Origin of the sequence: Sinorhizobium meliloti (genome assembly GCF_017876815.1) — a bacterium.
GTDB classification, from domain to species: Bacteria; Pseudomonadota; Alphaproteobacteria; order Rhizobiales; family Rhizobiaceae; genus Sinorhizobium; species Sinorhizobium meliloti.
Window position 1 is genome coordinate 1,275,001 of record NZ_JAGIOS010000001.1, and the last position, 435,000, is coordinate 1,710,000.

The window sequence follows — 435,000 nt, forward strand, 5'->3', positions numbered from 1 at the left end:
ACGGCATGTGGCGGGGGTAGAGGAGCGTCATGATCAGGCGGGCAGGGAAGATCATCGCCGCAGCGCTGCTGGCGCTCGGCCTTGCCGGCAGGGCGTCCGCCACGGACGCTGGGAACTGGGAGGCGGTCGCCGCGGAGGCGAGCGGCCAGACGGTCTATTTCAACGCCTGGGGCGGCTCCGAGAACGTCAATGCCTATATCAGATGGGCCGGCGATGAAATGAAGGCGCGCTACGGCGTCACCGTCGTCCATGTGAAGCTCGACGACACCGCTAAGGCGACCGCGACCGTGCTCGCGGAAAAATCCGCAGGAAAGGACGAGGGCGGATCGGTCGATCTCGTGTGGATCAACGGCGAGAACTTCGCCGCGATGAAACGCCAAGGGCTGCTTTACGCGCCCGGCTGGGCGACGAAACTGCCGAACTGGCGCTATGTCGACCACGAAAACATGCCGACTGTGCTGACCGATTTCACCATCCCCACCGACGGACTGGAGAGCCCCTGGGGCGGCGCCAAGCTCGTGTTCTTCTACGACTCGGCGCGCATGAAGGCGAGCGAGCTGCCCGATTCCGCGGCGGATCTCCTGGAATGGGCCGCGGCCAATCCCGGGCGCTTCTCCTACCCGCAGCCGCCGGACTTCACCGGCTCTTCCTTCCTGAAGCAGGTGCTGATCGAGCTCGTAGACGACAGGGCCAAGCTGCAGAAACCCGTCGACGAAACCACTTTCGCGACCGACGCCGCGCCCTTGTTTGCCTATCTCGACAGGCTGACGCCGCTCCTGTGGCGGAAAGGCAAGGCTTACCCGCAGAACTACGCGGACATGAAGCAGAAGCTCGCCGACGGCGAACTCGACATCATCTTCGCCTTCAACCCCGCGGAAGCCTCCTCCGCGATCGCCAATGGCGAGCTGCCGGAGACGGTCCGCTCCTTCGCCTTTTCCGGCGGCACGCTCGGCAATACCCATTTCGTCGCCATTCCCTACAACGCAACGGCAAAGGCCGGCGCGCTTCTGCTTGCCGATTTCCTCCTCACGCCCGAGGCGCAGCTTCGCAAGCAGGATCCGAAGATCTGGGGCGACCCGACCGTGCTTTCTCCTGCAAAACTTCCGGCAGCCGACCGGTCCGCTTTCGAGCGCCTGGACCTCGGCATTGCAACGCTCCGCCCCGGCGAACTCGGTCCCGCGCTCGACGAACCGCACCCGGACTGGATGATACGGATCGAAACCGAATGGATCCGTCGTTATGGCGCAGCCAACTAGGCTCGGCGGAAACGCCCTCCTTGCCCTCATTCTGGGGCTTCCCATCCTTGCCGGGCTTGCAGGCACGATCCTGCCGGCCTTCGGCTACCTGCCGGCGCTCGGCGGCTTTCGCGTCACGCTTGCCCATTTCGCCGAACTCGCCGGCCAGCCGCACATCCTTCGCTCGGTCCTGACCGGCCTCGCTGCGGGATTGCTGACGACGGTCGCAGCGACAGCGGTCGTCGGCACATTCGTCGCGGGCTTCGCCGGCACGCCGACTTTCGCCCGCATCCAGCATCTCGTCTCTCCCCTGCTTGCCGTTCCGCATGCCGCCGCCGCCTTTGCGTTGGCTTTCCTCGTCGCCCCGTCGGGCTTCCTGCTCCGGCTGATCTCGCCGGAGGTGACGGGCTTCACGCGGCCGCCGGACTGGCTTCTTCCCAACGACCCTTTCGCGCTGACGATGATTGCCGGGCTCATCGCCAAGGAGGTGCCGTTTCTCTTCCTGGTGACGCTTGCCGCCCTGCCGCAGCTTGCCGTCACGAGAGCCTCGCGCCTTGCGGCGGCGCTCGGCTACGGGCGCGTCGCGGGCTTCGCCGTCTGCCTTTGGCCGGCCCTCTACCGCCAGATCCGCCTGTCGGTCTTCGCGGTGCTCGTCTATTCGGTATCCGTCGTGGACGTCGCCATGATTCTCGGGCCGAAGCTGCCACCAACATTGCCGGTGCGAGTAACCCAATGGGCCGGAGATGACGACCTCGGCGCGCGATTTCTCGCATCGGCGGGCGCTTTCCTGCAGCTTGGGGTCGTCGTCGCTGCAATGGCCATCTGGATCGCGCTCGAACGGATCGGGAAAGCCGTTCTCGCGCGCCTGACCTTTTCGGGACGGCGCTTTGCGCGGGACGGCGCGGTTCGCGCCGCGGGCGCCCTCGCCATGACCACCTGTACGGTCACCATTTTCGCGGGGCTCAGCCTGCTTTCGATCTGGTCGGTTGCGGGCCTCTGGCCATTTCCCGACGCGTTGCCCGGAAGTCTCACGCCCAATACCTGGATGCGCATATTGCCTCAACTCTGGGCGCCGCTTGGCACCACGGTCGCGCTCGCTCTTTCGGCGTCATCGCTGGCGCTCGTATTTACGATCCTCCTGCTCTACCGCAACGGCATCGCCAGCTCACGGAAGAATGCAGGCGGCTACCGGCTGCTGTACCTCCCCTTGCTCGTCCCGGAGATCAGCTTCATCTTCGGGCTGCAGGTCCTGATGCTCTCGGCGGGGCTCACGCCGGGCTTCGCGAGCGTGCTGGCGGTCCATTTCGTTTTCGTGCTCCCTTACGTGGTTCTGTCACTGTCGGCCCCCTGGCGCGAGGTCGACCCGCGCTTCGAAAAAATCGCCGCCGGCTTCGGCAAGCCGGCGTTGGAAATCCTGTTCGCGGTCCGGCTGCCATTGCTCTTTCGTGCCTGCCTCACCGCGCTCGCGGTCGGTTTCGCGGTGTCGATCAGCCTCTATCTTCCGACGCTCCTCATCGGGTCCGGGCGGCTGACGACGATCACGACCGAGGCCGTCGCACTCTCGTCGGGCGGCGACCGGCGGGTCATCGGCATCTACGCCCTCGTTCAGGGGCTCCTGCCCTTCCTCGCATTTCTCGTTGCGTCGCTCGGCCCGCAGTTGCTATTCCGCAACCGGCGGGCAATGAGGACGTGAATGCAGGAAAACGCCGGGTCAAAATCCCCGATCAAGACAGGATGCCTGACGCTCTCGGAGGTGACGATCGGTCTGGGCGGCCGGGCCCTGCTCGCCATATCGGCGACCATCGCGCCGGGCGAGGTGCTGACGATCATGGGGCCGTCCGGCTCCGGCAAGTCGACCCTGCTGGCCTTTGCGGGAGGCTTTCTCGATCCGGCATTCGATGTGAGCGGCCGCATCCTGATCGACGGCAAGGACCTGACGGCGGTTCCCGCCAACCGGCGCCACGCGGGCATCCTGTTTCAGGATCCGCTGCTCTTTCCCCATCTATCGGTCGGCGGCAACATCGTCTTCGCCATAGCGCCCGATGTCAAAGGACGGGGCGCACGCCGCCGGCTGGCCGATGCAGCCCTCGACGAGGTGGGCCTTGCCGGCTTCTTCGACCGCGACCCGGACACGCTCTCCGGCGGCCAGAAGGCGCGCGTGGCACTGCAAAGGGTGCTCGTTTCAGCGCCACGATTCCTGCTTCTCGACGAACCCTTCTCCAATCTCGACGCGGCGCTCAGGCAGCAGACGCGCGAGCTCGTCTTTTCCAAGGCGAGGGCGGCCGGGCTGCCGACCATCCTCGTGACCCACGACAGTGCCGACGCGGAAGCCGCCGGCGGCCGCGTGATCGAAATCGGAATGGAGGAGCAGGCGTGATGCGCGCGCTGCCTGCCCTGCCCATCCGCGAAATCCTGCCCGGCCTTGGCGACGCGCTCGCTTCGGCGGGATCGGTCGTGCTGTCGGCTCCTCCCGGCGCCGGCAAGACGACGCTGGTGCCGCTTTTCCTGCTCGACCAGCCCTGGCGCGGCGACGGCAAGATCATTCTGCTCGAACCGCGGCGGCTCGCCGCGCGGGCCGCGGCCGGACGCATGGCCGAACTTCTGGGGGAGAAGGTCGGCGAAACCGTCGGCTATCGGATGCGGCTCGACAACCGCGTATCGGGCAAAACCCGGATCGAGGTGGTAACGGAGGGCGTCTTCAGCCGGATGATCCTCGACGATCCCGAATTGTCCGGCGTTTCGGCTGTCCTGTTCGACGAGTTCCACGAGCGTTCGCTGGATGCGGATTTCGGACTGGCGCTGGCGCTGGACGTGCAATCGGCACTTCGCGAGGACCTCAGGATCGTCGTCATGTCGGCGACGCTCGACGTCGAGCGCATCGCCGGACTCGTCGGCGATGCGCCGGTCCTGAAAAGCGAGGGCCGGAGCTTCCCGATCGACATACGCTACGAAAACAGAGCGGCCGGTGAAAGCGTCGAGGACGCGATGGTCCGGACGATTGCCGAGGCGCACCGGTCCGAGAAAGGTTCCATCCTCGCCTTCCTGCCGGGGCAGGCGGAAATCGCCCGCACCGCCGCGCGTCTCGCGGATCGCTTCGGGGAGGCGACCGCAATCGTGCCGCTCTACGGCAATCTGAGCCAGAAGGAACAGGATGCGGCGATCCGACCGGCACCGAAAGGCACGCGCAAGATCGTGCTGGCGACCTCGATCGCCGAAACCTCGATCACCATCGACGGCGTCAGGATCGTCGTCGACAGCGGTTTGCAGCGGCTGCCGGTATTCGAGGCCTCGACGGGCATAACGCGGCTCGAAACCGTGCGCGTTTCCAGAGCCTCGGCCGATCAGCGCGCCGGGCGCGCCGGAAGAACCGAGCCGGGTATCGCGATCCGCCTGTGGCATTCCGGCCAGACGGCGGCGCTCGCCGCTTTCACGCCGCCGCAGATCCTTGCCAGCGATCTCTCCGGCCTGCTCCTCGATCTTGCCCATTGGGGTGTGGCCGATCCGTCGACGCTGAGATTCCTCGACCCGCCGCCGGAGACGACCCTGCGCGAGGCGCGAGGCCTGCTCCTCGAGCTCGGCGCCATCGACAGCCGCGGCGCGCTGACGCCGAGAGGCCGCAGGATCCGCGATCTGGCGCTGCCGGTGCGGCTTGCGGCAATGGCGGTTGCAGCCGCCGAGGAAGGGCGGGCGCAGGAGGCCTGCCTCCTCGCGGTGATGCTCACCGAGCAGGGCCTCGGCGGCAACGGCATCGATATCGAGGAGCGGCTGCGCCGGTTCCGGAGCGAGCGCAGCGACCGGGCGAAAGCTGCCCGCGGTCTGGCGCGGCGAATGGCCGCCGAACTCGGCGCCTCAAAGAACGCGGGTCCGAAGCCCGTTTTGCCTGGAGCCCTGCTGATGCACGCCTTTCCCGACCGCATCGCGCTGCAGCGCGGCGGGCGCGGCCGCTTCGTCATGGCGAACGGACGCGGCGCCGAGATACCCGAGACCGAACGGCTTGCTGCGGCCGGAATGCTCGTCATTGCCGATCTTACCGGCAGAGCCGGCGCACAGCGGGTGCTCGCAGCCGCGGAGATAGACCGGTCGGATGTCGAGGGGCACATGCCGGAAGCCATCGTCACCGAGGAGCAGAGCTTCTTCGATCGGGCGAGCCGGCAGGTGCGTGCCCGCCGGGTGACACGGCTCGGGGCGATCATCTTCGAGGAGAAACCCCTGCCTCGTCCCAGCGGCGAGGCGGCGGCGCGGGCACTCGCGGACGGTATCCGGCAGTTGGGGCTCGCCGCTGTCCCGTTCCCGAAGGACGTGGAGCAACTGCGCGACCGCATCGGCTTCCTGCACCGCTCCATCGGCGAGCCCTGGCCGGACATGTCGGATACGGGTCTGATCTCCCGTCTCGACGAATGGTTCGTTCCTTTCCAGGGAGGCGCCGGCGGCATCGACGGGATCAAGGGCCGCGATCTCGCCGAAGGCCTCATGTCGCTCGTTCCATACGAGCTTCAGCGCGACCTCGCCCGGCTGGCCCCGACGCATTTCGAAGCGCCGACGGGCCAGCGTCATCCGATCCATTACGACGGCGACGAACCGCTCCTGTCGATCCGCGTTCAGGAGCTCTTCGGTCTGAAAACGCATCCCGCGATCGGCGACGGTCGACTGCCGCTGCTTCTCGAGCTGATTTCCCCCGGCCACCGCCCGATCCAGACGACACGGGACCTGCCCGGCTTCTGGGCGGGTTCGTGGAAGGACGTGAGAGCCGAGATGCGCGGCCGCTATCCGAAACATCCCTGGCCGGAGGACCCCGCCAATGCGATGCCGACGACGCGCGCGAAACCGCGCGGGACTTAGAGCGGGGTGGGATGAAGTGTACTCGTTTCCCGCTCGCATTCCGCTCCAACGTGGCCGGATGCGGCTCTACGGCGCACCGCGGTTGGGCGCCGTTTCATATTTGCCGGGTTCGGCATAAAGTCCGGTAAGATGAAATGACGCCCGGTCGCGCATGCGACCCGCATCGCGAAACGGAAACGCATGGCAGCTGCGACACTCTATAACGATCTGAACAGCAACCGCAGTCTGAGGCTGCAGACGCTCGTGCGGCTGCGCTGGCTGGCGGTGGGTGGACAATCGCTCGCCGTTATCGTCACGGCGCTGTGGCTGCAGTTCCCGCTGCCGGTCGTTCCCTGCTCCGTATTGATCGCCTGCCTGGCGCTTCTCAACGTCTTTCTCACGCTCCGCTTTCCGCCGACGCAGCGGCTGACGCCGCCGGCCGCCTTCACCCTGCTCGGCATCGACCTTGCGCAACTGACTGCGTTGCTCTTCATCACCGGCGGCCTTGCCAATCCCTTCGCACCGCTTCTCTGCGTGCCGGTCATCATATCGTCGGCCTCGCAGCCGAAGCCGCAGAGCATCGTGCTGGCCGGCCTCGCCGTCCTGGGCGTCACCGCCCTTGCCTTCTCGCCCTTCCCGCTGCCCTGGTATCCGGGCACCCTTCTGTTGATGCCGCGCGTGCTGACGGCCGGCATCTGGTTCGCGATCGTCTCGATGACGGCTTTCGCAGCCTTCTACACCTATCGCGTCTCGCTCGAGGCAAGCGAGCTTTCCGAAGCGCTGACGGCGACCGAGCTCGTGCTCCAGCGCGAGAAGCACCTGTCGCAGCTCGACGGTCTCGCGGCCGCCGCCGCCCACGAACTCGGAACGCCGCTCGCGACGATCAGCGTCGTCGCCAAGGAGATGGAACGGGAGCTCGGCGACGATCCGCGTTTCGGCGAGGACGTCCATCTTCTGCGCAGCCAGAGCGAACGCTGCCGCGACATTCTGAGGCGGCTGACCACCCTTTCGTCCGAAAGCGAGGAACATATGCGGCTTCTGCCGCTCTCATCGCTGATCGAGGAGGTAATGGCGCCACATCGCGAATTCGGCATAGAAATCGAGCTGAAGGAGCAGGGCGATCGCGCCTCGGAACCGGTCGGCATCCGCAATGCCGGCATTCTCTACGGCCTGGGCAATCTACTGGAGAACGCGGTCGACTATGCGCGCAAGAAGGTGACCGTCACGACGGAGCACACGGCCGAGCGCGTGCGGGTGACTATCGAAGACGACGGCGACGGTTTTTCGCCGGACATCCTGGCGCGGATCGGCGAACCCTATGTGACGCGGCGGCAGAAGGACGACAGCGCCGGCGGCCTCGGCCTCGGCCTCTTCATCGCCAAGACGCTGCTCGAGCGTTCAGGCGCCCGGCTGCGCTTCGAGAACGGCGGCTCGAAACACCCGGGCGCCCGGGTCAGCGTCGAATGGCCGCGCGTGCTGATGGACACGAAACTGGCGAAATGACTTTTGGCGGTTTATTGAAGACAGGTGCGGGGAAACCCACATGATTGCCAGAAAAACCACGGGTTTATGCCTACCGCATGTTTCCTTTGATCCTGTCCGGTGAAAGGATGGAACATGCAGCACTTGAAGGGTTACAGCGGCCTTTGCGCGTCCGGTGAGACGCATGGCGCTGTAGGGATTTGAGAAATGATCGAAAAGTCGATGCCTGCGCAAAACACTCACGCCGCGGATGCGGACCTGATCGGGCCTGACAAGAGCCTTCTGATCGTCGATGACGACACGGCCTTTCTGCGGCGCCTCGCCCGCGCCATGGAAGCGCGCGGCTTCGCGGTCGAGATCGCCGAATCGGTCGCCGAAGGCATAGCCAAGGCGAAGACCCGCCCGCCGAAACATGCAGTCATCGATCTCCGCCTGAGCGACGGCAGCGGTCTCGACGTGATCGAGGCGATCCGCGGGCGCCGCGACGACACACGCATGATCGTTCTGACGGGCTATGGAAACATCGCGACCGCGGTCAACGCCGTGAAGCTCGGAGCGCTCGACTATCTGGCCAAGCCCGCGGACGCCGACGACATTCTCGCGGCGCTGATTCAGCGCCCGGGCGAGCGGGTCGAGCCTCCGGAAAACCCGATGTCGGCCGACCGCGTACGGTGGGAGCATATTCAGCGCGTCTATGAAATGTGCGAGCGCAATGTTTCGGAAACCGCGCGCCGGCTCAACATGCACCGACGGACCCTGCAGCGCATTCTGGCGAAACGGGCGCCGAAATAACTCGCGCCGCCTTTCTAATCCCGCTCGCCGCTGACGATGTCGCTGATCGACTGGCCGAGCTCGCCGTTTCGCTCGGCTGCCCATTCGGCGAGCGTCAGGCGCTGCGCCGCCGTGCGGGCGAAGGCCTGCGTCACCGATTTTCGCGTGCTCGGCGGCAGGCGGTGTTCCGATGCCTCGCGCAGCATATGCGCGCCGTAGCCGTCGGAAAGCATCAGCCCGCATTCTTCCGGAAAGATGTCGAGCGGCACCTGCGCATGGGTTGCGAAGAACAGGCGGTCGCAGTGAAGCCGGTATTCCGGCCACTTGCGGTCGACGCGGAAGTCCTCGATCGAGGTCTTGATCTCGATGATCCAGATTTCGCCCTTGGGCGAGAGCGAGATGAGATCGGCCCGCCGGCCGCTCGCAAGCGTCAGTTCGGGCAGAGCCGCGTGGCGCAGTTCCATCAGCAGCCGCTGAACGCCGCGGCGTACCTTCATCGCCCGCTCTGACTGGCGTCCGTCTGCGAGCGGATTATCGCCATGGATAGATAAGATCGTCATTGCCGCCCTCGGAAAGTGCTACGGCGACCTTTGCGCGTCTGACGGGACGCGCGGCGCTGCAGGGTGGTTTGTTGCAAAAAAGCAATCGTCACGGAATTTACACCTTTCGGCCACATTGCGGGGGGCCGGTCCCTTGCGCACTGCGGTGCAATAGAAAATAAGCTGGTGCCGCTGACGGCCGGACACCCTCCCCCGTATTTTCCTGACCTCTTTTACGAGACCATCATGCGCTTCCGCAACGCTCTCCTTCTGTGCAGCCTGGCGGCCACCGTTGCCCTCGCCGGCTGCTCACAGACCACGACCACGGCCGGCTCCTCTCCCGAGGGCGAGAAAGTGGCGACGAACCAGATATTCTCCAGCAATTATGGCCCTGTTGAGGACCACGGGTATGCGGTGCCGGGCGTTCCGATCAACCGCGTAGACCAGCGTTTCCACCGGCAGATCGTCGACTACCCGACGAAGGAACGCCCGGGAACGATCGTCGTCAACACGCCGAGCCGCTTCCTCTATTACGTGCTGCCCGGCGGCAAGGCCGTACGTTACGGGATCGGCGTCGGCAAGCAGGGTTTCGCGTGGGAAGGCGAGGCCTATGTCGCCTGGAAGCAGGAATGGCCGACCTGGCACCCGCCGAAGGAAATGGCCGAGCGCAAGCCGGAAGTCGCCAGATATGTCGAGGCCGGCATGGGCCCGGGCATCAGCAATCCGCTCGGCGCACGCGCTCTCTACCTCTTCAACAAGGAAGGCCGGGACACGCTCTTCCGCCTGCACGGCACGCCGGAATGGTCGTCGATCGGCACCGCAGCCTCGTCCGGCTGCATCCGCCTGATGAACCAAGATATCATGGATCTCTATTCGCGGGTCCGCCCCGGCCGCAACGCACGCGTCGTCGTGCAGCAGTAGCGGCTGCAACACATCGAAAAAGGCCGCCCGGTGATGCCGGGTGGCCCTTTCTTTTTGCCGTAGCGGGGTGATTGCGCTCAACTCGATAAGTTAGTGCGTCCCTTTGGACGCACGGCGCGCCTTGTTGATCCCCTCATTCCTGTGCTTGTCACAGGAATGAGGAAATCAAACAAGCGACGGCGGGTGGCCCGAACCTCAACAGGCCTTATGCCCCCTGCTTCGCCTTCAGCTCCAGCCGGCGGCGGTGCAGGACCGGCTCGGTATAGCCGTTCGGCTGCTCGCGGCCCTTGAGCACGAGATCCAGCGCCGCCTGAAAGGCGATCGACTCCTCGAAGCGGCCGGCCATCGGCTGATAGTTCGGATCGCCGGCGTTCTGCCCGTCGACGATCGCCGCCATGCGCTGCATGGTTTCGACGATCTGCGCTTCGCTGACGATGCCGTGATGCAGCCAGTTCGCCATATGCTGCGCCGAGATGCGCAGCGTCGCGCGGTCCTCCATCAGGCCGACATTGTTGATGTCGGGCACCTTGGAGCAGCCGACGCCCTGGTCGACCCAGCGCACGACATAACCGAGAATGCCCTGCGCATTGTTGTCGAGTTCGCGCTGGATTTCCTCCTCGGTCCAGTTCGGCCGTGCGGCGACCGGCACGGAGAGGATATCGGCGAGCTTCGCGCGGGTGCGGCTCTTGAGGCTCGCCTGGACTTCGGCGACGTTGACGCGGTGATAGTGGGTCGCGTGCAGAGTCGCGGCCGTCGGCGACGGTACCCAGGCCGTGTTCGCGCCCGCCTTCGGATGGACGATCTTCTGCTCCAGCATCGCCGCCATCAGGTCCGGCATCGCCCACATGCCCTTGCCGATCTGGGCGTGGCCGGAAAGCCCGCATTCAAGACCGACATCGACGTTCCAGTTCTCATAGGCCGATATCCACGGCGCCTGCTTCATGTCGCCCTTGCGGATCATCGGTCCGGCTTCCATCGAAGTGTGGATTTCGTCGCCGGTGCGGTCGAGGAAGCCGGTATTGATGAAGACGACCCGTTCGCGGGCGGCGCGGATGCATTCCTTGAGGTTGACGGTCGTCCGCCGCTCCTCGTCCATGATTCCCATCTTCATCGCGTTGGCCGGAAGCCCGAGCGCCGCCTCTACGCGGGCGAATATCTCGCAGGCGAAGGCGACTTCCTCCGGCCCATGCATTTTCGGCTTGACCACATACATGGAGCCGCTGCGGGAATTCGCCCGCCGACCGTTCCGGCCGATGTCGTGGAGTGCGATCAACGCCGTCACCATGGCGTCCATCAGGCCTTCCGGCACCTCTTCGCCGTCCCGGTCGAGGACCGCGGGGTTGGTCATCAGGTGGCCGACATTGCGCACCAGCATCAGCGACCGCCCCGGCAGTGTCAGCGTCGCACCGTCCGGAGCCGTATAGGCCCTATCGGGGTTGAGCCTCCGGGTGAACGCCCTGCCGCCCTTGGTCACCTCCTCCTCGAGATCGCCTTTCATCAGCCCGAGCCAGTTGCGGTAGACGAGCACCTTGTCCTCGGCATCGACGGCCGCGACCGAATCCTCGCAATCCATGATCGTGGTGATCGCCGATTCCAAAACGACGTCGGAAATGCCGGCGGCGTCGGCCTTGCCGATCGGTGTCGTCGCGTCGAGGACGATGACGATGTGAAGGCCGTTCCGACGCAGAACGATCTCGGACGGCGCCGCGGGGTCACCGGCATAGCCGGCGAACTGAACGGAATTGCGCGGCGCGCTCTTCGTGCCGTCGGCAAGCGTTACGGTTAGCGTCGCTCCCTCGACCGAGAACGATTTGGCATCGCTCCAGCGGCCGGCCGCCAGCGGGGCGCTCGCGTCGAGAAATTCTCGCGCCCAGGCGATGACCTTGGCACCGCGCTTCGGATTGTATCCCTTGCCGCGCTCGGCCCCGTCGGTCTCGGCTATCGCATCGGTGCCGTAAAGGGCGTCGTAGAGCGATCCCCAGCGGGCATTGGCGGCATTGAGCGCATAGCGGGCGTTCATCACCGGCACGACAAGCTGCGGCCCGGCGATCGTCGCGATCTCGGAATCGACATTTGCGGTCGAGACGTAAAAATCGGGACCTTCGGGCAGGAGGTAGCCGATCTCCCGCAGGAAGGCTTCATAGGCTTCCATGTCGACCGGGGCACCATGCTCGCGATACCAGCCGTCGAGCCTGGCCTGCAGCTCGTCGCGCTTGACGAGAAGGGCCCGGTTCTTCGGTCCGAGATCGTGAACGAGATCAGAGAAGGCGGAAAAGAACCGATCCGCGTCGACGCCGGTGCCCGGCATCGCCTCTTCGACCAGAAAGCGGTGGAGCCCCGCATCGATCTGCAATCCATATTTCTCAACGCGGTCCATGCCACAGCTCCTGAATTCAGTATTACTATTGCAATAGATAGAAGCGGTGCCCGGAAGGAAAAGCGCCTTGGCCCCGCTTACATGCGCGGACACTCTCTCATCAAACCATTCCCTGTCAATTCCGCAAGGATGCGAAGAATTGTTTCCGGAATGGAAAAGATCAAAACGCGTGATGCGCTATACGGGGCCGGCCGCTTGCCGAGGCGATGAAGCGTGCCTCGATCAGCTTGCGGCTGCCTTCGACTTCCGGCGCGTCGATCTCTTCCCGAAGCACCGCGGCCGGTTCTTCTGCACCGTTGGCGCGGGCGCTCTCCAGCGCCATCGTTTCGGCGCGCCGGCGGGCGACGCCGAAGGCCTCCTGCTGATCGACGAAGCGCTCGCTCGCGCCCGCACCGTTGACGATGAAAATGCCTTCTTCCGGCGTCGTCACGAAGACTGTGACTGTTGCCCGAACCTGACCGACAACCGCTCCGACGGCGTTTGCCACATCTGCCTCCTCCGGGATCGCGGCCTCGGTGGAAAGCATTTCGGCGATGGCGGGGTAATAGACCGGCGCCGAGGCGCCGAGGCCGACAAGCGGCCGGTCGAGGCTGATCGAAAAGCGCACGATGCCCGGTTCCCGTTTCAGCGCCCGGTCGACGGCAAGCGAGGCGGTGGGGTCGATGGCGGCGCTGTCCTCGCTGAGACAGGCCTGCAGGATGGCTTCCGAGGATTGCCGCGTCAGCCGGTCGACGATCATCTGCGCGAGAGCCTCGACGGAGGCGGCGATAGGCTGTCCCGAGCCGTCCTTGGTGCGGGCGGCGATCTCGAGGCCCAGGCGTGCGGCCTCGCCGTTCCACTGCGCCTGCCGACCGAGAACATGCATCGCGTCCGAGGGGGTGAGCCCGCAGATATGCACCAGCCCGCGCGCCACGAGCCGGTCGAGCGTCGCCTTCTGCGGCGTGCTGACGAGAAGGTCCGCAAGCGCCACCGGCGCCATGCCGATGCGGCCGTAGAGTGCCTGCTCCTGCGGCTGAAGCCCGCTCGCCAGATGGTCGGGCAAGCCGGTGCGGACCGCCAGGCGGCCATCGTGACGGCCGGCATGGGGCGCCCGCAACTGCTTTTCGAGCACCGACAGGACCGCGTCGCCATGCAGCGCCGCGGCGAGGCTCAGGGGCAGGAACCGGCGCGGCCCCAGATCGAGCCTGGCCTTGAGACCGCGATCGTTGATCTTTACCTCGGAGTCGCCGCCGAGGCCGTAGGTGCGCATGGCGACCGCCTCGACCATGGTACGAAAGCCTCCGACGACCGCGCCCTCGGCATCGAGCCGCGGGCGGCCTTTTTCGAGTACGGCTACGTCGGTCGTCGTGCCGCCGATATCGGAGACGATCGCGTTGTCCAAGCCGGTCAGATAGCGAGCGCCGACGAGGCTCGCGGCCGGTCCGGAGAGGATCGTCTCGATCGGGCGCAGCCGCGCTTCGGCGGCCGAGATCAGGGCACCGTCGCCGCGCACCACCATCATCGGCACGTCGATGCCGCGGGCCTTGAGGAAATCCTCGCAGGAACCGATCAGCCGGTCGATCATCGAGACGAGGCGCGCATTCAGAAGCGTCGTCAGCGCCCGGCGCGGGCCGCCGAGCTTGGAGGAAAGCTCATGGCTGCAGGTGACCGGCAGGTGCGAGACCTCGCGGATGCGATCGCGCACGCGCTTCTCGTGGTCCGGGTTGCGCACGGCGAAATAACCGGCGATCGCGAAGGACGACACCTGGGAGCTGAGGTCCGGAAGCGTTTCGTCGAGCGCACTCATGTCGAGCGGCGTTTCGCCGCCATGGACGTTGTGGCCGCCGGGAAGGAAAAGAACGGGATCGGACCCGAGCGCTTCCTGAAGACCGTCGCGCTTCAGGTCTTCCGGACCGAAGCCGATCATGATCAGGCCAGCACGGCCGCCCTGGCCTTCGACCAGCGCATTGGTGGCAAGCGTCGTCGAGAGCGACACGAGGCTGATCGCCGAAACCGGTACCCTCGCCTTCGCGAGCACCGTTTCCACGGCGCCTGAAACGCCCTCGGCCAGATCGTGACGGGTCGTCAGCGCCTTGGCCTTGGCGACGACGCCGGTCGCTTCGCTGAAGAGGACGGCGTCGGTATAGGTGCCGCCGGTGTCGATGCCGAGGAGAAGATGCGGGGTCAATTTCTGCTCAGTCCAATGGTGAGGGGTCCGGAAGGGTCTGTCCGGTGATAGGACATATTTTTAGAAAAAACCATCGCGCGACAGCGACGTTTCCGTGTCTGATGGCGGGCGTATCCCGCCAACCGGAGACCTACTTGACCCTTGCCGACACCTTCATCGGCAAGCCGCCCCTCGGCTGCGTCGTCAGCCTTTGCACAGGCCAGGGATGCGTCTCGTCCGTCAGATCGAAGCGGAAGCGGTGCATGAGCACGGCAAGCGCGATCACCGCCTCCTGCAGCGCGAAGGTCGCGCCGATGCAGACGCGCGGGCCGGCGCCGAAGGGCAGGTACTGGAAGCGGTTTATCTTGTCCCGGTTTTCCGGAAGGAAGCGCTCCGGCATGAAGGCGCGGGGTTTCTGCCAGTAGAGCGCGTGCCGGTGGAGCGTCCAGGGCATGACCAGCACCGATATTCCCTTGCGGATCGGCACGCGCTCGCCTTCCGGGGATGTCCACGCATCCTCCTCGATCGCGGCCCGGTTGATGGATGGCGCCGGCGGATAGAGCCTCAACGCCTCCTCGAAGGCGGCAAGCACATGCGGCATGCGCCCGAGCCAGTCGACCGGATCGGCGCCGCTTGCAAGAACCGAATCGATCTCCTGCTCCATCGTCTCGCGGTAGGCGGGCGTATTGGCGACGCAATAGAAGCACCAGGCGAGCGCCCGTGCGGTCGTCTCGTGGCCGGCGCCGATGAAGGTGAGAATATTGTCCTCGATCTCGGAGGTCGAAAGTCCATCCGGACCTTCCAGCTGCAGAAGCAGGGTCAGGAAGTCGTTCGGGACGTCGCCGGGCGCTTCCGTCGTCCGTCGCCGGCGCAGAGACATCGTCTCGGAAACGACGCCGCGAAAACGGTCGAGCACCTTCCGGCCGCCGATGCGGGTCAGCCGCGGAACCCAGCTCGGCGCAACCAGGAGGTCCATCGGATCGACGCGCCCCATTCGATGCAGCAATTCCTCGACATTGGCGGCGAAGCCCTGCTTTTCGACGGCGATTTCGCCGGAAAAGAGCGTCTCGGCCAGGATCTCGAAGGTGAGTTCCGTCATGTCCACGGCGACATTGGTGACGAAGGGCTCCGATGAAGCGCCCGCGTAGCGGTCAACGAAGGCCTCGCAAACGCGAAGCATCTGGCCGGCAAAGCCTTGTGCGTGCCTTGGCGTGAAAACCGGCGCCATCGCCTTGCGCGACCGTTTCCAGACCTCGCCTTCCGCCGTCAGGAGGCCGTCGCGCAGGATCGGGCGCAGGATCAGCCGCCGAACATTCGACATTTCGTAGTTGGCGGCGTTCTCGACGAGGATGTAGCGGATGAGGCCTGGATCGTTGACGATAAGCGTCCGCTGATTGATGAACTTCGTCTCGATCCAGGGAAGCGTGTATGAAGGCTCGCCCCAGAGCTCGAGCGGGTTTCGCAGAACCGTGCGGATGATCTCGAGCCGCGAGGGAATGCCGGTGCGCGGCACGGGCGCGGGCGGCTCGAACGGCTCCGGTCGCGTATCCATGTGAATGCCTTCCTAGAGCACTTCCAGGAAAAGTGTGCAGCGGTTTTCCGTCCGGAATGTGGAATGCTCTTGTCTGCGTACCGTTCCAGTTTTTTACGGCGCAATCAAGAAATGCTTCACGTGAATCGCGATGATTCCGGGCGACAAAGGATCACAACAGGCTTTCGAGCTCTGCCAGTTTGTCGTTGACGAGCCAGCCGTAATAGTTCTCCTCCGGCCAGTGGACCTCGCCCCCCTGGTTCTTCGCGGCAAGCGCGGCCGCACGGGCATCCGGATTGCCGACATTATAGAGCGTTGCCGTCAGGCCCGGATTGCCGGAGATATCCATGCCGGCGATCGTGCGATAGGCGTCGATCGAATGCCGGATGGAGGCGGCCATATAGGCAAGCGACACGTCCGGGTCCATGATCGCCTCATAGACGCCGGCGGCATTGCTTTCATCGAGGCGCTCATAGCCGGAGACGCGCGAGACCATATCCGTCAGCATCAATGCGGTCAGCGGATTGATCTGGCCGAGACCGAAGGTCTGCCCGGCGAAGAACGGCTGGAAGAAGACGGCACTGAAGCGGTTGTTCGGGAAGGATTTGCCGGCCACCGTATGGCCGCGGAACTGGCTGTCCCAGACCCGCTCGCGGCAGCTCCAGAGCGCGTAGGAGCCTTTCTTGCCGGCGCATTCGGCAAATTCGGGCCGCTCGACGAATTCGGCGATGGACTCGCCCTCATGGCCGAACTGGAAGCTGTCGCCCGCATAGGCGGCCGCCTTGACGTAATAGGATTGCAGCCGGTCATAGGCGTCGACATTGTAGGTGTGTTCGCCGACGATCGCCCCGACCATGTGGATGGGCGCGATGCCGTAGGCGCCCGCGACCGACTTGATCTTGCCGACGAGGCTGCGGTCGGTGGCGAGAAGCTCGCGCACCTTCTCGTATTTCGCGTCGAAGGATGTGCGGCCGGCCTTGGTGCGGCGCACCGAGGCGCCGGGAACGCCCGGCTGCTCGACGTGGCGATTGCCCTGCGGGACGATGAGTATCCCGCTCGCAGCCGAAGGCCCGGCAGCGAGGCAAAATGTGAAGATCACGAGCATGCAGGCGGTAAGGCGCACGATCTGTTTTCCTGTAGAACTCTTCCAAGAACCGGCGGATCCCGCCCGTTCGGCGGCGCCCCTAAGGCAAGATCATGTCGGAATGATGCCTTAATTCTTAACGGCTCTGATCGGTCTAGAAAAAATGAAGGCGCCTGTCGAGTGACAGGCGCCCCACAATTCGGTGATCGGCTGCTCCCGGCGCCGTGCCGGGTCAGAGGATCGCGTCAGAGGATATAGCGCGACAGGTCGGTATTGGCCGCGAGATCGCCGACATGCCGGCGAACGTACTCGGCGTCGATCGTGACGCCCTGGCCGCCCCGATCGGGCGCGTTGAAGGAGACGTCGTCGAGCACCCGCTCCATCACGGTCTGCAGGCGACGCGCGCCGATGTTCTCGACATTGGCGTTGAGCTGGACCGCGACCTCCGCCAGCGCATCGATCGCGTCCTCGGTGAAGTCGAGGGCAACACCCTCGGTCTCGAGCAGCGCCTTGTACTGGCGGATGAGGCTCGCCTCCGTCTCGGTCAGGATGCGGCGGAAATCCTCCTTGGTGAGGGCCCGAAGCTCGACGCGGATCGGCAGGCGCCCCTGCAGCTCCGGCAAAAGATCCGACGGTTTGGCGACGTGGAACGCGCCGGAGGCGATGAAGAGGATGTGATCGGTCTTCACCGGCCCGTATTTCGTCGCCACAGTCGTGCCTTCGACCAGCGGCAGGAGGTCGCGCTGCACGCCTTCGCGCGACACGCCGGCACCGATGCCGCCTTCGCGGGTGGCGATCTTGTCGATCTCGTCGAGGAAGACGATGCCGTCGTTTTCCGCCGCCGCCACCGCCTCTCGCTGGATCTGCTCGTTGTCGAGCAGCTTGTCGGACTCGTCGTTGACCAGGAGCGCATAGGAGTCCTTGACCGTCGTCTTGACCTTCTTGGTCCTGCCGCCGAGTGCCTTGCCGAACATTTCCGAGAGGTTGAGGACGCCGATATTGGCGCCCGGCATTCCCGGGATCTCGAAGGCGCCGCCGGGCGAGCCGGCTTCGGCGACATCGACCTCGATCTCCTTGTCGTCGAGTTCGTTGGCGCGCAGCTTCTTGCGGAAGGAATCGCGGGTTGCCGGCGAGGCGGTGGTGCCGACCAGCGCGTCGAGAACGCGCTCCTCGGCGTTCTGATGAGCCTTCGCCTTCACTTCGGCGCGCCTTTTCTCCCGCACGAGGCTGATGCCGACCTCCACGAGATCGCGCACGATCTGCTCCACGTCGCGGCCCACATAGCCGACCTCCGTGAATTTCGTGGCCTCCACCTTGACGAAGGGCGCGCCGGCGAGCTTGGCGAGACGACGGGAAATCTCCGTCTTGCCGACGCCGGTCGGACCGATCATCAGGATATTCTTGGGCATGACCTCGTCGCGCAGCTCGTCGTCGAGCTGCTGGCGGCGCCAGCGGTTGCGCAGCGCAATGGCAACCGCGCGCTTCGCGTCCTTCTGTCCGATGATGTAGCGGTCGAGCTCCGACACGATTTCCCTGGGTGAAAAGTTGCTCATCGATTCCTCTCAAATTCCGTCCGCTTGAGCTCCATCAGGAGGGTTCGACCGGACTCGTCTATCCATTCGCCAAAAGGTACGAAACCGGCCTTCGCATAGGCTCGGACGGCGCGGCGGTTGCCGGCGTCGGGGTCGATGACGATGCGCGCGGCGCCGCTTTCGAACAGTCTTGCGGCAAAGGCTCTGAGCGCCATGGCGGCGACGCCTTTGCCTGTCATTTCGGGCGGGCCGATGAAGATGTCGACGCCGGGCGTGTCGCCCGACAGGTCCTTGGCCCAGGGCTCCTCGTCATATTCCGACGGGACCCAGGACTGGATATAGCCGGCCGGCTCCCCCTTCACACGAAAGACGAAACCGTCGACCTCACCCTTCGCACAACCGTCCCGTATCAGCCCGAGTTCCACATCGGGATCGCCCCACCACTGCCGGACATGCGGCTCGGAAAGCCAGGCGAGGAGCATCGGCAGGTGGCCCTCGGCCACCGGCTCGAAGCTGACCTCTGCCGGCTCATTCCGCATCCAGCGTCTCCACGACGACGTTGTGGTTGGTGTAGACGCAGATGTCGCCGGCGATTTCCAGCGCGCGGCGGGCGATCTCCTCGGCCGACTTGTCGCTGTCCATGAGCGCCCGTGCCGCGGCAAAAGCATAGTTGCCGCCCGACCCGATGGCGATCGTCCCGTGCTCGGGCTCGAGAACGTCGCCGTTGCCGGTGATCGCCAGCGTCACCGTCCGGTCGGCAACCAGCATCATCGCCTCAAGATTGCGCAGATACTTGTTGGTACGCCAGTCCTTGGCGAGCTCTACGGCCGCCCGCATCAGCTGGTCGGGATATTGCTCAAGCTTCGCCTCCAGCCGTTCCAGAAGCGTGAAGGCGTCCGCCGTCGCGCCGGCGAAGCCTGCAATCACGTCGCCCTTCGACAGGCGGCGGACCTTGCGGGCATTGCCCTTCATAACCGTCTGGCCGAGGCTCACCTGGCCATCGCCCGCCATAACCACTTTGCCGCCCTTGCGCACCGTAATGATGGTGGTCGCATGCATCGTTCCGTAAGGATTGTGTTCGCTCATGAAAGTACCTTTGGGCCCGGGAAGCCGGGGGGATGCGGCTCGAATGAGCCTGGTTGCTTGAGGCCTATGTAAGTCGCAGCCGCGCGATTGCAAATGTGCGAACCCGCGTCCGGGCGCCTTTCGTTTTCATGTCGCCGCGGCGGACCGAATCTCCGTCGCAGTTCTGGATATTTCATGCCTCCCCTGATAAGGAGCGGCTCTGTGACGGAATGCGAAGAGCGAAGGCGGTATTTCGGCCCTCTCCGCAACGCCCGAAAACGATGTTGCTCCGATAGCCCGGCTGGCCCAAAGTCATCGGAGAGTGCAGACAGGAGAGCCTGATGGCAGACGTGATGCCGAGCCGCACCGGCCAAGTTTCGCGAAAGACGAATGAAACCGCCATATCCGTCTCGGTCAATGTCGACGGAACGGGCGTATCGAAGATCGCGACCGGCGTCGGCTTCTTCGACCATATGCTGGACCAGCTCTCGCGCCATTCGCTGATCGACATGGAGATCAAGGCGGAGGGCGACCTCCATGTCGATGATCACCACACGGTCGAGGACACGGGCATCGCCATCGGCCAGGCGCTGGCCAAGGCGCTCGGCGATCGCCGCGGCATCACCCGCTATGCCTCCATCGACCTCGCCATGGACGAGACGATGACGCGCGCCGCCGTCGACGTCTCCGGCCGGCCGTTCCTCGTCTGGAACGTGACCTTCACGTCGCCGAAGATCGGCACCTTCGACACCGAACTCGTGCGCGAATTCTTCCAGGCGCTCGCCCAGCATGCCGGCATCACGCTGCATGTGCAGAACATCTACGGCGCCAACAACCATCATGTCGCCGAGACCTGCTTCAAGTCCGTCGCCCGCGTGCTCCGCACGGCAACCGAAATCGATCCGCGCCAGGCGGGACGCGTCCCCTCGACCAAGGGGACGCTCGCCTGAGCCGGCCAGTATCTGGTTTAAAGACCATGGCCTCCTACCTGATCATGACCCCGCCCGGCGCACCGGCCGATGACGAAAGGGCGCGGTTCATCGCCGACGGATTCTCCTGGGCCGCCTTCTTCTTCCCCGGTCCGTGGCTCATCGTCAAACGCGCGTGGCTCATCGGAATCTTCGTTTCCGTTCTGCAGTTCCTGTTGCTTCTTGCGGCAACGATGCCCGGCGGCTTCAGCGCAGCGCTGCTCATCCATCTGGCGCTCGGTCTCATCGTGTCGCTCGAAGGACCGCTTCTCGTCGCCCGCAAGCTCTCCGCACGCGACTGGACGTTTCGTTCGGTCGTTCCGGCACGCGATCTCGAGACGGCCGAAGAAATCTATTACTCGAATGCCGAGCCGTCCGCCCGTGAGGGACATGCGGCTCCCATGCCGGCCGACCGGTCCGCCACGGGACGGCCGGGCGCTGCCGCCGGGCTCGGCTTCTTTGAATCCTATGGAGAGCGCTGATGCGGGTCGCCATCATTGACTACGGGTCGGGCAATCTGCGCTCGGCTACGAAGGCCTTCGAGCGCGCCGCCCGCGAGGCGGGCATCGCGGCCGAAATCGATCTCACCGACAGGCCGGAACGGGTGGCCACGGCCGATCGCATCGTGCTGCCGGGCGTCGGCGCCTATGCCGATTGCCGCCGCGGCCTCGCCGTCGTGGAGGGCATGGAGGAAGCGCTGACGGAGGCGGTCGAGAAAACCGGCCGCCCCTTCTTCGGCATCTGCGTCGGCATGCAGCTCATGTCGTCCCGCGGACTCGAAAAGACGGTGACGAAAGGTTTCGGCTGGATCGCCGGCGATGTCGTCGGGATGACGCCCGAGGACCCCTCGCTCAAGATCCCCCAGATCGGCTGGAACACGCTTGATCTCAAGCGCCCGCACCCGCTCTTCGACGGCATTCCGACCGGCGAGAACGGTCTGCACGCCTATTTCGTCCATTCCTACCACCTCGCGGCGGAGCGTGCCGAAGACGTGGTGGCCGAGGCGGGCTATGGCGGCCCGGTGACGGCCTTCGTCGCACGCGACAACAAGGCGGGCTCGCAGTTCCATCCGGAAAAGAGCCAGGCGCTCGGCCTTGCCCTCATTTCCAATTTCCTGCGCTGGAAGCCCTGAGGCTGCCGCGTCATTTCTGATCGGACGAACAAATGATTCTCTTTCCCGCGATCGACCTCAAGGACGGGCAATGCGTGCGCCTGAAGCTCGGCGACATGGAGCAGGCGACGGTCTATAATCCCGACCCGGCCGCCCAGGCACGCGCCTTCGAGGAGCAGGGTTTCGAGTGGCTGCACGTGGTCGACCTGAACGGCGCCTTTGCCGGGGAGACCGTCAACGGCGCGGCGGTCGACGCCATCCTCAAGGCGACGAAGAACCCGGTGCAGCTCGGCGGCGGCATCCGCACGCTTGAGCATATCGAGAACTGGCTTTCGCGCGGGCTGAAGCGCGTGATCCTCGGCACCGTCGCGGTGCGCGATCCGGCCCTGGTGATCGAAGCCTGCCGCAAGTTCCCGGGACGGGTCGCCGTCGGCATCGATGCGAAGGGCGGCAAGGTCGCCGTCGAGGGCTGGGCGGAAGCCTCCGAGCTCGGCGTGGTCGAACTCGCCAGGAAGTTCGAGGGGGCGGGCGTCGCGGCGATCATCTATACGGACATTGATCGCGACGGCATCCTGACCGGCATCAACTGGGCTTCGACGCTCGAACTCGCGGACGCGGTTTCGATCCCGGTCATCGCCTCGGGCGGCCTCGCCTCGATGGACGACATCCGCCGCATGACCGAACCGGATGCGCAAAAGCTCGAAGGCGCGATCTCCGGCCGGGCGCTTTATGACGGGCGGATCGATCCGAAGGAAGCCCTGGATCTGATCCGCGAAGCAAGAAAGGGGAAGTTATGACCCTTAAAGCCCGTGTAATCCCCTGTCTCGATGTGAAGGACGGCCGCGTCGTAAAGGGCGTGAACTTCGTCGATCTGATCGACGCCGGGGACCCGGTGGAGGCGGCACGCGCCTATGACGCGGCCGGGGCCGACGAGCTCTGCTTCCTCGACATCACCGCCTCCTCCGACAATCGCGAAACGATCTTCGACGTCGTCGCCCGCACCGCGGAGCAATGCTTCATGCCGCTCACCGTCGGCGGCGGCGTGCGCCAGGTAGCGGACATCCGCAAGCTCCTGCTTGCCGGCGCCGACAAGGTGTCGATCAACACGGCGGCGGTGAAAAATCCGGAATTCGTCGCGGAAGCCGCCGACAAGTTCGGCGACCAGTGCATCGTCGTCGCGATCGACGCCAAGAAAGTCTCGGCGCAAGGTGAGGCGGACCGTTGGGAGATATTCACCCATGGCGGGCGGCAACCGACAGGCATCGACGCGATCGAATTTGCGCGGAAGGTCGTCGATCTCGGCGCCGGCGAAATCCTTCTCACCTCCATGGACCGCGACGGTACGAAGAGCGGCTACGACATCAGCCTGACACGGGCGATCGCCGATGCGGTACGCGCTCCCGTCATCGCCTCCGGCGGCGTCGGCACGCTCGACCACATGGTCGAGGGCATCCGCGACGGCCATGCGACTGCCGTGCTCGCCGCCTCGATTTTCCACTTCGGCACCTACAGCATCGGCGAGGCGAAGCGCCACATGGCCAAGCACGGCATCGCCATGCGGCTTGATTGAGACAGTAACGATGCAGGCCAGAGGGGTGAACGCGTATGCCGCATAAGACCCAAGGGATCCGACAATGACCGACTTCACCCTTTCCGACCTGGAGAAGATCGTGGCGACCCGCGCCCGGGCGGCGCCAGAGGAGTCCTGGACCGCCAAGCTGGTGGCGGCCGGGCAGACGAAGGCTGCCAAGAAGCTCGGCGAGGAGGCGGTGGAAACGGTCATCGCCGCGATCGGCGAGGACCGGAAGAATCTGGTCGATGAGAGTGCCGATCTCCTCTATCATCTTATGGTCGTATTGAATATCGCCGCCGTCCCGTTGCAGGATGTGATGAGCGAACTGGCCAGGCGGACGAGCCAATCCGGCCTGCAGGAAAAAGCGAACCGGCAGAATCCATGAGCATCGCCGCGAAAGACATCGAACCGGCCGACATTCCGGGAAATCTCCAGGGGGGCGAATATTCGCCCTATCACGTCTTCTCCGCGGAGGAATGGTCGCGCTTTCGCGCCGACACGCCGCTGACGCTGACGGCCGACGAGGTGCAGCGCCTGCGCTCTCTCAACGATCCGGTCGATCTCGACGAGGTGCGACGGATCTATCTCTCGCTCTCACGACTCCTCTCGGCCCATGTGGAGGCGTCGCAGATCCTCTTCAGGCAGCGCACGCGCTTCCTCAGCATGTCGAACGAGACGAAGACGCCCTTCGTCATCGGCGTCGCCGGCTCGGTCGCCGTCGGCAAGTCGACGACCGCGCGCATCCTTGCCGAGCTTCTCGCGCGCTGGCCCTCGAGCCCGAAGGTCGACCTCGTCACCACCGACGGCTTTCTTTATCCGAATGCGGTTCTCCAGCGCGAAAACCTGATGGACCGCAAGGGTTTTCCAGCGAGCTACGATATCGGTGCGCTGCTCAGATTCCTCTCGGCGATCAAGGCGGGCCGGCCGAACGTCAAGGCTCCGACCTATTCGCACCTGACCTATGACGTGATCCCCGACCAGTTCCAGGTGATCGACCGGCCGGACATCCTGATTTTCGAAGGGATAAACGTACTGCAGTCGCGCGATCTTCCGGCCGACGGCAAGATCGTGCCGATGGTCTCCGATTTCTTCGACTTTTCGATCTATATCGATGCCGAGGAGAGTCTGATCCACAGCTGGTACGTGAACCGCTTCATGCGACTGCGCGAAACCGCGTTCCAGAGCCCGCAGTCCTTCTTCCATCGCTATGCGACGATCAGCGAGGATGCGGCGCGCGCGATCGCCGAGGGCCTCTGGCACAATATCAACCTGAAGAACCTGCATCAGAACATCCTGCCGACGCGGCCGCGCGCCGATCTCATCCTGCAGAAGGGTCCCAACCACCTGACGCAGACGGTGGCGCTCAGGAAGCTCTGAGCGAGGTGATCGTGTTTTGAGAAGACCCCTCCCCACAGTGGGAGGGGCTTAATCCGCCGCGCCCGCGTCGCCCCTGATGACCGCCGCCACAGTTTCAAGATTGCAGGGACGACAGACGGCCGCCGCAAGCGCCGAGCCCCTCCCCCTTGTGGGCAGGGGAATCGCATTTAGCAAATAAGCGGTTGTTTTGTTGCGGCAAATCGATTCTTGGAGTTCTCCGCTGACTTGGAGGTCTCGATGAGTAGATTTGCCGCTTGCTTTGAAGATTTGCCCGATCCGCGCGGTCGCAATGCGCGCCATCCGTTGACGTCGATCCTGTTCATTGCCGTTGCGGCGATTGTCTGCGGTGCGGAAAGCTGTACCGATATGGCCGATTTCGGCGTTGCCAAGAAGAAATGGCTGAAGACAATCGTGCCGCTGCCCTATGGCATTCCCAGCCATGACACCTTCTCCACCGTCTTCCGCCATCTCGATCCGGATGCCTTTGACGCGGCCTTTCGCCGTCTCACGGCGAGCTTTGCGCAGGGTCTCGAAGGGGTGGTAGCGATCGATGGCAAGGCGGTGCGCGGTGCCTACCGGCGCGCCGCCAAGGCCACGCCACTCCACTTCGTCAATGTCTGGGCTGCCGGTCCCGGTCTGGTCATCGGCCAAAAGCTCGCGCCGGGCCGCAATGAGGTGCAAGGGGCTCTCGATGCGCTCGCGCTGCTGGCACTGGAGGGCTCTATCGTCACCGCCGATGCCCTGCATTGCCGGCCCGACACCGCCCGCGCCATCCTCGCTGCCGGCGGCGATTATGCTCTGGCACTGAAGGCCAACCAGCCCGGCCTCTTGGCCCAGGCGCTCGCCCGCATCGAGGACGCCGACCACGTCGAGAGCATCCAGATTGCAGCCGAGACTGCCCATGACCGCACCGAGACACGCCGCGCCAGCGTTGTGGCTGTCGACGATATCAACTTTCCGGGCCTGCAGGCCATCGGCTGCGTCGAGACCACAAGCCGTCATACCAACGGCCATTTGACCAGCCATGTCCGCTACTTCCTGCTCTCCACCACCATGTCGCCGAGCGCGCTGATCGAGGTTGTAAGAACCCATTGGCAAATCGAAAACAAACTGCATTGGGTTCTGGATGTCCACTTCCGCGAGGACGCCGCCAGAAACCGCAAGGACAACGGCCCTCAGAACATTGCCTTCTTGCGCAAGATCGCTCTCAACCTCTTGCGATCTCACCCCGACAAGGCCTCCATCCGCCGGAAAATCAAAAAGGCGGGCTGGGATGACCAATTCCTCACTTCTCTTATCGCTCATATGCGATAGCCCTGCCCTTGTGGGGAGCTACGGCATGCACATATCTCTTGCGCGCCGGTGCGGCGGATACTGCTCATGAAGGGGATCCCTCGGGAACCCAACCGCCTCAACCCCGCTCGGTCTCGGTTGCCCCTCAACCGGCTGCCGCCACCTTCTCCCCGCAGGCGGGGAGAAGGGATATGCCGCGCCCGCTCGCTCCCTCGGGCGGGCGGTGAATGCGGGGTTCAGTTGGCGCCGCTTGTCCCTTCTCCCCCGCCTGCGGGGAGAAGGTGCCGGCAGGCGGATGAGGGGCGGGTGACCGCTAATGCCAATGTTAGCGCATACGGGTTTGATCCCAAGGACCCATCCGCAAGCCTCGCCACTGCTGGAAATACAGATGCCGCCACTCCGGAGTAAGTCCGCGAAGGGCTGGACAACAAGAGATATGTGCATGCCGTAGTTGTGACGAGGGGTTGGGGAGGGGCCTTTTGCGGACACCGCGACCTCAAGGATTGACCCGTCGCAGCGTCAGATTGAGCCGGCCGCCGCTCCTCAGGAGCGTCGACGTGTTCGGATAGATGCGGTCGACGCCGTGAAAGGCGAGGCGTCCTTCGCCGCCGAGCACGACGACGTCGCCGCTTTCGAGCCTGAAAGACACGGTCTGTCCGCCGCGCGTGCGGCCGCCGACGCGGAAGAGGCAGTCGTCGCCGAGCGAGATCGAAACGACGGCGGTCTCGAGATCGCGCTCGTCCCGGTCCTGGTGGAGCCCCATGCGTGCCTCTGCCGAGTAGAAATTCACCAGGCAGGCCTCGGGGGACTTGTCGCTTCCGGCCACGGCATTCCAGATGTCCTGCAGCATGCCCGGTATCGGCGGCCACGGCTTGCCGGTGACCGGATGCGTGGCCTGGTAGCGGTAGCCGCGCTCGCGGTCGGTGACCCAGCCGAGCGCGCCGCAATTGGTCATGCGCACGGACATGGGTTTGCCGGTCTTCGGCATTGCGGGCGCGAAGAGCGGAGCCTCCGCCACGACGGCGCGGACGGCCTCGACCAGTTCCTCCTGGCGCGAACGGTCGAGGAAACCGGGAATGTGTCTCACCCCTTTCGGCAGCACAAGCATTGGCGGCATCCTGTCATGCGGTATCGATCGAATCCTCCCGTCAGCAGATCGGGCGGGAGATGACAGGTACATAGCGCTCACCAGGGTCGGGATCGACCCGAAACGGCCTTCGTTCAGCCGGCATCCAGATCCGGGATGCGCAGCACCTGCCCCGGATAGATCTTGTCGGGATGGGTGAGCATGGGCTTATTGGCTTCGAAGATCGCGGTGTGCTTGGCGCCCTTGCCCTTGCCGTAATGCGCCTCGGCGATCTTCCAGAGATTGTCCTCCTTCTTCACTGTGTGGAAGACCGGGGCCTTCGCCTCGGCCGGCGCGGCGGCGCCGTCGGCGACCTTGAGCTCGGATGCCTCGACCTTGGATATGCCGAGCGTATTGCCGACCGCCACGACCGCCTTCTCGAAGGTGGACTGGTCCCGTACGACACCCTTCAGTACGACCTTGTCATCCACGACGTCGACCTTGACGTCCTTCGTGCCGAGATCATGGGAAGCGAGCTCCTTTTCGACACTCGCCGCATCCGGCGGCGTGTCGTCGCCGCCAATCCCGAGCTTCTTTCCCGCGTTCTTGATGAAACTGAACAAACCCATGATTGCCTCCTCTTCCGCAGACTATCCAATAAGAGAGGGCGATTGCGGGAAAAAGACAAGAGGAGCGAACACAACTTTCGCGCGCTCAGTCGCCGGCGGGGCGGCCGCGCAGCTTCTTGACTTCGGAACGGCCGGATTTTTCCTTCAGCCGGCGCTCGATCGAACCGCGCGTCGGCTTCGTCTTCCTGCGCGGCGGGGGCGGCGGTTCCGCCGCCTTCAGGATCAGTTCCTTCAGCCGCTCGCGGGCGTCCTCGCGATTGCGTTCCTGACTGCGGAAGCGATTGGCTTCGATCATCAGGACCCCCTCTTTCGAGGCGCGGCGTCCGGCGAGCTTCAAGGCATTGGCCTTGACGCGCTCCGGCAGGGACGGCGAAGCCTGCACGTCGAAGAAAAGCTGGACGGCCGTCGAGACCTTGTTGACGTTCTGCCCGCCCGGGCCGCCGGCCAGCACGAATTGCTCCGTGAGCTCCCATCCGGCGATCACGATGTTTTCGTTGATGTAAAGCGGTTCGCTTGCCATGGTTCTTCCTCGGCCGTTCTATCGCATGCCTGAAAACCAGCCGCAAATGCAAAACCCGGCCGCAGGCAGCCGGGTTTCACGTGAATCATGGCAAGAGACCGGTTTATTCGGCGGCCACCCTCGCGCCCGGGGCTGCGTCGCGCACGCTGCCGTCGACATGGCGCTCGAACTTGGCGAAGTTGGCAATGAACATGTCGACGAGGCGCCGTGCCTGGGTGTCATAAGCCACGCCATCCGCCCAGGTCGAGCGCGGGTCGAGAATGCCGGCCTCGACGCCCGGTACCGACACCGGCACCGCGAAGCCGAAATTCGCATCCGTGCGGAACGAGGCGTTGTTCAGCGAGCCGTCGAGCGCTGCCGAAAGAAGCGCGCGCGTCACCTTGATCGGCATGCGGCTTCCCGTGCCAAAGGCGCCGCCGGTCCAGCCGGTGTTGACGAGCCAGCAGGTGACGCCGTTCCTGGCGATGAGGTCCTTGAGAAGATTGCCGTATTCGGACGGATGGCGCGGCATGAAGGGTGCGCCGAAGCAGGTCGAGAAAGTCGCCTCCGGCTCCGTCACGCCCTTTTCGGTGCCGGCAACCTTGGCGGTGTAGCCGGAGAGGAAGTGATACATGGCCTGTTCCGGCGTCAGCTTGGCGATCGGCGGCAGAACCCCGAAGGCGTCCGCCGTCAGCATGATGATCGTGCGCGGCTGCGGCGCCGTGCCGGTCTTGCTGGCGTTCGGAATGAAGTGCAGCGGATAGGCGCAGCGGGTGTTCTCCGTCAGCGAGCCGTCGTCGAAGTCAGGAAGGCGCCGCTCGTCGAGGACGACGTTCTCCATCACGGTACCGAAGCGCCGCGTCGTCGCAAAGATCTCGGGCTCGGCCGCTTCCGAAAGGCGGATCGCCTTGGCATAGCAGCCGCCCTCGAAATTGAAGACGCCCTTTTCGCTCCAGCCGTGCTCGTCGTCACCGATCAGGGTACGGTTCGGATCGGCGGAGAGCGTCGTCTTGCCGGTGCCCGAGAGGCCGAAGAAGATCGCCGTGTCGCCGGCGGGCCCGACATTGGCCGAGCAGTGCATCGGCATCACCGACTTCTCGGGCAGCAGGTAATTGAGAACGGTGAAAACCGACTTCTTCATCTCGCCCGCATAGGAAGTACCGCCGATCAGCACGAGGCCGTTGGTCAGGTCGCAGGCGATGACCGTCTCGCTGCGGCAGCCGTGGCGTACGGGATCGGCCTTGAAGCTCGGCAGGTCGATGATCGTGAGCTTCGGCTGAAAAGACGGAAGCGCCTCGCGCTCCGGGCGGATCAACAGATTGCGGATGAACAGCGAGTGCCAGGCGAACTCGGTAACGACGCGCGTCGGCAGCGCGTTCTCCGGGTCGGCACCGCCGACGAGGTCCTGGACATACAGCGACATGCCCTTTGCATGCGCGAGCATGTCCCGACGAAGAACCTCGAAATGCTCCGGCGAAATCGCGCTGTTGTTGTCCCACCAGATCTGGTCGGCCGTGTTGGCGTCGCGCACGACATACTTGTCCTTGGGCGAGCGGCCCGTGTGCTGGCCGGTGCGGGCGCAAAGCGCGCCATGGGCCGTCAATTCGGCTTCACCGCGGGCCAGGGCTTCTTCGTAAAGCTGCGCCGCCTCGAAGTTGTAGCGGACCACCGACAGGTCGGAAAATCCGATCGATTCCAGTCCGATAGAGGGATTGCGGCTGCCGAGCTCATCCATGGTCAAGCTTCCTTCGTGTTTGGCCATTGGCGTTGAATTTCGTCGGAACATACCGGCAAGGCTGACCCAAGACAAGATAGCCAATTCTAAAAGGATAATGAATTCAGTATATTAATCGATTTAAAGAAAAATATGCATTTTTTAATCGGTTGAATCGCAGCTTCCGGAAACCCACCTGCGAGGCCAATTGCGGGGAAACCGGATCAGGTGCTTTTGCACTTCGCCACAATTTGTTCCACCTTTATACTCAAGTAACGCGGCCGTGACTCGCGGTTGCCGCGATTCTTGCAACGCATCTCGAAGCGTCTCGGCAACCGGGCCTCGAAACGGAGTAGAATAAGATGCAGACCATCGCGCTTGTCGATGACGACCGCAACATCCTGACGTCCGTGTCCATCGCGCTGGAAGCCGAGGGCTACAAGGTCGAAACCTATACGGACGGCGCATCGGCGCTGGAGGGTCTGCTGGCGCGTCCGCCGCAGCTCGCTATCTTCGACATCAAGATGCCCCGCATGGACGGCATGGAGCTGTTGCGGCGGCTGAGACAGAAGTCCGACCTGCCCGTCATCTTTCTCACGTCCAAGGACGAGGAGATCGACGAGCTCTTCGGTCTGAAGATGGGCGCCGACGACTTCATCACCAAGCCCTTCTCACAGCGCCTCCTGGTGGAGCGCGTCAAGGCGATCCTGCGTCGCGCGGCCAACCGGGAGGCCGCGGCCGGGGGCACCGGACCGGCGAAGAATGCCGACACGCCTTCCCGCTCGCTCGAACGGGGACAGCTCGTCATGGACCAGGAGCGGCATACCTGCACCTGGAAGAACGAGTCCGTCACGCTGACCGTCACGGAGTTCCTCATCCTGCACGCACTGGCGCAGCGACCCGGCGTGGTGAAGAGCCGCGACGCGCTGATGGATGCCGCCTACGACGAACAGGTCTATGTGGACGACCGCACGATCGACAGCCACATCAAGCGGCTTCGCAAGAAGTTCAAGATGGTCGACAACGACTTCGACATGATCGAGACGCTCTACGGCGTCGGCTATCGCTTCCGCGAGACGGCCTGAGGGAGCGAGCCGGCGGATTGCGGATCACTCGTGGCCAGCGCCGTTGCGCCCGTGCCCCCCTTGTTGGATCACGATGTTTTTAGGTCGGGTCGACCTAAAAACATGAACGTGATCGACTAAGAAGTTAGCGGGATGCGGGCGGAAAACCGCACACAGTTTTCCTCATCCCGCTACTGCATGTTTCCTTTAATCGTATCCGATTAAAGGACAAAAACATGCAGCAGATCAAAGTGCTACAGTGACCTTTGCGCGTCTGGTAAGACGCGCGGCGCTGTAGCGCTTGCGCAGCAGCGCCGGCTGGCGTAGGGCATCGCGGGAACGGGCGAATGCGACAGGCGACGCGGGCAGTAGCGAACGTCGAATCGCGGGAGCGGGAGACTTGGTAGAAGTCTTGCAGGGCGATATCGAAGAAGCGGAAGGACGGGCATCGACGCTGCGCGGGCAGCGGCGATGGGCGCATCCCTTTACGCTGATCCGGCGCCTGTTCGGCAATGCGGTCTTCTCGAGCCTCACGCGGCGCATCGTCTTCTTCAACCTGGTGGCGCTCGTGGTCCTCGTCGGCGGGATCATGTATCTCAACCAGTTCCGGGAAGGTCTGATCGACGCCCGGGTGGAGAGCCTTCTGACGCAGGGCGAGATCATCGCCGGCGCCATCTCGGCCTCCGCCTCGGTGGACACCAATTCGATCACCATCGATCCGGAAAAGCTGCTCGAATTGCAGGCCGGTGAAAGCATCACACCGCTGCCGAGCGACGAAGACCTCGAATTCCCGATCATTCAGGAGCGCGTGGCGCCGGTCTTGAGAAGACTGATCTCGCCGACACGCACGCGCGCGCGCCTCTTCGACGCCGATGCCGACCTGCTGCTCGATTCGCGCCACCTCTATAGCGGCGGACAGGTGCTTCGTTTCGACCTGCCGCCGGTCGATCCGGAAAGTCCGAGCCTCGCCGATGAGTTCGGCACCTGGTTCAACCGGCTGCTGCAGCCGGGCGACCTGCCGCTCTACAAGGAGCCGCCGGGCGGCAACGGTTCGATCTATCCGGAGGTGATGAACGCCCTGACCGGCGTGCGCGGCGCCGTGGTGCGCGTGACCGAGAAGGGCGAGCTGATCGTTTCGGTGGCCGTTCCGGTACAGCGCTTCCGTGCGGTCCTCGGCGTGCTCCTCCTCTCCACCCAGGCCGGCGACATCGACAAGATCGTCCATGCCGAACGGCTGGCGATCATCCGCGTTTTCGGCGTGGCCGCACTGGTCAACGTCATCCTCTCGCTGCTTCTCTCGTCGACGATCGCCAACCCGCTGCGGCGGCTTTCGGCCGCGGCCATCCGCGTGCGCCGCGGCGGCGCCAAGGAACGGGAGGAGATCCCGGACTTCTCATCCCGCCAAGACGAAATCGGCAATCTTTCCGTGGCGCTCCGGGAGATGACGACGGCGCTCTACGACCGCATCGCGGCGATCGAGAATTTCGCCGCCGATGTGAGCCACGAACTCAAGAACCCGCTGACGTCGCTTCGCAGCGCGGTCGAAACCTTGCCGCTCGCGCGCAACGAGGAATCGAAGAAGCGGCTGATGGACGTCATCCAGCACGACGTGCGACGCCTCGACCGGCTGATCAGCGATATCTCCGACGCCTCGCGCCTGGATGCGGAGCTTGCCCGCGCCGACGCGAAGAAGGTCGACCTCGAAAAGCTGCTCGGCGACCTCGTCGAAATCTCACGCCAGATCCGGGGCAGCAAGAAACCGGTGCTGCTCGACTTCGTCGTCGACCGCAAGGACAATCCGCGCGCAAGCTTCATCGTCAGCGGCTACGAGCTGCGCATCGGCCAGATCATCACGAACCTGATCGAAAACGCCCGCTCCTTCGTCCCCGAGCAGAACGGCCGCATCGTCGTCCGGCTGACCCGGTCGCGATCGAGGTGCATCGTCTATGTCGAAGACAACGGCCCGGGCATCCAGGCGGAGGACATCGACCGTATCTTCGAGCGCTTCTACACAGACCGGCCGGAAGGCGAGGACTTCGGCCAGAACTCGGGACTCGGCCTTTCGATCTCGCGCCAGATCGCCGAGGCGCATGGCGGAACGCTCAGGGCCGAGAACATCGCCGGCAAGGACGGCCGCATCAGCGGCGCCCGCTTCGTTCTCTCGCTGCCCGCCGGACCGCACCCGTGAATGCGCCCTTCGTCAATGTCCACGGGACCGCGATCGTTCTCGGCACGACCGGGCTGCTGATCACAGGGCCTTCCGGCTCGGGCAAGTCGGCGCTCGCGCTTTCCTGTCTTTCGGAAGTGAGGCACCGGGGCCGCTTCGCCGCGCTCGTCGCGGACGACCGCGTCGATCTGACGCTCGAGAACGGGCGCATCGTCGCGCGCTGCCCTGCCGCCATTCGCGGGCTCATCGAAATCCGCGGATCCGGAATTGCGGAAGTCGATACCGTCTCCGCCTGTGTTCTCGATTGGGCGATCATGCCGGTCAGGGCGCCCTTCGATCCGCGTCTGCCGCCGGAGGAGGAGTTGCAGCTCGAGATCGGGAGAAATCTGCCGCTGTTGCGCCTCCCCGTTGAAGGGCCGCTGTCCCCGGTCGATGCGCTCGCCGCGCTTCTGCCCCAAATCTAGAGCGGGATGAGCAAAAGTGTTTGCGGTTTTCCGCCCGCATCCCGCGTCTCAACTTCTAGGAATCGATCACATTCATGTTTTTAGGTCGACCCCGACCTAAAAACATCGTGATCTAGGACTTTAGCCTTATCGGAAGGCAGTGCGGCTGCTTTTTCGGCATTTTTGGCTTGCACTTCGCCTTTTCCTTGCCAAGATGGCGCCCCCAACAGGTGGACGAAATTGCTGCATTGCGATATCTGGCCATCAACGAGTTGCATATGCAGTTGGAGCAAAGATACCCATGATCGGACTTGTGCTTGTCACTCATGGCAAGCTGGCGGATGAGTTTCGGCATGCTTTGGAGCATGTCGTCGGTCCGCAAAAAGCTATCGAGACCGTCTGCATAGGCCCCGAGGACGACATGGATCAGCGGCGTCAGGATATCCTCGATGCCGTCGAAAAGGCCAATGAAGGCGACGGCGTCATCATCCTGACGGACATGTTCGGCGGTACCCCCTCCAATCTCGCCATTTCCGTGATGCGCGGCGGCAGCGTCGAGGTCATCGCCGGCGTCAACCTGCCGATGCTGATCAAGCTCGCAGGCGTGCGCGGCGAAAGCGACATGGACAAGGCGCTGGTGGAAGCCTCCGAGGCGGGGCGCAAATACATCAACGTCGCCAGCCGGGTTCTGAGTGGAAAATGATGGACCACCGCCCCGACACGGCTCTGACGCGCGAACTGCTCATCGTCAACAAACGCGGCCTGCATGCGCGTGCCTCTGCGAAATTCGTGCAGACCGTCGAGACCTTCGACGCGGAGATCACCGTCTCCAAGGACGGCATGACCGTCGGCGGGACCTCGATCATGGGGCTGATGATGCTGGCGGCGAGCACCGGCTGCTCGGTCTTCGTCACCGCCAGCGGCGCTCAGGCCGAAGAAGCGCTCAACGCGCTGGATAGGCTGGTTCGCGACAGGTTCGGCGAAGAGATGTGACCGATATAAACATATAAAGACCTCTTTATATGTCGGTTGCCCTTCACGGGGTTTCCTGATAGACCGAAGGCACGCTGCCCGCGATCGCGGGAGGCACTGTCATGCCGCCAAACGGCCATGTGGCCGCGCGGCCCTAGGATCAGCCTGGAGAACTTCATGAGCGCAACTCAGGACTATATCGTCGCCGACATCGGGCTTGCCGACTTCGGCCGCAAGGAAATCGCCATCGCCGAAACGGAAATGCCGGGCCTGATGGCCTGCCGTGAGGAGTTCGGCGCATCGAAGCCGCTGAAGGGCGCCCGCATCACCGGCTCGCTCCACATGACCATCCAGACCGCCGTGCTGATCGAGACGCTGGTTGCGCTCGGTGCCGAGGTCCGTTGGGCGTCGTGCAACATCTTCTCGACCCAGGACCACGCTGCCGCCGCCATTGCCGCGAGCGGCGTACCCGTCTTCGCCGTCAAGGGCGAGACGCTCGAGGAATATTGGACCTACACCGACAAGATCTTCCAATGGGCCGATGGCGGCGTCTCGAACATGATTCTCGACGACGGCGGCGACGCGACCATGTACATCCTGCTCGGCGCCCGCGCCGAGGCCGGCGAGAACATTCTGACGAATCCGGGCTCCGAAGAGGAAGAGATCCTTTTCGCGCAGATCAAGAAGCGCCTCGCCGCGACACCCGGCTGGTTCACCAGGCAGCGTGACGCGATCAAGGGCGTGACCGAAGAGACGACGACGGGCGTCAACCGCCTCTACCAGCTCCAGGCCAAGGGCCTGCTGCCCTTCCCGGCGATCAACGTCAACGACAGCGTCACCAAGTCGAAGTTCGACAACAAGTACGGCTGCAAGGAATCGCTCGTCGACGGCATCCGCCGCGGCACCGATGTGATGATGGCCGGCAAGGTCGCGGTGGTCTGCGGCTACGGCGACGTCGGCAAGGGCTCGGCGGCCTCGCTCAGCGGCGCCGGCGCACGCGTCAAGGTCACGGAAGTCGACCCGATCTGCGCCCTCCAAGCGGCCATGGACGGCTATGAAGTCGTCCAGCTCGAAGACGTGGTATCCTCCGCCGACATCTTCATCACCACCACCGGCAACAAGGACGTCATCCGCATCGAGCACATGCGCGCGATGAAGGACATGGCGATCGTCGGCAATATCGGCCATTTCGACAACGAGATTCAGGTCTCGGCGCTACGGAACCTGAAGTGGACGAACGTCAAGCCGCAGGTCGACCTGATCGAGTTCCCGAAGGGCAACCGCATCATCCTGCTTTCGGAAGGCCGCCTGCTCAACCTCGGCAACGCCACCGGGCATCCGTCCTTCGTCATGTCGGCATCCTTCTCCAACCAGGTTCTGGCGCAGATCGAGCTCTTCACCAAGGGCGAGCAGTACAAGAACGAGGTTTACGTGCTGCCGAAGCAGCTCGACGAGAAGGTGGCGCGCCTGCATCTCGCCAAGCTCGGCGCCAAGCTGACCGAGCTCTCGGAGGAACAGGCCTCCTATATTGGCGTCAAGCAGCAGGGTCCGTTCAAGGCCGAACACTACCGGTACTAATCCTTACCCGGGCAATCCACAACATCTTGTGGCCGCGATCTTGACAAGAGATCGCGGCCGCTTTTTTGGGCCTCGCACTTTCAGCCGAATCGTCAAAGAAGTATGTTTAGCTTATCGATTCGTTATGCCAGCGCGGTCTTTCCGGGCTGGCGCGGTCGAAATGGGATGTCTTGTCGGACAGGCGGCAAACAGACGGAGACAGACCGGAGATGCAATCGGAACTGACAGGAGCCTTTGAACGGGCTCCGGCGCGCGGGGGCGCAAGGTCGCCGGCACTTTCCGGACGAACGGGGACGGCGCCGTGAAAACACATGAAACCATGTCTTCTGCAGGACGGCTGGGGGCGCCGAGACTGATCAAGCGGCTCCTTGCAGGAACGGTACTGCTTGCGGCAAGCGATGCCGCAGCCCAGGCCACCGATCCCGGCAGAAGCATATTCGGCACCTCCGAGGTCGTGACGTTCTCCGTCCTGATCGGCGTTATTTCCGCCGCCATGATTTCGGCGATCTGGCTCATCCGCCAGCGCGGCAACATCGAGGCCGAGAACCGCGAGCTTCGTTCCAATCTATCCGACGCGAACCAGCGCATTTCCCGCTTCCAGGCTCTCATTGCCGACAAGAACAGGCGCATCGTGATCTGGGACGGGCTAGCGGAGCGCCCCGAATTCCTCGGTCAGCTTCCGGCCGAAACCGGCGCGCCGCAGGACGACCGGGACTTTCTCGCCTTCGGCCGCTGGATCAAGCCACAATCGGCAGGCCAGCTCGAAAAGGCGATCGAGGCCTTGCGTGCCCAGGCGCAGAGCTTCGATCTCGTACTCGAAACCCAGCGCAACGAGGTACTCGAGGCCCAGGGCCGGGTATCCGGCGGGCGGGCCTTCGTGCGCTTCATCGCGCTCAACAATCTCAGGGCCGAACTCGCCGAGCTGAAGCTCGAGCGCGACCAGCTGCATGCTTCGCTTTCGACGTTCCGCACGCTGCTCGACGCGGTCGATCTTCCCGCGTGGCAGCGCGGAGGAGACGGCAGGCTCGAATGGGTCAATGCGGCCTATGCCAATGCGGTCGAAACCCAGAGCGCGAGCACGGCCGTCGCCGAAGAGCGCGAGCTGCTTGCGACCACGGCCCGCGAGCGTATCCGGGCGGTCTCGACGCTCCAGACGCCTTTCCGCGACAAGGTTTCGACGGTGGTCAGGGGCAACCGGACGTTCTTCGACGTCGTGGACGCCCGCACGCCCGCCGGCTCCGCCGGAATCGCAATCGACGTCTCCGGCATCGAGGCGGTGCGCGAGGAGCTGGCGCGGACGCTCAAGAGCCATGCCGAGACGCTCGAACACCTGGCAACGCCGGTGGCAATCTTCGACGGCAATCAGCGGCTGCAGTTCTACAATCAGGCCTTCCAGCGGCTTTGGGATCTCGACATGGGATTCCTCGAGCGCAAGCCCGACAACGGCGAGGTGCTCGATCGGCTGCGTGCCGGCGGCAAGCTGCCGGAGCAGCTCAACTGGAAGCAATGGAAGACGAGTGCGCTCTCCGTCTATCAGGCGATCGATACGCAGTCCGATCTCTGGCACCTGCCGAACGGCCAGACGCTCCGCGTTTTCGCCACCGCGCGGCCGCAGGGCGGCGCCACCTGGGTGTTCGAGAACCTGACGGAACGGGTCGATCTCGAAACGCGCTACAACACGCTGGTCCAGGTCCAGGGCGAAACGATCGACCATCTCGCCGAGGGCGTCGCCGTTTTCGGCCCCGACGGCCGCATCCGGCTCTCCAACCCGGCCTTCCGGGCGATCTGGGGCATCAGCGAGACCGAGGCGCAGCCGGGCACCCATATCCGCGCGATCGAGCAGGCTTGCCTCGCCTCCTACGACCAGCCCGACGGCTGGAAGCGCTTCGCCCATATCATCACCAGCTTCGACGACGAGCGACCGTCGAGCCGCGGCATTCTGGAGCTGCGCACCGGCCTCATCCTCGACTACGCGGTCATTCCGCTGCCCAATGCCCAGACGATGCTGACCTTCGTCAACATCACCGACAGCGTCCGCGTCGAGCGCGCACTCACCGAGAAGAACGAGGCGCTGCGCAAGGCGGATGCGCTGAAGAACGATTTCGTGCACCACGTCTCCTACGAGCTGCGCTCGCCGCTGACCAACATCATCGGTTTTGCCGACCTTCTGAAAACGCCGGTCTTCGGCGAGCTCAACGAGCGCCAGGCCGAATATGTCGACCACATCGCCACCTCCTCGTCGCTGCTTCTGACGATCGTCAACGACATCCTCGATCTTGCAACCGTCGATGCCGGCATCGTCGAGCTCGAACTCTCGGAGGTGAATCTCATCGACCTGATCGACGACGTGACGCAGCAGATGGGCGACCGGCTGGTCGAGAGCGGCGTGTCGCTTCGAACCGATGCACCCGACAATCTCGGCCGCATCACCGCGGACCAGCAGCGGCTGAAGCAGATCTTCATAAAGCTTCTCACCAATGCGGCGAATTTCGCGCCGGACGGGAGCACGATCGAGCTCAAATGCTGGCGCGAGGGGAGCGACTTCGCCTTCTCCGTCACCGACACCGGACCGGGCATCCCGCAGGACGTTCTCAACACCGTGTTCAACCGCTTCGAAAGCTACGGCCAGCGCGGCGGCGCGGGTCTGGGCCTGTCCATTGTGGAGAGCTTCGTCAGCCTTCACCACGGCAATGTTTCGATCCGCAGCAAGGAGGGTGAAGGTACGGCAGTAACCTGCCGCATTCCCTCCGCCGAAGCGCCGAAGGTCATCGCGGCGGAATAGATGAACTAGATGAAATCTCTCGAACGTCTGCTGAAGGACGAGGCCGCCACCATCGAATTCGGCGAAGATCTCGCATTGGCGCTGAAGGCCGGCGAATGCGTCGCGCTCTCGGGCGATCTCGGCGCGGGGAAGTCGACCTTCGCAAGAGCCTTCATCCGGGCAATGGCCGACGACGAGACGCTCGAGGTGCCGAGCCCAACCTTCACCCTGGTTCAAAGCTACGACCTCAGGATCCCGGTCGCTCATTTCGATCTCTACCGGCTCGCGGACGCATCCGAGCTTGACGAGCTCGGTTTCGACGAGGCGCTCGCCGACGGCATCTGTCTCGTCGAATGGCCGGAGAAGGCCGAGGAGGCGCTTCCGGCCGACCGGATCACGCTCACCTTCTCGCATGAAGACGACGGGCGGCGCATTCACCTGACGGCTCCGGACGCGGCTTTCGAACGGATCACCCGCTCGCTTGCCATTCGCAAGTTCCTTATCGATGCAGCCCATCCCTACGCCCGTCGGCGCCACCTGAGCGGCGATGCTTCGATCAGGGCCTATGAACGCATCGACACCCAGGATGGTGCGCCGGCGAAGATTCTCATGGATGCGCCGAGACACAAGCCGGGACCTATCCTCCAGGACGGAAAGTATTACCAGCAGCTCGCCCATATCGCCGAGGACGTCGTCCCATTCGTCGCGATCTCGCAACTCCTGCGCAAACGCGGTTTCGCCGCACCGGCGATCTACGCGCGCGACCTCGACCAGGGTCTGCTGCTCATCGAAAATCTTGGATCCGAAGGCATCCTCGACACCGATGGCCGCCCCGTCGCGGAGCGCTACATCGAAGGCGCGCGGCTTCTCGCCCGGCTGCATGCCCAGCCCGCGGAGCGCGACATCGCGGTCGCTGAAGGGGTCGTGCACAGCATCCCCGATTTCGACCGGACGGCGATCAGGATCGAAACCAGTCTGCTCGTCGACTGGTACCTCCCGTGGAAACGGGGGCGGCCTGCCTCGGACGATGAGCGGCGGGAATACTTCGCCGTATGGGATGGACTGATCGACGTTCTCGCCTCCGCGGAGAAGAACCTTCTTCTGCGCGATTTCCACTCGCCGAACATTCTCTGGCGTCAGGACCGCGCCGGCTTCGACCGCATCGGCATCATCGACTTCCAGGACGCGATGATCGGGCCGACGGCCTATGACGTGGCCTCGCTGGTGCAGGATGCGCGCGTGACGATCGAGCCCGATCTCGCCAAGCGGATGATGACTGCCTACATCTCCGAGCGCCGGGAGTTGGGTCCCTTCGACGAGGCGACCTTCCGGCGCGACTGGCATCTGATGGCCGCTCAGCGCAACTGCAAGCTCGCCGGCATTTGGGTGCGGCTAAAGGAGCGCGACGGCAAGCCCGGCTACATGAAGCACATGCCGCGCACCTTTGCCTATCTCGAGCATGCGCTCTCCCATCAGGTGCTGACACCCTTGCGCGAATGGTGCATTAAGGCTGGAATCCTCGCTCCCGAATCAGCGAACCGTTAGGATACGATGCCCATCACCAATGCCATGGTGCTTGCGGCCGGACTGGGCACCCGCCTGCGGCCGGTCACCGACACGCTGCCGAAGCCGCTGGTCAGGATAGCCGGCAAGCCGATGATCGACTATGTGCTGGATCTGCTCGCCGCCGCGGGTGTGACCAGGGCCGTTGTGAACGTCCATCATTTCGCCGGCCAGATGGAGGAGCACCTCGGCCGGCGGGAGGTGCCGCATATCCTGATTTCGGACGAGCGGGACGCGCTGATGAATTCCGGCGGCGGGCTCGCGAAGGGCCTGAAACTGCTCGATGGCGGGCCCGTCCTCGTGATGAATGCCGACCTCTTCTGGATCGGCGAAAAACCGCGGCAACCGTGCAACCTGAAAAAGCTTGCCGAGTTCTTCGATTCGGAGCGCATGGACATGGCGCTGCTCTGCGTGCGTCTCGAGGACACGACCGGGCACAACGGCAAACGGGATTTCTCGCTATCGGAAGACGGCCGGCTCACGCGTTATGAAGAAGGCATGGAAAATCCCGTCGTCTATGCCGGCGCGATCGCCATGGACGCAGCGCTGCTTGCCGATGCGCCGGACGAGGCGTTCAACCTCAACATCTATTTCGACCGGGCGATCGCCCGGGGACGCCTTTTCGGCCTGATGCTCGAAGGGCACTGGATCACCGTCGGCTCGCCGGAAGCCATAGCGGAGGCCGAGGCTGCGATCCGCCGCTTCCGGCCGGAGGGATGAGGTGCCCGGACATCCGAACGTCTTCACGATTCCAGCTGGCCTGCCCTTTCTGAGGACGGTCGCGGAAAGGCTCTGCAATGGCGAGCTGACCCCTGGCTTCCGCTACGATCCGGCGCAGCCGCTGGCACTGGCCGGTGTTACGATCTTCGTGCCGACCCGGCGCTCCGCCCGCGTGCTGCGTTCGGAATTCGTCGATCTGCTCGGCGGCCGTTCGGCGATCCTGCCGATGATCCGGGCGCTCGGCGAGACCGACGACGACAGCGGCTTCTTCGACGCCGAGGTGCCGGCGATCCTCGACCTCGCGCCGCCGCTTTCCGGAACGGCACGGCTCATCGAACTCGGCCGCCTCATTCTCGCCTGGCGAAACCGCCTGCCGCAGGTGGTCCTCGACATCCACGCGGAAAGCCCGCTGATCGCTCCGGCAAGCCCTGCCGACGCCATCTGGCTCGCGCGGAACCTCGCCGAACTCATCGATGCGATCGAGACCGAGGAACTCGACTGGGATGCCCTCGACGGGCTCGACGGGGGCGAACATGCGCTCTGGTGGCAACTGACGCTCGCCTTCCTAAAGATCGCCCGCACCTATTGGCCGGAGCGGCTGGCCGAACTCAAGCACTCCTCGCCCGCACGCCACCGCAATGCAGTGCTGAAGGCCGAGACCCAGCGTATCGCCGCCGGCAAAGTGAGCGGGCCGATCATCATCGCCGGTTCGACCGGTTCGATCCCGGCGACGGCCGCACTGATCGCCGCGGTCAAGACGCTGCCGAACGGTACGATCGTGCTCCCCGGCCTCGACGGATCGATGAGCGATGCGGAGTGGCGGCTGATCGCGGGAGAGACGTCCGGCTCCGGCACTTCTGCAAGGAACCCGGCAAGCCGCACCCACCCGCAATATGGATTTCACCGTCTGCTCAAGCGCATGGGCATCGAACTCGGGGACGTGCCCGCCCTTGCGAGCGCTGCCGATGATCTCGACTATCGCAGCGCGGTCCTTTCGCGGGCGCTGTTACCGGCCGACGCGACTGACGTCTGGATGGAAGCCCGCCGGAGCTTCGATGCGGAAAGACTCCTCTCCGCCTTTGCGGATGTGGCGCTGATCGAAGCGGCGAACGAACGCGAAGAGGCAACCGCCATCGCGATCGCGCTTCGGCTCGCGCTCGAAGCCGACGAGGAGAGCCAGGCGGCGCTCATCACCCCCGATCGAGGCCTTGCGCGTCGGGTCGGCACCGAGCTTGCCCGCTTCGGTATAGAGGCGGACGATTCCGCCGGCATTCCGCTCTCGGCGACGCCGGCGGGCGCACTTGCCCGGCTGCTGCTGGAGGCAACGCTCAGGCCCGACGACCCGGTCGCCCTGGTCGCACTCCTCAAGCATCCGCTGGCGCGCTTCGGCCGGACGGCGGACGATGCGCGCCGAGCTGCGGACGTGCTGGAGCTCGCGGCCCTGCGCGGCGGCACCGATGCGGCCGACGTTTCGGCCTTGGAAGCGGTCCTCGACAAGGCGCTCGACAGGCAGAAGACCGACCGGCACCCGCCGCCCTGGAGAGCGGGTATCGGCCCGGACGATATCGCCATGGCGCGCGCACTCGCACGCCGGATAGCCTCGGCGGTCGGCCCCCTGTCCAGCAATCTCTCTGCCGACCCGCAAACCGGCCGTCACCGCTCGACCGTGCTGCCCCTTTCGGATTGGGCGGAGCGTACGGGGCGCGCTCTGGAGGCGGCCGCCATCGACGAGCAAGGCAATCTCGGCGCCCTCTGGGCTTCGGAAGCCGGCGAAATATTGGCGACGCTCCTCAGGGGCATCATCGAAACCGATGGCCAGATGGAGGCCGACGGGCCGCAATGGTGCGACATTCTCGAGGCGCTTGCCGCAAGTGAAGCCGTTAAGCCGCGGTCGATGCGCCATCCCCGCGTCTTCATTTTCGGAGCGCTCGAATCGCGCCTGCAAAGCGTGGACCTCGTGGTGCTCGGCGGCATGAACGAGGGCACCTGGCCCGGGCAGACGTCGAACGATCCGTTCCTTTCGCGAACGATGAAGGCGGGTATCGGTCTGGAGCCGCCGGAGCGGCGCATCGGCCAGCTCGCGCATGACTTCCAGATGGCCTGCGGCACCCGCCGGCTGATCCTTTCGCGCTCCATGCGTCAGGGATCGGCGCCGACGGTGGCTTCCCGATGGCTGCAGCGCCTTCAGGCGCTCGGCGGCGAGAGGCTGACGGCGCTGCTCAAGGCAAATGGCGCCGACTATCTCCACTGGATGCGCATTCTCGACCAAGGCGAGCGTCAGCCGTTGTCGGAGCGGCCGGAACCGAAGCCTCCCGCGGAGCTGCAGCCCCGAAAATATTCCTTCAGCGAAGTGACGCGGCTGCGCCGCGATCCCTATGCCGTCTACGCGAGGCGCATTCTCCGGCTGGAACCGATCCAACCGTTCAACCGCGATCCGGGTGCGGCCGAACGCGGCCTGCTCTATCACCGGATCGTCGATCGATTCGTGAAGGGCGGCTTCGACCCGGCGGCGCGCGAGGGCGAGGAAGCGATGATCCGGCTCACCGACGAGGCCTTCGACGAGGAGAAACTGCCTGCGCATATCGACACCATCTGGCGGCCACGCTTCCAGGCGGTCGGAAGGGCGTTCCTCGAATGGGAACGGGAGCGCCGGCACGGCATTGTGAAATCGTTCACCGAGGTACCGGCGGCGATGGATCTCGGCATCGGCGATATCCGGCTGACCGGCATCGCCGACCGGCTGGATCGCCTGGCGGACGGAACGATCGACATCATCGACTACAAGACCGGATCGAGCCCCTCGCCCAAAGAGGCACGGGCGCTTCTCGACCCGCAGCTGGCGCTCGAGGCGGCGGCGCTCAGGGCCGGGGCATTCCGTGTGATCGGTCCGGCTCAGCCGCACTCGCTGCGCTATGTCCGGCTGAAGCCGGGCAGCCGGTTTGCCGTCGACACGGTCAACAACGAGGGCGCCCGTTCGAAGGAGACGAAATCTACCGGACAGCTGGCGGACGAGTCGCTCGCCGAGCTCCGCAAGCTGCTTTCCGCGCTTATGAGCGGCAGGTTCGGCTTCGCCTCGCGCCTGATCGTTCAGAAACAACGCGACTACGGCGGGGAATACGATCATCTGGCGCGCGTCGCCGAATGGGCGACCGCAGATGGCGAGGACGACGATGAGGAGTGATGCGACAGGCCCGGAGGAGAGAAGCCCCGAGGGGTGGCTCGACTGGACGACGCAACGGCAGGCGCTCGCCTCCGATCCCGCGTGTTCCGCCTGGGTTTCCGCCAATGCCGGCTCCGGCAAGACGCATGTGCTCACGCAGCGCGTCATCCGGCTTCTGCTTGCGGGTTGCCGGCCGTCCGCCATCCTCTGCCTGACCTACACGAAGGCGGCCGCCTCCGAGATGTCGAACCGCGTGTTCGAGAAACTCGCCGAATGGGCGACCCTCGACGATACCACGCTGGAAAAGCGCATCGAGGCGATCGAAGGCAAGCGGCCGCCCACGGCCAAGATCCAGGAGGCCCGCCGGCTGTTCGCGCGCGCCCTGGAAACCCCGGGCGGGCTGAAAATCCAGACGATTCATGCCTTCTGCGAGGCGCTTCTGCACCAGTTCCCGCTCGAGGCCAATGTCGCAGGGCATTTCTCCGTTCTCGACGACCGCGCAGCGGCGGTGCTGCTCGCCGATGCCCGCAGGGCTCTCTTGACCGCCACGGCAGCAGCGAGCGACGGGGAACTGGCGGAGGCCTTCGCCACGGTCCTCGATCTTGCCGACGATACCGGGCTTGAAAAACTGCTTGCGGCGATCGTCGCCAACCGGGCGCCGATCCAGGCCTTTCTCGACCACGCCTCCGGACGCGGCGGTATGGAAGCGCATCTGCGGGCAGCGCTCGGCCTCGAACCCGGCGAGACCGCCGGGACGGTCATGGCCGCGGTCTGGCCGCTGGCGGGGCTAAATGGCCCGGCACTCGATGACTATATCGACCTTGGATTGCGCCTCGGCGGCGCGAAGCCCTCTGCCATCGCAGACGGCTTGCGGGCCGTCCGCGCGATCGATGACGCCGCCACCCGCTATTCCAAACTCGTGGAACTCTTCTTCAACGGCGGCGGCAAGCCGAAGGCGGAATCGGCCTTTCTGAACGCCGCCATGCGCCGTGCAGCGCCGCAGCTCGAACTCAGGGTCGAAGAGGCGCGCAGCCATATGCTCGCCTGCGTGGACCGCCTGAGCATCGTCCAGATGTACGGGGCGACCCGCGCCGCCCTCGTTCTCGCCGAGAGGCTCAACCGCGACTACGAAGCGCTCAAGAAGGCACGCAGCCAGCTCGATTTCGAGGATCTCATCCACCGCACGGCGGCACTGCTTGCCCGAAGCGACGTCGGTGCCTGGGTGCACTACAAGCTGGATCAGGGGATCGACCATATCCTCGTCGACGAGGCGCAGGATACGAGTCCCGCTCAGTGGACGATCATCCAGTCGCTCGCGGCGGATTTCTTTGCCGGCGAAACGGCGCGTGCGGACGACCGCACGATCTTCGCCGTCGGCGACGAGAAGCAGTCGATCTATTCCTTCCAGGGAGCCCGGCCGGAGCGCTTTTCGCGTGAGAGCACGTTGACGGAGCGGCGGGTGCGCGCGGGCAACAAGCACTTCAGCCCCATCCGCCTGCAGCTTTCCTTCCGCTCGACGGTGGACGTGCTCTCCGCCGTCGATACGGTCTTTGCAAATCCCGGGAATGCGAGAGGCCTGAGCGCCCGGAGCGAGGCGATCGTGCATGCCTCGAACAGGATCGGCCAGCCGGGCGCCGTCGACCTCTGGGATGTGATCGCGCCCGAGCCGGCGGCTTCGGAAGAGGATTGGACCGCTCCTTTCGACGCGACGCCCGAGCGCGCGCCGGTCAACATCCTCGCCCGGCGCATTGCAGCGGTCCTCGAAGATTGGATCGGCCGGGAGACGGTGATCGAAAAAGGCGTGCGCCGAGCGATGCGGCCCGGCGACGTCATCGTGCTGGTCCGCAAACGCGACGCCTTCGTCAACGCCCTGACGCGCGCCCTCAAGCGGCGGGGCAATATTCCCGTCGCCGGCGCGGACCGACTGGTTCTGACCAGCCATATCGCCGTGCAGGACCTGATCGCGCTCGGCCGGTTCGTGCTTCTGCCCGAGGACGACCTGTCGCTCGCGGCACTGCTGAAGAGCCCGCTCCTCGATCTTGGCGAGGAGGACGTCTTCGAACTCGCCGCCCGGCGGACCGAGGGCGAAAGCCTCTGGCGGCGGCTGCGGCAGGCGGGCGCGGAGGAGACGAGCCGTTATCATGAAGCGGTCCGCACGCTTTCGCGCTATTCCGGCCTGGCGCGGGAACTGCTGCCGCACGATTTCTATGCCCGTGTCCTGGGCGCCGATGGCGGACGGCGTGCCTTCCTGGCGCGCCTCGGCAGCGAAGTCAGTGATATTCTCGACGAATTCCTCACCTTCGCTCTCGATCATGAAAGGAACGGTCTGCCGGGCCTGCAGGCTTTCATCTCGACGCTGGAGATCGAAGCGCCGACGGTCAAGCGCGAGCAGGACAAGGAACGCGACGAGGTCCGCGTGATGACCGTACATGCCGCAAAGGGCCTCGAGGCGCCGGTCGTCTTCCTGGTCGACGGCGGCGGCGAGGCCTTCGTTCGCCAGCAGGTCTCGGACCTGCGCTTCCTGGAGAAAGCGCAGGTCGATCATTCCACGCTCACGGTCCCGGTCTGGCGCGCGCCGGGCTCGGCGCCGAACTCGCTCATCGCCGCCGACAACGAGCGGCTGAAGAAGCTCGCCGAGGAGGAATACCGCCGGCTCCTCTATGTCGGCATGACGCGCGCAGCCGACCGCCTGATCGTCTGCGGCTATCGCGGGCAGCGCCAGAACACCGACACCTGGCATTCGATGGTGCAGGGGACGCTGGCACAGGACCTCAAGGGCCGCGGAACGCCGAGGCTTTTCCGCGCCGGAAGCGAGGAGTGGCAGGGGATAGCCTGGCGCGAAGCGCATGTGCCGCGCGACCTTCCGACATCCGAAGGCCGCTCCGAAGAATCGCAACGGCCGACAGCCGGCCTGCCGACGGCGCTTTTCACGCCTCCGGCCGCGCCGCGGCGGCTGCCCCGGCCTCTTGCCCCGTCCGGCACGACCATCGCAATCGACGATCCCGACGCCGAAGCGATCGTCGGCTCGGCCCTCTTCGCCGGCAAGAGCGCGCCGAAATTCTCGATGCTGCGCGGCGCGATCCTGCACCGGTTGCTGCAGGTTCTTCCGTCGGTCGACGGCCCCGAGCGTCTGGCCGCGGCGGAGCGCTATCTCGCCCGTTCCGTGCCACGCTGGCCCGAAGCCGAACGGCGCGCACTCGCCGGGACCGTGATGGACGTGCTCGACCATGCGGATCTGCAACCGCTTTTCGGCGAGCACAGCCGGGCGGAGGTCTCCGTGATGGGGACGCTGAAGCTTGGGGTCCGCGAATTCGCCGTATCGGGCCGGATCGACCGTCTGGCCGTCACCGGCGACATGGTGACGATCGCCGATTACAAGACCAACCGCGAAATCCCTGAGACGCCCGAAGAGATAGCGCCGGTCTACAGAAATCAGCTTGCGATCTATCGCGAACTCCTGAAACCTCTTTACCCCGGCAAGCGTTTCCGATGCGTGCTGATCTTCACGGAAGGGCCCGCGATCCGGGTGCTTCCCGAGCCGATGCTGGACAGGAGTCTTGAAGAGCTCGCGACAAAGTGAGATACACGATATTGAAAATCCGGTGGCGATGCCTCACATGAGACACAACATCTGGACACTGCCATTCCGAAGGAGCACCCGATGGCTACTGTGAAAGTCGATACTGCCAATTTTCAGAAAGAAGTTCTGAACTCGGCCGAACCGGTCGTCGTCGACTTCTGGGCGGAATGGTGCGGCCCGTGCAAGATGATTGCGCCGAGCCTCGAAGAAATCGCCACCGAGCTTGCCGGCAAGGTCAAGGTCGTCAAGCTCAATATCGACGAAAACCCCGAGCTCGCGGCGCAATACGGGGTCCGCTCGATCCCGACGCTTGCCATGTTCAAGGGCGGCGAAGTCGCCGACATCAAGGTCGGCGCCGCACCGAAGACGGCGCTCAGCTCGTGGATTTCGAACGCGGTGGCTTGAGCCACCCGGACTTGAAATCGACAATGCGAAGCCCGGCTTGGCCGGGCTTTTTCTTTTCGGCTGAACCATGTGCGTCGCCGGCTACCTGCCCCTCACCCTAACCCTCTCCCCGCGAGCGGCAGGGCTGTCCGGGGAAAATTCATGCATAGCGGAAGACCATTTGGTTTGGGATGGTCCGGGGTTTTGGTCGGCTTGGATTGACCTGCGGCGGCTTGTGGATTTCGGCGATGCTTTTGCGCTGGAACAGGCACTGGGTGACGAGGTCGGTGAAGCGCAGGATCGGTAGAGGGACGCGGGCGAGGCGGGCGGCGATGCGCAACAGTGCATAGGCGATCATCGCCGCGAAGATCTGCAGGCGGATGGCGTTGTCGTTGTTGCCGAGGAACTTGCGGATCTTGAGGTGCTGTTTGATCCAGCGGAACAGAAGCTCGATCTGCCAGCGATCCTTATAGAGCTGGCCGATCTCGACGGCGGAGCGCTCGAGGTCGTTGGTCAGAAGCGTGATCGTATCGCCGTCCTGGCGCTTGACGATTACCCGGCGCAAGCCGATCGGCAGCTTGGAATCGCCCTTGCTGGCGAGGCTGACCTGGCTGTCTTCGAGGACCAGGAAGCCATCGCCTTGAGGTTGCTCAACGGGGCGTTCAGCGACCAAAGCCAGTCCCATGTTGGTCTTCGGCCGGGTGACGAAACTGGCGCCGGCTTCGGCGATCGCCGTCCACCAGCCGTAATGGCAGTAGCCCTTGTCGAAGACATAGGTTGCGCCCTTTTCGATGGTGATCGTGCGGCCGATCTGGGCGTCGTTGACGTTGGCGTCGGTGATGTCGAGGATGCCTGGACAATCGGCCTTGGGATCATAGACGACATGCAGCTTCATGCCGCGGATGCGGCCGTTCGACTTGGCCCAATCGTACAGCTTACCCAGCGGGATCGGGGTCGAATCGATCAGCCGCAGCATCTTGGTGCCCTCCCGGCGCGTCTGCCGGTCGAGCTGACCGGCCAGAAGCGCGAAGGTCTCGGCGAAGACGGCGACCGGGCGGCGGCGGTTGGCGTCCGACAGCGTCGAGCGCATCAGCCGGCCACTGCCGAGATGGTAATGATGCTGACTGTTGGCGTTGAAGCTCGCCTCCAACCCGCGCAGGCTGGTCGTGGCGCTCAACTGGGCATAGATCAGTGCCACCAGATGATCCCAGCTGGTAAAGCACTTGTCGTAGGCATCCCCGGCATGACGATCCACAATCGCCTGAAAGCTGCGGCGATCAATCGCTTTCAGCAGCTGGGCGAAAATGCTAGGGGTGAACCGCATGCTCCGTCTCCTTTTCTGAGTCTCGACAACCAGAAAATAGACGGAAAAACGCCGTCTGACGGGGCATGCGCCTGCGACATTTCGATTCACCCGGAACTTTCCCCGGACAGCCCTGCGCGAGCGGGGAGAGGGGATTGCCCTGGCGCTTGCCGCGAGTCTCCTTCGCCCCGCCTGCGGGGAGAAGGTGGCCGGCAGGCCGGATGAGGGGCCGGCAACTGCGAACCCTTCGTTCCGAACCTTAGAGCGGGATGACGAAACGTGTGTCCGGTTTTCCGCCCGCATCCCGCGTCAATCCATTCGAATCGATCACGTTCATGATTTTGGGTCTATCCTAAAACCATCGTGATCTACCGCGGCGGCGTGCCGTTTTCCGCCAGCACGTCGCCGACCAGGTAGAGCGAGCCGCCGATCAGCACACGCGGCGGCACGGGGTCCTCGTCGGTGAGTTCGGCGATCTGGCCGAGCGCTTCGGCAACCGAGGAGGTGGCATTGGCCTCGAGTCCCGCAGCGGCCGCATCGGCGGCCAGCGCCAGCGGGTCCAGTCCCGCGTCGGACCCGTGCACCGGCACGGTGAAGACCTGTTCGGTCAGATCGAGGAAAGCCTTGAAATAGCCGATCGGTTCCTTGGTATTGATCATGCCGATGATCAGGAAGAGCGGTCGCGGGTCGCGCTCCTCGAAGGTGGCCATCGCCTCGGCAATGACATGGCCGGCGCCCGGATTGTGTCCGCCGTCGATCCAGATCTCGGCGCCCGGCGGGCCGAAATGCGAGAGCCTGCCGCCGGCGAGGCGCTGCAGGCGTCCCGGCCACTCGACGCCGGCCAACCCTTTCTCGATAGCCGCCTCGGGAACATCGAAGCCGGCTGCCCGAACGGCACGGATCGCCGCCGCGGCATTGGCATATTGATGCCGGCCCGGCAGGCGCGGCAGCGGCAGATCCGCAAGGCCGTTCTCATCCTGGAAGATCAGCCTGCCGAACTCCTCATGCGCCATGAAATCCTGTCCGTAGACGGATATGGGGCAGCCGAGACGTTCGGCGGTCGCGATCAGCACATCGCGCGCACTCTCTTCCTCCTGGTGGCCGATCACCACCGGGCAGCCGCGCTTCATGATCCCCGCCTTTTCCGCAGCGATCAGTTCGACCCGGTCGCCGAGATAGGCCTGATGATCGAGCGAGATCGGCATGATCACGGAGACGGCCGGCCGGGCGATCACATTGGTCGCATCGTAGCGTCCGCCGAGGCCGACTTCTATGATCGCGACATCGGCCGGATGCTCGGCGAAGAGCAGGAAGGTGACCGCGGTCAGGATTTCGAACACGGTGATCTTCTCACCGCCATTCGCTTCTGCAACGCGGCGTACGGCATCGGCAAGCACGGGGTCGCTGACCAGGGCGCCCTTGCCGCCCTTTACACCCAGGCGATAGCGCTCGTGCCAGTTCACCAGATGCGGCGACGTGTGGACATGGACGCTGAGGCCCGCGGCCTCCAGGATCGCCCGGCAGAAGGCCGTGACCGAGCCCTTGCCGTTGGTGCCGGCCACGTGGATGACCGGCGGCAGGCGCTCGTGAGGATTGCCGAGGGCAGCAAGCAGCCGCGTGATCCTGTCGAGCGAAAGGTCGAACCCCTTGGGATGCAGCGCGAGAAGCTTCTCGATCTCCTGCGCCGCCTCGCTGACCTCAGTCGCCGTCATGATGGTAGCCCTAATCTAGGCGCTCGCGGCCACCGGCAGCGGGGCCAACTCCGTCGCGGTATCGCGCTTGACCGCCTTGGCCGGCTTCTTCATCAGAATGTTGAGAACGCGCGCGAGCGTCTCCGGGATGTCGTGGCGCTTGACGACCATGTCGACCATGCCATGCTCCAGCAGATATTCCGAAGTCTGGAAGCCTTCGGGAAGCTTTTCCCGCAGCGTCTGCTCGATCACCCGTTTGCCGGCAAAGCCGATTTCCGCGCCGGGTTCGGCCATGTGGATATCGCCCAGCATCGCATAGGATGCGGTGACGCCACCGGTCGTCGGGTTCGTCAGGACGACGATATAGGGAAGGCCCGCTTCCTTGAGCATGTTAAGAGCCACGGTCGTCCGCGGCAGCTGCATCAGCGACAGGATGCCTTCCTGCATGCGGGCGCCGCCCGAGGCCGGGAACATCACCAGCGGGCACTTCTCCGCTATCGCGCGCTCGAAGGCCTTCACGATCGCTTCGCCCGCGGCAATGCCCAGCGAGCCGCCGATGAAGTTGAACTCATGCGCGACGGCGACGAGCTTGATGCCCTGGACCTGGCCGAGGCCGGCAACGATCGTGTCCTCGAGTTCGGTCTTGGCGCGGCTGTCGCGCAGGCGATCGGAGTACTTCTTCGAGTCGCGGAACTTGAGCGGGTCCTGCGCCACCTTGGGCTGCGGGAAGGCCTCGTAGATTCCGCCGTCGAAGAGATCCTTCAAACGGGCCTTCGCCGGCATCTTCATGTGGAAGCCGGACTGCGGGATGACCCATTTGTTCTCTTCCAGATCGCGATGGAACACCATCTCGCCCGTTTCAGGGCACTTGATCCAGAGGTTCTCCGGAACTTCCCTGCGGCCGAGCATCGAGTTGATCTTCGGCCGAACGTAGTTTGTGATCCAGTTCAATTAAGCAGTCTCCTGAAGATTTTCCTTCGGCTTGTGCGCGTCAATATGGGCAATTATTCGGCTGCAGCAAGCCGTGCCGCCCGTACGCCGGCCGCAAGCCCCCTGACGAGCGCTTCGACACCCGGGACCGTCGCTTCCGTTGCCCGGCCTTCTTCGGTCAAGCTCGACGCGATCTGATTGACGATCGCCGTGCCGACGACGACGCCGTCTGCGGATGCGCCGATGGCGCGCGCATGGTCGGCGGTCTTCACCCCGAAGCCGACGCAGACAGGCAAGGGCGTATGCGCCTTGATGCGCGCGACCGCTCCGGCGATCAGCGACGGATCGGGCAGCGCCGAGCCGGTGATCCCGGTCATCGAGACGTAATACACGAAACCCGACGTGTTTTCGAGAACCTTGGGCAGGCGGCGATCGTCCGTCGTGGGCGTTGCCAGGCGGATGAAGCTGATGCCCTTCTCAAGTGCCGGAATGCAGAGTTCGTCGTCCATTTCCGGGGGCAGATCGACGACGATCAGGCCGTCGACGCCGGCCTCGAGTGCGTCCGCCAGGAACCGCTCGACGCCATAGATATAGATCGGGTTGTAATAGCCCATCAGCACGATGGGGGTGCGCTGGTCCTCCGCCCGGAAGAGCCGGGCGAGCTCCAGCGTCTTGGCGAGAGACTGCCCCGCCTTCAGCGCGCGCTGGCCGGCGAGCTGGATCGCCGGTCCATCGGCCATCGGGTCGGAAAAGGGCACGCCGAGTTCGATGATGTCGGCACCCGCCTGCCGCAGCGCCTTCATGATCGCCAGCGACGTGTCGAAATCCGGGTCGCCGCCCATGAAATAGGTCACGAGGACCGGGCGCCCCTCGGCCGCCACGTCGGCGAACCGTTGCTCCATGCGTGCGGTCATGATCTTTACTGCCCCATACCGAGAATTTTGCCGACGGTGAAAATGTCCTTGTCGCCGCGACCGGAGAGATTCATCAGGATGATCTCGTCCTTGCCCATTTTCGGCGCGCGCTTGATGACTTCGGCAAGCGCATGGGACGGTTCGAGCGCCGGGATGATGCCTTCGAGCCGCGTCAGCGTCTGAAAGGCCTCGAGTGCCTCATGATCCATGATCGGCACATATTCGACGCGGCCGATGTCGTTCAGCCAGGCATGTTCCGGTCCGATGCCAGGATAATCGAGCCCGGCCGAGATCGAATGGCCTTCCTTGATCTGGCCGTCACCGTCCTGAAGAAGATAGGTGCGGTTGCCGTGGAGCACGCCGGGCGAGCCGGCGGTCAGCGAAGCGCAATGCTCGTCGCCGTCGAGCCCCTTGCCACCCGCTTCGACGCCGACGATCCTGACGCCCTCGTCGTCGAGGAACGAATGGAAGATGCCGATCGCATTGGAACCGCCGCCGACGGCGGCGACGACGAGATCGGGAAGCCGGCCTTCGGCTTCGAGGATCTGCTGCTTGGCTTCCTCACCGATGACTGCCTGGAAGTCGCGCACCATCTCCGGATAGGGATGCGGGCCGGCGGCCGTGCCTATCAGGTAATAGGTGCTGTCGACATTGGTCACCCAGTCGCGCAACGCCTCGTTCATGGCGTCCTTGAGGGTGCCGTTGCCGGCGGTCACCGGCTTCACCTCGGCGCCGAGAAGCTTCATGCGGAAGACGTTCGGCGCCTGCCGCTCCACGTCGGTCGCACCCATGTAGACCACGCAGGGCAGGCCGAAGCGCGCCGCGACCGTCGCCGATGCCACTCCGTGCTGGCCGGCGCCGGTTTCTGCGATGATGCGGGTCTTGCCCATGCGCTTGGCGAGCAGGATCTGGCCGATGCAATTGTTGATCTTGTGGGAGCCCGTGTGATTGAGCTCCTCGCGCTTGAAATAGATCTTGGCGCCACCGAGTTCGGCCGTCAGGCGCTCGGCGAAATAGAGCGGGCTCGGCCGGCCGATATAGTGGGTGCCGAGATTTTCGAGTTCCGCCTTGAAAGCCGGATCGTTCTTCGCCCTCGCCCATTCATCCTGGAGATCGAGGATCAGCGGCATCAGCGTCTCGGCGACGAAGCGCCCGCCGAATATGCCGAAACGGCCCTCTTCATCGGGTCCGGACCTGAAGGAGTTCGGTTTAGGCGGTTGATTCACGTCTTGCTCCCTGATCACGGCCGCTCAAGCTTCCGCCCGGCGGACCGCTTCGAAAAACGCTTCCATGAGCGTCAGATCCTTGATCCCCGGCGCGCTTTCCACTCCGGAGGATGTATCGATGGCGCGGGCGCCGGTCAGCGCAAGTGCGTCTGCGATGTTGCCCGCGTTCAATCCACCGGAAAGCATGTAATCGACGCTTCCGTCAAGCGCGTCGAGAAGCCGCCAGTCGAAAGAAATCCCGTTGCCGCCCGGCAGATCGGAACCGGCCGGAGGCTTCGCATCCAGGAGAAAACGGTCGACGATGCCCAAATAGGGATCGATCCGCTCCAGATCGGAGGCCTCACGGACGGCAAGCGCCTTCATCACCGGAAGACCATAAAGCGCCTTGATGGAAAGGACCCGCTCCGGAGTTTCGGAACCGTGAAGCTGGAGGACGTCGGGGTCGAGCGCCGACACGATCTCGTCGAGACCGTCATTGTCCGCATCGACCGTGACCGCAACGATCTTCGCGCGCCCGCGGGCGCGCGCGGCAAGGCGGCCGGCATCGTCCGGTTCGATGTTGCGGGGGCTCTTGGGAAAGAAGATGAAGCCTACGTGGGAAGCGCCGAGCGCGACGGCACGCTCCACGGCCTCGGCCGTCTTCAAACCACAGATTTTCACTTCCGTTTTCATGGAAAGCGACCTTGCATGAAATGCCGCCCGAGTCGAGCAAAACCGTTGCACGGCAGCGGCCAATCTTAGGGCGAGGGCGGCGGCGGGCATCCGGTGTTTTTCGAGCGAACCAAGCCGGCCCCCCTCATCCGCCTGCAGGAACCTTCTCCCCGCAAGCGGGGCGAAGGGACAAGCGGCATGCTCCGTCAGTCCCCTCTCCCCGCCCGCGGGTTGAGGGGCCGTTTCGCCACTCTCGATCTACCCGAAATCGATCGCATGCAGCATCGTGCCGTTGCGCTTGAGCCAGTGCTTGGCATCCTTCGTTTCCGGGCACAGGCTTTCGCACAACGCCCAGAAACGCGGTCCATGATTCATTTCCTGAAGATGGGCGACCTCGTGTGCCGCGAGATAAGCGATCACCTTCGGCGGCGCCATGGCAATCCGCCAGGAAAAGCTCAAATCGCCCTCGGCGGAGCAGGAGCCCCAACGGCTGCGGGTGTCCTTCAGGCTGAGGGAGCGTGCCCTGCGCCCCGTCCTGCCCGCATAAACGGCGACCAGGCGCTCGAGTTCGCTGCGGGCTTCCTTCTTGAGATAGTCGGCGATGCGCCGGCGCAGATGCTCCTCGGCACCGCCCACCCTCAGAACCGCCTCGTCGTCGATCACGAGCGCTTCGGTCAAGCCGCGCAGGCGGCCCGTTCTCTCGATGCGGTGCGCAACGCCGCGAACAAGGATGGTGCCGCCGTCCTCGAGCTCGCTTTCGCCGGAAAAGCGGGCGAGCTTGGTCATCAACCAGCCTTGGTGCCGGATGAGAAAGGCGCTGACCTCGCGCTCCGGCAAGCCCTCCGGCACGGTGAGCTTCAACGCTCGCCCGCCGGGCTCGATGCGAAGCGTCATCCGCGTCGCTCGCGCATTTTGCCGAATGGTCAGGGGAAGGACCTTGCCGGCGACCTCGATGTCACGGATGACATCAAGGGGCGGTCCACTGCCACGGCGCCGCTTGAGAGATGAAAACATGAGGCCGTTCTAGCCGATTCGCAGGGCACTTGGCAGATGGACGAGTAACATCCGGCGTTTCACATGAAACACCGGATGTCATGAAACACCGGATGCGATCAGCTCGATTCGAAGCCGGCTTCCGGACCGGTGCGGCCGTTCTTGCGTTCGCGCATGAAGCGGTCGAATTCCTCCTGGTCCTTTGCACGACGGAGCTCGCGTACATAGCCGTCGAATTCCTCGCGCATCTCGTCGAGCTTGCGGCGCTCCTCGTCGAGACGGGCAAGTTCCGCTGTCCGCCAGTCGTCGAAGGCGACATTGCCCGTACGATGATGTGCCCATTGTCCCCGGCGGTTCCGTTTGAAGCCGGCACACATGCGATCCACTCCTTCATTGGCGTCCTTCTTGAACGCCCTCAGCTTGTCGCCGAAGAGGATGTAGGCGAGCATTGCTAGGCCGAGCGGCCAGAACACAATGAAACCCAGCACCATCAATGCAATGGTCGCAGGCGTCCAGTCCGGACGGATCAGTGCAGATTGGTTCATCTTCAGGATTCCTCGCAGTCGGCGGGCCGCCCTTCGCGGCCCGATGAAAACGATGTGGGAAACCCACAGCCCCGACGCAAGACATTGTATCAAGGAATCGGACAACCCCCTGACTTTGCTCCGGCAAATCGAGCGCTCCAATGACGCGCTCAGGCCGACTTGCCGCCCTTGATGAGCTGTTTGACCGGCTTCGCATGGCGTGAATGCCGGCGCTGGAAGGCGACTATGCGCGGTGCGATCTCGCGGCGGAAACGCGAACCGTTGAAGACGCCGTAATGGCCGACGTCGGGCTGCATGTAGTGCTGCCGCATAGAATCGGGAATGCCGGTGCAGATCGTCTGCGCCGCCTTGGTCTGGCCGAGGCCGGAAATGTCGTCGTTCTCGCCCTCGACGGTCAGCAGCGCGACGCGTCGGATCGCCGTCGGATCGACACGCTTGCCGCGGTGGATCATCTCGCCCTTGGGCAGCGCATGTTGCATGAACACCACCTGCACGGTCTGCAGGTAGAACTCCGCGGTCAGATCCATCACCGCCAGATATTCGTCGTAGAAGTCACGGTGTTTTTCGGCCGCATCGCCATCGTTCTTGACCAGATGGGCGAAGAACTCCTTGTGGGCGATCAGGTGCCGGTCGAGGTTCATCGACATGAAGCCGGAAAGCTGGAGAAAGCCCGGATAGACCATGCGCATGAAGCCGGGCTGCGGCCACGGAACCGGCATGACGACATTGTCGCGAAACCACTCGATCGGCCGTTCCTTCGCAAGCTCGTTGACCGCGGTCGGGTTGATGCGCGTGTCGATCGGCCCGCCCATAAGCGTCATCGTCGACGGTGCGAGGGGATCCTCCGCCGCCTCCATCAGCGCGACGGCCGCCAGAACCGGCACGGCCGGTTGACAGACCCCGATCACATGCGCATCCGGCCCCAGGAAATGCAGCATCTGGATGACGTAGTCGATATAGTCGTCGAGATCGAAGGTTCCCTCGCTCAAGGGAACCATGCGGGCATCGATCCAGTCGGTGATGTAGACGTCGGAATGGGGCAGCAGTGCTTCCACCGTTCCGCGCAACAGCGTGGCGTAGTGGCCGGACATCGGCGCAACGATCAGTACTTTCGGATCCGGAGCGCGATCCCTTGGCAGGCTGCGCTCGAAATGTATGAGGTTGCAGAACGGCTCGCGCCAGACGATCCTTTCGCGGACCGGCACGGGCTGCCCATCGATCTCGGTTTCGGGAAGGCCGAATTCCGGCTTGCCGTAGCGGCGGGTGGCACGCTCGAAAACCTCCAGCCCCGCGGCTGCGGCACGGCCGAAATAGGTATGCGAAACCGGGTTCATCGGATTGCTGAAGGCCAGCCGCATGGCGTCCGCCGCCGTGCGCCACGGAGCCATCATCGCATGGTTCATCTCGTAAAGCTGGTAGAACATGGGCGCGTATCCCTTGTTTCAAATCAACGAAAACGCCGCTCCCAGTCCGACGCCGGAGCGCTTCCACAGGAAACATTTCTAATGGTTTCCATCCGAGAGCGCCTAGTCACGAAGAGTGGATCATTTCACCGGGACGGCGGAATGATCTAGCTTGCGGTTGTTCGTCTCTGGTGTCCGCAATCGCTGCTACACTAGCATTTTTCTTGTGCAGCGCAACAAACGCATCCCTCACTTTTTGGGAAGGACATCCCCATGGAATGAAGCCTCTCACCCGGCGCTCACCGCGACAACCGCCTTGACGAGCCCCGACTTGTCGTGGACCCAGCGGGGAAGGTCGCGGACGAGGTCCTCGAGCGTCGTGCGGTGGGTGACGAGCGCCTCTATCGGGACGAGCCCCGCCGCAAGCGACTGAATGACGTGATCGAAGTCCTCGCGCGTGGCGTTGCGGCTGGCGACGAGCGTCATTTCCCGCTTGTGGAATTCGGGATCCGAGAAGCGGATCTCCTCCTTGACCACGCTGACGAAGACGAGCGTGCCGCCGTGGGCGACATGGCCAAACGCCCGTTCCATCGACTGGGCGTTGCCGGTGGCGTCGAAGACGACGTCGAACCCATCCCCGCCCGTCGCCTGCGCGAGCGCCGCATCGTCGCCCGCAAGGATGCCGGGCGAAAAGCCGAGCTTTTCCGTGGCGAAGGCCAGGCGCTCCTCGCTCGTGTCGAGCAGCCTTACGTCGTGGCCGGCGATGCGCGAGAAGACGGCGGTCCCAAGTCCGATCGGACCGGCACCTATCACCAGCGAACGGACGCCTCGGCCTGCCGCCGAACGCCGGACGGCATGAGCGCCGATCGCCAGGAACTCGACCGCCGCGGCGGCTTCCGGCGAAAGGCCTTCGGCCGGATAGAGGTTCTGCTCGGGCATGACGATTTCTTCACAGAAGGCGCCGTCGGTGTGAACGCCGAGGACGCGGATCGCCGTGCAGCAGTTCGGCTTGCCTTTGCGGCAGGCGATGCACTCCCCGCAGGAGAGATAGGGATTTACGACCACGAGCGTCCCCGGCGCGAGCCGGGTGCCGGGACCGCCTTCGATCACTCTCGCAGAGATCTCGTGGCCCATCACGCGCGGATATTCGAGAAAGGGGTGCTTGCCCTCGAAGATATGATAATCGGTGCCGCAGATCCCGACGCGGCTGACGGCAAGGCGCACCGAGCCGGGTGGCGGTGCCTCAGGCCCGCTGCGGGCGACGAGCGCGAGGCGGCCGGGCTCTGAACAGACGACGGCTTTCATGCGGCGCTCCGAAGCTTGCTGGGGACCGGTTGCGGGCAGGCGGCCATCACCGCGCCCCCCGCCGCCGCAACTGGTCGAAATAGACGATCACGATGATCAGCAGCCCGGTGATGATGCGCTGCCAGAAGGAATTTACGTTCAGGAGATTGGCGCCGTTGTTGATCGTCGCAAGGATGAAGGCGCCGAGCAGGGGACCGTGGACCGAGCCGACGGCGCCGAAAAGGCTCGTGCCGCCGATGACCGACGAAGCGATCGCCTGCAGCTCCCAGCCTTCGGCCTGCGTGGCGTTGCCGATGCCGATGCGCGAGGCGAGCAGCAGCCCGACGAAGGCGGCGCACGTCGATGACAGGATATAGGCCAGATAGATCGTGCGGTTGACGTTGACGCCGGAAAGGCGCGCCGCCTCGCTGTTGGAGCCGACGGCGAAGAGATAACGGCCGAAGCGGCTAAGATGCAGGAAGACGTAAGCCGGAATCGCAACGACGATCACCATCCAGAAGAGACTGGGAATTCCGAGGAAGTCGGCCCGTGAGAACGTGGTGAAGGCGTCGTTGGTGATCGAGATGGTCGAGCCGTTGGTGATCAGGAGACCGATGCCGCGAAGCGAGGTCAGCGTCGCAAGCGTGATGATGAAGGGCGGCAGCCCCATGCGGACGATGCCGAAGGCATGGAAGGCGCCGATCAGCACGCCGATCGCCAGCGTCGCGATGATCGCGAGCCAGAGCGGAACCCCCGCCGCGAGCAGCCAGGCGACGATGACGCTGGTGAAACCGACGACGGCGCCGACCGAAAGGTCGATGCCGGCCGTGATGATGACGAAGGTCTGGCCGACGGCGAGAATCGCGGTCATCGCCCCCTGACGCAGGAGGTTGCTGATGTTGTTCGGCGTCCAGAAGGCGTTGGTCGCCAGGCCGAGGAGCAGCCACAGGACGACCAGCAATCCCACGAGCGTCAGACCGAACAGGATGCTGACGCCTTTCTTCGGCGTCGGTCCCGCGCTTTCAACCGTTTCCACACTCATCGCTTCCTCCCTGCGTCCTTCCTCATCCGGCTCTCAGGCATTGATCGCCTGCGCCAGCACTTCCTCATGGCTTGCGGCCCGGTAGTCGTGGCTTGCCACAAGCCGCCCCTGCCGGAACACATGCAGGCGATCGGCCAGTTCATAGACCTCCGGCAGGTAGGAGGAGATCAGGATGATCCCTGCCCCCTTCTCCAGAAGCCGCGCAAACAGCCGGTAGATTTCCGCCTTGGTGCCGACATCGACGCCCACGGTCGGCTCGTCGAAGATGAAGAGCTTCGCTCCGTGGCTCAGCCATCTGCCGATAACGATTTTCTGCTGGTTGCCGCCGGACATGGCGGAAGCAAGCACCCGCCGCGACGGCGTCTTGATGTTCAGATCCCTGATCTGACGTTCGGCATTGGAGGCCTCCTGCGCGCGGTTGATCGTCAAGCCGCGCGTCAGCCTTTTGAAAACAGGCAGGTTGATATTGACGCCGATCGGCAGGTTGAGGCACAGGCCCTGATCGCGGCGGCTCTCCGGCGCGAGCGCGATCCCGAGGTCCATGGCCTTCCGCTCATTGCCTATCGCGACCTTGCGGCCCTGCCAGAAGATCTCTCCGGCGCTCACCGGATTGCGCCCGTAAAGGCCGAGCGCGAACTCGCTGCGGCCGGCGCCGATCAGACCGTAGAGCCCGACGATCTCGCCCGCCCTGACCGAGAGCGATATGTCGCGGAAACCTGGACCGGAGAGCCCGCGCGTCTCGACGATCATCTCGCCCTGTTCGAAACGTTCCTTGTGGTAGATCTGTTCGATCGTGCGGTTGATCATCAAAGTGATGAGTTCGGCCTCGTTCGTCTCGGAAATCGCGCGCGTGCCGACATGCGTGCCGTCGCGAAGCACCGAGACGCGGTCCGCGAGCTCGAACACCTCCTCCAGCCTGTGGCTGATATAGACGATCGTGACGCCCTCGCCCTGCAGCCGGCGGATCAGGCGGAAAAGCTGTGCCGATTCCTGTCGCGTGAGATAGGCCGTGGGCTCGTCGAAGATGAGGAACTGCGTGCCGCGCATGGCCGCCCGAGCAGTGGCGACCAGCTGCTGCTGGCCGATCGTCAGGCTGCCGAGTTCGGCATTGGCGGGCAGATTGAAGCCGAGATCGTCAAGCACGCCCTGGGCCGCGCCGGTCATCGCGCGCTTGCGCATCAGCCCGCGGCGGTTCATCTCGTCGCCCAGGAACATGTTCGCCGCAACGCTCAGATGCGGGCAAAGCACCACCTCCTGGTGAACCGCATTGATGCCGCGGGCGATCGCTTCGTTGGGCGTGGCGAGGTCGACAGTTTCGCCGCACCAGCGGATTTCTCCGGCACTGCGGGCAATGACCCCGGTCAGGAGCTTGATCAGCGTCGATTTGCCGGCACCGTTCTCGCCGACGATCGCGTGGATTTCGCCGGATAGGAAGGTCATCGTCGCGGGCTTCAGAGCCTCGACCGCGCCATAGTTTTTCTGCAGGCTGCGGAGTTCCAGGATGGGTGCGCCCTTCGGAACCGGACGGCCGCCCGCCGCCCTCACCTGTTCGTCATGGCGATGGCTGACCTCTTGAAGCCCTATCATGGCATTGTCCTCCACTTCCCGGATCGCAACGGCCGATCCCCTCGGCCGTTGCACTGTTCTCCTGAAGGCGATGCGCAGCGCCGGTCCTGCGGCGCCGCGCAATTCCGTTCGTCAGTTGACCTTCGGATTCAGAAGCGCGTCGATCTTCGGCTCGCTCATATTGGCCTTGGTGACCAGATTCGCGCCGGTATCGACATTGGCTTCGACCTTCTCGCCCTTGGAGACCGCGAGAGCCGTCTTCACGCCGTCATAGCCCATGCGGTAGGGATCCTGGACGACGAGGCCCGCCAGCACGCCTTCCTTGAGGAAGCCCACGGTCTTCTCGTCGCTGTCGAAGCCGATCACCTTGATCTTGTCGCCGAGCTTGTTCTCGGCGATCGCCTGGCCGACGCCCTGCGCCATGATCAGGTTCGAGGCGAAAACGCCGACGAGGTTGGGGTTGGCGGTGATCAGATCGGTCATGATGTTGAGACCGGTCGTCGCCTGTCCGTCGGCATACTTGTCGGCAACCACTTTCAGGCCCGGATATTTCGTCTTGACCTGATCGAGAAAGCCTTCGCGGCGCTGGTCGAGCGAGCCGACGCCCGGCAGGCTGGTAATGATAGCGATCTCGCCCTCTTCCTTGCCGGTCGCCTCCTTGATGGCGGCGGCAAGACCGTCGGCGGCTATGCGTCCGCCCTGGACGTTGTCCGTGGTCAGGAAGGAGGTGAAGGCCTTCGAATCCGCCCCGGAATCGATGCCGATCACCGGAACCGATTTCGCGGCCTCGTCGACGGGCTTGCCGAGCGCCTTGAACTCCGTCGGCGCGATCACGACCGCGGCCGGCGCGCCCGCAACGGCGTTTTCCAGGATGGTGATCTGGCCGTTGATGTCGGATTCCGACTGGGCGCCGAGCTCCGGCACGTTGACGCCGAGGTCCTTGCCGGCGGCGCGCGCGCCCGCAAGCACGATCTGCCAGTAGAAGGAGGTGGTGTCCTTGACGATGATGGGAATCGTGACGTCCTGCGCGAAAGAGGTCGCGGGGACCATTGCGGCGACGAAAGCGGCGCCGGCCAGGGCGTTGAAGGCACGGCGTGAAAGAATGCGCTTGGCTATGCTCATCGGGTTCTCCTCTCAGTGACACCTTGTTCCGTTATCGACCGGGCCGCCAGGTGCATGCGGGCCCGGTTGCTTATGAGAGTGGCGGCCGCCATCGAGGGCGGCGAAGCATCAGGCCCTTACCGCCTCCGGCCCCAGCTCGGGCGCGACAAGCGTATGGGGTTCGAAGGCCGCGTAATCTTCCGGCGCGATCCCGTAGCGGGTCAGCTCCATGTTGCGCGTCAGGCTCGACGGTTTGGCGGTTCCGAGCAGCACCGAGGCGACGTGAGGATTGGCCAGCGGGAACTGCAGGGCCGGGGCGGCCAGCGGCATGCCGCGCTCTCCGGCGATACGCTCCATCGCCGCGACTTTGGCGCGCACCTCGCCGGTCGCGGGCATGTAATCGAAATGCGCTCCCTCGACCGGTCCGGTCGCGAGAATGCCGGAATTGAACACGCCGCCGACGACCAGCGAGGTGTCCTTCTTCGCGCAGAGCGGCAGGAGCTCGGCAACCGCGGAGCGGTCGAGGAGCGTATAGCGACCGGCAAGCAGGATGCAGTCGATGTCGGCCTGGCGCATGACATCCAGGCAGACCGGCACCTCGTTGACGCCGAGGCCGTAGGCTGAAATGACGCCGCTCGATTTCAGCTCATCGAGTGCTTTCAGGCCGGAATCCAGAAGCTGCCGCAGGTAGACGGCGTTTTTCGCCGCGCCATGCGTGTAGCCGCCGATGTCGTGGACATAAAGAATGTCGATGCGGTTGAGACCGAGACGGGCATAACTCATCTCGACCGAACGCATGATCGCGTCGTAGCCGTAGTCATAGGTGACGTCGAAGTTCAGCGGCTTGACGTAGGAATAGTCAGGGACCTGGTTCTCAGGCACCGGATGAAGCAGGCGGCCGACCTTCGTCGACAGCACGAAGCTGTCGCGCGGCTTGTCGCGCAGGAAGTCGCCGACCCGCCGCTCGGCAAGGCCCAGCCCATAGAACGGCGCCGTATCGAAATAGCGGATACCCGCTTCCCAGGCGGCGTCGAGCGTCGCCATCGCCGCTTCGCGGGTACATTCGCGATAGAGACCGCCCAGTCCCGCCGTGCCGAAACTGTATTCGGTCACCGCGAGCGCGGTCCGGCCTATCCTTCTCGTCTGCATTCCTTGTTTCCTCCCCAAGGATTGCGCCCTTACGCGTCTCGCTTCGCCCCTTCAGCCTAGAGCGTCGCCCCCAGATGCCAGGGCACGAATTCGTTGTCGCCGTAGCCGAAAAGCTCGCTCTTGGTCTTGCGGCCCGATGCGGTCTCTATGATGAGCTCGAAAATCCCCCGGCCAAGATCGGCGATGGTGGTTTCACCCGAGGCAATGACGCCGCAGTCGATGTCCATGTCCTCTTCCATGGCCCGATAGAGCGCCGTGTTGCTGGTGAGCTTGATCGACGGCGCCGGCCGACAGCCGAAACAGCTGCCGCGGCCGGTCGTGAACGCGATGACGTTGGCTCCGCCGGCGACCTGGCCGGTTGCCGAGACCGGATCGTAGCCGGGCGTGTCCATGAAGACCAGGCCGGGCTCGGTCACGCGCTCGGCGTAATTGTAGACAGCCGTCAACGGCGAGCGGCCGCCCTTGGCGACGGCGCCAAGCGACTTCTCGAGAATCGTCGTCAGGCCGCCGCGCTTGTTACCCGGCGAAGGATTATTGTCGAGCGAGGCGCCATGCATCGCCACATAGTCCTCCCACCAGGCTATCAGGCCGTCGAGCTTGACCGCGACCGTCTCGTTGACCGCTCGGCTGCGCAGCAGATGCTCGGCTCCGTAGATCTCGGAGGTCTCGGAAAGGATCGCCGTGCCGCCGGCGGCGGCGAGTATGTCGACCGCCGCGCCGAGCGCCGGATTGGCGGTGATGCCGGAAAGCCCGTCCGAACCGCCGCATTGCAGGCCGACGATGATCTCGCTGACCGGGATCGGCACGCGCCGGGCGGCCGCGACTTCCTTGGCGATTTCGTCGAGAATGCCGAGGGCGCGCTCGACCGAGCGGCGCGAACCGCCGGCCTCCTGGATGTTGAAATGCCGCTTCTCGGCCCCGGCCCCGCTCTGGCCGTAGAGCGTCAGCTGATTGACCTCGCAGCCGAGCCCGACCATCAGCACGCCGCCGAAATTCGCGTGGCGCGCATAGCCGGCGAGCGTCCGGTGCAGGTTCTTCATGCCGTCGCCGGTGGACGACATGCCGCATCCCTGGTCGTGGACGATCGGCACGAAACCGTCGATGCCTTCATATTTTGGCAGAATGCGCCTGTTCGCCTCGTCGGCGATCGCGCGACAGACCGTGGTGGAACAGTTCACGCTGGCGACGATGCCGATATAGTTGCGCGTTGCGGCCCTACCGTCCGCCCGGCGATAGCCGAGGAATGTGCGCGCCTTGTCCGCCTCGCTCGCAGCCTCCGGCGGAACGGCGGCGCCAACGGCGAGCCGGCCCTGATCGAAGGCAAGATTATGAGAATGAACGTGCTCGCCGGGCGCGATGGGGGATGTGGCGCGGCCGATCGCCTGGCCGTATTTGACCACCGGCTCACCGACGTCGATCCTGCGGATCGCGGCCTTGTGGCCCGGCTCTATGCGCGCGACCGCCGACACTCCGCCGGCCAGCCGGTCGCCCGGCGCAATCGCCGCGGTGGCGACGACGACGTTATCGTCCGGCGAAAGAAGGATCGAAGACGGTGCGGGCAAATCAAGCTCCTCCCGAACGGTTTCCAACATGTGCAAGCACCAGTTCTGTCTTTTATCTACAATAGACAGATGTTCGTCAATGGCTATTATGGGGCCATTGCGGTCGTCGCGGAACGGAGCCAAGACGTGCCGACACCAGAAACCCGAACCGGGCCGGATCCGCGCCAATGGCGAAGCAAAACACCGTCTTCAAGGATGCCTTCAACCGCTGCCTCGAGCTGTTCGCGGAGACCACCACGCTTCCGTCCGAGCCGGAGCTCGGGCAGGCACTCGGTGTCAGCCGCACGACCGTGCGCGCCATCCTTGCGCGCTGCGAGGAACTGAGCCTCATCGCCTGGGACAAGCGCAGCAAGACGGTGCTGAGAAGGCCTGAGCCCTCGGACTACTTCCCGACCGCGGAGACCGATTCGCTCGCCGAAAGGATCGAGCGGAGCTTCATGCGCCGGATTCTGGCAGGCGGCGCCGAGCCCGGCATGCAGATCAACGAGCTCGAGCTTGCCCGCGAAATCGGTGCCGGGACGACCAGCGTGCGCGAATTCCTGATCCGCTTCAGCCGTTTCGGGCTGATCGAAAAACGACCGAACAGCCACTGGGTTCTCAAGGGGTTCACGCGCGAATTCGCACTCGAACTGACGGAAGTAAGGGAGATGTTCGAGCTGCGCTCAGCCGCCCGCTTCGTCTCCCTTCCCGACCAGGACCCGGCCTGGGAGGAGCTGAAGAAGATCGAGGCGGTGCATCGGGAGATCCTCGCCGACATCGACAATCGCTACAGCGAATTTTCCGAACTCGACGAGCGCCTCCACCTGCTGGTGCACAAATCGTCGAGCAACCGCTTCATCATCGACTTCTACGATGTCATCGCCATCGTCTTCCACTATCACTACCAGTGGAACAAGGCGAATGCGCGGGAGCGCAACGCCCGGGCGCTGGAGGAGCATCTCGACTACATCGTCGCGCTGCAATCGCGCGATCCCATGCTCGCCGAACAGGCCTGCCGGCGACACCTGAAATCGGCGCGGGAGACGCTGCTCCAGTCGATTTCGTAGTAGGCAGATCGATCAATAGCCGGATTCTATCCGTGTCGGTCCGCTCTCTCCAAGAAATTCCCGGCGCAGCCGCTCCGTTGCGCTGACGAGCAATGTCACGTCGGTGCCGATCGCCATGAAATCGGCCCCGAGGTCACGATAGTCGCGCGCCTGGGCGGGATCGAGGGTCATGATGCCGCGCGCCTTGCCGGCGCGCTCGATCCGCGCGAAGGCCTCGATTATCGCTGTCCGCACCTCCGGATGGCCCGGATTTCCGAGATGTCCCATGTCCGCGGCAAGATCCGCCGGACCGACGAACAGGCCATCGACGCCGTCCAGCGCAGCGATGGCGTCGATCGCCTCGAGCCCTGCCCGGCTCTCGATCTGCAGCAGCAGACAGATCTCGTCGTTGGCGTTTTCGAGATAGTCGCCGATGCGGCTGAAGTTCGTTGCCCGGCCGAGCGCGGCACCGACACCGCGAACGCCATGCGGCGGGTAGCGCACGGCGCGCACGAGCTGGCGCGCCTGCTCGACATTGTCGACCATCGGGATCAGCAGCGTTTGCACGCCGGCATCCAGGATCTGCTTGATCATGACCGCGTCGCCGACCGGCAGGCGGACGATCGGATGACTGCCTCCGCCGGCGACGGCGCGATACTGCGCCGCCAGCATGGGAAGGTCGTTCGGCGCATGCTCGCCATCGATCAGCAGCCAGTCATAGCCGCTGCCGGCCACCACTTCCGCCGCATAGGGACTGGCGAGCGCCACCCAGAGACCGAGCTGAAAGCGGTTTTCGCGGATCGCCGCTTTGAAGGTGTTTTTGGGGGCGGGCATAGTCGTCTCCTCTTGCGTCCGAGTCTGTCTGGTTGGGATGCGGAGAAGTCGTCCGCTTTCTCTGCCCCTCATCCGCCTGCCGGCACCTTCTCCCCGCCTGCGGGGAGAAGGGATATGCCGCACCGCTCCAGTCCCCTCTCCCCGCCTGCGGTAGGGCTTTCGCATATGGCCGATTTCGAGGAATCGAATGGCGAACAGAACGGAATCGCATCGAGAACAAACCCTTCGATGTTCCATGCCTGTTCCGCATATGCGATTCCCCTGCCGCCTGCGGGGAGAGGGTTAGGGTGAGGGGCAATCCCGAATTTCAAAACGTCGATTAACCTCTTAACGGCAAAAGAAAAAACCGGCCAGAACTTTCCGGCCGGCTTGTTTCCGATCGCGAGCAGCCTCAGGCAATGCCGCCGAGGCAGACATATTTGATCTCCATGAATTCCTCGATGCCGTATTTCGAGCCCTCGCGGCCAAGGCCCGAGAGCTTGACGCCACCAAAGGGTGCTTCGGCCGTGGAGATCAGGCCTGTATTGACACCGACCATGCCGTATTCCAGCGCTTCCGCCACGCGGAAGACGCGGGCGAGGTCCTTGGCGTAGAAATAGGAGGCGAGGCCGAATTCGGTGTCGTTCGCCTGTGCGATCACATCCGACTCGTCCTTGAAGCGGAAGAGCGGCGCTACCGGTCCGAAGGTCTCTTCCCGCGCGACCGCCATCGCCTGGGTCACGTCGGCCAGCACCGTCGCCTCGTAGAAGGTGCCGCCGAGTGAATGGCGACGGCCGCCCTGCACCACGCGCGCGCCCTTCGCAAGCGCATCCGCCACATGCTCCTCGACCTTTTTCAGCGCCGGCTGGTCGATCAGCGGTCCGAGGATGACGCCGTCCTCCATGCCGTTGCCGGTCTTGAGCTTGGCGACGGCCTGGGCGAGCTTGTCGGAGAAGGCCTCGTAGACGCCGTCCTGCACATAGATGCGGTTGGCGCAGACGCAGGTCTGGCCATTGTTGCGGAACTTGGCGATCAGCGCGCCTTCGACCGCCGCATCGAGATCGGCATCATCGAAGACGATGAACGGGGCGTTGCCGCCGAGTTCCAGGCCAAGCTTCTTGATCGTTGCCGCGCTCTGGCGGTAGAGCTCTGCGCCGACCTCGGTCGAGCCGGTAAAGGTAAGCTTGCGGACGGTCGGGTTCGAAGTCATCTCGGCGCCGATCTCGCGCGCGGAGCCGGTAATGACGCTGAAGAGACCTTTCGGCATGCCCGCGCGCTCGGCGAGCACGGCGATGGCGATCGCCGAAAACGGCGTCTGCGCTGCCGGCTTCAAGACCATGGCGCAGCCGGCGGCAAGGGCCGGCCCGGCCTTGCGGGTGATCATCGCGTTCGGGAAGTTCCACGGCGTGATCGCGGCGACGACGCCGATCGGCTGCTTCATCACCAGAATGCGCTTGTCCTTCTGATGCCCGGGGACGAGATCGCCATAGACACGCCGCGCCTCTTCCGCGAACCATTCGATGAAGCTCGCTCCGTAGACGATCTCGCCTGTCGCCTCCGCTAGCGGCTTGCCCTGCTCCATCGTCAGAATCCGGCCGAGATCGTCCTTGTTTTCGATCATCAGCTCGAACCAGCGGCGCAGCACCGCCGAGCGCTCCTTGGCGGTCCTCGCCGCCCATTCCTTCTGCACCCGCGCCGCGGCCTCGATCGCGGTCCGGGTATCGGCGGCGCCGAGCTTCGGGACGCGGCCGATGATTTCGCCGGTCGCTGGATTGTTCACCTCGATCGCATTCTTCGGGTCGGCTTCGATCCAGGTCTCGCCCACGAGAGCAGCCTGGCGAAACAGCGACGGGTCTTTCAGATTCATGGCGAGTCCTTCCTCAAAAAATCTACAGAACTTATACAACTTTTTTCGCCGGTTCGACAATCACATGATTGCCGTTTACGGATCCTTCTCGCCTATATTGAGCTGACGCGCAGGAATGGCGATGCGTCGGACAGGTGCGTATCTGCAAGAAATAAGGATGTTCGTTCGTGACAGAAATCAACCATAGAAGAGCCGATCACCCCATCCACTCGATCTTTCTGGAGCGCTGGTCGCCGCGCGCGTTTACCGGCGAGGAGATCGGGGAAAAGGATCTGCTCGCCCTTTTCGAAGCGGCGCGCTGGGCGCCTTCGGCCAGCAATCTTCAGCCCTGGCGCTTCGTCTACGCCCGCCACGGCACCGAGCATTTCGCTCGCCTGCTGTCGACGCTCGACGAGGGCAACCAGCGCTGGGCGAAAAACGCCTCTGCCCTGGTCATCATCCTTTCGAAGACCCACAGGGTCACATCGACCGGCGAACTGAGGCCGGCCTATACGCACGCCTTCGACACGGGAGCGTCCTGGTTCGCGCTGGCGCTGCAGACGCAGCTCGCCGGATGGCATGCCCATGCGATGGCGGGGGTCGACAGGGAGAAGGCCATGCAGGTGCTCGGCGTTCCGGAGCACTACCGGGTCGAGGCAGCCGTCGCGATCGGCAGGATTGCGGATCCTTCCACCCTGCCGGGCGATCTGCGGGAACGCGAAAAACCAAGCCAGCGCAAGCCCGTCAGCGAACTCGTCTTCGAAGGACGTTTCACGGGCGAATGATCCGCGAGCGATCGAGCTTCCGTAAAGACGAGAGCAGGGCGGAGGACCGCCCTGCTCTCGTCGCAGCTATGATCAAAGTGCTGCGGCTACACTTGCGCGTCAGATATCGAGATTGGCGACGCTCAGTGCGTTTTCCTGGATGAAGTCGCGCCGCGGCTCCACTTCGTCGCCCATCAGGCGCGAGAACAGACCGTCCGCATCCGTCGCATCGGTAACCTTGACCTGCAGCAGCGAACGGACGTTCGGATCGAGGGTCGTCTCCCACAATTGCTCGGCGTTCATTTCGCCCAGGCCCTTGTAGCGCTGCATGGTGAGCCCCTTGCGGCCGGCGGCGAAGATCGCGTCGAGGAGGGCGCGCGGACCGCTGATCTCCTGCGTGCCATCGCGGCGGCGCAGCACCGGCGGAGCGCCATAGACCTCCTTCAGCCGTGCCTTGAGCTGATCGATATGGCGGGCATCGGAAGAACCTATCAGCGCCATGTCGAGCACGGCCGCTTCCTTGACGCCGCGCACCATGCGCTCGAGCTTCAGCCCGCCTTCCGCCGTCACCGCTGCCTCCCAGCCGCGTTCGGTCTCCTCGGCGATGACATCGAGCCGGCGGGCCACTTCGGCGGCGATCAACTGATATTCGTCGCGTTCGCCGTTGAGTTCCACGTTGAGCGCTCCGGCGATGGCGGCCTGCTCCACGACCGAGCGATTGTAGCGGGAGTGGAGCCCCTCCATCAGCGAGCGCAGGCGCAGCGCGTCGTTGATGACCTCGCGAAGGTCCTGGCCGACGCGCACTTCGCCCGAAGCGAGTTCGAGCGACGCCTCCTCGAGGCCCATGCTGATCAGATAATCTTCGAGCGCCTTCTCGTCCTTGAGATACTGGACGGACTTGCCGCGCGCCACTTTGTAAAGCGGCGGCTGGGCGATGTAGAGGTGGCCGCGCTCGATCAGCTCCGGCATCTGCCGGAAGAAGAAGGTGAGCAGCAGCGTGCGGATGTGGGCCCCGTCGACGTCGGCATCCGTCATGATGATGATCTTGTGATAGCGAAGCTTGTCGGCGTTGAACTCGTCCTTGCCGATCGATGTGCCGAGCGCGGTGATCAGCGTGCCGATTTCCTGGCTCGACAGCATCTTGTCGAAACGCGCGCGCTCGACGTTGAGGATCTTGCCGCGCAGTGGCAGGATCGCCTGGTTTTCACGCGAGCGGCCCTGCTTGGCCGAACCGCCTGCCGAGTCGCCCTCCACCAGGAAGAGTTCGGATTTGGCCGGGTCGCGCTCGGAACAATCGGCGAGCTTGCCGGGAAGCGACGAGATGTCGAGCGCACCTTTTCGGCGCGTCAACTCACGTGCCTTGCGCGCGGCTTCGCGCGCGGCGGCCGCCTCCACGACCTTGCCCACGAGAATCTTGGCATCGGAAGGATGTTCTTCGAGCCAGACGCTCAGGGCCTCGTTGACCAGGCTTTCGACAACCGGGCGGACTTCCGAGGACACCAGCTTGTCCTTGGTCTGCGAGGAGAATTTGGGATCGGGAACCTTCACCGACAGCACAGCCGTCAGCCCCTCGCGGCAATCGTCGCCCGTGAGCGATACCTTTTCCTTCTTGGTGATGCCGGATGTATCGGCATAGGAGGTGATCTGACGCGTGAGCGCGCCGCGGAAGCCGGCCATATGCGTGCCGCCGTCGCGCTGCGGAATGTTGTTGGTGAAGCACAGCACGTTCTCGTGATAGCTGTCGTTCCACCACATTGCGACTTCGACGGTGATGCCGTCCTTCTCGCCGCGGATCGACACCGGCTTCTGCACGAGCGGCTTCTTCGCCCGGTCGAGATAGGCGACGAACGCCTCGAGACCGCCGTCATACATCATTTCTTCCCGACGGATGTCAGAATGGCGCTTGTCGGTCAGCACGATGCGCACGCCGGAATTCAGGAAGGCGAGTTCGCGCAGGCGATGCTCGAGCGTGCCGAACTCGAACTCGATGTTCGAGAAGGTCTGTTCGCTCGGCGTGAAGGTGACCTCGGTTCCGGTCTCGCCGCCGGCGTCGCCCGTCACCTTGAGCGGCCCGTCAGCAACGCCGTGGGTGAAGCTCATTTCGTGGATCTTGCCGGCCCGGCGGATCTTGAGCTTCAGCGACACGGAGAGCGCGTTGACGACCGAAACGCCGACGCCGTGCAGGCCACCGGAGACCTTGTAGGAATTCTGGTCGAATTTTCCGCCGGCATGAAGCTGCGTCATGATGACTTCCGCCGCCGAGACGCCCTCTTCCCGGTGGATGTCCGTCGGTATGCCGCGGCCGTTGTCCGTCACCGTGACGGATCCGTCGGGATTGAGCGTAACGGTCACGATGTCCGCATGGCCGGCAAGCGCCTCGTCGATCGCGTTGTCCACGACCTCGTAGACCATGTGGTGCAGACCGGAGCCATCGTCTGTGTCACCGATATACATGCCCGGGCGCTTGCGCACGGCATCGAGGCCTTTCAGCACCTTGATGGAATCGGCACCATATTCGGCGATTGCGCCGGCTTCGGTCTCAGAAATATCGGTCATTCGGGCTCAGGTCTTTCCAGGTTTTCGGACGTCGCGATTCATTGCGAATCACAGCGCGAGATGCCTCGCGGACTATAGAAAATTTGTCCAATGGTTCCAAATCCCGACGCGAAGATCTCGGCCGGGAGGGGCTTTCATCCCCTGTCCTTATCAGGAAATGTGGCTTTTTCCAAAACATCTTCCAGCGCCCGAATCGTCTCCGCCGACAGGCCGCGAATCTCCATGCTCAAACGGTTGGCGAAGGCGGTGTGACCGGGCGGAAGGCCGGACGTGTCGAGCACGACTTTCGGGTCTGAAAGATGCGCTATCCGGAAGAGCTCGTCGGCCTCGTCCCAGATCACGTTGAAATAGCCGGCAACGCGCTGGAGGAAGTCGAAGCTCGGCGCTCCCCGCTTGCCGTGTTCGAGAGCGGAGAGATAGGCGGGCGAAACCCCGATCGCCGCCGCCATCTCCTTCTGAGACACGCCCTTGCGCCGGCGAAGTTCGCGCACGGCTTCGCCGAAGGGAGTCATGATGCGCCTCCCTTCGCACGCGCCAGCCGCACATAGAGCGCGCCCTCGCCGCCGTGATTGCGGGCTGCCGGTTCGTAGGACGATATCAATGGCCGGAACTCGGGAAGCGAGAACCAGAGCGGCACGGCCCGCTTCAGGGCGCCGTCGCTGCCGAGCGACGTCCCTTTGCCGGTGATGACGAGGACATGCCTCAAGCCGCGGTCGCGCGCCCTGAGGAGGAACTGCAGCAGCAATCCGTGCGCCTCGCTCTGGATCATGCCGTGCAGGTCGATCCTCGCCTCGAGCGTCAGCCGGCCCTTGGCAAGTTTGCGTTTGACCGGCCGCTCCAGCGCGTGATGAGGGCGGTGTTCTGCCTTGTCGCGGCTGAGAGAAAAGCCCCTGCCGGCCTTTTCGGGCGTGCTCGAGGAAGGCGCCGCCTCCGGGCCGGGTACAGCCTTGATTTCCGCGGTCCCGCCCAGCAGCTCCTCGAGATTCTCCAACCGCCCGGGCATGGGCCGCGCCGAACGCGCGACCTTCCCCCAGAGAATGCGGTCCTCGGTGGAAAGCTTCTTGTCCTTAGCCATGGCTGGACTGCGGGCGATATCGGACCGAGGCCGCGCGGGGTACGAAAATGAAGAACTCTGCGTCGTTGCGCACGCAACCCGCGAGTTCCCCCGCCTGGTCGCCGGAGCCCGTGAAGATATCGCCGCGCGCCGGGCCGACGATGGCTGAACCGGTGTCGAGCGCGAGCATCAGGCGACCGAAGGGATGTCCGCCGTCGAGATGGGTCAGGGTTTCGCTCGCGACATAAAAGGGAACGCCGAATGTGTGGATGAGGCGGTCGACCGCAAGCGAGCGTCCCGGCTCGAGCGGCACCTTGGCAGCCGCCACGGGGCCAAGCCCCTCCTCCTCGACCGGCGCCTCGCGGAAAAAGATGAAGGACCGGTTGTGCCACAGAACCTCGTCCGCCCTGTCGGCATGGGCCGCCAGCCAGGCGCGAATGCTCGCCATCGACACGGTGGCGGCATCGATCTCGCCGCGATCGATCAACAGTTTCCCGACGGCGGAAAAGCGGTGCCCGGTTTTGGCGGCATAGGTGATGCGGCGGCGCGATCCGTCCGGATAGATCAACCGCGCCGCGCCCTGCACATGGACGAAGAACACGTCGACCTTGGAGCGGGCATAGGCGATTTCCAGACCGCGGCCGGAGAGAAATCCTTCTTCGATCGCACGGCGATCCGGAAATTCCTCGATCCTGCCGTCGCGACGGCGGCCGAAGACGAAATAAGGGTCCATTCCTGCCGGCCGGTTCGTGTCGTCGATGTCGACGAGGTCCGAGGGGCGCCGGTAGAAGGGAAAGCGGAACTCCGCATCCGGCCCAGCCCGTACCTCGATCGCGGGTTCGTAGAAAGCGGTGACGAAGCCGGTCCTTTTCTCTTCCGGGCAGATTCGGAACGGAACGAACTGGGCCTCGAAAAATGCGCGTGCGGCCGCCGCATCGGAGAAATCGCTGCCCGCCGCCTCGAAGGCGGGCAGGAGGTCGCCGACCGAAATGCCGAGCGAGCCGGTCTTGTACGGCTTCACCTCCGTTGCATGCCGGTGACAGCGCCGAAGCGAAGCGATCACCGGCGCCGGGTCGTCCGCAGACCAGCCGGGCAGCTCCGAAAAGGAGACCGGCTCGAGATGAAAAGCCATGGCCGCCCGCTTCCCGGTCAGTTTTCCGATTCGGTGGCGATCAGCTTCCAATTCGGGTCGCGTGAACGGATATCGCGCGCAAAAGTCCACAGGTCGTTCACTTCGGCAACCGAATCGGCGTCTCCGTCGACCAGTTTCCCCTGCTTGTCGTAGGTCGCGGAAATAAGCTGGCTGATGATCCTGACCGTTATGTTTTCCTCGGCGTCCTTGATCTCCGCGTGCACGATATCGGCTTTGTCGATGCCGACGAAGGTCGACTTGACCACCTCGCCCTTGGCCTCGCGCTCCGCAATCGCGGCCTCGAAGCCCTCGTAGACCTCGCGGGACAGCAAACCCTTGAGGGTTTTGCGGTCGCCGTCGGCAAAGGCCATGACGATCATCTCGTAGGCCATCTTCGCACCGTTGAGGAATTCGGCCGGATTGAAGTTGGGATCCGCGTCGGTCATTGCCCGGAGTTGGGCATTCAGCGGAGTTCCGGCCTTGGCGACGATCTCGATCGCGGCATAGCGCGACTCGTCCTCCGCCGTCTCGCGACGTGGAAGCTGAACGACCTTGCCGTTATCCTTGGCTTCCGGCCCTTGAGCGATATCCCGTGGAGAGTAGGGATCGAAAGGAGGCCGCTCGCTGCCGGTCCTGCGACCTAAGACGCTACGCAATTGCAGGAAGATGACCACGGCAGCGATCAGGAAAAAAAATGTGATGAAATCAAAAGAGCCCATTTCCACCCGGAACCGCTGTTAGAATTTCTCGTACTGTTCCATATAGTCCGGAAGGATAGACCATTCAAACGACGATGTCGCACCCATAAACCGGAGACCGGACAATTGCACTCACCTTCTTGCGAGCACGGGCGATGCGTTTCCTGATCCCGCTCGTCATTCTCGGGCTGCCGCTTGCGGAAATCGCAGGCTTCGTCGCCGTCGGGCGCGAGATCGGCGTGGCGATGACGCTTCTTCTCGTTTTCGCAAGTGCCGTCGCCGGCATCATGCTCCTGCGCATCCAGGGATTCGGCGTGCTCCGGCGCGTGCAGGAGGCGGCGCGGACGGGCAACGATCCGGGGCTGGACGTTCTCGGCGGTGTGCTGATCTTCATCGCCGCTATCCTGTTGATCGTGCCCGGTTTCATCAGCGACCTCGTCGGCCTTCTCATCTTTCTGCCCCCGGTCCGGCGCGCCATCGCCGCCTTCCTGCGCAGAAGGATGACGATTTTGAGCAGCGCAACCGGCTTCTATCGTTCCTCCAGGCGCCAATCCCCTGGCCCTCAATCCTCTGGTCCTCAGTCCTCTGGCCCCCAATCCGCTGGCCCCCAGTCCGCTGGCACCCCTCGCGAGCAGCGCCGCGGCCCGCTGACGATCGATCTCGACGAGGACGAATTTTCGCGCAAGACAAAGGACGAAGACGACCCGCCGCCGGATCGTCCGCCTCATTGATCCGAGCTTCACTTTTTCTGATCCCGGCTCCAATCGGGTCTATAATACCGGTTCCCAAAGAAGGGTCGGACGTGTTCCTGCGTCGGGCCAGGCCGGGCCACGAGGGTTGTAAGCCCAGGCCCTAAATGCTAGATGGCCTCACCAATTCGAAGTCCGAGGAAACTCTTATGACGACTGATACCGCATCCAACGGCAACGGCAGTGCCCAGCAGCAGAGCCCGTCGCTCAATATCCTGGCCCAGTACGTCAAGGACCTCTCCTTCGAGAACCCCGGCGCACCGCGTTCGCTGCAGGCTCGCGACCGCTCCCCGTCGATCAACATCAATGTCAATGTCAATGCCAATCCGCTGGCGGAGAATGATTTCGACGTTGTCCTGTCGTTGAGCGCCCAGGCGAAGGACGGCGACAAGATGCTCTTCAACGTCGAGCTCGCCTATGGCGGCGTCTTCCGCGTTGCCGGCTTCCCGCAGGAGCACATGCTGCCGCTGCTCTTCATCGAGTGCCCGCGCCTCCTGTTCCCCTTCGCGCGCCAGATCGTAGCCGACGCCACCCGCAACGGCGGCTTCCCGCCGCTGATGATCGATCCCATCGATTTCGCGCAGATGTTTGCCCAGCGCATGGCCGAGGAAAAGGTCCGCGCGCAGGTGGCCAATACCAACGACACGGCCAACTGATCGGTCCGAATGATTGGAAGACCCGGCTCACCGAGCCGGGTTTTTTGTGCCCGGTCTATGCGATTCGGCTTGAGAAACCTCGCGGGCGCCGCAATACGGATAGGCCTAGACAGCTTCCGATCTGAGAACGTCATCGGCTTCGCTGTACTTCGACCAGATCGCATTCGCGCCGATCTTCGCGACGAGCGCCGCATGGGCGGCGATCTCGGCCTCCGTCAGCCGTGGCCGTAGAGGCCTTTCCCTTGTGACCACGACGACCGGTCCGTCGTCAGCCTCGATCGGCCGGTCACCTGCCTCCGTCACCACGAGACCGAGCGCGGCCTGGCGCCCGCCGATCATCTCGATATAGACCTCGGCCAGCAGCTCGGAGTCGAGCAGGGCTCCGTGCCTGGTTCGATGGGAGTTGTCTACACCGTAGCGACGGCAGAGCGCATCGAGCGAATTCGGCCCCATCGGGTGCTTGCGGCGGGCAAGAGCCAGAGTGTCGATAACCCGGTCGCTGCCGATCGGCGGCAGGCCGAGCCGCTCGAACTCCGCATTGATGAAGCCGATGTCGAAGGTGGCGTTGTGGGCGACCCAACGGGCATCGCCGAAGAAATCGACGATTTCCTGGGCGACATCGGCGAAGGGCGGCTTGTCCTTCAGGAACTCGTCGGTGATACCGTGGACGGCCAGCGCTTCCGGGTGAACCTTGCGCTCCCCCGGATTGATATAGATATGGATCGTGCGCCCCGTCGGAAACTGGTTCTCGAGCTCGATACCGCCGATCTCGATCACCCGGTCCTCGCGGTTGTCGAGGCCGGTCGTTTCCGTATCAAAGATGATTTCACGCATACGGGAGCCCTGTGGACGCTGTTTCGGGGCGAATCACCCGAAGCCGACCTCCATTCTTAATGGCATTTCGCCGTCATTTGAAGCTTCAGTGCCAGGTTTGCACCGATGATAGCGCATCGGTTCGCGAAGCGATCTAGCTCTTCGAAGTCGCCTCCGGACGGAGACACTGACACTTTTCCTGAAAGTGCGCTAACTAACCGGCCCGCAAATCATCGACGATCGCACGGATCTGCTGCCGCGTGACGTCGAAGCTGTCGCTTGTGTCGACGATATAGTCGGCGCGGGCGCGCTTCTCGCTGTCGGGCACCTGCCGCTTGAGGATCATCGCAAACTTCTCGGCGGTCATGCCCGGGCGCTTCATGACGCGTTCCCTCTGCATCTCCGGATCGCAGGTCACGACGACGATGCGGTCGAGGCGCGCCTCGGCCTTGGTCTCGAAGAGGAGCGGAATATCGAGCAGCACGAAAGGTGCACCGTCCGCTCTGTGCCGCGCAACGAACTCCTGCTCCTTGGCGCGCACCAGCGGATGGACGATCCGTTCCAGCTCGGCCAGCCGCTCGGGTGCCGCAACAAGCCGCAGCGAAAGCTCGGCCCGGTCGATGACCCCGCCCTTGGCGACGCCCGGAAAGGCCGCTTCGACCGGAGCCACCGCTTCGCCGCTATAGAGCATATGCACCACTTCGTCGGCATCGTTTACCGGCACGCCGAGTTCCCGGAACATGCCCGCAGCAGTCGATTTTCCCATTCCGATGGAGCCGGTAAGCCCGACGATGATCATGCGTGCCTGTCCATATCGCTGATGATGATCTGTCTTAGCGTTTCGTCGACGACCGGCCTCAGACCGAACCATTTTTCAAATCCGGGCACTGCCTGATGGAGAAGCATGCCAAGTCCGTCGACGATGCGGAAGCCCTGCTCTTCCGCCTGCCGCAACAGCGGCGTCTTCAATGGCACATAGACGATGTCGGTGACGACGGCGTCGGGTGCCAGGCCCGAAAAGTCGATCGCCGGCGCCGGCTCGCCGTCCATGCCGAGCGACGTCGTGTTGACGAAGAGGCCGGCGCCGGAAACGACTTCGGGAAGCGCCGCCATCGAATGTGCGTGCACCGCCGTGCCGAAGCGATCGGCCAGTTCCCTCGCCCTCTCGGGCGTGCGGTTCACCACATGGATCGTCTTGACCCCGCGGTCGCGGATCGCCTGTATCACGGCCCGGCTGGCGCCGCCGGCACCGAGAATCACCGCGGCCGAGATTCGGTCCCATCCTTTGGCGCGCTCGTCCAGATTGGCGACGAAGCCACGCCCGTCGGTGTTCGTCGCGCGGATTTTTCCATTCTCGAGCCAGAGCGTGTTGGCCGCTCCGAGTTCGGCGCTCAGTTCGTCCGGCCGATCGGCCAGCCGGAAGGCGGCCTCCTTATGCGGAATCGTGACATTGCCGCCGCAGAAGTCGGTTCTTCCTTCCTTGATCTGCCGCATGAAATCGGGAAAGGCCTCGGGCGTAACTTCGTGGGCCCGGTAGCTCCCCCGAATTCCGAACTGTTTCAGCCAATGGCCATGAATGAGCGGCGATCGCGAATGCTTCACCGGATAGCCGGTGACAAAGGCATGGTTAACAAATGTTTCACGTGAATCATGCATCGATCGCACCCAGTTCGCGTAGTTTGGAGAGAAGCGGCAGCATCGGCAGGCCGAGTATGGTGAAATAATCGCCCTCGATCCTCTCGAAGAGCTGGATGCCCTCGCCTTCGAGCTGATAGGCGCCGACGCTTGTCAGCGCCTTCTCGCCCACCTTTGCAAGATGCCGATCGATGAAGCCGTCGCTCAATGGCCGCACGGTCATGTTCGCAGTCGAGACGTGCCGCCAAACGACCTCGTCGTTGCGCACGAGAACGATCGCGCTGTTGAGACTGTGCATCCTGCCCGAGAGCGACCGGAGATGTTCGGCGGCTTCCGTCATGTCCCGGGGCTTGTGATAGACGCGGGTTCCAAGCGACATCGTCTGATCCGAACCGATGACAAGGGCGTCCGAAAAATATCGTGCGACATCCTTCGCCTTGGCTTCGGCCAGCGCCAGCGCGACATCAGCCGGCGAAGCGCCAGACGCTTCCAGCGGCTGCTCGAGCGCACGCTCGTCGATCGCGGCGGCCCGGGCCTCGAAGGCCAGTCCTGCATTGGAAAGCAGAGCGCGACGAAAAGGACTGGCCGAGGCCAATATGAGCAAGGGTTTCATTTTCCGGTTCCGTGTTCGCGACCTGCAAGCTGTTCTCGCGGTTCGCTCTATCTAAGCCGCGGCCGCAAGGCAACGATTGCTGCGGCAGTCTCCTCTATCGAGCGCCGCGTTACGTCGATCAGCGGCCAGTTGTTGCGCGCGCAAAGCGAGCGGGCATATTTAAGCTCCTCGGCGATCGCCGCCCGATCGGTATAGTCTTCCCCGTGGAAGCTCTGCGTCGTTCCGAGCACGCGATGCTGGCGCACCTGGGAGAGACGCTCGGCCGAAGCGATAAGCCCGACGATGAGTGGTTTCGTCGCCTTCAGGAGCGCATCGGGCAGGGGCACGCCCGGCACGATCGGTATGTTGGCCGTCTTTATACCGCGATTGGCGAGATAGATGCTCGTCGGTGTTTTCGACGTGCGGCTCACGCCCACAAGGACCACATCCGCCTCGTTGAAATCGGAGGGGACCTGACCGTCGTCATGATCCATCGTGAAGTTCAACGCCTCGATCCGGGCGAAATATTCGGCATCCATGACATGCTGCGCACCCGAGCGGCGGCGCGAGGGCGAGCCGAGATAGGATTGGAAAAGTTCAATGATCGGGTCGAGGACCGAGACGCAGGGCACGCCGATCTCGCGGCATCTCTGATCGATGAGGCCGGCAAGTTCCCGGTCGACGATCGTGTAGAGTACGATTCCCGGTGCCCCGTCGACCGCGTCCATGACCTGCATCAGCTGCTTCCGGTTGCGGATCAGCGGATAGACGTGTTCCAGCGCATGGGAGGACTGGAATTGCGCAGCAGCCGCTCGGCCGGCGGCGATCAGAGTTTCGCCGGTCGAATCGGAGATCAAATGCAGATGGAAGTAGTTTTTGCGGTTCTCCACGCAATTCTCCGCGGTCTGTTGATAAGGCGGGACAAAAACAGCTAACGGCGGCGCCTGGCTTCAGGCAAGTGGAAAAGCGGCGACTTGTTCACATCTGACACCTAACCGGAAATCTCTTGCCCGGGCATGTGGACAAGACTCATGGCCACGACAAATTGTCACGCAGATCGACTCCTCATCCACAGGAACCGCAAACTCCCGATCGCCGGCAAGGGGCTGACTCTGCAGTGTTTTACCGGGTTTCCCCGCTTACCGCGCAATTCGGCCGGAATCTCTCCCGCCTCTTTGCCGGAGATTGACGCGGACTGGATAGGATGAGGATTGATTTTAATCCTTGATACCCACCGACTCTAAGAAATAGAAACCTTATAAATTCAGTTTTATTTTTAGATTAGGAAGCGGCAAGTGAGCGAAACGCATCGCAAAGTGCTGGAGGTTTTGAGCGGGAGAGCGCTCACCCCTCCCCCCATCTGGCTGATGCGACAAGCGGGACGCTATCTCCCCGAATACAGGGCGGTGCGCGCGAAGGCCGGAAGCTTTCTCGATCTCTGTTACACGCCGGACCTCGCGGTCGAAGTGACGTTGCAGCCGATCCGCCGCTACGGCTTCGATGCCGCGATCCTTTTCTCCGATATTCTCGTGATACCCGATGGGCTCAAGCGCAATGTTCGTTTCGAAGAGGGACAGGGTCCACGGATGGATCCGATCGACGAGGACGGGATTGCCCGGCTGAGCCCCGATGGCGTCATCGCTCACCTGGCTCCGGTTTTCGAGACCGTCTCCCGGCTGAGACGCGAACTGCCGACGGAAACCACGCTCCTCGGCTTCTGCGGGGCGCCGTGGACGGTGGCGACCTATATGATCGCCGGCCGCGGAACGCCGGACCAGGCGCCTGCGCGTCTTTTCGCCTATCGTCATCCCAAGGCTTTCGAGCGGCTTCTGACGCTGCTCGCCGACATTTCCGCCGACTATCTGGTAAAACAGATCGATGCCGGCGCCGATGCTGTGCAGATATTCGATTCCTGGGCCGGCGTGCTCGGCGAGGAGGAGTTCCAGCGTTTCGCGATCGAGCCGGTCCGGCGGATGATCGCATCCGTCCGCGCGCGCCGCCCCTCGGCCAAAATCATCGCTTTCGCGAAGGGTGCGGGCCTCCTGCTGAAGAATTATCGGCAGGCGACCGGTGCGGATGCGATCGGCCTCGACTGGTTGGTGCCGCTCGCCTTCGCCGCCGAATTGCAGAAGGACGGGCCGGTTCAGGGCAATCTCGATCCGGTGCGGGTCGTGGCCGGTGGCGCGGCCCAGGAGCATGGAACCGACCGCATCCTGGACGTCCTCGGCCAGGGGCCGCTGATCTTCAATCTCGGCCACGGCATAACGCCGGACGCCGATCCGAATCACGTTGCCGCACTCGTCGCCCGCGTTCGAGGATCGCGATGAAAGGGCAGCGATGAGAGGGGAACGCCAAACCGACAGCGGGCCGGGCAAACGGGCTCGACTTCGTGCGGCCATCGCGGTCGCTGCCTTTGCGGCTTTGCTGATCGGCCTCTTCGCCGGGCAACCGGACGACCTCTATCTGTGGATCAAGGCGCTCCACATCATTGCGGTGATCTCCTGGATGGCGGCGCTGCTCTACATGCCGCGCCTGTTCATCTATCACACCGATGCAGCGCCCGGATCGGAACAGTCCGAGACCTTCAAGATGATGGAACAGCGACTGCTCAAGGTCATCATGAATCCGGCCATGATGATCTCATGGGTGCTCGGACTTTACCTCGCCTGGAGCGTCTATGGCTTTGTCGGGGGCTGGCTGCATGCGAAGATTCTCTGCGTTTTTCTGCTGACGCTGGTGCATGTGCATTTCAGCCGCGCGGTGAGAGCCTTCCAGCGGGACGAGAATCGCCGCGACGCGCGCTTTTGGCGGCTGATGAACGAGGCGCCAACCCTGCTGATGATCGCCATCGTCATCCTTGTCGTGGTGAAACCATTTTGAATTCAATCGATTCGCAGCTGCAATAGTTGCTGCTAAATTGCCGCGACCCCTTGCGGCGTTTCACGTGAATCGCTATTTTCCCTTATCTCCTTCTTCCTGTGGCCTGTGACGAAGTTTTAGAGCCTGCCTCTTCCCCCTTGCAGCTCCCTTACAAATCGCGCCGGCTCCCAATCCCCTATCAAGCACGGACCCTTCATGGCTGAAATGAAGCTTCAAGAACTTAAGAACAAGACGCCGACCGACCTCCTGGCCTTTGCCGAAGAGCTCGAGGTGGAGAATGCCAGCACGATGCGCAAGCAGGAGCTGATGTTCGCGATCCTCAAAATGCTGGCTCAGCAGGAAATCGAGATCATCGGCGAGGGCGTCGTCGAGGTCCTTCAGGACGGATTTGGCTTCCTGCGCTCGGCCAATGCGAACTATCTCCCGGGTCCTGACGATATCTATATTTCGCCTTCGCAGATCCGCCGCTTCTCGCTGAAGACCGGCGACACGGTCGAGGGCCCGATCCGCGGGCCGAAGGAAGGCGAACGCTATTTCGCACTTCTGAAGGTCAACACGATCAACTTCGACGATCCGGAGAAGATCCGCCACAAGGTTCACTTCGACAACCTGACGCCGCTCTATCCGAACGAGCGCTTCAAGATGGAACTCGAGGTTCCCACGTCCAAGGATCTCTCGGCGCGAGTCATCGATCTGGTCGCACCGCTCGGCAAGGGCCAGCGCGGCCTGATCGTAGCGCCGCCGCGCACCGGTAAGACGGTGCTTCTCCAGAACATCGCGCATTCGATCACCGCGAACCATCCGGAGTGTTACCTGATCGTCCTCTTGATCGACGAGCGGCCGGAGGAAGTCACGGACATGCAGCGCTCGGTCAAGGGCGAAGTGGTGTCCTCGACCTTCGACGAGCCGGCAACTCGCCACGTCCAGGTCGCCGAGATGGTGATCGAAAAGGCCAAGCGCCTCGTGGAACACGGACGCGATGTGGTGATCCTGCTCGACTCGGTCACCCGTCTCGGCCGTGCCTACAACACGGTCGTTCCCTCCTCGGGCAAGGTACTGACCGGCGGTGTCGACGCAAACGCCCTGCAGCGTCCGAAGCGCTTCTTCGGCGCTGCCCGCAACATCGAGGAAGGCGGCTCGCTGACGATTATCGCAACGGCCCTGATCGACACCGGTAGCCGTATGGACGAAGTCATCTTCGAAGAGTTCAAGGGTACCGGCAACTCCGAAATCGTCCTTGACCGCAAGGTGGCCGACAAGCGCATCTTCCCGGCTATGGACATCCTGAAGTCCGGCACGCGTAAGGAGGACCTCCTGGTCCCGCGTCAGGACCTGCAGAAGATCTTCGTGCTGCGCCGCATTCTCGCGCCGATGGGCACGACCGACGCGATCGAGTTCCTCATCGACAAGCTGAAGCAGACGAAAACCAATGGCGACTTCTTCGACTCGATGAATACGTAAGAGCGAGACTTTCTTTCTCGGGAAAGAGGCCGGCGTGTCCAGCGCCGGCCTCTTCGTGCATCTGGGATGCAGCACATCCTCCTGCCGCCATTCTTTCCCCTGTCGATTGTCATCCCGATCGAGCCCGATACGGGAGTGATTCACGTGAAACGCCGGGGAGATGCGCCCGAAACAGGGCGGCACTTGATTTCGAGCTCGGCTCGGTGCATAAGGCCGCTTCGCTTTAGCCCGACGAGCGTCGCACAATTGCGCTTCCGATTGGCTCTGCCCGATTCCCAATGTTCAAGATGCCGTGATGGCGGGTATGGCCTGCGTCGAACCCTGCTCGTCATTCCGTAAACCGGTAAGCTGATGCTATCCACCGATACGATCTACGCGCTTTCGAGCGGTTCGCTGCCTGCAGGAGTTGCCATTATCCGCGTGAGCGGTCCGGAGACCGCAGATGCGCTGGTGCGACTTTGCGGAACCCTACCCCCGCCGCGCATCGCAACGCTCAGAACGATTCGGACTCGAAACGGTGAAACGCTGGATAGCGGCCTGGTGCTCTATTTTCCGACGCCGGCGTCTTTCACCGGTGAAGATTGCTGCGAATTGCAGGTTCACGGCGGACGGGCCGTGGTGAGCGCCATTCTCGACGAGCTTGCCGCAACCGGCGGCCTACGACATGCGGAGGCCGGAGAATTCGCAAGGCGGGCCTTTCAGAATGGCAAGCTGGATCTGGTCGAGGTGGAGGGGCTGGCGGACCTGATTGCGGCAGAAACGGAAATGCAGCGTCGTCTCGCCATAGAGCAGTCCGGTGGCGGACAGTCCGCACTCTATGCCGGTTGGGCCCGACGGCTGACCCATTCGCGTGCAATGATCGAGGCAGAGCTCGACTTTGCGGATGAGGACGATGTTCCGGGTTCTGTCAGCGCGGTGATCTGGGAAGATGTCGGCAGACTCCGACAGGAAATAGATGGACATATCGCGCGCGCCGGCTTGGCCGAGATCATTCGGGACGGGCTCAAGATCGTCATTGCCGGTGAGCCGAACGCAGGCAAGTCGAGCTTGCTGAACGCCCTGGCGCGAAGGGACATCGCTATCGTGACGGAGGTCGCGGGAACGACACGCGACGTACTGTCCGTGGATCTTTCCTTAGCCGGATTCTCAGTTAAACTCTTCGATACGGCTGGGCTTCGTGAAACGGACGAGCTTGTGGAGCGGGAGGGTATTCGGAGAGCGCGGCAGGTTATCGCCGATGCCGATCTTGTCCTCCTATTATCGGAAAAACCGGGACATTTTCGGATTGATGAGGTTCTTCCGGAAAACGTACCCGTTATTCGGGTCGCAACCAAGGTTGACCGCCCTTCGCCGAGTTGGGCTCCCTCGGATGCGGACATCTTTCTGTCCACGAGGACCGGTGAAGGCATGGCCGATCTGTTGACGGCGCTGCAGTCGCATCTCCCCGATCTGGCCGGTAGGACAGCCTTGGCGATGCCCTCGCGGAAGCGCCATGTCGATTGCCTGCGACAGGCCAGTGCGGCACTGGAGCGCAGCCTGATTTCTTCCGACCTCGAACTGCGTGCGGAGCAGCTTCGGCAAGCAGGCGATGCCCTAGGCAGGATAACCGGGCGGGTCGATGTAGAGAACCTTTTGGACGTGATATTCTCCGAGTTCTGTATCGGAAAGTAACCCGGCCGACGATACAACGCAGGCGAGTCATTGCGCGCGTTTCACGTGAAACGCTCTTGACTCAATCGTATGAACTGACAATCAAGGCGGAAGCCGGAAAAGGGTCTAGGCTGGAGCATGTCTATGACGGACTATGATGTCATCGTGATTGGTGGAGGCCACGCGGGCTGCGAAGCTGCCTCGGCTTCTGCGCGGCTCGGCGCCCGTACGGTCCTCATTACGCATAAAATGGATACCATCGGGGTAATGTCCTGTAACCCCGCGATCGGCGGGCTGGGCAAGGGCCATCTGGTCCGGGAGATCGATGCACTCGACGGCCTCATGGGACGTGTGGCCGATGCTGCCGGCATCCAGTTCCGGCTACTCAACCGGCGCAAGGGGCCGGCAGTGCGCGGCCCACGGACGCAGGCAGATCGCAAGCTGTATCGCGAGGCAATGCAGCGGGAGATCAGCGGGATCGAAAACCTCTCGGTGATTGAAGGCGATGCCTTCGATCTATTGACAGAGGACGGTGTGGTTTGTGGCACGGCTATGAAGGACGGGCGCATCTTTCGGGCGGCAGCCGTCGTTCTTACGACCGGCACGTTTCTAAAGGGCCTCATCCATATCGGTCAGCGCAAGATTCCGGCCGGACGCGTGGGTGAGGAACCGTCTCTAGGCCTCTCCGGGACACTGCGGCGTTTCGGCCTGCAGCTTGGCCGATTGAAGACCGGCACGCCGGCGCGCTTGGACGGGCGCACGATTGACTGGGACCGCGTCGGGCGCCAAGGTCCGGACGAAAACCCGGTTCCGTTCTCGTTCATGACCGATGCGATCATCAATCGTCAGATTGATTGCGGCGTAACGCGAACCACGGATGCAACGCACAAGATCATCGCCGATAACATTCACCAATCCGCGATGTATTCGGGACAGATCGAAGGCGTCGGCCCACGCTATTGCCCCTCTATCGAGGACAAGATCGTTCGCTTCGGCGAGAGGGACGGTCACCAGATATTTCTGGAGCCGGAAGGACTGGACGATGACACCGTTTATCCGAACGGGATCTCGACCTCCCTTCCCGAGGATGTGCAGGACGCCTTCATTCGTACAATTCCGGGGTTAGAGCAGGTCAAGATCCTGCAGCCGGGCTACGCGATCGAGTACGACCACGTCGATCCGCGGGAGCTGGAACTGTCCTTGGGCGTGCGCAAAATGCCCGGACTATTTCTTGCGGGGCAGATCAACGGCACAACGGGATACGAAGAGGCAGGAGCTCAGGGGCTCGTTGCCGGTTTGAATGCCGCGCTTCGCTCGATCGGCCGCGCTCCACATTTCTTCAGCCGCACCGACTCCTACATCGGGGTGATGATCGATGACCTGACTTCGCGGGGCATAACCGAACCCTATCGCATGTTCACGTCGCGGGCGGAATACAGGCTGTCGTTGCGCGCAGATAATGCGGACATGCGGTTGACTCCGGCGGGTATTACCCTGGGATGTGTCGGCGACGCGCGCCGTCAGCGCTTCGAGGCATGGAAGCATTCCTATGAGACGGGACGCACGCTCCTCCAGTCTCTTTCAGTCACGCCAAGCGAAGGCAAGCGTTTCGGCCTGAAGCTCAATCAGGACGGACAGCGTCGGACCGCTTTCGATATCCTCTCCTACCCGGACCAGTCGATCGCCGCCTTGAAGCCGCTTTGGCCTGAACTTCAAACCATTCCTGCCGGAGTGGTCGAGGCGCTGGAGATCGATGCGGCCTATGCTGTCTACATGGAGCGTCAGGCCACTGACATTGCCGGTGTAAGGCGGGATGAAAATACGTCCATACCGGATGATTTCGACTACGAGGTGCTTCCCGGGCTTTCGAACGAGCTTAAGCAAAAGCTGGCACAGCACAAACCGAGGAACCTCGCCCAGGCCATGAAAGTCGATGGCGTGACGCCAGCGGCTATATCTCTCATTTTGTCTTGGCTGCGCAGGCAGGTTCGCCAAGCACAACGTGTGGGTGGGTAAGGTATACAATGCAAGCGAGTCTCACTCAGGCACTGAACGGATTGCGTGTTTCACGTGAAACGGTTCAAAAGCTCGAACATTTTGCCTCCCTTTTCCAGAAATGGGCGCGATCGATCAACCTCGTCGCGCCGTCGACGCTAGAGGATTTATGGCGGCGCCATATCCTCGATAGTCTCCAGCTTTACCAACTCTCCCCTGGGCCGAAGACCTGGGTCGACCTCGGAAGCGGCGGCGGATTTCCCGGGGTCATTACGGCGATTTGCCTCTCGGAGGCAGAGGGCGGATGGGTCCATCTGGTGGAGAGTAATAACAAGAAGGCCGCATTCTTGCGCGTTGCGCTGAGGGAAACCGGAGCCAGGGGTTCCGTTCATCCGATTCGAATCGAGGCAGCGCCCGCCGAAATCCCGAGTTGCGACGCGATTTCGGCGCGTGCGCTCGCCGATCTGAGCCAATTGCTCGACTATTGTGCTCCATGGATGCTCGCTGAAGGCTCCGGAACGGTCGCTTTCTTTCACAAAGGGCGGGATTATCAGCAGGAAGTCGACAAAGCCGTTAGCCGCTTTCAATTCGATCTGATAAAACATGCAAGTGTCGTCGAGCCGGATTCGGTTGTGCTCGAGATTGCAAATCTTTCACGTCGGACGAAGTGATAGGCGAGCGAAACATGTTTGGCCCAAAGAATCGGATTATCACTATTGCCAATCAGAAGGGCGGCGTCGGCAAAACGACGACGGCCATCAATCTTGCGACGGCGCTCGCCGCCATCGGCGAAAGGGTGCTGATCGTCGATCTCGATCCGCAGGGCAATGCCAGCACCGGGCTCGGGATCCAGCGTCGTGCCCGGCATCTGTCTTCCTATGAGTTGATGATGGGGACCCATTCCATCGGCCAGATTGCACAGGATACGGCGGTGCCGAATCTTGCCATCGTGCCTTCGACCATGGATCTGCTCGGCGTCGAAATGGAAATTTCCAAGGAATCGGACCGCGTCTTCAGGCTTCGAAAGGCTTTGGCTTCGGTGGATGCCCTCGCCTATTCCTATGTGCTGGTAGACTGCCCGCCCTCCTTCAATCTCTTGACGATGAATGCGATGGCGGCGGCGCATTCGGTTCTCGTGCCATTGCAGTGCGAGTTTTTTGCGCTTGAAGGCTTGAGCCAGCTGTTGGAGACGGTGGATCAGGTGCGGCAGACGGTCAATCCGGGCCTCGATATCCAGGGTATCGTACTGACTATGTTCGATTCCCGGAACAATCTCGCCCAGCAGGTCGTCAGCGACGTCCGCTTGCACTTGGGGGATAAGGTTTATCATACCCTCATTCCCCGCAATGTGCGGGTGTCCGAGGCACCTTCCTATGGCAAGCCGGCCATTCTCTATGACCTTAAATGCGCCGGAAGTCAGGCTTATCTCCAGTTGGCCTCGGAAGTCATTCAGCGCGAAAGGCAGCGGAAGGCCGCCTAATCGTTTCGGTATCGTAATTAATTGGGTGTCAGATGAACGACGACAGCTCCAAGAGGCGTCTGGGTCGCGGCCTTGCCGCTTTGATCGGCGAAATGGATCAGCCGCTGCACACCGGCGCTGCTCCCGCCGCCACCATCAGCGCCGATCGGCGGATCCCGATCGAGTTCGTTTCCCGTAACCCTCGCAACCCCCGCCGGCAGTTCGATGAGGCCGAGCTCCAGGACCTTGCAAGCTCGATCCGTCAGCACGGGATCGTTCAGCCGGTCGTCGTGCGCACCATCGGTCACGAACGATATGAGATCATCGCCGGCGAAAGGCGCTGGCGCGCGGCGCAACTTGCCGGCTTCACCGAAATACCGGTCATCGTGCGCGATGTCGACGACAGGACGGCGCTCGAAATCGCCATCGTCGAGAATGTTCAGCGCTCCGACCTCAATCCCCTCGAAGAGGCCCTGGGCTACGAGCAACTGATCGCGGAACACGGCTACACGCAGAACGATCTCGGCGACATCATCGGCAAGAGTCGAAGCCATGTTGCGAACAGCCTGCGCCTTCTGAAGCTGCCGGAGCCCGTGCGCGACATGCTTTCCGATGGCAGCCTTTCCGCGGGCCATGCCCGCGCGCTTATACCCACATCGGACCCGGTGGCATTGGCGCGCGCGGTCGTCTCGAAGGGTCTCTCGGTTCGCGAGGCCGAACGGCTGGCGCAGAACGACATCAAGTCGCAGAACGATCCCAACTACGCAAAGGGCCGCCAGCGCGAGGAAAAGGACGCCGATACGCTGGCGCTGGAGCGCACCCTGTCGGATAGCCTCGGCCTCGAAGTGAGTGTCAACCACAAGGCCAGCGGCGGGCATCTCAAGATCACATATAAGACGCTCGATCAACTGGAAGAGATTTGCCGGCTGCTCGAACGGCGTTGAAGTACAAACTCAACGCCTCGCCGACTGGATGGTGATCGCCAGGAGATTCTGGATCACCAGGCTTTCCTCGAGGCTCTGGCGGCTGCGGCTTTGATAGATCGTCGCCTGCAGGCGGCCCAATTCGCGTCGAATCGCCGGCCCGGTCCAGTGTTTCAGCGCCGCCTCGACAACCGGCTTGCGGCGGAAGTGCAGGCCGCGGCCGAGGCTTGCGACGACCTGGCCCGCAGACTGGCGGCTCGCATCCATTTCGGCTCGCATCACGTCGAGCTGCTGGAATTGCCTGAGGCAGGCCTGAAGCACCAGGAAAGGCGGCGTCTTGGATGTCGTGATCTTCTTCATCGCATGCAGCAGCGCGTCGGCGTCGCCCTTCAACACCGCATCGACCGCATCGTCGACCGAAATGGCGCTGGCGTCGCCGACGATACCGAGGACGTCATCCTCATCGACCATATCCTTGCCGCGGCAATAGAGGGCGAGTTTGCGAAGCTCGTTGCGCGAAGCCATGCGGTCGCCCCCGAGCGCCTCGACGAGGCGTTCGCGCGCGGCGGGACCGATGCGCAGGCCCGCTTCCGAAAGTTCCGTGTCGACAAGTGCCTGCAGGCCCCTGATGTCGTCGCTGTAGCAGGCGATCGAAGCGACGGAGCGGGAAGTCTCGCCAACCTTCCTGAGCGCCGCCCCCTTCTTGAGGTCGCCGGCTTCGACGATGAGACGGGCGCCGGCCGGGGGATCGGCCGCGAGGATCTGCAGCGCTTCGGTGAGCGCCTTCTCAGCGGACGCGCCGCGCACCCAGACCAGCTTGTCGCCGCCGAACAGGCCGATGGCATTGACCTCGTCAAGCACGCTACCGGCGCCCTGCAAGGTAGCTGCGTCCAGCTTGACGACGGCGAAGGGATCATCGAGGGGGATGCCGAAGCTGCCGGCGAGCTCGGACGCGCGTTCCGAGACGAGGCCGCGATCGGGACCGTAGAGCAGGAATAGCCGGTAGATCGCCGCAGATCGCTGCAGGAAACTATCGAATTCGTGCGACTTGACCTCGCTCATCTGACGATCGGATCAGCGGCCGAGGGCGGCTGCAAGGTCGGCCCCGATAATCTCCGCCAGCTCCTTGGCGGCGCGGTTCTCGCCGTCGCGCACGGCGCGAATCTTGGCGAATTCCTGCTGGGGGAAGTCGACCAAGGCGACGGCCGTCCGGTTGCCTGCCTTCACGGTCTCGCCGGTGGCGGTCTTGGTCAGGTTGTAGTCGGCCTTCACGACGATGCGGCCGGCTCCGGCGTCGTCGTCGTCATGGTCATTATCCGTGCTCTCATAGAGCACGCCCATTGTCCGGTGCGAGACGCTAAGCGCCAGATGGTATTGCGGATTGACCGGTTCGCCCTGGCCGCGCGACGTCAGAAAGACGAGGGCATTTCGGACTTCCTGCTCGACGCGGTCGTCGGCTTCCGAAATCTCGATCGCGGCAAGCGCGATCGACGTCGAGCCAGTCGGACCGTCGGAATAAAGGGGCCTGACCTGGCAGCCGCCGAGTGCCGCAAGCGACAATGCGCCGGCTACGAAGCCCAAGGACCGAAGACGGAAGCCAGCTATATCAGACAACGACATTGACGATCCTCTGAGGCACGACGATGATCTTCTTCGGGCGGCCGCCGTTGAGCGCGGCCTTGACGGCATCCAGCGCGAGCACGGCGCTTTCGATCGCACTCTGATCTGCGTCGCGCGCGATTGTCAAATCGGCACGCTTTTTCCCGTTGATCTGGACCGGCAGCGTGATCTCGTTCTCGACGATGAGCGCAGGATCGAATTTCGGCCAAGGCCTCTCGGCGATGAGACCTTTGCCGCCGATCTCCCGCCAGCATTCTTCCGCAAGATGCGGCATCATCGGCGCGATCAGGTTGATCAGGATCGCGGCGGCGTCCTTTACCGCAGCAGTCAGAGCGTTGTCCGCCTTGCCGCTCGCGACCTGCGTCAGCGGGGCGGCCATGGCGTTCACCAGCTCGTAGATACGTGCGACCGCCTTGTTGAAGGCGAGCTTGTCATAGTCCGCCTCTACCGCCTTGAGCGTGCGATGTGCGGCCTGGGACACTGCAAGCCCCTCGCCTCCGCTTGCCGGCGCGGCATCGACGGCACGCAGCCTCTCCGCGGCCTCGGTCAGAAGACGCCAGACGCGCTGCACGAAGCGATGGGCGCCTTCGACGCCTGCCTCGGACCAGATGACGTCGCGATCCGGCGGCGAATCGGAGAGCACGAAGAAACGTGCCGTGTCGGCACCGTAGGAGCCGATGATGTCATCCGGGTCGACGACGTTCTTCTTCGACTTCGACATCTTCTCGATCGAGCCGATGGCGACTTCCTCGCCGGTCTCGATGTGGACCGCGCGCCGCTGTCCGTCGACTTCCTCCACGCGGATCTCGGCGGGCGTGATCCATTCCCGCTGCGCGCCTTCGCCGCGGCTATAGGTCTCGTGGACGACCATGCCCTGCGTGAACAGCCCCTTGAAGGGCTCGTCCAGCGCCACATGGCCGGTCGCCTTCATCGCGCGGGTGAAGAAGCGCGAATAGAGCAGATGCAGGATCGCGTGCTCGATGCCACCGATATACTGGTCGACCGGCAGCCAGTGATTGGCCGCTTTCGGATCCGTCGGGTTGTCCTCCCAGGGCGCCGTAAAGCGGGTGAAGTACCAGGAGGAATCGACGAAGGTATCCATCGTGTCGGTTTCCCGGCGCGCGTCCTTGCCGCATTGCGGGCAGGCGACGTGACGCCAGGTCGGGTGACGATCGAGCGGATTGCCGGGTTTGTCGAAGGTCACGTCCGGCGGCAGCGTCACGGGCAGATCTGCCTTCGGCACCGGAACGACGCCGCAGTCGTCACAGTGAATGACCGGGATCGGGCAGCCCCAGTAGCGCTGGCGGGAAATGCCCCAGTCGCGCAGGCGGAAATTGACCTTGCGCTCCGCGCGCGGCGTGCCGTTCAGCAGATCGTTTTCGAGCCTGGAGGCGACGGTCTCGAACGCCTCTTCCGCCGAAAGCCCGTCGAGGAAGCGCGAATTGATCATCACGCCGTCGCCGTCATAGGCCTCGTCGCCGATCGTGAAGGTCTGCGGATCGGCATCCTTCGGCATCACCACCGGAACGACCGGCAGATCATATTTGCGGGCGAAGTCGAGGTCGCGCTGGTCGCCCGAGGGGCAGCCGAAGATGGCGCCCGTGCCGTAGTCCATCAGCACGAAATTGGCGACGTAGACCGGCAGCTCCCAGTTCGGATCGAAGGGATGCCGTGCGCGTATGCCGGTGTCGATGCCCTTCTTCTCCGCCGTTTCCAGTGCGGCGAGCGACGTGCCGGCGCGCCGGCATTCCTCGCAGAAGGCTTCGATCTCGGCGTTCTTGGCTGCGGCATCCCTGGCGAGCGGATGATCGGCGGAGATCGCCAGGAAGGAGGCGCCGAACAGCGTGTCCGGCCGCGTCGTATAGACCGTGACTTCCTTTTCCTCGCCGGGGACCGTCGCCGGATCGAGCTCCCAGCGGACCGAAAGCCCTTCTGAGCGGCCAATCCAGTTCTTCTGCATCAGCCGCACTTTTTCGGGCCACTCGTCGAGCGTGTCGAGCGCGTCGAGCAGATCCTGGCTGAAGTCGGTGATGCGGAAGAACCATTGCGTCAGCTCGCGCTGTTCAACGAGCGCGCCGGAGCGCCAGCCGCGGCCTTCTATTACCTGCTCGTTGGCAAGCACAGTATTGTCGACCGGGTCCCAGTTGACCTTCGACTGCTTTCGGTAGACCAGGCCTTTTTCCAGGAAATCGAGGAAAAGGTGCTGCTGGCGCTGGTAATATTCGGGATCGCAGGTCGCAAATTCCCGGCTCCAGTCGAGCGAAAGCCCCATGACCTTGAGCTGCGCCTTCATCGAGGCAATGTTCTGGTACGTCCAGCTCGCCGGATGGACGCCGCGCTCCATGGCGGCGTTTTCCGCCGGCATGCCGAAGGCGTCCCAGCCCATCGGGTGCAGCACGTTGAAGCCGCGGGCGCGCTTGTAGCGGGCGACCACGTCGCCCATCGTGTAATTGCGCACGTGACCCATGTGGATCCGTCCGGATGGATAGGGGAACATCTCCAGGACGTAATATTTGTCGCGCGGATCGTCGTTCTTCGTCTCGAAGACCTTGCCCGCTTCCCATTGGTGCTGCCAGCGCGGTTCGGCATCGCGCGGATTATATCGTTCGGTAGCCATGTCTTTGTCGATGTTCCGGAAATTCTGCCGGGCGCGAGCGCCCGCGCGTGATAGCTGGCGTGACCTTCACCACGAAACGCCCCAAGCGTCAAGTTTTGAAGGATTCGCCAGGCGGTCCACTCGATTCGCAGTTCAACGAGGGCAGATGACGCCACGGCCGAGGCGAACCCGCCCGCTCCGGCTTGTGCTGGACTTGGCAAGCACCGCAAGTTTCAATAAGCCGCTAGCGAAGATGTCGAAACGATCTTGAACAGGAGCGTGGGGATGGAAGTCGAGGAACGGCTGAACGAAGTGCTGAGCCGGATTCGCGCAAGCGAGAAGTCGGCGAACCGTCCGGAAAATACCGTCAGTCTGGTGGCCGTGTCGAAAACCTTCGACGCCGAGACGATCCGGCCGGTGATCGAAGCTGGCCAGCGCGTCTTCGGCGAGAACCGCGTGCAGGAAGCGCAGGCCAAATGGCCCGCGCTCAAGCGTGAGACCCCCGACATCGAGCTGCACCTGATCGGTCCGCTGCAATCCAACAAGGCTGCCGACGCCGTTGCGCTCTTCGACGTCATCGAGACGATCGACAGGGAGAAGATCGCGCGCGCGGTCGCCGCCGAAATGAAGCGCCAGGGACGCGACATCCGCCTCTATGTTCAGGTGAACACCGGTCTCGAGCCGCAGAAGGCCGGCATCGCGCCGGAAGACGCGGCCGCTTTCGTCGCGCTCTGCCGTGACGAGTTGGCTCTGAACATCGAAGGACTGATGTGCATTCCGCCGTTCGACGAAAATCCGGGACCGCACTTCGCCCTGCTCGCCAAGCTTGCCGGTCAGTGCGGCCTTTCCAGGCTCTCCATGGGCATGTCCGGTGACTTCGAAACGGCAATCGCCTTCGGCGCCACCGGCGTGCGGGTAGGCTCCGCCATTTTCGGAGCGCGCTGAGTCCCGCTCCCCATTACCCTTTCGTCGGGGTTCCCGTTTACCTCCGTTCGCCTATCTTTCGAAGTGGAGGAACCGGGCTTCTCGTCCGGAGAGCGAGTGGGAGGAAACGGGTATGGCGAGCCGCTATTCCGAAGTGTATGCCGCGTGGAAAACCGATCCGCACGGCTTCTGGGCAGATGCCGCATCGGCGATCGACTGGTTCAAGCGGCCGGAGCGCATTTTCGAGCCTGCCGGCGGCACCTATGGTCACTGGTTTCCGGACGGCGTCACCAACACCTGCCACAACTGCCTGGACCGGCATGTCGAGGCCGGCCGTGGCGAGCAGCTGGCCTTTATATACGACAGTCCCGTCACCGGACGGATCGAGAGGATCTCCTATGCGGACCTGCTCGCCGATGTGAAGGCTATGGCTGCGATCTACCGCAAGCTGGGCGTCGACAAGGGCGATCGCATCATCATCTACATGCCGATGATCCCGCAGGCGGCGATCGCCATGCTCGCGGCAGCGCGGATCGGCGCGGTGCATTCCGTCGTCTTCGGCGGCTTTGCCGCCAACGAACTCGCCATGCGCATCGATGATTGCCAGGCGAAGATCGTCGTCTCGGCGAGCTGCGGGCTGGAGCCCGGGCGAACCGTCGCCTACAAGCCTCTGCTCGATCAGGCGATCGAAACGGCCAGCCACAAGCCGGCCCGTTGCCTCATCTATCAGCGCGACATGCTCGCCGCCGAAATGGTTAGCGGCCGCGACATCGATTTCGCCGAAGCGCTTGCGGCGGCCAGAGACGCCGGTGAGGAAGCCTCTTGCACGCCGGTCGCCTCCACCGATCCGCTCTATGTCCTCTATACGTCCGGCACGACCGGCCAGCCGAAAGGCGTCGTGCGGGACAATGGCGGCCACATGGTCGCGCTCAGATGGTCGATGGAGCACTTCTTCGGAGTCAATGCCGGCGACGTGTTCTGGGCGGCTTCCGACATCGGCTGGGTGGTCGGTCATTCCTACATCGTCTATGGGCCGCTCCTCAACGGCTGCACCTCGGTCCTCTTCGAAGGAAAGCCGGTCGGGACGCCCGACCCCGGAACCTATTGGCGCGTCATTTCCGAACGCGGCGTGGCCGTCATGTTCACCGCGCCGACGGCGCTGCGAGCGATCCGCAAGGAGGACCCGGAAGCGGCCCATGCGGGCCGTTACGACCTGTCGCGGTTCCGGGCGCTTTATCTCGCGGGCGAGCGGGCCGACCCGGACACGATCCGCTGGGCGGAACGGGCGCTGAAGGTCCCGGTCATCGATCACTGGTGGCAGACCGAAACAGGATGGCCCGTTGCCGGCAATCCATTGGGTCTCGGCCTCCTGCCGGTAAAATACGGTTCCCCGGCGGTTCCCCTCCCCGGCTATGACGTGCAGGTCGTCGACGACGCGGGCCACCCGGTGGAAACCGGCACGCTCGGCAATGTCGTGATCAAGCTGCCGTTGCCGCCCGGCTGCCTGCCGACTCTGTGGAATGCCGATCACCGCTTCCATGCGGCCTATCTCGAGGAATATCCCGGCTTCTACAAGACGGCGGATGCCGGCTATGTCGACGAGGACGGCTATATCTTCATCATGGCCCGGACCGACGACATCATCAACGTCGCGGGACACCGGCTGTCGACGGGGGCCATGGAAGAGGTTTGCGCCAGCCATCCGGACGTCGCCGAATGCGCCGTGATCGGCATCGCCGATCCCCTCAAGGGGCAGGTGCCGGCGGGCTTCCTGGTCATCAACGCCAATGTTTCCCGTGAAACGGAAGAAATCGAGAAGGAGGTTGTCGGTCTCGTGCGCGAGCGCATCGGGCCGGTCGCCGCCTTCAGGACGGCGGTCTGCGTCAAGCGGCTGCCAAAGACGCGATCCGGCAAGATTCTGCGCTCGACGATCCAGAAGATCATCGACCGACAGCCATGGACGATGCCGGCAACGATCGACGATCCGGCGATCCTGGACGAGATTACCGAACTGCTGCGGTCAAAGGGGATCGGCGTTTAGAGCGGGATGAGGAAAAGTGTGCGCGGTTTTCCGCCCCGCATCCCGCGTCTCAACTTCTTGGAATCGATCACGTTAATGCTTTTAGGTCGACTCGACTAAAAACATCGTGATCTAGCACTTCCAGGAAGTGTGCGCGGGACTGCACCTCGTCCGCCTGCCGGCAAGCGGGGCCAAAAGGCAAGCGGCGCCCGCCTGCGCCGATCCTGTCAGCGACGGTCAATAAAAAACCCGGATCCTGCGATCCGGGTTTGTGCATCTCGCCGATGGCGAAGCGATCAGTAGTCGTCTTCCTCGTCGTCCTTGCGGTCCGACTTCAGCGACTTCAGCTTGGCGAAGACGGCATCGGCGTCGATTTCCTTTTCCTCTTCGCGATCCTGGCCGTAGTCGAGCTTCTCGGTTTCCTGTGCGGATTCGAGCGTTGCGCCGGTCTCGGCTGCCGAAGGCAGCGGGCGCCCCTTGGAGGCGCGCTCGACCTCGAGGTCCAGGTCGATCTGCGAGCAGAGGCCGAGAGTCACCGGGTCCATCGGCGTCAGGTTGGCGGAGTTCCAGTGGGTGCGCTCGCGAATCTGCTCGATCGTCGCCTTCGTCGTGCCGACAAGACGCGAGATCTGCGCGTCCTTCAGCTCCGGATGGTTGCGGACCAGCCACAGAATGGCGTTCGGGCGGTCCTGACGCTTGGAGACCGGCGTATAGCGCGGGCCCTTGCGCTTGGAGTCCGGGACGCGGACCTTCGGCTCCGAAAGCTTGAGTTTGTGATTCGGATTTCCTTCGGCGCGTGCGATCTCGTCGCGCGAAAGCTGACCGGTAGCGATTGGATCGAGGCCCTTGATACCCTGCGCCGATTCACCGTCGGCAATCGCCTTGACCTCGAGCGGGTGCAGCTTGCAGAACTGCGCGATCTGGTCGAACGAGAGTGCGGTGTTGTCAACCAGCCAGACGGCTGTTGCCTTGGGCATAAGCAGTTGCTGAGCCATGGATATAGTCCTTTTGTCCGTCCGCGCCGGTGTCGCGGGCCGTGGAGTCTACCACTCATTTCCGGGAATTGGGGGTTCTATACCGTTCTTGTCTCGAAATTGCAATTCTTCACTTTCAAATGTGCTTTTGTCTAATTGCGGACCGGAAGCGACCTGCTTATGAATTGTCGCAAAGGACCGGTGGGAGCCGATCCGGGGCGGAATGAGGAAATCTGTGCGCGGTTTTCCGCCGGCATTCCGCCCATGATCTGACCAGAAATGCGCAGGGAGGAAAATTATGGACGTCAAGACCTACCCGGTCCTGGAAGCGGCCAAGAACCGCACGCTGCTCGACAATGCGACCTATCTCGAATGGTATCGCGAGAGCGTTGCCGATCCGGAGAAGTTCTGGGGCGAGCACGGCAAGCGGATCGAATGGTTCGAGCCCTATACCAAGGTCAAGAACACGTCCTTCGAGGGCGATGTCTCGATCAAGTGGTTCGAAGACGGACTGACCAACGTCTCCTACAATTGCATCGACCGCCACCTGAAGACGCACGGCGAAAAGACGGCGATCATCTGGGAGGGAGACAATCCCTATCTCGACAAGAAGATCACCTATAACGAGCTCTACGACAAGGTTTGCCGTCTTGCCAACGTCTTGAAGGAGCAGGGCGTAAAGAAGGGGGACCGCGTCACCATCTACATGCCGATGATCCCGGAAGCAGCCTATGCGATGCTCGCCTGTGCCCGCATCGGCGCGATCCATTCGGTCGTTTTCGGCGGCTTTTCGCCCGAGGCGCTCGCCGGCCGCATCGTCGATTGCGAGTCCACCTTCGTGATCACCTGCGACGAGGGCGTGCGCGGCGGCAAGCCGGTTGCGCTCAAGGAGAACACCGATACCGCGATCGACATCGCTGCCAGACAGCACGTCACGGTCAGCAAGGTCCTCGTCGTGCGCCGCACCGGCGGCAAGGTCGGCTGGGCACCGGGCCGCGATCTCTGGTATCACCAGGAGACCGCGGCGGCAGAGCCGCATTGCCCGCCGGAAAAGATGAATGCGGAGGACCCGCTCTTCATTCTCTATACTTCGGGTTCGACCGGGAAGCCGAAAGGCGTGCTGCACACGACCGGCGGCTATCTCGTCTATGCTTCGATGACGCATCAATACGTGTTCGACTACCAGGACGGCGACATCTACTGGTGCACGGCCGATGTCGGCTGGGTCACCGGTCACTCCTACATCGTCTACGGGCCGCTCGCCAATGCGGCGACGACGCTGATGTTCGAGGGCGTGCCGAACTTCCCCGACGCGGGACGGTTCTGGGAAGTAGTCGACAAGCACAAGGTCAACATCTTCTATACCGCGCCGACCGCGATCCGCTCGCTGATGGGAGCGGGCGACGATTTCGTCAAGCGCTCCTCGCGTTCTTCGCTGCGCCTGCTCGGAACGGTCGGCGAGCCGATCAATCCGGAAGCCTGGGAGTGGTACTATCACGTCGTCGGCGACGAGCGCTGCCCTGTCGTCGATACCTGGTGGCAGACCGAAACCGGCGGCATACTGATCACGCCGCTGCCGGGGGCTACCGATCTCAAACCCGGCTCCGCGACGCGGCCCTTCTTCGGCGTCCAGCCGCAGATCGTCGACAGCGACGGCAAGGTCGTAGATGGCGCGGCCGACGGCAACCTTTGCATCACCGATAGCTGGCCCGGACAGATGCGGACGGTCTATGGCGATCACGAACGCTTCATCCAGACCTACTTCTCCACCTACAAGGGCAAGTATTTCACGGGCGACGGCTGCCGCCGCGACGAGGACGGCTACTATTGGATCACCGGCCGCGTCGACGACGTCCTGAACGTTTCCGGCCACCGGCTCGGCACGGCGGAGGTGGAATCGGCGCTCGTCTCGCACAACCTCGTTTCCGAGGCGGCGGTCGTCGGCTACCCGCATCCGATCAAGGGTCAGGGCATCTATTGCTACGTTTCGCTGATGGCCGGCGAGGTCGGAGACGACGAACTGCGCCAGGCGCTCGTCAAGCACGTCCGCTCGGAAATCGGACCGATCGCGACACCGGACAAGATCCAGTTCGCGCCCGGCCTGCCGAAAACACGCTCAGGCAAGATCATGCGCCGGATTCTCCGCAAGATCGCCGAGGACGATTTCGGTTCGCTCGGCGACACTTCGACGCTCGCCGATCCGGGCGTCGTCGACGACCTGATCGCCAATCGTCAGAACCGCGCTTGATGTGAGCCGGGGTACGGGTGGCAACAGCCCCTCATCCCGCTGCCGCGACCTTCTCCCCGCAAGCGGGGAGAAGGGGCATTGCGGCCACCGCACTCCCTCGCATTTGCTGTAACCGCATCAGCATTCTCGTCCCCTCTCCCCGCTCGCGGGGAGAGGGTTAGGTGAGGGGCGAAGCGCAAAGCGATGTACGGGTGGAACGCAGCGGCCGATTCGCCACCGAAACGAAAACCCTGACGGCCTGCCCTCAGAAATCGATCGCGCGGCCCTTGATCTCCCAATCGCCGAAGCGAGCCGGGTCGAGGCCGCCGCGCCCGCCGAGTTCCGCCGGCATATCCTTCGGCGCTTCGGCACGTCGCCGCTCTTCCGCCTCCTTCAGAGCGCGTAGCGCTGCCGGGGAAAGCGGACGTTTGGGGCGGTCGGGAGAATTGTCGTTGTCGTTCTGCATACCGGTCGCGGTTTCCGTAACGATATTGAAGAGCTGGCCGTTTATCCCCATCATATAGGCACTTCCGTGTGAACGGAAAAGCTTGATTCACGTGAAACCTTCGCGCGTACCGAATGGAACGAAGCGGCTGCAGGCGGCTTTCCAAGAGGCGCGGGAAGGACACCGATTTGGTTGGAGCTCATTCATGAATCTCATGCGCACCGCAATGCTGCTCGCCTTCATGACCGTCCTCTTCATGGCCGTCGGCTATGTCATCGGCGGCCGCGGTGGCATGATGATCGCCCTCGTCATCGCCGCAGGCATGAACTTCTTCTCCTACTGGAATTCCGACCGGATGGTCCTGCGGATGTACCGGGCGCAGGAGGTGGACGAGCACAGCGCGCCGGAATATTACGGGATCGTCCGCGATCTGGCGAAGAATGCCGGCCTGCCGATGCCGCGCGTCTACGTCATCGACAGCCCGCAGCCGAATGCCTTCGCCACCGGTCGCAATCCGGAGAATGCCGCGGTCGCCGCTTCGACGGGACTGCTGCATTCGCTTTCCTACGAGGAGGTTGCCGGGGTCATGGCGCATGAGCTCGCCCATATCCAGTATCGCGACACTTTGACGATGACGCTGACGGCGACGCTCGCCGGTGCGATTTCCATGCTTGGCAACTTCGCCTTCTTCTTCGGTGGCAACCGCGAGAACAACAATCCGCTCGGCTTCATCGGCGTGCTGATCGCGATGATCGTTGCCCCGCTCGCGGCCATGCTGGTACAGATGGCGATCAGCCGTACACGCGAATATTCCGCCGACCGCCGCGGTGCGGAGATATGCGGCAATCCGCTCTGGCTTTCCTCGGCGCTCCGCAAGATCGCCGGTGCCGCTCAGGTCATCCATAACAATGACGCCGAGCGCAATCCGGCGACGGCGCATATGTTCATCATCAATCCTCTCTCGGGCGAGCGGATGGACAATCTGTTCTCGACCCATCCGAACACGGAGAACCGGGTTGCGGCTCTGGAGAGAATGGCCCGCGAGACGTCCACGGGCTCGACGGCGCCGGTCCGCCCTGATAATGCAGGGCGCAAATCGCGCTCTGTCCCGAGAACCGGCTGGGGTCGCGGTGGTTCCGAACCGCCGAAAGGCCCCTGGTCCTGATGCCCGAAGACAATAAGAACGATTCACGTCCGAAACGATCCCGAGAGCACAACCGCTCCGGAGGGGCAGGAGCCCGGCCCGGTGCGGATGCCGCGGCCAAACCGGGCCTGAAGAGCCGCCAGGCGGCTGCCAAGATCCTGGCGGCGGTCGTGGACCGCAAGACGCCGCTGGACGGAATGCTCGATCCGGAGCGCGGGAACCCGGCCTATCGCGAGTTGAGCGAAGCCGATCGCGCGCTGGTGCGCGCCATTCTCAACTCGGCACTCCGCCATCTGCCTCGTATTCGTGCGGCCATAGACTCGCTTCTGCAAACGCCTCTGCCCGAGGGTGCTCGGGCTCTCGAACATGTGCTGACCGTTGCCGCCACGCAAATTCTCTATCTCGACGTTCCGGATCATTCGGCCGTCGACCTCGCAGTGGAACAGGCCCAGTCCGATCCGCGCAACCGCCGTTTCGCAAGCCTCGTCAACGCCGTGCTGCGGCGGCTTTCGCGTGAAAAGGAAGAAATTCTCGAAAAGCTGCGACAAGTCCCGGCGATGCCCGGCTGGTTCTTCGACAGGCTCGTCGCCTGTTACGGTCCCGACCAGGCCGAGCGCATCTCCGAGGCACAGCTCGTACCCGCCGCTATCGACCTGACCGTGAAATCCGATGCCGCTTCCTGGGCGGAGCGGCTCGCCGGCACCGTGTTGCCGACCGGCTCCGTTCGTCTTCAGGAATTCTCCGGTTCGATCCCGTCGCTTTCAGGCTTTTCGGAGGGCGCCTGGTGGGTCCAGGACGCGGCCGCCTCCATTCCGGCGCGCCTTTTCGGGGATATTTCCGGAAAGAAGGTGGTCGATCTCTGTGCCGCGCCCGGCGGCAAGACGGCGCAGCTCGTCCTCGCGGGGGCGGAGGTGACCGCGCTCGATCAGTCTTCAAGCCGGTTGCGGCGGCTCAAGGCCAACCTCGAGCGGCTTGGCTTCGAGGCCCGAACCAAGGAGAGCGATATGGCCGAGTTCCGGCCGGAAGAACTCTTCGACGCGGCCCTTCTCGACGCCCCCTGCTCCTCGACGGGCACCACCCGGCGGCATCCCGACGTGCTCTGGACGAAAGGCCCGCAGGACGTCGAGAAGCTCGCCAGGCTGCAGGAACGGCTGCTGCGGCACGCGCTTACCTTGGTGAAGCCCGGCGGTCTCATCGTTTTCTCCAATTGCTCGCTCGACCCGCTGGAGGGCGAGGAGGTCGTCGCCCGCGTCGTCGCCGACAGCGGATGCGAACGGGTGCCGATCGACGCAGCCGATTGGCCGGGGCTCGAAAAGGCAATCACCGCGCTTGGAGAGTTCCGCACGACACCTGCGATGCTGCCGCTGGAACCGCCCTTCGCCGGTGGCCTCGATGGCTTTTATGCCGCCGTGCTGCGCCGTGCGGGTGCCTGAGGGCGCTCATCAACAGACTGTTTTGCTGGAACAATTGACGCCCTCGGACGGCCCGCCTATCAATGGCGGCAGGGTTGATAAATATTTAATGATCTTTCCCGCACGATTCCGATCTTCTGCTTGATCCTCGAATCGGCTCCGGTTCAAGAGGAAACCCACGGGCGCCGATGCCGTTTTCCAGTAAAACAAGGCTCCTATATTTGTATTTGCGCGAAGGCCAACGACGATTGGCGCGCCTGCTTTCGCGCGGAATGACGACGGCGCTGCGCTTTGCGGGGTCTACGCCCGCCCGCCTGATCGTCGCACCCACGGATCTTCGGGCCATCGATCCCTTCGCCGCCGAAGAGATCCTCGCGGGTCGTTTTCCGCTCGCCGGCCGCGTTCTGGATACCGAAGGCGAATCGCCTTTCGAAATCGACCTGCCGTCGCACGAGTTCGCGGCCCGGCTTCATTCCTTCGGCTGGCTGCGTCACATGCGGGCGATACAGGACGAAGCCGGCTCGATCAGGCTGCGCCAGATCATGGACGACTGGATGGGCAGCCATGGCCGAAGCATCGGCGAAATCTCGTGGGAAGCGGACGTGGTTGCGCAGCGCGTCATCGCCTGGCTGTCCCATTCGCCGGTGGTGCTGCGCAACGCCGAGCACGGTTTCTATCGCCGCTTCCTGAGAAGCCTTGCCCTTCAGGTCCGCTATCTCCGGAATGTCGCCGAGACCGTTTCCGATGGAGAGGCGCGCCTGAGGGTTCGCCTGGCACTCGCCATGGCCTCCGTTTCGATGCCGGCTACGGCGTCGGCGATCCGCAAGGCGTCGCGTAATCTGGATCTGGAGCTGGAGCGGCAGCTTCTGCCCGACGGGGCGCATTTCTCCCGAAACCCCCGCGCCGGGCTCGAGCTGCTGCTCGATCTGCTGCCGCTGCGCCAGACCTATGTCAATCTCGGACACGACGTGCCCTCGAGGCTCATTCCCTGCATCGACCGCATGTATCCGGCGCTCCGCTTCTTCCGCCACCAGAGCGGGGAGCTCGCCCTCTTCAACGGCGCGACTTCGGTTCTCGCCCATGAGCTCGCCTCGGTGCTCAGATATGACGAGACGTCCGGCGAGCCGTTCCGGTCCTTGCCGCACGCCCATTACGAACGTCTGGCGATGGGCGATACCGTCATCATCATGGACACCGGACGACCGCTTTCGGTCGACCTGTCGCGCAGCGCCCATGCCGGCTGCCTCTCCTTCGAGATGTCCTCCGGCAGGAACCGCTTCGTCGTCAACTCCGGCGCGCCGAAATTTGCCGGCGATCGATTTCGGCAGATGGCGCGCACGACCGCCGCGCATTCCACAGTCACCGTCGACGACACGTCCTCCTGCCGCTTTTCGCAGTCGCGCTTCCTCGGCCCGGTCATGATCAGCGGCCCCTCGCGCATCGTGATCGAGAGGAAGGACGAGCCGGGAAGCATCGAGCAGGTCAAAGCGAGTCACGACGGCTACCTTGCGCCCTTCGGCCTGATCCACGAGCGCGACATCGGAATTCTCAATGGCGGGCGGCTGCTACGCGGTCGCGACCGACTGCTGCTGGAGGATGGCAGCGATCCGGAAAATGACGACGACGCGACCGCTGTCGCCCGTTTCCACATCCATCCGGCAATCGGCATGCGCCGGCACAGCGAGAGCGAGATATATCTGACGGCACCCGATGGAGAGGCATGGCTCTTCGCCTGTCGCGACGGTGCGCTCGCGATCGAGGAGGACATTTTCTTCGCCGATCCCTCCGGCGTGCGCGCCTCGTCGCAGATAAGCGTGACCTTCTCCGCCGCCTCGCAGCCGGAAATCCAGTGGACGTTCACACGCGAGGGATGATCCCGAAATTGCGCCGGGCCTATTTTCCCGTTGTCGCGGCGCCGAAGGTTCCTTCCGGGAACAAGCTATGCTAACGGGCAGCCATCCCAATCGCCGGAACCTCCTCACTACGCGTCCGGCGCTGCCAAAGGAGCAAGGTCGATGGCTGTCGCCTCCAAGAAAATCCCCGCCCCGGACGAGGTCCGGATCAAAACCGCCCTCCTTTCGGTCTCCGACAAGACGGGCATCGTCGAACTCGCCCGCGCCCTCAACGACAAGGGTATCCGGCTCATCTCGACCGGCGGTACGCACAAGGCGCTTGCCGATGCCGGCCTTCCCGTCAGCGACGTGTCGGAGCTGACCGGCTTTCCGGAAATCATGGACGGGCGCGTCAAGACGCTTCACCCCGGCGTCCATGGCGGTCTTCTCGCGATCCGCGACGACGCGGAGCATGCGGACGCCATGAGCGCGCACGGCATCACCGCGATCGATCTCGCCGTCATCAATCTCTATCCCTTCGAAGAAGTCCGGGCCAAGGGCGGCGACTATCCGACCACGGTCGAGAATATCGATATCGGCGGCCCCGCGATGATCCGGGCATCGGCCAAGAACCATGCCTATGTGACGATCGTCACCGACCCGGCGGACTATTCGCCGCTGCTGGAGGAAATCGCAGACGGCGCGACGCGCTACGCCTTTCGCCAGAAAATGGCGGCCAAGGCCTATGCCCGCACGGCGGCCTATGATGCGACGATCTCCAACTGGTTCGCCGAAGTGCTCGACACGCCCATGCCGCGCCACCGCGTCCTCGGCGGCCTGCTCAGGGAAGAGATGCGCTACGGCGAGAACCCGCACCAGAAAGCCGGATTCTACGTGACCGGCGAGAAACGGCCGGGAGTGGCCACGGCGGCGCTGCTACAGGGCAAGCAGCTCTCCTACAACAACATCAACGATACCGATGCCGCCTTCGAACTGGTGGCGGAATTCCTGCCGGAGAAGGCACCGGCCTGCGCCATCATCAAGCATGCCAACCCCTGCGGCGTTGCGACCGCGCCCTCGCTCGCGGAAGCCTATCGCCGGGCGCTCGCCTGCGATTCGACCTCGGCATTCGGCGGCATCATCGCGCTCAACCAGGAACTGGACGCCGAGACCGCGGAAGAGATCGTCAAGCTCTTCACCGAGGTGATCATTGCGCCTTCGGTCAGCGACGACGCGAAAGCCGTCATCGCCCGCAAACCGAACCTGCGGCTGCTTGCGGCCGGCGGCCTGCCGGATCCGCGCACGCCCGGCCTGACGGCGAAGACGGTCGCCGGCGGGGTGCTCGTCCAGACGCGCGACAACGGCATGGTCGAGGACCTGGAGCTCAAGGTGGTTACCAAGCGTGCGCCGACGGCGCAGGAACTCGAAGACATGAAGTTCGCCTTCAAGGTGGCGAAGCACGTCAAGTCCAATGCCATAGTCTATGCCAAGGACGGCCAGACGGCGGGTATCGGCGCCGGCCAGATGAGCCGCGTCGATTCCGCGCGCATCGCTGCCATAAAGGCGGAAGAAGCGGCCAAGGCGATGGGCCTCGCCGAGCCGCTGACGCGCGGTTCGGCCGTCGCTTCGGAGGCCTTCCTCCCCTTCGCCGACGGGCTTCTGTCAGCCATCGCTGCCGGCGCAACCGCCGTCATCCAGCCGGGTGGTTCGATGCGCGACGAAGAAGTGATCGCGGCGGCGAACGAGCACGATGTCGCGATGGTCTTCACAGGCATGCGGCATTTCCGGCACTAGATCACGATGTTTTTGGGTCGGGTCGACCTAAGGACATGAACGTGATCGATTCCAAGAAGTCGAGACGCGGGATGCGGGCGCAAAACCGCCCACACTTTTTCTCATCCCGCTCTAAGCCTCCTGCGCGAAATTCCTATAGCGGCCGGTGCGCCGGATAGGGGGTCCGCAGGAGGATCACGAGACCGACGGCGAGAAAGGCGACCAGCGCCATCATGCCGATCCGGGCCGAACCGGTCACAAGCGTGATCGTCGCGACCGAGGCGGGCGCCAGGAACGAGGTGGCGCGGCCGGAAAGGGCGTAGAGACCGAAATAACGCCCGGCTTCGTCGGGCGAAACACTGCGCGCGAGGTAGGATCGGGATGAGGCCTGGACCGGCCCGAAGGCCACGCCGACCAAGAGTCCATACAGAATATAGGCCTTTTCGGCGGCGGTGCCGAAGAGGCCGCCCGAGTCCGTCGAGCCAAGCGGGACAAGCCCGAAGAGCGTGAAACCGGGCCCGGTCGAGACGATGCCGAGCGTGGCGATCGTCAGTGAGACGAGGCTTGCGACGACGATCGTCTTGGAGCCGAGCCGTGCATCCAGCCTGCTCGCATAAAGGCAGCCGAAGATCGCCACGACATTCAGGATGATGCCGTAGAGCCCGAGTTCCATCGTCTGCCATCCGAACATCCCGGCGGCGAAGGTGCCGCCGAGCGCGAGCAGCCCGTTGACGCCGTCCTGGAAGATCATCCGGGCGATCAGGAACCGCAAGATGCCGGCCCTCTCCTTGAGTTCGGCAAGCGTGCCCTTCAGTTCCTCGAAGCCCCGAGCGGTTGCCTTCGCCATGGACATCCTTGCCCTGGTCGCATCCGGCGTGAAGAGGAACATCGGCAGGATGAAAACGAGGTACCAGGCGGCGGATATGGGGCCGGTGATCCGGGCGTCTTCGCCCTTTGCCGGATCGAGCCCGAACAGAGGCTCGAGTCCGATCGCCGTCTTGCCGGTCTGCGGGCTTCCGGCAATCAGCGCGACCACGGCGATCAGCACGATCATGCCGCCGAGATAACCGAGGCCCCAGGCGATGTTGGAGATGCGTCCCACTTCCTTTTCGCTCACGAGCCGCGTCATCATCGAATCGTTGAAGACGATGGAAAATTCGGCGGCCACGGTCGCCAGCGCCAGAAGGAGCGCCGTATAGATCAGGGACGAGCCCGGTGCCGCGTTCCAGAGCAGGGCGAGCGAGATGATCTTCACGGCGGCGAAAAAGGCGATCCACGGCTTTCGTGGGCCGGACGCATCGGCAATTGCGCCGAGGACCGGCGAAAGCAGGGCAATCACGATCCCCGCGACGGTCAGCGTATAGCCCCAGACCGCCTGTCCATGTGCGGGATCGGCCGTTAGCCGGGAAACAAAATAGGGCGCGAAGATGAAGGTGGTGATGACGGTGAAGAAGGGTTGCGCGGCCCAGTCGAACAGCATCCAGCCGGCAATGCCGAGACGCGAAGTCCGAGGCCGCTCCTCCATTCGCCCAGCCGCGATATCCACTTCATCCCTCCCCGGCACTTGCGCAAGCGCGCCGCGTTCGTAGGCGGCGGGCAGGGCAATGAAGAACAACCTTCAACCGGAGCGGAATTGGGCCCTCCGGCTTGTTTACGGCCGGAGGGACTGTGTCATTTCGTCCAGCCGCGTGCAAGATCGCTGAGGAGACCGGCTGCAACAGTGACCTTGGCGAGGGTCGTTTCGCCCTTTTCGGTCAGCAGCCTCAGCTGGTCGCCGACAGTGGCGACGCGTTGGCGATCGCGGTCCTGCCAGGCGAGAACGGGGTTTCGGTCGCCCTTATGCTCGACGAGGGCGGCGATGGTGATATCGCGGCGTGCGGTGCCGATATCGCCGACCGCCCGCGAGAGCGCCATTGACTCGAACTGCTCGGTGGCGGGCACGCGGTCGGCGGCCGCCAGCAGGCGGTTGATCCTCAGGCTCTCGGTGACGGTGAAATAGGCTTGGGCGGTGCGGCTCAGCGGCTCGCCAGTTACCGTGGCGATCTGCATGATCTCAGGGACCAGGGTCATGAGCGACAGTTCGGCGATTTCCTCGGCAAGCTTTGCCGACACGCCGTTTTCGATGAAGCCAGCGGCCCTCAGGCGCGCTTCCTCGGCACCCTCCCTGGATATCGCCGCCCGCATGGTGCCGCGCAGCTTCTGCAGCCCGTCGCGAAGCCGGGCAACCGCTTCGGCCACGGAGCCCTCGGAGGCGCGGGTGCGCAGCGCCCTTTCGGCGACGAGCGCAAAGATACGCCCCACCTCATGATAGAGCCTGTTCTGGATCGCGCCGCTGATCCTGTTGTCGAGCGCGTCGATCTCGCCGTAGATGCGCGGCAGATCGAAGCCATCCAGGGCCAGCACCGCTGCCTTCACGACGTCGGCGGATAGGAAGCCGGTGGCATCCGTCAGCGTCGAGACGAAAGCGGGGCCGCCGCGGTTTATCGTTTCGTTGGCGAGCACGGTCGCGATGATCTCACGGCGCAGCCGGTGCCCGTGAATGTCGCCGGCATAGGCCTTGCGCATCTTTGCGGGGAAGTAGCGCTCCAGGGTCGCCGTGAAATAGGGGTCGTCCGGAATCTCGCTGACGATCAGCTCGTCGAAGAGCACCAGTTTCGCATAGGAGAGCAGCACGCCGATCTCCGGGTGCGTGAGCGGCCGGCCCGCCTGGTAGCGCTCGCTCATCGCCTGGTCGGTCGGCAGGGTCTCGACCTTCCGGTTGAGGTGACCGTCGGCCTCCAGCCGCGCCATCAGCCGCGCCAGCGGCGTGCGGTTGGCGAGGCCCTGCATTTCGGTGAGCGAGATCGCCAGCGACTGCTGGTAGTTGTTACGCAGCACGAGATGTCCCACCTCGTCCGTCATCGATGCCAGAAGCGTGTTGCGCTTGGGCCGGGTCAGGCGGTCGTCGCGCATGGCCGAGGCAAGCGCGATCTTGATGTTGACCTCGACGTCGGAGGAATTGACGCCGGCCGAGTTGTCGATGGCATCGGAGTTGCAGCGCCCGCCATTGAGCGAGAAGCCGATACGGCCTTTCTGGGTGACGCCGAGATTGGCCCCCTCTCCGATCACGCGCGCCCGCACGTCCTCGGCGGAGACGCGGATCGCGTCGTTGGCGCGGTCGCCGACCTCCGCATCCGTCTCGTTGGCGCCGCGCACATAGGTGCCGATGCCGCCGAACCAGAGCAGGTCGACCGGGCTCTTCAGGATTGCGCTCATGATCTCGAAGGGCGTTGCCTTCGGCTTGTCGATGCCGATCGCCGCCATCGCTTCGGGGGTGAGTGTCACCAGTTTTTCCGAACGCGAGATGATCATCGCGCCGGGCGAGAGCGCCTTGCGGTCATAATCCTGCCAGCTGGAGCGTGGCAGCGCGAACATTCGCTTGCGCTCGCCAAAGGAGAGATCGATATCCGGCTCGGGATCGATGAAGATATCGCGGTGATCGAAGGCCGCGATCAGCCGGATCTTTTCCGAAAGCAGCATGCCGTTGCCGAAGACGTCACCCGACATGTCGCCGACGCCGGCGACGGTGAAGGGCGTCGTCTGGATGTCGACGTCCATTTCGCGGAAGTGCCGCTTGACGGCCTCCCACGCGCCGCGTGCGGTAATCCCCATCTTCTTGTGGTCGTAGCCGGCGGAGCCGCCTGAAGCGAAGGCGTCGTCGAGCCAGAAGTCCGCTTCCTGGGCGAGCGCATTCGCCGTGTCGGAGAAGGTTGCCGTTCCCTTGTCGGCGGCAACGACGAAATAGGGGTCGTCGCCGTCGAGCCGTAACGTGTCCTCAGGGGGAACGACCTCCTGGCCGATGATATTGTCGGTAACCGAGAGCAGCGTGCGGATATAGGTCTTGTATGCTTCCGTTCCCGCCTTGAAGATCTCGTCGCGGCTGCCGCCGACAGGCAGCTGCTTGGGATAGAAGCCGCCCTTGGCGCCGACCGGAACGATGACGGCGTTCTTCACCTGCTGCGCCTTGACGAGACCGAGCACCTCGGTCCGGTAGTCCTGTGCCCGGTCGGACCAGCGAAGCCCGCCGCGCGCTACCTTGCCGAAGCGCAGATGGACGCCTTCCACTTCCGTGCCGTAGACGAAAATCTCGCGGAAGGGCCGCGGCTCCGGCAGGCCTTCGAGCTGCTTCGGATCGAGCTTGAAGGCAAGAACCGCGCGCGGCCTGCCCTCGGCGTCCTTCTGGAAATAGTTCGTCCGGAGCGTCGACTGGACCGCATTGACGTAGCGGCGCAGGATTCTGTCCTCGTCGAGGCTGGGCACGGCAGACAGCGCCTCCTCGATGCCTGTCAGCAAGGCGCTGCACTTCTTCGTGCGTGCTTTCACCTCCGTCGTCGGATCCATGCGCGTGGAGAAGAGACGGAAGATGTCGGCGGCGATCGTCGGATATTTGTTCAGGGTATCGGCGATATAGCCTTGGGAATAGGTGATGCCGGCCTGGCGCAGATAGCGCGCATAGGCGCGCAGTACCGTGATTTCGCGGGCGGTGAGCCCGGCAAGCAGGACCAGCCGGTTGAAGTTGTCGTCCTCCGTCGTGCCGTTCCAGGCCGCGAGGAAGGCCTCCTCCAGTGCCGGGCCGATTCTGGCGAGGTTGAGCGTGTGCCCGTCGCGGTGGATCAGTTCCATGTCGTGAAGGACGACCTCGCGGGGCTCGTCCCCATGGACGTGCACGCCGATGTCGTAGGTCTGCTCGCTGATGACACGGAAGCCGAGATTTTCGAGAAGCGGCACGCGGCGCGACAGCGAAACGGGCGTGTCGGCATGGAAGATCTTCAGTTCCAGCGTATCCGGCCGCTCCTGATGCCGGTGGTAGAAGGAGATGCGGATCGGGTCGCCAGCCGTGCAGGCGGCGATGTCTCCGAGGTCGGCATAGGCTTCCGCGGGCGTGAAGGCCGCCTGATAGGCCTCACCGACCGATATCTCGGTGCCCTCCTTGCGGGCGAGCAGATTGAACCGATCGATCCAGCGGGTGACGATGGCGCGGACCGCCTCTTCGAGCTTCGCCTGGGGAACCCGTGGCGTCTTGCCGCCGGAGCGTCCTATGATGAAATGGACGCGTGCGAGCCCGCCTTCGGGAAAGGCCGGGTAATAGGCCGAGACCCGGCCGTCATAGACTGTCTTCAGATAATCGCCGATCTTTTCGCGGACATCGGAATCGTATTGTTCGCGCGGCACGAACACGATGACCGACACGAAGCGGTCGAAGTGGTCGATGCGCGGCAGCACCCGTACCCGCGGGCGGTCGCCGAGTTCGTTGATCTGTTCGCAGAAGGCGGCGAGAAGCCCGACGTCGATCTGGAAAAGATCGTCGCGCGGATAGGCTTCCAGCGTGTTCGCCAGCGTCTTGCCGGAATGGCTCTGCGGATCATAGCCGAAATGATCGACGATCTTCTCGATCTTGTGCCTGAGCAGCGGGATCTCCGACGCCTGGCGCGTGTAGGCCGTCGAGGTGAACAGACCGACGATGCGCAGCTCGCCGACGACGTTGCCGGAGGCGTCGAAGCGCTTGATGCCGATATAGTCCATATGGGCACGCCGGTGGACGACCGACTTCACATTGGCCTTGGTCACGATCAGGAAGTCTGGGCCCTCGAGGAAGGCGAGGATTTCCGGCGTCGTCAGCACCGCATCCTTGCCCTGGCGCAGGACCCGCACGTCCGGATTGGACAGGATGCCGAGCCCCCTGCCCTTGCCGCGCTCGACGGTCGCCCGTCCGCCCTTGCCGGAATAGGTATATTCCCGCATGCCGAGGAAGGTGAAGTTGCTATCCCTTAGCCAGCGAAGGAACGCCAGCGCCTCGTCGCGGTCGCTCTTCTTGCGGGAAGCGTTGTAGTCCTCGAGCTCCCGCATTGCCTGGTCGAGCAAAGCGGTCATTGCCGGCCAGTCGTGTACGGCTTGATGAACCTGCTCCAGCACATCCGAGATGCGCTTGCTCAGTGAGCGTGCCTCGAGCGGCGTCAGCCTGCTCAAGTGGATTTGAATGTGGCTGACGCGGTGCTCGGGCGCGCTTTCCTCGTCCGGATCGAAGAGCTTCACGGGCTTGCCGGGTTCCATCACCAGAATCGGGTGGATCGCCAGGTGGATGTCGCGGTGGGTGCTCGTCACCTCTCCCATCACCGAATCGTAAAGGAAGGGCATGTTGCGCTCGGTGATCGCGATGATCGAAACCTCGATACCACCCGGTGCGACCCCTGCTACCGTCTCCACCGAGACCTGCGGCTTGCCGCCGTCCCAGCGCGCGAGCTCGCCGCGCGCGTGGGCAGCGGTGAGCGCCAGCATCTCAGGCGTGTAACGGTCGAGGTCATCGTTGCTCGCTCCGCCGAAGAGGATTTCCGGTGGCAGTGTCTCGGCCCCGAATCTGGACCCTGCCGCTCGGGCCGCATCGATGTGCCGATCCCGCTTCGGATTATGCTTCACGCCCATGAAATCGCTCTCCACTCATGATGGTTGAACCTACCAGAACCATGCCCAATGGCGACCGTTTTTATGATGGATTTCGGCAAAATGGAGCCGGATTTCGGAGAAAATCACGTAGATTCGACCTAAATCCATTTAAATCAAAGGTAATTTTGCAAAAATTTCCCGAAAAACCGCAAAAACGAACGAAAACGCCGAAGTTTCTTCACGCGTGGTCTGCAAGAGCAGCTGTTGACAGGCCGTGAGGGGCGGGCGATCACACTTCGAAAGCGAATAATGGGGTCTCCCGATGTCCGACACGCCTGCCGCGCCCGGTGCCGTCATCGTCATTTCGAGTCATGTGGTCCGCGGTGCGGTCGGCAACCGGGCTGCCGTCTTCGCGCTGGAAATGCTCGGCCATCGGGTCTGGGCTTTGCCGACGGTCGTGCTCCCCTGGCATCCGGGACACGGCCGGTCGACGCGGGTGACCATGCCGGACGAGGACTTCCGCTCGATCATTGACGATCTCGTCGCTGCGCCCTGGATCGGCGAGGTGCGCGCGGTGCTGTCCGGCTATCTGGGTTCCCCTGAACAGGCGGCGGCCGTTGCCGGCCTCGTGAAGGCGCTGCGCCGGCGTGATCCCGCGCTCTTCTATGCCTGCGATCCGATTCTTGGCGATGCGGGCGGCCTCTACGTCCCGGTGGAGATCGCCGGCGCCATCCGCGACCTGCTGCTGCCGCTTGCGACGCTCGCCACGCCCAACCGGTTCGAGCTCTCCTGGTTGGCAGGTGCTTCGCTCGAGACGAATGCGGCTATCCTCGACGCGGCGGTCGACCTCGGACCGTCACGGGTGCTGGTGACATCGGCGATACCGATGATGAGCGGCGGTACGGGCAATCTTTACCTGTCCGGACGCCATGCGCTGCTTGCCGAGCACCGCCTGATCGACAATCCTCCGAACGGCACCGGCGACCTGCTCTCGGCCGTATTCCTCGCGCGCCTCCTGGAAGGGCTTCCGGAGGAACGCGCGCTGCAGATGGCGACCGCCAGCGTCTACGAGGTCATTGCGAGAAGCCGCAAGCGCGATTCCGACGAGCTGACGCTCGAACAGGATGCATCGAGCCTCGCGACACCGATGGCAATGGTGCAGATGCGCCGCCTCATGCATCCGAGCCAAGCGCGGAAGAAATAGCAGCGGAAGAAATAGCATCAGATACGGAAGAAATGCCTCATGGACGCATTTCGCCCTTTCGAATGGCGGGAGCTCGCTGTAACAGTTCGACGCTTCATGGTTCCCGGTGCGTCTTTCAGACACGCTACCCGCATGTTTCCTTGAATCCCGATCAAAGAAGGAGCACCAGGACGATGCCGCAGGAACGAGTGGATGAAACGGGGTTACCGATGGATATACAGGGCTTTCCGGAACATCTTCTGACCGGCTACCGCAATTTCATGAGCGGTCGCTTCAACGAACAGCAGCAGCGCTACAAGACGCTCGCCGAGAGCGGTCAGAAACCGAAGACGATGGTCATCGCCTGTTGCGACTCCCGCGCCGCACCCGAAACGATTTTCGATTCCGGCCCGGGAGAACTCTTCGTGGTGCGCAACGTCGCCAACATGATGCCGCCATACGAACCGGACGGACATTATCACTCGACCTCGGCCGCGCTCGAATTCGCGGTCCAGTCGCTGCGGGTCACCAACATCGTGGTCATGGGCCACGGGCGCTGCGGCGGCATCAAGGCGGCCCTCGACCCGGACGCCGAGCCCCTCTCCCCGGGCGATTTCATCGGCCGCTGGATGAACCTCCTGAAACCGGCCGCCGAGCAGATCCAGAGCAACGACGTGATGACTCAGGCGGAACGGCAGCGCGCGCTCGAGCGGGTCTCGATCCGCAATTCGATCGCCAATCTGAGGACGTTTCCCTGCGTGAACATTCTCGAGTCGAAGGGAAAGCTGCGCCTGCACGGCGCATGGTTCGACATCTCGACCGGCGAGCTCTGGGTCATGGACGCGAAGACCGGCGACTTTTCCCGACCGGGAATGTAACGGCCGCCAGTCAGGCCCCTCATCCGCCTGCCGGCACCTTCTCCCCGCAGGCGGGGAGAAGGGACAAGCGGCGCCAACTGAACCCCGCATTCACCGCCCGCCCGAGGGAGCGAGCGGGCGCGGCATATCCCTTCTCCCCGCCTGCGGGGAGAAGGTGGCGGCAGCCGGTTGAGGGGCAACCGAGACCGAGCGGGGTTGAGGCGGTTGGGTTCCCGAGGGATCCCATTCATGAGCAGTATCCGCCGCACCGGCGCGCAAGAGATATGTGCATGCCGTAGCCCGCATGCGGGGGAGAGGGTTAGGGTGAGGGGCAAATTGCAACCGGTTACGCCGGTGAGTCTTTCTGTCACCCGCCGTCGATTTCGGCGCCGATGATGGCGATCGCCTGCTGATAGACGCTGGCGGCATTCCAGCCCTGGATGGCGGCGAAGTTGACCTCGCCCGGCTGATAGCCGCCGCCCGGCTGCCAACCATGGCCGCGCAGGAAATTCGCCGTCGAGGCAAGCGCATCCGCTTTGGAGCGGACCATGTCGACATGGCCGTTGCCGTCGCCGTCGACGCCGTATTTCAGCACGTTCACCGGGAGGAATTGCGTCTGTCCGATCTCGCCGTGCGCTGCCCCGCGGGCGGCCGGGCTGAGGTCGCCGCGCTCGACGAGCTGGAGGGCTGCGTAAAGCTGGTTCGTGAAATAATCCGAGCGGCGACAATCATAGGCGAGCGTCGAGACGGCGGAAAGCGTGTGTTCCTTGCCCAGGAACGAGCCGAAGCCGGTCTCCATGCCCCAGATGGCGATCAACGGGCCGGCGGGAACGCCGTAGCGCTGCTCGATGCTCTGGAAGAGCCTGGCATTCTGCGCCCGCAGCTTCTTGCCGCGCGAAATGATCACCTGACCGCCGCGCTTCTGCATGAACTGGTCGAGCGACAGTTTGAAACTCTTCTGGCCGCGATCGGCGCGGATCGTCGCCCTGCTGTAGGAGACGTTGGCGAGCGCCTGGTCAACTACCGAAGGGCTGATGCCGTTCCCGGCGGCTTCGCGCTTGAATTCCGACAGCCAGGCGGAGAAGCCGCTGCCGTCATTGCCGCACTGCGCCGCAGAGGCGGCCGCCGGAAGAACTACGGTTGAGATCAGGGCCGCCAGGCCCGCTGCTGCGCTCTTCACCCTATGCATAGAATACCCCGTCGATTGCCCGAATCTGTTGCCTTCGAAATTCCCGCTTCGTTTTCCGCTCTTCGCCGGCACGCGGTTTCACGTGAATCCATTGCCCGCCGACGAACTGCGGACCCCGCCTGTCGCCATAACGAGGCAGGCGGGGCTTAAAATTTTGCCCGACCGAGGCCGCTCAAGCCGCCTGCTTGCGCGGCTTGATCAGGCCGCGGTTGATCAGCAGCTCTGCGATCTGCACCGCGTTGAGCGCCGCGCCCTTGCGCAGGTTGTCCGAGACGATCCACATGTTGAGGCCGTTTTCGACCGTCGCATCCTCGCGGATGCGCGAGATATAGGTCGCGTCCTCGCCGGCGCATTCGTAAGGCGTCACATAGCCGCCGTTCTCATGCTTGTCGACGACCAGGCAGCCCGGCGCTTCGCGCAGGATCTCGCGCGCCTCGTCGGCGGTGATCTCGTTTTCGAATTCGATATTGACCGATTCCGAATGGCCGATGAAGACCGGAACGCGCACGGCCGTGCAGGTCACCTTGATCTTCGGGTCGAGCATCTTCTTGGTTTCGGCCAGAACCTTCCACTCTTCCTTGGTGTAGCCGTCTTCCATGAAGACGTCGATGTGCGGAATGACGTTGAAGGCGATGCGCTTGGTGAACTTCTTGCTCTCGATCGGATCGGCGACGAACACAGCGCGGGTCTGGTTGAAGAGCTCGTCCATGCCGTCCTTGCCGGCGCCGGAAACCGACTGATAGGTCGAAACGACGATGCGCTTGATCTTGGCGTGATCGTGCAGCGGCTTCAGCGCCACCACGAGCTGCGCCGTCGAGCAATTCGGATTGGCGATGATGTTCTTCTTGGAGAACTGCGCGATCGCGTCCGCGTTCACCTCCGGTACGATCAGCGGAACATCGGCGTCGTAGCGCCAGGCCGAGGAATTGTCGATGACGACGCAACCCTCCCGGCCGATCTTCGGCGAATACTTCTGCGAGACGGCGCCGCCGGCCGACATCAGGCAAATGTCGGTGTCGGAGAAATCATAGGTGTCGAGGTTCGTCACTTTCAGCGTCTTGTCGCCGTAGGAGACCTCGGTGCCGACCGAGCGCGAGGAGGCGAGCGCCACCACTTCGTCGGCCGGAAAGCCGCGCTCGGAAAGAATGTTCAGCATCTCCCGGCCGACATTGCCGGTGGCGCCTGCGACAGCAATTTTGAAACCCATGATCTAAGCTCTCTTTCTGTCTCTCCTCGTCTGGTGGAGGGGGAAACCGCGCGGTCCGACCGCGAAGTTCCTGTCCCCGGCCTTACCGGGGAGAGAGCGGAGGGCCAGAGACGTCAGACGGTTTTCGTCGTCGTTTTGGCCGTGGTTTTGCGAGCGAGCGAGAAATGGCTGATCGGCCCGGCGTGGTGGGCCGGCAAATTCAGCGCAGCGATGGACGAACCCTTCGGTCGCATGGCGGTTTCCTCGTTCGCCGCTGCTCTTACCGGCTTTTCGGCAAGAGTCAAGCCGCGGAGGCCTCCCCAGCGATCCGAATGCAGGGCAACGCGGTTTCGCGTTTGCTCGGAAGTCTTGAACCGTGAGGCGAAAGAGAGTATATACACGGAAGTAGATACGGAAGTGGGAGGCGACCACCATGCCCCATCTTGCACGGGTGTTCCAGTCCGGAAATTCGCAGGCCGTCCGCCTGCCTAAGGAATTCCGCTTCAACGTCGATCGCGTCGAAATCACGCAGGAAGGCGACGCGCTCATTCTCCGCCCGCACGTCGAGCAAGGCGAGCAGTGGTCATCGCTGAAGGCGGCACTTGCCCGTGGCATGAGTGAAGACTTCATGATGTGCGGGCGCGAGCAGCCGGAACAGCAGGATCGGTCGGAACTCGACGCGGTATTTCGGTGATCTCCCATATTCTCGACACCAACGCCGTCATCGCTTTGATCGGGCGCAAATCGGATGCATTGGTCACCCGTGTACTCCATAGCCCTCAGGGCATTATCGGGCTCCCGTCGGTCGTCGCGTATGAACTCTATTTTGGAGCGCAGAAAAGCGCGAAGGCCCAACACAATCTCGAAACCCTGCGTTTGTTGATGGCGGATTTTCCGATCCTCGACTTCGACCGGAACGATGCCTTTGTCGCAGGCGAGATCCGGGCCGCCCTTGCCGCGAAGGGTACGCCCATCGGACCTTATGACGTGCTGATTGCGGGACAGGCCAAAGCCCGTGGATTGACGCTCGTCACCAACAATGTCGGCGAGTTCAATAGGGTTGAGAACCTGCGCGTGGAGGATTGGTCGCTCTAGGCCCTGTGGACACTTATGCATAGGGATTTGACGGCCCATATTGCGAGGGACTTTCGTGGAAAATCCGGCGCCGCAGGCCGTCCGCCTGCAAGCCGGATTTTTCGCGACAAGGCACCGCAATATGGTCCGCTCGAAGGGTTTTGCACAAATCGCCCACTGCCGGCGGCTTTTCCCTTGCAAAGGGGGCAACCCTTTGCTGCGGAAAAATCCTTGGCATTGACCGATTTGTGCAAAATCAAACTCCTATCCATAAGCGTCTACAGGTCCTAGGCCTTGCCCGGTGCCGGCTGCGCGTCGGGAGCCGGGCCGCCTTCCTCAGGAATTCCCCCATCCTGGTCACGGCATTAGACGAAAGTCATAAGCCCAAAGCATCCCTGCCTCGCGTGCCACTTTTCTGACATCTTGTTGCGAGGCGCACCACGCCCGGATGTCAAAGGGGACCCGACGTTCAGGGAGGAATGTCCGGACCGGGGAATGGGCGCTCCAATAGACCGATTTTTGGAGTGGAGGATATCAAAATGGCAAACGTCGTGACAGCGGGCGGCACAAAAGCCGGCCCGATGACCGGCGAGGAGAAGAAGGTCATCTTCGCCTCGTCGCTCGGTACCGTCTTCGAATGGTATGATTTCTATCTCTACGGTTCGCTTGCCGTTTATATCGGTGCAACCTTCTTCAGCCAGTATCCCGAGACCACGCGCAACATCTTTGCGCTGCTCGCCTTCGCCGCCGGCTTCCTTGTCCGGCCGTTCGGCGCGCTGGTTTTCGGCCGCCTGGGAGACCTCGTCGGCCGCAAATACACATTCCTCGTCACCATCCTGATCATGGGCGTGTCGACCTTCCTCGTCGGCGTCCTGCCCGGTGCCGCCTCGATCGGCATTGCGGCTCCGATCATCCTGATCGCGCTGCGCCTCCTGCAGGGCCTTGCGCTCGGCGGCGAATACGGCGGTGCCGCGACTTATGTGGCAGAGCATGCGCCGCATGGTCGCCGCGGCTATTTCACCTCGTGGATCCAGACGACGGCGACGCTTGGTCTCTTCCTCTCGCTGGTGGTTATCCTTCTGGTCCAGTACATGCTGGGTAAGGAAGCTTTTGCCGAGTGGGGCTGGCGCATACCCTTCCTGCTCTCCTTCGTACTGCTCGGCGTCTCCGTCTGGATCCGCCTGAAGATGAACGAGTCTCCTGCCTTCAAGAAGATGAAGGAAGAGGGCAAGGGTTCGAAAGCGCCGCTGACGGAGGCTTTCGGCCAGTGGCGCAACGCCAAGATTGCCCTTCTGGCGCTCTTCGGCGCGGTCGTCGGCCAGGCCGTGGTCTGGTATTCCGGCCAGTTCTACGCGCTGTTCTTCCTGCAGAGCATCCTGAAGGTCGACGGCCAGTCGGCAAACCTGATGGTTGCCGCCTCGCTCCTTCTCGGCACGGGCTTTTTCGTCTTCTTCGGCTGGCTGTCGGACAAGATCGGCCGCAAGCCGATCATCATGGCGGGCCTCCTGCTTGCCATGCTCACCTACTTCCCATTGTTCAAGGCGCTGACCTGGGCCGGCAACCCCGCGCTTGCGGAAGCGCAGCAGAGCGTTCGCGCCACCGTCACCGCGGCTCCGGGCGACTGTAAGTTCCAGTTCAACCCGACGGGCACTGCGAAGTTCACCACGTCGTGCGACATCGCCACCGCCTTCCTGACCAAGAACTCGGTTCCCTATGACGTCGTGACCACGGCGGCTGCGGGTACGCCGGCGACGGTGAAGATCGGCGAAACGACGATCACCAGCTATGACGCTATTGCGGCCGGCGACAGGGCGAAGGCCGAGGAAGCGGCCTTCGGCAAGCAGATCAACATGGCGCTGCAGGCCTCGGGCTATCCGCTGGTGCGCGGTGCTGCCAAGGTTCCGGAATCGAAGCTCGACGCCTTCGTCGCTGCCAATCCGGAACTTGGCCTCGACGCCGCTGCCGTGCGCGCCGGCGAAAAGACCATGGTGCCGGCCGACAAGCTCGTCGCCGACAAGCTGCTCACCCAGGAAGAAGTCGGCAGCGCCACCGAAATGGCGGTCTATAACATCGACAAGGGCGGCGCCTTCACGATGGTGGCCGACCCGGCCCGCGTCAACTGGACGGTGATCATTGCCGTGCTGACCGTGCTCGTCATCTATGTGACGATGGTCTACGGCCCTATCGCGGCACTGCTCGTCGAACTCTTCCCGACCCGCATCCGCTATACCGGCATGTCGCTGCCCTACCATATCGGCAATGGCTGGTTCGGCGGGCTGCTTCCGGCAACGGCCTTCGCGATGAGCGCGGCAAAGGGCGATATCTACTACGGCCTCTGGTACCCGATCGTTTTCGCGGGCATCACCCTGGTGATCGGTCTTCTGTTCCTGCCCGAGACGAAGGACCGGGATATCCACACGATGGAGTGAGCCGGCGGACGGGAGCGGGATGGGGAGCGTGTTTCCCATTCCGCTTTCTCAACAGCTCTCCTGACTCCGGCGCGGCTTCCGCGCCGGCTTTTTATTCGGTTTACTCGGCTCCCCTTTCCTTGGCCTCGTGCTCCACATGCCTCAGCACAGGCCAGCCGGCCGCACCGAGATTGAACAGCCAGCCCTGCCGGGCAAAGACGAAAGCCATCATCAGCGCGACCCAGAGCCCGAGCAGCAGGCCGGCGGCGACATCGCTCGGGTAATGCGCGCCGACGACGACGCGCGAGATGCCGACAAGCAGGGCCAGCAGCAGAAACAGCGGCCGAAGCTGCGGCATCACCATCGCGAAGGCGCCGAAGAAGGCGCCGGCCGCCGTGGAATGTCCCGACGGGAAGCTTTCGAACAGCGTGTCGCCGGTGAAGGGCGTGAGGCTGTAGGGGCCGTAATCGGCAAGGAGTTCGGGACGGGCACGGCCGATCAGGAATTTCAGGCCGTGCACCAGCGCGCTCGCCGTGCCGATCGTCAGCAGGAAATAGGCGGAAAGATTGCGCGCCGCGCGCGCCCTCTGCCGCAAGGTGTCGCGCGCGGAGGATCGCCTGACGACGAAGGCGATCAGCAGCAGCAAGGCCGAGCTGTAGATCATCCAGGCGAAGGTGCCGATATCGGTAATGGCGCGGTTGAAGCCGACGACCTCCTCCGGCAGACCTTGCGCCCATTCGGACAGATGCGGGTCGAAAGGGGTGAAGGCGACGACGAGGACGACCGTCATCAGCCAGATCCAGACGGTCAGTGAAAGCGGTCGGTTCATTTTGCTCCTTCCTTCGCCTTATGGATGTGAAGGCGCGGCCGGCAAAATCAAGACCCCGCAAACGCGAAGCACCCCCGGCAAAGCCGGAGGTGCCGTTCTCCAGGGCCTATTGCGCGAAAGCGCAGCCGTCAGGCCGAGAGGCTCTTGAACTCGGCGAGGATCGCGTCGCCCATCTCGGCGGTACCGACCTTCCGGCAGCCCTCCGCCATGATGTCGCCGGTGCGGATGCCCTGATCGAGCACGTTGGCGATCGCCTTCTCCAGGTCGTCGGCTTCCTTCACGAGGTTGAAGGAGTAGCGCAGGCACATGGCGAAGGAAGCGATCATGGCGATCGGGTTGGCGACGCCCGTGCCGGCGATGTCGGGTGCCGAGCCGTGCACCGGCTCGTAGAGCGCCTTGCGCTTGCCGGTCTTGGCATCCGGTGCGCCGAGCGAGGCGGAGGGCAGCATGCCGAGCGAGCCGGTCAGCATGGCGGCGACGTCCGACAGCATGTCGCCGAAAAGGTTGTCGGTGACGATCACGTCGAACTGTTTCGGCTGCCGCACGAGCTGCATGCCGCCGGCATCCGCCAGCATGTGCTCGAGCTGGACATCGGAATATTTCGCCTTGTGCGTCTCGGTCACGACCTGGTTCCAGAGCACGCCCGACTTCATCACGTTGCGCTTTTCCATCGAGCAGACGCGATTGTTGCGGGTACGGGCGAGTTCGAAGGCGACCCCGGCGATGCGCTCGATCTCGTAGGTGTCGTAGACCTGCGTGTCGATACCGCGCTTCTGGCCGTTGCCGAGATCGACGATCTCCTTGGGCTCGCCGAAATAGACGCCGCCCGTCAGCTCGCGCACGATGAGAATGTCGAGGCCCTCGACCAGCTCGGGCTTCAGCGACGATGCGTTGGCGAGCGCCGGGTAGCAGATGGCCGGGCGCAGGTTGGCGAATAGCTCGAGGTCCTTGCGCAGGCGCAGGAGCCCGGCTTCCGGCCGCACCTCGTAGGGCACCGCATCCCATTTCGGTCCGCCGACGGCGCCGAAGAGCACCGCATCGGCGGCAAGCGCCTTCGCCATATCCCCTTCGGAGATCGCCGCGCCATGGGCGTCATAGGCGGACCCACCCACAAGTCCCTCGTCCGTCACGAAGCCGGCGTCACGTTCGGCATTCATGTAAGCGATGATTTTGCGGACTTCCGCCATGGCTTCCGGGCCGATGCCGTCGCCAGGCAGAAGGAAGAGATTGCGCACAGTCATGGAAAGTCCTTCTCGCGTGAAAACTCGGCCGGGTTCTTAGCGCAACTTCGTATCGAGGGAAATTGCGTCTGCGAAAGAATTGTGCGTGCTGCTGTGTCACGGCTACCCTGTTTCCGCTTGACGGAACCGCGCGCCGGCGCTCGAATGGCTGCACTCAACCGGGGATTTCGCCATGTCCGAAACGCTTCTTTTCGGTGCCTTTCTCGCAGCGCTTTCCTACACACTGATCCCCGGCCCCGCCTTCCTGGCGCTTCTGGGCATCGGAGCAGGCCAGGGCCGAAGGGCCGGCGCGCTCTTCATGGGCGGTCATCTTGCCGGCGACATTCTCTGGTCGACATTGGCGCTCGTCGCCATCGTCGGTGCCCGATCGATCGGCACGGCGCTCTTCGACGTGCTCGGGCTCCTCTGCGGCGCCTATCTCGCCTGGATCGGCTGGACCGCGCTTACCGCCCGCCCGAGGGGCGACAGCAAAGGGCTGTTGGTGGTGGAGCGGCCGCTCAGGCGTGGACTTGTCTTCGGGCTCACAAACCCCAAGGGCTATCCGGTCGCGCTCGCGACCTTCACGGCGCTTCTTGCAGGCTCCGCCAATGCGCTGGAATTCACGGCGCTGCCGATGCTGCTTGCCGTGTCGCTGATCGGGTTCCTGGTCGCCGACGTCATTCTCATCGCTATTATCGGCGCATCCGTGGTGCGCCGTTTCTATCGCCGCCACGAGCTGACGATCGTCCGGCTCTCGGGATTGCTCTTCATCGGCTTCGCGGCGCAGGCGGTCTGGCACGCGGCGCCCGGCCTTTTCGGCCTGCGCAGACCTTGACGGTCCGGCGTCGATCGACCACTTCAAGCACCTGCTTCGCGGTTCGCGCTACGCCCCCGCCCGCTGCATTTCGAAAGGAATCCTGATGACCACCATTGCTTCGCTCAACCCCGCCCTCGTGCACTGGACCGGACATGAGGGCCTGCCGCGGTTCGAAGCGATCATGGACGAGGATTTCGCGCCCGCCTTCGATGCGGCCTTGGCGAGCCACGAGGCGGAGATCGAGGCCATTGCCGACAATCCGGAGGATCCCACCTTCGCCAACACCGTCGTCGCGCTGGAAATCGCCGGCGATGAACTTTCGCGCGTCTCCGCTCTCTTCTGGAGCAAGGCGGGTGCCCATACGAACGAGGTGATCCAGGCGCTGGAGCGCGAGATCGCGCCCAAGATGTCGCGCCATTATTCGAAGATCGGCACCAATCCGGCACTCTTCGGCCGCATCGACGCATTGTGGGAGAAACGGGAAGAGCTCGGCCTCGATGTCGAGGCCATGCGCGTTCTGGAGCGGCACTGGAAGAGCTTCGTGAAGGCAGGCGCCAAGCTTCACAAGCCCGAGCAGGAGCGCCTCGCGGCGATCAACGAGAAGCTCGCCGGCCTCGGCGCCCGGTTCGGGCAGAACGTTCTCGCGGACGAGAAGGACTGGGCGCTGATCCTGTCGGGCGAAGAGGACCTGGCGGGGATTCCGGATTTCCTGAGAGATGCGATGGCGGCGGCCGCGCGCGAGCGCGGCGAGGAAGATAAATATGCGGTCACGCTGTCGCGCTCGATCATCGAGCCGTTCCTGACCTTCTCCGAAAGACGGGAACTGCGCGAACAGGCTTTCAGGGCCTGGACGGCGCGCGGCGAAAATGGCGGTGAGACCGACAATCGCGGCATCATCGCCGAAACGCTCGCTCTGCGGGCGGAGAAGGCGAAACTGCTCGGCTATGAGAATTATGCGGCGCTGAAGCTCGACAACACCATGGCGAAGACGCCCGAAGCCGTGAACGGCCTGCTGATGCAGGTATGGGAAAAGGCGGTGGCGCGGGCTCGCGAAGAGGAGGCGGACCTCGCAACGCTCATTGCCGAAGAAGGCCGCAACCACGAGGTCATGCCTTGGGACTGGCGCCACTATGCGGAAAAATTCAGGGCGCAGAAATTCAGCTTCTCGGAAAGCGAACTGAAGCCCTATCTGCAGCTGGAGAAGATCATCGACGCCTGCTTCGCCGTTGCCCGGCGCCTCTTCGGCATCACGGCGACCGAGAAGAAAGGCATTCCCGCCTATCACCCGGACGTCCGCGTCTTCGAGATCCGCGACGCCTCCGGCCGGCTTACGGCCCTTTTCCTCGGCGAATATTTCGCGCGCTCCTCGAAACGCTCCGGCGCCTGGATGAGCTCCTTTCAATCGCAGCACAGGCTGAAGCTCAAGAATGGCGAGACCGGCGAAATCCCGATCGTGTACAATGTCTGCAACTTCGCGAAACCCGCCGAGGGCAAGCCGGCGCTTCTGTCGATCGACGACGCCCGCACGCTCTTCCACGAATTCGGCCATGCGCTGCACGGCATGCTTTCCAATGTCACCTATCCCTCGGTTTCGGGTACCGGTGTCGCGCGCGATTTCGTGGAGCTGCCCTCGCAGCTTTACGAGCATTGGCTGACGGTGCCTGATATTCTGAGGAAATATGCGGTGCACTACAGGACCGGCGAGCCGATGCCGCAGGCGCTGCTCGACAAGGTGCTGGCGGCGCGGACGTTCAATTCCGGCTTCGCGACGGTCGAGTTTACCGCCTCGGCTCTCGTCGACATGGCCTATCACACGGCGGAAGCGGTCGGCGATCCGATGGCGCTCGAAGCGGCGACGCTCGAGAAGATCGGCCTGCCGCAGTCGATCGTCATGCGCCACCGCAGCCCGCATTTCCTTCACGTCTTCTCCGGCGACGGCTATTCGGCCGGCTACTACTCCTACATGTGGTCGGAGGTACTCGACGCCGACGCATTCGCGGCCTTCGAGGAGACCGGCGATCCCTTCGATCCGGCGATGGCGGCCAGACTGAAGGACAATATCTATTCGGTCGGCGGGTCCCTCGATCCGGAAGATGCCTACAAGGCCTTCCGCGGCAAGCTGCCGAGCCCGGATGCGATGCTGGCGAAGAAGGGGCTGGCGGCCTAGGTTTAAGTCGGGAAAATTGCCCCTCACCCTAGCCCTCTCCCCGCAAGCGGGGAGAGGGGACGTGCGCCGCATGGGCGATCTCATTGCGGCTACGCCTATGGCGTGGAGGGGGACCGGGAGGGTGCGGCGTCGCCCCTTCGCCCCGCTTGCGGGGAGAAGGTCGCGGCAGCGGGATGAGGGGCTCAATCGGCCCAAATGAGGACGCGATCAGGCGAGATCTACGCCTGCTCAACGCCCAGCACAGCCAGCAGATTGCGCATGCGTGCCGCCGCGAGTTCCGGCTTGTCGAGCACATTGGCCTGATCTGCCAGGCGGAAGATGTCGGCATAATGGAGCAATCCGCGGGCCGATTGCAGGCCGGACGGCAGGGTGAAATGCCGTTGGTGGCCGTTCAGCCAGGCCAGGAAGACGACGCCGGCCTTGTAGTATTGCGTCGGCGCTTCGAAGATCTTGCGCGAGAGAGGCACGGTCGGCTCGATGACGCCGCGAAAGGTCGCAAGATCACCCTCGGCGAGGGCCGCGAGCGCCTTCGAGGCGGACGGCGCGACGGCGTCGAAGATGCCGAGCAGTGCGTGGCTGTACTTCTTGCCGTCGCCCTCGATCAGTTCCGCATAGTTGAAGTCGTCGCCGGTGAAGCAGAGCACGCCCTCCGGCAGCCGGCTGCGCAGCGCCAGTTCCTTGGCGTTGTCGAGCAGCGAAATCTTGATGCCCTCTATCTTTGCGCTGTTCTCGCCGATGATGGCCAGCACGGTTTCGAGCGCCTGCCCGAAGTTTTCCGAGCCCCAGTAGCCTTTGAGCTGCGGGTCGAACATGTCGCCCAGCCAGTGGAGTACGACCTTGTCCTTCGTCCGGGACAGGATGCGGCCATAGACGCGGCGGTAGTCGTCGGGGGAGCGCGCCACGCGGGCGAGCGCCCGGCTCGCCATCATGATCGCCCGGCCGCCCTCGGCCTCGACGAAGCCGACCTGTTCCTCGTAGGCCGCGATGACATCGTCTATCGAGCGCGCGTCGGCTGGCGAAAGGTGGTCGGTGCCGGCGCCGCAGGCGAGATCGGCGCCCGGAACGCTTCGCGCTTCGGCGAGCGAGCGGCGGATCAGTTCCTGCGCCGCCGGCCATGGAAGTCCCATGCCGCGTTGCGCGGTATCCATCGCCTCGGCGATCCTGAAGCCGAGGCCCCACAGGTGATGGCGGAAGGCCATCGTCGCCTCCCAGTCGATCGCCGGATTGCCCCAAGGGTCGCTATCGCGAAGCGGATCGGAAACGACATGCGCGGCCGCATAGGCGATGCGGTTGAAGGCCGGGGCCGCGCCGGGCCGGGTGATGGGTTCGCCCCGAAGCCGGTACTCTTCGAGCGAACCGTCCTGGCGCGGCATAAAAACGCTGGTCATCGGCTTTAAGTCCTCCTCTAGCTCATCGCATCGAATAATTTAGATCGTTCCAAATTTCAAGGCGAAAATCAAACTCTCTCCTCGCAGCAGGGGGCGCTCACCTTTGGAATCTCCGTCCTTCCGAAAAGAAGTAATCCCCTCGGAGTAGCTATATCAGCTACTTAAGGGAACGCTGCAGTTCCATGCATTGCCAAGCGCCGGGCTAAATCGGAGAAGAATGTGAGCAGAAGCCTCTTGACGAAATTGGAACGTTCCAATTATTAAGAATGCAAGAGATGAATTTTCAGGAGGATGTTCATGGGGAAGGAGCGGGTGACGGTTGTCGACATCGCGCGCGCCGCCGGCGTGTCGAAGTCGACCGTGTCGCTTGTGCTGCAGGCAAGTCCGCTCGTCAATGAATCGACGCGGGCGAAGGTCAATGCAGTGATCCGTGAGCTCGGCTATGTGTATAATCGCAGCGCCGCCAATCTGCGCCAGGCGAGATCGAAGATCATCGGCATCGTCGTCAACGATCTCACGAACAGCTTCTTTGCGGAACTCGCGGTCGGCGTCGATGAGGTCGTGCAGACGGCCGGTTTCGTGCAGTTCCTCGCGAATACGAGCGAGAAGCTCGACCGCCAGCGCGAGGTCATCGCTTCGATGCGCGAGCACGGGGTGTCGGGGCTCATCATATCCCCGGCGCGCGGAACGGAAGCCGCGGATCTCACGCCGCTCGTTGCCGCCGGCATTCCGGTCGTGCTCGTCGTGCGCGACATTCCCGGCGCCGGTGTATCCTCTTTGACTTCGGACAATCACGCCGGCGCCGTTGCCGCCGTGCGCCACCTGGTCGAGCGTGGCCATCGGCGCGTCGCCTTCCTCGGAGGCTTCGCCGATACCGCGGTCTTCGAAGCACGCATGCGCGGCTATGGCGATGCCCTTCGGGAAGCGGGCCTCGAGGTCTCAGACGATCTCATCATCGGTTCGGCGCCGTCGCGCGCCGGCGGGGTGACGGCGATCGAGCAGGCGATGATGCTGAAGGAGCGGCCGACCGCGGCGCTCTGCTTCAACGATGCCGTCGCCTTCGGCGTCTGCGACGGGCTGCGTGCGCGCCGGCTGGAGCCCGGCGAGGATTTCGCGGTGATCGGTTTCGATGACGTGATCGAGGCCAAGACCGCGGTGCCGGCGCTGACCACGGTCTCCGTCGATCCGCAGGGCATGGGCGAGCGTGCGGCGGAACTGCTCTTGAAACAGATCAATAGCGGCCGTGTCGAGCCGGAAGCGATCGTCAGCCCGGTTCGGCTCGCCATTCGCCAGAGCTGCGGCGCTGCCGTCGGACGCAGAGTGAAGGAGATTTCGTCATGATTCGCTGGGGACTGATCGGCGCGAGCACGATCGCGCGCGAATGGGTGATCGGCGCCATCCGCGCCGCAGGCGGCGAAGTCGTCTCGGTGATGAGCTCGAGCGCGGAACGAGGAGAGGCCTATGCCGCGGAGAACGGGATCGCAAAGGCTGTGACAAGCGTCGACGATCTCGTCGGCGATCCCGACGTGGACGCCGTCTACATCTCGACGACCAACGAGCTTCACCACGGCCAGGCGCTGGCAGCGATCCGCGCCGGCAAGCACGTTCTCTGCGAGAAGCCGCTGGCGATGAACCTCAATGACGGCTGTGAAATGGTGCTCAAGGCCTGTGAGGCCGGCGTCGTGCTCGGCACCAATCATCACTTGCGCAATGCCGCCACGCATCGGGCCATGCGGGAAGCGATCGCCGCGGGCCGGATCGGCCGGCCGATCGCGGCGCGGGTCTTCCATGCCGTCTATCTGCCGCCGCACCTCCAGGGCTGGCGGCTCGACAAGCCGGAGGCGGGCGGCGGCGTCATTCTCGATATCACCGTGCACGACGCCGACACGCTGCGCTTCGTTCTGAACGACGACCCGATCGAGGCCGTCGCGATCAGCCACAGCGCCGGCATGGGCAAGGAAGGACTCGAGGACGGGGTCATGGGCGTGCTCCGCTTCCGCTCCGGCGTCATCGCCCAGTTCCATGATGCCTTCACCACGAAATTTGCCGAGACGGGTCTCGAAGTGCACGGAACCGCGGGATCGCTGATCGGCCGCAACGTGATGACGCAGCGGCCTGTCGGCACGGTCGTGCTGCGCAATGAAGAGGGCGAGAGCGAGTTGCCGCTCGACCACCGCAATCTCTACGAGACGGCGATCGCGGCTTTCCATTCGGCGATCGGGGGCAATGGCCGTCCGTCGGCGAGCGGTGAGGACGGCGTCTGGTCGCTCGCCACCGGCCTTGCGGTGGTCAAGGCGGCCGCCACCGGCGGTGCCGTCGAGATCGAAACGGGACTTTGATGCGCATGACGGGCAAACATATTTCGCTTGCGGACGCTGCCGGCCTGATTCCGGACGGCGCAGTCGTTTCGGTCTCCTCCTCCAGCGGGCTTGGCTGCCCGGACCTGATGCTGAAGGCGATCGGCGAGCGCTTCGAGGCGACCGGACACCCGCGCGATCTGACGACGCTGCATCCGATAGCCGCCGGCGACATGAGCGGCATCAAGGGCGTGGACTACATCGCCAGGAAGGGTCTCCTGAAAAAGATCATCGGAGGCTCCTATCCTTCCGGTCCGTCGAGCGCCGAACCGCCGCTGATCTGGCAGATGATCGGCGCGAACGAGGTGGCAGCCTACAATATTCCCTCCGGCATTCTCTTCGACATGCATCGCGAGGCGGCGGCGAAGCGTCCCGGCGTAATGACCAAAGTCGGGCTCGACACCTTCGTCGACCCGTCGCGCGAAGGCTGCGCCATGAATGCGTCCGCCGCTGCCGAACCGGTGGTGAAGAAGGTCGCCTTCGAGGGCGAGGACTGGCTTTATTTCAAGGCGATCGCGCCGCAGGTGGCGATCATCCGCGCGACGACCGCCGACGAGCGCGGCAATCTCACCTATGAACACGAGGGCGCCTATCTCGGCGGCCTCGACCAGGCGCTTGCGGCCCGCAACAATGGCGGCATCGTCATTGCCCAGGTGAAGCGGATAGCCAAGGAGGGCTCGCTGAAGCCTCATGATGTGCGTGTTCCGGGCGTCCTGGTCGACTATGTCGTCGTGGATCCCGATCAGAAGCAGACGACGCAGACGCTCTATGACCCCGCCATTTCCGGCGAGATTTTCCGTCCGCTCGACAGCTTCCGGCTGCCGGAATTCAATATCCAGAAGGCGATCGCGCGGCGCGTCGCCCAGGAGCTCGAGGCGGGCAGTGCGGTCAATCTCGGTTTCGGCATTTCCGCCAACGTCCCGCGCATCCTCATCGAAGAGGGTCTGCACGGCGCAGTCACCTGGGTCATCGAACAGGGCGCCGTCGGCGGTGTGCCGCTCCTCGATTTCGCCTTCGGCTGCGCTTCCAATGCGGACGCCTTCATGCCGTCGCCGTACCAGTTCACCTATTTCCAGGGCGCAGGCTTCGATGCCTCGCTGCTCTCCTTCCTGGAGATCGACCGCACCGGCTCCGTCAACGTCTCGAAGCTCAGCTTCCGGCCGCATGTGACGGCGGGGGCAGGCGGCTTCGTGGACATAACCGCGCGGGCGAAGAAGATCGTCTTCTCCGGCATGTTCAATGCGGGCGCGAAGCTGGCGGTCGCCAATGGCCGGCTCGTGATCGAGAAGGAAGGCAAGCTCAGGAAGCTCGTCAACGCGGTCGAGCACGTCACTTTCTCCGGCCGCCGCGCCGTCGAGCAGGGGCAGGACATCACCTATGTCACCGAGCGCTGCGTGATGAAACTGACCCCGGAGGGCGTGATGCTCACCGAAATCGCCCCGGGCGTTGATCTCGAAACGGATATCCTTGGCCAGTCGGAGTTTCCGCTGATCGTCTCCGACGCGCTGAAGCCGATGGATCCGGCGCTGTTCGGCGAGGGGCCGATCGGCCTGACGCTGCCCGCCAAGGCGCCGCGCCGGCTCAAGGGAGGCGCCGATGGCTGACGAACGCATCCGCGTCGATTTCGAAGGCCCCATAGCGATCGTGACGGTCGCACGGCCGGAAAAGCTCAACGCCTTCGACATCGACATGCTGAAAGCGCTCGACTCGGCCTGCGATACGGTCGAGGCAAGGCGCGACTTGCGGGCCGTGATCCTTACCGGCGAGGGCAAGGCCTTTTCCGCCGGCGGCGACATCAAGGCCTGGGGCGGAATGGAGCCAGCCGCCTTCGGCCATGACTGGGTGCGTTTCGGCCACCGCGTTTTCGAGCGGCTCGCGACGCTGCGCATGCCGGTGATCGCGGCCCTCAACGGCCATGCGCTTGGCGGCGGTCTGGAGCTCGCGGCGGCGGCGGATATACGTCTGGCCGAAAAACAGGTGAAGATCGGCCTGCCGGAGACGAGCCTCGGCATGGTTCCGGGCTGGTCGGGCACGCAGCGCCTGGTCGCGCGCTTCGGCGCGCAGATCGTTCGCCGCATGGTGCTCGGCGGCGAGATGTTCTCGGCGGCGGAAGCCAGGGCCGAGGGGCTCATCGACGCAGTGGTCGAGACCGGCGCGGTCATGCAGGCGGCGCGCGACTACGCCGCGCGGGTCGCCGGCCGCGGGCCGGCGGCGCTCGAAATATCGAAGCTGATGATCGCCTCGGCGAGCGGCGAAGACAAGGGCGCGGCGGTGGAAGCGTTGGGATCGATCCTCGTCGCCAAGACCGGCGATCTCAAGGAAGGCGTAGCCGCCTTCAGCGAAAAGCGTGAAGCCCGCTTCAAGGGAGAATGGTGATGACGGTGGTGGTGAGGCCGAAGGCGCTCGGCGACTACGATACCCGCGAATTCCGGATGCTGATCGACGGTCAGTGGGTGGATGGCGCCGAGGGCCGCACGATCGAGCGGGTGGCGCCGGGTCACGGCGTCGTCGTCAGCCGCTATCAGGCGGCGGCGAAAGCGGATGCCGAACGGGCGATCGCCGCCGCACGGCGCGCTTTCGACGAAGGTCCATGGCCGCGCATGACCGCCTCGGAACGGTCGTTGATCCTGCTCAGGGCCGCCGACATGATTGCCGCGCGAGCGGATGAGCTCGCTTTTCTCGACGCGGTCGAATCCGGCAAGCCGATCAGCCAGGCGAAGGGCGAATTGGCGGGTGCCGCCGACATCTGGCGCTATGCGGCAGCACTTGCCCGCGAACTCTCGGGCGAAAGCTACAATACGCTCGGGGAGGGTACGCTCGGCGTCGTGCTGCGCGAGCCGATCGGCGTCGTATCGATCATCACGCCGTGGAACTTCCCTTTCCTGATCGTCAGCCAGAAGCTTCCCTTCGCCCTTGCCGCCGGCTGCACGACGGTGGTGAAGCCCTCTGAACTCACCTCGGCCTCGACGCTGGTTCTCGGCGAAATCCTGGAAGCGGCCGGCGTGCCCCAGGGGGTCGTGAACATCATCGTCGGCACGGGGCCGGAGGCCGGCGCGCCGCTCACCACGCACCCGCATGTCGACATGGTCTCCTTTACCGGCTCGACCGGAATCGGCCAGCTGACCATGGCGAATGCGGCGCAGACCCTGAAGAAGGTCTCGCTGGAACTCGGCGGCAAGAACCCGCAGATCGTCTTTCCGGACGCAAACCTGGACGAATTCATCGATGCGGCCGTCTTCGGCGCCTATTTCAATGCCGGCGAATGCTGCAATGCCGGCTCGCGGCTGATCCTGCACCGCGATATCGCCGAGGAGGTGACGGCGCGCATCGCCAGCCTCTCGGCCAAGGTCAAGGTCGGCGATCCGCTCGACCCCGAAACGCAGGTCGGCGCGATCATTACGCCGCAGCATCTGCAAAAGATCGCCGGCTATGTTTCTTCGGCGTCGAACGAAGGCGCGAGAATAGCCCATGGCGGCACCACGCTCGATCTCGGCATGGGACAGTTCATGGCGCCGACCATCCTGTCGGCCGTTCGGCCCGAAATGGCCGTGGCCCGGGAGGAAGTCTTCGGGCCGGTTCTCTCCGTTCTGACTTTCGAGAAGACGGAAGAGGCGATCCGCATCGCCAATTCGATCGATTACGGGCTTTCCGCCGGAGTCTGGAGCCGCGACTTCGATACCTGCCTGACGATCGGGCGGCGCGTACGCGCCGGCACGGTCTGGATGAACACCTTCATGGATGGCGCATCCGAGCTGCCTTTCGGCGGCTACCGGCAATCCGGGCTCGGCCGCGAGCTCGGTCGCCATGCTGTCGAGGACTATACGGAGACGAAGACGCTCAACATGCATATCGGCCGGCGCAGCAACTGGTGGATGCCGCGCTGAGGAAGGGGAGGGGTGAGGTTTCGTAATCGGCGAAAGGGTGTAACGTCTTGAATTGGCCGGGTGATGTTAGTCGCAGGCCATGCCGTCCGCGGGAACCGGGCGGTACCAGAAAAGAGCGGAGGAGGTTCCGCTTCGGAAACTTGCAAACGGGAGGATAACGATGCGCAAGTTCATGACGACGACTGCTGTTGCAGCACTGATGTTGGCGGCGACAGCCGCGCGTGCAGCCGAGAATGTGGAAGTACTGCACTGGTGGACGTCCGGCGGCGAAGCCGCGGCCCTCGACGTCCTCAAGAAGGACCTGGAGAGCAAGGGCATCAGCTGGACCGACATGCCGGTCGCCGGCGGCGGCGGCACCGAAGCGATGACGGTGCTTCGTGCCCGCGTCACCGCGGGCAATGCGCCGACGGCCGTGCAGATGCTCGGCTTCGACATTCTGGACTGGGCCAAGGAAGGCGCGCTGGGCAATCTGGACGAGGTCGCCGCCAAGGAAGGCTGGGACAAGGTCGTTCCGGCTGCCCTTCAGCAATTCTCGAAATATGACGGCCACTGGATCGCCGCGCCGGTGAACGTTCACTCGACCAACTGGGTCTGGATCAACAAGGCCGCGCTCGACAAGGCCGGCGCGAAGGAACCGACGACCTGGGAAGAGCTGATCGCACTGCTCGACAAGTTCAAGGAGCAGGGCATCACGCCGATCGCCCATGGCGGCCAGCCCTGGCAGGACGCGACGATCTTCGACGCCGTGGTTCTTTCGCTGGGCAACGACTTCTACAAGCAGGCTTTCATTGATCTCGATCCGGCGGCACTCGGCGGCGACAAGATGAAGGAAGCCTTCGATCGCATGACGAAACTGCGCTCCTATGTGGACGACAACTTCTCCGGCCGCGACTGGAACCTCGCCTCGGCGATGGTCATCGAGAACAAGGCCGGCCTGCAGTTCATGGGTGACTGGGCGAAGGGCGAGTTCCTGAAGGCGAAGAAGGTGCCCGGCACCGATTTCGTCTGCATGCGCTTCCCCGGAACGCAAGGTTCGGTCACCTTCAATTCCGACCAGTTCGCAATGTTCAAGGTTTCGGAAGACAAGGTTCCGGCACAGCTGCAGATGGCTTCGGCAATCGAGAGCCCGGCCTTCCAGTCGGCCTTCAACGTCGTCAAGGGGTCCGTTCCCGCCCGCACCGACGTCCCCGATACCGATTTCGACGCCTGCGGCAAGAAGGGCATCAAGGACCTCGCGGAAGCCAATACCAACGGCACGCTTTTCGGCTCCATGGCCCACGGTCATGCCAATCCGGCTGCCGTCAAGAACGCGATCTACGACGTGGTCACGCGCCAGTTCAACGGCGAACTCAACTCGGAAGAGGCGGTGACGGAACTCGTCGCGGCGGTCGAGGCTGCGAAGTAAGGCGGAGCGAGGGAAGTTGCCCTTCTCCTCGGGTTAAACCCGAGGACTAACCCTCTCCCCGCTCGCGGGGAGAGGGGACGGAGGCGGCGCGGCATACCCCTTCTCCCCGCATGCGGGGAGAAGGTGCCGGCAGGCGGATGAGGGGCAGACCGCGGCACGAACGAAACATACGGTGGTAGCAAACATGGATAGCCGCAACCGGCTGCAGGAGCTTTTGCCGAAGCTCGTGCTCGCCCCCAGCTTTCTCATAGTTCTGGTGTTCGTCTACGGCTTCATAGCCTATACGGGCTTCCTGTCGATGACGGACAGCAAGATGCTGCCGTCCTACAATTTCGTGGGTTTGAGCAATTACAGCCGGCTTTGGGCCCTGCCGCATTGGTGGCGCGCGGTCAGCAACCTGGCGATCTTCGCCACGCTCTACATCGCCGTCTGCTCGGTGCTGGGACTGGCGCTGGCGATCCTGCTCGACCAGAAGATCCGCGCTGAGGGATTTCTGAGGCCCGTCTATCTCTATCCGATGGCGCTTTCCTTCATCGTCACCGGCACCGCATGGAAATGGTTCCTCGATCCGGGGATCGGGCTCGAGAACACGATGCATCTCTGGGGCTGGGAAAGCTTCTCGTTCAACTGGATCAAGGACCGCAACTACGCGATCTACTGCGTCGTCATCGCCGCCGTCTGGCAGTCGACCGGCTTCATCATGGCGATGTTCCTGGCGGGTCTGCGCGGCGTCGACAACGAGATCATCAAGGCCGCCCAGATCGACGGGGCGACGACCCCCACCATCTATCGGCGGATCATCATTCCCCTGATGCGGCCGGTCTTCCTTTCGGCTTTTGTCGTCCTCGCCCATCTGGCCATCAAGGCCTACGACCTGATCATCGCACTGACGGGCGGCGGGCCGGGGCAGGCGACCGAGCTGCCGGCGACCTTCATGTATTCCTACACCTTCACCCGAAACCAGATGGCGATCGGCGCCTCGTCGGCGATCGTGATGCTGGTGATGATCTTCTCGATCATCGTTCCCTATCTATATTCCGAAGTCCGGGGAGGAAAACGCTGATGGGCGCTCCCAATCCCGAGAACGTCATCTCGCACAACCGCCTGACGCGCGCCCTGATCTATTCGGCGCTGATCCTCTTCGCACTCTATTCGCTGCTGCCGCTCTACGTGATGCTGGTGAATTCCCTGAAGCCGCTGGATGAGATTCGCCAGGGCGGCATGCTGAACCTGCCTCAGACCTGGACCGTCGAACCGTGGCTCTCGGCCTGGTCGACGGCGCAGATCGGCGTGCAGCCGACGGGCCTTCGACCTTTCTTCATCAATTCGATCCTGATGGTCGTTCCGGCCGTGGCGATCTCCACGATCATCGGCGCGCTCAACGGCTACGTGCTGACCAAGTGGCGCTTCCCCGGCGCGAACATATTCTTCGGCATGCTGCTTCTCTCCTGCTTCATCCCCTTCCAGATCGTGCTGATCCCGATGGCGCGCATTCTCGGTATTCTCGGCATCGCCGGTTCGATCTGGGGTCTGATCCTGGTTCATGTGGTCTACGGTATCGGCTTCACGACGCTCTATTTCCGCAACTACTACGAGGCCTTCCCGACCGAGCTGGTGCGTGCGGCGCAGATCGACGGCGCCAGCTTCTTCCAGATATTCCGGCGGATATTGCTGCCGTCGTCAGGGCCGATCATCGTCGTCTCGGTCATCTGGCAGTTCACCAATATCTGGAACGACTTCCTGTTCGGGGCCTCGTTCTCCGGGCCGTATTCAACGCCGATGACGGTGGCTCTCAACAATCTCGTGAGCTCGTCAACGGGGGTCAAGGAATACAATGTCCACTTCGCCGGCGCGATCCTCGCCGCCCTGCCAACGCTCATCGTCTACATCGTGTCCGGCCGCTATTTCGTCCGCGGGCTGATGTCCGGCGCCGTGAAAGGATAAGCCATGTCGTTTCTGAAGATCACCAATCTGCGCAAATCCTACGGTGCCCTCGAGATCTTGAAGGACATCAACCTGGAGATCGAAGAAGGCGGCTTCCTCGTGCTGGTCGGCCCCTCCGGCTGCGGCAAGTCGACGCTTCTGAACACGATCGCCGGCCTGGAGCCGATCACCTCGGGCGACATCGCCATAAACGGCCGCTCGGTTTCGGGGCTGCACCCGTCGAAGCGCGACATCGCCATGGTCTTCCAGTCCTATGCGCTCTATCCGAACATGACTGTGGCCGGGAACATCGCCTTCGGCATGGAGATCCGCGGCGTGCCGAAGGAGGAACGCGAGAAGGCGATCAAGCAGGTGGCCGACATGCTGCAGATCGGCCATCTGCTCGACCGCAAGCCGAGCCAGCTTTCCGGCGGCCAGCGCCAGCGCGTGGCCATGGGCCGGGCGCTGGTGCGCAATCCCCAGGTCTTCCTCTTCGACGAGCCGCTCTCGAACCTCGACGCGAAGCTTCGCGTCGACATGCGCACCGAGATCAAGCGGCTGCATCACCGCATGAAGACGACCATCGTCTATGTGACGCACGACCAGATCGAGGCGATGACGCTCGCGACCAAGATCGCCGTCCTGAAGGACGGCGTGCTGCAGCAGTTCGGAACGCCGGCGGAGATCTACAACAACCCCGCCAACATGTTCGTTGCCGATTTCATGGGATCGCCTGCGATGAACCTGCTCAAAGCGCAGATAGAGACCGCAGGCTCGCAAGTCTCGGTGACGCTGGCGCGGCCGAATGCCGAACCCTTGAGACTCGCCGTGCCGCATAACGGCGCGCTCTCCGCCTATGCCGGCAAGGAGGTGGTCTTCGGCATCCGTCCGGAAGCGCTCACCGACCCGGACGGGGCGGACCGCAATGCGCAATTCGTCGCCGAAGGCGAATGCCTGATCGAGGTGGTCGAGCCGGCCGGCTCCGATACCTTTGCCGTCACGAGGCTCGGCGGCAAGGAAATCGTCGCAAGGCTCAGGGCCGATGCGCGCATCGCGCCCGGCCAGACGTCACGGCTCGCCTTCAACCTCGACAAGGCCGTCTTCTTCGACCCGCAAAGCGAAAAGCGGATTGCATGAGGAAGACGATGGAGAGCCAGCCGGATATCGTCATCATCGGATCGGGAGTCGGCGGCGCAACGGTCGCTGCGGGCCTTGCTGCCTCGGGCGCCGAGATACTGATCCTCGAAGCGGGCTCGCATATCGAGGACCTGCCGGTCAATCGCGACCAGCGGGCGATCTTCCAGCGCGGCCATTTCCGCCCGAAGGAGACCTGGTACGAGGCCGGCGGCCCCGGCTTCAATCCCGGCAATTACTACAATGTCGGCGGCAATTCGAAGTTCTACGGCGCGGTGCTGACCCGCTATCGCCGGGAGGATTTCGAGGAGATGCAGCATCGGGACGGCGTCTCCCCGGCCTGGCCCTTTTCCTATGAGGAGCTCGAGCCGTGGTATTCCAGGGCAGAGCAGCTTTACCAAGTGCGAGGCAAATTGGGCGAGGACCCGACGGAGCCCGCTCATTCGAGCGGCTATCCCCATGGCCCGGTGCCGGACGAGCCTGCGATCGCCATGGTCCGCGAGCGCCTGGCCGAGATCGGCCTCCATCCCTATTCGCTGCCGCTCGGCGTCGATATCGAGCGCTGGCTCGCCAAGGGCAAGACGCCGTGGGACGCGCATCCGAACTCGTCCGACGGCAAGATGGATGCCGAAACGGCGGCGCTGGCGGCGGCGCTGAAATTTCCGAATGTGCGGCTGCAGACCGGCTCGCGAGTGACCCGGCTCGTAACCGGGCCGGACGGCAAGGCGATCGAAACCGTGCTCTACGCCAGGGACGGGGCAGAGCACAGTCTTTCGCCGAAGCTCGTCATCCTCTGCGCCGGCGCGGTGCAGTCGGCCGTACTGCTCCTGCGCTCGGCCGACGACAGCAATCCGACCGGGCTTGCCAACCGGTCCGATCAGGTCGGCCGCAATTTCATGAACCACAATTCGAGCGCCGTCATCGCGCTCAGCCCCTGGTACCGGAACGACTCGGTCTATCAGAAGACCTTCGGCCTCAACGACTTCTATCTCTCCGACGGTGCGGGCGGGCCGCCGCTCGGCAATGTCCAGCTTCTCGGCCGCATTTCCGGCGCGATACTGAAGGCGAACATGCCGGCAATGCCGGAATGGCTGCTAAACCGGGTGTCCGCCCGCGGCATCGACTTCTACGCCATGAGCGAGGACCTGCCCTCACCGGAAAGCCGCGTCATGGTCGACGGCGAGCGCGTTGTGCTGAAATGGGTGCGCACCAATTGGCAGGCCCATCTCGACCTCGTCGCCAGGCTCAAGGCGGTGCTGAAGAAAGCCGGCTTCCCGATCGTGCTCGCACGGGCCTTCGACAAGCGGACGCCCTCGCACCAGTGCGGCACGGTCCGGATCGGCAATGATCCCGGCCAGGCGCCGCTCGACGTCTATTGCCGCGCCTTCGATCATCCGAATCTCTTCGTCGTCGATGCCGGCTTCCTGCCGACCTCCGCCGCCGTCAATCCGGCGCTGACCGTCGCGGCACAGGCGCTGCGTGTCGCCGACCATATCGTGAAACAGGATCTGCGGCCATGACCCAGAAGGCACGCCCCGTCGCGATCGTCACCGGCGGCCGCCGCGGCATCGGGCTCGGTATCGCCCGGGCACTCGCGGCGAGCGGCTTCGACATCGCCATCACCGGCATTGGCGATGCGGAGGGTGTCGCGCCCGTAATCGCCGAGCTCAGCGGGCTCGGCGCCCGGGTGATCTTCCTGCGCGCCGATCTTGCCGACCTTTCGAGCCATCAGGCGACCGTCGACGCGGTCGTCGCGGAATTCGGCCGGATCGACTGCCTCGTCAACAATGCCGGCATCGCCTCCATCGTGCGCGACGATTTTCTCGATCTGAAGCCGGAGAATTTCGACACGATCGTCGGCGTCAATCTGCGCGGCACGGTGTTTTTCACGCAGGCCGTTTTGAAGGCGATGCTGGCGAGCGACGCTCGAGCGTCGCGCTCGATCATCAACATCACCTCGGTCTCGGCCGTGATGACGTCGCCCGAGCGGCTCGACTACTGCATGAGCAAGGCGGGGCTTGCGGCCTTCAGCCAGGGCCTGGCGCTGAGGCTCGCCGAGACCGGCATCGCGGTCTTCGAAGTCCGTCCCGGCATCATCCGCTCGGACATGACGGCTGCGGTTTCCGGCAAATACGACGGTCTGATTGAAAGCGGTCTGGTGCCGATGCGGCGTTGGGGCGAACCCGAGGACATCGGCAATATCGTCGCCGGCCTCGCCGGCGGGCAGTTCGGTTTCGCCACAGGCTCTGTCATCCAGGCGGATGGAGGGCTCTCGATCGGGCGGTTGTGAATTTTCCTCTCGCCGGTCGTGAGATTTGCCCCTCACCCTAACCCTCTCCCCGCAGGCGGGGAGAGGGGACGTGCGCCGACGAGATGGTGGCGAGTGGTTGCCGCGAGTCCCTTCTCCCCGCCTGCGGGGAGAAGGTGGCGGCAGCCGGATGAGGGGCCCGATAGCTGATACCGCGCCCGAAGCGCGTGACTTTGAGGACATGTGAATGACCTACGACTACATCATCACGGGGGCCGGTCCGGCCGGCTGCGTGCTCGCCAACCGCCTGAGCGAGGACCCGGACGTCAGGGTGCTGCTGCTCGAAGCCGGCGGCGGCGACTGGAATCCGCTGTTCCACATGCCGGCCGGCTTCGCCAAGATGACCAAGGGGGTCGCCAGCTGGGGCTGGCACACGGTGCCGCAGAAGCACATGAAGGGCAGGGTGCTGCGCTATACCCAGGCCAAGGTGATCGGCGGCGGTTCTTCCATCAATGCACAGCTCTATACCCGCGGCAATGCGGCCGACTACGACCTGTGGGCGAGTGAGGAGGGCTGCGCCGGCTGGGACTATCGCAGCGTGCTTCCCTATTTCAAGCGCGCCGAGGACAATCAGCGCTTCGCCGACGACTATCATTCCTATGGCGGTCCGCTCGGCGTTTCCATGCCGGTTTCGGCGCTGCCGATCTGCGACGCCTATATCCGCGCCGGCCAGGAACTCGGCATTCCCTACAACCACGACTTCAACGGCAGGCAACAGGCGGGCGTCGGCTTCTATCAGCTGACGCAGCGCAACCGCCGCCGGTCCTCCGCCTCGCTCGCCTATCTGTCGCCGATCAAGGATCGCCCGAATCTGACGGTTCGCACCGGCGCCCGCGTCGCGCGCATCATGCTCGAGGGCAGGCGCGCCGTCGGAGTGGAAGTCGTGACGGGGAGGGGCAGCGAGATCATCCGCGCCGATCGCGAGGTGCTGGTCTCGTCGGGTGCGATCGGTTCGCCGAAACTGCTGTTGCAGTCCGGCATCGGCCCGGCCGATCACCTTCGTTCCGTCGGCGTCGAGGTCAGGCACGATCTCCCCGGTGTGGGCGGCAATCTCCAGGACCATCTGGATCTCTTCGTCATCTCCGAATGCACCGGCGATCATACCTATGACGGCGTCGCCAGGCTGCACCGCACGCTCTGGGCCGGGCTGCAATATGTGCTCTTCCGCTCCGGCCCGGTCGCTTCGTCTCTCTTCGAGACCGGCGGCTTCTGGTATGCCGATCCGAATGCCCGCTCGCCGGACATCCAGTTCCATCTCGGTCTCGGTTCGGGCATCGAGGCCGGGGTCGCGCGGCTCAAGAATGCCGGGGTCACACTCAATTCCGCCTATCTGCACCCGCGCTCGCGCGGCACCGTCCGGCTCTCCTCGGCCGACCCGGCGGCAGCACCCCTGATCGATCCGAACTACTGGGAGGATCCGCATGATCGGCAGATGTCGCTCGAAGGTTTGAAGATCGCGCGCGAAATCATGCAGCAGCCTGCGCTGAAGCCGTTCGTCCTCGATGAACGTTTGCCCGGCAACGGCATCCGCACCGACGAGCAGCTCTTCGACTATGGCTGCGCCAACGCCAAGACCGACCACCACCCGGTCGGCACCTGCAAGATGGGGACCGACGCGGCGGCGGTGGTCGACCTGGAGCTCAAGGTTCGCGGGATCGAGGGCCTGCGCGTCTGCGACAGCTCGGTAATGCCGCGGGTCCCATCCTGCAACACCAACGGCCCGACGATCATGATGGGCGAGAAGGGGGCCGACATCATCCGCGGATTGCCGCCGCTGCCCCCGGCCGTGTTCCAGCACGAGCGCAACGACGCGCGCCCGCGGGCGCGCGCGGAGGTCCGCTGAAGGAGCGATCGGGCGTTGCAGTTTCGGGCGGCCGTTCGAAAAATCGTTGCGGCGGCTGAAGGCGGCGTCCAAGGTGCCTTCGTCCTTATCCAGAAATCCCGGTCTGATTCCATGACGTCAATAGAGCCGCGCCCTTTTCTCATATCCCTCTTCGAGGCCGCCGTCGCCGCGGCCGATCCTGAAGCAGCCATTCGGGCGCATCTTCCGGCGCGGCCGAAGGGCCGCACGATCGTGGTCGGCGCCGGCAAGGCCGCGAGCCAGATGGCGGCCGCTTTCGAGCGGCTCTGGGACGGGCCGCTCGCAGGCGCCGTCGTTGCCCGCCACGGGCCCGTCGAGAAATGCGGGCGGATCAGGGTCCTGCAGTCGGCTCACCCGGTGCCGGATGAGGCGGGGCTTGCCGCCTCCGCGGCGCTTCTCGAAACGGTCGGCGGACTGACGGCGGATGATCTCGTGGTGGCGCTCATCTCCGGCGGCGGCTCGGCTCTGCTGCCGGCCCCGCCCGGCGGCTTGACCCTGGAAGACGAGATCGCCGTCAACAAGGCGCTGCTTGCCTCCGGAGCGCCGATCTCCGCCATGAATGTGGTCCGCAAGCATGTCTCGCGGATCAAGGGCGGGCGGCTTGCACTTGCCGCCGCGCCGGCGCGGGTCGTGAGCCTCGTCGTCTCCGACGTGCCCGGCGACAATCCGGCCTTCGTCGCCTCGGGCCCGACGGTTGCCGACCGATCCAGCCTCGAAGAGGCGCGCGAGATCGTCGCGCGATACGCTATCGCCCTGCCCGAACGGGTGACGGCGCATCTCGCTTCCGATGCGGCGCGAGCACCCCGGCCCGACGATGCTGCATTCGCCGGCAACGAAGTCCACGTCATCGCCTCGGCGAGCGTTTCGCTGGAAGCGGCGGCGGCACGGGCGCGGGAAAGCGGCATCGAGGCGATGATCCTGTCGGATGCGATCGAAGGCGAGGCGCGCGACATCGGCCGCATGCATGCGGCGCTCGCGCGGGAAGTGGCCTCGCGCAACCGTCCCTTTTCGAAGCCGGTCGTGCTGCTTTCCGGCGGCGAGACGACGGTGACGATTTCCGGCGAACGTTACGGTAAGGGCGGACGTAACAGCGAATTCCTCCTGTCGCTCGCGCTCGACATCGACGGTATCGGTGGTATCGATGCGCTTGCCGCCGACACCGACGGCATCGACGGATCCGAGGACAATGCCGGCGCCTTTGCCGACGGCGCAAGCATTGGCCGGATGCGGGCGGCAGGCGCCGATCCCCGTTCGCATCTCGCAGGCCATGACGCCTGGACGGCCTTCGCGGCCAGCGGCGACCTCTTCGTGCCCGGCCCGACGGGGACGAATGTCAATGATCTGCGGGCGATCCTGATACGCTGAACTTCTGGAAGGGGATGGCACGGCCTGAAATTGCCCCTCCCAAACGTGGGGAGGGGTCATTCCGCGCGCGAACCGCTGTTACTTCACCCGCTTCAACGCATCGGCAAGGATCGAGACGATCTCGCCGAAATGCTGCTTTTCCGCGATCAGAGGCGGCGAGAAGGCGATGATGTCGCCGGTGACGCGGATCAGCAGGCCCCGCTCGAAACAATCGACGAAGACGTCATAGGCGCGAGCGCCGGGCGCGCCGTCGCGCGACTGGAGCTCGATGCCGGCGATGAGGCCGATGGTGCGGATGTCGATGACGTGCGGCAGGCCTTTCATGGAATGCATCGCCTCGTGCCAGTCGCCCTCGATTTCGGCGGCGCGCGTCATCAGGCCTTCGTCGCGATAGATGTCGAGCGTGGCGATGCCGGCGGCACAGGCGGCCGGATGGCCGGAATAGGTATAGCCGTGGAAGAGCTCGATCTGGCCTTCGGGGCCGTGCATCAGCGCGTCGTGCACCTTGCGGCTGGCAAAGACAGCGCCCATCGGGATCGCACCGTTGGTAAGCCCCTTTGCGGTGGTGACGATGTCCGGCGTGACGCCGAAATAGTCGGTCGCAAAGGCCGCACCGAGCCGGCCGAAACCGGTGATCACCTCGTCGAAGATCAGGAGAATGCCGTGCTTGTCGCAGATCGCGCGCAGCCGCTCGAGATAGCCCTTCGGCGGGATCAGCACGCCGGTCGAGCCGGCGACTGGCTCGACGATGCAGGCGGCGATCGTCTCGGCGCCGTGGAGCGCCACGAGCCTTTCGAGGTCGTCGGCAAGCTCCGCACCATGCTCCGGCTGCCCTTTGACGAAGGCGTTCTTCGCCGGATCATGGGTGTGGCGCAGATGGTCGGACCCGGGAAGCTGCGGGAAGACGCGGCGGTTGTTGACGATGCCGCCGACGGAGATGCCGCCGAAGCCGACGCCGTGATAACCGCGTTCGCGGCCGATGAGGCGGGTGCGCGTGCCTTGGCCGATCGAACGTTGATAGGCAAGTGCCATCTTCAGCGCGGTGTCCACGGATTCCGAGCCCGAGCCGGTGAAGAACACCCGGTCGAGCTTGGTGCCAGCCGGGCCGGGCGCGATCTCGGCCAGCCGCTCGGCGAAGTCGAAGGCGATCGGATGACCCATCTGGAAGGACGGCGCGAAGTCCATGGTCGAAAGCTGCCGCTCGACCGCGGCGGCGATCTGCCGGCGGCCGTGCCCGGCATTCACGCACCAGAGGCCGGCGGTGCCGTCGAGAACCGTCCGGCCGTCGACGCTGGTGTAGTGCATGCCCTCGGCGGCGGCGAGCAGCCGGGGTGCCGCCTTGAACTGGCGGTTGGCGGTGAAGGGCATCCAGTAGCTGTCGAGAACCGGAGCGTTGGGCTTGTTGTGGGCGTTCATGGCATCCTCCTGTCGTTAGCCGATTGACGCCATGATTTGGATTTCCGAACAAGTCCTTTTCTAAGGTCATCTAAGCCGTTGTATTTGCACGAGGGAGTTTGATAGAGTTTCGCTATTTCAAACAACATCAACACCGGAGTTCGCTATGAGCGTCGATATCGGCAGCCGCCTGCGGCAGGTGCGGCTGAGGCACAAGCTTTCCCAGCGCGAACTCGCCAAACGGGCGGGGGTTACAAACTCCACCATCTCGCTGATCGAATCGAATGCATCGAACCCCTCGGTCGGGGCGCTGAAGCGTATCCTCGACGGTATACCGATCGGGCTTGCGGAGTTCTTCTCCTTCGAGCCGGAGAAGTCGCGCAGGGCTTTCTATGCGGCGGAGGAACTGGTGGAGATCGGCAAGGGACCGATCTCCTATCGCCAGATCGGCGACAACCTTTTCGGCCGCAGCCTTCAGATCCTGAAGGAGTGCTACCAGCCGGGCGCGGATACCGGCAAGGTGCCGCTGGTGCATGAGGGCGAGGAAGGCGGCATCGTGCTTTCAGGCCGGCTCGAAGTGACCGTCGATGACGAGCGGCGCATCCTCGGGCCGGGCGACGCCTATTATTTCGAAAGCCGGCGGCCGCACCGCTTTCGCTGTATCGGACCGGTGCCCTGCGACGTGATCAGTGCCTGTACGCCGCCGACGTTTTGAAGGGGAAAGAACGCCCCTCATCCGCCTGCCGGCACCTTCTTCCCCGTTCTGACGGGGAGAAGGGACAAGCGGGCTACTCCCCTTCCTGCCGAAGCCGTTGCGGTGTTACGAGCGAGCGCCACGAGTCCCTTCTCCCCGTGGAACGGGGAGAAGGTGCCGGCAGGCGGTTGAGGGGCAATTCGAGCCGCTCACGAAAGCCGCTCGCAAGCCGCAGCGATTCGTTCGAGCGCCTCCTTCAGCTCCGCCTCCGATGTTGCATAGGAGATGCGGAAAAAGGGTGAGAGGCCGAAGGCCGAGCCCGGGACGACGGCGACATGGGCGTCTTCCAGAAGATAGGCGCAGAAGTCCGTATCCGTTTTGATCCTCTTGCCTGATGGCGTCACCTTGCCGAGCACGCCGGCGCAGCCGGAGAAGGTGTAGAAGGCACCCTCGGGAACGCGGCAGTCGAGGCCGTCGATCGCGTTCAGGCCGTTGACCACGAGATCGCGGCGGCGCTGGAAGCTCTCGGTTCGTTCTTTCAGGAAGTCCTGCGGCCCGTTGAGCGCCGCGACCGAAGCCGCCTGGCTTATCGAAGAGGGGCATGAGGTCGCCTGGCTCTGGACGACGGCCATCGCCTTGATGAGCTCGCGCGGGCCACCGGCATAGCCGATCCGCCAGCCGGTCATCGCATAGGCCTTCGAGACGCCGTTTACGGTCAGCGTGCGGTTCTTCAGGCCCGGCTCCAACTGCGCCGGGGTGACGAAGCGGAAACCGTCATAGACGATGTGCTCATACATGTCGTCGACGAGCAGCCAGACATGCGGGTGCCTCAGAAGTACCTCGAGCAGCGGCCGGTAGTCGGCCGCACTGTAGGCGGCGCCCGACGGATTGGAGGGCGAGTTCAAGAGCACCCATCGGGTCCGCGGCGTGATGGCCGCCTCAAGCTTTTCCGCCGTCAGGCGGAAACCGGAAGATGCGTCGCAGGCGATCAGGACCGGCTTGCCCTCGCAGATATGGACAATGTCCGAATAGGAGGTCCAGTAGGGCGTCGGAATGATGACCTCGTCGCCCGGATCGAGCGAGGCCATCATGGCGTTGAAGAGGATCTGCTTGGCGCCGGTCGCGACCGTGATCTCGTCCAGCTCGTAGGCCAACCCGTTCTCGCGCTGGAATTTCTCGCGGATCGCCTTCTTCAGTTCCGGCGTGCCGTCGAGTGCGGTGTATTTCGTCTCGCCGCGGTGAATCGCATCCGAGGCGGCCTGCTTCACGTGTTCCGGCGTGTCGAAATCCGGCTCGCCGGCGCCGAGGATGATCACCGGCTTGCCTTCGCGCTTCATGGCGGCGGCGCGGGCGCCGATCTTCAGGATTTCCGAAACTCCGATCGAGGAAATCCGCGAGGCGGGCTGAAAGCCCGCCTCCTTGACCGTTGCATTGATGGTCATGGCCGATCCTGTTCGATTATTCGATGTCGAAAGAGACGCCCTGCGCCAGCGGCAGAGCCTTCGAATAGTTCACCGTGTTGGTGGCGCGCCGCATATAGGCCTTCCAGGCGTCGGAGCCGGATTCTCGGCCGCCGCCGGTCTCCTTTTCGCCGCCGAACGCGCCGCCGATCTCGGCGCCGGAGGTACCGATATTGACGTTGGCGATGCCGCAATCCGAGCCGTCGGCTGCGAGGAAGCGTTCCGATTCCTGCATGTCACGGGTGAAGATCGAGGAGGAAAGCCCGGCGGCAACCGCATTGTGCTCGGCGAGCACCGCGTCGAAGTCGCTGTACTTCATGACGTAGAGGATCGGCGCGAAGGTTTCCTCGAGAACCGGGCCTTCCTGCTTCGGCATTTCGACCAGTGCCGGCTTGACGTAGTAGCCGTTCTCGTGGCCGAGCTCGACGCGCTCGCCGCCGGTGACGGCTCCGCCATGGTTCTTTGCCTCGGCGATCGCCTTCTGCATCCCGTCGAAGGCCGCCTTGTCTACGAGGGGGCCGACGAGTGCGGCCGATTCCAGCGGGTTGCCGACCGAAACCGACTGATAGGCTTTCTTCAGGCGCGGCACGAGCTGGTCGTAGACGCTTTCATGGACGAAGAGGCGGCGCAGGGTCGTGCAGCGCTGCCCGGCGGTGCCCATAGCGCCGAAAGCAATGGCGCGCAGCGCCATGTCGAGATCGGCGGACGGGCAGACGATGCCCGCATTGTTGCCGCCGAGTTCCAGGATCGCACGGGCGAAGCGCTTGGCAAGCCGCGGACCGACCTCGCGGCCCATGCGGGTGGAGCCGGTCGCCGAAACCAGCGGCACCTTCGGATGGTCGACGAGAACCTCGCCGATCGCCCGGTCGCCGATCAGGACCTGCGACAGGCCTTCCGGAGCGTCGCCGAAACGGGCGATGGCGCGTTCCAGGATCGCCTGGCAGGCGAGCGCGGTAAGCGGCGTCTTTTCCGACGGCTTCCAGACGACGGCGTCGCCGCAGACGAGCGCGAGCGCTGCATTCCAAGACCAGACCGCGACGGGGAAGTTGAAGGCGGAAATGATGCCGACGACACCGAGCGGGTGCCAGGTTTCCATCATCCGGTGGCCGGGACGCTCGGTGGCGATCGTCAGGCCGTAGAGCTGGCGGGAAAGGCCGACGGCGAAATCGCAGATATCGATCATCTCCTGCACTTCGCCGAGGCCCTCGGACGGGATCTTGCCGGCTTCGATCGAGACGAGGCGGCCGAGATCGGCCTTGAAGGCGCGCAGTTCCTCGCCGAGAAGCCGGACGAGTTCGCCGCGCTTGGGCGCCGGTACGAGGCGCCAGGCGCGGAAAGCCTCGTCGGCCTTCTCGATCTTGCCGGCGGCTTCAGCGGCAGATACGGTCTTGAGACTTGCGATCTTCTCGCCGGTGACCGGGCTGAAGGACGGCATGTCGCCGCCGGTGTAGAGGTCCTTGGCGACGCCCATTTTATCGAGGAGCGCGGCTGCCTCGCTCGCGACATCGATTTTCTTGGCTGCAATGTTCATGTGGTGACTCCCGTCTTGTAACTGGCGCGATGACCTAACCGAAGCGCACGCTGCCGAGCTTGCCCGGCGAGGTGAGCGTCTTGAGGCCGGCCGCCATGTTCTTCAGTTTTTCCGGCGTGTAGAGATCGTAAAAAGCCTGGTTGCGGCGGCCGAGCGCATGTTCCGCGCTGAAGCTGCCGTGATATTGCTCGACCGCCACCGCAAAGACCCATTCGCGCAGTCGCTGCTCGAAGGTCGCATCGGCCAGTAGCGGACTATCCTTGGCGACGACCAGGTTGAAGTGAACGCCGCCGTCGCCGATATGGCCGAAATCGCAGACCGTGACGCCCGGAAATTTTTCCGGCATTTCCGTCTTCATATGGTCGCAGAAGGCCATGATGTCACCCCTGCGGAAGGAGAGATCGAAGGCGATCAGCTTGCCGAGGTGTTTTACGCCCTCCGAAAGCGCATGGCGCAGCGCCCAGATCTCGTGCGGCGGGCCGACGAGTGCATCGGCGAGCAGTACCTCTTCCATCTCCCATATCTCCGCGAGCACGCTTTCGAGAACCGCGTCGAGCGGCTGCTCGCCTTCGCGCGGGCTCGAGGTGCGGGAGATTTCGGCGAGGATCACGTAGTCGGGGACCTTGCCGCCTTGGAAGGGGTTTTTCAGCGCCGGCACATGGGCGAAGGCCGCGGCGATCGCGTTCCTCGACATTCCCTCGAAGGCCGAGAGATAGGCGCCGAGCCGCTCTTCCATGGCCTTCAGGAGCGGCAGGACATGCGCGCCGCTCGCCGGCACGAGGAAGGCGGTCGCCGTCTGCTTCGGCAGGCGCTCGAGATTGAGCACGCATTCGGTGACGATGCCGAAGGCGCCCGAGGTGCCGATGAAGATCTGCTTCCAGTCGACGCCGGTATTGTTCTTGCGCAGGTCCGAGCCGAGGTCGAGCACCGTGCCCGCCTCGTCGGCGAGGACCACTTTCAGACCCAGCGTGTTGCGGCGCACGTCGCCATATTTGAGGAAGCGCGAGCCGCCGGTATTGGTGGCGATCATGCCGCCGATCCGCGGGTCGGCGCCGAGATCGATCGGGAAGAACAGGCCGTGTTCCTCCAGGCGCCGATTGAGCTCGGACAGGCGGAAGCCGGCATCGACGCGCACGGAGCGATTGTCGAGGTCGAGCGCGAATTGGCGGGTCAGCCGGTCGAGGCTGACAACGACCTCGCTGCCGGACTCGTCCGGCGTCGATCCCGAGACGAGGCCCGTATTGCCCGACTGGGGGATGAGGGCGATGCCGCTGCGGACGCAGTAACCGACGGCGGCCGAGACCTCTTCCGTCGTTACCGGACGCAGGACGGCCGCCGCGCGGCCGCGGTCGTAGCGTGCGCCGGCCTCGTAAGCCTCCATGTCCTCCCGACGCGTGACGACGCCCTTGTCGCCAAGGAGCTTCGTCAATGCGTCGATATGGTGCTCGTCAATCATCGCCGGCGTATCACTCCGCTGCCATGGCGGCGGTAAGCGCCTTGAGGCAGCCTTCGATCGATGCCTGCTCGATGCCGGCATAGTGATCGAATTCGTTGAGCACGGCGACGCCGAGATCGGTCTCGAAGCGCTTCTGGTTCGGGCTCGCTTCGAATTCCTGCTGCGCACCGTCGCCGAGGTTCGACTGGAAGATACCGGCGGCGCTGACGGGAAGGAAGTCCTCATAGACGATCGGATCGAATTGAACGAGGCCGTCGGCGATCAGGGAATTGAGATCACGCCGGCCGGGCAGCTTCGTCCGCCGGCCCTTATCCGTCAGGGAGTAGCTGAAATAGCCGAGGCCCGCCTCGCGGAGCTCCGCCCAGCTGTCGGGGAACGCCTCGAAGACCTGGGCCAAGGCCGCTTCGTATTCCCTGGCGTTTGAACCATCGGCGGCCGGGCGTACGATCTTGCGCGATTCGTCGAGCAGCCGGTCGTAGAGACCTCGGCCCTTAGGCGTCAAAGCGATGCCGCGCTGCTCGATCTCGCCGAAGCGGGCGGTATGCGAGCCGGTCTTCCAGCTGCCGTCGGAGTCGCGGAAGGAAACCGGCTCTTCGAGCGCCTTGAAGGACGTCTGGCGAAGCAGGACCGGGCATTTGCGTGTCGGCGGTCCTTCGACGACGGCCTTCGGGGCAATGCCATATTCCGGCATCAGCGCCTGGACGCGGTCGATGTCGAGCGTCCGTGGCGTCAAATGGTTGATATGCGGCCCCTTGAAGGAGACCACGTCGGCGATCAGCCGGTGCGCATCGTGCAGGCGCTCGTACATGCCGGCGCTGACATTCGCCTCGTCGTGCCAGCGGAAGGTCTCGAGCACTTCGGCGACGAAACGCTCGGCATCGGCCTTGTCGAGGCCGCCGTCCCGCTCGGCCTTTTCGGTAAGCTCGACCGCACCGGATGTAAAGATCCGGCGCTCTTTCAGGATCGCCTCCGCCTCGGCGCGAAGGGCCTCGTCGGAAATGAGGTCGAGCCTCAGAAGCGAGGTGAAGACGCGGAAGGGGTTGTGCTTCAGAGCCGCGTCGCCCACCGGCCGGAAGGCCGTGGAGTGGACCGGCACCCCGGCGGTCGACAGATCGTAGTAGCCGACCGGATACATGCCCATCACGGCAAATACCCGGCGCATCATCGAAAGCTCCGCCGGCGTGCCGAGACGGATCGCGCCGTGACGCTCCTCGGAAATGCGTTCGAGCGAATCGGTCGCTTCCAGGCGCCCCTTCAGGGTGGCGTCGGCCGAGAGCGTTTCGCCGTTGACCCTGGCGACGAGCTCCATCAGCGTGCCGTAGGCCGGCACTTCCTCGCGGTACATCAACGACATCGCAGCGGAAAAGGCCGAGCGAATATCGTCGGCGGATACGAAACTATTCTCTTTCACTGGGGCTCGCCTCGCGCTATGGATGAAGGACAAGGTCATTCTTAATTCTGATCATATCGGAAGGCTCTGAGCTTGGATCGCGCTGCTTCTGACTATGTTGATGCGAGGCTGGAATGAAGTTGAGCCGCCGACTGGTTCCCGACGTGACGACGCTGCAGGCCTTCGAATGCGCGGCGCGCCACGGCAGTTTCACCCAGGCCGCCGCGGAGCTCAATCTCACGCAGAGCGCCGTCAGCCGGCAGATCAAGGATCTCGAGAACCAGCTGGGCGTGCTGCTCTTCGAGCGGGTACGCCAGCGGGTCATTCTTTCCGATGCGGGGCAGAAATTCCTGCCGGAAGTGCGCCGGCTTCTGAACCAGACCGAAGAGCTGATGGTGCGCGCCATGGCGTCGGCGCGGGCCGACTCGAGCCTCTCCATCGCATCGCTTCCGACCTTCGGCAGCCGCTGGCTGGTGCCTCGCCTGCCCGATTTCCTGAGGCGCCATCCGGGCACCGTCGTCAATATCGCCTCCCGCTCTGAGCCGTTCGATTTCGAAGAGCAGAACTTCGACCTCGCCATCCATTACGGCCAGCCCGTCTGGGCGCGGGCCATTTGCAACTACCTCTGCAGCGAAGTCATCGTGCCGGCAGCCAGCCCGGCCCTTCTTTCGGTACATCCGGTGGAGGCGCCTGCGGACATCGGCGGCGCCCCGCTGCTGCATCTGGCGACGCGGCCCAAGCTCTGGGCGCAATGGTTCGAGGCAAACGGCGTCGAGCAGGACGGCGCCTATCGCGGCAACCGCTTCGATCAATTCTCGATGGTAATCGAGGCGGCGACTGCAGGTCTCGGTTTTGCCCTTTTACCTCGCTATCTGATCGAGCAGGAACTTACCGCAGGCACCCTGCGGATCGTTCTCGATCGACCGATGCAGACGGAGAACAGCTATTATCTCGCCATTCCGGAAGGCAAGCTCGAAAATCCGATCAGCCGCGCTTTCCGGGAGTGGATCACCGAACAGGTCGGTTGATCGGTCGCGGTGACAAGCCCCGGTCGAGGGCCTGCGGATCTCAGACTGCGGATATGATGCCGCTTACACCAGGAAGGGGCGGATTTTGACAGAGATATCCATCGAACCGAGGGAGCTTGCCGGCTGGCCCGGCTCCGCGCGGTGCGGGTCTCCGGAGCCGGCTGCGGGCGATGCTCGCATTCCTTGCAAGCTGCTGACATCACGGCTAAAAAATGCCATCTTCATGCACCACGCGGCCGTGAAATCCAGCGCGCCGCCGGCTTTGCGTTCGGCGCCTGCCTTCACCGATACTCTCTTCCCGGGACGATGACGGCGAAGGAGGGCACATGACCGTGTCTAGAAACGTGCCGGCGCCGTCTGCATCCTCGGGGTCGCAGCCACACCGGCAGAACAACGACAACCGGGCCGATCAGTCCCGAGTGGAACCAGAATCCGTACCCATGCTCCAGAACACAACGCAGTCCAATTTACCGCGCGAACCGGAAGCGAAGCAGATCGATTACAACGATTCGATCCGCTCGACCTATTTCTCGATAGACGACCTGCGAGCATGCGGCGCGAGCCTCGCCGAAAAAGGCACATCCGCTCTGCCGGGCTTCTTTCCTTTCGAATTTCGCGCCCGCCACCGGGAGAACGAAAAGGAAATCCTGCGCGTCTACCGGGCGACCGCGGCCGACGTGGAAGCCGGCGCCTCGATTACGCCTGCAGCCGAATGGCTGCTCGACAACCACCACGTCGTCGAAGAGGCGATCCAGGAGGTACGGCGCGACTTTCCGCGCCGGTTCTACCGGCAACTGCCGACCCTCTCGGTCTCCGGAACCGTCATCCCGCGCACGATGGCGCTTGCCTGGCTTTACGTTGCCCATACCCATAGTACCGTCACGCGGGAAAGCATCACCGCGATGGTGGAGGGCTTCCAGGAGCACGAGACCCTCAAGATCGGCGAGTTGTGGGCGCTGCCGTCGATCCTGCGTTTCGTCCTCATCGAAAATCTGAGGCGCATCGCCATCCGCGTCGAGCGCTCGCGCGGCATGCGGCGGAAGGCGAACGAGGTCGCCGACCAGCTCATCCGGCTGAACGATCCGGAAGGCTGCCGGACACTTCTGGTGGAGTCCGAGGCGCTCGCCGCCGACAACACCTTCATCGCACAGCTCCTTTACCGCATGCGTGACGGTTCGCAGAGCTCGGGTGCCGTCATCGCCTGGATCGAGGAGAGGCTGGAGAGGCGCGGCACCGATGTCGAGGAGGCGCTGGTAGCGGAGCAGAACCGCCTTTCGTCCGGCAACGCGACGATGAGCAATATCATCCGCAGCCTGCGCGAGATCGACGACACGGACTGGGCCGTCTGGTTCGAAAGCGTCAGCAAGATCGATGCGACGCTGCGCGAAGGGTCCGACTATGCGGCGCTCGATTTCGGATCGCGCAACACATATCGCGACACGATCGAGAAGCTCGCCCGCCGCTCCGGCCACAGCGAGCACGAAGTCACGGAGATCGCGATCGAGATGGTCGAGGAGGCGAAGGCCGCCGCGGCCGTCGAAGCGCCTCTGCAGGAGCCGAATGTCGGCTCCTTCCTCGTCGGCAAGCAGCGCCTGGCGCTCGAGAAGAGGATCGGCTATTCGCCCTCGATCTTCCAGCACCTCATCCGGTCGGTGCGCAAGCTCGACTGGTTCGCCATAGCCGGGCCGAACATTCTCTTGACGATCCTGGCGATGATCGTCGTCTATGCCTTCGTCAGCCCGATGGATATTCCGAGCGGCGCGAAGCTGATCATGCTCCTGCTCTTCGCGCTGCCTGCCTCCGAAGGCGCGATGGGCCTGTTCAACACGGTCTTCACGCTGTTCGCCAAACCCTCGCGGCTCGTCGGTTACGAGTTTCTCGACGGAATACCCGAGGACGCACGCACGCTGGTCGTGGTGCCTTGCCTGATTGCCAAGCGCGACCATGTGGACGAGCTCGTGCGCAACCTCGAGGTTCACTATCTCGCCAATCCGCGCGGCGAGATCTATTTCGCGCTCTTGAGCGATTGGGCCGACAGCAAGTCGGAGGAGGCGCCCGCCGACACGGATGTCCTGGAATATGCCAAGCGCGAGATTGCGTCTCTCTCTGCCCGCTATGCCTATGACGGCAAGACGCGCTTCTTCCTGCTGCACCGCCGCCGCCTCTACAACGAGGCCGAGGGCGTGTGGATGGGATGGGAGCGCAAGCGCGGCAAGCTGCACGAGTTGAACCTGCTGCTTCGCGGCGACCGCGATACCTCCTTCCTTCAGGGCGCCAACATGGTGCCGGAGGGCGTGCAATATGTGATGACGCTCGACTCCGACACGCGTCTCATGCGCGACGCGGTGACCAAGCTCGTCGGCAAGCTCTATCACCCGATCAACAGGCCGGTCGTCAATCCGAGGACACAGGAGGTCGTGACCGGCTACAGCCTCCTGCAGCCGCGCGTGACGCCGTCGCTCACCACCGGCAGCGAGGCCTCGGCCTTCCAGCGCATCTTCACCATCAATCGCGGCATCGACCCTTACGTCTTCACCGTTTCGGACGTCTATCAGGACATTGCCGGCGAAGGCAGCTTCACCGGCAAGGGCCTCTATCATGTCGACGCCTTCGAGGCTGCTCTCAAGAGCAGGATCGAAGAAAATGCGGTGCTCAGCCACGACCTTCTCGAAGGTTCCTATGCGCGTTGCGCGCTGGTCACCGACATCGAGCTCGTCGAGGATTTTCCGATCCGCTACGAGGTCGAGATGTCGCGCCAGCATCGTTGGGCGCGAGGCGACTGGCAGCTGCTGCCGTATATCTTCAATCCGAAGAACGGCCTGTCGATGCTCGGGCGCTGGAAGATGTACGACAATCTGCGCCGCTCGCTCATTCCGGTCGCCTGGCTCGCCGCCTCGGTCATGGGCTGGTACTACATGGAGCCGACCCCGGCGCTGATCTGGCAGCTCGTGCTGATTTTCAGCCTGTTCGTCGCGCCGACGCTGTCGCTGATTTCCGGGATCATGCCGCGGCGCAACGACATCGTCGCGCGTGCGCATCTCCACACGGTGCTGTCGGACATCCGCGCCGCAAACGCGCAGGTCGCGCTGCGCATCGTCTTCATCGCCCATAATGCCGCGATGATGGCGGATGCGATCGTGCGCTCGCTCTATCGCACCTTCGTCAGCCGCAAGCTTATGCTCGAATGGCGCACCGCCGCGCAGGTGCAGAGCGCCGGCCATGGTTCGATCGGCGACTACTTCCGCGCGATGTGGACGGCACCGGCGCTTGCGCTCGTGTCGCTGGCGCTTGCAGCCATCTCCGATACGGGGCTGCCCTTCATCGGGCTGCCCTTTGCCCTTATCTGGGCCGCCTCGCCGGCGGTTGCCTGGTTCGTCAGCCAGTCCGCCGAGACCGAAGACCAGCTCGTCGTTTCCGAGGAGGCGATCGAGGAGATGCGCAAGATCGCCCGGCGGACATGGCGCTATTTCGAGGCGTTCGTCACTGCCGAGCAGAACTTCCTGCCACCGGACAACTTCCAGGAAACGCCGCAGCCGGTGCTCGCGGAGCGAACCTCGCCGACGAATATCGGCGTCTATCTCCTGTCGGTCATGTCGGCCCGGTCCTTCGGCTGGATCGGTTTCGAGGAGACGATCACGCGCCTCGAGCAGACGATCGCCACGATCGACCGCATGCCGAAATATCGCGGCCATCTCTTCAACTGGTATCGCACGCGCGGCCTCGAACCGATGGAGCCGCGCTATGTCTCCTCGGTCGACAGCGGAAACCTCGCCGGACACCTGATCGCGGTCTCGTCCATGTGCCGCGAATGGGCCGAAGCGCCCTCCGCCCACGTCCAGGGCAATCTCGACGGCATCGGCGACGTCGCGGCGATTCTGAAGGAGGCGTTGAACGAGCTTCCCGACGATCGCAAGACCGTACGGCCGCTCAGGCGTCTGGTCGAGGAACGCATCGCCGGCTTCCAGAATGCACTTGCGGCGGTTAAGCGCGAGCGCGAATTCGCCTCCATCCGGGTGATCAACCTCGCGGTGCTCGCACGCGACATGCACAAGCTGACGGTCAATCTCGACCATGAGGTGCGCACCGTCCAGAGCGGCGAAGTGGCGACATGGGCGGGCTCGCTGGTGGCAGCCTGCGAGGCGCATATCGCCGACGGCGTCTTCGACCTCGGTGCCATCGAGGCTCTGCGCCAGCGTCTGCTGGTGCTCAAGGAGCGCGCGCGCGACATCGCCTTCTCGATGGACTTCAGCTTCCTGTTCCGGCCGGAGCGGCGGCTGCTGTCGATCGGCTACCGGGTCAACGCCAATGAGCTCGACGAGGCCTGCTACGACCTGCTCGCCTCCGAGGCGCGGCTGACGAGCCTTTTCGCGATCGCCAAGGGGGATCTGCCGACCGAGCACTGGTACAAGCTCGGCCGCCCGATCGTGCCGATCGGCGCGCGCGGTGCGCTCGTCTCCTGGTCGGGCTCGATGTTCGAATATCTGATGCCCCCGCTCGTCATGCAGGAGCGGCAGGGCGGCATCCTCAACCAGACCAACAATCTGGTAGTCCAGGAGCAGATCAATCACGGCCGGCGGCTCGGAACGCCCTGGGGCATTTCCGAGGCGGCCTTCAATGCGCGCGACCACGAGCTGACCTACCAGTATACGAACTTCGGCGTGCCGACGCTGGGCCTGAAGCGCGGCCTCGGGCAGAACGCCGTCATCGCGCCTTACGCGTCCATTCTCGCCTGCATGTACGATCCGAAATCGGCGCTCGCCAATCTGGCGCGGCTCCGGGAGGTCGGTGCGCTTGGGGCCTACGGCTATCACGACGCCGTCGATTTCACGCCGACGCGCGTGCCGGAAGGCCAGAAATGCGCCGTCGTGCGCAACTATTATGCCCATCATCACGGCATGTCGGTCGCCGCGGTCGCCAATGTCGTCTTCAACGGGCAGCTGCGCGAGTGGTTCCACGCCGATCCCGTCATCGAGGCCGCCGAACTCCTCCTGCAGGAAAAGGCCCCGCGTGACATCCCGGTCATGGCAGCCAAGCGCGAGCCGGAAGCGCTGGGCAAGGGCCAGGCCGATCTCCTGCGCCCCGAAGTCCGCGTCGTCGAAGACCCGATCAATCAGGACCGCGAGACGGTGCTTCTGTCGAACGGTCACTACTCCGTCATGTTGACGGCGACCGGGGCGGGCTATGCCCGCTGGAACGGCCAGTCGGTCACGAGATGGACTCCGGACCCGGTAGAGGACAGGACGGGGACCTTCATCTTCCTTCGCGACACGGTGACGGGCGACTGGTGGTCGGCCACGGCCGAGCCCCGGCGTGCGCCGGGCGAAAAGACCGTTACCCGCTTCGGCGACGACAAGGCCGAATTCGTCAAGACCGTCGGCGATCTGACAAGCGAGGTGGAATGCATCGTCGCGACCGAGCACGATGCCGAAGGCCGCCGGGTTATCCTGCTCAACACGGGCACGGAGGACCGGTTCATCGAGGTGACCTCCTATGCCGAGCCGGTGCTTGCGATGGACGATGCCGACAGCTCGCACCCGACCTTCTCGAAGATGTTCCTGCGCACCGAGATCAGCCGTCACGGAGACGTGATATGGGTCTCGCGCAACAAGCGAAGCCCCGGCGATCCGGACATCGAGGTCGCCCATCTCGTCACCGACAATGCCGGCAGCGAGCGCCACACGCAGGCGGAAACCGATCGCCGGCGCTTCCTCGGCCAGGGCCGCACGCTTGCCGAGGCGGCCGCATTCGACCCGGGCGCCACGCTTTCCGGCACCGACGGCTTCACGCTCGATCCGATCGTGTCGCTCCGCCGCGTCGTACGCGTGCCGGCGGGCAAGAAAGTGAGCGTCATCTTCTGGACGATCGCCGCCCCGGACAGGGAAGGCGTCGACCGGGCGATCGACCGCTACCGGCATCCGGAAACCTTCAATCACGAGCTCATCCATGCCTGGACCCGCAGCCAGGTGCAGATGCGCCATGTCGGGATCACCTCGAAGGAGGCCGCGAGCTTCCAGATGCTCGGCCGCTATCTCGTCTATCCGGATATGCACCTTCGCGCCGACGCGGAGACCGTCAAGACCGGGCTCGCCTCGCAATCGGCGCTGTGGCCGCTGGCGATCTCCGGCGATTTCCCGATCTTCTGCCTCAGGATCAACGACGACGGCGATCTCGGCATCGCCCGCGAGGCCTTGCGGGCGCAGGAATATCTGAGAGCTCGCGGCATCACCGCCGATCTGGTGGTCGTCAACGAGCGCGCCTCCTCCTACGCGCAGGACCTGCAGCACACGCTCGACTCGATGTGCGAGAATTTGAGGCTTCGCGGCCTTTCGGACGGCCCGCGCCAGCACATATTTGCGGTGCGCCGGGACCTTATGGAACCGGAAACCTGGTCGACGCTGATCTCGGCATCCCGCGCCGTCTTCCATGCGCGCAACGGCACGATCTCGGATCAGATAGCCCGCGCCACATCGCTCTACTCCAAATCTTCCGAAAAGAAGGAGGAGGGCGCCGAGATGCTGCTGCCGGTGATACGGGAGGCCGACGCGCGGACGGCGGTCGAACTCGATGGCGGCGACCTGGATTTCTGGAACGGCTTCGGCGGCTTTGCCGAGGACGGCCGAGAATATGCCGTGCGGCTGCGCGGAGGCGAGGCGACGCCGCAGCCCTGGATCAACGTCATCTCCAACGAGCAGTTCGGCTTCCATGTCTCCGCCGAGGGTGCGGCCTTCTCCTGGAGCCGCAATTCGCGCGACTATCAGTTGACGCCCTGGACCAACGACGCGGTCGTCAATCGTCCGGGCGAGGCGATCTTCGTGCGCGACATGGCAAGCGGCGCGGTGCTGACGCCCTATGCCGCACTGTCGCGGCGCAAGTCCGCCCTGTTCGAAACGCGTCACGGCCTCGGCTATTCGCGCTTTCTCAGCACACAGGACGAGCTCGAGATCGAGGCCATGCATACGGTCCACAGGACCTTGCCGGCCAAGCTCGTACGGCTGACGATCCGCAACCGCAGTTCGGCCGCGCGCAAGCTGCGCGTCTACGGCTATGCGGAATGGGTGCTCGGCAACAATCGCAGCCGTACCGCGCCCTTCGTCCTCAGCGAGTGGGACGAAAGCGCGAAGACGCTCGTCGCCACCAATCCCTACAGCATCGATTATCCGGGCCGGTGCGCGTTCTTCGCCAGCGACGGCGATATCGCCGGCTATACGGCGAGCCGGCGGGAATTCCTTGGCCGGGCCGGAGGAATCCTCGCGCCGCAGGCAGTGATATCAGGCGCCGAGCTCACCGGATCGACGGATGTGGACGGGGATGCCTGCGCGGCGCTCGCGACGGATATCACCGTCGAGGCGGGCGTGGAGCGACAGGTCACCTTCTTCCTCGGTGATGCCGACAATCCCGATCAGGTGCGAGCCGTCCTGGAGGAACTCAGGGCGGACAGTTTCGGCGCCGCGCTCGAGGCGGCGAAGGCGTTCTGGGGTGATTTCACCGGGGTCGTGAAGGTGGAGACGCCCGATCGGGCCTTCAACCACATGATCAACCACTGGCTGCCCTACCAGGCGCTCGGCTGCCGGATCATGGCACGCTCGGCCTTCTACCAGGCAAGCGGTGCCTTCGGTTTCCGCGATCAGCTGCAGGACACGCTCGCCTTCCTCATCCATCGGCCGGCGCTTGCCCGTGCGCAGATTCTCAATGCCGCGGCGCGGCAGTTCGTCGAAGGCGACGTGCAGCATTGGTGGCTGCCCGGAACGGACGCGGGCGTCCGCACGATGATCTCGGACGACGTGGTGTGGCTCGCACACGCGGTTGCGCATTATTGCGCCGTCACCGGCGAGGAAGACATCCTCAAGGAGAAAGTTCCCTTCATCACCGGGCCGGCTCTGGAAGAGGGCCAGCACGACAGCTTCTACAAGCCGGATGTGGCCGACGAGGTGGGCGACGTCTACGAGCATTGCGCCCGTGCGCTCGATCTCGCCATCCACCGGACCGGTGCCAACGGTCTGCCGCTCATTCTCGGCGGCGACTGGAACGACGGCATGAACCGGGTCGGGGAGGCCGGGGAGGGCACGAGTGTCTGGCTCGGCTGGTTCCTGGCCGGCACCCTGCGCGCGTTCCTGCCCTATGCCCGTGCCCGGAAGGACAAGCCGCGCGTGGCGCTATGGGAGCGGCATCTCGAAGCACTGAAGGATGCGCTCGAACAGGCAGGTTGGGACGGCGACTACTATCGCCGCGGCTATTACGACGACGGCACGCCGCTCGGATCGGCGGAGAACGGCGAGTGCCGCATCGATTCGATCGCGCAATCCTGGAGCACACTTTCGGGAGAGGGCGACAAGGAGCGCTCGCTGCGCGCAATGGATGCCGTGATGGCGGAGCTCGTCGATCCCGAAAAGCGCATCGTCCGGCTGTTCACGCCGCCGCTCGAGACGACGAAGCAGGACCCGGGCTACATCAAGGCCTATCCCCCGGGCGTGCGCGAGAACGGCGGTCAATATACCCACGCGGCCACCTGGGTGGTGCTGGCATTCGCTGCTCAGGAGCGGGCGGAGGAGGCCTGGCGCACCTTCCGCATGCTCAACCCCGTGTCGCATGCTCTCAGCCAGGTGGACGCCGAGCATTATCGTGTCGAGCCCTATGTGGTTGCTGCCGATATCTATGGTGAGGGCGCGCTTGCCGGCCGCGGCGGCTGGACCTGGTACACGGGCTCCGCCGGCTGGCTCTACCGCGCCGGCGTCGAAGGGATCCTCGGCATCCGCAAGAGAGGCGACAAGCTCTTGATCCGCCCCGTCCTGCCCTCCGAATGGCCGGGCTATTCGGCCGAAGTGCGCGTGAACGGCACCACGCACCGGATTTCCGTCAGCCGCGATTCAAAAAGTGGTGAACCGGTCGTAAGTGTAAATAATAGTGTCACAAAAAACGCGCATGAAGGGGTTTTGCTGTAGCTGCCGGATTTGAAGCATGAGCTGAACCGGCTTTGTATCCGTCAGGGCAAGGCCGGTTTTTGTTTGCTCAGGTTCGTCATTCATCATGGCGTCGGCGCGGCCCGGATTGTCCCGGCACGGCGGCGCCGGTCTCAACAGGGGTGGGGCGGGGCGCCAAATCCCGGATATCGACGCGCATGCTGCAAAAGACTTTTGAGGGCGGCAACGATCAGAGAGGGGTCGCCCATCCGGTGCCGACCGGGCGCGACACACGCCTCGACGTTTTTCGGGCCCTCTGCCTGCTGACCATCTTCGTCAACCATGTGCCGGGCCAATATCTCGAATATCTGACGCACAAGAATTTCGGCTTTTCCGATTCGGCGGAGGCCTTCGTGCTGATTTCCGGCCTGTCGGTCGGGGCGGCCTATTCCGGCAAGTTCCTGGCCGGCGGCCGGCTCGCCCTCACGCTGAAGATATGGCGGCGCGCCCTGGCGCTCTACGTCGCGCACATCATGACGAGCGTGGTGACGCTTGCGATCTTCGCCGGCGGGGCCCTCTATTTCGGCCGTCAGGAGCTGATCGGCGAGATCAACATCCGGCCGATCGTCGAGCAGACGGAGCAGGGGATCGTCGCCATGGTGCTGCTCGGGCACCAGCTCGGCTATAACAACATTCTGTCGATGTATGCGGTGCTGTTCCTGCTGCTGCCCGGCTTCCTGTGGCTGAATGCCGTCCGCCCCAGATTGCTGTTCGCGTTTTCGGCGACGCTCTGGCTCGCTGCCGGCTGCTTCAAAATGGTGCCCTATAACTTTCTCGACGACGGCTACTGGTTCCTCAATCCCTGGTCCTGGCAGTTCCTGTTCGTGATCGGCATCCTGTGCATGAGCCATGTGCGGCGGGGCGGCAGTCTGCCGCGAAGCCCCTGGCTCCTTGGCATTTCCGTCGCCTATCTCGCGATTTCCGCCTTCTGGGTGCTGTTTTCCTGGTGGAACATCGACCTCTCCTTCGGGCTGCCTGCGGTGCTGACCGGCTTCGACAAGACCTTCCTGTCGCTGACGCGGCTGCTGCATGTGCTGGCGCTCGCCTATATTCTCGCAACCGTTCCCGTCTTCAGCCGGCTGACGCGGGTCGGAAGCAACCATCCCCTGGTGATGATCGGGCGCCATTCGCTTGCCGTCTTCATCTTCGGGACGATCCTCGCAATGGCGGGCCAGGTGCTGCTTCTCGTCACCGACCGGGACCGGATCATCGGCACAATCTTCGTCATCGGCGGGATCGGCCTGCACTTCGCCTATGCCTATTACCTCGAATGGCTGAAGGAAGTGTCCGTGGCGCCGCCGCTGAAGGCGGCGTAGTGGATAAGCTTTAGCCGCATGCGAGAGGGAGAGGCCCCCTCCCGACGAGGCGCTCTGTCACAGTCCGCGCAACCGTTCGATGAACTTGCCCTTGCGCTCATGACGCTCGCGGATGTCGGTGAGCCGGCGGGAGAAATCGGCGGCGGTGCCTTGCTCGGCGGAAAGTAGCGCGAGGTCTGCGAGCAGTGCAGCGGCGCTGTCGTAACCCGGGGCGTTGCGGCGTTCGATCTCGCTTTCGATCTCACGCCAGACATCCTCGCCCCTTTGTTTCAGCTGACCGAGGCGAACGCGGCGCGCCCTTTCAGCCTCCTCGGCCTTGCGGCGCTCCTCGGCCCGCAGCCGTTCGGCTTCGGCACGTTCGCGCAAAGCGCGGATTTCGTGCGCCCTGGCGCGCAATTCGCCAGCCGTCCGGCGCGGCCGCTCGGAACCGTTGCGTTGCGCGCGGACGCGCTGGAGCAATTCGGGGCGGACATTGGCGTCGCCTTCCATCACACGGAGGAGAAGTCTGGTCCTTTCATCCTCGGCAAGGCCTTCGACGAAGGCGCGCGATGCGCCGGGCGTCTCTTCCTCCTCATAGGGAGCGGCCGCAGCCGCTTCCACGAGATCGGAATCTATATAGAAGAACTCGGCCGCAGCCTCGAGCGCGCCCGTGAGCGGACCGATGCCCGGCAAGGGCTCCGGAGCGTCGTCCGAAAGCTCGCCTTCTTCAACGGCCAAAAGCCAGAGGAGATAGAACAGCCTGAGATCGCCTGACAGGATATCGCCGCGCAGTGGAGCAAGCGCGGAAAGCCGGCCCTCGCCGCTCTGGTCGTCATAATCCGCCTCATCGTCGCTACGGCAAATGTCGATTATCATGTGCCCGCCATGATTCGACACCGTCACCCAGTCGACTTCGTCCAGAAACGCACCCAACGCGTTTCGGTCGAATAGCCCCGTCGGCACACGAATCATCAGTTGCCGCGTGCCCCAATTGGCGAGATAGAGGTGCAGGTCGAAGAAGCGTTCCATCAGCTGCTTCGGGTTTCCCTTGAAATCGCCCCACTCGTAATAGTTCGTGAAGCTCGTCGCGGAGATCCGCGCCCGCGAGGACAAGTCGCGCAGCATCCCTTGCTCGGCCTTCGTCAGCGGCCTGTCGATCGCCTGGAACTCGTAGAACTGATATTCGCTCATTCAAGTCTCCCGCATCGGTGCGGAGCGGCAGCCCCAGTGCTTTTCACCCGCGGACAGTCTTTTCCCGATCGTCGTGGAGGTGCAAGCCGCGGGCGCGATTATCCCCAAGCGCTCCGGTCGTGCCGGCAGCGCGGTGCGCCTGCCGCCGAATGGGCGGCCGGACCTTCCCGGTCAAACAAAAATGCCCCGGAGCCGGGGCATTTCGTTGCAAATCCAGTGAGGCGATCACGCCGCCGTAAGGCTCTTGCGGACATCCTCGTCCGTCAGGATACCGCTGGCGCGAAGCAGCGCGGCGAAGCGGCCGTTGCTCTGGCTGAGTTCGTGGAAGCCGCCCATTTCCACGACCCGACCCTGATCCATGAAGATGACCAGATCGGCTTCCCGCACGGTCGACAGGCGGTGGGCGATGATGAAGGTCGTCCGGTCCTTGCGCAAGGCGTCGATGGCATCCTTGACGCGGGCCTCGGTCTCGACGTCGAGCGCGCTGGTCGCCTCGTCGAGCACCAGGATCGGCGCATTCTTCAGGATCGCGCGGGCAATCGCGACGCGCTGGCGTTCGCCGCCCGACAGGCGGTTGCCGCGTTCGCCGACGACCGTGTCGTAGCCGTTGAGGCGGTCCTCGATGAAGTCGCTCGCGGCGGCGGCCTCGGCGGCGGCCATCACCTCGTCCAGAGAGGCGTCCTCACGGCCGAGGCGGATATTTTCGCCGATCGAGCGGTTCATGAGGCCGGCATCCTGGAAGACCGTGGCGATCGACCGGCGCAGCGACTTGCGGGTGACGGTCGCGATGTCCACGCCGTCGATAAGGATCTGGCCGTGTTTCGGCTCGTGGACCCGCTGCAGGAGGTTGACGAGCGTGGTCTTCCCGGCACCGGTCGGGCCGACGATGGCGATCGTCTGGCCGGCCTTCGCCTTGAACGAGACGTTGCGTACGCCCTGGGCCGAGTTTGCGAAGTCGAAGGAAATGTCCCTGAATTCGACCTCGCCGACGACACCTTTCAGTTCCCCGGCATCGGCCGGTTCCTCGCGGTCCTGCACGGAATCCTCGAGCTGGAAGAAGTCTTCGAGCTTGGCGCGGGCTTCGAAGATTTGGGTGGCGAAGGCCTTCATCTGGTCGAGGCGGCCGATCAGCAGATTGGCGAAGCCGATGAAAGCGATCACTTCGCCGACGCCGAGCTCGCCGCGCTGCACCAGCACGGTGCCGATGACGAGGATCGCCATCATCGAGATCGTCGATGCGATGCGGTTGAGGCCGCTCGCCAAAGCCCACCAGTCGAGCACCGGATATTGGGCCGACAGCAGGCGCTGCGTGAACTTCTTCAGTTCGCGCGTTTCAGCCTCGATCCGATTGTAGCTGTGAACCACCGAAACATTGCTGATCGAGTCGGACACGTGCGAGAAGACCGTGTGGTAATGGCCCTCGACGGCAGCCTGGCCCTCCTTCGTGCGGCTCATCACGACCTTGCTGATCATCACATAGGCCGCACCGAGCACCACGAGGATGAGCGACAGGCGGACGTCCATAGCAAAGGCGGTCGGAATCAGAAGCATGAGCGCCACCGCCGTCGCCAGATGCTGCCGCATGAATTCGAGCCAGAGGCCGAAGAGCGTCTCGCAGGCGCGCAGCAGCGTATGCAGCGCATTGGAGGTACCGCGCTGGCTGTGCCATGAGAGAGGCATCGAGACGATCCGGCCGAAGGCTTCGGTCAGGAGCGAAGCGCGGCGACCATGCGCGAGACGGTCCGCCTCGCGGGAGACGAGCACGAAGGCGATCGTATTGAAGACGCCGAAGCCCGCCCACAGGAGCAGCATCGGCGCGACGTCCTTCTGTGACGAGATCGCGTCGATGATTCGGCCGAACAGAATCGGCTCCGCAATGGTGATGGCAGCCAGGACGATATTGGCTATGACGATCGCCCCGACGCGAAACTTGTGGACAGCAAGATACTGAAGCGCTCTTGCATACACCTGAAACAAGGACACTGTCTCACCCCTTTCGGGTATCGGAATTGGCGCCGCAACGGCACGATGCGGCAATGCGTTGCGTCTTGAACCGACGGCAAGGATGATCTTCATCCACCTTGCGTGCCGGCAAAGCCGCGGGTGACGGCCTTTGCGTTCTTCCCAAAAAACGCGGTAGACGGGGCGGATCAGCGAGAAGGATCATCCGATACCATGGGAGGGTTGGCGGGATGATTCATCGTTAGCTATCTTGATGCCTCGACTCCGAGTTTTTGCAGGTTTCCTGCAAGACCGGGCGTGATATGAAGAATTATCGCGGTTGCAACATGAATGGCTTCTGAACGGCGTATTCACATGGCCTGGCGGGTTGCGCGGCGCGTTTTTGATTTGAGGATGCTCTATGAATATTACGTTGCTCGTACAGTTTCTGGCGCTACTGGAAGAGATGAAGACGCGCGAGGAGATCCTGCCCGAGTTCGAGCGCCTGCTCGACCGCTGCGGTTTCGACTTCTACGGCATCGTGCGTCAGCCGAAACCGCATGAGAATCCGCTGAGACTTCTTCTGGCCGGAGGGCTGGCCGCAAATCTACATCCGCAAGAAATACGTCGTTATCGATCCGACCATTCGCTTCCTCGGGCATGCCCAGCGCGGCTTCCGCTGGCGCGACACGCTCGTGGCATTCCGCTCGGACCCGCACCGCAAGCGCATGGAAAGCATGATGGTCGAGGCGCGCAATCATGGCCTCTTCGACGGCTATATCTTTCCGGTCCACGGCCGGCGCGGGCTCATGGGCAACCTGACCGTCGGCGGCCGGGTGGTCGATCTGAGCCCGGTGGAGTTGAGCCTTTTCGACGCCATTGCCAAGCGGCTGTTCTGGAAGCTGCTCGAACTCACCGATCCGGAGATCATGGCGGAACTTGTCTCCCGCGTCGAAGTCCAGATGACGCGGCGCGAAATGGAGGCGCTCCACTATCTCGCCGACGGAATGACCTCGAACGACATCGGCAAGGTCCTCGACATTTCCAGCCACACGGTCGACTGGTACATGAACGGCATCCAGGAAAAGTTGAAGGCGAAGAACCGCCATCACGTCGTGGCGATCGCCTTCCGCCTGGGACTGATCTCCTGACGGCACAAGCCGAAGTGCAGCGCCTCGACCGGATTCGAAAGGGGTCGCGCTCCCTCCCCTTCATTCCTGTGCCCGTCACAGGAATCCGGCCAGCCCAAGTCCTGTAGAAGTTAGAGCGGGATGCGGGCGGAAAACCGCACACACTTTTCCTCATCCCGCTCTAGGCTGACAGGACGTCTTCCCCGCCGCAGACGCGGCGGTGCTGGCTCCCTGTGACAAGCACAGGGTCAGGGAGGTTCCGAATGTTCACGCCACTCTCGTGCACCGTGCTCCTGACCGAATGGGTCAGCGTTCATGTCGCATCTGAAATTGCGCTTCATTCCTTGACTCGCTAATAGTTCTTTTCGCGGGTGCAGCATTCCCGCGTGTCCAAGTCTATGAGGAGTCCGACTTGTCCATTTCCAAGATCCTTGTTGCCAACCGTTCCGAAATCGCCATCCGCGTCTTCCGCGCGGCCAATGAGCTGGGGCTTAAAACGGTCGCGATATGGGCTGAGGAGGATAAGCTGGCGCTGCACCGCTTCAAGGCGGACGAGAGTTATCAGGTCGGACGCGGGCCGCACCTTCCCCGCGACCTCGGACCGATCGAGAGCTATCTGTCGATCGACGAGGTGATCCGCGTCGCCAAGCTCTCCGGCGCCGACGCCATACATCCGGGCTATGGGCTGCTCTCCGAAAGCCCGGAATTCGCCGAGGCCTGTGCCGCAAACGGCATCACCTTCATCGGCCCCAAGCCGGAGACGATGCGCCAGCTCGGCAACAAGGTCGCGGCCCGCAACCTCGCGATCTCGATCGGCGTGCCGGTCGTGCCGGCGACCGAGCCTCTGCCGGACGACCCGGAAGAGATCAAGCGACTGGCCGAGGAGATCGGCTATCCGGTGATGCTGAAGGCCTCCTGGGGCGGCGGCGGCCGCGGCATGCGGGCGATCCGCGACCCCAAGGACCTGATCCGCGAGGTGACCGAGGCCAAGCGCGAGGCCAAGGCCGCCTTCGGCAAGGACGAGGTCTATCTCGAAAAGCTCGTCGAGCGCGCCCGTCACGTCGAAAGCCAGATCCTCGGCGACACGCACGGCAATGTCGTCCATCTTTTCGAGCGCGACTGCTCGATCCAGCGTCGCAACCAGAAGGTCGTGGAGCGGGCGCCGGCGCCCTATCTCAATGATGCGCAGCGCCAGGAACTCGCGGATTATTCGCTGAAGATCGCCAGGGCGACCAACTATATCGGCGCAGGCACCGTCGAGTATCTGATGGATTCCGATACCGGCAAGTTCTACTTCATCGAGGTCAATCCGCGCATCCAGGTCGAGCATACGGTCACCGAGGTCGTCACCGGCATCGATATCGTCAAGGCGCAGATCCATATTCTCGACGGCTTCGCCATCGGTGCGCCGGAATCGGGCGTGCCGCGCCAGGAGGACATCCGCCTCAACGGCCATGCGCTGCAGTGCCGCATCACGACGGAAGACCCGGAGCAGAACTTCATTCCGGATTATGGCCGCATCACCGCCTATCGCGGCGCCACCGGCTTCGGCATCCGCCTCGACGGCGGCACCGCCTATTCCGGCGCGGTGATCACCCGTTACTACGATCCGCTGCTCGAGAAGGTCACCGCCTGGGCGCCGAACCCGGGCGAGGCGATCCAGCGGATGATTCGTGCGCTGCGAGAATTCCGCATCCGCGGCGTGGCGACCAACCTCACCTTCCTCGAGGCTATCATCAGCCACCCGAAGTTCCACGACAACAGCTATACGACGCGCTTCATCGACACGACGCCGGAATTGTTCCAGCAGGTCAAGCGCCAGGACCGCGCCACCAAGCTTCTCACCTATCTCGCCGACGTCACCGTCAACGGCCATCCGGAAGTCAAGGGCCGGCCGAAGCCTTCCGACGATATCGCCGCGCCGGTCGTGCCGTTCACCGGCGGCGATGTGAAGCCCGGCACGAAGCAGCGCCTCGACCAGCTCGGCCCGAAGAAATTCGCCGAATGGGTGAAGGCGCAGCCGGAGGTGCTGATCACCGACACGACGATGCGCGACGGCCACCAATCGCTTCTCGCCACGCGCATGCGCACCTACGACATCGCCCGCATCGCCGGCACCTATGCGCGGGCGCTGCCCAACCTCTTTTCGCTCGAATGCTGGGGGGGCGCGACCTTCGACGTGTCGATGCGCTTCCTGACCGAAGATCCGTGGGAGCGGCTGGCGATGGTGCGCGAGGGTGCGCCGAACCTGCTCCTGCAGATGCTTCTGCGCGGCGCCAACGGCGTCGGCTACAAGAACTATCCGGATAATGTCGTCAAATATTTCGTCCGCCAGGCCGCGAAGGGAGGCATCGACGTCTTCCGCGTCTTCGACTGCCTGAACTGGGTCGAGAACATGCGCGTGGCGATGGACGCGGTGGCCGAGGAGGACAGGATCTGTGAGGCGGCGATCTGCTACACCGGAGACATCCTCAATTCCGCCCGGCCGAAATACGACCTGAAATACTACACGGCGCTTGCGGCCGAGCTGGAAAAGGCCGGCGCCCACATGATCGCCGTCAAGGACATGGCCGGGCTCCTGAAGCCGGCCGCGGCGCGTGTGCTCTTCAAGGCGCTCAAGGAAGCGACCGGCCTGCCGATCCATTTTCACACGCACGACACTTCCGGAATTGCGGCGGCGACCGTGCTCGCCGCAGTCGAGTCGGGCGTCGATGTCGTCGATGCGGCGATGGACGCGCTCTCCGGAAACACCTCTCAGCCCTGCCTCGGCTCGATCGTCGAAGCGCTGTCCGGCTCGGAGCGCGACCCGGGTCTCGATCCGGAATGGATCCGCCGCATCTCCTTCTACTGGGAGGCGGTACGCCATCAATATGCGGCCTTCGAAAGCGACCTCAAGGGGCCGGCTTCGGAAGTCTATCTGCACGAGATGCCGGGCGGCCAGTTCACCAACCTGAAGGAACAGGCCCGCTCGCTCGGCCTCGAGACCCGCTGGCACGAGGTGGCGCAGGCCTATGCCGACGCCAACCGGATGTTCGGCGATATCGTCAAGGTGACGCCGTCTTCCAAGGTCGTCGGCGACATGGCTCTGATGATGGTCTCCCAGGATCTGACGGTCGCCGATGTCGAGAATCCGGGCAAGGACATCGCCTTCCCGGAATCGGTCGTCTCCATGCTCAAGGGCGACCTCGGCCAACCGCCGGGCGGCTGGCCGGAGGCGCTGCAGAAGAAGGCGCTGAAAGGCGAGGAGCCCTATGACGCGCGTCCGGGCTCGCTGCTCGAAGACGCGGATCTCGACGCCGAGCGCAAGGGCATCGAGGAGAAGCTCGGCCGCGAAGTGACCGATTTCGAGTTCGCCTCCTACCTCATGTATCCGAAGGTCTTCACCGATTATGCGGTGGCCTGCGAGACCTACGGCCCGGTCAGCGTGCTGCCGACGCCCGCCTATTTCTACGGGATGGCGCCGGGTGAGGAACTCTTCGCCGACATCGAGAAGGGCAAGACGCTCGTCATCCTCAACCAGGCGCAGGGGGAGATCGACGAGAAGGGCATGGTCAAGATGTTCTTCGAAATGAACGGGCAGCCGCGTTCCATCAAGGTACCCGACCGCAACCGCGGCGCCTCGGCTGCCGTCCGCCGCAAGGCGGAAGCCGGCAACGCCGCCCATCTCGGCGCGCCGATGCCGGGCGTGATCTCGACCGTTGCGGTGGCCTCCGGCCAATCGGTCAAGGCCGGAGACGTGCTGCTCTCCATCGAGGCGATGAAGATGGAGACGGCGCTTCACGCCGAGAAGGACGGGGTGATTTCCGAGGTGCTCGTAAGGGCCGGCGATCAGATCGATGCGAAGGATCTGCTGGTGGTGTTCGGGGGTTAAGCACCGCCCGCCCTTCAGATGTCATAGCTCATCGGCGCACTCAGCGAGGCGATGAACCGCTTGGTCCGCTCGCGCTCCGGTGTCGAGAAGATCTTGCGCGGGGGGCCGCTTTCGACGACGACGCCGCCATCCAGGAAGACGACGTGATCGGCGACGCGGGAGGCGAGGCGAAGGTCGTGGGTGGCCATGATCATCGTGGTGCCCTCCCGCGCAAGGCGGCTCAGGACCTCCACCACTTCTTCCGCCAGTTCCGGATCCAGCGCCGAGGTCGGCTCGTCGCAGAGGAGCACGCGCGGCGAAGGGGCGAGTGCGCGGGCGATCGCGACGCGTTGCTGCTGGCCGCCGGAAAGCGTGGCCGGCCAGGCATCGGCCTTGTGTGCCATGCCGACCTTCTCCAGCAGCTCGAGCGCCCGGGCGCGCGCCCGGTCGGCCGGCCATTTGAGAACGGTGACGAGGCCTTCCATCACATTGCCGATCGCCGTCTGGTGCGGGAAAAGCTGGAAGTTCTGGAACACCATTCCGGTCTGGCGGCGCAGTCTCTGGATCGCCTGCCAGCCGACCTTGCGGCCCTCGGCGAATTCGAGCCGGTCGTCGCCGAGGCGGATTGTCCCGGCCGTCGGGATTTCCAGCAGGTTGACGCAGCGCAGCAGCGTGCTCTTGCCGCCGCCGGAGGGACCGACGAGCGCAGTCACGCTGCCTTCCGCGAGCGAGACGCTGATGTCGTTCAGCACGGTGTTGGTGCCGAAGCGCTTGACGATGTGGGAGAGCTCGATCATGCGCGCGCCTCCAGAAAGCCGCCATAGCGGGCGAAGCGCTGCTCCAGTTTCCCCTGCAGCGCCGAAAGAACGGAACTCATGACAAGATAGATCAGGGCAGCCTCGATGTAGAGGATCAAGGGTTCATAGCTGGTGGCGACGATGCGCTGCGCCGTCTGGAAAAGCTCCGGCACCGTGATCGCAGCGGCGAGCGAGGTGTCCTTGACGAGCGAGATGAAGGTGTTCGACAGCGGCGGAACGGCGACGCGGCCCGCTTGCGGAAGGATCGTCCGGCGCATCGCCTGGCTCCAGCTCATGCCGATCGAATAGGCCGCTTCCCACTGCCCCCTCGGAACCGACGAGATCACCGCGCGGATGATTTCGGAACTGTAGGCGCCAATGTTGAGCGTGAAGCCGATCAGCGCTGCAGGAAAGGCGTCGAGCAGTATGCCCATGCTCGGCAGGCCGTAGAAGATGACGAAGAGCTGCACGAGCAGCGGCGTGCCGCGGATCACCCACACATAAAACCGGGCCACGGCCGCGAAAGGAGCCGGAGCAAACAGCCGAACAACGGCGGTGACGAGGCCGAGAGCCAGGCCGAGGGTGAAGGAGAGGAGCGTCAGCGGGATCGTGAAGATCAGCCCCGCCCAGAGCAGGGCCGGCAACGAGTCCGCCATCAGTTGAAGCCAGTGGGGCAAGACAGAACCTTTCAAAACGCGCGATCCGTCCCGGATGCCGGGACGGATCGTGATTCATAAGCAGGATGGGGAAAGGTGTGAAGCCCACATCCGTGCAACTGTTCCGCGGGACTCTCTCCCCGCTTCAGGTCACCCTGGTTGATCCGCCGGCCGCAGGGAATGCGAAGGCACGGATTGCCCCTCTCCTCGGGTTAAACCCGAGGACTAACCCTCTCCCCGCAGGCGGGGAGAGGGTTAGGAGGCCGCGGCGCATCGCGTCTTCCAAAGGCGAGTGAGGTGCGGGAGGTTGCCGCGTGTCCCTTCGCCCCGCTTGCGGGGAGAAGGTGCCGGCAGGCGGATGAGGGGCCGTTCCGGCATCTTCCACACGCTATTTCGAAACGTCGGCGCCGAAATATTTCTGCGAGATCTTCTCATAGGTGCCGTCGGCCTTGATCTCGGCCAGCGCCTTGTTGATCGCTTCGAGCAGCTCCGGCTCGCCCTTGCGGATGATGATGCCCGAATAATCGGCATCGGGCTTTTCGGCGGCGATCTTCACATTCGCATCCGGCTTCTGCTTCTTGAAGTCGAGGAAGGAGAGGCTGTCATTGATGGTCGCGTCGGCGCGGCCCGTCAGCACGAGCTGGATCGACTGGTCGAAACCGTCGGTTCCGACGAGCTCGGCGCCCGAGGCTTGCGCGAGCTTGCCGAAGTTGCTGGTCAGCGACTGTGCCGATTTCTTGCCCTTCAGGTCGGCGAAGTCCTTGATCTCCTCGTCGTCGCCGCGGACGATCAGCACGGCCTTGGAGGCGATATAGGGTTCGGAGAAATCGTATTTCTTCTTGCGCTCCTCGGTGATGCCGACCTGGTTGATGACAGCGTCGTAACGGTTGGCGTCGAGGCCGGCGATCAGTCCATCCCACTTGCCTTCCAGGAATTCCGGCTTGACGCCGAGGCGCTTGGCGACTTCCTGGCCGATCTCGACGTCGAAGCCGACGAGAGCGCCGCTCGCGTCATGATAGGTGAAGGGGGCGTAGGTGCCCTCGGTGCCGATCTTCAGCACGCCTGCGGACTTGACCTCGTCCAGGTTCTGCCCCGCCTCAGCGGGAACGAAGGCGGCGAATTGCAGGAGTGCGGCGGCAAAAAGCGTCGGAAGGAGTTTCATCGTTGTTTTTCCAGTTCTGGTTCTCCGGCCCGTCATCCGGATTACAGCGAATTTCGCATAAACCCGCCGGTTTCCAAGCGTATAAAAGACCAATTCCGAACGGTTTCGATAAAGATTTTTCCTCAGATGGCCGATTCCCACCCAAAACGCTGAGGCGTGAAATGTTCCGTTTGCGTGCCTGCGGTTTTGCGGCAGGCGGGATTGAAAGCCGCGCTCGGGAATGATAATCACGTTTCCATCGATTCATGCACGATTATGCACGGTTCCAGGATGTCCACCGATCTGCTGCTGCGAGAGAGAAAGAGCCTGATCCAGGAAAGGCTGAGAACCGAGGGCCGGGTGCTCGCGGTCGATCTCGCGCGCGAATTCGGCGTGTCGGAAGACACGATCCGTCGCGACCTGCGCGAGATGGCCGCCGCCGGCCTTTGCGAGCGCGTCTATGGCGGAGCGCTGCCGGTTGCGCCCGACGCAGGCTCGCTTGTGGCCCGGATATCCCGCGCGCCCGAACGCAAGGCGGCGCTGGCGCGGGCTGCCGTCGCCTTTCTAAGGCCGCGCATGACCGTGTTCCTCGACGCCGGCTCCGCCAATCTGGCGATTGCGCAGGCAATCGGACCGGACCTCTCCGCGACGATCATCACCAATACGCCGCCGATCGCCGCGGCCTTGATGGAGAAGCCGGGCATCGAGGTCATTCTGGTGGGCGGGCCGCTGAACCGCGCTGTCGGCGCGGCGGTCGGTGCGCGGGCGCAGCGCGATGCCGAGCTCTTGCGGCCCGATCTCGCGATTCTCGGAACCTGCGGTGCGGATGCCGAAGCAGGGCTGACCGCGTTCCACTTCGAGGATGCGGAATTCAAGCGGCTGATCGCTTCCAGGAGCCGCGCCCTGCTTGCGGCCGTCACGACCGACAAGCTCGGTACCGCAGCACCGCATACGGTGGTCGCCATAGACGGCGCCTCCACGCTCGTTCTCGAGGCGGATGCGCCGGAAGCCGAGGTCGCGGCCTTCACGGCGCGGGGGGCGAACGTCGTTCTCGCGAAGGAGCCTATCCGGTGATCCGCGATCCCGACGGCAATCGAAATCACCAATTGAGCCGGACGATCCGGCAGCGGAAGGTTAACCCATGGATCAGCGCACAGATTCCGCCCCGAAAGCCGTTGGCCGGCAGGGCTATATGTCGAAAAACCGGCTTGCCGTGTCTCTCCTGTTTCTGATGAACGGCTTCGTCACCGGAAGCTGGGCGCCGAAAATCCCGGAGTTCAAGGAGCGGCTCGGCATCGGCGAGAGCGTTCTCGGTCTTCTCATCCTCGGTTTCGGCATCGGCTCGCTGGTGCTGATGCCGATTGCCGGCGGCTTCATCGCCCGTCTCGGCTCGCAGAAGGTGGTCAAGGTCACGGCGATCATCCTTTCACCGCTGCTTCTCCTTCTGACGCTCCTGCCGAATCTGTGGACGGCAGCACTCGGCATGTTCCTGCTGGGTGGCTTCGTCGGCGCGATGGATGTGGCCATGAACGCCAATGCCGTCGAGGTCGAGAAGTCGATGCGCCGTGCCATCATGTCCTCGTGCCACGCCTATTGGAGCCTCGGCGGGCTGATCGGCGCGGGGATCGGCGGCTTTCTGATGGCGCGCTTCGGCGTGCTGCCGCATGCGATCGTCGTCACCTGCCTGTGTCTTGCGATACTCGCGGTTGCCTGGCCGATGATCCTTGCCGACCGTCCGCATCCTGCGGCAACCAGAGAGAAGCTCAGGCTGCCGATGACACCGCTGCCCTGGCTGATCGGCATCATGGCCCTTTTCTCGATGGTGCCCGAGGGTGCCGTTCTCGACTGGGGTGCGCTTTATCTGAAGGATGAACTCGGCGCCTCCGTCGAGCTTTCGGGCTTCGGTTTTGCCGCCTTCTCGGCGACCATGGCGGCGATGCGCTTTGCCGGCGATCACGTGCGCGACCGGCTCGGCGCCACTCTGACCTTGCGCATCTGCACCGTGACCGCTCTCGCCGGCATGGTGCTGGCCGGTCTCGCTCCCAATGCCGTTCTCGCGATCCTCGGTTTTGCGCTTGCAGGCATCGGCATATCCAACATGGTGCCGATCGCCTTTTCGGCCGCCGGCAATATGCCGGGTCTGCAGCCGGGCATAGGGCTGTCGGTCGCGACCACCATGGGCTATTCCGGCATGCTGTTTGCGCCCTCATTGATCGGCTTCATCGCGGAACACAGCGGCTTCGCGATCATCTTCGCCTGCGTTCCCGTGCTGTTCATCGTGGTGCTCCTGCTTTCGCATCACGCCGTTCACGCGGATCACAGCAAGGGGTGATCGTCGTTTGGGCGGATGAGGGGCAGTCGCGCAGCCGCTGCCATCAATTCGCCGTCAGCGCGTGATGTTGCCGTTGACAAGCGGGCGTTCCTTCGCCACCTGAAGTGAAAGTTCCCGGGCGGTCCGTGCGCGTTCCGCTCTGCAGCAACGGACCCAAGAAGAGGCCTTCATGTCTTCTGCCTTCGATTTCGAGCCACAGCCGCGCCGCGCCTCGGTCGCCGTCGATGTCGGCGGCGTGATTGTCGGCGGCGGTGCTCCGGTCGTCGTCCAGTCGATGACGAACACCGATACGGCCGATATCGATGCGACGGTCGCGCAGGTGGCCGCACTCCACAAGGCAGGGTCGGAGCTGGTGCGCATCACGGTCGACCGCGACGAGAGCGCCGCGGCCGTGCCGAAGATCCGCGAGCGGCTCCTGCGCCTCGGCATTGACGTGCCGCTCGTCGGCGATTTTCACTATATCGGCCACAAGCTGCTCGCCGATCATCCGGCCTGCGCCGAGGCGCTTGCGAAATACCGCATCAATCCCGGCAATGTCGGCTTCAAGGACAAGAAGGACAAGCAGTTCGCCGAAATCATCGAAATGGCGATCCGCTACGACAAGCCTGTGCGGATCGGGGTGAACTGGGGCTCGCTCGACCAGGAGCTCCTGACGCGGCTGATGGACGCGAACCAGGCGAATGGCTCCCCTCTGACGGCACAACAGGTGATGCGCGAGACGATCGTGCAGTCGGCGCTTCTCTCGGCGGAACTTGCCGAGGAGCTGGGCCTGCCGCGTAGCCGCATCATCCTGTCCGCCAAGGTTTCGGGCGTGCAGGATCTGATCGCCGTCTATGCGATGCTCGCCGCGCGTTCCGACCATGCGCTTCATCTCGGCCTCACCGAGGCGGGCATGGGCACCAAGGGCATCGTCGCCTCTTCCGCCTCGCTCGGCATCCTGATGCAGCAGGGCATCGGCGACACCATCCGCATTTCCCTGACGCCCGAGCCCGGAGGCGACCGCACGCGCGAGGTGCAGGTGGCGCAGGAGCTTCTGCAGGTGATGGGCTTCCGTCAGTTCATTCCGGTCGTCGCGGCCTGTCCGGGCTGCGGGCGCACCACCTCGACCGTGTTCCAGGAACTCGCCCAGAAGATCCAGGAGGATATCCGCGCGAGCATGCCGGTCTGGCGTGAGAAATATCCGGGCGTCGAGGCGCTGAAGGTCGCCGTGATGGGCTGCATCGTCAACGGCCCCGGCGAGAGCAAGCATGCCGATATCGGTATTTCGCTTCCCGGAACCGGCGAAATGCCGGCCGCACCCGTATTCATCGACGGGCAGAAGGCGCTGACGCTGCGCGGGCCGAAGATCGCCGAGGACTTTCAGCTGCTCGTCGCCGATTATATCGAGAAACGCTTCGGCCACGGCCAGGCGGCGGCGGAATAGTATCGAGGATCAGAGCCGTGCCGTCAGCAGCTTGAAGCCCGCAAAGGCGAAGAAGCCGGCCATCAGGCTCTCGATGATCCGCCGCGATTTCAGATAGGCGCGATGCACCGGCGCGAGCGAGAAGACGATCGCGAAGCCGCAGAAGATCACGAGGCCGATCAGCATGCAGCCGCCGATGAAGGCGGCCGTGACGCCGACCGGCGCGCCCTCCGGCATCCCGAGCGAGACCAGCATGATCCAGGCGAAGATCGCCTTCGGATTGGTCAGGTGGATCCCGAGACCTTTGAGGTAAAGCTTCTTCAGCGAGGAAGTCGGGGGAACACGAAGGGCGGACGGTTGGGCGTCGCCCTGCATCGCCGCTCTGAGCGCGTTATAGGCAAGCCAGAACAGATAGCAGGCGCCGGCGATCTTCAGGACGATGATCGCCTGGCCATAGGTCCGGATGAGGGCCGACAGGCCGGAAGCCGTCAGCATCGCCCAGGTGTAGCTGCCGCTCAGCACGCCGAAGGCGAGCGCCAGGCCCGCGCTTCTCCCCCGGCTGACCGAGGTCGCGATGATCGCCAGAACCGCTGGCCCCGGCGAAGCAACGGCGATGATATAAGCTGTCCACGCGACGAGGAGCTGCGGCAGATAGGGCGTGAGGTCGAGCATGACGGCGTCCGATTGTCCTTGCGGACGGGACAGTAGCCGAGGCTTCAGTTGATGCCAATGGGGTGCGCGATGCCCCGAGCGCGAAGAAACGGCCGGTATGTTTTTGGCTTGCCCTCATCCGGCCTGCCGGCCACCTTCTCCCCGCAAGCGGGGCGAAGGAGATTCGCGGTGAAGCGTTGCCCAAGTCCCCTCTCCCTGCAAGTCCCCTCTCCCTGACTGCGCTAGGGCATATACGCATCTGATCCTCTCGCGGAATCCGTTGCCATGGGGAGAAACCGGCTGGCTCTCGCTTCCAGTGATGCGGTCTCCCGACGGCATCGTTTGGGATAGGTGGAGGTCAAGCCGCTTGTCGTCTCCCCCACAAGGGGGGAGAATATATGCGGCGAGCTCTCGCCTCCACTTCTGCGTTCTGTCCGTGGCATCGTTTAGGCATGCGAAGGTCAAACCGCTTATCGCATACTCATGGCAACGGCTCCCGCCGGAGGAGCAGATATGCATATGCCATAGCCGGCCTGCCGGGAGAGGGTTGGTCCTCGGGTTAAACCCGAGGAGAGGGGCGAAACGCGCCGTTCGCCGTTCGGCCCTCACAGAACCTCGTCGAGCGCCGCGACCAGCTTGGCGCATTCCGCGTCGGTGCCGATGGTGATGCGCAGGAAATCCGCGATTCGCGGCTTGGCGAAATGGCGGACGATCACAGCCCTTTCGCGAAGTTTCGCCGCCAGCGTCTGGCCCGCATGTCCGGGGTGGCGGGCGAAGACGAAGTTTGCCTGCGACGGCAGGACCTCGAAGCCGCGCTTTTCGAGTTCGCTCGTCAGCTTCGCCCGCGAGGCGATGATCTTGCCGCGGGTCGCCTCGAACCACGCCTCGTCCTCGATCGCAGCCGTTGCGCCGGCCTGGGCGGCGCGTCCGAGCGGATAGGAGTTGAAGCTGTCCTTGACGCGCTCCAGCGCCTCGATCAGCGGCCGCTGGCCGATCGCGAAGCCGACGCGCAGGCCGGCCAGCGCGCGTGACTTCGAGAAGGTCTGAACGACGAGCAGGTTGTCGTATTTCGGAACGAGCGCGATTGCGGATTCGCCGCCGAAATCGATATAGGCCTCGTCGATCACCACCGGCTGACCGGGATGGTCGGCCACCAGCCTTTCGATTTCGGCAAGCGGCAGGCCGATGCCGGTCGGGGCGTTCGGGTTCGGCAGGATGACCGCGCCCGAGGGCCGGCGATAATCGGCGATGTCGATGCGGAATGCGGCGTCGAGCGGCACCTCCACCGCCTCGATGCCGAAAAGGCCCGCATAGGTCGTGTAGAAGCTGTAGGAGATGTCCGGAAAAAGTAGCGGCCTGTCGTGCTTCAGCAGCGCCGCGAATGTGTGTGCCAGGACCTCGTCGGAACCGTTGCCGACGAAGACTTCGCCGACCGATACCTGGTGGCGCGCGGCGATCGCCTGCCGCAGTCCGAGAGCGACCGGATCCGGGTAGAGCCGGAGATCCGTGTCTGCGGCCGCCCGGATCGCCCCCAGCGCCTTTTCCGAGGGGCCATAGGGGCTCTCGTTGGTGTTGAGCTTGACGAGATCGGCCATGCGCGGCTGTTCACCGGGGACGTAAGGTTTCAGCGCGGCAACGATCGGCGACCAAAGTTTGCTCATGAGCTCAGTTCCTGCGGTTGGCGATGAAGCGGGCGGTTTCGGCAAGGATCGCCGAGCGTGGTCCGTAGGGTTCGAGCAGGCCTTCCGCCTCGGCCACCAGGCTTTCGAGCCGCCGCTCGGCCCAGGGCTGGCCATGCAGGGAGACAAGCGTGCCCTTCCCCCGTGCGGCATCCTTGCCGGTCGCCTTGCCGACGATTGCGGCATCGGCGGTGAGGTCGAGCAGGTCGTCGGCAAGCTGGAAGGCGAGGCCGATCTTGTCCCCGAAGGCGCGCAGCCGTCGGCGGTCCTCTGCCGGCGCATCGGCGATGATCGCGCCCGCCTCGCAGGCGAAGCGGATGAGGGCACCTGTCTTCATCGACTGCAAGAGGACGATGCCCGCTTCGTCGGGGGCGCTCTTTTCGGCGGCTAGGTCGAGCGCCTGACCGCCGGCCATGCCCCCATGCCCCGCGGCGCGCGCGAGCGCCAGCACGAGCGTCGTCTTCTGACGGTCGGAGAGCGCCGTTTCCGGCGCCGCGACGATGTCGAAGGCGAAGGTCAGCAGGCTGTCGCCCGCAAGGATCGCCGTCGCCTCGTCGAAGGCGACGTGCACCGTCGGCTTTCCGCGGCGCATGTCGTCGTCGTCCATGGCCGGGAGGTCGTCATGGACGAGCGAATAGCAGTGGATGCATTCGAGCGCGGCGCCTGTTCTGAGCGCCGCTTCCGCATCGCCGCCGAGGAGGGCCGTGCTTTCGGCGACGAGAAAAGGCCGCAGCCGCTTGCCGCCGTTGAGCACGCCATGGCGCATGGCTCCGAGCAGGTTTGCCGGGCGGGCGATTTCGCCCGTGCCCACGGCCGGACCGAGCAATGTCTCGAGCAGCGCTTCGACCGCGACCGCGTTGGTCTTGAGGCGCGCCGGAAAGGATGATCTCTCGTCTTTCATAAAGGCTCTTTGACACGCGGCGGAGCGGCTTTCAACGGGCTTTGGCGTCGCAGCGCACAGGGCTGGTCCGGGGATGACGGCGCTGCAGAGCCTTGCCTTTTGCGAGAAAGGCCGTTCAACTTTCGCTCGCCATCGCATATGAGAGGGTGAATGGGACAAGAGGCGGGCGGAAAAGAGGTGGACGGACGGGGCGTGGAGATCGTTTCGGAAGAACGCGAGGAGGCGGAGTTGCCCGCCGGTCGCTGGACGGCCACGCGCAGGACCTGGCGCTCGCGGCGGCGTCGGCTCGTTTTTATCGTCCTCTCAGTTCTCATCCTGCCCTATGCCCTGATCGGCCTCTATCTCTTGGAGTTCATTCACCCGGTTTCGACACTGATGCTGCGCGATCTCGTGCTGCTGCGCGGCTATGACCGGCAGTGGGTGGAATTCGACGACATCGCGCCGGTGCTCGTCCAGTCGGTGATGATGTCGGAGGACGGGCAGTTCTGCGCCCATGCCGGCATCGATTGGGCGCAGATGCGCGGCGTCGTCGAGGATGCGCTCGACGGCGAACAGACGCGCGGCGCCAGCACGATCCCGATGCAGACGGTCAAGAACCTGTTCCTCTGGAACGGCCGTTCCTTCGTGCGCAAGGCGATGGAACTACCGCTCGCGATCGCGGCCGATTTCGCCTGGAGCAAGCGGCGCCTGATGGAGATCTACCTGAACGTCGCCGAATGGGGCGAGGGCATATACGGGATCGAGGCCGCCGCCCGGCATCATTTCGGCGTTTCGGCGGCGAAGCTTTCGCGCCGCCAGGCCGCTCTCCTCGCCGTCTCGCTGCCCAACCCGATCGATCGCACTGCCGGCAAGCCGGGGCGTGGCCTGCGGCGTCTCGCTGCGGTGATCGAACGCCGGGCCGGCCGCTCCGGCGGTTATATCACGTGCCTTTATGATTAGGATGAAACCAATTCATTGGTTCGCCGGCCTCTGATGTGGCAAGGCTGCGTTTGTATCTCGCATGAGCGAACCCAGTCGGAGACAGGATCATGGCCAAGCTCGTCCTCTATGTCGGCAACAAGAACTATTCGTCCTGGTCGCTGCGGCCCTGGCTCGCCCTCACGGCCGGCGGAATTCCGTTCGAGGACGTCGTCGTTCCCTTCGATTTTGCGGCCGGAAATCCGCGTTTTCACGAAATCTCGCCCACGGGCCGCGTTCCCGTTCTTCATCACGGCGAGATCCGCATATGGGAATCGCTCGCGATCATCGAATATGTCGCGGAGCTTTTCCCGGATGCGGGTCTCTGGCCGGAGGACCGCGCGGATCGTGCCCGTGCGCGCAGCTACTCCATGGAGATGCTCTCCGGCTTCCGGGCGCTGCGCGGCGCCTGCCCGATGAACATCCGCCGTCCGAGAAAGGCGATCGCTCTGCCGGACGGCGTCGTCGAGGACGTGGCGCGGATCGAGACGATCTGGCGGGAGTCGGTCGCGCAATCAGGGGGGCCGTTCCTTTTCGGCCGGTTCACCGCGGCCGACGCTATGTTCGCCCCGGTCGTCAACCGTTTCGAGACCTATGAGCTCGTGGCGGACCCGGCGACGCTCGCCTATATTGACGCCGTCAAGGCGCATCCGGCCTTCCGCCAATGGGAGGAGGCGGCGAGAGTCGAAACATGGATCGTACCCGAGGACGAGGCCTGAGGCGGATCGGGGCTTCCCGCGCCCGAGTCGAAAATTTGCCCGCGGGGACTGGTCAAAGTGCGGTTCGACATGTATAAGCGCGCGAAATTCCGAGATCGACATCTGTTTGACCCGGCCCTTTTCGGCTGCTGAACAGTGTTTTGCCCGATAAGTGGAGAATGAAATGGCTGTACCGAAAAGAAAAACGAGCCCGTCCAAGCGTGGCATGCGCCGTTCCGCTGACGCCCTCAAGGCTCCGACCTACATCGAAGACAAGAACTCCGGCGAACTGCGCCGCCCGCATCACATCGACCTGAAGACCGGCATGTATCGCGGCCGCCAGGTCCTGACGCCGAAGGAAAACGCATAAGCGTTTCCGCCTGCGGATGAAGTTCGAAGGGTCGGCATTGCCGGCCCTTTTTCTTTGGTGGATCGAGGGGTGATCAGCCCAGATTATCCAGTTTCGTCTGAAGGGCGCGGAGCTGTTCCTTCAGTTCGTCGATGTCCTTCGCCTCGGCCTTCCTGGTTTCCTTGGCCGGCGGGGCGGCCATGAAGGGCGAAAACATCTGCATGGCCTGATGGAACATTTCAGTGTTGCGCCGGACCTGTTCCTCGACGAGCTGCAGCGGCACCTTCAGGTTCTTGCCGATCGGCGTATCGCCGAAGGCCTTGGTGATCTGCTCCCGCATCTGCGCCTGCTGTTCGGTGAAGGCCTGCATCGAGTGCTCGAGATAGCTCGGTACGACCATCTGCATCTGGTCGCCATAAAAGGAGATCAACTGGCGGAGAAAGGAAATCGGCAGGAGCGTGTTGCCGGTCTTCGACTCCTGTTCGAAGATGATCTGCGTCAGCACGGAATGGGTTATATCTTCGCCGGACTTGGCATCCTGAACTATGAAGTCCTCGCCCCTCTTCACCATGACAGCCAGGTCGTCGAGGGTCACGTAAGTGCTCGTACCGGTATTGTAGAGTCGCCGGTTCGCGTATTTCTTGATAACGATCTGGCCTTCGTTTTTCCCCATCAGGGTCTCCTCTTACCCATGGTCCCGTCTTTATTGTATTTTTCAGAGTATCCGCAAAAGAGCGCCACTGACAATCTCTTTGTGCAATGCGGCGACGCAGGTGCGAAGGAGCGCCGACAAGCGACCGTGAAGCTTTTGCGGCAGTGCAACTAGCCGTTTGACTCGCGCTCCTCCCTTTGCCAGTCTGCCTCCATCAGGCAAAGCAAATATGAGGAACGTCCCATGAGCAATCCCTCGATCGTCATCGCCAGCGCGGCTCGCACGGCCGTCGGCTCCTTCAACGGCGCCTTCGGCAATACTCTCGCGCACGAACTGGGTGCGGCCGCCATCAAGGCGGTGCTGGAGCGGGCTGGCGTCGAAGCGGGCGAGGTGGACGAGGTGATCCTCGGTCAGGTGCTGCCGGCGGGCGAGGGGCAGAATCCTGCGCGGCAAGCGGCGATGAAGGCCGGTCTCCCGCAGGAAAAGACCGCCTGGGGCATGAACCAGCTTTGCGGCTCGGGCCTGCGCGCCGTAGCGCTCGGCATGCAGCAGATCGCAACCGGCGATGCGAAGGTCATCGTTGCCGGCGGCATGGAGTCGATGTCGATGGCGCCGCATTGCGCGCACCTGCGCGGCGGCGTGAAGATGGGCGACTACAAGATGATCGACACGATGATCAAGGACGGCCTGACGGATGCCTTCTACGGCTACCACATGGGCATCACCGCCGAGAACGTTGCGCGGAAATGGCAGCTGACGCGCGAGGAACAGGACGAATTCGCGCTTGCCTCCCAGAACAAGGCGGAAGCGGCCCAGAAGGCCGGCCGTTTCGCCGACGAGATCGTGCCTTTCGTCGTGAAGACGCGCAAGGGCGACGTAAACGTGGATCAGGACGAGTACATCCGCCACGGTGCCACGCTGGATTCGATCGCAAAGCTCCGCCCGGCCTTCGACAAGGAAGGTACTGTGACCGCGGGCAACGCTTCGGGTCTCAACGACGGTGCCGCCGCGGCGCTCTTGATGACCGAGGCCGAGGCGGCCCGGCGCGGCATCCAGCCGCTTGCCCGCATCGTCTCCTGGGCCACGGCAGGCGTCGACCCGCAGATCATGGGCACCGGCCCCATCCCCGCATCGCGCAAGGCCCTCGAAAAGGCCGGCTGGTCGGTCGCCGATATCGAGCTCGTGGAGGCGAACGAGGCTTTCGCGGCTCAGGCCTGCGCCGTCAACAAGGACCTCGGCTGGGATCCTTCGATCGTCAACGTCAATGGCGGAGCGATCGCCATCGGCCATCCGATCGGTGCCTCCGGTGCCCGCGTGCTGAACACGCTTCTTTTCGAAATGAAGCGGCGCGGCGTCTCCAAGGGGCTTGCCACCCTGTGCATCGGCGGCGGCATGGGCGTCGCCATGTGCGTGGAACGCCTGTAACCGGCCTCCCGCGATGCGGGCAAGTTTCGGATCAGATGATGCACATCAGCGGCCCGGGCTCGCCGGGCTGCAGGGGCGTGCTTTTGCAAATTTGACTTAACCGAGTGGGAGGCGAGTATGAGCAGGGTAGCACTGGTAACGGGCGGATCCCGCGGCATTGGCGCTGCGATTTGCGTGGCGCTGAAGGCTGCGGGCTACAAGGTGGCCGCAAACTATGCCGGAAATGACGAGAGGGCCAAGGCCTTCGAGCAGGAAAGCGGCATTCCCGTCTACAAATGGGACGTATCGAGCTATCAGGCCTGCGTCGATGGCATCGCCAGGGTCGAGGCCGACCTCGGACCGGTCGACATCCTCGTCAACAATGCCGGCATCACCCGTGACGCCATGTTCCACAAGATGACGCCGGAACAGTGGGGCGAAGTGATCGGCACCAATCTCACCGGCGTCTTCAACATGACGCATCCGCTGTGGTCGGGCATGCGCGACCGCGGCTTCGGCCGTATCGTCAACATCTCGTCGATCAACGGCCAGAAGGGGCAGATGGGCCAGGTGAACTATTCCGCCGCCAAGGCCGGCGATCTCGGCTTGACCAAGGCGCTGGCCCAGGAAGGGGCGGCGAAAGGGATCACCGTCAACGCGATTTGCCCCGGCTATATCGGCACCGAGATGGTGCGCGCCGTTCCGGAAAAGGTGCTCAACGAGCGGATCATTCCCCAGATACCCGTCGGACGCCTCGGCGAGCCGGAGGAAGTGGCACGCTGCGTCGTGTTTCTCGCTTCCGACGACGCGGGCTTCATCACCGGCTCGACGATTTCGGCCAATGGCGGCCAGTACTTCGCCTGAGGCATGGTGCCCTCGGCTTTCCGGCGCCCTTCGGGGCGCCGGATTCGTTTCGGCCCTGGCACTAGATATTGTGGTGAACGAAAGGGGAAAACGTTCCCGCCGGCGAGTCGGCGTTGCTCTGCCCCGGCAGGAGGCGGGTGCCTGTGAAGCGATTCCTATTTCCGGACTCGGCCGATCGGCAGCGAATCCCGTTAAAATTTTTCAATCTTTCCAGACTCTTGGATTCGGAATCCTTTGCGTGGTCAACGTCCGCAATGACGCCAAACGAAGCCGATCGGCAACTTCTGAGGGGTGATCCTCCCTTGGATTCAGCATATGGTGCGTAACTAGATGTTGAAATCTATATATAGCCGTGAACATAAAGTGAATCAGCGGGAGTCAGCGATTCGTCTCTGATTCGTTCCGTCGCTGTTCCAGAATCCTGAACGAGAGTTCTAAGGGGAGGCGCAAGATATGGTTGCCGATTGGCGTATTTATTCCCCGTGGACCCTTGCGTTTGGCACGTCGCATAGGCATCTGTTTCCCGCCGGAGCATGAAAGCGCGCCGGCTCTCAGTGCGTGTTCCATAAATCGGAGCCGTTTTACGGATAATACATACGGAAAATCAGCACTGCAGCGAGCTTCGCGCGACCAAAAGAAGTGCGGCGCTGCAGAGACTGCCCGGGATCGAGACCTTGTCCTTTCAATCCATGATCCTGAGCGGCCGCGGCGTGACCGCGGTGCTCGGACCCACCAACACCGGCAAGACCCATTATGCGATCGAGCGCATGATCGCGCATGACAGCGGCGTCATAGGGCTTCCGCTGAGATTGCTCGCGCGCGAGGTCTACACCCGTCTCGTGGAGAAGGTCGGTCACCACAATGTCGCGCTGATCACGGGCGAGGAAAAGATCGCGCCGCATCGCGCCCGTTACTCGGTCTGCACGGTGGAGGCGATGCCGCGCGAGACGACGGCCTCCTTCGTGGCGATCGACGAGGTTCAGCTCGCAGGCGATCTCGAACGCGGCCACATCTTCACGGACCGGATCCTGCACCTGCGCGGCCGCGGCGAGACGCTGCTGCTCGGCGCCGCGACGATGCGGCCGATCCTCGAATATCTGCTGCCCGGCATCACCGTCGTCGAGCGGCCGCGCATGTCGCAGCTTCTCTATGCCGGCTCCAAGAAAATCACCCGCCTGCCGAACCGCTCGGCAATCGTCGCCTTTTCGGCCGACGAGGTCTATGCGATCGCGGAGCTCATCCGGCGCCAGCGCGGCGGCGCGGCCGTCGTACTGGGCGCGCTTTCGCCGCGAACCCGCAATGCGCAGGTGGCACTCTATCAGGAGGGGGACGTCGACTATCTCGTGGCGACCGACGCGATCGGCATGGGGCTGAACCTCGACGTCGATCATGTCGCCTTCGCTCAGGACCGGAAGTTCGACGGCTACCAATACCGTAACCTCAATCCGGCGGAGCTCGCCCAGGTCGCAGGGCGCGCGGGCAGGCATGTCCGGGACGGGACCTTCGGCGTGACCGGACGCGTCGATCCGTTTGACGAGGACCTGGTGCACCGCATCGAATCGCATGAGTTCGACCCTGTCCGGGTGTTGCAATGGCGCTCCAAGGCGCTCGACTTTTCTTCGCTGAAGGCACTGAGAAAGAGCCTCGAGGCCGCACCGGCGGTATCGGGCCTGGCGCGGGCGCTCCCGGCCGTCGATCAGCAGGCGCTCGAGCATCTGACCCGCTACCCGGAGATCGTCGACGTCGCCACGGCGTCCGAGCGCGTCGAGAAGCTCTGGGAAGCCTGCGCGCTCCCGGATTATCGCCGCATCACGCCGGCCCAGCATGCGGATCTGATCTCGACCATCTATGCCGACCTCGTTCGCCATGGCACGGTCAACGAGGATTTCATGGCCGAACAGGTCCGGCGCGCCGATCATACGGACGGCGAAATCGACACACTTTCGGCGCGAATTGCGCAGATCAGGACCTGGACCTATGTATCCAACCGGCCCGGGTGGCTTGCCGATCCGACACACTGGCAAGAAAAGACGCGGGAAATCGAAGATCGATTGTCCGACGCGCTACATGAAAGGTTGACGAAACGCTTTGTTGATCGCAGGACATCTGTGCTCATGAAGCGCCTGAGAGAGAATGCGATGCTGGAAGCAGAAATCAGTGTGAATGGTGATGTCTTCGTCGAGGGACACCATGTGGGTCAGCTAGCCGGTTTCCGGTTCACGCTCGCCGCGGGCAGCGAGGGAACGGACGCGAAGGCCGTTCAGGGTGCCGCCCATAAGGCGCTCGCGCTGGAATTCGAAGCGCGCGCCGCTCGTCTCCATGCGGCCGGCAACGGCGACCTGGCCCTGTCGTCGGACGGTCTCGTCCGTTGGCTCGGCGATCCGGTCGCGCGGCTCACGGCGAGCGACCACGTCATGCGTCCCCGCGTCATCCTGCTTGCCGACGAGCAGCTCCAGGCCAATGCCCGCGAACACGTGCTGGCGCGGATCGAGCGTTTCGTGAACCATCACATCAGCACGGTGCTGAAGCCTCTGGACGACATTTCGCGCGCCGAGGATCTCGAGGGTCTCGCCAAGGGTCTCGCCTTCCAGATCGTCGAGAATCTCGGCGTGCTCTTCCGTCGCGACGTCGCCGAGGAGGTGAAGTCGCTCGATCAGGAGAGCCGCGCGTCGATTCGCAGATACGGTGTACGCTTCGGCGCCTATCACATCTTCCTCCCCGCGCTTCTGAAGCCGGCTCCGGCGGAGCTGATCACGCTTCTCTGGGCGCTGAAGAACGACGGGCTGGACAAGCCCGGCTACGGCGAGCTCATCCCGATGCTTGCTGCCGGCCGCACCTCCGTCGTCACCGATCCGTCCTTCGAGCGGACCTTCTACAAGCTCGCGGGCTTCCGGTTCCTCGGCAAGCGCGCGGTGCGGATCGATATCCTGGAGCGGCTTGCCGATCTCATCCGTCCGCTCCTGCAGTGGAAGCCGGGGACATCGCCGCGTCCGGACGGCGCCTATGACGGCCGCCGTTTCGTCGCGACGACGTCGATGTTGTCCATTCTCGGGGCAACGCCCGATGACATGGAGGAAATCCTCAAGGGTCTCGGCTATCGCGCGGACGCCGTGACGGCCGAGGAGGCGGCAGCTTTCCTGGCAAGCCAGAATGGGGAGACGGCGCCTGCCGAAGAGGCCGGTGCGAGTGTAGCGGATGCGGGGAGCGTCGAGGCTGAAGCCGCGGATGCGCCGACCGCAGAGACGGAAGCCACCGGAACCGCGGCTGCCGAGGCGCCGGCCGCGCCGGCTGCAGAGACGGAAGCCGCCGATACCGCAGCTGCCGAGACGCAGGCCGCGCCGGCGGGCGACGATGCGGCGGCACCGGCTGAGCCGGAGGCCCCGGCTGAAGCCAAGCCGGTGCTCCTGTGGCGTCCGGGCACCCGTCAGGACAATCAGCGACAGGGCGGTCGCCAGGGCGAACAGCGCCGGGGCGGCCAGCGCCATGGCCAGACCGAAGGCCGCGAGGGCGGCCGCAGGCAGGCCCCTCACGGCAAGTCGCAGGGCAAGTCGCAGGGCAAGCCCTGGGAAGGCAAGCCGCAGGAGGGCAAGGGGTCTGAAGGAAGGCCGGGCGGCCAGCGAAAAGACCGCGGCGACCGGCACGATCGAAACAAGTCGTCTCCTCCCAAGTTCGAAGGGCGCCCGCCCCGCAAGGAAAAACCGATCGATCCGGATTCACCTTTCGCCAAGCTCGCTGCTCTGAAGGAGCAGATGAAGAAGTAGGTCAGGCCCATGGAAAAGCAGCCGCCGTCCGCCCCTGCAATGCGCCAGCGGCTCGACAAGTGGCTGTTCTTCGCCCGGCTGATCAAATCGCGCTCGCTCGCCCAGAAGGCGATAGAGGCGGGTCATGTGGCGGTCAACGGCAAGCGTGAGACGCAATCGTCCGCCCAGATCAAGGCCGGCGACATGCTCGAGGTATCGCTGGAGCGGCGCGATCTCGTCGTGCGCGTGCTGCTGCCCGGGTCCCGCCGCGGCCCCTATGAGGAAGCGCGCCTGCTCTACGAGGATCTGACTCCCGCCGTGCCCGCCGGCAGGCCGACGCTTTTCGAGCAGGCGACGCGCGACCGCGGAGCGGGGCGGCCGACAAAGCGGGACCGCCGCGAGACGGACCGCTTGCGGCCGGGGCCGGACCGCTTGCGGCCGGGGGACCTGGAAGACGACTGATTTTCAGACATTGGATCCGGCGCCGTACACTGTCGGAGGCGGCCTGCAGCCGATTTCGGCACGCCCGTCCCGAGGCTGGAAAACTGTGCCCCCACAGGGGCAAATCGCGCATGGATAATTCTTGCAAAGGCCCGTCAAAGCCTTTACGTGACAAGCAACGCTACAGTGCCGAACGCCCCGTTCGAGGGGCGAAGGTTGGTGTAGCAGCTTGAACCGATGTGTGGTTTCACCGGATCGATTCCGATTCACGAAGCCATGCAGAGGATGGCATTCGGGTCTGCCTCGGCAGCTATGCGCGCCGGACATGCCTAGCATGCGCGGGCGATCGAGTATCACCGTTGATTGCCGTCTGCCATCAAATGTGAGCATTGGCTGGAGTACCTCATGACGTATGTCGTGACCGATAACTGCATTCGCTGCAAGTACACCGACTGCGTTGAAGTCTGCCCGGTGGATTGTTTCTATGAGGGGGAGAACTTCCTCGTCATCCACCCGGATGAATGCATCGACTGCGGCGTATGCGAGCCGGAATGTCCCGCGGGCGCAATCAAGCCCGATACCGAGCCGGGCCTCGATATGTGGTTGAAACTGAACGCGGAATTTTCCACACAGTGGCCGAACATCACCGTCAAGCGCGACCCGCTGCCGGAGGCCAAGGAGATGGATGGCGTAGAAGAAAAATACGAGAAGTATTTTTCTTCGGAACCGGGACAGGGCGACTGAGGCGGGTTTCGGCCGCTCGGTTCGTCACGGCTGACGGACGACAGATGGCGAGGCCGGAAAGCTGGGGAAATCCCGCCGGCACTTCGCGCTTGCGAGCGCGGCGACTTGATCGTTGCCGTGCAGCAAATTATTGATTTCCGCTCTTTTTTGTGATAGTTTTCATACACTGATCCACAGAGGGTGCTTTTGCGCGCCCGAAAACCAGCACGAAAGCACACGATCTCCACCGCGCGGCACTTTTGAGATATGCAACGGCCCGTTGCTTGTGACTGCGCCATAAGAGCTTGTTTGCGTTTCGTTGGAGGACCAGGTGGACCCACCCGGCGGTATCTCCGTCTATCCCGGGCCTGACTGACCCGGCCCCGGCCCCTGTGAGGGCCGGGTGCGCACTAGGGAGTGTTTGAAACGAATGACCACCCAGCAGAAGAAATCTTCAACGCGCCAAGGCTTCAAGACCGGTGAATCGATCGTTTACCCGGCCCATGGCGTTGGCCAGATCGTCGCGATCGAGGAGCAGGAAGTCGCGGGCATGAAGCTCGAACTCTTTGTCATCGACTTCGAGAAGGACAAGATGCGTCTCAAGGTGCCGGTGGCGAAGGCTGTGGGCATCGGCATGCGTAAGCTGTCCGAAACCGATTTCGTCGACCGCGCGTTGAAGGTCGTGCAGGGCAAGGCGCGCGTGAAGCGGACCATGTGGTCGCGCCGCGCTCAGGAATACGATGCCAAGATCAATTCCGGCGATCTCATTTCCATCGCGGAAGTCGTACGCGACCTCTATCGCGCCGAGAACCAGCCGGAACAGTCCTATTCCGAGCGCCAGCTCTATGAAGCCGCGCTTGACCGGATGGCGCGCGAAATCGCTGCCGTGAACAGGATGTCGGAAACTGAGGCCGTTCGCCTTGTCGAGGCCAATCTCAACAAGGGCCCGAAGCGCGGCAAGGCTATCGAAGAAGACGACGCACAGGACGAAGCCGCTTAAGCACTCCTTGCGTAAAATCAATCAGAAAAGCCCGGCTCCAAAGGCCGGGCTTTTTTGTTGCCCTATGTTCCATGAAGCTGAGCGCCCGATTGCGCGAGAAGCCGAGAGCCGGGCGCGGCGCAGCCGCGTTACAATCGGTGGGGCGTATAGCGGCGGGACCCACAATCAAAAATCGCGACCGCCCGCGGAACTTTTCGCGCCCGCGCACGTTTAACACTCCCGGCAGGGAGGCCTTCGCCTGTGCTGCCGAGCGATCTTGGCCCCGTGATTTCCTCACGCCTCAGGTTCGTATTCTTCCATCTAGGGCGCCCTGTCATTTCGTCAACCAGCGCCATCCGTCCCCGTTGCCGAACGCCGCAAGAGAGCGCTCGGCGTTTGGAGTTCAATCGTGAAATGGCGCTTGCCGCCAGCTACGGAGCAATCGATGAAGACCCTCACAGCAGACAGGCGTATGATCAAGATTGCCATGGAAGCGCCCTATCTCGAGCGGGATGAGGAACATGCGCTCGCACAGGCCTGGCGGAACGATAACGACCAGGAGGCGCGCAACAAGATCGCAATGTCGCACATGCGTCTGGTGATTTCGATGGCGGCGAAGTTCCGCAGTTTCGGACTGCCCATGGGAGATCTCGTGCAGGAGGGGCATATCGGGCTGCTGGAAGCCGCAGCGCGTTTCGAGCCGAGCCGGGAGGTGCGTTTCTCGACCTATGCCACGTGGTGGATCCGCGCATCGATGCAGGACTACGTGCTACGCAACTGGTCGATCGTACGCGGCGGCACCAGTTCGGCGCAGAAGGCCTTGTTTTTCAATCTGCGCCGGTTGCGCGCGAGGCTCGCCCAGGGGGACAGGCAACTGACCTCGCAGGCGATGCACGAGGAGATCGCCGCGGCTCTCGGTGTCAGCCTTGCCGACGTGCAGACCATGGATGCGCGCCTTTCCGGAAACGACGCGTCGCTGCAGGCGCCGATCGGCAGCGGCGACCCGGATGCCGGCGCCCGGCTGGACTTCCTGGCGAGCGAGGCACCTCTGCCCGACGAGCAGGTGAGCGATCTGATCGACGGCGAGCGCGCCCGCCGATGGCTGCAGGTCGCGCTCGGAGAGCTCAGCGAGCGTGAAATGAAGATCATTCGCGCCCGCCGCCTGACGGAGGATGGCGCCACGCTGGAGGAGCTCGGCGTCGCGCTTGGAATATCGAAGGAGCGCGTGCGGCAGATCGAGACGCGCGCACTCGAAAAACTTCGTGCGGCGCTCACCGCCAAGGCGCCGGCGCTGACGGCGTCGATGCATTGAAGCGTAAGGCTTCGCGAGGTCATTTGCCCCTCATCCGCATGCCGGCACCTTCTCCCCGCGAGCGGGGCGAAGGGACGAGCCTTGGGCTCGCCAGTTCTCCATTGAGCGACTACAGCGCCGCTCGTCTTATCAGACGCGCAAAGGTCGCTGTAGCACTTTGATCTGCTGCATGTTTTTGTCCTTTAATCGGATACGATTAAAGGAAACATGCAGTAAGAGGCGAAACGGCACCGCGAGTCCGATGAGAGGCAGCCCCTGCGCCGCCTCACTCCGAAATGATCTTCACCTTGTCGCCGGGTCTGACGGTCGATGTGATCTGCATCGCATTGATCAGCCGGAAAAGATCGAGCTTGCGGTCTGTACCCATCATGCGGGCCGCAAGGGTAGCGATCGTATCGCCGGACCTGACCGTGACCACCCGGACGCGCAGCGGCTTCAACGACTGGACCTCGCCGGACGTCATGCGGCGGAAGGAGGTTCGCAACTGGTTTGCCGTCGGCTCGAGTGCGCTCGAGCCCTTCGGAACGGCCGTCAGGAAGCGGTAGATGCGCTCGCCGAACCTGATCACCGTGACATCGAAATCCCAGCGGTCTGCCGATGCGCGCGCCGTTGCGGCCTCGAGGCCGTTGACGGTGATCGGGCGGATCGTATCGGGCTTGAGGCCCGTTACCCAGCCGCTGGCGATGTAGTCGGTCAGGCTGCGCCGGCTCGTGTCGGCGATGCCGTCGAAACGAATGGCGACCTCGCCCGCCCCGGTGGCGAGCACCGCCTCGGCCTTGTTGTCGATCTGGAAGCCGGTGGGCACGTCGAAGCGTATGCCGAGCTGGCCATGCAGGAAGGTCTGTCCGCGGACATAGCCCTCCTGCGGGCTGTCGCCATAGAGGATACCGTCGATGCCGGCGAGATAATAGTCGCGCCCGCGGTCGCCGCTCGTCCCCTCGGGGCCGAAGGCGCGGGCATGCCGGCGCGCGAGATCGACGCGCTGCGGCGCGTTGGGGTGGCTCGACAGGAAGTCCAGACTCTGGTCCGCCTCCGGGTCCACCGCGCTGAAGCGGCTATAGGCGGCCATGGAATCGAGGAAGCGCGCTGCCGCATAGGGGTCGTATCCGGCCTCGCCCAGCATGCGGACGCCGATCACGTCGGCCTGCAGTTCCTGATTGCGCGAGAAGGCGGCAAGGCGCAGCTTGCCGCGGGCAAGCGCCTGCTTCCCGGCAAGGTCGGAGGAAAGCACCTCGGACACGACACGGCTGGCGATCACCTCAGCCTCCTCGCGCTGCTGGCGCTGGATGCCGTGATTGGCCGTCACATGCGCCATCTCGTGCGAGAGTACGGCGGCCACTTCCGAGGCGTCGTTGGCAAGCGCCAGCAGGCCGCGCGTCACGTAGAGATAGCCGCCCGGAAGCGCGAAAGCGTTGATTGCCGGCGAGTTGAGGATCGTGATGCGGTAGGATTGCTGCGGGTTTTCCGAAACCGCCGTCAGGGCGCCGGTGATCCGGGCGACCAGCCGCTCGGTCTTGGCGTCGCGGTATTCTCCGCCGTAGCTCGCCACGATGCGCGGATGCTCGCGCGCGCCGAGTTGGGCCCGCGGGTCGTTCTTCTGCACTTCCTCGACGATCTGCGGATTGGAGGATGGCGAAACGGTGGGCTCGTAGGTCTGCTCGATCACGGATTGGCAGCCAGCGATCAGCGTCGTGGCAGCCAATGCGACCAGCGCTCGTGCGCGAACGGCTCCATGCCGCCGCGGAAACCAGCCATTCATGACTGCCTGCCTTATCATGCCTCAGCCCGTCCCCATCCGCCGGCGCGACCCGCGGCTCGAAGCCATTCATCGCAATCGGCGAAAAGTCCTACTTTTTCAGCCGGATGCGGTGCACCGGCGCGGGTGTTTCAGCCAGGATTCTGCTGTATCCGATTTCAGCGCCGCCTGCCTAGCCGACCCCAGTAGAAATAGTTGCCCCGTGGTATCGCAGCAACGGATGCGCGAATTTTGCGAGATACCCGCTGGTGTCTCCCGCGCCTCGCACGGCGCGGCGGTCAAATTGTGGCGTCCGGCGAATTTAGTTCGCCCGGCGTCGGATCGGCCGCCGCGAACAATATGTCATCCTTCGTTGCCGAGGAACCGGTTGATCGCAGCGATGTCGCGGCGCCCGAGGAACCGATCGACTTCATCATGGGCGACAATCCGGCCCCGGTCGAGAAAAAGAACGCTGTCGGCGAGCGCCCTCACGTCATCGGGATGATGTGTGATCATCAGTATCGTGTTGCCTTCCTCCTCGTGCAGATCGCTGATGAGTGCCCGCATCTCGGCGCGCATGCCGGGGTCGAGCGCGGCGAAAGGCTCGTCGAGCAGGAGGATCGGGCGGTGCCGCACGAAGGCGCGCGCGAGCGCGACCCTCTGGCGTTCGCCGCCTGAAAGCGTCGGCGGCAGGCGCTTGCCAAAACCGGCGAGCCCGACCCGGGCCAGTGCATCCTCCACTTTCGTGCGGTTGGCCGCATCCAGTCGCAGCGCCGGGCTGATGCCGAAGCCGACATTGGTGGCGACGTCGAGATGTGCGAAGAGGTTATGTTCCTGGAATATGATCGAGACCGGCCGTTCCGCCGGCGCCCGACCGGTCATTTCCTCGCCGAGGATGCGGACTTCCCCGCGCCCCGGTTGCTCGAAGCCGGCGATGATGTTGAAGAGCGTCGACTTGCCCGAGCCGGAGGCGCCGGCCACGGCGACGATCCGCTTCGCGGGAACCGCGCAGTCGAAGGCGAGCGTCGTCGTTTCGAAGCTTATCTCGACGCCCTTGACGGCGAGAGCGGTGGAACTCATGTGCTTTTACCTTCGGGCGGCCTCTCCTCTCCCGCCGTGCCGAGCACCGTCAGGACAAGGCAGAGAAGGCCGAGAACCAGCGCCAGTCCGGCCGCATCCGCGGTGCGATAGCTGCCCATCCGGCTATAGAGCAGATAGGGGAGGGTTACCATGTCCTCGGAGCCGAAAAGAGCGACTGCTCCCAGATCGCCGAGCGAGAGGGCCATGGCAAAGGAAAAGGCGACAAAGAGAGGCTTGCGCAGGCCCGGCCAGTCGATCCACAGCAGGCGGTGAAAGCCGCCGATGCCAAGGCTCGCGGCAAGGCGCGCGGTGCGCGCGGCATGCGTCGCCATGGCCGGCGCGAGCACCCGGTGAACGAAGGGAAGCGCCATCAGCGCATTGATGGCGACGACGACGGCCGGCGCGAAACGGGCGACGTCGCCGAAAGGTCTCAGGAGCAGGAACCATCCGGCGCCGAGCACGACGGGAGGCACGAGCAGTATGAAGGAGGTGCTCGCGCCGATCGTGCCTGCAAAGAGGCGAGGCGCCGCTCCGGGGCGCCGCTGCGCCAGCGCGAGCCGTTCGGTACGGATCATCAGCGCCGCGATGGCGACGGAGATCGTGGCGGAGACAAGGGCGATCGTCGCGCTCATGGCGAGCGCCCGATGGAATGCCGGCTCGCTCACGAGACGGACGAGGTCGGCCTTCGATCCGCTATAGGCGATGGCCGCAAATGGCAGGCCGACGAGGATGACCGCGAGTATCAGCCAGATCCGGTCGGCAAGCCGCGACAGACCGCTTGCGCCGTCGAAACGCCGGATGGCCCTGCCGCTGGTCTCTCCCTCCAGCGGTGCCGGCGCGATCAATTTCAGGACGAGAAGCAGCGCTCCGGTAAGGGCGACCTGAAGTGCCGAAAGGGCGATCGCCCGCGGCGGGTCGAAGTCGAAGCGCAGCGCCTGATAGATCGCCACTTCGATCGTGCTGGCGGCCGGCCCGCCGCCAAGCGTCAGCACGAGCGTGAAGCTGGTGGCGCAGAGCATGAAGATGAGCCCGGCGATGCCGGGAAGCAATCCGCGGATAACCGGCCACTCGATGAAGCGAAAGGTGGCGAAGGATCCCATGCCGAGATTGGCGCTGGTGCGCCAGTATTCGGCCGGAATGCGCTCGATGCCGGCAAGCATCAAGCGTGCGGCGAGCGGCATGTTGAAGAAGACATGGGCAATGAGAATGCCGGAGAGGCCATAGATGCTGACCGGCTGCTCCAGCCCGGCTGCCGAAAGCACCCTGTTCAAGAGCCCCTGCCGGCCCCAGATTTCGATGAGCCCGAGTGCGGCGACGAGCGCCGGCAGGCCGAGTGGCAGCGCCAGAAGCCGCAGCACCCAGATGCGGCCGGGGAACGAAGCCTGGCGGGCAAGTGCCCGGGCAACCGGTATGGCGAATAGGATGGCAAGAAGTGTCGAGAGGCTGGCCTGCAACAGCGTGAAGCGTGTGATGCGCCAGATATAGGCATCGAAAAGCGGACCACCGCCGGCGCTGCCGGCCGACTGTCCAAGCAGTGCCGCGCCGGCGAGGCCGACGAAAAGCAGGATGCCGCCGAGGGCGAAGGCGCCGGCGGCGATGGTCATCCTGCTTTCCTTTGTGCCGGACAATCCGGCCTCAGTTCCGGCTCATGGCGGCCAGCCATTCGTCGATCCAGGCCTTGCGGCTGGCGGCGACCTCCCCGGAGGGAATGAGGAACGTCTTTTGCGGGTCGACGAGCTTGCCGAAGGCTTCCGGCAGCGGCTCCTTGGTCGCCGTCACCGGCATCATCCAGTTGGTCGTCGGGATGATCGACTGGAATTCCGGACCGATCATGAAGGTCAGGAAGTTCCGGGCGAGTTCCGGGTCCTTCGCGTTCTTCGTCAATGCGGCGACTTCGATCTGGATATAGTGGCCTTCGGCGAAGGGGGCCGCCTGGTAGCGCTCGGTGTTCTCCGCGACCATGTGATAGGCAGGCGAGGTGGTGTAGGAGAGAACCATCGGCGCCTCGCCCTTTGTGAAGAGACCATAGGCTTCCGACCAGCCCGGCGTGACCGTCAGCACGCGGTCCTTGAGCTTCGCCCAGGCCTCGCCGGCCTTGTCGCCATAGACCGACTTCACCCAGAGCAGGAGGCCGAGGCCGGGGGTTGAGGTCCGCGGGTCCTCGATGACGATCTTCTGCGACGGATCGCCCTCGACCAGTTCCTTGAGGCTCTTCGGTGGGTCCTTCAGTGCCTCTGTGTCGTAGACAACGGCGAAATGGCCGTAGTCATAGGGTATGAAGGTGTCGTCGGAGAAGCCGCCCGGAACCTTGACGGAAGCGGTATCGGCGCCGTGCGGTGCGAAGAAGCCGGTCGCCTTCGCCTCCGCCACCAGATTGGTGTCGAGGCCGAGTACGATGTCGGCCTTCGATCCCTGACCTTCGAGCTTCAGCCGCGTCAGGAGTTCGACCCCGTCGGCGACCCCTACATAGTCGACCTTGCAGTCACAGGTCTTCTCGAACGCTTCCGCCACCTTGGCGCCCGGCCCCCATTCGGTGATGAAGCTCTCATAGGTATAGACCGTCAGCGTTTTTTCCGCGGCCGCCGCGCTCACGGAAAATGCCGCGATCGAAGCGGCGGCGATCGCAAGCCGGCCAAGGATTTTTCGATGGAGTGAACTGGACATTCTGGCACCTCTCCCTTTGTTGTTGCTGCAATGGGAAAAGCGCGTATCGGTCCGATCGCTTCTAATCCCTCCGCCGGTATGAGCCGGATCAGGTTCCGCGGGTTGGCTCGAAGCCTCTCAGCCATGGTCGCAAAGCCGGCCAGGGCACCCCGTTAGAGCAGCAAAAGATTTAGCTTCCGGCGACGGCTTAGGCAAGCTGAGTTTCAGCAGGGACGTTTGCCGTCCGCGCCGGGCGCGCTATTAAAAGTCAAACAATTGCCGGCGCCGTTTGTTCGCCGAAAGCGGAGACAATTCCATGCCAGACATGCTCGTCCGCCTCTATGCCTTGCCCGAGGGCCGTCCATCGCGTCTCGACCCCGACGTCCGCATCCGGCGGGCGCTTGCGGCCGAGCGGCGGGTCGTCATTCCCTGGATCGAGGAGCGCTTCGGGGCCGGGTGGGCCGGCGAGGCCGAAACCGCCTTCTCCTCGACGCCGGCGCGCATCCACATCGCTCACCATCGGGACCGGATCGTGGGCTTCGCCTGCCATGACGTAACCGCGCTCGGCTTCTTCGGTCCGACCGGAGTGGACGCGGCCATGCGCGGCAAGGGCATCGGCGAGGCCCTGCTCGTCGAAAGCCTGCTGTCCATGCGCGCCGCCGGCTATGCCTATGCGATCATCGGCGGGGTCGGCCCCGCCGATTTCTATGCCCGCGCGGTCGGTGCGGTGGAGATCGCCGGATCGACGCCCGGCATCTATGACGGCATGCTTTTCCCCGGGGATCCGGCGTCCGGAACCTGATCCGCGCAGCATGCGTTCGCAAAACAGCAGCCGGAGCCCTTTTCCTTCGCCGCTGCTTTGCGCTATGGGCTTCTGCCATGACCCGATCACCCTTCACCATCCTGCTCGGCGGCGCGCTGACGCCGACAGACCGGCTCGCTCGACAGCTCGAAGGCAGCCGCTTCGTCGCCGCCGACGGCGGCATGCGCCATGCAAGGACGCTGGGGGTCGTTCCCGATCTCTGGGTCGGCGACTTCGATTCCACGGACGAGGCGCTTCTGGCGGAGTTCGCCGGCGTCCCGCGTGAACGCCATCCGGCTGCCAAGAACGCGACCGATGGGGAGATCGCCGTCGAGGCGGCCCTTGAGCGTGGCGCGACCTCGCTCGTCTTCGCGGGCGGACTCGGCGGCGCGCGCAGCGATCACGCTTTCCTGCACCTCCTCGGCACCGTCGCGCTTGCCGAGAGCGGCGTTGCGGTGATGATGACCTCCGGCGAGGAGGAGGCCTATCCGCTGCTGCCCGGCTCGCAGGAGATCGAGTTGCCGAAAGGCAGCCTCTTCTCGATCCTCGGCTTTGCGGACCTTGACGGTCTCTCGATCGAGAACGTGCGCTACCCGCTGAAGGATTTTCATCTGCCCTTCGGCTCGTCGCGCACCATTTCGAACATCGCGGATGGCACGGTCCGCTTCACCCTGAAATCCGGCCGGGCCGTCATTCTCGCCCGGCCCTATGATCTTTCCGGAGCCTGATGCCTTGGCGCCTCCCATCCTGAAGCTTGACGACATTCTACTGACCTTCGGCGGCACGCCGCTGCTCGCGGGTGCGGGCCTGCAGGTCGAGCCGGGCGATCGCATCTGCCTCGTCGGCCGCAACGGTTCGGGCAAATCGACGCTGATGAAGATCGCCGCCGGGCTTGCAGAACCCCAGTCGGGCGAGATCTTCAGGCATCCATCGGTGACGATACGCTATCTCCACCAGGCGCCCGATTTCGACGGCTTCGATACGGTCCAGGCCTATGCGGAAGCCGGCCTCGGACCAGGCGACGATCCCTACCGGGTCGCCTACCTGCTGCAGCATCTGGGGCTGACCGGGGAGGAAGAGCCGACGCGCCTTTCCGGCGGCGAGGCGCGTCGTGCCGCCCTTGCCCGTGTGCTTGCGCCGGAACCCGACATTCTGCTTCTCGACGAACCGACGAACCATCTCGATCTGCCGACGATCGAGTGGCTGGAAGACGAGCTTGTCCGCAGCCGTTCGGCGCTGGTGCTGATTTCGCACGACCGGCGCTTCCTCGAAAAGGTGTCGACGGCGACCGTCTGGCTGGACCGCGGCCAATCGCGCCGCCTCGATCGCGGCTTCGCGCATTTCGAGGCCTGGCGCGACGAGGTGCTGGAGGCGGAAGAGCTCGAACAGCACAAGCTCGGCAAGGCGATCGAGCGCGAAGAGCACTGGCTGCGCTACGGCGTGACCGCAAGGCGCAAGCGCAACATGCGCCGGCTCGGCGAGCTGCAGGACATGCGGGCCCGCCATCGCGGGCACAAGGGGCCGCAGGGCACGGTCCAGGCCACCGTGGCCGACGCCAGGGAATCGGGCAAGCTCGTGATCGAGGCGGAGAAGATCACCAAGGCCTATGGCGATCGCACGATCGTCGCGCCGTTCTCGATCCGCGTCCACCGCGGCGACCGCATCGGCCTCGTCGGACCGAACGGCGCCGGCAAGACGACGTTGCTGAAGCTCCTGACCGGTCAGCTCGCGCCGGACACGGGCAGCGTCAAGCTAGGCACCAATCTGGAGATCGCCACGCTCGACCAGAAACGCGAGGAGCTGAACCTGGACGAGACGCTGGCGCATTATCTGACCGACGGGCGCGGCGAGACCCTCCTCGTCAATGGCGAGCAGCGCCATGTCACCGGCTACATGAAGGAATTCCTCTTCCAGCCGGAGCAGGCGCGAACGCCCATCCGCGACCTGTCCGGCGGCGAACGCGCGCGTCTCATGCTCGCCCGCATCCTGGCACGCCCGACCAACCTCCTGATCCTCGACGAACCGACCAACGACCTCGATATCGAGACGCTGGACCTGCTGCAGGAGATCGTGGCCGGATTTTCCGGAACGGTGATCCTGGTCAGCCACGACCGCGATTTCCTCGACCGTACCGTGACCTCGACCATCGCGCCGGCCAACCCGGAGGCGCCCGATGGCCGCTGGATCGAATATGCCGGGGGCTATTCCGACATGATGGCGCAGCGCCGCGGCGCACTCGAGGAAAGGCGCCGGAGCGAGAAAGCCGAGAAGGCCAGATCGAGCGGCGCCTCCTCGTCGCCGAGCGAACCTCAGAAGGCGAAGGGCAAGCTCTCCTTCAAGCAGAAATTCGCGCTCGAAAACCTGCCGAAGGAGATTGCCAGGTCGGAGGCGGAGATCGCGAAGCGGGAAGAGAAGATGGCAGATCCCGACCTTTTCTCGCGCGACCCGAACGGCTTTGCCAAGCTCGCCGCCGAGCTCGAGAAGCTCAGGACGGACCTCACGCGCATGGAAGAGGAATGGCTCGAACTGGAAATGCTGCGCGAGGAACTCGAGGGCTCAGCGGGCGGACCGTGACGGCAGCGTTGGAGGTGCAGTACTCCCCTGCCTGCCCGACTCCCCCTTGCCTATCGCACTTGCGACCGCCTCAACCGCCGCTCGACCGCCCGAAGGGCCAGCGACAACCCAATCGTCAGCACGAGATAGACATAGGCGACGATGGAATAGGTCTCGAAGAAGCGGAAGGAGCCTGAGGCATAGACCTTGCCCATCTGGGTGATGTCGGCGACGCCGAGCACCGAGACGAGGGAGGAATCCTTGACCATCGCCACGAAGTCGTTGCCGAGCGGCGGCAGGATGACGCGGATCGCCTGCGGAAAGACGACGAGGCGAAAGCGCTGGTAGCGGGAGAGCCCGAGCGCCTTTGCCGCCTCCACCTGGCCCTTGTCGACCGACTGGATGCCGGCGCGGAAGACTTCGGCGATGAAGGCCGAATAGCCGATCATCAGCGCCATGATTGCCCGCCACATCAGCGACACGTCGCTAACGACGAACGGCTCGATCCAGCCCGCCGAAATCAGCGGCGCCGCCACGAAATTCGCGACCGTCACCAGCGCAGGCGCGCCGACGAAGGCGATATAGAACAGCAGCACGAGGATCGGTACGCCGCGGATGACTTCCGTATAGAAGCGCGCGATCTGGCGCAGGACCACATGCTCGGAAAGCGCCATCAGGGCCACGCCGAGGCCGAGCACCGTTGCGAGCACGAAACCGACGAGAGTGACGAAAACGGTGACGCCCAACCCCTTCAGGACGACGGTGAATACCTGCGTGAAGATATCATTGGCGGCGATGACCGCGGCCAGTGCCGCAGCGATCACGAGAAGGGCGATCAGCCACCAGGGATAATCGTCCTTCCCGGAAGTGTCGGATGATTGGACCGGCGTCATTTCAATTCCAGTAGGTGGAAGCGGGACGTGGGCGGAAAACCGCACATGCGTTTTATCCCGTTCCGGCGGTCAGCCGCCCATCTTGTAGTCGAGGAACCACTTCTTGTTGAGCGCGTCGAAGGTGCCGTCCTCCTTGAGCGCCTTGATGGCGGCATTGACCGGCGCGACGAGTTCCGATCCCTTCGGGAAGATGAAGCCGAAATCCTCGGTGCCGAGCGGCTCGCCGACCACCTTGAGCTGGCCGTCGGAGGAATCCACATAACCCTTGGCCGCGACACTGTCGGTCAAGACCAGATCGACGTCGCCGGCCTTCAGCGCCTGCACCGTCGCACCGAAGGTTTCGAACAGCTTGATGCGCGGGTTCTGCTCGTTGCCGTCGAGAACCTCGTAGACGGCCGTGTAGAAAGGCGAAGTCCCGGGCTGGGCGCCGACCAGACCGCTTTCGAGCGCTGCGAAGCTCTTGGCATCGTCGAAGCGGGTCTCGTCGCCGCGCACCAGCATGAACTGCTGCGAGCGCATATAGGGATCCGAGAAATCGACCTTCTCCTTGCGGTCGTCCTTGATGGTGATTCCGGTCATGCCGATCTGGTATTGACCGTCGGAAACCGCCTGGATCATCGCATCCCAGCTCGTGTTCTGGTACTCGACCTTGAAATTCAAGCGCTTGGCGATCTCGTTCATCGCGTCATATTCCCAACCGATGGCCTGGCCGGATTTCGGATCGACGAACTGCAGCGGCGGATAGGCATTCTCCGTCACCACGACGACCGTCTTGCCGCCGAGGTCGGGCAGGTCGCTGGCGAAAACGGGCGCAGAGACTGCGAATGGAACGGCAAGAACTGCGGCAATGCCCGCAAGCACGTGGCGACGAATTGTCATTGGAGGAACTCCCAGATTGTGGCGACAGAAAATGTCATAAAATCTATGGGGAGCACAAGCGGCTGATACCAAAAAGAAAGGCGGCCCGAGGACCGCCTTTCCGCACAACTCTGAAGAGTCGAAAACTTATTCTGCTGCGGCTTCCGCAGCCTTTGCTTCTTCCGCTGCCTTTGCCTCGGCGGCTTCGGCTGCTGCCTTCTCGGCGGCCAGAGCCTGGGCGGCTGCGACCTTTTCAGCCTCGATGCGTGCCTTCTCCTCGACAACGGCCTGGCGCTCGGCGTCGTTCAGCTTGCGGGCGCGGGTGCCGGTGTTTTCTACGATACGAGCCGACTTGCCGCGGCGGTCGCGCAGATAGTAGAGCTTGGCGCGGCGGACCTTACCGCGGCGAACCACATCTACGCTCTCGACGAGCGGGGAGTAGACGGGGAATACGCGCTCGACGCCTTCACCGTAGGAAATCTTGCGAACGGTGAAGCTCTCGTTGATGCCGCCGCCGGAACGGGCGATGCAGACGCCTTCGTAAGCCTGTACGCGGGTGCGGTTGCCTTCGACAACGCGTACATTGACGCGGACGGTGTCGCCCGGGGAGAATTCGGGAAGGGTGCGCTTTGCGGCGATCTTGGCGGCCTGTTCGGCTTCCAGCTGCTGGATGATGTTCATCGGTCTAACCTTTGCGTTTTTCTGAAACAGCCAGAGCGCTCTCGATCGGCCTGTCGGACTTCCCTTCAGGCCTTGCCGCATTTGCGGCAGGAGCGTATTCGCCATTCTTTGTTGACGGTCGACGGGCAAGGAACCCGAACCGGGCCGGCACATACACCATATGGCCGGCCTTGTCATCCCCGAAAGCGGATTTTGTCGCACGCCCGCCTCAAGAATGCCCCTCCCCACCCCCTCCCGCCTGTGGGGAAAGATGGGGAGGGCCCCGATGTATCACGGACTTGCGGTCGACCGCGCCACCGGCTATCCCGATTCACGTGTTTCGGGGGAAAGCCATGACGTTGCTCCAGGTCTTTTTGCTCTTCGTCGCCGGCTTCCTGTCCGGCGTCGTCAATGCCATTGCCGGTGGCGGCACCTTCCTGACTTTCGGAGCGATGACGCTTGGCGGGCTGCCGCCGATCGTCGCCAACGCGACCTCGTCCATCATCCAGTTCCCAGGCTATATCACGTCGACGCTTGCCTATGCCAAGGAGATCCGCGCCGACCGGAAGAACGCCATCGTCCTCGGTATCATTTCGGCGATCGGCGGGCTCGCCGGCGCGCTTCTGCTGCTGTCGCTCTCCAATCCGGCCTTCCGTGCAATGGTGCCCTGGCTGCTGATCGCGGCAACGGCGATCTTCGCCGCCGGCCCCCTCCTGAAGCCGAAGGCGCGCAGCGACGAGCATCGCATCGGCCCGCTGGGCGTGGCGAGCCAGCTGGCGACCTCCGTCTATGGCGGCTTTTTCGGCGCCGGCATGGGCATCATGATGCTTGCCGTGCTCGGGCTTGCCACCGGCGGCGGCTACCACCGGCTGAACGCACTCAAGAACTTCATCTCCATCGTCATCGCCGCAATCGCCATCGTGGTTTTCGCCGCGGGTGGCGTCGTCTCCTGGCTGCACGCGGCGATCATGGTGCCGGGCGCAGCTCTTGGCGGCTATATGGGTGTGTGGGCGGCACGACGCGTCCCGCAGGCGGTCATCCGCGCCGTGGTGGTGGCGGTGGGTCTGCTGCTGGCGGCCTATTATTTCTTCACGGGCTGAGGCGGATCACGCTTCGGATGCCGGGCCCGTTCCAGAAGGTCGGGCCGGCGTTCCGCCGTCAGCCGGCGCGCCGTCGCTTCCCGCCACTGCGCAACGGCCGCGTGGTTGCCGGAGGTGAGGACGGCCGGGATTTCGTGACCTTCGAAGATCTGCGGACGCGTGTAGTGGGGATGTTCGAGGAGCCCTCCCTCGAAGCTCTCGTGGACACCTGAAAGCTGATTGCCCATGACGCCCGGCAGGATACGCACCACGGCGTCGAGCAGAACGAGTGCTGCCGGCTCCCCGCCGGAAAGAATGTAGTCGCCGATCGAGACTTCCTCGAGTCCACGCGTGTCGATTACCCGCTGGTCGACGCCCTCGAAACGTCCGCAAACGACGACTGCGCCGGGACCGGCGGCCAGCGCCCGCACCCGTTCCTGCGTCAGCGGCCGTCCGCGCGGGCTCATCAGAAGCCGCGGCCGCCCGTCGTCTGCAGCGACATGATCGATGGCGCGGGCAAGAACGTCGGGCTTCAGTACCATTCCGGCACCGCCGCCCGCCGGCGTATCGTCGACGGTGCGGTGCTTGTCGCCGGCAAAGTCGCGAATCTGCACGGCCTCCATCGACCAGTCTCCGCGTTCCAGCGCCTTTCCGGCGAGCGAAACGCCGAGGTGCCCCGGAAACATCTCCGGGTAGAGCGTCAGGACAGTCGCGCGAAAGGGCATTGCCTTGGGCTCACTTGCGCTTGGTCGGAAAGGGCTTGCCGGGCCCGCTCTTCTCGTCGTCGACGAGCCCGGCGGCGGTCGGGTCGATGACGAGCTTGCCCGCTTCGAGGTCGATTTCGAGTACCGACCATTCGGTGAAGGGAATAAGCACCGGCCTGAGGCCCGGGCCCTTCAGTTCGAGGAGATCGCCAGCGCCGAAATCGAAGACGCCGGTCACCGAACCATAGCTCTTGCCGGTGCGGTCGACCGCTTCCAGACCCTCGAGGTCTGCGTAGAAGAATTCGTCCTCGTCGAGATCGTCGTCGGGGAGATTGTCGCGCTCGATGAAGAGTTCGAGACCGTTGAGCGCTTCGGCAGCGGTCCGGTCGTTGATGCCCCGAAACCGCACGACGACCACGTTCTTGGCCTCGCGGATCTCAAGCACCTCGAAGACGCGGCCGTCCTCGCTGTGGAGGTTGCCATAGTCGCCGAGTGCGGCCGGATCGTCGGTGAAGGACTTTACCCGCACCTCGCCGCGCAGCCCTTGCGCCGCGCCGATCGTCGCCATCAAGACAGGGTTCTTCAGCTGTGTCATCGTCGGGCATCCAGGGTGAACGTGCTGCATGTTTCCTGAACCACATCGGGATGAGAACATGCGATTTTCCGGTGCACATAAAGCAAAACGGGCGGCATGGAAATGCCGCCCGTTTTCAATGCCGGTCGTCGGAAATTATTCCGCGGCTGCTTCCGAAGCTGCAGCGGCTGCTTCTTCGGCCTTCTGCTTGGCTTCAGCGGCACGTTCCTGTGCCTTCTTGCCGGGCTGCGCCTTGGTCGGGTTGTTGCGGGCCGGGCGCTTGGCAAGGCCGGCCTGGTCGAGGAAGCGCATTACGCGGTCGGTCGGCTGGGCGCCTTGGGCGATCCAGTGCTGAACGCGCTCGGCGTTCAGTTCGATGCGCTTTTCGTCGTCCTTGGCAAGCATCGGGTTCCAGGAGCCGAGCTTTTCAAGGAAGCGGCCGTCACGCGGGCTGCGCGCGTCGGCAACGACGATCTGGTAATAGGGACGCTTCTTGGAACCGCCGCGGGCGAGACGAATTTTCAGTGCCATTTCAATTTACTCCTTGCAGGCTTTCTTGACCGCTTGACTCAAGCGGAATGGGTGGTGCCGGCGCTGCCCGCGTTCTGCGAGCAATCGGCGGCGATGGCTTCATGATGCCGGATGACTTCCTTGATGATGAAGTTCAGGAACTTCTCGGCGAAATCCGGATCCAGATTGGCGTCTTTCGCCAGGTGGCGGAGGCGTTCGATCTGGTATTCTTCGCGCGCCGGATCGGCCGGCGGCAGCTGGTGCTTGGCCTTGAGCACGCCAACCGCCTTGGTGCAGCGGAAGCGTTCGGCCAGCATGTGGACGAGCGCGGCATCGATATTGTCGATCGACTGCCGGTAGCTCGCCAATTCCTCTTTGATCTCGGGATCAAGCATTCGTCGCGATCCTCACTTCTTCTTCGGTAGGCCGGGGAGGCCGGGGAAACCGCCGCCCAGACCGGGCAAACCACCGCCAAGACCAGGCAGGCCGCCGCCGGGCTTGCCGAGACCCGCGGCCTCGGCCTGCTTCTGCAGGGCCTCGAGCTGCTTCGGATCCATCTTCGAGAGATCGGGCATTCCGCCGCTTAAACCCCCGAGACCCATCTTGCCGGCGAGGCCGCCCATCATCTGCTTCATCATGCCGCCTTTGCCCTTGCCGCCCATCATCTTCATCATGTCCGCCATCTGGCGGTGCATTTTCAGAAGCTTGTTGATGTCGGAGGCATCGGTGCCGGAGCCGCTGGCGATGCGCTTCTTGCGCGAATGCTTGAGAATATCCGGATTGGCGCGCTCCGCCCTGGTCATCGAGGAGATGATCGCGAGCTGGCGCTTGAAGAGCGAGTCATCCAGGCCGGCGGCGGACATCTTGTCCTTCATGCCGGCCATACCGGGCATCAGACCCATGATGCCGCCCATGCCGCCCATCTTCTGCATTTGCTGCAGCTGATCGGCGAGGTCGTTGAGGTCGAACTTGCCCTTGGCCATCTTGGCGGCCATGGCGGCCGCCTTTTCGGCGTCGATATTCTCCGCCGCCTTCTCGACGAGCGAGACGATGTCGCCCATGCCGAGGATGCGGTCGGCGACGCGGCGGGGATGGAACTCCTCGAGTTCGTCCATCTTCTCGCCGACGCCGATGAGCTTGATCGGCTTGCCCGTGACGGCGCGCATGGAGAGCGCCGCACCGCCGCGGCCATCGCCGTCCATGCGGGTCAGCACCAGGCCGGTGATGCCGACGCGTTCGTCGAAGTTGCGGGCGAGGTTGACGGCGTCCTGTCCGGTCAGCGCATCGGCGACGAGCAGGATCTCATGCGGGTTGGATTTCCGCTTGATCTCCGCCATCTCGATCATCAGCGGCTCGTCGATATGGGTGCGGCCGGCGGTGTCGAGGATGACGATGTCGTGGCCGCCGAGCTTGGCCGCCTGCACGGCACGTGCGGCAATGTCGGTCGGCGACTGGCCGGCGATGACCGGAAGCGTATCGACGCCGGTCTGCACGCCGAGCTGGCGCAACTGTTCCTGCGCGGCCGGGCGGCGGGTATCGAGCGAGGCCATCAGGACCTTCTTCTTGTCCCGCGCGGTCAGCCGCTTGGCGATCTTGCCGGTCGTCGTCGTCTTGCCCGAGCCCTGCAGGCCGACCATCATGATGACGACCGGAGCCGCCGCATTGAGATCGATCGTCACGCCCTCGGAGCCGAGCATCGCTATGAGCTCGTCATGAACGATCTTGACGACCATCTGGCCGGGCTTGATCGACTTTACGATTTCGGCGCCGACCGCCTTTTCGCGAACCTTCTCCGTGAAGGACCGCACCACGTCGAGCGCCACGTCCGCTTCGAGCAGCGCACGGCGAACCTCCCGAAGCGCTGCGGAAACATCGGCTTCCGACAGGGCGCCGCGGCCGGTCAGTCCATTCAATATGGAACCAAGACGGTCCTGGAGGCTCTCGAACATATTCTCTTCCTTCTTGTCTCCGGATTGCGATAGGTCGGCTCGTCCGGAAACGTGGGTCCCTTCGCGCGGAAAACAAGGCGCAAAGCCAAAAACCACCCGAGGGCGCAACGCGCTGTCGGGTGTTGACCTCCGGGCTCTCTTTATACCTTTGCGGGGCCCGGTCGGTGGCTTCGGAAGTCATCACTTGCGAAGGAATTCGTCGCGATAAACAGGAAACCGGAAGAAAAGTCAAGGATCGAGCACGCGCGACACTTCGAGGCGGTCCGCCCGGTCATGCAATTGCGCCTCGCGCTCCGGCAGCTGGAAAGGCGGCACTGGTAATTTCCGGGCTTTTCCGCCATATACAGCCCGAATGAAGGGCGCCTCCCGATCGGGGGCCAGGGTTTGGACCAGCGCGACATGGGCGATCAGGTGCAATTTGCCAGGATGAACGGGCTTGGAAACAAGATCCTGGTGGTGGACATGCGCGGGCGCAAGGATCGCGTGACGCCTCAGGCAGCGATCGCGCTCAATGCCGACCCGGCGACCGAGTTCGACCAGATCATGGCGATCCATGACCCGAAGTCCGCCGGCACCGATGCCTGGATAGACATCGTCAATTCCGACGGGTCGATGGCCCAGGCCTGCGGCAACGGCACCCGATGCGTCGTGCAGGCGCTTGCGGCCGAGACCGGCAGGAAAGCCTTCCTGTTCCATACGGTCGCGGGACTTCTCGAAGCGAAGGAACACGACAACGGCACGATCTCGGTCGATATGGGAAAGCCGCGTTTCGGCTGGGACCAGATCCCGCTCGCGGAGGAATTCCACGACACGCGGCGCATCGAGCTGCAGATCGGGCCGATCGATGCGCCCGTGCTGCATTCCCCCTCGGTCGCATCCATGGGCAATCCGCATGCGATCTTCTGGGTCGAGAACGATGTGTGGAGCTACGAGCTGGACCGGTTCGGACCACTCCTCGAGAACCATCCGATCTTCCCCGAGCGCGCCAACATCTCGATCGCCCGCATCCGCTCCCGCCAGGAGATGGACCTTAGGACCTGGGAACGCGGCGCCGGCCTGACGCTTGCCTGCGGTTCGGCCGCCTGTGCCGCCGCCGTCAACGGCGCGAGAACCGGCCGGACCGAGCGGATGGTTACCGTGAACGTGCCCGGCGGTCCGCTCAAGATCGAATGGCGCGAGCGCGACGACCACGTCATCATGACCGGGCCGGCCGAATGGGAATGGTCCGGCACCGTCGATCCCGTCACCGGCATCTTTGCACGCAACGAGCCGGAGAGCGGCGACAACGGAGCGAGAGCCCTTTGAGCGGCGTCGAGGTCATAACCTTCGGCTGCCGCCTCAACACCTATGAATCGGAAGTGATGCGGGCGGAGGCCGAAAAGGCGGGGCTGAACAACGCCGTCCTCGTCAACACCTGCGCCGTCACCGCCGAGGCCGTGCGCCAGGCGCGCCAGGCGATCCGCCGCGCGCGGCGCGAAAATCCGCACGCCCGTATCATCGTCACCGGCTGCGCCGCCCAGACCGAGAAGGAAACTTTCGCCGAAATGGCAGAGGTGGACGCGGTGCTCGGCAACGAGGAGAAGCTCGCAAGCGTTTCCTATCGCTCGCTGCCGGACTTCGGCGTCTCGGCCGAGGAGAAACTCCGTGTCAACGACATCATGAGCGTGCGCGCCACCGCACCGCAGATGGTGAAGCACATCGACGGGCACGTGCGCGCCTTCATCCAGGTGCAGAACGGTTGCGACCACCGCTGCACCTTCTGCATCATTCCCTATGGCCGCGGCAATTCGCGCTCCGTGCCGATGGGCGCCGTCGTGGACCAGGCGAGACGCCTTGCCGAAAGCGGCTATCGCGAGATCGTTCTGACCGGAGTCGATGCCACGAGCTACGGCGCCGATCTGCCCGGAACGCCGACCCTCGGGCTTCTCGCGAAGACCTTGCTGAAACAGGTGCCGGAAATCCTCCGCCTGCGGCTTTCCTCCATAGACAGCATCGAGGCGGACGGCCACCTCCTCGACCTCATCGCCGAGGAGCCGCGCTTCATGCCGCACCTGCATCTTTCGCTGCAGCACGGCGACGACCTGATCCTGAAGCGCATGAAGCGGCGGCATTCGAGCGCCGATGCGCGTGCCTTCTGCGACGAGGTCCGGCGCCTGCGCCCCGGGATCAGCCTAGGTGCGGACATGATCGCCGGATTTCCGACCGAGACCGAGCCGATGTTCGAGAATGCCATGCGGCTCGCCGAGGATTGCGGCATCGCGCATCTTCACGTCTTCCCCTACAGCCCGCGCCCCGGCACCCCGGCCGCCCGCATGCCGCAACTCGACCGCGCGCTTGTCAAGGAGCGTGCCGCGCGCCTGCGTGCGAAGGGGGCGGAGCTTCATGCGGGCCACCTCGAGGGCATGATCGGCAGCAGCCAGACGATCCTGGTGGAGATGAACGGTCTGGCACATACGGAAAACTTCACGCTCGTAGACGCGGCCGGCCTTGAGCCGCGGTCGCTTGTTGCAGTCGGAATCACCGGCCACAATGGCAAGCATTTGACGATCGAGCGCAAACAGATGGCTGCGGCCTGATAGCGGACATTCCCATGGCGATTGGTTTCATCAAGAAGATCTTCTCCTTCGGCAAGGATGCCGTCGAAGAGAAACCGGCGCCGCCGCAGGAGACGGCCGTTTCCGATGAGGTCGCGGTAAACCCCTCCGTCCCTTCGGGAGAACAGGGCGGGACCCAGGCACCCGTCGAGGAAAATCGTAGCGCAGCCGAGGCAACGGAAGCTGGCACAGACGATCGCGATGTTTCCCTCGAGCCAAGCACGCCGACGAGCGAAACCACGAGCGAGGAAGCACCTGCGAGCACTGCTCCCGCCGCGGATGAAAACACCGTGGAGGAGGACGAGAGCGTCCCGCACCCGATCTCCCCCCCTGCGGGGGAGATGCCCGGCAGGGCAGAAGGGGATGAACCTCCTTCCGAACACCCAACGACTGTCGATGAGCTCTCGGCACCCCCCTCTGTCCCTTCGGGACATCTCCCCCTTAAGGGGGGAGAGCAGGAGGAGCGCGAAGCCGCCGTCGCAGCCGACGTCGAAGAGGTGGTGATTGACGTAGACGACCGGGGCGCTGGCTCTTCGGCAGATGAAAAGGCGGCGTCGGAGGACGAGAGCAATCCTCCTCCAATCTCCCCACTTGAGGGGGAGATGCCCGGCAGGGCAGAGGGGGGCGAGCCTCCATCCGAGCCCCTCGCACCCAGCCTTCCCAAAGGCTTCGCCGCTGCCGAGAGGCGCCCCAGGGAAGAAGGACCCGCCCCGCAAGCCAAGCTCAACTGGTACCAGCGCCTTCGCCTGGGCCTTGCGCGCACCTCGTCGCAACTCACCGGCCAGATCGCCAGCCTCTTCACCAAGCGCAAGCTCGACGAGGCGACGCTGCAGGATCTCGAGGACCTGTTGATCCAGGCGGACCTCGGCGTCGAGACGGCGATGCGCATCACCGACACGCTCGCCTCGGAGCGCTATGGCAAGGATGTGTCCGGCGAGGACGTTTCGCGCATCATGGCCGGCGAGATCACCAAGGTGCTGGCGCCGGTCGCCAGGCCGCTGGAACTCGATCTCAGCCACAAGCCGCACGTGATTCTCGTCGTCGGCGTCAACGGAACCGGCAAGACGACGACGATCGGCAAGCTGGCGGCAAAGCTTTCCGGCGCGGGACTCAAAGTCATGCTGGCCGCCGGCGATACTTTCCGAGCTGCGGCGATTGAGCAGCTGAAGATCTGGGCCGAACGGACGAAATCCGAAATCGTCTCCTCGAAGCTCGGCGCCGATGCGGCGGGGCTTGCCTACGAGGCGTTCCAGCGTGCCCGCGAGCAGAAGGCGGACGTACTGATCATCGACACCGCCGGGCGGCTGCAGAACAAGGCCGAACTGATGGCGGAGCTCGAAAAGATCGTGCGCGTTCTCGGAAAACTCGATCCGGACGCGCCGCATACGGTGCTGCAGACGCTCGACGCGACGACCGGGCAGAACGCCCTGCAGCAGGTCGAGATATTCCGCAACGTCGCCGGCGTCAGCGGCTTGATCATGACCAAGCTGGACGGCACGGCACGCGGCGGCATTCTGGTGGCGATCTCCGCCAAGCACAAGCTGCCGGTCTATTTCATCGGCGTCGGCGAAGGGATCGACGACCTCGAACCGTTCGAAGCCAAGGAATTCGCCGAGGCGATCGCCGGTGTTGCGGCTCCTTGACGAAGCGGGGGAGGTTTGCGTCAAAACCGCGGTTGATATGGTTTTGCCGCAATCCTGATGCTATGAGCGGCAGAAGATGACAGAACAGGATCCGCACATGTCGACGATCGAGGCCGCCAAGCCGAAGACAGAGGTAAGCCCGCTGCTCAAGCTCGTGCTGGAACTCGGCCCCCTGATGGTCTTCTTCTTCGCCAATTCGCGGGGCGAGTGGCTGGCTGGCCGCTTTCCTGCGCTGGCCGAGCTCGGCGGGCCGATCTTCATAGCGACGGGCCTCTTCATGGCGGCAACGGCGGCGGCGCTGATTGCTTCATGGATCATGACACGCACGCTGCCGATGATGCCGCTCGTCTCCGGTATCGTCGTCTTCGTCTTCGGCGCGCTGACGCTCTGGCTGCAGAACGACACCTTCATCAAGATGAAGCCGACCATCGTCAACACGCTCTTCGGCGCGATCCTGCTCGGCGGGCTCCTGTTCGGCAAATCGCTGCTCGGCTACGTCTTCCACGCCGCCTTCAAGCTGGACGAGGAGGGATGGCGGAAGCTGACGATCCGCTGGGGTGTGTTCTTCCTGTTCCTCGCCGTGCTCAACGAGGTGATCTGGCGCTCCTTCTCGACGGATTTCTGGGTCGCCTTCAAGGTCTGGGGCACCATGCCGATCACCATCCTCTTCACGCTCGCCCAGATGCCGCTGATCATGAAGCACTCGCTCGAACAGGATAGCGCGGAGTGACGATCGCGGCCGGCTCGCAGGACGACAAGCAGCGAAGAGCGGCGCTCTGGTTGCTTGCCTGCCTCGGCGTGCTGGCAATCCAGGTCCTCGTGCAGCATCTGATGGGGCGGCTATGGATCTGCGAATGCGGCTACATCAAGCTCTGGGAAGGCGTCGTCAAATCCAGCGGTAACTCCCAACACCTTTCCGACTGGTACACGCCGTCCCATGTCATCCACGGCTTTCTCTTCTACGGCCTCGGTCACCTTCTCATGCGCGGCAAGCCCTGGAGCGCGCGCCTGCTTCTCGCAACCGTGATAGAGTCCGCCTGGGAGATCGCCGAGAACACGCCGATGGTAATCAACCGCTACCGCGCCGCGACGATCTCGCTCGATTATTTCGGCGACAGCATCCTGAATTCGGCCATGGATACGCTCGCCATGGCTGTCGGCTTCCTCATCGCTTCGCGGCTCCCGGTGGCAGCCACGGTCGCGATCGCCATCGTTCTCGAACTCTTCACCGGCTACATGGTGCGCGACAACCTGACGCTCAACGTGCTGATGCTGGTCTGGCCGCTCGATGCGGTGAAGGCATGGCAGGCGGGGGTTTAGACTAACGGCTCCCTCTCTCCGGCATTTGCCCCTCGTCCGGCTGCCGCCACCTTCTCCCCGTTCAACGGGGAGAAGGGACATGCGGGGCCGCCGCGAGTCTCCTTCGCCCTGCTTGCGGGGAGAAGGTGCCGGCAGGCCGGATGAGGGGCAGCTGCGACTACGAACCCGCAAGCGCCTTCTCGATCGCCGGCATCAGCCCTTCCCGGAGGCTCTTCTCGTCGAAGGGGCCGGCGCGCTTGTAGAGGATCGTGCCGTCGGCGGCGACGAGGAAGGACTCCGGGATGCCGTAGACGCCCCAGTTGATCGCCGCCTTGCCGTTCGGATCGACGCCGATCGCCGAGAAAGGATTGCCGAGTTCGCCGAGGAACCTCAGCGCGTTCTCGTTCCGGTCCTTGTAATTGATGCCGACGACGTTGAGGCGCGGGTCCTTCGACAATTCGAGGATGATCGGATGCTCCTGCCGGCAGGGGACGCACCAGGAAGCCCAGACATTGACGAGCGTGAGCTTGCCCTTCACCGCCGCGTCGTCGAGAGCCGGCATCGGCTCGCCCGACGGCGTTGCAGCCCCTTCGAGCGGGGGCATGGCGAGCATCGGCGCCTTGGTGCCGATCAGCGCCGAGGGGATTTCGCTGACGTCCCTGCCGGAGTTCAACTGGCTCCAGAAGATGAGTGCGAGCACCGCGAAGATGAGGAGCGGAAGCGCCGCCATGAGATAACGGAGGGCTCCGGGCCTGCGCTCGTCCTGCGGCGTCTCAGCGTCCGTCATTTGCCCCCTCCGGCTGGCCCTGCCGCGGAGCGGCGGCGGATCCCGGCGGCCTCGAGCTGCTGCAATTCGCGCCTGCGGGCGCGGCCGTCGGTAAGGACCCACAGGATGAGTCCGGCTACCGTGGCGGCGGCAACCGCGTAGCTGGCGACGACATAGGCGGCATGGCTCATCATGGCGTAAGCTGCTCCCGGCCGGCATTGCGCGCCGCCTGGCGCCTGAGCGAGGCCACGCGACGGCGCCAGATCTCGTTGCGCATGGCAGCGATATGCAGGGTGAAGAACAGGAGCGTGAAGGCGATCGCCATGACGATGAGCGGCCGCAGGAATTCCGGATCGATCGTCGGCCCGTCGAGGCGTATGACGCTTGCGGGCTGATGCAGCGTGTTCCACCACTCGACCGAGAACTTGATGATCGGGATGTTGACGAAACCGACGAGGATAAGCACGGCCGAGACTCGCGCAGATCGGCTCGGGTCATCCATGGCGCGGTTCAGCGCGATCAGCCCGAGATACATGAGGAAGAGCACGAAGACCGAGGTCAGCCGCGCATCCCAGACCCACCAGGTGCCCCACATCGGCTTGCCCCAGAGCGAGCCGGTGACGAGTGCCAGAAAGGTGAAGCAGGCGCCGATCGGCGCTGCGGCTCTTGCCGAGACGTCGGCGAGCGGATGACGCCAGACGAGCGTGCCGAGTGCGGAGATCGCCATGACCGTGTAGCACATCATGGAAAGCCAGGCCGAAGGCACATGCACATACATGATACGCACCGTCTCGCCCTGCTGGTAGTCGCCTTCGGTGGTAAAGGAGAGCCAGAGCCCAGCCGCGAAGACGAGCAGCGTGAGAGCGGCAAGCCAGGGCAGCACGCGATCCGTCAGCGCCAGGAACCGGGTCGGGTTGGCGAGATCGCTGAATTTGCGTATGGCCAGGCTGCTTTCACTCATGACGGTTCTTTAACGCGGAAGGCCGGCTTCCGCAATTCATCCTAAGGTGCCGGGTCCCGTCAGTCGGCCGAGTGCCTGAGTGCCGCCGCGGCCGCCACTGGTCCGATCACCGCGAAGAACAGGGTTATCGCCATCAATATCATGAAAGGCGGCAGAAACGGGGCCGGATCCTCGATTGCCGCATAGACCGCGCTGACGCCGAAGATGAGCACCGGTATGGCAAGCGGCAGGACGAGGATCGAGACGAGCAGGCCGCCGCGCGGCAGCGCCACCGCGACCGCAGCACCGACCGCGCCGATGAAGGTTATCGCCGGCGTTCCCGCGAGCAGGGTGACCATGGTGGCCCCGATGGCGCCTTCGTCCATGTTCATGAACAGGCCGAGAAAGGGCGAGGCGATCACCAGCGGCAGGCCGGTGGCGGTCCAATGAGCAGCGCATTTGACGAGAACGGCGAGAAGCAATGGCGTCTCCTGCATCATGATGAGATCGAGCGAGCCGTCCTCGCGCTCCGCCTGAAAGAGCCTGTCGAGTCCGAGCAGCGACGCGAGCAGCGCGCCGATCCAGAGGATCGCCGGGCCGATGCGGGCGAGCAGGTTCAGATCGGGGCCGACGCCGAAGGGGATGACCGCGACGACCGTCATGAAAAAGAGCACGCCGATCATCGCGCCGCCGCCGGCGCGCACCGAAAGCTTGAGATCCCGGAAAAAGAGGGCGATCAATGGACGAATCCCGTCATTTCAAGGCTCTTCGCCCCCGCGAATCCAAGCGGCTGGTGGGTGGCCGCGACGACGATGCCGCCGCGGTCGAGATGGGCGGCGACCAGCCCGGCAAAAAGCCTGTCGGCGCTGAGGTCGAGCGCCGCCGTCGGTTCGTCGAGAAGCCAGATGGGCCGGAAGGCGACAATGAGCTTCGCCATTGCCATGCGCCGCTGCTGGCCGGCGGAAAGATAGCCGAAGGGCAGATGAATGATGTCGGCGAGCCCCACGGCCTCCGCCGCTTCGACGAGGCCGATGCCGGAGCCGCCCGGCGAATCGCCGAGGAAGCGCTGCCAGAAGGTGAGGTTTTCCTCCACAGTCAGCTCGCGCTTCATCGCGTTGCGGTGGCCGAGATAATGGCTGAGTTCGCGCGGATGCTCGAACCCCGAGGGGCCGTCCTCGAGCCGGACGCGGCCCCCTTCCGGCTCGAGAAGCCCCGCCAGGACGCGCAGGAGCGTCGACTTGCCGGCACCGTTCGGGCCGGTCACCACAAGCGCCTCGCCGGCAGCCAGCGCGAACGAAATATCGTTGAAAATCAGGTCCTCACCGCGCCTCGCACTCAAACCTTCAGCCATGAGGCGCATGAATTTCCAGCTTCCCTTGACGTATCTTTTCGCAGAGCAAAAAAAGTTCCGATTGGACCTTGGTTGGTCTGGCACGATTTGGAGAAATTATCTATAAGGCGGCCAACACGCCAGCGGTCGGCGTGAATTTCATCCAAGCGCCGAACATGGAACGAGCTTCCACGTACGGACAGCGGAAATGACCGTACCCGCATCCCACTTCGCGCCTCACAGGTGCTCGGGCGTTCGTACGTCAGTTTTTGGCGATCAGACGGAACGGGGTATCATCCAGTGTCCAAATCCCTAGACAGCTTCAATTGTCGCTCCACGCTCACGGTCAACGGCGTGGACTATGTCTATTACAGCCTGCCGAAGGCGGAGGCGAACGGCCTCGCCGGCATTTCGAAGCTTCCCTATTCGATGAAGGTTCTGCTGGAAAACCTGTTGCGCAATGAGGATGGACGCTCGGTCACCAAGAAGGACATCGAAAACATCGCCGCATGGCTCGGCGACAAGGGCACGGCCGAGAACGAGATCGCCTATCGCCCGGCGCGCGTGCTGATGCAGGACTTCACCGGCGTTCCCGCCGTCGTCGACCTCGCGGCGATGCGCGACGCGATGGTTTCGCTTGGCGGCGACCCGGAAAAGATCAACCCGCTCGTTCCCGTCGATCTCGTCATCGACCACTCGGTGATCGTTGACGAATTCGGCACGCCGACCGCCTTTGCCCGCAATGTCGAGCTTGAGTACCAGCGCAACGGCGAGCGCTACCGCTTCCTCAAATGGGGCCAGCAGGCCTTCAAGAACTTCCGCGTCGTGCCGCCCGGCACCGGCATCTGTCACCAGGTCAATCTCGAATATCTGGGTCAGGCCGTCTGGACCAGGGAAGAGGACGGCGAAGTCACCGCCTATCCGGATACCTGCGTCGGCACGGACAGCCACACGACGATGATCAACGGCCTCGGCGTGCTCGGTTGGGGCGTCGGCGGCATCGAAGCCGAAGCGGCGATGCTCGGCCAGCCGGTTTCCATGCTCCTGCCGGAAGTCATCGGCTTCAAGCTCACCGGCAAGCTCAAGGAAGGCGTGACCGCGACCGACCTGGTGCTTACCGTCGTGCAGATGCTGCGCAAGAAGGGCGTCGTCTCCAAGTTCGTCGAATTCTTCGGCCCCGGCCTCGACAACATGACGCTCGCCGACCGCGCGACGATCGGCAATATGGGCCCGGAATACGGCGCCACCTGCGGCTTCTTCCCGGTCGATGCCGAGACGATCAACTATCTCACCATCTCGGGCCGTGAAGAACAGCGTATCGCGCTGGTCGAAGCCTACTCCAAGGCCCAGGGCATGTGGCGGGAAGGGGATGGTTCCGAGCTCGTCTTCACCGACACGCTGGAACTCGACCTCGGCGACGTCGTGCCGTCGATGGCCGGCCCCAAGCGGCCCGAGGGCCGCATCGCGCTCGAGAACATCGCCTCCGGCTTCGCGGCGGCGCTCGACAACGACTACAAGAAGCCCGGTCAGCTCGCCAACCGCTACGCGGTCGAGGGCACCGACTACGATCTCGGTCATGGCGACGTCGCGATCGCCGCGATCACCTCCTGCACCAACACCTCGAACCCCTCGGTGCTGATCGCCGCCGGCCTGCTTGCCCGCAACGCCGTCGCCAAGGGCCTGAAAACGCAGCCCTGGGTCAAGACGTCGCTGGCGCCCGGATCGCAGGTCGTCGCCGAGTACCTGTCGAAGTCCGGCCTGCAGACGGATCTCGACAAGCTCGGCTTCAATCTGGTCGGCTTCGGCTGCACCACCTGCATCGGCAATTCCGGCCCGCTGCCGACGGAGATCTCCAAGACGATCAACGACAAGGGCCTGATCGCCGCCGGCGTGCTTTCCGGCAACCGCAACTTCGAAGGCCGCATCTCGCCGGACGTCCAGGCGAACTATCTCGCCTCGCCGCCGCTCGTCGTCGCCTATGCGCTGGCGGGTTCCGTCCAGAAGGACCTGACGAAGGAGCCGATCGGCGAAGACCGGGACGGGCAACCGGTCTACCTGAGGGACATCTGGCCGACTTCGCAGGAGATCCAGGACTTCATCTTCAGATACGTCACCCGCGAGCTCTACGCGACCAAGTATGCGGACGTGTTCAAGGGCGACGCCAACTGGCAGGCGGTCCAGGTTCCGGCCGGCCAGACCTATGCCTGGGACGAGGGGTCCACCTACGTCCAGAACCCGCCCTACTTCGTCGGCATGGGCAAGAAGGGCGCCGGCATTTCCGACATCAAGAACGCCCGCGTCCTCGGTCTCTTCGGCGACAAGATCACAACCGACCACATTTCCCCGGCCGGTTCGATCAAGGCGGCCTCGCCTGCCGGCGCCTATCTCCTCGAGCATGGCGTCGGGATTGCCGACTTCAACCAGTACGGCACGCGCCGCGGCAATCATGAGGTGATGATGCGCGGCACCTTCGCCAATATCCGCATCCGCAACCACATGCTCGGCCCGAACGGCAAGGAAGGCGGTTATACGATCCACTATCCCTCCAAGGAGGAGATGTCGATCTATGACGCGGCCATGCAGTACAAGGAGGAGGGCGTTCCGCTCGTCATCTTCGCCGGCGTCGAATACGGCAACGGCTCTTCGCGTGACTGGGCGGCCAAGGGCACAAACCTCCTCGGCGTCAAGGCCGTGATCGCCCAGTCCTTCGAACGCATCCACCGTTCGAACCTGGTCGGCATGGGCGTCGTCCCCTTCGTCTTCGAGGAAGGCATGACCTGGGAATCGCTGGGTCTCAAGGGCGACGAAGTCGTGACGATCGAGAATCTCGCCAACGTCCAGCCGCGCGAGAAGCGCGTGGCGAAGATCACCTATGGCGACGGCTCGGTGAAGGAGGTCCCGCTCATCTGCCGCATCGATACGCTCGACGAGGTCACCTACGTCAACAATGGCGGCATCCTGCAGACGGTTCTGCGCGATCTCGCCGCCTGATCGGCAAGTCATGAACAGAAAAGCCGGGGCGTCTACAGCGGCGTCCCGGCTTTTTCATGCCAGCTCGGCGTGGGTTTTCCACGGCTTTGCGGCAGTCACTCCAACGTGACTTTTCGTTGACGAATACCCGTCGTATGTAGGGGTCTCCCCACGCGGCAATCGCGTTGAAACGACGCACTTCCGGATGGAAAACGGTTCCACATTTTCCCGGAAGTGCTCTAACGAGCACGAACAAAGACGCCATGATATCCGCCTGCACACCAACAATCCGACGTCTCACCCTGGCGGTCGGGCTGTTTGGTGCGTTCTGCGGAGCGTCCGCAGCGGATGACGGCAGGGCGGCCAAGGACGGGGCGGTCAAGGACGGGGCGGTCGGGGGCGGGGAGATCAAGGGCGTCGTCGAACTCTTCACCAGCCAGGGCTGCTCCTCCTGTCCGCCGGCGGACGCAGCGCTCAAGAAGCTCGTCGATGAAGGCGAGGTCGTCGCGCTCGCCTATCATGTCGACTACTGGAATTATCTCGGATGGGCGGACACGCTCGCTTCCAAGGAAAATACCGAGCGGCAATATGCCTATGCGCGGATGCTCGGCCGCTACGGCGTCTACACGCCGCAGGCGATCCTGAACGGGCGCGATCATGCCAACGGCGCGGACCTGCCGGCCATCAGGAACCGGCTTGCGTTGATGGACGAGAAGGGCAAGGGCCTGTCGGTGCCGGTCGATGCCTCGATCGGCGGCGATGAAATCTCGATCAAGGTCGGTGCCGGCAAAGGCAGGGCGAATGTCGTCGTCGTCTATTTCGACCGGGCAAGGGTGGTCAAGGTCGAGAAGGGCGAGAACAGCGGCAAGGAGATCGCCTATTGGCATGCCGTTCGCGACATCCAGACGATCGGCATGTGGGAGGGAAAGCCCGCGGAATTCACGCTGCCCGCCTCGGTCCTGATCGAAGGCCAGGGCAACAGCGGTTGCGCGGTGCTGCTGCAATCGATGAAGGACAAGGAAACGCCCGGAGCCATCATCGGCGCTGCAACGGTTCTCGCGGGGCCACAGGGAAAGCTCTGAGGACGCAGGAAACGTTCCGCCTCGCTTGCGGCGGAACAGGGGATGGTTCGGCCCGGCAGCATCGAGGGGCTGGGGCTGAGGGTTCGAAGTTACCGGACCGAACCAGCCATGTCTGCGTTCGAGAACCTCCCGCAGCATGACGGCTGGCCGGACATACGGTGGCAACGACTCTGTCCGGCAGCGGTCGGAGTGTTGCGGCGAATTGGGGCGGCGTTTTGACTGAATTGCGGCAGCCCCAAGAATTGCTGACATTGATCAACAGCTTCCGTCTTGCTTTTCCGATCGTGTGAGGCACACTGTCGTGGTCCTGTCACATTAGAAGGCCGAAATGCCGATGACTGATGAAACGGATTTGCCGCGAGGCGAAGCACGTCACTACGGCCGGACCACCTCCGAGGTGGTCGTCGATCTTCACGAATACAAGCAAGCCAAGAACCCCCCGCCCGTCACCTTCCATCGCCGCGAACTCGACCTGATCCTCAAGGTCTACGGCCGTATGGTGGGCGAAGGGGAGTGGCGCGACTATGCGATCGACCATCTGAGGGACCGGGCCGTTTTCTCGGTGTTCAAGCGCGCCGGAGAAGTGCCCCTCTACCGCATCGAGAAAAACCCGAAGCTCGCCGCGAAACAGGGCGCCTTCAGCGTGCTCAACGCTCACGGGACGATATTGAAGCGGGGCCACGAGCTCGCCCAGGTGCTCAAGGCCTTCGACAAGGTGCTGAAGCTCGTCAAGACCTGACCGACATATCACTGGAGCTGCCCCTCATCCGCCTGCCGGCACCTTCTCCCCGCAGGCGGGGCGAAGGGACAAGCGGCAGCGCTTCGCCTTGGTCCCCTCTCCCCGCGTGCGGGTTTATCCCTGAAACGGCGGGCAGGGCCAAATCGCCTGCACCGAGCGTGCCATCAGTGTTGCGAATCAGATAAGTGTATGCTTATCTGACGTCATGATTGAGAATGACATATTCAAAGCTCTCGCCGACCCGACACGCCGTGCAATCTTCGAGAAGCTGGCGAGCGGAAGTATGAACGCCAGTGCCTTGCGCAACGGTATGGACATCAGCCAGCCGGCCATGTCCCAACACCTCCACGTATTGCGTAATGCAAAGCTGGTGCGGGAGGAACGGCAGGGGCGCTTCGTGAACTACGAGGTCGACCCGGAGGGGCTGGCGCTCATAGCCGGATGGCTGGCGAAGTATCGCGCCTACTGGCCGGCGCGGATCGATGCGTTGAAGGTCTTGCTGAGGGATATGGATCAATGAACGATGTGGAGCTAAACGAGCAGGCAAGGAATCTGGTGCTCGAATACGAACTCGATGAAGCGCCTGAAAAGGTTTGGCGGGCGATCAGCATGCCTGAGTTTCGTGAGAGATGGTTGCCCAGGCGGGAACTGGCCGGGGCTGAGCCTGTCTCCACCGCACCGGGCAAGGAAATCCGCTACAAAATGCGCGACGACGAGCCTCCCTTTCTCGAAAGCCTCGTGGCGTTCCAGGTCAGACCCAACAATGACGGCGGCACGATTCTTAGAATTATCCATGGGCTGGAGGATGAGCGACTGGCTCCGCGAACTCCGCCGGCGGCGAATAGCAATCGGCTTTGGCTGATGCGCGCCGCCTGACGTCTCATTCTACCAAAACAAGGTCATCAGACAGGAGTTCGCCTATGCGCGAAGCGATGCAACTCGTCCCTATGGTCGTCGAACAATCCAGCCGTGGCGAGCGCTCTTTCGACATCTATTCCCGCCTGCTGCGTGAGCGAATCATCTTTCTGAACGGCGAGGTGAACGATGCAGTGTCCGCTCTCGTTTGCGCACAGCTGTTGTTCCTGGAGGCCGAAAGCCCCAAAAAGCCGATCCAACTCTATATCAATTCGCCCGGCGGTGTCGTTACCAGCGGCTTCGCGATGTACGACACGATGCGATACATCCGAGCGCCCGTTCATACGCTTTGCATGGGGACGGCCCGCTCGATGGGATCATTCCTGCTGATGGCAGGCGAAGCGGGCGAGCGCACAGCCTTGCCCAACGCAAGCATCCTTGTCCATCAACCGTCGGGCGGCTTTCAGGGACAGGCCTCCGATATGCTCATCCATGCCGAGGAAATCAGGCGAACCAAACACCGCATGACGCGGCTTTATGCCGAGCATTGCGGGCGAACATATGAAGAATTCGAGCGCGCCATGGATCGCGACCGGTTCATGACCGCGGAAGAAGCTCTGGAGTGGGGTCTGATCGATCGCATCATCACCGAACGGGAGATCGGCGCTGAACGTGATGCATGAAGCTCACCTGCGCAGGCTCAGCTCCTATAAAGCGTATCCGGATAGACGCCCTCGGTGGGCTTGGTTGCGGTTCCTTCTCCGAGCGGCCGCTGCATGAAGGCGGTATCCAGCCATCGGCCATGCTTGAAGCCGGTTGCCTTCATCAGTCCCTGCAACTCGAAGCCGAGCGCCCGGTGCAGGGCGATCGATGAGGGATGCGCGCCGCCGATCACCGCTATCATCTGGCGGAAGCCGAGAGCCGTGCAGCGCCCGACCAGTTCGGACAGCAGCGCCTTGCCGATGCCCTTGCCCCGCGCTTCCGGCGAAAGATAGATCGAATCCTCCACCAGGAACCGATAGGCGGTGCGGTTGCGGAAGGCGGAGGCATAGGCATAGCCGATAACCGCGCCACGCTCGTCCAGCGCGACCACATAGGGATAACCGTTACCGGTGATCGTGGAGAAGCGGAGTGCCATCTCGGCCTCGGATGGCGGCGTCTCCTCATAGGTCGCGACCCCGTTCAGGACGGACTCGCGATAGATTTCGGTGATCGAGCGGAGGTCGGCGGCAACGGCGTCGCGGAGCGTGGCAGTCATGGAATTCTTCGCGCGTTATGGTTGGAGCTGTACTGTCTCGCATGGATGCGCCGGATCGATCAAGACCGGTTCAGGGCAATAAAAAAGGCGGCCGAAGCCGCCTTTTCCGTCGAACCGGTTCGCGACTACTCGTTCTTGTTGCCAAGGAACTGCAGCATGAACATGAACAGGTTGATGAAGTCGAGGTAGAGCGTTAGCGCGCCCATGATGGCCTTGCGGCCGGCGACCAAGGCGTCATCGCCTTCAAAGTACATTTCCTTGAGCTTCTGCGTGTCGTAGGCGGTCAGGCCCGCGAAGATGAGCACGCCGATCACCGAGATCGCGAAGCCGAGTGCCGAAGAGGCAAGGAAGATGTTGACGACGGATGCGATGATCACGCCGAAGAGGCCCATGATCAGGAACGATCCGAGGCCCGAAAGGTCCTTCTTCGTCGTATAGCCGTAAAGCGACAGGGCACCGAACGAAGCAGCCGTCACGAAGAACGTCTGCACGATGCTCTGGCCGGTGAAGACCAGGAAGATCGACGACAGGGACAGGCCCATCAGCGCCGCATAGACCCAGAAGGTCGTCTGCGCCGCGGAAACGCTCATGGAATTGATGCGGAAGCTCAGGAAGAACACCAGCGCAAGCGGCGCCAGCATAACGACCCACTTCAGGGGCGAAGCGTAGATAAGCTGGGCGAATGCCGGATTAGAGGCGGCAAGCGCATAGGTTCCGTAAGCTGCCACGCCGGTAATCGCCAGGCCGAGAGCCATCAGGTTGTAGACCTTCAGCATATAAGCGCGAAGGCCTTCGTCGATCACGGCACCCGCCTGAGCGCCGGCGGGCGACATTCGGGTTTGGTAGTTTCTCAGATCAGCCATTGTTTCCTCATTTAAGCCCCGGTTGAAGTTACGGTGTCGGGCGGCGAACCTTGTCGTTCCTTTGCGCGCCCAGGCGCCGCTGCGGGGCTCCAGCATGCCTGTGGACAAATATGATGGTGAACGCCGTCATGCACAAGGGCGAAGCGCTTGGAATCGAACAAAGTCGGGCGGCCGGACCATCAAACTAGAGTGATTTACGGTTAATTCGGCCATCGTGGCCGAAAGCGCGCGACAGGGATGGCAGGATCAGAGTTCCCGCAGCACCGGAGCGGCCTTTTGCCCGAGGACGCGCCAGGTGCCGGCGAGGCCGATCCCGACCGTCACGACCAGCGCAAGAACGATCGTAGCGACGGCAACGTCCGGCAGGAAGCTCGAGGGCAGGGTCATGATGCGGCTGACGACGAACCAGGCCGAAACGCCGCCGGCGAAGAGCGCGAAGACGGCAGTCGCCAGGCCGAGAATGACGTATTCGTAGCTAAAGGCGCGGATCAGGGTCGCCCGCGTCGCGCCGAGCGTCTTCAGGACCACCGCATCGTGGATGCGGGCACGGTTGCCGGCGGCAAGTGCGCCGGCGAGCACGAGGATAGACGCGATAAGCGCGACCGCCGCGGCGGCGCGCACCGCCGTTGCAAGCTGCCCGAGCAGCGTATTGACGATGTCGAGCGCGTCCTTCACACGCACGCTGGTGATCGTCGGATAGGCATTGGTCACCCTCTTCAACACCGCCGCCTCCTCCTCGGCCGAGGCGTCGGGATCGATGATGGTCGCGAGCCAGGCATGCGGGGCGCCGGCGAAGGTGTTCGGGGAGAAGACCATGACGAAATTGATCGACAGCGATTCCCACTCGACCTCGCGGAAATTGGCGATCCGGGCCGTGATGTTGCGGCCGAGCACGTTGACGGTCACCGTATCGCCGAGCTTCAGCCCGAGTTCGCGGGCCTCCTCCGCCGAGAAGGAGACGAGCGGCTCGCCGCCATAGTCCTCGGGCCACCAGCTGCCTTCGGTGAGTTTCGAATTTTCAGGCCTGTTCCTGGCATAGGTGATGCCACGATCTCCGCGCAGCACCCATTGGCCGCCGGGGGGAACGTTGCGGCTGTTCACATCCTCGCCGTTGAGCGCGACGATGCGCCCGCGCAGCATAGGCACTTCGATGATCTTGCCCTCCGGCATCGCTCCCGCGAGCAGGGAGCGGAAGCCTTCGATCTCGCTGCCCTGGATGTCGACGAAGAAGAAGTTGGGAGCGCGCTCGGCCATGTCGCCGGTGAGCTCGCGCCGCAGATTGCCGTCGATGAGCGCCAGCGTCACCAGAAGAGCGAGGCCGAGACCGAGCGACAGCACCACCGACGGCGTCAGGGCGCCCGGCCGGTGAATGTTGCCGATGGCCAATCTCAGCGCCGGCGAATTGACGCGCGGGCTGCGCCGCGCCAGCCAGGATATGAGGAGCGAAACCCCGCGCAGCACGATGAAGGCAAAGGCGATCGCGCCAAGGAAGATCAGCGAAATGTAACGGTCATAGGCGGTCCAGACCGCGAGCCCGGCAAGTGCTGCCAGGCAGATGAAGGCTCCGGCGAGATAGGGCAGGGCAGGCAAGCCCGTCGGCTCGAAACCCTGTTGCCGGAAAAGCGCAGTCGCCGGCACCCGGCGCGCCCGCCCGAGCGGCAGGATGGCGAAGGTCAGCGCCGTCAAGAGGCCGAAAAGCGCCGCAAGGCCCAGGGCGGAGGGATAGAGCACGAACGCGGTGGAGACGGGCAGCAGGCCGGCAAGGAACTGCGCTGCCACGAAGGGGATGAGGGCGCCGAGCACGAGGCCGATCGCGATGCCGATGAGGGCGATCATCAGGATCTGCGCAAGGTAGATCATCGCGACCAGCGACGCCGGAGCGCCGAGACATTTGAAAGTCGCGATGACGCTGCGCTTGCCGTCGAGATAGGAGCGCACGGCGTTGGCAACTCCGACGCCGCCGACGATCAGCGCCGTGAGCCCGACGAGCGTCAGGAATTGGGAGAAACGCGTGATGTTTGCATTGAGGGACGGTGCGGCATTGCCGCTCGTCCGTATCGACCAGCCGGCGGAGGGAAAGCGGGTCTCGGCCTGCACGCGAATGAGCGGCACGTCTGCGGGATCCGGCAGGCGGACCTTGTAGGTGTGTTCGACAAGGCTGCCGGTCTGCACGAGCCCGGAAGCGGCAAGCGCATCGGAGGAAATCATCAGCCGCGGCGCAAAACCGAAGCCGTCGGAAAGAGCGTCGGGTTCGCTGGCGAGTGTCGCGCCGATCCGGATACGCGCATTGCCGATGAGAATTTCCGCGCCGGGCGAGATGCCTAGGCGCTCGAGGAGTAAAGGCGCGGCGACTGCGCCGAACACTTCGCCGTCCTTGGCCAGCAACTCAGGGAGCGGCTTTGCCGGCTCGCTTTCGAGCTTGCCGTAAAGCGGGTAGGCGCCGTCCACGGCCTTGAGCTCCACCAGCGCCTGGTTGGAGCCGTCCGGAAGCCGCGCCATGGAACGCAGACCCGCGGATACCGAAACCTGGCCGAGACCCTGGAGGAAGGCCCGCTCGTCCGCGGTCGCCACCCGATTGTTGAGCTCGAACCGGATGTCGCCGGCGAGCAGTTCCTGCCCCTGCGAGGCGATCGTTTCGCTGATCGACTGGGACAGCGAGTTGACCCCGGCGATCGCGGCCGTGCCGAGGGCGATGCAGGCGAGGAAAATATAGAAGCCCCTCAGGCCCCCGCGCATTTCCCTGAGCGCCAGACGAAGCGCGAACAGCGGGCGAAGCGCGAGCAGAGGGCGCAGGGAAATCATCGGGCGCAGCCGCCGGGCGGCAACCGTCCCGCTCATGCGGACACGGCTCCCTGCCGGGCCGAGGCGGAGAGCCGTTCCGCGTCGGAGACGATTTCTCCCGAGCGGACGCGTATCTGTCTTTCGCAGCGTCCGGCGAGCGCCGCATCATGCGTGACGAGAACGAGCGTCATGCCACGCTCGCGCTGTTCGGCAAAGAGGAGGTCGGCGATCTGTCGGCCGGTCTCGGCGTCGAGGTTACCCGTCGGCTCGTCGGCGATCAGGAGCTTCGGAGAGGGCGCGAGCGCCCGGGCGATCGCCACGCGCTGCTGTTCGCCGCCGGAAAGCTGCCCGGGGTAGTGCGTCAGGCGTTCGCCGAGCCCCACGGCGATCAGTTCCTTGCGCGCTGTGTCGAATGCATTGCGGACATTCGCGAGCTCGAGCGGCACCGCGACGTTCTCAAGCGCGGTCATGTTGGGGATGAGATGAAAGGACTGGAAAACGATGCCGACATTGCGGCCGCGGAAATCGGCGACCGCGTCCTCGCCGAGGCGGTGGAGCGCCGTGCCGTCAATGATGATTTCACCGCCGTCGAGCCGCTCCAGCCCGGCCATGACCATGAGCAGAGTCGATTTGCCCGAGCCCGAGGGGCCGACGATGCCCACCGATTCGCCGGCATCGATCGCGAGGCTTACGCCCTTCAGCACATGCACGGACGCCGCGGCTTCGCCCAGCGTCAGATCCGCATTTTTCAACTCGATGATGGTTTTTGCCACGCGAAAGAGCCCTATATGAAAATTGGATACGGATCATCAAACAATTGTCCGCCGATTTAGGAACGAACCTATGGCATTAAAAGACTTTCTGCCCATTTTATTCGGCCTGACAATGACAATCGTGTTATCGGCGGCGGCTCGCGCCGAGCCCGTCAGCCTCGTCGGCTTCGGCGACAGCCTGATGGCCGGCTACCAACTCCCCCCGGAAGATGCCTTCCCCGCCCGCCTCGAAAAGGCCCTGAAGGAAAAGGGGATCGACGTCACGATCGCCAATGCCGGCGTTTCCGGCGACACGACCTCCAGCGGTCTCGCCCGCATCGACTGGTCGATCCCCGAGGGCACCGACGGCGTCATCCTCGAACTCGGCGCCAACGACGCGTTGCGCGGCATCCCTCCGGAGGAGACGCGCAAGAATCTGGAGGCGATGGTCGCACGGCTCAAGGAGCGCGGCGTCGCCGTCCTGCTCGCGGGAATGATGGCGCCGCCGAACATGGGGCCGGATTATGCGGCGCGCTTCAATCCGATCTATCCCGACCTCGCAAAGGAACACAATCTCGTTTTCTACCCTTTCTTCCTCGACGGCGTCGTCACCGAGGTCGGCCTGAAGCTCGACGACGGGATGCATCCGAACGGCGGGGGTGTCGGCGTCATGGTAGACCGCTTCCTGCCGACGGCGGAGCTTTTCGTCCGCTCACTTGCGAAAGGAGAATGACAGCGCATCCACAGTTAAGGGAAGGTTAACGTTCCGACGGAACAAATAATGGTTGCGTGCAGATGCGATGCGTGATTCGCTTCAAGCATCTGCAAGAGATTCGGGGAGCTCGCCATGCCGAGACTGTTCACCGCCCTCGAAATTCCGCGCAATGCAGCAATGAGTCTTTCCTTGCTGCGCGGAGGTCTTCCCGGAGCTCGCTGGATCGATGTGGAGAATTATCACATCACGCTCCGCTTCATCGGCGACGTCGACTGGCGAACCGCCGACGAGATCATCGACAGACTTGACCGCATCGAACGGCCCGAGTTTCAGCTGCAGCTGTCGGGCACCGGCGCCTTCGGCTCCAAGAAACCGCATTCCGTCTGGGCCGGCGTCAGCATCGCTCCCGAAATGTTCGCCCTGCAGGCCGAAATCGAGCGCATCTGCCAGCGCATAGGGCTGCCCTCGGATCCGCGCAAGTTCACCCCGCATGTGACGCTGGCGCGCCTGCGCTCCTCGCGCGTCGAGGATGTCGTCGAATATCTCTCCGGGCGCGGCAATTTCGTCACCGCTCCCTTCACCGTCTCCCGTTTCGTGCTCCTGTCGTCACGCGACTCGGTCGGCGGCGGCCCGTATCTCACGGAAGAGGTCTTCCCGCTTCACGAAGAGCGCTCGAACCTCGCGAGCAACGAGGAGCATCCTGCTTCGAGCGTCTGGTAAAGCGCCCGAAGGCCTCCGCCGGCTCCTAGACAGGGATCGGGAACGTCCTCGTCGTGCGGCAAGGATTGCGCGTGAACATTGTCGCGGGCAAGTTCGTTGTTAAGCACAGGATGCAGCAAGGAGGAACAGCATGCGGCCGGAAAAATTGGACGCGGCGGCCATCGCCGAGCACTTGCACAAGATGGAGGGCTGGGTCCTTGCGGAGGATGGCGGCTCGATATGGAAGACCTTCCGGTTCAAGACTTTCGCCGAGGCCTTCACCTTCATGACGCAATGCGCCTTCGCCGCCGAAAAGCTTAATCATCATCCGGAATGGTTCAACGTCTACAACAAGGTGGACGTGACGCTCTCGACTCACGACGCGGATGGACTGACCGAACTCGATTTCAAGTTGGCGGCAAAGATGGACCAGGCGGCGGAGGGCCGCATGCCCGACCATATGTAATGAGGGCCGGATGCCCGACCATATGAAATAAGGGCCGCATGCCCGACCATTTGAAATGGCGGCCGCCACTCCCATATCAGGCTGCGGCACTACAATGCCGCGCAGTACCCTGAACGACCGGAATCGACGCGATGGACGATATCAAGATCGGTGAAATCCTCCTCCCCGGCGAGGAATCCGAACAGGAGCGCAAGGAGCACAAGGTGCGCCGCCGGTTCTGGCCGACCTTCCGCCGGGCGGCCCGGCAGATTCCCTTCAGCCGCGACCTCGTCGCCGCCTATTATTGCGCAGTGGATCCGGCGACGCCGACGCGCACACGCGGCATTCTGCTCGCGGCGCTTGGCTATTTCGTGCTGCCGCTCGACTTCGTGCCGGACATGCTGGCCATGATCGGCTTCTCCGACGACATCGCCGTTTTGACGGCCGCCTTTGCCGCGATCAGCGGCCAGATCAAGGAACGGCATTACCAAAAGGCCGACGAAGTGCTGCAAGACAGCGTCGAAAAGTGAGTTGTCCCCGCTATTGCGACATCTGTGCGTCTGATCATACCCCGGCACTAGAGCGGGATGAGGAAAAGTGTGTGCGGTTTTCCGCCCGCATCCCGGGTCTCAACTTCTTGGAATCGATCACGTTCATGTTTTCAGGTCGACCCGACCTAAAAATATCGTGATCTAAGGCCTGTTGAGATTCAACCCCCTCTGGCCTGCCGGCCATCTCCCCCCCAAGGCAGGGCTATCGCATATGAGCGATAAGAGAAGTGAGGAATTGGTCATCCCAGCCCGCCTTTTTGATTTTCCGGCGGATGGAGGCCTTGTCGGGGTGAGATCGCAAGAGGTTGAGAGCGATCTTGCGCAAGAAGGCAATGTTCTGAGGGCCGTTGTCCTTGCGGTTTCTGGCGGCGTCCTCGCGGAAGTGGACATCCAGAACCCAATGCAGTTTGTTTTCGATTTGCCAATGGGTTCTTACAACCTCGATCAGCGCGCTCGGCGACATGGTGGTGGAGAGCAGGAAGTAGCGGACATGGCTGGTCAAATGGCCGTTGGTATGACGGCTTGTGGTCTCGACGCAGCCGATGGCCTGCAGGCCCGGAAAGTTGATATCGTCGACAGCCACAACGCTGGCGCGGCGTGTCTCGGTGCGGTCATGGGCAGTCTCGGCTGCAATCTGGATGCTCTCGACGTGGTCGGCGTCCTCGATGCGGGCGAGCGCCTGGGCCAAGAGGCCGGGCTGGTTGGCCTTCAGTGCCAGAGCATAATCGCCGCCGGCAGCGAGGATGGCGCGGGCGGTGTCGGGCCGGCAATGCAGGGCATCGGCGGTGACGATAGAGCCCTCCAGTGCCAGCAGCGCGAGCGCATCGAGAGCCCCTTGCACCTCATTGCGGCCCGGCGCGAGCTTTTGGCCGATGACCAGACCGGGACCGGCAGCCCAGACATTGACGAAGTGGAGTGGCGTGGCCTTGGCGGCGCGCCGGTAGGCACCGCGCACCGCCTTGCCATCGATCGCTACCACCCCTTCGAGACCCTGCGCAAAGCTCGCCGTGAGACGGCGAAAGGCCGCGTCAAAGGCATCCGGATCGAGATGGCGGAAGACGGTGGAGAAGGTGTCATGGCTGGGAATGCCATAGGGCAGCGGCACGATTGTCTTCAGCCATTTCTTCTTGGCAACGCCGAAATCGGCCATATCGGTACAGCTTTCCGCACCGCAGACAATCGCCGCAACGGCAATGAACAGGATCGACGTCAACGGATGGCGCGCATTGCGACCGCGCGGATCGGGCAAATCTTCAAAGCAAGCGGCAAATCTACTCATCGAGACCTCCAAGTCAGCGGAGAACTCCAAGAATCGATTTGCCGCAACAAAACAACCGCTTATTTGCTAAATGCGATTCCCCTGCCCCCAAGGGGGGAGACGATAAGCGGCTTGACCTTCACCTATGAATCTCAAAACGCCTTAGAGGCGCCTTGCCGCAATCCCGCCCGGAAAGTCAAACTCTTGCCCGATTCTTTGTGACATAGAGGGAGGCAAGGGGCGGCTCTCCAGTATCGACGTCGACCGGATCGGCAATCCGTGTGCGAATGGACCTCGAGGCGCGTTCGGGCGCAAAAAGGGGCGTTATCCCGAATCGTTGACGGTTTGGTAACCCGGATTAAGTCAAAATAAACTTAAATCGTGACTATGCGTTGCCCATCCCACGCGGTATCGGGCGACCGTAAGCAAGACAAGCGGCAGGAACTCATGTTTGTAAGAAAGATCGCAACTGCACTCGCACTCGTAATGGCTGCATCCGGCGTGGCTTCCGCTCAATCTCCGACGCGAATCCAGCAGTTCAACGCCTGGGGTGCATATTCCTACCAGGCCGGTAACGGCAAGGTCTGCTATGTGCTTTCCGTGCCCAAGGAAAGGACCCCGGCAAGTGTCGATCACGGCGATATCTTCTTCCTCGTTTCGCAGCGTCCGGGACAGAACATCAGCTATGAGCCACAGGCGATGATGGGGTATCCGCTGCAGGACAATTCCAAGGTCAACGTGGTGATCGACGGCCGCACCTTCGTCATGTTCACCAAGGGCAATTCCGCCTGGGTGGAAAATGCCGCCGAAGAGCCGGCACTGGTCGCTGCGATGAAGTCGGGCAAGGCCATGTCGGTCAACGCGAAATCGCGGCGCGGCACGGAAACCTCCTACTCGTATTCGCTCTCCGGCATTTCGGCCGCCCTGAAGCAGATCGAGGCCTGCAAGTAAACTAAGCCCGCTTCACCGATCGCAAGGGCCGGCCGTGAGGTCGGCCTTTTGCGTTGGGGGCCAGGCGGATAGGGGCAGAAAAATGTCCCATGGTGACTCGCCGCAAAAAGAATGCTAAAGCGGCCGCAAATTCTGAGCCCCTGCGCCCCCGTCGAGCGCGTGACCGAGGCTCGCCAGATTTCAATTCGAGCATCGGAACAGGACCCGGAAAACGTCTCCGGACGAGCCGTCGCTTTACGACAGGACAAGATGAGCATGGCAGCCACCGAGATTCTAAACAGGGCGGACATCGTCAAGGCGCCGCAGGTGCGGCTCGCGCCACAGCCGGAAAAGCCGTCGCTGATCGGCCTGTTGCGCGACGACATCGCGAAGCTGCTCGCCGAAAAGGGCGTGCCGGAGCGGCAGGTGAAGATGCGCGTCAGCCAGCTCTGGCACTGGCTTTACGTTCGCGGCGTCTCGGGTTTCGACGAGATGTCCAACGTCTCCAAGGACATGCGCGAGATGCTCAAGGAGCATTTCACCATTGCACGGCCGGACATCGTCGAAGAGCAGGTTTCGGGCGACGGCACGCGCAAGTGGCTGCTGCGCTTCCCCCCACGCGGCGCCGGCCGTCCGGTAGAGATCGAGACGGTCTACATTCCCGAGGAGGGCCGCGGCACGCTTTGCATTTCGAGCCAGGTCGGCTGCACGCTCACCTGTTCCTTCTGCCACACCGGCACGCAGAAGCTGGTGCGCAATCTGACGGCGGAAGAAATTCTTTCGCAGCTTCTGCTCGCCCGCGACCGGCTCGGCGATTTCCCCGAGCGCGACACGCCGCAGGGTGCGATCGTGCCGGCGGAAGGCCGCAAGATCACCAATATCGTGATGATGGGGATGGGCGAGCCGCTCTACAATTTCGAGAACGTCAAGACGGCGCTGCTGATCGCGTCCGACGGTGACGGGCTGTCGCTGTCGAAGCGGCGCATCACCCTTTCCACCTCCGGCATCGTGCCGGAGATCTACCGCACCGGTGAGGAAATCGGGGTGATGCTCGCGATTTCGCTTCATGCAGTGCGTGACGATCTGCGCGACATGCTGGTGCCGATCAACAAGAAGTATCCGCTGAAGCAGCTGATGGAGGCCTGCCGCGCCTATCCGGGCTTGTCGAATGCCCGCCGCATCACCTTCGAATATGTGATGCTGAAGGACGTCAACGACAGCCTGGAAGACGCCAAGGAACTGGTGAAACTTCTGAAGGGCATTCCGGCCAAGATCAACCTGATCCCCTTCAATCCCTGGCCGGGCACCAATTATCAGTGCTCGGACTGGGAACAGATCGAGAAGTTCGCCGACTTCATCAACCAGGCCGGCTACGCCTCGCCGATCCGCACCCCGCGCGGCCGCGACATTCTTGCCGCCTGCGGCCAGCTCAAGTCGGAATCGGAACGCATGCGCAAGGTCGACCGCCTCGCCTTCGAGGCGATGATGATCGCCAATCACGGCGAGGACTGAGGCGGCTCATCGCCCTTCCAGCCTCCCGGGGGGCCGCACGATCACCGCGATCGATGAAGAAGTTTGATGGATGAAGCTGTTTGCGCCGATTGATTTCGGCCCCTCGCTTTCCTAAGAAAGCGGCGGAATTATTCTGAAGCGGGATGCGGGAGGGACGTTAGCCGGTCTTCCCGAAAATCGCTGACCAAAAACCGGAGGACACCCATGCGTTCGCTTCTCATCGCGCTTGCCGCCACGGTCGCGCTTTCTCTGCCGGCACGCGCCGACGAGGTCACGGTTGCCGTCACGGCAATCGTCGAACATCCCGCGCTCGATGCCGCGCGCGACGGCGTCAAGGATGCGCTGGCCGCCGCCGGCTACAAGGAAGGCGAGAACCTCAAGTTCATCTACGAGTCGGCGCAGGGCAACCCGGCGACCGCAGCTCAGATCGCCCGTCAGTTCGCGGGCGAAGCCCCGAGCGTGATCGTGCCGATCTCCACCCCGTCGGCCCAGGCCGTGGTTTCCTCTACCCGCGATATTCCCGTTGTCTTCACCGCCGTTTCCGATCCGCTGGGCGCGCAGCTCGTCAAGGACATGGAGAAGCCCGGCGGCAACGTCACCGGTCTTTCCGACCTTTCCCCGGTTGCCGAGCACGTGGCGCTGATCAAGGAGATCCTGCCGAACGTCAAGACCATAGGCTATCTCTACAATTCGGGCGAAGCGAACTCCGTCTCGCTGCTGGCGGTCCTCAAGGAAGAGGCTGAAAAGGCCGGCCTGAGCGTGATCGAATCCGCCGCGACGAAATCGGCCGAGGTCCAGGGTGCGGCTCGTGCGCTCGTCGGCCGCGCCGACGCGATCTATATCCCGACGGACAACACCATCATCTCCGCCCTCGAAGGCGCTGTCGCCGTCGCCGAGGAAAGCAAGCTGCCGCTCTTCACCGCCGATACCGATTCCGTCTCCCGCGGCGCGGTTGCGGCGCTCGGCTTCAATTACTATGACGTCGGCAAGCAGACGGGCGAGGTCGTCGTTCGCGTCCTCAAGGGCGAAAACCCCGGGGATATCGCCGTCAAGGTCGCCGCCGGAACCGATCTCGTGATCAACAAGGGCGCCGCCACCCGGATGGGCGTCACGCTGCCGGAGAGCGTCGTCGGCCGGGCGACCCGCACGATCGAGTAGCGATCCGCCCTATCCGGACGATCATTGTCTTTTTGCCGCCCCCGTTTCATACGGGGGCGGTTCGCTTATCGAGCGGGATGCGGAAATGGTGTGCATCCTGCTTCAACTTCAGAATACGTGTTCCGCATGCACCTCAGCCTGCGGAACATCCGAGAAGAGGACTACCGGCGTTGAGTCAAATCGCTTTCTGGGGAGCCGTGGAACTGGGGCTTGTCTATGCCTTCGTCGCCGTCGGCGTCTTTCTCGCCTTCCGGGTGCTCGACTTTCCGGATCTGACCGTTGACGGCTCCTTTCCGCTTGGCGCCGCAGTCACCGCGGTCCTGATCATTGCCGGCGTCAATCCCTGGCTTGCCGCAGCGGTGGCGATGGTCGCCGGTGCCGCCGCAGGCATGGTGACGGCCCTGTTGAACGTGCGGTTCAAGATCCTGAACCTGCTCGCCTCGATCCTGACGATGATTGCGCTTTTCTCGGTCAATCTCCGCGTCATGGGCAAGCCGAACGTCGCATTGATCAATGCCGACACGATGCTTTCGCCCTTCTACGGTCTCGGTCTGCGGGACTTCTATGTGCGCCCGCTTTTCGTCGGGATTCTGGTCGCCTTTGCCGTCGTTCTCGTCTGGCGCTTTCTTGAAAGCGATGCGGGCCTCGCGATGCGGGCGACCGGCGCCAATGCCCGCATGGCGCGGGCACAAGGGGTCGACACCAGCAGGCAGATCTATCTCGGCATGGCGATCTCCAACGCGCTCGTCGCCCTCGGCGGTGCGCTCTTTGCCCAGACCAACGGTTTTGCCGACGTGACCTCGGGTGTCGGGACGATCGTCGTCGGGCTTGCCGCCGTGATCATCGGCGAGACGCTGCTCGGCGCCCGCGGCATTCTGATCGCGCTCATCGGCTGCGTGCTCGGGTCGATCCTCTACCGCATCGCCATCCAGGTGGCGCTTTCGACCGATACGCTCGGCCTGCAGGCTTCCGATCTCAATTTCGTGACTGCGCTGCTGGTGACTATAGCGCTCATCCTGCCCCGTCTGCGCCGCGGAGGTGCCGCATGATCAACGTCGAAAACATCCAGGTCGTCTTCGGCAAGGGCACGCCGCTCCAGAAGCAGGCGTTGAACGGCGTCAGCCTGACCATCGAGGAAGGCTCCTTCGTCACGGTCATCGGCTCGAACGGCGCCGGCAAGTCGACGCTTCTCGGGGTTCTTGCCGGCGACGTGCTGCCGAGCGGCGGCCGCGTCACGATCGGCACGACCGACGTGACGCGCAAGGGCACGGCGGCCCGCGCCGGGCTGGTGGCGCGCGTCTTCCAGGATCCGCTTGCCGGCAGTTGCGGCGCTCTCTCGATCGAGGAAAACCTGGCGCTGGCCGCAAGGCGCGGCGAAAGCCGCGGCCTGACGCCGGCGCTCGGCTCGAAGCGGCGCGAGCATTTCCGCGAGCGCATCGCCGAACTCAATCTGGGTCTCGAAAACCGCATGCGCGACCGCATGGACCTGCTTTCGGGCGGCCAGCGCCAGGCGGTCTCGCTGGTGATGGCGACGCTTGCCGGCTCCGAGGTGCTGCTGCTCGACGAGCACACGGCGGCACTCGACCCGGGCATGGCCGAGTTCATCATGAACCTCACCCAGAAGATCGTCTCGGAGCGCAAGCTGACGACGCTGATGGTGACGCATTCGATGCGCCAGGCGCTCGATTTCGGCCACCGCACCATCATGCTCCATGGCGGCGAGATCGTGCTCGACGTCGCGGGCGATAGCCGCAAGACGCTTCAGGTCGAGGACCTCATCGCCATGTTCCGCCGCATCCGCGGGCAGACGCTGGACGACGATGCGCTACTGATCGGGTAGCGTTCCTTCCCGGACTTTGCCCCTCATCTGCCTGCCGGCATCTTCTCCCCGCTCGCGGGGAGAAGAGCGTATGCGGCAAGGCCGGAACAAGGCGGCAGCCGGATGAGGGGCCACGCTCCGGGAGCGACGAAACTCAGCGCGTCTGCGTGAAGAAGATCTTGACCGCGAATATGGAAAAGACGCCGGCGAAACCGTAGTCGATCGCCCGCATCACGCGCCTGTTGCGCTGCAGCCAGGCTGCGAGCCAGTCGGCAGCAAGAACGACCAATGCGTTCACCGGCATGCCTATCGCGATGAAGAAGAAACCGAGGAAGAGCAGCTTGCCCGTCACGGCGGGATCGTTCGCAGTGACGAACTGCGGCAGGAAGGTCATGAAGAAGATCACCACCTTCGGGTTCAGAATGTTGACCGAGAAGCCGGTCGCGATGTTCGAAAGGATCGTACCCTTCGCCTCCGTCACCTTCGTCACCGACAGGCTGGACCCGTAGCGGATCGCCTGGATCGCGAGCCATAGGAGATAGGCGGCGCCCCCGGTCTTCAGCACCAGGAAGGCGGTCGGGGATGCGGTGATCAGCGCCGAGATGCCGAAGGCGACGAGCAGCGTATGGACGACGATGCCGAGCCCGGTGCCGACCACGACGAAAAGGGCGGCCTTCTTTCCCTGCGCCAACGCCCGGGTGATCGAAAGCGTCATGTCGGGACCCGGCGTCGCGGCGAGCAGGAGGCTTGCAGCGGCGAATGCGATGAGCGTCGGCAGGCTGGGAACGAAGTCCATGGCGCATTCCTCGAGAGGCGGTTCTTTCTGATACCGCCGGCCCGGCGCTTTTGCCAGCGGATTCGCGGGAGCTGGCCTACAGATCGGCTACGATCAGAGGAAACTTGCAGTTCCGCTTGTATCCCCGCAAGTTCTGGCTAAAGTGCCGCAGATTTTCGATGCGGCAGCGCCGCACCCGAGAGCCTGACAAAACGAGCAGACGGACAAAAACCATGGCATCGCATAAAGACGTGAAGAAGGTCGTTCTCGCCTATTCCGGCGGTCTCGACACCTCGATCATCCTCAAATGGCTGCAGACGGAACTGGGCGCCGAAGTGGTGACCTTCACCGCGGACCTCGGCCAGGGCGAAGAACTGGAGCCGGCGCGCAAGAAGGCGGAGATGCTCGGCATCAAGGAGATCTATATCGAGGACGTCCGCGAGGAATTCGTGAGGGACTTCGTGTTCCCGATGTTCCGCGCCAATGCCGTCTATGAAGGCGTCTACCTGCTCGGCACCTCCATCGCCCGTCCGCTGATCTCCAAACACCTCATCGATATCGCCAGGAAGACCGGCGCCGACGCGATCGCCCATGGCGCGACCGGCAAGGGCAACGACCAGGTCCGCTTCGAACTTTCGGCTTACGCGCTCAATCCGGACATCAAGATCATCGCCCCCTGGCGCGACTGGTCGTTCAAGAGCCGCACCGATCTGCTCGAATTCGCCGAGAAGCACCAGATTCCGGTCGCCAAGGACAAGAAGGGCGAGGCGCCTTTCTCCGTCGACGCCAACCTCCTGCACTCCTCCTCGGAAGGAAAAGTGCTGGAGGACCCGGCCCGGGAAGCTCCCGAATACGTGCACATGCGCACCATTTCGCCGGAAGCGGCACCTGACAAGGCAACCGTCATCAAGGTCGGCTTCGAACGTGGCGATGCCGTGTCGATCGACGGGGTACGCATGTCGCCGGCAACGCTTCTTGCGAAGCTCAACGAATACGGCCGCGACAACGGCATCGGCCGCCTGGACCTCGTCGAGAACCGTTTCGTCGGCATGAAGTCGCGCGGCGTCTACGAAACCCCCGGCGGCACGATCCTGCTTGCGGCCCATCGTGCGATCGAGAGCATCACGCTCGACCGCGGCGCGGCGCATCTGAAGGACGAGCTGATGCCGCGCTATGCCGAGCTCATCTATTACGGCTTCTGGTTCTCTCCGGAGCGCGAAATGCTGCAGGCGGCGATCGACAGGAGCCAGGAGCATGTGGAAGGCGAAGTGACGCTGAAGCTCTACAAGGGCAATGTCATGGTCATCGGCCGCGAAAGCGGCAAGTCGCTCTATTCCGACAAGCTCGTCACCTTCGAGGACGATCAGGGCGCCTACGACCAGAAGGATGCCGCCGGCTTCATCAAGCTCAACGCGCTGCGTCTGCGCACGCTGGCAGCGCGCAACCGGTAAGCTCTGAAGGATTACAAGTCGGGAGCCGCGGTGGATCACTCCGCCGCGGTTTTTTTATCTTGCTCACTCCGCCGCTTCGCTCAGCGGCGTCTCCGCAGCCGCCGGCGCGACCAGCGGTCTCAGGCGAACCGTCCTGCGGTACCAGAAATAGCTTGCAAGCGAGAGAAGGCCGAAGCTCGGAATGATCGTTCCGAGCGCCATGGCCGGTACGCCGACGAGAGCGGCAAGCGCGCCGCCGAGAAGCCCGGCGCTCATCTGGATGAAGCCCATCATCGCCGAAGCCGTGCCGGCGATATGCGGGAAGGGGGCCATCGCCGCCGTCATCATGTAGGGCATGACGAAGGCGATGCCGAAGGCATAGATCCCGATCGGCGTCATCACCGAGAGGAAGGTCGGTTCCAGCGCATGCATGGTGAAGGCGAGGGCGAGGCTCGCCGCGCCGATGAAGAAGAGACCGGCCGGCACGAGCGCCTGCGGCGTGAAGCGACGCATCATGAGGCGCATCGTGACCGTGCCCGAAAAGAACAGGCCCGATTGCATGAGCATGCCGATGCCGAACTCGGTCGGGGTGAGCCCGACCTGGCTGATCAGCACGAAGGGCAGCATGGTCGCCCATGCGTAGAGCGCGCCGACCGCGCCGGCGATCACCAATGTCGAGGACACGAAGCGGCCGTCCCTCATAAGCTCGCCATAGGCTGCGAGAATGGGCCTGAAATGCCCCTTGCTGCGGTCCGGCGTCGTCGTTTCCGCCATGAAGAGCTGCACGATGAAGCACGCCATCAGCGCGAAGCCGACCATCAGCAGGAAGATCGACTGCCAGCCGAAGAGGCCAAGCGCGATACCGCCAAGGGTGGGCGAGACCGCCGGCCCGAGCGCCAGCATCATGCCGATCATGTTCATGATGCGCGCCGCCGTCGTGCCGGTGAACTGGTCGCGAACGATGGCGCGCGCCACGGTCATTCCGACGGAGGCGCCGATTCCCTGCACGAGGCGGCCCGCGAGCAGCACCGGGATGGAGGGCGCGAAGGCCGCCATCAGGCTGCCTGCGAGATAGATCGCCATGAAGATCAGCGTTGTCCGCCGCCGGCCGATGACGTCGGAAAGCGTTCCCGAGACGAGCTGGGCAAAGGCGAAGCCGCCGAAATAGAGCGACAGCGTCATCTTGATCGCTGCTTCGCTGGAGGCGAAGGCACGCACGAGCTCCGGCATCGCCGGCGTGTAGAGCGCCATCGAGATGGGGCCGAGCGCCACCAGGAAGGCGCCGATGATGCTCGTGCGCCGCTCGCTCATCCGGAGCGTCATTCGGCCGCCCCCTTCTCCCTGCCGGCGAGGCACGGGTCGAGGCGGCGGAGACTGTCCCGGAGGATTCTCAGGTTTGCGCGCAGGACCTCCCGTCCGTCGTCGCCCAGGTCCTCGGTGTAAGCATTCATCATTTCACGCAGGCCCGACATCAGCTCGGTGATGAGCGGGTCGGCCTTGTCGGTCACGATGACGTTCTTGGCGCGCCGGTCCGCCGGATCCGGCACGCGCGCCACGAGGCCCATCGCTTCCAGGCGGTCGAGATAGGCGGAGAGGGTCATGGGCTCGATCCCCATGCGGGTCGCGATCTCCGCCTGCTTGATGCCCTCGGTGACGGCCACCTGGACCAATGTGCGCGCCTCGCCGGGCGTGATCCCGAGGTCCATCGCATTGACCTTGCGATCGAAGGCACCGCGCAACAGGCGGGAGACATCGGTGAGAAGCATCCCGATCGTATCGGATTCGAGTTTCCTGGGCATTTGATCGATCGCGTTGGAAATAATAAGCTTTGCTTATCATATCCGTTCCGGCCATTCAACGCGAGCACGCCCGTCATCGGGCGGCACTCCTCGTGCCGCCGGATTGCCGAACTGTCAAAAAATTGATATGAGCACGGTCATGGAATCCAAATTCGGATGTCGCGAGCAGAAGATCGTCGTGCTGCAGGATCACAAGCGCCTGCCGGCACGCTTTTTTGCGCGCGTTTCAGGGGCGCTCACCAGCCGCCTATCCTGATCGCACGATCAGCTGTTACCGGCCGCATTGGCGCCGGCCCCATTCCACATTCTTGAAAATACGATGGATACATAAGCCATGAGCGCACCGCGTACTCTCTACGACAAGATCTGGGACGATCACCTGGTGGACAGCCAGGACGACGGAACCTGTCTTCTCTACATCGACCGTCACCTCGTTCACGAGGTGACGAGCCCGCAGGCCTTCGAGGGACTGCGCATGGCTGGGCGCAAGGTTCGCGCCCCGGAAAAGACGCTCGCCGTCGTCGATCACAACGTCCCGACTTCGCCGGACCGCCATCTCGGCATCAAGAACGAGGAAAGCCGCATCCAGGTCGAGGCGCTCGCCAGGAACGCCGCGGATTTCGGCGTCGAATATTATTCGGAAAATGACAAGCGCCAAGGGATCGTCCACATCGTCGGTCCGGAGCAGGGCTTCACGCTGCCGGGCATGACGATCGTCTGCGGCGACAGCCACACTTCGACGCACGGCGCTTTCGGTGCGCTGGCGCACGGCATCGGCACGTCCGAGGTCGAGCATGTCCTGGCGACGCAGACGCTGATCCAGAAAAAGGCGAAGAACATGCTGGTGCGCGTCGACGGCCAATTGCCGCCGGGCGTCACCGCAAAGGACATCATCCTTGCGATCATCGGCGAGATCGGCACCGCGGGCGGCACCGGCCACGTCATCGAATTCGCCGGTGAAGCGATCCGGTCGCTGTCTATGGAAGGCCGCATGACCGTCTGCAACATGACGATCGAAGGCGGCGCGCGCGCCGGGCTGATCGCACCGGACGAAACCACTTTCGAGTACATCAAGGACAAGCCGCGCGCTCCCAAAGGCGAGGCCTGGGACAGGGCGGTCGAATACTGGAAGACGCTGCACACGGACGAAGGCGCCCATTACGACCGCGTCGTCGTGCTCGATGCCGCCAATCTGCCGCCGATCGTTTCCTGGGGCTCCTCGCCGGAAGACGTCGTCTCCGTACAGGGCGTGGTTCCCAACCCTGACGACATCCAGGACGAGACGAAGCGGACCTCCAAGTGGCGTGCGCTCGACTATATGGGCCTGAAGCCCGGCACGAAGATCACCGATATCGCCATCGACCGGGTGTTCATCGGCTCCTGCACCAATGGCCGCATCGAGGACCTGCGCGCCGTCGCCGAGGTGGTCGAAGGCCGCAAGGTCGCCCCGACCGTTTCGGCGATGATCGTTCCGGGCTCCGGCCTCGTCAAGGAACAGGCGGAAGCGGAAGGCCTGGACAAGATCTTCAAGGAAGCGGGCTTCGACTGGCGCGAGCCCGGCTGCTCCATGTGCCTGGCGATGAACGACGACCGGCTGAAGCCTGGCGAACGTTGTGCCTCCACATCGAACCGCAACTTCGAAGGCCGTCAGGGCTTCAAGGGGCGCACGCATCTGCTTTCTCCGGCAATGGCGGCTGCGGCGGCGGTCGCCGGTCATTTTGTCGACATTCGCGAGTGGAAATAGCCGGTTTTGAGCTTTTCCGGCGTTTGAGCCGCCCTTCGGGGCGGCTTTTTTTATACTCATGATGATGCGACAATGCGCTGCCGCCCCCAATTCGCTGCCCTGAGGAGCTCTCATGCCCGATGACGCCCGGCCCTCGACACGCCGACTCATGCTGCTCCGCCATGCGAAGTCCGCCTGGCCGGACGGCGTTGCCGACCATCGCCGGCCGCTTTCGGAGCGCGGACGGAAAGCGGCGCCCGTCGTCGGCGCCTTCATGGCCCGGCAGGGGCTTGCTCCGGACCTGGCGCTCGTTTCGACCGCGCGGCGCGCGCAGGAGACTTGGGAGCTCGTCGCCGGAGCATTGCCGCACAAGATCCCCGAGCGCGATGCGGTCGGCATCTACGAGGTCGCCGCAACGGCCATTCTCGACGCCATCCGCAGGATCGAGCCGACGGTGGAGAAACTGCTCCTCGTCGGCCACAATCCGGGAATGGCCGAGCTCGCGCTCCTGCTTGCCGGGCGCGGCGATGAAGCTGCGCTGGAGCGGCTGAGGGAGAAGTTTCCGACAGCCGGGCTCGCTGTCATGGATTTCGACATCGAGCGCTGGTCGGACATAGCGCCCGGCACCGGCCGCCTGGTACGCTTCGTGACGCCGCGCATGCTTGAGGAGGAACGGTCGGGCTGATCCGCAGTGCCCGTTCGGCTTTGTCGCGGGGCCGAAGCTACACGACCTTCACGACCATCCCGCGGTGCATTTGCCGGATCAGTCGCCGCATTGCCGAAAGGCTGACGGCCACGCAGCCCTCGGTCGGCTCGTAGCCCGGACGGATGAGGTGGAAGAAGATCGCCGAGCCGGCATTGCGCCTGCGGGAGGAAATGTTCCAATCCATGACGAGGCAGATGTCATAGAGCCCGTCGTCGCGCATCATGCGTTCATGTCCGGCACGAAACGGCGCCCTGACGGGGCGATTATAGCACGGGTGTTGCGGGGCATCGCACCAGAGCATGTCGCCGCGGACGGCCCGCATCGGCAGGCGCGTCGGGGGCAACGGGACACGATCGCGCCTGACAAAGCCGCCGATGAGTCGCATCGCCGCGCGGGGCGTCGCCCCGTCGCCTTCGCGCTTGATGGCAGTGACGCCGCTTCGCCCGATCGCAGCCTGCTCGACTCGTCCCTCGAAAAGCACGAGGGCGCGCTTCCGGTCGCGCGGAGCGGTTCTGACGAGGATGGTCCCTTTTCTCGATCCTGTTGTCGACGCCTTCTTGCGCATCAGTCTCACAAATTCTTGCTTTGCCGTGATCTCGCCGCGACCTTAAGCCGGTTTTCATATATGACGATGCCTGCAACGCCGTGAGTCTCATCACACGCGCAGACGTCGCTGCGGCCACTTTCAGTTGCGGCCTGTCTCTATCCTAAATAGGTTAGGATTTAAGGAAACATGCGGCAGCGGCCGCCGCGCTTGCCAAGATCGGCATTTGAGTTAGTTTTGAATCAGGAAGCAAACAGGAACTGTCCCATGGCGACTCGCACCATCCTCCTTGTCGACGACGACGATGATCTGCGTGAGACGTTGATAGAACAGCTCTCCCTTTACGAAGAGTTCGACCTACTGCAGGAATCGACCGCCGGGAAGGGCATTCAGATGGCGCGTGGCCGGCAGGTCGACCTCCTGATCATGGATGTAGGTCTGCCGGACATGGACGGGCGCGAGGCGGTGAAGCTCTTGCGCAAGGGCGGCTTCAAGGCCCCGATCATCATGCTGACCGGCCACGACACCGACTCCGACACGATCCTCGGCCTCGAAGCCGGCGCCAACGATTATGTGACGAAGCCGTTCCGCTTCGCCGTGCTGCTTGCCCGCATTCGCGCCCAGCTTCGCCAGCACGAGCAGAGCGAGGACGCGACCTTCAATGTCGGCCCCTACACATTCAAGCCGAGCCAGAAGCTGCTTACCATGGAGAACGGCCAGAAGATCCGCCTGACGGAAAAGGAAGCCGCAATCATCCGCTATCTCTACCGCGCCGACCAGAAAGTGGTCACCCGCGACGTGCTGCTCGAGGAGGTCTGGGGCTATAATTCCGGCGTCACGACCCATACGCTCGAGACGCATGTCTACCGGCTGCGCCAGAAAATCGAGCGCGACCCTTCCAATGCCGAGATATTGGTGACAGAAAACGGCGGCTACAAGATCGTTCCCTAAGCCGGACGATATGACCGGGGGAGATTTGCCGCTTGGCGCTCAATGACGACATCGCACTCTTGTCCAACGTGTCGCTCTTCGCCGACATCGGCGAGGACAAGCTGAGGCTGATCGCCTTCGGCGCCGAGCGCCGCCGGGTGGCCAAGGGTCACGAACTCTTCCGGGAAGGCGCGCCGGCCGATTGCGCCTATGCGGTTGCGGCCGGCAGCTTCGCGCTTTCGAATGCGAACGCGCAGGGCCGCCAGCAGCAGGTGATGACCGTCGGCCGCGGCGCGCTCCTGTCCGAGCTCGCGCTCATCTCGATGGTCGAACGCAAGTTCACCGCGACGGCGCAAGAGGACAGCGAGGTGATCCGGATCAACCGGCCGCTCTTCCGCCGGATGCTCGAGGAATATCCCGAGGTGACCGCCATGGTGGAAGCCCGCATCCGGGAAAACATTCAGGCGATGATCCGCCGCGTGGAGGCGCTTGCCGGGCGGTTTGCGTAAGCGGACGGCGTCGTCAAAGCTCGAAATGCGCTATGACAGGCACATGGTCGGACGGGCGCTCCCAGCCGCGCGCTTCCTTGAGGATCTCGACGCGGACGAGCTGGCTTGCGAGATCGGCGGAGGACCAGATGTGGTCGAGGCGGCGTCCGCGGTCGGCGGCGGTCCAGTCCTTCGCCCGATAGCTCCACCAGGTGTAGAGCTTTTCCGGCGGCGGCGCGTGGCGGCGCATCAGGTCGACCCAGGCGCCTCCGGTCATCACCGAAACCAGGCCTTCGGTCTCGACCGGCGTATGGCTGACGATCTTGAGAAGCTGCTTGTGCGACCAGACGTCGTGCTCGAGCGGCGCGATGTTGAGATCGCCGACGAGGATCGACGAGACGCCGGCCTCGGCCTCCGCGTGCAGGAGCTTCATCTCGTCGACGAAGTCGAGCTTGTGTCCGAACTTCGGATTGACCGTGCGGTCCGGCTCGTCGCCGCCGGCCGGTACATAGAAATTATGGAGGCGGATCGTCTTTCCACCGGCCGCGAAGACCACGGAGAGATGACGTGCATCGCCGACGCCGCAGTAGTCGCGGCGGTCGGACAGCTCATGAAGCGGCAGGCGAGAGATGGTGGCGACGCCGTGATAGCCCTTCTGCCCGTGCATCTCGATATATTCGTAGCCGAGCTTCCTCAGCGGCGCGGAGGGGAACTGGTCGTTCCGACACTTGATTTCCTGCAGGCAGAGGATGTCCGGCTGCCATGTCTTGAGGAAATGTTCGACCAGCGGCATGCGCAGGCGAACGGAGTTGATGTTCCATGTGGCAATGGAAAGAGGCATTCCTCGTTCTCCCGGGAAATTGCCGGAAAAGGATCACGCGTCCGGCAACGGGAGCGTTTAAACAGGTTCGGCACCGATCGACAAGCTTGAAAAAGCCGCCGGTACGCAGATCGCGCAAGGCTTCCTGCGGGCGCTGCTTTCGCAGCCGGCAGTCAAGACGCATTGGAGCGCGGATCATGCCCGGCGGAATTAAGCCACCATGTCGCCAAGACGAACGGCACCGAAAATGGCTGCCTGCCAGCCCAGTGTGGCCCAGCGTATGTCGATGGAATGAATCGAGCCGGCATGCGGTAATGCGCCAAAAACGCGTTGCGTGAGCGTGTCGCGTGGATAGCCGTCCATGTCGATGACGCCACCCCCCAGCAGAATGATGCGTGGCGAAAACAACACCGTCGCTCTGGCAACGGTTATCGCCTGCTGCCACAATATGTCATCAAGACCGTCGTATAATTTCGGCGACTGCGCAGCGGCCTGGAAGAGGTCCTTCACGGCGACGCCATGTGCAGATGCGAGGTCCACCAGAGTCGCACCAGAGGCGTACGCCTCGATCCGCTTGGGGGATTCCTGGCGGTCACCCGGCTCGAGCACCGGCATGTGGCCGATTTCAAGCGCCCACCCGCCGCCGCGAAAAATGCCGTTCTCGCCCAAGTAAGCTGCACCGATACCGGTGCCGAAGTAGACAGCCAACACCTCGCATTCGTTGGCAATTGCGCCGGAGGCGCTTTCCCCGAGCAACTGCAGAACCACGTCCCGCTCCAACTGGACGGGTACCGAAAGCGTGGAAGCCAGTTCGGAGGCCAGGCGAATCCCGTTTAGTTCGGGGATGTTTGCGGCATGGATGATTGTATCGCAGTCGCGTCCGATGAACCCTGGGACAGTTGCCACTACCCGCTCGATGGTCAGGCCGGCATCGACTGACGCACATTGCAGGAGCCCGGCGAGTTGCGTCGCAGGAGCGCCTCGCCGAAGATGACTCGTCGAAAAGGTGCGCGTGACTTCGAGCGGCACACCATGATCCGCAAAACCGATCTTGACCGAAGTTCCCCCGATTTCGGCAACGGCGATCGTTTCGGAGGCGGCTTTGAGCGTCATTAAAGCTCCTGACTGTCAAAGAACGGCGACATCGCGCATATGCGGGCGCGTATTGCCTGCAAGCATCGCCTGATGCAGAAGATAGGCAGCACCCAGGGCGGGCCCGTCATTGCCGGTGCTTGACGTTTCAACGCGCGGCGTCGGATAGCCTTCAATGAGAGACGCGGCCAACAAAGCCTCCGTTTGTTCGGCCACGAAGGGATAGATCGCGCTGACCGATCCGGCGAGGATGATGCGGCCCGGCTGCAGGACGCAGGCAAGGGTCGCCAGTCCCCGAACCAGCCAGCGAGCCCAGTCGCGGGCGCAGGCAAGCGCGGTAGGGTCGCCCGAGGCCAGCACTGCGATAAACGCGTCAAGCGAACCGATGACCCCGCTGATATGTGCATACCGGGCAAGGAGGGCGTCCTTGCCAATGAATGTTTCCCAACGACCAGGACGCACAGCGTCATAAACGAATCCGGCCTCTCCGATCGGCATGTGGCCGATCTCGCCAGCGCCGCCCAACTGACCGCGATGCAGCTTGCCATTGCTGACGATGCCGCCCCCAACGCCATTCTCGATGAGAACCACGAGGCTGTCATCGCCCTTGCCGTCCGGGGGAGCCGAACGATAGGTCTCGGCCACTGCCACCGCATTGGCATCGTTTTCGAGGAGGACCGGGACGTCGAGGTCGATGGACTCGGAAATCGGTTGCGCGAGGCTGACCCCGTGCCAGCCCAATATGGCGGCATGAAAGGTTTCGCCGTCCCCATCCAGGAAGCCCGGCAGTGCTACGTTGAGACCATGTGGCCGTGCGCCGGGAGGCAACGTTCTACGCACCTCGTCAACCAGTGCTACAATGAGTTCCATCGCTTGAGCGGGCCTGCTTGCCGCACCCGAGAATGGGCGAGTGGCCTTGGCGCGGACCGTTCCCGACAGGTCGATGGCGATGACGTCGATCCGGTTCACGCCGATGTAGGCGCCGAGAAAGAAGACACCGCTGCCGGCGATTTCAACGACGATCCCGGGGCGCCCGACCTTGGGTTCTGCTTCGTTGCCCGTTGTCGACTCACGTTCCCGCGCCAAACCAGCATCGACAAGGTTTTGTACCAGAGTCCCCGTTGTCGAGCGGGTCAGATCGAGTTCACGGGCCAAGGATGCGCGAGTTAGCCCACCCGTGCGAAACAGTGCCGAAAGCGCGCGCGCCTCGTTCGGACGAAAAAGCAGTGTGTTTGACAATTTGAAGCCTATTTGTTCGATGAGATTACTAATATCCTCATACGGTCCTGTCAATCGGGTGAGTTCCTTGATGCAATGCAGCATAGAAAGGGGATGCGGCGCTATTGACGGCCAAAGGAAACGGTGTTTTGTTCGGGAACACTACAAAAGTCCCGGTAGGTGCGATGACGGTTTTGGCGCGACTCGAAAATATCGTGAAGGATTTCGGTGCCGTCCGCGCACTCGATGGTGTCACTCTCGAGATCAACCAGGGTGAGATTCTTGGCCTGATGGGGGACAACGGAGCCGGCAAGTCGACATTGGTGAAAACCATTGCCGGAAACTTCCAGCCGTCTTCCGGTTCCTACATCCTGGAAGGCAAGCCCGTGGTCTTTTCCGGACCGGCAGAAGCTCGTCGCCATGGAATAGAGGTCGTTTATCAGGATTTGGCGATCTGCGACAACCTGACCGCTTCGGCGAACGTATTCCTCGGCCGCGAATTGATGCGGCAGGTCGGGCCGTTCAAGGTGCTCGACCACAAGCGCATGAACGCCCGCTCGGCCGAGATATTCAAGGAACTCAAATCCGAGACCCGACCGGCCGATCTCGTGGTGCGCATGTCCGGCGGCCAGCGTCAAGCGGTGGCAATTGCTCGTACCCGGCTCGCCAGGTCGAAAATCGTCCTTATGGACGAACCTACGGCGGCAATCAGTGTCCGGCAGGTTGCGGAGGTGCTGGCCCTGATCCGTCGCATGAAGGCACAAGGCCTTTCCGTGATCCTGATCAGCCATCGCATGCCCGACGTCTTCGAGGTCTGCGACAGGGTCGTGGTGATGCGTCGGGGTCGCAAGGTGGCCGACAAGATGATCGGGCAATCGAGCCCCGAAGAAGTGACCGGCCTGATAACTGGCGCGATCCAGACAGCTTGATCCCGGAGAAACAACGCATGAGTGCTCCCGAGGAAGTTCCCCACATGGACGTCGATCTCCTGAAGGGCTCCGACCGCCCCCTCTGGAGCCGCGTATTCCTTGCGCAGGAAACGTGGATAGCACTGGCTATCCTGGTGATCGGCCTCGTCGTATCGGTCATCTCGGCGAAGTTCGCGACTTCCGGAAACCTCCTCAACATTTTCCAGAATGCCTGCTTCATCGGGATTATGGCGCTCGGCATGACGCCGGTGCTCATCAGCGGCGGCATCGATATCTCTGTCGGATCGATCCTTGGCATGTGCGGAGTGACGCTTGGCATCGTGCTCAATTCGGACATGCCGCTCGCCGTCGGCATCCTCGCGACTCTCGCGATGGGTGTCGCCTGCGGTATGGTCAACGGAATCATCATCTCCTACGTCAAGCTCCCGCCATTCATCGTCACTCTTGCCACCTTGTCCATCGGGCGCAGCCTCGCTTTGGTGCTCACGAACAATGAGGTGTTCTACGAATTCGGACGGGCCACCAACGGTATCATCGCGCTCGGCGGTGGCTATAGTTTCGGATTGCCTAACGTGGTCTATGCTCTCGTCGCGGGCGTGATCATCCTGCATTTCCTGCTGACCATGACGCGGTGGGGCCGCTACCTGTTCGCGATCGGCGGCAACGAGGCTGCGGCGCGACTGGCCGGTATCCCTGTGGACCTCATCAAGGTCTCGGCCTACGCCTTCAACGGCCTGATGGTTGCCATAACGGCCGTGTTCCTGGTCGGCTGGCTTGGCGCCGTCACCAACGCGATCGGAACCGGATACGAGTTGCAGGTCATCGCGTCGACGGTAATCGGCGGAGCGTCGCTGACAGGCGGGTTCGGCACGGCGCTCGGCGCAGCCATCGGCGCGATCCTCGTAGAGGTTATCCGCAACGCCCTGCTCATCGCAGGGGTCAACCCGTTCTGGCAGGGAATGTTCGTGGGAAGTTTCATTCTAGCCGCGGTCCTGCTCGAAAGAATCCGCTCGCTGCGTCGGTGAGCGCAATCCGCGTCAACAAGGAAAAGGGAGGAACTTCAATGCAACCAGTACGCACTCTCACGGCAGCCCTTTCGGTGGCCTGCCTGGCCGCCGGCTTGACTGCGCCCCAGGCCAACGCTGCCGATCGCGAATTCGCCCTCGTCTTCAAGGTGCTCAACAACGCCTTCAGCCCGCCGATCCAGCAGGGGTGCGAGGCCGCCGCGAAGAAGCTGGGCGACGTTACCTGCACCTATCTTGGCCCGACTGAGTATGACGAAGCCAAGCAGGTCCAGCTTGCCCAGGACATGGTCACCCGCGGTGTGGCCGGCCTCGGCGTTTCGGCCGGCAACCCGAAGGCCATGGCTCGCATCATGAAAATGGCCCAGGATAAAGGCATTCCGGTCGTGACTTTCGACACGGACGTACTGCCCGAAGATGCAGGCCTGCGCTCGACCTACATCGGAACCGACAATTATGAGTTCGGCATCGCGTTGGCGCAGAAGGTGCTCGAGAGCAAGAAGGACGGCGGTACCGTCTGCATCCAGTCGGGTGCGCCTGCATCCGAGAACCTGAAAGCCCGCGTCCAAGGCATCCGCGACACTCTTGCCGGCGTCACGAAGGACAAGGGTGCGGAAAAGCTGACAGGCCAGAACGGCTGGACCGAGCCGGCAGGCTGCCCTGTCTACAACAATGACGACATCACGCTTGCCGCCCAGCAGGTGCGCGACGTCATGACGAACAACCCCGAGCTTAGCGCTTTCGTCGCGGTCGGCGGCTGGGCCCAGTATGCTCCGCAGGCTTATAAGCAGGCCATGGAGCCGCTCAAGGCACGCCTCGACAGCAAGGACCTGGTTGTGGTGTTCGGCGACAATTTCGGCCCGCAGTTGCCGCTGCTGGCCGAAGGACTAAGCCACTACAACATCGGCCAGCGTCCCTATGACATGGGCTATGAAACCATCATGGCGCTGGACAAGCTGACCAAGGGCGAAAAGGTGGAGCCGTTCATCAAGACCGGTACCGAGGTTTGCACCCCCGAGGATGCGCTGACGACCTGCGGCAAGACTGCGAACTAGGCCTTCTCCATTCCCCATCCCGCCCTTGTTTCGGCCGGGATGGGGACTTGTACTCAGCAAAGCGCCGGCCGGGCGCAGGCCCTCCATCATTCAAGGGCCGATGGCCTCGACGGATTTTTGCATGGCTTCTCGACGTTTCAGACGACTGCATGTTTCCTTTAATCGTATCCGATTAAAGGACAAAAACATGCAGCAGATCGAAGTGCTACAGCGACCTTTGCGCGTCTGATAAGACGCGCGGCGCTGTAGTGCATGTTTCCTTTAATCCTATCCGATTAAAGGACAAAACATGCAGCAGATCGAAGTGCTACAGCGACCTTTGCGCGTCTGATAAGACGCGCGGCGCTGTAGGTATGGTGGGTGGCGGTCGGGGCGCCTTCTTCGGTGCGGTCCACTGCCGCGCGGCGGCGATGCCGCACCGTTTCGAGTTCGTCGCCGGTGCGCTGTCCGACGGGTTGCCGCTCTATGAACAAACCCTTGGGGAACTCTAGAATGCCAGCAAAACAGGAACGCCGCCTTCGAGTGGGTGTGCTCGGTGCCGGGCAGATCGCCCAGGCCGCTCATTTCGAGGCCTGCACGAAGGCTGCCAATGCCGATCTCCATGCTATCTGCGATGTCGCCGATGACCTGCGCGAACGCATGGCGATCACCCACGGTGCGGCGAAGACCTACGACGACTACGACAGGATGCTCGCCGATCCCGATCTCGAAGCCGTGATCATCGCGACCGCCGACGCCTTCCACGTCCCGGCCTCGCTGCGCGCACTCGAAGCCGGCAAGCATGTGCTCTGCGAAAAACCCGTCGGCGTGACGGTAGAGGAATGCATTGATCTCAAGGAGGCCGTCGAAAAGTCCGGCAAGATCTTTCAGGTCGGCCACATGAAGCGCTTTGATGCCGGCCTCCAGGCGGCAAAGGCCTTCATTGCCGACGAGATGGGCGAGATGATCGCCCTCAAGGCTTGGTATTGCGACAGCACGCACCGCTATGCGATGACGGATGCCGTCCAGCCGCTGATCGTCACCAGTGCCAAGGCGAAAAAGCCCTCGGCCAATCCGAAGGCGGATCTGCGCCGCTACTACATGCTGGCCCATGGCTGCCACCTGATCGACACCGCGCGTTACTTCGGCGGCGACATCGTCTCGGTGCAGGCGCGACTTTCCGAGCGGGCCGGCATCTGGTGCTGGTTCGTCGACGCCGAGTTCGCTTCCGGCACGCTCGGCCACCTCGACCTCACCGTGCAAGTCCGCATGGACTGGCACGAGGGTTTCCAGATTTACGGCGAGAAGGGCAGCGTTCTCGGCAAGACCTATAACCCCTGGTACTACAAGACGAGCGAGGTGGACATTTTCCGCGAGGCCGATGGCGCGACGCATCGGGTGCTCGGTGCCGACGGTCACTTCTATCGCCGCCAGGTCGAAGGTTTTGCACGCACCATCCTCGATGGTGCGCCGATGGAAGGCGCCGGCATCGACGACGGCCTCGCCTCGGTCCGCGCCATGGTCGCCATCGCGCGCTCGGTGGAGAGCGGCAAGGCGGTTGCACTTTCTGATGTCGAGGGTGGCGTCTGATGAAGCTCGGGGTCTTCGCCAAGACCTTTGAAGGTACGCAACCGGGTGCGGTGCTCGATGCCGTCGCGGCTGCCGGGTTTGCCGCCGCGCAGTACAACATGGCCTGCTCGGGCCTCGCCTCCATGCCTGAAGCCATCGACGAGGGGCAGGCGTGCGCGGTTGCCGACGCGGCGAAGAAGGCCGGCATCGAAATCGCGGCGGTCTCCGGCACCTACAACATGATCCATCCCGACCAGGCGATGCGCGAGGCCGGCCACCGCCGGTTAGCCGTTCTGGCGGAACGCAGCCACGCGATGTCCACCCGCCTCGTCACGCTTTGCACCGGCACGCGCGATCCACTCGACCAGTGGAGGGAGCACCCCGAAAACGACACGCCGGAAGCCTGGCGCGATCTGCTCCAGGCCATGGAAACGGCGATCGGCATTGCAGACCGCTGCGACGTCGATCTCGGCATCGAGCCGGAGCTTGCCAATGTCGTCAACTCGGCGCAAAAGGCCCGCCGGCTGATCGACGAGATGCGGAGCCCGCGTATAAAAATCGTGCTCGACCCCGCCAATCTCTTTGAAACGACAACGCTTGATGAGCAGCGGACGACCGTGTCCGCGGCAATCGATCTTCTCGCCGACCGCATCGTCATGGCGCATGCGAAGGACCGGAACCCGGACGGCAGCTTTGCGACCGCTGGAAAGGGTGTGCTCGACTACGCACACTATCTCGGTCGCCTGAAGGCCATCGGCTTTACCGGCAGCCTGATCACTCATGGGCTTGCAGCAAGCGAGGCCAAGGACGTTGCCCGCTTCCTCTCCGAAAAGCTTGAGGCGGGGCGATGAGCATCACCTTCGAGACAAGCGACGGCACGCGGCTGAATGTCGACACGGCGGGCGAGGGCATGCCGGTTGTCTTCCTGCACGGACTTTGCGGCGACGCGGGCCAGACCTCCGAAGCGTTTCCCACCGAACCCGGCTACCGCCGCGTCACGATCGAGGCTCGCGGTCATGGCCGATCGCAGTCCGGCGGACTCGACAGGCTTTCGATCGAAACCTTCGCGAATGACGTCGCTGCCTATGTCGAGGCCAATCTGGACGTGCCTGTCATCATCGGCGGCATTTCCATGGGGGCGGCGATTTCGCTTCGCCTTGCCGTAAAGCGTCCCGATCTCGTCCGCGCGCTTGTCCTCGCCCGGCCCGCCTGGCTGACGGCATCGGCGCCGGAAAATATGATCCCGAATGCCGAAGTCGGCCACCTTTTGACCCATCTGCCGCCGCCAGCGGCAAAGGCCGCTTTCCTGGCAGGTCCCCTCGGGCAGCGTCTTGCGGCGGCCGCGCCGGACAATCTGGCCTCGCTCACCGGCTTTTTCGCGCGGGAACCCATCGAGGTCACGGCCGCGCTCCTCACCGCCGTTTCCAAGGACGGCCCGGGAGTCACGGAGGCCGATCTCGCCCGCATCGCCGTCCCGACGCTCGTCATCGGCCATGAACGCGATCTCGTTCATCCCATCGCCCACGCGCGTGCGCTGGCGGAGAAAATCCCCGCTGCACGCTTCGTCCAGATCACCCCCAAGGCGGAGGACAAGGCGCGATACGTCGCCGATTTCCACCGCGCCCTGCGCACGTTCCTGAAGGATGTTCAGAGATGACCGTCGCGGCAAGCGGGCAAGGTTGTCGAGCGCGTCGGTCAGCGCGAGATTTGGGTCGCCATGCCGCGTCTGCGGCGCGGGAAGCGTTCTCAGCCCAAGGACTTGGTCTGGCGGGATCCCGAACCTCAACAGGCTTAAGGCACTTCCAGGAAAAATGCGTAACGGTTTTCCGTTCGGAAGTGCCTCGCTTCAAAGTCGGAGCATTTCGCGATCAGCCGCCGCGGCGCTTGTTGCGCACCTCGTCATAGGGGATGCGGAAGACCTTGTCGTCGAGCGCGATGCCGGTCCGGACGTTGAAGATCATCACCGACGTGTCTTTCTTCTGCGCGTCGGTGATCGTCCACTGCCGCAGATTGTAGCTCTTCGGGTCGAACATCATCGTGATGGTCGAATCTCCGAAGATGGAGCGGTCGCCGAGTACGATGGTGATGAGGTCCGCTTCCACCCTCACGTCGCGTACCATCCTGCTTCTCAAGTCGATCCTTTCGCTGAGCAACAGATTGAGCGGGGTCTTCGAGAGCGGATAGATATCCCAGGTCTTGAGCTTCATATTGCCGATGACGACGGACTTGCCGTCGGCGATGACCCGCATCGGCGAGGGTGCTTCGTAATTGAAGCGGATGCGTCCCGGCCGGCGGATATAGAACTTGCCGCCCGTCTGTTCGCCGCGCGGGCCGAACTGGACGAATTCGCCGGCCATCGTCTTCACGGACGAGAAATGATCGGCGATCCTCTGGGCAACGGCGGACGCCTGAGCCGAAGCGTCGCCCGCGCCGAACGTCGTGGCGCCGAAGCCGGCGAGGGCCGCCAGGCCGCCAACGAAGACGCGCCGCGAGATTGCCCCGTTGCGGCCGTCGGTTTTGGTCTCCATCATCGCAGTCTCCTTCATTCGTGATCATTTGAAGGGCAAGTGGGGCGCCTTCAAGGCGTTGGAAAACCCCGAAAACACGACGCCTTCAAATGACCGTTACCGCCTGCCGCGCGCTGATCACGCCGCTGTGGCGCTGTCTTACCGGCCGGTGATCTCAGCCTCGGTCGGCACCAGTATCTCGCGCTTTCCGGCGTGGTTCGCGGGGCTGATGATGCCTTCCTGCTCCATCCGCTCGATCAGCGAGGCGGCCCTATTATAGCCGATACCGAGGCGCCGCTGCACGTAGGAGGTCGAAGCCTTGCCGTCGCGCAGCACGATCGCCACCGCCTGATCGTACGGGTCCTCGGAATCGGCGAGGTTGGAGGTGCCGGCCGGACCGCCGCCATCATTCTCGTCCTCGTCGTCCTCGGTGATCGCGTCGAGATATTGCGGCACGCCTTGCGTCTTCAGATAGGCAACGACCTCTTCGACCTCGGTGTCAGAGACGAAGGGTCCGTGCACGCGCTGGATACGGCCACCGCCGGCCATGTAGAGCATGTCGCCCATGCCCAGGAGCTGTTCGGCTCCCTGTTCGCCGAGGATGGTGCGGCTGTCGATCTTGGAGGTCACCTGGAAGGAGATGCGCGTCGGGAAGTTCGCCTTGATCGTACCGGTGATGACGTCGACCGAGGGACGCTGCGTCGCCATGATGACGTGGATGCCGGCGGCGCGCGCCATCTGGGCGAGCCGCTGGACGGCGCCTTCGATATCCTTGCCGGCGACCATCATCAGGTCGGCCATCTCATCGATGATGACGACGATATAGGGCATCGGCGAAAGGTCGAATTCCTCCGTCTCGTAGACGGCCTCGCCGGTCTGGCGGTCGAAGCCGGTCTGGACGGTGCGCGTGATCGCCTCGCCCTTGGCCAGCGCCTGCTCGACGCGGCTGTTGAAGCCGTCGATGTTGCGCACGCCGATCTTCGACATCTTCTTGTAGCGCTCTTCCATCTCGCGCACGGTCCATTTCAGCGCCACGACCGCCTTCTTGGGGTCGGTCACGACCGGCGAGAGAAGGTGCGGGATGCCGTCATAGACGGAGAGTTCGAGCATCTTCGGATCGATCATGATGAGGCGGCACTGATCGGGTCTCAGCCGGTAGAGCAGCGACAGGATCATGGTGTTGATCGCCACAGACTTGCCCGATCCGGTGGTGCCGGCGACGAGCAGATGCGGCATCTTGGCGAGATCGGCAACGACGGATTCGCCGCCGATCGTCTTGCCGAGCGCCATGGCGAGCTTCGTCTTGGTCGTCTCGAAGTCGCGGGAGCCGATCAATTCGCGCAGATAGACCATCTCGCGCCGCTGGTTCGGCAGCTCGATGCCGATGGCGTTGCGGCCGGGAACGACGGCGACGCGTGCGGCGATCGCGCTCATGGAACGGGCGATGTCGTCGGCGAGACCGATGACCCGCGACGATTTGATCCCGGGCGCCGGTTCCAGCTCATAGAGGGTGACGACGGGGCCGGGGCGGACATGGATGATCTCGCCCTTGACGCCGAAATCCTCGAGAACGCCTTCGAGCATGCGGGCGTTCTGCTCGAGCGCATCGGCCGAAAGCGAGGCATCGCGCGCGACATTCTTCGGCTCGGCAAGGAAGTGGATCGGCGGAAGCGTGAAATCGCCGTCTTCATCGACGAACGAGCGCTGCGCCTCGCGCTCGACGCGCTGCCCGGCTTTCGGCCGCGGCGGGGCCACGCGCGAGCCCGCCATTGCCAGAGCCGGCTTCGGCGGTGCAGGCCGCGGAGCCCAGTCTGCGGCCACGTCGTCTTCGTCGTCGTCCGGCAGGATGCCGGCAGGCCGTCGCTCGTCGATATCGAAGGGCGGGTCGTCTTCGTCGCCCATGATCGGTGGCGGCGTGACGATGCGGCGCTCGGAACGATCGAGCGAGGGCTCGATACGGCCGGCCTGCGCCTTCGGCCGGACCGGCTCGTTCAATGTGCCGAATTCGTCGTTGTTGAAGTCGTAGGGCTCGTCATACTGACGCTTCGCCGGCTTTGCTCCCATGCCGAAGGCGCGGCGCAGCCTCGCCTGCGCCGTGTAGCGCATATGGGCGAGCGACCCCATCAGCACAGTAAGAGGGCCTTCTTCGTCTTCCTCTTCGAGTTCGTCGCGTATGGTGCGCGCCTTGCTGGGTGCGGGCTCCGGCGCCGGTTCCGCCTCTTCATCCTCGCTGACGCCGATGAGGCCGGCGCTGTAGACGAGGCACCAGGCGGCTGGTGCGGTGAAGAGGCAGGCGAGGACGGTCGCGAAGGTGCCCGTCGGGAAGGTTCCGGTGAAGAGCGCCGGAAAACGCAGGATCATGTCGCCGAAGACGCCTCCGAGGCCGTTCGGCAACGGCCAGGTGATCGGCGCCGGAACGCAGCTCAAGGCCGCGCTCGCCAGCACCGAGCCGGCGAACCACAGGCCGAGCCGCTTGAGCACCTTGTCGAAATGCGTGCCCCGGATGAGAACGAGAGCCCAGGCGACGGCCGGGAGCAGCGCCACGACGCTCGCAAGGCCGAAGAACTGCATGAAGATATCCGCGAAGACGGCGCCGCCATAGCCGAGCAGGTTGGTCGGCTCGTTCGAAGTTGCATAGGAAAAGCTCGGATCCGCGACGTTCCATGTCGAAAGGGCAGCAATGGCGAGTGCCAGCGCACCGACGAGAACGAACCCCGCCAGCGAGGCGATCTGCCGCCAGACGAAGTGGGTCAGCACGAACCGGTTGGAACGGCTGTCAAGCGTTGCGGTATTGCTTCTGCTCATGTTGCCTGCTTTGCCCGTTTCGATCCGCCGGAACGAGAGCGCGCGAGAAGGCCGCCCATGAATATTCCAGCCCTTTTGGTGAGGAGCAGCCTTCTCACCCTCAATCCGGGCGAAAAGCGGGATGCTCCGGGCACTTTGCGTGCCCATGGAATCAACCTAAGCGAAGTAGGGTTAATGTGACATTAACCATGCGCGTGTGCCGGAAAAATTGCGGTTGGGATGCGTATGCAGCGCAAAAAAAAGCCCGGATCGCGAGATCCGGGCCAAGGGCGATCCGCAGGATGCGGACCGCGACGGGACTGTTGGCGGCGCCGTTTGACGACGCTGCTCAGCTCGCGTGATAGGCGGCTTCGCCATGCGAGGAGAGGTCGAGCCCTTCCCGCTCCGCTTCCATCGATACGCGAAGGCCGACAAGCGCATCGACCACCTTGTAGAGGATGGCGGAAACGACACCGCACCAGACGATCGTGATGGCGACGGCCGTGATCTGGGTCATCAGCTGGCTTCCCATGGTCACGCCGTCGGCATAGCCGATGCCGCCGAGCGAGGAGGAGGCGAAGACGCCGGTCGCGATCGCGCCGAAGAAGCCGCCGACGCCGTGCACGCCGAAGACGTCTGCCGTGTCGTCATAGTGGAACTTGTTCTTGATCACCGAGACGAAGAAGTAGCAGAGCGGCGAGACGATCAGGCCCATGATGATCGCGCCCATCGGACCGGCGATACCGGCCGCCGGCGTGACGGCGACGAGCCCGGCGATCATGCCCGAAGCGGCGCCGAGCATCGACGCCTTGCCGCGCGTCAGCGTCTCGACGAGCGACCACGAAAGGACTGCGGCAGCCGTTGCGAGGAAGGTGTTGACGGTGGCGAGAACCGCACCGCCGGAGGCTTCGAGATTGGAGCCGGCGTTAAAGCCGAACCATCCGAACCACAGCATGGCAGCGCCGACGAGCGTCAGGGTCATGGAATGCGGGGCCATCATGTCACGGCCGTAGCCGGTGCGCTTGCCGACCATGAATGCACCGACGAGGCCGGCGACGCCGGCATTGATGTGGACCACGGTGCCGCCGGCGAAATCGAGCGCGCCCATGCCGAAGAGCAGGCCGTTTGCGTCCCAGACCATGTGCGCGATCGGGAAATAGACGAATGTCGCCCAGAGGATGGCGAAGAGGATCGCGGCCGAGAACTTGATGCGCTCGGCAAAGGCGCCGACGATGAGTGCCGGGGTGATCGCGGCGAAGGTCATCTGGAACAGCATGAACAGATACTCCGGAATGACGACGCCATCGGAGAAGGTCGCCGCGGTGCTGTCGACGGTCACGCCCGCGAGGAAGAGCTTGGCGAAGCCGCCGAAATAGGCGCTCGTCGAGCCGCCGAAGGCGAAGGAATAACCGTAGACGACCCAGACGATCATCATGGCGGCGCCGATCACCGTGCACTGCATCAGCACCGACAGCATGTTCTTGGCGCGCACGAGGCCGCCGTAGAATAGGGCGAGGCCCGGGATCAGCATGAACAGGACGAGAAGCGTCGAAAGGAACATGAAGGTGGTGTCGGCCTTGTCCGGCACCGGTGTTGCGGCCGCGGCGGGCGCGGCTTCCTGGGCAAATGCAACGACCGGCGCGAGCATCGCGGCAGCGGTCGCTCCCACGCGTCGAAGAGAGGTGGAAAGGGTGAATGACGACATCGAAAATAGCTCCCTGAACGGCGTGGTTTACAACGCTTCTGAGTCGGTCTCGCCGGTGCGGATGCGCACGGCATGGTCAATCGAGTAGACGAAGATCTTGCCGTCGCCGATCTGGCCGGTCTTGGCGGCCGAAGCGATGGCTTCGACGGCCCTGTCGACGATCTCCGTCGCGACCGCGATCTCGACCTTCAGCTTAGGCAGAAAGCTCACGGCATATTCGGTGCCGCGGTAAATCTCGGTGTGTCCCTTTTGGCGGCCGTAGCCCTTCACTTCGGTCACGGTCAAACCCTGGATGCCAACGGCAGTGAGGGCTTCGCGAACCTCATCGAGCTTGAACGGCTTGATAATGGCCATCACAATTTTCATCGAGTTCCCATCCTTGTCTGCCTCCAGCGGAGGCCGTCTCTCCTTGCTGCTTGAGCGCCTGACGCGCTGGCAACCGGAAAGCTACATTCAAGGGGCGTGCCAGATTCGATGAGGCAGAACAAACCACTGAAAACTAATGGAAAAAACACGTCCGGCGAGGGGGCTGCCGCGGAACGCTAAAAACACGCCAGTCGGAATGATTAAAATATAAGCAGAATCCGAAAAATGGCAAAAATTTACGCAATTGCCTTTTTGCGGATCAATCCTTCCTGCGCGACAGAGGCGATCAGAACGCCCGAGCGGTCGAAAAGGCTGCCGCGGGTCATTCCGCGGGCGCCGTGCGCGCTGGGGCTGTCCTGGGTATAGAGCAGCCAATCGTCCATTTTCGAGGGCCGGTGGAACCACATGGCGTGGTCGAGGCTGGCCACCTGGAGGCTGCGGTCGTAGACCGATGTGCCGTGTGCGTAAAGAGACGTGTCGAGGAGCGTCATGTCGGAGAGATAGGCGAGGACGGCGGCCTGGAGATGGCGCTCGTCCGGCACCGTCCCGACCGCTTTCACCCATACGTCCTGCTTCGGGGATGCCTTCGCGCGCGAGAAATAGTGTTCGAGCGAGACGGGCCGGATTTCGATCGGCCGCGGCCGCTCCCAATAGCGGCGGATCGCCTCCGGTGCGTGGACGAGAAACTTCTCCTTGAGTTCCTGCTCTCCCGGCAGCGTCTCCGGCATCGGCACGTCCGGCATGTCGAACTGGTGCTCGAAGCCATCCTCGTCGTACTGGAAGGAGGCAGACATGGCGAAGATGGCCTTGCCGTGCTGGATCGCCACCACGCGCCGCGTCGCGAAGCTCGAGCCGTCGCGGATCCGGTCGACCTCGTAGATGATCGGAACGGAAGGGTCGCCCGGACGCATGAAATAGGCGTGCAGCGAGTGAACGTAGCGGCCCCCGTCGACCGTGCGCTGGGCGGCGACCAGCGCCTGGCCGATCACCTGGCCGCCGAAGACCCGCTGCCAGCCGACCTGCGGGCTCAAGCCCCGGAAGAGGTTTTCCTCGAGCTTCTCGAGGTCGAGTATCGCAAGGAGCGCATCCATGGGCGTGGCGGTCTCGGTAGGGCGCGACATTTCGGCGGTCTCCGATGGTAGGAACGGCGTTGGCATTGATCTATATAGGCACGAGATGATGCTTCAAGTGCGACGGGAGACGAGGCGGATGATCGACGTTCTGATTGCCGGGGGCGGCTATGTCGGCCTCTCGCTTGCCGTATCGCTGAAAAAGGCGGCCCCCCATCTCGATGTCATGGTCGTCGATGCCGCGCCGGAAGGCGTGTGGACGAAGGACGAACGGGCATCGGCCGTCGCCGCCGCTGCCGAGCGGATGCTCGACGTCCTCGGCGTCTGGCAGGCGATCGCGCCCGAGGCCGAGCCGATCCTCAGGATGGTGATCACCGATTCGAAGACGGCCGATCCGGTCCGACCGGTCTTCCTTACATTCGAGGGCGGGGGCGAGGATAATGGCGGCGACGGCCGCCCCTTCGCCCATATGGTGCCGAATACGGCGCTCGTCGGTGCGCTGCGCCGCGCCTGCGACGAACTCGGCGTTTCGATCCGGCAGTCGACCGTGGTGGAGCTCTTCAAGAGCGGAGATCATTCCGTCGCCGTCACTCTGGCGGGCGGCGAGACGATCGAGGCGCGGCTGCTGGTCGCCTGCGACGGCGTTCGTTCGAGGCTGCGCGAGGCGGCGGGCATCAAGGCCGTCGAGTTCGATTACGGCCAGTCGGGCATCGTCACCACCGTCGAGCACGAGCGTCCGCATGGCGGGACGGCGGAGGAGCATTTCCTGCCTGCCGGTCCCTTCGCGACGCTGCCGCTCAAGAACAACCGTTCCTCGCTCGTCTGGACCGAGAGCACCTATGATGCCGAGCGTCTGGTCAAGGAGGACGATTTCATCTTCGAGGAGGAACTGGAGCGCCGTTTCGGCCATAAGCTCGGCCGTCTCAAGGTGGTCGGCGGCCGGCGTGCCTTCCCGCTCGGCCTCACGCTTGCCCGCGACTTCGTCGCACCGCGTTTCGCGCTCGCCGGGGATGCCGCGCACGGCATCCACCCGATTTCCGGCCAGGGACTCAATCTCGGCTTCAAGGATGTCGCGGCCCTCGCCGAAACGATCGTCGAGGCGGACCGCCTCGGCCTCGATATCGGCTCGCTCGCGGTTCTGGAGCGCTACCAGACGTGGCGGCGCTTCGATACCTTCCGGATGGGCGTTACGACGGACGTCCTCAACCGGCTCTTCTCCAACGACATCATGCCCGTGCGGGTCGTGCGCGACCTCGGCCTCGGCCTCGTCGATCGCCTGCCGTCGCTCAAGAAGTTCTTCATCCGCCAGGCGGCGGGCACTCCCGGGAGAACCGATCCGCGGCTGCTCGCCGGCGAGCCGATTTGAACGCAACCGTTCGTGCCTCTGTCCGCCCCTCATCCGCCTACCGGCACCTTCTCCCCGCAGGCGGGGAGAAGGGACAAGCGGCGCCAACTGAACCCCGCATTCACCGCCCGCCCGAGGGAGCGAGCGGGCGCGGCATATCCCTTCTCCCCGCAGGCGGCAGGGCTGTCCGGGGAAAGTTCCGGGTGAATCGAAATGTCGCAGGCGCATGCCCCGTCAGACGGCGTTTTTCCGTCTATTTTCTGGTTGTCGAGACTCAGAAAAGGAGACGGAGCATGCGGTTCACCCCTAGCATTTTCGCCCAGCTGCTGAAAGCGATTGATCGCCGCAGCTTTCAGGCGATTGTGGATCGTCATGCCGGGGATGCCTACGACAAGTGCTTTACCAGCTGGGATCATCTGGTGGCACTGATCTATGCCCAGTTGAGCGCCACGACCAGCCTGCGCGGGTTGGAGGCGAGCTTCAACGCCAACAGTCAGCATCATTACCATCTCGGCAGTGGCCGGCTGATGCGCTCGACGCTGTCGGACGCCAACCGCCGCCGCCCGGTCGCCGTCTTCGCCGAGACCTTCGCGCTTCTGGCCGGTCAGCTCGACCGGCAGACGCGCCGGGAGGGCACCAAGATGCTGCGGCTGATCGATTCGACCCCGATACCGCTGGGTAAGCTGTACGATTGGGCCAAGTCGAACGGCCGCATCCGCGGCATGAAGCTGCATGTCGTCTATGATCCCAAGGCCGATTGTCCAGGCATCCTCGACATCACCGACGCCAACGTCAACGACGCCCAGATCGGCCGCACGATCACCATCGAAAAGGGCGCAACCTATGTCTTCGACAAGGGCTACTGCCATTACGGCTGGTGGACGGCGATCGCCGAAGCCGGCGCCAGTTTCGTCACCCGGCCGAAGACCAACATGGGACTGGCTTTGGTCGCTGAACGCCCCGTTGAGCAACCTCAAGGCGATGGCTTCCTGGTCCTCGAAGACAGCCAGGTCAGCCTCGCCAGCAAGGGCGATTCCAAGCTGCCGATCGGCTTGCGCCGGGTAATCGTCAAGCGCCAGGACGGCGATACGATCACGCTTCTGACCAACGACCTCGAGCGCTCCGCCGTCGAGATCGGCCAGCTCTATAAGGATCGCTGGCAGATCGAGCTTCTGTTCCGCTGGATCAAACAGCACCTCAAGATCCGCAAGTTCCTCGGCAACAACGACAACGCCATCCGCCTGCAGATCTTCGCGGCGATGATCGCCTATGCACTGTTGCGCATCGCCGCCCGCCTCGCCCGCGTCCCTCTACCGATCCTGCGCTTCACCGACCTCGTCACCCAGTGCCTGTTCCAGCGCAAAAGCATCGCCGAAATCCACAAGCCGCCGCAGGTCAATCCAAGCCGACCAAAACCCCGGACCATCCCAAACCAAATGGTCTTCCGCTATGCATGAATTTTCCCCGGACAGCCCTGCCGCCTGCGGGGAGAAGGTGGCGGCAGCCGGTTGAGGGGCAATCCCGACCGAGCGGGGTTGAGGCGGTTGGGTTCCCGAGGGATCCCTTTCATGAGCAGTATCCGCCGCACCGGCGCGACAAGCGGCAAACGCATCAATCCCCTCTTCCCGCATGCGGGGAGAGGGTTAGTCCTCGGGTTGAACCCGAGGAGAAGGGCAAATCCCCGCGTGGGGGTTAACCCGAAGAGGGGCAAACCACGAAGCTCAGGCAGCCTGGCCGCACCGAAACGTCGACCCTCAATCCTCGATCTTGCGCGCCTCGGAGACCAGCATGATCGGCACACCGTCGCGGATCGGATAGGCGAGGCGGGCCTTTTCGGACACCAGTTCGTTGGCTTCCGGATCGTAGCTGAGGCGGCCCTTGGTCAGAGGGCAGACGAGCAGTTCCAGGAGTTTCGGATCGACCTTGCTGGCGTTGATGTCCATCGCTCTTTTCATTGCAGAATATTGTCGAGGTCGCCGAAGTTGCGGGCGAGCACGATCTCGGTGATGGCGATCAGCGTTTCGGCCCGCGTTTTCAGGTCGGGAGCCTCCAGCAACGCCTGCTTCTCCGCCGGTCCATAGGGCGACATCATTGCCATGGAGTTGACGAGGGTACGATTGCTGGCGCGTTCCACGCTTTCCCAGTCGGCTTCGAGCTTGTTGGCGTCGAGATAGGCCCGGAAGGCTGCGAGGAGCGCCTCCCGGTCGACGAGGCTCTCATCGTCCGGACTTTCGAGATCGCTCCCGAACGGGCCGATGCGGAAACGGCGATAGCCGCGGCAGCCGGCCACCTCTGCGAAAAGCCGGAAGCGGCACACGCCGGTGAGAGAGGTGATGTAGCGGCCGTCGCCGGTCTCGGCGAAAGAGGTGATCCGGCCGATGCAGCCTACCTGGCAAAGCGCCGGCACAGACGAAGCGTCGATGTCGTTGCGGCCTTCCGCGAAGGAGGGCTGAACGATGCCGATCAGCCGGTTGCCGGCGAGCGCATCGTCGAACATGGCGAGATAGCGCGGTTCGAAGATGTTGAGCGGGAGCTGTGCGCCGGGAAGCAGAAGCGCGCCCGTCAAGGGAAACACCGGAAGAATCTCCGGTAAGTCCTTCGGACCGAGATAGCGCGCATTTCCGACATGCATTCCGACAGATCCTGCAGATAGCGGCCGCGCCTTATCGAGGCGCGGTGCCGTAGGACCAAAAAATGGTGCGGCCCTTCGAAATCTCAAGGGAGAAATACACCGGAATCGATCGGGTGGGGCTGAAAAATTCGACGCGAAGGCCGCTTACGAAAAGAGAATCGACGACAGCTTGCGCCGCGCGGCGATCGTTGCCGGGTCCTTCGGGCCCCATACCTCGAAGAACGACAGCAGTTCGCGCCGGGCGCCGTCGTCCTCGAAGCTGCGGTCGCGTTTCATGATCGTCAGGAGATGTTCGGCGGCGGCGGTGCGGTCGCCCTCGACATTGCGGAGCTTGGCGAGCTTGAGCCGTGCCGCGTGGTCGTCCGGATCGAGCGCGAGCTGGCGCTCCAGCGCGGCCGGGTCGCCGAGCTTGCGGGCCTCCTCGATCTGGTCGAGCTTTTTCGAGACGGCGGCGACGGCCGCTTCCCCGGCAAGCGCTTCCGGCAGACCGGAAAGCGCCTGGCGCGCCTCGGCGACCTGCCCGAGCGCAATCATGCATTCGATCATGCCGGCGACAGCCGCGGCGTTTTCCGGGTCGGCCTGGAGAACGGCACCGTAGAGACCGGCGGCGTTCTGCGCGTCGCCTGCATCGATCAGCGCCTTGGCGTCGGCAAGCACGCTCTCGATCTCGGCCTTGCCGTTGTCTGCGGCCGGACCGGCAATTCGATCGATGAACTCCTTGATCTGGCTCTCGGGCACGGCGCCCATGAAGCCATCGACCGGACGCCCGTCGATAAAGGCGATCACCGCGGGAATGGACTGGATGCCGAGTTGGCCGGCGATCGATGGATGGTCGTCGATGTTCATCTTGACGAGCTTCACCCGGCCGGCGGCTTCCCTCACCACCTTCTCGATGACGGGGGTCAGTTGTTTGCAGGGCCCGCACCAGGGCGCCCAGAAATCCACGAGCACCGGCTGCTGGCGCGATGCCTCGAGCACGTCGCGGGTAAAGGCGGCGGTTGTCGTCTCCCTGATCAGGTCGTCCGGGGTCAGGTCGTTCGGGCCGCTCGCGGCGCTTGCCGGCTGTCCGCCGAACGAGGCCGAGCCCGTCATCTGTGTGCCGAAGGAACCTTGATAGGGATTGTCGCTACCGCTCATTCTTCTCTCCTCGCGGACTTGGGCGTCCGGCTTCATGCATTCGCGCCAAAGATCGTATGTCAGGCCGTCACTTTCAAGACAAGCGGCTCGTGCCCGGTTGCCTCCATGAAGCGCAGCATGTCCTTCGACGCGATCGAGGTCGTCCGGTCGTTCGAGAGCGAATGGCAGTTGATCGTCTCGAACGCCATCAGCGTCTCGTCGAGAATGATCTTCACCTTGCCCTCGGTGTCGTTGATCGCGCCGAAGGCGGTGACGGCGCCCGGTATCACGCCCAGATATTCCATCAGCTTGTCCGGCTTGCCGAAGGAGACCTTGCTTGCCGCGCCGATGGTCTGATGAACGGTCTTCAGGTCCACCGTCGCGTGTTCCTCGACGGTCAGAAGGAAATAATTGTCCTTTTTGTCCTTCAGGAACAGGTTTTTTGTATGTCCGCCGGGGATTTCATCGCGCAGCGCCACCGATTCGGCGACCGTGAAGACCGGGGCGTGCCGCTTCGTCCTGTGTTCGATCCCGAGTTCGTCGAGAAAACGGAAGAGATCTTCCGCAGTCTTCGGCTCAGCCTTGTTCATGGTCATCCTTTCCGCCGTCGCGATCTTCTCTCGGCCTGCTTTAAGGAGGAGCGAGACGTTCCGCAATCTCATGCGCGGCGCAGCGCAACCGGAAACGCGGCATTCCCGGCCTTCGAATGCACTCGCGAAAAAATTCTTGGCGTTCGCGTCATTTCCCTGTTGCATTTGAAAAGGGCTTGGGCCATATAGCGCCCGTCGCCGCAACACGGGGCGACACCCCTGGTCCATCGACTACCCCCGGGCCTGGGTCTTATGAGCGGGTGTAGCTCAGGGGTAGAGCACAACCTTGCCAAGGTTGGGGTCGGGCGTTCGAATCGCCTCACCCGCTCCAAATTCTTCGGACAATTCAGCAGGTTGATGAGCCCTTCGGGCGTTTTCCGTTTCGCACGGCCGTGCCGTGCAGCGGCGTTTGTCCATGCTTTCCGCGCGCCGGAGCGCGCTTTGCCGGCCTCCCTCAGAGCTGTGAGCATGCAGACCGGTGCAGCTGGCCCCAAAGCTGAAGCAATATTGCGAGCTCCTTTCTCGCCGCCGGTTTGCCGCATAGCCTTTGCGGACATACATCCGCAAAGGCTGCCAATAGCTCTCTACTATCCCACGACGGCCGGGTTCGCGCAGCATGCCATGAAGCCGTCGGTGATGACGTCCTTGGGAAGGTTGCGGCCGATGAAGACGAGGCGCGAGACGCGCTCTTCGCCCTCCTTCCAGGGGCGCTGGTGGTCGCCTTCCACCAGCATGTGGACGCCCTGGACGACATAGCGGTCGGTGTCGCCGGCAAAGGCGATGATGCCCTTCATCCGCAGCATGTCCGTGCCGAAGGCCCGGGCGGTCGTCTGGAGCCAGCGGAAGAATTTTTCCGGGTCTACGGGTCGGCGTTCGACCAGTGAAAAACTGGCGACATGGTCGTCATGCTCGTGATCGTGGTCCGCTTCGAGAAAGTCGGGCTCGACCTCGAGAATGCGGTCGAGATCGAAGGCATTGCGATCGAGCAGGCTGGCGATCTCGAGATTGCAGCGCTGCGTCTTGAGAATGCCGGCCGTCGGATTGATGCGGCGGATGCGATCTTCCACGGCCTGCAGGCCTTCGGGCGATACGAGATCGGTCTTGTTGAGGATGATCGTGTCGGCGAAGGCCAATTGCTCCTGCGCTTCATGTGCGCGGTCGATCTCGCCGAGAAGGTGCTTGGCATCGACAACGGTAATGATGGAGTCGAGCCGTGTCTTGGAGCGGACATCCTCGTCGACGAAGAAAGTCTGGGCGACCGGCGCGGGGTCGGCGAGGCCCGTCGTCTCTATCAGGATGCCGTCGAACCGCTCGCGCCTCCGCATCAGCGCTTCGATGATGCGGATCAGGTCCCCGCGCACCGTGCAGCAGATGCAGCCATTGTTCATTTCGAACACCTCCTCGTCGGCATCGACGATGAGATCGTTATCGATGCCGACCTCGCCGAACTCGTTGACGATGACCGCGAATTTCTTGCCATGCGGCTCGGAGAGGATGCGGTTGAGAAGTGTGGTCTTTCCTGCTCCGAGATAGCCGGTAAGGACGGTGACGGGGGTGGGGGCAAGCTGATCGGGCATTGGCGAGAACCTCACTGTCGCATGGACGGCCGGAGGCTATGTTCCGGCTTCATGGATACGTTATTACATTTCGCTTCATAAACGTAATAACGTAACATAGCCGGGGTTTGTCAAGTCCGATCCCGGCGCTGAAAAGCTGAGGTTCTCTTTCTTTCCTCGCCCGCAGCCGAATTCGTCACCGGTATCACGCTGCCGGTGGATGCCGGCGTCGGTTAGCGGCGGGATGGAGCGTTTCACTGTTCGATGAAACGGTGAAACTGAAAGTGCTCCAACGGCCTCCGCCTTGCTTCAGTTCTTCGTGAAAACGTAATCCGTTTCCTGCCGGAGCGTTTCGCCCGGTCTCAGCACCGCCTTCGGGAAACCTTCGTGGTTCACCGCATCGGGCCAGATCTGCGTTTCGAGGCAGAAGCCGGCGAAGGGGCCGTAACGGCGGCCTTCGAGGCCGGGAACCGGTACGTCGAGCTTTTCTCCGGTATAGAGCTGCACGCCGGGCTCCGTCGTCAGCACTTCCAGCGACACACCGGAATTGATGCTGCGTACGAGCGCCACGGAGCGCTTCTGCACGCGCTCCGGCGAGAGGCAGAAATTGTGGTCATAGGCGATTCCGCCGCCGTCCAGCTGCCTTCCAAGCGAGGTCATTTCGCGCAGATCGAAGGCGGTGCCGGCAACGGGGCGGATCTCGCCCGTCGGAATCTGCCGCTCGTCGGTGGGCAGGTAGTGGTCTGCCGCGATCATGATGTCGTGGCCGAATGCGTCCGAGCCGCCGTCGAGGTTGAAATAGCTGTGCTGGCAGACATTGGCGAGGGTCGGCGCGTCGGTCTCAGTTTCGTAGACGACGTTGAGCGTGCCGCCCGGTTTCAGCGTATAGGTGCAGGTGATCGTGCAATTGCCCGGGTAGCCGGCACGGCCGTCCGGATCGGTGATCTCGAGCGTTACGCTGTCTTCAGCCCGCCTGCGGATCGACCAGTTGCGCTTGGCGATATTGTCGCTGCCGCCGTGGAGATGCGTGGCGCCGCTCTCGTTGAGCTCGAGCTGATAGGCCTTGCCTTCGAGCGCGAAGCGGCCGGCGCCGATGCGGTTGGCGTTGCGGCCGGGGGTGGCGCCGAAATAGGAGGAATGGGCCGGATAGCTTTCGAAATTCTCGAAGCCGAGCACGAGCGGGGCTGCATGTCCTTCGAGCCGCAGGTCCTGTATGACCGAGCCCCAGGTGATCACCGACGCCGTCAGCCCGCCGCCCTTAAGCGTCACGCGCTGTACGGGCTCGCCGGAGGGCAGGTGGCCGAAGATTTCCGTGTCTGTTCCCATGCATCTCCCCATTTCCGCGAGTCGGCGTCAACCTGCTGCATTTCCGCCGAGGCGGCAACCGGAAAGTCATACTTTTTGCTTCAACGCTCTCCGGTTCCGATCTTCGCCAGCTCGTAGGGCGTCGTCTGGTAGATCTCGTTGATCCAGTTGCCGAAGAAGAGGTGTGCATGGCTGCGCCAGCGGTTCTGCGGCGGAAGTGCGGAGTCATTGTGCGGGAAATAGTCGTGCGGCAGCTTGATCGGCACGCCGGCATCGACGTCGCGGAAATATTCCTCCGACAGGGACGTCGAATCATATTCGACGTGATTGAACATGTAGAGCCGGTTGCCTTTCTTCTCGTGTACGAGGCAGACGCCCACTTCCTTGGATTCCATCAGGATTTCGAGATCCGGCACCCGGTCGATATCGGCGCGGCGCACCTCGGTCCAGCGCGAAACGGGAACGGCGAAATCGTCGGAAAAGCCGTTCAGATAGACCGAAGAGGGCTGCAAGTTCTGATGGCGGTAGACGCCGAAGGCCTTTTCCTTCAACGGATATTTCGGAACCCCGTGGAAATGGTAGACCGCAGCCATCCCGCCCCAGCAGACGTTCAGCGTCGAATGGACGTTGGTCGTCGTCCAGTCGAAGATGCGCTGCAACTCCTTCCAGTAGGTGACCTCTTCGTATTCGAGCGTCTCGATCGGCGCGCCGGTGATGATGAACCCGTCGAACTTGCGGGCCTCCACCTCCTCGAAGGTCTCGTAAAAGGCGAGCAGATGCTCTTCGGGCGTGTTCTTCGGCCGGTGGCCGTTGACGCGGACCAGCGTCAATTCGACCTGAAGCGGCGTGGCGCCGATCAGCCGCGCCATCTGGATCTCGGTCTTGATCTTGTTGGGCATGAGGTTCAAGAGCCCGATCTGCAGCGGCCGTATGTCCTGGCGGATCGCCTCGGTCTCGGTCATCAGCCGCACACCCTCGTGAACGAGAGTTTCGAAGGCGGGCAGCGTATCGGGTATCTTGATGGGCATGGGCGTCCACTCGATCGAATACAAAAAAACCGGCGGCGAAACGATCGCGACCGGTCCTCGGAAATCCATTGTTCCCTCGGCCCTTTAGCGACTTCTTTAACGTGGCTGCAAGCCGGCCGGCCAAATCACCACGGATCATTTGATAGCGCGAGGAGGACCGCGCGGTCAATGAAAAAGGATTCGACGGCGTCTAGGCGGCCCCTCATCCCGCTGCCGCGACCTTCTCCCCGCAAGCGGGGCGAAGGGATGAGCGGCACTCTTCCAGTCCCCCGCGCCCTGCTTGCGGGAGATTGGGTCATGGTGAGGGGGCAGCCCTTGTCCGTCGTTCTGCCTTATCCCCGAAACGCAGTGACCTCGATCTCGATCAGCATTTCCGGGCGGATGAGGTCGCAGACGATCATCGTTGCGGCCGGGCGGATCTCGCCGAAGGTCTCGCCGAAGATCGGGAAGACGCGGTCGGCAAAGCTCGCATCGGTGACGTAGTAGTGGTTGCGCACGACGTCCGACAGCGAGAAGCCGGCTTCCTTCAGGGCGCCTTCGATCGTCTTCAGGCAGTTGCGCGCCTGCTCCTCCACCGTTTCCGGCATGGTCATGGTCGCATAGTCGTAGCCGGTCGTGCCGGAGACGAAGCACCAGTCGCCTTTCGCGACGGCACGCGAATAGCCTGCCGTCTTTTCGAAAGGCGAGCCGGACGAGATGAGCTTGCGGGTCATCCGGCAGCTCAGGCCCAGGGGCGGGAAGCGGCGGTCGCCTTCTCGTAATTGTCGATGGAACCGCCCTTTTCGAGCGTGAGGCCGATATCGTCGAGGCCGTTCAGCAGGCAGTGGCGCTTGAAGGCATCGACCTCGAACTTGATCGAGCCGCCGTCCGGACCGGTGATCTCCTGCGCTTCGAGATCGACCGTGAGAATGGCATTGGAGCCGCGGCTGGCGTCATCCATCAGCTTGTCGAGGTCTTCCTGGCTGACGACGATGGGCAGGATGCCGTTCTTGAAACAGTTGTTGTAGAAGATGTCGGCGAAGGAGGTCGAAATGACGCAGCGGATGCCGAAATCGAGAAGCGCCCAAGGCGCATGCTCGCGCGAGGAGCCGCAGCCGAAATTGTCGCCTGCGACGAGAATCTTGGCGTTCTGGTAGGCAGGCTTGTTGAGGACGAAGTCCGGATTGGGGGTGCCATCCTCGTTGTAGCGCGCCTCGGCGAAAAGCCCCGTGCCGAGACCGGTGCGCTTGATCGTCTTCAGGTAATCCTTCGGAATGATCATGTCCGTGTCGATGTTGACGACGGGCAGGGGAGCGGCAACGCCGGTGAGCTTGACGAACTTGTCCATGACTTGGCCTTCGATTTCAGCGGAAATGTTCGAGAAGCGTTTAGATCAGTTTTGCGCCGAAATGAAGGAGAATCTGCTTTCATGGAGCGGGAGGCGGGCGGAAAACCGCTTCACAACTTGCCTTATCCCGCTTCGGGCAATCCGATCCTAAAGATCGATGATCGTCCCGCGCCCGTCGTTCCATACCCGCATCTCGCGCTGAGTGCTTCCCGGATTGGCGCGTGCGCGCGCACGAGCCTGCACGGGCCGTCCGTTGAGTTTGGCGGCGATCGCGCTGCCGACGGCAATGATGGCGGCGATCCCGGCGAGCGCCAGGGCCAGCGAGGCGGTGAACACGAAGGCCACGAGCGTGATGGTGATGGCGGCGGCCGTGAAGAGAACAGAGCGGATGCTTTGCATGATTGTCACCTTTCTGTTCGGCATGTGGGTGCTGGCCACGCCGCTTGCAAGAGGGTCCGCTCGTCTCGTCTTGCGCAAAGGTTGAAAGGCAGGCACAACGAACGGCATGACAGGGAACGGCATGAGAGCGATCGACCATCATCCCGTGCGGCTGCGCCGCTCGGTGCTTTCGGTTCCGGCCGACAATCAGCGCGCACTCGCCAAGGCTTGTGAACTGGCGGCGGACGCCGTGATCTTCGACCTCGAGGATTCCGTCTCGCCGGACCGCAAGGCTGCGGCGCGCGATGCCCTCGTCCGGCATCTTGCCGGCAACCGGCCGCAGGGCGAAACGGTCATCCGCGTCAATGCGGCGGGCTCGGGCTTCGGCGAGGCCGATCTCGCAGCGGCTCTTGCCGCGCGGCCCGATGCCATCCTCCTGCCCAAGGTCGAAAGCCCCGCCGATATTCAAGGCGCGCTCGATTGGCTTTCGGAAAGGGATGCGCCGGATGAGCTGAGGCTCTGGGCGATGATCGAGACGCCGCGGGGGGTCGTGAACGGGCCGGCGATCGCCGAGACCGGCCGCACCTCCGGCGGCCGGCTGGACTGCTTCGTCGTCGGGCTGAACGATCTTCGCAAGGAGACGGGCGTGCCCGCCCTTTCGGGCCGGACCTATCTCGTTCCGTGGCTGATGCAGATCCTTCTTGCCGCGCGCGGCAGCGGGCTCGACGCCATCGACGCGGTCTTCAACGATTTCCGCGATCCGGAAGGGTTCGAGGCGGAGTGCCGGCAGGGACGCGACATGGGCTTTGACGGCAAGATGCTGATCCACCCGGCGCAGATCGATGCGGCCAATCGGCATTTCGCCGCGGACGAGGCTGCGGTCGAGGAGGCGCGCGCGATCATCGAGGCCTTTGCCTTGCCGGACAATTCCGGAAAGGGTGTCATCAACCTTCATGGGCGGATGGTCGAGCGCCTCCATCTCGAACAGGCGATGAAGATCGCCGCCAAGGCGGACATCATCGAAAAACGAAAGGCAAAATCTTGAAGCTCTATCGCTTTCTCACCGGCCCCGACGATGCCTCCTTCTGCCACAAGGTGACGGCGTCATTGAACCAGGGGTGGACGCTGCACGGTCCGCCGACCTACGCCTTCAATGCCGACACCCAGCACATGCAGTGCGGCCAGGCGGTGGTGAAGGAAGTGGAGGGCAAGGATTATCATCCCGACATGAAGCTGTCGGAGCAGTAGGGATCGTTTCGGGTCAGACTTGCCCCCGCGCACAGGGATGAGGAAATCAGGCAGGAGCGGCGGGTATCCGAATCTCAACAGGCCTCAGCCGCCCACGTGTTCCACGCTTTCCTCGATCCGCTCCATGTCGTCGTCCGACAGACCGAAATGGTGGCCGATCTCGTGGATCAGCACATGGGTGATGATATCGCCGAGCGTTTCCTCGTTTTCGGCCCAGTAGTCGATGATCGGGCGGCGGTAGAGGGTGATGCGGTTCGGGAACTCCCCGGTTTCCATGGTGAAGCGTTCACCGAGGCCGCGGCCTTCGAACAGGCCCAGCAGGTCGAACGGCGTTTCGAGCGCCATGTCTTCGAAGACATCGTCGCTTGGAAAGTCGGCGATTTCGATCGTGAGATCCGTCGTCAGCTTGCGGAATTCCTCAGGCAGGTGGCTGTAGGCTTCAAACGCGAGCTGTTCGAATACGGTAAGCGACGGTGCGTGGCGTTCCCGCCAATCATCGGTTTGGTCAATGCGGGCCATGGGCACTCCTTGTTGCCCCTCATATAGCGATTTTGCCTTTGTTTTTCGAGTGATGAATTCTATCCCGAGAAGAAAGAGGAATATATTCTCAACATTGGTTGTTGACTCTTGAGGGCAGCTCTGGAATCCATAAGAACATAACATGAACATGCAGATGGAGCTGACCGTCATGGCCGGAAACGCCGTGCAACGGCAAACCGTTCTTTCCCTTCGCGAGACCATTGCGCGGATTGAAGATCGCGGGGTGCCGGGATGCGTCCGGTCGGCCAAGACGGCCGACCCTGCCGGCTTTCGCCGCGGCAAGGAGGAGGCCACGCGCCGCAAGATCCTGCCGCTCGGCGTCCCGCAATTCGATGAGGTCCTCCAGGGCGGGTTGCCGCTCGAGGGCATGATGGAAATCCGCAATGCCGAAACCCGGGATGCGGGCGCGGCCGCCGGTTTCGTGGCGGCGCTTGCGGTGCTCTATCAACGGCAGAAGAAGGAGAATGGCCGTCTGGCCCCGGTCCTTTGGATCAGCCAGACGCTTGCTGCCTGTGAGGCGGGTCAGCCTTATGCGCCGGGCCTCAAGGCCTATGGACTCGATGCCGAGCGCTTCCTCTTCGTTTCGGCGCGCACGGTGAAGGATGCGCTGTGGATCGCAGAGACGGCGCTTTCGGTACCGGTCTTCGCCGTGGTCGTTCTGGAAATCCGCGGCAACCCTGCCTGTCTCGCCCTGAGCGAGAGCCGGCGTCTGCATGTGAGGGCCCGGGCGGGCGGCGTGCCTCTTCTCGTCTTGCGTCAGGCGGGCGAGGAGGAGGCGAGCAGCGCCTTCTTCCGGCTCCAGGTCAAGCCGGCACCGGCCGGCGAACGTCCTCTTCCCGATGGTTCGGTGCTTTGCGGCAGCATCGGCCATCCCGCCTTTCACCTCCTTGTCGAAAAAAGCAGGCGCCAAGCCTCCGACGACATCTTTCTCGAATGGAACGCCCATGACCGCCGCTTCTACTCACTCGATGAGCGCCGGAGCGCCGCTCTTCAGACAAACGATGAGCCAACGGATCCTGTCGATCCACTTTCCGCATCTGCCGACCGACCGCGTCGCGCGCAGCCGATGGGGCGCCTCCTGGCTTTCGCGCGGGCGTCCTGACCATCCGCCCGTCGTCTTCGCCGCCAAGATCGACAATGCCATGCGGCTCGTTGCGCTCGATACTTTTGCAGAGCGTATCGGCCTGAAGCGCGGCCAGGGGGCGGCGGAGGCCCGCGCCATGTGTCCCTCGCTCGACGTGATCGCCGCCGATCCGGCCGCCGACCAGGCCTTCCTGGAGGCGCTTGCCGACTGGTGCGACCGCTATACGCCGCTCGTGGCACTCGACGGCACGGATGGCCTGTTCCTCGACATCACCGGCTGCGCCCATCTTCATGGCGGCGAAAAGGCGCTCATCAGCGATGTCCTGTCGCGTCTTTTCTCTCTCGGCGTCGAGGCGCGGGCGACCGTCTCCTCCGCAGCCGGGCTTTCCTGGGCTGTCACCCGTTACGGCGATGCCGACGTCATTGCGCCCGGGGATGGAGACCCGGTGCTGGCACCCTTGCCGGTCGCCGCGCTGCGATTGCCGGCGGACACCGCGGCCGCACTCGAACGGGTCGGGCTGAAACAGATCGGCGACCTTCTCGAAGCGCCGCGGGCGCCGCTCGCCCGCCGCTTCGGCTCCTCCCTTCTCCTCAGGCTCGATCAGGCGAGGGGCTTCGAGGACGAGCCGCTTTCGCCCCGGCTGCCCGTGCCGAGCTTCTCCGCCGAACGCCGGCTCGCCGAGCCGCTGCAGGACGAGGAACACATTCTCGAACTGACCCGTCACCTCGCCAGGGATGTCCGCTCCTCGCTGGAGCGACATGGCGAAGGCGGGCGGCTCTTCGAGCTCCTCCTGTTCCGCGTCGACGGCCGGGTATTCCGCGTTCGAGCCCATGCGGCCGTGCCCTTGAACGATGCCGTCCGCATCGCCGCCCTCTTTCGCGAGCGGCTGCAGGCGGTTCATGACGATCTCGATGCCGGATATGGTTTCGAAATCGTCCGGCTCTCGGTCCTCAGAAGCGAAAGGCTCGATCCGGCGCAGCAGGATTTTTCCGGCGCCCCCGACGAAAGCCAGCCGCTCGCGGCCTTCGTCGACAAGGTCTCCGCCCGTTTCGGGCCCGGTTGCCTGATGCAGGCGACCCTTGCCGAAAGCCATCTGCCGGAACGGGCGGGCGGATTTGCCGCCGTGACGGACGTGGCCGCGGTCCTGAGGACGGCTGCCCTTGAAGAGAAGGCTTTCCCCGAGAACCGTCCGCTTCGGATTTTCGCGCATCCCGAACCGGTGGAGGCGACGGCGGAAGTGCCCGAGGGTGCGCCGCGCAGCTTCAACTGGCGCAAGACCCGCTACCGCGTCGCCCGTGCCGAAGGGCCGGAGCGCATCGCCGCCGAATGGTGGATCGACGGGGAGGATCATCCGACGCGGGATTATTTCCGGATAGAGGATCAGGAGGGCCGCCGCTTCTGGCTGTTTCGCGAAGGTCTCTACGGAAGGGAGACCGCCTCGCCCCGCTGGTTCATGCACGGAGTTTTCGCATGAGCGCGGATGCTGTCTTCTGCGAGCTCGGTGCGCGCACGAATTTCTCCTTTCTCGAAGGGGCGGCGCCGGCCGAGGAGATGGTCGTATTCGCCAAGAAGGCGGGGCTTGCCGGTCTCGGCATTGCCGACCGCAACAGCGTCGCCGGCGTCGTCAGGGCTCATGCCAAGGCGAAGGTGGAGGGCTATCCCTTCCAGCCGGGCGCCCGCCTGGTTTTTGCCGACGGCACGCCGGACATTCTCGCTTATCCGAAGAACAGGCGGGGCTGGGGGCATCTCTGCCGCCTGCTCAGCGCCGGTAACCTGCGCTCGAAGAAGGGCGACTGCACGCTCCATCTCGCCGACCTGCTCGAATGGCAGGAGGAGCTTCTTCTGATCGTCATGCAAGGCGAAGGGCGGCCGGAACCGGAGAGCCTGGAAGTGCTGCTCGGGACATTGAAGGAGCATGCGGGCAACCGGCTCTATCTCGGACTGGCGCCGCATTATGACGGTTTCGACCGGCATGATTTTGCCGTTCTGGCCGCAATTGCCCGAAAGGCCGGCATCGGGTTGCTCGCCACCAATGACGCGCTCTATCACGATCCGCATTACAGGCCGCTCGCGGATGTCGTCACCTCCATCCGGGAGCATGTGCCGATCGCCGGCGCCGGTTTCCTTCTGCAGAAGAATGCCGAAAGGCATCTGAAGGGCCCAAGGGAAATGGCCAGGCTTTTCAGCGACTATCCCGAGGCGATCGCCAATACCCGGAAATTTTTCCGCGAGCTCGCCTTCAGCCTCGACGAGCTCAGCCACCAATATCCGGATGAAAACGCCGATGGCGAGACGCCCGCCGAAAGCTTGCGGCGGCTCGTCGCGGAAGGTGCGGCGGAGCGCTATCCCGAAGGCGTGCCGGAAAAGGTGATGCGCCAGATCGACTATGAGCTCGAGCTCATCCACGACAAGAAATACGAGCCTTATTTCCTGACCGTCCACAAGCTCGTGAAATTTGCCCGCAGCGTGAATATTCTCTGCCAGGGGCGGGGCTCGGCGGCCAATTCCTCGGTCTGCTTCTGCCTCGGCATCACCGATGTCGATCCGCAGAAATTCACCCTGCTGTTCGACCGATTCCTGTCGAAGGATCGCGACGAGCCGCCCGATATCGATGTCGACTTCGAGCACGAGCGGCGCGAAGAGGTGATCCAGTATATCTACAGGACTTACGGCAAGGAGCATGCGGGCCTGACCGCCGCGGTGATCAGCTATCGCTCGCGCTCCGCCGGGCGCGAGGTCGCCAAGGCCTTCGGCCTTTCGGAAGACGTTCAATCGGCTCTCGTCAGTTCGATCTGGGGCTGGGGCACCTCGCCTTTCACCGAGGAGCAGGCGAAAGGGGCGGGGCTCGACGCGGCGGACCCTCTCACCAGGCGCGTGCTTGCCTATGCCAGTCTGCTCATGAATTTTCCGCGCCACCTCTCGCAGCATGTGGGCGGCTTCGTGATTACCCGCGACAGGCTCGACGAGGTCGTGCCGATCATGAACACGGCCATGCCCGACCGCTACATGATCGAATGGGACAAGGACGATCTCGATGAGCTGAAGATACTGAAGGTCGACGTGCTGGCGCTCGGCATGCTGACCTGCCTTGCCAAGGGTTTCAAGCTTCTGGAAGCGCATTACGGCGAGCCGATAACGCTGGCCGAAATCTACCAGGATCATCGGGACGCGGTTTACGACATGATCTGCCGCGCCGATACGGTCGGCGTCTTCCAGATCGAAAGCCGGGCGCAGATGAGCATGCTGCCGCGCCTGCAGCCGCGCGAAATGTACGATCTGGTGATCGAGGTAGCGATCGTTCGCCCCGGCCCCATCCAGGGCAATATGGTGCATCCCTATCTGAAACGGCGCGAAGCCCAGCGCAGGGGCGAGGCGGTCGTGTATCCCAGCCCGGAGTTGAAGGCGGTCCTGGAAAGGACGCTGGGCGTGCCGCTGTTCCAGGAGCAGGCGATGCAGATCGCGATCACAGCGGCCGGTTTTTCGCCCAGCGAGGCCGACCGCCTGCGCCGCGCCATGGCCACCTTCAAGCGGACCGGTACGATCCACACCTTCGAGCGGAAGATGGTGGAGGGCATGGTCGCGAATGACTACGAGAGGGAATTCGCCGAGCGCTGCTTCAACCAGATCAAGGGATTCGGCGAATACGGCTTCCCCGAAAGCCATGCTGCCTCCTTCGCCTCTCTCGTCTATGCCTCGGCCTGGCTCAAGACCTATTATCCGGACATCTTCTGCGCCGCGCTCCTGAACGCACAGCCGATGGGTTTCTATGCGCCGGCGCAACTGGTGCGCGATGCCCGTGAACACGGGGTCAGAATGCTGCCGGTCGATATCAATCATTCGGATTGGGATGCCCTGCTCGAAGGCGAGGGCGCCTTCGACAAGAATGCTGTCCACCCGCGCCACGCCAGCATGCGGGAGGTGATCAAAACCCGGAAGGCCGTGCGGCTGGGCTTCCGGCTGGTCAAGGGCCTGAAGCAGACGGATATGAAGGCGCTCGTCGCGCGCCGGGGGGAGGGATACCGCTCCGTTCATGACCTGTGGCTTCGATCAGGGCTCTCCCGCTCCGTTCTGGAGCGTCTTGCGGATGCCGATGCCTTCCGGTCGATAGGCCTCGACCGGCGGGCGGCCCTCTGGGCGGTAAAGGCGCTCGACGAGCAGTCGGCGGTGGAGCGATTGCCGCTTTTCGAGGGGGCGGGTTCCGACGATCTGCAGATCGAGCCCAAGGTCGCTCTTCCCGATATGCCGGCAGGCGAACAGGTCATTCATGACTATCGCACCCTGACGCTCTCCCTGAAGGCGCACCCCGTTTCCTTCATGCGGGAGGATTTTTCGCGAATGGGTATCCTGCGCAGCCGGGATCTGGCGGCAACCGCAACTGGAAGATGGGTGACGGTGGCAGGCCTTGTACTGGTCAGGCAGCGGCCGGGCTCTGCCAATGGCGTCATCTTCATGACGATCGAGGACGAAACAGGGATCGCCAATATCATCGTCTGGGAAAAGACGTTCCAGAAATACCGGCGGCAGGTCATGGGATCGCGGCTTGTGAAAGTCCGCGGCCGCTTACAGAACCAGAGCGGCGTCATTCACGTGGTCGCCGATCATCTGGAGGATATAACGCCGATGCTTGGCCTGCTGCGCCGGGAGGCGCGGCGTTTCGGCGTCAACGACCGCGCGGACGGGGCCTTGCGGCCGAGCGCGGACGCCCGCGAAAAGAAAAAACTCCGGCAATTGCGCCTGGGCCTGCCCGCTCGCGCAGCGCCGGAGGGCGAGGCGGCCGCCCAGGTCGCGGAGGTCATGCCGAAGGGGCGCAATTTTCATTGAGCCCCAGTCGTTACGCGCATCGAAGTCCGCCTTGCGCTTGAGGCCTCCAGGGCGCCCCTGTGTAAAAATGTCGCAGGCACCGCTGCCGGAATTACAAGTCATGGAGGAAAAATCCTCTCCTTAGAATCGCCTAATGTAATGAAAATGCGATGATTTCCGTCAAGTTTAGAATCGCTCTAATGCATTCCTCAACCATATGGAGAAGAGTTTTTAGTTGACGGCAAATGTCCTCTTTTGCTTTATCGCAAAATCAGAGCGTTGCGTATGATGGACACGACGAAATGCTGGTTTGCAGTTGCAATTTCATCACCGAGAAAGAGATCGAGGACACGATCGTCGGCCTCCTCGACGAGGACTGTTGGCAGTTGATCGTGCCGGCGAAAGTCTATCATGCGATGGAAAAACGCGGCCGTTGCTGCGGCTGTTTTCCCAATGTCGTCGACATCATCATCCGCACCACCGAGCAATATCACGCCCGCCGCGACTCGACGGACGCCGATATATTTGATTTCATGACCCGCCTCAGACAATTCCATGAAGAAAACCGGAGGGCGGATCTTGAAAGGCGACGCAAAGGTCATCGAGCAGCTTAACGAAGCGCTCTATCTCGAACTCGGTGCCGTAAACCAGTACTGGCTGCATTACCGCCTTCTCGAAGATTGGGGCTATACGCTGCTCGCCAAGAAGGAGCGCGCCGAGTCGATCGAGGAGATGCACCACGCCGACAAGCTCGTCTCCCGCATCATCTTCCTCGAAGGCCACCCGAATCTGCAGACGGTCGCGCCGCTGCGCATCGGCCAGAACGTCAAGGAAGTCCTGGAAGCCGATCTTGCCGGCGAGTACGACGCGCGCACGGCCTATAAGAATTCCCGCGACATCTGTCACGCGGCCGGCGATTACGTCTCGATGAAGCTCTTCGAGGAACTGCTCGCCGACGAGGAGGGCCACATAGACTTCCTCGAAACGCAGCTCGATCTGCTCCGCAAGATCGGTGAGGAAAAATACGGCCAGCTCAACGCCGCTTCGGCCGACGAAGCCGAATAAGTTCCAACCTTCTCAAGGGGCGGCGAATTAAATCAGCCCCTCATCCGGCTGCCGCCACCTTCTCCCCGCCTGCGGGGAGAAGGGACACGCCGCTCTGCCTTGCCCCGCATTCGACGGCGGAAGAGGCCTGGCGTTTGCCGCTTGTCCCCTTCGCCCCGCTTGCGGGGAGAAGGTGGCCGGCAGGCCGGATGAGGGGCGACATGCCGGTCTTTTCTCTCACCGCACCAAATGCGAAAACGCAGCGACGACCTCTTCATAGGCCCTGCGCTTGAAGGGCACGATCGAGCCCGGAAGTTCGTGCATGGGCTTCCATTCCCAGGCGTCGAATTCCGGCTCGTGGCCGCCGGGCGGCGGGTTGATGGCGATCTCGCTCTCGTCGCCCTCGAAGCGGAAGGCGTACCAGCGCTGCCTTTGGCCGCGGTACTTGCCCTTGAGGCCGATCCCGATCAGGTGCGACGGAAGGTCGTAATGGATCCAGTCCGGCGCCTCTGCGAGGAGCGAGACCGAGCGGATGCCGGTCTCCTCGTAAAGTTCGCGACAGGCGGCCTCGAGCGGGTCCTCGCCCTCGTCGATGCCGCCTTGCGGCATCTGCCAGAGCTGCGGCGAACCGTCATATTCGGAATTGCCGACGGCGAGCCGGTGCCCGGCCCAGACAAGTCCCTGCCGGTTGAGAACCATGACGCCGACACATGGCCGATAGGGCAGATCCTCAGCCGTCATGACGCGCCCCTTATCCTTCCCCATATCGTCCTTCCTTTGCATGTTGCCGCGAGCCGTATGACCCGGTGGTCTACTGCGCTTAAATCAGTTTTGTTTCGGATCTTTGACGAGTGCGGCCACGCCGACCACCTCGATGCCCCGTCCGCCGGCTTCTTCGAACCATTCGGCAATGGCCGCCACGCTTTCATCGAAGGCGGAAGCAACCCCGATCGCGGTGCCGTTCCTCCGCGCGATCCGCTCCAGCTCGTCCAGCCTGCGCAGGACGGCATTGCGGCTGAGTTCGCCATCGAGCACGAGATCGGCAAAACCGTGCGGCACCTCGAAGGCCCCGGCGAGCGTTCCCGAGAGCGATTGCGCCGACGTCCCGTCGTCCAGGAACAGAAGGCCCCGCTTGCCGAGATCGCGCATGACCGGCTCGAGCGCATCCGCATTGGAGAGAAAACGGCCCCCGAGATAGTTCATGACGCCGGTGTAGTTGGTGATCTGTCCCATGCTGCGATGCAGTTCCGCAAGGTTCTTCCCGGCATCGGAAGAAACGCGCAGCGCGTGCGGGCCCGGATCGTTGGTGGCGTAATCGAATGGTTCCATCGGCACCTGCAGCAGGATCTCGTGGCCGTCACGCCTCGCCTCCTGCATCCAGCGCTGCAGGCTGTTTCCGGCCGCAGCGAAGGCGAGCGTCACTTCCGGCGGCAGATCGCGGATGGCGCGCTGCGTGCCCGTCTGGCTGAGGCCGAGGCCGCCGACGACGATGGCGATCCGCGTTCCGCGCGCGCCGGACCAGGGGCGCGCATACTGCTCCATCGGCCTCAGCCCGTCCGGGCCGATGACCGGCAGGCGGCCTTCGGGGCGGTCTTCCAGCAGGCTTTCATTCGGAAGGGCTGCCATGCGGGGGTCCTGTCCGCGCGTCGCCTCGACATCGATCAGTGCGGGGCCGCCGGTTTCGCGCGAACGCGGCGTGTATTTCCTGACCGTCGCGCCATCATCGGTCAGAACGTCCTCGACATGTGCGCCGGAGAGAGCACCGCTCCGGTGGAGCGCCCCGGGCCCGTTGCCTTGGCCCTCTGAGGATGGCGCTGGTTCGGTGGCGAGGGTTGCTTCGGTCGCTGCGGGCATTGCAGGCGAACGGGTCTGGTGACCGGGAGAAAGGGCGCTCCATGCCGAGATACCGATGACCGCAAGGGCTCCCAGACCGAGGCCGCAATAGCGCAGGACGCGACCGAGATCGCGCTTGCGTGCCGGGCTCTCCTTCCGGTTCTGGCCCAGGGGGGCATTGAGGTCAGTTGCCAAACGGGGCCTCGGTCGAGCTTCGATCCTGGCGCGAATCGCCGCTGGCCATGACGATGGACTTGAAGGAGGCCAGAATCATCGCACATGCGGCTGCATGCCGATGGATAATATAAAGGCGCCGGGTTGAACAGCCCGGCGCCTCCTTGATTCATGTTGCCCAGAACTCTGCGGGTGAGGGGGGCTATTCCTTCAGCTGCGCCTGTTCCGGATTGGCCGGGAAGGACGGATCCGTCTTCTTGCCGCGCAACAGGTCGAACGCATAGTTCAGCTGAATGTCGTCCTTGGTTTCCGGCGGCACGTAAGCTACCGAGCCGGAGCCCTCTTCGGTCTCTTCCTGGCCCGGAATGTGGCCGCGCAGATCGGATTCGCCCTGCGCTTCCACCTTGCCCAGAAGCTCGGGCGGCAGCGGCTGCTCCACCTTGATGTCAGGCGTGATGCCGGTGCCCTGGATCGACTTGCCGGACGGCGTGTAATAGAGCGCCGTCGTCAGACGCAGCGCGCCGGCGTCGCCAAGCGGGATGATCGTCTGCACCGAACCCTTGCCGAAGGAGCGCGTGCCGAGAACGGTGGCGCGCTTCAGGTCCTGGAGAGCGCCGGCCACGATTTCCGACGCGGATGCCGAACCGCCGTTGACGAGCACGACGACGGGCTTGCCGCCGGCCAGATCGCCCGGGGTCGCATTGAAGCGGCGGGTTTCATCCGGATTGCGGCCGCGGGTCGAAACGACCTCGCCACGCTCCAGGAATGCGTCCGAGACATTGATCGCCTGGTCGAGCAGGCCGCCCGGATTGAGGCGCAGGTCGAGAACATAGCCCTTGAGCTTGTCCGCGGGAACTTCCGCCTGGATCTTCTCGATGCCCTTCTTCAGGTCTTCGAAGGTCTTCTCCGTAAACGAGATGACCCTGAGATAGCCGACATCTCCTTCGACACGGACCTTCACCGCGCGTACTGCGATCACGTCGCGTACGATCGTCAGCTCGATCGGCTTTTCGGCTCCCTTGCGCAGGATCGTCAGCTTGATCGGCGTGCCGACGGCACCGCGCATCTTGTCGACCGCTTCCTCGAGCTTGAGGCCGCGGACGTCCTGACCGTCGATCTTCGAGATGAAATCGCCTGCGAGCACACCGGCGCGCGCGGCGGGCGTGTCGTCGATCGGACTGGTCACCTTGACGAGATCTTCCTCCATGGTGACCTCGATGCCGAGGCCGCCGAACTCGCCGCGCGTCTGGGTGCGCATATCTTCGGCGTCGGTCGAATTCATGTAGCTCGAATGCGGGTCGAGAGACGTGAGCATGCCGTTGATCGCGTTCTCGATCAGCTTGTCGTCCTGCGGCGGCGTCACGTATTGCGCGCGCACGCGCTCGAAGACGTCGCCGAAGATCGCCAGTTCGCGGTATGTCGACGAATTTGCTGCCACGGCCGGCATGGTTGCCGAGTAGACGACGCCCATCGCCGTCGCGCCCATCAGCGCCCCGACCAGGACAAGTGAAGCTCTACGTATCATTTCGCGCCCTTCCAACCTCTGCTGCGGTCCACCACGGTCGGGAATCAACCGGCTTCCCGTCTTTTCTGAATTCAATGTAAAGCGTTGGCCTGTCGGTTTCCAGCGCCAAGGCCGCCGCACTCGCCACTCTTTTTGCACCCATCGCCGCCACCGGCTCTCCGGCCACGACGAATTGCCCCGGCCGGACGCTGACGTTCTCCATGCCGGCGAGCACGATATGATACCCGTCGCCGGCATTGAGAATGATCATCTGCCCGTAGCTGCGGAAACTCCCGGCATAGACGATCCACCCGTCCGCCGGCGTGGTCACCAGCGCGCCTGCATTGGTCTCGAGCATGATCCCCTGCAGCGAATGCCCTGTTCCGTCCGCGTCGCCAAAACGGCGCACAAGCGAACCCGCAACGGGATAAGCCAGCCGCTCCCGCAGCTCGGAAAAGACATATGCCGGCGCAATGCGGTTTTTGTCGGGCACCGCACTCCTGGCGAGCTCCCGCGCAGCCTCGCGTTCGGCCTCGCTCATGCGGCGGCGTTCCTCCTCCTCGGCGCGGGCGGCGGCGGCCGCTTCGCGCACGGAGGAGATCTCGTTTTCGAGCGATGAGATCAGGCCCCCGAGGTTCTCCGCCTGCAGGGCGAGTTCCTCGGCCTTGCGCTGTTCGGCCGCCAAATCGGCCGCATTGCGTTGCCTCAGCTTCTCCTTTTCGGCAACGAGCATCGACATGCGCCGCTCTTCCTCGAGCCGGGCGGTCATTGCCGCGGTCAGTTCCTCGCGTTCCCTGGCGATGCCGCTGCGGATATCCGCAAGCGCCTTCAGGTCGGCGACGAGGCTGTCGGTCTGCTCGCGTATTTCGGGAACGACGGCGCCGAGCAGAATGGCGCTGCGGACGGAGCCGAGCGCATCCTCCGGGGTCACGAGGATTGCCGGCGGCGGATTGCGGCCCATGCGCTGGAGGGCGGCGAGCACTTCGGCCAAAAGGCCGCGGCGGGCGCGCAGCGAGCGCCGCACCACATCCTCCTTGACGCGCAGATCGCCGAGCGTTCTTTCGCCGTCTGAAATCCGGCGTTCGAACTCCTGCCGCTTGGCTGCCGAATCCACGAGGGCGTCACGCAGGGTCTCGTTGCTCTTGTCGATCTCGGCAATCGTCTTTTCGAGTGCCTCGGAGCGATCCCGCGAGAGCGTGATCGTCTTCGACAGCGCCTCGAGCTCGCTCGCGGTACTGTCGCGCCGGACCGCCAGATCGGCAGCCGGATCCGGCGGCGCCGCCTTGGCGGCCCCCGCATCGGCGGGCGCCTGAGCCGCAGTCGGCCCGATCACCGACAGGAAGAGCGCCGCAACCGCAGCGCCGCGGCGGATCCGCCGCGCGCCGGATAGCAAACCGGCTCTGTTCGTTGGAGGTTTCATCCAGTCTCGTAAGTCCAAAAGTTAGGAGACCCTAATCCGATTTGGCCGGGCACACCAATACATATTCTCGTTATTGGCGGGGAGGGGCCGTCTTCGACCCGTGGTCTACGCCCGATGATAAGGATGTCCCGAAAGGATCGTCACGGCGCGATAAAGCTGTTCGGCGATGAGGATGCGCACGAGCTGGTGCGGCCAGGTCATCTTGCCGAGGTTGAGCACGGCGTCGGCGCGGGCGTGGAGTGCGGGATCGAGTCCGTCGGCACCGCCGATCGCTATCATCAGATCGCGCTTGCCGCTGTCTCTTAAGGTACCGAGCAGGCGCGCGAAGGCTTCCGAGTCGAGCGCCTTGCCGCGCTCATCGAGCAGCACGAGCAGGCTGCCGTCGGCGAGCGCTTTTTCAAGCTGGCCGGCTTCCTCGCGTTTGCGCGTCTCCGCATTGGCGGCGCGGCTTTCGGCGGTCTCCACGACGCGGGCCAATTCGAGGCCGACGGCCGGGCCGGCCTTGGCGAACCGGTCGAGATAGCGGCCCGCGAGATCCTTTTCCGGCCCCGCCTTGAGGCGGCCGACTGCGAAAAGTCCGATACGCATGACCCGATCCGTCCCCGCCGGTGCCGATCGGAAATTATCGACCGGCAAAATTCTTGCCGCCATCCGCCTTATCGGCGATGGCAACCGCGTGTCACCTTCGGCACCGGCCGCCGCTCCGTCCTGAGTCGATGGTCAGGATCGGGCGACGTGTCTCAGTGCAGGGTACCGTCTTCGATCTCGGGAGCCGCCCACATCTTTTCGATGTTGTAGAACGCCCGGATCTCCGGCCGGAAGATGTGAACGATCACATCGCCGGTGTCGATCAGTACCCAATCGCCACCCTCAAGACCTTCGACGCGAGCCCTGCCGAGGCCGTCGTCCTTCAGGTCCGTGATCAAGTGGTCGGCAATGGCCATCACATGCCTGTTCGATCGCCCGGAGACGACGACCATGAAGTCTCCCAGCGCCGATTTTCCGGCAATGTCGATGGTAACGATATTTTCTGCCTTCGAGTCCTCTAGGCTTTCGAGGACCAGTTGAAGCGCACGGACAGCGGCTTCGTCGCTCGATTCCGTGCTGCGCGGGAATGCGGATGCCGCAAATCCCTTGGCGTGTGCTGTTGTCAGGGTTTTTCCTTTCCAAATGAACAGAACAGGCACGTTCGATTCGAAATATTTCTTCGAACCGTACCTAAATGTAGGCATCAAACCTATACGGTTTCAAGACACGAGATCCGAATTACGGGAATTCACCCGGATTTGGCCGAACGAAGCGCCGTCGAGCTCAAGCCCGAACGGGGGCCGTGAATGAAGGTCCAGGCGGGCGCGCGGCGGAAAGCGAGGGTTCCCGCATCATCCTCGTCGACGCGGGCGCTGCTGAAAGCCCTCGCCATCGGCGAGGACAGATAGGCAAGGGTCGATCCCGGCCGGTCGACGACGGCGATCGGGAAAGTGGCGACGATCTTGCGCCAGTCCTGCCAGCGGTGAAAGTTCTTGAGATTGTCGGCGCCCATGACCCAGACGAAACGGACATCGCGGTTGCGGGCGCGGATCACTTCCAGCGTGCGGGCCGTGTAGCTCTGACCGAGCGCCTGCTCGAAAGCGGTCACCTTGATGCGCGGGTTGCGGGCGATCTTCTCGCTCATGGCGATACGTTCGCCAAGCGGCGCGAGATGGTTGCGGTCCTTGAGCGGATTGCCGGGCGTCACCATCCACCAGAGCTGGTCGAGCCCGAGCCGGCGCAATGCGGTCTCGGCGACGAGCGCATGCCCGTCATGCGGCGGATTGAAGGACCCGCCGAACAGGCCGACGGCCATGCCGGACTCGACATGCGGCATGCTGAGGTAGCGCGCATTCACTTCGCTCGGTGTCGTCAGGGCCGCACCTGTCCGGTGCCGCGCACACGATACTTGAACGAGGTGAGCTGCTCGACGCCGACGGGCCCGCGGGCGTGCATCTTGCCGGTGGCGATGCCGATCTCGCCGCCCATGCCGAACTCGCCGCCGTCGGCGAATTGCGTCGAGGCATTGTGCAGGAGGATCGCCGAGTCGATCTCTGAGAAGAATCGCTCGACCACCGCAGGGTCCTCGGCGATCACGGCTTCGGTATGGGCGGACGACCAGGTGTTGATGTGCTCGATCGCGCCGGAAATGCCGTCGACCAATCTCGCCGAAATGATCGCGTCGAGATATTCGGTCGCCCAATCCTCGTCGGTCGCAGCTTTCAGGCCGGGCATTACACTTGCGAGGTCATCGGAGGCGCGCACCTCGCAGCCGGCATCGACGAGCGCCTCGAGGAGGGGCTTTGCGAATTTCTCGGCGGCGTTGCGGTCTATCAGCAGCGTCTCGGCGGCGCCGCAGATGCCGGTCCGGCGCATCTTCGCATTGACGACGATCTTCTTCGCCATGTCGCGATCGGCCGACGCATCGACATAGATGTGGCAGAGACCTTCGAGATGGGCGAAGACCGGCACCCGCGCCTCGTTCTGGACGCGCGCGACCAGGCTCTTTCCGCCGCGCGGCACGATCACGTCGATCGCGCCGTTCAAGCCGGTGAGCATGGCGCCGACGGCAGCGCGGTCGGCGACCGGCACCATCTGGATCGCATCTTCCGGCAGGCCCGCGACCTTCAATCCCTCGGTCAGGCAGGCATGGATCGCCCGCGACGAGTGAAAGCTGTCGGATCCGCCCCGCAGGATCACCGCATTGCCTGCCTTGAGGCAGAGCGCGCCGGCATCCGCCGTGACGTTCGGACGGCTTTCATAGATGACGCCGATCACGCCGAGGGGCGTGCGCACCCGTTCGATGTGAAGCCCGTTCGGGCGGTCCCATTCGGAGATCACCTCGCCGACGGGGTCAATGAGTTCGGCGATCGCGCGGATGCCGTCCGCCATGTCGCGGATGCGGCTTTCCGTCAGCGTCAGCCGGTCGATGAAGGCGCTGGCGACGCCGCTTTCGCGCGCGTTTTCGAGGTCGAGCGCATTGGCGGCGAGGATTTCCGCGGTCCTTGTGACGATGACGCCTGCCATGGCGACGAGTGCCGCATGCTTGCGCTCGGCGCTTGCGGTCGCGAGCGGCCGGGCGGCCGCTTTGGCGCGGCGTCCGATCTCCAGCATCATCGCGTTGACGTCCTTGTCCTTTTCCACCGTCTCAAGCATGGAGCTTGCCCTTTCCCTCGTCGCTTTCCTCTACAAGGCGCGCGCCCGATGGAGCCGTCATGACCAGATCGTCGCGATGCACCATGGCGGTGCGGCCGGCATAGCCGAGGATGGCGGCGATCTCGGCCGACTTCTTGCCGGCGATCTGGCGCGCCTCGTCGGCATCGTAGCCGGCAAGACCGCGGGCGATCTCGCGGCCGGAAGCGCCGATTATCGCAATCGTATCGCCGCGGCTGAAGCTTCCCGTCACCTGCCGGACGCCGGCCGGCAGCAGGCTCTTGCCGGAACGCAGCGCCGTTTCCGCTCCGGCATCGATCGAGAGCGAACCGGCCGGCAGGAGCTGTCCGGCGATCCAGGTCTTGCGGGCGGTCACCGGAGAGCCTGATGGCGCGAACCAGGACGAGCGCGCGCCCGCCTCGATCGCGGCCAGCGGATGATCCGGCTTGCCGGAGGCGATGATCATCGCGCAGCCGGCAGTGGTTGCGATCTTGCCGGCGTCGATCTTGGTGCGCATGCCGCCGCGCGAAAGCTCGGAGGCAGCGCCGCCCGCCATCGCCTCGATTTCGGGCGTGATTTCGGCGACCGTTTCGAGGAAACGGGCGTTCGGATCGAGATGCGGCGGCGCGGTATAGAGCCCGTCGATATCCGAGAGCAGGACCAGGAGATCGGCGCCGACCATGGTCGCGACCCTCGCTGCCAGCCGGTCGTTGTCGCCATAGCGGATTTCTGTGGTCGCGACCGTGTCGTTCTCGTTGATGATCGGCACCGAGCCGAGCTTCAGAAGCTGACCGATCGTCGCGCGGGCATTGAGGTAGCGCCGGCGCTCCTCGGTGTCGCCCAGCGTCAGGAGGATCTGGCCGGCGACGATCGCATGGGTCGAGAGGCTCTCCGACCAGGCACGCGCCAGCACGATCTGGCCGACGGCGGCGGCCGCCTGGCTCTCTTCGAGCTTCAGCGCACCCGCCGGCAGGTCGAGCACCGTGCGTCCAAGCGCAATCGCTCCCGAGGAGACGACGAGCACTTCCACGCCCTTGGCCCTGAGGGCCGCAATGTCGGCGCAGAGCGCGTCGAGCCAGCTCTTCTTCAGCCCGGTCCTGCGGTCGACGAGGAGTGCCGAGCCGATCTTGATGACGACCCGGCGGTAATTCTCGAGCGCTTTGCGGGCCTTGGTCATGCTTAAGCTTCCTCTTCGCCCGCCTTGGCCGCGGCGATGACGCTGCGCAATGCTCTCAGCGCCTCCGTCATACCCTTGTTGGTCACGGCGGAGATGAGGAGCGGCGGCGTGCCGCAGGCTTTTCCGAGCGCCTTGGCCTTCGCCTTCAATTCCTCCTCGTCCAGCACGTCGATCTGCGACAGCGCCACGATCTGGGGCTTCTCCTCGAGCCCGCCGCCATAGGCCTCGAGCTCGTGCTTCACGGTCTTGTAGGCCTTGGCGACATCCTCTTCCTGCGCGGAGACGAGATGCAGCAGCACCCGGGTGCGCTCGACATGGCCGAGAAAGCGGTCGCCGATGCCCACGCCCTCATGCGCGCCTTCGATCAACCCCGGAATGTCGGCGATGATGAATTCCTTTTCATCGATGGTCGCAACGCCGAGATTGGGATGCAGCGTCGTGAAGGGATAATTGGCGATCTTCGGCCGAGCCCGGGTGCAGGCGGCGAGAAAGGTCGACTTGCCGGCATTCGGCAGGCCGACGAGACCGGCATCGGCAATCAGCTTCAGCCGCAGCCAGATCGTCTTCTCCTCGCCCTCGAGGCCCGGATTGGCCCAGCTCGGCGCCTGGTTGGTGGAGGACTTGAAATGCGCGTTGCCGAAGCCGCCATTGCCGCCGGCGGCGAGCCGGTAGCGCTGCCCTTCCGCCACCATGTCGACGATCAGCGTCTCGTTGTCTTCCTCGAAGATCTGGGTGCCGACCGGCACCTTCAGCGTCACGTCGCCGCCCTTTGCGCCGGTGCGGTTGCGGCCCATGCCGTGCGTGCCGGTCTTGGCCTTGAAATGCTGCTGATAGCGGAAGTCGATGAGCGTATTGAGGCCGTTGACGGCTTCCACCCAGACATCGCCGCCGCGGCCGCCGTCGCCGCCGTCGGGGCCGCCGAACTCGATGAACTTCTCGCGGCGGAAGGAAACGGCGCCCGCGCCGCCATCCCCTGACCGGATATAGACTTTCGTTTCGTCGAGGAATTTCATCGGTTCGCCATTTCTACGTGATCGCTTCAAGTTGAGGACGGAATGCGGGGCAGCCCGCGCACGTTCCCGATCCCGCTCTGCTTTTGCGCCATCGATATAGGCGCTTCCGGCAGAGGTCAAAGATTATCGACATGAAGAACCCCGCCAGGAGCGGTACTGGCGGGGTTCCGTATCCGTTCAGTCCGGGCGGCGCAGGTCCTCGGCCGCAAGCCGGGTTTCGATATGCGCGACCATCGCATTGCGGGCGAGCGCATAGATCTGGCTGCAGCCGGTGATCCGGAAGCCGAGTTTCTCCTGCACCTTGAGCGAGGCCGGATTGTCGGCGAAGACGCCCGAATGCAGCACCGTTTCCGGCATGCGGCGGAAGAATCGTTCGACCGCGGCATGGACCGCCTCGCTCGCCAGCCCCTTGCCCCAGTAGAACCGGTTCAGCCAGTAGCCGACATGCCATTGGCCGTGCCGGAGTTCGATGCCGATGCAGCCGATATGGACGTCGTCGCCCGGGGTGGTGATGGCGAGCGTCCAGTCCGGCAGCATATCGGCCGTCTGGCGGTTGAGCCAGTCGAGCGCATCCTGGTGGTGGTAGGGCGCCGGAACGCGCGAAAGCATCCGCGCCACCTGGAAATCGCCGAGCGACTCGGCGATGGCGGCCGCATCGGAAAGCCGGTGCGGCCGCAGCCGCAGCCGTTCCGTTTCGATGACCGGCGCCGGGCCGGGGCCGGGGCGGGCGACGGCCCGGGCGCGCTCCGTGACCAGGGCGTTCATCGGACACCTCCCCAGCTTCTTAAGGAGACCCAGGTCTTGCGGTCGAGCCTGTACCATTCGACCGGGACCATGCCGCCGAGCGCCAGGCTGCCGACCATGCCGGAACCCTGGAACTGAAAGCCGCACTTCTGGATGACCCGGCGCGACGCGATGTTCATGACCCGGCAGCGCGCATCGATCTGGTCGATGTCGCGGGTGCGGAAGGCCATGTCGGTCAGGGTCTGTGCCGCCTCGGTCGCATAGCCCTGGTTCCAGTAGGGCTCGCCCAGCCAATAGCCGAGCTCGACGGTCCTTTCGTCGGCGTGCGGCTCGACACCGCAGCAGCCGAGGAATGCGCCATTGTCCGCTTTCGTGATCGCGTAGACGCACTTGCCAATCGTGCCGGCTTTTGCGCGTCGCACGAAATCGGCCGCATCCGCCGTCGTATAGGGGTGCGGCATGCGCGAGACCATGGTGGCGATGTTGGCATTGTTGGCAAGATGGGCAAGGGCGTCGATATCGTCTTCATGGGGCGCGCGCAAAACGAGCCTGGGCGATAACAATATCGGGCAATCGGTCCTTGACCGCTGAGGCCTCAGCCTTTGTTCGGGAGACCGGGATTGGTCTTCCCTGACGAGCTCGGTTTGCATGGTTCTTCCTCCAGACATGCGAAAAGGGGAGTTGGGTATCGCCCCATCTCCCCTTTGAAGTCTGGCTTTTGAACCTTGCGGTGCGTCAGCCGGGTCGATGAGACGCCGGCTGTTTTAGAGCGCTACCGGCTTATTCCGCTGCTTCGGCTTTCGGCATTACAGACACGTAGACTCGGCCGTTGGCCTTCTTGCGGAAGTCCACATTGCCCGTCGTAAGCGCAAAAATCGTATGGTCCTTGCCGAGGCCTACATTGGCGCCGGCATGCCACTTCGTGCCGCGCTGGCGCACGATGATGTTGCCTGGAATGACGGCTTCGCCGCCGAACTTCTTCACGCCAAGGCGCTTGGACTCGGAATCGCGACCGTTACGCGACGAACCGCCAGCTTTCTTGTGTGCCATTGGTGTTCTCCTTTAAACCTTCGATCCCGGAACTCAGTTTGCAGCTTCAGCGGCGGCTTCGGTCTTCTTCGAAGCCTTCTTCGCCTTGCCGCCGGCGGCAGCGATGTCCAGGATACGGACGATCGTCTGATGCTGGCGATGGCCGCGCGAGCGCTTGGAGTTCTGGCGGCGGCGCTTCTTGAAGGCGATGACCTTCTTGGCGCGGCCCTGGTCCACAACTTCGGCGCTGACGACGGCACCTTCGACAAACGGAGCACCGATGGTGGCATCGGCGCCGACGCCGACCATCAGGATCTCGGTGAATTCGATCTTGTCGCCAGCAACGCCTTCCAGCTTTTCGATGGTAATGACGTCATTGGCCGCCACGCGGTACTGCTTACCGCCGGTCTTGATGACTGCGAACATATTTTGTCCTTTCATGTTCGGTCCGGCTCTTTGCCCGAAGACAAGGCCGTCTTTTTGTCAGTCGCTAACGTGGAGCGAAGCGCCTCGGAAATCCTCGACCTTCGCCAGTGAACGGGCACAACACTTACCCGGCGCGGCGGAGGCTAAGCCCACACCACCTCATGGCGCGGATTACGGGAACGGCCCTTGCTTGTCAAGGCGAAAGCCACCATATCGCAGATATTCTTATCGGAAGCCCTTGCCAGCGGCAGAAACTGCCGCTATGAACCGGCCGCGCTTGAATAGCGCCAACCGACCCCGCGGAGAGGTGGCAGAGTGGTTGAATGCACCGCACTCGAAATGCGGCATGGGTGCAAGCCCATCGGGGGTTCGAATCCCCCCCTCTCCGCCATAAATTCTCTGGTTACAAGTGCTTTGCTTCCCAAGAGAGCGGCCTGGACGTCCGATGGTCTTTCACTCACTTAGTTACACTCCGGCACGCCCGAGCTTATGAGGCGGGATGAGCTTGCACACCGGTTTTACTTCCATCGTCGGCTTCGACTCGGCCTGGACTGACAACCCGAAAGCTCCCGGAGCGATCTGCGTCATTCGTCTGGATGGAGACGGCGCTCATTTGTATCTCGCACCCCGGCTTGCCTCGTTTGCGGAGGCTCTGGATGTCATCGAGCGCGAGCGCAAGGAGGCCCAGAAGTGCCTTGTGGCACTGGATCAGCCAACGATCGTCCCGAACCTCACCGGCTCGCGTCCCGTCGACAGGGTAGCCGGATCGCTGATCTCCTGGATTGGAGGCGGCGTTCAGCCTGCAAGCCGGTCGAAGAAGGGTATGTTCGATGACGGCGCACCGATCTGGCGGTTCAAGCAGACCTTGGCAGCGACCGAAGAGCCGGAACTCGCACGAGCAGCATCCAGCGGCCTCTTCCTGATCGAGGTTTTTCCGGCTCTGGCACTGGCTGCTATCGAGGGAACCTTCTGTTCGAGGCTTGCAGCCCCGAAGTACAATCCTGCCAACCGGAAGCGCTTCAAGATCAGCGACTGGCAGGCAGTCGCAGAAGCGGTCAGGCGGTTCGGCATGCTGAACTCGCTGCGGCACCTCGACGAATGGTGCTTGATAGCGGCAAGCTCCGAGGCGCCGAGGAAGGCGGACCAGGACAAGGTCGACGCATTGATCTGCGGCCTGATCGGGCTGCATTGGCTTGCCGCTCCGCGTGACCAATCGGTGATGATCGGTGACCTGGAGAGTGGCTATATGATAGCGCCGGCGACGCGCGGCGTGCATGAGAGGTTGCGCGCAGCGGCGCGACAGCGGGATGTGGCGATTGCGTGAGAAGAGGCCACAGACACAGGCCCGTCGCTTCCATTGCCGGAAAATCGATCCTCAGGGCAGGGAGGCGGATCTCAACTCGATCCTATAAGGTTTAGCCTATGAGGACACAGGTCGAAGCGTCCTTATGCATCCCCTCCCGCATCACTCCCCCGCATTCCTCCTGAGCCACGCCTCCAACCCCGCGATCACCGACAGCCTCAAGCTGGCGTTGCGCGTCAGCGCCCGGGCAAGCGGGCGGCCGTCGGGTGGGAAGCCCAGTTCGGCCATCACGTCGTCAGGTTTCAGCCCGCGCCGGGCCATTATCGTTCTGATCTCGGCGATTGCCGAGGGAAGCAGGTAGCGGCCGTTGGCGATCGGAGTTTCGGCGGGCTGCGGGCCGGCATCGGGCGGGGCGGCGGCGGGCGCGGGCAGCGTGCTTTTGGTTTTGAGCCAGGCGAGGAAGCTTTCGCGTTCGGCGTCGCTTGCCTTCGCCCAGGAGTTCTTGAGCTTCTCCAGCCGGCTGCGCTCCGGCTTCAGGCCGGCGAGGACCAGCGCCTGGCGCAGCGACGGGATCTTGCCGGCGGCGAGGGCGGCGTGGATTTCCGGAAATTCGGCCTTGAGGCGGTGCAGGTCGGGGGCGTCGTCGCCTTTGGTTTTCTTCGCCATCTTGGCTCCGCTTGTGACTCTCCCGGGCGGTCTAGAGCATTTCAACGTTTCATAGAAACACTGAAATGCTCTAACGGATCCAACGCAGTTTCGGACGGAAAACCGTTACACACTTTCCTGGAAGCGCTCCAGCGCGCCGGGAGAATGGGGGCGAGCGAAATATCCGGTGTCCGCTGCCCTTCGTTTGAAAGCCGGTCTAGCTCCAGTTCTGCACAAGTCAGCCTTTCTAACGTCGCCCGACAGCCGTAATGAATGCGGCGAAGGAAGGACGATTCGATGTCTGACGATTTTGAGCGCTACAGCGACCCGCAGGATGCGACCGTGGCCCTGTACCTCATGAACAATGACGGCGGCGAGCTGACCGACGTGCTGGTCGCTGCGCTCGAAGACGCGTTCCGGATTCTCAAAGAGGAATGGTCGAGCCGGTCGATGCATTGAGGTATTGCCGGTAAAGCCTGTCCCTCGAACGGCCATCCCGCGCGAGGGAACGCGAAGCCGTTCACCCGTTCTTCAGCAGATCCTCCATTGCGGCCGCAGCGCCAAGCAGCATCGCGTCCGCGCCGTGCCGGCCCATCAGCATCAGCCCCGCCGGCCGGCTCGTGCCTGCCATCGGCAGGCTTATTGCGGTCAGGTCGAACTGGTTGGCGACCTGGGTGTTGCGCAGCAGCAGGTCCTCCACGCGGCGGTATTCGGCCCTGTCCTCCTCGACCGAGGCGATGCTGACGGCGGGGATGGGTGTGGTCGGCAGCAGCGTGAGATCGAAGGGTGCCAGCCGCTCGTCCATGGCGCGCATGAGCTCTTGCCGCGTCCGCAGCAGGTCCTCGATCGCGGCGTCGGGGACCGTGAGCCGGCGGCGCAATGTGGATCTTACGCGGATGTCGACCGGCGCATTGTCGTCCAGGAGCCAGTCCGCGTGCACACGGCTTGCCTCGAGGCCAGCAAGCGAACCGATCGCGGTTGCCTCGGCGAAGCGGGCGAGGAGATCGTCGATCCCGCATGCGGCGAGTTTCGCACCCGCGCGGGAGAACGCTTGCAGGCTTCTTTCGAAAGCCGCCGCAATTTCCGGCGCAAGCCCTTCGAGAAGAGCGCCTTCGGGGATGCCGAGTTTCAGGCCGGCGAGCGGCATGCGCTCGAGCGGTCTCGGCGTATCGCCGGCCATGACCGCGTCGGCGGCCGCGCAACCGGCGACCGTGCGCGCAAGCGGGCCGATCGAATCGAGGCTGGGGGACAGGGGAAAGGCGCCTTCCAGAGATATGCGGCGGGCGGTGGGCTTGAAGCCGACGAGGCCCTGCAGGGCGGCCGGAATGCGCACCGAGCCGCCGCTGTCGGAGCCGATGGCGATCTCGCTCGTGCCCTCCGCCGCCGAGACGGCGGCGCCGGAGGAGGAACCGCCGGGAATGAGGCTCGGGTCGATAGCGTTGCCGGGCACCGGGTAATGCGGATTGAGGCCGACGGCGGTAAAGGCGAATTCCGTCATGTGAGACTTGCCGATGATGACGGCGCCGGCCGCGCGAAGGCGCCGGACGATCGCCGCGTCCGCTGTTGCCGGAGGCGCCGCGCGGCGGATGATGGAGCCCGCAAGCGTCGGCTCGCCCGCGATGTCAAAGAGGTCCTTGATGGAGACGATCCGCCCGTCGAGGGGCCCGAGGCTCTTGCCCTCGCGCCGCCTCCCGTCGGCAGCGTCCGCTTCCGCGCGGGCTGTCTCGGGATAGAGCTTCACATAAACGCGTTCATCGTTCCGCCGCCCGTCGAGGCGGGCGAGAACGGTTTCGAGGCGGTCGCGGGAGGGCGCATCTGACGGGGGCAAGGAAGGACCTCGTGAATTGCGGGCCAAGTCCGGAAGGAAGTCCTTGGAAGCGTTCCAATATTTAAAGGATCGCACGATTGATGTACAATAGGGGCGATAGCGACAAGCAATCGGGAAGACGCCGATGCGAATTCTACGATCCTCCGCAATCCTCGACTCCTCCGCGATCCATGAGGTCAGATACGATGTGCCGCGCCGGACGTTGAGCGTCTGGTTCCTCGGCAACCGCAGGCCCTATCATTACCTCGACGTTCCGGAAGAGGTTTACGAGGAACTGCTGCATGCGGATTCCGCCGGCAACTATTTCAATCGGCACATACGCCATCACTACGGTTTCCTGCATTAGGGATTGCCCCTTATCCGCCTGCAGGCAGCCCCCTTCACAGAACTGTCGCCAAACCGTCCGAATAGTTTCATCCGCCTGTAAAGCCGCTGACATCTGGCTCGCCAATGGTCCGCTCGCGAGAACCGACGATTCGCGAAACGGAACCGGAGGCAGGGATTGGCCGCTCTTCGAAACACCCTCACCAGGCGTTCTTTCCTCTTCTCCGCCGGCGCCGCAGGTCTTGTCGCTTCTTCCGGTCTCGCCACGCCGTTCTATGCGCGCGGCTACGGGCGGCCGGAATTCGCCCATGGGGTACAGTCCGGCGACGTCGATACGGGCTCGGGGATGATCTGGACGCGGGTCGATCGGCCGGCGCGCGTTTCCGTCGAATATTCGACTACGGAAAGCTTTTCGAATGCCGTGAGGCTTGCCGATATCGATGCGACGCCGCTGACCGACTGCGCCGTCAAGTGCCGGCTCCACAATCTGCTGCCGGACCAGGACATCTTCTATCGCTTCATCGCGACCGATCTCTACGACGCCAATCGCGTCTCCGAACCGGTCGTCGGGCGCTTCCGGACGGCTCCCTTGCGCCGCCGCTCCGTGCGCTTCGTCTGGTCCGGCGACACGGCGGGGCAGGGCTGGGGCATCGACGAGGTCGGCATGAAGACCTATTCGACCATGCGGCTGCACGAGCCGGATTTCTTCATCCATTCCGGCGACACGATCTATGCCGACAATCCTATCCCCGACGAGATCAAGCTGCGCGACGGCGGCATGTGGAAGAACCGGATCGTCACGCCCGAGAAGCGAGACGTCGCGCGGACGCTCGAGGAATATCGCGGCCAGTGGAAATACAACCTGCTCGACGAGCATGTGCGGAGGCTCCATGCCGAATGTCCCACCTTCTATCAGTGGGACGACCACGAGGTCCTGAACAACTGGTCGGCCTCGACCGATCTCAGCGACGACCCGCGCTATCCGGAGAAGGATGTCGCCGTCTATGCCGCCCGCGCGGCCCGCGCGTTTCACGAGATGACGGCGATCCGCACGCTGCCGACGGAGCCCGGCCGCATTTTCCGCAAGATCGCCTATGGTCCGCTGCTCGACGTCTTCTTCGTGGATCTGCGCTCCTATCGCGGCCCCAACCAGGAAGAGGGGGGGGGCGGCCTCTTCGGCTGGCGGCAGGCGGACTGGCTGAAGCGCGAGCTTGCGGCGTCCAGCGCCACCTGGAAGGTGATCGCCTGCGACATGCCGATCGGCCTCATCGTTTGGGACGACTATTCGGCAAGGCGCGGATCGGATGCCATTGCCGACGGCGACCATGGCGCGCCGAAGGGGCGCGAGAGCGAATTTGCGGACCTCCTGCGCTTCGTCCGCGACAATGCGATCGAGAACCTCGTCTGGCTGACGGCGGACGTGCATTACACGGCGGCGCATCACTACGATCCCTCGCGGGCTGCCTTCAAGGACTTCTCGCCGTTCTGGGAGTTCGTCTCCGGGCCGCTTCATTCCGGCACCTACGGCCCGAAGGAGCTCGACATGACCTTCGGCCCCGAGGTTCGCTTCATGAAGGCGTCCGGCGGAGGAATCGACAGCAACCTGCCGCCGTCGGCGGGCCTTCAATTCTTCGGCATCGTCGATATCAGCGGCCAGACGCGGCAGATGACGGTGCGGCTGATGGACCGGCAGGATCAGGAACTCTGGCGGGTAACCCTCGATCCGGCGGTTTCCGCTTGAGCCGGCGGCGCCTCACGCAGGTCAGCCCTGCGCGCCGGCCCCCTTTCGCTTCCGGGAAAAAACCTGTATGAGCGCGGCAACTGAAAAGCGGTACCTGCCTCGTCGCGCGTGCCCACGAACTTTCCGAGACAAAAAATGAGCATTCGTAACATCGCGATCATCGCGCACGTCGACCATGGGAAAACCACGCTCGTCGACGAACTTCTGAAGCAGTCGGGCTCCTTCCGCGAAAACCAGCGCGTCGCCGAGCGCATGATGGATTCCAACGAACTGGAAAAGGAACGCGGCATCACCATCCTCGCCAAGGCGACTTCGGTCGAGTGGAAGGGTACCCGCATCAATATCGTCGACACCCCCGGCCACGCCGATTTCGGCGGTGAAGTCGAGCGCATTCTGTCGATGGTGGACGGCGCCATCGTGCTGGTCGACGCCGCCGAAGGCCCGATGCCGCAGACGAAATTCGTCGTCGGCAAGGCGCTCAAGGTCGGTCTTCGGCCGATCGTGGCGATCAATAAGATCGACCGGCCCGATGCCCGTCACGAGGAAGTCATCAACGAGGTATTCGATCTCTTCGCGGCGCTCGATGCGACCGATGAGCAGCTCGACTTCCCGATTCTCTACGGTTCCGGCCGTAACGGCTGGATGAACGTCGCGCCGGAAGGTCCGCAGGATCAGGGCCTGGCACCGCTCCTCGATCTCGTTCTCGATCACGTTCCGGAGCCGAGCGTCGGCGAAGGCCCGTTCCGGATGATCGGCACCATTCTCGAAGCCAATCCCTTCCTCGGCCGCATCATCACCGGGCGCATTCATTCCGGTTCGATCAAGCCGAACCAGGCGGTCAAGGTCCTCGGGCAGGACGGCAAGGTGCTCGAGTCCGGGCGCATCTCCAAGATTCTTGCATTCCGCGGCATCGAGCGTCAGCCGATCGAGGAAGCCCATGCGGGCGACATCGTGGCGATCGCCGGCCTCTCCAAGGGCACCGTCGCCGACACGTTCTGTGATCCGGCCATCAACGAGCCGCTGAAGGCGCAGCCGATCGATCCGCCGACCGTCACCATGTCCTTCCTCGTCAACGATTCTCCGCTCGCCGGCACCGAAGGCGACAAGGTCACTTCGCGCGTCATCCGCGACCGTCTGTTCAAGGAAGCCGAGGGCAACGTCGCATTGAAGATCGAGGAATCCTCCGAGAAGGACTCGTTCTACGTGTCGGGCCGCGGCGAACTGCAGCTCGCGGTTCTGATCGAAACGATGCGCCGCGAAGGCTTCGAGCTCGCCGTCTCGCGTCCGCGCGTGGTCATGCACAAGGATGAGAACGGACAGCTCCTGGAGCCGATCGAAGAGGTCGTCATCGACGTCGACGAGGAGCATTCGGGCGTCGTCGTCCAGAAAATGTCCGAACGCAAGGCCGAAATGGCCGAGCTTCGTCCCTCCGGCGGCAACCGCGTCCGGCTGGTGTTCTTCGCGCCCACCCGCGGTCTCATCGGCTATCAGTCGGAGCTTCTGACCGATACGCGCGGCACGGCGATCATGAACCGCCTGTTCCACGACTACCAGCCCTATAAGGGTGAGATCGGCGGCCGCGTGAACGGTGTTCTGCTCTCGAACGACGCCGGCGAATCCGTGGCCTATGCGATGTTCAACCTCGAAGATCGCGGCCCGATGATCATCGACGCCGGCGAAAAGGTCTATGCGGGCATGATCATCGGTATCCACACGCGCGACAACGATCTGGAAGTCAACGTCCTCAAGGGTAAGAAGCTCACCAACATGCGCGCGTCCGGCAAGGACGAGGCGGTAAAGCTGACGCCGCCGATCCGCATGACGCTCGACCGGGCGCTGTCATGGATCCAGGACGACGAACTGGTCGAGGTCACGCCGAAGTCGATCCGGCTTCGCAAGATGTATCTCGATCCGAACGAGCGCAAGCGCTTCGAGAAGTCGCGGACGGCCGGCGCTGCTTAAGGGGCTAAAAGCGAGCCCCTCATCCCGCTGCCGCGACCTTCTCCCCGCATGCGGGGAGAAGGGGTATGCCGCGCCGCCTCCGTCCGCTCTCCCCGCGAGCGGGCCAGTCCTCGGGTTAAAGCCGAGGAGAGGGGCAAGTCCAACCTTCTGATTTCGTCGATCTACAAACCCCCGGAGCGATCCGGGGTTTTTGCTGTGTGTGCCTTTCGCGGGCGGCTTGCGGATAAAGTTAAAAAGGCGTTAACCTTGGGGCAGGTGCCGTTAAAGTTGCCTGTGGGTTAACGCCGCGCGACAGCCCGGCGGGATTCCTGTCCGCCGCGTCGTGTGATTAGAGTCGCAAGTCATGAAGACTGTTTCGATCGAGGTTCGGCCTGGGGAGCCGCATGAGGCGGCGGCAATCGCCGACGTGCATCGCGTTTCCTGGTTGCAGGCCTATGGCGGTATCATTCCGCACCGCCCCCTTGTCCGAATGGTCAATCGCCGCGACGAGACCTGGTGGCGCAAGGCCACGCGCGGACCGGCGACCCTTCTCGTCGTCGACGTCGCCGGCACGATAGCCGGCTATGCGACGCTGGGCCTGAGCCGGGCGCGGGCGCTGCCGCAGGAAGGCGAAATCTACGAGATATATCTGAGGCCCGAATATCAGGGCATCGGCCTCGGGCGTGTCCTCTTTGGCGAAGCAAAGAGCCTTCTGAAATCGCTCGGCTGCGAAGGGCTCGTCGTCTGGTGCCTGGAAGACAGTGCGAATGCCTATAATTTCTTCCATTCGGCGGGCGGTCGCGACATTGCCGAAGGCATGGAGGATTTCGGCGAGAAGCACCTGAAGAAGGTCGGCTTCGTCTGGAGTTGAGGAGTGCCGCAAGGCGCTGTCATCGGTCCGGGCGTCTCGCAGAGCCTCATTTCGGCAGGAAGTGCATGGGTTCGCCCGCCTTCTCGCCGCGATTTCCGTGATAGGATGCCTGGTCCGTGCCGCAGCGGAAGCTTGCGGCTCTTTCGTCGGCTATCCTGCGCGCCAGCGTGTTCGCATCGGCATTGGCGAGCGCGTCGACATAGCCGATGACGCAGCCGTCGCCGTCCTCCTTCTGCGCGACCTTCGAGATCACCAGAACCTGTCCCTCGAACGCCTTGGTGCTCCTGTCCGTCTGGGGGTCCGGGTTCTCGATGATCCAGCGCAGGATGGCGGCGACCGGCTTCCCGTTGGCGTCGAGGCGCCATTCGACGGTCGTTTCGGCATGGTTGAAGGGACCGAAACTCTCGAAGCCGTTCTCCAGATAGCTTTGCCTGGCATGGCCGAAGAAGAAGCTCTGGCGCATATCGCTCTCGATGAAATGGACGGGATAGTCGCCTATGCCGGGACAAAGCATCTGCGACGAGGCGCCTTCCCACTCGCGCAGGAGCCGGCACTTGTCGCGGCTGGCGTCTGTGTAGGCGCTGTCATTGGCAAGTGCAGGCGCCGAGATCAGGGCGGCGGAAAGAAAATAGCGAAGTTTCGGGCGCATTGTCTCTCCTGCGAAGATAAATATCAGCCCTGCCCCTTTTTAGCCGCGCGGCGTGCCTACAGCAAATCCGCCCGCCCGGAACCAAAGTCATGTTGCATCGCGGCATGTTTCCCTTTATCCGACGGGACGACTTTTCAAACGACCCCTGGAGGTGCTCATGCGGATCGACGCGATTTCCATCGGAAAGAATCCACCGGAAGATGTCAATGTAATCGTGGAAGTCCCGGTCGGCGGGCATCCGATCAAGTACGAAATGGACAAGGAGGCCGGCACGCTGGTGGTCGATCGCTTCCTCTACACGCCGATGACCTATCCGGGCAATTACGGCTTCGTGCCGCACACGCTTTCCGACGACGGCGATCCGATCGACGTGCTGATCTGCAATACCCGTCCGCTGGTTCCGGGCTGCGTCATCAATGTCCGCCCGATCGGCGTGATGATGATGGAAGACAATTCCGGTCAGGACGAAAAGATCATCGCGGTCCCCTCCGCCCATCTGACCAAGCGCTACGACAAGGTGCACGATTACACCGACCTGCCGGAAATCACCCTCAAGCAGATCGAGCACTTCTTCGAGCACTACAAGGATCTGGAGCCCGGCAAGTGGGTGAAGATCTTCGGCTGGAAGGATGCCAGCATGGCCAAGCAGCTGATCCGGGAAGCGGTCGAGCGCGCCAAGACGAAAAAATAATCGTTTCGCTGTTTTACTGAGACATGAAAACCTCCGGCTCGGCCTCGATCCGGAGGTTTTTTGCGCTTTAGTCTAGATCACGATGATTTTAGGTGGAGTCGGCCTGCACGGGCGAAACCGCACACACTTTTCCTCATTCCCGCTCTAACGCAGCAGCGCCGGAGCGATGGTGGTGTTCAGGAAGAGCTGGATGAAATAGAGGATCACCAGCACGACGAGCGGCGAAAGGTCGACGCCGCCCATGTCGGGCAGCACGCGCCGGATCGGCCGGTAGAGCGGCTCGGTCAACTGATAGAGTGAGCGGCCGATCATGTTGATCGCCTGATTGTTCACGTTGATCACGTTGAACGCATAGAGCCAGGAGAAGATGGCCGAGGCGATGATCAGGAACCACGCAATGTTGATGATGAAATTCAAAGTGCCGATGACAGCAAGCATGCCGGTCTCCAATTCGTTGTTGACAGACATGTAGACATTAGGAACTAAACGAGCAAGTACGCCGGCCTGCCTCGCGTGATCATGTTTAATGGCACGGAGCGCGCCTTTCTTCCCTTCCCTGCAGTGCTCCGCGGTTTTTCCGATGCGCAAGGATCGCTGCAGGATTTCAATTTCTGCACGCTCCCGCTGCTCGGTCGGCGACGGTATCAGGAGCCTGCAGCAGGAGCATTCCAGCATGTCGGCCGTCCATGCCGCGCACCGTTTCGCCGCCTTCAGGCACGTCGGCTACCGGCGCTATTTCTTCTCCCGCCTGCTCGCCTATTTCGCCGTCCAGATCATGTCCGTGGCCGTCGGCTGGCAGATCTACGATCTGACGCGCGATCCTTTCTCGCTCGGTCTCATCGGCCTCTTCCAATTCCTGCCCTCCCTCGTTCTCATTCTCGTGACGGGCAGCGTGGCGGACCGCTACAATCGCCGGGCGATCATGGGCATCTGCATGCTGGTCAGCACGCTCTGCGGCGCAGCACTTCTCCTTTTGACGGTGACGGGACTATTTTCACCCTGGCCGGTTTACGCGATCCTTGTCGTGTTCGGCATAGAGCGGGCTTTCCTGGGCCCCGCTTCCCAGTCACTGGCGCCCAATCTGGTGCCCGCGGAAGATCTGCCCAATGCGATCGCGTGGAATTCGACCTCGTGGCAGACGGCGATGATCGTCGGCCCGGTGGCTGGCGGGCTTCTCTACGGATTCGGCCCGACCGTGCCCTATGCGGTCAGCCTCGGCTTCTTCGCTGCCGGCGCCCTGATGGTCTTCGCCGTGCCGAAGCCCGCAAGGCGCTCGCCGCCGTCGGCCGCAAACTGGCAGACGATCACCGCAGGGTTCCGCTACATCAAGGCCGAGAAGATCGTGCTGGGGGCGATCTCGCTCGATCTCTTCGCCGTGCTGCTCGGCGGCGCCGTCGCGCTCATGCCGGTCTTCGCGCGGGACGTCCTGACGCTCGGGCCGTGGGGCCTCGGCCTCCTGCGGGCCGCGCCCGGTGTCGGCGCGGTCGGAATGGCGGTGTGGCTGGCCGCCCATCCGATCCGCAATCGAGCCGGTCTCTACATGTTCGTCGGCGTTGCCCTCTTCGGCCTGGCAACGGTCGTTTTCGGCCTGTCGGCGACGCCATGGATCTCGATCGCCGCGCTCGTCGTCATGGGCGCTTCCGACATGATCTCGGTCTATGTGCGCGAGATACTCATCACGCTCTGGACCCCGGATGAGCTGCGCGGCCGCGTAAACGCCGTCAACATGGTATTCGTCGGTGCTTCCAACGAACTCGGCGAGTTCCGCGCCGGCATGATGGCGTCCGGCTTCGGCACGGTTTTCGCGGTCGTCTTCGGCGGCGCAGGCACGCTTCTCGTGTCGCTCCTCTGGGCACTCGGCTTTCCGCAATTGCGCAGGATCGATACGCTGGATGTGCCGGAGGCGCAGCGGAGGGGGTGAGCATCTGAACTGGAGGCCGCCCCTCATCCCGCTGCCGCGACCTTCTCCCCGCAGGCGGGGAGAAGGGACAAGACGCGCCCGCTCGCCCCGAATCGCGGGATGTTGAAGAAGGAAGCGGCAAACTCGTCCCCTCGCCCCGCTTGCGGGGAGAGGGTTAGGGTGAGGGGCATTCGCAACTCACGACTGCAAGCTCTTCCGGAATTCCTCCCCGCATTCACCATTCATGAAAATCAGCTCCAGGAAATTCTCCATCCATGTCCGCAAGGGATGGTCGTGGAGCATGCGGCCCTCCAGATGCGCTTTGCCCAGTTGGGCACCGGGGAGCTCGAAGCGATGGGCACCGTGCACCACCCAGCGATGCATCATCGCCCGCGTCAGCTCGCCGTGGAACTGGATGCCCCAGGCGTTCTCGCCGTAGCGGAAGGCCTGGTTCGGGTAGGTGTCGCCGGTTGCCAGCAATTCGGCGCCCTTCGGCAGGTCGAAGCCTTCGCGGTGGAAGTGATAGACCATCGCGGGCCAGTCCATCAGCGCCTTGCCGGCCTGCGTGGCTCTCAAGGGATACCAGCCGATCTCGGTCATGCCTTCGTGATGGGCTTCGACCCTGCCGCCGAGATTTCGGGCCAGCATCTGCGCCCCGAGACAGATTCCGAGATAGGGCTTGTTTTCCAGAAGCGGCACGGACAGCCAGTCGATTTCGCGCCGGACGAACTCCTCCTCGTCATTGGCACTCATCGGTCCGCCGAAGATGATCGTCCCCGAATGCGCTTCCAGCGTCGGCGGCAGCTCGTCGCCGAGCGCGGGGCGGCGGATGTCGAGCGAAAAGCCCTTCCGCTCGAGAATCTGGCCGACGCGGCCGGCGCTCGAGCGCTCCTGATGGAGCACGATGAGGATGGGTCTTTTGGCGTCTCTCTTGGTGTCTGGGGCCTCTGGCGGCATCGTCAACTTTCCTGTTGCGCCTCGTTCTCCTCCACCATGTCGATCTTGGCGGCTGCTTCCTGGCGTTTCAAGACCCGGTCACGCCCCGAAACGCCGAGGAGGTCGGCAATCCGCCAGATCACGTGGTCTTCCATTTCGCTGCGCGCACCGTCGGCGTAAACGATTTCCCACAGCATGCCGACGAGCTCGATGCGTTGCTCCTCGGGCAGGTGCCGCTTTATGTCCGACGTGAACTGGTAGAAGTCGATCGCTTCGCTTTCGGCGCTCTCGCCGGCCGCGATCAGGGCATTGAGAGCGGCATCGTCGAGCTTGTAATGCTCCTTGATGAGCTTGCGCATCTTGCGGCGCTCGGAGCTGCGGACCGCGCCGTCCGCTTCCATGACCTGGAAGCAGAGGCCGATCACCGCCACGCGCGGGTCCCCCGCTTCAATCCGCGCTGAGCCCGTCATTCCTTCCAGAAATGCGCGAAAACGTTCAAACATGCACTATCGCCTGCAGCCTATGGAGATGTCTGGGTTCAGAAAAGACGGAAGTTGGTGGTGGTCCGTTCCGCCGCCGCCGGCTCGCGCACGCCCGGATCGTCCGGGGGGCGGCCGAAAAAGGGATCCGGTGCCTCCTCGGCATCCTTGCCCTTTGCGGGCGATGCGGCCGGTTCCTTCCGGTCGGGAACGCTGATCGCCTTCTCCGGCCCGGCCCGTTCTCGCTCAACCCGTTCTCGCTCGGTTTGATCGCGCTCGGCTGTCGGGGCAGCCTCGACCGTCCGTTCAGGAGCCGGTTCCTCGACCGGGCGGGGCACGGTCGCGACTGGCGGGAGGCTGCGAATTGCCTGGTCGGGGTTCAGATGCCCGTCCTCCGTTGCCGCCGCGATCTGCGACGGCGGAGCTTTCCACTCGAAGGCGTCGAGGCGGCCGCTGACCGGGGAGACCGGCAGCCAGACCGGTGAGGTGACGCCGTCGGCGGTCCAGGCCGGATCGCGCGGGCTCTTCAGCGCCTGTGCCATCCAGTGACGGATGCGGCCCTCGTCGCCGGTGTCTGCCTCCTCGATGTCCGCGAGCAGCAGAAAAATGCTCTCCCTCGGCTCGAGGCGGGCGGCGGCCTCTGCCTTTGTGCGCGCAAGAGCAAGTTCGCGCGCGTCGAGCGCCGCCTCGGCAACGGTCGCCAGTGCGACGGCATTGTTGCTGCGGAGCGATTCAAGCTTCTTCGCCCGCTTCAGCCGGTCGAGGGCGGAGTCCCCGCCGCGCGCCCGCACATAGAGACGCGCGATATCGGGATGCGGATCCAATTTCCACATCCTCTCGAGGATCGAAGCACCCTTGCGCAGATTTTCCTCGCGAAAGAGCGCCTTGGCGGCAACGAGCGCCGCCGGCACGAGGCGGTCGTCGAGCTTCAGCGCCGCCTGCGCGTCGTCCCGGGCGGATTTCGGGTCTGCATCCAATCTTTCCATTGCCCGTGCGGTCAGAAGAACGGCCTTTTTCCGGTCCGCTTCGTTCTTTTCGAGCACATGGGCGGCGCGGCTCTGGTCGAGCAGGCGGATTGCCTCGTCCCACTGGCGCGCCTGGCTGCGATGGTCGAGCGTTGCCAGGGTAGCCCACGGCAAGTGCGGCGCTTTCTCGGAGGCGCGCTCGGCATATTGGCGCGCAGCCTCGTTGGCGCCGAGCCGCTTGGCTTCGAGATACAGCCCGCGCAGGCCGAGTTCGCGCGTCTCAGGGTCGTCCGCCATCGCCTCGAATTTTTTGCGTGCGTCGTCGTATTTGCCTTCGATCAGCGCCGTCTGCGCTTCGAGCAGATGGATGAGCGGCTCCTGATCCGAGCTGATGAGGTTTCGCGTGCGCGCGGCCATCTTGCGGGCGAGATTGGCGTCGCCGGCGCCGGCCGCGATCAGGCCGGTCGACAATGCCTGATAGCCGCGGTCGCGCTTGCGGGAGCGAAAGTAACGCGTGACGGTGTGCGGCGACAACCAGATCGTGCGAAGCAGCCAGACGACGATCAGAACGGCAGCGAAGAGCGAGATCAGGATCGAGGCGGCGCGCATCAGGCTCATCTCGATGAGTTGGCCCTGCCAGATCAGCGACAATTCCCCCGGACGATCCGCGAGCCAGGCAAAGCCGAGAGCCAGGCAAAGGACGAGCAGTACGAAGAACAGTATCCGGATCATATAGTCTTCTTTCTCCCGCTAACCTTGCTTGCCCGTGCGCGTCATGGTGCCGGCGACGGCGGCATCGATCACCGTTTCGACGCCAAGCCGCCGGTCGAGCTTCTCCTTGAACCCCTGGCCGGCGGATTTCGCGGCTTCGGGAAGGCTGTCCCATTCGAGCGATGCGCCCTTGAGATCGCCGTTATCGAGCTTGTCTTCGATGCGGGCGATCACCGCTTCCGGCGTGTCGCCTTCGACGCTGCCGACCGGCCGCACGCGGATGCCCGACATTGCGCTGGAGACGAGGCGATCGAAAATGCCCTGATTGGGATCTGGCCGGTGCAGCGCGTCCAGCATCGCGTCCGCCGCCGGCCGGAAACTTTCCTTCAATTCCGTCCGCGTGGGGACCCCTGTCGCGGCGACATCGGCCAGTTCCTTGACGGCCGGATCCTCGGGGGCGATGCTGCGCAAGGCGTCGAGTTCGGCGAGGAACGGCCCGCCGCGATCGATCGCCGTCTTCAGTGCGGTGACGGCAACGGCTTTCGCCATCTCGATATCGTTCGCAGGCTCGTTGAGCTTCTGCTCCGCCTGGTCGATACGGCCGGCAAGTTCCGCCCTGGCGGCGTCCGCCGCCTGGCGAGCCTCGGCAAGCTCGGTCTTCAGGGCGGCCATTTCATTCGTCAGATTGGTGACCTCGGCTTCGAGCGCCTTGATCTCGGGAGCGCCCGCCGCAGCTGCGCCGGGCTCTCGGGCCGCCTGTTCCAGGGCCGCAAGGCGGTTTTCCAAAGGGGCGACGTCCACTGGCGCCGCCGGGGCCTGTGCCTGAAGCTCCGCCTTGATCGCTTCGATCTCGCTCGCAAGGTTCTGCTCGGTGCCCGGCTGCTCCGGTCCGGGCGCCGGAACGTAGCCGGCATATTGCAGCACGCCGGCACCGGCGAGCGCTATGAGACCGCCGAGGATGCCGGCTGCAAGCGCACCTGCGCCTGTGGCCTGTCTCCTCTTTGCCTCGGGCAGTTCGCCGTTGGTCGCGTGCGGAAGCTCCGCGTCGAAGGCGGCCGCAGCCGCGTCGGCGCGTGCCTCCTCCATCTCTGTTTCCTCTTGCGGAGTTCCCTCTTTCGGATCGCCCGCCGGCAAAGGAGGTTCGCCGATACCGGCTTCGTTGCTTTCGACTTCGCCGGTTCTTACTTCGCCGGCTTCAGCCGCCTCGCTCGTCGAAATATCCGCCGGCTTGCTCTTCGCCGCATCCGGGCCGGCCGCTGCCTCGGCCGCCGCAGGTTCGGTCTTCTCCGCCTCGAGATCGATCGTCAGCGGTTCTTTCCCGGGTTTCGAGCGGCGCGGCGGCTTTTCCGATGCCATGGTCACCTCTTTACCGTTTCATTGCCTGTCGGTGTAGGCCTGAGCGGATCTGCAGCAGGAACGCTCCGCACTTTCCTCATCCGATCTAAACGCAAACCTAGTCAGCGAGGATGACGAGGGAAAGCCCCAGACCGTGCTTTTTGACGGAAATGCCCCAGATGACCCGAGCAATGTGAAGAAGGCAGGCGGAAAACCGGCGCCGACTTTGCTGATTTGGCCTCAAAGAAGCCGCAAGAGATTTTCCTCGTCTGGCACCGCCGCGACCCCGCAGGGTAGACCGTCCGGCAGGGTCTCTCTTATCGGCCAGCTCAGGCAGAGAAAGCGCGAGGCGAGGTCCGCGGGTTCAAGCCCGCTCTCCCGCAATGCTGCGTCCAGGCGCCGCGCGCTCTCGCGGGAATAGAGCATGACCGCATCGAAGGGGCCCGCGCGGAGGAGTCCGGGCAGCGTCTCCGCAGGATAGTGGACCGGCGCCATCCGGTAGCATTCGGCGGTCCTGTGCTCGATCCGCCGTTGGTGCAATGCCCGTTCGAAACCGTCGGTTCGCGGTGAACCGGCGAGATAGACCAGCGTTTCGCCGGGGGGGAGAAGGGCAGCCACCGTCTCGGCGAGTCCTTCGCCGGTTCCCGGTCCGATGCGGACATCGGTAAATCCGAGATCGCCCGCAGCGCGCGCCGTCGCTTCGCCGACTGCAAAGAGCGGAGTTGCAAGGTGTGGCTCAAGCGCCGGTCCGAGCGCGCCGAGGACGCGGACCGCCTCCCCACTGCTGACGGCGATCGCCTGGTGGGGCTCACTCAATGCTGCCCGGGCCGCGCCGGCGAGATGCTGCGCCTGCATAAGCGGCAGGATGACCGCTTCGTGACCCATGGCGCTGAGCCTTGCCGCCGTCCTTTCGGCGGCCGGGCGTGGCCGGGTCACGAGCACGCGCATCGGATCAGCTCCAGCTCGAGAAGAAACCCGGTCCGGCCTTGGCGCGGATACGCTCGCCGGCCTCCTGCCCAAGCCTTTCCGCGTCTGCCGCTCTGCCGTCGATTTCGATCTGGTGGGAGGTGGTGCCGTCGGGCGTCAGGATCATGCCGGCAAAGCGGATATGTGTCCCGTCCGATTGCGCGTAGCCGGCGATCGGCGTGCGGCATGAGCCGTCGAGTGTCGCCAGGAAGCCGTGCTCGCAGGAAACCGCCTCGTGTGTGCGCGGATCGTCGATTGCCGCAAGCAGCGTGTTGATACGGTCGTCGCCGATGCGGGCCTCGACGCAGATCGCGCCCTGGGCCGGCGCCGGCGGAAATTCTTCCGGATCAAGCAGCTCCGTCGGCACATGCTCCATGCCGAGCCGCCTTAGGCCGGCATAGGCCAGAAGCGTGCCGTCGACCTGACCTTCGGCAAGCTTGCGCAGGCGTGTCTCGACCTGTCCGCGATAGGTGATCACGTCGATATCGGGCCGAAGCCGCCGGATCAGCGCCTGACGGCGCAGCGAAGACGAGCCGACGGTGGCGCCTTGCGGGAGATCGACGAGCCTTTTGGCCGAGCGGCCGACAAAGGCGTCGCGGATGTCCTCGCGCGGCAGGAAAGCGGAAAGGAACAGCCCCTCAGGCAGCTTCGTCGGCATGTCCTTGGACGAATGCACGGCGAAGTCGAGGTCTCCCGACAGAAGCTGCTGCTCAAGCTCTTCGGTGAACAGGCCCTTGCCGCCGATCTCCGCAAGCGACCGGTCGGTGATCCGGTCGCCCTTCGTGGAAAGGATGACGATCTCGAACATTTCCGGCGGCAGACCATGTGCGGCGGCGAGCCGATCGCGCGTTTCATGCGTCTGGGCCATCGCCAGCGGGCTGCCGCGCGTGCCGATGCGGAAAGGTTTCGTTTGCATCCTTCGCCATCCGTTGTTACTGCATGCTTCCTTAAATCGGAACCGGTTTAGGACAAAACCATGCAGCAGTTCAAAGCGTTACAGCGTCCCTTGTGCGTCTGAAGGCGCACGGCGCTGTTTGAGTTTCGTGTAGCCACCTTTCACTGCGACCGCAATCTTTGAGTATAGCACGTGACGTCCCCGCCTTTGCGCATCCTCGGCATTGAGACAAGCTGCGACGAAACCGCCGCTTCGGTCGTGCTGCGTGACGAAGAGGGCCGCGGCCGGATTCTCGGCGACGTGGTGCTGAGCCAGCTGGAAGAGCATAGTGCCTATGGCGGCGTCGTTCCCGAGATCGCGGCGCGCGCCCATGTCGAGGCGCTCGACGCGCTGATCGAGGAAGCGCTCCTGCGCGCCGGCGTGACACTCCGGGACATCGACGCGGTCGCTGCGACAAGTGGTCCCGGCCTGATCGGCGGGCTCATCGTCGGGCTGATGACCGGCAAGGCGATCGCGCGGGCGACCGGCAAGCCGCTCTATGCGGTCAATCATCTCGAAGGCCACGCGCTGACGGCGCGGCTGACCGACGGCCTTTCATTTCCCTATCTGATGCTGCTCGTCTCGGGCGGCCATACACAGCTGATCCTCGTCAAGGGCGTCGGCGAATACGAACGCTGGGGCACGACGATCGACGATGCGCTCGGCGAGGCCTTCGACAAGACCGCAAAGCTGCTCGGTCTTCCCTATCCGGGCGGGCCGGCCGTCGAGCGGGCGGCGCAAGCCGGTAATGCGGAGCGCTTCGATTTTCCCCGGCCGCTCGTCGGCGACGCCAGGCTCGACTTTTCGTTTTCGGGCCTCAAGACCGCCGTCCGCCAGGCCGCACAGTCGCTGGGGCCGGTGACGGATCAGGATATCGCCGACGTCTGTGCCTCTTTTCAGCGCGCCATTTCCCGCACGCTCAGGGATCGGGTCGGGCGCGGCTTGAAGCGGTTCAGGGCGGACTTCGCCTCCGTCGACCAACCGGCTCTCGTCGTGGCCGGCGGGGTTGCCGCGAACCAGACATTGCGCCGGACACTGCAATCGCTTTGCGACGAGCACGGCTTCCGCTTCATCGCGCCGCCGCTCCAGCTTTGCACCGACAACGCGGCGATGATTGCGTGGGCCGGTGCGGAGCGCCTCGCGGCGGGCCTGCCGGCGGACGGGCTCGATGCAGCTCCGCGTTCGCGCTGGCCGCTCGATTCCGAAGCCAAGGCATTGATCGGCTCCGGCAGACGCGGCGCCAAGGCATGATGGACAGAAGATGAGCGGCAAATCGAAGAGCGCGCCAAAAATCGTGGTCGTCGGGGCGGGCGCCTTCGGAACGGCGCTTTCGGCCGTCGCGGCAGCGAAGGACAAGGCGAATGTCACTCTGCTTGCCCGCCGGGAAGAAGCGGCCGCGGAGTGTCGCCGTACCGGGCGGAATGACGCGGTTCTCCCGGGAATTCCGCTTCCCCCGGGCCTTGTCTATTCTTCGCAGGCGGCCGCGCTCGAAGACGCCGACATCGTCCTTTTCGCGATGCCTTCGCAAGCGCATCGGGACGCGGCGCGTAGCTACGGTCCCGCGATCGGCGCCAGGGCGATCGTCGTCACCTGCGCCAAGGGCATGGAGCAATCGACCGGCCAACTCCTCACCGACGTTCTCGAAGAGGAGTTGCCGGGCCGCCGCATCGGGGTGCTTTCCGGCCCGGGCTTTGCCGCCGATATCGCTAGCGGCCTGCCGACTGCCATGGTGATCGCCGCCCCCGATACGGCGATCGCGACGGAGCTTGCGGAGGCGCTTTCCGGGCGGACGTTCCGGCTCTATCCCTCGGCGGATCGCACCGGCGTTCAGCTTGGCGGGGCGCTCAAGAACGTGCTGGCGATCGCCTGCGGCATCGTCGAAGGCGCCGGTCTCGGCGACTCGGCCCGCGCTGCGCTGATCTCGCGCGGGCTTGCGGAAATGTCGCGCTTCATCGTTGCGAGAGGCGGCGAGGCGGACACGGTGCGCGGCCTTTCGGGATTGGGTGACCTCGTGCTGACCGCGACGAGCCACCAGTCGCGCAACCTGCGCTTCGGCATAGCGCTCGGCAAGGACGGCCGGGCCGCGGCCGGAAGCAGCGAGCTGGTCGAGGGCGCCTTTGCCGCATCCGTCGCCGCCCGCGTGGCGGGCGCACTCGGCATCGAGATGCCGGTCACCGAGGCCGTCGCGGCCATCGTCGACGGAAAGCTGGATGTCCGCTCGGCCCTCGAACAACTGATGTCCAGACCGATCACCCACGAATGATGTCTTCAGGAGGATCCATGCTCTTCGCACTGCTCTGCACGGACAAGCCCGGCGCGCTGCAACTCAGGCTCGACACGCGGCCCGACCATGTCGCCTATCTCAACGACCTCAATGCCCGGGGCATCCTGAAGATCGCGGGGCCTTTCCTCGGCGCCGACGGCAAGCCGACGGGGAGCCTCGTGATCGTCAAGGCCGATACGCTCGAAGAGGCCAGGGCGCTCGCCGAGGCCGATCCCTATGCGAAGGTGGGTCTCTTCGCCAATGTCGAGATCAAGGCCTACAACTGGGTCTTCAACAATCCGGAGGCTTGAGGGGCGATGGCGTTCTGGCTCTACAAATCCGAACCGGCGAAATGGTCCTGGCAGATGCAGAAGGATGCCGGCGAGAAGGGCACCGAATGGACGGGCGTGCGCAACTACCTGGCGCGCAACAACATGCGGGCGATGAAGATCGGCGACAAGGGCTTCTTCTATCACTCCAACGAGGGGCTCGAGATCGTCGGCATCACCGAGGTCTGCGCGTTGTCGCATCCGGATTCGACGGCCGAGGGCGACGCCCGCTGGGACTGCGTCGACATTCGCGCCGTCATGGACATTCCACGGCCGGTTTCACTCAAGGAAATCAAGGAAAATCCGAAGCTCGCCAAGATGTCGCTCGTTACGTCCATGCGCCTTTCGGTGCAGCCGGTGACGGATGACGAGTGGATCGAGGTCTGCCGCATGGGCGGGCTGGACAATCCGCCCCGATAGCGCCCCTGAATATCGTGAAGACCGATCCCGAAAGCTTCATCCGCGCCAACACCGACATTCTCGCGCCGCCGCACGTGCCGGAAATCCGCCTGCATCTTGCGGGAGAGGCGCATGAATTGTGGCTGAAGACCGAGGAAGAGCTGGAACGGATCGGGCTGCCGCCGCCCTTCTGGGCCTTCGCCTGGGCGGGCGGGCAGGGGCTTGCCCGCTATCTCCTCGATCATCCCGAGACGGTGCGCGGCCGCCGCGTCATCGATTTCGCCTCCGGTTCCGGCCTCGTCGCCATCGCGGCGAAGTTGGCCGGCGCCGATGAGGTCGTCGCCGCCGACATCGATCCTTGGTCCGAAACGGCCGCGCGGCTGAATGCCGGGCTCAACGGCGTATCGTTCGCCTTCACCGGCGACGATATCGTCGGCTCGGAACGGGCGGCCGACGTCTACCTCGCCGGAGACGTCTTCTACGACAAGAGCTTCGCCGATCTGCTTCTGCCCTGGTTCGAAGCGCTCGAACGCGCCGGTGCCGTCGTTCTCGTCGGCGATCCGGGCCGGGCCTATTGTCCACGCGGGCGGATGACTGACCTTGCGACCTACGAGGTACCGGTGACTCGGGCGCTCGAAGACAGCGAGGTGAAGCGCACGACCGTCTGGCGGTTCGGCACCCTCACGGGGTGACCGCGATTTGCAGGGAAGCCCCTCCCCAACCCCTCCCACAACTACGGCATGCACATATCCTTGCGCGCCGGTGCGGCGGATACTGCTCATGAAGGGGATCCCTCGGGAACCCAACCGCCTCAACCCCGCTCGGTCGGGATTGCCCCTCAACCGGCTGCCGCCACCTTCTCCCCGCAGGCGGGGAGAAGGTATATGCCGCGCCCGCTCGCTCCCTCGGGCGGGCGGTGAATGCGGGGTTCAGTCGGCGCCGCTTGTCCCTTCTCCCCGCCTGCGGGGAGAAGGTGCCGGCAGGCGGATGAGGGGCGGGTGACCGCTAATGCCAATGTTAGCGCATACGGGTTTGACCCCAAGGACCCATCCGCAAGCCTCGCCACTGCTGGAAATACAGATGCCGCCACTCCGGAGTAAGTCCGCGAAGGGCTGGACAACAAGAGATATGTGCATGCCGTAGGTCCCCACAAGGGGGAGAGGCTTAATCTGCCGCGCCCATTGCTCATATTTCATCGGTTTCGCAGGTGTGAACGCCGGGATGGCACTGGCGCCGCAACAGGCTCTAAGCCCCTCCACCCCCCCCTTTGTGGCCCTTTGTGGGGAGGGGTTGGGGAGGGGTAAGGACGGCCCGCAGCGCAGCCGCAAATCCTACGGCCGGACGACGCAGACGCCGTGCTCCCACGAACATGCGCTGGCGTTTACCTGCGGCGAGACGATGATGATCTTCGCGCGCTTCGAAGACGGATTGGCTGCGACGGTTTCCCCGGCGAGATAGGCGTAGCCGCCGTCCCGGCTGAAATAGATGCCGTTCCCTTCCTCGCGGAACGCCGAAAGGCCGCCGGCATAGGTACCGATATCCGGAATGGGTGTCGGGAAGTCGTAACTCCCATAACTGTCGTAACCGCCGGATGCGTATCCGCCGCCATTGATGACGATCACGGGACCACGATCCCGCCCGCGGCGGGCGTTACGATGCCAGGGATATCTCGGCCATGGATATCTTGGCCGCACATGACGGGTGCGGGTCTGAACATCGGGCAGGCCCCTGGAATCGGCGGATGAGAAACCGCCGATGGTCGTTATTGACCGGTGGCCCTTGCGCCAGGAGTGATGGGGCGTGCGATGCTTGATCCGGACATGGCGGGTTCGGGTCTCCACATTGCGGAAACCGTCGCTTTCGGCGGCCCGTGCCGGTAAACCGGCGGGCATCGCAAGTGCGAAGGCCACGACTAGAACTTTGGTCGTGCGGATCATTCGCGAGAGGTCCATTCTCGCTGCCTCCGGATCATCGTTAACAAACAGTTAAAGTGCATCCTGCGGCAACCGGCGGGAAATGTCACGGATTCGGTTGGGTTTTTTTCCCTGTACGGTTAAAAGACCCGATGTCTCTCGAAGGCTGGAAAATGCCGTTTTCCGTCAAATCGATTAAATTGATTTTGCACTGCAAACACACTTGTCGGGAAGCCTTATGGTGATTAAAGGTCCGGGTGACTGAATTGCGCACAATCGGGTGCGATACCGGACGAAACCAGTCCAGTTTTGGACGAAAATCCGGTCATCCCGCGAGGTTCCGATGACGAATGTCACAAGAAGCCGGCCGCTCTCGCCGCATCTTCAAATCTACAAGCCGATCCCCACCATGATCATGTCGATCATGCACCGCATCACCGGCGGCGCGCTCTATTTCGGCACCGTCCTTGTGGCCTGGTGGCTGATCGCCGCTGCTTCCGGCACTGCCTATTACGACTGGGTGAACTGGCTGTTCGGCACGTTCATCGGCAAGGTCGTCCTCTTCGGCTATACCTGGGCCCTTGTACATCACCTGCTGGGCGGCATACGCCACCTCGCCTGGGATCTCGGCTACGGCTATGAGAAGCACTTCGCGACGAGGATGGCGAAGGCCATGATCGTCGCATCGGCGACGCTGACGCTCGTCATCTGGGTCGTCGGCTACCTCGCTCGTTAAGGACTTCGACATGAATATGCGCACACCTCTCGGCAAGGTCCGGGGTCTCGGTTCGGCAAAGGAAGGCACGGATCACTTCTGGCGGCAGCGCCTCACGGCCGTCGCCAGCATTCCTCTCACGATCTTCTTCGTCGTCTTTCTCGCCCATTATGCGGGCGCACCGCATGCGGAACTGATCGCGGCCCTTTCGAACCCGTTCGTGGCGGTGACCATGGGTCTGATGGTCGTCGCCGGCCTCGTTCACATGAAGATCGGCATGCAGGTCATCATCGAGGACTACGTCCATGGGGAGGGCGCCAAGATAGCGCTTCTCATGCTCAACACATTCTTCACGATCGCGGTCGGCGGGCTCTGTCTTTTCGCCGTCCTGAAGATCGCATTTGCAGGGTAATTTCGTCATGGCATCGATCAGTTCACCCGCTGCAAACGGCAAGGCATATCAATATGTCGACCATTCCTTCGACGTCGTCGTCGTCGGCGCCGGCGGGGCGGGCCTGCGCGCGACCCTCGGCATGGCCGAGCAGGGCCTGAGGACGGCCTGCATCACCAAGGTCTTCCCGACGCGTTCGCATACCGTCGCGGCACAGGGCGGCATCGCCGCTTCGCTGCAGAACATGACGCCCGACTCCTGGCAGTGGCATCTTTACGACACCGTCAAGGGCTCCGACTGGCTCGGCGATGTCGACGCCATGCAGTACCTCGCCATGGAGGCGCCGAAGGCGGTCTACGAACTCGAGCACTATGGCGTTCCCTTCTCGCGCAACGCGGAAGGCAAGATCTATCAGCGCCCCTTCGGCGGCCACATGCAGAACTACGGCGAAGGACCGCCGGTGCAGCGCACCTGCGCTGCCGCCGACCGTACCGGCCACGCGATCCTGCATACGCTTTACGGTCAGTCGCTCCGGAACAATGCCGAATTCTTCATCGAATATTTCGCCATCGACCTGATCATGTCGGATGACGGCCGCTGCACCGGCGTGGTCGCCTGGAACCTCGACGACGGCACGATCCACCGCTTCGCCGCCAAGATGGTGGTGCTGGCGACCGGCGGCTACGGCCGCGCCTATTTCTCCGCGACCTCGGCGCATACCTGCACCGGCGACGGCGGCGGCATGATCGCCCGCGCCGGCCTGCCGCTGCAGGACATGGAATTCGTGCAGTTCCATCCGACCGGCATCTACGGCGCGGGCTGCCTGATCACCGAAGGCGCCCGCGGCGAGGGCGGCTATCTGGTCAATTCCGAGGGCGAGCGCTTCATGGAGCGCTACGCGCCTTCTGCCAAGGACCTTGCCTCGCGCGACGTCGTTTCCCGCTGCATGACGATGGAAATCCGCGAGGGCCGGGGCGTCGGCAAGAACAAGGACCATATCTTCCTGCACCTCGACCATCTCGATCCCGCGGTGCTGCATGAGCGCCTCCCGGGAATTTCGGAATCGGCGAAAATCTTCGCCGGCGTCGACGTCACGCGCGAACCGATCCCGGTGCTGCCGACGGTTCACTACAATATGGGCGGCGTGCCGACCAATTATTGGGGCGAAGTGCTGAACGCGGACAGCCAGAACCCGGAGCGCATCGCGCCCGGACTGATGGCGGTCGGCGAGGCCGGCTGCGCCTCGGTGCACGGCGCCAACCGGCTCGGCTCGAACTCGCTGATCGACCTCGTCGTCTTCGGCCGGGCGGCGGCAATCCGTGCCGGCCAGATCATCGACCGCAACGAGGCGGTGCCGGAGGTCAACACGGCCGCCTGCGACCGCATCATGGAGCGTTTCGACCGGCTGCGGCACGCCAACGGCACCACGCCGACCGCCGTGCTGCGCGACAAGATGCAGCGCGCCATGCAGGAGGACGCGGCCGTGTTCCGTACGCAGGAGTCGCTGGAATCCGGCTGCCGGCGCCTCTCGGCGATCTGGAAGGAACTGCCGGACGTCAGGGTCACCGACCGCTCGATGATCTGGAACTCGGATCTCGTCGAGACGCTGGAGCTCGAAAATCTGATGGCTAACGCCATCACCACGGTCTACGGCGCCGAGGCGCGCAAGGAAAGCCGCGGCGCGCATGCGCGCGAGGACTACAAGGACGGCCCGCTCGGCGGCCGCGACGACGTCAACTGGCGCAAGCACACGCTTGCCTGGGTCAACGACGCGGGCGACGTCCGGCTCGATTTTCGTCCCGTGCACACCGAGCTGATCGCCGAAGGCATCGATCCCTACAAGATCGAGCCCAAGGCCCGCGTCTACTGATCTCGAGGACTAAGGCACATGGTTGAACTCGCTCTCCCCAAGAACTCGCAGATCACCGAAGGCAAGGTGTGGCCGAAACCGGTCGGCGCGGCGAACCTGCGCGAATACCGGGTCTATCGCTGGAATCCGGACGACGGCAAAAACCCGCGGATCGATACCTATTACATCGATATCGACGATTGCGGCCCGATGGTTCTGGACGGTCTGCTCTACATCAAGAACAATATCGATCCGACGCTGACGCTGCGTCGCTCCTGCCGCGAAGGCATTTGCGGCTCCTGTGCGATGAATATCGACGGCACCAATACGCTCGCCTGCACCAAGGGCATGGATGAGGTGAAGGGCGCCGTGAAGGTGTATCCGCTGCCGCATATGCCCGTCGTCAAGGACCTCGTGCCTGACCTCACCAATTTCTATGCCCAGCACCGTTCGATCGAGCCCTGGCTGAAGACGGTGTCGCCGACACCGGCCAAGGAATGGCGGCAGAGCCACGAAGACCGCCTCAAGCTCGACGGGCTCTATGAGTGCATTCTCTGCGCCTGCTGCTCGACCTCCTGTCCCAGCTACTGGTGGAACGGCGACCGCTATCTCGGCCCTGCCGTCCTCCTGCAGGCCTATCGCTGGCTCATCGACTCCAGGGACGAGGCGACCGGCGAGCGTCTCGACAATCTCGAAGATCCGTTCCGGCTCTATCGCTGCCACACAATCATGAACTGCGCCCAGGCCTGTCCGAAGGGGTTGAACCCCGCCAAGGCGATCGGCGAGATCAAGAAGATGCTGGTCGAGCGGCGGTTCTGACCATCCGCCCTGCAGGTGTTTTCAGCAGCATTTCAACGGCGGGCCTCGGCTCGCCGTTTTGCTTTCACGTCCGTCACATCGACGTGTTGCTAAGTGATTTGAAACGCGCGGCGAGGCAGTTAGGTAATAGCCGAGGATGGAGGTCCGCCGATGCTTCGCCTGCTGTTCGGTTTTCTCGTCACGTGTTTCCTGCTGCTGCCGGCGCGGGCGGCGGAACCGCAATATGCTATCTTTGCCGGCGGCTGCTTCTGGTGCGTCGAGAGCGACTTCGACGCCGTGCCCGGCGTTCTCGAAACGATCTCCGGCTATGCCGGCGGCAAGAGCGCGAACCCCACCTACGAAGATTATGCGAAGGGTGGACACCGCGAGGTGGTGCGCGTGAAGTTCGACCCGGACCGGGTCTCCTATGCGGAGCTCGTCGGCGTCCTGTTCCGTACGACGGACCCGACGGATGGCGATGGCCAGTTCTGCGACCGGGGCTTTGCCTATACGACCGCCATCCATGCGCTGAACGAGCGGCAGGCGATGGACGCGAAGGCGGAAAAGATCAAGGCCGAGGCGGAGCTCGGCCGACCGATCGTAACGCCCGTCGAAGGCGCAGCGAAATTCTGGCCGGCGGAAGACTACCATCAGGACTTCGGCAAGCGGAACCCCATCCGCTACTGGTACTACCGCAACGGCTGCGGCAGGAACCGGACGGTCGAAAAGCTCTGGGGCGATCGCGCCTATGCGGGCGTCAGCCATTGATCCGATTGCCCCTCATCCGCCTGCCGGCACCTTCTCCCCGTTTCACGGGGAGAAGGGACATGGGGCATCCGCTCATTACGCCGCGATCACCGAGGAGTGAGGGGAGCGTGCCACTTGTCCCTTCGCCCCGCCCGCGGAGAAGGTGCCGGCAGGCGGATGAGGGGCAGCGCCGGATGCCAGACAGAAACGGCGGAACTCAACCGATCCGCCGTCTCCCTCAGCGCGCAGCCCAATTCGCGCCGCGGCGGAAGATCGTGCGCATCTCGGGCACCTCGAACTCTTTCGCCACATGGCCGAGTGAGGAGTAGAAGACCCGGCCTTTCCCATGTTTGCGCTTCCAGACCACCGGCATCACCACGCCTTCGATCCAGGAGGCATGCTCGCCGGAGAAGGTGGTCGTTGCCAGCACCTCGTTGGACGGGTCGACATGCATGTAATATTGCTCCGAGGTATAGGGAAAATCGGAGATGCCCTCCATCAGCGGATCGTCGGGGCGCGTGACGTTCACGCGATAGTCGATGATGTTGCCGGGATGGGCCACCCACTGGCCGCCGATGATGAACTGGTATTCGACGCTCTCGCGGAAGGCATCGCCCGCGCCGCCGTGATAGCCGGCGATACCGACGCCGCCCTCGACGGCCGCGGCGAGATTCTTCACCTCTTCCTTCTCGATCTTCGACATCGTCATGATCGGAACGATCAGCGACAGGTCGTGGATCGACGGATCGGCAAAGGCTTCGGTCGTGTGTTCCAGATAGACCTTGAACCCGTCCTCCTGCAGCATGTCGCGGATGATATGGGCGCATTCCTGCGGCTCGTGGCCGCTCCAGCCGCCCCAGACGATCAGTGCCTCGCGCATGTCGAACTCCTCCTAATGCGATTTATGCGTTAGCGGCCGATGCGGCCGTCGACGAGCGATTCCGACAGAGGTGCCGGCCGCTCGGTTTTCGTGCTGATGCTGACGGTGGTGCCGGTGTCGGCCGCCTTGTGGAACGCTTCCATGACCTCCAGCACGTGCAAGGCGAGATCTCCGTTTGCCCGGTGCGGCCGGCCCGAGCGGATGGCGTGTGCCATGTCGGCCACCCCGATCGAGCGGTAATTGCCGTCGGCATAGGGCTCGCTCGTCGCAGTCTGCTCGAAGGCGCCGCCCTTTTTCAGCAATTCGATCTGGCCGCCGAAATGGTTCGGATCCGGGACGATCAGCGTGCCCTCGGTTCCATAGAGCTCGAGCGGCACATGCCTGTGGCCCGCGACATCGAAGCTCATGCCGATCTGCACGACGGCTCCATTCTCGAAGGCCATGATGCCGGCGACATGGGTCGGCACGCGGACGGGGATGCGTTCGCCGTTGCGCGCTTCACTGGTGATGGTCCGCTCCTTCCGGGCCGCCGTGGCAAAGCCGGCAACCTTGGAGACCGGGCCAAGGAGGTTGACGAGGTCTGTGATGTAGTAGGGACCCATGTCGAGCATCGGCCCGCCGCCGACGTCGTAATAGAAGTCCGGATTGGGATGCCAGCGCTCGTGGCCGGGGCACATGAAGGTGGCGGTGCCGCCGACGGGCGTGCCGAGCACGCCGGAATCGACGATTGCGCGCGCCGTCTGATGCGAGCCGCCGAGGAAGGTGTCGGGGGCGGCGCCGATCCGCAGGCCCTTCTCGCGAGCCATCGCCACCAGCTTGTGCCCGTCTGCGAAATCGGTGGCGAGCGGCTTTTCGGAATAGGTGTGCTTGCCGGCCTCGAGCGCCTGCATGGCGACTGTCACGTGCGCCTTCGGCACGGTCAGGTTGACGATGAGTTCGATCGAAGGGTCCGCGAGGAGATCGGCGACGTTGCGGGCCTCGACCTTGAACTCCGCAGCGCGCTCTTCGGCGAGACTGCGGTTCAGATCAGCGATCCCGCGGATGTCCAGGATCGGAAAGGCTGCCATCGCCTTCAGATAGGCCGACGAGATGTTGCCGCAGCCGATGATGCCGATACCGAGTTTTTCCATCAGTCTCCTCCCGAAATGGATAGATAAGTTCGGCGCGGCGCATCAAAGCGCCGGCGCCGGTCCGGTCGTCCCCCAGGGGGACTCGTAGAGTTCGCAGAGCGCCACGACGGCCGCTCCCTGCGCCCAGGTCTCGTCGGCCGATTCGTCGAAGACGAGTTCGGCGACCGTCGAGATCGAGGGCGGGATCGCGTTCTGAAAGGATCGGCGGATGCTCTCCACGAAGACGGTGCCGAGCGACAGGCTCGAACCGACGATGACGACGCGCGGCGGTCCGAACAGCGTGACGATGTTGGCGACGGCGAGCCCGATCGCTTCTCCGGCCCGCGAGGCGGTCGCGATCAGCGCGTCGTCCTCGGCTGCGATCAGCGTCTGCGCATGCGTCATGCCCCGCCCGAGGCGTACCGCCTCGGCGAACCGCCCGTCCATCGGGTGTTCGCCGAGAATCGCGTTCTCCCCGGCGAGCGTCGAAAGGCGGACGGTGCGGCTCTCGCCGACCCCGAGCACGAGATCGCCCAGATTGTGGCTCAAGCCTCCGGCGCCTCGGAAAAGCTGGCCGCCATGCAGAACGCCGAGCCCGAGGGTCTGCTCCAGCGAGACGAGCACCATGTCGTCGAGGTCGCGGGCGCGCCCGAACCAGTGGTGCGCAAGCGTGATGGCGTGTGCGTCGCTCTCGACGATCGTCGCGACGTTGAGCCTGCTCGTCATCTCGCTTGCGAAATCGACGTCCGTTTCCCGGAAGATCGGGCTCGAGCGGACATGACCGGTGCGGTGTTCGACCACGCCCGGCAGGCCGATGCAGATAGAATCGATGTCGTCGAGCGAAAGGTCGGCGTCGACCACGCAGCGGCGCACGCCGTCCTCGATCAGATCGGCGATGACGGCGATCGGCTGGCGATCGACCCGGATCGGCAAAGTCAGGTCGGAGAGCACCTCGCCGCGGAAGTTGGTGACGGCGAAAACCATACGGTTGGCGGCGATCTTGGCGCCGACGACGCGAGCGGCCTCCGGGTCGAGCTCCAGCATGACGCGCGGCCGACCCCTTGCGGCCGCATTGCGGATATCGCCCTCGTGCCGGGTCAGGATGAGGCCGTCGTCAAGCAGCGACGCGGTGATCGCGGAAACGGTGGTCGTGGACAGTTCGGTGCGCTCGCTGATCTCGACGCGGGAAATAGGGCCGTGCCGGCGGATCGTATCGAGCACGTTGAAGCGATTTATCGCGCGCATCAGTTCGGGATCGGCGGTCTTCATCGGTCTGCAGGATGCTCGCGTGCTCGATTGGCTGGCTGGGCGGGGTCAAATCATTTAGCAGGAATACGAATTAAATAACGGGCAATTAGCGTCCCCTGTCAAGCGGAGCGCCCGAAATATTCGCGGCGGCTGTTGACATTTGTCGGCATCTCCTCTGAATTAATCCGCATCGGGGACAAAATGAAGAGGACGTTTTGCCCCCTTCTGAAGGAAATATGGGAGGAGAAAGATATGATGCTCGAACGTGGGTCGGCGCCTCCGCGCGCAACCAGACTTTCTGCGCTTGCTGCAGTAGCCGGCATGGCGCTTCTCTTCGATGCGAGCCACGCATCCGCCGATACGGTGGTCAAGTGGCTTCATCTGGAGACTGTGCCGGCCTATGTGAAGATGTGGGAGGACATCGCTGCAAAGTACGAATCGGAACATGCGGGCGTCGATATTCAGCTCCAGTTCCTGGAAAACGAGGCATTCAAGGCGAAGCTGCCGACGCTCCTGCAGTCGGACGACGCGCCTCACTTCTTCTATAGCTGGGGCGGCGGCGTGCTGAAACAGCAATCCGAGACCGGCGCGCTCATGGATCTGACGGAAGCGATGCGCGCCGATGGCGGAGCCTGGGAGAAGAGCTACAATCCGGCTGCGCTCAAGGGCTTCACCTTTGACGACAGAATTTATGCGGTTCCCTTCAAAATGGGAACGATCAGCTTCTTCTACAACAAGGAGCTCTTTCAGAAGGGCGGCGTCAAGGCCGAGGATATCAAGACCTGGGACGATTTCCTCACGGCGGTGAAGACGCTGAAGGAGGCCGGCATCACGCCGATCGCCGGCGGCGGCGGCGACAAGTGGCCGCTGCATTTCTACTGGAGCTATCTGGTGATGCGCAACGGCGGCCAGCAGGTCTTCGAGGATGCCAAGAACAACGAGGGCGAAGGCTTCCTGCAGCCGGCGATCATCAAGGCCGGCGAGCAGCTCGCCGAACTCGGCAAGCTCGAGCCGTTCCAGGGCGGCTATCTCGGAGCGAACTGGCCGCAGACGCTCGGCCTCTTCGGCGACGGCAAGGCGGCGATGATCCTGAGCTTCGAGAATACCGAAGCCACCCAGCGCGCCAATTCCGGCGACGGCAAGGGCCTCGCAGCCGAGAATATCGGCCGCTTTCCCTTCCCCGCCGTTGAGGGCGGGGCGGGTGCCGCCACCGACACGCTGGGCGGTCTCAACGGGTGGGCGGTAACCAAGAATGCTCCGCCCGAAGCGCTCGATTTCCTGCGCTACCTGACCAATGCGGAAAACGAACGGTTGATGGCGAGCGTCGGCATGATCGTCCCGGCGGCGGCAGGTGCCGAGGATGGCGTCACCAACCCGCTTGTGCGGGCTTCGGCCGACCAACTCGCAGCCTCGACCTGGCACCAGAATTATTTCGACCAGGATCTCGGCCCTTCCGTCGGCCGCGTCGTGAACGATGCTTCCGTCGAGATCGTCTCCGGACAGATGTCCTCGGAAGAAGGCGCCCGGATGATCCAGGACGCCCGCGAACTCGAATGAGTGCGTAAGCGGCGGCGGCGGGGACCCCGCCGCCCGGCCTTCCTTCGACCATTCGGAACGACCTTTGCGAGGACCAGATGACCGACGCGACTGCGACGATGACCGCGGTGCCGGCCACGGCAAGCCGCAAGAATGTGCGCTACAAGAGCCCGACCGTGCGCGGGCGCCTGCCGGTGCTCATCCTCTTCCTGCCGCCGGCCCTGCTGCTGTTCACGGTCTTCGTCATCCTGCCGATGGGAGAGGCGGCCTGGTACAGCCTCTATCGCTGGAACGGCTACGGAACCCCGACGCAGTTCGTGGGCCTGCGCAATTTCGAGGTGCTGTTCAACAATGCGGCCTTCTCGCGGGCGCTGATCAACAACGGCATCATCATTCTCGTTTCGGTGCTCCTGCAGATTCCGCTCGCCCTCTGGCTTGCGATGATGCTCGCGCACAGGATCGCCGGCGTCGTCGCCTTCCGGCTGATCTTCTTTCTGCCCTACGTGCTGGCGGATGTCGCGGCCGGGCTCATCTGGCGCTTCGTCTATGATGGCGACTACGGGCTTGTGGCGGCGATCGCCGGCTTCTTCGGCGTGGCCACCCCTTACGTGCTGGCCGACCGCAGCCTTGCCATCTATGCGGTGCTTGCCGTCATCATCTGGAAATATTTCGGATTCCACATGATGCTGTTCATCGCCGGCCTCCAGGCGGTCGACAGGAGCGTGCTCGAAGCTGCCGAGATCGACGGGGCGACCGGCTGGCAGAAATTCCGCTACGTGACCCTGCCGCTCCTCGGCTCGACCGTCAGGCTGTCGATCTTCTTCGCCGTCATCGGATCGCTGCAACTCTTCGATCTCGTCATGCCCCTCACCGGCGGCGGGCCGTCGAACTCGACGCAGACCATGGTGACCTTCCTCTACACCTACGGCGTCACCCGCATGCAGGTGGGGCTCGGAAGCGCGGTCGGCGTGGTCCTCTTCGTCATCTGCGTCACCCTCGCCTTCGGCTACAAACGGATATTCATGCGCCATGACTGACACGACTTCTTCCGTTCGCATGACCGCAGCCACCCGCCTCTATCTCTATGTGTCGCTGTCGCTGGTGGCGATGCTGGTCTTGCTGCCCCTGGTGACCACGGCGCTCGGCGGCTTCAAGTCGCTCGGCGACCTGCGCGTCAATCCTTTCGGCCTGCCTTCCGAATGGCTGTGGTCGAACTATCTCGATATCCTTTTCGGCGACCGCTACTGGCGGCAGATGCTGAACTCGCTGTTCATCGCGGCCATAACCGTGGTGCTGACCGTCATCGTTTCGGCCATGGCCGCCTTCACCTTCGCCCATGTCAGGTTCTTCGGCTCGAACCATTTGCTGAACTACTTCCTGATCGGGCTCATGTTCCCGGCGGCAACGGCGATCCTGCCGCTCTTCATCCGCATCCGCGATCTCGGTCTGCTCGATACCTATTGGGGCGTGATCCTGCCTCAGGTGGCCTTCGGCCTCGGCATGAGCATCCTGCTTTTCCGCAATTATTTCCGTAACCTGCCGGAAGAACTCTTCCAGGCCGCCTTCGTCGACGGCTGCGGCTACATCCGCTTCTTCTGGTACATTTCCCTGCCGCTTTCGCGCCCCATCGTCTCGACGGTCGGCATCATCACCTTCGTGCATAGCTGGAACAGCTACATCCTGCCGCTGATCATGCTGAACACGGAGGCGAAATATCCCTGGCCACTCGGCATCATGGTCTATCGCGGCGAGTTCGGCACCGATTGGCAGCTCGTGCTCGCCTTCATCACGCTGACGATCCTGCCGACGGTGATCGTCTTCTTTCTCGCCCAGAAGCACATCATCGCAGGCCTCACGGCCGGCGCGGTGAAATCCTGAGCCCTTCCCTGACGCATCGTTCCAAGGAGAAAGCATATGGCATCGGTCGAACTCAGGGACATCCGCAAGAGCTACGCTGCGCTCGAGGTGGTCCACGGCGTGTCTCTCTCGATCGCGGAGGGCGAATTCATCGCGCTCGTCGGTCCCTCCGGCTGCGGCAAATCCACGTTGCTGCGCATGATCGCCGGATTGGAAGAGATCAGCGACGGCGAGGTGCTGATCGGCGGCAAGGTGGTCAATCCGCTGACGCCGCGCGAGCGCAACATCGCCATGGTCTTCCAGTCCTACGCGCTCTACCCGCACATGTCGGTCGCCGAGAACATGGGCTTCAACCTCAAGCTCTCCGGTCTCTCCCGTCCCGAGATCGACAAAAAGGTGGGCGAGGCGGCGCGCATGCTGGCGCTGACGGAGCTTCTCGATCGCAAGCCGAGTCAGCTTTCCGGCGGCCAGCGCCAGCGCGTCGCCATGGGACGGGCGATCGTCCGCGATCCGGCCGTCTTCCTGTTCGACGAACCGCTCTCCAATCTGGATGCCAAGCTCCGGGTACAGATGCGCACCGAGATCAAGGCCTTGCACCAGAAGGTCGCCACCACCTCGATCTACGTGACTCACGACCAGATCGAGGCGATGACGCTCGCCGACCGCATCGTCGTCTTGAACGGCGGCAGGATCGAGCAGGTGGGCACACCGCTGGAGCTCTATCGCACCCCGGCCAACCTCTTCGTGGCGGGTTTCATCGGTTCGCCGGCCATGAACGTGCTCGACGGAACGGTCGATGCCGATGACGGGGAGCCGGCGGTGCGCCTCGGCGACGGGTCGGCGATCCGCATCGCGCCCGAGCGCAAGGTGCGGCCCGGGCAGGCGGTCCGGATCGGTCTGCGCCCGGAACATTTCGTCGCAGGCGGGGAGGGCAATGCCATTGCCGGCCAGACGCTGCTGGTCGAGCCGACCGGTGCCCAGACGCATGTGCTCTTCGAATTCGCCGGCGAACAGATAACCGCCGTCGTCGACGGCGATCACCCGGCCCGCCACGGATCCCTCTTCAGGGCGGCGATGGACCGCAGCCAGGTCTATGTCTTCGACCGGCAGACGGGCGCGGCACTCTGAGCATCGCGCCCGGCCGCCCGCCGGGGCGGGCCCGTGTCCGTGTGAAGGCACATGCGAGCGAATTCGTCGGGCGTCTCAATCCTGCAACTGCCGGGCGCGAAATGGCTTGCCTTGATTTGAAAGGTGGTTTTGCTGTAATTCGGCCTATATTATCGCGTTGCGTTATGGTTCGCGGACAATATCGGGGGTAAAGATATGCGGGTTTCACATGCGGCGGCCGGGTTGGCGGTTGTACTTGCGCTAACCGGATGCCAGCGGACGTCCTTCGGTGGTTTCGGATCTCAGGATGTTTCTCGCGCTCCCGCTCCCCTGCAGGCGCAGCCCGTACCCTCCGTCTCGGCGGGGCAGCTGCCGCCTCCGGCCGGGGCGTCGCAGTTCCCGGCCGCACCGACGACAGGCACCGCAGCGCCCGGCGCTGCTGCCGGCACGGAAGTGGCCGCAGCCACCAATGCGCTCGACGTGACGAAGGAATCGATGGTCGGCAACTGGCGCGTTTCGAGTGCCGGCAGCTCCTGCGACATGTTCCTGACGCTCACCAATCTCGGCAGCGGTTCGCGCGGCGGCACGCGCGGCTGCGCCGGCGAGCTGACGGCCATGGGGTCGTGGGAAGTGGCGGGCAAGCAGGTCGTGCTCAAGGATCGCAGCGGCAATCCGATCGCCCGGCTCTACAAGACGGCCGATGCGCGCTTCGACGGCTCGACCAATGGCGGGCAGCCGGTCAGCCTCAGCCGCTAGGGCGGAGGAGAAGTGTGTGCGGTTTCGCCCGCATCCCGCATCTCAACTTGCAGGAATCGATCACGTTCATGATTTTAGGTCGATCCGACCTAAAATCATCGTGATTAGCGCTGCTTGAGCTAGCTGTGCGTGGGCTTTCCGCCCGCGTTGCCTCATCCGATAACGTTCTCGAACCCCTCTGTTGCGCTCTCCATGTGCAGCGTGTTACGTATCGCGTATGATTCAAAGCTTCGGGAACAAGGAGACTGAAGCAGTGTTCAAGCGGCAGCGAACGCGCCGCTTTGGCGCGTTTCAGAAACCCGCTCTCGTGAAGCTTCTCATGCTTCACGCGGCTACGCGCATCGAGGATTTGCGTGTTCCGCCCGGCAATCGGCTGGAAGCGCTGAAAGGTGATCGGGCGGGGCAGTATTCGATCCGCATTAACCAGCAATGGCGGATTTGCTTCCGCTTCGAGAACGGAGACGCCTACGATGTCGAAATCAGCGACTATCATTGATCCTATCATGCCCGGCGAAATCCTCGCCAGCGAGTTTCTCGAGCCGATGAATATCAGCGCCCGCAAGCTGGCGGGTCATATCGGCGTTCCGGCGAACCGGATCACCGAGATCATCAAGGGACGCCGGAGCATTACCGGCGATACGGCTCTGCGGCTTTCCAAGGCCTTTGGTACGACGCCGGAATTCTGGATCAATCTCCAAAGCCATTATGAACTGGAACGCGCGCGTGATGCCGCAGGTGATCTGAGCATTTCTCCGCTTCACGCCGCATGATGGACCAGAGCCGCAAAACCACGAAACGATAGAAGCGCATCGTGCTCAATCCTGACGACAGCATTCTTCACAAGCTCGAGGCGCTCGTTGCCGCCGGCGAACGGCAGCGTGACCCCGCTCAATTCGCAATCGCAAGAAGGCTCGACAGCCTGACGGCAAATCTCCTGGCAAGCCGCCCCTCGCGCAAGACCAATGCGCTCGGCTGGCTCTTTGCGGCGCGCAAGAAGGACCAGCCGCCGGTCAAGGGCCTCTATATCCACGGCGGCGTCGGGCGCGGCAAGACCATGCTGATGGACATGTTCTTCGATGCGGTGCCGATCCAGCGCAAGCGCCGCGCCCATTTCCACGAATTCATGGCCGATGTGCATGAGCGCATCTACAGGCACCGGCAGAAGCTCAAGAACGGCGAGACGAAGCAGGCCGATCCGATCCCGCCCGTCGCTTCCGATCTCTTCGGCGAAGCGCGGCTTCTGTGTTTCGACGAGTTCACCGTCACCGACATTGCCGATGCGATGATCCTGGCGCGGCTCTTCGGCGAACTGTTCGCCAAGGGCTGCGTGCTTGTCGCGACCTCAAACGTCGAGCCGGACAATCTCTATCGCGACGGCCTCAATCGCGGTCTCTTCCTGCCGTTCATCGATCTCCTGAAGGCGAATGCCGAGATAATCTCGCTCGATACGGAAACGGATTATCGCCTGGGCAAGACCGATGGCGCGCCCGTGTGGCTGTCGCCGCTCGGGCCCGAAACGGAAGCCGCCATGGATCGTGCCTGGTATCGGGAGACGAGCGGAGCGCCGGCCGCCTCGGCCGAGATCGGCCGCAAGGGGCGGACGATCCGCGTGCCGGCGGCGGCCGGCCGGGCCGCGCGGTTCACCTTTGCCGACCTGTGCGCGCAGCCGCTCGGTGCCGCCGACTATCTTGCGATCGTCGCGCAGTACAGCACCATCTTCCTCGACCATGTTCCGCATCTCGGGCCGCACCTGCGCAACGAGACGAAGCGCTTCATCATTCTTGTCGATGCCCTCTACGACCAGGGCGCCCGCCTGTTCGCCTCGGCTGCCGCGCAACCGCAGCATCTGCTGACCGCCAGGAAGGGCACCGAAGGCTTCGAATTCGACCGTACGGTTTCGCGTCTGATCGAGATGCAAAGCCAGGAATATGCCGCGGCTCACCCGCAAAATTCAGCGGCGGAATGACGGTCCGGCGACATCAGTTCTTACGTTTACGTAAGAATTTTACGATCTAACCGATTGAAATTGCTCTGCCAAAAAGTATCGATTGATATTTTTCCCTTTGCCGTTTAAGGGCTTTCGCGAAGGTTTGGCGTTTGCCGCGTTTCAGGCCTTGATCATTTTGGGATCACAAAGGAAGCACTTTCATGGCGCGCAACAAGATCGCACTTATCGGTTCGGGGATGATTGGTGGCACGCTGGCGCATCTCGCCGGCCTGAAGGAACTGGGCGACATCGTCCTCTTCGACATTGCCGACGGCATTCCCCAGGGCAAGGGTCTCGACATCGCGCAGTCCTCCCCGGTCGAGGGCTTCGATGCATCGCTGACCGGTGCGAGCGACTATTCCGCGATCGAGGGCGCCGACGTCTGCATCGTCACCGCCGGCGTGCCGCGCAAGCCCGGCATGAGCCGCGACGATCTGCTCGGCATCAACCTCAAGGTCATGGAACAGGTCGGCGCCGGCATCAAGAAATACGCTCCGAACGCCTTCGTCATCTGCATCACCAACCCGCTCGACGCCATGGTCTGGGCGCTGCAGAAGTTCTCCGGCCTGCCGAAGAACAAGGTCGTCGGCATGGCCGGCGTGCTCGACTCTTCGCGCTTCCGGCTCTTCCTCGCCGAAGAGTTCAACGTCTCTGTCAAGGACATCACCGCTTTCGTGCTCGGCGGCCATGGCGACACCATGGTGCCGCTCGCGCGTTATTCGACGGTTGCCGGCATCCCGCTGCCCGACCTGATCCAGATGGGTTGGACCACCAAGGAAAAGCTCGACCAGATCATTCAGCGCACCCGTGACGGCGGCGCCGAGATCGTCGGCTTGCTCAAGACCGGCTCGGCCTATTATGCGCCGGCCGCCTCGGCGATCGAAATGGCCGAAGCCTATCTCAAGGACAAGAAGCGCGTGCTGCCCTGCGCCGCTCATCTCTCCGGCCAGTATGGCGTCAAGGACATGTATGTCGGCGTGCCCACCGTGATCGGTGCCGGCGGCATCGAGCGCATCATCGAGATCGACCTCAACAAGGGCGAGAAGGAAGCCTTCGACAAGTCGGTTGCGGCCGTCGCCGGCCTTTGCGAAGCCTGCATCAACATCGCACCCAGCCTGAAGTAACCGCCATCCGGCCTATCAGACAGGAAAGAACCCATGAACATCCATGAATACCAGGCCAAGGCTCTGTTGAAGAGCTATGGCGCGCCGGTCGCGGAAGGCGTCGCGATCTTCTCCGCCGACGAGGCCGAGGCGGCCGCGAAGAAGCTGCCGGGGCCGCTTTACGTGGTGAAGAGCCAGATCCACGCCGGCGGCCGCGGCAAGGGCAAGTTCAAGGAACTCGGCCCCGATGCGAAGGGCGGCGTGCGCCTGGCCAAGTCGGTGGACGAGGTCGTCGCCAATGCCAAGGACATGCTCGGCAACACGCTGGTGACCAAGCAGACCGGTCCGGCCGGCAAGCAGGTCAACCGCCTCTATATCGAGGACGGCGCCGATATCGACCGCGAGCTCTATCTCTCGATCCTCGTCGATCGCTCCGTCGGCCAGGTGGCCTTCGTCGTTTCGACCGAGGGCGGCATGGATATCGAAGCGGTCGCCGAACATACGCCGGAGAAGATCGTCACCGTTGCGATCGATCCGGAAAAGGGTGTGACCGCAGAGAATCTGAAGACGCTGGCCGACGCGCTGAAGCTCGAAGGCGAAGCGCGTGCCGACGCCGAGAAGCTCTTCCCGATCCTCTACAAGGCATTCGTCGAAAAGGACATGAGCCTGCTCGAGGTCAATCCGCTGATCGTCATGACGAACGGCCGGATGCGCGTCCTCGACGCCAAGGTCTCCTTCGACGGCAATGCGCTCTTCCGCCATGAGGACGTGGTCGCGCTGCGCGACACGACGGAAGAGGACGACAAGGAAATCGAGGCGTCGAAATACGACCTCGCCTATGTCGCCCTGGACGGCAATATCGGCTGTATGGTCAACGGCGCCGGTCTTGCCATGGCGACGATGGACATCATCAAGCTCTACGGCGCCGAGCCCGCGAACTTCCTCGATGTCGGCGGCGGCGCCTCGAAGGAAAAGGTCACCCAGGCCTTCAAGATCATCACGGCCGATCCGGCGGTGAAGGGCATCCTCGTCAACATCTTCGGCGGCATCATGAAATGCGATGTCATCGCCGAGGGCGTGCTCGCAGCGGTCAAGGAAGTCGGCCTCAAGGTGCCGCTCGTCGTGCGCCTGGAAGGCACCAATGTCGAGCTCGGCAAGAAGATCATCAATGAATCGGGCCTCAACGTGATTTCCGCCGATGATCTGGACGACGCCGCCCAGAAGATCGTTGCAGCCGTGAAGGGAGCCTGAGGTTTCATGTCCATCCTGATCAACAAAGACACCAAGGTTCTCGTTCAGGGCCTGACCGGCAAGACCGGTACCTTCCACACCGAGCAGGCACTCGCCTATAACGGCACCAAGATGGTCGGCGGCATCCACCCGAAGAAGGGCGGCGAGACCTGGACCGGCGCCAAGGGCGAGCAACTGCCGATCTTCGCTACCGTTGCCGAAGGGCGCGACGCGACCGGCGCCAACGCTTCCGTGATCTATGTCCCGCCGGCCGGTGCCGCCGCGGCGATCATCGAGGCCATCGACGCCGAAATCCCGCTCATCGTCTGCATCACCGAGGGCATTCCCGTTGCCGATATGGTGAAGGTCAAGGCCCGGCTCGAAAAGTCCTCTTCGCGCCTCATCGGCCCGAACTGCCCGGGCGTGCTGACGCCCGACGAATGCAAGATCGGCATCATGCCGGGCAACATCTTCCGCAAGGGCTCGGTCGGCGTGCTTTCGCGCTCCGGCACGCTGACCTACGAGGCGGTGTTCCAGACGACCAATGAAGGCCTCGGCCAGACGACGGCAGTCGGCATCGGCGGCGACCCGGTCAAGGGCACCGAGTTCATCGACGTGCTGGAAATGTTCCTCGCAGACGACGAGACCAAGTCGATCATCATGATCGGCGAGATCGGCGGCTCGGCCGAAGAGGAAGCGGCGCAGTTCCTGAAAGACGAGGCAAAGCGCGGCCGCAAGAAGCCGATGGTCGGCTTCATCGCGGGCCGTACCGCGCCTCCCGGCCGCACCATGGGCCATGCCGGCGCCGTCATCTCCGGCGGCAAGGGCGGTGCGGAAGACAAGATCGCGGCTATGGAATCGGCCGGGATCCGCGTCTCGCCTTCGCCCGCACGCCTCGGCAAGACGCTGGTCGAAGTCCTGAAGGGCTGACGAACGATCCTGCGGCGCCCGCGCGTCCTGTCGGACGCATAAAGGTCGCCGTGGCACTTTGCAGCGGGGCGGCAGACCATGCCGCCCCATTGGAGCCACGAAAGATACGATGATGAGCGTCAAGTCCGGTGCAGATGGCGAACAGCCGGAACCGGGCCGACGCAGCCGGAGCGACGCGCCTGACCGTTGAAAGGCGCCGATCCGGCAGAAGGCAAACATGACCGGGACAACCCGGCACACCAACTTAAGTCAGGAGGCGGGCTGAAGTCCGCGATAGACCATGACAAGGCAAGAGGCCAACGAGCAATTCCAGCTCACATCCTTTCTGGACGGCGCCAATGCCGCCTATATCGAGCAGCTCCATGCGCGCTACGAAGCGGACCCCTCATCCGTTTCGGCCGAGTGGCAGTCCTTCTTCAAGGCGCTTGCCGACCGGCCCGAAGATGTGGTGAGGGCGGCCAAGGGCGCCTCCTGGAAGAAGCAGAACTGGCCGATTCCCGCCAATGGCGAACTCGTCTCGGCCCTCGACGGCGACTGGGGCACGGTCGAAAAGGTCATCGAAAAGAAGGTGAAGGCGAAGGCAGAGGAAGCCGCAGCCGTTGCCGGCGTGGCGCTCAGCGAGGCCGAGGTGCATCAGTCGACGCGCGATTCCGTCCGCGCCATCATGATGATCCGCGCCTATCGCATGCGCGGCCACCTGCACGCCAAGCTCGACCCGCTCGGCCTTGCCGATCCGGTCGAGGATTACGACGAACTCTCCCCGAAGACCTACGGCTTCGAAGAGAAGGACTACGACCGCAAGATCTTCATAGACAACGTGCTCGGCCTCGAATATGCGACCGTGCGCGAGATGGTCGAGATCCTCGAACGGACCTATTGTTCGACGATCGGCGTCGAATTCATGCATATGTCCAACCCGGAAGAGAAGGGCTGGATACAGGAACGCATCGAAGGGCCGGACAAGGGCGTCGAATTCACCCCCGAGGGCAAGAAGGCGATCCTGCAGAAGCTCATCGAGGCGGAAGGCTTCGAGCAGTTCATCGACGTCAAGTACAAGGGCACCAAGCGCTTCGGCGTCGACGGCGGCGAATCGCTGATCCCGGCGCTCGAGCAGATCATCAAGCGCGGCGGCCAGCTCGGCCTCAAGGAGATCGTGCTGGGCATGGCGCATCGCGGCCGCCTCAACGTTCTCTCGCAGGTGATGGCCAAGCCGCACCGCGCCATCTTCCACGAGTTCAAGGGCGGCTCCTACACGCCCGATGACGTGGAAGGCTCCGGCGACGTCAAGTATCACCTGGGCGCTTCCTCGGACCGCGAGTTCGACGGCAACAAGGTCCACCTGTCGCTGACGGCAAACCCGTCGCATCTCGAGATCGTCAATCCGGTCGTCATGGGCAAGGCGCGCGCCAAGCAGGACCAGATGGCGACCGTATTCGAAGGCGACATCATTCCGCTGCGCGAACGCGTCAAGGTCATGCCGTTGATCCTGCACGGCGACGCGGCATTTGCCGGCCAGGGCGTGGTCGCCGAAATTCTCGGCCTCTCCGGCCTGCGCGGGCATCGTGTCGGCGGCACGGTGCACTTCATCATCAACAACCAGATCGGTTTCACCACGAACCCGGCCTTCTCGCGTTCCTCGCCCTATCCGTCGGACGTGGCGAAGATGATCGAGGCGCCGATCTTCCACGTGAACGGTGACGATCCGGAAGCGGTCGTCTATGCGGCCAAGGTCGCGACCGAATTCCGGATGAAGTTCCACAAGCCGGTGGTCATCGACATGTTCTGCTACCGCCGCTTCGGTCACAACGAGGGCGACGAGCCGGCGTTCACGCAGCCGAAGATGTACAAGGCGATCCGTGCGCACAAGACCGTCGTCCAGCTCTATTCGGACCGGCTGATCGCCGAGGGCCTGATCAGCGAAGGCGAAGTCGAGAAGATGAAGGCCGATTGGCGCGCCCATCTCGAACAGGAATTCGAGGCGGGTCAGTCCTACAAGCCGAACAAGGCCGACTGGCTCGACGGCGCCTGGTCGGGCCTGCGCACGGCCGACAACCAGGATGAGCAGCGCCGCGGGCGGACCTCGGTGCCGATGAAGCAGTTGAAGGAGGTCGGCCGCAAGTTGTCCGAAATTCCGGCCGGCTTCAGCGCGCACCGCACCATCCAGCGCTTCATGGAAAACCGCGCCAATATGATCCAGACCGGCGAGGGCATCGACTGGGCGATGGCGGAAGCGCTCGCCTTCGGTACGCTCGTCACCGAGGGCACCAAGATCCGCCTCTCCGGTCAGGATTGCGAGCGCGGCACCTTCTCGCAGCGCCATTCGGTTCTCTACGATCAGGAGACCGAAGAGCGATACATTCCGCTCGCCAACCTGTCGCCGACCCAGGCACGCTACGAGGTCATCAATTCGATGCTCTCGGAAGAGGCGGTGCTCGGCTTCGAATACGGCTATTCGCTCGCCCGCCCGAACGCCCTGACGCTCTGGGAAGCCCAGTTCGGCGACTTCGCCAACGGCGCGCAGGTGGTCTTCGACCAGTTCATCTCGTCGGGCGAGCGCAAGTGGCTGCGCATGTCGGGCCTCGTCTGCCTGCTGCCGCACGGCTACGAGGGCCAGGGGCCGGAGCATTCCTCCGCCCGGCTGGAACGCTTCCTGCAGCTTTGCGCGGAAGACAACATGCAGGTCGCCAACGTCACGACCCCGGCGAACTATTTCCACATCCTGCGCCGTCAGGTGAAGCGCGATTTCCGCAAGCCGCTGATCCTGATGACGCCGAAGTCGCTGCTGCGTCACAAGCGGGCGGTCTCGAGCCTGTCGGAAATGGCCGGCGAGAGCTCCTTCCATCGTCTCCTCTGGGACGATGCCGAGGTTATCAAGGACGGTCCGATCAAGCTGCAGAAGGATTCGAAGATCCGTCGCGTCGTCATGTGCTCGGGCAAGGTCTATTACGACCTTCTGGAGGAGCGCGAGAAGCGCGGCATCGACGACATCTACCTGCTGCGCGTTGAACAGCTCTATCCGTTCCCGGCCAAGGCGCTCATCAACGAGCTCAGCCGCTTCCGCAACGCGGAGATGGTCTGGTGCCAGGAAGAGCCGAAGAACATGGGCGCCTGGTCGTTCATCGATCCCTATCTGGAGTGGGTTCTTGCCCATATCGATGCCAAGTACCAGCGGGTGCGCTATACCGGCCGTCCGGCCGCCGCTTCCCCGGCGACGGGCCTGATGTCCAAGCATCTGGCACAGCTTGCCGCCTTCCTCGAGGATGCGCTGGGGGGCTGACGAAGCCCCTCACGGTCTGCCGATCGCTGGAGCACTTCCAGGAAAGTGCGTAGCGGTTTTCCGTCCGGGAGCGCGTAACTCAAAGAGCTAGAAACAGAAATCTGATCAACGGAACAAAACTCATGGCAACAGAAATCCGCGTTCCCACCCTTGGCGAATCCGTCAGCGAAGCGACCGTCGGCACCTGGTTCAAGAAGGTCGGCGACGCGATCAAGGCCGACGAGCCGATCCTCGAGCTCGAGACCGACAAGGTGACGATCGAAGTTCCGGCCCCGGCCGCCGGCACGCTCAGCGAAATCGTCGCGCAGGCGGGCGAAACCGTGGGTCTCGGCGCGCTGCTCGGGCAGATCGCCGAGGGCGCGGGTGCTGCCGCCGCTGCGCCGGCTGCGGCCGAGAAGAAGCCTGAACCTGCTGCCGCCACCGCTGCTCCGGCTGCGGCCGCACAGCCGGCCGCCGCTGCCGCGACGCAGACGTCCACGTCGATGCCGCCGGCCCCGGCCGCCGCCAAGCTCATCGCCGAGAACAATCTTTCCGCCGATCAGATCGACGGCTCGGGCAAGCGCGGCCAGGTGTTGAAGGGTGACGTGCTCGCGGCCGTCGCCAAGGGCATTTCGGCTCCGGCTGCAGCCGAACCGGCCAAGGTCCAGGCCCGCGCGCCGGCGCCGGCGGAAGATGCCGCCCGCGAAGAGCGCGTGAAGATGACCCGCCTGCGCCAGACGATCGCCCGGCGTTTGAAGGACGCGCAGAACACCGCGGCTATGCTCACCACCTATAACGAGGTGGACATGAGCGCCGTCATGAGCCTGCGCTCGAAGTACAAGGACATCTTCGAGAAGAAGCACGGCGTGAAGCTCGGCTTCATGGGCTTCTTCACCAAGGCCGTGACGCATGCGCTGAAGGAGTTGCCGGCTGTCAACGCCGAGGTCGACGGCACCGAGATCATCTACAAGAACTTCTGCCACGTCGGCGTCGCCGTCGGCACCGACAAGGGTCTCGTCGTGCCGGTCGTGCGCGATGCCGACCAGATGTCGATCGCCGAGATCGAGAAGGAAATCGGCCGTCTCGGAAAGGCAGCGCGCGACGGTACGCTGTCCATGGCCGACATGCAGGGCGGCACCTTCACCATCTCCAACGGCGGCGTCTACGGTTCGCTGATGTCCTCGCCGATCCTCAACGCTCCGCAATCGGGCATCCTCGGCATGCACAAGATCCAGGACCGCCCGGTCGCGATCGGCGGTCAGGTCGTCATCCGCCCGATGATGTATCTGGCGCTCTCCTACGATCACCGCATCGTCGACGGCAAGGAAGCGGTGACCTTCCTCGTGCGCGTCAAGGAAAGCCTCGAGGATCCGGAACGCCTGGTGCTGGATCTCTAGATCACGGTGATTTTAGGTCGGGTCGACTCAAAGTCATGAGACGCGGGATGCGGGCGGAAAACCGCACACGCTTTTCCTCATCCCGCTCCAGGGAATGGCGGGGGCCGCGTGCCCCCGTTTCCATCTCCACCGATGCCCGTGCCGGGACGCGCGTCTGACGGGCATCGACAGCCACGGAACCAGAGGTTAGGTTTCGGGGGCACGCTATGCGCGCATCCCGGACAGTTTGGGCATCGTAAGCACCGGTCGCAAAACATGATGAGCTATCTGATCGAACTCGCTTCGCTAATGGCGATCTTCACCTTCGCCATCGTTTCGCCCGGCGCCGACCTCGCCATGGTGCTGCGCCAATCGCTGGTGCACGGCCGCCGCGCGGCGGTCATCACCTCCTTCGGCATCGGCGCGTCGCTGATGTTCCACGTGACCTACACCATTCTCGGCCTCGGGCTGATCATCTCGCAGTCGATCTACCTCTTCAACATCGTCAAATGGTGCGGCGTCGCCTACCTGATCTACATCGGCATCAAGGCCCTTCGCGCCGGCCAGACGGAGATCGCGGTCGAAGAAGCGGCCGAGTCCGGCGAAGCCCGCCGGCAGCAGTCGGCGCTGAAGGCCTTCGGGCTCGGCTTTGCCGCCAACGCGCTCAATCCCAAGGCGGTCTTCTTCTTCCTGTCGATCTTTTCGACGGTCGTCAGCGCCCATACGCCGATGACGGTCAAATTCGGCTATGGCTTCGTCATGGCGAGCGCGCTGATCCTTTGGTTCGTCGGGGTCAGCCTGTTCATGACGACGCCGCGGATGCGGGCGGCCTTCACACGTGCGAGCAAATGGATCGACCGGGCGAGCGGCATGGTCTTCATCGCGCTCGGACTGAAGCTGGCGACGGAAAAGGCCGCGTGATGATCTGCGGCCGCAACGTTCTTTTCGCTTCGCTTATGCTTTCGGCAGCACCGGCGCTTGCGGACGAGTGCACCCAGGCGCAGGCGGTCTATGCCGATCCGGCCGGAACCTATGAGCTGCACTTCGAGCCCGTCGGATCGGAGGCGGCAGTCACCAGCAATCACTTCAAGGTCAGGATCGGGGACACCGGGGTTTTGCTCGATGGCGTCGTGATGCAGTCGGGCGAACCACTGCGGGCGAACGGGATCGTCATGAACGATTGCCCGACCGGCGACGTGACCGGCGCGGAACTCGAGGCCTGCACCGTCTGGCAGGGCCCGATCTATGCGGTCGACAAGGCCGGCCAGATCGGACTGCTTCAGCCGGAGGACGCGCCCGCAGCCGATCGGATCCTGCTTCCGGATTTCGGACCGTCGCTGCGCGAATCGAGCGCCTGGGGCGAAGGCAAGGGTACCACCGACAGTTCCGATGTCTTCCAGTTCAAGGGGTGTGGATCATGAGCGACGGACCCGTGCTTCTCGTCACCGGGGGCAGCCGCGGCATCGGCGCCGCGGTCGCGCTTGCCGCGGCCAGCGAAGGCTGGAGGGTCGCCGTCAACTATGCGTCCAATCGCGATGCGGCCGAGGACGTGGTCCGCCGCATCGCGGAAGCCGGCGGCACGGCCGTTTCCGTCGAGGGCAACGTGGGCAGGGAAGAGGGCGTGAGGGCGATCTTTGCCGCTGTCGACACCGCCTTCGGCCGTCTCGACGGCCTCGTCAACAATGCCGGGATCATCGGTCCGCCGCAGCGCGTAGACGAGGTTTCGCCCGAGCGGATCGAGCAGTTGTTCCGCGTCAACGTGACGGGCTCCATCCGTTGCGCCGCCGAGGCGGTGCTGCGAATGTCGGCGCGCCACGGCGGGCGGGGCGGTTCGATCGTCAATCTCTCCTCCATCGCCGCCGTGCTCGGTGCGCCCGGGCAATATGTCGACTACGCCGCCACGAAGGGCGCGATCGACAGCTTCACGGTCGGACTGGCGCGTGAAGTCGCCACCGAGGGCATACGCGTGAACGCGGTCAGGCCCGGCATCATCGATACGGAAATTCATGCCTCCGGCGGGCTGCCCGACCGCGCCCGCGACCTCGCACCCACGATCCCGATTCAGCGGCCCGGAACGGCCGGTGAGGTTGCCGATGCAATTCTCTATCTCCTGTCCGACAAGGCGACTTACGTGACGGGAACCATTCTCACCGTCAGCGGCGGGCGGTAGCCCTCCCAAGACTGTCCTCCCAAGAAGGATTATCAAATGGCCTATGATCTCATCGTTATCGGAAGCGGCCCCGGCGGCTATGTCTGCGCCATCAAGGCGGCGCAGCTCGGCATGAAGGTTGCCGTGGTCGAGAAGCGCAGCACCTATGGCGGCACATGCCTGAATGTCGGCTGCATCCCCTCCAAGGCGCTGCTGCATGCTTCCGAAATGTTCCATCAGGCTCAGCACGGCCTGGAGGCGCTGGGTGTGGAGGTCGCAAACCCGAAGCTCAACCTTCAGAAGATGATGGCCCACAAGGACGCAACCGTTAAGTCCAACGTCGACGGCGTCTCCTTCCTCTTCAAGAAGAACAAGATCGATGGCTTCCAGGGCACCGGCAAGGTTCTCGGCCAGGGCAAGGTCTCGGTCACGAACGAAAAGGGTGAGGAGCAGGTGCTCGAGGCGAAGAACGTCGTCATCGCCACCGGCTCGGATGTCGCCGGCATCCCGGGCGTGGAGGTCGCGTTCGACGAAAAGACCATCGTCTCCTCGACCGGGGCGCTCGCGCTCGAAAAGGTCCCCGCGAGCATGATCGTCGTCGGCGGCGGCGTCATCGGCCTCGAGCTCGGCTCGGTCTGGGCGCGCCTCGGCGCCAAGGTGACCGTGGTCGAATTCCTCGACACGATTCTCGGCGGCATGGACGGCGAAGTCGCCAAGCAGCTTCAGCGGATGCTGACCAAGCAGGGCATCGACTTCAAGCTCGGCGCCAAGGTGACGGGCGTCGTGAAATCGGGCGACGGTGCCAAGGTCACCTTCGAGCCCGTTAAGGGCGGCGAGGCCACTACGCTCGATGCCGAAGTCGTGCTCATCGCTACCGGACGCAAGCCCTCGACGGACGGCTTGGGTCTCGCCAAGGCGGGCGTCGTCCTCGATTCGCGTGGCCGCGTGGAGATCGACCGGCATTTTCAGACGAGCATTGCCGGCGTCTACGCGATCGGCGACGTGGTGCGTGGGCCGATGCTGGCGCACAAGGCCGAGGATGAAGGTGTCGCCGTGGCGGAGATCATCGCAGGTCAGGCCGGCCACGTGAACTACGACGTCATTCCGGGCGTCGTCTACACCCAGCCCGAGGTCGCCTCCGTCGGCAAGACCGAGGAAGAGCTGAAGGCTGCGGGCGTCGCCTACAAGATCGGCAAGTTCCCCTTCACCGCCAATGGCCGCGCCCGCGCCATGCTTCAGACGGACGGTTTCGTGAAGATTCTCGCGGACAAGGAGACCGACCGCGTGCTCGGCGGCCACATCATCGGCTTCGGCGCCGGCGAAATGATCCACGAGATCGCGGTGCTGATGGAGTTCGGCGGATCGTCGGAGGACCTCGGGCGCACCTGCCACGCCCATCCGACGATGTCGGAGGCGGTAAAGGAAGCGGCGCTTTCCACCTTCTTCAAGCCGATCCACATGTGATTATGGGAGGGCGGCGCTGCCCCTCATCCGCCTGCCGGCTCCTTCTCCCCGCAGGCGGGGAGAAGGGACAAGCGGCGCCAACTGAACCCCGCATTCACCGCCCGCCCGAGGGAGCGAGCGGGCGCGGCATATCCCTTCGCCCCGCTCGCGGGGAGAAGGTGCCGGCAGGCGGATGAGGGGCATTCTCACCGCATCGACCGGCCGATCATTCCACCCGCGTTACCGTGAACCCCTGCTGACGCAGGAGTTCGACGAGGCCTTCCCTGCCGGGAAGGTGGAGCGCGCCGACGGCCATGAAGGCGCCGCCGCCCTTCAGGAGGGGCGCGGCGCGATCTGCCATGATCCTGTTGCGATCGATGATGATGCGCTGCTCGAATTCGGCGTAGCCGGCGTCGTCGGACGACAGCCCGGCGGAGACGAGTTTCATCATCGGCATGATCGTGCCCGTCTCGCCGGAGAGGTAGAGATCGGTGGTCGTCGTCATCACGTCGTCCATCGTCTTGCCGAGAGCAAGCGTTTCGATCAGCGCCTTGAGATGCAACTCGACCGGCAGCGAATCCATCGCCGATAGCTGCTCGACCAGCGTTTCGAGCCCCTTGAGCGTCTTGCCCTCCTTCACCGCGTCCTCGGCGAGCTTCTTGTCGAGGAAGGAGGCACCGGCCGCCTTGCGCGAGAATTCGCAGGCCGGCAGGGCCACGAAGCTGGCGATCATCCAGGGCTTCATCTTGGTGACGAGCGGCAGGGGGATGCCGCGCGCCTTGAGGCCGTTTTCGAGAAGCGCGCGGTCCTCCGGCTTCAGGAAGTCGTTGATCGTCTTGTCGCCGGTGAACATGGTCAGTTCGGGCTGCATCATGATCGCAGCGGTTGCCCTGTTCTGGTCGACGATCTCGTCGGACTCGACGATCACGGTCTCAGCCCTTGCGAAGGCTTCCGTCGCGCCGCCGGGCATCGCCAGTACGCGAGGATCGGTGACATGCATGGTGCCGAGCAGGAAGGAGGGCGCCTGTCCGTGGCCTTCGATTTTCCAAAGCAGGCCCTTTCCGTTGGGCACCGCCGCCGCTTCCGCGCGCAGCGCCGCCAGGCGGGCCGGGTCCGAGAGTTCGAGGCCGGTCAAGATGTTGCTGCCGGCGCAATCGACTTCTTCCGCGCGTGCATCCGACACATAAAGCAGGGCGGCAAGGAGGCTTGCTGCCGTCAGTGCATTCAACATCGCGATCAGCCACAGCAGGCCGTCTGCCGCCTTGGCCGCCAGATCGCGGACCGGTCCGGTGAAAGTGTTCATGGGTGCCCCCCGCATTTAGAGCATGTCAGCGATTCATTGAAACGCAGATGCGCTCTAACTCTTTGAAGCTGCGCACTTCCGGACGGAAAACCGCTGCACACTTTTCCTGGAAGCGCTCTGGCGGAACCCTACTCCCCCGCGGTCACGGGTTCCTTAACGCGCTTGGTTAACCGTCAAGCACGTCGGATTTTGGGCACGTCGGATTTTGGGCGCGTCGGATTTTAGGCGCGCGGGTGGGCACGGTCGTAGATTTCCAGGAGCCGCGCCGAATCGACGCCGGTATAGACCTGCGTCGTCGACAGGCTGGCATGGCCGAGCAGTTCCTGGATGGTGCGGAGATCCCCTCCGCCTGCCAGAAGATGCGTCGCGAAAGAGTGGCGCAGCGCGTGCGGCGTCGCCGAATCCGGCAGGCCGAGTGCGGCGCGCAGCTTCTGCATCTCGCGCTGGATGATCGCCGGCTGGAGCTTCGCGCCGCGAGCGCCGCGGAAAATCGGCTCTTCGGGCTCGATATGGTAGGGGCAGAGCTTCCGATAGGTCTCGACCGCTTCCGCGGCGGCCGCGATCATCGGCACGATCCGTGTCTTGCCGCCCTTTCCGGTGACCCTGAGCGACGTGACCGGTCCTGAGAAATCGGCAGGGGTCAGGTCCAGCGCCTCCGCTATCCGCAGGCCGCAGCCATAGAGCAATGTCAGCACTGCGGCGTTGCGCGCCGCGATCCAGGGTTCCTCGGCCAGTTGCGCGTCCGCCGTGACGACCTTCAGGGCCTCCCGGTCGGTCAATGCCTTGGGGAGGGACTTCGGCTGCTTCGGGGACCGAACCGCCCCTGCGCCCGCCGCATTGGCGAGCCCGTTTCTCTCGAGATAGCGCAGGAAGGAACGCAGACCTGCCAGCCCGCGGCCGAGCGTGCGCGCGCCGGCCCCGCCCTTGCGGCGCTGCGCCAGGAAGCCGCGCAGATCCGCGGGACGCAGGGCGCAAATATCCGAGAGCCGCGGCGGCCCCGCGAGGTGCCCGGTCAGGAACGTCAGGAACTGCCGCGTGTCGCGCTCATAGGCGTCGACCGTCTTTTCGGACAACCGGCGTTCCTCGGCGAGGCTCGCAAGCCAGCGCCTTCGTTCCGCCATCACTTCCGGATGGCCTATCGCAAGAAGTTCGTTCATCATCGGGCCCGGCGGTTTCATCAGCGCGGTGAGCTCGCTGATCCAGGCTCGGAGCATCGCATCGGGCGTGTTATGTTTTTGCTAACGTGCTGAAGTTTGCTGCGGCGGCCCCTTGGAATTTGTCATTGTTCGATCATATTGAACTGCAATGTTCGGCCAGCAACAGCGGATGGGACAATGTCGAGACGTGATTCGGCGAGCGCTCTGGCGCATTTTGCAGAGGCGGTTGCGCTGGTCTCGCAAGGGCGTCCCGGCCATATCGTCGATACGCTGATAGCGGAGCGCGGCCAGAAGATCGTCCGCCATCCCCTGTGGCCTGCAATGCGGCCCTTTCTCTACACGCTGCTCAACTACCGCAAGGCGATCGAGTTCGCCAATGCCGTCGCCAATATGCCGGGCTTCCAGGCCTTCGAGCATCTGAGTTCGCTTCTCGATCTCGAGATCCGCGCCGACAAGCCGGAGCGTATTCCCGAGAAGGGCGGGTTCCTGCTCGTCAGCAACCACCCGACGGGGATCGCCGACGGCATCGCCGTCTTCGATCTCCTGAAGAGCCGGCGGCCGGACATGATGTTCTTTGCGAACCGCGACGCGATCCGCGTCAATCCGCGTTTCGTCGAGATGGTCATCCCGGTCGAATGGCGGGAGGAGTACAAGTCGAAGCTGAAGGCGCGCGAAACGCTGCAGGTCACGAACAGGGCAATCGAGGAGGGCAAGGCGACCGTGCTCTTCCCCTCCGGCCGCATCGCCTATTGGGCCGAGGGACGCCTCAACGAGCGTCCCTGGAAGAGCTCGGCGGTCGGCTTCGCACGCAAATACGGCCTGCCGATCCTGCCGGTGCATATGAGCGCGCGCAATTCCGGCCTCTTCTACTGGTTCGCCAAATGGTCGACGGAACTGCGCGACATGACGGTGTTCCACGAACTCCTGAACAAGAAGGGCGACCGCTTCGACTTCCGGATCGGCAATCTCATTCCGGCGGACGCGCTCGACGGCGATCCGATGGAAGTGACACGTGCGCTGGAACGTCATACGGTACACGCACTGGCTGCCGACAGCGACGCGGCGTTCGAGCTGTCTGCCAGGGCGGTTGTAGCGGGCTAAGCCGTCACCATGATGCTTCGCTCGATGTTCGCCGAGAACTACCGGTCGCTGCGCTCGATCCGTATGGATTTGGCCGGCGTCAATCTGTTCATCGGAGAGAACGGCGTCGGGAAGTCCAACCTCTATCGTGCCCTGCAGCTGGTTCAGGCTGCCGTGCGAGGCCATCTCGCCCGCGAGATCGCCGAAGAAGGCGGCATGGTGTCCGCTATCTGGAGCGGCCCGCAACGCGTCGGCAAGCCGGCGCGTATTCGCCTGGACGCCGAACTGATCGACGAGGAGCGAGCGATCACCTTCCGCTACCGGATCGAGGCGGGGTTCCGCCCGCCAAAAGCGGCGGCGGGTTTCGCTCATGAGCCGCAGGTCAAGGAGGAGGAGCTCACGATCGAGACGGGCCGGCGCCCGGTTCCGGTGATGAAGCGTATCGGCCCCGGTATCTTCGTGCGCGGAGAGGGTGGCCGGATGGTGGACTATCCGGAACAGGCGATGACATCGGAAACGGCCATTTCGTTGCTCGGCGATGCCGGCCACTATCCGGAGATCGGGGACTTCCGCCGGGCGGTCGACCAATGGCGGTTCTTTCACGGCTTTCGCACCGACCGCGAATCGCCGCTGCGAATGCCCTGTCTCGCGATCACCGCGCCGCTGCTGGACGAGACCGGCTTCAACATGGCCGCCGTCTTCGCGACGCTTCGGCACACGAGACAGGATACGGTCGATCTCGATCGCGCGATTGCCGACGCCTTTGCAGGCGCCCGTCTCGCGGTTCCTGAACCTGGTCAATACGCCGATTTCTCCTTGGTCTTTCCTGACTTTCCGCACCGGTTGTTTTCGCCCCGCGAGCTTTCGGACGGGCAGATGCGCTTCCTGGCGCTGGCGGCTGCGCTTTTATCCTATCGCCGTCCCAGGTTCATCGCGCTGAACGAACCGGAGACCAGTCTTCATCCCGATATGCTGCCGGCCCTGGCCGCCATGGTCGCCAGCGCCGCGCGCGAAAGCCAGATATGGATCGTCACCCATTCCGAAAGACTGGCGGCACTCGTTCAGGAGCGGTGCGGCGTCCGGCCCCGCCGGGTGATCCGCAGGGACGGGGCCACCTGGATCGAGGGTATGCGGCTTACCGGCATGATCGACGAGGAAGACGAATAAGGACGCCCCTTCATCCGCCGTGCGGACGCCGTCAGAAAAGCTTGCGCAAATTCACATAGCCGCCAAACTGATCATAATCGTAGATGCCGACATTACTGCTGCGCTTCTCATAGAAGACGCTCACCTCCGGGCGGATACCGTTCCACTCCAGCCGTTCGGCCGACAAGGCTATCTCGGGCCTTACCGTTGCATCTCTACGCCGGTTGCCCCAGAAGGGGCTGTATTCGGCGAAACGCGTTTGCTTCCAGCTCACTTGCGGCGTCAGCTGTATGTCGGCGACACTGAAATTGATGCCGAAATCGACCTTTGTCGAAACATAGCTGTAGTAATCGTTCCGACTGTTGAGCGTTTCTGCCGACAACTTGCCGAACACGGTCGCGTTTGGCTGGAATGTCCAGTCCCCGAAAACATAGGCTCGGCGGAATGGTCCGGAGACGTCGGCCTCTCGCGAAAACATGTATCCGGCCTGGCCGCCAAGCCCGGCACCCGCCGTGTCGGAAAGCCGGAAGCGTTTCCACGATTCGATGGTGGGCAGCACATAGGAGTTCGGCCGGGCGATGCCGGTATCGAGGTTCGCTTGGACGAAGAGGCCGGGCAGGATCGTGATCTGCTTGCCGACTGCAAGCTGAAGATGGCCCGCTCGCAGGTCGTCGTCCTCGAAGAGCCTCGCCGACAGTTGGAGCTTTGTCAGGTAACCGTTCTGCCAGAGTTTCTCGGCGGAAAACCACGGTTCTATCCCGTAGGAAACTTCTTTCCGGGCCGGCGGTTGATACTCCAGCGGAATGCCGTTGAAATAGACCGTGCCGCCCTCGCCAACCTTGGACGGGTTGCTGTCCGTAATGATTCTGGCGCCATAACGGATGCGCAGCACGCGCAGTTCAGCCTGCTCGATAAAGGGAAGAATGTTGCGCCGAACCTTTTGTGGCGTGGCTTTTTCCAGATAGACCTGCCGAAACAATGCAAGCGCACCGGCATTGTCGCCGGTGCGCAGGAGTAACCGCGCCAGTTCGAGTTTGATACGGGGTGCCGCCGTCTCAGTTACAAGGAGGCGGAGGCTTCGTATCGCGCTGTCCGGCCGACCGGCGCCGGCTTCGGCCAGGGCTTGCTTGAACCTGGCGTCGATCTCGGCAGGCGTGGCGGCGACCGAGTTCGTAGCCACGCCTGCGATGAGCATCCCGGCCATGAACCCGATGCGAATCATGGCTGCTTGACGGTGCCGTAGCCGCCAACCATCGTCGCGTTGTTTCCCTTCAAGTCGAAGGTGCCGCCGACTTCTTGAGCGCCCGATCCGTAGAAGCGGCCGTCTACCGTGCCGGACATCGACTGGTCGGCAGTAGCGATGTTGCCGGAGAGACCGCCGGCTGCGATATCGAGCTTGCCGGACATGTCGAGGTTGGCAGCCGTGCCGCCCGCTTCGAGCCTGGTGTTGTTGGTCCTGAACCTGGCCGTATTGTCGCCGAAGTCGACATCCAATGCGGCGTCCGCGCTCATGACGTCATAGCCGACCGTGTCGACGTAGATGCCGCCCGCCGTTCCTTTGAACGTCGCGGTTGAACTGGTGGGAACATCCGCCTTGGCCGTTTCGCTGCCGAGGCTGAAGGCCCCCAAACGGCCGCCCTTTTCGTCGACCCAGCCGCCATAGGTCTGATAGGCGAACCCGTTCTTTTCCGGATCGGCGAAACCGATGCTGCCGCTGTCGTCCTCGGCGCTGGCGATCACAAGCTTTCCGTTTTGGGAATAGGCGAGCTCGGAATTGGTGTGGTCCCAGGTTTTCGTCGTGGTCGCCGTCTTCAAGGTAGTCGAGCTGATGTCGCCACTCGTCGCGTCCCTCGCCAACTCCGCTTCCAAAGGAGCGGAAGCGCCAAACGCGGAGACGGCACCGCTTTTCGTAACGGTGGCTTCCCGGCCGTTTCCTTTTAAAGTCGTGGTCTTGCCCGTTTCGAGCGGAAACTTCGTGAAGTTGGTCGTCCCGCCTGGAACGCCTGAACCGCCTGGACCGCCTGGACCGCCGGAGCCTCCTCCGCAGCCGGCCAGTGCCAGTGACGCTGCCAACAAAACCGAAAATCTGACTGTAACCGAAGAAGTCATTCCAATGCCCCTCAATGTGTTGCCTATTCCTGTAGTATTACCTCCAATAAAGGAGGCCAAACTGCAATAGAGAATGCCCTTTCCGATCGACGCATGCCGAAATTGCACTTTGGTGTTTCTACCGGGCTAATTTGTTCTCTCTGGAGAGAAACTTAGCTATACGGACCTTACGGGCGGGTCCTGTTGAGGCAATCACCCAAATGGGTGAGTGCTTGATTTTGTTGCCGGGCCTATGGGTTGGCAGACACGGGAGGGGCGAAGTGGACGACGCGGCATCGGAAGAACTGACGGAAGCACTGGCGCATGCATTGGGTACGCTGCAGGATGGGCTGACCGGTTCCTTCCTGAAGAGCGTGGGGTCCGGGCGGAGCGATCCGGGCGATCCGGCCGGGGCATGGCAGATCATCGATTGCCAGCTTACCGGCCGCGTTCCGCATCCGCTGAAACAGGCAGACCGGCACAGCGCGCTGTGGCGGGACCTCACCCATGCGCTGAACCGGCAAGGGGAACTGCGCGGCGGGATTCTTCTCGACGATGGCCTGGCGCTGTTCGTGCCCGGCGGCAGCGAACGTCCTGCCCGCCTCATCGTCTTGAGGGATTCAACCCTTTTCGATGCCGCGGGCGAGGTTACCGGTGGCCTGACGCTCTACCCTTCGGAGCAACGCCTCCTGAAGCAACTTGTCTGCGGTTTCAACCTGGCCGCGGCCGCGACTCTCGATGGTGTCAGCCATGAGACGAAGCGCTCGCAGTTCAAGTCTCTCGCCCGCAAGCTTGGCGGCGGTTCGCAGGCGGAGATCGCCGGCAGGGCGCTCTCGCGCGTCTTCCTCGAGATTGCTTCGTTTTCCGGTACGGGCGTATCGCAGGACGACTACTTCGACGATCTGCTGCGGGAGTTCGCGCCCGGAGCGCGGACCTTGCGCCTGCGCAGCCGGGCCGGTCGGAGCCATCGCTTCGTGGAGATAGGGCCGATCGGTGGGCGGCCCGTCGTGATGCTGCATCCCATGGTTCTGCCTGACTTCAGGAACGGGGATCTCGGGGCGCTCGATACCCTCGCCCTGCGCCTGATCGTCCCATTGCGCCATGGCGCGATGTCGCAGGAAACGGTTGCACTGGGAGTCTCCGCTCATCTCGACCACGCCTGTGAGGGGATTGATCTCGCTCGCAGGCATTTCTGCGGCGAGCAGGCAGATATCATGGCCTGCATCAGCGGAACGGCCTATGGATTGGAATATGCCCGCCGTCATCCCGATCGCGTTGCTTCCTTGGCTTTCGTGGGCGCCACCGTGAAGCCGACGACATCGCGTACCACGGCGGGGCGGCTGCGGTCCGGCCTGTTCACTCTCTCGATGAACCAATGGCACGTCTACTCACGGCTCATGGATTTCTATGTGCGGCGCATCCGTCGGCCGGAAACGCTGAAACAGCTGCTCTTAAGCGTTTATCGACCCAATCTGGCCGATGTGGCCATCATCGGTGCCGAATATGGAGCGCCCTTCGGCGGCGAACGGCTGCGCAAGTTCTTCACCTCGTCGGTGCAATCGATCAAGCACGACTTCTATCATCAAGCCTTACCCGACTGGAGCGGTTTCCCGGCACCGGGCTGCCGTACGATCTTTCTTCACGGTGCGCAGGATTTCATACACTCCGCCACTGACGTGCGCGCCCTGGCGCAATCGCTGGGCGGCGTTCCGGTCGTAACGCTGCCCAGTGCCGGGCAGTTGCTCTACCATGACCACTTCGAGGCAGTGATTGGCCTCTATCGCGGATTTCTCGAACATCGGCTGGAATGAGGGCCTTCACGGTCAGCAAACGGGCGAAACGAAAGGGCCCCGCATCGCTGCGAGGCCCCTTCCACTCCATGCCATTAAAGTCAGGCGATCTTCTGGCCGGTCTTGGCCCAATCGGCGAGGAACATTTCGAGGCCCTTGTCGGTCAGCGGGTGCTTGACCAAGGCCTTCAGCGTTGCCGGCGGCGCGGTGACGACGTCGGCGCCGATGAGGGCGGCTTCCTTCACGTGGTTGACCGTGCGCACCGAGGCGGCAAGGATCTCGGTCTCGTAGCCGTAATTGTCGAAGATCTGGCGGATTTCGCGGATCAGGTCCATGCCGTCGACGGCGATATCGTCGAGGCGGCCGATGAAGGGCGAGACGAAGGTCGCGCCGGCCTTGGCGGCGAGCAGCGCCTGGTTTGCCGAGAAGCACAGCGTCACGTTGGTCTGGTGGCCGTCCGAGGTCAGCGCCTTGCAAGCCTTGAGGCCGTCGAGCGTCAGCGGCAGCTTGATGCAGATGTTGTCGGCGATCTTCGAAAGTGCGGCCGCTTCCTTCATCATCGCGCTGTATTCGGTCGCGGTCACTTCGGCCGACACCGGTCCTTCGACGATCGAGCAGATTTCCTTGGTAACCTCGACGATGTCGCGGCCCGCCTTCAGGATCAATGACGGATTGGTGGTGACGCCGTCGAGCAGGCCGAGATCGTTCAGTTCCCGGATGTCCTTCACATCGGCGGTATCAACGAAAAATTTCATCGGAGTCTTCCTTTGGCACTCAGCCGTTTCGGGCGCATCTCCGCAGCAGGAAATTCCATGGCGGATATCGCGCGCGTTGAAACTCGGTTGGAACCGTGACAAACCCTGCTTTCTGCAAGGCAGCGGTTCGCTGCGAGTTTTCTTTAACTGAAAGCGGTGGCAAGGTCACGGCAAAATGACTCTTGATTCAACCGATTTATTCGGCCCCGTACTCGACCGCCGGGTGGTGCCCGTCCTGGTGCCCATGCCGGCGCCGAGGGCCTATTCCTACGCGGTGCCCGACGGCATGGCGGTCGAGCCGGGATCGATCGTGCAGGTGCCGCTCGGCCCCCGTTTCGTCGTCGGCGTCGTCTGGGACGGCGAAGACGACGGCGGCGTCGATCCGAAGAAGCTGAAGCAGATCGAGAAGGTCTTCGACTGCCCGCCGCTCGGCCCGGACATGCGCGCCTTTCTCGATTGGGTGGCCGCCTATACGCTGACGCCGCCTGGCCTCGTCGTCCGGATGGCGCTCCGGGCGCCGACCGCCTTCGATCCGGAGCCGATGGTGGAAGCCCTGCGCCTGACCGAGATGCGGCCGGAACGGATGACTGCGGCGCGCGAGCGCGTCCTCGCCACGGCGAGCGACGGGCTTTCCTGGACCCGCTCGGGGCTTGCCCATGCCGCCGGGGTCTCGTCCAGCGTCATCGACGGCCTGACGTCGCAGGGCGTGTTCGAAACCGTCTTCATGCCGCCGCCGCCCGTCGTCGCCGCGCCGGATCCAGCTTTCGCCGCGCCGCGCCTCGAAGGCCCCCAGAAGCAGGCGGCTGCGGATCTTCTGGCGGCTGTCGAGGAGCGGAAATTCTCGGTATCGCTGATCGACGGCATCACCGGTTCCGGCAAGACGGAGGTCTATTTCGAGGCGATAGCGGCGACGTTGCGCGCCGGCAAGCAGGTCCTGATCCTGCTGCCGGAGATCGCGCTGACCGCAAGCTTCCTCGAACGCTTCCAGGACCGCTTCGGCGCGAAGCCCGCGGAGTGGCACTCCGATCTCGCGCCGCGCATGCGGGAAAAGGTCTGGCGGCAGGTGACGACGGGCCAGGTGCGCGTCGTCGCCGGTGCCCGCTCGGCGCTGTTCCTGCCTTTCGAGGATCTCGGCCTCATCATCGTCGACGAGGAGCACGACCCCGCCTACAAGCAGGAGGACCGTGTCTTCTATAATGCGCGCGATATGGCCGTGGTGCGCGGGCGGATCGGCAACTTTCCGGTCGTGCTCGTCTCCGCCACGCCTTCGGTGGAGAGCCGGGTGAACGGCGAGGTGGGGCGTTACCGGCCGATCCATCTGCCCACCCGCTTCGGCGATGCGGCGCTCCCCGATCTCGGCATAGTCGACATGCGCCGCCATCCGCCGGAACGCGGCGGCTTTCTCTCGCCGGTGCTCGTGAACCAGATCGGCAAGACGATCGGCCGGCGCGAGCAGGCGCTCCTGTTCCTGAACCGGCGCGGCTACGCACCGCTGACGCTCTGCCGCGTATGCGGCCATCGCTTCCAATGCCCGGATTGCTCGAGCTGGCTGGTCGAGCACCGCTTCCGCGGCCAGATCCAGTGCCATCACTGCGGCTACTCTGAACGGACTCCGGAAGCCTGCCCGGAATGCGGCACGCTCGATCATCTCGTTGCCTGCGGCCCCGGGGTCGAGCGCATCGCCGAAGAGGTCGAGCGGCACTTTCCCGACGCGCGCACCATCGTGCTCTCCTCCGATCTGATGGGGGTCAAGCGGCTGCGGCTGGAGCTCGAGGCAATCGCCCGCGGGGAGGCGGACATCGTCATCGGCACGCAACTCGTCGCCAAGGGGCACAACTTCCCGAACATGACCCTGGTCGGCATCGTCGATGCGGATCTGGGTCTTGCCAATGGCGACCCGCGCGCTGCGGAACGGACGTTCCAGCTCCTTTCCCAGGTGACGGGACGTGCCGGACGGACGGGACTCAAAAGCCTCGGCCTTCTGCAGACCTATCAGCCGCAGCATCCGGTCATGCAGGCGATCGTGTCCGGCGATTCCGACGCTTTCTACGAACGCGAGATCCATGAGCGGGAAAGGGCGGTGCTGCCTCCTTTCGGCCGGCTCGCCTCGGTCATCGTTTCGGCCGATACGCGCGGCGATGCCGAGGGCCACGCCCGCGGACTGCGCAATGCCGCGCCGCGCGTCGACGGCATCGCGATCCTCGGACCGGCGGAAGCGCCGCTCGCGCTTATCCGCGGCCGGCATCGCTTCCGGCTTCTCGTCCACGGGCGGCGCAACAGCGACATGCAGTCCTTCGTCCGGGCTATGATCGCCGCCGGCCCCAAGGAGCGCGGATCGGTCAGCGTCCAGCTCGACATCGATCCGCAGAGTTTTTTGTGATCACTGCCGGAACTTCGTCCTTCGACCGATTCACATCCGGAAGGACATAGGCTAGACCTCTTCCACGCACTGCGTCGGATCGGCGCGCGGCGGAGGGTCCACAGCAACGGGCGGGGACGGCGATGGAGTTCTACATACCGACGGAAACCGGGGAGCTGCTGGCCTTTTGTGCGGCCGCGCTCGCGGCGCTGATCGGGCTCGTCATGCTCTTTGCGCCGCGCCTGACCTTTCGTGCCGCCGGGATCGGCATCGCCGAGGGGCGGCGGGGAGGACTGGCGGAGGCCCGCTCCACCATGGGCGGCATGCATCTGGGCCTGGGCCTCGGCGCCATCCTGCTTGCCCAGCCGATGGTCTATCTCGCCGTCGGCGCGGCTTTCGCGCTCGCGGCGTTCGGTCGCATCCTGTCGATCATGAGCGACAACGGCGCGACCCTCTTCAACTGGCTCGCGCTCCTGGTCCAGGCGGCGCTCGCGATCCTGCCGCTCGCCTATGTTTTCGGGCTGATCTGACCGCCGACAAGGGCCTGCGACACTATTTACGGCAAAATTCGGCCGAACCGGCCGGGTAATGCCGCATTCCTGCCGTTGGCGTGTTGCGAGTCCAAACATCCTATGCTAGACGAACCGCGAACTGCGGGGGAAGTGGGTCGACCGGCCTCGATATCCTGCGAGTTATTGCAGCAAATTCAAGATGTTAGGTCGACGGTTCGCCGGTCCTGACATTCCTGGATGATTTTGAGAGAAGCTTGTGCCCGTGGCAGACACATCCCAGCTCATTTCCGGTGTTGCAGAAAGATATGCCTCCTCGCTTTTCGAGCTTGCCCTTGACGCCGGGTCGATCGAAGCGGTCGGTGCCGATCTGACGCGCATCCAGGCGCTGATCGACGGCAGCGACGATCTGAAGCGGCTGATCGTAAGCCCGGTCTTTTCCGCCGACGACCAGTTCAAGGCGATTTCCGCCCTCGTCGAGAAGTTCGGCTTCTCCGGGTTGGTCGGCAACTTCCTGAAGGTCGTCGCGCGCAATCGCCGCCTCTTCGTGCTGCCGGGCATCATCAAGGCGTTCCGTCTGCTCGCTGCCCGCCACAAGGGCGAAATTACCGCCGACGTCACGTCGGCACATGCGCTGACGCTGGCGCAGGAAATCGAATTGAAGGCGGCGCTGAAAGGCGTCACCGGCAAAGACGTGGCGGTAAACGTCACCGTCGACCCGTCTATTCTTGGAGGTCTGATCGTCAAGGTCGGGTCCCGCCAGATTGACACCTCCCTTCGCACCAAACTCTCTACCCTTAAGCTTGCACTGAAAGAGGTCGGCTGATGGATATCCGCGCCGCGGAAATTTCCGCAATTCTTAAAGATCAGATCAAAAATTTCGGCCAGGAAGCGGAAGTTTCCGAAGTCGGCCAGGTGCTTTCCGTCGGTGACGGTATCGCCCGCGTCTACGGCCTCGACAACGTCCAGGCAGGCGAGATGGTCGAATTCCCGGGCGGAATTCGCGGCATGGCGCTGAACCTCGAAGCCGACAATGTCGGTGTGGTTATCTTCGGCTCGGACCGGGACATCAAGGAAGGCGACACGGTCAAGCGGACCGGCGCCATCGTGGACGTTCCCGTAGGTCCGGAGCTGCTCGGCCGCGTCGTGGACGCGCTCGGCAATCCGATCGACGGCAAGGGCCCGATCAATGCCAAGCAGCGCGCCCGCGTCGACGTCAAGGCGCCCGGCATCATTCCGCGCAAGTCGGTTCATGAGCCGATGTCGACCGGCCTCAAGGCCATCGACGCCCTCATCCCGGTCGGCCGCGGTCAGCGCGAGCTCGTCATCGGCGACCGCCAGACCGGCAAGACCGCGATCATTCTCGATACGATCCTCAACCAGAAAGCCATTCACGACAATGGCCCGGAAGGGGATAAGCTCTATTGCGTCTATGTCGCTATCGGCCAGAAGCGCTCGACCGTTGCCCAGTTCGTCAAGGTGCTCGAAGAGCGCGGCGCGCTGCAGTACTCGATCATCGTCGCTGCCACCGCTTCCGACCCGGCGCCGATGCAGTATCTGGCTCCCTTCGCCGGCTGCGCGATGGGCGAATATTTCCGCGACAACGGCAAGCACGCCCTGATCGGCTATGACGACCTTTCCAAGCAGGCCGTCGCCTACCGTCAGATGTCGCTGCTGCTGCGCCGTCCGCCGGGCCGTGAAGCCTATCCGGGGGACGTCTTCTACCTGCATTCGCGCCTCCTGGAACGCGCCGCCAAGCTCTCCGACGAGCGTGGTGCCGGCTCGCTGACGGCTCTGCCGGTCATCGAGACGCAGGGCAACGACGTGTCCGCGTTCATTCCGACCAACGTGATCTCGATCACCGACGGCCAGATCTTCCTTGAAACCGACCTGTTCTACCAGGGTATCCGCCCGGCCGTTAACGTCGGTCTGTCGGTTTCGCGCGTCGGCTCCTCCGCCCAGATCAAGGCGATGAAGCAGGTCGCCGGTTCGATCAAGGGCGAGCTCGCCCAGTACCGCGAAATGGCGGCCTTCGCACAGTTCGGCTCGGACCTCGATGCCGCGACGCAGCGTCTGCTCAACCGCGGTGCCCGCCTGACCGAACTCCTGAAGCAGCCGCAGTTCTCGCCGCTGAAGACGGAAGAGCAGGTCGCGGTCATCTTCGCCGGCGTCAACGGCTATCTCGACAAGCTGCCGGTCAGCGACGTCGGCAAGTTCGAGCACGGTCTCCTTTCCTACCTGCGTTCGGAAGGCAAGGCCGTTCTGGATACCATCCGTACGGAAAAGGCTATCTCGGACGACACCAAGGCCAAGCTGAAGGGCGCAATCGACAGCTTCGCCAAATCCTTCGCCTGAGCGGACCTCAACTAGGACGGACAACGGATGCCTTCACTTAAGGATCTGAAGAACCGGATCGCCTCCGTCAAGGCGACGCAGAAGATCACCAAGGCGATGAAGATGGTCGCCGCGGCGAAACTTCGGCGTGCGCAGGAGGCGGCCGAGGCCGCCCGGCCCTATTCGCAGCGCATGGCTGCCGTTCTCGCCAATATCGCCCAGGCGGTCGGTGCGGACGACAGCGCGCCGCGGCTGATGACGGGAACCGGCAGGGACGACACGCACCTGGTGATCGTGTGCACGGCCGAGCGCGGCCTTTGCGGCGGCTTCAACTCGCAGATCGCCCGCTTCGCCCGCGACCATGTGCGCAAGCTTCTGGCCCAGGGCAAGACGGTCAAGATCATCTGCGTCGGGAAGAAGGGCTTCGATATGCTTCGGCGCGACTTCGCGTCGCTGATCATCGACCGTGTCGACCTGCGTGAGGTCAAGAAGATCGGTTTTGAGAACGCGGACCGGATCGGCCACAAGGTCATCGAGCTCTTCGACAAGGGCGAGTTCGACGTCTGCACCCTGTTCTATTCCGAGTTCAAGTCCGTCATTTCGCAGATCCCGACCGCCCAGCAGCTCATCCCGGCATCGGCCGGCGAAGTGGCCGCTGCCGAAGGCGAGGGCGCATCGGCGATCTACGAATACGAGCCGGAAGCCGGAGCGATCCTGAGCGATCTCATTCCGCGCAATATCTCCGTGCAGATCTTCCGGGCCCTGCTCGAGAACGTCGCGGGTGAAATGGGCGCGAAGATGAGTGCCATGGACAATGCGACGCGCAATGCGGGTGAGATGATCGACAAGCTGACGCTCAGCTACAACCGTCAGCGGCAGGCGCAGATCACCAAGGAACTCATTGAAATCATCTCTGGCGCGGAAGCGCTCTAAGGTTACGAGAAGAGGGTAAGAATTATGGCTAAGGCAGCTACCCCGAAAGAAACCGCAGCGGCGAAGAAGCCGGCTGCTCCGAAGAAGGCAGCTTCCGCCAAGACAGTCGTTGCGGCTACGGGTGCTGTCGGCCGCGTGACGCAGGTCATCGGCGCCGTCGTCGACGTCGCATTCGAAGAAGGCCAGCTCCCGCAGATCCTGAACGCGCTGGAAACCGACAACAACGGCAACCGCCTCGTTCTCGAAGTTGCGCAGCATCTCGGCGAAAACTCCGTCCGCACGATCGCCATGGACTCGACCGAAGGTCTCGTTCGCGGCCAGAAGGTCGCCGACACGGGCGGCCCGATCGCGGTTCCGGTCGGCAAGGAAACGCTCGGCCGCATCATGAACGTCATCGGCGAGCCGGTCGACGAAGCCGGCCCGCTGAAGACTTCCGCCCGCCGCGCCATCCACCAGGAAGCGCCGGCCTATGTGGACCAGTCGACGGAAGCGCAGATTCTCGTCACCGGCATCAAGGTCGTCGACCTGCTCGCTCCCTATGCGAAGGGCGGCAAGATCGGCCTCTTCGGCGGCGCGGGCGTCGGCAAGACCGTGCTGATCATGGAACTGATCAACAACGTCGCCAAGGCGCACGGCGGTTACTCCGTCTTCGCAGGCGTCGGTGAACGGACCCGCGAAGGCAACGACCTCTATCACGAAATGATCGAGTCCGGCGTGAACAAGCATGGCGGCGGCGAAGGTTCCAAGGCCGCGCTCGTCTACGGCCAGATGAACGAGCCGCCGGGCGCCCGCGCACGCGTCGCGCTGACCGGCCTGACGGTCGCCGAACAGTTCCGTGACGAAGGCCAGGACGTTCTCTTCTTCGTCGACAACATCTTCCGCTTCACCCAGGCAGGCTCGGAAGTGTCGGCTCTGCTCGGCCGTATTCCTTCGGCCGTGGGCTATCAGCCGACGCTGGCAACCGACATGGGCCAGATGCAGGAGCGCATCACCACCACGACCAAGGGCTCGATCACCTCGGTTCAGGCGATTTACGTTCCGGCCGACGATTTGACCGACCCGGCACCGGCGACCTCGTTCGCGCACCTCGATGCGACGACGGTTCTGTCGCGCTCGATCGCCGAAAAGGGCATCTACCCGGCCGTGGATCCGCTCGACTCGACCTCGCGCATGCTGGACCCGATGATCGTCGGCGAAGAGCATTACGAAGTGTCGCGCAAGGTGCAGTCGACCCTGCAGCGCTACAAGGCCCTGCAGGACATCATCGCGATCCTGGGCATGGACGAGCTTTCCGAAGAGGACAAGATCGCCGTCGCCCGCGCCCGCAAGATCGAGCGTTTCCTGTCGCAGCCGTTCTTCGTCGCCGAAGTCTTCACCGGCTCGCCGGGCAAGCTGGTTGCGCTCGAAGACACGATCAAGGGCTTCAAGGGCCTCGTCAACGGCGAGTACGACCACCTGCCGGAAGCCGCCTTCTACATGGTCGGTTCCATCGAGGAAGCCGTCGAGAAGGCCAAGAAGCTGGCTGCCGAAGCCGCCTGATCTGCATCAGGAACCGTGGCGCGGAGTTTTCGCGCCACGGCTTTCATCCCGCCGCGGCAAATGATGGCGGAGAACGTGCACAGCCCGCCGACCAGCGGCGCGCTCACCAGAAGTGAATGGTCATGGCCGAAAGTTTCAATTTTGAGCTTGTTTCCCCCGAGCGTCTGCTTGTCTCGGAGAAGGTGACCGAAGTCGTCATTCCGGCGACCGAGGGCGAGATGACCGTGATGGCCAATCACGCGCCGACCATGACGACCATCAAGCCGGGCGTCGTCGCGGTGAAGACGGCTGCCGGCAAGACAGAACGTTACGCCGTCTTCGGCGGCTTTGCCGACATCCTGCCTTCCGGCTGCACGCTTTTGGCCGAATCCGCCGTCCATGTCGACGAGCTGGATCCCACGGTTCTCGAGAACCGCATCGAAGCGGCACGCGCCGAACTCGAAGGCGCCGGCGATGAGAAGAAGACCCGTCTGGAACAATTCATCGCCGAACTTACGAAGCTCGGGGAGATCGTGATCCCGGCCTGAAAGGGACATCCCGATAAGGGATAATGCCTAACGAACCCCGCCTCGAGCGGGGTTTTTCGTCTCCGGATATCGGTCTACTTGCGCTGAATATCCCTCTCTCCGTCCATTGCCGCCCCTCATCCCGCTGCCGCGACCTTCTCCCCGCAGGCGGGGAGAAGGGGCAAGCCGCGAACTCCCAGCCCTATCAGGTTTGCAGCTGCTCGCTTCGACGGAAAGAGAACAGGACGGCGCCGCGAGTCTCCTTCGCCCCGCTTGGGACGAGAAGGTGCCGGCAGGCGGATGAGGGGGCGCTTCAAGCAGGAATGAAAAATGCCCGGACGAGGTCCGGGCATTTCGATAAACAACTGAACTCGGGCTCAGCTCGCCGCGCGTTCCGTCTCGTGCTTCTGGGCGTAGTAGTGGCCGAAGCGGTTGGCGAGGAAGGTGTCGAGCGCGATGTCTTCCTGGCGGACGAAGCCCTTGGTAGGGATCTTGCCTTCCGCGAGCATGTCGAGAACGGCGCAGATGCTGCCGGCGGTGGTGATCTGGATGCCGCTCTGCATGCGTCCTGCAACGACGCCGCTATAGACCTTGTTGGCGTAGGTCTCCTGCACCAGGCGGCCTTCGCGGAAGCCCGAAACGGTAACGAAGATCACGACCACGTCCTGGGTGGTCGTCGGCAGGGCGTTTTCGAGGATGTCCTTCAGCACCTCGCGGCGATGACGCAGGCCGAGGTCGTTCAGGAGCGCCTTGAAGATCGCGGCATGGCCGGGATAACGGATCGTCTTGTAATTGAGCGTCCGAACCTTGCCTTTCAGCGTCTCGCAAAGCGTGCCGAGGCCGCCGGAGGTGTTGAAGGCCTCGTAGGTGACGCCGTCGAGCGAAAACTCCTCGCGCTCTTCCATGGCGGGAACTTCGATCAGCGAACCTTCGACGATCGCCTCGCAGGGCTCGATATATTCGTTGATGACGCCGTCGGTGCTCCAGGTGAGATTGTAGTTCAAAGCATTCGACGGGTATTGCGGCAGGGCGCCGACGCGCATGCGCACGCTTTCGAGCGTATCGAAATGCCGGCTGAGGTCGTTGGCGACGATGGAAATGAAGCCCGGTGCAAGGCCGCACTGCGGAATGAAGGCGGTCCTGGCCTCAGCGGCGATCGCCTTGACCTGCCGGGTCGATTCGACGTCTTCCGTCAGGTCGAGATAGTGGATTTCCGCCTCGGCTGCGGCTTCGGCGATCGCCACCGTCAGATGGAACGGCGCGGCGCTGAGCACGGCGAATTTGCCGGAGAGCAGGGCTACAAGCGCCTTTCTGTCGGCGATGTCGACGACCGCGGTCGAGACGGCGTCGTGCTTCTCGACCTGCTGCAACTGCTCGGCGCTGCGATCGGCGACGCAGACGCGGTAGTCGCCGCTATGGGCCAGCATGCGCGCGATGGTGGAGCCGATCTTGCCGGCACCGATGACGACGATGTCTTTCATTTTGTATCCCCGGGGTATGAGCCTCTTTCACCAGCATTGTCCCGCGGCCGTATATTGATTTGAAGCGTCGATATGGATAAATCGTCGGTCTATATTCGGCATTATGCCGATACAGGTCGACGATATGCATGTGACGGACAAGGACCGCGAACTCCTCGCCATACTGCGCGAGAACGCCCGCATGCCGACGGCGACGATCGCCCGCCGGCTGGGCCTGTCGCGCACCACCGTGCAGGCGCGCATCGAGCGGCTGGAGCGCGAGGGGGTGATAGCGGGCTATGGCGTGCGCCTCTCGGAAAACTATGAGAAGGGCCTCGTGCGCGCGCATGTTCTGATCACGATCGCACCGCGGGCGCTGAGCCGGGTCACGCCCGAGCTCGCCGCCATCCGCGAAATCCGCATGCTGCACTCGGTCAGCGGCAGCTTCGACCTGATCGCGGTCGTCGCTGCGGCTTCGATCAGCGAGCTGGACCTGTTGATCGACCGCATCGGCGAAATCGAGGGTGTCGAAAAGACCCTGTCGTCGATCATCCTTTCGACGCGCATCGACCGCTGATAGTCAGGTTCGCATCAATGGTCCGGGATTGCGCCCCGGCCGGCAGGCTGCCGCGCTGCCGCCTGCGGTTCTGCCCGAGCATCGGGCCGCGCCCAGGCGCTCGGGCCCCGGATAAAGGAAACGCTCGCTCCGTCGCCCGGGATCAGCCATTTTTCGCGGTCGAAATAGAGCTCGGCGATGCTCTTCGGCCGCGCGCGTGCGGCCTGATTGGCAAGGAAGTTGTAGCGGGGCGTGTCCCCCATCTCCCGTTTGAACTGGATACGACTGCCGAAGCGCTTGAGATCGAATTCCTGCAGGGCCTGGATCTTGAGAGTGATGCTTGCGCCCCCCGCCCAGCGGACCTCGCTCAAGAAGACGGATGCCGCCTTCGCAGCAGCGCTGGTGACGACCGGCGTGTCCCCGCTGTGCTCGATATTGAGTTTAACGCGGAAGGAGGTGATCTCCTCCTCGCCACGGCCCTTGACCAGGATGAAGATGGAAGAGCTCGGTTCCTGGCCGGGGCGGGCAAAGGGAACGAGCGATGAGCATTCCCAGCGGCCGCTCTCGGCGGATTTCCATTCGAGGTCGCGGAAGCCGGCCTCCCTCAGTCCCTCGCAAAGTGCCCTCGGGTCGCTGCGGATCTGACGGATGAATTGCTGTTCCGGCGTTGCAAGATCCGCGAAGATGTGGGCGGGCAGGAGTGCCTTTGGCGGTTCGGGCTTTTTACGTGGACCGCGGGCAGCCTCCGGCGGCCGCTCCGTTTGCGGCGGCGTCATCGCGAACCCCAGACCGGCAAGCAGCTGCTTCAGGTGGCGCTGCTCGTTGGCCAGGAGCACGGTCGCGGCGATCGCCGTGAAGATGAGCCCCACGGCGACGAAGAAGAAAGCGATGCCGGAACGGCCTTGCTGTTTCCTCTCCATCTTGCGTCGTTGCTCCGCCACGGAGATCACGGCATTACACCGGACCGCTCCAAACCTTCAGTCGTGGCGCACCATAAGGGATCATGGCGCCGGCGTCCAAACTCCTGAGCGAGGCCCCTCCCCAACCCCTCCCCACAAGGGGGAGGAGGGGCTTAAACTGTGGGTGCCGCAAGGGAGCCCCTCCCCCTTGTGGCCCTTGTGGGGAGGGGTTGGGGAGGGGGCTTACGTCTATTCCACGCTTGTCCGCTGCGCCTCGGCACGCGCAATCTTCCAGGTGGAATAGGCGAAGGCGAGCAGGAACATCGCCGTCATCAGAAGGACGATGGTGGGTGCCGGTGCGCTGTCGATGAAGAAGGAGAGATAGACGCCGCAGAAGGAGGCGGCGACGGCGACCATCACCGCGACCGCCAGCATGGCGCCGAATGTCCGCGTGACGAGATAGGCGATCGCGCCGGGGGCAATGAGCATGGCGATGGCCAGGATCAGCCCGACCGCCTTGAGCGCACCGACGATCGTCAGCGACAGGATCGCGAGCAGTCCGTAATGCAGCCAGCCGACCCTCAGACCGATGGCGCGCGCCTGAGCCGGATCGAAGGCGTGGAGCAGCAGGTCGCGCCATTTCAAGCCGAGAATGCCGGCGGCGAAAAGCGCGATGAGGCCCGTCTCCAGAATGTCGCCCCAGCCGATGCCTAGCATGTCGCCGAAAAGGATGTGATCGAGATGCACGTCGCTCTGGATCTTGGTGTAGAGCACAAGGCCAAGGCCGAACATGCCGGAAAAGACGACGCCCATCACCGTGTCCTGCTTGATGCGGCTGTTTTCCTTCAGGTAGCCGGTCAGAAGCGCGCAGCACATGCCGGCCGTAAAGGCGCCGACGGCGAGCGGCAGGCCGACGATGTAGGAAACGACGACGCCGGGGAAGACCGCATGCGAGATCGCGTCGCCCATCAGCGACCAGCCCTTGAGGACCAGGAAGCAGGAGAGCATCGCCGTCGGAATCGCAACCAGGACCGAGATCAGCAGCGCATTGCGCATGAACTCGAACTCGAAGACGGCAAGGAGCATGTCGAGCGAAGGCATCATGCGGTCTCCAGAGCCTCGGATGCGCGGCGGCGGGCGGCGAGCAGCCCGTGTTTCGGGGCAAGTACGAAGGCGAACAGGAAGATCGCGGTCTGCAGCACGATGATGATGCCGCCGGTTGCGCCGTCGAGGAAGTAGCTCGCATAGGCGCCGACGAAGCTCGTCAGGGCCCCGATCGCGATGCTGATCACGATCAGCCGCGGAAAACGGTCGGTCAGGAGATAGGCGGTCGCGCCGGGGGTGACGACCATGGCGACGACCAGGAAGGCGCCGACCGTCTGCAGCGCCGCCACCGTCGAGGCCGAGAGCAGCGTGAAGAAGAGCACCTTCAGAAAGGTGGTGTTGATGCCGATGGAGCGGGCGTGGCTTTCGTCGAAGAAGGTCACCATCAGGTCCTTCCACTTGGCGGACAGGATCATGAGTGAGACGACGCCGATGATGGCGAGCTGCAACGTGTCGGCCGGGGTGATGGCGAGGATATTGCCGAGCACGATCGTCTGAATGTTCACCGAGGTCGGCGACAGAGAGACCATGAACAGGCCGAGGCCGAAGAAGGAGGTGAAGATCAAACCGATGATCGTGTCCTCCTTCAGCCGCGTGCGCTGGTTGAGGAACAGCATGGCACCGGCGGCAAGGGCACCGGAAAAGAAGGCGCCGAGCGAGAAGGGAAGCCCGAGCATATAGGCCCCGGCGACGCCCGGCACGATCGAGTGGGAGAGCGCATCGCCGATCAGCGACCAGCCCTTCAGCATGAGATAGGCCGAAAGAAACGCGCAGACCGCGCCCACCAGCGCGCTTACCCACATGGCATTCACCATGTAGCTATAGGCGAACGGCTCGATGAGCGTGGCGATCATTCGGAGTCCGCCTCGGATTCCGATTCCGGTTTGGCCGGCTGCGCAACCATGCGGTCGCGGGCGCCATACATGACGAGCGGACGCTCGTCGTCGCTGATGACCGAGAGCTGGCGTGGATCGGCATCGTCATGGAGGTTCTCTCCGCCGAGCACGAAGTGACGCAGGACGCCCCCGAAGGCGAGCTCCAGGTTTTCGCGGGTGAAGGTGGTTTCCGTGGGACCGTAGGCGAGCACCGTATTTTTCAGAAGGATGGTGCGGTCGCAGAATTCCGGCACGCTTCCGAGATTATGGGTGGAGACGAGCATCACACGGCCTTCTTCGCGAAGCGCGACGAGCAGGCGGATGATCGCGTCCTCCGTTTTCACGTCGACCCCGGTGAAAGGCTCGTCGAGCAGGATGACGCGGCCGTTCTGGGCAAGCGCCCGGGCCAGGAAGACCCGCTTCTTCTGACCGCCGGAAAGCTCGCCGATCTGGCGCTTGCGGAACTCGCTCATGCCGACCCGCGCCAGCGCCGTCTCGACCGCCTCGTGATCGGCCTTTTTCGGGATGCGCAGCATGTTCATATGGCCGTAACGGCCCATCATCACCACGTCTTCGACGAGGACGGGAAAATTCCAGTCGACCTCTTCGGCCTGCGGGACATAGGCGACGAGGTTCTGTCTCAGTGCCTGCGGCACGGTGAGGCCCAGGATCGAAATGTCGCCCTTGGCCAGCCGGACGAAGCCCATGATAGCTTTGAACAGCGTCGACTTGCCGCTGCCGTTGACGCCGACAAGGGCCGCGATGGTGCCCGTCGGGATTTCGAAGGAGGCGTCGCGCAGCGCCCGGTGGCCGTTGCGGTAGGTCACCGTAGCGCCGCTGACGCGAATGCCGCCATCCTCCTCTTGCGGAGCTGCTCCCGGATAGGCGCGGGCCTTTTCCTGAAGGTTCATTGCGACAAGCCTTTCGCGATCGTTTCCGATGTAACGCGCAGCAGATCGATATAGGTCGGAACGGGGCCGTCGGCCTCGCTCAAGGAGTCGACATAGAGCACGCCCCCGTATTTTGCACCCGTCTCCCGCGCGACCTGCTCGGCGGGGTCGGGCGAAATGGTGCTTTCGGAAAAGACTACGGGTATCCGATTGGCCCGAACCACGTCGATCACCTTGCGCACCTGCTGCGGCGTGCCTTGCTGGTCGGCATTGATCGGCCAAAGATAAAGCTCCTTCATGCCGAAATCGCGGGCGAGATAGCTGAATGCGCCCTCGCTCGAAACGAGCCATCGCCTTTCCGCCGGTATCCTTTCGAGCTCGGTGCGGATGGGTGCGACCGCCGCCTCGATCTTCTTCTTGTAGGCCTCGGCATTTGCCTTGTAGACCTCGGCATTCGGGGGATCGTGTTGCACGAAGGCGTCGCGGATATTGTCGACATAGATCAGCGCGGCCGAAGGCGACATCCAGGCATGCGGGTTGGGTTTGCCGGTATAGGGCCCCTCGGCGATGCCCATCGGCTCGACGCCTTCGGAGACGACGACGCCGGGAACGCCGTCGAAGTTCTGGAAGAACCTTTCGAACCAGAGCTCGAGGTTCAGCCCGTTCCACAGAATGAGGTCGGCATCATGCGCCTTGAGGATATCGCGGGGCGTCGGCTGGTAATTGTGGATCTCGGCGCCCGGCTTGGTGATCGATTCGACCACCGCGGCATCGCCCGCGACGTTCTGCGCCATATCGGCGATGACCGTGAAGGTGGTGACGGCCTTGAGCTTTTCCGCCGCCCGGGCCGCCGCCGGCATGAGCGATAGAGCAGCCATCGCCGCTGCTGCCGCCACGATCATGCGCCTCGTTGGATGGATCATCCGGCTCTCCTCTTTGCGAACCATAATATGGGTAGGCGAATGGTCTGCATAAGTCAATGCAAATGAGAAGCATTTGCAACTAGCTATTTCCAAAAGGTGTCCCCTTGGCTAGTGTCGCGGGATGAGCCAGAGCAAGAATCGGATCGAGGAACTGGAAGGAATCCTGCGGGAAGGCGGCGTCCGCGTGACGCGCCAACGCGCCGCGATTCTGAAGATCCTGGCCGAGGCCGAAGACCACCCGGATGCCAGCGAACTTCACCGGCGCGCGAAGGAAATCGACGCGACCGTGTCGCTCTCGACCGTCTATCGGACTCTTTCCGCACTGGAGCAGCAAGGGGTGGTGCAGCGGCATGCCTTCGAGAACGCGACTGCCCGCTTCGAGACGGCGGATGCGCCCCACCACGATCACCTGATCGATATCGAAACGGGTGCGGTGATCGAGTTCCGCTCCGACAAGATCGAGCAGCTGCAGGCGGAGATCGCTGCCGAACTCGGCTATGACCTGGTGCGCCACCGGCTGGAGCTCTATTGCCGGAAGCGCAAGGACTGAGCGAAATTACCCTCCGACAGTGGCAACCCTGGGCCGCGTAGGCATGGTCATGGCGGCGACGCCGGCGATGACGCAGCCGAGGCCGAGCCATGCAGTGGTCGAAAGCGTTTCCCCGAGAAATACCACTCCGATCGCAACGCCGATCGGCACGCGCACATAGGCCTGTGCCGTCGCGCCGACGGAACCGAGCGTGTGGATCAGGCGGAAATAGATGACGAAGGCGAGCGCGGTCGAGAAGACGGACAGGCAGAGGAGCGCAATCAGCGATTCCGGCGAGGGATCGAGCGTCCAGGGTCGATCGACGACGAGGCTCGCCGGGATGAGCAGGGCCGCACCCGCGAGAAGCGATCCGCAAGCGGGCATCATCGGATCGAGCCCCCTGAAGCCCTTCCCGAATATCGCCGCGCCGGCATAGCAGACCGTCGCAAGAACAACCGCAAGCTGCGGGATGAGCTGATCTCCGATGCCGCGGAAGGCCTCAAGACCGATGATCAGCCCGATTCCGGCGATGCCTGCAAGGACGCCCAGGAACTTGCGGGCGGTAACTGGCTCGTGCCGGGTGATCAGCGCCGTCAGGAGAAAGGCGAAGATCGGCGTCGTGGAGTTGAGGATGGCCGCGACGCCGGCATCGGTCGTGCGCTCCGACCAGGCGATCAGGGTGAAGGGAACGACGCTGTTCAAGCAGGCCTGGAACAGGAACCGCCGCCACATCGCCCCGTCGCGCGGCAATGTCAGGCCGCGCCACGCGATCAGCGCCAGAAGAACCGTGCCGGCAATCAGCGTTCGCGCGGCGATCAGCGTAACCGGGGGAATGGTTTCGACGCCGATCTTGATGAAGGTGTAGGAGGCGCCCCAGAGCGTTGCGAGGGCGACAAGCAGAAGCAGTTCGAGAGCGAGACGTGGCCTGTCCATGAATGTGGTCCTTGTGAATCGTTGTTCATCGGACCATTCCTAGTGTCCGGAGCCACGGCGATGCTTCGGTGCCGATCGAAGTGTGGCGCATTACCCCGCGGGCTTTTGCCCGCGGGGTAATGCGGATCAATGGCCGTCTGCCAGCCGCGCGGCCTCGACGCATGCGGAACGCTCGATGCTGAGGCCGTTGAAGAAGGCATTGAGCACGACGGCCGAGACCGCGGCCAGCACTATGCCGGACTCGATGATGGGATGGATCGCGTGCGGCATCCACATCAGGAAGTTGGGGGCGATCATCGGAATGAGGCCGAAGCCGACGGAGACGGCGACCACGAACAGGTTGTTGCGCGAGGACTTGAAGTCGACCGTCGAGAGAATCCTGACGCCGGTTGCCGCCACCATGCCGAACATCACGAGCCCCGCACCGCCGAGAACGAAGGTCGGAACCGCCTCGACCAGCGCGCCCATCTTCGGGATAACGCCGAGCAGGATCATGATGACTCCGCCCATCACGCAGACGTAGCGGCTCTTGACGCCGGTGACGCCGACGAGGCCGACATTCTGCGAGAAGCTCGTATAGGGGAATGTGTTGAAGAGACCGCCGATGATGGTGCCGAGACCGTCCACCCGAAGTCCGGCGGTCAATTGCTGCTGCTTGACCTCGCGGTTCGTCATCTCGCCGAGTGCCAGGAACATGCCGGTCGATTCGATCATCACGACGATCATGACGAGCGACATGGTGGCGATCAGCACCGGATCGAAGATCGGCATGCCGAAGCGCAAGGGCGTCACGACGGCGAACCAGCCGGCGCTCGCCACCCGATCGAAATGCATCATGCCGAGCAGGGCTGCCGCGACGCATCCGATCACGATGCCGATCAGAACCGCGATGTTGCTGATGAGCCCCTTGCCGAAACGGGCCACCACGAGAATGGAGACCAGCACGAAGGCGGCAAGCGCCACATGGCCCGGTTCGGCATAGATCGGGTTCGGAACCGTGGCGCCGAGGACCAGCCCATCCGGCACGGCCGGACCGCCGGTTGCGGCGAGCTGCTTCAAGCCGGCCAGCCACTGTGCGTGGGCCGGATCGACGAGTTTCGGCGCCGTCGGACCGAAGGGATTGCCGAATATCCAGTTGACGCCGACGCGCATCAGGGTCACCCCGATGACGAGAATGATGGTGCCGGTGACGACGGGCGGGAAGAACTTCAACAGGCGTCCCATGATGGGCGCGATGAGAAGCGCGACGAGGCCGGCGCCGATGATCGCGCCGAAGATCGTCCGTGCCCCGTCGATCCCGGGCGTCATGGCGGCCATGGAGACCATCGGGCCGACGGCGGCAAAGGTGACGCCCATCATCACGGGAAGGCGGATGCCTATGCCCCTGGTCAGCCCCAGCGACTGGATGATGGTGACGATGCCGCAGACGAACAGGTCCGCCGAGATCAGGAAGGCGACGTCTTCCGGGCTCAGCTGCAGCGCCCGGCCGACGATCAGGGGCACCGCGACGGCGCCGCCATACATGACAAGAACATGCTGTATCCCGAGCGTCGCAAGCCTGCCGATCGGCAGGCGCTCGTCCACGGGATGTATGCTGGATGCGTCGTTCATGGTTCCTCCTCCATCGCCGCGACCGTCCGTTCCCGTCCTCCAACGGGGGAGGGGAACTTTTCGTGCGGCGGGAGCATGCCGCAAGGGTGCAGGAAGTGCAAACACTTTCGGGTTTTTCGAGGGTAATCGGGCGCATCGGGGGCGATCCGGACGAGCATGCGCCCGGATCGCGTTTTCGCCGGTTCAGCGGAACGGATTGCCGTGTGTCAATGCGCTTCCGCGGCAAGCACGGGCACTTCCGTGCCGTTGGCGTCGTAGAGCTTGCCGTTGAGGAAATAGTCGCCGTCGTGCAGCCGCGCGATGTCCTGATAGCGCAGCGTCCGCTCCGTGCCGGCGACGAACACCGATTGCTGGTCCGAGTTCCCGGCGGTCATATGGTTGAAGATCAGGTTGAGGCTGATCGCCATCAGCGCGGCGGAGCTGATACCGGAATGGAAGATCGTCTCGACCCAGGCCGGGAAATGCTCGTAGAAGGTCGGCGAGGCGATCGGAATCATGCCGAAGCCGATCGAGGTCGCGACGATGACCAGGTTCATGTTGTTGGCGTAGTCCACCTTCGACAGGGTGCGGATGCCGCTCGCCGCGACCGTGCCGAAGAGCACGATGCCGGCGCCGCCGAGCACGGAACTCGGAACCGCCGCGACGATGCGGCCCATGACAGGCAGAAGACCGAGCGTGACGAGAAACAGGCCGCCGGTTGCAACGACATAGCGGCTCTTGACCCCGGTGACCGCCACCAGCCCGACATTCTGGGCAAAGGCGCTCTGGGTGAAGGAGCCGAAGATCGGTGCGAGCAGGCTCGACAGCATGTCGGCCCTGAGGCCGTCGCCGAGCCGGCGCGAATCCACTTTCGTCTCGATGATTTCGCCGACCGCCAGAATGTCCGCCGAAGGCTCGACCAGCGTCACCATGATGACGATGAACATCGAAGCGATCGCCGCGACTTCGAAGGTCGGATAGCCGAAGTGGAAGACCAGCGGAAGCGCGAAGAAAGGCCCTTCGGTCACCTGCGAGAAATCAGCCATGCCGGCGAAATAGGCTATCACCGTACCGATGATCAGGGCGAGCAGGATCGAGAGCCGCGAGATCGCGGCGCTTCCGAGCTTGCTGAGCAGGAGCACGATGACGAGCGTGACCGCTGCAAGCTGGATATTGGCGGGGCTGCCGAAATCAGGCGCACTGCTGTTGCCGCCCATGGCCCAGCGCGCGGCAACGGGCATCAGCGTCAGTCCTATGGTGGTGATCACGATGCCGGTGACGAGCGGCGGAAAAAAGCGGGTGATCCGCGAGAATATGGGCGTTATCAGCAGGCCGATCAGCGAGGCGGCAATGACGGCGCCGAGCACCGACTGAAGCCCCCCATTGCCGGAAATGGCGATCATCGTCGCCACGCCGGAAAAGGAAACGCCCTGGACCAGCGGCAACTGGCTTCCGAAGAAGGGCAGGCCCATGGTTTGCAAAATGGTGGCGAGGCCGCCGGCAAACAGGGATGCCGTGATGAGCAGGCCGATGTCGCCGGAGCCGAGGCCTGCGGCCTGGCCCAGTATCAGGGGCACGGCGACGATGCCTCCATACATCGTCAGTACGTGCTGCAGGCCATAGGCCAGATTGGCGCCGATGCCGAGCTTCTCATCCTCCGGGCGCGTTGGTGATACGGTTTCCTCTGCACTGTTTGCCAAGGTAATCTCCTCCAATACCTTTGCATGTCATCCACTTCCTACGAAGAAGGTGGCAAATAATGGCAGCGGCGATGGGGCGCTGCCTTACCGAAATTGGGGAAACAGTTTTCGCCTGGCGGGCGGTAATGCTGCGGTGGTCGCAGCGGCGAGCGCGGGGTGACACCCGATTCGAAGCGAAAAAACCGGGGCCGTTTCCAGCCCCGGTGCAGCATCTCCCCTGAAGAACGCCGCCGACGGATCGGCGGCGTCTATCGATCAGTTCGTCTGCCAGCTCTTGACCAGCTCGTCATAATTGACGGTGGTCGGCTTTTCCTTCTCGTTCTCGACCTTGAGCTGCGGTGCGAGGTTGCCGGCCTTCACGGCTTCCGCGTTCCAATATTCGAGGTCGTGCTCTTCGGCGAGCTTCGGACCGATGTCGCCCTGGACTCCCGCACGTTCCAGGCGCTGCAGCACCTTTTCCTGCTCGGCGCAGAGCGAGTCCATCGCTTCCTGGGCGGTCTTCGCGCCGGAGGAAGCGTCGCCGATCGCCTGCCACCAGAGCTGTGCCAGCTTCGGATAGTCGGGCACGTTCGTTCCGGTCGGCGACCACTGCAGGCGGGCCGGCGAACGGTAGAACTCGATCAGGCCGCCGAGCTTCGGGGCGCGTTCGGTGAAGCTCTGATGGTCGAGCGTCGACTGGCGGATGAAGGTGAGGCCGACATGGCTCTTCTTCACGTCCACCGTCTTGGAGGTTACGAACTGCGCGTAGAGCCACGCAGCCTTGGCCCTGTCGTCCGGCGTCGACTTCAGAAGAGTCCAGGACCCGGCGTCCTGGTAGCCGAGCTTCATGCCGTCCTTCCAGTAGACGCCGTGCGGGCTCGGGGCAAAACGCCACTTCGGTGTGCCGTCCTCGTTCACGACCGGCAGGCCTTCCTTCACGAAGTCGGCGGTGAAGGCCGTATAGGTGAACATCTGCTGGGCGACCTCGCCCTGCGACGGTACCGGGCCGGATTCCGAGAAGGTCATGCCCTGGGCAGCAGCCGGCGCATAGGCCTTCATCCAGTCGAGATATTTCTGGATGGCGTAGACCGAGGCCGGGCCGTTGGTGTCGCCGCCGCGCGCGACGCAGGATCCGACGGGCCGCGAGTTCTCGTCGACCTTGATGCCCCACTCGTCGACCGGCTTGCCGTTCGGGATGCCCTTGTCGCCGTTGCCGGCCATCGACAGCCAGGCATCGGTGAAGCGCCAGCCGAGCGACGGGTCCTTCTTGCCGTAGTCCATGTGGCCATAGACCTTCTTGCCGTCGATCTCGCGGCCGGTGAAGAACTCGGCGATGTCCTCATAGGCCGACCAGTTGACCGGAACGCCGAGTTCGTAGCCGTACTTCGCCTTGAAGTCCGCCTTGTTCTTCTCGTCGTTGAACCAGTCGTAGCGGAACCAGTAGAGGTTCGCGAACTGCTGGTCGGGAAGCTGGTAGAGTTTGCCGTCCGGAGCGGTGGTGAAGGATTTGCCGATGAAGTCGTCGATGTCGAGGTTGGGGTTGGTGACGTCCTTGCCCTCGTTCGCCATGAAGTCGGTCAGGCTGCGCGCCTGCTGGTAGCGCCAGTGCGTGCCGATCAGGTCAGAGTCGTTGATATAGGCGTCATAGACGTTCTCGCCCGACTGCATCTGCGTCTGCAGTTTTTCGACGACGTCGCCTTCGCCGATCAGGTCGTGGGTGATCTTGATGCCGGTGATCGCGGTGAAAGCCGGGGCCAGCACCTTCGATTCATATTCATGCGTGGTGATCGTTTCGGAAACGACCTTGATCTCCATGCCGGCAAAGGGCTTTGCCGCATCGACGAACCATTGCATTTCCGCTTCCTGGGCAGCGCGGTCGAGCGAGGACATGTCGCCGACTTCCTTGTCCAGGAACTGCTTTGCCTCGTCCATCCCGGCAAATGCCGAGCCGGTAAATGCCAGCAGCATAGCCGCCGTCGTTGTCAAAAGGTGCCTTCGCATTAAATCCTCCCTTGGGTTTTGCGATTGCGTTCACTTGCAGTTTCAAAGGGCGCCCGCGGTGAGCGCCCTTCGTTTGGTTCCTCAGACGTAGCGGAAGACGCCGACCGCATAGATCACCGACAGGGCGACCGCCCACCAGAGATTTGCGCCGACCAGCCCCAGCCAGGCGAGGTGAATGAATGCGCTTCCGAGCAGCGAGACGAAGAGCCGGTCGCCGCGGGTCGTCTCGAAGCGCAGGATGCCGACGCGCGGGTTTCCGCCCGGCCGGGCATATTCCCAGACGGCCATCAGCGACAGGAGCGCGAAGATCGTCAGAAAGAACATGGCGGTCGGGAAAGACCAGGCCATCCAGCCGCCGGGGATCAGCGGGGCGAACCAGTCGGTCTTGCCGTCCTTGGCCGGCAGAACGGAAAAAAGCAGGCCGGCTGCGGTGAGATAGACGACGAGCACGGCGGCAAGCGCGACGGGCCAGCGGTTCTTGCGAGTGGCGATGGTTGCCATCAGACCCTCCCCAGGGCGAAGCCCTTGGCGATGTAATTGCGAACGAAATAGATGACGAGCGCACCGGGGATGATCGTCAGCACGCCGGCGGCGGCGAGCACGCCCCAGTCGAGACCGGAAGCGGAGACCGTGCGCGTCATCGTCGCGGCGATCGGCTTGGCGTCGGTCGTCGTCAGGGTGCGGGCGATCAGCAGCTCGACCCACGAGAACATGAAGCAGAAGAAGGCTGCCACGCCGATGCCGGACGCGATCAGGGGTAGGAAGATCTTCACGAAGAAGCGCGGGAAGGAGTAGCCGTCGATATAGGCGGTCTCGTCGATCTCCTTCGGCACGCCGGACATGAAGCCTTCCAGGATCCAGACGGCGAGCGGCACGTTGAACAGGCAATGCGCGATCGCCACCGCGATGTGCGTGTCGATGAGACCGAAGGCGGAATAGAGCTGGAAGAAGGGCAGCGCGAAAACCGCCGGCGGCGCCATCCGGTTGGTGAGCAGCCAGAAGAACAGGTGCTTGTCGCCGAGAAAGCGGTAGCGTGAAAAGGCGTAGGCTGCCGGCAGCGCCACCGTCACGGAGATCAGCGTGTTCAGGACGACATAGGTGATCGAGTTGATGTAGCCGTTGTACCAGGAGGGATCGGTAAAGATCACCGCATAGTTCCGAAGCGTCGGATTCTGCGGCCACAGCGAGAAGGTGCTGAGGATCTCGCTCGTCTCCTTGAAGCTCATATTGACGAGCCAGTAGATCGGCAGGAGCAGGAAGACGATGTAGATCGTCGGCACCAGCCAGGAGAGGCGCTGCGAAAGTGGTTGCTTGTTGGTCATCATGATGTCTCCTCCCTCCTTTCTCAGCCTTGCGCGTCGCTCGTGGTCATCACCGTGTAGAAGATCCACGACAGGAGCAGGATGATGAGGAAGTAGATGATCGAGAGGGCTGCGGCCGGACCGAGGTCGAACTGGCCGATCGCCGTCTTGACGAGATCGATCGACAGGAAGGTCGTCGAATTGCCCGGGCCGCCGCCGGTCACGACGAAGGGTTCCGTATAGATCATGAAGCTGTCCATGAAGCGCAGCAGGAAGGCGATCAGGAGCACGCGCTTCATCTTCGGAAGCTGGATGTAGCGGAAGACCGACCAGCGCGAGGCGCCGTCGATCTTGGCGGCCTGGTAGTAGGCGTCCGGGATCGAGACGAGGCCGGCATAGCAGAGCAGCACGACGAGGCTCGTCCAGTGCCAGACGTCCATGACGATCAGCGTGACCCAGGCGTCGAGCGGATTCTGCACGTAATTATAGTTGATGCCGAGCGAGGCGAGCGTGCGCCCGAGCAGGCCGATGTCGACGCGGCCGAAGACCTGCCAGATGGTGCCGACGACGTTCCACGGAATGAGCAGCGGCAGCGCCATCAGAACGAGGCAGATCGGCACGCCGATGCCTCTCTTCGGCATGTTGAGCGCGATGACGATGCCGAGCGGGATCTCGATCGCCAGAATGATCGCCGAGAAGATCAGGTTGCGGGTGAGCGCATCCCAGAAGCGGTCGGATTCGAGCACGTCCAGGAACCAGTCGGTGCCGGCCCAGAAGAACTCGTTATTGCCGAATGTGTCCTGGACCGAATAGTTGACGACGGTCATCAGCGGGATCACCGCCGAGAAGGCGACGAGCACCAGCACCGGCAGGACCATGAACCAGGCCTTGTTGTTCCAGGTCTTTTCCATGTCAGGCCTCCCCGCCGACGCGCCAGGAATCGGCGTAGATGTTGATTGCCTTCGGATCGAAGGTGACACGCGGCTCGGCGGGGATCTCGCCGTCCTCGTCGACGATGATCGAGATCGGCCGGTCGGCGAAGCGGGCGCGCACGACCTTATGGCGGCCGATATCCTCGACCTTCGTGACGGCGACCGGCATGCCTTCGCGGCCGAGGGAAATGAATTCCGGACGGATGCCGAGTTCGATCCTGGCGCCGGCCTTGATCTGCGGCTGGAAATTGAGCGCGATCCTCTGGTCGCCGACGGCTGCCGTGTTGCCGGCGATCTCGGCCGGCAGCACGTTCATGCCGGGAGAGCCGATGAAATAACCGACGAAGGTGTGGCGCGGCCGCTCGAAAAGCTCGGCCGGCGTGCCGATCTGGACGATCTGGCCGTCATACATGACGACGACCTTGTCGGCGAAGGTGAGCGCCTCGGTCTGGTCGTGCGTCACATAGACCATGGTGAAGCCGAACTGCTTGTGCAGCCGCTTGATCTGCGAGCGCAGGACCCATTTCATTTCCGGATCGATGACGGTCAGCGGCTCGTCGAAGAGGATGGCGCTGACGTCCGAGCGCACGAGGCCGCGGCCGAGCGAAATCTTCTGCTTCTGGTCGGCGGTCAGCCCGCGCGCGGTCTTCTTGGCCCAGCTGCCGAGCCCGGTCATCTCTAGGATTTCCTTGACGCGGCGGTCGACCTCGGTTTCGGGCACATGCCGGTTGCGCAGCGGGAAGGCGAGATTGTCGTAGACGGTCATCGTGTCGTAGATGACAGGGAACTGGAACACCTGGGCGATGTTGCGCTGCTGCGTCGTCAGATGCGTGACGTCGGTTCCATCGAAAAGGATGCGACCCTCGGAAGGGTTGATCAGCCCCGAAATGATGTTGAGCAGCGTGGTCTTGCCGCAGCCGGAAGGGCCGAGCAGCGCATAGGCGCCGCCGTCGTTCCATTCGTGATGGACCTCTCTCAGGGCGTAATCGGACTCCGACTTCGGCCTGGCGCCGTAGGCGTGGCGGATATGTTCGAGATTGATGCGTGCCATGGTTTCCTCCCCGACGCCTTTTCTCAGGCCATCCCGCCGACAGCCCTGCCGTCCGGCCCGAAAGCCATGAGGTGGCGGGTATCGACGAAGACCTTTAGCATTGCGTCCGGTTCGATCTCGTGAATGCCGGGTGCGAGCATGACCCAGCGGGCGCCCGCGAAGGCGACGTGAATGAAACTTTCGGATCCGGTGATCTCCGAGATCGCCGTTTTTACGGTCAGCGGCTCGTCGCTGCCGTCCGGCTGGCCGAAAGAAAGGTGATGCGGCTGGAAGGCCACCGTGCAAGGACCGTCGGCGAGGGAGCGAAGATGGGAGGGAACGGCGAGCACCGGCTTACCTTCAAGCACGAACTGCGACCCCGTCTTCAGCAGGCCGATGGTGTTCAGCGGCGGATCGGCAAATGTGCGGGCCGTGACGATGTCGACCGGGCGGCGATAGACGTCGATGGTGCGGCCGAACTGGGTGATCCTTCCCTCGCTCAGGGTGGCGGTATTGCCGCCGAGCAAAAGCGCTTCCGACGGCTCTGTCGTCGCGTAGACGAAGATCGCGCCGGATGCGGCGAAGATCTTCGGCAGTTCCTCGCGCAGTTCCTCCCGCAGCTTGTAGTCGAGATTGGCAAGCGGCTCGTCGAGCAGCACCAGATCGGCATTCTTGACGATGGCGCGGGCGAGCGCGGTGCGCTGCTGCTGACCGCCGGACAGGTTGAGCGGCGTGCGGTCGAGATAGGGCGTGAGCTTCAGGAGTTCCGCCGCCTTGCGCACTTCGCGGTCGACGGTGGCGCCGTCGGCGCGCTTGATCCGCATCGGCGAGGCGATGTTCTCGTACACCGTCATCGCCGGATAGTTGATGAACTGCTGATAGACCATGGCAACCGAGCGCTTCTGAACCGGAACGCCGGTAACGTCGGCACCGTCGAAAAAGATCGAACCGGAGGCGGGCTTGTCGAGACCTGCCATCAGCCGCATCAGCGACGTCTTGCCGGAGAGCGTCGGGCCGAGCAGCACGTTGAGCGTCCCCCTCTCCAGCACAAGGTCGGTCGGGTGGATGTGCGTCTCTCCACCCACGACCTTGGATATCTTCTTCATTTCAAGCATTGAATTCTCCACCCCAACGGCAGTTCAGCCGTGGTACCTCAGGCGGCCGCGTTGACCGCGCCCCGCATATATTCCTCCAGTTCCGCGGTTTGCGCCCGCGAAAACTTCAGTCCCAGTTTCGTGCGGCGCCAAAGCACGTCCTCCGCGCGCAATGCCCATTCCTGCACGATGAGCCAATCCACTTCCGCAGCATAGAGATCCGCGCCGAAGTGCTTTCCGAGGTCGGCCTCGCTCGCGGCATTGCCGAGAAGCTGCGCCGCCCGCGTGCCGTAGAGCCGTACCAGCCGGCGGGCGTGGGAAGCGGTCAGGAAAGGATAGCGCGTCCTGAGCTTCGCGACCTCGTCGTCATAGCCGGCGGCCGGAAAATCGCCGCCCGGCAGATGCGATACGGCCGTCCATTTCCTGCCCTTTTCCCCGATGGTCTCGCCGATCTTCTCGAGCGCCGATTCCGCAAGCCGCCTGTAGGTGGTGAGCTTGCCGCCGAAGACGTTGAGCAGCGGTGCATCGCCGTTCTCGACGCGCAGCACATAGTCGCGGGTCGCCTCCTGCGCCTTGCTCGCACCGTCATCGAAAAGGGGGCGCACGGCGGAATAGGTCCACACGATATCCTCTCTGCCGACCGGGTCGCTGAAATATTCGCTCGCCGCCCTGCAGAGATAATCTATCTCCGCATCGCTGATGCGCACGTCAGCCGGATTGCCGGTGAAATCGCGATCGGTGGTTCCGATCAGCGTGAACTCGTCCTGGTAAGGAATGGCGAACATGATCCGCCCGTCCGGGTTCTGGAAGAAATAGGCGCGCGGATCGTCGAACTTCTTCTTCACGACGATATGGCTGCCCTGGACCAGGCGGACATTGCGGACGTCGTTGTTGCCGACCGCTTCGGAGAGAACCCGGTCCACCCAGGGGCCCGCGGCATTGACGAGCATGCGGGCGCGCATCGTCGCGCGCGCGCCCGTCTCCGTGCTCTCGATTTCGATTGCCCAACGGCCGCCCTCGCGGCGCGCCGAGACGACGCGGGTGCGTGCCATGATCCTCGCGCCGCGGTCGGCGGCGTCGCGCGCGTTCAGCACCACGAGGCGAGCATCGTCGACCCAGCCGTCCGAATATTCGAATGCTTTGGTGAAGAGGCCCTTCAGCGGTGCGCCCGCGGGATCGCGCGTCATGTCGAGCGTCTTCGTCGCCGGCAGAAGCTTACGGCCGCCTATATGATCGTAAAGGAAGAGGCCGAGGCGGATCAGCCATGCCGGCCGCGGACCACCCTTGTGGAAGGGCAGCACGAAGCGCATCGGCCAGATCACGTGCGGCGCCATCGCCCAGAGGACTTCGCGCTCCATCAGGGCTTCGCGCACGAGGCGGAATTCATAATGTTCGAGATAGCGCAAGCCGCCATGGATGAGCTTGGTCGAGCCGGAGGATGTTCCGGAGGCGAAATCGCTCATCTCCGCCAGCGCGACGGAATATCCGCGGCCAGCCGCATCACGCGCGATGCCGCATCCGTTGATGCCGCCGCCTATGACGAAGACGTCGAAGATCGTCTGCTCTGACACTCTTGTTTTCCCCTCCACACTCCGCGGCGCACAATTTGTGCAATCGCGAAAGTGAAAGCAGTTAAAGCGAAAATATTTCGAATGTCAAACGAATGTTTCCGGGCTCCGCGCCAGGGAATCGGAGACCGGATCAGACCTCGGTCTCGACCAGCCTCACATCCTGGTCAGCACAGATTTTCCGAACGTTTTCAATGATGCAGCGGTCGGTGATGAACGTCTGCACCTGCGAGATATGGCCGATACGCACCGGCGCGGTGCGTTCGAATTTCGTCGAATCCGAAACGAGGATGACATGGCGCGCATTGGCGATGATCGCCTGCGCCACCTTCACTTCGCGATAGTCGAAATCGAGCAGGGCTCCGTCGGAGTCGATCGCCGAGGCGCCGATCACCGCGAAATCCACCTTGAACTGCTTGATGAAGTCGACGGCGGCCTCTCCGACGATGCCGCCGTCGGAGCCGCGCACGACCCCGCCGGCGATCACCACCTCGATCGAGGGGAAGACCCGCAACCTGTTGGCAACGTTGATGTTGTTGGTGATGATCATCAGTTCCCGGTGGTCGAGGAGCGCTTCTCCGACTGCTTCCGTCGTGGTGCCGATATTGATGAAGAGCGAAGAATTGTCCGGGATGAGCGCGGCCGCGGCGCGGCCGATCGCCTGCTTTTCCGCTGCGGCGATCTGGCGGCGGGATTCGTATCTGACGTTTTCCTTGCCGCTCGGAAAAATGGCGCCGCCGTGAATGCGGTTCAAAACCCTGGCGTCGCAGAGATCGTTCAGATCCTTGCGGATCGTCTGCGGCGTAACGGAAAAGCGCTGGGCGAGATCCTCGACCAGCACGCGGCCTTCCGTTTTCGCCAGTTCCAAAATCTCCGCCTGTCGTCCGGTCAGATACATCCGCCCCTCGCGTTTCGTTTTCTTTCATAATATGCGAAAACGAAAGCGGTGCAATTTCAGATTAGAAATATCCAGCGCGTTCGATTTTCGTTGCGGCTTGCGCCCGATCTGCGCTGTAATCGGTGGAGGGGCACGCCAGTCCGACGTTATCGGGAGGAAGAAAGCGCATGTATCATCCGGCCTTGTTCAAGGGCATGAACGTGGTGGTCACCGGCGGCGGCAGGGGCATCGGCCTCGAGGTCGCACGGCAGTTCCTCGACTGCGGTGCGCGCGTGCTGGTGCATATGGGGCGGACGATCGCCGCCGACCGCCCGGAGTTTCTCGATCTTGCAGCGGCCGAGGGCAGGGCATTCCTCGCGGCGGCGGATTTCCTTGCCGAGGGGGGCGTCGAGAGCCTCGCCGATGTCGCGAGGAGCCGCTTCGACAGCGTCGATGTCCTCGTCAACAATGCCGGCACGATGGTCGGCCGTTTTCCGGCGGCCGATCTCACCGATGAGCAATACCGCATGGTCGTGCAGCTCAACCAGACCTCGGTCGTGGAGATGACCCGGACGATGCTGCCGCTCCTGCGCAAGGGCACGCATCCTGCGATCGTCAACACGGTTTCGATCTCGGCGCGCATGGGCGGCAGTCCGGGCTCTTCGATCTACTCTGCCACCAAAGCTTTCGTCGCAACCTATTCGAAGGCGCTGGCGCGTGAACTTGCGCCGGACGGCATCCGTGTCAACTGCGTCTCGCCCGGCACGATCACGACGGATTTCCACGAGCGCTATTCGACGCCGGAGAAGCTGGAAGCGACGCGCAAGACGATCCCGCTCGGCCGGCTCGGGACGGCGGAGGATTGCGCGCCGGCCTATCTCTTCCTCGCCGCACACGCGCTTTCGGGCTATATCACCGGCCAGGTCCTGGAGGTGAACGGTGGGCAGCTCATCGCTTGAGCGCGCGTCCGCCCCTCATCCGCCTGCCGGCACCTTCTCCCCGCTTGCGGGGAGAAGAGACTCGCGGCGGCGTCTTCAGTCCCCTCTCCCCGCGCTGCGGGGAGAGGGCTAGTCCTCGGGTTAGACCCTGGGAGAGGGACAAATCTAAAGGCCACGAATGATCGACAAGCTGGAATTCTTTCTCGCACTGGCCCGCGAACGGCATTTCGGCCGGGCGGCGGAGGAGTGCGGGGTGACGCAGCCGACGCTTTCGGCAGCGATCCGGCAGCTCGAAGAACAGCTCGGCGTCATTCTGGTCAATCGCGGATCACGTTTCCAGGCGCTGACGCCCGAAGGGCAGCGGGTGCTGGAATGGGCACGGCGGATCGTCAGTGACAGCCGTACGATGCGCGAGGAGATGCGTGCGGCGCGAAAAGGTCTCTCGGGGCATATGCGCCTCGCCGCGGTGCCGACGACCCTCTCCATGGTGCCGCTGATCACTGCGCCCTTCCAGGAGAAGCATCCGGACGTCACCTTCTCGGTGCTTTCGACCACATCGCTGCAGATCCTCGCGCTCCTCGAAAACCTCGAGATCGATGCCGGTCTGACCTATCTGGAGAACGAGCCGCTCGGCCGGGTGACGAGCGTGCCCCTGCAGATCGAGCAATATCATCTGGTTACGGCCGCCGGTACGGCGCTTTCGGATCGCGAAAGCGTGACCTGGAAGGAAGTGAGCGACATTCGGCTTTGTCTATTGACGGCCGACATGCAGAACCGGCGCATCATCAATCAGCACTTTGCCGAGGCAGGCACGGTCCCGAAGCCGACCCTCGAATCGAATTCGATGATCGTGCTCTTCTCCCACGTCCGGACGGGCCGGTGGGCGAGCATCATGCCTTATAACGTTGCGAAATCATTCGGTTTTCACGAGGATATACGGATGATCCCGATCGTCGATCCGGACGTCCGCCATACGGTGGGCCTGGTCGCCACCTATCGTGAGCCGTTCACGCCGCTCGTCTCCGCGCTGTTGCACGAGGCCCGTATCCTCGGTGAGCGCAACCAGGTTCAATAGAAATTTTCTATCGATCGACGGAACAGCCTTATTGACCCATGGAAGCATAAGCGCGAAGCTTGTTTCATGGGCAAAGAGCGTGAAATCTCCGATCTTTGCCAAGTGGTTGAGACAGCGGCGCGACGACGGTCGGGGAGATCTTGGCGGTGCGGCCGCGAGCCGGGAGGGCTCTTTCAGTGAATATCCATCTGCCGCGTGCAGACGTGACCGAACGGACGCTGGCGATCGTCGGCGAACTCAAGGGGCTCGAAGGCCCGCTTATTCCCATTCTGCACGAAATCCAGGACGAGTTCGGCTATGTGCCGGAGGAGAGCCTGCCGGTGATCGCGCGGGAACTCAATCTGTCGCGCGCCGAAGTCTATGGCGTGGTTACCTTCTATCACGATTTTCGCGAGCACCCGGCCGGGCGTCATGTGCTGAAGCTCTGTCGCGCCGAAGCCTGCCAGTCGATGGGCGGCGACCGGCTTGCGGAGCGCGCCAAAGCGCTTCTCGGGATCGATTTCCATGAGACGACGCCGGACGGCGCCGTGACGCTCGAGCCGGTCTACTGTCTCGGGCTCTGTTCCTGCTCGCCGTCGGCGATGCTCGACGGCGAGGTTCATGCGCGGCTCGACGAAACAGTGCTCGAGGCGCTGGTTGCGGAGGCGCGCCGATGACCGTCAGGATCTACATTCCCCGGGATGCGGCGGCCCTTGCGCTTGGCGCCGAAAAGGTGGTGGAGGCGATGGCCGGCGAGATTGCCGCACGCGGGCTCGACGCCACGATCGTCCGCAACGGCTCGCGCGGCATGCACTGGCTTGAGCCGCTGGTCGAAGTCGAAACGGCCGGAGGGCGCGTCGCCTACGGCCCGGTGAAGGCGAGCGACGTCGCCTCGCTTCTCGATGCCGGGCTGATTTCGGGTGGCGCGCATCCGCTCTGCCTCGGCAAGACCGAGGAGATTCCATTTCTCAAGCGACAGACGCGGCTTACCTTTGCCCGCTGCGGCGTCATCGATCCTCTCTCGCTCGAAGATTATCGCGCTCATCGGGGCTTGCTCGGTCTCGAGCGGGCGATCGCAATGCAACCAGCGGCGATCGTTGCCGAGGTCACCGAAAGCGGCCTTCGCGGCCGCGGCGGCGCCGGCTTCCCGACCGGCATCAAATGGAAGACCGTCCTGGAGGCGCGAGGGCCGCGGAAATACATCGTCTGCAATGCCGACGAGGGCGACAGCGGGACTTTTGCCGACCGGATGATCATGGAAGGTGATCCCTTCGTGCTGATCGAAGGCATGGCGATCGCCGGTATCGCGACCGGTGCGACCAAGGGCTACATCTATACCCGTTCGGAATATCCGCATGCGATCGCGGTGATGAGCGCGGCGATCGAGATCGCCCGGGCCGCCGGTGTGCTCGGCGCTTCGGTGCTCGGCTCGGCGCACGCCTTCGACATGGAAGTGCGCACCGGCGCCGGCGCCTATGTCTGCGGCGAGGAGACCTCGCTCCTGAACAGCCTCGAAGGCAAGCGCGGGCTCGTGCGCGCCAAGCCGCCGCTGCCGGCACACAAGGGTCTTTTCGACCGCCCGACCGTCATCAACAACGTCATCTCGCTTGCTTCCGTGCCGGTGATCCTCGACAAGGGCGCCGGTTACTATCGCGATTTCGGCATGGGCCGGTCGCGCGGAACGATCCCGCTGCAGATCGCCGGCAACGTCAAGCATGGAGGGCTCTTCGAGACCGCATTCGGCCTGACGCTCGGCGAGATCGTCGACGAGATCGGCGGCGGCACGGCGAGCGCCCGGCCGGTCAAGGCCGTCCAGGTCGGCGGCCCGCTCGGCGCCTATTTCCCGCGGGCGCTGTTCGATACGCCCTTCGACTACGAGGCATTTGCCGCCAGAGACGGGCTCATCGGTCATGCCGGCATCGTCGTCTTCGACGACACGGCAGACATGCTGAAGCAGGCGCGTTTCGCGATGGAATTCTGTGCCGTCGAAAGCTGCGGCAAGTGCACCCCCTGCCGCATCGGTTCGACACGCGGCGTCGAGGTGGCCGACAGGATTGCCGCCGGCATCGAGCCGGAGAAGAACCGCGAACTGCTCGCCGATCTCTGCAACACGATGAAGTTCGGTTCCCTCTGCGCCCTTGGCGGCTTCACGCCCTATCCGGTGATGAGCGCGATGACGCACTTCCCGGAGGATTTTTCACCGGTGCCGGTGGTGGAGGCTGCGGAATGATGAGCCTTGCACGTCGAGATTTGCCCCTCACGCTTTATGCTGGGAAGCCCCTCACGCTTTATTCTCGGAAGCCCCTCACCCTAACCCTCTCCCCGCAAGCGGGGAGAGGGGACAGCCCATGTGCGGCGGCTGCGGTTGCGCAGGACGGTGCGGCATATCCCTTCTCCCCGCGAGCGGGGAGAAGGTGGCGGCAGCCGGATGAGGGGCGGACGGCAGAGTCGGCAATCGCCCCGAACGCAATTTTTCAGGAGGCCCGCTAATGTCTCTCATTCATGAAATCGACTACGGCACTCCTGCTTCCAAATCCGAAAAGCTGGTGACGCTGACGATCGACGGACGCGAGATCACGGTGCCGGAAGGCACGTCGATCATGCGCGCGGCAATGGAAGCGGGCATCGAGGTGCCGAAGCTTTGCGCATCCGACATGATGGATGCCTTCGGTTCCTGCCGGCTCTGTCTCGTAGAGATCGACGGGCGCGCCGGCATGCCGGCCTCCTGCACGACGCCGGTCGCTGCGGGCATCAGCGTTTCGACGCAGACGCAGCGGCTGAAGGATGTCCGCCGCGGCGTCATGGAGCTCTATATTTCCGACCACCCGCTCGACTGCCTCACCTGCGCGGCCAATGGCGATTGCGAGCTGCAGGACATGGCCGGTGCCGTGGGCCTGCGCGACGTGCGCTACGGCTATGACGGCGAAAACCATGTGACGGCGCGCAATAATGGCGAGATCAACGCCAAATGGGCGCCGAAGGACGAATCGAACCCGTATTTCACCTATGATCCGGCCAAGTGCATCGTCTGCTCGCGCTGCGTGCGGGCCTGCGAGGAAGTGCAGGGCACCTTCGCGCTGACGATCAGCGGCCGCGGCTTCGATTCGCGCGTCTCCGCCGGCATGAACGAGGATTTCGTTTCCTCCGAATGCGTCTCCTGCGGCGCCTGCGTGCAGGCTTGCCCCACGGCGACGCTGACGGAAAAATCGGTGATCGAGATCGGCCAGCCCGAGCATTCGGTCGTCACCACCTGCGCCTATTGCGGCGTCGGCTGCTCGTTCAAGGCGGAGATGCGCGGCGAGGAGCTGGTGCGCATGGTGCCCTGGAAGGACGGCCAGGCGAATCGCGGCCATTCCTGCGTCAAGGGCCGCTTCGCCTATGGTTACTCCAACCACAGGGACCGCATCCTCAATCCCATGGTCCGCGAGAAGGTCACCGACCCCTGGCGCGAGGTCACCTGGGAAGAGGCTTTCGCGCATGTCGCCTCCGAGTTCCGCCGCATCCAGTACCAGTACGGCCGCGATTCCGTCGGCGGCATCACGTCTTCGCGCTGCACCAATGAGGAAACCTTTCTGGTGCAGAAGCTGGTGCGTGCCGGTTTCGGCAACAACAATGTCGACACCTGCGCCCGCGTCTGCCATTCGCCGACCGGCTACGGCCTCAACCAGACCTTCGGCACCTCCGCCGGTACGCAGGATTTCGACAGCGTGGAGCACACGGATGTTGCGGTCATCATCGGTGCCAACCCGACCGACGGCCATCCGGTCTTCGCCTCGCGGCTGAAGAAGCGGCTGCGCCAGGGCGCCAAGCTGATCGTCATCGATCCGCGCCGGATCGACCTCGTCCGCTCGGCCCATGTCGAAGCGTCGTACCACCTGCCGCTGAAGCCCGGTACCAACGTCGCCATCCTGACGGCGATTGCGCATGTCATCGTCACGGAAGGCCTTGCCAACGAAGCCTTCATCCGCGAGCGCTGCGACTGGTCGGAATTCGAAGACTGGGCGGCCTTCGTCGCCGAGCCCCATCACAGCCCGGAAGCGACCGAAGCATATACCGGCGTTCCGCCGGAACTGGTGCGCGGGGCCGCGCGGCTTTACGCCACGGGCGGCAACGGCGCGATCTATTACGGCCTCGGCGTCACCGAGCACAGCCAGGGCTCGACGACAGTGATGGCGATCGCCAACCTTGCCATGCTCACCGGCAACATCGGCCGGCCTGGCGTCGGGGTCAATCCGTTGCGCGGCCAGAACAACGTCCAGGGCTCCTGCGACATGGGCTCCTTCCCGCACGAGCTTCCCGGCTACCGGCATATTTCGGACGATGCGACGCGCGAGATCTTCGAGAAGCTCTGGGGCGTGACGCTCAATCATGAGCCGGGCCTGCGCATCCCCAACATGCTCGACGCCGCCGTCGAGGGCACCTTCAAGGGGCTCTACGTGCAGGGCGAGGACATACTGCAGTCGGATCCGGACACGAAGCACGTCGCCGCCGGCCTTGCCGCAATGGAATGCGTCGTGGTGCACGATCTCTTCCTCAACGAGACGGCCAACTACGCCCATGTCTTCCTGCCCGGATCGACCTTCCTCGAAAAGGACGGAACCTTCACCAATGCCGAGCGCCGCATCAACCGCGTCCGGCGCGTCATGCGGCCGAAGAACGGCTATGCCGATTGGGAGGTGACGCAGAAGATGGCGCAAGCCATGGGGCTTGCCTGGAACTACCGCCATCCGTCCGAGATCATGGACGAGATCGCGGCGACGACGCCGAGCTTTGCCATGGTCTCCTACGACTATCTGGACAAGATGGGCTCGGTGCAGTGGCCGTGCAATGAAAAGGCGCCGCTCGGCTCGCCCATCATGCATGTCGACGGTTTCGTGCGCGGCAAGGGCAAGTTCATCCGCACCGAATATGTGGCGACCGACGAGAGGACCGGCCCGCGCTTCCCGCTGCTTCTGACGACCGGCCGTATTCTCAGCCAGTACAATGTCGGCGCCCAGACGCGGCGCACGGAGAACGTCGTCTGGCATGCGGAAGACCGGCTGGAAATCCACCCGCACGACGCGGAGCAGCGCGGCATCCGCGACGGGGACTGGGTCAGGCTCGCCAGCCGCTCGGGCGACACGACGCTCCGCGCGCTGATCACCGACCGCGTCGCACCGGGCGTCGTCTATACGACCTTCCATCACCCGTCGACGCAGGCGAACGTCATCACCACGGACTTTACCGACTGGGCGACCAACTGCCCGGAATACAAGGTGACCGCGGTGCAGGTCTCGCCGTCGAACGGTCCCTCCGACTGGCAGCGCGACTATGACGAGCAGGCTCGCCAGTCGCGTCGCATTGCCGGCAAGCTGGAGGCGGCGGAATAGGAGCGAGAATGGCGGGCAAGCGAGTTTCGTCCTCTCCATCCGGAACGACGGCGACGGTCCCGGAGGCTGCGCGGCGCGGCGGCATCCTCGTCGCGCAGTCGCGCGTGGTGCCCGAGGAAACGCCGGTCGCCTTCACCTATGGCGGTTCGACGCATGCGGTGATGATGGCGACACCTGCCGATCTCGAGGATTTCGCCATCGGCTTCAGCCTGACCGAAGGGATCATCACCGGTCCCGAACAGATCGACGACATAGACATCGTCGTCGAGGAAAAGGGCATCGACCTGCAGATCAGGCTCGAGGACGAACAGAACGACGCTCTGCGGCTCAGACGTCGCCACATGGCCGGGCCGGTCGGCTGCGGTCTCTGCGGCATAGAGTCGATCGATGAGGCCGTTCGCCCGACGCCGGACGTCTCCGGCTCCCTGCTTCGCCTTTCCGAGCAGGACGTGGTGGACGCCGTCGCGCTTCTCAATGGACAGCAGCCGCTGCATTTCGAGACACGGGCTGTGCACGGTGCGGCCTTCTACGTGCCGGGACGCGGGCTGATCGCGGTTCGCGAGGATGTCGGGCGTCACAATGCGCTGGACAAGCTCACCGGAGCGGCCGCGCGCGCCGGCTTCAGGGGCGCCCAGGGCGCGGTTGTCGTCACGTCGCGGGTGTCGGTCGAGATGGTGCAGAAAACCGCGATCGTCGGAAGCCCGGTGATCATCGCCATTTCCGCACCGACGGCGCTCGCCATCCGCACGGCGGAAGGGGCGGGCATGACCCTCATCGCACTTGTCCGCGGTGACGAGTTTGAAATCTTCACGCATGCGGAGCGCATCATCCGAAACGACGAGGAGCCTGCGTCCTTATCCGCCCGCGTGCCGCTATTCTGAATCCGGAGCAATCGTTCATGTCTGACCCCAACGCCAAGCTCGTCTATATGGCAAACCAAATTGCCACTTTCTTCCTGACCCAGCCGGCGGCGGGGGCGGCCGAGGGCGTGGCGACGCACATCAACAAATATTGGGAGCCGCGCATGCGCCGCAAGCTCTTCGAGCATATCGCGCATGGCGGTGAAGGGTTGAACCCGCTGGTGCTCGAAGCGGCTGAGAAGATCCGCCGTCCGCAGGTCCTAGAGCACTGACAGGAAAGGCTTGCCCTTCGATCCTCATTCTTGTGCCAGTCATAGGAATCCATCCTCTGACAGGCAAGTGTGTGAGGGAGAGCTTATGCTCTTCCCGACGGGGGAGCCGTTAGGCTCGAAAAATGAGCGCGGGTGGGCGTGCGGTCAGAAATTCTCCCAGTCGTCCGCGGCGGGAGCAAGCGCGAGATTGGATCTCGTGCCGCTGCGTAGCGTCTTTGCCGTTGCGTGGAGCCGCGTGGGCGAATGAGGCGCTTCCATCCTGTTGTCGCTTGCGGGCGAAGCGTCCCGTCCGATGCGGAACTGACGCAGCAGGGCGTGCAACGCGTCCGCCTCCTGCGACATCCGATGGCTCGCGGCCGTGCTTTCCTCCACCATGGCGGCGTTCTGCTGCGTCGTCTGATCCATCGCATTGACCGCCTGGTTGATTTCCTTGAGCCCGGTCGACTGTTCGCGAGCCGCTTCCACGATCGCCGAGACGTTGTGATTTATCTCCTGCACCTGCGCCAGGATGGTTTCCAGAGCGGTGCCCGTCTGGCCGACCAGCGATACGCCGTTCCTCACATGCTCGCCTGAAGCGGTGATCAGGGTCTTGATGTCCTTTGCCGCGCTGGCCGATCGCTGCGCCAGTTCGCGGACCTCCTGAGCTACGACGGCAAAGCCCTTGCCGGCTTCTCCGGCACGCGCCGCCTCGACACCGGCATTGAGGGCCAGCAGGTTCGTCTGGAAGGCGATGTCGTCGATCACGCCGATGATGTTGCTGATTTCCCGCGAGGATTGCTCGATCTGGCCCATGGCGCCGATCGCGCTTTTGACGACAAGTCCGGAGCGCTCGGCGCCGTCCTTCGTCTTTGCGACCAGATTGCCTGCTTCCTCGGCGCGGCGGCTGGAATCCGCGACAGTCGTGGTGATCTCGTCCAGCGCTGCGGCCGTTTCCTCGACGGAGGCCGCCTGCTGTTCGGTGCGTTTCGACAGGTCGTCGGCGGCAGACCGGATCTCGCGCGCGCCGCCAGCGATCGCGCTGGCATTTTCGCCGACCGTCTGCATGGCCCGACAGAGGCGGACAAGCGCTTCGTTGAAGTCCTTGCGCACCATTTCCATGCTGGGAACGAAGGGCGTGTCGATCGATTGTGCCAGATCGCCCTCGGCAAGCGCACGCAGGCCGGCTCCGAGCGAATTGATCGCGGCCATGCGTTCGGTAACGTCTGTCGCGAATTTGACCACCTTGTAAACCCGGCCGTTCGGATCGCGAATGGGGTTGTAGGCCGCCTGGATCCAGACTTCCTTGCCGCCCTTGCCGTAGCGGACGAATTCGTTGGCGATGAATTCGCCCTGGGCCAGCCGCCTCCAGAAATCGGCATATTCGGCCGTGCCGGTATAACCGGGCTCGCAGAACATGCTGTGGTGCCGGCCCTGGATTTCGGAGAGCTGATAGCCGAGCGTGTTGCAGAAGTTCTCGTTGGCTGTCATCACCTCGCCGGCAGGCGAGAACTCGATCATCGCCTGCGAGCGGGAAATGGCATCGAGCTTGCCGGCATCTTCCGTGGCCTTCATCTTGGCTGCGGTGATGTCGGTTGCGAACTTGACGACCTTGCAGGGCTTGCCGTTTCGGAAGACCGGGTTGTAGCTCGCCTGGATCCAGATCTCCCGTCCGCCCTTGGCGAGGCGTCGGTAGCTGTTGCTGTCGAGTTCGCCGCGGCCGAGGCGCGCCCAGAACTCACGATACTCCTCAGTCGCCACGAATTCCGGCGCGCAGAAGATGCGATGGTGCTGTCCGACGATTTCCTGCAGACTGTAGCCGAGCGCCTTGCAGAAATTCTCGTTGGCATCGAGGACATTGCCGGCGAGATCGAATTGAATGATTGCCTGCGATTTGGACAAGGCGTCGATGATCTGCCGTGCGTCACGGCTCCTGGTGAAAGAAAACATGATCCCCTCTGAAATTTTCGCGAAGAAACGGCCGCGGAGCGGACGTTTGTGATCTGCTTCGCCGTCCTTCAGGAAAGGGCGGCTGCCGGTTGCTGGGGAGATTTCGAAATCACGAAGGGCGTCATGCCGCTGTTCAATCTAAATTAGTAAAGCGAACTTAATTTCTCGTTAAAATAGAAATTGCTTCTTATCTACTCGTAAAATGATGTATTCCTTCGTCACTGGAGCGACTCACTGCAGGAAACAGTGAATCGCTCTGGATATGCTAGATGCGCAGGCTCAGGCCGCCAGCTCTTCCGTTTCCCGCTCCTTGAACATGCGGGCGAGATTGAGGAAGCAGATCATGCCCGATTCATTGGCGATGATGCCTTCCGCAAAGCTCTTGTCGAAGGACGCGGTGACTTCCGGCACAGGCTGTACCTGACTGCCCTGAACGGTCAGAATGTCGGAAACGCGATCGACGACGAGACCGATGACCATGTTGTGGACCTCTGCGACCACGATCGCGCTGCGTTCGTTGGTGACGGTCGATTTCATGCCGAGCTTGTGGGCGAGGTCGATGATCGGGATCACCGTGCCGCGCAGGTTCATCACGCCGATCACTTCCGGCGGGGCATGCGGGATGGGCGTCGAGGGCGCCCAGCCGCGTATCTCGCGGATCGTCGTGGTCTTGACGCAAAATTCCTGGTCGTGGAGGCGAAACGCTATGATTTCGAGCGTCTCGCCATCAAATCCGGCTGCTCTCTGCGTGCTTGTCATCGAAGGTCCTTCCAGCTTTCCGGTCGTGGTGGTCCGCCGATGACATCCGGCGAGGCGCAAGCCGCTTCATGCACGGAAAAATCCGCCTTGCGCTCCGTATGCCTATACTAGGCGCGGATTCGTTAAACCTTTGCTGAACGTTCGCCCCTAGCAGGAGAGCGAGGTGGGGACGCGGCTTCAGGCCGCGCGAGTCGGACGATCAAGGATACGGCGGCCGAAGAGGCTTGCCGTCAGTTCGACCAGAATGCGCGCGCTCTTGCCCCGGTCGTCGAGGAACGGGTTGAGCTCGACGACATCGAGGGAAGAGACGAGGCCGCTGTCGCACAGCACTTCCATGATGAGGTGCGCCTCGCGGAAGGTCGCGCCGCCCGGGACCGTCGTGCCCACGCCGGGGGCAAGTTCCGGATCCATGAAATCGACGTCGAGGCTCACATGCAGCAGGCCGTTGGCGGCGCGAACCTCGTCGACGATCTGACGGATGATGTGGGCCATGCCCATCTCGTCGATGGCCCGCATATCGAAGACATTGACGCCGTGCTCGGCGATTTCCTCGCGCTCACGCGCGTCGACCGAGCGGATTCCGACCTGATAGACCTTCTTCGGGTCGACCAGCGGCCGGTCCTTCGGAAGGATCGGGGCGAACTCCGCTTCGCCGCAGAAGAAGGCGACCGGCATGCCGTGCATGTTTCCGGAGGGCGAGGTCGCAGGCGAGTTGAAGTCGGCATGCGCGTCGAGCCAGAGGACGAAGAGGGGCCGGCCGACGTCCTGGGCGTGACGCGCCATGCCGGAGACGCTGCCCATCGACAGCGCGTGGTCGCCCCCGAGAATGATGGGGAAATGTCCCTTGCGCGCGGTATCGTGCACGGCTTCGTCGAGCGCGCGCGCGAAAGCTGCAACGGACTGCAGATTGTTGGCGCCGGGATGGTTGGCGAGATCGCGCGCGGGCAGCGGCCTCAGATCCCCCTCGTCATTGACCGTATGGCCGAGTTCGGCGAGGACCGTGTCTATGCCGGCGATCCTGAGCGCCGTCGGCCCCATGGCTGCGCCGCGGCGGCCCGAGCCTTCCTCGATGGGTGCGCCGATCAATGTGATGGTTTTCATGTCCGCCTCGTCCCTTCGCCCTGTTGCCGGGAAGTTCGGTTCCCGTGAAGTCCGGCGGATTATCGTCAAAAAGCGTGGCGGCAAAAAGATGGAAAACTGTCGATTGGGAAGATAAGATGCGCAAAGTGTAAAGTCTTTTTTGACGAAGTGACAAGATGGATGATCTCGATCAGGCGCTCATCAGCGCTCTCCGGCAAAACTCCCGCATGCCCGTCTCCACGCTTTCGGCAATGACCGGCGTCTCGCGTGCGACGGTCGCTGCGCGCATCGACCGCCTCGTCGCGAACGGGACGATTGCCGCTTTCACCATCCGCACCGGCGCGGAAATCCCCGCCTCCGGCGTCAGGGCCGTGGTGATGATCGAGGTTCACGGAAAGATGGCGGACCGCGTCGCCGAGCAATTGCGCGGGCTGCCGCAGGTGCGGGCGCTGCACAGCACGAACGGAAGGTGGGACTTCATTGCCGAACTCGAGGACCGGGACCTTGCGAGCTTCGACGAGACCTTGCGGCGCATCCGTTTGATCGATGGTATCACCGTGACCGAAACGAACATTCTGCTGAAGACCAGCAAGTTGACCGGGTCCTCGTGAGGGCGACCGCCCTCGGTCCAGATCGGCAACTCACGGCTGCTTTTTGTTCTTGATTTGTTCTTATGTTCCGATAAGATGTTCCTCTCAGCAAACAAGAGAGGCATGAGCACGGGCGCGGTCTCCGCGGCATTCGGTCTCATTTTGAACGATGGCGTATTTGATCGCGGGTTCCACCCGCCCGACATCATTGCGGTCCAGGGAGATTGCCATGGCTAGTTATTCCGGCGGCCCGTCGGTACGGCAGATCTGCATAAAGCTCTTCGTCAGGCATGGTGACGAGGAGCGGGCGATTGCGTTCTACCGCGATGTCCTCGGCGCCGAGCTGCTGCAGAGGCACGAGTGGAGCGGCATTCTGACGAGCGCCGATCTGTGCATCGGCGACTCGGTCTTCCGGGTGGCCGGCGCCAATCCGCGCCGGGACGCCGAACCGAGGCTCGGCGGGCCGCGATCGCCGCACGCGCTCGGAACGACCGCGGCAATCCTCGAGCTGCACGTCGATGATGTGGACCGCGTGCTCGAAAGGGCGATGGGCGCCGGCGCCAGTCTGCGCAATGTCGCCGAAACGCTGCCGACCGGCGACCGGGTCGGCGCCCTCATCGACCCGTTCGGTCATATCTGGGCGCTGTTCACGGCGACGAACGAGAGCGAGGCGCTGGATGCATTCGGCGTCGACCGCAACGCGGCGTGAGGGGGACCCCTTCACTCCTGCCCCGAGCTCGCCTGTTCGCTTCAGAAAAATTCGTCCAGCAGCCGGTAAAAGGCGAGCTTTTCAGGGTCTGGCGCGGCCAGCCCATACCGATCCAGAAACGGGGCGACCCATTCCTCTCCCAGGTTGTGGGTGATGCTCCAGCAGGCGAGTGCCAGATCCTGGTAGATGTCGGCGACGCCCAGACGGCCACAGTCGATGAAGCCGGAGAATTGATTTCCGGCTGCGATGAAGTTGGGGAGGCAGGCGTCGCCATGGGTGACTACCAATTGCTCCTCTTTCGGTCTGCGCGCGAGAAGCTCATCAAAGAGTTCTCTCGTTTGCCTGCCTTGCCGCTCCTCGTCGAAATCGCTCTCGTCAACAAGGCCGGCCTCCATCCGCGCTTTTGCCGCAGCAATGCTGGCGGTCAGCCGTCGGTCGAACGGGCAAGCCGCCGGATCGAGCCGGTGCAGCCGGCGAAGGGCTTCCGCGAGAATGGCGATGCGTTCGGCGTGCGGCAGCCGGCAGGAGGCAAGGTCCATGCCCTCGGCCGCCTCCAGCAACAGCCAGGTCTCTCCTGCATGATCGTCATGGCCGAGAACTCTCGGGCACGGCATATCCTGGGCTGCGAGCCAGTGCAGGCGCGCCGCCTCGCCGGTCAACTCGGTGAACGGCCCTGACGGTTCATGCTTCAGGATAAGGAAAGGGCGGCTCTGGGCCTTGAGGAGAAAGATGGTGGATGCCGACTGGCCCAGTGCGTCCCTCTCGAAGCCGTAGCCCGAAAGCAGGCCGCGGAAGGCGGGTGGCAGGTCCAATTCTCTCACGTCCATGAGCGGCCTCTATGATGGGTACTTTAAAGAATCTGGACCATTTCACGGAGACGGCGAAATGATCCAGCCTCGAGACTACGCAATTCCGGGACGGAAAACCCGCTAGGCACTTTTATGGGATTGCTAGAAGCGCGTGAAGCCCGCAAGTGGGTTCATGATCTGTCCGCGGCCGTCGCTGAGGAATTGGGACAGGCCGGCTGCGACCTCGTCGCTCGGATTGCCGTAAACCTCGAACTTCTCGACGCTGCAATGTTTCGATACCGCCCGGATGTGGGGGTCCGATATTTCCCAATGGCGCAGAACGTCTTCGCAATTCCGGTAGAGCTGAAAGCTGACCGCACGCATCTCCTGCTCGTCGATGAAAGTCCGGACCATGATTTGAGGTCCGTTTCGCTCGACGAATTCGATCGCCTGCCTCACCGCTTCGCGAAAGGGTTCCAAGCTGCCCTCGGTGATCTTCATCACGTTCCGGAAGAGTATCTGCTCGGTCATGTCGTACCTCCGTGTCCGTTACACGGAGTGATTTCTGCGACCTCAACCGTACTTGAGGTCAAGACTCCGGTTCAAAAATAACGGAACGGCCGAGACGATGAACCGCCCGCCGAGATCGGCGGGCGTGCGGCATCGTCAGGGATCAATATTCCCTCTCGAAGAAGATGCCTCCGGCGGCCGAACCGTCGCCGGCCGCTTCGCCCTTCAGCTTCACGCCGCGGCCGATGTCGAGGTTGATGACCGCCTTGCTGGAAGCGGAGTCCGAGCCCTGTTGCAGTTCGAGATAGGTGCGGTCGTTCAGATATTTGCCGGCGCGGACCTGGGCGCCGCCGCTCTCGTCGGTCGTGATGTCGAGATCGTCGACGCCGAGCTTGTTGCGCAGGCCGTCGAGGAGCGAGGTCGACCCGCCGCCGGCAAGCTGGCCCACGGCCGAGGCGAGCTGGGCGATCTGGAAGGCGGAAAGATTGTTCAGCGACCGGTTGAAGATGAGCTGCGCCAGGATCTCGTCCTGCGGCAGGGCCGGCGACGAGGAGAAGGTCACCGTCGGGTTGTTGGCCGGGCCGGCGACGTTGACGGTGATCGTCGTCGAACCGGCGCTCGAGGTCGCGTCGAGATCGAGCGTCGGAATGAGGTCGCCGCCGAAACCGATATGACCGTCGGTGAAGGTCAGCCGCTTGCCGAGGATCTCCAGGCGCCCGCGGCGCATGTCGAACCCACCGGAAACGATCGGCTGGACGGCGGTGCCGCGGATGGTCAGATCGCCGCCGAGTTCGGCATCGATTCCGCGTCCGCGCACGAAGAACTGGCCCGGTGAACTGACGGCGAGATCGAAGGCGATCGCGCCGCTTGCCTCGGTGCCGGCGGACGTATCCCGGCGCAGGTCTCTGGTCATTTGCCGCACCCGGGGTGGGGCGTTGCGGTGTTTGATGTCGATCTGCGAGAGCGAAGCCGGCAGCCTCTCCGGTATGGTGATCGCGGCCCTGCGGATCGTCAGCCTTCCGCCAAGCACGGGAGTCGAGACGAGGGGGCCGTTGAGCGTCAGGTCGCCTGCAAGGTTGGCGGTGAACAGCGTGCCGTCGACATAGGTCGCATTGTTGAGCCGGATTCTGAGATTCGCCGGGAAACCGGAGCCGGGGACGATGCCCACGGTTCCGCTCGCCTCGATCGATCCGCCGCTGGCGAGATTGGCCGAGAGGCGAGAGATCGTCGCCTGCCTGCCGTCGAGTGCGACATTGGCGGTGAGGTCGTTGAGGGCCAGATTGCGGCGAACGTCCACGAGCCGGGCTCCGGCGGTCGAGACCGTGCCGGCAATCTGCGGCGCCTTTGCCGGGCCGGAAAGCGAAAGGTCGACCTTGGCCGATCCGGTCAGGGTGAAGCCCTGTTCCGCCATGATATTGGCGAGCAGCGCGAAGGGTACGTCGCCGGCGAATTTCATCGAGATCGGCATGTTGCCGCCAAGCTCGACATTGCCGCCGCCCCGGAAGGAAAGGTCTCCCGGCCCGGAGACCGTGGCATCGACGGTCACCCGGTTGTCGGCGAAGCGCCCCTTTGCAGCAATCTCCAGCGACGATACGCCGGCGCCGCGCGCTGCTGCGACCGAGGCGCCGCTCCATCTGAGGTCGTAGACGACCACCGGAGCCGCTGCCGTTCCGCCCACGTCCACCGTCCCGGCGATCGTGCCTTCCGCCCCGAGCGTCGGGGCGAAGGTGTTGATCAGTGCGGCAGGCAGCGCATTGAGTCTTGCCGAAATGTCGAGCGTCGGTCCGGCAGAGCCGGCGACCGTGATGGTGCCCTTGGAAGCCTCGATGGTCAGGGCATCGAGGAGCACCGTGCCGTTCTCGATCGCGACGATGGTCGGGCGTGCAAGCTTCAGCGGTATCCGCTTGGGCGTTGCCGCGAAAGAGGCGAGGCGGACTTCGGTGCGGCCGCCGCTTGCGACCATGTCGCCTTTTGCCGAAAGCGGACCGCCGTCATATCTGCCGTCGACGGTAAAGCCGGTCCTGCCGCCCTGCTGATCGAAGGTGAGATTGAGGCCGGTGACACGGTTTTGACCCTGAGCGACGTTTTCCGCTCTGACGCTTCCCCTGACCGCGAGTGCCGCCACATCGGCGATGCTGATATCGGCGACCGGCTTTGCGATCGTCAGATCGCCGCGCTTGATGCCGCTGCCGTTCGCTTTCAGCGAAAGGGAGGTCACGCCGTTCGCCGTTCTGATCGCTGCCGAACCGGAGAGGTCTCCCGAGACCTTCTCGCCGGCCATGGCGGCAAGAAGGCCGAGATCGGGGAGATTGAAGTCGATCGTGCCCTCGGGCTTGAAGTCTGCCGTCAGGTCGATCGCACCGGTCAATCTGTTGTCGCCGACCTTCGCCTCCAGGGTCGGGATCGAGGTGCGGCCGTCCTTCGAGACCACCTCGGCCTTCACGTCGATCGCCTGGCCGTCCAGAGCCCCCGTCGCCGTCAGCTTCGCCTCCGGACTGCCGGGTTTCGCCGTTGCATCGGCGGTGATCACGAAATCCGAAAGCGTGCGTCCCGCAAGGACCGCGCCGCTGGAGGTCACTTCCGCCTTGACGCCGAGCGCGTCGAGCGGCCCGGACAGGTCGGCGCTGAAGGCGGCCTTGCCTTCGGCTTCAGCGAGCAGCTTGCCGAGATCCGGCAATGCGCCCGCTATCTCGGCCGTCAACGCGCCCTCGGCAAGTGCGGCCGAACCGGTGGCGTTGACGGTATCGGATTTGACTTCGAGCGCGCTCAGTTCGACGGTGCCGCCGGCGCCTGTCTCGACCTTGCCGGAGACGGTGATCGGCGCATCGAATTTTGCGCCGATGCCGGGCGGCAGCACGGCGGGTTCGGCAACGAACTGGAAATTCGCCTCGGCCGTGTTGTCGGCGCGGTCGAGGCTGGCCGTCACGTCCCCGCGAAAGCCCGCGCGTTCGATGGCCAAGGGGTCGAGGCGGATGCTGTCCTCAGCGACGGTCACCGTTCCCTTCGCCGACAGGTCCTCTGCCGTTATGCCGGCCGACCGCACGGAGGCGATCGAGGCGCCGCTCCAGGTGAGATCGTAGCGGACGACGGGTGCCGCGCCATTCCCGGCAATGTCCACCTTGCCTGTAATCTTGCCCTCGGCCCCGAGCGTCGGCGCGACGGTATGGATCAAGGTGGCGGGCAGGTCGCTGATATCCGCCGAAATATCGAGGGTCTCGCCTGCCGTACCGGTCACGGCGACCGTGCCCGTCGATGCCTGGATCGTCAGCCCATCGATATGCACAACGCCGTTTTCGATGGCGATGACGCTCGGCCGGGCAAGCTGCAGGGGGATGCGCCTGGCTGTCGCCGAGGCCGATGCAAGGCTTATCTCGGTCCGGCCGTCACGGCTCGCGAGATCGCCGGTCGCCGCAAGCGGAGCGCCTTCAAATTCGGCACCGACCGAGAAACCCGTTCTTTCCGCCTCTTGCTCGAAGGCGATATCGATGTCCGTCAGGCGGTTTTCGCCTTGAACGACGCTTTCGGCCCGGACACCGCCCTTGATCGCCAGCCGGGCAAGATTGGCGACGGTAACGTCGACCACGGGCTTGGCAACGGTCAATGCGTCACGCCTGATGCTTTCGCCGCGGGCCGTCAGCGCGAGCGACGTGACGCCGTCGGCGGTCCGGATCGTCGCGGAGCCGGCAAGATCGCCGGATGCCTGCTGCCCGGCCATGGCGGCAAGGAGGCCGAGATCGGGCAGGTTGAAGTCGATCGTCCCGTTCGGCTTGAAGTCGGCTGTAAGCTCCATCGCACCGATGAGGCGGTTGTCGCCGATCTTTGCCTCGAGGGTGGGGATCGAGGTGCGGCCGTCCCGGGTGACGACGTCGGCGCGGACGTCGATCGCCTGACCGTCGAGGGTGCCGGTTGCCGTCAGTTTCGCTTCGGGGCTCCCTGGCGTCACGGTGGCATCGGCATTGACGACGAGATCGTCCAATGTGCGACCGGCGAGCGTCGCTCCGCTTGAGGTTATCTCTGCTTCGATGCCGAGCTTGTTCAGTGGGCCGGAGGCGACCGCGTGGAAGGCGGCCGAGCCCTCCGCATCGGCGAGCAGCCGTCCGAGTTCGGGCAGCGTTCCCTGGATGTCCGCACTCAAAGTGCTTCCGGCAAGCGCAACCGAGCCGGAGGCGTCGACCGCACCGGACTTGATGTCGAGTTCGCTCAGCCGGACGCTGCCGTCCTGTTCCACGACTGCGTTGCCCGCAAGGGCGATGGTTCTGTCGAACTTGTCGGCGAGCCCCGGCGGGAGGACCTCTCGCACGGCAAAGACCTTGAATGCCGCCTCGAGCGTCGTTTCGGTGCGATCGAAGCTGCCGGTGACCGTGCCGCCGATGCTTGCGCTTTCGATCTCCAGCGGGTCGAAACGGATGTCTTCCGGGGTGACGGCGATGGTGCCGTCGAGCTTAAGGGGCGCCTGCACCGCCCGATCGAGCTCGGCATTTGCAAAGCGGCTCTCGCCGACTTCGACGGTCGTCTTCAGGGGACCCGACCGGCTCTCCAGGTTGAACGCGTCGCTCCGTGCCGACAGCCGGATGCCGCCGAGCCGTCCCTGCGGCAGGTTCACGGACGGGACATTGGCGGCGATATCGAGGATTGCCGACTGCCCGTCGCCGATCAGCGACAGGTTTGCGGTGTCGACAAGCGCCTGCAACTCGCCGTCTTTCAGCGGCCAGCGGAAATCGAAAGGCCCGCTCGTACCGGCGAGCCTTGCCTGGAGGTTGTTCTCGCCGCGGCTGTCGACCGTGCCGGAGACATCGAGCGTCATGGCGCCGGTCGAAACCTTGCCTGCATCGATCCGGACCTTGCTCGTGCCGTCGAAGGCGGCCGTCAGGTCGATCCTGCTCTCCCCTTCGAAGAGAGGCCTGAAGGCCGGTGGCATCAGCGTGGCGAAAGCGCCGCCGCCGGATACGGTAAGCATGTGCATTCCCTCGGCCGCGAGCACGTGCTGCCCGTCGAGCCGAAGGATCTCGCTTCCGTCGAGCGTAACCGTACCCGAGCCCGCCCAGTCGGAAAGCGGTCCCTGTCCGGTCACGGTCATGTTGACGGCAGGTTCTCCCGGCAGGCGGAGCAGTCTCGCCAGAAGGCCGGCCTTCGGCTCCGCGAGCTCGGCTTCAAGCTTCAGCTGGTTGCCGGCCGGGTTGAAGACGAGATCGGCGGTCGCGCGCGCATCCGGGCGGTCCCGTTCGGCGGCATCGAGCACGAGAGCGATGCTGGAATTCGTCGCGTCGACCTTGCCTCTGGCAGTCAGGAAATGATCCTCGCCGGCAATCTGTTTGCCGAGCACGATTTCCTTGAGATCGAAGGCATCGATCTTCACGTCAACCGGAAGGGCAAACGTCGAGCGCACTTCCCGGGTTTCGGTCGAGGGGACCGGCAGCCGCTCGACGCGGACCGAGCCGGCCGAAATCCTGCTCGAGTCGAAGCGAAGCGAGAATAGTTCGGCCGGCGACCAGTCGACCGAAAGGTCGCGGACCTCGGCATAAATGCCTTCGCCATCGAAGAGCGTAATCGTGCCGGCCGTGAAGTCGCCGGTCAGAAGCGCGCCCGGGTCGGCGATGCGTACGATCTGGTCGGGGGTCGCCGCATATTTCTCGATCGCCCAGGCGACAACGCGGGCGCCGGGCACCGTGAAGCCCAGAAAGCCGACGAGCAGGAGGAGCACGACCACGAGAGTGCCGAGAGCGGCGAAGAAGTACCGCAGCGCAGATCGAAGGAAAAGGGTGACCTGATTCATGTCCTATCCATAGTCCATGTTGCGCCGCTCTGGAATCGGTAGAGTGCCGGCACATTGCCCGGCAGGCGGGACTTCGCTTATCTTACCACGGTGTAGCGCGCATGCAGCAAATAGTCCGGGCATCAGAAGGACTGGCCGATACCGGCATAGATTCCGTAATCGGTGCCCCCCGGATACTTGTTGAGCGGCACGGCGAAGTCGAGCCGGATCGGCCCGAATGGCGTCGCATAGCGCAGACCGATGCCCGCGCCGGCCCGGATGTCGGAGAAATCGGGCGCTGTGCTATCCGAAACCGTACCGGCATCGATGAAGGGCACGACGCCGATCGTATCGGTGACGGCGATGCGGGCTTCGAGGGAGCCGCTCACATAGGAGCGGCCGCCGGTCAGTTCGTCATCGGCGTCGCGGGGGCTGATCTCCTGGTAGGAATAGCCGCGCACCGACCCGCCGCCGCCGAGGAAGAACCGCCGGGTCGCTGGAATATCGGAGAGTTCGTCGCCACCGACGAGCACGCCCGCGCCGAGCTTGCCGGCCAGCACGAAGCGCTTTTCGGTCCCAAACGCGTAATAGCCGGACGCGGAAGCTTCGAAGGAGCTGAAAAAGGTCTTTCCCTCGATCTCGTAGCTCGGCTTGGCATTGATCAGCGCCCTGTAGCCCTCCGTCGGGTTCAGCTTGTCATCGCGTGCGTCGCGGACATATTCGAACGGGAGGGCGGCGGTGATATAGGAATTCGAGCCGAAAGCGTCGTCGACATCCGCCCAGCCCACTTCCGCGCCGACGGAGAACGTGTCTTCGGGCGAAAGCTCGAAGGCGGCGCCGGCCGCGGCGGTAACCGTTTTGGCACTATAGGCATCCGGATCGACGATCGCCGCCTTGACGCTTGCGGTAAAGGTCGAGGCCGGTCCGAAGGCGCCGGGTTTCGCGAAGAGAATGCCGGCCGAATAATCGAGGCCGGCGACATCGGTGGTCTCGCCGAGGCGATCGACCGAGCCTTCGATCCGAAGCGATTCGGCACGTCCGAAGAGATTGCGATGGCCCCAATAGCCCTGGAGGCCAAGGCCGTCCGTGGTCGAGACCTGTCCGCCGAAACCGAAATAGCGGTGCTTGCCTTCCGATACCTGGATGTTCATCGGGATCGTGCCGTCGGGCGCGAGCCCGTCGGCTTCGTTGATGGTGACGCTGGAAAAGACATTCAACTGCCGCAGCCGCTCGGCGGCCTTGCGAATATTCTCCGGCGAATATGGGCGACCGTGGTTCAGGCGGGAATAATCCTTGACGAAATCCGGATCGACCGTTCTGGCGCCGCTGACCGTCAGGTTGCCGACGGGCGCGACCGGGCCGCCATCGGCGCGGATCGTCACGTCGACCGTGGAAGTCGCGTGATCCGCAACGACGCTGCGCTCGGCGAGCTTGGCCAGGGGCCTGCTCTGTTCCTTGAGATCGTTCACGATCTGCTCGCCCGCCTTGATGATCAAGGTCGAGTCGGCGCGGGCGCCGCGCTTAAGGTCGTAGGCGGCGGGATCGAGCCGCGCCGCGTCTCCCTCGAGCCTGACCGTGCCCAGCGTGAATGCCGGCCCGGGAGCAACGCGAACCACGACCGGCACGGGCTGGCCGTCGGGGAAAGCCGGGTCCGGGGGTAGGCTGTCAATGTCCTGGCCGTTGACCAGGATGCTGACCGTGCCGCCGTAACGCGCCTTTTCGTAGAGGACGGCGAGGAGCCGATCGCGGTCGTCGCGCGCCTTGATCGCCAGGCCAAGATCGCCCGAGACCGGTTCTTCCTGATCCTGAACGAGCTGCGAGCCGTTTTCCAGCGCCTCCCGGAGCTCCTCGTCATCCGTTCCCGGCTCGAAAGTCAGCGTATAGCGAACCGGGTCTATGACCTGCACTTCTTCTTCCGCGCTTTCGAAGAAGCGCATTCCGAAGATCTTGAACGCGTGGGCCTGCTCGACGGAAACCGGGCCGAGCACGGCCGAGGCCACGATTGTGAGCGCGGTCGCTGTCTTCCAGTGCGCAATACTCGATCGTGGTGGAGACATTCCTCTCCGCATCCCGTTTCAGGCGACTCTGTACCAACTGCCTGCATACGCGGCGTCGGCCACCGTAGCAGGACATAGTTTTCCATCTGTTAACGATGACCGCCCGCCGCATCCACCCCGAAGCGGCGATTCGACGACGATTTTTTGGCAGAAAGGACTCGGCCTGTGGTGCTTCAGGCACAACGTATATGCGTTCACTTATACGGCGTAAGCGGCTTCTGCCACAAAGCGGGCCCGCATCGACGGTCAGCTCAAGTAGCGACCGCTGGAAGCGAGGGTCTCATTTCGCCGACGCGCGCGCGAGGAAATTTCGGCAGAGGGAGACGACCTCGGACAGGTTGGTCTCCAGCAACCAATGGCCTCCATCGATGAGATGCAGTTCGGCATCCGGCAGGTCGCGGAGATAGGCTCGGGCGGAGCCTTCGGGCATGTAGCCGTCCTGCGGACCCCAGACAATCAGCGCCGGCGGCCGATGTTCGCGAAGGTAACTCTGGTAGCGATCGAACCAGGCGAGATTCTCCCGCAGCCCCGCGATCACGTCTATGGCGATCTCACGCCGCTTGGCCGTTGTCAGCGACCAATGGAGCTTCCAGAGGTCGGGAGAAATCCGCTCGGCAAGCTCGGGCCGGACGTCGTTGAGGAACTCGTCGCGGTATCCTTCCTCGCTTACGGCTTCGCCGAGTTTGGTCCGGCCCTCCGGCGTGGGATTGCGGAAATACTCCTGCAACGGCGCGTATTTAGGTCCGAGCTCATCCTCGTAGATGTCGCCATTTTGGATGATCAGTGCGGAAATCCGCTCCGGCCGGCGAATGGCCAGCCGAAGGCCGATCTGAGAGCCGAAGTCATGTAGATAAAGTGCGAAACGATCCAGGCCCAGGCGCCGGACGAAGGCCTCCAGAAAATCTGCGAAGCCATCGAAGCCATAGGCGAAGTCGTCCGGCGTGTCGCTGTATCCGGATCCAGGGAAATCCGGAGCGACAAGCCTCCACCGGTCGGCCAGCAGCGGCATGAAATTGCGAAACTCGTAGGACGAGCACGGGTAGCCGTGGGGAAGGAGCACGACCGGCGCGTCCGGCGGTCCGGCTTCCCGATAGAAGACCCGGATGCCGTCCAGATCGAGGAAGCGGTGTTTCACGAAATCGGGCGAATTGGTCATAGGAGCACCTCGCATGCGCTGACCGGTGCCGAACAATGAGCGCATGCGATGGTTCCATGCCTGTCGGCTGGCCGCTCGGCAGCTTCTTTTCAAGTTGATGCTAATTTAGATAGGCGATCACATCGGGGTGCGATAGAGTCGCCCTGGACCGCTTGAACCCGGGAGTCCGGAAGAAGGTGCTCCCGCCAAACGTTTGTTGGCAAACCGATGGAACAGAGACTAGCCGCAGTGCTGGCAGCCGATATGGCAGGCTATAGCCGCCTGATGGAGGCCGATGAAGCGGGCACGGTCGCCCGCCTCAGGACTCACCGGATAGAACTGATCGATCCGGCCATAGCAAAGAACAAGGGTCACCTCATCAAGACCACCGGCGACGGCATGCTGGTCGAATTCCAGAGCGTGACCGACGCGGTAAAATGCGCCGTCGAAATCCAGAGCCGCATGAAGCGGCGCAATGCCGACGTGGCGCAGGACCGGCGGATCGAATTCAGGATCGGCATCAATCTCGGCGACATCATCTTCGACGAGGACGACATCTTCGGCGACGGCGTGAATATCGCCGCCCGTATCGAGCAACTGGCCGATGTGGGCGGCATCTGCGTGACGGCTGCGGTGGCGACGCAAGTCGCCGACCGGATCGATGTCCCCATCGAGGATCTGGGCGAGAAGATGCTGAAGAATATCAGCCGCCCGATCCACCTCTTCCGAGTCGGGATCGAGGGGCCTGTCCTGCCGCCCTTCCCGGAGGCCACGGATGCGCCGCGCGCCATTTCCAAACCCTCGATAGTGGTGCTGCCGTTCGACAATATGAGCGGCGATCCCGACCAGGAGTTTTTCGCAGACGGCCTGACGGAGGACATCATCACCGAGCTGTCCCGCCGGCACGAGCTGTTCGTCATCTCGCGCAACTCCAGCTTCGTCTATAAGAACCAGCCGGTAAACGTGCGTGAGGTGGCCGAGAAGCTCGGAGCGCAATACCTGGTGGAGGGCAGCGTCCGCAAGATCGGCGACCGCGTGCGCGTGACGGTCCAGCTCATCGATGCGGTCAACGACGCTCATATCTGGGCCGACAAATACGACCGGAGACTGGACGACATCTTCGCCATCCAGGACGAGGTGACGGCGGCGATAGCGGCAACGCTCCCGGGGCGCGTCGAGGCCGCGCAGCGGGACCTGCTCGCCCGGACGAAGCCGGCGAATATGGCCGCATACGAATGCGCCCTTGCCGCCAAGGTGCTGCATCACCGGAGCACGGTCGCGGATAACGAGCAGGCCCAGGCCCTCATCGACAGGGCGGTCGCGCTCGATCCCGGCTATGCGCATGCCCATGCCTGGCGGGCCTGCATCCTCGGGCAAGCGTGGGTCCACGGCTGGTGCGAAGACAAGGATGCGGTCTGGGCCGAGATCGTTGCCGAGCTTGACCGGGCGCTGGCGCTCGACGACAACGACGCCGACGTCCATCGCATCCTCGCCGCGGTGAACGTAAACAACAATGCGCTGACGACGGCGCGCTACCACCAGGAGCGTGCCCTTTCCCTCAATCCCAATTACGACCTGGTGGTGGTTCAGCAGGGCGAATTGCTGACCTGGCTGGGGCGACCGGAAGAGGGGGTGGAGTGGATCCGCAAGGCCATGCAGCTCAACCCCCATCATCCGGAACGCTTCTGGAGCCATCTCGGCAAGGCTCACTTCGCCGCCCGGCAGTATGGAGAGGCGATCGAGGCCTTCATGCACCTCTCGGTGCTGGACCACGTCCAGCATGCATTCGTCGCGGCCTGCTACGGCTGGCTCGGGGATGACATTGCGGCTCATGCGCATATGGAGAAGGTCCGGACGCTGGCCCCGGATTTCGACCTCGACGCCTTTCTCGCCACGCAGCATTACGTCCAGGAATCGGACCTGCAACACCTCAGCGAAGGGCTTGTCAAAGCGGGAGCGAAGGGCGGATCGGCGGCGGCGAACGGAATTGCAGCGCAATAGCGGCCCTTCGGGACATGAAGGCCCCGGATCGTTCCGGAGCCCGTCTTAGACTAAGGCCTGTTGAGATTCGGGATACCCGCCGCGGCTCGTTTGATCCCTCATCCCTGTGCTTGTCACAGGGATTCAGCCAGACCAAGTCCTTGGGCTGAAAGAACTCTTCCCGCACCGCAGACGCGGCGCTGCCCTCATCTCTGCGACAAGCACAGAGATGAGGGTTTTGTCCTTTGACCGGCTACGATCAAAGGACAAATGCAGTAGCTGCAATCAGCAGCGGTCGATGTAGCGGCGGCCGTAGCGGTCGCGGTAGTAGCACTGGCCCGGCTGGTCGGTGACGTGGCCGATCACGGCGCCGGATACGCCGCCGATCGCCGCGCCGACTGCCGCACCGCGGACGTCACCGGTGACCGCGCCCCCGATGATTGCCCCCGATACGGCGCCGATGCCGGCACCCTTTTCGGTTTGCGTGCAGCTCGCGACCGACAGGGCGACCAACACAAGCGCGATGGCTTTCTTCATGATGTCCTCTCCGATTTCGACGGATTCAGCGTGCCGCCTCGTCCGCCCCATAGTGATGGGAGGGTGCGAACCGCGGCCCTCCACTTGAACTTGCATTCGGAACATAACCCGCCGCCGAGGAAAATGCACGGATACGGCGAGATCGTTCTTATGCAACATAATGCGATCTTTCCTGAACGGAACATGAAGGCGCTGTTTCCGGCGTTACATACGCGCTCGCATTTTTTTGCCCCTTGTGGCGCGAAACGGTTGCGGCAGCCCGAAAAAAAGACAAATGTTACAACGTCGCCATGCGGGCTCGGGAGGAGCGGACCGCTGGCGGAAGGGCAATCGATATCGGTCGGCGCGTACTTCGAGTCGCGTGAACGCATCTCACCCGATTTGAAGCCGCGCTCGACTCTGGACCGACCCGGAGGAGCGAAATGGCGAAAATAACGATGACGGTCAACGGCCGCCAGGTAAGTGGTACCTGCGACGACCGAACGCTGCTGGTGCACTTTATCCGCGAAAATCTCGGCCTGACCGGGACGCATGTCGGCTGCGAAACGACGCAGTGCGGCGCATGCGTCGTTCACATGGACGGGCAATCGGTGAAAAGCTGTTCCATCCTTGCCGCCCAGGCGGCCGGCTCGGCGATCACGACGATCGAGGGCTTGGCGTCCAACGGCGAGCTTCACCCGGTCCAGGCGGCTTTCAAGACGTATCACGGACTGCAATGCGGCTTCTGCACGCCGGGAATGGTCATGACCGCCGTCGACATGATCCGGCGACATGGCGGCAATCTTGACGAGGCGACGGTACGGGCCGAGCTGGAAGGCAACATCTGTCGCTGCACCGGCTATCACAACATCGTCCAGGCGATCCTCGCCGCCGCGGCCGAGACGGGCGGCGCTCGCCAGGCGGCAGAATGAGGAAACCCAAAGGGAGCGCGATGCTGACGGAGCATCGCACTCGATTTTCGTCATTCCGCTCAAGCGGAAATTCGTTGCAGGACTTCGGGAGGAGATAAGCAATGGGCGTTGAAGGCATCGGCGCGCGGGTGGCGCGCAAGGAAGACAAGCGCTTCCTGACCGGCAAGGGGCGCTATACGGACGACATGGTCGTGCCCGGCATGAAATATGCGGTTTTCGTGCGCAGCCCGCATGCGCATGCGACCATCAGGAGCATCGACGCAACGTCGGCCAAGTCCATGCCCGGCGTGATCGACGTACTCGACGGCAAGCAGTTGCTGGCGGATGGGATCGGCAATCTCATCTGTGGCTGGATGATCCACTCGAAGGACGGCTCGCCGATGCGCATGGGCGCCTGGCGGCCGCTTGCCCACGAGACCGTGCGCTATGTCGGCGATGCGGTGGCGATCGTGGTCGCCGACAGTGTTGCGCAAGCGCGCGACGCGGCGGAGGCTGTGGTCGTGGATTACGAAACCCTGCCGGTCGTCACCGAAACGCTCCAGGCACTTGGCGAGGGCGAGCCGCAGATCCATCCGGAAGCGCCGGGCAATCTGATCTTCGATTGGGAGCTTGGCGACGCGGGCGCGGCCGATCAGGCGATCGCTGCGGCGGCGCACGTCACGGAACTGAAGATCATCAACAACCGCCTGTCGCCGAATGCGATGGAGCCGCGCGCGACGCTCGGAATCTATGATGCCGGCGACGACCATTTCACCTGCTACACCACCAGCCAGAACCCGCATCTTGCCCGGCTGGTGATGAGCGCCTTCTACAATGTCGCGCCGGAGAACAAGCTCCGGGTGATCGCTCCCGACGTCGGTGGCGGCTTCGGGTCCAAGATTTTCATCTATCCGGAAGAGATCGTCTGTCTGTGGGCCTCTAAGCGCACCGGCGTGCCGGTGAAATGGACCGCGGACCGCACCGAGGCCTTCCTGACGGACGCACACGGCCGCGACCATGTGTCGACGGTGAAGATGGCTTTCGACAGCAGCAACCGGATCACCGCGCTCAAGGTCGACACTATAGCCAATCTCGGCGCCTATATGTCTCTCTTCTCCTCCTGCGTGCCGACCTACCTCTATGCGACGCTCCTCTCCGGACAATATGCAATCCCGGCGATCCATGCCAATGTCCGCACCGTCTATACCAATACCGCGCCGGTCGACGCCTATCGCGGCGCCGGGCGGCCGGAGGCCACATACCTCCTGGAGCGCACGATCGAGACGGCCGCGCGCGAACTCGGCATTTCCCCCGCGGAACTCCGGCGCATCAACTTCATCCGCACCTTCCCCCATCAGACGCCGGTGATCATGAACTATGACGCGGGCGATTACGAAGCGTCGCTCAGGGGGGCGATGGAGGCGGCCGACTGGGACGGTTTCGCCGCGCGCAAGGCGGAAGCCGAGCGGCGGGGAATGAAGCGCGGCATCGGCATGAGCTGCTATATCGAAGCCTGCGGACTGGCGCCTTCCGCCGCCGTCGGTTCGCTCGGCGCCGGCGTCGGCCTGTGGGAATCGGCCGAGGTCAGGGTCAACGCGGTCGGCACCATCGAGGTGATGACCGGCTCGCACAGCCACGGCCAGGGGCACGAAACGACCTTCGCCCAGGTGGTTGCGGAGCGTTTCGGCGTGCCGATCGACAGCGTCAACATCGTCCATGGCGATACGGACAAGGTGCAGATGGGCATGGGAACCTATGGTTCCCGCTCCGGCGCCGTCGGCATGTCGGCCGTCTTCAAGGCGCTCGACAAGGTCGAGGCCAAGGCGAAAAGGATTGCGGCCCACATGATGGAGGCGGACGAGAGCGACATCGTCATCGAAGACGGCGCGCTCAAGGTGGCCGGTACCGACAGGTCAGTCCCCTGGTCGCAGGTGGCGCTTGCTTCCTATACGGCCCATAACCTGCCGCCCGGAATGGAGCCCGGCCTCAAGGAGGGCGCCTTCTACGATCCGAGCAACTTCACCTTCCCGGCGGGTTGCTACATCTGCGAAGTGGAGGTGGATCCGGAAACCGGCCGGACGAAGATCGTGCAGTTCGTCGCGGCGGACGATTTCGGCAATATCATCAACCCGCTGATCGTCGAGGGCCAGGTGCATGGCGGGCTGGCGCAGGGCATCGGCCAGGCGCTGCTCGAAGGGGTGCATTACGACCAGAGCGGTCAGCTGCTGACGGCGAGCTACATGGACTACGCGATGCCGCGCGCCGACGACCTGCCTTCGTTCACGGTGACAACCTCGAATACGCCCTGCCCGAGCAACCCGCTCGGCGTCAAGGGCTGCGGCGAGGCGGGCGCGATCGGCTCGCCGCCGGCGCTGATCAACGCCATCACGGACGCGATCGGCACCAACGAGCTCACCATGCCGGCGACCCCGCAGAAGGTCTGGGTCGCGGTGCATAGCGCGCATTGATCGGGAGGACTTGAGATGTATGAGACCAACTATCATCGGGCCTCCTCGGTCGAAGAGGCAGCGAACCTGATGGGGACCGCCGCGGAGGGAAAATATCTCTCCGGCGGCATGACGCTCATCCCGACGATGAAGCAGCGGCTGGCCGCCCCGAGCGACCTTGTCGATCTCAGGCACATTGCCGAGATGAAGGGCATCACCGTCGACGGCCGGTCGGTCAGGATCGGCGCGGCGACGACGCATGAGGAGGTCGCGACCTCCGCCGCGCTCGCCGCGGCCTGTCCGGCAATTTGCGGGCTTGCCAGCCACATAGGCGATCCGCATGTCCGCCACATGGGTACGATCGGCGGCTCCATCGCCAACAACGATCCGGCTGCGGACTATCCGGCCGCGATGCTGGCGCTCGATGCGGTGATCGTCACCGACAGGCGCGAGGTCAAGGCCGAAGACTTCTTCACCGGTCTCTTCGAAACGGCGCTCGAAGATGGTGAGATCGTGACCGCAGTCCGCTTCGAAGCGCCGGCGAAAGCGGCCTATCAGAAGTTCCCCAATCCGGCCTCGCGCTATGCGATGACCGGCGTCTTCGTCGTCCGCCGTGACGATGGCGGCGTGCGCGTTGCCGTGACCGGAGCCGGGTCGGACGGCGTCTTCCGCCACCGGGACCTGGAGGCGGCGCTTGCCGCCAACTGGTCTCCCGGTGCGGTCGCCAATGTGCAGGTGGACGATTCGGACCTGCTTTCCGATATTCATGCAAGCGCCGCCTATCGCGCCAATCTCGTCAAGGTGATGACGAAACGCGCCGTGGCGGCCGCCTGACAGGCCAACTTTGGTATCGAAAAAGGGCGGCAGCGGCCGTCCTTTTTCCGCAATTGCTTGACTTCGATCGATGTTCGGGAGAGTGAAGTTTTGCCAGCCATTTTGGAATGGTTCAAAACTGGGCACTCGGACTCGGTGTGATGCCGCGCCTGATTACGGCGGAAGGTTTGAAAATGTGTCGTCATTTTCCATCGCCTTTCCTGCTTGCCAGGCACGACACGCGCCGCGCAGAATGACCGAGGTCTGGGGCCGAGAGGCCTTTTGCCGCAGCCCGCGCGTCGGAGCCTGTCCGGGGTTGACCACTGATCGCTTTGAAGGAAGAAAGGCGACAGGGCACTGGAGATGATGATGGATTTCGAGAGTTTCTTCAAAAACGAGCTGGATGGGCTGCATCAGGAAGGCCGTTACCGGGTTTTCGCCGATCTCGCCCGCCATCGCGGCAGCTTCCCCAAGGCCACGCGCTACACGGCCGATGGCGCCCAGGAAGTGACCGTTTGGTGCTCGAACGACTATCTCGGCATGGGCCAGTGTCCCATCGTCACCGAGGCGATGAAGAACGCGATCGACGAATGCGGCGCCGGCGCCGGCGGGACCCGCAACATCTCCGGCACCAACCATTATCATGTGCTGCTCGAGCGCGAACTCGCCGACCTGCACGGCAAGGAATCGGCTCTTCTGTTCACCTCCGGTTACGTTTCGAACTGGGCCGCACTCGGGACGCTCTGTTCCAAGATTCCCGGCGTCATCGTCTTTTCGGATGCCGGCAACCACGCTTCGATGATCGAGGGCATCCGCCACTCGAAATGCGAGCGGGTCATCTTCAAGCACAATTCGGTGGCGGACCTCGAGGCCAAGCTTGCGGCCGCCGATCCGCGCGCGCCAAAGATCATCGCCTTTGAATCCGTCTATTCGATGGATGGCGACATCGCGCCGATCAGGGAATTCTGCGACCTCGCCGACAAATACGGCGCAATGACCTATCTGGACGAAGTGCACGCGGTCGGCATGTACGGCCCGCGCGGCGGCGGCATCGCCGAGCGCGAGGGGCTGATGCACCGGCTGACGGTCATCGAAGGCACGCTCGGCAAGGCCTTCGGCGTCATGGGCGGCTACATCACCGGATCGGCGGCGCTCTGCGACTTCATCCGCTCCTTCGCTTCCGGCTTTATCTTCACGACGGCGCTGCCGCCGGCGCTCGCCGCCGGCGCGCTCGCCTCCATTCGCCACCTGAAGGAAAGCCAGGTCGAACGTTTCGCGCACCAGGAGCGCGTGCGCCGGCTTCGGTCGCTGCTCGACCAGCGCGGTATTCCCCATATGGTCAATCCGAGCCATATCGTGCCGGTCATCGTCGGCGACGCCGCCAAGTGCAAGTGGATCTCCGACCTGCTGCTCGACAATTTCGGCATCTACGTCCAGCCGATCAACTATCCGACGGTGCCGAAGAAGACCGAGCGACTGCGCATCACCCCGACGCCCATGCATTCGGATGCCGATATCGACCATCTGGTGAGCGCGCTGCATTCGCTCTGGTCGCGCTGCGCGCTGGCAAGGGCGGTCGCGTAAGCTCCGGCGAGCTCTGACGGGGAGAGGGACTTTCTCGCCCGAACCTCTGTTTCGTAGCAGCGCTCGTATGGTGCAAGGCGCTGCCACTTGTCCCTTCGCCCCGCCTGCGGGGGAGAAGGTGGCCGGCAGGCCGGATGAGGAGCGGATTCGCCCGCAACAACTAACTCTCTACCGGATCATCTCGGCAGCCGCCCGCCGGGCTCTTTCATCGGCCGCAAAGACGTCGTCCATGCTCGTGGCGGCCGGCAGGCCGGCAAGCCCGTCCATCACCTTTTCGACGATTTCCGCCATGGCGAGGAAGCCGATGCGGCCCTTGATGAAGGCATCGAGGGCGGTCTCCTTGGCGCCGTTCAGCACCGCGCCCTGCACGCCGCCTTCCTCCATTGCCCGGCGCGCGAGTTTGATCGCCGGGAAGCGGACCTCGTCCGGCGCCTCGAAATCAAGCCGGGCGAGCCTGGCGAAGTCGAGGCGCTCGACCGGCAGGTCGCAGCGTTTCGGGTAGGACAGGGCATAGCCGATTGCGGTGCGCATGTCGGGGCAGCCGAGCTGTGCGAGTACGGAGCCGTCCGTATAGCCGACCATGGAGTGAACCACCGATTGCGGGTGGACGATCACCTCGATCTGCTCCGGCCTGAGACGGAAGAGGTGGCGCGCCTCGATCATCTCGAGCGCCTTGTTGAACATCGAGGCGCTGTCGATCGATATCTTGAGGCCCATCGACCAGTTCGGATGGGCGCGGGCCACATCCGCGGTCACGTGCCGCATTTCGTCGAGCGTCTTGGTGCGGAAAGGGCCGCCGGAAGCGGTGAGGACAATGCGTTCCACGGCGTGGCGCTGATCGTTTTCCAGCACCTGGAAGATCGCATTGTGTTCGCTGTCGACGGGCAGCAACCGGCCGCCGCCCTCGGCCACGGCATCGATGAAAAGGCTGCCGGCGGAAACGAGACATTCCTTGTTGGCAAGCGCGATGTCTGCGCCGCGGCGGGCAGCCGCCAGGGTGGGGCCGAGGCCGGCATTGCCGACGATCGCCGCCATGACCCAGCCGGCATCCCGCTCGGCCGCTTCGGTGAGGCCGCTTCGTCCGGCGGCGACCTCGATGCCGCTGCCGCTCAGCGCATCCTTGAGCTCGCCATAGCGATCCTCGTCGGCGGTTACCGCGAGCTCGGCGCCGATGCGGCGCGCCTGCTCGGCCAGCAGCGGTATATTGCCGTTGCCGGTCAGGGCGGCGATCTCGAAACGATCGCGTCCGCCGAGGCGCTCGATCACGTCGAGCGTGCTGGTCCCGATCGATCCGGTGGAGCCCAATATCGTCAGACGGCGCTTCAAGTCATCGCCGGATGCCATTGCCAAATCCCGTATTCTTCTCGTTTTAACGATTTAACTAGGCTCTACAGCCGAAAGCTACCGGCAACAAGGGTGGAGTCATAGCTCTTCTCTAAGAGACGGTGCTCAGGTAAGAATCCATAGCACCGCCGAACGATGATTTGCATGAGGAGTTTTTCGGATGCTGCAAGCCCTGACCGCCGCATCCTGCGCCTGCGTGCTGATCGAGCTTGCCTCCATGCGGACGGTGGCTGCCGAAAAGGTGCCGGAGGCGCTCGTCGGTTCGTGGCTTGCCGAGGACATAGGCGGCCGGGGCGTGATCGACGATCTTCAGACGACGCTCGAGATCCGCGGCGACGGCACCTATGGCGGCATGGCCGGCTGCAATCATTTCACCGGAACGTTCAGCCTCTCCGGCGCGGCGATCACCTTCGGGCCGGCTGCAGCTACCCGCAAGATGTGCGTACCGGCGGTCATGGACCAGGAGCGGAAGTTCTTCGAAGCTCTGAAGACGGAGCTTACCTGGCGAATAGAGGGATCCAAGCTCGTTCTCGGCGGGCGAAACGGGAAGAGCTTGCTGCAGCTAGCCTCTATGCAGTCGCGGAACGGCAACCGGGCAGAGCTGACGATCGAAACTCCCGACGCCGGCGCAGTCGACCGGCGGACGGTCCGCTATGCCTGCGGCGACAGGACGATCGAGGCCGAATACATCGACGCCGGGTCCGTGTCGCTCGCGACCTTCACCGTCGACGGCACATTCATCGTGGCATCGAACGTGATTTCCGGATCGGGCGCCAGATATGCCGGCGGCCGATATATCTGGTGGACGAAGGGCGGCGAGGCGATGCTTTTCGACACGACGAAAGGCGACGAGGATCCGGGGATAGCGTGCAAGGAAGTGGAATAGCGGGGCCGCCTCGACACAGGCCGGACGGGATTGTACTTCTGAACCATGCTTCACTGGCTCGATATCGATTACCGCACGCTATTTCGATTGGGAGATGGCGGCCGGATAGAACGGGAGAACGATCCGGAGGGGTCGCCCGGGCCAGGCTTTTGGCTGGCAGGATGCGCCGAGGGAAATATTTTCGGGGTGCGGACCGATGTGCCCGAAGACATAGCCGAAGAGCTCGAGAGGCTTGTCGCCGACGAACCGCCATTCACCCATCCGGGCATTCCAAAACACCTTGGTCGTTATCTGCCTTTGCTCGGCGGAAGCGGGCCCGTGAAGTACAATTTCGGCTTGATCTACGAGCTGCCGCACGCCTTGGCCTATGAGGGCCGTGCGCGCTTGATCGAAAGCGGCACCGGGGAAGGCCGGGAGCTGACGCGTACCTGGGCAGCAAACGGAGTCCCCCAAGGTCTGTTCGACCTCGGCTTTCACGACGTGACAGACCTCTGGGAGCCCTGGTGTGCTGCGGCTGCGGGCGACGAGATCGCCTCGATCGCCTTTGCAGCGCGGCTTTCGGATGCTGGAGTCGAACTCGGTCTGGTAACGGCGAAGGCCTTCAGGGGGCAGGGCCTCGGGGCAGCCGCTACCGCCGGCTGGTCCCGCTTGCCTGAGCTGCGCTCCCGCACCCTGTTCTACAGCACGGATCGCGAAAATCACGCATCGCAGCGGGTTGTCGCCCGCCTCGGCCTTCGGCTTCGAGGAGCAAGCTTGAGGGTAGGCTAGAGCATTTCCGCTTTTCTCCGAATCGCGGAACTCTCTAACCCTTTGTTTTTCCGCGATGCCGGCCGGAAAACCCCTGCGTACTTTTCGTGGAATTGCTCCAGGTGTGGAGAGTGGCCCGGCATGGGGCACCATGCGGGCTCACGCGCCGCTGTTTGTGTCGCCACCTTCGTCCAACTCATGTAATTCGATAAAGCCATATTGCTCCAGCCACTCACGAAGGATGAGGCGGATTATCTCGTCCCGGGTCATCTGGAGTTCTTCGCAGGCCAGAGCGAGGGCCAACTCAACGTCATCCTCGAAGATCATCGCCTCACCTGCACAGTACAACCACGAGATAGAAGGGTCTCACAGCACAGGTTGCAGTCAAGGATTACGGAGCGTGCTCAATGGGATAAGCCAAAATGGGCTAAGACTATCGGCCATTTAATGTCGGACTTAAGTCTTAAAAGAAAGCACCGCGCGTGGATACGCGCGGCGCTCGAACTTTCATCCACTTCGATCAGGCGAAGAGAAAATCGGCGCTGCTGAAGTGCGAGGCAGCGAGGGTATTCGTCGGGTCGTCGACATGTATCGACAGCGCATTGCCCGTCGAATCATAGCCTTTCAACATCACGTCTCCGCTGGCGTCATCATACGCAAAAATGGTACCAGCCGCGCCGGAGCTCGAATATTGCTTGATTCCCAGGTTCTCCAGGACAAGCAGATCGGTGCCGTCCTGAAAGTCCATGACGGAGTCCCGTCCGACGAGCGAACCCGCGCCCTTGAAGACGAAGCGGTCGGCATCGGCGCCACCCCACAGGATGTCGCTTCCCGCGTCGCCAAGAAGGGTATCTCTCCCCGTGTCACCGCGAAGCGTGTCGTTTCCTTCTGCGGCAATGACCAGGTCGTTGCCGAGACCGCCATTAAGGACGTCGTCGCCGGCTTCGCCCGACAGGATATCGTCGCCGGCATCCCCGAATGCCAGATCGTTGCCGGCGCCCGCGGCAATCCGATCGTTACCGTTACCGCCGCGGGCTTCGTCGATGCCGCCCTCGGAGTCGAGCACGTCATTCCCGTCACCGCCATCGAGGTAGTTGTTCCCGTCGCCGCCATCGACGATGTCGTCGCCGATGCCGCCATAGACCCGGTCGTTTCCGGATTGGCCCTTCAGAGCGTCGTTGCCCTCTTCGCCGTAGATCGTATCGTTGCCGGCGCCACCACCGACCGCCTGCTGCGTCAGCTTGCCCGTTGCGGGATCAATGCGGTTGTTGAAGCCGTCATTTCCCGAGCCCGCATAGATGATGTCGTCTCCCGCTCCGCCGTCGATGTATTCCTCGCCGGCGCCCCCATAGATCTGGTCGTGGCCGGCGTCTCCCAGGATATGGTCATGGCCATCGCCGCCGTTGATGATGTCATTGCCGTCTTCGCCGGAGAAGATATCGTTGCCGAGCCCGCCGATCAGCGTGTCGGCGCCGGCGCCGCCGTCGAAGCTGTCATTGCCGTCGCCGCCCTCCGCATAGTCATCGCCCGCTCCGGCCTTGAAAAAGTCGTTGCCGAGCCCACCATAGAGGAAGTCGTTGCCGAGCCCGCCATCGAGATAGTCATCACCGGCATTACCCCAAATGGAATCACTGCCATCATAGCCGCGGATCGTGTCCGCAAGATTCGTACCGATGAGCTTGTTGGCAACGTTGGTTCCATTGATGTTCATTCGTCTACTCCCTGCTGTTCTGACGGCGGGGGTGGTGAAGTTCGAATGAGGCATAACGGTGACACGCCTTACGCCGGACTTGCGCGCTTGGAAGCAAGCTGTTGTTTACGCAAAAGGAAAAAGGCGGCAGTTGTGTGGATAACGTTTTTCCCGTCTATCGTAAAGCTTTCAGCTACCTGCGATTGACATCGCTATGCTTGAGGTTGAAATCGCAATGAGGAGAAAGATTTGCGGCTGAAGGAGTTGTACTAGCGAAGTCGCTCCTCAGCGTGAGGACTGGCGATTGCCGCATGAGGGTGGAGACAGCCTGCCGTGGGCCGTACAGCGCGACGCATCTCGGGCAGATATCGTTCACCGTAGTGCTCGCCGGTGGCAGCCGCGGCGCCTCTTGGTGATCCCGGCGCGATTCGAACGCGCGACCCCCAGATTAGGAATCTGGTGCTCTATCCTGCTGAGCTACGGGACCACTTAGAATAGACCCATACAAAAGCGAGGCACTTTCGCCAAGTGTTTTTCGGCGATCGCAGCCGATTTGCAGGCGCTCCCGAGAGGGGGGCTAGCGTCCCCGGCGCCGTGGATGCTAAGCAGGGCCCGCGGCGCCGGAGGAGAGGCTGCCGCGTTCCTCGCCAACGATCTTTATCCCAAAGACCAGATACATGTTCATCGGAATTGACTGGGGCGGCACGAAAATGGAGGTCATCGCGCTCGATCGCGATGGCGAGACGCGTGCCCGCCATCGTGTCCCGACACCCACCAGCGGCTATGAGGATTGCATCCGTGCCGTCGTAGAGCTCGTCGCCTCGGCCGAAAGCACGGCCGGCGAGCGCGGCTCGATCGGCATCGGCATACCCGGCAGTCCCAATCCGCGCACCGGCATCGTGCGCAATTCCAATGCGGTGCTCATCAACGGCAAGCCGCTCGGGCGGGATCTTGCGGCGGCGCTCGGACGCGAGGTGCGCCTGGCCAACGACGCCAATTGCCTGGCGGTCTCCGAAGCCGTCGACGGGGCGGGCAAGGACGCGGGCGTCGTCTTCGGCGTGATCGTGGGTACGGGCCACGGCGGGGGTCTGGCAATCGGCAAGAAGGTTCACGCCGGCTACCAGGGCGTTGCGGCCGAGATCGGCCATTATCCGCTGCCCTGGATGACGAAGGACGAATATCCGGGGCACAGGTGCTGGTGCGGCAAGCTCGGTTGCCTCGACATGTATGCCTGCGGCACCGGGCTGGAGCTCGACTACCGCATGACGACCGGGACGGACCGGCGCGGGCGGGACATCATCGAGGCGAAGCGCGCCGGCGATCCGGTGGCAATCGGTGTCTACGGGCGTTTCGTCGACCGGCTGGCCCGCAGCCTCGCGCTTTTGACCAACATCGTCGATCCCGACGTCTTCGTGCTCGGCGGCGGCATGTCCAATGTCGACGAGATTTACGGCGAGTTGCCGGCGTCGATCACCAGATATCTCTTCGGCGACAGTTTCGAGACGCCGATTCGCAAGGCGGTGCACGGCGACAGTTCCGGCGTGCGCGGCGCCGCATGGCTCTGGAAGGATTAACCGGCCAGGCGGGGAATTTTGCCGGATCGCGCATCGCACTCGTCCAGTTCGAACCACTGACCAAGCGGAGGCATCATGAACATAGACAATGATCTGCGCCGGATTGCGCTGCAGGAGCAGCAATTGCAGTTCGAGCGCTTCGATCTCGATACGGCCTGGAAGCTAGGCGCCACGCTTCGCCGGATGGCCGGGGAACGCAAGCTCGGCTGCGTCATCGACATCACGCTCTACTCCATGCAGGTCTTCTATGCGGCCCTCGATGGGGCGACGCCGGACAATCCGAACTGGGTGCGCCGCAAGCGCAACACGGTGTTCCGCCTGTTCAAGAGCAGCTACGCCACGGGGCTCAGCCTGCTCAAGCAGCAAACGAATTTGCAGGCGAAGCTCGGCCTGCCGGATGCTGAGTTTGCCGCCCACGGCGGCAGCTTCCCGATCGTCGTCAAGGGAACGGGCTGCATCGGCGCGGTCACGGTCTCCGGCCTGCCGCAGCGGGAGGACCACAATCTCGTGGTCGAGGCGCTCGCAGAACTTCTCGGCGCGGATCACGACGCGCTGAAGCTGGAAAGCTGACGGAAAGCGGGTGGGCATGGATATTCATCTCCAGGCAGGCGAACTCGCGGGCTGGCTGAACGATGCTGCCTTGCCGCTCTGGCGGCAGAAAGGCTTCGACGGGGAGGGTGGCGGCTTCGTCGAGACGATCGACATGAAAGGCGAACCGACGCGCGACGATCGCCGCTCCCGCGTGCAGCCCCGGCAGGTCTACTGCTTCGCCGCGGCGGGCCGGCGCGGCTGGGATGGAGACTGGCGCACCGCCGCCGAAGGCGGCCTTCTCTATTTCGATCGCGTCTACGGACAGCCGGGCGGCTTCTACGGGGCGCTGGCGAATGCCGACGGCAAGCTCATCGACGCTTCCTTCGACCTCTACAACCAGGCCTTCGCCTTGCTTGCCTTCGCCCATTTGGCGGAAGTCCTGCCGGAGCGCGGAGCCGAGATGGTGGGGCGCAGCGACAAACTCAGGCGGCAGCTCGAGGCCCGTTGCAAGCATCCGCTCGCCGGTTTCGAGGAGGACGACCCGCCGCGCCTGCCGCTCGGCTCCAATCCGCATATGCACCTTTTCGAGGCCTGTCTTGCGAGCGAGGAGGTGGAAGGCTTCGACCGCGTCGCCTGGGCCAATCTCGCCGACGAGATCGCGCATCTGGCCATGGACCGGTTCATCGACGCCGAGAGCGGGGCGCTGCGTGAGTTCTTCGATCACGACTGGGCGCCGTTCCCCGGCGAAAAGGGCCGTATCGTGGAGCCGGGGCACCTTTTCGAATGGGCGTGGCTCCTCCTGCGCTGGGCGGAACGGCGCGGCAATGCGCAGGCGATCGTCAAGGCGCGGCGGCTTTTCGAGATCGGCGAGAAAGACGGAACCTGCCCCGACCGGGACGTGGTCGTCATGACGCTCTTCGACGATTTCTCCGTTGCCGATCCGACAGCGCGGCTTTGGCCACAGACGGAGTGGCTGAAGGCGGCGATCCGCTTTGCGGCTCTGACGGAAGGTGCGGAGCGAGAGCGTTATCTGGCTTCGGCTGGGCGCGCCGCAGCGGCGCTGCAGCGCTTCCTGAACGTGCCTGTCCGCGGCCTCTGGCGCGACAAGCAGAAGGCGGATGGCAGCTTCGTCGAAGAGCCGGCGCCAGCAAGCACCTTCTATCATATTCTTTGCGCGATCTATGAACTGGAGGATTGCCTTAAGCGGATGTGACCGGCGTCGGCAGACCTTCCGTCCTCATCGAGAGAGCGCATTATTCGGCCCGCCGCATCCGCGGCGGGCTATTTTATTGCCAATCTGCAATTGTGACCGGTGCGTATGTTGACATAAAGATATCTTTATGTGAGTAAATCGATAATTCTTTGTCGTTTTCAGAACGGGAGATCTCCCATGTCCGCCGCCGACGCCCTCTTTGGAAACGTCTCGCCCAAGCCGGATGGTTCCGAAGTCTTTCGGCAGCTCGCCCAGGCGGCGGCTGAACGCATCCTCATCATGGATGGCGCCATGGGAACGGAGATCCAGCAGCTCGGTTTCGTGGAGGATCACTTCCGCGGCGAGCGCTTCGGTGGCTGCGCCTGCCATCAGCAGGGCAACAACGACCTCCTGACGCTCACTCAGCCGAAGGCGATCGAGGATATTCATTACCACTACGCCATCGCCGGCGCCGATATCCTCGAAACCAACACCTTCTCCTCGACGCGGATCGCCCAGGCCGATTACGGCATGGAGGACATGGTCTACGATCTCAATCGCGACGGCGCGCGGCTGGCGCGGCGAGCCGCGAAGCGGGCCGAGGCGGAGGATGGCCGGCGGCGCTTCGTGGCAGGCGCGCTCGGCCCCACCAACCGCACCGCTTCGATTTCGCCGGACGTCAACAACCCCGGCTATCGAGCCGTCAGCTTCGACGATCTGAGGCTCGCCTATGCCGAGCAGGTGCGGGGCCTCATCGACGGCGGTGCCGACATCATCCTGATCGAGACGATCTTCGACACGCTGAATGCCAAGGCGGCGATCTTCGCGACGCAGGAAGTCTTTGCCGAAAAGGGCGTCCGCCTTCCGGTGATGATCTCCGGAACGATCACCGATCTCTCCGGCCGTACCCTCTCCGGCCAGACGCCTACGGCCTTCTGGTATTCGGTGCGCCATGCGGATCCGTTTACGATCGGGCTCAACTGCGCGCTCGGCGCAAATGCGATGCGCGCCCATATAGACGAGCTTTCGGCGGTCGCCGACACGCTCGTCTGCGCCTATCCGAATGCCGGCCTGCCGAACGAGTTCGGCCGCTATGACGAAAGCCCCGAGCAGATGGCGGCGCAGGTCGAGGGCTTCGCCCGGGACGGTCTCGTCAACATCGTCGGCGGCTGCTGCGGTTCCACGCCGGCCCATATCCGCGCCATTGCCGAAGCGGTTGCCAAATATCCGCCGCGCCGGGTGCCCGAGATCGATCGCCGCATGCGGCTTTCCGGCCTCGAACCCTTCACGCTTACCGACGAGATTCCCTTCGTCAACGTCGGCGAACGCACCAACGTCACCGGCTCGGCGAAGTTCCGCAAGCTGATCACCGCCGGGGACTACGCCGCCGCACTCGATGTGGCGCGTGATCAGGTGGCGAATGGCGCCCAGATCATCGACGTCAACATGGACGAAGGCCTGATCGATTCGAAGCAGGTGATGGTCGAGTTCCTGAACCTCGTCGCCTCCGAGCCGGATATCGCCCGTGTACCGGTGATGATCGATTCGTCGAAATGGGAGGTGATCGAAGCCGGGCTCAAATGCGTCCAGGGCAAGGCGCTGGTGAACTCCATCTCGCTCAAGGAAGGCGAGGCGGCTTTCCTGCACCATGCGCGCCTCGTGCGCGCCTATGGCGCCGCGGTCGTGGTGATGGCGTTCGACGAGAAGGGCCAGGCCGACACGAAAACCCGCAAGGTGGAAATCTGCCGGCGGGCCTATCGGCTGCTGACGGAAGAGGTTGGCTTCCCCCCGGAGGACATCATCTTCGACCCGAATATCTTCGCGGTCGCGACCGGCATCGAGGAGCACAACAATTACGGCGTCGACTTCATCGAGGCGACGCACGAGATCATCGCGGCACTGCCGCATGTCCACGTCTCCGGCGGCGTGTCGAACCTCTCCTTTTCCTTCCGCGGCAACGAGCCGGTGCGCGAGGCGATGCACGCCATCTTCCTTTATCACGCGATCCAGGCCGGCATGGACATGGGCATCGTCAATGCCGGACAGCTCGCCGTCTATGATGCGATCGACCCGGAACTGCGCGAAACCTGCGAGGACGTGGTGCTCAACCGCCGGGCCGATTCGACCGAGCGCCTCCTGGAGATCGCCGAGCGCTATCGCGGGAAGGGCGGGAGCCAGGGCAAGGAGAAGGACCTTGCCTGGCGCGAATGGCCGGTGGAGAAGCGGCTCGAACATGCGCTCGTCAATGGAATTACCGAATTTATCGAAGCCGATACGGAAGAGGCCCGGCTTGCCGCCGAGCGGCCGCTGCATGTCATCGAAGGCCCGCTGATGGCCGGGATGAACGTCGTGGGCGATCTCTTCGGTTCCGGCAAGATGTTCCTGCCGCAGGTGGTCAAGTCCGCCCGGGTGATGAAGCAGGCCGTTGCGGTGCTGCTCCCCCATATGGAGGAGGAGAAGCGCGCCAATGGCGGCGGCGAGGCGCGCGAGAGTGCCGGCAAGATCCTGATGGCGACCGTCAAGGGCGACGTGCACGACATCGGCAAGAACATCGTCGGCGTCGTGCTCGCCTGCAACAATTACGAGATCATCGACCTCGGCGTCATGGTGCCCTCGGCTAAGATCCTCGAAGTGGCGCGCGAACAGAAGGTCGACATCGTCGGTCTTTCCGGCCTCATCACGCCGTCGCTGGACGAGATGGCGCATGTCGCTTCCGAGCTCGAACGGGAGGGCTTCGATGTCCCGCTGCTGATCGGCGGGGCGACGACCAGCCGCGTGCACACGGCCGTGAAGATCAATCCGCGTTACAGCCTCGGCCAGACGGTCTATGTCACCGACGCCAGCCGCGCGGTCGGCGTCGTATCGAGCCTGCTCTCGCCGGAAGTCCGCGACTCCTACAAGAAAACGGTCCGCGCGGAGTATCTGAAGGTTGCCGACGCACATGCCCGCAACGAAGCCGAGAAGCGCCGTCTGCCGCTTTCCCAGGCGCGGGCGAATGCCTTTCGGATAGATTGGGACGCCCACCAGCCGAAGGTTCCGTCCTTCCTCGGCACGCGTGTTTTCGAGGGATGGGACCTCGCCGAACTCGCCCGCTATATCGACTGGACGCCGTTCTTCCAGACCTGGGAGCTGAAGGGGGTATTCCCGAAAATCCTCGATGACGAACGCCAGGGGGCTGCCGCTCGCCAGCTCTTCGAGGATGCGCAGGCGATGGTCGAAAAGATCGTGGCCGAGGCATGGTTCGCCCCGAAGGCCGTGATCGGCTTCTGGCCGGCCGCCAGCATGGGCGACGACGTCCGCCTGTTTGCCGACGAGGTGCGCGAAGCCGAGCTTGCCACCTTCTTCACGCTCCGCCAGCAGATGGTGAAGCGCGACGGCCGGCCGAACGTCGCCCTTGCCGACTTCGTCGCCCCGGCGGCGAGCGGCAAGCGGGACTATGTCGGCGGTTTCGTGGTGACGGCCGGCATCGAGGAAGTGGCGATCGCCGAACGCTTCGAACGGGCGAACGACGATTATTCCTCGATCATGGTCAAGGCGCTTGCGGACCGCTTCGCAGAGGCCTTTGCCGAGCGCATGCATGAATATGTCCGCAAGGAGCTCTGGGGCTATGCTCCGGACGAAGCCTTCACGCCGCAGGAATTGATCGCCGAGCCCTATGCCGGCATCCGCCCTGCGCCCGGCTACCCGGCGCAGCCCGACCACACGGAAAAGGAGACGCTTTTCCGGCTCCTGGATGCGGAAGCCGCTATCGGCGTCCGGCTCACCGAGAGCTATGCGATGTGGCCGGGCTCTTCGGTATCGGGCCTCTATGTCGGCCACCCCGATTCCTATTACTTCGGCGTCGCAAAGATCGAGCGCGATCAGGTGGAGGACTATGCCGATCGCAAGCGCATGAGCGTCCGCGAGGTCGAGCGCTGGCTTTCGCCGATCCTCAATTACGTGCCGATGCCGGAGACGGAAGCGGCGGAGTAGGGTGGACGAATATGGGGTTTGCCGCCGCTTGCCCCTCATCCGCCTGCCGGCACCTTCTCCCCGCAGGCGGGGAGAAGGGACAAGCGGCGCCGACTGAACCCCGCATTCACCGCCCGCCCGAGGGAGCGAGCGGGCGCGGCATATCCCTTCTCCCCGCCTGCGGGGAGAAGGTGGCGGCAGCCGGTTGAGGGGCAAGCGGTAGTGTGCTGAAGGTTCTGCAAATTCACTGAGAGAGGCGGTCATGGCAGGCTGGTGATGTTGACGTTACCTGATTCCCTGGAAGGAACGCCACCATGACCAAGACTGAAGGTAAGACAGCCAGCGCCGCCGTCAAAGACATTTTGCTTTCGAACCCCGATGGGCTGCGCGAGGTGATCCGCACGGTGATGCAGGAGGTGCTGGAAGCGGAGATGGACGAGGCGCTGGGAGCTGCGAAAGGCGAGCGCACGCCGGAGCGGCTCGGCTACCGTTCGGGCCACTATGGCCGCACGCTGATCACGCGGGTGGGCAAGCTCGAGCTGCGGGTGCCGCAGGATCGCTCGGGGCACTTCTCCACCGAATTGTTCGAACGCTATCAGCGCTCCGAGCGGGCGCTGGTGGCAACCTTGGCGGAGATGTATGTGCAAGGGGTGTCGACGCGGAAGGTCAAGGCGATCACCGAGGAGCTGTGCGGCCATGCCTTCTCGGCGTCATCGATCTCGGCGATCAACAAGCGGCTGGACGAGAGCCTGAAGGCCTTTGCCGAGCGCTCGCTTGAAGAGCCGTTTGCCTACCTGATCCTCGATGCCCGTTATGAGAAGGTGCGCGAGGCCGGTGTGGTGATGAGCCAGGCGGTGTTGATCGCTGTCGGCATCGACTGGGACGGACGGCGGCAGATCCTGTCGGTCGAGATGGCCGGCCGTGAAAGCCGTTCCGCCTGGAAGGACTTCCTCGTCAGGCTGAAAGGGCGCGGTTTGAAGGGCGTCGAACTGGTGGTCTCCGACGACCATGCCGGTCTCGTCGCGGCAATTGGCGAGGTGATCCCGGAAGCTGCCTGGCAGCGCTGTTACGTGCATTTCCTCAGGAACGCCCTCGATCACCTGCCGCGCAAACATGGCGACGATTGCCTGCAGGAGCTTCGATGGCTCTATGATCGCCGCGACCTTGATGAGGCGAAGGCCGATCTCGCCGCGTGGCTGGGAAAATGGTCGGTCCGCTATCCGCGCCTGACCTCCTGGGTTGAGGAAACCATCGAGCAGACGCTGACCTTCTTTCGTCTGCCGCGCCAGCATCACAAGCACCTCAAGAGCACCAACATGCTGGAACGCCTCAACGAGGAAATCCGCCGCAGAACCTACGTCGTGCGCATCTTTCCCAACACCGAGAGCTGCCTACGCCTCGTCCGCGCGCTCGCCGTCGAAACCCACGAAAACTGGATGGAGGCCAATCGCTACATCAACATGGACGACCTGCGAGAGCACAAGAAACTCGCACTCCGTCAAGCCGCATGACCAGCACGCATGACCGCCCAATTTTGCAGAACTTGACGCACACAACCGGGCAAGCCCGACCGAGCGGGGGTTGAGGCGGTTGGGTTCCCGAGGGATCCCCTTCATGAGCAGTATCCGCCGCACCGGCGCGCAAGAGATATGTGCATGCCGTAGCATTTCGATGGGGAGAAGGAACGAGCGGCGCGCTCCCCGGAATGTTAGTGCACTGTTTTTGCAGAACAATCCCAGCGCTTATCGGCCTGCAGCCAGGATCATCTCAGCCGCCTTTTCCGCGATCATGATCGTCGGGGAATTGGTGTTGCCGGAGGTGATCGTCGGCATGATCGAGGCATCGGCGATGCGCAGGCCGGCGATGCCGCGCAGCCGCAACTCGGGATCTACGACGCTATCCGGGTCGCTGCCCATCCGGCAGGTGCCGACGGGATGGAAGATCGTCGTGCCGATGTCGCCTGCCGCGCGTTTCAGCTCCTCATCCGTCTGGTAGTCCGGACCGGGCTTGAACTCGACCGGCTTGTAACGGGCGAAGGCGGGCTGCGCGACGATGCGGCGGGTGAGCCGGATCGACTTCACGGCCACATCCCGGTCGGCCTCGGCCGTCAGGTAGCGCGGACGGATGTCGGGCGCCGCTGCGAAATCCGGGCCCTTCAGATGTACCGAACCGCGGCTTTCCGGCCGCAGATTGCAGACGCTCGCGGTGACGGCGGGGAAGGGGTGTACCGGTTCGCCGAACTTTTCGAGCGTCACCGGTTGGACATGATACTGCAGATCCGGCGTTTCCTTCTCCGGGCCCGAGCGCGTGAAGATGCCGAGCTGGCTTGGCGCCATGGCCATCGGGCCGGAGCGGCGGACGAGATATTCGAGGCCGATCGCCGCCTTGCCGAAAAGTGAAGTCGCCTTTTCATTGAGCGTCGGGACGCCGGTCACCTTGTAGGCGAGGCGCAATTGCAGGTGGTCCTGCAGGTTTTCGCCGACTGACGGCAGTTCGTGGCGCACTTCGATGCCGTTTTCATGAAGCACGTCGGGCCGGCCGATTCCGGAGAGTTCGAGGATATGCGGCGAGCCGATCGCTCCGGCCGAAAGCACCGTTTCGCGGCGCGCACGGGCGCTTTTTACGGTGCCGTCATGCTGGAACTCGACGCCGGCGACGCGGCCGTCCTCGAGAATGAGCCGGCGGACATGGGCCTTCGTCAGAATCGTAAGGTTCCGCCGATTCCGGGCTGGCTTCAGAAAGGCCTTGGCCGTATTCCAGCGGATGCCGGACCGCTGATTGACATCGAAATAACCTGAGCCCTCGTTGTTTCCGCGGTTGAAGTCGTCGGTCTCCGGAATGCCCGCCTCGGTCGCGGCCTTCTGGAAGGCATCGAGCACCGCCCATCGGACGCGTGCCTTCTCGACCCGCCATTCGCCGCTTGCTCCGTGCATGTCGTCGGCGCCGCGGTAATGATTCTCGGATTTCCTGAAGAACGGCAGCACGTCGTTCCAGCTCCAGCCGGGGCAGCCGAGCTGGCGCCAGAGGTCGTAGTCTCGCGCCTGCCCGCGCATGTAGATCATGCCGTTGATCGAGGAGCAGCCGCCGAGCACCTTGCCGCGCGGGTAACCGAGAGACCGGCCGTTGAGGCCTTCCTCCGCCGCGGTGGTGAAGCACCAGTCGGTGCGTGGATTGTTGATGCAATAGAGATAGCCGACCGGAATGTGGATCCAGTGATAGTTGTCGCTGCCGCCGGCCTCGAGCAGCAGCACGCGGCGGTCCGGGTCTTCCGACAGGCGGTTGGCGAGCACGCAGCCGGCGCTACCCGCTCCGACGATGATGTAGTCGAACGTGTCCATTGGTTTTCTCTATGTCGGGGCCCGACGTGGTTCGGACCGATGCATGGTCAATGCTTGTGTCGATGCTCGAAGCCGAGCCTGCGGCCGAGCCGGGAGTTGTAGAACTCGCCGACGATGCCGCGGCGGAACAGAAGCACGCAGACCATGAAGACGATGCCGGTTATGATCGTGACCGGAAATTCCGAGGTCGCCAGATAGTTCTGCAGCGTCACGACGAGACCCGCGCCGAAGAGCGGCCCGATCAGCGTTCCGATGCCGCCGAGAAGCGTCATCAGGATGACTTCGCCGGACATCTGCCAGCTGACGTCGGTCAGCGTCGCGAACTGGAAGACGAGTGCCTTCAGACCGCCGGCAAGCCCGGTCAGCGCCGCCGACATCACGAAGGCTGCGAGTTTGTAGTTCCTGACCGAGTAGCCGAGCGAGATCGCGCGCGTCTCGTTCTCGCGGATCGACTTCAGGATCATTCCGAAGGGCGAATTGATGATCCGCCAGATCATGGCGATGCCGATAACGAAGACGGCGAGCACGAAATAATACATGTTCGTCGGCTGCGAGAGATCGATGAAACCGAGGAGATGGCCGCGAGGCACCGATTGGATACCGTCCTCGCCGCGGGTGAACCCGGCCTGGAGGCAGAAGAAATAGAACATCTGGGCCAACGCCAGCGTGATCATGGCGAAATAAATGCCCTGCCGGCGGATCGCGAAGAAGCCGACGACCGCGCCGAGAAGGGCAGCGCCGACGACGCCGAGGAGGATGCCGAGTTCGGGCGGCACGCCCCATTCCTTGACCGCATGCGCGGTGAAATAGGCCGCGCCGCCGAAGAAGGCGGCATGGCCGAAGGAGAGCAGCCCCGTATAGCCGAGCAGCAGATTGAAGGCGCAGGCAAACAGCGCGAAGCATAAGATCTTCATGAGGAAGACGGGGTAGAAGAACAGGGGCGCGAGCAGCAGGCAGGCAAGGCCGACGCCGAGAAACACCGTCTGAACGATGGCCGGCGAGCGTTCCTTCCGCTTCGCGAGTTCAAGTGTCAGCGTCATATCAAGCATCCCGACCGAAGAGACCCGCGGGCCTCAGCAGGAGAACGATGGCCATGATCACGAAGATCACGATGTTGGAGGCCTCCGGATAGAAGACCTTGGTCAGTCCTTCGGCGATGCCCAGCAGATAACCGGTGACGATCGCGCCCATGATCGAGCCCATGCCGCCGACGACGACCACTGCGAAGACGACGATGATGATGTTCGATCCCATCAGCGGCGAGACCTGGTAGATCGGCGCCGCGAGAACTCCGGCAATTGCGGCGAGCGCCGCGCCGAGCCCGTAGGTCAGCGTCAGCAGAAAGGGCACGTTGATGCCGAAGGATTGCACCAGGACCGGATTCTCCGTAGCGGCGCGCAGATAGGAGCCGAGCTTGGTCTTCTCGATCATGAGCCAGGTGCCGAGGCAGATCACCAGCGAAAAGACGATGACCCAGCCGCGATAGATTGGCAGGAACATGAAGCCGAGATTGGCCCCGCCCATAAGCAGCGCCGGCGTCGCATAGGGCTGGCCGGACGCGCCGTAGAGATAGCGGAAGGTGCCTTCGATGGTGAGCGCCAGGCCGAAGGTGAAGAGGAGGCCGTAGAGCGGATCGAGCGTATAGAGCCGTCTCAGCATCGTGCGTTCGATAACGGCGCCGATGAGGCCGACGAGAAGGGGCGCGAGAATGAGCGCCGGCCAATAGCCGATGCCCAAATAGGAGAGCAGCAGCCAGGCCATGAAGGCGCCGAGCATATACTGCGCACCGTGGGCGAAGTTGATGACGCGCAGGAGCCCGAAGATGATGGCGAGGCCGAGGCTCAGGAGCGCATAGAAGGAGCCGTTGATGAGCCCGATCAGCAGCTGCCCGAGGAAGGCCTGGAGGGGAATTCCGAAAATCATCGTCATGGCCTACACCCCGAGCACATCATGCAGCATATCCATGCGCCCTGAAAGTTCCGAAACCGGAAACTCGCCGGCCACACGCCCATGATCCATCAGGTAGAAGCGGTCCGCGACCTTGCTCGCGAAGCGGAAGTTCTGTTCCACCAGGAGAACGGTCATGCCGCGTTCCTTCAGCTTCTTCAGCACCTCGCCGATGCGCTGGACGATCACCGGGGCAAGTCCCTCGGTCGGCTCGTCGAGCAGCATCATCCGCACTCCGGTCCGCAGGATGCGCGCGATCGCCAGCATCTGCTGCTCGCCACCCGAGAGCTTGGTTCCGGCGCTGTTGCGGCGCTCGTGGAGATTGGGAAACAGCTCGAATATCTCGTCGATCGTCATGCCGCCCTTCGCGACGGCCGGCGGCAGCAAGAGGTTTTCGTAGACGGTAAGCGTCGAGAAGATGCCGCGCTCCTCGGGGACGAATCCCAGGCCGCGATGGGCGACGCGGTGGAGGGGCACGCGCATCAGGTCCTCGCCGGCGAAGCTGATTTCACCTCTGCGCTCGCGCACGATCCCCATGATCGCGCGCAGCGTCGTTGTCTTGCCGACGCCGTTGCGGCCGAGCAGCGTGACCATTTCGCCCTCGCCGACGGTCATGTCGACGCCGTGCAGGACGTGGCTTTCGCCGTACCAGGCGTTAAGGCCGGCCACCTTGAGAAGCGGTTTCATCTGGAGGCCTCCTCCGTGCCCATATAGGCTGTGCGGACGCGCGGATCCTCCGAGACTGTCGCATAGTCTCCTTCCGCGAGGATCTCCCCGCGCTGCAGGACCGTGACGTGGTGGCAGAGCGTCGCGACGACCGAGAGATTGTGCTCGACCATCAGCACTGCCCGCTCGCGCGCTACTTCGCGGATGATCTCGGCGACCATGCCGACGTCCTCATGCCCCATGCCGGCCATAGGCTCGTCGAGGAGCAGCACCTTCGGCTCGAGCGCCAGCGTCGTGGCGATTTCGAGCACGCGCTTGCGGCCGTAGGAAAGGTCCGCGGCGACGGCGTTCGCCTCCTTGTCGAGACCGACGGAACGGATCAGCTGCTCGGCCTTGCCGTTGAGAGTGTCGAGCGACGACAAGGATTTCCAGAACTGCGTCGCCAGACGGTTCGGCCGCTGCAGCGCGACGCGGACGTTGTCGAGCACGGTCAGGTGCGGGAACACCGCCGAGATCTGGAACGAGCGTACGAGGCCCATGCGGGCGACCTTGTCGGGCGCGGTCCTGGTGATGTCCTCGCCGAGCAGGGTGATCGTGCCATGGGTCGGCTGCAGGAACTTCGTGAGGAGATTGAAGACGGTGGTCTTGCCGGCCCCGTTCGGGCCGATCAGCGCATGCACGCGGGCATGGTGGACATCGAGGTCGACGTCCTTGACGGCGGTGAAGCCGCCGAAGTCGCGGCGGAGCCCGCGGGCGGACAGAACCACCCGCGGCGCTCCATTCTCCAAAGGCATGGCGACGGTCATCGTCTTGCCGGTCAGGACTTCACGAGCTCGCAGCCGCTCTGGGCCGGGTCGATGAAGGCTTCCTTACCGGGAATGGTCGCGAGAACCTTGAAGTAGTCCCAGGGCTCCTTGCTCTCGTCCGGCTTCTTGACCTCGAGCAGATACATGTCGTGGATCATCCGCCCGTTCGGCGCGACTGTCCCGTTCTTTGCAAAGACGTCGTCGACCGGAAGAGCGTGCAGCTCTTTGGCGACAGCTTCCGTCTCGTCGGTTCCGGCCTTCTCGATCGCTTTCAGATATTGCAGTACGGCCGAGTAGGTGCCGGCATGAACCATGTTCGGCATCTTGCCGGTGCGCTCCATGAAGCGCTTGCCGAACTTGGCGCTCTCCTCGTCGCGGTTCCAGTAGAAGCCTTCGGTGAGCGTCAGCCCCTGCGCCGCATCGAGACCGAGACCGTGGACTTCGGCCAGCGTGAAGAGCAGGGCCGCCAGGCGTTGCCCGCCCTGGACGATGCCGAACTCGGCGGCCTGCTTGATGGCGTTCGAGGTGTCGAGACCGGCATTGGCAAGACCGATCACCTTGGCTCCCGAGGACTGGGCCTGCAACAGGAAGGAGGAAAAGTCGGTGGTTGCAAGCGGATGACGGACGGCGCCGACGACGGTGCCGCCGTTCTCCTTGACATAGTTGCCGGTGTTCTCTTCCAGCGAATAGCCGAAGGCATAGTCGGCGGTCAGGAAGAACCAGCTGTCGCCGCCCTGCTTGACCAGCGCGCCGCCGGTGCCGACCGCGAGCGAATGCGTGTCATACGCCCAATGGAAGCCGTAGGGGCTGCACTGCTTGCCGGTGAGCTCCGTCGTTGCGGCCCCGGTGACGATGTCGATCTTCTTCTTTTCTTTCGAGATCGCCTGCACGGCAAGCGCAACGGAGGAGGTGGTCAGCTCCATGATGCTGTCGACCTGCTCGGTGTCGTACCATTGCCGCGCAATGTTGGAGGCGATATCGGGCTTGTTCTGATGGTCGGCCGTCACCACCTCGACCGGGACGCCGAGCACCTTGCCGCCGAAGTCTTCGACGGCCATCAGCGCCGCCTCGTAGGAGGATTTGCCGCCGAAATCGGCATAGACGCCGGATTGGTCGTTGAGAATGCCGATCTTGACCTTGCCGTCGGATGCGTCGGCAAGGGCGGCGGTGCTGCCGGCGAGCACCATCGCGAGCGTGGCGATCAGTTTCTTGTGCATTTGTCCTCCTCCCAAAGGTTCTATGTTCTAAAGGGCGATGCGAAGCCCTCGTGCGGAAACACATAGGGCTCGGCCGTGTCCTTTCGAGGCCTCGGCCGTCTCCCCACATCGCTCTGTTCAAATTTGACCAGACATGCTCCTCAAATGTCGGCCGGATGTTTACCATCCAGAAAATTCTGCTTGGAAGCAAGTCGGTCGACCCGTAAATTGCAAACAGCATCTGTTCATTTTTGAACAGAAGGGAGGGACATGAATCCGAATTTTACCTGGGACGATCTGCAGTTCTTCCTCGCGGTCGCGCGAACGGGCCAGCTCTCGACGGCAGCGCGACGCCTGCGGACGAGCCACGCGACCGTCTCGCGCCGCATCGACCGGCTGGAATTCGCACTCAAGGTCAAGCTCTTCGAGCGCAATCCCCGCGGATACGTGCTGACGACCATGGGCCAACGCTTCGTCGAAACGGCCGAGCGCATGGAGCGGGAGACGGAGCAACTGCAGCTCGACATCAGCGACGGCATGACGGCGCAACGCGGTGTCGTACGGCTGAGTACGCTTGAGGGTTTCGGCAACTTCTTCCTCGCGGACCGGCTTGGGGAGTTCGCCGAG

The 435,000-nt window shown here is 63.7% G+C and carries 376 protein-coding genes, 3 tRNA genes, 3 pseudogenes and 2 riboswitches (1 of these 384 only partly in view); of the genes and pseudogenes, 201 read left to right on the top strand and 181 right to left on the bottom strand.

Annotated features, from left to right (window positions below; all coding sequences use genetic code 11):
- Positions 1 to 29: 29 nt before the first annotated feature.
- The 6 genes from JOH52_RS06110 to actR all read left to right on the top strand — a co-directional run bounded on the left by JOH52_RS06110 (position 30) and on the right by actR (position 8,327).
- Entirely contained in the window at positions 30 to 1,256 is a 1,227-nt protein-coding gene (locus JOH52_RS06110) for an ABC transporter substrate-binding protein (protein WP_003531965.1), read from the top strand.
- Positions 1,240 to 2,928, top strand: coding sequence for an ABC transporter permease (locus tag JOH52_RS06115; RefSeq protein ID WP_010968332.1), 1,689 nt, complete (start codon positions 1,240 to 1,242; stop codon positions 2,926 to 2,928). Before JOH52_RS06110 ends, JOH52_RS06115 begins: the two co-directional genes overlap by 17 nt.
- On the top strand, positions 2,929 to 3,612 hold the full coding sequence (locus tag JOH52_RS06120) for an ATP-binding cassette domain-containing protein (protein WP_010968331.1): 684 nt from the start codon (positions 2,929 to 2,931) through the stop codon (positions 3,610 to 3,612). It begins immediately after the preceding gene.
- On the top strand, positions 3,612 to 6,074 hold the full coding sequence (gene hrpB / locus JOH52_RS06125; protein WP_010968330.1) for an ATP-dependent helicase HrpB: 2,463 nt from the start codon (positions 3,612 to 3,614) through the stop codon (positions 6,072 to 6,074). Before JOH52_RS06120 ends, hrpB begins: the two co-directional genes overlap by 1 nt.
- A 180-nt stretch (positions 6,075 to 6,254) precedes the next feature.
- Positions 6,255 to 7,556 (top strand): ActS/PrrB/RegB family redox-sensitive histidine kinase, encoded by a 1,302-nt coding sequence (locus JOH52_RS06130; protein ID WP_010968329.1) that lies wholly within the window; start codon positions 6,255 to 6,257, stop codon positions 7,554 to 7,556.
- A gap of 186 nt (positions 7,557 to 7,742) precedes the next feature.
- Positions 7,743 to 8,327: a global response regulator transcription factor ActR gene (gene actR / locus JOH52_RS06135; RefSeq protein ID WP_010968328.1), complete on the top strand. Its 585-nt coding sequence runs from the start codon at positions 7,743 to 7,745 to the stop codon at positions 8,325 to 8,327.
- A 14-nt stretch (positions 8,328 to 8,341) separates the two neighbouring features.
- Here the strand turns inward: actR and JOH52_RS06140 are convergent, their stop codons facing one another.
- Positions 8,342 to 8,866 carry an MmcB family DNA repair protein gene (locus JOH52_RS06140; protein WP_010968327.1) on the bottom strand — a complete coding sequence of 175 codons (525 nt, stop codon included), beginning with the start codon at positions 8,864 to 8,866 and terminating at the stop codon, positions 8,342 to 8,344.
- A gap of 225 nt (positions 8,867 to 9,091) precedes the next feature.
- Here JOH52_RS06140 and JOH52_RS06145 point away from each other — a divergent pair, with 225 nt between their 5' ends.
- Positions 9,092 to 9,766 (top strand): L,D-transpeptidase, encoded by a 675-nt coding sequence (locus JOH52_RS06145; protein ID WP_003531973.1) that lies wholly within the window; start codon positions 9,092 to 9,094, stop codon positions 9,764 to 9,766.
- A gap of 205 nt (positions 9,767 to 9,971) precedes the next feature.
- Here JOH52_RS06145 and JOH52_RS06150 read toward each other — a convergent pair whose 3' ends face one another.
- From JOH52_RS06150 to hslV, 7 genes are all read right to left on the bottom strand, one after another.
- Positions 9,972 to 12,143, bottom strand: a complete 2,172-nt coding sequence (locus JOH52_RS06150; RefSeq protein WP_013844962.1) for a malate synthase G — start codon at positions 12,141 to 12,143, stop codon at positions 9,972 to 9,974.
- 160 nt (positions 12,144 to 12,303) lie between these two features.
- The gene (locus JOH52_RS06155; RefSeq protein ID WP_013844961.1) at positions 12,304 to 14,310 is read right to left on the bottom strand and encodes a hydantoinase/oxoprolinase N-terminal domain-containing protein; all 2,007 of its coding nucleotides are present in this window, start codon (positions 14,308 to 14,310) and stop codon (positions 12,304 to 12,306) included.
- A 130-nt stretch (positions 14,311 to 14,440) separates the two neighbouring features.
- Positions 14,441 to 15,841 carry a cytochrome P450 gene (locus tag JOH52_RS06160; RefSeq protein ID WP_010968323.1) on the bottom strand — a complete coding sequence of 467 codons (1,401 nt, stop codon included), beginning with the start codon at positions 15,839 to 15,841 and terminating at the stop codon, positions 14,441 to 14,443.
- 151 nt (positions 15,842 to 15,992) lie between these two features.
- On the bottom strand, positions 15,993 to 16,943 hold the full coding sequence (locus tag JOH52_RS06165) for a DUF1402 family protein (protein ID WP_003531977.1): 951 nt from the start codon (positions 16,941 to 16,943) through the stop codon (positions 15,993 to 15,995).
- Between the two features lie 206 nt (positions 16,944 to 17,149).
- A complete protein-coding gene (hslU, locus tag JOH52_RS06170; protein WP_010968322.1) occupies positions 17,150 to 18,457 on the bottom strand; it encodes an ATP-dependent protease ATPase subunit HslU in 1,308 nt (435 codons plus the stop codon).
- A complete protein-coding gene (locus JOH52_RS06175; RefSeq protein WP_013844959.1) occupies positions 18,454 to 18,975 on the bottom strand; it encodes a GNAT family N-acetyltransferase in 522 nt (173 codons plus the stop codon). Before JOH52_RS06175 ends, hslU begins: the two co-directional genes overlap by 4 nt.
- Positions 18,965 to 19,522, bottom strand: coding sequence for an ATP-dependent protease subunit HslV (hslV, locus tag JOH52_RS06180; RefSeq protein WP_003531980.1), 558 nt, complete (start codon positions 19,520 to 19,522; stop codon positions 18,965 to 18,967). The genes JOH52_RS06175 and hslV overlap by 11 nt, the downstream gene beginning before the upstream one ends.
- A gap of 320 nt (positions 19,523 to 19,842) precedes the next feature.
- Between hslV and hisB the strand changes: the two genes are divergently transcribed.
- The 8 genes from hisB to JOH52_RS06220 all read left to right on the top strand — a co-directional run bounded on the left by hisB (position 19,843) and on the right by JOH52_RS06220 (position 25,844).
- Entirely contained in the window at positions 19,843 to 20,451 is a 609-nt protein-coding gene (hisB, locus tag JOH52_RS06185; RefSeq protein WP_010968320.1) for an imidazoleglycerol-phosphate dehydratase HisB, read from the top strand.
- Positions 20,452 to 20,477: 26 nt separating this feature from the next.
- Positions 20,478 to 20,951 (top strand): DUF2628 domain-containing protein, encoded by a 474-nt coding sequence (locus tag JOH52_RS06190; protein WP_003531987.1) that lies wholly within the window; start codon positions 20,478 to 20,480, stop codon positions 20,949 to 20,951.
- On the top strand, positions 20,951 to 21,601 hold the full coding sequence (hisH, locus tag JOH52_RS06195; RefSeq protein WP_010968319.1) for an imidazole glycerol phosphate synthase subunit HisH: 651 nt from the start codon (positions 20,951 to 20,953) through the stop codon (positions 21,599 to 21,601). The genes JOH52_RS06190 and hisH overlap by 1 nt, the downstream gene beginning before the upstream one ends.
- A 32-nt stretch (positions 21,602 to 21,633) precedes the next feature.
- Positions 21,634 to 22,377, top strand: coding sequence for a 1-(5-phosphoribosyl)-5-[(5-phosphoribosylamino)methylideneamino]imidazole-4-carboxamide isomerase (hisA, locus tag JOH52_RS06200; protein ID WP_003531989.1), 744 nt, complete (start codon positions 21,634 to 21,636; stop codon positions 22,375 to 22,377).
- Positions 22,374 to 23,150: an imidazole glycerol phosphate synthase subunit HisF gene (gene hisF / locus JOH52_RS06205; RefSeq protein WP_010968318.1), complete on the top strand. Its 777-nt coding sequence runs from the start codon at positions 22,374 to 22,376 to the stop codon at positions 23,148 to 23,150. The genes hisA and hisF overlap by 4 nt, the downstream gene beginning before the upstream one ends.
- A gap of 64 nt (positions 23,151 to 23,214) precedes the next feature.
- Positions 23,215 to 23,538, top strand: coding sequence for a phosphoribosyl-ATP diphosphatase (locus JOH52_RS06210; RefSeq protein ID WP_003531991.1), 324 nt, complete (start codon positions 23,215 to 23,217; stop codon positions 23,536 to 23,538).
- Positions 23,535 to 24,530: a type I pantothenate kinase gene (gene coaA, locus JOH52_RS06215; protein WP_010968317.1), complete on the top strand. Its 996-nt coding sequence runs from the start codon at positions 23,535 to 23,537 to the stop codon at positions 24,528 to 24,530. The genes JOH52_RS06210 and coaA overlap by 4 nt, the downstream gene beginning before the upstream one ends.
- Before the next feature lie 237 nt (positions 24,531 to 24,767).
- Positions 24,768 to 25,844: an ISAs1-like element ISRm21 family transposase gene (locus JOH52_RS06220; RefSeq protein WP_010969728.1), complete on the top strand. Its 1,077-nt coding sequence runs from the start codon at positions 24,768 to 24,770 to the stop codon at positions 25,842 to 25,844.
- A gap of 475 nt (positions 25,845 to 26,319) precedes the next feature.
- Here the strand turns inward: JOH52_RS06220 and JOH52_RS06225 are convergent, their stop codons facing one another.
- The 4 genes from JOH52_RS06225 to JOH52_RS06240 all read right to left on the bottom strand — a co-directional run bounded on the left by JOH52_RS06225 (position 26,320) and on the right by JOH52_RS06240 (position 29,752).
- A complete protein-coding gene (locus JOH52_RS06225; RefSeq protein ID WP_013844958.1) occupies positions 26,320 to 26,931 on the bottom strand; it encodes an alpha-ketoglutarate-dependent dioxygenase AlkB in 612 nt (203 codons plus the stop codon).
- Between the two features lie 113 nt (positions 26,932 to 27,044).
- Positions 27,045 to 27,518 (bottom strand): peptidoglycan-binding protein LysM, encoded by a 474-nt coding sequence (gene lysM / locus JOH52_RS06230; protein WP_010968315.1) that lies wholly within the window; start codon positions 27,516 to 27,518, stop codon positions 27,045 to 27,047.
- Positions 27,519 to 27,603: 85 nt separating this feature from the next.
- Positions 27,604 to 28,038, bottom strand: a complete 435-nt coding sequence (gene arfB, locus JOH52_RS06235) for an alternative ribosome rescue aminoacyl-tRNA hydrolase ArfB (RefSeq protein WP_003531995.1) — start codon at positions 28,036 to 28,038, stop codon at positions 27,604 to 27,606.
- Positions 28,039 to 28,141: 103 nt separating this feature from the next.
- Positions 28,142 to 29,752 (bottom strand): phosphoenolpyruvate carboxykinase, encoded by a 1,611-nt coding sequence (locus JOH52_RS06240; protein ID WP_010968314.1) that lies wholly within the window; start codon positions 29,750 to 29,752, stop codon positions 28,142 to 28,144.
- A gap of 341 nt (positions 29,753 to 30,093) precedes the next feature.
- Here JOH52_RS06240 and chvI point away from each other — a divergent pair, with 341 nt between their 5' ends.
- The 12 genes from chvI (at position 30,094) to trxA (JOH52_RS06300) (ending at position 48,144) form a co-directional block, all read left to right on the top strand.
- Complete coding sequence (gene chvI, locus JOH52_RS06245; protein ID WP_003531999.1) at positions 30,094 to 30,816, top strand: two-component system response regulator ChvI; 723 nt, start codon at positions 30,094 to 30,096, stop codon at positions 30,814 to 30,816.
- Between the two features lie 433 nt (positions 30,817 to 31,249).
- Positions 31,250 to 32,983, top strand: a complete 1,734-nt coding sequence (gene chvG / locus JOH52_RS06250) for a sensor histidine kinase (protein WP_215624655.1) — start codon at positions 31,250 to 31,252, stop codon at positions 32,981 to 32,983.
- The gene (locus JOH52_RS06255) at positions 32,980 to 33,426 is read left to right on the top strand and encodes an HPr kinase/phosphorylase (protein ID WP_003532002.1); all 447 of its coding nucleotides are present in this window, start codon (positions 32,980 to 32,982) and stop codon (positions 33,424 to 33,426) included. Before chvG ends, JOH52_RS06255 begins: the two co-directional genes overlap by 4 nt.
- A 280-nt stretch (positions 33,427 to 33,706) precedes the next feature.
- Entirely contained in the window at positions 33,707 to 34,108 is a 402-nt protein-coding gene (locus tag JOH52_RS06260; protein ID WP_003532013.1) for a PTS sugar transporter subunit IIA, read from the top strand.
- Entirely contained in the window at positions 34,105 to 34,398 is a 294-nt protein-coding gene (locus tag JOH52_RS06265; RefSeq protein WP_013844956.1) for an HPr family phosphocarrier protein, read from the top strand. The genes JOH52_RS06260 and JOH52_RS06265 overlap by 4 nt, the downstream gene beginning before the upstream one ends.
- A gap of 156 nt (positions 34,399 to 34,554) precedes the next feature.
- Positions 34,555 to 35,955: an adenosylhomocysteinase gene (gene ahcY, locus JOH52_RS06270; RefSeq protein ID WP_003532016.1), complete on the top strand. Its 1,401-nt coding sequence runs from the start codon at positions 34,555 to 34,557 to the stop codon at positions 35,953 to 35,955.
- Between the two features lie 301 nt (positions 35,956 to 36,256).
- Positions 36,257 to 38,737 (top strand): sensor histidine kinase, encoded by a 2,481-nt coding sequence (locus JOH52_RS06275; RefSeq protein WP_013844955.1) that lies wholly within the window; start codon positions 36,257 to 36,259, stop codon positions 38,735 to 38,737.
- 9 nt (positions 38,738 to 38,746) lie between these two features.
- Positions 38,747 to 40,261, top strand: coding sequence for a bifunctional tRNA (adenosine(37)-N6)-threonylcarbamoyltransferase complex ATPase subunit type 1 TsaE/phosphotransferase (locus JOH52_RS06280; protein ID WP_010968311.1), 1,515 nt, complete (start codon positions 38,747 to 38,749; stop codon positions 40,259 to 40,261).
- A gap of 6 nt (positions 40,262 to 40,267) precedes the next feature.
- A complete protein-coding gene (locus JOH52_RS06285) occupies positions 40,268 to 40,999 on the top strand; it encodes a nucleotidyltransferase family protein (protein WP_010968310.1) in 732 nt (243 codons plus the stop codon).
- Position 41,000: 1 nt separating this feature from the next.
- Positions 41,001 to 44,180, top strand: a complete 3,180-nt coding sequence (gene addB / locus JOH52_RS06290) for a double-strand break repair protein AddB (RefSeq protein ID WP_013844953.1) — start codon at positions 41,001 to 41,003, stop codon at positions 44,178 to 44,180.
- Positions 44,170 to 47,739: a double-strand break repair helicase AddA gene (addA, locus tag JOH52_RS06295; protein WP_010968308.1), complete on the top strand. Its 3,570-nt coding sequence runs from the start codon at positions 44,170 to 44,172 to the stop codon at positions 47,737 to 47,739. Before addB ends, addA begins: the two co-directional genes overlap by 11 nt.
- Positions 47,740 to 47,820: 81 nt before the next feature.
- A complete protein-coding gene (gene trxA, locus JOH52_RS06300) occupies positions 47,821 to 48,144 on the top strand; it encodes a thioredoxin (RefSeq protein WP_010968307.1) in 324 nt (107 codons plus the stop codon).
- Positions 48,145 to 48,283: 139 nt separating this feature from the next.
- On the opposite strand, the gene JOH52_RS06305 is transcribed toward trxA (JOH52_RS06300), so the two are convergent.
- From JOH52_RS06305 to JOH52_RS06375, 15 genes are all read right to left on the bottom strand, one after another.
- Entirely contained in the window at positions 48,284 to 49,447 is a 1,164-nt protein-coding gene (locus JOH52_RS06305; protein WP_003537933.1) for an IS4-like element ISRm16 family transposase, read from the bottom strand.
- A gap of 347 nt (positions 49,448 to 49,794) precedes the next feature.
- Complete coding sequence (locus JOH52_RS06310; RefSeq protein ID WP_010968306.1) at positions 49,795 to 51,138, bottom strand: bifunctional folylpolyglutamate synthase/dihydrofolate synthase; 1,344 nt, start codon at positions 51,136 to 51,138, stop codon at positions 49,795 to 49,797.
- Between the two features lie 15 nt (positions 51,139 to 51,153).
- Positions 51,154 to 52,068 (bottom strand): acetyl-CoA carboxylase, carboxyltransferase subunit beta, encoded by a 915-nt coding sequence (gene accD / locus JOH52_RS06315; protein ID WP_003536448.1) that lies wholly within the window; start codon positions 52,066 to 52,068, stop codon positions 51,154 to 51,156.
- 53 nt (positions 52,069 to 52,121) lie between these two features.
- Positions 52,122 to 52,961, bottom strand: a complete 840-nt coding sequence (gene trpA / locus JOH52_RS06320) for a tryptophan synthase subunit alpha (protein WP_010968305.1) — start codon at positions 52,959 to 52,961, stop codon at positions 52,122 to 52,124.
- A gap of 5 nt (positions 52,962 to 52,966) precedes the next feature.
- A complete protein-coding gene (gene trpB / locus JOH52_RS06325) occupies positions 52,967 to 54,187 on the bottom strand; it encodes a tryptophan synthase subunit beta (RefSeq protein ID WP_003536446.1) in 1,221 nt (406 codons plus the stop codon).
- Positions 54,188 to 54,211: 24 nt separating this feature from the next.
- The gene (locus JOH52_RS06330) at positions 54,212 to 54,859 is read right to left on the bottom strand and encodes a phosphoribosylanthranilate isomerase (RefSeq protein ID WP_003536445.1); all 648 of its coding nucleotides are present in this window, start codon (positions 54,857 to 54,859) and stop codon (positions 54,212 to 54,214) included.
- A gap of 237 nt (positions 54,860 to 55,096) precedes the next feature.
- A complete protein-coding gene (locus JOH52_RS06335) occupies positions 55,097 to 55,852 on the bottom strand; it encodes a M48 family metallopeptidase (protein WP_010968304.1) in 756 nt (251 codons plus the stop codon).
- A gap of 98 nt (positions 55,853 to 55,950) precedes the next feature.
- Positions 55,951 to 56,376, bottom strand: coding sequence for a DUF2852 domain-containing protein (locus JOH52_RS06340; protein ID WP_010968303.1), 426 nt, complete (start codon positions 56,374 to 56,376; stop codon positions 55,951 to 55,953).
- A gap of 149 nt (positions 56,377 to 56,525) precedes the next feature.
- Complete coding sequence (gene phaZ, locus JOH52_RS06345; protein WP_003536442.1) at positions 56,526 to 57,800, bottom strand: polyhydroxyalkanoate depolymerase; 1,275 nt, start codon at positions 57,798 to 57,800, stop codon at positions 56,526 to 56,528.
- Positions 57,801 to 58,067: 267 nt separating this feature from the next.
- Positions 58,068 to 59,084: a zinc-binding alcohol dehydrogenase family protein gene (locus JOH52_RS06350; RefSeq protein ID WP_010968302.1), complete on the bottom strand. Its 1,017-nt coding sequence runs from the start codon at positions 59,082 to 59,084 to the stop codon at positions 58,068 to 58,070.
- Positions 59,085 to 59,130: 46 nt separating this feature from the next.
- Positions 59,131 to 60,105: an ABC transporter permease gene (locus tag JOH52_RS06355; RefSeq protein WP_010968301.1), complete on the bottom strand. Its 975-nt coding sequence runs from the start codon at positions 60,103 to 60,105 to the stop codon at positions 59,131 to 59,133.
- Positions 60,106 to 60,138: 33 nt separating this feature from the next.
- Positions 60,139 to 61,692, bottom strand: a complete 1,554-nt coding sequence (locus tag JOH52_RS06360) for a sugar ABC transporter ATP-binding protein (RefSeq protein WP_010968300.1) — start codon at positions 61,690 to 61,692, stop codon at positions 60,139 to 60,141.
- Positions 61,693 to 61,803: 111 nt separating this feature from the next.
- Positions 61,804 to 62,793 carry an ABC transporter substrate-binding protein gene (locus tag JOH52_RS06365; RefSeq protein ID WP_003536438.1) on the bottom strand — a complete coding sequence of 330 codons (990 nt, stop codon included), beginning with the start codon at positions 62,791 to 62,793 and terminating at the stop codon, positions 61,804 to 61,806.
- A gap of 108 nt (positions 62,794 to 62,901) precedes the next feature.
- Positions 62,902 to 63,921 carry an aldo/keto reductase gene (locus JOH52_RS06370; RefSeq protein ID WP_010968298.1) on the bottom strand — a complete coding sequence of 340 codons (1,020 nt, stop codon included), beginning with the start codon at positions 63,919 to 63,921 and terminating at the stop codon, positions 62,902 to 62,904.
- A gap of 56 nt (positions 63,922 to 63,977) precedes the next feature.
- Positions 63,978 to 65,513, bottom strand: a complete 1,536-nt coding sequence (locus JOH52_RS06375) for a UxaA family hydrolase (RefSeq protein WP_013844950.1) — start codon at positions 65,511 to 65,513, stop codon at positions 63,978 to 63,980.
- A 137-nt stretch (positions 65,514 to 65,650) separates the two neighbouring features.
- Between JOH52_RS06375 and JOH52_RS06380 the strand changes: the two genes are divergently transcribed.
- Complete coding sequence (locus JOH52_RS06380; protein ID WP_010968296.1) at positions 65,651 to 66,529, top strand: GntR family transcriptional regulator; 879 nt, start codon at positions 65,651 to 65,653, stop codon at positions 66,527 to 66,529.
- A 12-nt stretch (positions 66,530 to 66,541) separates the two neighbouring features.
- Here JOH52_RS06380 and hpaI read toward each other — a convergent pair whose 3' ends face one another.
- On the bottom strand, positions 66,542 to 67,342 hold the full coding sequence (gene hpaI, locus JOH52_RS06385; RefSeq protein ID WP_003536422.1) for a 4-hydroxy-2-oxoheptanedioate aldolase: 801 nt from the start codon (positions 67,340 to 67,342) through the stop codon (positions 66,542 to 66,544).
- A 391-nt stretch (positions 67,343 to 67,733) separates the two neighbouring features.
- A complete protein-coding gene (gene gabD / locus JOH52_RS06390) occupies positions 67,734 to 69,188 on the bottom strand; it encodes an NADP-dependent succinate-semialdehyde dehydrogenase (RefSeq protein ID WP_010968294.1) in 1,455 nt (484 codons plus the stop codon).
- Positions 69,189 to 69,355: 167 nt separating this feature from the next.
- Here gabD and JOH52_RS06395 point away from each other — a divergent pair, with 167 nt between their 5' ends.
- Positions 69,356 to 69,952, top strand: a complete 597-nt coding sequence (locus tag JOH52_RS06395) for a nitroreductase family protein (protein WP_010968293.1) — start codon at positions 69,356 to 69,358, stop codon at positions 69,950 to 69,952.
- A 99-nt stretch (positions 69,953 to 70,051) separates the two neighbouring features.
- On the opposite strand, the gene gyrB is transcribed toward JOH52_RS06395, so the two are convergent.
- The 5 genes from gyrB to JOH52_RS06420 all read right to left on the bottom strand — a co-directional run bounded on the left by gyrB (position 70,052) and on the right by JOH52_RS06420 (position 75,392).
- Positions 70,052 to 72,487, bottom strand: coding sequence for a DNA topoisomerase (ATP-hydrolyzing) subunit B (gene gyrB / locus JOH52_RS06400; RefSeq protein WP_003531714.1), 2,436 nt, complete (start codon positions 72,485 to 72,487; stop codon positions 70,052 to 70,054).
- A 134-nt stretch (positions 72,488 to 72,621) separates the two neighbouring features.
- Positions 72,622 to 72,999, bottom strand: coding sequence for a helix-turn-helix domain-containing protein (locus tag JOH52_RS06405; protein ID WP_003531717.1), 378 nt, complete (start codon positions 72,997 to 72,999; stop codon positions 72,622 to 72,624).
- On the bottom strand, positions 72,996 to 73,562 hold the full coding sequence (locus JOH52_RS06410) for a Smr/MutS family protein (RefSeq protein ID WP_010968292.1): 567 nt from the start codon (positions 73,560 to 73,562) through the stop codon (positions 72,996 to 72,998). Before JOH52_RS06410 ends, JOH52_RS06405 begins: the two co-directional genes overlap by 4 nt.
- Entirely contained in the window at positions 73,555 to 74,673 is a 1,119-nt protein-coding gene (gene mltA, locus JOH52_RS06415) for a murein transglycosylase A (RefSeq protein ID WP_107010384.1), read from the bottom strand. Before mltA ends, JOH52_RS06410 begins: the two co-directional genes overlap by 8 nt.
- A gap of 17 nt (positions 74,674 to 74,690) precedes the next feature.
- Positions 74,691 to 75,392: a Tim44/TimA family putative adaptor protein gene (locus JOH52_RS06420; protein ID WP_010968290.1), complete on the bottom strand. Its 702-nt coding sequence runs from the start codon at positions 75,390 to 75,392 to the stop codon at positions 74,691 to 74,693.
- Between the two features lie 134 nt (positions 75,393 to 75,526).
- On the opposite strand from JOH52_RS06420, the gene JOH52_RS06425 reads away from it, so the two are divergent.
- The gene (locus JOH52_RS06425) at positions 75,527 to 76,102 is read left to right on the top strand and encodes an FxsA family protein (RefSeq protein ID WP_010968289.1); all 576 of its coding nucleotides are present in this window, start codon (positions 75,527 to 75,529) and stop codon (positions 76,100 to 76,102) included.
- A 167-nt stretch (positions 76,103 to 76,269) separates the two neighbouring features.
- Positions 76,270 to 76,776, top strand: coding sequence for a protein-export chaperone SecB (secB, locus tag JOH52_RS06430; RefSeq protein ID WP_010968288.1), 507 nt, complete (start codon positions 76,270 to 76,272; stop codon positions 76,774 to 76,776).
- 105 nt (positions 76,777 to 76,881) lie between these two features.
- Here secB and dnaQ read toward each other — a convergent pair whose 3' ends face one another.
- The 5 genes from dnaQ to JOH52_RS06455 all read right to left on the bottom strand — a co-directional run bounded on the left by dnaQ (position 76,882) and on the right by JOH52_RS06455 (position 80,706).
- Positions 76,882 to 77,610, bottom strand: a complete 729-nt coding sequence (gene dnaQ / locus JOH52_RS06435; protein WP_003531724.1) for a DNA polymerase III subunit epsilon — start codon at positions 77,608 to 77,610, stop codon at positions 76,882 to 76,884.
- A gap of 193 nt (positions 77,611 to 77,803) precedes the next feature.
- Complete coding sequence (gene coaE / locus JOH52_RS06440) at positions 77,804 to 78,388, bottom strand: dephospho-CoA kinase (protein ID WP_003531725.1); 585 nt, start codon at positions 78,386 to 78,388, stop codon at positions 77,804 to 77,806.
- Entirely contained in the window at positions 78,385 to 79,245 is an 861-nt protein-coding gene (locus JOH52_RS06445; protein WP_010968287.1) for a shikimate dehydrogenase, read from the bottom strand. Before JOH52_RS06445 ends, coaE begins: the two co-directional genes overlap by 4 nt.
- On the bottom strand, positions 79,238 to 79,837 hold the full coding sequence (locus JOH52_RS06450) for a Maf-like protein (RefSeq protein WP_010968286.1): 600 nt from the start codon (positions 79,835 to 79,837) through the stop codon (positions 79,238 to 79,240). The genes JOH52_RS06445 and JOH52_RS06450 overlap by 8 nt, the downstream gene beginning before the upstream one ends.
- Positions 79,838 to 79,884: 47 nt before the next feature.
- Positions 79,885 to 80,706 carry a pyruvate, water dikinase regulatory protein gene (locus JOH52_RS06455; RefSeq protein WP_010968285.1) on the bottom strand — a complete coding sequence of 274 codons (822 nt, stop codon included), beginning with the start codon at positions 80,704 to 80,706 and terminating at the stop codon, positions 79,885 to 79,887.
- Between the two features lie 405 nt (positions 80,707 to 81,111).
- On the opposite strand from JOH52_RS06455, the gene hemE reads away from it, so the two are divergent.
- From hemE to JOH52_RS06495, 8 genes are all read left to right on the top strand, one after another.
- Positions 81,112 to 82,143: a uroporphyrinogen decarboxylase gene (hemE, locus tag JOH52_RS06460; protein ID WP_014527009.1), complete on the top strand. Its 1,032-nt coding sequence runs from the start codon at positions 81,112 to 81,114 to the stop codon at positions 82,141 to 82,143.
- A 10-nt stretch (positions 82,144 to 82,153) separates the two neighbouring features.
- Positions 82,154 to 82,696, top strand: a complete 543-nt coding sequence (hemJ, locus tag JOH52_RS06465) for a protoporphyrinogen oxidase HemJ (RefSeq protein ID WP_010970588.1) — start codon at positions 82,154 to 82,156, stop codon at positions 82,694 to 82,696.
- 195 nt (positions 82,697 to 82,891) lie between these two features.
- On the top strand, positions 82,892 to 84,157 hold the full coding sequence (gene rho / locus JOH52_RS06470) for a transcription termination factor Rho (RefSeq protein ID WP_010970587.1): 1,266 nt from the start codon (positions 82,892 to 82,894) through the stop codon (positions 84,155 to 84,157).
- Positions 84,158 to 84,508: 351 nt separating this feature from the next.
- Entirely contained in the window at positions 84,509 to 85,828 is a 1,320-nt protein-coding gene (gene mnmE, locus JOH52_RS06475) for a tRNA uridine-5-carboxymethylaminomethyl(34) synthesis GTPase MnmE (protein ID WP_010970586.1), read from the top strand.
- A 123-nt stretch (positions 85,829 to 85,951) separates the two neighbouring features.
- Positions 85,952 to 87,823 (top strand): tRNA uridine-5-carboxymethylaminomethyl(34) synthesis enzyme MnmG, encoded by a 1,872-nt coding sequence (mnmG, locus tag JOH52_RS06480; RefSeq protein ID WP_010970585.1) that lies wholly within the window; start codon positions 85,952 to 85,954, stop codon positions 87,821 to 87,823.
- Between the two features lie 8 nt (positions 87,824 to 87,831).
- Positions 87,832 to 88,473 (top strand): 16S rRNA (guanine(527)-N(7))-methyltransferase RsmG, encoded by a 642-nt coding sequence (gene rsmG, locus JOH52_RS06485; protein ID WP_010970584.1) that lies wholly within the window; start codon positions 87,832 to 87,834, stop codon positions 88,471 to 88,473.
- Positions 88,474 to 88,487: 14 nt separating this feature from the next.
- Positions 88,488 to 89,282 (top strand): ParA family protein, encoded by a 795-nt coding sequence (locus tag JOH52_RS06490; protein ID WP_013844943.1) that lies wholly within the window; start codon positions 88,488 to 88,490, stop codon positions 89,280 to 89,282.
- Positions 89,283 to 89,314: 32 nt separating this feature from the next.
- On the top strand, positions 89,315 to 90,205 hold the full coding sequence (locus JOH52_RS06495; RefSeq protein ID WP_010970582.1) for a ParB/RepB/Spo0J family partition protein: 891 nt from the start codon (positions 89,315 to 89,317) through the stop codon (positions 90,203 to 90,205).
- A 9-nt stretch (positions 90,206 to 90,214) separates the two neighbouring features.
- On the opposite strand, the gene holA is transcribed toward JOH52_RS06495, so the two are convergent.
- From holA to leuS, 3 genes are read right to left on the bottom strand one after another with little or no spacing between them, the layout of a single operon-like run.
- Positions 90,215 to 91,246, bottom strand: coding sequence for a DNA polymerase III subunit delta (gene holA, locus JOH52_RS06500; protein WP_010970581.1), 1,032 nt, complete (start codon positions 91,244 to 91,246; stop codon positions 90,215 to 90,217).
- Between the two features lie 12 nt (positions 91,247 to 91,258).
- On the bottom strand, positions 91,259 to 91,804 hold the full coding sequence (locus tag JOH52_RS06505; RefSeq protein WP_010970580.1) for an LPS assembly lipoprotein LptE: 546 nt from the start codon (positions 91,802 to 91,804) through the stop codon (positions 91,259 to 91,261).
- Positions 91,791 to 94,421 (bottom strand): leucine--tRNA ligase, encoded by a 2,631-nt coding sequence (gene leuS, locus JOH52_RS06510; protein WP_010970579.1) that lies wholly within the window; start codon positions 94,419 to 94,421, stop codon positions 91,791 to 91,793. Before leuS ends, JOH52_RS06505 begins: the two co-directional genes overlap by 14 nt.
- Before the next feature lie 264 nt (positions 94,422 to 94,685).
- Here leuS and JOH52_RS06515 point away from each other — a divergent pair, with 264 nt between their 5' ends.
- Both JOH52_RS06515 and JOH52_RS06520 read left to right on the top strand, forming a co-directional pair.
- Positions 94,686 to 95,345, top strand: a complete 660-nt coding sequence (locus JOH52_RS06515; RefSeq protein WP_010970578.1) for a YggS family pyridoxal phosphate-dependent enzyme — start codon at positions 94,686 to 94,688, stop codon at positions 95,343 to 95,345.
- Positions 95,346 to 95,457: 112 nt separating this feature from the next.
- Complete coding sequence (locus tag JOH52_RS06520) at positions 95,458 to 97,365, top strand: AMP-binding protein (protein ID WP_010970577.1); 1,908 nt, start codon at positions 95,458 to 95,460, stop codon at positions 97,363 to 97,365.
- Positions 97,366 to 97,640: 275 nt separating this feature from the next.
- Here the strand turns inward: JOH52_RS06520 and JOH52_RS06525 are convergent, their stop codons facing one another.
- Positions 97,641 to 98,339 (bottom strand): DUF1013 domain-containing protein, encoded by a 699-nt coding sequence (locus JOH52_RS06525; protein ID WP_003531751.1) that lies wholly within the window; start codon positions 98,337 to 98,339, stop codon positions 97,641 to 97,643.
- Positions 98,340 to 98,616: 277 nt separating this feature from the next.
- On the opposite strand from JOH52_RS06525, the gene acs reads away from it, so the two are divergent.
- On the top strand, positions 98,617 to 100,566 hold the full coding sequence (gene acs / locus JOH52_RS06530; protein ID WP_010970576.1) for an acetate--CoA ligase: 1,950 nt from the start codon (positions 98,617 to 98,619) through the stop codon (positions 100,564 to 100,566).
- A 244-nt stretch (positions 100,567 to 100,810) separates the two neighbouring features.
- On the opposite strand, the gene JOH52_RS06535 is transcribed toward acs, so the two are convergent.
- The gene (locus JOH52_RS06535) at positions 100,811 to 101,065 is read right to left on the bottom strand and encodes a DUF1674 domain-containing protein (RefSeq protein WP_003531755.1); all 255 of its coding nucleotides are present in this window, start codon (positions 101,063 to 101,065) and stop codon (positions 100,811 to 100,813) included.
- Between the two features lie 130 nt (positions 101,066 to 101,195).
- Between JOH52_RS06535 and htpX the strand changes: the two genes are divergently transcribed.
- The 4 genes from htpX (at position 101,196) to purH (ending at position 107,172) form a co-directional block, all read left to right on the top strand.
- Positions 101,196 to 102,155: a zinc metalloprotease HtpX gene (gene htpX / locus JOH52_RS06540; RefSeq protein WP_003531758.1), complete on the top strand. Its 960-nt coding sequence runs from the start codon at positions 101,196 to 101,198 to the stop codon at positions 102,153 to 102,155.
- Positions 102,155 to 103,567 carry an RsmB/NOP family class I SAM-dependent RNA methyltransferase gene (locus JOH52_RS06545; protein WP_010970575.1) on the top strand — a complete coding sequence of 471 codons (1,413 nt, stop codon included), beginning with the start codon at positions 102,155 to 102,157 and terminating at the stop codon, positions 103,565 to 103,567. Before htpX ends, JOH52_RS06545 begins: the two co-directional genes overlap by 1 nt.
- A gap of 167 nt (positions 103,568 to 103,734) precedes the next feature.
- On the top strand, positions 103,735 to 105,420 hold the full coding sequence (locus JOH52_RS06550; RefSeq protein ID WP_010970574.1) for a heparinase II/III family protein: 1,686 nt from the start codon (positions 103,735 to 103,737) through the stop codon (positions 105,418 to 105,420).
- A gap of 141 nt (positions 105,421 to 105,561) precedes the next feature.
- Complete coding sequence (purH, locus tag JOH52_RS06555) at positions 105,562 to 107,172, top strand: bifunctional phosphoribosylaminoimidazolecarboxamide formyltransferase/IMP cyclohydrolase (RefSeq protein WP_010970573.1); 1,611 nt, start codon at positions 105,562 to 105,564, stop codon at positions 107,170 to 107,172.
- A gap of 133 nt (positions 107,173 to 107,305) precedes the next feature.
- Here the strand turns inward: purH and JOH52_RS06560 are convergent, their stop codons facing one another.
- Together JOH52_RS06560 and JOH52_RS06565 are read right to left on the bottom strand one after the other, a co-directional pair.
- Positions 107,306 to 108,697, bottom strand: a complete 1,392-nt coding sequence (locus tag JOH52_RS06560) for an MFS transporter (RefSeq protein WP_010970572.1) — start codon at positions 108,695 to 108,697, stop codon at positions 107,306 to 107,308.
- Positions 108,698 to 108,822: 125 nt separating this feature from the next.
- Positions 108,823 to 113,610, bottom strand: a complete 4,788-nt coding sequence (locus JOH52_RS06565; RefSeq protein ID WP_107010568.1) for an NAD-glutamate dehydrogenase — start codon at positions 113,608 to 113,610, stop codon at positions 108,823 to 108,825.
- A gap of 283 nt (positions 113,611 to 113,893) precedes the next feature.
- Here JOH52_RS06565 and pdxY point away from each other — a divergent pair, with 283 nt between their 5' ends.
- On the top strand, positions 113,894 to 114,775 hold the full coding sequence (gene pdxY, locus JOH52_RS06570) for a pyridoxal kinase PdxY (protein ID WP_010970570.1): 882 nt from the start codon (positions 113,894 to 113,896) through the stop codon (positions 114,773 to 114,775).
- A 173-nt stretch (positions 114,776 to 114,948) separates the two neighbouring features.
- Positions 114,949 to 115,632, top strand: coding sequence for a carbonic anhydrase (locus JOH52_RS06575; protein WP_010970569.1), 684 nt, complete (start codon positions 114,949 to 114,951; stop codon positions 115,630 to 115,632).
- A gap of 346 nt (positions 115,633 to 115,978) precedes the next feature.
- Here JOH52_RS06575 and JOH52_RS06580 read toward each other — a convergent pair whose 3' ends face one another.
- The 3 genes from JOH52_RS06580 to JOH52_RS06590 form a co-directional block, all read right to left on the bottom strand.
- Positions 115,979 to 116,800 carry a lytic murein transglycosylase gene (locus JOH52_RS06580; protein ID WP_013844939.1) on the bottom strand — a complete coding sequence of 274 codons (822 nt, stop codon included), beginning with the start codon at positions 116,798 to 116,800 and terminating at the stop codon, positions 115,979 to 115,981.
- A 172-nt stretch (positions 116,801 to 116,972) separates the two neighbouring features.
- Complete coding sequence (locus tag JOH52_RS06585) at positions 116,973 to 118,007, bottom strand: aspartate-semialdehyde dehydrogenase (protein ID WP_003531790.1); 1,035 nt, start codon at positions 118,005 to 118,007, stop codon at positions 116,973 to 116,975.
- Between the two features lie 113 nt (positions 118,008 to 118,120).
- Entirely contained in the window at positions 118,121 to 118,291 is a 171-nt protein-coding gene (locus JOH52_RS06590) for a hypothetical protein (protein WP_010970567.1), read from the bottom strand.
- Positions 118,292 to 118,419: 128 nt separating this feature from the next.
- On the opposite strand from JOH52_RS06590, the gene JOH52_RS06595 reads away from it, so the two are divergent.
- From JOH52_RS06595 to JOH52_RS06605, 3 genes are all read left to right on the top strand, one after another.
- Positions 118,420 to 118,680 (top strand): AbrB/MazE/SpoVT family DNA-binding domain-containing protein, encoded by a 261-nt coding sequence (locus JOH52_RS06595; protein WP_010970566.1) that lies wholly within the window; start codon positions 118,420 to 118,422, stop codon positions 118,678 to 118,680.
- On the top strand, positions 118,677 to 119,081 hold the full coding sequence (locus tag JOH52_RS06600; RefSeq protein WP_010970565.1) for a type II toxin-antitoxin system VapC family toxin: 405 nt from the start codon (positions 118,677 to 118,679) through the stop codon (positions 119,079 to 119,081). The genes JOH52_RS06595 and JOH52_RS06600 overlap by 4 nt, the downstream gene beginning before the upstream one ends.
- 518 nt (positions 119,082 to 119,599) lie before the next feature.
- The gene (locus tag JOH52_RS06605) at positions 119,600 to 121,489 is read left to right on the top strand and encodes an MFS transporter (protein WP_014527006.1); all 1,890 of its coding nucleotides are present in this window, start codon (positions 119,600 to 119,602) and stop codon (positions 121,487 to 121,489) included.
- Between the two features lie 100 nt (positions 121,490 to 121,589).
- Here the strand turns inward: JOH52_RS06605 and JOH52_RS06610 are convergent, their stop codons facing one another.
- Positions 121,590 to 122,297: a phosphatase PAP2 family protein gene (locus tag JOH52_RS06610; protein WP_010970563.1), complete on the bottom strand. Its 708-nt coding sequence runs from the start codon at positions 122,295 to 122,297 to the stop codon at positions 121,590 to 121,592.
- Positions 122,298 to 122,425: 128 nt separating this feature from the next.
- Entirely contained in the window at positions 122,426 to 123,538 is a 1,113-nt protein-coding gene (gene leuB / locus JOH52_RS06615; RefSeq protein ID WP_003535893.1) for a 3-isopropylmalate dehydrogenase, read from the bottom strand.
- 172 nt (positions 123,539 to 123,710) lie between these two features.
- Between leuB and JOH52_RS06620 the strand changes: the two genes are divergently transcribed.
- Positions 123,711 to 124,352, top strand: coding sequence for a LysE family translocator (locus JOH52_RS06620; RefSeq protein ID WP_010970562.1), 642 nt, complete (start codon positions 123,711 to 123,713; stop codon positions 124,350 to 124,352).
- Positions 124,353 to 124,437: 85 nt separating this feature from the next.
- Positions 124,438 to 126,501: a M3 family metallopeptidase gene (locus JOH52_RS06625; protein ID WP_010970561.1), complete on the top strand. Its 2,064-nt coding sequence runs from the start codon at positions 124,438 to 124,440 to the stop codon at positions 126,499 to 126,501.
- A gap of 218 nt (positions 126,502 to 126,719) precedes the next feature.
- Here JOH52_RS06625 and JOH52_RS06630 read toward each other — a convergent pair whose 3' ends face one another.
- Positions 126,720 to 127,889 carry a dihydrodipicolinate synthase family protein gene (locus tag JOH52_RS06630; RefSeq protein WP_010970560.1) on the bottom strand — a complete coding sequence of 390 codons (1,170 nt, stop codon included), beginning with the start codon at positions 127,887 to 127,889 and terminating at the stop codon, positions 126,720 to 126,722.
- 297 nt (positions 127,890 to 128,186) lie between these two features.
- Between JOH52_RS06630 and JOH52_RS06635 the strand changes: the two genes are divergently transcribed.
- From JOH52_RS06635 to JOH52_RS06695, 13 genes are all read left to right on the top strand, one after another.
- On the top strand, positions 128,187 to 129,230 hold the full coding sequence (locus JOH52_RS06635; RefSeq protein WP_107010567.1) for a LacI family DNA-binding transcriptional regulator: 1,044 nt from the start codon (positions 128,187 to 128,189) through the stop codon (positions 129,228 to 129,230).
- The gene (locus JOH52_RS06640; protein WP_003535887.1) at positions 129,227 to 130,228 is read left to right on the top strand and encodes a 1,5-anhydro-D-fructose reductase; all 1,002 of its coding nucleotides are present in this window, start codon (positions 129,227 to 129,229) and stop codon (positions 130,226 to 130,228) included. The genes JOH52_RS06635 and JOH52_RS06640 overlap by 4 nt, the downstream gene beginning before the upstream one ends.
- Positions 130,228 to 131,850: an acyl CoA:acetate/3-ketoacid CoA transferase gene (locus tag JOH52_RS06645; protein ID WP_014529972.1), complete on the top strand. Its 1,623-nt coding sequence runs from the start codon at positions 130,228 to 130,230 to the stop codon at positions 131,848 to 131,850. Before JOH52_RS06640 ends, JOH52_RS06645 begins: the two co-directional genes overlap by 1 nt.
- The gene (locus JOH52_RS06650) at positions 131,843 to 132,622 is read left to right on the top strand and encodes an enoyl-CoA hydratase/isomerase family protein (protein ID WP_010970558.1); all 780 of its coding nucleotides are present in this window, start codon (positions 131,843 to 131,845) and stop codon (positions 132,620 to 132,622) included. Before JOH52_RS06645 ends, JOH52_RS06650 begins: the two co-directional genes overlap by 8 nt.
- Positions 132,622 to 134,130: an aldehyde dehydrogenase family protein gene (locus JOH52_RS06655; protein ID WP_013844936.1), complete on the top strand. Its 1,509-nt coding sequence runs from the start codon at positions 132,622 to 132,624 to the stop codon at positions 134,128 to 134,130. Before JOH52_RS06650 ends, JOH52_RS06655 begins: the two co-directional genes overlap by 1 nt.
- A gap of 160 nt (positions 134,131 to 134,290) precedes the next feature.
- On the top strand, positions 134,291 to 135,535 hold the full coding sequence (locus tag JOH52_RS06660) for an ABC transporter substrate-binding protein (RefSeq protein WP_010970556.1): 1,245 nt from the start codon (positions 134,291 to 134,293) through the stop codon (positions 135,533 to 135,535).
- Positions 135,536 to 135,719: 184 nt separating this feature from the next.
- Positions 135,720 to 136,598 carry a carbohydrate ABC transporter permease gene (locus JOH52_RS06665; RefSeq protein ID WP_010970555.1) on the top strand — a complete coding sequence of 293 codons (879 nt, stop codon included), beginning with the start codon at positions 135,720 to 135,722 and terminating at the stop codon, positions 136,596 to 136,598.
- Positions 136,598 to 137,479, top strand: coding sequence for a carbohydrate ABC transporter permease (locus JOH52_RS06670; RefSeq protein WP_003535874.1), 882 nt, complete (start codon positions 136,598 to 136,600; stop codon positions 137,477 to 137,479). Before JOH52_RS06665 ends, JOH52_RS06670 begins: the two co-directional genes overlap by 1 nt.
- A gap of 3 nt (positions 137,480 to 137,482) precedes the next feature.
- Positions 137,483 to 138,595: an ABC transporter ATP-binding protein gene (locus JOH52_RS06675; protein ID WP_003535873.1), complete on the top strand. Its 1,113-nt coding sequence runs from the start codon at positions 137,483 to 137,485 to the stop codon at positions 138,593 to 138,595.
- On the top strand, positions 138,592 to 140,112 hold the full coding sequence (locus JOH52_RS06680; RefSeq protein ID WP_015445683.1) for a GMC oxidoreductase: 1,521 nt from the start codon (positions 138,592 to 138,594) through the stop codon (positions 140,110 to 140,112). The genes JOH52_RS06675 and JOH52_RS06680 overlap by 4 nt, the downstream gene beginning before the upstream one ends.
- Positions 140,109 to 140,882, top strand: a complete 774-nt coding sequence (locus JOH52_RS06685) for a 3-ketoacyl-ACP reductase (protein WP_010970553.1) — start codon at positions 140,109 to 140,111, stop codon at positions 140,880 to 140,882. Before JOH52_RS06680 ends, JOH52_RS06685 begins: the two co-directional genes overlap by 4 nt.
- Positions 140,883 to 141,087: 205 nt before the next feature.
- Positions 141,088 to 142,743 (top strand): GMC family oxidoreductase, encoded by a 1,656-nt coding sequence (locus JOH52_RS06690; RefSeq protein ID WP_010970552.1) that lies wholly within the window; start codon positions 141,088 to 141,090, stop codon positions 142,741 to 142,743.
- A 15-nt stretch (positions 142,744 to 142,758) separates the two neighbouring features.
- Positions 142,759 to 144,126, top strand: coding sequence for a glycerate kinase type-2 family protein (locus JOH52_RS06695; protein ID WP_010970551.1), 1,368 nt, complete (start codon positions 142,759 to 142,761; stop codon positions 144,124 to 144,126).
- Between the two features lie 78 nt (positions 144,127 to 144,204).
- Here JOH52_RS06695 and aptA read toward each other — a convergent pair whose 3' ends face one another.
- Positions 144,205 to 145,542 (bottom strand): omega-aminotransferase AptA, encoded by a 1,338-nt coding sequence (gene aptA / locus JOH52_RS06700; protein ID WP_107010566.1) that lies wholly within the window; start codon positions 145,540 to 145,542, stop codon positions 144,205 to 144,207.
- 145 nt (positions 145,543 to 145,687) lie between these two features.
- On the opposite strand from aptA, the gene JOH52_RS06705 reads away from it, so the two are divergent.
- Positions 145,688 to 146,236, top strand: a complete 549-nt coding sequence (locus JOH52_RS06705) for a cupin domain-containing protein (protein ID WP_010970549.1) — start codon at positions 145,688 to 145,690, stop codon at positions 146,234 to 146,236.
- A 188-nt stretch (positions 146,237 to 146,424) separates the two neighbouring features.
- Here JOH52_RS06705 and JOH52_RS06710 read toward each other — a convergent pair whose 3' ends face one another.
- Genes JOH52_RS06710 through hglS form a run of 4 tightly spaced genes read right to left on the bottom strand, consistent with a single transcriptional unit; the run spans position 146,425 to position 152,073 of the window.
- Positions 146,425 to 147,657, bottom strand: a complete 1,233-nt coding sequence (locus JOH52_RS06710; RefSeq protein ID WP_013844934.1) for a pyridoxal phosphate-dependent aminotransferase — start codon at positions 147,655 to 147,657, stop codon at positions 146,425 to 146,427.
- 16 nt (positions 147,658 to 147,673) lie between these two features.
- Positions 147,674 to 149,206: an L-piperidine-6-carboxylate dehydrogenase gene (amaB, locus tag JOH52_RS06715; RefSeq protein ID WP_010970547.1), complete on the bottom strand. Its 1,533-nt coding sequence runs from the start codon at positions 149,204 to 149,206 to the stop codon at positions 147,674 to 147,676.
- Positions 149,207 to 149,240: 34 nt separating this feature from the next.
- A complete protein-coding gene (locus JOH52_RS06720; protein ID WP_010970546.1) occupies positions 149,241 to 150,662 on the bottom strand; it encodes an FAD-binding oxidoreductase in 1,422 nt (473 codons plus the stop codon).
- Positions 150,663 to 150,672: 10 nt separating this feature from the next.
- Entirely contained in the window at positions 150,673 to 152,073 is a 1,401-nt protein-coding gene (gene hglS, locus JOH52_RS06725) for a 2-oxoadipate dioxygenase/decarboxylase HglS (protein WP_010970545.1), read from the bottom strand.
- Between the two features lie 113 nt (positions 152,074 to 152,186).
- On the opposite strand from hglS, the gene JOH52_RS06730 reads away from it, so the two are divergent.
- On the top strand, positions 152,187 to 153,080 hold the full coding sequence (locus JOH52_RS06730) for a LysR family transcriptional regulator (protein WP_003535214.1): 894 nt from the start codon (positions 152,187 to 152,189) through the stop codon (positions 153,078 to 153,080).
- Positions 153,081 to 153,143: 63 nt separating this feature from the next.
- On the opposite strand, the gene JOH52_RS06735 is transcribed toward JOH52_RS06730, so the two are convergent.
- The gene (locus tag JOH52_RS06735; RefSeq protein ID WP_003535216.1) at positions 153,144 to 153,365 is read right to left on the bottom strand and encodes a hypothetical protein; all 222 of its coding nucleotides are present in this window, start codon (positions 153,363 to 153,365) and stop codon (positions 153,144 to 153,146) included.
- Positions 153,366 to 153,520: 155 nt separating this feature from the next.
- On the opposite strand from JOH52_RS06735, the gene ndvB reads away from it, so the two are divergent.
- Both ndvB and JOH52_RS06745 read left to right on the top strand, forming a co-directional pair.
- Positions 153,521 to 162,019, top strand: coding sequence for a cyclic beta-(1,2)-glucan synthase (gene ndvB / locus JOH52_RS06740; RefSeq protein WP_017275331.1), 8,499 nt, complete (start codon positions 153,521 to 153,523; stop codon positions 162,017 to 162,019).
- A gap of 176 nt (positions 162,020 to 162,195) precedes the next feature.
- On the top strand, positions 162,196 to 163,353 hold the full coding sequence (locus JOH52_RS06745) for an OpgC family protein (RefSeq protein ID WP_010970543.1): 1,158 nt from the start codon (positions 162,196 to 162,198) through the stop codon (positions 163,351 to 163,353).
- A gap of 57 nt (positions 163,354 to 163,410) precedes the next feature.
- Here the strand turns inward: JOH52_RS06745 and JOH52_RS06750 are convergent, their stop codons facing one another.
- Complete coding sequence (locus JOH52_RS06750) at positions 163,411 to 164,523, bottom strand: hypothetical protein (protein WP_010970542.1); 1,113 nt, start codon at positions 164,521 to 164,523, stop codon at positions 163,411 to 163,413.
- Between the two features lie 225 nt (positions 164,524 to 164,748).
- On the bottom strand, positions 164,749 to 166,506 hold the full coding sequence (locus JOH52_RS06755; protein ID WP_013844932.1) for a glucan ABC transporter ATP-binding protein/ permease: 1,758 nt from the start codon (positions 166,504 to 166,506) through the stop codon (positions 164,749 to 164,751).
- Positions 166,507 to 166,885: 379 nt separating this feature from the next.
- Between JOH52_RS06755 and JOH52_RS06760 the strand changes: the two are divergent.
- Positions 166,886 to 167,615, top strand: a pseudogene (locus JOH52_RS06760) (helix-turn-helix transcriptional regulator).
- 391 nt (positions 167,616 to 168,006) lie between these two features.
- Positions 168,007 to 171,465: a pyruvate carboxylase gene (gene pyc / locus JOH52_RS06765; RefSeq protein WP_013844931.1), complete on the top strand. Its 3,459-nt coding sequence runs from the start codon at positions 168,007 to 168,009 to the stop codon at positions 171,463 to 171,465.
- A gap of 14 nt (positions 171,466 to 171,479) precedes the next feature.
- On the opposite strand, the gene JOH52_RS06770 is transcribed toward pyc, so the two are convergent.
- From JOH52_RS06770 to JOH52_RS06780, 3 genes are all read right to left on the bottom strand, one after another.
- Positions 171,480 to 172,241, bottom strand: a complete 762-nt coding sequence (locus JOH52_RS06770) for an amino acid ABC transporter ATP-binding protein (RefSeq protein WP_010970537.1) — start codon at positions 172,239 to 172,241, stop codon at positions 171,480 to 171,482.
- Entirely contained in the window at positions 172,238 to 172,918 is a 681-nt protein-coding gene (locus tag JOH52_RS06775; protein ID WP_003535752.1) for an amino acid ABC transporter permease, read from the bottom strand. Before JOH52_RS06775 ends, JOH52_RS06770 begins: the two co-directional genes overlap by 4 nt.
- Positions 172,919 to 173,285: 367 nt before the next feature.
- Positions 173,286 to 174,059, bottom strand: a complete 774-nt coding sequence (locus JOH52_RS06780) for an amino acid ABC transporter substrate-binding protein (protein WP_003535753.1) — start codon at positions 174,057 to 174,059, stop codon at positions 173,286 to 173,288.
- A 255-nt stretch (positions 174,060 to 174,314) separates the two neighbouring features.
- Between JOH52_RS06780 and JOH52_RS06785 the strand changes: the two genes are divergently transcribed.
- The 3 genes from JOH52_RS06785 (at position 174,315) to ispG (ending at position 177,793) form a co-directional block, all read left to right on the top strand.
- Positions 174,315 to 175,112 carry a DeoR/GlpR family DNA-binding transcription regulator gene (locus tag JOH52_RS06785; protein WP_014529968.1) on the top strand — a complete coding sequence of 266 codons (798 nt, stop codon included), beginning with the start codon at positions 174,315 to 174,317 and terminating at the stop codon, positions 175,110 to 175,112.
- 67 nt (positions 175,113 to 175,179) lie between these two features.
- Positions 175,180 to 176,370, top strand: coding sequence for an MFS transporter (locus tag JOH52_RS06790; protein WP_003535755.1), 1,191 nt, complete (start codon positions 175,180 to 175,182; stop codon positions 176,368 to 176,370).
- Between the two features lie 169 nt (positions 176,371 to 176,539).
- On the top strand, positions 176,540 to 177,793 hold the full coding sequence (gene ispG / locus JOH52_RS06795) for a flavodoxin-dependent (E)-4-hydroxy-3-methylbut-2-enyl-diphosphate synthase (RefSeq protein ID WP_014527003.1): 1,254 nt from the start codon (positions 176,540 to 176,542) through the stop codon (positions 177,791 to 177,793).
- A 9-nt stretch (positions 177,794 to 177,802) separates the two neighbouring features.
- Here ispG and JOH52_RS06800 read toward each other — a convergent pair whose 3' ends face one another.
- From JOH52_RS06800 to JOH52_RS06810, 3 genes are all read right to left on the bottom strand, one after another.
- Positions 177,803 to 178,444: a LysE family translocator gene (locus JOH52_RS06800; protein ID WP_013844929.1), complete on the bottom strand. Its 642-nt coding sequence runs from the start codon at positions 178,442 to 178,444 to the stop codon at positions 177,803 to 177,805.
- 584 nt (positions 178,445 to 179,028) lie between these two features.
- Positions 179,029 to 180,084, bottom strand: a complete 1,056-nt coding sequence (hisC, locus tag JOH52_RS06805; protein WP_010970532.1) for a histidinol-phosphate transaminase — start codon at positions 180,082 to 180,084, stop codon at positions 179,029 to 179,031.
- A 4-nt stretch (positions 180,085 to 180,088) separates the two neighbouring features.
- The gene (locus JOH52_RS06810; RefSeq protein WP_010970531.1) at positions 180,089 to 181,003 is read right to left on the bottom strand and encodes a polyprenyl synthetase family protein; all 915 of its coding nucleotides are present in this window, start codon (positions 181,001 to 181,003) and stop codon (positions 180,089 to 180,091) included.
- Positions 181,004 to 181,153: 150 nt separating this feature from the next.
- On the opposite strand from JOH52_RS06810, the gene mtgA reads away from it, so the two are divergent.
- The 3 genes from mtgA to rpmF all read left to right on the top strand — a co-directional run bounded on the left by mtgA (position 181,154) and on the right by rpmF (position 183,028).
- Entirely contained in the window at positions 181,154 to 181,942 is a 789-nt protein-coding gene (mtgA, locus tag JOH52_RS06815) for a monofunctional biosynthetic peptidoglycan transglycosylase (protein WP_010970530.1), read from the top strand.
- An 89-nt stretch (positions 181,943 to 182,031) separates the two neighbouring features.
- Positions 182,032 to 182,679 (top strand): glutathione S-transferase family protein, encoded by a 648-nt coding sequence (locus JOH52_RS06820; protein WP_010970529.1) that lies wholly within the window; start codon positions 182,032 to 182,034, stop codon positions 182,677 to 182,679.
- A gap of 163 nt (positions 182,680 to 182,842) precedes the next feature.
- The gene (gene rpmF, locus JOH52_RS06825; protein WP_003535764.1) at positions 182,843 to 183,028 is read left to right on the top strand and encodes a 50S ribosomal protein L32; all 186 of its coding nucleotides are present in this window, start codon (positions 182,843 to 182,845) and stop codon (positions 183,026 to 183,028) included.
- 73 nt (positions 183,029 to 183,101) lie between these two features.
- On the opposite strand, the gene phaR is transcribed toward rpmF, so the two are convergent.
- Positions 183,102 to 183,680 (bottom strand): polyhydroxyalkanoate synthesis repressor PhaR, encoded by a 579-nt coding sequence (gene phaR, locus JOH52_RS06830; protein WP_003535770.1) that lies wholly within the window; start codon positions 183,678 to 183,680, stop codon positions 183,102 to 183,104.
- Positions 183,681 to 183,902: 222 nt separating this feature from the next.
- Here phaR and JOH52_RS06835 point away from each other — a divergent pair, with 222 nt between their 5' ends.
- The 7 genes from JOH52_RS06835 to JOH52_RS06865 all read left to right on the top strand — a co-directional run bounded on the left by JOH52_RS06835 (position 183,903) and on the right by JOH52_RS06865 (position 193,122).
- Complete coding sequence (locus tag JOH52_RS06835) at positions 183,903 to 185,084, top strand: acetyl-CoA C-acetyltransferase (protein ID WP_010970528.1); 1,182 nt, start codon at positions 183,903 to 183,905, stop codon at positions 185,082 to 185,084.
- A 117-nt stretch (positions 185,085 to 185,201) separates the two neighbouring features.
- Entirely contained in the window at positions 185,202 to 185,927 is a 726-nt protein-coding gene (gene phbB / locus JOH52_RS06840; RefSeq protein ID WP_003535773.1) for a beta-ketoacyl-ACP reductase, read from the top strand.
- A 689-nt stretch (positions 185,928 to 186,616) separates the two neighbouring features.
- Entirely contained in the window at positions 186,617 to 189,688 is a 3,072-nt protein-coding gene (locus tag JOH52_RS06845; protein WP_014527002.1) for a DEAD/DEAH box helicase, read from the top strand.
- 9 nt (positions 189,689 to 189,697) lie between these two features.
- Entirely contained in the window at positions 189,698 to 190,129 is a 432-nt protein-coding gene (locus JOH52_RS06850; protein ID WP_003535776.1) for an RNA-binding S4 domain-containing protein, read from the top strand.
- 384 nt (positions 190,130 to 190,513) lie between these two features.
- Positions 190,514 to 190,852 carry a ferredoxin FdxA gene (fdxA, locus tag JOH52_RS06855; RefSeq protein ID WP_003535779.1) on the top strand — a complete coding sequence of 113 codons (339 nt, stop codon included), beginning with the start codon at positions 190,514 to 190,516 and terminating at the stop codon, positions 190,850 to 190,852.
- A gap of 409 nt (positions 190,853 to 191,261) precedes the next feature.
- Positions 191,262 to 191,831 carry a CarD family transcriptional regulator gene (locus JOH52_RS06860; protein ID WP_003535785.1) on the top strand — a complete coding sequence of 190 codons (570 nt, stop codon included), beginning with the start codon at positions 191,262 to 191,264 and terminating at the stop codon, positions 191,829 to 191,831.
- Positions 191,832 to 192,255: 424 nt separating this feature from the next.
- Positions 192,256 to 193,122: an RNA polymerase factor sigma-32 gene (locus JOH52_RS06865; protein WP_010970526.1), complete on the top strand. Its 867-nt coding sequence runs from the start codon at positions 192,256 to 192,258 to the stop codon at positions 193,120 to 193,122.
- 265 nt (positions 193,123 to 193,387) lie between these two features.
- Here JOH52_RS06865 and JOH52_RS06870 read toward each other — a convergent pair whose 3' ends face one another.
- The 4 genes from JOH52_RS06870 to thiB all read right to left on the bottom strand — a co-directional run bounded on the left by JOH52_RS06870 (position 193,388) and on the right by thiB (position 198,601).
- Entirely contained in the window at positions 193,388 to 194,899 is a 1,512-nt protein-coding gene (locus JOH52_RS06870; RefSeq protein WP_003529768.1) for a M48 family metalloprotease, read from the bottom strand.
- A gap of 321 nt (positions 194,900 to 195,220) precedes the next feature.
- On the bottom strand, positions 195,221 to 195,937 hold the full coding sequence (thiQ, locus tag JOH52_RS06875; protein WP_010970524.1) for a thiamine ABC transporter ATP-binding protein: 717 nt from the start codon (positions 195,935 to 195,937) through the stop codon (positions 195,221 to 195,223).
- Positions 195,934 to 197,565: a thiamine/thiamine pyrophosphate ABC transporter permease ThiP gene (gene thiP / locus JOH52_RS06880; protein WP_268815485.1), complete on the bottom strand. Its 1,632-nt coding sequence runs from the start codon at positions 197,563 to 197,565 to the stop codon at positions 195,934 to 195,936. The genes thiQ and thiP overlap by 4 nt, the downstream gene beginning before the upstream one ends.
- A gap of 7 nt (positions 197,566 to 197,572) precedes the next feature.
- Positions 197,573 to 198,601, bottom strand: a complete 1,029-nt coding sequence (thiB, locus tag JOH52_RS06885; protein ID WP_003529762.1) for a thiamine ABC transporter substrate binding subunit — start codon at positions 198,599 to 198,601, stop codon at positions 197,573 to 197,575.
- A 48-nt stretch (positions 198,602 to 198,649) separates the two neighbouring features.
- Positions 198,650 to 198,763: riboswitch (TPP riboswitch) on the bottom strand.
- A 133-nt stretch (positions 198,764 to 198,896) separates the two neighbouring features.
- Here thiB and JOH52_RS06890 point away from each other — a divergent pair.
- From JOH52_RS06890 to JOH52_RS06900, 3 genes are all read left to right on the top strand, one after another.
- Positions 198,897 to 199,382, top strand: a complete 486-nt coding sequence (locus JOH52_RS06890) for a GNAT family N-acetyltransferase (protein WP_014527000.1) — start codon at positions 198,897 to 198,899, stop codon at positions 199,380 to 199,382.
- A 77-nt stretch (positions 199,383 to 199,459) separates the two neighbouring features.
- Complete coding sequence (locus JOH52_RS06895) at positions 199,460 to 200,110, top strand: thiamine diphosphokinase (RefSeq protein WP_010970521.1); 651 nt, start codon at positions 199,460 to 199,462, stop codon at positions 200,108 to 200,110.
- 4 nt (positions 200,111 to 200,114) lie between these two features.
- Positions 200,115 to 201,956 (top strand): ABC-F family ATP-binding cassette domain-containing protein, encoded by a 1,842-nt coding sequence (locus JOH52_RS06900; protein WP_010970520.1) that lies wholly within the window; start codon positions 200,115 to 200,117, stop codon positions 201,954 to 201,956.
- 50 nt (positions 201,957 to 202,006) lie between these two features.
- On the opposite strand, the gene JOH52_RS06905 is transcribed toward JOH52_RS06900, so the two are convergent.
- From JOH52_RS06905 to rplS, 3 genes are all read right to left on the bottom strand, one after another.
- The gene (locus tag JOH52_RS06905) at positions 202,007 to 202,828 is read right to left on the bottom strand and encodes an amino acid ABC transporter permease (RefSeq protein WP_017267110.1); all 822 of its coding nucleotides are present in this window, start codon (positions 202,826 to 202,828) and stop codon (positions 202,007 to 202,009) included.
- A gap of 69 nt (positions 202,829 to 202,897) precedes the next feature.
- Positions 202,898 to 203,707 carry a basic amino acid ABC transporter substrate-binding protein gene (locus JOH52_RS06910; protein WP_010970519.1) on the bottom strand — a complete coding sequence of 270 codons (810 nt, stop codon included), beginning with the start codon at positions 203,705 to 203,707 and terminating at the stop codon, positions 202,898 to 202,900.
- A 126-nt stretch (positions 203,708 to 203,833) separates the two neighbouring features.
- The gene (gene rplS, locus JOH52_RS06915; protein WP_003529750.1) at positions 203,834 to 204,367 is read right to left on the bottom strand and encodes a 50S ribosomal protein L19; all 534 of its coding nucleotides are present in this window, start codon (positions 204,365 to 204,367) and stop codon (positions 203,834 to 203,836) included.
- A gap of 332 nt (positions 204,368 to 204,699) precedes the next feature.
- Between rplS and JOH52_RS06920 the strand changes: the two genes are divergently transcribed.
- Positions 204,700 to 205,446 (top strand): sulfite exporter TauE/SafE family protein, encoded by a 747-nt coding sequence (locus JOH52_RS06920; RefSeq protein WP_010970518.1) that lies wholly within the window; start codon positions 204,700 to 204,702, stop codon positions 205,444 to 205,446.
- On the opposite strand, the gene trmD is transcribed toward JOH52_RS06920, so the two are convergent.
- The 5 genes from trmD to ffh all read right to left on the bottom strand — a co-directional run bounded on the left by trmD (position 205,428) and on the right by ffh (position 209,162).
- Positions 205,428 to 206,150, bottom strand: a complete 723-nt coding sequence (trmD, locus tag JOH52_RS06925; RefSeq protein WP_010970517.1) for a tRNA (guanosine(37)-N1)-methyltransferase TrmD — start codon at positions 206,148 to 206,150, stop codon at positions 205,428 to 205,430. The genes JOH52_RS06920 and trmD overlap by 19 nt on opposite strands.
- Before the next feature lie 10 nt (positions 206,151 to 206,160).
- The gene (gene rimM, locus JOH52_RS06930) at positions 206,161 to 206,724 is read right to left on the bottom strand and encodes a ribosome maturation factor RimM (RefSeq protein WP_010970516.1); all 564 of its coding nucleotides are present in this window, start codon (positions 206,722 to 206,724) and stop codon (positions 206,161 to 206,163) included.
- Between the two features lie 135 nt (positions 206,725 to 206,859).
- Positions 206,860 to 207,234, bottom strand: coding sequence for a 30S ribosomal protein S16 (rpsP, locus tag JOH52_RS06935; RefSeq protein WP_003529742.1), 375 nt, complete (start codon positions 207,232 to 207,234; stop codon positions 206,860 to 206,862).
- A 38-nt stretch (positions 207,235 to 207,272) separates the two neighbouring features.
- On the bottom strand, positions 207,273 to 207,608 hold the full coding sequence (locus tag JOH52_RS06940; RefSeq protein ID WP_003529740.1) for a chorismate mutase: 336 nt from the start codon (positions 207,606 to 207,608) through the stop codon (positions 207,273 to 207,275).
- Between the two features lie 12 nt (positions 207,609 to 207,620).
- Entirely contained in the window at positions 207,621 to 209,162 is a 1,542-nt protein-coding gene (ffh, locus tag JOH52_RS06945) for a signal recognition particle protein (protein ID WP_003529739.1), read from the bottom strand.
- 399 nt (positions 209,163 to 209,561) lie between these two features.
- Here ffh and dapF point away from each other — a divergent pair, with 399 nt between their 5' ends.
- The 5 genes from dapF to JOH52_RS06970 all read left to right on the top strand — a co-directional run bounded on the left by dapF (position 209,562) and on the right by JOH52_RS06970 (position 214,719).
- The gene (gene dapF, locus JOH52_RS06950) at positions 209,562 to 210,467 is read left to right on the top strand and encodes a diaminopimelate epimerase (RefSeq protein ID WP_013844926.1); all 906 of its coding nucleotides are present in this window, start codon (positions 209,562 to 209,564) and stop codon (positions 210,465 to 210,467) included.
- The gene (mtaB, locus tag JOH52_RS06955; protein WP_010970514.1) at positions 210,464 to 211,738 is read left to right on the top strand and encodes a tRNA (N(6)-L-threonylcarbamoyladenosine(37)-C(2))-methylthiotransferase MtaB; all 1,275 of its coding nucleotides are present in this window, start codon (positions 210,464 to 210,466) and stop codon (positions 211,736 to 211,738) included. The genes dapF and mtaB overlap by 4 nt, the downstream gene beginning before the upstream one ends.
- 14 nt (positions 211,739 to 211,752) lie before the next feature.
- Positions 211,753 to 213,399 carry a signal recognition particle-docking protein FtsY gene (gene ftsY / locus JOH52_RS06960; protein WP_010970513.1) on the top strand — a complete coding sequence of 549 codons (1,647 nt, stop codon included), beginning with the start codon at positions 211,753 to 211,755 and terminating at the stop codon, positions 213,397 to 213,399.
- A 97-nt stretch (positions 213,400 to 213,496) separates the two neighbouring features.
- Complete coding sequence (locus JOH52_RS06965; protein ID WP_010970512.1) at positions 213,497 to 214,129, top strand: septation protein A; 633 nt, start codon at positions 213,497 to 213,499, stop codon at positions 214,127 to 214,129.
- Positions 214,126 to 214,719 carry a DUF2585 domain-containing protein gene (locus JOH52_RS06970; RefSeq protein ID WP_003529722.1) on the top strand — a complete coding sequence of 198 codons (594 nt, stop codon included), beginning with the start codon at positions 214,126 to 214,128 and terminating at the stop codon, positions 214,717 to 214,719. The genes JOH52_RS06965 and JOH52_RS06970 overlap by 4 nt, the downstream gene beginning before the upstream one ends.
- 157 nt (positions 214,720 to 214,876) lie before the next feature.
- On the opposite strand, the gene JOH52_RS06975 is transcribed toward JOH52_RS06970, so the two are convergent.
- From JOH52_RS06975 to ccmA, 5 genes are read right to left on the bottom strand one after another with little or no spacing between them, the layout of a single operon-like run.
- Positions 214,877 to 215,485 (bottom strand): DsbE family thiol:disulfide interchange protein, encoded by a 609-nt coding sequence (locus tag JOH52_RS06975; protein WP_003529721.1) that lies wholly within the window; start codon positions 215,483 to 215,485, stop codon positions 214,877 to 214,879.
- Positions 215,482 to 215,658, bottom strand: a complete 177-nt coding sequence (gene ccmD / locus JOH52_RS06980; RefSeq protein ID WP_003529719.1) for a heme exporter protein CcmD — start codon at positions 215,656 to 215,658, stop codon at positions 215,482 to 215,484. The genes JOH52_RS06975 and ccmD overlap by 4 nt, the downstream gene beginning before the upstream one ends.
- Positions 215,655 to 216,425 (bottom strand): heme ABC transporter permease, encoded by a 771-nt coding sequence (locus tag JOH52_RS06985; protein WP_010970511.1) that lies wholly within the window; start codon positions 216,423 to 216,425, stop codon positions 215,655 to 215,657. Before JOH52_RS06985 ends, ccmD begins: the two co-directional genes overlap by 4 nt.
- Before the next feature lie 59 nt (positions 216,426 to 216,484).
- Entirely contained in the window at positions 216,485 to 217,144 is a 660-nt protein-coding gene (ccmB, locus tag JOH52_RS06990; protein WP_003529714.1) for a heme exporter protein CcmB, read from the bottom strand.
- Complete coding sequence (ccmA, locus tag JOH52_RS06995) at positions 217,141 to 217,764, bottom strand: heme ABC exporter ATP-binding protein CcmA (RefSeq protein WP_003529713.1); 624 nt, start codon at positions 217,762 to 217,764, stop codon at positions 217,141 to 217,143. Before ccmA ends, ccmB begins: the two co-directional genes overlap by 4 nt.
- A 270-nt stretch (positions 217,765 to 218,034) precedes the next feature.
- Between ccmA and acnA the strand changes: the two genes are divergently transcribed.
- The 6 genes from acnA to JOH52_RS07025 all read left to right on the top strand — a co-directional run bounded on the left by acnA (position 218,035) and on the right by JOH52_RS07025 (position 224,063).
- On the top strand, positions 218,035 to 220,725 hold the full coding sequence (gene acnA, locus JOH52_RS07000) for an aconitate hydratase AcnA (RefSeq protein WP_003529712.1): 2,691 nt from the start codon (positions 218,035 to 218,037) through the stop codon (positions 220,723 to 220,725).
- Positions 220,726 to 220,967: 242 nt separating this feature from the next.
- The gene (locus tag JOH52_RS07005; protein WP_010970510.1) at positions 220,968 to 221,786 is read left to right on the top strand and encodes a DUF1223 domain-containing protein; all 819 of its coding nucleotides are present in this window, start codon (positions 220,968 to 220,970) and stop codon (positions 221,784 to 221,786) included.
- A 328-nt stretch (positions 221,787 to 222,114) separates the two neighbouring features.
- Positions 222,115 to 222,525, top strand: a complete 411-nt coding sequence (locus JOH52_RS07010; RefSeq protein WP_013844925.1) for a DUF2794 domain-containing protein — start codon at positions 222,115 to 222,117, stop codon at positions 222,523 to 222,525.
- Between the two features lie 205 nt (positions 222,526 to 222,730).
- Positions 222,731 to 223,045, top strand: coding sequence for an ArsR/SmtB family transcription factor (locus tag JOH52_RS07015; protein WP_003529706.1), 315 nt, complete (start codon positions 222,731 to 222,733; stop codon positions 223,043 to 223,045).
- Positions 223,042 to 223,401, top strand: coding sequence for an SRPBCC family protein (locus tag JOH52_RS07020; RefSeq protein WP_010970508.1), 360 nt, complete (start codon positions 223,042 to 223,044; stop codon positions 223,399 to 223,401). Before JOH52_RS07015 ends, JOH52_RS07020 begins: the two co-directional genes overlap by 4 nt.
- A 44-nt stretch (positions 223,402 to 223,445) precedes the next feature.
- On the top strand, positions 223,446 to 224,063 hold the full coding sequence (locus JOH52_RS07025; protein WP_010970507.1) for an ATP-dependent Clp protease proteolytic subunit: 618 nt from the start codon (positions 223,446 to 223,448) through the stop codon (positions 224,061 to 224,063).
- A 17-nt stretch (positions 224,064 to 224,080) separates the two neighbouring features.
- Here the strand turns inward: JOH52_RS07025 and JOH52_RS07030 are convergent, their stop codons facing one another.
- The 4 genes from JOH52_RS07030 to JOH52_RS07045 form a co-directional block, all read right to left on the bottom strand.
- Positions 224,081 to 224,638 (bottom strand): GNAT family N-acetyltransferase, encoded by a 558-nt coding sequence (locus tag JOH52_RS07030; protein ID WP_010970506.1) that lies wholly within the window; start codon positions 224,636 to 224,638, stop codon positions 224,081 to 224,083.
- A 125-nt stretch (positions 224,639 to 224,763) separates the two neighbouring features.
- A complete protein-coding gene (locus JOH52_RS07035; protein ID WP_010970505.1) occupies positions 224,764 to 225,501 on the bottom strand; it encodes a Bax inhibitor-1/YccA family protein in 738 nt (245 codons plus the stop codon).
- Between the two features lie 246 nt (positions 225,502 to 225,747).
- Complete coding sequence (locus JOH52_RS07040) at positions 225,748 to 228,339, bottom strand: ABC transporter permease (protein ID WP_010970504.1); 2,592 nt, start codon at positions 228,337 to 228,339, stop codon at positions 225,748 to 225,750.
- On the bottom strand, positions 228,336 to 229,055 hold the full coding sequence (locus JOH52_RS07045; RefSeq protein WP_010970503.1) for an ABC transporter ATP-binding protein: 720 nt from the start codon (positions 229,053 to 229,055) through the stop codon (positions 228,336 to 228,338). Before JOH52_RS07045 ends, JOH52_RS07040 begins: the two co-directional genes overlap by 4 nt.
- 70 nt (positions 229,056 to 229,125) lie before the next feature.
- On the opposite strand from JOH52_RS07045, the gene JOH52_RS07050 reads away from it, so the two are divergent.
- The 4 genes from JOH52_RS07050 (at position 229,126) to JOH52_RS07065 (ending at position 231,423) form a co-directional block, all read left to right on the top strand.
- Entirely contained in the window at positions 229,126 to 229,767 is a 642-nt protein-coding gene (locus JOH52_RS07050) for an arylesterase (RefSeq protein ID WP_003529696.1), read from the top strand.
- A gap of 114 nt (positions 229,768 to 229,881) precedes the next feature.
- Positions 229,882 to 230,469 carry an RNA 2',3'-cyclic phosphodiesterase gene (gene thpR, locus JOH52_RS07055; protein ID WP_003529695.1) on the top strand — a complete coding sequence of 196 codons (588 nt, stop codon included), beginning with the start codon at positions 229,882 to 229,884 and terminating at the stop codon, positions 230,467 to 230,469.
- Positions 230,470 to 230,599: 130 nt separating this feature from the next.
- Positions 230,600 to 230,914 (top strand): 4a-hydroxytetrahydrobiopterin dehydratase, encoded by a 315-nt coding sequence (locus tag JOH52_RS07060; RefSeq protein ID WP_010970501.1) that lies wholly within the window; start codon positions 230,600 to 230,602, stop codon positions 230,912 to 230,914.
- A gap of 131 nt (positions 230,915 to 231,045) precedes the next feature.
- Positions 231,046 to 231,423 (top strand): YkvA family protein, encoded by a 378-nt coding sequence (locus JOH52_RS07065; RefSeq protein WP_010970500.1) that lies wholly within the window; start codon positions 231,046 to 231,048, stop codon positions 231,421 to 231,423.
- Between the two features lie 223 nt (positions 231,424 to 231,646).
- On the opposite strand, the gene JOH52_RS07070 is transcribed toward JOH52_RS07065, so the two are convergent.
- Positions 231,647 to 232,723: an ISAs1-like element ISRm21 family transposase gene (locus JOH52_RS07070; RefSeq protein ID WP_010969728.1), complete on the bottom strand. Its 1,077-nt coding sequence runs from the start codon at positions 232,721 to 232,723 to the stop codon at positions 231,647 to 231,649.
- A gap of 426 nt (positions 232,724 to 233,149) precedes the next feature.
- Between JOH52_RS07070 and JOH52_RS07075 the strand changes: the two genes are divergently transcribed.
- From JOH52_RS07075 to JOH52_RS07095, 5 genes are all read left to right on the top strand, one after another.
- Positions 233,150 to 233,653: an invasion associated locus B family protein gene (locus JOH52_RS07075; RefSeq protein ID WP_003529690.1), complete on the top strand. Its 504-nt coding sequence runs from the start codon at positions 233,150 to 233,152 to the stop codon at positions 233,651 to 233,653.
- A 255-nt stretch (positions 233,654 to 233,908) separates the two neighbouring features.
- Positions 233,909 to 235,144 (top strand): dual-specificity RNA methyltransferase RlmN, encoded by a 1,236-nt coding sequence (gene rlmN, locus JOH52_RS07080; RefSeq protein WP_014529960.1) that lies wholly within the window; start codon positions 233,909 to 233,911, stop codon positions 235,142 to 235,144.
- Between the two features lie 204 nt (positions 235,145 to 235,348).
- The gene (locus JOH52_RS07085) at positions 235,349 to 236,302 is read left to right on the top strand and encodes an ABC transporter substrate-binding protein (protein ID WP_003529687.1); all 954 of its coding nucleotides are present in this window, start codon (positions 235,349 to 235,351) and stop codon (positions 236,300 to 236,302) included.
- A gap of 170 nt (positions 236,303 to 236,472) precedes the next feature.
- Entirely contained in the window at positions 236,473 to 237,351 is an 879-nt protein-coding gene (locus tag JOH52_RS07090; RefSeq protein WP_010970498.1) for an ABC transporter permease, read from the top strand.
- Positions 237,348 to 238,142 carry an ABC transporter ATP-binding protein gene (locus JOH52_RS07095; protein ID WP_003529683.1) on the top strand — a complete coding sequence of 265 codons (795 nt, stop codon included), beginning with the start codon at positions 237,348 to 237,350 and terminating at the stop codon, positions 238,140 to 238,142. Before JOH52_RS07090 ends, JOH52_RS07095 begins: the two co-directional genes overlap by 4 nt.
- A 133-nt stretch (positions 238,143 to 238,275) precedes the next feature.
- Here the strand turns inward: JOH52_RS07095 and JOH52_RS07100 are convergent, their stop codons facing one another.
- Entirely contained in the window at positions 238,276 to 238,917 is a 642-nt protein-coding gene (locus tag JOH52_RS07100; protein WP_010970497.1) for a LysE family translocator, read from the bottom strand.
- Positions 238,918 to 239,129: 212 nt separating this feature from the next.
- On the opposite strand from JOH52_RS07100, the gene JOH52_RS07105 reads away from it, so the two are divergent.
- Complete coding sequence (locus tag JOH52_RS07105) at positions 239,130 to 240,347, top strand: argininosuccinate synthase (protein WP_003529681.1); 1,218 nt, start codon at positions 239,130 to 239,132, stop codon at positions 240,345 to 240,347.
- A gap of 63 nt (positions 240,348 to 240,410) precedes the next feature.
- On the opposite strand, the gene JOH52_RS07110 is transcribed toward JOH52_RS07105, so the two are convergent.
- Both JOH52_RS07110 and JOH52_RS07115 read right to left on the bottom strand, forming a co-directional pair.
- Complete coding sequence (locus tag JOH52_RS07110) at positions 240,411 to 241,649, bottom strand: multidrug effflux MFS transporter (protein ID WP_003529680.1); 1,239 nt, start codon at positions 241,647 to 241,649, stop codon at positions 240,411 to 240,413.
- Positions 241,646 to 242,125, bottom strand: coding sequence for a MarR family winged helix-turn-helix transcriptional regulator (locus JOH52_RS07115; protein WP_010970495.1), 480 nt, complete (start codon positions 242,123 to 242,125; stop codon positions 241,646 to 241,648). Before JOH52_RS07115 ends, JOH52_RS07110 begins: the two co-directional genes overlap by 4 nt.
- A 334-nt stretch (positions 242,126 to 242,459) precedes the next feature.
- Here JOH52_RS07115 and leuC point away from each other — a divergent pair, with 334 nt between their 5' ends.
- Together leuC and JOH52_RS07125 are read left to right on the top strand one after the other, a co-directional pair.
- Positions 242,460 to 243,869, top strand: coding sequence for a 3-isopropylmalate dehydratase large subunit (gene leuC, locus JOH52_RS07120; protein WP_003529677.1), 1,410 nt, complete (start codon positions 242,460 to 242,462; stop codon positions 243,867 to 243,869).
- 112 nt (positions 243,870 to 243,981) lie between these two features.
- Positions 243,982 to 244,533 carry a SixA phosphatase family protein gene (locus JOH52_RS07125; protein WP_010970493.1) on the top strand — a complete coding sequence of 184 codons (552 nt, stop codon included), beginning with the start codon at positions 243,982 to 243,984 and terminating at the stop codon, positions 244,531 to 244,533.
- Between the two features lie 37 nt (positions 244,534 to 244,570).
- Here the strand turns inward: JOH52_RS07125 and JOH52_RS07130 are convergent, their stop codons facing one another.
- Positions 244,571 to 245,119, bottom strand: a complete 549-nt coding sequence (locus tag JOH52_RS07130; RefSeq protein ID WP_010970492.1) for a L,D-transpeptidase family protein — start codon at positions 245,117 to 245,119, stop codon at positions 244,571 to 244,573.
- A gap of 246 nt (positions 245,120 to 245,365) precedes the next feature.
- Here JOH52_RS07130 and JOH52_RS07135 point away from each other — a divergent pair, with 246 nt between their 5' ends.
- Together JOH52_RS07135 and JOH52_RS07140 are read left to right on the top strand one after the other, a co-directional pair.
- Positions 245,366 to 246,049: a response regulator transcription factor gene (locus JOH52_RS07135; RefSeq protein ID WP_003529672.1), complete on the top strand. Its 684-nt coding sequence runs from the start codon at positions 245,366 to 245,368 to the stop codon at positions 246,047 to 246,049.
- Between the two features lie 32 nt (positions 246,050 to 246,081).
- Complete coding sequence (locus JOH52_RS07140) at positions 246,082 to 246,537, top strand: cyclic nucleotide-binding domain-containing protein (protein ID WP_003529671.1); 456 nt, start codon at positions 246,082 to 246,084, stop codon at positions 246,535 to 246,537.
- Between the two features lie 13 nt (positions 246,538 to 246,550).
- Here the strand turns inward: JOH52_RS07140 and JOH52_RS07145 are convergent, their stop codons facing one another.
- The 3 genes from JOH52_RS07145 to JOH52_RS07155 form a co-directional block, all read right to left on the bottom strand.
- Positions 246,551 to 247,357, bottom strand: coding sequence for an exodeoxyribonuclease III (locus JOH52_RS07145; protein WP_003529670.1), 807 nt, complete (start codon positions 247,355 to 247,357; stop codon positions 246,551 to 246,553).
- 189 nt (positions 247,358 to 247,546) lie between these two features.
- Positions 247,547 to 248,449: an ROK family protein gene (locus tag JOH52_RS07150; RefSeq protein WP_010970490.1), complete on the bottom strand. Its 903-nt coding sequence runs from the start codon at positions 248,447 to 248,449 to the stop codon at positions 247,547 to 247,549.
- A 15-nt stretch (positions 248,450 to 248,464) separates the two neighbouring features.
- A complete protein-coding gene (locus JOH52_RS07155; protein ID WP_014526999.1) occupies positions 248,465 to 249,751 on the bottom strand; it encodes an ROK family transcriptional regulator in 1,287 nt (428 codons plus the stop codon).
- Between the two features lie 80 nt (positions 249,752 to 249,831).
- On the opposite strand from JOH52_RS07155, the gene JOH52_RS07160 reads away from it, so the two are divergent.
- From JOH52_RS07160 to JOH52_RS07185, 6 genes are all read left to right on the top strand, one after another.
- Positions 249,832 to 250,575, top strand: coding sequence for an ATP-binding cassette domain-containing protein (locus tag JOH52_RS07160; protein ID WP_015007989.1), 744 nt, complete (start codon positions 249,832 to 249,834; stop codon positions 250,573 to 250,575).
- Positions 250,576 to 250,619: 44 nt separating this feature from the next.
- Positions 250,620 to 251,600, top strand: a complete 981-nt coding sequence (locus JOH52_RS07165) for an ABC transporter permease (RefSeq protein ID WP_003529664.1) — start codon at positions 250,620 to 250,622, stop codon at positions 251,598 to 251,600.
- A 38-nt stretch (positions 251,601 to 251,638) separates the two neighbouring features.
- Positions 251,639 to 252,652, top strand: coding sequence for a sugar-binding protein (locus tag JOH52_RS07170; RefSeq protein WP_010970486.1), 1,014 nt, complete (start codon positions 251,639 to 251,641; stop codon positions 252,650 to 252,652).
- A 492-nt stretch (positions 252,653 to 253,144) separates the two neighbouring features.
- Positions 253,145 to 254,221, top strand: coding sequence for a Gfo/Idh/MocA family protein (locus tag JOH52_RS07175; protein WP_003529657.1), 1,077 nt, complete (start codon positions 253,145 to 253,147; stop codon positions 254,219 to 254,221).
- Complete coding sequence (locus JOH52_RS07180; protein WP_003529656.1) at positions 254,221 to 255,051, top strand: sugar phosphate isomerase/epimerase family protein; 831 nt, start codon at positions 254,221 to 254,223, stop codon at positions 255,049 to 255,051. Before JOH52_RS07175 ends, JOH52_RS07180 begins: the two co-directional genes overlap by 1 nt.
- Complete coding sequence (locus JOH52_RS07185) at positions 255,048 to 255,857, top strand: alpha/beta fold hydrolase (protein WP_010970485.1); 810 nt, start codon at positions 255,048 to 255,050, stop codon at positions 255,855 to 255,857. The genes JOH52_RS07180 and JOH52_RS07185 overlap by 4 nt, the downstream gene beginning before the upstream one ends.
- Positions 255,858 to 256,068: 211 nt before the next feature.
- On the opposite strand, the gene JOH52_RS07190 is transcribed toward JOH52_RS07185, so the two are convergent.
- From JOH52_RS07190 to tesB, 5 genes are all read right to left on the bottom strand, one after another.
- Complete coding sequence (locus JOH52_RS07190) at positions 256,069 to 256,731, bottom strand: outer membrane lipoprotein carrier protein LolA (protein ID WP_003529654.1); 663 nt, start codon at positions 256,729 to 256,731, stop codon at positions 256,069 to 256,071.
- A 135-nt stretch (positions 256,732 to 256,866) separates the two neighbouring features.
- Positions 256,867 to 259,512 (bottom strand): FtsK/SpoIIIE family DNA translocase, encoded by a 2,646-nt coding sequence (locus JOH52_RS07195; RefSeq protein ID WP_010970484.1) that lies wholly within the window; start codon positions 259,510 to 259,512, stop codon positions 256,867 to 256,869.
- A gap of 328 nt (positions 259,513 to 259,840) precedes the next feature.
- A complete protein-coding gene (locus JOH52_RS07200; protein WP_010970483.1) occupies positions 259,841 to 261,196 on the bottom strand; it encodes an ammonium transporter in 1,356 nt (451 codons plus the stop codon).
- Positions 261,197 to 261,223: 27 nt separating this feature from the next.
- Positions 261,224 to 261,562: a P-II family nitrogen regulator gene (locus JOH52_RS07205; protein ID WP_003529649.1), complete on the bottom strand. Its 339-nt coding sequence runs from the start codon at positions 261,560 to 261,562 to the stop codon at positions 261,224 to 261,226.
- Positions 261,563 to 261,798: 236 nt separating this feature from the next.
- Positions 261,799 to 262,683: an acyl-CoA thioesterase II gene (tesB, locus tag JOH52_RS07210; RefSeq protein WP_010970482.1), complete on the bottom strand. Its 885-nt coding sequence runs from the start codon at positions 262,681 to 262,683 to the stop codon at positions 261,799 to 261,801.
- Positions 262,684 to 262,741: 58 nt separating this feature from the next.
- Here tesB and JOH52_RS07215 point away from each other — a divergent pair, with 58 nt between their 5' ends.
- Positions 262,742 to 263,998 (top strand): ubiquinone biosynthesis hydroxylase, encoded by a 1,257-nt coding sequence (locus JOH52_RS07215; protein WP_080561043.1) that lies wholly within the window; start codon positions 262,742 to 262,744, stop codon positions 263,996 to 263,998.
- A 272-nt stretch (positions 263,999 to 264,270) separates the two neighbouring features.
- Positions 264,271 to 265,434 carry an IS4-like element ISRm16 family transposase gene (locus JOH52_RS07220; protein WP_003537933.1) on the top strand — a complete coding sequence of 388 codons (1,164 nt, stop codon included), beginning with the start codon at positions 264,271 to 264,273 and terminating at the stop codon, positions 265,432 to 265,434.
- A 297-nt stretch (positions 265,435 to 265,731) separates the two neighbouring features.
- Here JOH52_RS07220 and JOH52_RS07225 read toward each other — a convergent pair whose 3' ends face one another.
- From JOH52_RS07225 to JOH52_RS07240, 4 genes are all read right to left on the bottom strand, one after another.
- Positions 265,732 to 265,920 (bottom strand): Trm112 family protein, encoded by a 189-nt coding sequence (locus tag JOH52_RS07225; RefSeq protein WP_003537577.1) that lies wholly within the window; start codon positions 265,918 to 265,920, stop codon positions 265,732 to 265,734.
- Positions 265,921 to 265,928: 8 nt separating this feature from the next.
- Positions 265,929 to 266,609 (bottom strand): LON peptidase substrate-binding domain-containing protein, encoded by a 681-nt coding sequence (locus JOH52_RS07230; RefSeq protein ID WP_010970480.1) that lies wholly within the window; start codon positions 266,607 to 266,609, stop codon positions 265,929 to 265,931.
- 144 nt (positions 266,610 to 266,753) lie between these two features.
- On the bottom strand, positions 266,754 to 267,746 hold the full coding sequence (gene trxA, locus JOH52_RS07235) for a thioredoxin (RefSeq protein WP_010970479.1): 993 nt from the start codon (positions 267,744 to 267,746) through the stop codon (positions 266,754 to 266,756).
- 59 nt (positions 267,747 to 267,805) lie between these two features.
- On the bottom strand, positions 267,806 to 268,315 hold the full coding sequence (locus JOH52_RS07240) for a prolyl-tRNA synthetase associated domain-containing protein (protein WP_013844917.1): 510 nt from the start codon (positions 268,313 to 268,315) through the stop codon (positions 267,806 to 267,808).
- Positions 268,316 to 268,571: 256 nt separating this feature from the next.
- On the opposite strand from JOH52_RS07240, the gene JOH52_RS07245 reads away from it, so the two are divergent.
- Positions 268,572 to 268,646 (top strand) — tRNA-Gly (locus JOH52_RS07245).
- 256 nt (positions 268,647 to 268,902) lie between these two features.
- Here JOH52_RS07245 and JOH52_RS07250 read toward each other — a convergent pair.
- The 6 genes from JOH52_RS07250 to JOH52_RS07275 all read right to left on the bottom strand — a co-directional run bounded on the left by JOH52_RS07250 (position 268,903) and on the right by JOH52_RS07275 (position 273,930).
- Positions 268,903 to 269,892: a CobW family GTP-binding protein gene (locus JOH52_RS07250; RefSeq protein ID WP_003537568.1), complete on the bottom strand. Its 990-nt coding sequence runs from the start codon at positions 269,890 to 269,892 to the stop codon at positions 268,903 to 268,905.
- A 288-nt stretch (positions 269,893 to 270,180) separates the two neighbouring features.
- Entirely contained in the window at positions 270,181 to 271,197 is a 1,017-nt protein-coding gene (locus JOH52_RS07255) for an aldose epimerase family protein (RefSeq protein ID WP_010970477.1), read from the bottom strand.
- 80 nt (positions 271,198 to 271,277) lie between these two features.
- The gene (gene metA / locus JOH52_RS07260) at positions 271,278 to 272,273 is read right to left on the bottom strand and encodes a homoserine O-acetyltransferase MetA (RefSeq protein ID WP_010970476.1); all 996 of its coding nucleotides are present in this window, start codon (positions 272,271 to 272,273) and stop codon (positions 271,278 to 271,280) included.
- Positions 272,269 to 272,346, bottom strand: a riboswitch (SAM riboswitch). Its footprint overlaps the gene before it by 5 nt.
- A gap of 190 nt (positions 272,347 to 272,536) precedes the next feature.
- Entirely contained in the window at positions 272,537 to 272,917 is a 381-nt protein-coding gene (locus JOH52_RS07265; RefSeq protein WP_003531294.1) for a RidA family protein, read from the bottom strand.
- An 8-nt stretch (positions 272,918 to 272,925) separates the two neighbouring features.
- Positions 272,926 to 273,531: a 3-isopropylmalate dehydratase small subunit gene (gene leuD / locus JOH52_RS07270; protein ID WP_003531292.1), complete on the bottom strand. Its 606-nt coding sequence runs from the start codon at positions 273,529 to 273,531 to the stop codon at positions 272,926 to 272,928.
- A gap of 147 nt (positions 273,532 to 273,678) precedes the next feature.
- Positions 273,679 to 273,930 (bottom strand): hypothetical protein, encoded by a 252-nt coding sequence (locus tag JOH52_RS07275; RefSeq protein WP_010970475.1) that lies wholly within the window; start codon positions 273,928 to 273,930, stop codon positions 273,679 to 273,681.
- Between the two features lie 121 nt (positions 273,931 to 274,051).
- On the opposite strand from JOH52_RS07275, the gene JOH52_RS07280 reads away from it, so the two are divergent.
- On the top strand, positions 274,052 to 274,954 hold the full coding sequence (locus JOH52_RS07280) for an HpcH/HpaI aldolase/citrate lyase family protein (protein WP_010970474.1): 903 nt from the start codon (positions 274,052 to 274,054) through the stop codon (positions 274,952 to 274,954).
- Positions 274,951 to 275,157 (top strand): DUF1737 domain-containing protein, encoded by a 207-nt coding sequence (locus JOH52_RS07285; RefSeq protein ID WP_010970473.1) that lies wholly within the window; start codon positions 274,951 to 274,953, stop codon positions 275,155 to 275,157. The genes JOH52_RS07280 and JOH52_RS07285 overlap by 4 nt, the downstream gene beginning before the upstream one ends.
- A gap of 84 nt (positions 275,158 to 275,241) precedes the next feature.
- Here the strand turns inward: JOH52_RS07285 and JOH52_RS07290 are convergent, their stop codons facing one another.
- A complete protein-coding gene (locus JOH52_RS07290; RefSeq protein ID WP_003531284.1) occupies positions 275,242 to 275,676 on the bottom strand; it encodes a metallopeptidase family protein in 435 nt (144 codons plus the stop codon).
- 142 nt (positions 275,677 to 275,818) lie between these two features.
- On the opposite strand from JOH52_RS07290, the gene JOH52_RS07295 reads away from it, so the two are divergent.
- From JOH52_RS07295 to bfr, 5 genes are all read left to right on the top strand, one after another.
- Positions 275,819 to 276,799, top strand: a complete 981-nt coding sequence (locus JOH52_RS07295) for an ImuA family protein (protein ID WP_017266097.1) — start codon at positions 275,819 to 275,821, stop codon at positions 276,797 to 276,799.
- A complete protein-coding gene (locus tag JOH52_RS07300; protein WP_015445679.1) occupies positions 276,699 to 278,255 on the top strand; it encodes a DUF6504 family protein in 1,557 nt (518 codons plus the stop codon). The genes JOH52_RS07295 and JOH52_RS07300 overlap by 101 nt, the downstream gene beginning before the upstream one ends.
- Positions 278,252 to 281,602 (top strand): error-prone DNA polymerase, encoded by a 3,351-nt coding sequence (locus JOH52_RS07305; protein WP_013844914.1) that lies wholly within the window; start codon positions 278,252 to 278,254, stop codon positions 281,600 to 281,602. Before JOH52_RS07300 ends, JOH52_RS07305 begins: the two co-directional genes overlap by 4 nt.
- A 281-nt stretch (positions 281,603 to 281,883) precedes the next feature.
- Positions 281,884 to 282,195, top strand: coding sequence for a (2Fe-2S)-binding protein (locus tag JOH52_RS07310; protein WP_003531270.1), 312 nt, complete (start codon positions 281,884 to 281,886; stop codon positions 282,193 to 282,195).
- On the top strand, positions 282,161 to 282,646 hold the full coding sequence (gene bfr, locus JOH52_RS07315) for a bacterioferritin (RefSeq protein WP_003531268.1): 486 nt from the start codon (positions 282,161 to 282,163) through the stop codon (positions 282,644 to 282,646). Before JOH52_RS07310 ends, bfr begins: the two co-directional genes overlap by 35 nt.
- A 216-nt stretch (positions 282,647 to 282,862) precedes the next feature.
- Here the strand turns inward: bfr and JOH52_RS07320 are convergent, their stop codons facing one another.
- The 14 genes from JOH52_RS07320 to rplU form a co-directional block, all read right to left on the bottom strand.
- Positions 282,863 to 283,390, bottom strand: a complete 528-nt coding sequence (locus tag JOH52_RS07320) for an RNA pyrophosphohydrolase (protein WP_013844912.1) — start codon at positions 283,388 to 283,390, stop codon at positions 282,863 to 282,865.
- A 60-nt stretch (positions 283,391 to 283,450) separates the two neighbouring features.
- Positions 283,451 to 284,653 carry a divergent polysaccharide deacetylase family protein gene (locus JOH52_RS07325; protein WP_010970468.1) on the bottom strand — a complete coding sequence of 401 codons (1,203 nt, stop codon included), beginning with the start codon at positions 284,651 to 284,653 and terminating at the stop codon, positions 283,451 to 283,453.
- A 181-nt stretch (positions 284,654 to 284,834) separates the two neighbouring features.
- Complete coding sequence (locus tag JOH52_RS07330) at positions 284,835 to 286,157, bottom strand: S41 family peptidase (protein WP_003531244.1); 1,323 nt, start codon at positions 286,155 to 286,157, stop codon at positions 284,835 to 284,837.
- Positions 286,147 to 287,556: a murein hydrolase activator EnvC family protein gene (locus JOH52_RS07335; RefSeq protein ID WP_013844910.1), complete on the bottom strand. Its 1,410-nt coding sequence runs from the start codon at positions 287,554 to 287,556 to the stop codon at positions 286,147 to 286,149. The genes JOH52_RS07330 and JOH52_RS07335 overlap by 11 nt, the downstream gene beginning before the upstream one ends.
- Before the next feature lie 105 nt (positions 287,557 to 287,661).
- Positions 287,662 to 288,144: a 23S rRNA (pseudouridine(1915)-N(3))-methyltransferase RlmH gene (gene rlmH, locus JOH52_RS07340; RefSeq protein WP_003531239.1), complete on the bottom strand. Its 483-nt coding sequence runs from the start codon at positions 288,142 to 288,144 to the stop codon at positions 287,662 to 287,664.
- A gap of 152 nt (positions 288,145 to 288,296) precedes the next feature.
- Positions 288,297 to 288,788 carry a ribosome silencing factor gene (gene rsfS / locus JOH52_RS07345; protein ID WP_003531234.1) on the bottom strand — a complete coding sequence of 164 codons (492 nt, stop codon included), beginning with the start codon at positions 288,786 to 288,788 and terminating at the stop codon, positions 288,297 to 288,299.
- 44 nt (positions 288,789 to 288,832) lie between these two features.
- Positions 288,833 to 289,399: a nicotinate-nucleotide adenylyltransferase gene (locus tag JOH52_RS07350; protein WP_013844909.1), complete on the bottom strand. Its 567-nt coding sequence runs from the start codon at positions 289,397 to 289,399 to the stop codon at positions 288,833 to 288,835.
- A gap of 56 nt (positions 289,400 to 289,455) precedes the next feature.
- Positions 289,456 to 290,739: a glutamate-5-semialdehyde dehydrogenase gene (locus tag JOH52_RS07355; protein ID WP_010970465.1), complete on the bottom strand. Its 1,284-nt coding sequence runs from the start codon at positions 290,737 to 290,739 to the stop codon at positions 289,456 to 289,458.
- Positions 290,732 to 291,913: a glutamate 5-kinase gene (proB, locus tag JOH52_RS07360; RefSeq protein ID WP_010970464.1), complete on the bottom strand. Its 1,182-nt coding sequence runs from the start codon at positions 291,911 to 291,913 to the stop codon at positions 290,732 to 290,734. The genes JOH52_RS07355 and proB overlap by 8 nt, the downstream gene beginning before the upstream one ends.
- 2 nt (positions 291,914 to 291,915) lie before the next feature.
- Complete coding sequence (obgE, locus tag JOH52_RS07365; protein WP_003531226.1) at positions 291,916 to 292,926, bottom strand: GTPase ObgE; 1,011 nt, start codon at positions 292,924 to 292,926, stop codon at positions 291,916 to 291,918.
- 177 nt (positions 292,927 to 293,103) lie between these two features.
- Positions 293,104 to 293,691, bottom strand: coding sequence for a GNAT family N-acetyltransferase (locus tag JOH52_RS07370; protein ID WP_003531224.1), 588 nt, complete (start codon positions 293,689 to 293,691; stop codon positions 293,104 to 293,106).
- Entirely contained in the window at positions 293,688 to 294,320 is a 633-nt protein-coding gene (locus JOH52_RS07375; protein ID WP_003531222.1) for a GNAT family N-acetyltransferase, read from the bottom strand. Before JOH52_RS07375 ends, JOH52_RS07370 begins: the two co-directional genes overlap by 4 nt.
- Positions 294,321 to 294,450: 130 nt before the next feature.
- Positions 294,451 to 294,720 carry a 50S ribosomal protein L27 gene (gene rpmA / locus JOH52_RS07380; RefSeq protein ID WP_003531206.1) on the bottom strand — a complete coding sequence of 90 codons (270 nt, stop codon included), beginning with the start codon at positions 294,718 to 294,720 and terminating at the stop codon, positions 294,451 to 294,453.
- A 33-nt stretch (positions 294,721 to 294,753) separates the two neighbouring features.
- Positions 294,754 to 295,125, bottom strand: a complete 372-nt coding sequence (rplU, locus tag JOH52_RS07385) for a 50S ribosomal protein L21 (RefSeq protein ID WP_003531204.1) — start codon at positions 295,123 to 295,125, stop codon at positions 294,754 to 294,756.
- 301 nt (positions 295,126 to 295,426) lie between these two features.
- Between rplU and JOH52_RS07390 the strand changes: the two genes are divergently transcribed.
- Positions 295,427 to 295,516 (top strand) — tRNA-Ser (locus JOH52_RS07390).
- A 108-nt stretch (positions 295,517 to 295,624) separates the two neighbouring features.
- The gene (locus JOH52_RS07395) at positions 295,625 to 296,449 is read left to right on the top strand and encodes a DUF429 domain-containing protein (protein ID WP_010970403.1); all 825 of its coding nucleotides are present in this window, start codon (positions 295,625 to 295,627) and stop codon (positions 296,447 to 296,449) included.
- Between the two features lie 141 nt (positions 296,450 to 296,590).
- Here the strand turns inward: JOH52_RS07395 and JOH52_RS07400 are convergent, their stop codons facing one another.
- Positions 296,591 to 297,094: a hypothetical protein gene (locus JOH52_RS07400; RefSeq protein ID WP_010970402.1), complete on the bottom strand. Its 504-nt coding sequence runs from the start codon at positions 297,092 to 297,094 to the stop codon at positions 296,591 to 296,593.
- A 276-nt stretch (positions 297,095 to 297,370) separates the two neighbouring features.
- Between JOH52_RS07400 and JOH52_RS07405 the strand changes: the two genes are divergently transcribed.
- Positions 297,371 to 297,532, top strand: coding sequence for a hypothetical protein (locus JOH52_RS07405; protein WP_003531192.1), 162 nt, complete (start codon positions 297,371 to 297,373; stop codon positions 297,530 to 297,532).
- A 61-nt stretch (positions 297,533 to 297,593) separates the two neighbouring features.
- Here JOH52_RS07405 and JOH52_RS07410 read toward each other — a convergent pair whose 3' ends face one another.
- Entirely contained in the window at positions 297,594 to 298,901 is a 1,308-nt protein-coding gene (locus tag JOH52_RS07410; RefSeq protein WP_010970401.1) for an amidase, read from the bottom strand.
- Between the two features lie 124 nt (positions 298,902 to 299,025).
- Between JOH52_RS07410 and JOH52_RS07415 the strand changes: the two genes are divergently transcribed.
- From JOH52_RS07415 to JOH52_RS07430, 4 genes are all read left to right on the top strand, one after another.
- On the top strand, positions 299,026 to 299,247 hold the full coding sequence (locus JOH52_RS07415) for a KTSC domain-containing protein (protein ID WP_003531190.1): 222 nt from the start codon (positions 299,026 to 299,028) through the stop codon (positions 299,245 to 299,247).
- A 156-nt stretch (positions 299,248 to 299,403) separates the two neighbouring features.
- A complete protein-coding gene (locus JOH52_RS07420; protein ID WP_010970400.1) occupies positions 299,404 to 300,966 on the top strand; it encodes an alkaline phosphatase D family protein in 1,563 nt (520 codons plus the stop codon).
- A 135-nt stretch (positions 300,967 to 301,101) separates the two neighbouring features.
- Positions 301,102 to 302,928 (top strand): translational GTPase TypA, encoded by a 1,827-nt coding sequence (typA, locus tag JOH52_RS07425; protein WP_010970399.1) that lies wholly within the window; start codon positions 301,102 to 301,104, stop codon positions 302,926 to 302,928.
- Positions 302,929 to 303,271: 343 nt separating this feature from the next.
- A complete protein-coding gene (locus JOH52_RS07430; protein ID WP_003531187.1) occupies positions 303,272 to 303,778 on the top strand; it encodes a GNAT family N-acetyltransferase in 507 nt (168 codons plus the stop codon).
- Between the two features lie 46 nt (positions 303,779 to 303,824).
- On the opposite strand, the gene JOH52_RS07435 is transcribed toward JOH52_RS07430, so the two are convergent.
- Positions 303,825 to 304,427 carry a hypothetical protein gene (locus JOH52_RS07435; RefSeq protein WP_003531186.1) on the bottom strand — a complete coding sequence of 201 codons (603 nt, stop codon included), beginning with the start codon at positions 304,425 to 304,427 and terminating at the stop codon, positions 303,825 to 303,827.
- A gap of 157 nt (positions 304,428 to 304,584) precedes the next feature.
- Between JOH52_RS07435 and ppa the strand changes: the two genes are divergently transcribed.
- Positions 304,585 to 305,118, top strand: coding sequence for an inorganic diphosphatase (ppa, locus tag JOH52_RS07440; protein WP_003531185.1), 534 nt, complete (start codon positions 304,585 to 304,587; stop codon positions 305,116 to 305,118).
- 144 nt (positions 305,119 to 305,262) lie between these two features.
- On the opposite strand, the gene JOH52_RS07445 is transcribed toward ppa, so the two are convergent.
- Positions 305,263 to 305,556, bottom strand: coding sequence for a YggT family protein (locus tag JOH52_RS07445; protein WP_003531184.1), 294 nt, complete (start codon positions 305,554 to 305,556; stop codon positions 305,263 to 305,265).
- A 235-nt stretch (positions 305,557 to 305,791) separates the two neighbouring features.
- Between JOH52_RS07445 and JOH52_RS07450 the strand changes: the two genes are divergently transcribed.
- Entirely contained in the window at positions 305,792 to 307,039 is a 1,248-nt protein-coding gene (locus JOH52_RS07450) for an MFS transporter (RefSeq protein WP_010970398.1), read from the top strand.
- 177 nt (positions 307,040 to 307,216) lie between these two features.
- Here the strand turns inward: JOH52_RS07450 and JOH52_RS07455 are convergent, their stop codons facing one another.
- The 6 genes from JOH52_RS07455 to hemC all read right to left on the bottom strand — a co-directional run bounded on the left by JOH52_RS07455 (position 307,217) and on the right by hemC (position 313,326).
- Positions 307,217 to 307,975, bottom strand: a complete 759-nt coding sequence (locus JOH52_RS07455; protein WP_010970397.1) for a glutamine amidotransferase — start codon at positions 307,973 to 307,975, stop codon at positions 307,217 to 307,219.
- A gap of 2 nt (positions 307,976 to 307,977) precedes the next feature.
- Positions 307,978 to 308,457: a tellurite resistance TerB family protein gene (locus JOH52_RS07460; protein ID WP_010970396.1), complete on the bottom strand. Its 480-nt coding sequence runs from the start codon at positions 308,455 to 308,457 to the stop codon at positions 307,978 to 307,980.
- A gap of 35 nt (positions 308,458 to 308,492) precedes the next feature.
- The gene (locus tag JOH52_RS07465) at positions 308,493 to 310,130 is read right to left on the bottom strand and encodes a heme biosynthesis protein HemY (protein ID WP_010970395.1); all 1,638 of its coding nucleotides are present in this window, start codon (positions 310,128 to 310,130) and stop codon (positions 308,493 to 308,495) included.
- Positions 310,131 to 310,148: 18 nt separating this feature from the next.
- The gene (locus JOH52_RS07470; protein ID WP_013844906.1) at positions 310,149 to 311,465 is read right to left on the bottom strand and encodes a COG4223 family protein; all 1,317 of its coding nucleotides are present in this window, start codon (positions 311,463 to 311,465) and stop codon (positions 310,149 to 310,151) included.
- 219 nt (positions 311,466 to 311,684) lie between these two features.
- Positions 311,685 to 312,392: a uroporphyrinogen-III synthase gene (locus JOH52_RS07475; protein WP_010970393.1), complete on the bottom strand. Its 708-nt coding sequence runs from the start codon at positions 312,390 to 312,392 to the stop codon at positions 311,685 to 311,687.
- Between the two features lie 4 nt (positions 312,393 to 312,396).
- Positions 312,397 to 313,326: a hydroxymethylbilane synthase gene (hemC, locus tag JOH52_RS07480; RefSeq protein WP_107010545.1), complete on the bottom strand. Its 930-nt coding sequence runs from the start codon at positions 313,324 to 313,326 to the stop codon at positions 312,397 to 312,399.
- Positions 313,327 to 313,497: 171 nt separating this feature from the next.
- On the opposite strand from hemC, the gene tsaD reads away from it, so the two are divergent.
- From tsaD to JOH52_RS07505, 5 genes are read left to right on the top strand one after another with little or no spacing between them, the layout of a single operon-like run.
- Complete coding sequence (gene tsaD / locus JOH52_RS07485; protein ID WP_013844905.1) at positions 313,498 to 314,595, top strand: tRNA (adenosine(37)-N6)-threonylcarbamoyltransferase complex transferase subunit TsaD; 1,098 nt, start codon at positions 313,498 to 313,500, stop codon at positions 314,593 to 314,595.
- Between the two features lie 10 nt (positions 314,596 to 314,605).
- Complete coding sequence (locus tag JOH52_RS07490; RefSeq protein ID WP_010970390.1) at positions 314,606 to 315,607, top strand: NAD(P)H-dependent glycerol-3-phosphate dehydrogenase; 1,002 nt, start codon at positions 314,606 to 314,608, stop codon at positions 315,605 to 315,607.
- Between the two features lie 17 nt (positions 315,608 to 315,624).
- Positions 315,625 to 315,918: a YciI-like protein gene (locus tag JOH52_RS07495; protein WP_010970389.1), complete on the top strand. Its 294-nt coding sequence runs from the start codon at positions 315,625 to 315,627 to the stop codon at positions 315,916 to 315,918.
- A gap of 6 nt (positions 315,919 to 315,924) precedes the next feature.
- A complete protein-coding gene (locus tag JOH52_RS07500; RefSeq protein ID WP_003531172.1) occupies positions 315,925 to 316,356 on the top strand; it encodes an EVE domain-containing protein in 432 nt (143 codons plus the stop codon).
- A 14-nt stretch (positions 316,357 to 316,370) separates the two neighbouring features.
- Entirely contained in the window at positions 316,371 to 317,027 is a 657-nt protein-coding gene (locus JOH52_RS07505) for a class I SAM-dependent methyltransferase (RefSeq protein ID WP_014526996.1), read from the top strand.
- Between the two features lie 639 nt (positions 317,028 to 317,666).
- Here the strand turns inward: JOH52_RS07505 and JOH52_RS07510 are convergent.
- Positions 317,667 to 318,287: a hypothetical protein gene (locus JOH52_RS07510; RefSeq protein ID WP_010970387.1), complete on the bottom strand. Its 621-nt coding sequence runs from the start codon at positions 318,285 to 318,287 to the stop codon at positions 317,667 to 317,669.
- Positions 318,288 to 318,591: 304 nt separating this feature from the next.
- Here JOH52_RS07510 and sdhC point away from each other — a divergent pair, with 304 nt between their 5' ends.
- From sdhC to msrA, 5 genes are all read left to right on the top strand, one after another.
- Entirely contained in the window at positions 318,592 to 318,984 is a 393-nt protein-coding gene (gene sdhC / locus JOH52_RS07515) for a succinate dehydrogenase, cytochrome b556 subunit (protein WP_003531169.1), read from the top strand.
- Between the two features lie 10 nt (positions 318,985 to 318,994).
- Positions 318,995 to 319,375: a succinate dehydrogenase, hydrophobic membrane anchor protein gene (gene sdhD / locus JOH52_RS07520; RefSeq protein WP_003531168.1), complete on the top strand. Its 381-nt coding sequence runs from the start codon at positions 318,995 to 318,997 to the stop codon at positions 319,373 to 319,375.
- 7 nt (positions 319,376 to 319,382) lie between these two features.
- A complete protein-coding gene (sdhA, locus tag JOH52_RS07525) occupies positions 319,383 to 321,224 on the top strand; it encodes a succinate dehydrogenase flavoprotein subunit (protein ID WP_010970386.1) in 1,842 nt (613 codons plus the stop codon).
- An 18-nt stretch (positions 321,225 to 321,242) separates the two neighbouring features.
- On the top strand, positions 321,243 to 322,022 hold the full coding sequence (locus JOH52_RS07530; RefSeq protein WP_003531162.1) for a succinate dehydrogenase iron-sulfur subunit: 780 nt from the start codon (positions 321,243 to 321,245) through the stop codon (positions 322,020 to 322,022).
- Positions 322,023 to 322,172: 150 nt separating this feature from the next.
- A complete protein-coding gene (msrA, locus tag JOH52_RS07535; RefSeq protein WP_010970385.1) occupies positions 322,173 to 322,769 on the top strand; it encodes a peptide-methionine (S)-S-oxide reductase MsrA in 597 nt (198 codons plus the stop codon).
- Positions 322,770 to 322,986: 217 nt separating this feature from the next.
- Here the strand turns inward: msrA and JOH52_RS07540 are convergent, their stop codons facing one another.
- The 3 genes from JOH52_RS07540 to JOH52_RS07550 are packed head-to-tail and all read right to left on the bottom strand — an operon-like array spanning position 322,987 to position 326,006.
- Positions 322,987 to 323,628 (bottom strand): ThuA domain-containing protein, encoded by a 642-nt coding sequence (locus JOH52_RS07540; RefSeq protein ID WP_010970384.1) that lies wholly within the window; start codon positions 323,626 to 323,628, stop codon positions 322,987 to 322,989.
- 29 nt (positions 323,629 to 323,657) lie between these two features.
- The gene (locus JOH52_RS07545) at positions 323,658 to 324,758 is read right to left on the bottom strand and encodes a Gfo/Idh/MocA family protein (protein ID WP_010970383.1); all 1,101 of its coding nucleotides are present in this window, start codon (positions 324,756 to 324,758) and stop codon (positions 323,658 to 323,660) included.
- A gap of 42 nt (positions 324,759 to 324,800) precedes the next feature.
- The gene (locus JOH52_RS07550; RefSeq protein WP_003530236.1) at positions 324,801 to 326,006 is read right to left on the bottom strand and encodes an ROK family transcriptional regulator; all 1,206 of its coding nucleotides are present in this window, start codon (positions 326,004 to 326,006) and stop codon (positions 324,801 to 324,803) included.
- Between the two features lie 231 nt (positions 326,007 to 326,237).
- Between JOH52_RS07550 and JOH52_RS07555 the strand changes: the two genes are divergently transcribed.
- From JOH52_RS07555 to lpdA, 17 genes are all read left to right on the top strand, one after another.
- A complete protein-coding gene (locus JOH52_RS07555) occupies positions 326,238 to 327,542 on the top strand; it encodes an ABC transporter substrate-binding protein (protein WP_003530238.1) in 1,305 nt (434 codons plus the stop codon).
- A gap of 77 nt (positions 327,543 to 327,619) precedes the next feature.
- On the top strand, positions 327,620 to 328,558 hold the full coding sequence (locus JOH52_RS07560) for a carbohydrate ABC transporter permease (protein ID WP_003530241.1): 939 nt from the start codon (positions 327,620 to 327,622) through the stop codon (positions 328,556 to 328,558).
- On the top strand, positions 328,551 to 329,399 hold the full coding sequence (locus JOH52_RS07565) for a carbohydrate ABC transporter permease (protein WP_003530243.1): 849 nt from the start codon (positions 328,551 to 328,553) through the stop codon (positions 329,397 to 329,399). Before JOH52_RS07560 ends, JOH52_RS07565 begins: the two co-directional genes overlap by 8 nt.
- Before the next feature lie 36 nt (positions 329,400 to 329,435).
- The gene (locus tag JOH52_RS07570; RefSeq protein WP_013844902.1) at positions 329,436 to 330,506 is read left to right on the top strand and encodes an ABC transporter ATP-binding protein; all 1,071 of its coding nucleotides are present in this window, start codon (positions 329,436 to 329,438) and stop codon (positions 330,504 to 330,506) included.
- 195 nt (positions 330,507 to 330,701) lie between these two features.
- Entirely contained in the window at positions 330,702 to 331,241 is a 540-nt protein-coding gene (locus JOH52_RS07575) for a protease inhibitor Inh/omp19 family protein (protein ID WP_003530248.1), read from the top strand.
- 217 nt (positions 331,242 to 331,458) lie between these two features.
- Positions 331,459 to 331,737, top strand: coding sequence for a type II toxin-antitoxin system RelE/ParE family toxin (locus JOH52_RS07580; protein ID WP_003530250.1), 279 nt, complete (start codon positions 331,459 to 331,461; stop codon positions 331,735 to 331,737).
- Complete coding sequence (locus JOH52_RS07585; RefSeq protein ID WP_003530252.1) at positions 331,712 to 332,011, top strand: HigA family addiction module antitoxin; 300 nt, start codon at positions 331,712 to 331,714, stop codon at positions 332,009 to 332,011. The genes JOH52_RS07580 and JOH52_RS07585 overlap by 26 nt, the downstream gene beginning before the upstream one ends.
- A gap of 41 nt (positions 332,012 to 332,052) precedes the next feature.
- Positions 332,053 to 333,207 carry a cell division protein ZapE gene (gene zapE / locus JOH52_RS07590; RefSeq protein ID WP_107010544.1) on the top strand — a complete coding sequence of 385 codons (1,155 nt, stop codon included), beginning with the start codon at positions 332,053 to 332,055 and terminating at the stop codon, positions 333,205 to 333,207.
- A gap of 182 nt (positions 333,208 to 333,389) precedes the next feature.
- Positions 333,390 to 334,352, top strand: a complete 963-nt coding sequence (gene mdh / locus JOH52_RS07595; protein ID WP_003530257.1) for a malate dehydrogenase — start codon at positions 333,390 to 333,392, stop codon at positions 334,350 to 334,352.
- 33 nt (positions 334,353 to 334,385) lie between these two features.
- Complete coding sequence (sucC, locus tag JOH52_RS07600) at positions 334,386 to 335,582, top strand: ADP-forming succinate--CoA ligase subunit beta (protein ID WP_003530260.1); 1,197 nt, start codon at positions 334,386 to 334,388, stop codon at positions 335,580 to 335,582.
- A gap of 6 nt (positions 335,583 to 335,588) precedes the next feature.
- On the top strand, positions 335,589 to 336,491 hold the full coding sequence (sucD, locus tag JOH52_RS07605) for a succinate--CoA ligase subunit alpha (protein ID WP_003530262.1): 903 nt from the start codon (positions 335,589 to 335,591) through the stop codon (positions 336,489 to 336,491).
- Between the two features lie 280 nt (positions 336,492 to 336,771).
- Positions 336,772 to 339,768, top strand: coding sequence for a 2-oxoglutarate dehydrogenase E1 component (locus JOH52_RS07610; RefSeq protein ID WP_003530264.1), 2,997 nt, complete (start codon positions 336,772 to 336,774; stop codon positions 339,766 to 339,768).
- A gap of 122 nt (positions 339,769 to 339,890) precedes the next feature.
- Positions 339,891 to 341,144 carry a 2-oxoglutarate dehydrogenase complex dihydrolipoyllysine-residue succinyltransferase gene (odhB, locus tag JOH52_RS07615; RefSeq protein WP_010970379.1) on the top strand — a complete coding sequence of 418 codons (1,254 nt, stop codon included), beginning with the start codon at positions 339,891 to 339,893 and terminating at the stop codon, positions 341,142 to 341,144.
- 255 nt (positions 341,145 to 341,399) lie between these two features.
- Complete coding sequence (locus JOH52_RS07620) at positions 341,400 to 342,044, top strand: LysE family transporter (RefSeq protein ID WP_003530269.1); 645 nt, start codon at positions 341,400 to 341,402, stop codon at positions 342,042 to 342,044.
- Complete coding sequence (locus JOH52_RS07625; protein WP_010970378.1) at positions 342,044 to 342,544, top strand: hypothetical protein; 501 nt, start codon at positions 342,044 to 342,046, stop codon at positions 342,542 to 342,544. Before JOH52_RS07620 ends, JOH52_RS07625 begins: the two co-directional genes overlap by 1 nt.
- Entirely contained in the window at positions 342,541 to 343,293 is a 753-nt protein-coding gene (locus JOH52_RS07630; protein ID WP_010970377.1) for an SDR family oxidoreductase, read from the top strand. The genes JOH52_RS07625 and JOH52_RS07630 overlap by 4 nt, the downstream gene beginning before the upstream one ends.
- A 36-nt stretch (positions 343,294 to 343,329) precedes the next feature.
- A complete protein-coding gene (gene lpdA / locus JOH52_RS07635) occupies positions 343,330 to 344,736 on the top strand; it encodes a dihydrolipoyl dehydrogenase (RefSeq protein ID WP_013844901.1) in 1,407 nt (468 codons plus the stop codon).
- Positions 344,737 to 344,941: 205 nt separating this feature from the next.
- Here the strand turns inward: lpdA and JOH52_RS07640 are convergent, their stop codons facing one another.
- Positions 344,942 to 346,018 carry a TraB/GumN family protein gene (locus JOH52_RS07640; protein WP_010970375.1) on the bottom strand — a complete coding sequence of 359 codons (1,077 nt, stop codon included), beginning with the start codon at positions 346,016 to 346,018 and terminating at the stop codon, positions 344,942 to 344,944.
- Positions 346,019 to 346,239: 221 nt separating this feature from the next.
- Positions 346,240 to 347,175 (bottom strand): tyrosine recombinase XerC, encoded by a 936-nt coding sequence (locus JOH52_RS07645; RefSeq protein WP_162145490.1) that lies wholly within the window; start codon positions 347,173 to 347,175, stop codon positions 346,240 to 346,242.
- 177 nt (positions 347,176 to 347,352) lie between these two features.
- Between JOH52_RS07645 and JOH52_RS07650 the strand changes: the two genes are divergently transcribed.
- The 3 genes and pseudogenes from JOH52_RS07650 to JOH52_RS36475 form a co-directional block, all read left to right on the top strand.
- A complete protein-coding gene (locus JOH52_RS07650; RefSeq protein WP_003530281.1) occupies positions 347,353 to 348,276 on the top strand; it encodes a GNAT family N-acetyltransferase in 924 nt (307 codons plus the stop codon).
- 12 nt (positions 348,277 to 348,288) lie between these two features.
- A pseudogene (locus tag JOH52_RS36470) lies at positions 348,289 to 348,591 on the top strand (AAA family ATPase); the annotation flags it as partial.
- A 519-nt stretch (positions 348,592 to 349,110) separates the two neighbouring features.
- Positions 349,111 to 349,422 (top strand): annotated as a pseudogene (locus JOH52_RS36475) (AAA family ATPase); the annotation flags it as partial.
- Positions 349,423 to 349,453: 31 nt separating this feature from the next.
- Here JOH52_RS36475 and JOH52_RS07660 read toward each other — a convergent pair.
- Positions 349,454 to 350,623, bottom strand: coding sequence for a surface lipoprotein assembly modifier (locus JOH52_RS07660; RefSeq protein WP_010970372.1), 1,170 nt, complete (start codon positions 350,621 to 350,623; stop codon positions 349,454 to 349,456).
- On the bottom strand, positions 350,620 to 351,510 hold the full coding sequence (locus JOH52_RS07665) for a transferrin-binding protein-like solute binding protein (RefSeq protein ID WP_013844898.1): 891 nt from the start codon (positions 351,508 to 351,510) through the stop codon (positions 350,620 to 350,622). The genes JOH52_RS07660 and JOH52_RS07665 overlap by 4 nt, the downstream gene beginning before the upstream one ends.
- Before the next feature lie 260 nt (positions 351,511 to 351,770).
- On the opposite strand from JOH52_RS07665, the gene JOH52_RS07670 reads away from it, so the two are divergent.
- Positions 351,771 to 353,300, top strand: a complete 1,530-nt coding sequence (locus JOH52_RS07670) for a bifunctional helix-turn-helix transcriptional regulator/alpha/beta hydrolase (RefSeq protein WP_010970370.1) — start codon at positions 351,771 to 351,773, stop codon at positions 353,298 to 353,300.
- Between the two features lie 80 nt (positions 353,301 to 353,380).
- Here JOH52_RS07670 and fsa read toward each other — a convergent pair whose 3' ends face one another.
- Positions 353,381 to 354,034, bottom strand: a complete 654-nt coding sequence (fsa, locus tag JOH52_RS07675; RefSeq protein ID WP_003530290.1) for a fructose-6-phosphate aldolase — start codon at positions 354,032 to 354,034, stop codon at positions 353,381 to 353,383.
- A gap of 175 nt (positions 354,035 to 354,209) precedes the next feature.
- Here fsa and JOH52_RS07680 point away from each other — a divergent pair, with 175 nt between their 5' ends.
- The 7 genes from JOH52_RS07680 to JOH52_RS07710 all read left to right on the top strand — a co-directional run bounded on the left by JOH52_RS07680 (position 354,210) and on the right by JOH52_RS07710 (position 362,235).
- A complete protein-coding gene (locus JOH52_RS07680) occupies positions 354,210 to 356,414 on the top strand; it encodes a primosomal protein N' (protein ID WP_010970369.1) in 2,205 nt (734 codons plus the stop codon).
- 122 nt (positions 356,415 to 356,536) lie between these two features.
- On the top strand, positions 356,537 to 356,923 hold the full coding sequence (locus JOH52_RS07685; RefSeq protein WP_003530294.1) for an AGROH133_08824 family phage infection protein: 387 nt from the start codon (positions 356,537 to 356,539) through the stop codon (positions 356,921 to 356,923).
- A 238-nt stretch (positions 356,924 to 357,161) separates the two neighbouring features.
- A complete protein-coding gene (locus JOH52_RS07690) occupies positions 357,162 to 357,728 on the top strand; it encodes a F0F1 ATP synthase subunit delta (protein ID WP_010970368.1) in 567 nt (188 codons plus the stop codon).
- Positions 357,728 to 359,257 (top strand): F0F1 ATP synthase subunit alpha, encoded by a 1,530-nt coding sequence (atpA, locus tag JOH52_RS07695; RefSeq protein WP_003530298.1) that lies wholly within the window; start codon positions 357,728 to 357,730, stop codon positions 359,255 to 359,257. The genes JOH52_RS07690 and atpA overlap by 1 nt, the downstream gene beginning before the upstream one ends.
- Positions 359,258 to 359,284: 27 nt before the next feature.
- Positions 359,285 to 360,169 (top strand): F0F1 ATP synthase subunit gamma, encoded by an 885-nt coding sequence (locus tag JOH52_RS07700; protein WP_003530300.1) that lies wholly within the window; start codon positions 359,285 to 359,287, stop codon positions 360,167 to 360,169.
- Positions 360,170 to 360,193: 24 nt separating this feature from the next.
- Complete coding sequence (gene atpD / locus JOH52_RS07705; protein WP_003530302.1) at positions 360,194 to 361,708, top strand: F0F1 ATP synthase subunit beta; 1,515 nt, start codon at positions 360,194 to 360,196, stop codon at positions 361,706 to 361,708.
- Positions 361,709 to 361,830: 122 nt separating this feature from the next.
- Complete coding sequence (locus tag JOH52_RS07710; protein WP_003530304.1) at positions 361,831 to 362,235, top strand: F0F1 ATP synthase subunit epsilon; 405 nt, start codon at positions 361,831 to 361,833, stop codon at positions 362,233 to 362,235.
- Between the two features lie 356 nt (positions 362,236 to 362,591).
- Here JOH52_RS07710 and JOH52_RS07715 read toward each other — a convergent pair whose 3' ends face one another.
- Positions 362,592 to 363,695: a saccharopine dehydrogenase family protein gene (locus tag JOH52_RS07715; protein ID WP_010970366.1), complete on the bottom strand. Its 1,104-nt coding sequence runs from the start codon at positions 363,693 to 363,695 to the stop codon at positions 362,592 to 362,594.
- A gap of 103 nt (positions 363,696 to 363,798) precedes the next feature.
- Here JOH52_RS07715 and JOH52_RS07720 point away from each other — a divergent pair, with 103 nt between their 5' ends.
- On the top strand, positions 363,799 to 364,251 hold the full coding sequence (locus JOH52_RS07720; RefSeq protein WP_107010542.1) for an Lrp/AsnC family transcriptional regulator: 453 nt from the start codon (positions 363,799 to 363,801) through the stop codon (positions 364,249 to 364,251).
- A 14-nt stretch (positions 364,252 to 364,265) separates the two neighbouring features.
- Here JOH52_RS07720 and JOH52_RS07725 read toward each other — a convergent pair whose 3' ends face one another.
- From JOH52_RS07725 to JOH52_RS07745, 5 genes are all read right to left on the bottom strand, one after another.
- On the bottom strand, positions 364,266 to 365,150 hold the full coding sequence (locus JOH52_RS07725) for a DUF6030 family protein (RefSeq protein ID WP_010970364.1): 885 nt from the start codon (positions 365,148 to 365,150) through the stop codon (positions 364,266 to 364,268).
- Positions 365,151 to 365,378: 228 nt separating this feature from the next.
- Positions 365,379 to 366,233, bottom strand: coding sequence for a metal ABC transporter permease (locus JOH52_RS07730; protein WP_010970363.1), 855 nt, complete (start codon positions 366,231 to 366,233; stop codon positions 365,379 to 365,381).
- Positions 366,230 to 367,087 carry a metal ABC transporter permease gene (locus tag JOH52_RS07735; protein WP_010970362.1) on the bottom strand — a complete coding sequence of 286 codons (858 nt, stop codon included), beginning with the start codon at positions 367,085 to 367,087 and terminating at the stop codon, positions 366,230 to 366,232. Before JOH52_RS07735 ends, JOH52_RS07730 begins: the two co-directional genes overlap by 4 nt.
- Entirely contained in the window at positions 367,084 to 368,019 is a 936-nt protein-coding gene (locus JOH52_RS07740; protein WP_010970361.1) for a manganese/iron ABC transporter ATP-binding protein, read from the bottom strand. Before JOH52_RS07740 ends, JOH52_RS07735 begins: the two co-directional genes overlap by 4 nt.
- Complete coding sequence (locus JOH52_RS07745) at positions 368,016 to 368,921, bottom strand: metal ABC transporter substrate-binding protein (protein WP_010970360.1); 906 nt, start codon at positions 368,919 to 368,921, stop codon at positions 368,016 to 368,018. The genes JOH52_RS07740 and JOH52_RS07745 overlap by 4 nt, the downstream gene beginning before the upstream one ends.
- 121 nt (positions 368,922 to 369,042) lie before the next feature.
- Here JOH52_RS07745 and JOH52_RS07750 point away from each other — a divergent pair, with 121 nt between their 5' ends.
- A complete protein-coding gene (locus JOH52_RS07750) occupies positions 369,043 to 369,471 on the top strand; it encodes a Fur family transcriptional regulator (RefSeq protein WP_003530317.1) in 429 nt (142 codons plus the stop codon).
- A 6-nt stretch (positions 369,472 to 369,477) separates the two neighbouring features.
- On the opposite strand, the gene JOH52_RS07755 is transcribed toward JOH52_RS07750, so the two are convergent.
- The 11 genes from JOH52_RS07755 to JOH52_RS07805 all read right to left on the bottom strand — a co-directional run bounded on the left by JOH52_RS07755 (position 369,478) and on the right by JOH52_RS07805 (position 382,476).
- Positions 369,478 to 370,383, bottom strand: coding sequence for a DMT family transporter (locus JOH52_RS07755; RefSeq protein ID WP_010970359.1), 906 nt, complete (start codon positions 370,381 to 370,383; stop codon positions 369,478 to 369,480).
- Between the two features lie 126 nt (positions 370,384 to 370,509).
- A complete protein-coding gene (locus JOH52_RS07760; RefSeq protein ID WP_010970358.1) occupies positions 370,510 to 371,994 on the bottom strand; it encodes a nucleobase:cation symporter-2 family protein in 1,485 nt (494 codons plus the stop codon).
- Between the two features lie 206 nt (positions 371,995 to 372,200).
- Positions 372,201 to 373,673, bottom strand: coding sequence for a nucleobase:cation symporter-2 family protein (locus JOH52_RS07765; RefSeq protein ID WP_107010541.1), 1,473 nt, complete (start codon positions 373,671 to 373,673; stop codon positions 372,201 to 372,203).
- 255 nt (positions 373,674 to 373,928) lie between these two features.
- Positions 373,929 to 375,653 (bottom strand): ABC transporter substrate-binding protein, encoded by a 1,725-nt coding sequence (locus JOH52_RS07770; protein ID WP_003530325.1) that lies wholly within the window; start codon positions 375,651 to 375,653, stop codon positions 373,929 to 373,931.
- A gap of 81 nt (positions 375,654 to 375,734) precedes the next feature.
- Complete coding sequence (locus JOH52_RS07775; protein ID WP_003530327.1) at positions 375,735 to 376,154, bottom strand: DUF2160 domain-containing protein; 420 nt, start codon at positions 376,152 to 376,154, stop codon at positions 375,735 to 375,737.
- Entirely contained in the window at positions 376,154 to 376,978 is an 825-nt protein-coding gene (locus JOH52_RS07780) for a carbohydrate ABC transporter permease (RefSeq protein WP_014529935.1), read from the bottom strand. The genes JOH52_RS07775 and JOH52_RS07780 overlap by 1 nt, the downstream gene beginning before the upstream one ends.
- 20 nt (positions 376,979 to 376,998) lie before the next feature.
- Positions 376,999 to 377,865: a carbohydrate ABC transporter permease gene (locus tag JOH52_RS07785; RefSeq protein WP_003530331.1), complete on the bottom strand. Its 867-nt coding sequence runs from the start codon at positions 377,863 to 377,865 to the stop codon at positions 376,999 to 377,001.
- Position 377,866: 1 nt separating this feature from the next.
- A complete protein-coding gene (locus JOH52_RS07790) occupies positions 377,867 to 378,937 on the bottom strand; it encodes an ABC transporter ATP-binding protein (protein ID WP_010970355.1) in 1,071 nt (356 codons plus the stop codon).
- Between the two features lie 23 nt (positions 378,938 to 378,960).
- A complete protein-coding gene (locus JOH52_RS07795; protein WP_010970354.1) occupies positions 378,961 to 380,031 on the bottom strand; it encodes an ABC transporter ATP-binding protein in 1,071 nt (356 codons plus the stop codon).
- 38 nt (positions 380,032 to 380,069) lie between these two features.
- Positions 380,070 to 381,581 carry a glycerol-3-phosphate dehydrogenase gene (glpD, locus tag JOH52_RS07800; RefSeq protein ID WP_014529934.1) on the bottom strand — a complete coding sequence of 504 codons (1,512 nt, stop codon included), beginning with the start codon at positions 381,579 to 381,581 and terminating at the stop codon, positions 380,070 to 380,072.
- Positions 381,582 to 381,711: 130 nt separating this feature from the next.
- Positions 381,712 to 382,476 carry a DeoR/GlpR family DNA-binding transcription regulator gene (locus JOH52_RS07805; RefSeq protein WP_003530340.1) on the bottom strand — a complete coding sequence of 255 codons (765 nt, stop codon included), beginning with the start codon at positions 382,474 to 382,476 and terminating at the stop codon, positions 381,712 to 381,714.
- 167 nt (positions 382,477 to 382,643) lie between these two features.
- Between JOH52_RS07805 and JOH52_RS07810 the strand changes: the two genes are divergently transcribed.
- The 7 genes from JOH52_RS07810 (at position 382,644) to JOH52_RS07840 (ending at position 390,948) form a co-directional block, all read left to right on the top strand.
- Positions 382,644 to 383,414, top strand: coding sequence for an SDR family NAD(P)-dependent oxidoreductase (locus tag JOH52_RS07810; RefSeq protein WP_010970352.1), 771 nt, complete (start codon positions 382,644 to 382,646; stop codon positions 383,412 to 383,414).
- 157 nt (positions 383,415 to 383,571) lie between these two features.
- On the top strand, positions 383,572 to 384,468 hold the full coding sequence (locus tag JOH52_RS07815) for a LysR family transcriptional regulator (protein ID WP_014529932.1): 897 nt from the start codon (positions 383,572 to 383,574) through the stop codon (positions 384,466 to 384,468).
- 176 nt (positions 384,469 to 384,644) lie between these two features.
- Entirely contained in the window at positions 384,645 to 385,124 is a 480-nt protein-coding gene (locus tag JOH52_RS07820; protein WP_003530346.1) for a formate dehydrogenase subunit gamma, read from the top strand.
- Positions 385,121 to 386,677: a formate dehydrogenase beta subunit gene (locus tag JOH52_RS07825; RefSeq protein WP_010970350.1), complete on the top strand. Its 1,557-nt coding sequence runs from the start codon at positions 385,121 to 385,123 to the stop codon at positions 386,675 to 386,677. The genes JOH52_RS07820 and JOH52_RS07825 overlap by 4 nt, the downstream gene beginning before the upstream one ends.
- 259 nt (positions 386,678 to 386,936) lie before the next feature.
- The gene (gene fdhF, locus JOH52_RS07830) at positions 386,937 to 389,816 is read left to right on the top strand and encodes a formate dehydrogenase subunit alpha (RefSeq protein WP_010970349.1); all 2,880 of its coding nucleotides are present in this window, start codon (positions 386,937 to 386,939) and stop codon (positions 389,814 to 389,816) included.
- 8 nt (positions 389,817 to 389,824) lie between these two features.
- Positions 389,825 to 390,697, top strand: a complete 873-nt coding sequence (gene fdhD, locus JOH52_RS07835) for a formate dehydrogenase accessory sulfurtransferase FdhD (protein WP_003528554.1) — start codon at positions 389,825 to 389,827, stop codon at positions 390,695 to 390,697.
- Positions 390,698 to 390,714: 17 nt separating this feature from the next.
- Positions 390,715 to 390,948 (top strand): formate dehydrogenase subunit delta, encoded by a 234-nt coding sequence (locus JOH52_RS07840; RefSeq protein ID WP_010970348.1) that lies wholly within the window; start codon positions 390,715 to 390,717, stop codon positions 390,946 to 390,948.
- Between the two features lie 144 nt (positions 390,949 to 391,092).
- On the opposite strand, the gene JOH52_RS07845 is transcribed toward JOH52_RS07840, so the two are convergent.
- The 3 genes from JOH52_RS07845 to rocF form a co-directional block, all read right to left on the bottom strand.
- Positions 391,093 to 392,874, bottom strand: coding sequence for a methyl-accepting chemotaxis protein (locus JOH52_RS07845; RefSeq protein ID WP_013844892.1), 1,782 nt, complete (start codon positions 392,872 to 392,874; stop codon positions 391,093 to 391,095).
- A 279-nt stretch (positions 392,875 to 393,153) separates the two neighbouring features.
- Positions 393,154 to 393,633, bottom strand: a complete 480-nt coding sequence (locus JOH52_RS07850) for a chemotaxis protein CheW (RefSeq protein ID WP_003528560.1) — start codon at positions 393,631 to 393,633, stop codon at positions 393,154 to 393,156.
- A 177-nt stretch (positions 393,634 to 393,810) separates the two neighbouring features.
- Positions 393,811 to 394,734, bottom strand: coding sequence for an arginase (gene rocF, locus JOH52_RS07855; protein WP_003528561.1), 924 nt, complete (start codon positions 394,732 to 394,734; stop codon positions 393,811 to 393,813).
- A 155-nt stretch (positions 394,735 to 394,889) separates the two neighbouring features.
- On the opposite strand from rocF, the gene JOH52_RS07860 reads away from it, so the two are divergent.
- Positions 394,890 to 395,324, top strand: coding sequence for an Lrp/AsnC family transcriptional regulator (locus JOH52_RS07860; RefSeq protein ID WP_003528562.1), 435 nt, complete (start codon positions 394,890 to 394,892; stop codon positions 395,322 to 395,324).
- A 208-nt stretch (positions 395,325 to 395,532) separates the two neighbouring features.
- Positions 395,533 to 396,012 carry a VOC family protein gene (locus JOH52_RS07865; RefSeq protein ID WP_010970346.1) on the top strand — a complete coding sequence of 160 codons (480 nt, stop codon included), beginning with the start codon at positions 395,533 to 395,535 and terminating at the stop codon, positions 396,010 to 396,012.
- Positions 396,013 to 396,053: 41 nt separating this feature from the next.
- Here the strand turns inward: JOH52_RS07865 and JOH52_RS07870 are convergent, their stop codons facing one another.
- The 5 genes from JOH52_RS07870 to JOH52_RS07890 form a co-directional block, all read right to left on the bottom strand.
- Entirely contained in the window at positions 396,054 to 396,839 is a 786-nt protein-coding gene (locus JOH52_RS07870) for an APH(3')-II family aminoglycoside O-phosphotransferase (protein WP_010970345.1), read from the bottom strand.
- A gap of 123 nt (positions 396,840 to 396,962) precedes the next feature.
- Entirely contained in the window at positions 396,963 to 397,331 is a 369-nt protein-coding gene (locus JOH52_RS07875; RefSeq protein WP_003528566.1) for a hypothetical protein, read from the bottom strand.
- Positions 397,332 to 397,473: 142 nt separating this feature from the next.
- A complete protein-coding gene (locus tag JOH52_RS07880) occupies positions 397,474 to 403,083 on the bottom strand; it encodes a translocation/assembly module TamB domain-containing protein (RefSeq protein ID WP_013844891.1) in 5,610 nt (1,869 codons plus the stop codon).
- A gap of 122 nt (positions 403,084 to 403,205) precedes the next feature.
- Positions 403,206 to 405,119 (bottom strand): autotransporter assembly complex protein TamA, encoded by a 1,914-nt coding sequence (locus tag JOH52_RS07885; protein WP_013844890.1) that lies wholly within the window; start codon positions 405,117 to 405,119, stop codon positions 403,206 to 403,208.
- 280 nt (positions 405,120 to 405,399) lie between these two features.
- Complete coding sequence (locus JOH52_RS07890) at positions 405,400 to 406,275, bottom strand: alpha/beta fold hydrolase (RefSeq protein ID WP_010970342.1); 876 nt, start codon at positions 406,273 to 406,275, stop codon at positions 405,400 to 405,402.
- Between the two features lie 207 nt (positions 406,276 to 406,482).
- Here JOH52_RS07890 and JOH52_RS07895 point away from each other — a divergent pair, with 207 nt between their 5' ends.
- A complete protein-coding gene (locus JOH52_RS07895) occupies positions 406,483 to 408,255 on the top strand; it encodes an adenylate/guanylate cyclase domain-containing protein (protein ID WP_010970341.1) in 1,773 nt (590 codons plus the stop codon).
- A 264-nt stretch (positions 408,256 to 408,519) separates the two neighbouring features.
- Here JOH52_RS07895 and JOH52_RS07900 read toward each other — a convergent pair whose 3' ends face one another.
- Complete coding sequence (locus JOH52_RS07900; RefSeq protein ID WP_003528572.1) at positions 408,520 to 408,771, bottom strand: glycine zipper domain-containing protein; 252 nt, start codon at positions 408,769 to 408,771, stop codon at positions 408,520 to 408,522.
- Positions 408,772 to 409,193: 422 nt separating this feature from the next.
- On the opposite strand from JOH52_RS07900, the gene JOH52_RS07905 reads away from it, so the two are divergent.
- The 4 genes from JOH52_RS07905 (at position 409,194) to hemA (ending at position 414,505) form a co-directional block, all read left to right on the top strand.
- Positions 409,194 to 409,682 carry a (2Fe-2S)-binding protein gene (locus JOH52_RS07905; RefSeq protein ID WP_010970340.1) on the top strand — a complete coding sequence of 163 codons (489 nt, stop codon included), beginning with the start codon at positions 409,194 to 409,196 and terminating at the stop codon, positions 409,680 to 409,682.
- Positions 409,683 to 409,783: 101 nt separating this feature from the next.
- Positions 409,784 to 412,129, top strand: a complete 2,346-nt coding sequence (locus JOH52_RS07910; RefSeq protein ID WP_010970339.1) for a xanthine dehydrogenase family protein molybdopterin-binding subunit — start codon at positions 409,784 to 409,786, stop codon at positions 412,127 to 412,129.
- A 15-nt stretch (positions 412,130 to 412,144) separates the two neighbouring features.
- The gene (locus JOH52_RS07915) at positions 412,145 to 412,942 is read left to right on the top strand and encodes an FAD binding domain-containing protein (protein ID WP_010970338.1); all 798 of its coding nucleotides are present in this window, start codon (positions 412,145 to 412,147) and stop codon (positions 412,940 to 412,942) included.
- Positions 412,943 to 413,290: 348 nt separating this feature from the next.
- On the top strand, positions 413,291 to 414,505 hold the full coding sequence (hemA, locus tag JOH52_RS07920) for a 5-aminolevulinate synthase (RefSeq protein WP_013844889.1): 1,215 nt from the start codon (positions 413,291 to 413,293) through the stop codon (positions 414,503 to 414,505).
- A gap of 168 nt (positions 414,506 to 414,673) precedes the next feature.
- Here the strand turns inward: hemA and dxr are convergent, their stop codons facing one another.
- On the bottom strand, positions 414,674 to 415,849 hold the full coding sequence (gene dxr / locus JOH52_RS07925) for a 1-deoxy-D-xylulose-5-phosphate reductoisomerase (protein ID WP_004435056.1): 1,176 nt from the start codon (positions 415,847 to 415,849) through the stop codon (positions 414,674 to 414,676).
- Positions 415,850 to 416,009: 160 nt separating this feature from the next.
- Here dxr and JOH52_RS07930 point away from each other — a divergent pair, with 160 nt between their 5' ends.
- Positions 416,010 to 416,735: an META domain-containing protein gene (locus tag JOH52_RS07930; protein WP_010970336.1), complete on the top strand. Its 726-nt coding sequence runs from the start codon at positions 416,010 to 416,012 to the stop codon at positions 416,733 to 416,735.
- A gap of 45 nt (positions 416,736 to 416,780) precedes the next feature.
- Positions 416,781 to 417,503 carry a GNAT family N-acetyltransferase gene (locus tag JOH52_RS07935; protein WP_014529927.1) on the top strand — a complete coding sequence of 241 codons (723 nt, stop codon included), beginning with the start codon at positions 416,781 to 416,783 and terminating at the stop codon, positions 417,501 to 417,503.
- A gap of 138 nt (positions 417,504 to 417,641) precedes the next feature.
- Here JOH52_RS07935 and JOH52_RS07940 read toward each other — a convergent pair whose 3' ends face one another.
- The 3 genes from JOH52_RS07940 to JOH52_RS07950 all read right to left on the bottom strand — a co-directional run bounded on the left by JOH52_RS07940 (position 417,642) and on the right by JOH52_RS07950 (position 419,659).
- Positions 417,642 to 417,809, bottom strand: a complete 168-nt coding sequence (locus JOH52_RS07940; protein WP_004435061.1) for a hypothetical protein — start codon at positions 417,807 to 417,809, stop codon at positions 417,642 to 417,644.
- A gap of 193 nt (positions 417,810 to 418,002) precedes the next feature.
- Positions 418,003 to 419,193, bottom strand: a complete 1,191-nt coding sequence (locus JOH52_RS07945; RefSeq protein WP_010970335.1) for a calcium-binding protein — start codon at positions 419,191 to 419,193, stop codon at positions 418,003 to 418,005.
- Between the two features lie 389 nt (positions 419,194 to 419,582).
- Positions 419,583 to 419,659: transfer RNA gene (locus tag JOH52_RS07950), tRNA-Arg, on the bottom strand.
- A 190-nt stretch (positions 419,660 to 419,849) separates the two neighbouring features.
- Between JOH52_RS07950 and JOH52_RS07955 the strand changes: the two genes are divergently transcribed.
- The 5 genes from JOH52_RS07955 (at position 419,850) to JOH52_RS07975 (ending at position 427,931) form a co-directional block, all read left to right on the top strand.
- Positions 419,850 to 420,746, top strand: coding sequence for an ROK family protein (locus JOH52_RS07955; protein ID WP_010970334.1), 897 nt, complete (start codon positions 419,850 to 419,852; stop codon positions 420,744 to 420,746).
- Between the two features lie 75 nt (positions 420,747 to 420,821).
- Complete coding sequence (locus JOH52_RS07960) at positions 420,822 to 421,316, top strand: heme-degrading domain-containing protein (protein ID WP_010970333.1); 495 nt, start codon at positions 420,822 to 420,824, stop codon at positions 421,314 to 421,316.
- 10 nt (positions 421,317 to 421,326) lie between these two features.
- On the top strand, positions 421,327 to 422,490 hold the full coding sequence (pmi, locus tag JOH52_RS07965) for a mannose-6-phosphate isomerase Pmi (protein ID WP_010970332.1): 1,164 nt from the start codon (positions 421,327 to 421,329) through the stop codon (positions 422,488 to 422,490).
- 177 nt (positions 422,491 to 422,667) lie between these two features.
- Positions 422,668 to 426,441: a methionine synthase gene (gene metH / locus JOH52_RS07970; protein ID WP_010970331.1), complete on the top strand. Its 3,774-nt coding sequence runs from the start codon at positions 422,668 to 422,670 to the stop codon at positions 426,439 to 426,441.
- Between the two features lie 293 nt (positions 426,442 to 426,734).
- A complete protein-coding gene (locus JOH52_RS07975) occupies positions 426,735 to 427,931 on the top strand; it encodes an IS256-like element ISRm5 family transposase (RefSeq protein ID WP_010969783.1) in 1,197 nt (398 codons plus the stop codon).
- Positions 427,932 to 428,162: 231 nt separating this feature from the next.
- Here the strand turns inward: JOH52_RS07975 and JOH52_RS07980 are convergent, their stop codons facing one another.
- The 6 genes from JOH52_RS07980 to JOH52_RS08005 are packed head-to-tail and all read right to left on the bottom strand — an operon-like array spanning position 428,163 to position 434,394.
- The gene (locus tag JOH52_RS07980; protein WP_010970328.1) at positions 428,163 to 429,758 is read right to left on the bottom strand and encodes a GMC family oxidoreductase; all 1,596 of its coding nucleotides are present in this window, start codon (positions 429,756 to 429,758) and stop codon (positions 428,163 to 428,165) included.
- A gap of 47 nt (positions 429,759 to 429,805) precedes the next feature.
- Entirely contained in the window at positions 429,806 to 430,798 is a 993-nt protein-coding gene (locus tag JOH52_RS07985; RefSeq protein ID WP_013844886.1) for a branched-chain amino acid ABC transporter permease, read from the bottom strand.
- 1 nt (position 430,799) lies between these two features.
- A complete protein-coding gene (locus JOH52_RS07990; protein ID WP_004435248.1) occupies positions 430,800 to 431,687 on the bottom strand; it encodes a branched-chain amino acid ABC transporter permease in 888 nt (295 codons plus the stop codon).
- Between the two features lie 3 nt (positions 431,688 to 431,690).
- Positions 431,691 to 432,392: an ABC transporter ATP-binding protein gene (locus JOH52_RS07995; RefSeq protein WP_010970327.1), complete on the bottom strand. Its 702-nt coding sequence runs from the start codon at positions 432,390 to 432,392 to the stop codon at positions 431,691 to 431,693.
- The gene (locus tag JOH52_RS08000) at positions 432,389 to 433,177 is read right to left on the bottom strand and encodes an ABC transporter ATP-binding protein (protein ID WP_004435255.1); all 789 of its coding nucleotides are present in this window, start codon (positions 433,175 to 433,177) and stop codon (positions 432,389 to 432,391) included. The genes JOH52_RS07995 and JOH52_RS08000 overlap by 4 nt, the downstream gene beginning before the upstream one ends.
- Positions 433,178 to 433,188: 11 nt before the next feature.
- A complete protein-coding gene (locus JOH52_RS08005) occupies positions 433,189 to 434,394 on the bottom strand; it encodes a beta-hydroxybutyrate-binding protein (RefSeq protein WP_004435262.1) in 1,206 nt (401 codons plus the stop codon).
- A 249-nt stretch (positions 434,395 to 434,643) separates the two neighbouring features.
- On the opposite strand from JOH52_RS08005, the gene JOH52_RS08010 reads away from it, so the two are divergent.
- Positions 434,644 to 435,000: the start of a LysR family transcriptional regulator gene (locus JOH52_RS08010; RefSeq protein ID WP_014529924.1), read on the top strand. It continues 591 nt past the right edge of the window; the window shows 357 of its 948 coding nt (coding positions 1-357); the start codon lies at positions 434,644 to 434,646; its stop codon lies off the right edge, out of view.

Bases quoted from the DNA above. Each gene is read 5' to 3' on its own strand.
- JOH52_RS07190 (WP_003529654.1), bottom strand. From the start codon at position 256,731: ATGATGGAGACCAAAACCGACGGCCGCAACGGGGCAATCTCGCGGCGC.
- JOH52_RS06680 (WP_015445683.1), top strand. From the start codon at position 138,592: ATGAGGAAGACGATGGAGAGCCAGCCGGATATCGTCATCATCGGATCG.
- JOH52_RS07700 (WP_003530300.1), top strand. From the start codon at position 359,285: ATGCCTTCACTTAAGGATCTGAAGAACCGGATCGCCTCCGTCAAGGCG.
- JOH52_RS07865 (WP_010970346.1), top strand. From the start codon at position 395,533: ATGGCTAGTTATTCCGGCGGCCCGTCGGTACGGCAGATCTGCATAAAG.
- coaE (WP_003531725.1), bottom strand. From the start codon at position 78,388: ATGATCATCGTCGGGCTTACCGGCTCCATCGGAATGGGAAAATCGACT.
- JOH52_RS06770 (WP_010970537.1), bottom strand. From the start codon at position 172,241: ATGATCGAGCTCTCCCACATCGTCAAGCGCTTCGGCACCAACACCGTG.
- tesB (WP_010970482.1), bottom strand. From the start codon at position 262,683: ATGTCGCGCCCTACCGAGACCGCCACGCCCATGGATGCGCTCCTTGCG.
- rplU (WP_003531204.1), bottom strand. From the start codon at position 295,125: ATGTTCGCAGTCATCAAGACCGGCGGTAAGCAGTACCGCGTGGCGGCC.
- JOH52_RS06835 (WP_010970528.1), top strand. From the start codon at position 183,903: ATGAGCAATCCCTCGATCGTCATCGCCAGCGCGGCTCGCACGGCCGTC.
- JOH52_RS06870 (WP_003529768.1), bottom strand. From the start codon at position 194,899: ATGATAAGGCAGGCAGTCATGAATGGCTGGTTTCCGCGGCGGCATGGA.
- JOH52_RS06545 (WP_010970575.1), top strand. From the start codon at position 102,155: ATGCCCGAAGACAATAAGAACGATTCACGTCCGAAACGATCCCGAGAG.
- JOH52_RS06860 (WP_003535785.1), top strand. From the start codon at position 191,262: ATGACCACCCAGCAGAAGAAATCTTCAACGCGCCAAGGCTTCAAGACC.
- rimM (WP_010970516.1), bottom strand. From the start codon at position 206,724: ATGACACAGCTGAAGAACCCTGTCTTGATGGCGACGATCGGCGCGGCG.
- JOH52_RS06750 (WP_010970542.1), bottom strand. From the start codon at position 164,523: ATGAGCGAATATCAGTTCTACGAGTTCCAGGCGATCGACAGGCCGCTG.
- JOH52_RS06905 (WP_017267110.1), bottom strand. From the start codon at position 202,828: ATGACGCCGGTCCAATCATCCGACACTTCCGGGAAGGACGATTATCCC.
- JOH52_RS07660 (WP_010970372.1), bottom strand. From the start codon at position 350,623: ATGATTCGCATCGGGTTCATGGCCGGGATGCTCATCGCAGGCGTGGCT.
- JOH52_RS06365 (WP_003536438.1), bottom strand. From the start codon at position 62,793: ATGAGCATAGCCAAGCGCATTCTTTCACGCCGTGCCTTCAACGCCCTG.
- mnmG (WP_010970585.1), top strand. From the start codon at position 85,952: ATGACGGACTATGATGTCATCGTGATTGGTGGAGGCCACGCGGGCTGC.
- JOH52_RS06265 (WP_013844956.1), top strand. From the start codon at position 34,105: ATGATGGACCACCGCCCCGACACGGCTCTGACGCGCGAACTGCTCATC.
- hisA (WP_003531989.1), top strand. From the start codon at position 21,634: ATGATTCTCTTTCCCGCGATCGACCTCAAGGACGGGCAATGCGTGCGC.
- JOH52_RS07875 (WP_003528566.1), bottom strand. From the start codon at position 397,331: ATGACCGAGCAGATACTCTTCCGGAACGTGATGAAGATCACCGAGGGC.
- JOH52_RS07040 (WP_010970504.1), bottom strand. From the start codon at position 228,339: ATGAGCGGGACGGTTGCCGCCCGGCGGCTGCGCCCGATGATTTCCCTG.
- JOH52_RS07060 (WP_010970501.1), top strand. From the start codon at position 230,600: ATGCGGCCGGAAAAATTGGACGCGGCGGCCATCGCCGAGCACTTGCAC.
- JOH52_RS06145 (WP_003531973.1), top strand. From the start codon at position 9,092: ATGCGCTTCCGCAACGCTCTCCTTCTGTGCAGCCTGGCGGCCACCGTT.
- JOH52_RS07405 (WP_003531192.1), top strand. From the start codon at position 297,371: ATGTCTGACGATTTTGAGCGCTACAGCGACCCGCAGGATGCGACCGTG.
- hisF (WP_010968318.1), top strand. From the start codon at position 22,374: ATGACCCTTAAAGCCCGTGTAATCCCCTGTCTCGATGTGAAGGACGGC.
- JOH52_RS06745 (WP_010970543.1), top strand. From the start codon at position 162,196: ATGCTGCAAAAGACTTTTGAGGGCGGCAACGATCAGAGAGGGGTCGCC.
- JOH52_RS07730 (WP_010970363.1), bottom strand. From the start codon at position 366,233: ATGATGCCTTCGCTCGACATGCTCCTTGCCGTCTTCGAGTTCGAGTTC.
- JOH52_RS07180 (WP_003529656.1), top strand. From the start codon at position 254,221: ATGAAGCTCGGGGTCTTCGCCAAGACCTTTGAAGGTACGCAACCGGGT.
- JOH52_RS06340 (WP_010968303.1), bottom strand. From the start codon at position 56,376: ATGAACCAATCTGCACTGATCCGTCCGGACTGGACGCCTGCGACCATT.
- hisH (WP_010968319.1), top strand. From the start codon at position 20,951: ATGCGGGTCGCCATCATTGACTACGGGTCGGGCAATCTGCGCTCGGCT.
- JOH52_RS07130 (WP_010970492.1), bottom strand. From the start codon at position 245,119: ATGCGCAAGAAGGCGTCGACAACAGGATCGAGAAAAGGGACCATCCTC.
- fdhF (WP_010970349.1), top strand. From the start codon at position 386,937: ATGTCTCTCATTCATGAAATCGACTACGGCACTCCTGCTTCCAAATCC.
- JOH52_RS07935 (WP_014529927.1), top strand. From the start codon at position 416,781: ATGCTTCACTGGCTCGATATCGATTACCGCACGCTATTTCGATTGGGA.
- JOH52_RS07250 (WP_003537568.1), bottom strand. From the start codon at position 269,892: ATGCCCGATCAGCTTGCCCCCACCCCCGTCACCGTCCTTACCGGCTAT.
- JOH52_RS07065 (WP_010970500.1), top strand. From the start codon at position 231,046: ATGGACGATATCAAGATCGGTGAAATCCTCCTCCCCGGCGAGGAATCC.
- msrA (WP_010970385.1), top strand. From the start codon at position 322,173: ATGCTTCGCCTGCTGTTCGGTTTTCTCGTCACGTGTTTCCTGCTGCTG.
- JOH52_RS07220 (WP_003537933.1), top strand. From the start codon at position 264,271: ATGCGGTTCACCCCTAGCATTTTCGCCCAGCTGCTGAAAGCGATTGAT.
- trpA (WP_010968305.1), bottom strand. From the start codon at position 52,961: ATGACCGCACGCATGGAGCAACGGTTCGCCGACGTGGCGGCCGAGGGG.
- JOH52_RS07570 (WP_013844902.1), top strand. From the start codon at position 329,436: ATGGCATCGGTCGAACTCAGGGACATCCGCAAGAGCTACGCTGCGCTC.
- JOH52_RS07760 (WP_010970358.1), bottom strand. From the start codon at position 371,994: ATGAACGACGCATCCAGCATACATCCCGTGGACGAGCGCCTGCCGATC.
- JOH52_RS06220 (WP_010969728.1), top strand. From the start codon at position 24,768: ATGAGTAGATTTGCCGCTTGCTTTGAAGATTTGCCCGATCCGCGCGGT.
- JOH52_RS07715 (WP_010970366.1), bottom strand. From the start codon at position 363,695: ATGAAAGACATCGTCGTCATCGGTGCCGGCAAGATCGGCTCCACCATC.
- JOH52_RS07195 (WP_010970484.1), bottom strand. From the start codon at position 259,512: ATGAGCAGAAGCAATACCGCAACGCTTGACAGCCGTTCCAACCGGTTC.
- actR (WP_010968328.1), top strand. From the start codon at position 7,743: ATGATCGAAAAGTCGATGCCTGCGCAAAACACTCACGCCGCGGATGCG.
- JOH52_RS07895 (WP_010970341.1), top strand. From the start codon at position 406,483: ATGGAACAGAGACTAGCCGCAGTGCTGGCAGCCGATATGGCAGGCTAT.
- JOH52_RS06605 (WP_014527006.1), top strand. From the start codon at position 119,600: ATGGCAAACGTCGTGACAGCGGGCGGCACAAAAGCCGGCCCGATGACC.
- JOH52_RS07680 (WP_010970369.1), top strand. From the start codon at position 354,210: ATGACTCTTGATTCAACCGATTTATTCGGCCCCGTACTCGACCGCCGG.
- JOH52_RS06585 (WP_003531790.1), bottom strand. From the start codon at position 118,007: ATGGGTTTCAAAATTGCTGTCGCAGGCGCCACCGGCAATGTCGGCCGG.
- rpmF (WP_003535764.1), top strand. From the start codon at position 182,843: ATGGCTGTACCGAAAAGAAAAACGAGCCCGTCCAAGCGTGGCATGCGC.
- JOH52_RS07725 (WP_010970364.1), bottom strand. From the start codon at position 365,150: ATGGAGAGGAAACAGCAAGGCCGTTCCGGCATCGCTTTCTTCTTCGTC.
- rho (WP_010970587.1), top strand. From the start codon at position 82,892: ATGGCTGAAATGAAGCTTCAAGAACTTAAGAACAAGACGCCGACCGAC.
- JOH52_RS06940 (WP_003529740.1), bottom strand. From the start codon at position 207,608: ATGCTTGATCCCGAGATCAAAGAGGAATTGGCGAGCTACCGGCAGTCG.
- JOH52_RS06850 (WP_003535776.1), top strand. From the start codon at position 189,698: ATGGAAAAGCAGCCGCCGTCCGCCCCTGCAATGCGCCAGCGGCTCGAC.
- JOH52_RS06965 (WP_010970512.1), top strand. From the start codon at position 213,497: ATGTCGACGATCGAGGCCGCCAAGCCGAAGACAGAGGTAAGCCCGCTG.
- trxA (WP_010970479.1), bottom strand. From the start codon at position 267,746: ATGAGCGGTAGCGACAATCCCTATCAAGGTTCCTTCGGCACACAGATG.
- JOH52_RS07450 (WP_010970398.1), top strand. From the start codon at position 305,792: ATGTCGGCCGTCCATGCCGCGCACCGTTTCGCCGCCTTCAGGCACGTC.
- JOH52_RS06685 (WP_010970553.1), top strand. From the start codon at position 140,109: ATGACCCAGAAGGCACGCCCCGTCGCGATCGTCACCGGCGGCCGCCGC.
- ahcY (WP_003532016.1), top strand. From the start codon at position 34,555: ATGAGCGCAACTCAGGACTATATCGTCGCCGACATCGGGCTTGCCGAC.
- JOH52_RS07945 (WP_010970335.1), bottom strand. From the start codon at position 419,193: ATGAACATCAATGGAACCAACGTTGCCAACAAGCTCATCGGTACGAAT.
- JOH52_RS07465 (WP_010970395.1), bottom strand. From the start codon at position 310,130: ATGATCCGGATACTGTTCTTCGTACTGCTCGTCCTTTGCCTGGCTCTC.
- JOH52_RS06370 (WP_010968298.1), bottom strand. From the start codon at position 63,921: ATGCAGACGAGAAGGATAGGCCGGACCGCGCTCGCGGTGACCGAATAC.
- JOH52_RS07745 (WP_010970360.1), bottom strand. From the start codon at position 368,921: ATGATCCATCCAACGAGGCGCATGATCGTGGCGGCAGCAGCGGCGATG.
- JOH52_RS06920 (WP_010970518.1), top strand. From the start codon at position 204,700: ATGACGTTGCTCCAGGTCTTTTTGCTCTTCGTCGCCGGCTTCCTGTCC.
- JOH52_RS06425 (WP_010968289.1), top strand. From the start codon at position 75,527: ATGCGTTTCCTGATCCCGCTCGTCATTCTCGGGCTGCCGCTTGCGGAA.
- metH (WP_010970331.1), top strand. From the start codon at position 422,668: ATGTCCGCCGCCGACGCCCTCTTTGGAAACGTCTCGCCCAAGCCGGAT.
- coaA (WP_010968317.1), top strand. From the start codon at position 23,535: ATGAGCATCGCCGCGAAAGACATCGAACCGGCCGACATTCCGGGAAAT.
- JOH52_RS07880 (WP_013844891.1), bottom strand. From the start codon at position 403,083: ATGAATCAGGTCACCCTTTTCCTTCGATCTGCGCTGCGGTACTTCTTC.
- JOH52_RS06975 (WP_003529721.1), bottom strand. From the start codon at position 215,485: ATGACGGACGCTGAGACGCCGCAGGACGAGCGCAGGCCCGGAGCCCTC.
- arfB (WP_003531995.1), bottom strand. From the start codon at position 28,038: ATGGCAAGCGAACCGCTTTACATCAACGAAAACATCGTGATCGCCGGA.
- JOH52_RS08000 (WP_004435255.1), bottom strand. From the start codon at position 433,177: ATGACCGTCGCCATGCCTTTGGAGAATGGAGCGCCGCGGGTGGTTCTG.
- JOH52_RS07560 (WP_003530241.1), top strand. From the start codon at position 327,620: ATGACCGACGCGACTGCGACGATGACCGCGGTGCCGGCCACGGCAAGC.
- JOH52_RS06360 (WP_010968300.1), bottom strand. From the start codon at position 61,692: ATGATAGGGCTTCAAGAGGTCAGCCATCGCCATGACGAACAGGTGAGG.
- aptA (WP_107010566.1), bottom strand. From the start codon at position 145,542: ATGAACGCCCACAACAAGCCCAACGCTCCGGTTCTCGACAGCTACTGG.
- JOH52_RS07980 (WP_010970328.1), bottom strand. From the start codon at position 429,758: ATGGACACGTTCGACTACATCATCGTCGGAGCGGGTAGCGCCGGCTGC.
- JOH52_RS07940 (WP_004435061.1), bottom strand. From the start codon at position 417,809: ATGATCTTCGAGGATGACGTTGAGTTGGCCCTCGCTCTGGCCTGCGAA.
- typA (WP_010970399.1), top strand. From the start codon at position 301,102: ATGAGCATTCGTAACATCGCGATCATCGCGCACGTCGACCATGGGAAA.
- JOH52_RS07165 (WP_003529664.1), top strand. From the start codon at position 250,620: ATGGACGTCGATCTCCTGAAGGGCTCCGACCGCCCCCTCTGGAGCCGC.
- JOH52_RS07240 (WP_013844917.1), bottom strand. From the start codon at position 268,315: ATGAACAAGGCTGAGCCGAAGACTGCGGAAGATCTCTTCCGTTTTCTC.
- fsa (WP_003530290.1), bottom strand. From the start codon at position 354,034: ATGAAATTTTTCGTTGATACCGCCGATGTGAAGGACATCCGGGAACTG.
- JOH52_RS07625 (WP_010970378.1), top strand. From the start codon at position 342,044: ATGATCTGCGGCCGCAACGTTCTTTTCGCTTCGCTTATGCTTTCGGCA.
- JOH52_RS06780 (WP_003535753.1), bottom strand. From the start codon at position 174,059: ATGAAACTCCTTCCGACGCTTTTTGCCGCCGCACTCCTGCAATTCGCC.
- chvI (WP_003531999.1), top strand. From the start codon at position 30,094: ATGCAGACCATCGCGCTTGTCGATGACGACCGCAACATCCTGACGTCC.
- JOH52_RS06310 (WP_010968306.1), bottom strand. From the start codon at position 51,138: ATGACGGCGACTGAGGTCAGCGAGGCGGCGCAGGAGATCGAGAAGCTT.
- JOH52_RS07295 (WP_017266097.1), top strand. From the start codon at position 275,819: ATGAACATGCAGATGGAGCTGACCGTCATGGCCGGAAACGCCGTGCAA.
- JOH52_RS06175 (WP_013844959.1), bottom strand. From the start codon at position 18,975: ATGCGGAATGAGCCGGCAGAGGTCAGCTTCGAGCCGGTGGCCGAGGGC.
- rlmH (WP_003531239.1), bottom strand. From the start codon at position 288,144: ATGCGTATCGGACTTTTCGCAGTCGGCCGCCTCAAGGCGGGGCCGGAA.
- JOH52_RS07610 (WP_003530264.1), top strand. From the start codon at position 336,772: ATGACAAGGCAAGAGGCCAACGAGCAATTCCAGCTCACATCCTTTCTG.
- JOH52_RS07975 (WP_010969783.1), top strand. From the start codon at position 426,735: ATGACCAAGACTGAAGGTAAGACAGCCAGCGCCGCCGTCAAAGACATT.
- JOH52_RS07960 (WP_010970333.1), top strand. From the start codon at position 420,822: ATGAACATAGACAATGATCTGCGCCGGATTGCGCTGCAGGAGCAGCAA.
- JOH52_RS07150 (WP_010970490.1), bottom strand. From the start codon at position 248,449: ATGACGCTCAAAGCCGCCTCCGAAACGATCGCCGTTGCCGAAATCGGG.
- JOH52_RS07145 (WP_003529670.1), bottom strand. From the start codon at position 247,357: ATGCCTCTTTCCATTGCCACATGGAACATCAACTCCGTTCGCCTGCGC.
- JOH52_RS06350 (WP_010968302.1), bottom strand. From the start codon at position 59,084: ATGAAAGCCGTCGTCTGTTCAGAGCCCGGCCGCCTCGCGCTCGTCGCC.
- JOH52_RS07430 (WP_003531187.1), top strand. From the start codon at position 303,272: ATGAAGACTGTTTCGATCGAGGTTCGGCCTGGGGAGCCGCATGAGGCG.
- JOH52_RS07780 (WP_014529935.1), bottom strand. From the start codon at position 376,978: ATGATGACCAACAAGCAACCACTTTCGCAGCGCCTCTCCTGGCTGGTG.
- hrpB (WP_010968330.1), top strand. From the start codon at position 3,612: ATGCGCGCGCTGCCTGCCCTGCCCATCCGCGAAATCCTGCCCGGCCTT.
- thpR (WP_003529695.1), top strand. From the start codon at position 229,882: ATGCCGAGACTGTTCACCGCCCTCGAAATTCCGCGCAATGCAGCAATG.
- JOH52_RS07050 (WP_003529696.1), top strand. From the start codon at position 229,126: ATGGCATTAAAAGACTTTCTGCCCATTTTATTCGGCCTGACAATGACA.
- obgE (WP_003531226.1), bottom strand. From the start codon at position 292,926: ATGAAATTCCTCGACGAAACGAAAGTCTATATCCGGTCAGGGGATGGC.
- JOH52_RS07400 (WP_010970402.1), bottom strand. From the start codon at position 297,094: ATGGCGAAGAAAACCAAAGGCGACGACGCCCCCGACCTGCACCGCCTC.
- JOH52_RS06800 (WP_013844929.1), bottom strand. From the start codon at position 178,444: ATGCTCGACCTCACGCCCTATCTGCCGCAGCTCCTCGTCGCGTGGACA.
- phbB (WP_003535773.1), top strand. From the start codon at position 185,202: ATGAGCAGGGTAGCACTGGTAACGGGCGGATCCCGCGGCATTGGCGCT.
- JOH52_RS06820 (WP_010970529.1), top strand. From the start codon at position 182,032: ATGGCCAAGCTCGTCCTCTATGTCGGCAACAAGAACTATTCGTCCTGG.
- gabD (WP_010968294.1), bottom strand. From the start codon at position 69,188: ATGAATCTGAAAGACCCGTCGCTGTTTCGCCAGGCTGCTCTCGTGGGC.
- JOH52_RS07115 (WP_010970495.1), bottom strand. From the start codon at position 242,125: ATGCCCAGGAAACTCGAATCCGATACGATCGGGATGCTTCTCACCGAT.
- trxA (WP_010968307.1), top strand. From the start codon at position 47,821: ATGGCTACTGTGAAAGTCGATACTGCCAATTTTCAGAAAGAAGTTCTG.
- JOH52_RS06520 (WP_010970577.1), top strand. From the start codon at position 95,458: ATGGCGAGCCGCTATTCCGAAGTGTATGCCGCGTGGAAAACCGATCCG.
- secB (WP_010968288.1), top strand. From the start codon at position 76,270: ATGACGACTGATACCGCATCCAACGGCAACGGCAGTGCCCAGCAGCAG.
- JOH52_RS07455 (WP_010970397.1), bottom strand. From the start codon at position 307,975: ATGCCGCCAGAGGCCCCAGACACCAAGAGAGACGCCAAAAGACCCATC.
- JOH52_RS07510 (WP_010970387.1), bottom strand. From the start codon at position 318,287: ATGGACCTCTCGCGAATGATCCGCACGACCAAAGTTCTAGTCGTGGCC.
- hslV (WP_003531980.1), bottom strand. From the start codon at position 19,522: ATGAGCGAACACAATCCTTACGGAACGATGCATGCGACCACCATCATT.
- JOH52_RS07155 (WP_014526999.1), bottom strand. From the start codon at position 249,751: ATGCTGCATTGCATCAAGGAACTCACCCGATTGACAGGACCGTATGAG.
- pdxY (WP_010970570.1), top strand. From the start codon at position 113,894: ATGTCCGACACGCCTGCCGCGCCCGGTGCCGTCATCGTCATTTCGAGT.
- JOH52_RS07710 (WP_003530304.1), top strand. From the start codon at position 361,831: ATGGCCGAAAGTTTCAATTTTGAGCTTGTTTCCCCCGAGCGTCTGCTT.
- JOH52_RS07985 (WP_013844886.1), bottom strand. From the start codon at position 430,798: ATGACGCTGACACTTGAACTCGCGAAGCGGAAGGAACGCTCGCCGGCC.
- rpsP (WP_003529742.1), bottom strand. From the start codon at position 207,234: ATGGCACTGAAAATTCGTCTCGCCCGCGGCGGTTCCAAGAAGCGTCCC.
- JOH52_RS07860 (WP_003528562.1), top strand. From the start codon at position 394,890: ATGGATGATCTCGATCAGGCGCTCATCAGCGCTCTCCGGCAAAACTCC.
- holA (WP_010970581.1), bottom strand. From the start codon at position 91,246: ATGAGCGAGGTCAAGTCGCACGAATTCGATAGTTTCCTGCAGCGATCT.
- JOH52_RS06190 (WP_003531987.1), top strand. From the start codon at position 20,478: ATGGCCTCCTACCTGATCATGACCCCGCCCGGCGCACCGGCCGATGAC.
- trmD (WP_010970517.1), bottom strand. From the start codon at position 206,150: ATGCCCTTTCGCGCGACTGTCCTGACGCTCTACCCGGAGATGTTTCCG.
- JOH52_RS06785 (WP_014529968.1), top strand. From the start codon at position 174,315: ATGCACGGTTCCAGGATGTCCACCGATCTGCTGCTGCGAGAGAGAAAG.
- ppa (WP_003531185.1), top strand. From the start codon at position 304,585: ATGCGGATCGACGCGATTTCCATCGGAAAGAATCCACCGGAAGATGTC.
- JOH52_RS08005 (WP_004435262.1), bottom strand. From the start codon at position 434,394: ATGCACAAGAAACTGATCGCCACGCTCGCGATGGTGCTCGCCGGCAGC.
- dnaQ (WP_003531724.1), bottom strand. From the start codon at position 77,610: ATGCGTGAAATCATCTTTGATACGGAAACGACCGGCCTCGACAACCGC.
- atpA (WP_003530298.1), top strand. From the start codon at position 357,728: ATGGATATCCGCGCCGCGGAAATTTCCGCAATTCTTAAAGATCAGATC.
- JOH52_RS07665 (WP_013844898.1), bottom strand. From the start codon at position 351,510: ATGACTTCTTCGGTTACAGTCAGATTTTCGGTTTTGTTGGCAGCGTCA.
- JOH52_RS07795 (WP_010970354.1), bottom strand. From the start codon at position 380,031: ATGCTTGAAATGAAGAAGATATCCAAGGTCGTGGGTGGAGAGACGCAC.
- JOH52_RS07650 (WP_003530281.1), top strand. From the start codon at position 347,353: ATGTCGAGACGTGATTCGGCGAGCGCTCTGGCGCATTTTGCAGAGGCG.
- JOH52_RS07995 (WP_010970327.1), bottom strand. From the start codon at position 432,392: ATGAAACCGCTTCTCAAGGTGGCCGGCCTTAACGCCTGGTACGGCGAA.
- sdhD (WP_003531168.1), top strand. From the start codon at position 318,995: ATGAATATGCGCACACCTCTCGGCAAGGTCCGGGGTCTCGGTTCGGCA.
- hslU (WP_010968322.1), bottom strand. From the start codon at position 18,457: ATGAGCAACTTTTCACCCAGGGAAATCGTGTCGGAGCTCGACCGCTAC.
- hemC (WP_107010545.1), bottom strand. From the start codon at position 313,326: ATGCAAACGAAACCTTTCCGCATCGGCACGCGCGGCAGCCCGCTGGCG.
- hemJ (WP_010970588.1), top strand. From the start codon at position 82,154: ATGAGAGGGGAACGCCAAACCGACAGCGGGCCGGGCAAACGGGCTCGA.
- JOH52_RS06575 (WP_010970569.1), top strand. From the start codon at position 114,949: ATGCCGCAGGAACGAGTGGATGAAACGGGGTTACCGATGGATATACAG.
- JOH52_RS06410 (WP_010968292.1), bottom strand. From the start codon at position 73,562: ATGGCTAAGGACAAGAAGCTTTCCACCGAGGACCGCATTCTCTGGGGG.
- JOH52_RS06535 (WP_003531755.1), bottom strand. From the start codon at position 101,065: ATGATGGGGATAAACGGCCAGCTCTTCAATATCGTTACGGAAACCGCG.
- JOH52_RS07885 (WP_013844890.1), bottom strand. From the start codon at position 405,119: ATGTCTCCACCACGATCGAGTATTGCGCACTGGAAGACAGCGACCGCG.
- mltA (WP_107010384.1), bottom strand. From the start codon at position 74,673: ATGGCTTTTCATCTCGAGCCGGTCTCCTTTTCGGAGCTGCCCGGCTGG.
- JOH52_RS07395 (WP_010970403.1), top strand. From the start codon at position 295,625: ATGAGCTTGCACACCGGTTTTACTTCCATCGTCGGCTTCGACTCGGCC.
- JOH52_RS07160 (WP_015007989.1), top strand. From the start codon at position 249,832: ATGACGGTTTTGGCGCGACTCGAAAATATCGTGAAGGATTTCGGTGCC.
- JOH52_RS07085 (WP_003529687.1), top strand. From the start codon at position 235,349: ATGCGTTCGCTTCTCATCGCGCTTGCCGCCACGGTCGCGCTTTCTCTG.
- JOH52_RS07035 (WP_010970505.1), bottom strand. From the start codon at position 225,501: ATGGCTGATCTGAGAAACTACCAAACCCGAATGTCGCCCGCCGGCGCT.
- JOH52_RS07850 (WP_003528560.1), bottom strand. From the start codon at position 393,633: ATGACAAGCACGCAGAGAGCAGCCGGATTTGATGGCGAGACGCTCGAA.
- JOH52_RS07500 (WP_003531172.1), top strand. From the start codon at position 315,925: ATGGCGTTCTGGCTCTACAAATCCGAACCGGCGAAATGGTCCTGGCAG.
- JOH52_RS06140 (WP_010968327.1), bottom strand. From the start codon at position 8,866: ATGACGATCTTATCTATCCATGGCGATAATCCGCTCGCAGACGGACGC.
- ispG (WP_014527003.1), top strand. From the start codon at position 176,540: ATGTCTTCTGCCTTCGATTTCGAGCCACAGCCGCGCCGCGCCTCGGTC.
- JOH52_RS07265 (WP_003531294.1), bottom strand. From the start codon at position 272,917: ATGACCCGCAAGCTCATCTCGTCCGGCTCGCCTTTCGAAAAGACGGCA.
- JOH52_RS06210 (WP_003531991.1), top strand. From the start codon at position 23,215: ATGACCGACTTCACCCTTTCCGACCTGGAGAAGATCGTGGCGACCCGC.
- JOH52_RS07175 (WP_003529657.1), top strand. From the start codon at position 253,145: ATGCCAGCAAAACAGGAACGCCGCCTTCGAGTGGGTGTGCTCGGTGCC.
- JOH52_RS06625 (WP_010970561.1), top strand. From the start codon at position 124,438: ATGACCACCATTGCTTCGCTCAACCCCGCCCTCGTGCACTGGACCGGA.
- JOH52_RS06450 (WP_010968286.1), bottom strand. From the start codon at position 79,837: ATGAAACCCTTGCTCATATTGGCCTCGGCCAGTCCTTTTCGTCGCGCT.
- JOH52_RS07805 (WP_003530340.1), bottom strand. From the start codon at position 382,476: ATGTATCTGACCGGACGACAGGCGGAGATTTTGGAACTGGCGAAAACG.
- JOH52_RS06790 (WP_003535755.1), top strand. From the start codon at position 175,180: ATGGATCAGCGCACAGATTCCGCCCCGAAAGCCGTTGGCCGGCAGGGC.
- JOH52_RS06705 (WP_010970549.1), top strand. From the start codon at position 145,688: ATGAGCGTCGATATCGGCAGCCGCCTGCGGCAGGTGCGGCTGAGGCAC.
- JOH52_RS06610 (WP_010970563.1), bottom strand. From the start codon at position 122,297: ATGAACCGACCGCTTTCACTGACCGTCTGGATCTGGCTGATGACGGTC.
- JOH52_RS07840 (WP_010970348.1), top strand. From the start codon at position 390,715: ATGTCTGACCCCAACGCCAAGCTCGTCTATATGGCAAACCAAATTGCC.
- JOH52_RS07825 (WP_010970350.1), top strand. From the start codon at position 385,121: ATGACCGTCAGGATCTACATTCCCCGGGATGCGGCGGCCCTTGCGCTT.
- JOH52_RS07135 (WP_003529672.1), top strand. From the start codon at position 245,366: ATGGCGACTCGCACCATCCTCCTTGTCGACGACGACGATGATCTGCGT.
- JOH52_RS07870 (WP_010970345.1), bottom strand. From the start codon at position 396,839: ATGGACGTGAGAGAATTGGACCTGCCACCCGCCTTCCGCGGCCTGCTT.
- JOH52_RS06420 (WP_010968290.1), bottom strand. From the start codon at position 75,392: ATGGGCTCTTTTGATTTCATCACATTTTTTTTCCTGATCGCTGCCGTG.
- JOH52_RS06620 (WP_010970562.1), top strand. From the start codon at position 123,711: ATGTCCGAAACGCTTCTTTTCGGTGCCTTTCTCGCAGCGCTTTCCTAC.
- JOH52_RS07915 (WP_010970338.1), top strand. From the start codon at position 412,145: ATGTATGAGACCAACTATCATCGGGCCTCCTCGGTCGAAGAGGCAGCG.
- JOH52_RS06890 (WP_014527000.1), top strand. From the start codon at position 198,897: ATGCCAGACATGCTCGTCCGCCTCTATGCCTTGCCCGAGGGCCGTCCA.
- JOH52_RS07900 (WP_003528572.1), bottom strand. From the start codon at position 408,771: ATGAAGAAAGCCATCGCGCTTGTGTTGGTCGCCCTGTCGGTCGCGAGC.
- JOH52_RS06225 (WP_013844958.1), bottom strand. From the start codon at position 26,931: ATGCTTGTGCTGCCGAAAGGGGTGAGACACATTCCCGGTTTCCTCGAC.
- JOH52_RS06305 (WP_003537933.1), bottom strand. From the start codon at position 49,447: ATGCGGTTCACCCCTAGCATTTTCGCCCAGCTGCTGAAAGCGATTGAT.
- JOH52_RS06630 (WP_010970560.1), bottom strand. From the start codon at position 127,889: ATGACCAGCGTTTTTATGCCGCGCCAGGACGGTTCGCTCGAAGAGTAC.
- JOH52_RS06595 (WP_010970566.1), top strand. From the start codon at position 118,420: ATGCCCCATCTTGCACGGGTGTTCCAGTCCGGAAATTCGCAGGCCGTC.
- JOH52_RS07475 (WP_010970393.1), bottom strand. From the start codon at position 312,392: ATGCGCGTGCTCGTGACCCGGCCACGCCCGGCCGCCGAAAGGACGGCG.
- JOH52_RS07170 (WP_010970486.1), top strand. From the start codon at position 251,639: ATGCAACCAGTACGCACTCTCACGGCAGCCCTTTCGGTGGCCTGCCTG.
- JOH52_RS06115 (WP_010968332.1), top strand. From the start codon at position 1,240: ATGGCGCAGCCAACTAGGCTCGGCGGAAACGCCCTCCTTGCCCTCATT.
- JOH52_RS07810 (WP_010970352.1), top strand. From the start codon at position 382,644: ATGTATCATCCGGCCTTGTTCAAGGGCATGAACGTGGTGGTCACCGGC.
- JOH52_RS06495 (WP_010970582.1), top strand. From the start codon at position 89,315: ATGAACGACGACAGCTCCAAGAGGCGTCTGGGTCGCGGCCTTGCCGCT.
- phaR (WP_003535770.1), bottom strand. From the start codon at position 183,680: ATGGGGAAAAACGAAGGCCAGATCGTTATCAAGAAATACGCGAACCGG.
- JOH52_RS06580 (WP_013844939.1), bottom strand. From the start codon at position 116,800: ATGCATAGGGTGAAGAGCGCAGCAGCGGGCCTGGCGGCCCTGATCTCA.
- JOH52_RS06690 (WP_010970552.1), top strand. From the start codon at position 141,088: ATGACCTACGACTACATCATCACGGGGGCCGGTCCGGCCGGCTGCGTG.
- JOH52_RS06120 (WP_010968331.1), top strand. From the start codon at position 2,929: ATGCAGGAAAACGCCGGGTCAAAATCCCCGATCAAGACAGGATGCCTG.
- JOH52_RS07555 (WP_003530238.1), top strand. From the start codon at position 326,238: ATGATGCTCGAACGTGGGTCGGCGCCTCCGCGCGCAACCAGACTTTCT.
- leuB (WP_003535893.1), bottom strand. From the start codon at position 123,538: ATGACTGTGCGCAATCTCTTCCTTCTGCCTGGCGACGGCATCGGCCCG.
- JOH52_RS06645 (WP_014529972.1), top strand. From the start codon at position 130,228: ATGCGCATGACGGGCAAACATATTTCGCTTGCGGACGCTGCCGGCCTG.
- JOH52_RS07775 (WP_003530327.1), bottom strand. From the start codon at position 376,154: ATGGCAACCATCGCCACTCGCAAGAACCGCTGGCCCGTCGCGCTTGCC.
- JOH52_RS06665 (WP_010970555.1), top strand. From the start codon at position 135,720: ATGGATAGCCGCAACCGGCTGCAGGAGCTTTTGCCGAAGCTCGTGCTC.
- hisB (WP_010968320.1), top strand. From the start codon at position 19,843: ATGGCAGACGTGATGCCGAGCCGCACCGGCCAAGTTTCGCGAAAGACG.
- JOH52_RS07755 (WP_010970359.1), bottom strand. From the start codon at position 370,383: ATGGACAGGCCACGTCTCGCTCTCGAACTGCTTCTGCTTGTCGCCCTC.
- JOH52_RS07300 (WP_015445679.1), top strand. From the start codon at position 276,699: ATGAGCCAACGGATCCTGTCGATCCACTTTCCGCATCTGCCGACCGAC.
- sdhC (WP_003531169.1), top strand. From the start codon at position 318,592: ATGACGAATGTCACAAGAAGCCGGCCGCTCTCGCCGCATCTTCAAATC.
- JOH52_RS06130 (WP_010968329.1), top strand. From the start codon at position 6,255: ATGGCAGCTGCGACACTCTATAACGATCTGAACAGCAACCGCAGTCTG.
- dapF (WP_013844926.1), top strand. From the start codon at position 209,562: ATGGGCGATCAGGTGCAATTTGCCAGGATGAACGGGCTTGGAAACAAG.
- JOH52_RS06445 (WP_010968287.1), bottom strand. From the start codon at position 79,245: ATGCATGATTCACGTGAAACATTTGTTAACCATGCCTTTGTCACCGGC.
- hemA (WP_013844889.1), top strand. From the start codon at position 413,291: ATGGATTTCGAGAGTTTCTTCAAAAACGAGCTGGATGGGCTGCATCAG.
- JOH52_RS07370 (WP_003531224.1), bottom strand. From the start codon at position 293,691: ATGAACGCCCTGGTCACGGAGCGCGCCCGGGCCGTCGCCCGCCCCGGC.
- JOH52_RS07890 (WP_010970342.1), bottom strand. From the start codon at position 406,275: ATGACCAATTCGCCCGATTTCGTGAAACACCGCTTCCTCGATCTGGAC.
- JOH52_RS07565 (WP_003530243.1), top strand. From the start codon at position 328,551: ATGACTGACACGACTTCTTCCGTTCGCATGACCGCAGCCACCCGCCTC.
- htpX (WP_003531758.1), top strand. From the start codon at position 101,196: ATGAATCTCATGCGCACCGCAATGCTGCTCGCCTTCATGACCGTCCTC.
- JOH52_RS07645 (WP_162145490.1), bottom strand. From the start codon at position 347,175: ATGAACGAACTTCTTGCGATAGGCCATCCGGAAGTGATGGCGGAACGA.
- JOH52_RS07015 (WP_003529706.1), top strand. From the start codon at position 222,731: ATGATTGAGAATGACATATTCAAAGCTCTCGCCGACCCGACACGCCGT.
- mnmE (WP_010970586.1), top strand. From the start codon at position 84,509: ATGCTATCCACCGATACGATCTACGCGCTTTCGAGCGGTTCGCTGCCT.
- JOH52_RS07630 (WP_010970377.1), top strand. From the start codon at position 342,541: ATGAGCGACGGACCCGTGCTTCTCGTCACCGGGGGCAGCCGCGGCATC.
- gyrB (WP_003531714.1), bottom strand. From the start codon at position 72,487: ATGACCGATATTTCTGAGACCGAAGCCGGCGCAATCGCCGAATATGGT.
- ccmA (WP_003529713.1), bottom strand. From the start codon at position 217,764: ATGCGCCTCATGGCTGAAGGTTTGAGTGCGAGGCGCGGTGAGGACCTG.
- ftsY (WP_010970513.1), top strand. From the start codon at position 211,753: ATGGCGATTGGTTTCATCAAGAAGATCTTCTCCTTCGGCAAGGATGCC.
- JOH52_RS07750 (WP_003530317.1), top strand. From the start codon at position 369,043: ATGAGCCAGAGCAAGAATCGGATCGAGGAACTGGAAGGAATCCTGCGG.
- JOH52_RS06660 (WP_010970556.1), top strand. From the start codon at position 134,291: ATGCGCAAGTTCATGACGACGACTGCTGTTGCAGCACTGATGTTGGCG.
- JOH52_RS07030 (WP_010970506.1), bottom strand. From the start codon at position 224,638: ATGACTGCCACGCTCCGCGACGCCGTTGCCGCCGACCTCCGCTCGATC.
- JOH52_RS06515 (WP_010970578.1), top strand. From the start codon at position 94,686: ATGGAAGTCGAGGAACGGCTGAACGAAGTGCTGAGCCGGATTCGCGCA.
- JOH52_RS07105 (WP_003529681.1), top strand. From the start codon at position 239,130: ATGGCATCGCATAAAGACGTGAAGAAGGTCGTTCTCGCCTATTCCGGC.
- JOH52_RS06260 (WP_003532013.1), top strand. From the start codon at position 33,707: ATGATCGGACTTGTGCTTGTCACTCATGGCAAGCTGGCGGATGAGTTT.
- JOH52_RS06355 (WP_010968301.1), bottom strand. From the start codon at position 60,105: ATGAGTGTGGAAACGGTTGAAAGCGCGGGACCGACGCCGAAGAAAGGC.
- leuS (WP_010970579.1), bottom strand. From the start codon at position 94,421: ATGGCTACCGAACGATATAATCCGCGCGATGCCGAACCGCGCTGGCAG.
- amaB (WP_010970547.1), bottom strand. From the start codon at position 149,206: ATGAACATTGCAGCCAAGAAAATCGATGTCGCGAGCGAGGCAGCCGCG.
- JOH52_RS06635 (WP_107010567.1), top strand. From the start codon at position 128,187: ATGGGGAAGGAGCGGGTGACGGTTGTCGACATCGCGCGCGCCGCCGGC.
- JOH52_RS07575 (WP_003530248.1), top strand. From the start codon at position 330,702: ATGCGGGTTTCACATGCGGCGGCCGGGTTGGCGGTTGTACTTGCGCTA.
- JOH52_RS07685 (WP_003530294.1), top strand. From the start codon at position 356,537: ATGGAGTTCTACATACCGACGGAAACCGGGGAGCTGCTGGCCTTTTGT.
- odhB (WP_010970379.1), top strand. From the start codon at position 339,891: ATGGCAACAGAAATCCGCGTTCCCACCCTTGGCGAATCCGTCAGCGAA.
- JOH52_RS06655 (WP_013844936.1), top strand. From the start codon at position 132,622: ATGACGGTGGTGGTGAGGCCGAAGGCGCTCGGCGACTACGATACCCGC.
- JOH52_RS07305 (WP_013844914.1), top strand. From the start codon at position 278,252: ATGAGCGCGGATGCTGTCTTCTGCGAGCTCGGTGCGCGCACGAATTTC.
- JOH52_RS07585 (WP_003530252.1), top strand. From the start codon at position 331,712: ATGTCGAAATCAGCGACTATCATTGATCCTATCATGCCCGGCGAAATC.
- JOH52_RS07815 (WP_014529932.1), top strand. From the start codon at position 383,572: ATGATCGACAAGCTGGAATTCTTTCTCGCACTGGCCCGCGAACGGCAT.
- JOH52_RS07010 (WP_013844925.1), top strand. From the start codon at position 222,115: ATGCCGATGACTGATGAAACGGATTTGCCGCGAGGCGAAGCACGTCAC.
- JOH52_RS06405 (WP_003531717.1), bottom strand. From the start codon at position 72,999: ATGACTCCCTTCGGCGAAGCCGTGCGCGAACTTCGCCGGCGCAAGGGC.
- JOH52_RS07910 (WP_010970339.1), top strand. From the start codon at position 409,784: ATGGGCGTTGAAGGCATCGGCGCGCGGGTGGCGCGCAAGGAAGACAAG.
- JOH52_RS06565 (WP_107010568.1), bottom strand. From the start codon at position 113,610: ATGGGCGTGAAGCATAATCCGAAGCGGGATCGGCACATCGATGCGGCC.
- JOH52_RS06640 (WP_003535887.1), top strand. From the start codon at position 129,227: ATGATTCGCTGGGGACTGATCGGCGCGAGCACGATCGCGCGCGAATGG.
- JOH52_RS07350 (WP_013844909.1), bottom strand. From the start codon at position 289,399: ATGGCCGTCGGCCTGTTCGGCGGGTCCTTCAATCCGCCGCATGACGGG.
- JOH52_RS07770 (WP_003530325.1), bottom strand. From the start codon at position 375,653: ATGCGAAGGCACCTTTTGACAACGACGGCGGCTATGCTGCTGGCATTT.
- JOH52_RS07070 (WP_010969728.1), bottom strand. From the start codon at position 232,723: ATGAGTAGATTTGCCGCTTGCTTTGAAGATTTGCCCGATCCGCGCGGT.
- JOH52_RS06895 (WP_010970521.1), top strand. From the start codon at position 199,460: ATGACCCGATCACCCTTCACCATCCTGCTCGGCGGCGCGCTGACGCCG.
- sucC (WP_003530260.1), top strand. From the start codon at position 334,386: ATGAACATCCATGAATACCAGGCCAAGGCTCTGTTGAAGAGCTATGGC.
- leuC (WP_003529677.1), top strand. From the start codon at position 242,460: ATGAGCGCACCGCGTACTCTCTACGACAAGATCTGGGACGATCACCTG.
- JOH52_RS07280 (WP_010970474.1), top strand. From the start codon at position 274,052: ATGAGAGCGATCGACCATCATCCCGTGCGGCTGCGCCGCTCGGTGCTT.
- ccmD (WP_003529719.1), bottom strand. From the start codon at position 215,658: ATGATGAGCCATGCCGCCTATGTCGTCGCCAGCTACGCGGTTGCCGCC.
- rsfS (WP_003531234.1), bottom strand. From the start codon at position 288,788: ATGCCTACATTTAGGTACGGTTCGAAGAAATATTTCGAATCGAACGTG.
- JOH52_RS06720 (WP_010970546.1), bottom strand. From the start codon at position 150,662: ATGATTGACGAGCACCATATCGACGCATTGACGAAGCTCCTTGGCGAC.
- JOH52_RS06865 (WP_010970526.1), top strand. From the start codon at position 192,256: ATGAAGACCCTCACAGCAGACAGGCGTATGATCAAGATTGCCATGGAA.
- fdhD (WP_003528554.1), top strand. From the start codon at position 389,825: ATGGCGGGCAAGCGAGTTTCGTCCTCTCCATCCGGAACGACGGCGACG.
- sucD (WP_003530262.1), top strand. From the start codon at position 335,589: ATGTCCATCCTGATCAACAAAGACACCAAGGTTCTCGTTCAGGGCCTG.
- JOH52_RS07740 (WP_010970361.1), bottom strand. From the start codon at position 368,019: ATGAACCTTCAGGAAAAGGCCCGCGCCTATCCGGGAGCAGCTCCGCAA.
- sdhA (WP_010970386.1), top strand. From the start codon at position 319,383: ATGGCATCGATCAGTTCACCCGCTGCAAACGGCAAGGCATATCAATAT.
- JOH52_RS07620 (WP_003530269.1), top strand. From the start codon at position 341,400: ATGATGAGCTATCTGATCGAACTCGCTTCGCTAATGGCGATCTTCACC.
- JOH52_RS07495 (WP_010970389.1), top strand. From the start codon at position 315,625: ATGCTCTTCGCACTGCTCTGCACGGACAAGCCCGGCGCGCTGCAACTC.
- ffh (WP_003529739.1), bottom strand. From the start codon at position 209,162: ATGTTCGAGAGCCTCCAGGACCGTCTTGGTTCCATATTGAATGGACTG.
- JOH52_RS06710 (WP_013844934.1), bottom strand. From the start codon at position 147,657: ATGACCATCAATGCAACGGTCAAGGAGGCGGGCTTTCAGCCCGCCTCG.
- JOH52_RS07310 (WP_003531270.1), top strand. From the start codon at position 281,884: ATGCTGGTTTGCAGTTGCAATTTCATCACCGAGAAAGAGATCGAGGAC.
- JOH52_RS07225 (WP_003537577.1), bottom strand. From the start codon at position 265,920: ATGGACATCAACGCCAGCAAGGTCGATCCGAAACTCCTGGAACTGCTC.
- JOH52_RS07320 (WP_013844912.1), bottom strand. From the start codon at position 283,390: ATGGGGAAGGATAAGGGGCGCGTCATGACGGCTGAGGATCTGCCCTAT.
- JOH52_RS07905 (WP_010970340.1), top strand. From the start codon at position 409,194: ATGGCGAAAATAACGATGACGGTCAACGGCCGCCAGGTAAGTGGTACC.
- JOH52_RS07230 (WP_010970480.1), bottom strand. From the start codon at position 266,609: ATGCATGTCGGAAATGCGCGCTATCTCGGTCCGAAGGACTTACCGGAG.
- JOH52_RS07580 (WP_003530250.1), top strand. From the start codon at position 331,459: ATGATTCAAAGCTTCGGGAACAAGGAGACTGAAGCAGTGTTCAAGCGG.
- JOH52_RS07185 (WP_010970485.1), top strand. From the start codon at position 255,048: ATGAGCATCACCTTCGAGACAAGCGACGGCACGCGGCTGAATGTCGAC.
- JOH52_RS07375 (WP_003531222.1), bottom strand. From the start codon at position 294,320: ATGCAAACCGAGCTCGTCAGGGAAGACCAATCCCGGTCTCCCGAACAA.
- JOH52_RS07200 (WP_010970483.1), bottom strand. From the start codon at position 261,196: ATGTCGTCATTCACCCTTTCCACCTCTCTTCGACGCGTGGGAGCGACC.
- leuD (WP_003531292.1), bottom strand. From the start codon at position 273,531: ATGGACAAGTTCGTCAAGCTCACCGGCGTTGCCGCTCCCCTGCCCGTC.
- JOH52_RS06845 (WP_014527002.1), top strand. From the start codon at position 186,617: ATGATCCTGAGCGGCCGCGGCGTGACCGCGGTGCTCGGACCCACCAAC.
- rsmG (WP_010970584.1), top strand. From the start codon at position 87,832: ATGCAAGCGAGTCTCACTCAGGCACTGAACGGATTGCGTGTTTCACGT.
- lysM (WP_010968315.1), bottom strand. From the start codon at position 27,518: ATGGGTTTGTTCAGTTTCATCAAGAACGCGGGAAAGAAGCTCGGGATT.
- JOH52_RS07335 (WP_013844910.1), bottom strand. From the start codon at position 287,556: ATGAAACCTCCAACGAACAGAGCCGGTTTGCTATCCGGCGCGCGGCGG.
- JOH52_RS07435 (WP_003531186.1), bottom strand. From the start codon at position 304,427: ATGCGCCCGAAACTTCGCTATTTTCTTTCCGCCGCCCTGATCTCGGCG.
- JOH52_RS06650 (WP_010970558.1), top strand. From the start codon at position 131,843: ATGGCTGACGAACGCATCCGCGTCGATTTCGAAGGCCCCATAGCGATC.
- JOH52_RS06280 (WP_010968311.1), top strand. From the start codon at position 38,747: ATGAAATCTCTCGAACGTCTGCTGAAGGACGAGGCCGCCACCATCGAA.
- JOH52_RS07125 (WP_010970493.1), top strand. From the start codon at position 243,982: ATGCCCGATGACGCCCGGCCCTCGACACGCCGACTCATGCTGCTCCGC.
- JOH52_RS06810 (WP_010970531.1), bottom strand. From the start codon at position 181,003: ATGAAAGACGAGAGATCATCCTTTCCGGCGCGCCTCAAGACCAACGCG.
- rplS (WP_003529750.1), bottom strand. From the start codon at position 204,367: ATGAACATCATCCAGCAGCTGGAAGCCGAACAGGCCGCCAAGATCGCC.
- JOH52_RS07990 (WP_004435248.1), bottom strand. From the start codon at position 431,687: ATGACGATGATTTTCGGAATTCCCCTCCAGGCCTTCCTCGGGCAGCTG.
- fdxA (WP_003535779.1), top strand. From the start codon at position 190,514: ATGACGTATGTCGTGACCGATAACTGCATTCGCTGCAAGTACACCGAC.
- JOH52_RS06730 (WP_003535214.1), top strand. From the start codon at position 152,187: ATGAAGTTGAGCCGCCGACTGGTTCCCGACGTGACGACGCTGCAGGCC.
- JOH52_RS06335 (WP_010968304.1), bottom strand. From the start codon at position 55,852: ATGTTTTCATCTCTCAAGCGGCGCCGTGGCAGTGGACCGCCCCTTGAT.
- JOH52_RS07290 (WP_003531284.1), bottom strand. From the start codon at position 275,676: ATGGCCCGCATTGACCAAACCGATGATTGGCGGGAACGCCACGCACCG.
- JOH52_RS06525 (WP_003531751.1), bottom strand. From the start codon at position 98,339: ATGGCTCAGCAACTGCTTATGCCCAAGGCAACAGCCGTCTGGCTGGTT.
- JOH52_RS07460 (WP_010970396.1), bottom strand. From the start codon at position 308,457: ATGTTTGAACGTTTTCGCGCATTTCTGGAAGGAATGACGGGCTCAGCG.
- acs (WP_010970576.1), top strand. From the start codon at position 98,617: ATGGACGTCAAGACCTACCCGGTCCTGGAAGCGGCCAAGAACCGCACG.
- proB (WP_010970464.1), bottom strand. From the start codon at position 291,913: ATGACCAAGGCCCGCAAAGCGCTCGAGAATTACCGCCGGGTCGTCATC.
- JOH52_RS06910 (WP_010970519.1), bottom strand. From the start codon at position 203,707: ATGACAATTCGTCGCCACGTGCTTGCGGGCATTGCCGCAGTTCTTGCC.
- JOH52_RS07490 (WP_010970390.1), top strand. From the start codon at position 314,606: ATGAGCGGCAAATCGAAGAGCGCGCCAAAAATCGTGGTCGTCGGGGCG.
- JOH52_RS07005 (WP_010970510.1), top strand. From the start codon at position 220,968: ATGATATCCGCCTGCACACCAACAATCCGACGTCTCACCCTGGCGGTC.
- rlmN (WP_014529960.1), top strand. From the start codon at position 233,909: ATGGCAGCCACCGAGATTCTAAACAGGGCGGACATCGTCAAGGCGCCG.
- JOH52_RS07020 (WP_010970508.1), top strand. From the start codon at position 223,042: ATGAACGATGTGGAGCTAAACGAGCAGGCAAGGAATCTGGTGCTCGAA.
- JOH52_RS07025 (WP_010970507.1), top strand. From the start codon at position 223,446: ATGCGCGAAGCGATGCAACTCGTCCCTATGGTCGTCGAACAATCCAGC.
- JOH52_RS07100 (WP_010970497.1), bottom strand. From the start codon at position 238,917: ATGGACTTCGTTCCCAGCCTGCCGACGCTCATCGCATTCGCCGCTGCA.
- JOH52_RS07075 (WP_003529690.1), top strand. From the start codon at position 233,150: ATGTTTGTAAGAAAGATCGCAACTGCACTCGCACTCGTAATGGCTGCA.
- JOH52_RS07215 (WP_080561043.1), top strand. From the start codon at position 262,742: ATGCTTCAAGTGCGACGGGAGACGAGGCGGATGATCGACGTTCTGATT.
- atpD (WP_003530302.1), top strand. From the start codon at position 360,194: ATGGCTAAGGCAGCTACCCCGAAAGAAACCGCAGCGGCGAAGAAGCCG.
- JOH52_RS06110 (WP_003531965.1), top strand. From the start codon at position 30: ATGATCAGGCGGGCAGGGAAGATCATCGCCGCAGCGCTGCTGGCGCTC.
- JOH52_RS07445 (WP_003531184.1), bottom strand. From the start codon at position 305,556: ATGCTTGCTGTCATCGGCACTTTGAATTTCATCATCAACATTGCGTGG.
- lpdA (WP_013844901.1), top strand. From the start codon at position 343,330: ATGGCCTATGATCTCATCGTTATCGGAAGCGGCCCCGGCGGCTATGTC.
- phaZ (WP_003536442.1), bottom strand. From the start codon at position 57,800: ATGTTCTACCAGCTTTACGAGATGAACCATGCGATGATGGCTCCGTGG.
- JOH52_RS06550 (WP_010970574.1), top strand. From the start codon at position 103,735: ATGCCGTTTTCCAGTAAAACAAGGCTCCTATATTTGTATTTGCGCGAA.
- JOH52_RS07545 (WP_010970383.1), bottom strand. From the start codon at position 324,758: ATGGAAAAACTCGGTATCGGCATCATCGGCTGCGGCAACATCTCGTCG.
- JOH52_RS06505 (WP_010970580.1), bottom strand. From the start codon at position 91,804: ATGTCGTTGTCTGATATAGCTGGCTTCCGTCTTCGGTCCTTGGGCTTC.
- JOH52_RS07720 (WP_107010542.1), top strand. From the start codon at position 363,799: ATGCCGATACAGGTCGACGATATGCATGTGACGGACAAGGACCGCGAA.
- JOH52_RS07330 (WP_003531244.1), bottom strand. From the start codon at position 286,157: ATGATACGTAGAGCTTCACTTGTCCTGGTCGGGGCGCTGATGGGCGCG.
- JOH52_RS06285 (WP_010968310.1), top strand. From the start codon at position 40,268: ATGCCCATCACCAATGCCATGGTGCTTGCGGCCGGACTGGGCACCCGC.
- JOH52_RS07550 (WP_003530236.1), bottom strand. From the start codon at position 326,006: ATGAAGACCGCCGATCCCGAACTGATGCGCGCGATAAATCGCTTCAAC.
- JOH52_RS07735 (WP_010970362.1), bottom strand. From the start codon at position 367,087: ATGATCGCCACGCTCATCGAGCCGTTCGCCTATAGCTACATGGTGAAT.
- JOH52_RS06375 (WP_013844950.1), bottom strand. From the start codon at position 65,513: ATGTTGGAAACCGTTCGGGAGGAGCTTGATTTGCCCGCACCGTCTTCG.
- metA (WP_010970476.1), bottom strand. From the start codon at position 272,273: ATGGATTTCCGAGGACCGGTCGCGATCGTTTCGCCGCCGGTTTTTTTG.
- JOH52_RS06240 (WP_010968314.1), bottom strand. From the start codon at position 29,752: ATGGATGAGCTCGGCAGCCGCAATCCCTCTATCGGACTGGAATCGATC.
- mtgA (WP_010970530.1), top strand. From the start codon at position 181,154: ATGGGACAAGAGGCGGGCGGAAAAGAGGTGGACGGACGGGGCGTGGAG.
- ndvB (WP_017275331.1), top strand. From the start codon at position 153,521: ATGCTCCAGAACACAACGCAGTCCAATTTACCGCGCGAACCGGAAGCG.
- JOH52_RS07470 (WP_013844906.1), bottom strand. From the start codon at position 311,465: ATGGCATCGGAAAAGCCGCCGCGCCGCTCGAAACCCGGGAAAGAACCG.
- JOH52_RS06160 (WP_010968323.1), bottom strand. From the start codon at position 15,841: ATGGATACGCGACCGGAGCCGTTCGAGCCGCCCGCGCCCGTGCCGCGC.
- addA (WP_010968308.1), top strand. From the start codon at position 44,170: ATGAGGAGTGATGCGACAGGCCCGGAGGAGAGAAGCCCCGAGGGGTGG.
- JOH52_RS06985 (WP_010970511.1), bottom strand. From the start codon at position 216,425: ATGAGTGAAAGCAGCCTGGCCATACGCAAATTCAGCGATCTCGCCAAC.
- JOH52_RS06490 (WP_013844943.1), top strand. From the start codon at position 88,488: ATGTTTGGCCCAAAGAATCGGATTATCACTATTGCCAATCAGAAGGGC.
- rocF (WP_003528561.1), bottom strand. From the start codon at position 394,734: ATGAAAACCATCACATTGATCGGCGCACCCATCGAGGAAGGCTCGGGC.
- JOH52_RS07845 (WP_013844892.1), bottom strand. From the start codon at position 392,874: ATGTTTTCTTTCACCAGGAGCCGTGACGCACGGCAGATCATCGACGCC.
- JOH52_RS07930 (WP_010970336.1), top strand. From the start codon at position 416,010: ATGCTGCAAGCCCTGACCGCCGCATCCTGCGCCTGCGTGCTGATCGAG.
- JOH52_RS06670 (WP_003535874.1), top strand. From the start codon at position 136,598: ATGGGCGCTCCCAATCCCGAGAACGTCATCTCGCACAACCGCCTGACG.
- JOH52_RS07415 (WP_003531190.1), top strand. From the start codon at position 299,026: ATGCGAATTCTACGATCCTCCGCAATCCTCGACTCCTCCGCGATCCAT.
- hisC (WP_010970532.1), bottom strand. From the start codon at position 180,084: ATGAGCAAACTTTGGTCGCCGATCGTTGCCGCGCTGAAACCTTACGTC.
- thiB (WP_003529762.1), bottom strand. From the start codon at position 198,601: ATGTCCAGTTCACTCCATCGAAAAATCCTTGGCCGGCTTGCGATCGCC.
- JOH52_RS07205 (WP_003529649.1), bottom strand. From the start codon at position 261,562: ATGAAAATTGTGATGGCCATTATCAAGCCGTTCAAGCTCGATGAGGTT.
- rpmA (WP_003531206.1), bottom strand. From the start codon at position 294,720: ATGGCACACAAGAAAGCTGGCGGTTCGTCGCGTAACGGTCGCGATTCC.
- JOH52_RS07355 (WP_010970465.1), bottom strand. From the start codon at position 290,739: ATGCTTGAGACGGTGGAAAAGGACAAGGACGTCAACGCGATGATGCTG.
- JOH52_RS06380 (WP_010968296.1), top strand. From the start codon at position 65,651: ATGGCGAAGCAAAACACCGTCTTCAAGGATGCCTTCAACCGCTGCCTC.
- JOH52_RS07785 (WP_003530331.1), bottom strand. From the start codon at position 377,865: ATGGAAAAGACCTGGAACAACAAGGCCTGGTTCATGGTCCTGCCGGTG.
- JOH52_RS07790 (WP_010970355.1), bottom strand. From the start codon at position 378,937: ATGGCACGCATCAATCTCGAACATATCCGCCACGCCTACGGCGCCAGG.
- dxr (WP_004435056.1), bottom strand. From the start codon at position 415,849: ATGGCATCCGGCGATGACTTGAAGCGCCGTCTGACGATATTGGGCTCC.
- JOH52_RS06330 (WP_003536445.1), bottom strand. From the start codon at position 54,859: ATGAAAACGGAAGTGAAAATCTGTGGTTTGAAGACGGCCGAGGCCGTG.
- JOH52_RS07110 (WP_003529680.1), bottom strand. From the start codon at position 241,649: ATGACGCTCCGGATGAGCGAGCGGCGCACGAGCATCATCGGCGCCTTC.
- JOH52_RS07255 (WP_010970477.1), bottom strand. From the start codon at position 271,197: ATGGGAACAGACACGGAAATCTTCGGCCACCTGCCCTCCGGCGAGCCC.
- JOH52_RS07540 (WP_010970384.1), bottom strand. From the start codon at position 323,628: ATGCGCGAGGCACTGATCGTCTGGGGCGGCTGGAGCGGCCACGAGCCG.
- mdh (WP_003530257.1), top strand. From the start codon at position 333,390: ATGGCGCGCAACAAGATCGCACTTATCGGTTCGGGGATGATTGGTGGC.
- JOH52_RS07640 (WP_010970375.1), bottom strand. From the start codon at position 346,018: ATGAACACTTTCACCGGACCGGTCCGCGATCTGGCGGCCAAGGCGGCA.
- thiQ (WP_010970524.1), bottom strand. From the start codon at position 195,937: ATGAGTTCCACCGCTCTCGCCGTCAAGGGCGTCGAGATAAGCTTCGAA.
- JOH52_RS07955 (WP_010970334.1), top strand. From the start codon at position 419,850: ATGTTCATCGGAATTGACTGGGGCGGCACGAAAATGGAGGTCATCGCG.
- hpaI (WP_003536422.1), bottom strand. From the start codon at position 67,342: ATGCCCGCCCCCAAAAACACCTTCAAAGCGGCGATCCGCGAAAACCGC.
- JOH52_RS06150 (WP_013844962.1), bottom strand. From the start codon at position 12,143: ATGGACCGCGTTGAGAAATATGGATTGCAGATCGATGCGGGGCTCCAC.
- JOH52_RS06675 (WP_003535873.1), top strand. From the start codon at position 137,483: ATGTCGTTTCTGAAGATCACCAATCTGCGCAAATCCTACGGTGCCCTC.
- JOH52_RS07095 (WP_003529683.1), top strand. From the start codon at position 237,348: ATGATCAACGTCGAAAACATCCAGGTCGTCTTCGGCAAGGGCACGCCG.
- JOH52_RS07530 (WP_003531162.1), top strand. From the start codon at position 321,243: ATGGTTGAACTCGCTCTCCCCAAGAACTCGCAGATCACCGAAGGCAAG.
- purH (WP_010970573.1), top strand. From the start codon at position 105,562: ATGGCTGTCGCCTCCAAGAAAATCCCCGCCCCGGACGAGGTCCGGATC.
- JOH52_RS07275 (WP_010970475.1), bottom strand. From the start codon at position 273,930: ATGCAAAGCATCCGCTCTGTTCTCTTCACGGCCGCCGCCATCACCATC.